Origin of the sequence: Streptomyces sp. ITFR-21 (genome assembly GCF_031844685.1) — a bacterium.
Taxonomy (GTDB): domain Bacteria; phylum Actinomycetota; class Actinomycetes; order Streptomycetales; family Streptomycetaceae; genus Actinacidiphila.
In genome coordinates, this window is record NZ_CP134605.1 from 1 (window position 1) to 461373 (window position 461373).

Here is a 461373-nt window from a genome sequence, read left to right on the forward strand (position 1 = left end):
CCCGCGGAGCGGGGACCACAGGGCTGCGCCCTGTGCAAGCGCAGCGGTTCGCTTCGCTCACCGCGCCGTGCGGAGCACGGCGCTCTCCCTTCGCTTCGCTCCGTGAGAGCAGGGAGGCCGGCCGCTTCGCGTCCGGCTGGCCGCGCGATGCGCGGCCGGTGCTGACGGGGTGTCAGGTTCGGGTGTGCGGCTCCTGGCGTGGTGTTGGGGAGCGCGGTGCGCTCCGGGGCGGGGGCGCTGCGCTTCCCCGCTGGGTGGTCCTCGCGGCTGCGCCTTGAGGACCTTGGGGCCCGCTGACGCGGGCCAGGCTGGCTATGAGGGGTGGGGGGCGCTCGTTCGTGTGGGTTCCAGTGTAGCGGGTGCATCACACGGATGCAGCATGTACCGTTGGCGAAAACACGGGACAGCCACCGGCCACCGGGGCGGGGCGCGAGAAGCGAGGACGCTTTGAATTCGTTGAGCTTCGAAATGCGCCATGAGGCGCGGAAGGAAATCCAACGTGAGGTTACCGGGCTGACGTCGGATCAAATTCACGAACTCTGGGTGGCCGCTCACGGCCTGGAAAAGCAGGACCGACCGGCAGTCAGTACGGAGGAGCGGCTGGCGGCGGTCCGGAGGAACGAACTGAAGCGGCTCTGGAGCTGGATGGCCGACTCGGGGTGGGAGACCTACTCCCCCGAGAACGACCCGGCCGTGGACCGCTGGCAGCAGGAGAGCGAAAAGCTCGCGAACGGTGAAGCCGCAGGGGCGGATCCCGAGGCACGCCCGGTCGGCGGGGCCTACCAGTTGGAGGACGCACGTCGGCGGTACCTAACCACCATCCTGGACAACGCCCTCACGGCCGTGAGCGGCCGTGAGCCGGCCAACCCGGACGCGGAGCAGCTCAGCCTGCTGGACGACTTCTTCACCCGCGCCGTCGTCTTCCCCGACCCGCACGGCAGCGGCGTACACCCCCGGCCCCACCAGGCCCTCTTCGGCTGGACCAGCGAGCAGCCCTTCATCGACCACGCCAGCGACCCCGGCCGGGCCCTGGCCCTGTTCCTGCTGGCCTACCTGGACCACCACGGCACGGCCCTGACGGCGGCCGCCCGCGTCCCTCGAACGCCCGACACCCAGGCCGCAGCGCACGCTCTGCTTCTCCAGGCCGACGATCAGGACCCGGGCGTGGTCAGTGTTCTGGAGGCGCTGGCCGGCCGGGCCTGGGACGCCTACGGGATCGCGCTGCGCTACACCGGCGCGGCCGACCAGAACGACCCCGAAGCGACGATGGAGGCGATGCGGCACGCCGTGCAGGCCGTCGCACGCGGTTTCGCCGCCGCCACCCTCGCCCGGATCGCCGACGACCCCGCCCTGGACCTCACCCTGGACCAGTGCCACTACCTCGACGCCCTGGCCGCCGAGATCGACCTCGACACCATCGAAGCCCTGGACGGATCCGCCGATCTCCCGCACGAGCGCGCGGATGCCGGCCGGCCCGTCGAAGACTCCACCGCCGACGTCGCGCTCGCCGAAGGCCGGCGCATCGCCCAACGCGACACAGACGAGGGAGACGAGGGAAGCGAGGCACCCCCGGAGCTGATCGAACAGGTCTCCGCCGTCTGCGAGCAGCACTTCGCGGCCGTCACCGGCACCAGCTCCCATCCGTGGGAGGCGGAGTCCCGCGAGTTGGTGGGCATCGCGCTGCGGACCGTGCGGCTCGCGGACCGGGACGCCTACCCGCAGGTCCTTCAGGAGTTCCTGAACGCCAACCGGGCGCGGCTGGAGCGGCTGTGGGCCCGCTACGGGCCGGGCGGGCTGTTCGCGGAGGAAGGCGTCCTGGTCGTCGACATGGCCGCCTGCTGCGTGCTCTGCGAGCGGATCGAGGCCGTCCCGCTGTGGCTCGAAGGGGTCTGGGCGCAGGAGGGCCAGGAGGCGAACGCGCTGGAGCGGCTGCACGACGCCTGGCTGTACAACACCAGCGACAAGGACGGCGAGGCGATGACCGCGCCGGAGCAGCCCCCGACCGGGCGAAGTGCACCTGCCGAGACCGGCCGCGCTGTCGAAGGCGATCCAGTGCGCAGGGTGACGCAGTACCAGACCGCGGGCACCAATGCCCGGTTGCGGCTGTTCGCGCTGCTGGAGGCGCAGGGCGGGCCCGCGGGCGAGGCGGACGACCTGGTGGCCGCCGTGGAGTGCCGGGGCGGTCGCCGGGGCGCAGAGCGAGGTGGTGGAGCTGGGCGGGATCAGCGCCGGCTTCCCGGGGTCCGGTGTTCGAGGACGGCTGGGACGAGGGTGTGACGGCGGCTGATGGGCGAGGCCCTGGTGGGCATCGCGGACCGGGACTCATCCCGGCACGGCGGCCGCGCCTCGGCCCGGGGGTGTCGAGCTGGCCGTGCATCTCGCGGACGTGCGGCAGGATCCGCGAGCCAGGCTGGAGGAACTGCGGGCGTTCGTACGGCAGAACCCGATCCTGCAACGCACGTCGCCGAACACCATGGGGCGCCGACGCGATATGGTTGCGCTGGGCGAGGCCGACCGGCTGTGCAGCGCCCGCAGCATCAAGTACGCCACCGGCGACGTCATCGTGTGCACACGCGAGGCCGGCCACTACGAAGGCGACGGCCCGCGGCGCGCGAGGAACCGGAAGGCTGGCACAAATGCAACGTGGCCACCACCGTTCGACGACCGGCCTTACAACGACCCGCACAAGACCGCCTGAATTCACGCAACAGGAGGCAAGGAAGATCATCCGCGATTCAGCTCAAGGAACACCAGGTCGAAGCAGAAGGCGGCTTTCCGGAAGTGGGTAGGATTTCCCGCAAGATCATCCGTGCCCGCGCAGAAGGAACCGAGGCTGTCGCCGTGTGAGCGACCAGTTCCGACAAGACGATCTACGCCGCTGCGACGCCCGCTGGAGTCTTGCCCGGACAGCCGGATCTTCCTCAACCGTGCCCACGTTGGACCTGCTGGTGCAGACCGCCCAGGCGTGGCGGGCGGAAGGCCACCGCCCACGGTGGTCGCGGTGGCCTTCCTGGAGAACGACGCGGTGCTGAACGAGCTGGGAGTGCGCAATCCACCACCAACCCGATCCAGCTCGCCCTGTGGGCCCGGGTCCGGACCGGTCGACCTGGTGTTCGCCACGTACGCCTCCCTGGTGGACCAGTACGACCCTGGAGGACATGACCGGTCGGCGTAGGGTCCGCCGGGCCACTGGAGGCCGCCCTGCTGGGCGGAGACCAGCTCTACATGGACAGCGGCGTGAACGGCTTCAACCTGTCCATCGTGGACGAAGCCCGCAGAACTATCGGGGACATGGCGCGGCCATGGGCGACGATCCACGACAACGCCCGCATCCCCGCGGACTTCCGCCTCTACCTCACCGCCACACCCCGCACCCTGGCCGCGCCCCGGCCGCAGAAGGGCGCCGGCGGCAAGGAGCTGGAGATCGCGAGCATGATCAGCACCCCGGAGGGCTACCTTCGGGCTCTGGCTTCTCCGGTGCGGAACTGGGGCTGTCGGAGGCGGTGGAGAGGGGATCCTGGCCGGGTTCGAGATCGACGTCCTGGAGATCGAGGACCCCGACTACTTCGTGGGCCTGTCGCAGGAGGCCAGGCGAGGCCGGCGTCTCGCGCTGCTCCAAGCCGCCCTGCTGGGCAAGCACGCCTTCCCCCTCAACCTCCGCACCGGAGACGTTTCACCAGCGGGTCGAGCGCGCAGCGGCGTTCGCCGACAAGCTGCCGGAGACGGCTGCGCCGACCTGTATCAGGACACCGTCGACGACCACGCCTTGGAGCAGGCCGACGAGCGCCCGCCCTCCCCGCTGGGCGCCGAGCCGGACGACCTGTGGACCGGCCGCCACGTCCCCTCGGACCGGGCCTGGTCGTGGTGGCTGTGCGGCGACCACACCGTCGCCGAACCCGCCGCGAGGGCCACCTGCGCCAGTTCGCCGACGGCACCGACGCCGCCGGCCGCCAGATCCACCGCGCCTTCCTCGCATCCGTTCGCGTCCTCGGCGAAGGCGTCGGCATCGTGGGCACCCGGGGCGTCGAGGCGATCTGCTTCGCCGACAGCCGCGGCACCGCCGTCGAGATCATCCAGAGTATCCGGCCGCGCCCTGAGCCCCAGCCCCGACGCCTCCACCAAAACCGCCCGCATCATCGTCCCCTTCGTCCTCGAACCCGGCGAGAACCCCACCGACGCTGTGTCGCCAGCGCGTCGTTCCGCCCCGCCGCGGACGTCCTCCAGTACTCCCCTCCCACGACGTCCGCCTCGTCGAGCAGCTCGCCTCGCACGCCCTCACCCGCAGCCGCAAGCAGAGCAAGATCCACGTCAAACAGGACGCGGCGATGCCAGACCACCTGCGCCGGCGGCAAGGCGACGGCGAAGACCAGGAGCAGCACGGTCCCGGCGCGCGGCAGCCGAGTCAGCTCTACTGAACTTCGCCACCCCGAGGACGCCGGCAACGATCGCGATGTTCCTGCGGACCCGGAGTCTCCGCGCCCGACTCGCTGGTGTGGCTCCAGGAGCTAGCAAGCCCTCCGCCGCTGGCAAGCCGAGAACAAGATCACCGGCCTGCACGCCGACTCGCGTCCGACGTGGAGACCGAAGTCGCCGCCACCCTGGACTTCCGCTGAGCAGCAGGGTACACCAGCAGCGCAGGGCCCACCGGGCCGGGGAGCTGGAACCGCGCCGCAAGGAGCTGCTGGACGAGCCGACGGCCTGGATGGTCTCAGAACCCGGCCAGGAAAGCCTGGGAGAACAAACTGAGCGCCTTCCGGTCCTACCGGCGTACCACCCGCAACTCGCACCCCGACAAGACGCCGTATGGGACGATCCGGCCGGCAGCGGGCCTGCAGCAATGCCGATCGAGCAGCACCTCGCCAACCTCCGCCGCAAGGGCGGCCTGGAGCAAAGACCCGGAACGGAGCCCGAGCGCGCGGCGCGCCTCGCCGATGATCGACCCCGACTGGAACTTCACCCCTGACCACTGGATTGGCAACGCTACTACCGCGTCCTGGCCGAGGTCGCCGCGGACGAACCCGGCGGCGTCCTCCCCGACATCCAACCCGGCGTCACCTGGGACGGCGACCATATCGCGCAGATGGCTCCAACGCCAGAAGCAACCGACCACCCTGGCACAGCTCGCCCCCGAGCATGCAGCAACAGCTCACCGGACTCGGCCTGCAGCCCACCCCGACACCGTCACCCGCCCCAGCAACCGCAAGCGCATGCAGGCACGAGGCAGAGGCCAGCGTGCCTTCCAGCACGGTCCTGACCGCCCTCACACAGTGGGGTCGAGGGAGCAGGCCAGCGGGCGGCAACCGCGGACACAGCGAGGTGATGCAGTAGACGGTCAGGTGGAGGGCCGAGCCGGTGGTCGTGAAGCTCGGCGTGTGGATCTCCAACACCAAACACACGACGCGACAAACTCCACCAGCGAACAGCTCCACGCGCGCGAACGCCGTGCATGAACAGGCCTGGCCGTGAGCGCACGGGACCGCCGGGGCAGAGCCGCAGCCGCACTGCGTCACGCCGGGCACGCGTCCCGGCCGGTCCGCCAGCGGGCGCGCCCGCAGACACCTCCCGAGGGCGCGGGCAGGGCGGCAGCGAATCCGCTCCCCCGGGTGTGCCCACGGGCCCAGTCCCGGGCCGGCCAGCCCTGGATGGCCGGGTGGGCAGGAGGCCCTGGCGTCGCAGGCGCCGGGGTCCGGCGGAGCCTGCGGAAAGCCGGTGCGCCGCGGCGCGCCCGCGCTTAGGCTGGCCGTGCCGCGGGAGTGAGACATCCGCCCGGCACAACCCAGAAGGACTTCACTGAGCGGCCGCCGTTCCCCTTCCTGCGGGCTGGAGGGCCAAGGCCGCGCAGGAGCACCTGCTGCATGACCACTTCGATTCGGCTGGTGGAAACGGCGGCCCAGGCGGTTTCGCCCACGCCATCGTCGCGGCCTTCGAGAACATCATCGAGGCCCTGGAGACGGCGCAGCCCGAGCTGCTCGTCAGCGTGCGCTATGACTTCCGCACAGCCTCCACCCTCGACGACCTGCTGATCACCGGCGAGCCGAGATGGTCGCCGGGGCGCCGAGCTCGCCCGCGCCGGGATTCCCCTTCGACCTGGACCCCGCAACGGCGCCACCGAGCCCGACCTGATGCTGCGCGACATCAACCTCGCCATCGAGGTCAAGGCCCGCCGCCTGGACGGCGTGGAGGACCCTCGCGAGGAACTGCAGACCGCGCTCGCTGAGAGTCATGCCAGCGGCCACCTGATCGGCAGTCAGGACCGACTCCCGGCCCCTGCAGATCAAGCAGATCAAGCGGGACAAGGTGGTCCAGGAGACCGTCCAGCGGCTGCGCAGCACCTGGACTACGCGCACCGCGGTGACCGCCGTGGACCAGCCGCCCCTGGTCGGTCCGCAAGCGCCTCCTGATCCGCGTCGACGCTCCTGCCAGCCGGCCTTACAGGAAAATCGCACATCACCGTCACCAGCGGCATCTAGGGCGCGGAGCCAGGCCCGCACCGCCGGACGTGGAGGACCAGGTGCGGGCCGCCCTGAAAGACGACCAGTAGCTCCGCCTGCCAGGCACCAGGCCCACCATCCTCCTGCTCGACATCGCCCGCACCAGCCTGGCCCGCATCCGCACCGGGCGGATGTGGGTCCAGCGCCTGGCGCAGCAACGCTACTGCCCGACTCGGCCCCGTTCATCGGCGTCGCCGTCATGACGCCGACCCTCAACGACCCCGACGTGGGCACCTCCCTCGGCGTCCACGCCAACCTGTCCGACGCCAACCGTGTGTACCGCCGTGAACAACCTCGCCTCAGCGTGCGGAACGCATCCTGACCCGGTGACCACACGCCGCGTACTCAGAATCGTCCAGCGCCTGCTGGCTGTGGGCGTGTCTAAAAGTCAGCGCCAGGTGTGAGGACCAGGTCGTGGAAGGGTCGCAGTCGAGGCGGCCAGTACAACCGGTCTGTGGAGGACCGTGCGCCTGTAGGCCGGCCCGGGGCCGCCAGATCCTTCGGTTGGGCAATAACGTGATGGCCCAGGGTGGTGCCTGCCCATGCGGTACCACCCCGATTGCAGCTCGATCAGCGAGGGCCGGCGTTGCCCAGGCTTACATCCGTCGCTGGTGTCCTCCAGGACGACCGAGCAACACCCCGACGCGAGACTCGTGCGGAGCACGGCGGGAGCGCCCCAGCACCTCGCGCAGCGGCAGCTCGACTACGGCAACCCAGCTGCGGCGCTTCTCCGGTTCGCTCAGGTGCTCACCGAGCCGGGCACCGATCGCGGACGGCGTATGGAACCGGTCGGCCATCCCGACGTAAAGGATTTCCTGGGCATGGCCGAGAGCGATGTACAGACCGACGTGGTGGAGCAGTGCTGCCGTGCTTTCCCCACAGCGTACGTATCTGCGGCTGGGAGATGACCAGGTCGTCTCCGAGGAGTTCGACAACCGCCCTGGACACGGTGGTGGTCCAGCGCAGCATCACTCCTCCTTCAGGTTGGCCAGCGAGCCGACCATCATCATGGCCTGGGCGCTGATCACGGGCTTCCACGCCTGCGAGACCTTGCCGCCCTCCCCGAGGTACTTGGTGTAGTTGTTGATGGCGGTCTGCGAGTCGGTCACGGCGTCGCTGATCTTCAGTTCATAGTCACTGTTTTCCAGCAGCTGCGTCTGGTTCTTCTTGAGCTTCCACTGGTCCCGCAGCCACTCGTCCGTCACGGGCGAGATCTGACCTGTGGCGGATCGTTTCGGCTCGTAGCGAGTTCCCGGCGCCGGGAGATCCTGGCTGACCTGCGGAAGCTCCTGCTTGCCGTCGAAGGTCCAGTACGTCTCGACGATGGCCTCGCACTGACGGCGTCCCCACGCGTGGATCGCCGTGGACTTGTCAGTCACCATGCGGTTGACGAAAGTGGATGCCTGGCCTCGCGCGCGGGTGGCCTCCTGGGCACCGTAGGCGCCCTGGAGGGCTCCAGCTGCCGTGGCCGCGATCAGGGTGCGGATCCGGGCTTCGGCCAGCGCCTGCTTGCCGATGGGGGTGTTCGGGTTCGCAGGTGATGCCGTCCATTACCTCGGAGATGGGCCGCCAGACAGGGGCCGGCGGCAGTGCCGAGCTTCCGACCAGCAGGGACTGGGCCGCGGCGGTGTGGTAACCCGGCTTCGCGGTCGGCAGGGCGCGGTGCACGAGGTGCGCGACGACGCTGCCGCGGCGCTTGCCGGCCCGGGTCGAAGGACCGATGCCGTCCATGTCCAGGTCGCTGTAGACGTTCTTGGCGGCGGTGCTGGCGCGGCTGAAGGCCCATACCGCCATGAGGGCCAGGTACTCCAGCTCCATGCCGTCAGGGCGGTCGGACGGCATCTTCATGTACCTGACGATGGCTGCTCCGTACACCGGTACCTGGTCGAAGATGCCTGCCTCGGCGAGCCGGCCAAGGGCGTGCTCAGCCAGGCGCGAGACCTTGGCTCCTTCTCGGAGTTCCTCGGGGTCGCTGTGCACGGTCTCGTAGCGGCGGGTGAGCGAGGCCGTGTAGTCGCGCGGGCCGGGGCCCGTGTATCGGGCTCCGATGACGACCTGCGCGGTCGTGGTCCAGCTGTGCACGGCAGCCAGCGCCCTGTCTGCCCGGACCTGCACCGTGCGAACACCACGGTAGGACACCTCGACGTCAAGGACGTCGTCCGAGGTCTTCGCGGAGAGGAGCTGCTCCCGCGCCTGGCGGAGGCACGGGATGAGCGTGTCGATGACGCGCTCCTGCTCGGCCTTCTCCAGCATGGTGAAGCCGTAGAGCTCGAAGGGGAGCCCCAGAGCAGCAGCGAACCGAACCAGGGCCTCGAACTTCATGCCGGCGCGACCGTGGCCGTCGATGGGCGTGATCCCGTGTGCTAGGGAGTTGCCCTGATTGTCCACGATCCGCAGGAGAGCACCCTCGATCGGGCGCCGCTGTCCTTCGGTGGTTACCGTACGGATTGTGCGGTTCGGGGAGGAACTGGTGACCTGCCGGATCGTCCACCGCTGGCGCTCGGCGGGACGGTCGAGCGCGCGGGGCCCGTCGCTGCACACCTGCAACACGGAGGAGTCCGCGGCGCTCTGGACGGCCGGGCTGAAGGGCACGGCACCGAGTTCGTCGCCGGTTCCGCTGTAGTCGCTGCTCTCCTCGTCGCGGACGTTGGAGACCATGAGGCCGAAGAGCGTGAGAATCCGGATGGGCGGCGTGATGATCTGCTTGTAGCCGCCGAGCACGCCACCGTCGAAATAGTGGAGTTCGCCGTCCGAGCCGAGGTCCTGGGCGAAGAGGCTCTTGACGGGGCCAGGCGATTCGGCGGCGCGGGCGAGGAGGAGCAGCCCGTCTTCGTCGGGCTGGCAGTCCGACTGGCTGATGATCGGGCTACGCCGGATCGCAGCGGCCAGGCTGCGGGTTCCGTTGGCGGGCGCGCGGTCCCGGATCTCGGGCAGGGTGGACACGTCAAACGAAGTCATTGAGTCGGCAGCTTCCTGCGTTTCGTGAGGTGAGGCACGCAGGAAGGCCCTGCGCTCCCGGATCAGGCGGATCCCGGCCGTAGCCGGACCTGCGCCATGCACCGGCCGCGCACGGTGAGCGAAGGGGCGATTCCGGCCTTGACCGGACCTGGCGATCCCTCACACAACCCGTACGGGGCGCGATTCCAATCACCCTAGCGCCAGCCACCGACAGTTGATGCCGGAATTTCGAACTCGTCCTCGACCGAAGCAGATCCATCCTTCCGAGATGGGCCGAGGGTGCCCGGGGCGGCGCAGACACGTCATGTGCGGTCGGGTTGCCGGATCTCAGCGAGGCGCGAGGCGCAGGTACATCGGCAGGACCGTGCGCATGAGTTGCTCTCCTCGGGTGGTGATGGCCTCGAAATCGCTCATGGCCATGGCGGTGAAATTGGTCGGGTAGGTAGCGACAGCGCTGCGCGGGACGAGGTCGGGGGTGGCGCGGGAAGGCGGTCGTCTTTCATGCCGAGGTAGGCCAGGGCAAAGCCGTCGATGCGTCCGCTGGCGGCCCATTCGTGCAGTCGGGTGCGGGCGGAGTCCTGTGCCTTGCGGTGGACGGTGGTGAAGGAGCGGCTGAGGCGGCCGAGCATGAAGTGCGGTGCTTTCACGGTGAGTTCGCCCATGCCGGCGTCGCAGGAGATGATGAAGGGGACGTCGTAGACGTGCTGGGTGTGGTGGGGTGAGCGGCCGGGTTCCAGGACGGACAGGCCGAGGTTGTCGTAGACGCCGCCGTCGGTGAGCAGGACGGTGTGCTGCTGGTGGTGGCCGTCGCGGTGCTGGAAGGTGAAGGTGCGATCCAGCGCTGGCAGGAGCGCAGGGTAGGCGGCCGAGGCGGCGACAGCGGTGGCGACGTTGATGGGTTCGGTGATAGTGCCGTAGCGCGAGCAGCCGCTGCGGGCGCTGCCGAAGCGGACGGCGTTGGTGGTCGCCAGGTCGGTGGCGGTCAGGACGATGTCGAGGCCGGGATGGGTGACGTCGGCCATGGTCCGGGTACCGAAGGCCTTGTGGGTCAGGACGGTGGCCAGGGCGTCGGTGCGGTTGGCGGGGCGGGCGACGCTGACGCTGCTTGTGCGGGAGAGCAGTCCGCGGGCGCCCGCGCAGGTGGCCGCGGCGAGGTTGCGCACCACAGCAGAGGGCGTGAACGCCTGGCGTGCAATGTCCCGTTGCAGGCCGGAACGCAACAGGTCGGTGGTGGAGGCGTCGAAGTCGGCGAAGTCGGTGGGGCCGTAGGCCCATAGGGCTGCCAGGAGGGAGCCGCCGGAGATCCCGGAGACGACGCGGACGTGGTCCAAGAGGTCGCGGTCGTGCAGGGCACGCAGGCAGCCGAGGTGGAAAGCCGCGGCGCGGGAGCCGCCGCCGGACAGAGCGGCAGGGACTCGTACGCGCTGAGGCGCACTGTCGTTGCCGCAGGTCACTTCCGCGTCGGCGGTCAAGCTGCCGGCCAAGGACTGACTGACCCAGCTGAGCCTTCACGACCGGTACGAGGCGGCGGTGTCAGTGGATGTGCTTAGGCTATTGGAGTTCCCTGTTGGGCTCGCATCGGGACGGCCAGCGGAGGCGGGATGGCAAGGCTCGACGGCGGGCGGGTAGCTGCCCGGGGATTCCAGTATCAGTACCTGCGGACGTTGGAAGCGCTATTGGCCCATGCCGACGGCAGTCGGGTCGTCGCGTGCCGGGTCGAAGGCCCTACTGATGCCGTCTCCCTTGCAGTATTGATTCGGTGGACTTCGACTTAGTCGATGCCGCCGGTGGTTCACTGATGGCGGTTCAGGTCAAGAGCGCGGGCGCGGGCCGTGCGGGTGCTGGTGCGGCTGATCACCGGATGTGACGCGCGGCGTTATCAGTTGATCACGTCCGCTGTGCCGGACAGGAGCGCGTTGCGTCTTGCGGAGTTGCTGTGCCAGAAGGGGGATGCCCCGGGCTCGCTGCGCGATGGGATGGAGGAGCTTCTAGCACGGTCTCCGGGAGTGTGGGCGCTGTGCCAGGCGCTTTCTGATGTGCAGTGGCAGCGGCTGGGGCGGGCACGGATCGAGTTCGACGGCCGTGATGACGCGCAATTGCGCGAGGACTTGGGCCTGCGGCTGAGGCAGCGGCGCGAGCAGGCCGGTCATGGGCTGTCCCAGCGTTCGGGAAGCCTGGTGCTGGGCCATCTGGTATCCGAAGTGCTGCACCAGGCTGCCGATCCTAGCCAGGCGCAGTGGACGGTGGCGGACTTCCTTCAGTGTGTGCTGGTCGGTGACGACGAGCTGATCGCGGCGGTGGGCCGCCAGGACACCGGGATCGTCTACGGGACGGTGCCGATGTTCCCGCAGGTGCACAGGCCGGAACTGCTGGCCCAGATCACGGAGGCGTTAACTGCCGGGCAGGGCGTCCCCGGGGCGATGCCGGTGTGCGTGCTCAGCGGCCTGTCCGGTATCGGGAAGTCCGCTCTGGCTGCGGGTTACATCGCCCAATTCGCCTTCCGGTACGACGCGGTCTTTTGGATCGAGGCCGGTTCGCAGGAGTCGCTGGCAGCGTCGTTCAGGCGGCTGCTGTCGCACTTGTCCGGCGCCGGTGAACCCGTGGACGACAGTGACCCGGTGCTGCTGCGCGAGAAGGTGCATGCACTTGCTGCAGGCGCTGCCCGGGCCGTGGCTGATGGTCTTCGACGACGGTGTGCCGGCGGCCGCGCTGTCGTGGATGCCCATCAGGGGACGCGGTCATGTGCTGGTGACCTCGCTGACGGGCAACTGGCGGGGGGCTGGCGCTGTGGTGGAGGTCAGTCCAATGAGCGTGGAGGACGGCGTTGCCCTGCTTGAGGCCCGTCTGCGCCTGCCGGCCGCACACGGTGCCGGGCCGGCTCTGACCGCTTTGGTGCAGGCCTTGGAGTGTTGGCCGCTGGCGATCGTGATCGCCGGTGGCTACCTGACCAGTTGCCGGATCGATGTCAGCCGTCTGCCTGCTTACACGCGGACCATCCTGGCCCGGGCGCTGGACGACCCCGAGGCGGTCCCGGCGGGGTATCCGCACACACTGGTGGCGGCAATCCGGGTGAGCCTGGAGCGCCTGCGGGCCAGCGCCGAGGCCAGGGGCCTGTTGGGGCCCACGGCGAACGCGCTGGCTGCATTGTGTTGGTTGGCTCCCCACCGCATTCCGGTGCACCTGGCGCTGGCGTGCGCGTTCATTCCGGCGGACGAGATACCTCTCCCCCGGGGCCGTGCCCTGCTCGACGAGGCCGACAGCCCCGTCCGGGAGATCATCCGCGAACTGGCGGGGGTCTCCTTCATCCAGCATGCGGAGCCCCTGCCCGCTCGCGCCGAGTTGTTCCCCGGCAGCGAGGACACCGTGACGATGAACGCGGTTCTGCAGTCCGTCCTCGCCCGTGAGCTGGACATGACGGCAGTCGCGCCTGCCGCCCTGCCGCAGGCGGCAGCCCACACCGACGTCTGGCTGGTTCAGGCATTGCGTACCGGCCAAGCCGAGCGGAGCTGGCTGCTGGCGCAGCATGCGGCCGTTCTGGTCGGTCATCTCACCACCGCCGGCCTCGCCCACAACGCCGCGGCCAACCTCATGGGCAACCTCGCCGCCTTTCACTACGGCCACGGGCAGTACGAACAAGCCCACGGCCTGCTGGAACAGGAGCTGGCCTGCCTGAGCGGGTGCGAGAACCCCGACGAAGGGCTGGCAGCGCAGGCCCGGATCATCCTCGCCCAGTTGGACCAGATGCATGACCTGCCCAACGCACGCGACCGCATCGCCTCGCACCTGGCCGCCGTTCTGCCCTACCTGACGAAACTGGCCGACCGGAACCCTGACATGGCAGCCGTCCTGGCAACCGAGTCGCTGCTGATCCTGCAGACCTCCACCAAAACGCACACCCTCACCGGTTCAGAGACGGCCCAGGCGCCAGGCGCAGCGCCCGCCGGCCGCGGCTGGTACGACCTGCTCGACGCATTCACCGCGCTCGTGGGCGCCCTGCCAGCCACCGCCGAGTCCCGGGAGATGACCGGCGTCTTCGGCATCTCCCGCCTGCTGTCACAGGGACGTCCCGAACAAGCCGAACTGGCCGCGGCCGACGCGCTGGCAGCCGTTACCCATACCTGGACTGCCACCGCGGCCGAGCTGCGCAGGCTACTCCTCGAAGCCCTCGTCGCCCAGGACAAGTGGGAACAGGCGGAGGCGGAACTGGAGCGATTCCTGCCCTTCGCTGGACCCCGCAGCCTGTACCGGTTCTCAGTCCAACGTCTGGTCCACAACGCCGGCACCGCCTGCGCGTTGCGCTTCGTCCTCACCGGCAGCGAACAAGCCGCCCACCTGCTCGGCCGTCTCCTGGACGACACCGGCAGCGATCATCTCACGACCGCCGCAAACGCCCCGGAACACGCTCAAATCCTGCTTCTGCACACCGTCCACGCCCTCTGGCAGGTGTTCGCCTCCGAAGAAGCTGCGCGTGTCAGCAGCCCCGCCCACCTCAAGTTCAGCAACCTGCTCCGCCAGTTGACCGACAAGACGTTCACCGACCCGCACGACCCTGACAGTGTGTGGGAGCGGATCTACGACGGCCTCGCGTCACGGATGACCGCCATGGTGACCGATGTGCACCACCATCAAGTCCAGACAACCGTGGACGCCGGTCTCGGCGACAACGCAGAACTTCTGCAGCACAACGCGCGCTTTACCGAGCTCCTCAACTCCGGCCGGGTCCGTGGACGGCTGGCCCTGTCCACCGACGCGTTACTGGCGGCAACGCCGATCGGCACCAACGCCGACCTGCTCGCCAAAGACCGGAGGTTCTTCCCCGGCCCCACGCCCGTGGTCCTCCTCGAGCCCGCTCGTATGCTCGGCATCACCCTGCTGGAAACGGGCGAGCCGTTCGAGTTGCAGATCCACCGGATCTGCGCCCACGGCTTCCGGCGCATGCTCGGCGCCCACACCAGCGTCCCCGCAGTCGCCGACCTCCACCTCCACCTCGACAACTCCACGCTGCGCCTGCGCGGCCCGCAGGAAGTTCTGCTGGCAGAAGCCCCGGTCGCGGCCACCCGTGAATGGCATAGCGCGGCTCGGGCGCGCGGCCGCGCCCTGGTCCTGTACGGCTTCGCGTTCGACCTCCATCTGCCCCCACACCAAGGCGCCCTCTCCTCTCCTCACGCCTTCGCTCTGCGCCTCGCCCAAGCCGCCAACGCCGGCCTCGTCGCAGCCGCCCTCGTCCCCGTCACCACCAGCAACTCCCCTCCCCCGCGCAGGAAGCCCCATCGTGCCCGCAAAGCCAGCAGTAAGGCCCGGCAGCGCCGCTAGCTGCTGGCGGGCGGGCCCGGGCAAAAACCAGCGGGAAGTACGGCAACCGGACGACCGTCCCAGGGCCTCAGGAGTTCACGGATGCTTCGTGGGACCAGGCTTCGGACACTTCGCCTGATCACACGATGACCTACAGGAGGCGTTCAGGAGGCGAACGACGCCGTGGAGAGGCGGGCGGCCAACGGTCGCCCCCGATACTGGAGGATTACCGACAGGCGGCGACGAAGCACAACTGGCGATCGGCCAGGATGGGAACCGGCAACGACAGCCTGCGTGCAGGCGCGAAGGGGGACGCGTGGACAGCTGGGAGGGCCTGTGGGTGAACAATATGCAGGTCAGCCGACTGCGGGACGGACTGGACAACATCCTCCTCGCAGCGTTCACCGACGACATGCTCACGGTCGAGTCGGTCAGCATCACCGATCCCCAGGCCTCGGCTGACGTCGTCCACGATGTCTACTCGCTGTGCGGCCAGGGGCGCGCCATATCTCGGCGCCTGAGCCTGCTGGGCATCACCCCGGACGCCGCGCGCGGACGCCTAGAACAAGCTTTGCGGGAGTCCGAGTCCCCGATCTTCCCCATCGGCGTCACGCTCGAACCCACCACCGAAGAGACAGCCGAACGGCGCTTCTTGAAGGGCTACGGAGCCGCAGACTGGATCCGCGACTTCCGCAAGCCCCCCGCGGAAACCACCGATACTTCTGCATTCGGAGAGCAGTCGTGGCTGTTGAAGCAACTACGTGATCTCCACCCAGTCGATGCCCTCCAGGTTGCCCTTCTGGCGCTCCCGGACAGCACAGTGGTCATGTACGTGGCCGAGACCGACGGTGACCCGGACAGTGACCTGTTGCGCCTGTGCAGCAAAACTGTTGACGAGATGCACGCCACCGCGCTGGAGCAGGCTCCCGTCGTGGTACTCACCGAAGGAAGCAGCGACGTGGCCATCCTGGAACCGGCCCTCGAGTTGCTCTATCCCCACCTCACCGATCTCGTCCGGTTCATGGACTACGGTGTCGGCGCCCAAGGAGGGGCAGGCTCCCTGGTGACGACCGTCTTGGCGTTCGCCAGCGCCGGCATCGCCAACCCGGTCGTCGCCCTGTTCGATAACGACACCGCCGCCTCGGATGCGCTGCGACGACTACGCGGCCGGGAACTGCCCGAAAACATCAAGGTTTTGCAGTATCCGCGGCTGGAGATCGCAGAGAACTACCCGACGCTGGGTCCGCCGACCACCGACGCGCCCAAGGGCCAGCCCAGCTATGCGGACGTCAACGGTCTCGCTGGATCCATCGAGATCTACCTCGGCCGCGACGTCCTGGAACTGGACGGAGCCCTCAGGCCCGTGCAGTGGGGCAACTACAGCCCCGGAAGCCAGCAGTACCAGGGAGAGATCACAGGCAAGACGGCAGTTCAAACCGCCTACGCCGGCAAACTCCGTGCTGCACAGAAAGACCATTCCTTGACAGAGACGCAGGACTGGTCTGGCATTCGCGCCATCCTTGACATGGTCATCAGCGCTTTCGAATAACGCCCACTTGGTCCAACCCTCCCCCAGCACTACAGGCAGAGTGGGGCAGCACCTGCGGAAGGCCCGGGCGAAGTGGGCATATGCCTGTAAGCGTTCCTAGGACGAAGCGACTCCCGTGCTGGGGCGTCCGCTGGTGGTACCGATGACGGCCTGCCGTACGGAACGAGGCGGAGGGCGGCATGCTTTCAGGGCAACACTCCCAGTTGTGGAGGGACAATGAGGACTTCCTTCGCGCAATGAACAGACAGAGGCTGCGTCTCGACCTGGGCGACGGTCGATTTCATGTCGTGCGTGTCGAGGAGTACGTGCGGCACGGGCACCAGGTCAAGCCCTTGGATTCGAGGCTCTCCGCAGGTAGCAGGCACTCAGCGCCTCTCACGCCAGGATCCCCGCCCTGGGCGAGCAGGCAATGGCCACCCTCAAGACCTGGCGGCTGCTGCGCAAGCTCCGCTGCAGCACGACCCGCATCACCAACCTAGTCAAAGCCGTCCACACGCTTCACCTGGCGACGTCAAGCTGAGGTTGGAAAAGGCACAGTATGCCTGTGACCAGTTTGTCGCCGTCGACGACGTCGATCGGAGCGTCGTTGGCTCCGGTGTAGGTGGTCAAGGCGCCCTGGAGAGCATGGCGATGACTCCGCCCACCGGGGCCCGGCTATTCGGCTGCTTCGGTCAGGTGCACAAGGGTAGAGCCGGTGAGACCTTTACGGACGTACAGGCGCTGGGTGATACGGCGGCGCAGTTCCGGGACGTGGCTGATGACGCCGACAGTGCGGTCGTGGGCGCGCAGGGAGTCCAGGACGTCGAGGACCTTGTGGAGGGTGTCGTCGTCGAGAGTGCCGAAGCCCTCGTCGATGAAGAGGGTGTCCAGGGGGTTCCCGCCGACTTCATGGGTGACGACATCGGCCAGGCCGAGGGCGAGGGACAGGGAGGCGAAGAAGGATTCGCCGCCGGAGAGGGTATCGGTCTTGCGGGGGCGGCCAGTCCAAGCATCGGTGATTTCCAGGCCGAGGCCCGAGCGGGCGCCGTGGGCGGCTTGGTGGTCGGAGTGGCGCAGGGTGTAGCGGCCCTCGGACATCAGCTGGAGGCGGGTGTTGGCAGCGGCGACGACCTGTTCGAGGCGTGCGGCCAGGACGTAGGCCTCCAGCTGCATGCGGACCCGGGCGCTGGTTGAGTTGCCGGTGGCCAGGTCGGCGAGGTGGCGGGCGGTGCTGTGGGCCTTATCCAGTGCCTCCAGTCGCTCAACAGCCTCGCCCAATGTGGCGGCGAGGCCAGTGAGCTCCGTGGTGCGGGCCTGGGCGTTGCCGGCGGTGGCGGCTGCTTGGACGTACTGGTCGTCTGCGGCGCCGCGTCGGACCGCTGCGGCGTCGACGTCTGCGGGCGGCTGGGCAGCGGCCTGCTGCAGGGCGGGGTTGTCGAGGACGGCTTGGTGGGTGGCGCGGGCCTCGCGCCACTGGTTGATCTCTTCTTCGATGTTGCCTAGGTCCTCCGCGCTGAGCAGGGCCTGCTCAGCGGCGGCCAGGGTGTCAAAGCCCTGGGTTGAGGCGGCGGCCGTGGCCTCGGTGGTGCGGGTGTCGCGGGTCTCCGCAGCGATGGCGGCGGTGCGGGATGCCTCGGCGGCCTGCTTGAGGTGGTCGGCGGTGCGGGTGAGCTCGTCAATACGGGCTGCGAGGGTGGGGGCGGTGCCGCGGGCGTCGTCGAGTTTCTTGGTGAGCTCGGCCTGCCGCTGGGACTGGGTGTCGTAGGTGGCGTTGCGGGCGGACAGGGCGGCGGTGGTGAGGTTGAGCTGCTGGGTCATGGCGGCGTGTTCGCGGTCCATGGCGAGGAGTTCCTCGTCGGCGGCCCCACGGTCTGCGGCTCGCTGGAGGGCGTCGGACAGCTGCGTAATGAGGGCCTCGTGTTCGGCCGTGAGGTCGGCCAGCGGGGTGTCGCCGGCTTCGCCGGTCGCGGTGGCAGCGTTCTCGCGCAGCTGCTGCAGTTCGCTGGCGATCGCGTCGCGCTGCTGCTGGGCTCGCTGGTGGGTGTCCTCGGCGGCTTGTTCGTCCTCGCGGGTGGGCTGCCCCTCGGGAGCTGCGGCGGGGGCCGGGTGGGAGCACGAGCCGCAGACCGGGCAGGGCGCGCCGTCGGTGAGGCTGGCGGCGAGTTCGGCGGCCATGCCCTCGGTGCGTCGGCGGCGGATATCGATGTGGTCCTGGGCAGCCATCTCGGTGGTTTGCTGAGCGGCGGCCAGGCGCTGTTCGGTGGCGGTGATCTGCGCGAGGTGGGCGTCGCGGCGCTCGGCGGCCTCCACGCGCAAGGTCAGGGTCTCCAGCTGATCCTGGTGGCGGCGGCCCTCCTCCTCGGCCTTGCGGGCGGTTTCCCGGCGGGCATCCAGGGCGGCGCGATGGGTGGTCTCCTGATCGAGCCAGTCACGGGCGACGTGCTGCTGGACGGTGAAGTCCTGCCGCTCGCCGTCGATCCGTTCCAGGTCGGCGGTGAGTTGGCGAAGGTTGGTCTCTTCGGGGAGCAGGGTGCTCAGCACAGCGATGTCGTCACGCATGCGTTGCCCGGCCGTTGCGAGGTCAGCTGCCTGGAGTGTGGCGTGTTCAGGGAGCAGCCGGCTTCGGGCGGCGCTTTCGGTGTCCTGGGCGTGGATGTGGTCGGTGCGGGCGGTGCGGGCGGCGTGCAGCAGCGGCGCCAGCTGCTGGGCGCGTCGGGCCTGCTCACGGCTCCGGCTCAGGGCTTCTTGGTGAGGGGTCTGCTCGTGGAGCCGGTCCAGTTCCGCGCGGGCGGCGGCATGAGTGGTCTGCTGCTGATGCAGCACGCGCGTGGCGGCTTCCAGGGTCTGGTACTCGACCTGGTTCTTCTTTGCCTTCTCGGCGTCGGCCTGGGCTGTGAGGGCGTCGGCCTGGCTTGCCTGGGTCAGGTCCCGGGCCCAGGCAAGGGCAGGGTCGGTCAGGGCGTGCGGGACGTCGGAGGTGGGGGCGTCGTGCTCGGATTTCAGGTCCGGTCCGGCTGCCTGGTGGATGCGGGCCGCCAGATGCAGCACTTCGTCGCGGGCGGCGTCGCGGTTCTTCTGGGTGGTGCGGCTGTGGTCGTTCAGCCAGCGTTCGATCTGCGCGTACCGGTCGGTATGGAAGAGCTTGCCCAGCAGTTCGCGGCGCTGGGGCGCGGCGGCGTAGAGGAACTTGGTGAACTCGTTCTGGGGCAGGAGGACGACCTGGCAGAACTGGGTCCGGCTCATGCCGAGGAGGTCTTTGATCTCCTTGCCGGTTTCCTGATGGGACCTGCTGGAGGGTTCCCAGTGGCCCTGGCCGAGGGAGTCGGTCGTCCACCGCTGGAGCCGGGTCTCGGCCTTGTGGACGGTCTCGCCCTTACCGCTTCGCTTGGGGCGCGTCTGCTGGGGTTCGCGTTCGATGCGCAGCCGGTGGCCGGCGATGGTGACGTCCAAGGTGACCTGGGTGAGCAGGTCGGCCGGGGCGTGGTGACTGCGCAGCAGAAGGTCGCGGTCGACCGGGGGTTCGCCGTACAGGGCGAAGCAGATAGCGGTGAACAGGGTGCTCTTGCCGGCACCGGTGTCGCCGTGTAGGAGGAACAGGTTGTCGGCGGACAGCGCATCGAAGTCGACGGTGTGGGTGCCGGCGAAGGGTCCGAAAGCCTGCAGGGTGAGGTGGTGCAGGCGCATCAGACGATTTCCTTCTGCAGTTCGTTCACGCGGGCGGAGTCGACGGCCTGCTGGAGCAGGGCGTGTTCGTCGGGGGTGGGGCCGGTGCCGCGCATGTCGGTGATGAAATCGCAGGCGATGTCGAGTTCGCTGCGGCCGCGGAGACGTTCGGCGTAGGTGGGGGTCTCGGTGGCTTGGGCAGGGATGAAGGCGCGCTGGTGCTTGAGGCTGAGTGTGTGGGGGAAGCGGCGGCGCAGCCGGGCCATGGCCTCGAACGGCAGGGCCGCATCGGTGAGGGTGACCTCGAGCCAGGCGTCCTTGAGTGGTTCGTGGGCGGGGTCGGTGAGCAGGTCGTCCAGGAGGCCTTCGACGCGTTCCAGGCGGTGGGGGGTCTGGCAGGGCAGGCGGGTGACCGTGGGGGCCGTGCCGGGGGTGAGGTCGACCAGTGTGAAGGACTTGACGTGGTCGGCTTCGGAGAAGGAGTAGGGCAGCGGGGAGCCGCTGTAGTGGACGCGGTCGGTGACCCTCTGGGGGCCGTGGAGGTGGCCGAGGGCGACGTAGTCGATGCTGTCGAAGACGTCGGCGCCGACGTGGGCGACACCGCCGACGCTGATGTCGCGTTCGCTGGCCGACTCCTCCGCCTGGGATTCATCGTCCTGCCCGGTGCCGGGGGTGACGAAGGCGTGGGCGATGACCACCGAGCGGGTCCCGGGCGGCTGCCGGTTGGTGAGATCAGTGTGGACCCGGTCCATGGCCGCAGTCAGCACCGCGGCGTGCGAGGTGGCCTCCGCCTCCAGTTGGCCGCGGACCATCGACGGCTCGAGGTAGGGCACCCCGTACACGGCGACCGGTCCGTGCTCGTCGGTCAGGACGACGGGGACGTCGCAGGTGGCCGGGTCGGTGCGCAGGTGGATCCCGGCGCGGGCGAACAGGCCGGAGCCGACGCCGAGGCGGTGGGCCGAGTCGTGGTTTCCGCTGATCATGACGATCGGTATCTCGAGGTCGGCGAGCTGGTGCAGGGCCCGGTTGAACAGGCGGACCGCGTCCAGGCTGGGGATGGCCCGGTCGTAGATGTCGCCGGCCATAAGGATCGCGTCGACGTTCTCGGCGCGGGCCGTGTCGTTCAGGTGATCGAGGAAGGTGCTCTGGGCGGAGATCAGGTCTTCTCCGTGGAACCGGCGGCCCAGGTGCCAGTCCGAGGTGTGCAGAAACCGCATGATGACGAACCGTAGCGACCGCAGCGCCTATCTGACGCCGTTTCACTGAAATTCTTCCTTACTTATGAGTAGATGATATGAGATAAGGAGATACCTTCTCTTCCCGCGGCTCGCTGCGTGACGCCGCACGGTCACAGCGTCGCCGCGAGGAGCTGGCGTGGATGCAGTGGTGCGACGAGCAGGGCGCGAATATCCTCGGCGCCGGCGTGGACCTGGAGAACGTGATGGCCGGCTTCATCATCCCCGTCGAGCAGACCGAACGCCCCCCGTACCCCCTGCTCGGCCTGGAATGGCCCTGGCAATGGCGCGCCGGTCCGAGCGAAGGCCCGCCGATCTCATACAACGGCCAGTCCCATCCCGTGGCCGACACCGGCTTCCGCGTCGACGACTTCGCCCCACATGGGCCTTTGCGTTTCTCCCTGGTCTCCCCACCTGGCAGATCAGCGCCGAGTTCGCCGACCGCGGCCTGTCTACCCCCTGAACCAGGACGCCGCGGTGGCATACCAGCGCACCACCATTCCGGCCGGCGAGTGGATCAACAAGCACAAGCCGTATCGCGCCTGAGCGCACATCAGCACTTCGAAGACGACGACGGGCCCGGTGAGGTCGCCGACCTCGTCGGCATCACCGCCGACGAGGCCCATCCCCGACCGACGCTCTGACATTCGTGGCAGTGAGTTACCTGGAAGAGGCAACAGTGGGAAGATCAAATCTTCCCGAGACGATCTTGCGAGCCAACGCCGACGTAGGCGGATTAGAGCTGTTCGGTGCGATGCTGCGGGGGGAACAGCTGATCGGCGTGGATCTGCGCGGAGCGCAGCTGACCGCCTCGGAGCTATCCGCCGCTAACTTGACCCGCGCTGACCTGGCCGGCGCGAACCTGAGCCGGACGACCGTCCTGCGCGCGGATCTGACCGGCGCCAACTTGACCCGCGCAAACCTGCACGACGCGTATCTGGACGAGGCGAAGCTGACTGATGCGACGCTCAGGTAGGGTCTGTCAATTTAACGGCTGATCTTGGCTGTTGAGGTTCAGTTGTTGGCCGGGGTGAGCCGGCCTTCGAAGGCGATCTGGAAGGCGTTCAAGGGTGCCTTCCAGCGCATGGTCCAGCGCTTGCGGCCCTTGCCGGTCGGGTCCAGGCTCATCAGTGCCAGGTAGATGCACTTCAGGGCGGCGGCCTCGGTGGGGAAGTGTCCGCGGGCCCGGACGGCCTTGCGTATGCGGGCGTTGACGGACTCGATGGCGTTCGTCGAGCAGATGACTGTGCGGATCTCGACGTCGAAGGAGAGGAAGGGCACGAACTCGGCCCAGGCGTTCTCCCACAGTTTGATGATCGCCGGGTACTTCTTCCCCCAGGCGTCCTGGAACTCCCCGAAGCGTTCGGCCGCCGCGGCCTCGTTCGGTGCGGTGCAGACGGGCTTGAGCGCCTTGGCGATCTTGTCCCAGTCCTGGCGGGCCGCGTAGCGGAAGCTGTTGCGCAGGAGGTGGACGATGCAGGTTTGCACGATGGTGCGGGGCCAGACCGTCTCGACCGCGTCGGGCAGGCCCTTGAGCCCGTCGCAGACCAACATCAGCACGTCGTCCAGGCCGCGGTTCTTGAGCTCGGTGAAGACCTGCAGCCAGTATTTCGCTCCCTCGCCGCCGTCGCCGGCCCAGATGCCGAGGATGTCGCGGGTGCCTTCGACGGTGACGGCCATGACGACGTAGACGGGCCGGTTCGCGACCTTCCCGTCCCTGATCTTGACGTTGATGGCATCGACGAACAAAACGGGATAGACACGGTCAAGTGGCCGGTTCTGCCATTCGGCCATGCCCTCCATCACCTGGTCGGTGATCGTTGAGATGGTCTGCTTGGAGACCTCGGCGCCGTAGACCTCGGCCAGATGCGCGGAGATCTCCCCGTGGGTGAGTCCCTTCGCGGACAGCGACAGCACCATCTCGTCGACGCCGGTCAGCCGTCGCTGCCGCTTCCTGACGATCTGCGGCTCGAAGCTGCCCTCCACGTCCCGGGGCACCTTCACCTCGACCGGTCCGACATCGGTCAGCACGGTCTTGGACCGGGTGCCGTTGCGGCTGTTGCCGGTGTTCCGGCCGGCCGCGTCGTGTTTGCCGTAGCCGAGGTGGCCGGTGATCTCGCCCTCCAGGGCAGACTCCAGCACCCGCTTCGTCAGCTGTTGCAGAAGCCCGCCCTCGCCGGTCAGCTGCAGGCCCTCGTTCCGAGCCCGGTCGACCAGCATCGCGATCAACTGCTCGTCCGACGCGGCCACAGCGACCGGCTCAGCCACGGACTCGTGCTCGATGGTCATCTCACTCACTTGGCGTCTCCATGATCAACAGATCCGCCGTTTATTAGACACTCCCCATGCTGTTCCAGGTGGTTTTCCAGAAGAACAGGCCGGTCTCTAGGAATTCGATGCGGATGAAGGCCGTGATCCAACGGCGGACCTCCGTGGGGTCCTGAGGTGCCCTGAGTTTCGTGGAGTCTGCGATCGTGTGATCAAGCGGTCAGCGGGGCTTGCTCCAGTTGCGCCCAATACGCCTGTTCGTACTCGTCGGGCGGGAGGTAGCCGAGGGCGGAGTGGAGCCGTTCAGCGTTGTACCACGCGACCCACTGGAAGACGGCCCGTTCGACCTCGTCGAAGTCCTGCCATGGCCCCTGATGCTCGATCAACTCGGCTTTGAACGTGCCGTTCAGGGCCTCGGCCATCGCATTGTCGTAACTGTCCGCGACGGAGCCGACCGACGCCGAGGCGCCGACTTCAGCGAGACGTTCCGTATACCGAATGGACACGTATTGCGACCCTCTGTCGCTGTGGTGGATCAGGTCGGCGTCCTTCTTGATCCTCTGCCGCCACAGCGCCATCTCCAGCGCGTCCAGTGGCAGGTCGGTGCGCATGTGGGTGGCGGCCTGCCAGCCCACGATCCGGCGGGAGAACACGTCCAGGACGAAGGCGACGTAGACCCAGCCGGACCAGGTGCGGATGTAGGTCAGGTCGGCCAGCCACAGCCGGTTCGGGCGCTCGGCGGTGAAGCGGCGGTTGACCAGGTCCGGCGGGCGCGGGGCGGACGGTTCCGGGATGGTGGTGCGGCGCCGCTGGCCGCGGATGACGCCTTCGATGCCGAGCTCGCGCATCAGCCGCTCGACCGTGCAACGTGCCACCTGGTGGCCGGCGCGGACCAGCGCGCGGGCGACCCGGCGGGCCCCGTACGTCCGGCCGGAGTCCTCCCACACGGCCGTGACCAGCGGTTTCAGCTCTTCATCGCGCAGGCGGCGAGGAGACTTCGGCCGAGACTTGCGGGCGAAGTAGGTCGACGGGGACAGATTCAGCACCCGGCAGACGGGATCGACCCCGAGGCCCTCGTCGCGCAGGCGGTCGATCACCTGCTCGGCCTCGTCCGGGGACGGTCGATCTCCTGCGCAAAAAACACCGAGGCGGCCTTCAAAATCTCGTTGGCCCGCCTCAACTCGCCGTTCTCCTTCCGGAGTTCCTTCAGCTCATCCCTCTCGGCAGTGGTGAGCCGGTCGTCACGCTCACCGGCGTCCGCCTCGGCCTGGCGGACCCAGCCGCGCAGGGCTTCCTTGTGGATACCCAGGTCGCGGGCGACATGGGCCACCGGGCGGCCCGTGGAGCGGACCTCACGGATCGCGCGCTCACGAAGCTCATCAGGGTACTTACGGGGTGCTGGCATTGCTCGTGCCTCTCCTTACGCCCGGAATCGTAACCCAGGCTTCAAGAACTCCACAAAGATCAGTGCAGCTCACTATCAGCCCGAGCCGGATCGGCGATATCGCCCGCGCGCTTCACTGAGAAAACGCCACTGACCTCTTTCCAACACCGTGCCTCGGCTTTCGTTGCACGCGAAGGTGCCCTTGCCGGCCAACGTCGGAATCTCCCTGGCCGACCAGTTGGTATCGCCGGTTCAACCTCGGTCCTCCCCAAGCGAGGAGGGGAGGACCGCCCCCGCAGGCTCGGGGAGTACGCGTGCATTCGCTTAACGTCCGCTCGGCGGCCAATCAGCACAGGCCGCTGACAGATCAAAGCCGGCAACGCCGACACCCCGCCTCACGGACGGAGAGCAGTCGGTGAACCATGTATCGCCGATATGTCGCACAGCAGCATCTGCCGCCCGCGGCTACCGTCGCCGTCGGGCAGACGGCGGATAACCGCGCCCTCGATGCCGAATTCAGCGAAAGGCCGCCGCATCAAGTTATGCAATCGCAGACCGCCGGCGAACGTATCGCCGTTTCGACGTACTCTGGCATAGTTGGAGATCAGCAGGAGCCGTGCCCCGCTAGCGGCGACGTTACGCAAGCAGGCGATGACCTGGTCGTTCGTCAGGTGGATCAAGAGGTCGCGGACAATGATCAGGTCAGCCGGCGGCGGCGTCCAAGTTGTCAGATCGGCCTGTTTGAAGTGCCGGTTTGGACTAGCGTAGCGCTGGATGTTGGCGGTGATGAGATCGTCGACGATATCGACGCCCAGGTAATCGATCGTGTCGAGGTTGAGGCGCGCTAGCCAATTTAGGTCGCCGCACGGGACATCGACGATCGACGTGACCTTGAACTCATCGATCAATGACGGGAGTTGCGCGCGCAATACCTGCGTGCCGTTGGGACCGCCTAACGTTGAGCCCCAGCCAGAGCGGGACTCGGGGTTACCCCACAGATTGTCTCGGTAAATTCCGGTGAACACATCTTTGGATGCGGCGTCCAGCAGAGCCTGATCGCGAAGCTGCCGACGGATCCTTCCGCGAATCCTCGTGCGCCACCAGACATCGAGTGTCATGACTGCTCCGGGCAGTAGAGGAATTCCCACCGGCTGCCATCCGGGTCTTCCACGAACACTGCATAGTAACCGGGGGCATAGTCGGGATACTCCCTTGGCGGGAACACGATGGTCCAGCCGCCTGTGACGACGGCGTTGTGAACGTCCTCGACAGTCTGCCGGTCGGCTACCTCGACGGCCAAGTGCTGAAGACCAGCGCGGCCTTTGCGATGGGGCGAGGTGTCTGGGTCCTCAATCGGATATAGCAGCACCTCCGGTTCCTGCCCGCCCCATACGCAGATGGACTCGAAGGTGTGTGTGCGCCTGTAACCGAGCGGACCGAGGATGGCGTCGTAGAACTCGGTGGACTTGGTCAGGTCGGCGGCGGACAACGCTACGTGATGTAGACGGGAACGCAATTCAGGCTCTCCTCAGTTCGCCGATGTTGGTGGCGTGAGCGAAGCCGTTCGGCTTGGTCGACGCCGGTCGAGACGGCTTGGTTAGTCTAGCCTCAATACCAGTGACTTAAGGGATCGGGTCTTGGTTTCGTTGGACCTTGGTCGGTGGGTTGATCGGGGCGGTGCGCCAGTGCGGGGCGAGGGCGAGGGCTTCGGCGGGGTTGTTGGCAGGCCCGGTGCCGTGCCGGTGTGCGTCTCGTTTGACGCCGAAGTTGGACATCTTGCGTTTGACGACGCGTGGGTTGCAGCGTCTGCGGCGGGTGGGTAACCGGCGTGCGGCTATCTCGCGGAGGCCGTCGGCGAGGGCCGCTGCCAGGCGGTCAGGGGGAAAAGGCCGCCTGCGCGGTGACCTGGCGGCGGGCGAGGCGGATACTGCGGATGAAGGAGAGCTGGTCGGTGTCCAAGCCGGTTTGTTGGGCGGCGTCGTGCATCAGGGTGCGGATGGCGTGGTGGACCAGCAGATGGCCCCAGACCTCCTGCTCGACGCCGCCGGGTGAGCGGGAGCGCAGGACTTCGGCCGGGCCGCGCTGGTGGGTCTTGAGTTCGTCGAGCGCGGTCTCGATCTCCCACCGCTGGTTGTAGAGCGCGGCCAGTTCGAGGGCGGGTGCGGCCTCGTGGTCGAGGACCGTGGTGATCAGCCGGTAGGGGATCTCCTGCTCAGGCCGGCCGGGATCGTTGAGCGTGTACTCGATCACCCGCACCGTTTCGGGGTCGGTGCGTTTGCGGTGGTCCCTGGCTGTGACGATGTCCGACAGATACGAGCCGTCGGGAAGCTCTTCGCGGGCCGGCAGTACCTGATGGGAGCGGATCCGCCACAGCAGGTCCGCACCACCGGCCGCAGCCGCCCGCCACAGCTCAAGGCCGGTGAAGCCGCGGTCGGCCAGCAGCAGATCATCTGCGCCGAGGCGGCCGAACAACTCACGGGCCAGCACAGGCTCGGATGTGGTCAGCGGGCCCAGGGCTGCGGCGGTGATCGCGTGGGTGCCGCATTCGGCCAGCGCCACCACCCGCACCTGCGGGAACGCACACCGCGCGGTGCGGTGGGTCTTCGGACGCCCGAAGTACGCGGCGTTCTCCTGGCTGTCGGGCACGTCGAAGACGGTGCCGTCGATCGCCACCAGCCGCCAGCGGCCGTACCAGGCTCCCTGCGTCGACTCGGTCGCCAACGGCTTCGCCACCTGGCCGAACAGGACCTTGAGCGGTTCCGGCCCCAGCTTGGCCCGGGCCCGTGAGATCGCCGCCGTCGTGGGCACCTGCCAGGAACCGGACCAGCGTTGGGCCCATGCAAGCCCATGGGTCAGCAACCGTGCGACCTCTTCGTAGCCCTGGCCGGAGAACAAGCACATGGCGAGCACGAAATAGACCACCACCCGCGGCGGCAGCAGCCGATTGCGCTGCCCCTCCCGACCGCACTCGGCTACCGCCCGGTCCACCAGTTCCGGCGGAAACGACCGCGTCAGCAGCCCAACCGCGATGCGATCCGACAACCTCTCATCCGTCTCCGGCTTGATCTGACCCGGCCGTGGCATCCAAGGCACCTCCCGGCCGGACACCCTACCAGCCAAAACCTTAAGTCACTGGTATTGAGGCTAGCCTCGATCTTGCATGAGCCCTCGTTCGATGTTGACGGGGGCTTTTTGCTTGGCGGTTCTCGGTTCGTTCTGGAGATGGGCAGGCCGATGGTCCGACTGTCGTGTCGGGTGGGCGCCGGGTTCCACGGTTCCGGAGGCGGTCGGGTGCTCGTTGGAATGGGTCGTTGCCGCTGGTCAGCCGGGGTTCGGCAGGGCTTGGAGCCGGGTGAAGGCGCTGGTGATCACGTGGGTCCATGGCCAGTGGCGGGCCAGGCGGAGGATGTGTCGGCGGCCGGTGGTGACCAGGCGGGCGGCGGCGGAGAACAGTCGCAGGCGGAGCTTTTTGGGTTCCCAGCGGCGGGCGGTGCCGGTCAGGGCGAGCATCGGCATCCAGGCCAGGAGGTCCAGGGCGAGCTGGACGATCTCCAGCCAGATCCGGTTGCTCGTGGTGTGGTGGAGGGGGAGGTTGCGCAGGCCGGTGTCGCGGGCATTGCGGATGCGGTCCTCGGCGCGGGCGCGCTGGCGGTGCCGCAGCTCCAGGGCGGCGATCGGGCTGCCGGTGGTGTTGGTGGCGAAGCACGTCAGGCGCATGCCGTCGGCATCGGTGAACCGCAACTGGGCACCGGGGTGCGGTCTTTCTTTGCGGACGATCAGCCGTATCTCTGCCGGCCAGCCCTTCAGGACGTCCCCGGCCAGTTCAGCGACCCAGGCGCCATCGCGGACCTGGCCGCCTGGCTCGACTGCCGGGGTCCAGGCCGATCCCGGAACCTGTAGCACGGCATGGTGGATCGCGTCGGTGATGGTCATCCCGACCGAGTAGGACAGCCACCGGCCCCGCGTGGTGAGCCAGTTCAGGAACTCGTGGGTGCCGCCGGCTGAGTCGGTGCGGACCAGGGTCGAGCGGCCCCGCCGGTGGCGCTTGGGCAGTTGGGCCAGGGCCAGTTGTGTGGTGGTGATGTGGTCGGCGGCGGTGTTGCTGCCCGCGTTGCCGGGCCGCAGCAGGGCGGCCACCGGTTCCCCGGACCCGGCCGGGCCGTGGTCGACGAACGCGACCAGCGGATGATGCCCGAAGGTCTTCTTCCACGTCGCGGTGGCATCCTGTTTGTCGGAGTGCGCCAGGACCAGCACCCCGTCGATGTCCACGGTCACCTGCCCGTCCGCGTTCGGGGCATCGGCACCGGCCAACATCCACACCCGTTCGCGGACTTCGGCCCTGGCCCGGCGGATCGCGGTCAGCGCACGAGGACCCGCCCCGGCCAGGGTGTCCACCAGCCTGGAGACGGTCGGGTCGGAGGCCACCAGCCCGAACAGGCCGGGCTCGGCCCGCAGCATCGCCACATCGGACAGGCAGTCCCCGCCCAGCGCCACCGCCAGAGCGACGTCCAGCAGGATCTTGCCCGGGTCGTGCACGGCCCGGGGCCTGCGCCACGGTGCCAGTGCGGCCGATATCGCCGTGTCCAGCCCCGTCCTGCGGATCGTTTCCGCCAGCAGCACCCCACCGGCCTGCGAGACCACCGTGCCCCCGCCGTCCCGGACGTGGACACGCGGATACGGCCCGATACGCTTACTCACCTGGAGAGTGCTTCTTTCCTGCGACTGACTGGACCCTAGACAAGTCCCATCGTTGCAGGTCAGCGGCACTCTCTACTTATTTGATCAAGGACCGGACAAGCCCCTCGCGAAAGCACGAGGCTAGGACGCGCGGACGACGCCACGGCCGTCGCGCAGCGCAGCGGACAGCCACACCTCCCGCAGGAGCTCACCGAGCTCCGGAACTCTATAGAGACGATCACGTTGGCGTGGACTCGAAGGCAGTGGTCGGAGACCTCTGCCCCTGAGGTGCCCCGAAGCTTCCGGACAGGGACCCAATAGGGTTGTCCTGTCAAGGAAACGAGGAAGCACGAAGTGGCGCCACCCAGTAAGTACACCCCGGAGTTCCGTGAGGAAGCTGTCCGGGTCGCACTCCAGTCCAGTAGGACCATCTCTGAGACGGCCCGCGAGCTCGAATTGAACCCGGAGACGCTCCGGGGCTGGGTGAAGAAGTACCAGAAGCAGAACGAGCCAGCGGCAGGTTCGCCGTTGACGCTAGATGAGCGGGCACGCCTGAAGGAACAGGACCGGCGTATCCGTGAACTGGAGATGGAGAACGTCTTCCTGAAAAAATGCGCGGCGTACTTCGCGAAGGATCCCCGGTAGCGAGCAGGTACGAGTTCATCGAAACGATGCGGCTCGACACCACGGAGTACGCGCATCCCGTCGAGTTCATGTGTGAACGGCTCGACGTGTCCAAGTCCGGCTACTACGAATGGCGGAACCGCCCGGATTCTGCCACAGCCCAGCGGCGCGAGGAATTGAAACTGCTCATCAAGAAGGCATTCGACATGTCGGACAGCACCTACGGATACCGGCGCGTCCACGCCCAGCTCGTCCGCTGGGGCCGCCCCGCCGGCCTGGAGCTGGTCCGCCTGCTGATGCGTGAGCTGGGTCTGGTGCCCTGCCAGCCCGAGCCGAAGCGGTGGTCGCTCACCCAGGCCGCAGCCAGCGACGTGCCGGACCTTGTCAGCCGGAACTTCACCGCCGACGCGCCCGGCGAAAAACTCGTCGGCGACATAACCTACGTAAAAACCGGAGAAGGATGGCTTTATCTCGCGACCGTCATCGACTGCTGCACGAAGGAAGTCATCGGCTACGCGATGGACGACCACTACCAAACTCCTCTCATATCCCAGGCCATCCGCAACGCGGCGCGGAACAGGAAACTCGCCGACGGTGCAATATTCCACTCCGATCGCGGATCGAACTACATGTCCGCCGAGTTCGCGGCGACGCTGAAACGGTTCGGACTCCGCCGGTCATCCGGACGTACCGGCGTCTGCTGGGATAACGCGATGGCGGAATCATTCTTCGGCGCTCTGAAGAACGAGCGGGTTTCCCGCGTGACGTACCCGACCCGAGAGGACGCCCGACAGGACATCACCCGATACATCGAACTCTGGTACAATCACAAACGCCTCCACTCGGCTGTCGGATACCGCCCACCGCGAGAAGTTCACGCCGAATACATGGAGTTTCGTATAGCCGCGTGAAATAAACTGTCAGATCACTGTCCGGAAAATGCGAGGCCCCTCACCCTCAGCCGAGTGCAGTGGAGTTGGAGATGCGCCGACTGCAGGAGGCCGGCCGCCGGGACGAAGCCGTTGAGTACGCCATGAGCGCTGCCCGCGAGGGTGACATCGAGGGCCTGGAGGAGGCTCTCCGGCTCTTGGAGGAAGCCGGGCAGCAAGAACGAGCCGAAGGCATCACGATCAGCTACACCAGTATCCCCTACCTTCTCGGGGATCTCGTCCAGATGCGGGTACGGGCAGGAGACCAGGCGGGAGCCGAGCAGTTAGCCCGCGGAGCCGTGAACGGCGGCCACCCGGACGCACTGTATGAGCTTGCCCGAGTGCGGGAGAGCGCCGGGCGTCCCGACGAGGCCAAGGCGATCAGACGGTACGGGCTGACAGCGGACGGATCTCCGTCTGCTCCGTGGTGACACCGGGGTCTCCTTGCCCCTCGCGCCACGCCGCGGGGTGCTCAGACTTGGTATGTCACCGACGAGCGAGGCACGTCTGTGCTGATTGACGCTTCCTCAGCAGTGATCATTTCTTGAGGCCCTGCCCGTGCACGAGGCCTCAGTTTTATTCAAGGCTACGCGGCCGCTTCTCAGGACCAGTCAGACGAAGCATCTCTATGATCTGCTCGTCCCTCCCGAGAATATTTCCAAGTTCAGCCAATTTCTCATCGTCAAGAAACGATGGTTTCGCCTTAAGCGCCTTAACGACGTTAGCAATTTGTTGAGGCGTGAGCTCGTCAACCGTGCGTTTCAGTTCCACAAGGCCATCATCATCTTTGATGCGGGCAGCGGAAACTATTCTTATCTGCTCCTCACTGAATGCCTTAGCCACTAGAGCCAGCAGAAGGCGCGCCCGCGCTTCTGCACTGCTCATGCTGGCTCTATACACCTCGGGCAGGGCAACCACTCCTTGCGAGGAATCTACGACTGTAGCCTCAAGCACAGTCGACGCCTCGCCAGCGGCAGGTTGGCTATCGGTCACGCGAGTTTTAGAAAGTCTGTTCCACCGAGACTTGATGACCGGAAGTGCCTTGTTCCACCATCTCTTGACGTGTGGGTAAGCCTCGGCGACAAAAATAAGCAACTCAACGAGATCAGAGATCGTCTCGACAAGGTCGCTGTGCTCATCCGAGCGTGAATCCGAACTGTTCCCGTCGGTGATATAAATGAAAACTGGCGGCGGGTCAGCTTGTGAACCATCATCGTTCTCGTCGTCGGGAATGAACGTGCCGTGGTCTACCAGGCGTCCCTGGTCATTGTAGAGATTTTGATGGAGGCCGCCGTCCTTTGATCTCCCAGGAGTCAGGCCATCAGAGTATTCAAAACGACCTTTGATACTAGGCATTTGACACCCCCAGCCTGCAGGCGCGCGGCCGTTCGGCGAGGGCGATCAGTTCATCGGGAGCCATGCTCCGACTGTACGTGCGACCGCCGACGTTCCCGCAGGGAACCGCAACGTTCATTGACGGGCCTCGGTGACGTTCGTGGCGCACCAGTGGGTTGGCTCGCTTCGACTGAGCCGAGCTCGGCGGAAGCCGTTCTTGTCGATCTTGAGGTGGACGCGGCGGCGGCCGAGGGTTCAGCCCTGGAAGCCCCACGCTGCGGCGCCGTCCCGGCGCCGAGGGCGGCGGCCGCGGTGTGGGTGGGAGCAGGGGCGATGAGACTGGGGTGGCGGGCTGCCCGGTGCAGCGGATCCGGTCTGGAGGCAGGCGACGCAACGGAACGGTCAGTACACGGTACGAAACAGGTGGGAGCACGCCTCACACAGACTGCGCAGCCAGTGCTGCCCGCCTCAGCCCTCGAGAAGATCACCATCGCTGAGAGGGAAGATTCCCGGCATCATGCCGCTGGCACGGGGTAGATCTCGCCAATCAAATGCCCCTTCCATGACGGGCTCTTCCCGCCAATCGTCCCCATCATCCGTGCTGCGGTAGACCTGGTGTAGGAAGTTGGGCAGTTCGTCGCGGCCCTGGCGGATTGGGCGGAGCCGATCAACTTGAGGAAGGGTCCAGTCCGTAGCGAAAAGTGTGCCGTCGGAATGGAGTGTTCGGTCCTGACGAGGGGTGTGGCGGTCGAGCAGGCGCAGGATGTCGTTGCGAAGGCCAGGAATGCTGCCGCGTCGTGACGCTCTCTCAACGCGCTGCAAGACGGGTGTGAGTACCCCAAGCGTCACGCCGAGCGTGGCGAAGCTGGCCACGACGTAGTCGCCCAGGAGCTGTGGTTGCTGGTGAGCGAAGGCGTCCAGAAACGGCGCGTAGTAGGCCAGGATGTGCCGATCTGGGTCGACGGGAAGGTCGATCGCATTCGGGGCAGCCTCGTCGGGGTCGATCGCCGTCAGACGCATGGCTCCACGAGGGGAGGGGAAGTCCACCGCGCTCGCGTAGGCGATCTTCGGTATGTGGCCACCGATGGTCTTGACCGTCCGTTTCTGTATCTCCATGACTTTGCGCAGGTCGCTCGTCAGACGGCCGGAGCGGCCCTTGGCCTCTGCGACGACGTAGCCCCCGGAGGTCCGCTCGCCGAAGAAGTCTGCTCGGCTATGGCCTGGAGTGAAGATGAGCCCGTAAGTGCTGGCGTAGCGGGCGACATGCATGAAGAAGCGGACGGACAATTGCGTCTCTGCGAAAATTTGGCACATGGCCTGCCCCAGGGTGTAGGACAGCATGCCCTTCTCGGAAGGATCGAGCTCTTGGGCGAGGTCGGTGCGTGTGATGCGACAGACCTGCCCGTCGTCGGTCCAGCTGAGGTAGGCGGGCATGGCTGCCACCCTGTGGCACCACTCGTATGTCGATGATCTCGCGTGCTTCATCTGGTCCTTCGGCGCTCTGCCCGTGATGAACAGAGCACGCGCCAAAGCCTGTGGTGTGATCTGCAGGTCCTGGCAAGCAGGGACGCCAGCGTCTGCCGGGAATTGCGTGGCAGTGGTGCGGACTTGGGCGGGGCCGTTGGGAAGCATCGTCGCCATTCGAAGGTCAGGGCCGTCAGACGCAACGGCCGCGAGGAGCGTTGTTCCGGCTCTCTCTATCACTCCAGCCGGACAGGGAAGCCCAAAGCATCTGGTGGCGGAAGGAGTTCCTGTGGTGCGCACACGCGTGAGCGTTGCGGGCAGAGGGCGGGGCGCGAACCGCCAGGGGTCACGGCGCCGGCGCAGCACCAATGGGCTCGGCCAGGACCAGTGCGTCACAGGCAGCCTCGGTGAGCCGGTCCGACGGTCACCTGCCGCGTGCACACCATCGGCAGAAGAACGTCAGACTCGGTCCCGCCCCGAGATGAAGCGGTACGCCGGTCAGGAGGGTCCCAACGTCGACGGCCTGCCCGGGCCGCTACACGTTGAAGCCCTGCCGCGCGTAATACGGCCCCAGATCGCGCCCGGTGTCGAACTCGCCGAACAACAGCGTGAAATCCAGTTGCCCGTACAACTGCACGCACCGGTTGAGCAGCGCGGCTCCGATCCCACGCCCGCGTACGTCCTCCGACACCGCGACCGCCTTGATCTTCGCGTACGTCAGCATCGACATCAGGATCTGCTGCCGGGACACCGGTAACCGGGATAACCCAGAGACAACCGTGCCGGACGGGACCCCCAGCAGCGCTCCGGTCACCTGCCCGTCGCTGTCCCGAGCAACCAGCGGCAGGGACAACTCGTCTGCCGCAGACTGGAGATCACCGGTCGCCATCGCCCGAACAAGCGGCTCGCCCAAGTCAGCGCCCGCCGGGGAATCCAGCAGCCACGTCCCGCATCGCCCTCGAGCAAGCGCTTCAAGATGACCGGTCTCCAGGTCGTCGGCGGCCGCCTTCAACAAGGTGGTTACCGTGCCGGCCTCCTCCGGAACGGCGAACCCGATCCGCATCCCCTCCGGTCCGGGCACACCGTCAAGCACCTGCTGCCTCGTCAGCCAGATCGACCCCGCCGAAGAACCCGTCTCCTTCGTCTTCTTCACTCGCCATCTCCGAGAACTACCCCCCGTCTCACCGCCGGACTCCGTGACGAGGCCCCCGCCGTCACGCAGTTCGTACCGCGAGCTCGACAGGCGGGAGTCGTTCCCGGCCTGCCTGCCCAGCGCGTAGAAAGCCCACTACCTCGGCCTGTGCCCTTGCTTCTCTTCGGAAGTCGCCACAGGCGCGATCCACCAGACCATTCCCTGAACAGCACAAATCCAGCTACCCGGACCACGCAGCTACAAGGAAATCCGGCGCCGATGACTACATTCCGAGACGATCACTAATTCTGCAGCTCAGAGCCTCTACAGAACCCAAAGCTCCCTCGAAATCCCAGCTCAGAAACGTGCTACACCACATCAAAAATCCTATAACGATCACTAGATGCCGAGGTCAGTACATCAACGACCCAGTGATCGCCAGCAGATTTGTCATAATGCTCCGCGCGCGATGGCGACCTGGCGCAACCTCGCGGTCGGCGCTCTCCGGCTCAGCGGCGTGAAGAACATCGCCGCCGGGCTCCGCCGCAACGCGCGCGACGCCCGCCGATCCCTCGAACTCCTCAGCCTCACATGATCACAAAACGGACGGCCGCCAACTACGCCGAAGCCCTGGGCCACCCTCAAGAACTGGCGACTCCTGCGTAAGCTCCGATGCTCCACCACCCGGATCACCGCCCTCGTCAAAGCCGTCCTCACCCTGCATTTGGCCAGCTCAGAGCGATGATGGAAAAGGCTCAGTGGCTTCGTGCCGAAACGGGCGGGCTGCCCGGGTGTTCCTCCGTGGAACACCCGGGCAGCCGACGCGTTCCACGATTCCATGGCGCCTGTTTGTGTGATTCCCAGCCATTCCCAGATATTCCAAGACGATCCGAGTCGCGGCGACTCCGAGAACGAGCGGGGAGAGGCACTAGCCATCGCGCCGGTCCCTGCTTTACTAGTCGTCCATCCTACCGGTGAAAAGCGCCCACAAGAGATACGTGGAGACAAGTGCAAAGCCGGCAGGCCAGACGTACCACAGGGCTCCTCCGGAATGCCGCAGGAATCCAAATATGCTCACGGCGGTACTGATTGAAAGCCCGGTCCAAAATGCGCCACGCTTATCCGGGTCGATCCGATTTTTCAATTTCATGGCCAACACCCCCCTTCAGCAGGTTTCGGGTGCCGCGACCGCCTTGCGGTCACGGCACCCATTATTCTACTTCAGTTTCGTGAACTGTATGCGGAAATAGGCCCAGGGGATCCATCTGTAGGGCTTATAGATTCCGATTCTGACCTTGATTCCCTTTTTCCCGACGTGGGCGAGAATAGCCGCTCCCAGACCTGCGGCACTGACCCCCAGGTAGTACAGAGCGTGCACCGCCCACCCTGGGAGCACAACGCCAGCAATATCCTGCAGTACCGCCGCTACGCCGCCACCCTTAATTAGTCGCTTGGCAACCGCAATCGCCGTCTTTTTGTTGAGTTTGAAAGTCTTCCTGAGAACCCAACTCCCCTTGCCGGTGAGGTCAAGGCAATTGATGGGGTCGGCGGTGCAGTAGTCGTAGGCGTTGGCGTTGCCACCGGGGATGGGGTCCGTGCTGAGGAATCGGCCGGTGGTGGGGTCGTAGAGGCGGACTCCCATGAGGGTGGCGCCGGTGATGGTTTCTGATGAGCGTTGTTTGCCGCCGAGCCAGCCATAGCGGGCAGCGAAAGTGCCTGATTCGGGGTTCCCGAATTCGTCGTAAGCCAGGGCGACGGGTGCCTGGCTGCTGTCGAGGGGCAGTTGGACACTGACCTCGCCGTGGAGGTCCGTCAGCTGGAGGATGGTGCCGCCGGTTGCGGTTGTGGTTGCGTCGAGGTCCCCATCCGGTCCTTGAACTTCGCGAGTGATGGTGCCAGCAGTGTCCTCAGCAGTCCAGTCAGGGCTGTCGGTGTCGCTGCCGTAGTGGTTGGTTTTGGTGCCGGTCTGGGTCCAGGTGCCGGTGGTGTTGGTTTCGGTGGTCCAGGAGGCCAGGCGCTGGGCGGCGTCGAGGGTCCAGGTCTGGCGACTGGTGCCGCCTGCTGAGGTTTGCTGGTGGACGAGGTCGTTGGTGTAGTAGCCGATCGTGGCGCCGGTGGCCTGGGTGGTGGTGCGGCCGAAGGCGTCATAGACGGTGCCGGTGATCGTGAGGCGATCGGCGCTGTCGTAGGTGTAGGTGGTGGTGGCCGGGGTTCCGGCGGTGCCGTCGGGGTTGTCGGTGGTGGTGGTCAGGCCGGTGCGGTTGGTGTTGTTGTCGAAGGCGTAGGCGCGGTGGGTGGTGGCGTCGGACTGGGCGTCGTCCACACTGGTGAGACGGCCGGCCGCGTCGTAGGCGTATGCCTGTTCTCCGGTGTCGGAGGCGTGGGTGGCCTGCTGGTCGTTGACGGTGTCGCCGGCGGTGTCCTCGGCGACGGTCAGCCCGTCGCTGGTACGGGTGTAGGTGCGGGAGGTGTCCGCGCCAGTCTCGTCCGTGGTAGTGGCGAGGGTGTAGCCGCCGGGCAGGGTTTCGGCGGCCAGGTTGCCGTCGGGGTCGTAGGTGGCGGTGAAGGTTCCGGCGATGGAGTCGGTGCGGGAGGTTTCCAGGCCGCGGGGATCGGTGGTGGTGTCGTAGGTGTAGGTGGTGGTGGACGGTGCGGAGTCGGTGGTCTTGGTGGGACGGTCTCGGGCGTCGTACCAGGTGGTGGCGGTGTTGCCGGCGCCGTCGTTGTAGGAGATCTGCCGACCCAGGACGTCGTAGGCTTGGGTGATGGTGTGGCCGCCGGCGGTGGTGGTGGCCACCTGACCGTTGGCCGGGTCGTAGGTGGTGTTCGTGTCAGGCACCGCAGTACCCGTTCCACCGGTCACCGCGACGGTGATGACGCGCCCGGCACCGTCGTAGGTGGTCGTGGTGGTCAGCGTGGTGCCGTTCGCGACCTTGGTGACGTGGGCGGTGTTGCCCCACGCGTCGTATTCGGTGGTTGTGGTGGGCAGTTGGGTGGGGTTCGAACCGCCACCGGTGATGGCGCCGGCCGGGCCGGTCGAACAGACCAGGTCCGCCCATTCGGGGCGGCCGTTGCACGCTCCGGTGCCGGTCGCGGACCAGTACGTGGTGACCGTGGCACCGGCGTCGGTGCCGTTGGACTTGGGCAGGGTGGTCTTGATGACCCTGCCCTGCGAGTCGTAGCTGGTGGTCTTGACCAGGTTCAGGCCGGCCAGGTCGGTGACCGTCTGGGTGGGCAGGCCCTTGACCCAGTCGTAGCCGGTGGTGGAAACCCGCTGGTCGGCATTACTGGGGTAGGCGTCGTCGCTGCCGGTCTGGAAGACGTCGGCGCCGGTGGTGACGGTGGTGGCCTGGTTGTTCGTGGTGGCGGTGCCGTCGGTGGGACGGCCCTGGTCGTAAGCAGTAATCGTGTGCCGGCGGGCCGGGACCACGCTGCCCGCGGGCAGGTCGGTACCGCCGGCGGCCGCGTGGAGGATGCCGGCCAGGGTGACCGTGTGCAGAGGCCCGTACTCCTCCAGCTCCCGCTGCCCGGTGGTGGCCGGGTCGGTGTCCTTGTCGGTGCCCGCGTCCGCCGCGACGCTGCTGGTGTTGAACACCGAGGTCGTCGACAGCGCCTGCGCGCGGTCGGCCGTGGACAGGCCGTCGATGCCGAGCTGCTGCAGCTCGGCCAGCCCCGTGCCGGTGGTGGACAATGCGAGTTCGCGGTTGGCGGCGGTCAGTTCGCGGACCGTGTTGCCGTACCGGTCGTATTCGGTGGTGGTGATGTGCCCACCAGGGGTGGCGGTGTTGACCTCGCGGCCGGAGCCGTCGGTGTAGGTGACGGTGGCCTGCAGGTAGTCGGCCGCCGTCAGGGCGGTGCCGTCGTGCGAGGCCGGGGTGGTCTCGCCGGAGACGGCCGGCGGGATGACCGCGGTGGCGTCCGCGGGCGCGTCCGCCTGCCCCCACGCGGCGACATCGGTAGGCGCCATGGAGTTCGGCGCGCCGCTGCCGGTGAGGGGCACGTTGTAGACGATGCTGGTGGTGGCGGTGCCGCCGTCGGTCACGCTGGCGCTGCCCGGGGTCAGGGTGGGGCGTGAAGCCGTGACCAGCATGCCGTCGCCGGCCGTCGCGGCGGAGCCGACCCTGTCGTAGGTGAATGTCCAGGGCAGCTGGCCGGGGTCGGCCTGGGTGGCGATCCGGCCGGCGCTGTCGTAGGTGTAGACGGTCTTGAGGCTGGGGCTGATCCTCGGGTCCCACGCCTGCCGCAGCTGCCCGGCGTTGTCGTAGAGGTACTGCTCCACCGTGGTTCCCGTGGACGCGGACGCGCCGGGGGCGGTGGACCACTCGCGGATCTGCTGCACCTGCCCGGCGATGTTGCCGAACGCGGTAGCGGTCGCGGTCGTGGTCGCGGCGTAGACGTACTCCAGGACCCGGCAGCCCCTGGTCGCCGGGCTGGTCTGGCAGGCCGACGCCGCCACCGCGCTGGTGGGGGCGATCACGTACTTCGGACGGCTCTGCCCCGCGGCCGCCACGGGGTCGGGCACCACGGTGGTGGTGGAATTGTCGGTGGCCAGCTTGGTGGTGGACACCTGCCACGTGGTGCCACCGGCCGGCTTGGTGAAGGTGGTGGTGGTGCCGTCGGTGTCGGTCAGCGTCAGCGTGCTGCCGCCGATTGCCCCGGTCAGGGTGAGGTCCTCCGAGCCCGGCTCGGGCGTCCACGTCCCGGCTGCCGCGTTTTTGACGGTGAATCCGGTCGGGTCGCCGTCGACGTCGACCAGCGCGACGGAGGTGGTTGAGGTGGGTGGGGTGGGGTGGATGTAGGACCAGTCGGAGCCGGTGATCTCCGCGGTGGTGCCCGCGGTCCACTGCGGTCCGAAGATCGCCGCCTGACCGGCTTGTGCGGCCCCGTTGGCCGGACGCCGCGACGACGCAGTACGCGTAACCGTCATGTCGAAGGCGGAGGCGTCGGTGGCACTCAGCGTGGCGTCACCGGTCAGGGCGTTCACCGACGCGGGACCCGCGTCCACCGTGGGTGCCTGGCCGGCATTGCGGTCAACAGTGACCGTGCTGGGCAGGGAGTTGCCGCTGGTGGTCCCGTCGGTGAACACCGCCCGGACATCCACCGGCCCGTCGGGCAGGCTGGTGGTGATGTTCCATGTCAGACCGGGCGGGACACCGGCCGGGGCGGCCAGCGGCCACGCGGCCACGGCCGCACCGGTGGTGGTGACGGTCACGTCGGCGGTGGGGACGGGCTTCCAGGTGGGGTCGGCGGCGCCGAACCGGTACTGGTAGGTCACCCCGGTGTAGCCCTTGGCCGGGTCGGAGGACGCGGTCAGGCTCACCCGCCGGGCCGGCCGGTCACCGGCACCCGGACTGTTCAAAGAGGCCCCGGAGCCGGCGTAGAAGACGTACGAGGTCAGCGCGGATATGTTGCCGGCCTTGTCGTGGCTGGTGGCATAGAGCGTGTGCTTGCCCTGCCCGAAGCTGAGGGTCTGCGTCACCGGCGCGCCGGTGGTGGCCTGGGTCGGCAACGCGGTGTCGTCCAGCTTCGACACCACCGAGGCCACGTCCGAGGCGGGCGGGGTGAAGGTGAAGGACCCCGAGAACTGGTTGTTCGCGTCAGGCGCGCCGGACCAGGCACCGGCCGGGAAGTCGGAGGATGCCACCGCGGTGACCGCGGGTGGGGCGGTGTCGACGGTGAAGGTGTTCCAGGCTGGCCAGGTGGCACTGCTGTCCGTGCCGTCCCGTGCCAGGGCCCGCCACTTGTAGCTGCCCTGCGCCAGCGCGGGGGCGGTCCACGACGCGGTAGACCCCTGCGAGACCGGCGGCGCGTCACCGTTGCTGATCATGGTGGTGCCGGCGGAGTTCCACACCTCGAAGTGCAGGGTCAGTTGGCCGCCGTCGGCGTCGGTGGCCTTTGCCTGCAGCGTCGGCGTGGTGTCATTGGTGGCTGCGCCGTTGACCAGGGCCACCAAGGTGGCCTGGCTGGGGATGGAGTTGTAGTTGACCACCAGCTTCGGCGCGAACCCGGCCGTGGTGTAGTTCGCCGAGCGGAACCTACGCCAGGTCGTCGGATCGGTCTCGTCCGCGGAGCGGACCTGGATGCCGTCGTTGGCAGCGCCGTTGGCCCAGTCCTGCACCATGCCGGTCAGCGTCCAGTTCGACCAGTTCGCCGGACACGAAGAGTCAAATCCCCAGTGACCGGTGTTGGACGCCATGTTCGTCGTCGTGGTCGAGGGCTGCGTGCCCCAGGTGATCGAGGTGGTGTCCAGGGCAGAGGTGATCCGCCGCGCCTGCGTCGGAGCACCGGTCGTCGCGCAGGTCGCGGAGTAGTACGAGTACAGCGACATCGTCGCGCCGGTGATGTGCTTGCCCCCGAACTTCGAGACGTCGAACTTCAGGTACGAGCGGGCCACGTCGGTGCCGGTGTCGTAAGTGCCCGACTTCAGCTCTTCCGAACTCAGCTGCGTGTCCGGGTAGTCCGGGGTCTGTACCCACGTGTCCGTGGTCACCGCCAGAGTGGACGACGGGTCGATCATCACCGGATACGTCAGACCCTGCGCGAAGAACCCGGGGTCCGGGGTCAGCACCAGCGTCGTCGACCCGTCAGTGCCGGTATCGATACTGGTCGCGACCTCCGCCTGATGGGCAGGCTCGCCCGACGCAGGATTGAGGGAGGAGTCCCACATGTGCGGGGCCGCGGCCTCCACGACCAGCTTCCCGGCCGGGTCCTTCAGCAACAGCTGGCCTGTGCCGGGATCCTTCGTCAGGGACAGGCCCTTCAGCGTCAGCGGAATCCGGTACGACACCGGCGCCACCGGTGCGGACGCCAGCACCACCGACTGCTCAAAACCCTGCGCCAGAGCCCGCACCGTCAACAACGCGCCGCCACCCATGGCATATGTCGCGGTGTTCCCGTCCACCTGCGGCGGCGGCAGCATGCCCGACCACTGCAGTCCGAACGACTTCGACCCGTCCGTCACCGACGCCAGATCCGTATCCCCGCCACCGGACACCGCCACATCCGCCGCCGCCTGAGCCGGCTTGAAGTCCGCACCGGCATCCACCAGATCGGTGTCGATGTCCTTCCACGAACCATCAGCCTGCTTCACCCGCACCGGACCCGCGTACGCCTCCGTGCTCATCGAGCCATCGGCCTCGACGAACGTCGAGGAGTCCGCGGTCCGCTCCGACAGTGCCTCGATCCGCCGCCCCTGCAACCGCGCCATCAACCGCGCCGACGCCACATCCGACGCCTCAGCAGGACCCAACGCCGCCGCATGCCCCGGCACCACAGCCGGTGCCTGCGCCGGGGCCGCGGCAACCGCTACACCGGACTCCCCCACCACGGTGGCAGCCCCGACAGCCAGAGCCATCACCACCACACCCGACACCCGCCGCAACCACCACGACGACACCAACCCCGAACGTCTGCCCGGCACACGACGCCGGGCAACCCCCCACCTACCAACCACAAGAACCCCCTCGGCAGTTGAAAAACTCACAACTCGAACGAGGGATCTTCACACAGCCAACACACAGAACGGAACGGGTATGAATGCCCCCAAGTCACCCGGCATCCAACGGGGTAAACGAGGGGTCAAAGTCCGGCATGGACTTCGTTCCCATATGAGAGGAACAAGTCAACTTAACCGCAATAAAACAGGCACCGCCTGTGCTACCTCAGCATCGAAACCTGATACGAACGTGATCAATGACACACTCGGTGACGGCAGAACCACTGCCAACGTGCAACTCTTCAGCGCTCTCCGCCCGAACTTTCCTCAACCACAGAACACACGCCCCGACGAACATGCGGAGGCACCGAAGCCGCACAGCGGCACCCCGAAGGGCCACACCCGATGCAGTTGCGTCCCCGGCCGGGTCAGCGCGGTGCGGAAGAGATCCCGGGCCCGCTGCCGGAAGGTTCAGTACGGGGAGGCGAAGGAGTTTCCGTGAGGCGGTCCAGTCGCTCGTACAGCGCCCGCACCAGCCGCGCGCGGTCCTGGACGCACGCCGCTGATCCCTGCGCCGGCACGGACAGCCGCCGCTCGGTCTCCCGCAGGACGACCTCAGCCAGGGCCTGGCGGCCGTCGTGGTGCGCCAGTCGGGCGGCGCGGCGCTGGACGTCGGCGGCCACGGCGCGGGCGTGGCCGGTCAGTTGCAGGGTGATCTGCTCGCAGTCGCAGCGCGCGAGGTCCGGGGTGGTCCACGCCAGCACGGCGGTGACGAGCGCCTCGTACGGGGCGCGGTCGAAGGGGAGGCCGGCCTCGATCAGGCCCGCTGGGTCGCACAGGACGGTGCGCGGCCTGCTCATGGGTGTCCTGCTGCGTCACCGTGGCCGCCGGCTGTACCGCCGCCGTTGGGTTCGGTGATGCCTTCGAGAAAGCGGGCGAACCCCCGGTCGGCGAGGGCCAGCAGGACCGGGGAGGGAACGCCCTAGTAGACTGTCGCTGCTAATTTTTGGGATACAGGTGGCGCAGTTTGGTGCGTGCGTCGTGGGCGGTGAATTGCCAGTCCACCTGGCGTTGGTTGGTGTTGGTGGTGTTCTGCCAGGCGGAGAGTTCGGTGTTTAGTATGTCGAGGTCTGCGATCCGGCGGTCGAGGCATTGCCGGGTCAGCGCGGAGAGTTCGATCTCGGCGATGTTGAGCCAGGACCCGTGTTTGGGTGTGTGGTGGATCTCGAGGCGTTGGGCCAGGGCGAAGGCCTCTTGTGGTGCGAATGCCTCGTACAGTGAGGCGATGCCGTGGGTGTTGAGGTTGTCCATCACCAGCACCACGGTTTCAGCGTCGGGGTAGTCCACGGTCAGTAACTGTTTGACCTGGCCGGCCCAGTCGGTCCGGGTCCGCTGCGGCAGTGCGTGCACTCGACGCCACCCGCGCAGGGGCTCGACCCACACGAAGACCGAGCAGGTGCCACAGCGGATGTACTCGCTGTCCTGGCAGGCGTCGTGGCCGGGTCGGGCCGGGAACGGGTCGCGGGCATGGGCGAGGAGCTGGCAGGGCTTCTCGTCCATGCACACCACCGGACGCGCCGGATCGTAGGGCCGGGCGTAGACGGCCAGCACGTCTTCCATCCGGGCCGCAAACTCCGCGTTCGCCTTCGGCGGGATGGTCCAGCACTTCCTCAGATGAGGACGCAGCCTCGTTTTTTTAAGACCCGCCCGATGGTGGAGTGGTCCAGATCGGGGATGTCCCCGACCAGCGCGACGTGCTTCTCCAGCAGCCGCAGCGACCAGCGGGCATAACCCTGGGGCGGCGGCGAGCAGGCCATCGCAATCAGCCGGGCCTCTACCTCACCGGTCACCGGGGAGGCCACCGGCGGCAGGTCACGCTGCTTCCGCGCGATCGTGGCGTGGACATCGCCACCGGTCTCGGCGAACCGCCTGGCAACCAGCCGGATCGTCTCTCCCGACACTCCGAGCCGGGCAGCGATCTCCTCTTTCGGGTCGACCACACCCACCGAGGTGTCCAGCGCCAGCAGCACCCGGGCCCTGCGGATCATCGAGGCAGGATGCACTCCCGTCCTGGTCACCCGAACCAACTCTTCACGATCCGCCACGTTCAACGTGACCGGACGCTTCTTCTCCGAAGGCACGACAGCCATCCTGTCCGGCAGAGGCAGGGAAATCCGCCGGACACCAATCTCCCACCCGACACACCGAAACTAAGCAGCGACAAGCTACTAGATACCCAGGTCAGCACATCACTCATCTAGCCTCCCTGTTTCGGTTGGGGTGGGTTGAGCTGGGCTGATCCCTCCTTATCGGTGGTCGTCGCGGTTTGTGTGGGGTGGGTATGGCTTTGGCCCGACGCTGGGTCGGGTGCTCCAGGGTTCCTCGGGTCGTAGGTGAACAGGGCTGGGCCATGGGTCAGGTGGCTGGTCTGGGCAGTGCCGCGAGGTGCGTGAATGCCTTGGTCAGCTCATTTCGCCAGGGCCAGGTAGCGGCGATCCGCAGGTGGAGGCGTCGTCCTCCGCGGGTGAGGCGGGCTGCTGCGTGCAGCAGGCGGTAGCGGAGTTTCTTCGGCTCGGCTGTGGCCAACTCGCCGTCCAGCAGGAGGGTCTGGGTCCAGGCGAGCAGGTCGATGGCGGTCAGGGCCAGCTCCAGCCACGCGGTGTTGATGGCGAAGTGGCGGGAGGGGAAGCGACCGAAGCCGGTGGTCTTGCCGCAGCGGATGCGGTCCTCGACGCGGGCATGTCCGCGGTGGCGGACCTCCAGAAACTGCAGCGAGCCTTCGCCGACGGGAGTGTCGGTGAGGAACGCCTGGTGGCGCATGCCCTCGTCGAGGTCGAACAGCGACAACTGCGCTCCGGGGTGCGGGCGTTCGCGCCGGACGATAAGGCGTGTGCCGTCGGGGTGGCCGGTCAGGTCGACCATGCCGGTCAGCTCGGCGACCTGCGCGCCGGCCCGCAGGGTGCCGTCCTGCTCCAGAGCCGGGTGCCAGAACCGGTCGGGCAGGGCCCGGACCGCCCGGCGGACGGGTTCGGTGACCGCGTATCCCACGGAGAAGGACGTGCGGATGCCCCGGTCCCGCAGGGAGCACAGGTGGGCGAGGAAGGTTTTCGCGCCTCCGGCGCTGTCGGCGCGGACCAGGATCGGGGTGCCGTGGCGGTGGGCGTCGGGGATCTGGGCCAGGGCCCGGTCGAGAACGGTGATGTGGTCGCTGGCGGTGTTCGCGCCGGCGTTGCCCGGCCGCAGCAGTCCGGCCAGGGCCTCGCCGGTGTTGTCCAGGAAGCACAGCAGCGGGTGGTAGCCGAAGCCGCGTTTGTAGGTGGGTGCCGCCTGTTCCTTGTCGGAGTGGCAGGTCACCAGGGTGGCATCGATGTCCAGGACCAGGCCGGGCAGGTCCCGGCCACCTGCGCGGGCCGCTGCTATGCCGCCTTTGGTCTCGGCGGCCTGCAGCCAGGCGACGTCACGGGCGGCGGCCCTGGCCGAGCGCAGCCCGGCGAGTGCGGCCGGATCAAGGCCGGCCAGCAGACGCCAGGCGGTCGGAGTGGAAGCGACCGGGCCGAACACGCCGGGCTGGTCGCGCAACAGGGCCAAGTCGGAGATGGCCTGGCCGCCGTCGGCGAGCATCACTGCCACATCGACAGCGACCCGGCCGGGGTCGTGCCCGGTGCCCCGTGGCCGCAGCCGGCGCAGCGTGTCGGTGAAGGCCCCCGTCAGGCCGGTGGCGTCGGCGAGGTCGGCCAGCAGACGCGACCCGGCGTGACTGACCACTCCGCGACCGTCGGCCGACACGACCAGCGCGGGGCGTGACCCGGTAGTCTGCACGCAGAAAGTGCCTTCTCGCTGTGATGACAGAAGCCCTAGACAAGCCTCATCATCCCAGCTCAGAAGGCACTTTCGCGTTCCCGCTCAAGATCCGGACACCACTGCAAACGAAACGCGGAGGCTAGTGATCACTAACGGATTTGTCACAGGGGGCTGAGTGCGGCCCGGGCCAGGTTGCCGGATGAGCCGGGACGGGTTGGGCCGTCCGGGTGGTTTGCGGTTCGGGTTTGCCGTCGGGTGCCCGCGCCTCCCGGACCGCCCTCTAACCTCCCGTATGGGACATAGATTCCCCTAGCGGACATACCTCTTGGAAGGAACACGCCATGACCCGCACACCCGCCCGCCGCGCAGGGCGCGCCATCGCCGTCGGCGCCGCAGCCGCCGCGCTCCTCGCCGGCGCCGCCACCAGCGCCACGGCGACGGCCCACACACCCGCCCACACCCACACCACCGCCACCGTCCGTGCCGCGACCAACAACCTCCAGGTCACCCCCATCAGGACCCAGGTCGGCAAGAACCTCACGTACACCGGCAGCACCACCGGAATCACTCCCGGCACGACGGTCCAACTCCAGCAACTCATCGGGAGCACCTGGCAGGACGTCGCCGGAAAAACCACCAAGACCAAGAACGACCTCACCTACGGACCCATCTACGACCCCTTCCGCACCACAGGCGAGAAGACCATGCGTACCAACACCGGCGGCGTCCTCTCCAACGAAGTCCACATCACCATCACCAACTGAGCCCGGTACCGCACACGACCACGGCGGTCCCCCACAGGACCGCCGACCACCACGCAGCCGGCACACACCCGGCCCCGGCCGCAAGCCGCAGCGCCCGCCCCGTGAACGAACCGGCCACGACGGCCGACTCGACAACCGCCTCCCTCAACTCAGCGGCGCACAAAGGGGCCTACAGGCCGTCCCGGATCATGCAGGACCCCGGCTGATCCGAAGCGTCCTGCACGCGGCAGAAAGCGAAGACCTGCCCGAGACGGCCCGCCACCGTCAACGCGGCGGGGAGCCGGCTCCAGCGGCCCGCGGGCGGTCAATCGCCGGCGCGGGGTGTGGCGGCAGTGAATGATCCGCGGGGGCCGAGGCCGCCGTGAGCGCTCGCCTTCCCGTTCGGGAGGAAGCCGTGGTGACCGCGACCGGGTGCGAGCCGTTCGGGCCCCGGCCCGAAGTACGGGCGCGGCGGTGCGGGTGCGCGGGTTACGGAAGGCGGGCGCGGCGGTCTTCCGCGGCAGCCTGTTCGCCGAGCCGCCTGGCCGGCTCCGGGCACGGGTGGCGTCCTCGGCGCCTGCCACGGCCTCGACGTGCCGCTTCGTCTTCGGCGACCCGGACCGCGGTCAGCCGGCCCTGCCGATCGGTGGAACGCCCTCCCCGGAAGCGGAGGCGCTGTCCGCCCGGATGCGTACCGCGTGGGTTGCGTTCGCCGCCGACGGCGACTCCGGCAGGCCCCGCGTACGACACCGGCCAACGCCTCGTTCAGCGCTTCGACGACCGGCCGGCTGTCATCGCCCGCCTGTCCGGAGGAGCCCTCACGCCTGGTCCGGCAGGACCGCGGCCTCCCCGTACCGCCGCTGATCAGCAAGTGGCACCGGCCGAGCCGGCCGGCCGATCCGCCCATGCCGTTCACCAGCCGGTGCGCCCAGCCCGAGAGGCCAGGTCCGACACCGACGGCCGCCCATCCGGGCGCGCACACCCGCTCCGGCTCGGCCGGCAAGGGACGGCGGGCCGGCCATGGGACAACCGGCCAGGTGTCCGGGGCCGGAAGAGCCGTGCCGGGCGCGGTCGGCCGGCCGCGCCCGGCACGGTTCGGGCGGAATCACTGCCCTCCGAACGGAAGCAGGGCGCCCCCACCGGACGTGTCCGGTGGGGGCGAAGCACCGGGTGGGACCCGCAGTCCACGCCGGCGCCGGTCAGGCGCTAAGCCCTGAGGCCGCCGCCAGCAGCTTGTCGATGCGGGCGGTCGGCAGGCGCAGGACGGTGCCGGCGTCCTCGGCGCTCCAGCCTTGCGCGGCCAGCACGCGCACGGCGGCTCGGGCGGCGTCGCGCTCGGCCTGCTCGGCGTAGGCCCGGTCCAGCCGGGCGCGGGTGAGGGCGCCGACCGCAGCGGCCGCCTCGGGGTCGGCGGGCTTCACCGAGACGATGACCGTCCCGGGGCCGGCCTTCAGCTCCCTCGGGACCCTGGTGACGACAGCTTCCTCCACCTCGCGCCAGGTACTTCCCTCAGCCCGTACTGACAGACCGTCGGGAAGGCTGTGGACATCCACCGTCCAGGTCTCACCGGTCCGGTCGGCAGTGGCGGGATACGTGGTGGCCTCGACGGCGGAGTCGTCGAGGTCCAAGCAAATATCCGGCTGATGAAAGATCATATCGAAGGATTCGAAGGCCATGGGTTTTCCGTTCACGTCGTCCGGAACATTACGGGTCGAGGCTATAGCGCTCTCCTCTGCAGTCCGCGTGCTTCGGCCATGAGCGTCTCGATGGAGTGACATCGGGCCGGGCGACAGGGAGTGAACGGCTGACCGAATTTTTCGCTGCAATGATCTTTGCAAAGTGATAGGGACCGGCTGTTCGACGCCGTGTCCCGTCGGACCGCGCTCGTCGTGGAGACAGGCGCAAGTCTGCCGGCAGGACGGGGCCCACCGCGAAACCACGCCCGTGACCAGCGCGGGTTGCGCGTCGGTCGTCCGGGGCGCCGCCCCCGACGCCCCGCGCGGCACGGCCGACCGACCCGTCCGTCCGTCACTCACCGGTGCCGGATCGGGGCGGCGGGCGGCGTCCCCGCCCCGGGCCCGCTCCGCCGGGCCGTCGCGGTTCCGCCCCCGACACCACCGCGGCCCGCGCCCACCTGTCCCCGGGCCGCGGTCGTCCTCAATACGACATGAAAACGATCAGCGCCGAGAAGACCTCACTGGCGGACGGTTCCCTGGTTCGATCCCGGGCACTTCTCCCGGTGGCCCGCGGCCCTGTGCACGGGGGCCTTGGCGCCGGGGCGGACGCCTTCCTGCGGCTCTCCGCACACACGGCAGTAGCTGACGGCCATGATCGCATTCCTTTCCGTGTCGGGTACACGGGGACCGCTGGGCAGGCCCTGTGGTTTCCGGCGGGCGAAATTACTGATCAACAGGAAGACCGGACGGCAGAAGGTCCGGGAGAACGGCAGGACTCACGCTCGCGTTCGGCGTACGGAATGCGCCTGAGATGAGCATGCGCGGTTTACTGATCCACTATGACGGTCCCGCGCCGAATGACCGGAAAGCGCCCGAAGGCCCGCGTTATCAGGGCACCGCGGCGGGGCCGCGGGGCCTGCGCGGGCACGGCCGGGGCTTTCCGACGGCGGTCGGGCCGCCACGCGCGCCCTGGACGTCCTCGCGCGCGGGCGCCGCGCGAGACCGCCGGACAGGCCCTGCGCGCCACCGGGCAGCGCGCCCACACCGTCGCCGACCGTCGACGGCCGGATCACCGGCCTCGCCGGCAAGTGCGTGGACGTGGCGGGCGCCGACAGCGCCAACGGAACCGCGGTACAGCTCTACGACTGCAACGGCACCGACGCCCAACGGTGGTCCAATCCCGGCGACGGTACGCTGCGGGCGCTCGGCAAGTGTCTCGACGTGGTCGACCGCGGCACCGCCGACGGTGCCGCGGTGCAGCTGCGGGACTGCTCCGGGGGCGCCAACCAGCGGTGGGTCGTCACCGGGGCGAACGACATCGTCAACCCGGCCGCCGACAAGTGCCCGGACGTGCGGGGCGACAGCAGCGCCAACGGAAGCCGACTGCAGATCTGGACCTGTACGGGCGCCGCCAACCAGAAGTGGAACGCCCCGCCAGGGGGCGGCGGCACGCCGCCGGGATTCGTCGTCAGCGAGGCGCAGTTCGACCGGATGTTCCCGAACCGGAACCCCTTTTACACCTACGACGGCCTGATCCGGGCGCTGGGCGCCTACTCCGGCTTCGCCACCACCGGCAGCGACACGGTCAGGAAGCAGGAGGCCGCGGCCTTCCTCGCCAACGTCAGCCACGAGACCGGCGGCCTGGTGTACGTCGTCGAGCAGAACACCGCCGACTACCCGCACTCCTGCGACACCGGTCAGCCGTACGGCTGCCCCGCCGGCCAGTCGGCGTACTACGGGCGAGGGCCGATCCAGCTGAGCTGGAACTTCAACTACAAGGCGGCGGGCGACTCCCTCGGCATCGACCTGCTCCACAACCCCGACCTGGTGCAGACCGATCCGGCGGTCGCCTGGAAGACCGGCCTGTGGTATTGGAACACCCAGTCCGGCCCCGGGTCGATGACCCCGCACAACGCGATGGTGAACCAGGCCGGCTTCGGGCAGACGATCCGCTCCATCAGCGGCTCGATGGAGTGTGACGGCAGGAATCCCGCCCAGGTACAGAGCCGCGTCGACGCCTACCAGCGGTTCACCTCCGTCCTCGGCGTCAGCCCGGGAGGCAACCTCTCCTGCTGACCGTCCTCCCCGCGTCGGTGTACGCGGACGCGGCCCGGGTCGGGACGCCTTGTTCCGGCCCAGGGCGCTCGACGGCGGGTCCGGAAAGCGCCGGAGCAGGAGCGGGCGGGCGGTTGCCGTACGGGAGATGCGTACGGGAGATGGATGTCCCGCTTTCGGCAACGGTTACGTAGCCGTTTCCCGTCGGTTCCGCCGTCGACCGGTGGTGGGCGGCGTGGCAGGCTGAAGTCGTGGAGGGGAACGGTTTACGCCTGACCATGTCGTTGTGCCGGGAGGTTCAGACCCGTGATCCGCTCGGCGCGGACGCGGCTCTCGCCGCGCTTCCCGGGCTGAACCGGCGGGCCGACGTCGGCGGCCTGGTGCGCGCGGCCGATGGACTGGCCGCCGTCTGCCGGTGCCCGGAGCTCCGCGACAGCGCCGACCGGATCGCGGCGATGCGCGACATCGGGATGTTCCTGTCGTCGCTGAAACGCCATCACGTCGAACCGGTGGCCGCGGTGCCGGGGCTTCAGGAGACGCTGCTGGCGCTGGGGAACACGGTCGGCATGGTGCCCAGGAACACGGTGCTCCACTACGGGCCCTGGAATCCGCTCGGGGCCAGGCAGCGGATGTTCACCGGGGCCCACGAGGAGTCCGTGCTGATCGACTCCGTCAGGATCAGCGCCCCGCTCGTGGAGCGGGCGGCCTTCGACCTGGCGGAGGCCGCCCGGCTGCGCCCGGGGGACGAGGGCTTCGCCGACGGTTGCGCGGCGGCGGCACGGCGGCTCGCACCGCTGCCCGTGATGATCGCCGAGGTGGCGGAGGAGGTCGACCCGGCCGCGTTCTTCGCGGCGAGGCTGCGGCCGTTCATGGAGGAGGTCCACGTGGACGGCCGGGCGTACTACGGCCCCGCCGCCGCGCATGTCCCGCTGTACCTGGTGGACCACCTGCTGTGGTCCTGCGACAGCGGGGACGCCACGCACACGGCTCTGCGGGACGACCCCGCCGGCTACGGCCTCCCGGCGTGGCGCACGCTCTTCCGGGAGGCAGCAGGCGGCGAGTCGATGGTGACACGCCTGGTCAGGACGGTGGACTCCGCCGCGGGCGACCCGCCGGCGCCCGTGCTGCGGGCGGCGCGGGAGGTGGCGGCCCTGCTGCGCGCCCTGGTCACCTTCCGGGGCCGGCATGTGCGGCTGGCCCGGCAGGCGTACGCCGACGGCCCGTTGTACGACACCGGGAGCCCCGGCGCGTCACCCGACGTCGTACGGCATGTCCTGGCCCTTACCCGCGAACGCGCGCACCAGGTCCGTACGCTGACGTCCGGTGACACGCCGCGGCGGTCACAGCTGCTTGCGCCCCCGGGCGAGCACCATGAAGTTGGGGACGCGGGTGGTACCCGGACGTTCCGTCAGCGCGATGGCGTCGTCGACGTCCCCGGCGCTCACGGCGCCTGTCGCCAGCAGCCGCCCGCGTGACCTGCACAGGGTCAGCCCGAAGAACGGCGCGGTGCCGCCCGCCAGGACCGGCGCGCTGATCTCCGCTGCGACCTCGGCCAGTCCCGCCGCCGCCAGCGCCCCGGGCAGGCGGCGCCCGTATCCGGCGTCGATCCCACCGGCGGTGAAGGCCGCTTGGCGGGCGTGGCCGAGTCGCTCGGCCAGTGCGGCGAGCTGCGGCGGGTGGGAGCGGGCGGCGGCGGCCGTCATCGGCCCTTTGATGTCGAAGCCCTCCACCCCCACCCACCCGCCGGCCCGGGTCACGGCGGCCATCCGCCGCAGTGCCTCGTCCCGCACGGGAAGGTGTTCCAGTACCGCCCGCGCGTCAACGAGGCCGAACTCCCCGTCGGGGAGGGTGTCGGCGAGCAGGTCGTGCCGCCGTAATTCCACGTTGGGCAGCCGGTGGTCCGCCGCGAACGGCGGATCCACGTCGACCGCCAGTACACGGCCGCCGTCGCCGACCTGTTCGGCCAGCCAGCGCGCGATGCTGCCCGCGCCGCAGCCCGCCTCCAGGCACCGCCATCGCGCCGGGGCCGCCAGCGTGGCGAGCCGGTGCCGGCTCTGGCCGTCGTAGACCTCCTCCAGCGCGCGCAGCCGCCGGAGCCCGCCCTCGTAGATCGAAGATGTATCCGCCGCTCACCGGCCGACTCCCCCCATCGCCCTCAGAGCCGTCCGTTGTGCTGCATCGGAGCGCGGTGGCATGCCGGACCACGGGATCGGCGTGCCGGCCGGGACCGGCGGGGCGGCGGGCGCAGTGCGGCGTGCCGCGGCCTGCGGTGGAGACCGCCGGCGGGATCCCGCGTGCGCCGTGAGGTGCGGGATCCCGCCGGTGCCTGCCCGTGCCGCCCGGTCAGGACCGCGCCGCCGCCGGTCCTGCGGCCGGGTCGTCCGGGTGCCCCGGTCGGGCCGCCCGCTCCCGACGGCAGTGGGGCGCCGGCCGGGCGTGTGCGGCGTCGGGCCGAACGGATCCGGGCGTCCACAACCGATGTGGGGCGCACGCTGGTCTGCACCATTGCCAACTTCCCCGCAGTGCCGTCACTTTGGTGGGCGTCATCAGCGGCCGGCGCGGGCCCCGCGCCCGCGCTCGGGAAAGGAGTCGACGTGCCCGGCAGACCCACCCACGGCAGATCCCAGCACCGTGTTCCGTACATCGGCGGGTGATTCGCGACGGCGGCGGCGACGGCCGTCGTCCTGGCCACCGGCGGGGTCGAGGCCATGGCCGCCGGTGCCTCCGGCCCCACGCCCGCGCCCACCGCTTGCACCGGGGCCGGGACCGTCGGAATCGACGGGCTGGCCTTCTCCCCGGCGGAGATTCCGGCAGGCCGGTCAAGCACGGCGACGCTCCGGCTCACCAACTGCTCGGACCAGACCCAGAGCGTCCGCGAGACCTGGTCGGGGCGGTACTTCTCGGCGGCCGCCACGGGCGTCCCGGCCGGCTGCCCGGTGATCGACCCGCTGCCCGTCACGGAGATCCTGGCGCCGCACAGCCACGTCGCCACCTCCGGCTCCTCCCTCACCTTCCCCGGCTGCACCGCGGACGGCCTGGCGCTGACAGTCTCGCTCACCGGGTCGGCGGCGGCATCCGACCAGGCCACGGCCACGCTGCGGATCGACCACCCGGCAGCGACGGGCTGACCGCGCGCCGGACGGCTGAGCGGGGCCCGGCGACGCCCGGCCCCGCCCCGCGACGGAGGCCAGGACCCCGGTCAGCCCGTGCCCTCGTCGACGCCGGGCGCCCGCCGCCGGTTCGCCGGCCGGGCCCGCGTCGGGGTCCGGGACCTACCGGGTGAACCGGGCGAGGCCCTCCGCGTGCCGGACGGCCTCGGCCAGGACGGGGCTCTCGGCGGCGGCGTCGGCGGCGGGCGGGCGGCCACCCGCCCGCCGTTGACGACGGGCCAACGGGGTGCCCATGCGGGGGACGTCCGCGGCTTCGCGGGCGGCGATGGTCCTGGGCCGCGGGCGGGCACGGGGGGACGGGGCGGAGCTGTCGACGGTGGAGGCGACAGCGATGATGAGGGCGATCTGGTCGGCGAAGTCGGGCCCCGGCAGCGGGATCTCGACGTCGGGGTGGACGGCGTAGCCCGCGGCGACGACCGGCGGGACGTAGTCCATCACGGCGGTGACGACCTCGGTCCTGGACCTGCCCGCGGAGATCCGCAGCAGCCGGCCGAGAATGCGCAGCATGGTCGGGGTACTGGCGTCGGCGTCGGTGCCCAGGATGTCGGCCGGCCCGCCGACGCCCGGCAGGCAGGGCGACTGGGGCGCCGGCTGGGTGTCGATGGCGGTCTGCCGGCGCCACCAGGTGGCCGCGTGGGTCTCACCGAGGGAGAGGTGGTAGAGGTAGAGGCAGTACGAGGCGATGTCGTCGCCGGCGCCGGCGGCGTACTGCCACCAGAAGCGGGCGCCCTCCTCCACCGCGGCGAGCTGGAGGACGCAGCCCAGCACCCGGGCGCTGTGCGGAGCGGGGAGCTGCTCGGTGACGAACTCGTCGAGGGCGAAGGCCGCGGTCTGGGTCACGACCGCGTCGCACAGGGTGTTCAGGCTGGTCGCCGCGGCGTCGCCGGTCGCGTCCCGGCGGGTCACGGACCACGTACGGTCCGTGAACCGCGCGGCCTCCGGGCAGACGGTGTCCTCGTGGGGGACGACATCGGCCGGGACGTCGGGGTGTTTGAGCAGCAGGGCGCGCGACAGGAGCTGGTCGATCGAGCTCACCGGGTGGATCCTCCCGAGTCGGTGGGGTGGGAACTTCGGATGCCTTCGAGGGTCCCCCGGGCGTGGTGCTCGAAGGCACCGGCGAGGGCCGGGGAGACGCCGAGGACTTCGGCGGCCTTGTCGGTGTCCATGCCGCACATGTACTGCAGGACGGTCACGTCGAGCTGGTTGTGCGGCAGCCGGCTGATCGCGTCGAACAGCTCCAGCGACTCGCTGACCTGTGCGAGGTGGGCCTCCGGGTCGTCGGCCCGGTCCTGGGCCACGGTGGAGAAGGCGGCGGGGCGCAGGTCGGGACGGCCGTCGGCGTGCTGCGGGGTCCGGGCCATGACCCGTTCACGCAGCACGTTCCAGGCGTAGCGGGGGACGTTATCGCTGGCCAGGGCGTCGTCCCAGCGCACCCACAGGATGTCGAAGGTCTCGCGGACCACCAGGACGGCCCGCTCGTGGACCTGGAGGAAGACCCGGGCGAAGTCGGTGTACGGCTCACGCACGGTCTCCTTGAAACCCTCGTGCTCCAGGGGCGGAACGCGCGGGCCGTCGGGGTACACCTGCCGGATGCTCCGCTCGATCCAGTCCGCTTCCCGGTGTGCTTCCCGGGCGGCCTCGGTCCACAGCCGCTGCATCGGCCAGGTCGGTATGTCCAGCGCGTGGATCACGCTGTAGGTGAGCTCCCAGCCCGGGTAGTAGCCGTTGCCGCGCAGCAGTTCGGAGATGCGGGTCTTGGAGTAGCCGGAGCGGACCACCAGGTCGTTTAGCGTCAGACCGCTGGCGGACAGCTTGGTGCGGACCGGCTCCAGCCAGGCGCGGTGGGAGACCCCCGCGGTGTCCGAGATCGGACCGGGTTTGCGGCCCCGCCGACTGGGAGGCTCCGCTTCGGGCGACTGGGGCGCCATGGATGCCCCGGTCACCGGGACCGCTCCTCGTTGTCGCCGACGGGGGCGGGGGCGGCCGGCGGCGCGGGGGCGGCCGGCGCGGTCGTTGTGGCGGGGGCGGCCGGCACCGTCGGCGCGATGGCGGTCGCACGCCGGGCCTCGGCGCCGGTGACCGCGTGGACGACCTGCTGCACGAGCAGCCCGAGCGAGGGAACCAGCGTGGCCACCGCGGCCAGCTGCCCGAGCACGGCCATCACCACGCTCCACGAGAAGACCGCCACCAGTACGACGGCGGTCAACACCTGCTTACTGGACATCGCACCTAATCCTGTCGGAACCGTCCGGAAGGCCCCCCGCAGCGGTGCTGAAGCGCCGTCAAGAGGCCGGGACGACAGCATGGTCCGTAAGCGGGCCACCACGCCACGTGATCATGGGCTTACGGAACAATGACCCGTGGGGCCACTGGGGCACACGGGGCCGTCCGGCCCTCGGGCGGGACCGAACGGCCCTCGGGCGGGGGGCCGGACGGGTCGGCGCCGGGGGGAAGGGGACAGATGATGACGCAGTGAATTCGTTTGGGGATGAAGTCTCCGGTTCTCCTTGCGCCGCGCCCTCCGGTGCCATCCTGGAGACCAGGCGCCACTGGCGTCGGCCTTCCCGTCCGGAAGGCCGTGCCGTCCCCGTGCTGAAGAACCACCAAGGGGGATTGCACACCGTTCCCGCCCGGCCCCCGTCCGGGCGGGAACGGATCCCCGCCGGGGCGGCGGCGTCGGGACCGCTTCCCCGCAGCGCACCCGACCGTTGCGGCGCACCCGACCGCCGCGGTGCGTGCTGCCGTCGGCTGCCCGCGTCCGCCGGGTGGCGGCGGTCGCAGTACTCTCTTGATCCTCACGGCCCCTTTTTCGCGGCGCCAGGGTGTTTCCCGGCGCCCGCCTGTGTCTTCGACACGCAGCCCTCCGGTGTGAGGGGTAGGCCGAACGGATGCCGTGGGCCCCGGCAGATCGGCCCGGCTGCCGGCGGAACCCGAGTACGGAACCGGGCGTCGGGGGGTTACGAACAGCGGCTCCCCCACAAGAGGCAGCGCGAGGGCGGATCAGGTGGACGAACAAGACGGCGCGGGCATACCCGGCGAGGACGGCGGAGCGGCTCCGCAGGCGCGGCCGACCGGGCAGCGGCGCCCCGGTCCGAGTCCCGCGGCGAACGCGGCGAAGGCGCGGAAGACGGCGGCCGGGACCCGTGGCAAGGGCGCGCAGGCGCCTGCCGGGAGCGGGCGGCCGGTGGCCCCCGGGGCAGCGGTGGCCGCGCGGGCGGCCGGGGCGGAAGTACCCGCTGCCGCGAAGGTGACGGCGGGTCCGGAACCCGCCGCGGCCGGGCCGGGGCTTTTGGGGGCGGCCGCGAAGGCGACGCGGCGGACAGCGGGCCGGCCGGCGGCGAAGCCGCGGAAGCCCTCCGCGGCCGCGGGCGCGGCGAACGGCGCGCCGGTCGGGGATGCGGCCCCGTCGGAGGACGGCGCGGCGGCGGTCACGGAGCCGCACGTCGCTGCCGCCCCGGAGGTGGCGGAGGCTCAGGAACCGGGCACCGAAGCGGTGGCGCAGACCGCGGCGCCCGCGGCGAAGAAGGTCGCGGCGGTGCGTACGGCGGGGCCGAGGACGGCGGCGGGCGGGCCGGGGGCGCGGGTGCGGAAGGGCGCCGCTGGCAGGACCGCGCCGGGTACGGGCCCCGCCGCGACCGCGGAAGCGGAGGGCGAGGTTTCCGGCCGGCCCGCAGCGCCCGTGGACGGGCGGGCTGCAGCAGCCGCGTCCACGGTGGGTGCGGCGCCGGCGTCCCCGTCCGCCGCAACGGCAGTGGCGAAGGGGCGCGGGGCGTCCGCGGGCGCGAAGGCGGCACCCGCCGCACCCGCCGCACCCGCCGCACCCGCCGCACCCGCCAAGCCGGCCGTACGGGGGCCGAAGGCCGCCCGGGTCGCGGACACGGAGCCGGGCCGGGCCGGGCCGGCGGCACGGCGGGGGAAGGCCGCCGCGTCCCGGCCCGCCGCTTCGGCCGAGGCGCCGGAGGCTTCGGCAGTGCAGGAAGCGCCGGAGCCCCGGGAGTTGGGCGCCGGCGGGGTCGTGAGACTGCCCGTGTCGCCGGAGGGCGGGCCGTGGCAGCTGCCCGACCACGTGTACGAGGCGGATCTCGGCGACGGGGCCGCCGGGCGGGTGGTGCGGGCGCGGCACGAGGCCACCGGGACCCCGGTCGCGATCACGTACCTGCCGCCCGCGCTGGCCGAGGACGCGGGCTTCCGTGCGGCGTTCCGGGCTGAGGCCGAGCTGCTCGGCAACCTCGACTCGCCGTACGTCGCGCGGTTGCACGCCTACGTGGAGGACGGTCCCCGGGCCGCGATCGTGACGGAGTCGGTCGACGGCGTCGGTCTGGACGTCCTGCTGCGGGACAAGGGCGCGACCGCCCCCGAGCCCGCCCTCGCCGTCCTCAAGGGGTCGCTGCTCGGGCTCGCCGCCGTCCACGGGGCGGGTCTCGTCCACGGCGACCACCGGCCGGCGCGTGTGCTGGTCACCGCCGAGGGCGCCGTCAAGGTCGCCGGCTTCGGCGTCTCGGCACGGGGCGCGCAGGACGGTACGCCCGCTGGCACCCCCGTGTACATGTCGCCTGAGCGGTGGGCGGGCGGCCCGGCCACGGCTGCCTGCGACGTGTACGCCGCGGTGGTCACCTTCTACGAGTGCCTCACCGGCACGACGCCGTACGCGGGCGCCACCATGGCGGAACTCGCGGACGGATACGCCGCGGCGCCGGTCCCCGACGGCAACGTCCCGGAGCCCGTACGGTCGCTGGTGGCCCGGGGGTTGACGAAGGATCCGGCCGAACGGCCGCAGGACGCCGCGGAGTTCGCCGGCGAGGTGGAGGCGGTGGCCACCGCGGCCTACGGCGAGGGCTGGGAGGACCGCGGGCATCGCGGACTCGCCGCGCTGGTCGGCCTGTTGCTGCCGCCGTCCGGCGGGGTCGCTCCGGACACGGCCCCGCCGGCGCGGACCGCCCCCGAGCCCGTCGCCACCGAGCCCGTCGCCACCGAGCCGGGCATCGCGCCGTTGTCCGGCGCGGGCGCCGGGGGCGTCCGCGCCGGGAAGGGGCCCGCGGGCGCCGGGGGCCGCGGGCCCCGGTTCGGGCGGCGCGCCAAGATCCTGGCGGTCGCCGTCGCGGCCGTGCTCGTCGCGGGCGCCGTCGCCGTCACCGCCGTGGCGACCGGCAGCGACGACGACACCGCCGCGGTGCGGCCCGCCCCGGCGGTCGGCACCTCGCTGATCTCGGCCCCGGCTCCCGTTGCCGCCCCGCCCTCGGCGGAGGCCACCACCGCCTCCCCGGCCGCCAGCCCCTCGGCGTCGCGCCCGGCGGCCACCGCGGCCGCGCCGACCACCCCCGTCGCGCAACCGCCGGCCACGCCCGCCGACAGCCGGGCCGCGGCCCCGGGCGCCGTGCCGACCACCCCCTCGGCCGGTCCCGCGAAGACCGCCGGGTCGGCGGGCGGGCCGCATGTCGCCTCCGTCGCCGTCACAAGCTTCGCGTGCGCCGCCGGCAGCCACACGGCGACCGCCACGGTGTTCGTGCGGTACGACGGTGCCGCGGCGGGCACGCTGCACCTCACCTGGTGGCGCAGCAGCACGGGGAGGCCGGCCGGGGCGGCCACGATGACGCCGCAGACCGCGCGGTTCCCCAAGGGGGCGACGAGCTACACCTTCACCGACACGCTGACCTTCACACCGGGTGGCAGCAGGCCGTATGTCGGTCTCACCGTCTCCACCGACCCGGCGGCCGACTCCGGCAACGGTTCCTACGGGGTCGGCTGCCACTGACCGTCCCCGCTCCGCGCCCCCGGGCGCCTGGCCCCGGCCCCGCGGTGTCCCGCGGGGGCGGGGCCGCGGTTCTTCCCGGCGTCCGGCGCCGTTGCTCCGCGGTCGCGGGCCGCCCGCGACCGGCGCAGAGCTCCCCCGTGCGGGCGTCGACGGCAAGAGCGCCCCCGGGCCTCGGGACGCCCTCGCGCCGAACGGTACGTGCTCAGGGGAGCGGGAACCGCGCGCGACCGCCCGGCGGCCGGTGGTCCGGACACGGCAGGATCAGCCCCTCGGGCGAGTGACGGTTCGCGGCGCCGCCGTGGCCGATCGCACAGTTCCCGGGCGCACCCCGGCGCGGGGCAAGGTGGCAGGGGCGTCTATTATCACTTGCAGGAGCCAAGCAACTAGTGGTCGGTCGGCACGGGACACGAGGTGGGCGATGGGTGCGGAAGACGACGGGCAGGACGGCGTCGCGGAGGGGGCCGTGCTCGGCGACGAGATCGTGCGGATGACGCGGCAGATGGGCGCGTGGAGGCAGCGGGCGCGGGAGGAGCACTGGGGGGACCGGCTGCTGCTGGGGCGGCTGACGGACTCCGGTCCGCGGCGGGCGACGGATCTGGCCGCCGACACGCTGCTGGACCTGTCCACGGTGAGCCGGCAGATCCGGTCCCTGGTGGAGCGCGGGCTGGTGGAGCGGCGTCCCGATCCTGAGGACCGGCGCGGCACGCTGCTGCTCCCCACCCCGGCCGGGGCGCAGGCCGTGCGCGCCTTCCGGGCCCAGCGCAACGAGCGGCTGGGCCAGGTGCTGGCCGGCTGGCCCGCCGAGGAGCGGCAGGCGTTCGTCCGGCTGCTGGGCCGCTTCAACGACGAGTTCGCCGAGCGCCATCTGCGGGCGCCGCGTGCCGCGCCCGGTCCGGGCGGCGGGGACGCCGGCGCCGGTTGACGCCGCCGGCCCGTTCCCGCAGCCCGTTCCGTACCACCCCGCCGCGTGTGCGCACGTCCGGCCGGAAACAGGAGAGCACCACGTGAGCAGCACCCACACCCCGGCCGTGTCCGCGCCGCCGGAGCCCGCCCCCGGCGGCCTGTCGCACCGCCAGATCCTGACCATCCTCAGCGGCCTGATGCTGGGGATGTTCCTGGCCGCGCTCGACCAGACCATCGTCAGCACCGCGATCCGCACCATAGCCGACGACCTGCACGGTCTGAACGAGCAGGCGTGGACCACCACCGCGTATCTGATCACCTCGACGATCGCCACGCCGCTGTACGGCAAGCTGTCGGACATCTACGGCCGCAAGCCGTTCTTCCTCGCCGCGATCAGCATCTTCATCACCGGCTCGATCGCCTGCACGTTCTCCACCTCCATGGTGGAGCTCGCGGTGTTCCGGGCCTTCCAGGGGCTGGGTGCCGGCGGCCTGATGTCGCTGGCGCTGGCGATCATCGGGGACATCGTGCCGCCGCGGGAACGGGCCCGGTACCAGGGCTACATCCTGGCCGTGTTCGGCACCTCCAGTGTCGCCGGGCCGCTCGTCGGCGGGTTCCTGGCCGGCCAGGGGACCCTGCTGGGGATCTCCGGCTGGCGCTGGGTCTTCCTGGTCAACGTGCCGATCGGGATCCTCGCCCTGGTCGTGGTTGCCAAGGTGCTGAACGTGCCGCACAGCCGGCGGGAGCACCGCATCGACTGGTGGGGGGCGGTGACCATCGTGGTCGGCGTGGTCCCGCTGCTGCTGGTCGCGGAGCAGGGCCAGAGCTGGGGCTGGCTGTCCACGCGTGCGGTCGCCTGCTTCGTGACCGGCGCCGTCGGCGTGGTGGCCTGGGTGCTCGTCGAGTTCTCCATGGGCGACGACGCGCTGATCCCCATGCGCCTGTTCCGCAACAAGGTCTTCAGCCGGACCAGCCTGCTCAGCGTCCTGGTCGGCATGACGATGTTCGGCGGGCTGCTGATGATCCCGCAGTACCTCCAGATCGTGAAGGGCGCCAGCCCCACCACGTCCGGCCTGCTGATGCTGCCGCTGATGGTGGGCATGATGAGCGCGTCCATCGCCACCGGCCAGACCATCGCGCGTACCGGGCGCTACAAGGTCTTCCCCGTCGTCGGCACCGCCCTGATGTGCGCGGCGATGCTGCTGTTCCACTACCGGGTGCAGTGGGACACCCCGCTGCCGGAGACAATGGTCTTCATGGCGGTCATGGGCGTCGGTCTCGGCTTCACCATGCAGACCCTGACCCTCTCGGTGCAGAACGCCGTCCCGCCGCGGGACATGGGCACCGCGACCGCCTCGGCGACGTTCTTCCGCCAGCTGGGCGGCACCGCGGGCACGGCGGTCTTCCTGTCCGTGCTGTTCAGCACCGTCACCGACAAGATCACCACGGCCTTCGACGCCGCCCGTGCCACTCCGGCCTTCCAGGCGGCCCTGCGCGCCCACCCCGGCGCGATCACCCCGGACAGCGCCACGTCGGTGCTGAGCGACTCGTCCTTCATCAAGCACCTCGACCCGGCGCTGGCCGCGCCGTTCAAGCAGGGCTTCGCCTCCTCGATGCACCTGGTGTTCATCATCGTGGCGGGTGTGGCGGCGCTGTCCTTCCTGCTGATGCTCACCATCCGCGAGGTCCCGCTGCGCAGGCTGTCGGGCGCGCAGGCGAGGGCCGCCGCGGAGGCGGCCGAGGCGGACGCCGCGGCGGCCACCGCCGGCGGACCCGCCGTGCCGGAGCCGGTACGGCAGGCGCAGACGCGGACGCCGCCGGACGGCGGCGAGCACTGAGGGGGTACGGCGGGCCCCGCTCACCGGTCCGGGCGGACCGGCCGGTGGACAGCCGGCCCCGCCGGGCCGCGCCGGAAGCCGCCCGCGGGCCCCACGGGACCACTGTGGCCCGTCGTTCGGGTCTGCGCGGATCAAGGAGCGGGGTCCGGTGCGGCGCGGCTGCGAGGCCGGGGAGGAGGGCGGCGTGGTGTGTCGTCGGCCGGCGCGCGGCAGGCCCGCATGCCGGACCCCGCGGCACCGCGCGGATCCACCCGGCGGACCCTAGTCCGCGAGTTCCCGGGTCAGCGGTACCGCACGGGACAGGTGGACCGTGCCGGCGACGATCAGGCCCAGCGCCGCCAGCTCCGGCAGCAGCCACCACCCGGTCCGTACGTGCTCGGAGTACACCGTGATGCCCAGCGCCAGGCTGACCGCCGCGTCGCCCAGCGTCAGCGCCGGCTGCGAGGCCGCGATCGGGCCCGCCTGCAGGGAGTTCTCCAGGAGGAACACCGCGAAGACGCCGAGCACCGCGAAGCCGTAGGTCTGCCACGCGGTCAGGAACGCGCCGAAGCCGCGCGAGGAGAAGGTGTCCGCGGCCGACTTCATCAGCGCGGCCGTCAGCGCGTTGGACACCGCCGCGCCCACGGCCAGCAGAGCCGCCCGGGCCGCGCCGGACGGACGGTGCCGGGCAGCGCCCACCACAAAGAACACCACTCCCGCGCACACCGCGAAGGCCGGGATCCACCGCGCCAGCGACGCCTGCGCGCCCCCGCCCGAAGGAGCCGCGCACGCCAGGCCCAGGACCAGTCCGGCCACCATGACGGCGACCGCGAGCCAGCCGGAGCCCGGCAGCCGGCGTCCCAGGACCGGCAGGCTGATCAGCAGCGCCAGCGGCAGTTCCAGGATGAACACCGGCTGGGCCAGCGCAAGGGGGCCGGTGACCAGGGCGAGCGCCTGGAACAGGGCGGCGCCAGCCACGCCGCAGATGCCCAGCAGCCACACCGGCTGGTGGATCATGTCCACTAGCAGCCGGGCCCGCATGGCGTCCTCGGCCGGTACGGCCAGGGCCGCCTTGCGCTGGAGCACCGTACCGGTGGCGTTGCTTGCCGCGCCCAGGAACGCGAAGAACACACAGAGCACCAGCAGGGCCGGCCTCCAGCGGTGTAGTGGGCGTGGACCAGGGGTGCGGACCGGGCCGCGCCACCGGGTCGGGGCTTGTCGGGCACAGTCTTCCAGCCGCCTCCCCCGGACCCGGCACCACCCGGGCCGGCCGGCCGCTGACCGGCGGTCGGGCGGCCGGTCGGCGTGCGGTCAGCCCGCGAGGCGGCCGGCGATGTCGGCCAGGTGGCGTCCCTGGTAGTCGGCGGCGTCCAGGGTGGGCCGGTCCGGGGTCTCGCCGCCGCCGCTGGGCCAGCTGGTGCCGTACGGGTTGCCGCCGGCCGCGAAGAGCAGCGGGTCGGTGTAGCCGGGCGGCACGATCACGCAGCCCCAGTGGTAGAACACGTTGTTCAGCGACAGCAGGGTGGACTCCTGGCCGCCGTGGCGGTTCATCGCCGAGGTGAAGCTGGTGGCCGGCTTGGCGTGGAAGACGCCGGCCTGCCACTGGACGCCGGTCTGGTCGATGAACTGCTTGAGCTGCGCGGAGACGTTCCCGAAGCGGGTCGGGGTGCCGAAGGCGTAGGCCGAGGCCCACTCCAGGTCCTCCGGCGTGGCCTCGGCGATCCGGTCCTTGGTGGCGTCGACGTGGGCCCGCCAGGCCGGGTTGGCGTCGATGGCGGTGTCCGGTGCCAGCTCCGGCACCCGGCGCAGCCGCACGTCGGCGCCCCGGCTGCGGGCGCCCTCGGCCACGGCCTGTGCCAGGGCGTGGACGTTCCCCGTGGCGCTGTAGTAGATGACTGCGACTCGAACACCCATGGACGCACTCCTGCCCGATCAGTGGTGGTACGTACGACTATGGCCGGTCCGCTGCTTCGCCGGGTCCACCGGCCGCGCGGTCCGTCCGGTTCCACCCGGACAGCGCACTCGGCATCTTTTTGTCACAACCTGGCAACGACTGCGTCAAGTAGGGCGACTTGCTGGGATGCTCCCGGTCTCCGAGTAGAACGAAGCCTTGGGGGCGTTGTGCGGAACCTCGAAGAAATCGGAGCGCCATGGGCGCCGGAAGACGAACGAAGAAAGAAGTCGCGGCTCGTACCCGTAGTGGTGTGCACCCTGTCGTTCGCGGCGGTGCTGGGCATCATCCTGGTCACCACGGACATCAGCGGCGGGCACGGCTCGCCGGCCGGGACCGCGGCCGGCCCGACCGCCGGTACGCAGGCGGGCAGCGGTATCTCGCCGGACGCGGCCTCCACCGTGCGCGGCTGGTACGTGAAGGGAGGTGGGAGCCACCTGACCACGCTCGCCCGTGACGTCACCTCGGTGCAGGACGACCAGTCGGCGGGCGACACGACGAGCATGCAGAACGACTGCGGGACGCTGCTGTCCGATGTGCAGGCGGCGCAGATCTACCCCTCGATCGCGGAGCCGCAGACGGACTCGCACTGGTCGAAGGCGCTGGACCAGCTCGGCCAGGCCGCAGCGGACTGCCGGGACGGCACGACCGACGGCGACGCGGGTCTGATCGCGAAGTCCGGGCGCGAGCTGACGGCCGCCAGCACCGAACTGGACCTGGTGACGAACCTGGTCAACTCGCTCGCCGGCGGCTGACTCCTCCCCCGACCCCCTCCGCTCCCGCCGCAGGCGGCCGGGCGCCCGCGGGCAGGCGGGTGTGCCGGCCCGTTGCGGCCGTCCGGTGGGTTCGCTCCTGCCGGGGTGTGGCTGGTGCAGCGGCCGTGCGGCCTGGTGCGGGATCCGCTCCGAGCCGGGGGCGGGCACCGCGTCGCGGCCGCACAGGGTGATCGGCCGAGCCCGGACGGCGGCCCGGGGGCGTGGTCCCGCCCGTGGTCCGGCGTCCGTCCGAACCGCGTGGCGTTGGCGTCCCCGGCTGCTGACAGACTGGTGCCATGCAGGATGATCACTTCTCGCACGCCGCACCCTTCTCGATCACCCGGGTCCGGCTCCGGCAGTACCGCAGCATCGCCGCCGCGGACGTGGAACTGGGCGACCTGGTGTTCCTGGTCGGGCCGAACGGAGCCGGCAAGAGCAACTTCCTCGACGCGCTGCGCCTGGTCGCGGAGTCCTTGGGGACATCCCTCGCGGACGCGCTGGACGTACGGGGCGGAGTGGCGGAGGTGCGGCGCAGGTCCACCGGCCATCCCAGCAGGTTCGCGGTCGCGCTGGAGTTCCGCGGGCCGGGCTTCGAGGGCGAGTACGGCTTCCAGGTGGCGGGGGCGAGGTCCGGCGGCTTCCGGGTGGCCCGCGAGGAGTGCGCGGTGCGGCCGGCGGGGGCCGCGGCCGCCTCGGGGTTCCGGGTGGACGACGGGCTGCTGACGTCCGCCACGGAACGCGGCCTGCCGGCCCCCGACCCGCGGCGGCTGCTGCTGGCGGAGGCGGCGCGGCTGAAGGTCTTCCGGCCGGTGTACGAGGGGCTGACCGGCGTCGGGGTGCTGAACCTCGATCCCGGGGCGATGCGGCGACCGGCCGCGCCGGACCCCGGGCGGTCGCTGCGGCGCGACGGCGCGAACGTGGCCGGGGTGCTGCACCGGATGGGCCGTACCGCGCGGGGCCGGGAGGACCGGGCCCGGATCGACAGCTATCTGCGGGAGATGGTGCCCGGCGTGCAGGGCGCGGCCCGCCGGGTGCAGGGCGGCCGGGAGACGGTGGAGTTCGCCCAGGACGTGCCGGGGGCGAAGAACCCGTGGCGGTTCGCGGCGCAGTCGGTGTCGGACGGCACGCTGCGGGCGCTCGGGGTACTGGTGGGGCTGTTCGCGGCGCCGGGTGAGGCGTACAGCACGGTGGCGATCGAGGAGCCGGAGACGGCACTGCACCCGACGGCGTCCGGTCCGCTGCTGGCGGCGCTGCGCGACGCGAGCGCCCGGCGGCAGGTGATCGCCACCAGCCACAGCGCGGATCTGCTGGATAGCGAGGACATCGACCCGGCGGAGCTGAGGGCGGTGCGCTGCACGGAGGGACACACCGTCATCGGCGGGCTGGACGAGTCGGGGACGTACACGCTCCGGGCGCAGTTGGCGCTGCCCGGACAGCTGCTGCGGACCGATCAGCTGGTCCCCCGTCCGGCGGCGCCGGAACCGCGGTCGGACGTGCGGTAGGCGGTGCGCCTACCGCGCCGGGTGGAAGGATGTGCGCCGGCCGGAAGTTCACGGCCCCCGTTCTGCCGCCGGCGCACGGTGTCGATCTCGGTGGAACTCGGTGGAACCGTCTCAGCGTTCCGGATGTGCCCGGTTCCGCTGGGTGCCGCGTCGTCCCGGCGCCGCCGGTACGTGCTCGGCGGGCTGCGTACGGGTCGGCGGACTACTTTCCGGCGGTGCCGCCGGCCGGGGCCGGCTGCGGGTCGCTGGTGCAGCCGCCGCGGCGGCAGTCCACGTTCGGGCAGGACATGGTCTCTCTCCTCTCAGCTGGGTTTTCCCGGGTGCCACCACCGGCCCGTCGGACACACCGCACCTGCCCGACCTCGCTCGGCAGTCCGGTGACCCTGGGTTCGTCTGCCCCCGTGGTCCGGTGCAAACCGCCCGCCGGACCCAACCGTTCACCGACAAACCCCTGACCCCCGTCATTGGCTGCGCACTCCGGGAAGAGGGCACCGCATCTCCTAGCAAGGACGCGGCCGCGGCGAAACGGGTTCCCCGGCCAAGGAGTCGGAATACGCGGCCGGTTTCCGTACCCGCCCGTTCCGGTTCCGCTCGGCCGGCGGTCGGGCGTCAGATCCCCTGCGGGCCGGGCTCGGCGTGCGCGGTGAGCAGGGAGCCCGCGGCGGCCTTGATCAGGGCGCGCCGGCGGCGGCCGAGCAGCGGGCGGCGGGCGGACCGCCGCCCGGTCTCCGGTACGGGGAGGGGTTCCGCTACGGGGTCGGGCACGGCGGAACCCGCGTGCCAGGACCCACCGGCGAACCACTCGGCCGCGTGCCGGGCGGTCGGGCGGCGTTCCGGGTCCTTGGCGAGCATCTCCAGCACGAAGCCCGCGAAGGCGTCGGGGATGCCGGGGCGCAGCCGGTCCGGTGCGAGCGCGGCCCGTTCGACGTGCTGGCAGATGACGGCGAGCGGGCTGTCGCCGATGAACGGCGGGCGGCCGGTGAGCAGTTCGTACAGCGCGCAGCCGAGGGCGTAGACGTCGCCGGCGGCGCGGGCGGGCCGTCCGAGGGCGGACTCCGGCGCGAGGTAGAGGCTGGTGCCGCTGACCTTGCCGGGTGCGTCCATGGGGGCGGTGGTCTCCCCGCCGGGGCCGCTGGCGATGCCGAAGTCGACGATCGTGACGGTACCGTCCCGGTCGATCAGCAGGTTCGACGGTTTGACGTCGCGGTGGACGACGCCCCGGGCGTGGGCGGCGGCCAGGCCGGCGGCGGCCTGCGCGGCCACGGACGCCGCCAGGGCGGGCGCCGCGGGTCCGCGCGCCTTGAGCTCGTCGGCCAGGGTGTGGCCGTCGATCAGTTCCATCACCAGGAAGCAGCGGCCCTGCCAGCTGCCGAAGTCGTAGACCGCGGCGACGTGCGGGTCGCTCAGCCGGGCGGCGGTGCGGGCCTCGTGGGCGAACCTGGCCGAGGACTCCGGGTCCCGGGCGGCGGAGTCGTGCAGCAGTTTCACCGCCACCGGGCGTTCCAGCAGTTCGTCCCAGCCGCGCCACACCTGGCCCATGCCCCCGTGTCCGAGTGGTGCGTCGAGCCGGTAGCGCTCCGCGAGCCTCACCGGGTGGCCCCCCTTTCCCGTACGTGCGCGACAGACGTGGGCTCGGCCCTGACCTGCGTCTGCCCCCGACCGGGGCGCGCATCCCTGCCGGACGCAGGGGTCTGCCGGAAGGGCGTGGGCGCGTTCGCGGCGGCCGGGGGCCCGCGGATGTGCGGGGACGGGGGCGTGCGGCGCGGGCTCGGCGGCGGGCGGCGGGGTTCCGGACCGAGGACGAGGACGCCGGCGCCGGCGTCGGCGCGGTGCACGGCGTGGCCGGCCTTCGGTACCGGCCGCCGGCCGATCCGGCGCCCTGACCCGAGCGGGCACGGGGCGGCGCCGGCCGCAGACCGGGGCTCCACCGCCCCGCCGCCCCGTTGGCCCGTCGACGGCGTCGTACTCCCCCTGGCCGCTTCCCTCCGCCCCGGCGCCGGTCGCAGGAGGACGGGCCCGGGGCGCCGGGGGAAGCGGCGGGGCGGCCGCGGATCAGTCCCGGTGGCTCCGACCGGCGCGCGGCCGGGGACGGCGGGTGGCGGCGGCCAGCGCGCGGCGCAGCCGGCCCGAGGAGGTGCGGCGGGGGCTGATCAGCACGACGGCGCCGCGGCCCGGGACCGCCAGGGTGCCGCCCGCCTTGACCTCGGTCTCGTCCGCCGCGTCGGCCTCGGCCGCGGTGTCGACGACGATCCGCCAGCTCTCGCCGTACTCCCGGTCCGGGAGCGCGAAGTCCACCGGCTCGTAGTGGCTGTTGAGCAGGATCAGGAAGGAGTCGTCGACGATACGCCCGCCGTGCGCGTCCGGCTCGGTGATGCCGTCGCCGTTAAGGAACAGGGCCAGCGCGTGGGCGTCCGCGCGGTGCCAGTTCTCCTCGTTCATCTCACCGCCGTCCGGGCGGAACCACACCGAGTCGCCGGTGCCGGTGGCGCCGGTGTCCCCGCGCAGGAAGCGGCGGCGGCGGAAGACGGCGTGCTCCCGGCGCAGGGCGATGAGCCGCTTGGTGAAGCCGATGAGTTCGTGCTGTTCCGGGGTGAGGTCCCAGTTGGTCCAGGAGGTGGGGTTGTCCTGGCAGTAGGCGTTGTTGTTGCCGTGTTGGGTGCGGCCGAGTTCGTCGCCGTGGGAGATCATGGGGACGCCCTGGGAGACGAGCAGGGTGGTGAGCAGGTTGCGCTGCTGGCGTGCGCGCAGGGCGAGGACCCGGGGGTCGTCGGTGCCGCCTTCGGTGCCGCAGTTCCAGGACCGGTTGTGGCTCTCGCCGTCGCGGTTGTCCTCGCCGTTGGCCTCGTTGTGCTTGTCGTTGTACGAGACCAGGTCGCGCAGGGTGAACCCGTCGTGGCAGGTGACGAAGTTGACCGAGGCCCGGGGCCGGCGGCTGTCGTCCTGGTAGAGGTCGGAGGACCCGGTCAGGCGGGAGGCCAGAGCGGGCAGGGTGCCGTCCCGGCCACGCCAGAAGTCGCGGACCGTGTCCCGGTAGACGCCGTTCCACTCGCTCCACAGCGGCGGGAAGTTCCCGACCTGGTACCCGCCGTCGCCGACGTCCCACGGCTCGGCGATCAGCTTCACACGGGACACCACCGGGTCCTGCTGTACCAGGTCGAAGAACGCCGACAGCCGGTCCACCTCGTGGAACTGCCGCGCCAGAGTCGCCGCCAGATCGAACCGGAAGCCGTCCACGTGCATCTCGGTGACCCAGTACCGCAGACTGTCCATGATCAGCTGCAGCACGTGCGGACTGCGCATCAGCAGGCTGTTGCCGGTACCGGTGGTGTCGAAGTAGTGCGCCGGATCGTCGTCCACCAGCCGGTAGTACGACGCGTTGTCCACCCCCCGGAACGACAGCGTCGGACCCATATGGCTGCCCTCGGCCGTGTGGTTGTAGACCACGTCCAGGATCACCTCGATCCCCGCCGCGTGCAGCGCCCGCACCATCGACTTGAACTCCGCGACCTGCCCGCCCCGCCCACCCGCCGACGCGTACCCGTTGTGCGGCGCGAAGAACCCGATCGTGTTGTAGCCCCAGTAGTTCGACAGCCCCCGCTCCAGCAGATGACCGTCCTGCACGAACTGGTGCACCGGCATCAGCTCCACCGCCGTCACACCCAGCCCCGACAGATGCTCGACCACCACCGGATGCGCCAACCCCGCAAACGTCCCCCGCAACCCCGCCGGCAACCCCGGATGACCCCGCGTCAACCCCCGCACATGCGCCTCATAAATGACCGAGTCATGGTACGAGTGACCGGGCGAACGGTCGTCCCCCCAGTCGAAGGACTGATCCACCACGACCGAGAGCATCGCGTGACCGAGATTGTCCACCGTACTGACACCCTGCGGATCACCGAACGGATAACCGAAGAGCGACTCATCCCCGTCCGTCTGACCGTCGACCGCCTTGGCATACGGATCCAGCAGCAACTTCGCCGGATTGCACCGGTGCCCCCGCCCCGGATCATACGGACCGTGCACCCGGAACCCGTACCGCTGCCCCGGACCCACCCCCGGCAAAAACGCATGCCAGATAAAACCGTCCACCTCGGTGAACTCGACACGCTCCTCACGACCCGCACCATCGACCAAAGCCAACTCGACCCTCTCAGCCACCTCCGAAAACAACGCGAAATTCGTACCCACCCCGTCACAGGTGGCGCCCAATGGAAAGGGACGGCCGTTCCACTTCTGCATCCTCTGCCCCCTCAGCACCTTCCGCCCGGGGTCTCCCGGCGGATGTGTCGGACCGTCTGCCCCGAGACCCGGACAGTATGACGATCGCCTGGTCAGATGTCCGAACCGGCAGGAGTCGGTGTCCGCCGGGTGGTCGGTTCCGGTCGGCTCCGGAGCCGCCGGCGGTCGGCACCGGCCGCGCGGCACGCGGGCACGCGGGCACGCGGGGTGCGGACGACCGTACGGTGTCCGGCTGACGGGCCCCTCCCACCGCCCCGCCGGGTCCGGTGCGGCGGCGGGAGCAGGTCCTCACCCGGCGGGAGCGCTCCGGCGCAGGGCCAGCCGCAGTGTGCAGGCGGGCTCGGCCTGCTGGAACAGCCAGGAGGCGTCCGCCACCGTGTAGTCGGCCCCTTCGGTCAGCCAGTCCGCGGCGGCCTGGAACACCGCCGCGGGCCGGTTCGCGGCGAGTGCCAGCACGCCGTCCTCCGCCACCTCGACCCACAGGTCGACATGGCTGTTCACGAACGACCCGGCTCGGTCGCGCAGTTCGTCCGACAGGGTCGGGCTCTGCTCGGCAATGGTCATGGGCGCCCCCTGGTTCGTCATCCGGTCCGTGACGGTGGTCTTCCCCGATCCCCGGCCGCCACGCCCGCCGCCACGCCCGCCGGGGCCGGTATCCGCTCCAGGACACCGCCGGCGAACACGTCGTACAGCGGCAGCGTCTCCAGGTGGACGTAGCCGATGTGGCAGTCGCACACCGCGAGCGGACAGGGCCGGGGCCGCAGGGCCTGCCGGTAGGAGCCGTCGTAGAGGTTGCCGAGTTCGTCGCGCACGAAGTGGCAGCGGCGGACGGTGCCGTCGCCGTCGACGGAGAGCACGGATTCACCCGTACGGCAGGGCAGGCCGGCCGAGGCGTGGGGATGGCGGCTGTAGGAGAAGAGCGGGTCGAGGCCGCTCCAGTCGGCGGCCTCGGCGTCGGTGTAGGTGTGGCCCTCGGCGGCGTTCACCCACAGGTAGACGTGGGCGGGGAGGTCGGCGCGCAGCCTGCGGGCGTGGCCGAGGTGTTCGGGCAGGCCGACCACACCGACGCTGAAGCGGATGCCGAGGGCGGTGAGCTCGTGGGTTTTGCTCAGGAAGCGGTCGTACGGGGTCTGGCCGGGGTGGTAGGTGCACCACAGGGCGACGGTGTCCGGGTCGGCGTCCGCGAGCCAGCCGGTGCGGCAGCTGAGGTTGGTCTGGACGGCGACCCGGCGGACGTGCGGCTGGTGGGAGAGCCGCACGATCGCGTCGCGGTACCAGGAGCGGACCAGTCCCTCCCCCCAGGGGGTGAGGAGTACCGAGAGCCGGTCGTCCTGCCGCCGGGCCGCCCAGTCGGTGAAGCGGTCGAGGGCGGCGCGGTCGGCGCGCAGTTGGGCGGGGGTGTCGCGGCGCTTGGCGAACGGGCAGTACGGGCAGTCGTAGTCGCAGGAGGCGAGCGGGCCGCGGTAGAGGAGCGTCAGGTCCACCGGCGGTCACCTGGTCTCGTACGCGGCCATGGCGGCCCGCACCGGGGCCGAGAACAGCGCCGGGCCGAGGGCGTCGGAGTGGGCGAGGCCCTCGGACGACAGCCGCAGCAGGCCGGGCGGCGGATGCGGGTCGAGCCAGCCGCGGCGGGCGAAGTCGGCGAGTTCGGCGGGGAAGTCGGTGTGCGGGTCGGTTCCGAACCGGTCGCGGTAGTCCCGCACGGGCAGCCCGGCGGCCTGGAGCAGGGACTGCAGCAGGTGGCGGCGGCGTGCCTCGTCGGTGTCGACCGGGCGGCCGTGGCGCGCGGTCGTGAAGTCCTCGGTCGCGGTGTAGTCGTCGATGATCGTGCGGATGCGGTGCATGTCGACCGCGTAGTCGAAGGAGTAGTGCAGCGCGGAGGTGTAGGAGCGGGCGCCGCAGCCGAGGCCGATCATGCCGTCGGTCTGGCAGGCGTGGTCGTCGGGCCCCTGGGCCGGTGCGCCGGGGCGGCGGAACATCCGCATGGAGACCTGCTCGTAGCCGGCCGCCAGCAGGTGGTCGCGGCCGTGCCGGTACAGGCGCAGCCGCTGCTCGTCCCAGGCCGCGTCGCAGGCGGCGGCGCGGCGGGCGAGGCCGGTGAGCGGGCGGACGTACAGCGGGTAGAGGTACAGCTCCTCGGGCCGCCAGGCGAGGGCGGCGTCCAGTGACGCCTGCCAGGTCGCCGGGGTCTGGCCGTCGATGCCGTAGATGAGGTCGATGTTGAGGACGGGGACGCCGGTGTCGCGGATCCGGCCCAGCGCCGCCTCCACGTCGGCGCGGCGCTGCGGGCGGACCGCGGCCCTGGCCTCGTCGTCCACGAAGCTCTGCACGCCGAGGCTGAGCCGCGTGGTGCCGCGGTCGGCGAGGACGGCCAGCCGGTCGGCGGTTGCGGTGGCCGGCGAGGTCTCCACGGACAGCGGGACGGCGCGCAGGTCGGCGCCCATGCGCCGCTCGGCGATGTCGCAGAGCCGGTCCAGTTCGCGGGCGTCGAGGTAGGTCGGGGTGCCGCCGCCGAAGGCCGCGGCGGCGAACCGGACCGGTGCGCCGTCGCCGAGGGCGTCGCGGACGGCGGCGGCCTGCCGGTCGAGTGCGTCCAGGTAGCGGGTGGTGAGTTCGTCGGGGGCGCCGATCCGGGTGAAGAGGTTGCAGAAGCCGCAGCGGACCTCGCAGAACGGTATGTGCAGGTAGAGGGAGAGGGCGTCCTTGGGTTCGCCGCGCCACAGGTCGCGCAGGGCGGGGCGGTCGGGCAGCGGCCGGTAGGCGGTCTTGTGCGGGTAGGCGTAGACGTATGCCTGGTACGGGCGCACGGGGTGGGGCGCGCCCGGGGTGGCGGGGGCGGCTGTCGTGGGCGCGCTCGCGGCGGCGTGTGTCGTGGCCGGGGCGGTGGGTGCGGTCATGCGGGCGGCTCCAGGGGCTCCAGGAAGAAGTGGGCGTAGGGCACCGTCCAGACCGCCTCGTGGCCCAGGCGGTGGCCGGTGTAGCCGTCGTCCCCGTAGGCGGTGCCGTGGTCGGAGCAGACGACGGCGAAGCAGCGGCGGCGGGCCCGCATCGCGTCGAAGAGGCGTCCGACGTGCCGGTCGACGTACTCCAGGGCGGCGCGGTGGGTGTCGCGGGTGTCGCCGGCCTCGCGGGTGGCGCCGGGCAGATGGAACCAGTTGGGCTGGTGCAGCGCGGACACGTTGAGGAAGAGGAACAGCCTGCGGTCGGCGGGCAGTCCGGCGACGACCTGTTCGGCGCGGGCCACCTGGGCCTCGAAGGAGGTGGCGGAGGTGACGCCGAAGCCGGGCTCCCAGTGGCTTTCCTGGAAGAGGCCGGGCAGGACGCCGCCGAGGGCGCCGGCCTTGTTGAAGAAGCCGACGCCGCCGATGCAGACCGTGTGGTAGCCGGCTACGGCCAGGGCGGACACCAGGTCGGGCGTGTCGAAGACGTAGGTGCGGCCGGCGGTGGTCTCGCTGCCGGCGAACCGGGCGGCGAACAGCCGCGGGTGCGGGCCGGGAGCGGCCGGGGTGGGCAGGAATCCGGCGAAGATCGCCTGGTGGGAGGCGTAGGTGAAGCTGCCGGGCGCGTGCCGTCGCTCCCAGGCGCCGCCGGGCAGGTGCCGGGACAGGTTGGGCAGCCGGCCCGCGGCGGCGAGTTCGGCGGCGACGTCGTGGCGCAGGGTGTCGAGGGTGAGCAGCAGCAGGTCGTCGCGGCCGACGACCTCGTTCATGTCGGGAGTGAACGGGCCGCCCGGGGCGGTCGTCCCCGGGGTCGCCGGATCGGTGCGGGCGGCATGGCACGCGGGGTCGGCGCGGGCGGCGTCAGACGGCGGCACGGCCGGTCCTCGCGGGACGGCGCCCGAACGGGCCGTGCGGCCTGCGGCGGCGCAGCGCGGCGAGCTGGGTCCGGTAGGTGTCCAGACCCTCGGCGCCGCTGCCCGGCAGGCCGGTCAGCCGCGGCAGCAGGTCACCGAAGGCGTTGACCTCGCCGACCGCGAAGCGCTGCCAGCCGATCGCGGGCAGCAGGTCGACGCCGACGCAGAGGGTGCCGGGGAAGCAGGCGGCGGCCCGCTCGCACATCCGCAGGGCGTCGGCCCAGCGTCCTCCCGCGGCTTCGACGGCGGCGGCCAGGTCGCCGCGGGCTCCGCCGAGGTGCAGGTTGGTCAGCGGTGAGCGGCTGGTGCGGACCACGGCGTGGGTGGCTCGGCCGGCGATGACGACGACCCGCAGGTCGGCGGTGCGCCCTTCCAGGGACGCCTTGGGCAGCCAGCGCTCGATGTGCAGTCCGTCGGGCGCCAGGGCGTCGACGAGGGCGGCGATCTCCGGTTCGCCGGTGTAGCGGCGCACCCGCAGCGAGTTGTGGAGCCGGCCGCCGGCCGACTCCACGGAGGTGGTGGCCTGCACCCGGCCGCGGCCGGAGGTCTCGAGGGCGAGCACGCCGGAGGCGGACGAGCCGTGGGCGGGCTTGACGAAGGCGCGCGGCATGCGGTGCTCGCGCATCAGAGCCCGCACGTCGGCCCAGCCCCGCACGCGGACGGCGGCGCCCGAGGTGGGGGAATCGGGTACGGGTACTCCGGCCGCGGCCAGCGTCCGGTGGCAGTGCCGTTTGTCGAAGAGCACGGCCAGTTCGTCGGGGTCGTCCAGTCGCACGCCGCCGCGCAGGCTGCGCACGGCGGCGGTGAAGCGGGCGTACCACAGGGCGCCGCCCTCGACCCGGGTCGGGTCGTCGGTGCCGCGCAGCAGCCGGTCGACCTCCGGGTTCTCGCCGGGTGAGTCGAGCCGCACGGTCTCGTCGTCGGCGAAGTCGGCGCCGCCGTCGCGCAGCACGGTGAGCCAGGGGACGACGCGGGGCGCGGGCAGTCCGGCCTCGGCCGCGGCGTCGGTGAAGAAGCGCACCCGGCGGTTCTCGGGGTTGCCGACGACGGCCAGCGCGGGGCTCGGGCGGTCGTCGGCGTGCGGTGTCGGGCGTGGCATGTCTTCCCCTGCTCATGGGTGCCGGACGGTCGGCGGGTGGTTGCCGGCCCGGTACCGGCCGCACGCCGGCCGGCCCGGCGGCGGGTCGGCGGGCGGTGCGGGGTGCGGCCGGTGCGGGGCCGGCGGTGGGCGGTGTACCGGCCGCCCGACGGCAGCGGGCGGCCGGCGGCGGGCTACTCGCCGACGGCGACGAACCGCCAGACCGAGCCGTCCTCGTTCTCCTCCTCGTCGGCGTCGTCCGCGTCGACGTCCAGCTCCACCCCGGCCGGCTCCAGGGCTTCCCGCAGGCGGTCCTTGAGGGCCTTGCTGAGGTAGTTGTGGTGCAGGTCGAGCGTCTTGAGGTGGGTCAGGGGCTGGCCGCCGAGCAGTGCGGTGGCCCCGTCGTCGGTCAGCACCCCCATGGACAGGTCGAGGTTTTCCAGCCGGGCGACGACGGGGGCCGCGGCGAAGGCGGCGGCTATCGCGTCCTGCAGTTCGCTGTTGCGCAGGGCCAGCGACCGCAGCGCGGGCAGCCGGGTGCCGGCGAGGAACGGCGCCAGGTCGGCCAGGTCGCCGTCGCCGCCGTACTCGGAGGTGCCCAGCCACAGGTCGAGGTGCTCCAGGGCGGGGAAGTCGCTCGCGGCGATGCCGCGGACGGCCGCGGCGGGCAGGCCGCCGGTCTCGACGGTCAACGAGCGCAGCCTGCCGTGCCGGACGGCCGGGAACCGCAGGCCGTTGCCGCCGCGCACGCCGAAGGTCTCCAGCAGCGGAAATCCGTCCAGCAGCGGCGTCACGTCGTCCTGGACGATCCAGGAGATCTCGCACTCCTCCACGACGATGTCGCCGACGAACAGCGCGCGCAGGGCGGGCAGCCGGTCGCGCGCGGCGAGCAGCGCGGCCACGACCTCCTGCGGGCCGTCCTCGTACGGGTCGCTCCAGGAGCCGACGATCAGCGAGCGGACCAGGGTGGTGTCGACGGTCTCGGTGAAGCGGGCGAACGCCTGCTCCCACTTCACCTCGCTGTCGTACGACTCGACCGCGATCCGCCAGGCGACGGCACCGGGTTCCGGCAGTCCGGGCTGTCCGGCCTCGAACCGTACGAAGTCGACGGCGGGCAGGCCGCCCAGCTTCCGCAGATGATGTCCGATGGTCATGTCCGCCTGCTCCTGACGATTCGTAGTGCCGTACGGGTCCACCGTGGCGGGGACCGGCGGGCGGCCGGGGCCGGCGCCTGAGCAAGTTCTACCAAGCGCCACCGACAGCGCCGTCCGCGGGCCGTCCGGGAGCCGGGGCGCGCGGTCCGCGAGTTGTCGTCGGATCCGCTACCGGAACCGCCGCCGGAGCCGTTGCCGGGCCCCGCCGCCGGACCCCGTTGTCAGACCTCCTTGTCAGACCCCGCCCCTACGGTCGTTGTCGACGGCGGCGCGCCGGGCGCCGCGGGAAGGGAGAGCCGTGTACCGGCAGGGGGACGTGCTGATCGTGCCGACCGGGGAGCCGGCGCCGCCACGCGCGGCGGGTGAACCGCGCGACGCGAGGGGGCGGCTGGTGCTCGCGCTCGGCGAGGTGACCGGGCACGCGCACGCGGTGGTCGGGCCGGGTCTGCTGCTGCGCGAGGCGGGGCCCGCGGGTCCGATGCTGCTCCATCTGCCCGACGGCGGCCGGGTGGTGCACGAGGAACACGCGGCGATATCGCTGCCCAGGGGCTGGTACCGGGTGGTGCGCCAGCGCGAGTACGTGCCGGGTTCGGTCCGTCTGGTGGCCGACTGACGGCCGCGCGCCGGCGGCGGCGCGGGCAGGGTGCGGCAGCGGTGCGCCGGAGCGGACCGGCGGACCGGACGGCAGGGGTGACGATCGGGCGGGCCGGACCCGCCTCGCGGGAGGGAACACCGTGGAAGAGAACGGGAGCGGGACCATGGACGGGGACACGGCCGGCCGGCCGGGCGACGAGGACGGGGTGGAGCGCTGGCGGCGGATCGCCGCGGCCACGGGTCCCGCGGACCGCGCGGCGGCCGAGGCCGGGGTGCGGCTGGCCTACCGGCGGGCCGGGCTGCCGGAGCCGGAGAGCGTCCGGTGGGCGGCCTCGCCGCGGGAGGCGGTGCGGCTGCTGGCCGCGGAGCCGGCCGCGGGCCGGGGGCGCAGTGCGCGGGACGCCGTACGCAGCGGGCCGTGGGCGGCCGAACGGGCGCGGCTGCACGCGCTGCTGGGCCCGGCCGGGTGGACCGAGCGGTGGCACGGGACCGGGGCCCGGCTGTGGGAGGGCGCGCAGGCGCTGGCCGGCCGGATAGGCACCGGGGTGGCCGAGGAGTACGCCGGGAACCGCGAAGAGCAGGCGGCGGCACGGCTGTTGCTGCTGGACGCGGTGCTGGGGCAGCAGGACGCCGCATGGCTGTGCGCCTTCGACACCTCGGCGGGCGGCCGGCTCGACGGTCTGGCCGAGGTGGCGCGGACGGCCGGCTGGTGGTGGCCGTACGAGCGGACGGTTGTGGTCTGCGAGCGGCCGATGGAGCTGCACCGGGACGAGGCCGGCCGGCTCGACCGGTCCGACGGCCCGGCGCTGGCCTTCCCTGACGGGTTCGCGCTGTACGCCTGGCGGGGCATGCCGGTACCGGCCGGGTTCCTGCGGGAGCTGGCGGCGCTGACGCCGGAGCGGATCCGCGCCGAGCAGAACGCCGAGCTGCGCCGGGTGATGCTGGAGCACTACGGCTACGACCGCTATCTCGACGAGTCCGGCGCGGTGCCGGTGCACAAGGACGAGACCGGCGTGCTGTGGCGGATCGCCCTGGCGGGCGACGAGGACATGGTGATGGTCGAGGTGGTCAACTCCACGCCGGAGCCGGACGGTACGAGCCGCACCTACTGGCTCCGGGTGCCGCCGCGGACGCGCACCGCCAAGGAGGGGGTGGCCTGGACGTTCGGCCTGCCGGCCGAGGCGTACGAGCCGGTGCGCCAGACCTGACGGTGCGCCGGGGCGCACTCCGCGCCGGAGGGGGCGTTGCCGCCCATCGCGGTGGCGCCGGACGCGGCCGGCCGGGATCAGTCGGGGGCGGCGGTCGGGGGCGGGGTGGAGGACGGCGGCGGGCCGGACGCCGGAGGCGCGGGCTCGGTGGCCGCGTTCGCGGTGCCGTCCCGGGTGCGCAGGGGCGGCGGATCGAAGGAGACCGCGATCTGCTCGAAGCCCTTGAACGTCTCGGTGGTGGCGTAGGAGGTGTAGGCGCGCAGGTCTGCCTGGTTGAGCACCACCTTGTCGGTGAAGAGGGTCGGCAGGCTGCGCGGCCACAGCCGGCGGACCCGGACCGAGGTGGTCTCCGCGGCGAGCACGAAGATCAGGGCGCCGAGGTAGATCCAGGTGATCAGGCCGAGGACGATACCGAACAGCCCGTAGGTGGCGGTGGCGCCGCGCAGCTGGTGCCGTACGTAGTAGGTGCCGGCCCACTGCAGGGCCTGCCAGAGCACGGCCGCGCCCGCGGCGGCGCCGGCCAGGTGGCGCAGGGCCACGCCGCTGTGGGTGAAGAAGCGGTAGGCGAACAGCAGCAGGCCGGCGTTGACCGCGACGGCGGTGAGGCTGGCCGCGGCCCGGACGGCGACGCCGAGGTGGGCACCGAGGAAGTGCTCGTCGGAGGCCAGGACGGTCAGGCAGGTGGTGGCGAGCAGTCCGGCGCCGAAGCCGCCCAGCACCAGCAGGCTGCGCAGCCGGGCCCGCAGCGGGTCGGGCCGGGCGTGCCGGGGTACCGCCCAGATCTTGGACAGGGCGTTCTGGGCGGCCTGGGCGACGCCCAGGGCCCCGTAGAGGCCGCCGGCGGCGCCCGCGGCCACGGCGAACGGGTTGCCGTGGAAGGAGGTGATGTTCTCGCCGATCTGGTCGCCGATCACCGGGAACTGCTGCAGCGCCGAGTCGACCACCTGCTGTTGCAGGTGCGGGTCGTTGTGCAGGACGAAGCCGAGGACCGACACCAGCAGCAGGAGCAGCGGGAAGAGCGACAGGAATCCGTAGTAGGCGATGAGCGCGGCGAGGTAGCCGCCCTGGTCCTCCACGAACTTGTAGACGACCGCGAGCGGCACGCCCGCCCACGCGTGGCGCTGCTGGAAGGCGTCGAACCGCTTGACCGCGCCCACGGCCACCACCCCCGTCCCCGTAGGACCGCCTCGCACGTCGTCCGAGCGCCGGCCTCTCGGCAGTGTTCTTCCCCGGGGCCGGCCGCTCAGCCTTCCGGTGCCTGGTAGGAACGCGGCGGGGCCCGGGTGAGCGGTGCGGTGGACCAGCGGGCGGTGAAGGTGCGGCCGGGCGGCGGGCAGGTGCGGAGCAGGTGGTGCGGGGTCTTTCCGGGAACGCCCCCTCGGCGGTGAGTGTCGGCGCCGCCCCGGGCGCGGTGGCGGGCGGCGGGAGGTCGAGCCGCTCCAGCCACTGCCGCAGCGCGGACCTTCCGGCGGTCGGGCAGCGGCTCGGGGCGGAACGCCGGCGGCAGGTGTTCCCCCACCGGGCTCGGCAGGTCCCGGTCCGGGCGATCGCGTCGGCTGTCCAGGAGCGGCCGGTCGGGCGCCGCAGCGCGAACGCCGGCGGGGGGCCCGCCGTTGAGGGCCGCCCCGGCCGGTACCGGCACCGGTCGTCGTCCGCCTCCGCTCACGCTTTGGGCCCCCGGAGCAACGACGCCAGGGGCTGCCCCGGCGTCCCCGGCGGGCGCGCGACGACGGCTACGGCGCGGCGCCGGGCGCGTCCGCGTCCGATCCGGTGTGAGGGCGGCCCTCCGCTCCGCGGTCCGCCGTGTCCGACGCCGCGCGCCGATCCGCCGGGGACGGCGGGACGGCCCTCAGGCGGCGTCCGGTGGAAGGGTGATGGTGAAGTCGTCCTCGACCGGCGGGTCGATCTCCTGCTCGCGCAGGCCGGTGGCGGCGTAGGCCCGTATGCGGACGGTGCCGGGGCTGACGTCCAGCCGCAGGAAGCTCTTGAAGAACGGCGGGGTGAAGGTGGCGGAGCCGGGCGAGAGCACCTTGGTGTAGGTCTTGCGCACCGGCAGCCGCAGCCGGGCCCTGTGGTGCGGCCGGCGCGCGACGCCGAGCGCGGTGGCCACGAACCGGGTCCGCAGCGTGACGGGCGCGTCGGTGTGCCGTACCGGTGTGATGCCGAGCCGGTCCCCGATCACCGCGGCCGCCTGCTCGGGGGTGAGCTCGAACAGCCGGCGCATCCGCAGCCTGCGGCCGTAGAGCCGGCTGTAGAAGGCCAGCGAGTCGCCGCGCATCGGGTAGCAGCGGAACTCGTCCTCGGTGACGCCGCCGACCGCGACCCGCGGGATGACGTGGGTGGCGTGCATGAAGGCGCCGCCGCCCCCGGAGACGACGTACTCGATGCGGCGGTCGTCGACGTCGACCGGGTAGTGCTGGTAGTTGTGGATGTCGCCGCCTATGGCGGCGACGAAGGTGTTACCGGGGTCGCGGACCACCTCGTCCACGGTGCCGCCGCCCTCTATCGCGCACGGGTGGTGCTCGCCGTCCACGTAGATCGGTGAGCCGGTGACCAGGATCTTGGGCCGGGGGCCCCGGGAGACCCGGCGCAGCCACTCGCCCTGCTGCCGGTCGATGTCGCCGAGCAGTCCGGTGTCTATGCCGATGATCCGCAGCGGCCCGGTGTCCAGCGCCCAGTACGGGCCCGGCTGTTCGGCGGCCTGTGCGGGGGCGGAACGCATCAGGCGGGCCCGGTCGAGGGCCGCGTCGTCGGGGGTGTCGGGGCTCTTCCACAGCAGCGAGCGCCACCAGCCGCGCGAGAACACCGCCGGGCGGGGGGACGCGCGCAGTTGCGGGGCGCGGCAGAAGACCCGCATGAAGCCGGTGAGGCCGTCGTACCAGTCGTGGTTGCCGGGTACGGCGTAGATCGGGGCCCGGTAGTCCCGGTACGGGCGGTAGAACTTCGGGCCGTACTCGTTCGCGCTGCCCACGGGGTAGAGGACGTCGCTGGAGAGCACCGCGAACCGGGTGTCGGCGCCCACCGCCAACAGCCCCGGCACCACGGCGTACTGGGGGTCGTCGCCCTCGCCGGTGTCCGCGATGAGCAGGAAGGAGTACGTGTCCGGGTCGTCGCGCCGGATCAGCAGGTCCGGGTCGGCCCCGCCGTCCAGCCGGGCCTGCACCCACCGCTGCCGGTCGGTGCCGGTGGGGTCGCCGAACAGCGAGGCCAGCGTGCCGTTGCGGGCTTTCCACAAGGTCGCGGGGTTGAGCCAGGAAACCCGGGGGACGTCCGTGGGCATCAGTTCCCGGTAGGCGCCGGGTCGCGTGCCGCGCCAACCGGCGCCGGCCGCGGAATCACGTGAGGAGTCGGGCATCGGCGCACTGTAACAAGCGGGCCGGGGCCGGCTCAGCGGAACGCCGACGGTGCCGCTCCCGGGCCCGTGCGGTCGGTGGGCGGGCCGCCTGAGGCGGGCCGCGGCGTGGTTTCGGGTGCCGGCGCCGGCGGTGGGGGCGCCCGGCGTCCGCGGCTCCGGGGACAGTCGGCCGGTCACGGGACGCCGCGAGCCGGCAGGGCCGGCGCGTCAGCGGGGGCGGTGCCCGGCGGGAACTCGCACCGGCGGCCGGCAGGATACGGGGTATCCGGGGGGTTTCGGCGGGTTTCCCGCCGTGCGCCCGTCCTCCAGGGGCGAGTTACCCGGCTGCGGATGCGGCATCCGCGGACGCGGGCCCTTACGATCCGGCCATGCGTGATGTCACCAGGGGCCTGCGGCTGCTGTTCGAGGGGCAGCGGTGGGCGATACGGCACGGGCGGGACTGGCGGTTCGGGATGATCCCGGCGCTGATCACCTTCGTCGGCTACGCCGCCGCGCTCGTCGCGCTGGCGCTGTGGGCCGACGACCTGGCGGACTGGGCGACGCCCTTCGCCGACCACTGGGGGTCGCCGTGGGCGGCGGTCTTCCGCGGCCTGCTGACGGCGGTGCTGTTCGGCGGCGGGCTGCTGCTGGCGCTGGTCTCCTTCACCGCGGTGACGCTCCTGGTCGGGCAGCCGTTCTACGAGACCGTCGCCGAGCGGGTCGACCGGGCCGAGGGCGGCGCGCCGCAGACGCCGCGGCGGTCGCTGTGGCGGGAGCTGTGGGTCTCGGCGCGCGACGGCCTGCGGGTGCTGGTGTGGGTGGCGCTCTTCGCAGTGGCGCTCTTCGCCGCCGGTTTCGTTCCGGTGGCGGGGCAGACCGTGGTGCCGGTGATCGGCTTCTGCGTCTCGGCCTTCTTCCTCACCCTGGAGCTGGCCGGGGTGGCGATGCAGCGCCGGGAGATACCGCTGCGGGCCCAGATGCGGCTGCTGCGGGGACGGTTGTGGCTGGTGCTGGGCTTCGGGGTGCCGCTGGTGCTGGCGTTCCTGGTACCGCTGGTCGCGGTGCCGCTGATGCCGGGCGCGGTGGCGGGCGCGACGCTGCTGGCCCGGGAGCTGGCGCCGACGCCGGTGGCGGAGCGGCCGGCCTGGAGCCGCAAGCCGGAGGACCCGCAGAGCCCGCAGGAGGCGCGGGCGTAGCCGGGACCGCCACGCCGGCTCCCCGGGCACGGCACGGCGGCTGCGGCCCGGTGCGGAGAGCGCGGGCCTCGGCCGGCCCGCCCGGCGCCACGCCTCAGGCCGACCCGGCCCGCCGGTGCCTGCGCGTCCGCTGCGTCCGCCGCGTCGGCGGCTTCCGGAGGCGTCCCGCGGACCCGCGCCGACGCCTACGCGCCCCGGCGCGCGGTGACCGTGGTCAGCAGCCACACGGCGCCGAAGGCCGGCGCCGTCGGCCCGCGGAACCGGCCGCCGGACGTATGGACCGCCAGGGCCATCAGCGCCGCTGACAGCGCGGTGAGCGCGCGGGCGCCGGGCCCGGCCGCGGGCGGGGACAGGCAGCGGAACGGGCCGTTGCGGGCGGGCGGGGCGGGCCCGGTCAGTCGCGGGTGCGGCGCGGTCAGTCGCGGGTGCGGCGCGGTCAGTCGCGGGGTCGGACCCTGGCCACCACCGTGAACCGCCCGCCGTCGGGGTCGCGCAGTTCGGCGTACTCGCCGGCGCCGGTCGTACCGCTGTCGAGCAGGGTGCCGCCGAGAGCGCGGGCGGCACCGACGCAGGAGGGCACGTCCGCGACGGCGAACTGCACCTCCCAGTGCGGCCGGATCCGCGGGTCGGGGGCGGCCTCGACCGCGCCGGAGCTGAGGCGGGCGACGATCTCGCCGCGACTGCGCACGACGACCTCGTCGTTCTCGTACGCGACCAGGGCGCCGCCGGGCCTGCCGTCGGCCCACTCCAGGACGCCACCGTAGAAGATGGCCGCCTCGAAGGCGTCGCGGGTGCGCAGCCGCAGCACGACGGGGCCCTCGTCGTGCCAGGTCTCCCAGCCGTTGGGCAGCCGCCCGTCCCAGACGCCGAACACCGCGTTGTCGCGGTCGGCGGCCACCGCCGCCCGGCCGGAGGCGAAGGCGACCGGGCCGAGCGCGACGGTGGCGCTGCGCTCCCTGATGCGGCCGGCGGCCTGGTCGACCTGGTCGACGGCGAAGTACGGTGTCCAGCCCACCGCGATCTGCATGTCCGCGGCGACCGCGCCGATCCCGGCGACCGGTTTGCCGTCACTCAGCGCGACGGCGAAGTGGTCGCCGAGCGTGGTGGAGCGGAACTCCCAGCCGAGGACGCTGCCGTAGAACTTCTCGGCCGCCTGCAGGTCGCGGGCGGTGAGGCTGACCCAGCACGGCGCGCCCCGGCCCGCGTTCCAGGTCGCGCCGTGCGGCGTGTCCTCGGGCTCGGCCGGGGCGCCCTGGGCGCCGGTCACCGGTTGCTGGTCGGTCATCACGGGTACCGTCTCGTTTCGGTGTACGGCCGCGGGTTCTGGCCGGTGCGCCCTTCGCGTGCCCGGGACACGTGCGGTCATGCACGCGGGGCGAAGTTGATCCGCGTACTCCGCTGTGTGCCAGCGGGCGTACGCACAACGTTACCGCGCGGTCCGCGGCGCCGGCCCGGTGGGGCCGGGGTCCGCCGGGGCTTGCGGGGGCTCAGGCGCGTCGGGGCGGGTGTCGGGGCGGCGGACGGTCAGGCCGGTGCACTGCCAGCTCAGCTCGTCCACGCCTCGCTCGGGCGGCAGGTGGCCGTAGGCGCCCGCCGAGACGCTGATGCCGACCACCAGCCAGGCGCGCCAGCGCGGGCCCACGCCCAGTCCGTCGGCGAAGACCCGGGTGCCGTCCACGGACCACTGCACGCTGTCCTGGCCGAGGACGACCCGCAGCAGGAAGGGCCGGCCGGGGGTGATCGCGTCCTGGGCGTAGTGGCCGGCGCCGCGGACGTGGTTGGTGAGTTCGAGCAGTCCGGGGTTGTCGGGGTGGTACTCGAACAGGTCGACCTCGCCGTGCCCCGGCTGCGGGCGGCCCTCCGCGCGGTCGCGGCCCCAGGTCCACAGCGCGGGCCAGGCGCCGCGGGCGGCGTGGACCAGGCAGGTGGCGCTCACCTCGTCGCCCGGCAGCAGTTCGAAGCCGCCGGGCGCGTACTCGGTGGACACCAGGTCGACGTGCCACAGCCCGCCCCCGGCGCGGCGGGCCCGGAAGACGCCCGCCGCGCCGGGGGCGTAGAGCGGGCCGATCTGGTCGAGCTTGTTGTCGCCGGGGTTCCGGCCGCTCGGCGGATAGGCGGAGGTGCGGCCCACCGCCCAGGCGTCGGGGTCGTCGAACGGGGCGTCGAACACCACGGCGGGCGGCTGGTCGGTCATGTGCGCTCTCCCCGTCGCGGTCCTCGCCGTCGAGGGCCTGGACCCCAGTCAACGCCGGGACGGGCGCCCGGAACAGCGGCGTGCGGGGGTACGGGTAGGGCGCGGACCTGGGCTTTCACGCCGGTGGGCGGCCCGGGATGGGAAAGCGGCGTGCCGGTCAGCCGGCGGGAGTGGCCGGGGTGACGGTGGGGTTGTCGAACTGGTCGGTCCGGTAGCCGTCGGTGCCCAGCTCGATCACGCCGGTGCGGTACGCGGTGTCGGTGGCGTGCCCGTCGACGGCGCCGTCGACGGCCGCGGTGAGGGGCCCGCGGCGGCGGTGAGTGCGAGGTGGTGCCGAATGCCGGGCGCTCCCCACGCCAGGCCGTAACCCGACGGCGGGGTTGCGGGCCCTGGCCTGCTCCATCAGCCACCACTCGTAGCAGGTGCCGCAGTCGGCGACGCCGGCCGTGCGCTCGTGGCTGGACTCCGAACCGTCGGTGGAGTCGGTGTCGCCGCCGATCTCCACCTTGAGGATCTGCAGGTCGGCGCCGTAGCCGGGGGTGCAGAGGCAGTCGAAAATCTGCCGCTGCTGGGCGGCCGGACAGTCGGTGCGCAGGCGGGTGTTGCCGCCGCCCCCGCTGGTCGCGCCGACCGTGTCGAAGGTCCGGCCCCCGGCGGCGCCGTCGACGGCGATGGCCGTTCCGGCCGCGGCGCGGGCGGGTGCCCCGCCGGAGGCGGGGCACAGGGCGGCGATCACCGCGGGTGACCGCCACCGCGGCGGCGTACCGGAGGAATCGGGGCGGTGCGGCGATCGCCATCGGAACGTTCTTCCCCCACAGCCGGGACGCGTCCCCCGGGAAGGGCACACGACCGCACGCGCGGTACGGCGCACAGTGCACCGCGCGGCCACCGGAACCGTCAAGCCGTCCGCCCGCCGAGCCGTCCGGGCCCCTGGGGGGCCTCGGGACAGGGCCCGCCCCGGCTACCGGATATGGGTGGTGTCGGCCCGTAGGCGGGTAAACCGCCGGTAGCGAAGTCAGTCACTCGTTCCCACGGATCCGCCATGCCGCACTTCTTACCGGTCCTCGCACTCGTCATCGCCGCCTGGGCGGTCCTGTCCCTTCCCCTGGGCGTCCTCGTCGGACGCCGGCTGCGTCGGGCGCAGTCCGCCGCGCTGCCGGCCGGCTGTGCCCGCCGCGCCGAAGGGCCCGGACTCCCGGCGGCGGGCGGCGCCGAGGACACCGCAAGCGCGGAGTGCACCGCGCGCCCGTGCCGGGCGGTGGAGTCCGGGACCTGCCCGGTGCCCGGGGCGTCGTCCGGGCGGGGCCGACGGCGCTGAGCCGGCCGCCGCCGGAAATCCGGTTGGGCCCGGCGGGGCGCCGCATTTACGATCACGCGATGGGTTCCCGTGTCTTCCGGATCACCGTCCGCGGCTCCTTCGCCGGCCTCACCGCCGAGCAGCGCGCCGAGCTGCTGGCCGACGCGCCCCGGCACGACGTGCTGTTCGCCGCCTTCACCCCGGAGGGGCACCTGAGCTACGACCTGGCCGCCCGGCCCTTCTTCACCTTCCGCTTCCAGGACTCCGGTGACGACGAGGCGGACGTCCTGCCCGCCTCGCAGCAGGCCGAGGCCGCCGCGAAGGCGTGGCTGGACAGCCGGGGCTACGGCCACACCCCGCTGACCGCGCACGCCGAGGACCTCTCCCTGGCGCCGCCGGGCAAGCGGCAGCGGCGGGCGGCCCGCGGGTCCGGCTGACCGGCGGCGGCACACCAGACCGCGCGCCGCGCCGCGCGGGCGGGCGGCCCGGGGCGCCGGTAGCCTGCCAGGGCAGGCCACCGCCTCCGCTCAGGGAGACCAGGACATGCCGATCGGCCGGTTGGGGCTCGTCGTCCACGAGGGACGTCCCGCTGCGGTGGAGGGGGCCAGGACGGTACGGGCCTGGTCCGCCCGGCACGGCATCGGCTGTGTGCCGATCGACGTGTGGGGGGAGCGCAGGGGCCGGCTCAGCGTGGAGGAGGAGATCGCGGCGGCGGGCCGTCCCGATCTGATCGTCACCCTGGGGGGCGACGGTACGTTCCTGCGGGGCGCCCGGATCGCGGCGGAAAAGGACATCCAGGTGCTCGGGGTGGACCTCGGGCGGGTCGGCTTCCTCACCGAGATCGACGTCGCCGACGTGGAGCGGGCGCTGGACGCGGTGCAGGCGGGCGAGTCCGCCTGCGAGGAGCGGATGACGCTGACCATGCGGGCGTCCCGGCCGCTGGAGATGCCCAGCGGCATGGACACGCTGCTGCGGTACGGGCGCGGGCCGCTGCTGCCGGCGCCGGAGGTCCGGCCGCAGACCGCCGACGGTGACGGCTGGGGGGTGGCGCTGGACGTCACGGCGCTCAACGACATCGTGCTGGAGAAGCTGGCCAGGGACCGGCAGGTCAGCCTGGGGGTGTACATCTCCGGCCGGCTGCTGGCCTCGTACTCCGCGGACGGGGTGATCGTCGCCACGCCGACCGGTTCGACCGCGTACAGCTTCGCGGCCGGCGGTCCGGTGCTGTCGCCGCGGATGCGGGCGGTGGTGTTCACCCCGGTCGCCCCGCACATGACCTTCGACCGCACGGTGGTGACCGGCGCCGACGAGCCGGTGGCGCTGCGGGTGCTGCCGCACTCCGGGCAGGCGGCGGTCAGTGTGGACGGGCAGCTGCGCGGGGTGCTCGATCCCGGCGACTGGATCGCGGTGTTCGCCGCGCCGCGCCCGCTGCGGCTGGTACGGCTGCGGCCGGCCGACTTCTACGGGCGGCTGCGGGACCGGCTGCGGCTCACCGACGCCCCGGCCACGGCGGCCGACGGCGAGTCGGCGCCGTTCTTCCGTCCAACCAGCCCGGTTCCGGCCGATCTCGCGCACCTGCGCATCGCCCCTGCGGTCGGCCGGGACTGACGCCGCGCCGCCCCCGACGGCCGGGAGACGGGCGGCGCGGCCGGCAGCGGCCCGGCCGGGGTATCGGCCTTCGCGGCGCTGGGGCCTGTCCGACACCTCGTGTCGGACAGGCCCCAGCCGGTGGCGGACAACCCGCGGGCCGGGCCGGTCAGCCGGCGTAGTGTCCCTGTTGGCGCGGCGGTTCCGGCTGCCGGTAGGGGCCGCGCAGGCGGACCGGGCCGCGGGCCAGCCGGTGCGCGCCGACGGCCACGAGCACGGCCAGCAGCCCGCCGCCCCCGGTCCACAGCCAGCGCGGCGACCACCAGGTGCCCGACCAGCCGTCGGCGGGACGGACCTCGGGCGCGTTCTCGGAGACCACGGGAGCCACCGAGCCGTCCACCGCCTTGCCGCCCGCCGTACCGGACGAGGTGGCCCGCACCGCCGCCTGGACCGGCAGGCCCAGGTCGGTCTGCGGCAGGTCCAGGACGGTCAGCCGTACGTAGTAGGCGCCGCGCAGCGGGTCGTTGGCCCAGGGTTCGGCCCAGGACCGCACGGTCCGCAGCTTGCAGGCCAGCTCGACCGTCGTGGCGTCGGTGGCGGCGGTCCTGGTCTGCGAGCTGTTGCGGCACGGCTGGCGGCGGCGCAGCCCGTCGTAGACGTCCAGCTGCCAGGTGGACGCGCCCTGCCGTGCCGCGGTCGAGGGGAAGGTCACGGTGGCGGTGACCTTGACGTTCTGCCCGGTGTCCGCGGGGAACACCCAGTACAGGTAGTCGCCCGTCGAGGCGTCGGCGGTGGCCCGCACCCCCTGCTGGACGACCGTGGCGGTCAGGAAGTTGGTGCCCGCCGTGGTGGGCGGCGTGTCACCGGGGGCGGCGGTGCCGCTCGGGGTGGGGCTGTCGGACGGGGTGTCGGCGAGCGCGGGCCCGGCCAGCGCGGCCAGGGCCGTGCCGGCGAGCAGCGCGGCGGCGCCGAGGAGTTTGGCGGCACGCATCAGTCGGTCCTCCCGGTGTTGAGGCGCCAGCGGGCGATCCAGCCGGTCAGCAGTCCGGCCACCGCGCCGACCGCGGCGAGCAGGCCGATCAGCCACCAGCCGCGGCCGAGGCCGTAGAAGGCCACGTCGGAGGGCTGGTCGGGGCTGCGGGTGAGGTCGAGGGCGAGCTCGATCGGCAGCCCGGGGGTGGTCTTGACGCCGGGCGGCGCCGAGAAGGAGTTGCCGATCTGGAGGCAGACGGTCTCCGGCGCAATGGCGGCGTCCGCGTGCGGCTTGGGGTAGCGGATGCCGGCCGACACCGCGTCGGTGCGCCCGGTGCCGCCCTCGTCGTCGCGGACGAGCTCGCGTCCGCTCAGGGTGACGGCGCGCAGCAGCACGCCGTAGCCGGTGTTGACCGTGCGGTCGTCGAAGACGCTGACCGCGGCGCGCAGTTCCTGTCCGGACCTGACCTGGACCCGGTACCAGCGGTTCTGTGAGAAGGTCTCCCGGTCGGTGTAGACGCCCTCCTTGAGCAGCGGCGCGTCCGTGCAGCTCGCGCCGCCCTGGGTGGGCACCGGGGGGGCCGCGGTGGCGGTGCTGCGGTCGACGAGCTGTTTCACCTTACTGGTCAGCTGCTGGCGGTGCCGCACGGTGGTGTACGTGCCGCCGGTCGCCTCGGCGATGCAGCTGAGCTGGTTGCGGGTGGAGGAGTCGGGTATCAGGCCGAGGGTGTCGATGACGAGGTGGATGCCCTGGGCGGCGATGTCCCGGGCGACGTCGCACGGGTCGATGTCGCAGGTGTCCTCGCCGTCGGTGATCAGGACGAGCCGACGGGAGCCGTCACCGCCCCGGATGTCCTTGGCGGCGGCCGTCAGGGCGGGGCCGATGGGGGTCCAGCCGGTGGGTTGCAGGGTGGCGACGGCGGTCTTGGCCTCGGTCCGGTCGAGCGGGCCGACCGGGTAGAGCTGCCGGGTGTCCTTGCAGCCGGTCTTCCGGTTGTTGCCCGGGTAGTCGGCACCGAGGGTGCGGATGCCGAGCTGCACGCCCTCGGGGACGGAGTCCAGTACGTCGTCGAACGCCTGCTTGGCGGCCGACATCCGCGACTGGCCGTCGATGTCTCGGGCCTTCATGGAGCCGCTCACGTCGAGCACCAGCTCGACCTTGGGGGCGGGCGGCGGAGTGGTGGGCTCGTCCGCGACCGCGCTCGCGGGAAGCAGACCGCAGGCCAGGACGGCGAGCAGGCCGCAGCCCAGTCCCGCGGTCAGTACCTTTCTGGTGATCATCGCAGGATCGTATTGAAGCCTTGCCGAATCCCGAAGTCCGCTGGTCAGCGCGGGTGTTGGCACACCGCCCCGGCCGCGCGCGGCAGCCGGGACGGTGGTCAGATGAGACGACGAGACGCGATTCGCTACGACATGTGCCCCGCCGCCGGGCAGGCTACCTCGCGAGGACGACCGTGTGCGCCGCGGCGGCGCTCAGCGCACCGGTGCGCACGGTCAGTTGGCGGGCGGTGGCGTCGTAGCCCCAGTCGGTGCCGGCGGTCAGCCTGCGGCCGTCGACGGCGACCGAGCCGGGGGCCGTGGCGAGGTTGCGCAGCCGGACGGTCCAGCTGCGGCCGGTGACCTGGCCGGGGTAGCCGCCCTGGGCGGCGCCGATCCGCACGGTGGTGGCCGCGTTGTCGTAGCCGACGGCAGTGCGGGTGGACTGGCCGGTGGTGAAGGCGTTGGTGTCGCCGGCGTCCTCGTAGAGCGAGAAGGAGCCGTCGGCGCCGGCCCCGATGTCGACCGTCACCTGGTCCAGCGGGCGCTAAGCGGCGTTGTCGACCTGGTCGGTGCGGGTGGCCGGGATGCCGCCGCTGCGGATCAGCACCGGCATGGTGGACAGGTCGTCGGTGATCTGCACGGTCGCCGGGCCGGTGTAGCCGGCGTTGGTGAAGTAGTCGGTCCAGGTGCCCGGCGGGATCCAGACGCTGCTGGTCGCCGAGGTGCCGGCGGTGGTCACCGGGCGGACCAGCACGTCGTCGCCGTAAAGGTCCTCGCCGGCGTCGGCGTAGGCGGCGTCGGACTCGGGATAGTCGAGGTAGAGCGGGCGTACGACGGGCACGCCGGTGTCGTACGCCTGCCGGGCCAGGGAGTAGGTGTACGGGACGAGGGCCTCGCGCAGCTGGAGGAACTCGGTGGCGGAGGCGTTGGCCGGGGCGCCGTAGTTCCACGGCAGCCGGTCCCCGTGGTCGGAGTGCAGGCGGTCCACGGGCTGGAAGGTGCCGAGCTGGACCCAGCGGGCGTACAGGTCGTCGGCGAGGTGGCCGCCGTGGAAGCTGCCGATGTCGTCGCTGACGTTCGACATGCCGATGGCGGCCTCGGCGGCGGTGAACTGCGCCTCGTAGGCGAGCAAGTCCCAGGTGGCGGGGGTGTCACCGGTGAACTGCAGGGTGTTGCGGTGCTCGGCCCAGGGGCCGGCCGGGTAGGTGCCGCCGTAGTTCTGATAGGAGGCGCCCATCCGGGAGAAGGCGAAGCCGCGCACCCCGCGGGCGTCGTCGTGCTGCTTGTAGAGCTGGTTGATCCAGGCGTCCGGGGTCATGTTGGGCGCGCTGACCTGGCTGGCGTCGCAGCACCAGTCCAGCCACCGTTCGCGTACGCCCTGCTCCTCGAAGGAGGTGTGCAGGTCGAAGTAGGCCTCGGCCTGCTGGGGGTTGCTCCAGTCGAAGACGTAGTCGCCGTTGGACTGGGCGAGCCCGCCCGCGGCGGCGTTGGCGGCGGCGAGCTTGGGGTCGTTGCCGCCGATGGCGGCGTGGATGTTGAGAGCGACCTTCAGGCCCTGGGTCCTGGTCCCGTTCATGAAGCCGGCCGGGTCGGGGAAGAGGCCAGTGTTTTAGTTCCAGCCGTCCCAGGTGCTGGGCGACGTGTAGTCGGTGTCGATGACGAGGGCGCCCAGCGGCACGTGGTTGGAGCGGAAGGCGGGCAGCAGGGTGTCGCGGTAGTCGGCGTCGGTGTGGGCGGAGGAGGCGCCGCCCGGCTCGGCGGCTGGTACCGCCCGGGTAGGCGGCGCCGGGGTTGAGCAGGGCGAGGCTGTCGATCGTCCGCGGCGGCCGGTCCGGCGGGCAGCAGCGGTGACAGGGTGGCCGCCAGCAGCACGGCGGCCAGCGCGCCGGTCCGGGCGGCGCGGGAGGTGCGGGGGCGGCGGCGCGGCGGAACCGGTTATCCTTCGGCGCGGGCGGCGTCGGCGCTGCGCCGCGGTGGCGGCGGCCACAGTCTGGGCAAGGACATGTCATACCTCCGGGTGTGCGGGTGCCGTGGGGGTGACGCCAGCCACCGAGTGTGACGCAAGCGGCGGCTGATGTCCGTAGCGCGGACCGGTTTTTTTATCAGACACACCGTCAACTGCTGTTTCCCCGTCGGCTTTTTGCGAAAGCCCAGTGGTCCCGGACGCCTTGGAGGGTCGGGCGCGGGCTGGGGCGCGCCGCAGGCGGCGGGGGCGGCGTGGCGAGCGGACTGGGTGGCGCGCACGGCGCGTCCGGCACTGACTTTGCATTTTCTTTACAACCCGGCCGGGGGCCGCGTCGTCTCTCCTGCTGATTCCCGGTCCCGCCGCCCGGCCCGTTTCGAGCCAGGCGGCCGCCGGACGGACGAGGGAGCAGGACATGCGCAAGCGTTCAGCCGCCGTCGGAGCGGCGGCCGCCGTTGTCGCCGCGTGCACCGCCGTGCCCGCGGCGGCCGCCACCCCGGCCCGCGCGTCGGGCACGCCGATGTGCGCGACCTCGCAGCTGTCCGTCGCCCAGCAGGGCGGCGACGCCGGTGCCGGCAACCTCTACTTCTACCTGGTCTTCACCAACCGCAGCGGCGCCACCTGCCATGTGACCGGCTACCCGGGGGTGTCCATGCTGGACGCCGACGGCAAGCCGATAGGAGCGCCCGCGACCCGCGACCATCCCGGCTACAGCCCGGTGGTGCTCGCACCCGGCGCGTCCGCCAGCGACACCATCCACACCGTCAACCAGCAGGGCACCTGCCTGCCCGCCTCCGCGCAGCTGCGCGTCTACCCGCCGGGGAACACCGCCTCCGTGCTGGTGCCGGCGCGGATCACCGAGTGCTATGACACCTTCTCGGTCACCCCGCTCGCCGCGGGCCGGGAGGGCAACCCGTCCAACGTGCAGTCCGCGCCGACCGGCACGCCGACCGCCGCGGGCGCGCCCGCTCCCACGCCCACCCTCGCGCCGGCCACGGGCGGGCGGCAGGTGACCGCGGTGCCCGAGGGCGCCCCCGACACCGGCCTGGCCGGGTCGGCCTCCGGCGGGCACGGCGCCGCAGCGGTGGCGGCCGGCGTGGCGGCGGGCGTACTGGCCGCGGGCGGGCTCGGGGCGGCGGCGGTCCGCCGCCGCAGGTCCCAGGTCCGGGGCTGACCGTTGAGCCGCTCGCTCACCGTGGCCCGCGCCGGCGGGCGGACCGCCGTCCGCCCGCGCCACCCGGCCGCCACCGCCGTCGGTCTGGCCGCGGCCGGCCTCGCGCTCCTCTGCGGCTGCACGGGTACGGCCGCCGCGCCCGCCCGGCCTGCCTCCGGTGGCGGCGCGCTCCCGGCCGCCGCCGCCTCCGTACCAAGGAACTCCCCGGCGACCGCGCCGGCGGCGGGCGCGGAGCCGATGGGCCGCTCGGTCCCGGTGCGGCTGCGCGTCCCGGCCATCGGGGTGGACACCGCCGTGATGCCGCTCGGCCTGGCGGCCGACGGCACCGTCCAGGTGCCGCCGATCGCCGCGCACTCCCCGGCCGGCTGGTATGACGGCTCCCCGACCCCGGGGCAGACCGGCCCCTCGGTGATCCTCGGGCATGTCACGGTCGGCAGCCACGGGGACGGGGTGTTCGTGCGGCTCGGCCGGCTGCGGCGCGGCGACCGGGTCACGGTGGTCCGCCGGGACGGTACGGTGGCGGCGTTCGCCGTGGACTCGGTGCAGACCGTGCCGAAACCGCGCTTCCCCAGCGCCGCGGTGTACGGGAACGTGGACCACGCGGCGCTGCGTCTCATCACCTGCGGCGGCACCCGGGTGACCGGGGGCGGCGGCTACCCCGACAACGTGATCGTCTACGCGTCGCTGGTCGCGGGTCCGTGAGCCGGGAGCAGACGGCCGTGCGGCGGGCGGGCGCGGCCGGCGGCGCGGGCCCGGCGGGCGGTGTCCCCCGGGCAAGGAGTGAGGAGACAGCGGTCATCCGTTCCCAGGAGAGCACGGCCTCCGAGCTGTTCGAGACGGTCTACCCTCGGCTGGCGGGCTGGTGCCGGCGCCTGGTGGACGACGACGGGACCGCGCACGAGATCGCCTCGGAGGCGTTCACCCGGCTGTGGGCCCGCTGGACGAAGGTCGAGGAACCCACCGGCTTCCTCTACGTCACCGCGGCCAACCTGGTCCGCGACCACTGGCGCAGGACGGACCGCGAACGGCGGGCCCTGCGCCGGGTCAGGACGGAGGAGGCGGTCAAGCCGCAGCCGGGCTCCGCCGACCCGTCGGTGCGGATGCTCGTCCAGTCGCTCCCCGAGCGGCTGCGCGACCCCGCTCTGCTGTACTACTACGCCGACCTGCCGGTACGGGAGGTCGCCGTACTGCTGGGCCGTAACGAGGGAACGGTCAAGGCCGATCTGCACGCCGCCCGCGAACTACTGCGCGCCAAGCTCGGGGGACACCATGACCGGATTTCCTGACGACCATGCCGACCACCGGGACGGCCCCGACCACCCCGACGGCCCCCGCCACGGCCCGGCCCCCCAAAACGGGCCCGGCTCCCCCGGCGTCGGTGCCGGGGCCGGCTTCCCCGGCACCGACGGGCCGGCGGACCCGCCGGAGCCGCTGCTGCGGCCGCCGGCCGCCTTCCTCGCGGCGCCCCCGGGCGCCTTCGAGCGGATCCGCCGCAGGGCCGCGCGCCGCCGCCGGGTCAGGGCCGCGGTCGGCGGTACCGCCGCGGTGGCGGTGGTCGCGGGCGCGCTCTACGTGGCCGGTTCGCTGCACGCGGGGGGTGGTGACGAGGTGGTGGGCCCGCCCGCCAGCAGCGTGCGCAGCAGTTCCCCCCCGCCCTCCACCGCCGCCCCGGCCGCGCCGCCCGCCTCCGGCCCCACCGGCGCGCCCACCGCCCGGCCCGCGGCGCCGGGCACGCCGCCTGGTCCCCGGGCGAGCGCGGCCGGCGGGCTCACCGGCACGGCCACGGCCACCCCGACCCCCCCACCTGCCGCGACCACACCGCCGGCCACGCCGACGTGCACGGCGGCGCAGCTCACCGCGGCCCTGGGCGGCGGCGACGCCGGCGCGGGGAACCTCTACCGGTACCTGGTACTCACCAACCGCAGTGCGACGAGCTGTCATCTGACGGGCTTCCCCGGCGTGTCCATGCTGGACGCGGACGGCCGGCAGATCGGTGCGCCCGCCACCCGTGAACACGACGGCTACGCGCCGGTGGTGCTGGCGCCGGGCGGCTCGGCGAGCGACACCGTCCACACCGTCAACCGGCAGGGCACCTGCCTGCCGGCCTCCACTTGGCTGCGCGTCTATCCGCCGGGCAGCAAGGCGTCGCTCGACGTTCCCGGGCAGGTCGTCAACTGCGGCAACCTGTTCGCGATCACCCCGCTGATCGGCGGCACCACCGGCAACCCCCCGTCGTGAGCGGCGGACCGGCCGGCCGCGGCCGTCAGGCGGACGGCGCCGGACCGCCGGTGACGAGGGCGACGAGCGCCTTCTTGTCGGGCTTGCCGCTGGGCGCCACCGGCACCTCGCCGAGCACGGTGACGGCGGCCGGGACGGCGGCCTCGCCGAGTTCGGCGCGTACCGCGGCGCGCAGCGCGTCCCGGTCGGGGACGCGGCCGGCCGCCGGGACGACGAAGGCGTGGGCGGCCTACCCGGTCCGAAGGACCGTTTCCCGGCGCAGACCGATTCCTGGGAATCCACCAGCGTCCCCGATCTGTATGTCGCCGGCACTATCACCCAGGTCCGTGACTTCGAGCGGTCCACCAGCGGATTCATCCACGGTTTCCGGTACGGGGTGCGGGCGCTGCACCGCATTCTGGAGCAGCGCTACCACGGCGAGCCCTGGCCGCGCCGGGAGCTGCCCGCGACCCCCGAGGCGGTCGCCGACAAGCTCGTCGGGCGGGTCAACCGCACCTCCGCGCTCTGGCAGCTCTTCGGCTTCCTCTCCGACGCGGTGGCGGTCGGCGGCGACACCGTCGACTACTTCGAGGAGGTGCCGGTCGACCGTCCGCACCGGGCGATCACCGAAGGCACGTTCGGCGCCGTCGACCGCTATCTGGCCGTCACCCTCGAATACGGCGCCGACCACGACAGGGTGAATCTGTTCGACGTCGGCTGACGCGGGCGTCGACAACGGCGGTGGCGACGGCGGCACTGGCCAGTACCCCGTACTGGCTGCCGAAGGCGGTGGTCACGCTGCGGGTGAAGGTCTTCGCCCGGGTCAACGGCCCCGAGGGGGTCGTGGTCCCGAACGACCAGGTGGACGCCGACCGGTGCGCCGAGCTCTACGGGCATCCGGCGGCGGACGGCCGCAGCCGTGGCGCCGGGCTGTCGGACCTGTTCTGGTACTGGCTGGCCCCGGCGCCGAGGTGCATCAGGAGCGACGCGGTGCGGCGCCGACCGGCGGGAACGCGGCGGACGTGCGGGCCGGACGCCGCGCCGCGGGCGGGACTTCTCCGGCACGCGGTCCTGCGGGCGCGGGCCGGGGCCGGCCGTGTCGCGGGCCGCCCCCGCGCCGTGGGCGGCACCGGCCGGGGCGTCAGGGGCGGCCGGGGCGGTCAGGCGAAGTAGTGGCCCTGTTCGAGGTCGGCGAGCAGCCCCGGCCGGGTCGGTTCCCAGCCGAGGAGGTCGCGGGTGGCCTGAGCCGAGGCGGGGCCGTCGAACCCCCAGAAGCCGCCGAGGAACCCGAGGTACTGCCCGGCCTGCTCGGCGGGGACACTGACGACGGGGACCTCCAGCCGGGCCGCGAAGACCTCGGCGATCTCGCGGACGGGCACGCCTTCGTCGCCGACCGCGTGCAGCACCGAGCCGGCCGGCGCGGATTCCAGCGCGAGGCGGAACAGACGGGCGGCGTCGTCGCGGTGGACCGCGGGCCAGCGGTTGGCGCCGTCGCCGACGTAGGCCGCGGCGCCCTTCTGCCGGGCGAAGCCGATCGCGGTCACGATGAACCCGTTGTCGCCCTCACCGTGCGTGGCCGGCGGCAGCCGTACGACCGAGGAGCGGATGCCGCGGTCGGCGAACGCGAGCGTGAGGTGGGCGTTGGCCACCCGCCCGTCGGCGCCGCTGACCGGGACCCCGCGGTCCCCGGCGGGCGCGGCCAGCCCGTCGCGCTCGGTGGCCACGACCCCGGGCGCGAGTCCGAGCACGCCGAGGATGCCGGAGGCGATCACGAACGGCTTGCCGCTGCCGGCCAGCGCCTCGCCGAAGGTCTCGATCGCCGCGCGGTCGGCGGCGGTGGCGCCGGCGAAATCACCCGCGAAGGCGATGTCGTGCTTGAACGCCAGGTGGACGACCCCGTCGGAGGCGAGGGCGGCGGCGCGCAGGGTCTCCAGGTCGTCGAGCGAGCCGGCGAGCACCTGGACCCCCTGGGCTCGGAGCGCCTTGGCCGCGGCCTCGGACCGGGCGAGCCCGGTGACCTCGTGGCCGGCGGCGATCAGCTCGGGGACGAGCCCGCGGCCGATCCAGCCCGACGCTCCGGTGACGAAAACACGCATGGGAACCTCCAGGACGGACATGGGCGCCTGCCGGGCGGAGGTGCGGCGGCCGGCCCTTGATGTCAGCCGCTATTCTTTGTACGGTCGTACCAGAAATGTCAAGCCGAGGACCACCACGGGAGGCAGCGATGGCGGGGCGGCCCGTCGACCATCAGCGGCGGGCGGAGTTGCTCGACGCGGTGGTCGACTACACGGTCGAGCACGGGTTCTCCGAGGTGTCGTGGCGGCCGGTCGCCACTGCCCTCGGGGTGTCGACCACGACCCTGGTGCACCGCTTCGGCACCAAGGAGCAGATGCTGGCGGCCATCCTCGGGCGCCTGCGGGAGCGCATCGTCGCGGCCACCGGCGAGACGCTCGGCGAGCAGCCCGGCCTGGCGGCGGCGGCGCGTGCCGCGTGGACCCGGACCTCCGATCCGCGGCGGTGGGCGGAGTTCCGGCTGTTCTTCGCGGTCTACGGACGCGCCCTCCAGGCGCCGGAGCAGTTCGCGGGATTCCTGGAGCGGGTGGTGGCGGACTGGATGGGGAACCTGCTCGAGGCCCAGGGACCGGACACCGACCGGGCGACGGCGACACGCGGGGCCACCCTGGTGGTCGCCACGATCCGCGGACTGCTGCTCGACCTGCTCGCCACCGGCGACCGGGACCGGGTCCAGGACGCGGCCGAGAACTTCCTCGCCATGCTCGAACACCGGGCGTGAGACTCGAACACCCGACGGGAGAAGGGCCTGACCTGCGGCGCGAGCGGGCTCTTTGCCTGTGAGGCATGTTCGTTGCCTCACAGGCACGCAACCTGTTTCCATGGGCGCATGGACGCGACGCACACCGCGGCACCGGCTCTCGGCGAGGACCTCGTACTGGCCCCCCGGCTGCGGGAGCGCCGACTGGCGGGCGGGCTCACCCTGGAGTCCGCGGCCCACCGGCTCGGGCTCTCGGCGGCCCACCTGTCCCGGCTGGAGTCCGGGCTGCGCCAGCCCTCGCTGCCCGTACTGCTGGGCCTCGCCCGGCTGTACGGGACCACCGTCTCCGACCTGCTCGGGGAGACGACGGCCGAGCCCGACCCCGTCGTACGCGGCGACCGGATGCCCGCGGTGCCGGCCGGCGGCTGGACCTACCGGCGGGCCGGCGGCACCGGCCGGGCGATGCAGGCCCTGCGGGTGCACGTGCCGGCACGGGCGCAGCAGGCGCTTGTCCGGGTGCACCCCGGCGAGGAGTGGCTCTACGTCACCGCGGGCGAGCTGGAGCTGACCCTCGGCGAGCGCGTCCACCGGCTGGCCGCCGGGGACTCGGCGCACTTCGACTCGCTGGTGCCGCACCGGCTGGCCGCCGCCGGGTCCGCCGGGACCGACCTGCTCTTCGTCCACACCTTGATGCAGAGCGAGACCTCGACCCTGTGCATCGGGCCGCGGGAGACCACCGACAGCAGAGGAGACCGGCCATGACCGCCACCACCGGGATCGAGCCCACCGCTGTGCCCGCCGCACCCGGCGTGGCCCGGACCAGCAACGGCAGCGAGAAGCGCAAGGAGCGCGGGGTCGTCCTGCGGGTGCTGGTCTACGTCGTCGCGGCCCATCTGCTGGCCTTCTACCTGTGGCTGATGTTCGCGGTGATCGGCAAGCGGTGACCGGCGGAGGCCGGCCGGGCGGTCCCGGCGGGCACCGGCGCGGACGGCCGGCCTTCCCCGCGGGGAGGGCCGGCCGTCCGCCGTCGCCGGCCGCGCTCAGCGGTTGGCGGCGCCGTTGCCGGACAGCACCGGGATGTCGTCCGCGATGTGCGACAGCGGCTCGTCACCCTTGGACTGGGTGGAGTTCTCCGCGCACTGCTGGTTCTGCGGCGAGGCGAGCACGTTGACGTCCTGCACGGTGATCGGGATCAGACCGATCAGCGAACCGACGTTGGCCTTGATCGGGGCACCGAGGCACAGCTTGTTCAGGGAGCCCTGCACCAGGCCGATCTGCGGGCTGAGGCTCCCGCCGGTGACGGTGTTGCCGTACGCCTGGGTGGCACCGTTGCCGTTGACGGTGGTGGTCCCCTGATCGTTGCCGATGGCGGAGGCGGTGCCGGCACCGCCGGCGATCACGGCCGCGGCCAGACCACAGGCGGCCAGAGCACTACGGGTACGCATATGTCTCCTATCAATGACGAAAGTGCGAAGCGGGAGCAAAATACCGGCTCTACCCGCCGGAACCGCCCCGTTCACCCGAATATCGGTGAGTCGCGTGGCGCCGCCCGCCGACCGGGTCCCCCGCGGGAGTGAACGGCGGACATCGCCGCATACCGGCAGGTACCGGCGAAGATCGGCAGACGCGGACGAAGGCCACCGCACGGCGCGGACTCGGCGGACGGCGCGCCAGGACACAGCCTGACGTGATCGAATAGGCCGCACGCCGCAGGCACATGAAAGAAGGCACCGATGTCGCTGCCCCCCGACGCGTGGCACCCCGGCCTCCCCGGCCGGCGCCGCGCGCCGTACGCGCACCCGTACCGCCGCCCGGTCCCGCCCGCACCGGAGCGGTCCGCGCGGCCCGCGGGCGCCGAGGACGTCGGGGCCGCCCCCCGCACCGGTGTGGTACGGGCGTCGGGCGGGCACTGGACGGGAGCCGCCGTGCGGCTCGGGACGTCGAACCGGTAACGGAAGGTGAAGTCCGGACAGGCGGGTGACGGTGACGGCCCTAGCCTGGAAGACACGCGGGAAGGAGAAGTCACCGTGCTGCGACGAGTCCCCGACGGCCGGCGCCCCCCGCACCGCGCGGGCGGCCTCCTCGGCACGGCCATGGGCGCGGCAGCCCGGTCCGGGGAGCACGGGGTGCCGCTGCCGCTGACCGTGCTGCCGTACGCGGTGATGGCGCTGGTCGCCGTGGTGGACGGGGTGGCGGGCGCGAGCGTCGGCCTGCTGCCGCTGGTCTCGCTCGGGCCGGCCTTCGCCGGGCTGATCGGCACCTGGGTGCGTACCGCGGTGATCGGGGCGCTGGCGGTGGCCGTGGTGTGCGCGCTGGGCGTGGCGGACGGGCTGTTCGCCGAGCGGCGGGGTTTCGCCGCCATCGGCGCGGTGATCGGCGTCACCGTCGCGGGCGTGATCGCCGCGGTGACCCGGCAGCGGCGCGAGGCGGAGCTGGCCAGCGTACGGTCGATCGCCGAGGTCGCCCAGCGGGTGCTGCTGCGCCCGGTGCCGCGCAGCGCGGGGCACCTGCGGGCGGCCGTCTCGTACACCTCGGCGGTGGCCGAGGCGCGGATCGGCGGCGACCTGTACGAGGTGGTGGCCTCGCCCGCCGGGGTCCGGGTGATCATCGGCGATGTGCAGGGCAAGGGCCTGGAGGCGGTCGAGACGGCCGCGGTGGTGCTGGGCGCGTTCCGGGAGGCGGCGTACGACGAGAAGACCCTGGAGGGGGTCGGGGAGCGGGTGCAGCGCGCCGCCGACCGCACGGTCAGCGGGGGCGAGAAGTTCGTCACGGCGCTGATGGCCGAGATCAGCCCGCAGGACGGCACGACGCTGCTCAACTTCGGGCACCCGCCGCCGATGGTGGTCTCCCCCGACGGCACGGTGGTCTTCCCCGAGCCGCCGGTGTACTCGCTGCCGCTGGGCCTCGGCATGCGCCAGGCGGAGTCGGCGGTCCCCTTCGCGGTGTCGTTCCGACCGGGCGACCAGCTGCTGCTGTACACCGACGGCGTCACCGAGGCGCGGAACGCGGCCGGGGCGTTCTACCCGCTGGCCGGGCGCGCCCCGCTGCTGTCCGAGGCGGACCCGGAGCACGCGCTGGAGGTGCTGCGCGCGGATCTGATCCGGCATACCGAGGGCCCGCTGCACGACGACGCGGCGATGCTGCTGCTGCGCTACCGCGAACCGGCCATCCTGCCGGCCGACCGCGTCGTGGGCGCCACCATGGCCGATCTCTCGGGCGACGGCGGCGACGGCGACGAACCCGTGGCGGGGGCCGCCGCCTCCTGAGCCGCGGGCACGCGGCGCCGGGTCAGCGGCAGTCGGGATGGCCCCAGCCGTCGCCGTTCTTCGTGATCGGCTCGCCGGGCGCGTAGGCGCGTCCGCAGCGGCACCTGCCGGGGTACTTCGCCTTCAGCGTGCGGGGCGGCCCGGCGTTCTTGGCCGGCTTCCGGGAGGAGCCGGCCGGCCCGGCGGCGGACGCCGCGCCGGAGGTGCGGACCGGGCCGGACGCCCCCCCGCCGCCGGTGGCCGACGGCGGCGGCGGGGGTGAGCCGAGGCCGCTGCCCGCGGCCTGCTGGGTGACGGCGGCCTGGCTCGCGGCACGGTCGGCGAAGTCGTTGAGCCGGTCGCCGCCGACCTGGTGCGCGGGGACGTAGCGGAACTCGACCGGGCGGCCGGTGAGCAGCCCGTCGATCCTGACCACCAGGTCCTGGTTGGCGACGGGCTTGCCGGCCGAGGTCTTCCAGCCCTTGCGCTTCCAGCCGGGCAGCCAGGTGGTGACGGCCTTCATCGCGTACTGGGAGTCCATCCGGATCTCCAGCGGCGCCGCCGGGTCCGCGGCGGCCAGCAGCCGCTCCAGGGCGGTCAGCTCGGCGACGTTGTTGGTGGCGGTGCCCAGCGGCCCCGCCTCCCAGCGGACCGGCTCGCCCGACCCGTCGGCGATGACCCATGCCCAGCCGGCCGGTCCCGGATTGCCCTTGGATGCCCCGTCACACGCGGCGATGATGCGCTCGACCACCCCCCGATCATGCCAGTCCGCCGGGGTCCGCCCGTACCTCGCCCCCGGACGCCTCCCGCGGGCCGGGCGCGGGCGGCCCGGCTACGGCGTTCGCGCGTCCCGGACTGCGGGAGGCACGACGGGGACGGAGCATGGGGGTACGGCACGCGAACCGGACGAAAGGGCGTCGGATGGGCGGTGGAGGAGACGAGCCCGCGCCGGAGCAGGACAGATCCGGCCGGGACCCGGACCGGGGGCAGGACGCGCCGGCGCGGGACACCGGCCGGCAGGGACCGGACCGGCGTCCGCGGGAGGGGCGGCCGGACGCGTGGGCCCCGGACGGGGGTGCGCCCGGCCCGGGGACACCCCTCGCCGGGCAGCCGGACGCCTCGGACCAGGACCTGTCCGAACTGCGGCAGATCGACGCGCTGAACCGGCTCGACCCGGCACGGCCCGGCGGCGCGCCGCCCGAGTCCGGCGCCCGGCGCCGCGACCTCCAGGTGTTCGGCGCCGGGCACGATCTCGCCGGGGCCGACTCGCTGACCGACGTGCTGAAGGCGGTGGCGCGGCTGCGCGCGCCGGACTTCGACCTGGACGGCCTGGCGGTGTTCGCGGTGACAGGGAGGTTCCTGGACAGCGTGGGCCAGCACGGTTTCCGGCGCCCGGACACCCGTCGCACGGTGCGGATATCGCTGTCGACGCGGTACCCGGCCGTCGACGTCGTCAGGAGCGGGCAGCCGGTGTACCTGCCGACCGCCGCCGCGTACCGCGAGCGCTATCCGGCGGCCTGGCCGATGACCGCGCTCGTGGGCCGCACGGCCTGGGCGTTCCTGCCGCTGGTGACGGCCGGGCGGATCACCGGGGTGTGGCTGGCGGCCTTCCGAACGCCGGTGGGGTTCACCGCGCAGGAGAGGGCTCTGCTGATGGCGACCGCCCGGCTGCTGGCCCAGGCGCTGGAGCGCACCCGCACCGGTGAGGCGGAGCTGGCGCTGTCCCGGGGCCTGCGGCGCAGTATGGGCGCGGTGGATCCGGCGCTGCCGGGGCTGACCCTGGCCACGCGCTACGTGCCCACCGGCGGCGGGCTGGTGGTCGGCGGCGACTGGTACGACTGCATCAACCTGCCGACCGGGCGGCTGGGGCTGGTCGTCGGCGACGTGCAGGGCCACGACGTGCACGCGGCCGGGCTGATGGCCCAGCTGCGGACGGCGGTGCACGCCTACGCGGCCGAGGGGCACGGGCCGGACGCGGTGCTGTCGCGGACCTCGCGTTTTCTGACCGCCCTGGACGCGGACCGGTTCGCCACCTGCCTCTACGTCGACGCCGACCCGGCGACCGGTGTGCTGCAAATCGCCAGGGCCGGGCATCCGCACCCGGTGCTGCGGATGCCGGACGGCACGTGTGTGATCAAGCACATCCGCGGCGGGCTGCCGCTGGGGCTGATGCCCGACGCGGACGACTACCCGGTCAGCGTGGTGGAGCTGCGTCCCGAGGAGGTGATGCTGCTGTGCACCGACGGGCTGATCGAGACCGGCGGGTTCGACATGTACACGGGCTGGGTCCGGGTCAGGGACGCCCTGGTACCGGGTCCCGCGGACGACCTGGAGGCGATGGCCGACCGGCTGATCCAGGCGGTCGGCAGCCCGATGTCCGGGACCGACGACGCTCGGCTCCCGCCGCGCAACGAGGACGACATCGCGCTGCTCCTGCTGCGCCGGGACAGCGGGCCGCAGCCGGCCGCGGTGCCCGAGCGGCGGCTGGTGCTGGCGATCGAGCAGGACCAGGCGGAGGGGGTGGCCGAGGCCCGCACCGAGTTGCGGTCGCTGCTGCACGACTGGGCGCGGCCCGACCAGGTGGACACCGCGGTGCTGCTGTCGTCCGAGCTGCTGGGCAACGTCCTGATGCACACCGACCAGCCGGCCGCGCTGGTGGCGACCGTCACCGGGAAGCCGGGCCGGCGGACCCTGCGGGTGGAGGTGGCCGACAGCGGCGACGGGCTGCCGCACCAGCGGGCGCCCGGTGAGATGGCCTCGTCCGGGCGCGGTCTGGTGCTGCTGGACATCCTGTCCGACCAGTGGGGCGTACGGCCGAAGCCGGAGGGCAAGACGGTGTGGTTCGCGATGCAGGAGGCCGGGGACCCCGGCGAGGAGGGCTAGGGTCTGTCGGCGGGGCCGGGCGGGGACAGGGCGGCGGACGGGCGGCCGACGCGGCGGACGGCGGCCAGGAACTCGGCGTTGGTCGCGCCCTTGACCAGGTACTCCCTGGCGCCCGCGGACCGCATCGAGGCGACCGTGCCGGCGTCGGCGTACGCGGAGAAGGCCAGGATGCCGGTGTCGGGGGCGGTGTGGGCGATCCGGCGGGCGGTCTCGGGGCCGCCGCCGGGGAAGCGCACGTCCAGCACCACGACGTGCGGTCGCAGCAGGGTGACGAGCCGGACCGCGTCGTCGGTGTCGGCGGCCGAGCCGGCCGGTTCCAGGTCCGGCTGGGCCGCCAGGAGCTCGGTCAGGACGTCGCGGAGCAGGTCGTTGTCGTCGCAGACCAGCACGCGCAGCACGGCGGGGTCGGGCGGCCCGGTCACGACGGCTGTTCTGCGGCGGGCAGGCCGTCGGCCTCGGTCAGCGGACCGGTGGGGGCGGCCGGCAGGTCCGGCACCCAGAACTCCACCGTCGTGCCCGTGCCGGCCACACCCCGGATGGTCCACCAGCCGCCGGCCGTCTCGGCCCGCTCCCGCATCTCCATCACACCGAAGTGCGGGTGCACGGCGTGCGCCGCCAGGCCCTTGCCGTTGCCGTCGTCGATGACCCGGGTCAGCAGGCCGCCGTCGACGGAGTGGAGTTCCAGCCGTACGGTCGCGGCCCGCGCGTGCTTGCGGACGTTGAGCAGGGCCTCCTGGACGATGCGGAAGACGGTGATGGCGGTCTCCGGCGCCGGCTCGTGCCGCAGACCGTGGGTGAACTCCGAGGCCAGGCCCCAGCCGCCCACCACGTCCTCCAGGTGCAGGGCGAGCGACTCGACCAGGCCGTGCCGGTCGATGCCCGGCGGGTGCAGCCGGAAGGTGAGGTCGCGCAGCCGGGTGACGGCCTCGCGGACGGACGCGTCCAGCCGGGCGAGTTCGCGCGCGTAGGGCTCGGGGGCCTGGTCGGCGAGGAGCTGGAGCCGCATACCGACCGCGACCATCGACTGGATCGAGTCGTCGTGGACGTCCCAGGCGATCCGCCGGCGCTCCATCTCCTGCGCCTGCACCAGGTGGGCGAAGAGCCGGCGGCGGTCGCTGAGCTCCTGCTCGGCGGCACGGCGTTCGGTCATGTCGCGGGTGACCTTGCCGAAGCCGCGCAGCACACCGGACTCGTCGAAGAGGGCGGTGATCACCACATTGGCCCAGAAGCGGGTGCCGTCCTTGCGGATCCGCCAGCCCTCGTCCTCCAGCCGGCCCTCGGCCACGGCGATCTCCAGCTCCCGGTACGGCTTACGGGCGGCTATGTCCTCGGGCGGGTAGAAGACGGAGAAGTGCTTGCCGGTGATCTCCTCGGCCCGGTAGCCCTTGATCCGTTCGGCGCCCGCGTTCCAGCTGCTGATGTGCCCGCCGGGGTCGAGCATGAAGATGCCGTAGTCCAGCACGCTCTGGACCAGCAGCCTGAACGCGGTCTCGGAGGACATGGGGACGGGGTGGGCCGGGTCCGGCGGGGCCTCCCCGGGCGCCGCTTCCGGCGGGTGCGCCGGGGCCGGGTCCTTCGGGCCCGCGTCCTGCGGCGGGCGCGGGCTCTCCTGCGGCGGGCCTTCCTCCGGCGGGCGGGGGCCGCTCACCGCAGCAGTCCTTCGCGGCGGGCGGTGGTGACGGCCTCCAGTTGGGTACGCGCGTCCAGCTTCTCCAGGACCCGCTGGATGTGGTTGCGGGCGGTGTTGACCGCCACGCCGAGCCGCCGGCTGATCTCGGCGCTGCCGAGCCCCTCGCCGAGCAGGTCCAGCGTCTCGCGTTCGCGGGGGGTGAGGGTGGCGCCGCGGTCGGGGGCGCGGCCGGTGAGACGTTCGAGCACCGCGCCGAGCAGGCCCTTGCTGAAGGCGATCTCGCCGGCCGCCACCCGCCGTACCGCGTCCTGGAGCTCGTCGAGGTTGTCTGCCTTGAGGATCAGTCCGGCGCCGCCGGCCTCGGCGACCCTGGTGGCGACCGTGATGGTGCCCTCGCCGGCCAGTACCAGGACCCGGCAGTGCGGGGCGGCGGCCCTCAGTCCGACGATGCAGTCGATGCCGTCGCCGTCCGGCAGCCGCCGGTCGAGCAGCACCACGTCGGGGCGCAGCCGCGCGGTGTCGGCCAGCGCGGCGGCGATCGACGCGCTGCGGGCGACGACCCGCAGGTCGGCGGTGCGGTCCAGGGCCATCCGGATGGCCTCGGCCACCATGTCGTGGTCCTCGACCAGCACGATCCTGATGGACGCGGACGGCGGGATCTCGGGGGGTGGCATCAAAGGATCCTCGGTGGCAGGCGCTGGCCGGTGTGGGAGAGGAGGTCGTCCACGCCGGCCAGTCCGAACAGCCGGGTGAGCTGGGCGCGGACGCCCTCCAGTCGCAGCTCCACACCGGACTGGCGTGCCGCGGCCTCGGCCTCCAGTAGCACGTTGAGGCCGGCGCAGTCGCAGAACCGCAGATCCCACAGGTCGAGCACCAGCTGCTGCGGGCGCCGGGAGAAGCCCTCGGCGAGGGCGGTGCGCAGCGGCTGGGCGCCGTCGAGGTCGAGCTCGCCGACGAGGACGAGCGTCACCCGGGCAGCGGCACGCTCCGCCGTCACCTGGAGCGCCGGGGCGGTCATCACTTGGTCCCTGTCTCTGTCTGTACGGACGACACCAGAACAGACTAGTGCGTCTGCACTAGAAGGGGAACCTCTTCTTGCATCGGACCGGGTGGCGGCCCCGGCCCGGCCTACCGCGGGCGGGCGGTCAGGGCCCGTGTGTGCTCGCGCACCTGCTCCGGGCTGAGATAGGAGTCGGTGTGCTCGAAGTCGCGCAGGGCGCCCTGCGCGCCGGACAGGAACCCGGTGCGGACGAAGTCGTCGCCGGCCACCGCGTTGAGCACCCAGTTGGTGAGCACCCGGGTCCTGGCGACGTTGGTGCGCAGCGCCGACCAGTGGTAGCCGCGGGCGACCGCCTGGGCGGGCAGGCCGCGCAGCTCGATGCCGAACGGCTTGGACACCGCGTCCTTGCCGCCGAGGTCGACGACCAGGCCGAGGTCCTTGTGGGTGTAGGGGCGCAGCGGCTGCCGGCGCAGTGCGGCGATGACGTTGTCGGCGACCCTGCGGCCCTGGCGCATGGCGTGCTGCGCGGTGGGCGGGCAGACCGCGGCGTCCTCGCCCTTGGCCAGGTCGGGCACCGCCGCGGCGTCGCCGAGGGCGAACACCCCGTCCTGGCCCGGCAGGGTCATCTCGGCGGTGACGGCGAGCCGGCCGCGTACCGTCTCCGCGCCCAGGGTGGCGATCAGCGGGCTCGCCGCGACGCCCGCGGTCCAGATGAGGGTGCGGCAGGGCAGCACCCGGCCGTCGGTGAGGGTGACCTCCTCGGCGCCCGCCTTCTGGACGGAGACGCCGAGGGAGACCTCGACGCCGCGGTCCTGAAGGACCTTCAGCGCGCTGGCGCCCAGCTTGTCGCCGAGTTCGGGCATCAGCTTGGGGGCGATGTCGATCAGGTGCCACTTGATGAGCGCGGGGTCCAGCCGGGGGTAGCGTTTGACCGCGGTGCCGGTCAGCCGCTGGAGGCAGGCCGCGGTCTCGGTGCCCGCGTAGCCGCCGCCGACCACGACGAACTGCAGCCGGGAGGCGCGCTCGGCCTCGTCGTGGCTGGCATCGGCGAGGTCGAGCTGGGCGATCACGTGGTCGCGGACGAAGGCGGCCTCGGCAAGGGTCTTCATGCCGCGGGCGTTGTCGGCCAGGCCGGGGATGTCGAAGGTGCGGGTGACGCTGCCGGGCGCCAGCACGATGTGGTCGTAGCGTTCGTCGACGGTCTCGCCGGTGATCTTGCGGATCACGCAGACCTTGGCCGCGGTGTCCACGCCGACGGCGCCGCCGGGGATGATCCGGGTGCGGAACCTGCCGCTGCGGCGCAGCGAGACCGCGATCGACTGCGGGGTCAGCACGCCGGAGGCCACCTGTGGCAGCAGCGGCAGGTAGAGCTGATAGGAGAACGGCGTCACCAGCGCGACATCGGCCTCGGCGGAGCCGAGCCGGCGCTCCAGCCGCCGCACGCACTCCACTCCGGCGAATCCGGCGCCCACCACAAGGATCTTCGGTCGTGCCACGGTATCCGTCCCTTCTCGGCTCAGGCGGTCCTAGGCACACCTGCCCAGCCGGCGCGGCCTCGCACCTCCTGGCCCGTCCGGTGGCGGCCCGGTCCGCGGCCGGACGGCACCGGACCGGGACCCGGCCGGGTGGCGGACGCGCCCGGTCGGGGCCCGGCTGCCGGCACCCGGCCGATGCCTAGCGGATGTCGACCGGCCCGTCCGAGGACCTGTTGCCGCCGCGGTCCCGCCCGGCGGCGTCGCCGCGCAGGGCGACCTCGCCGGCCGCCTGCGCGCCCTCGCCGTTGCCGAGGTTCTTGCGGACCGAGTCCAGGATGGTCAGGCCCTGGCTGACCAGGCCCGCCGCGATCTCGCTGAGGCCGTCGGCGCCGTTGAGCACGTTGACGTTGGCGCCGGACAGGCCGGCCGCCGCCTCCTTGACGATCAGCGGCAGCTGGTCGATGAGCATCCGGTCCAGCGCGACCCGGTCGTGCGAGGCGGCGGCTTCCGCCTGGATGCGCATCCGCTCGGCCTCGGCGACGGCCAGCACCCGAATCCGCTCCGCCTCGGCCTCGGCCGGCTTGACGATCTCCGCGACGAGCTGCTGCTGGCGCAGTTCGGCGGCGCGCAGCGCCAGTTCGGTCTGAGCGGCGAGCACCTCCTGCTGGGCGTGCGCCTGGGCCAGTGGGCCGGCCTGCGCGGACTGCGCCTGCGCCCGGTCCACCTCGGCGTTGTACTGGGCCTGGACGACCGCGGTCTGCCGGGCGTACTCGGCCTGGTTGCGGGCCGCGGCCTGCTGGGCCTCGGCGGACGCCTGGGTGGCCTGGGCCTGCGCGATCTGCGCCTGCCGCTGGATGGCCGCCTTGTGCGGCGCGGACATCGCGTCGATGTAGCCGGTGGCGCCGTCGTCGATGGACTGGATCTGCAGCGAGTCGACGGTGAGCCCGATCTTGCCCATCTCCGTCTTGGAGGTCTCCAGCACCTCGGTGGCGAGCTTCTGCCGCTCGGTGACGATCTCCTCCACCGTCATCGAGCCGATAATGGACCGCAGGTGGCCGGCGAAGATCCGGCCGGTGAGCACCGACATCTGGTCCTGGTCGGACAGGAACCGCTGCCCGGCGTTGACGATGCTCTCGTGGTCGTTGCCGACCTTGAACGCGATGACGGCCGTGACACTCAGCGCGATGCCCTGCTTGGTGACGCAGGTCTCCGAGACCTCGGCCTCGCACATGGCGAGGGTCAGGAAGCGGGTCTTGCGGAACACCGGGGGCACGAACTTGCCGTGCCCGGTCACGACCCGGAACGGCGCACCCCCAAGACCTCGTCGGCCGCCCGAGATCAGCATCGCCTCATCGGGTGCGGGAACGCGATAACCGAACATCCTCTGTCTCCTTCGTAGCGCGGCTCAGCCGGCCGGCGCTTCCAGGGGGTCGGCCCACTCGATGACGTCCACCTGCCGGGTGCCGCGGGAATCCACCACGAGCACCGTCGAGCCCCTGGGCAGGGGATCCTCGGACCAGGCGAGGAACGCCTCGGACCCGCCCCGGACCCGGACCAGGACCTCTCCCGGTCCGGCGCTCCCCCGGGTGGCGATGAGCAGTTCCCCGGTGCAGCCGATCACAGCGTCGTCCCGCGCCATCGACGGCCGCCCCCTCGTCGTCGTGCTGAACTCCTCGACGTGACCATCCTCCCACCTGGAATCGTTCCGCGGTCGGCGGCGGTCCTTACGGAATACGCCGGCCGCACGCCGGCGGTTCCCGCCGCCCGGCAATCGTGGTGGACCGGCCGCGGCGCGGACCGGGCGGGGCGGCGGCGCGGGCGGCGGGAGCGGATCCGGCCGGTGACCGGGCGCGTGTCCGCCGCCGGCTCGTGCCAAGGTGTGGGCAGGCATCGTAGTGGTGGGAGGCTGGATGTTCCGGGGCCTTACTGCGTCCTTGACGAGTCGGACCGAGCACGACCGTACGACCGCGGCCTCGGCGTGGGCGTACATCCGCACCGAGACCGGCAGCGCGGCCGTGCTGCTGGCCGCGACGGTGGCGGCGCTGATCTGGGTGAACGTGGCGCCCGACAGCTACGAGACGCTGTGGCACACCCGCCTGTCGGTGCGGCTGGGCGGCCACGGGGTCGACCTGGACCTGCGCGACTGGGTGAACAGCGGCCTGATGACGCTGTTCTTCCTGGTGGTCGGGCTGGAGGCGCGCCGCGAGTTCGACATGGGTGAGCTGCGCGACCGGCGCCGCATCCCGCTGCCGCTGCTGGCCGGGATCTGCGGCATGGTGGTGCCGGTGGCGATCTACCTGGCGGTGAACGCCGGCCGCTCCTCGGCGCACGGCTGGGGCACCGCGATGTCCACCGACACCGCGTTCGCGCTGGGCATGCTGACGCTGCTCGGCTCGCGGTTCCCGCGCCGGCTGCACACCTTCATCCTGACCGTCGCGGTGGTGGACGACTTCGTGGCGCTGGCGGTGATCGCGGTGGCGTACAGCGATCACATCTCCTGGACGGCGCTGCTGATCGGTGTGGGCGTGCTGGCGGTCGCGGCGGTCGTGCGCGGCTACGGGGTGCGGCGCGGCCTGGTGTACGGGGTGCTGGGAGTCACGGCGTGGGTGGCGTTCCTGCACTCCGGGGTGGACCCGCTGGTGGTCGGCCTGCTCCTCGGCCTGATGTCGTACGCGTATCCGGCGTCCCGGGACGCGCTGGAGCGGGCCACCGGCCTGTTCCGGTCCTTCCGGGAGCAGCCAACCGCCGAGTTGGAGCGGGAGGCCCGGCTCGGCATCGCCTCGGCGCTGTCGCCCAACGACCGGTTGCAGCGGCTGTGGCACCCGTGGAGCAGCTACGTGATCGTGCCGCTGTTCGCGCTGGCCAACGCCGGGATCCAGATCAGCGGTCCGCTGCTGAGGGAAGCCTTCACCTCGCCGATCACGCTGGGCATCCTGCTCGGCTACGGGCTGGGCAAGCCGATCGGCATCTTCGGGGCGTCGGCGCTCAGTACCCGGCTGAGCCGGGGCCGGATGCGGCCGCCGGTGGGCTGGGGGGCGGTGCTGGGCGGCGGTTCCATCGCGGGCATCGGCTTCACCGTGTCGCTGCTGATCGCCACCCTCGCCTTCCACGGCCGGCAGCTGGACCAGGCGAAGATCGGGGTGCTGAGCGCGGTCGTCTTCGCCATGCTGGCCACCACGGCGATCGCGCTGGTGGCGGCGCGGCTGCCCGAGGAGCGGCGGGCGCGGGCGATGCTGGGCACCGCGCAGTCGGTGGTGGACCTGGCCGACCCGGTGGACTCCGGGCGCGACCACGTGCGCGGGCCGATGGACGCGCCGGTCACCGTGGTGGAGTACGGCGACTTCGAGTGCCCCTACTGCGGGCAGGCCGAGGACGTGGTCCGCGAGCTGCTCGCCGACTTCGGCGACGTGCGGTACGTGTGGCGGCACCTGCCGCTGCCCGATGTGCACCCGCACGCCCAACTGGCGGCCGAGGCGTCGGAGGCGGCCTCGCTCCAGGGCCGGTTCTGGGACATGCACGACAGGCTGTTCGAGAACCAGGAGGCGCTGAACGTCAAGGATCTTCTGCGGTACGCCGCCGAGATCGGGCTGGACGTGGACGCCTTCCGGGCGGCGCTGAGGTCGCGGGCGGGCCGGCCGGAGGTGGCGCGGGACCTGGAGTCGGCCGACGAGAGCGGGGTGTCGGGCACCCCGACGTTCTTCGTCAACGGCCGCCGCCACCACGGCGCCTACGACATCGCGAGCCTGTCGGCGTCGGTGATGGCGGCGCGCGACCGGGTGCTGCTGGTGGAGGGCGGCCGGCGGCGGGCATGACGCCCGGGGCACGCCGCGGCGGGCGGAGCCGGTCCACCGGGGCCGGGTCCGCCCGCCGCGGGCGCCGTCAGCTGGTCGGGGGGCGGATGACGCGGGGTACCGCGGGAGCCTGCTGGCCGCCGCTGGCCACCATCCGGATCTCGCCCTCCGCGTTGATCTCGGCGCGGACGATACCGGTCTCGTCCTCGTAGATCGGCGCGCCGCTCGCGCCCGACTGCTGCGTGCGATGGACGGTGACACGGTCGTGCCCGGCCGCCGGCTCCTCGAAGAGGAGTTCGTAGGTTTCCGGGTATTCCATGCGTACCTCCCGACAGGCGGTGCGGGATCCTGGTGCCCCGCCGCCCGTTCCGCCGGCCTTTCACCGGACCTGTCCATGATGCCCCGGCCCGGCCGATGCCGCCTATCCGGAGCAGTGGTCACCCGCCGTGAGCACGCGGAACAGGCCGCGGCCGGCCCGGCGGGCCCGGTTGCGTACGCCACGGCGGGCCGCCCCGCCGGCCGGGCGGTGGGAGACCGAGGTCATACCGGGTAGCCCGGCCGACTTGGCCCGCGGGGCAGACGGGCGGGGTGGCGCTGTGGTTCGATGGCCGCATGACGCCACTCGTGATGCGCCGCCACGTGGACTACGTGCGGGTCACGAACATGGCCTGTCCCGTCGCGCGCTGACCGCGCGCCCCCGGCGTCCGCCTTCCCCGGCCGCCGGACGCATCGCCCGGCCACTCCCCCTGAGGGGTGCGGGCCCGCCCCCGCCGCAGGACGCCGGCCGGTCGCGTGCCCGGCGCCCCGCGTGGCCGGGTGCGGGCCCGCGATGCCGCACCTTCACCGACCCCGTCCAGGCCCCCCCGGAGGGTCCTGGCAGCTGTGCCGACCGAGCCGCACAGCCTCACCGCATGCCACTGAGGGAGCACCACCATGAGCCAGCCCACCGACTCCGTGACCGCGGGGCACACCCCGGACCAGACCCCGGCGGACGACCTGCCCGACTGGTCGTTCGAGACCCAGCAGGTGCACGCCGGCGCGCAGCCCGACCCGGCGACCGGGGCACGGGCGGTGCCGATCTACCAGACGACGTCCTTCGTGTTCCGCGACACCCGGCACGCCGCCGACCTGTTCTCGCTGGCCGAGCCCGGCAACATCTACACCCGCATCCACAACCCGACGCAGGACGTGTTCGAGCAGCGGATCGCCGCGCTGGAGGGCGGGGTCGCCGCCGTGGCGGTGGCCTCGGGGCAGGCCGCGGAGACGCTGGCGCTGCTGACGCTGGCCGGCGCGGGGGACCACATCGTGTCGAGCGCGTCGCTGTACGGCGGCACGTACAACCTGTTCCGCCACACGCTGCCCAAGTTCGGCCTCGAGGTGTCCTTCGTCGACGACCCGGACGACATCGAGGCGTGGCGGGCCGCGGTCCGGCCGAACACCAAGGCGTTCTTCGCCGAGACGCTCGGCAACCCGCGCGGCAACGTTCTCGACGTACGGGCGGTGGCCGACGCGGCGCACGCCGCCGGAGTGCCGCTGATCGTGGACAACACGGTGCCCACGCCGTTCCTGCTGCGGCCGATCGAGCACGGCGCGGACGTCGTGGTGCACTCGGCGACGAAGTTCCTCGGCGGCCACGGCACGACCATCGGCGGCGTGGTGGTGGACGGCGGCACCTTCGACTTCGGGGCGCACGCCGAGCGCTTCGCGGACTTCACCGCCCCGGACCCCAGTTACCACGGACTCCAGTACTGGCCGGCGCTGGGGCCCGGCGCGTTCGCCGTCAAGCTGCGGGTGCAGCTGCTGCGCGACCTCGGCCCGGCGCTGTCCCCGCACTCGGCGTTCCTGCTGCTCCAGGGGGTGGAGACGCTGTCGCTGCGGCTGGAGCGGCACTCCGCCAACGCGCTGGCGCTCGCGCAGTGGCTCCAGGAGCGGGACGAGGTGTCGGTGGTGCACTACCCGGGGCTGGCGTCGAGCCGCTGGCACGAGGCCGCGCAGCGCTATCTGCCGCGCGGTTCGGGTGCCGTGCTGGCCTTCGAGCTGCGCGACGGGGCCGAGGCCGGCAGGAATTTCGTGGACGCCGTGCGGCTCTTCAGTCACTTGGCTAACATCGGCGACGTGCGCAGTCTGATCATCCACCCGGCATCGACCACTCACAGCCAGCTCGACGCGGAGCAGCTCGCCGCGACCGGCACCTCGCCGGGGCTGGTGCGGCTGTCGGTCGGCATCGAGAACCTGGACGACCTCAAGGCCGACCTGGAGGCGGGTTTCCGCTCGGCGAAGGCCGCGTCCTGAGCATGTCCGCCGATACGACCGCGGGTTCCTCCCTGCTGCCGGCCACCGGGGCCTGGCAGCAGGGGGACCCGCCGGGCCGCCGCCGCTGGTTCGAGCAGCGGCGGCCCCTGCGGCTGGAGGCCGGCGGCGAACTGCCCGGCGTCCGGTTGGCGTACGAAACCTGGGGCCGGCTCGCCGCCGACGGCTCCAACGCGGTACTGGTGCTGCACGCGCTGACCGGCGACAGCCATGTCTCGGGTCCCGCGGAGCCGGGGCATCCGTCGGCGGGCTGGTGGGACGGGCTGATCGGTCCGGGCCGGGCGCTGGACACCGACCGCTGGTTCGTGGTGGCGCCGAACGTGCTGGGCGGCTGTCAGGGCAGTACCGGGCCCGCGGAGTACCGTCCCGACGGGCGGCGCTGGGGCGGTTCGTTCCCGTTCCTGACCCAGCGCGACCAGGTGGCGGCCGAGGCGGAGCTGGCGGGCGGGCTCGGCATCGACCGCTGGGCGGTGGTGGTCGGCGGCTCGATGGGCGGGATGCGGGCCCTGGAGTGGGCGATCGGCCACCCGGAGCGGACCGGGGCGCTCTTACTGCTGGCGTCCACCGCCGCCGCCAGCGCCGAGCAGATCGCCTGGGCCACGGCGCAGGTGCACGCCATAAAGGCCGACCCCAACTGGCGCGGCGGCGACTACCACGACGCCGGCCCGGGCGGCGGACCGCACGGCGGTCTGGGGCTCGCCCGCCGGCTGGCCCACATCACCTACCGCAGCGAGGGCGAGCTGCGGGCCCGCTTCGGCCGCGACCCGCAGGGCGCGGAGGACCCCTGGCGGGGCGGCCGCTACGCGGTGCAGTCCTATCTCGACCACCACGCCGGCAAGCTGGTACGGCGGTTCGACGCGGCCAGTTACGTCGTCCTCAGCGAGGCGATGAACGCCCACGACGTGGGCCGCGGCCGGGGCGGCGTGCGGGCCGCCCTGCGCGGTGTCACCGTCCCCACCGTGGTGGCCGGCGTCGACTCCGACCGGCTCTACCCCCTGTCGCAGCAGGCCGAGTTGGCGGCGGGCATCCCGGGCGCGGACGGGCTGCGGGTGGTCGAGTCGCCGTACGGCCACGACGGTTTCCTGCTTGAGGTGGAGCAGGTGGCGGCGCTGGTACGGGAGTTGGTGGGCTGACGGGGCGGCACCGGTCCACCGGGCGCCGTGTGGGGTGGCCGCCGGGGTGGGAGGCGCCCGACCGGTCAGCCGTGCGCCCGGAGCCAGGCCGCGGCCTCGGCCGGGTCGGTGACGGCCGGCGTCCCGGCGGCCGGCGGGGGCCGGCGGACGATCAGCACCGGCAGCGCGGCCTCGCGGGCCGCGGTGAGTTTGGCGGCGGTGGCCGGGCTGCCGCTGTCTTTGGTGACGAGTACGTCGACGCGGTGCCGGGCCAGCAGCGCGCGTTCGCCCGCGAGGGTGAACGGGCCCCGGGACAGCAGGAGTTCGAGGTCGCGGGGCAGTGGCGGCGCCGGAGGCCCGACCATGCGCGCCACCAGGTGCAGGTCCAGCCCGGCGAAGGCGGCCAGCCCCTGGCGGCCGATGGTGAGGAACGCCCGGCTGCCGAGCGCGGGCAGCAGTTCGGCGGCCTCGGCCACGGTGGCGGCCCAGTGCCAGCGGTCGCCGGGGCCCGCGGTCCAGCCGGGCCCGCGCAGCGCGAGCAGCGGGACGCCCGCCGACGCCGCCGCGTCGGCGGCGTTCCGGCTGATGTCCGCGGCGAACGGGTGGGTGGCGTCGACCACGGCGTCGATCCGCTGCTCCCGCAGCCACCCGGCCAGGCCCGCCGCTCCCCCGAAGCCGCCGGTACGGGTCCGGCCGGCCGGCAGCCGCGGCGCGGCGGTGCGCCCGGCCAGCGAACTGGTCACCTCCAGCGCAGGGTCGGCGGCCAGGTCGGCCGCCAGGGTGCGGGCCTGCGCGGTGCCGCCGAGGATCAGCACCCGCCGCATCAGCGCCCGCCGGTCGGGCGGCCGCCGGTCCTGCGCAGCAGATAGGTGTCCATGATCCAGCCCTTGCGGGCCCGCGCCTCGGCCCGGACGGTACGGATCCGGTCGGCCAGCGTCTCGTCCAGCGGTCCGGCCAGCAGGATCTCGTCGGGGGTGCCGAGGTAGGCGCCCCAGTGGATGTGCAGGTGCTGCCCGGTGAACCGGCCGAACGCCTGCCGCGCGTCGAGCATCACCACCACGTCGTCGACGCCGTCGGGCAGCCCCTCCTCGGCGAGCCGGCGCCCGGTGGTGATCTGCAACGGGCGCCCGACCCGGTTGAGGCCGGTACGGTGCCGGGCGGCGAGCAGGGCGACACTGCTGATGCCCGGCACCACCGTCCAGCCGAACTCCTCGGTGCCGCGGGCGTGCACCTCCTCCAGGATGCCGAGTGTGCTGTCGTAGAGCGCCGGGTCCCCCCAGACCAGGAAGGCCCCGCAGGCCCCCGCGGGCAGTTCCTCGGCGATCAGCCGCTGGTAGACGTCGGCGCGGCGGCGCCGCCAGTCGTCGACGGCGGGCGCGTATCCCTGCGCGGGCGCGGCGCGGTCCCGCTCGGGGTCGGGGACGGTGACCACGCGGTGCGGCCGGATCGCGTGCCGCTGGAGGATCAGCTCGCGCAGGGCCACCAGGTCGGCCTTGTCCGCCCCCTTGTCCAGCAGGAAGAACACGTCGGTACGGCCGAGGGCGCCCAGCGCCTCCAAGGTGAGGTGTTCGGGGTCGCCCGCGCCGATGCCGATGACGTAGATCTGTTTCACGACGGGGAGTCTGGCACACGGCCGGCGGCCGGCCGCCGGTCAAGGGCGCAGTCCCCGCACAGCGCGCCCCGGCCGCCGGGAGCGGCCCGGTAGATCAGGCAGCAGCTGCGGCGGCGGAAGATCCCGTCGGCGGTGGTGCCCTCTCCCGCCAGCGGCGGCCTGCCCAGCAGCAGAGCGGTGAACCGGCCGGTGGCGGCCGCCTGTTCGGGCCGGCTGCGGGTGAGCGCCGCGGCGGCGCCGCCCACCGCCGAGGCGGTGTTGCCGCGCAGGATGTGCCGGGAGACACCGAACACGCCGAAGGCGGCGCCCAGTTCCTCCAGCGGTCCGGCCAGCAGGCCGGCCGCCAGCCGGTCGGCGAGGGCTTCAGGGGTACGGCACGGCCCGCCGAGGGCGCGCGGCGGCAGCGACAGCGGCACGGGGCCGCCGAGCACCGGCCGCCAGCGGACCTCCTCCAGGGTGAACAGCAGCGGACGGCCGTGGAGCACGGCGGCGGCCAGCGCGGGCGACACCAGCCGGGCGGCGAGCCCGAGGTGGGCGACGGAGGCGGCGACACGCGGTTCGACGGCGTCGGCCGGCCGGCCCCCGGCGGCGGCCAGCCACCGGCGTACCGCGCCGACCCGCTCGGCCAGCAGGGGCGCGGACAGCGGCTGCCAGCCGGGACCGCGGCCGCCGTCGGCCGCCAGCGCGAAGAAGGGGCCGAGCGCGGTGATCTCCGCGATCACCGCGCCCGGCTCCCGCGCTCCGGACGCGCTCATACGGGGACCGGGGCCGGCTCCCGCGAGGTGGCGGCGCCCGGACGGGGGTGCAGGAGGCGTTCGGCCAGGGGTGCGAAGACCAGGCCGATGGCCGACCAGAGCAGCAGCTGGGCGGCCACGGAGTACAAGCGGAAGGAGTAGAGCACGTCGGCCGGGAAGCCCGGATAGACGACGGTGCCGTCGGGGCCCCGCAGCGGGAGCGGTGTCTCGGTGGCGTGGTCGCCGAAGTGCTGCCTGTTGTAGCCGAGATGGCCGAGCGAGGGCAGGATCAGCATGACGGCGCCGATCGCGACGGCGAAGGCGGCGCCGGCCAGCAGGACGGCGTTCCCGTTGCCGAACCGCGCCTGGAGGCGCCTGCCGAGCCAGCAGGCGCCGGCCAGAAACGCCACCGAGCACACCACCATGACCAGGTAGAGGCCGCTGCGGGCCTTGATGGTCTCCTCGTGCCCGATCGCGGGCGGGTTGGCCGGGTACTTCAGGAACGGCACCAGGTACACGCCGAGGAAGCCGCCGGCCGCCACGGTCAGCGCCAGGCCGCGGGCGCGCAGCCCGCCGACCCGGCCGAGGCAGACGGCGTAGGCGACGGCGAACAGCGCGCCCATCGCCATGCCGAAGACGATCGTTCCGACGCCGATGCCGACGTCGGCCTGGATCGTGCGGCTGAACAGGTCGGGCCCGGCGGCCTCGGGCGGGAGACCGGCCGCCTTGTCGAGCGCGGCCTGGGCGGCGTCCCGGCCGCTCTCGTAGTCGATCGCCCTGCCGATCTGCGGTTCGGCGAAGATCCGGGCGAAGAGGAAGGCGAGCAGCCCGCCGGCTGCGCCGGCCAGCAGGCCGCGCAGGATGAGTTTCTTTTCCATGTCGGGTCGTCCGTACGTCGGGTGACGGGGTGCCGGGCGTCAGTGGCAGGGGAAGCCGAGGAAGTGACGCGCGTCGTGGACGAACTCGTGGATGTGCATGTCCTTGCCGAACACCGAGACGGCGCCCTGGTCGACACCGATGAAGTAGTAGGCGGCGAGCGCCAGGAGCGAGGTGCCGACGAGCCAGAGCACGGCTCTGGAGACCGGCAGGACGACCGGCGTGACAGCCGGGCGGGGAGCGGAAACGGTGCTCAAGGCAAGCCCTCCTTGGGGGATCGTGCGTCCCTGTTCCATGGGCGTCGTGACGGGTGGGTGTCTGACTCCCCTGCCGTCCTCGGACAGCGGGCTCACAGTGGCGCGACCGTGCTGGATTCCCACCAGCTTCCCCACATCATCACTACGGCAAGGAGCGTAGGCGGGGCGTCCGCCGTGCGTCAATCAGGACGAAGGCAGCTCTGCCGGGCGTTCCGGACGGCCGTGACCGGGGCCGCGTGCCCGGCCCGCGCCGCCGGGCCGGGCACGCGGCCCCGCGGACGCGCGGTGCGCCCGTCCGCGGGGCCGGACGGTCCGGGCGGGCGCGACCGCGTGTGCGCGGGGCGGTCGCCGCGGTCGCGCCTCCGTTCCTGGTGGGAGTGGCCGGCAACAAGTCCTGGCGCCCTATTGCAAATGGATCGCAACTAGTAGCCTGCTGCGAGTAGCCGCCCACACCGCCCGCTCCACGGAGGACGCAGCCATGACCACCACCACCGAGGCCCCGGCCGGTGCCGGGTCCCGCCGGCGCCGGATGTCGATGTCCCGGGCGGAGTGGACGCGCCTGGGCGGTATGGCCGTGTTCATCGTGGCGCTGCACGTCGTCGGCTGGTTCACGCTGGTCGCGATCGTCGCTCCCGAGCACTACAGCCTGGGTACGAAGTCCTTCGGGATCGGTATCGGGGTGACCGCCTACACCCTCGGCATGCGGCACGCCTTCGACGCCGACCACATCGCCGCCATCGACAACACCACCCGCAAGCTGATGGGCGAGGGCAAGCGCCCGCTGTCGGTCGGCTTCTGGTTCTCCCTCGGCCACTCCAGCATCGTCTTCGGCCTCGCCTTCCTCCTCTCGCTGGGCGTGCGGGAGCTGGCCGACCCGGTGGAGGACGACGACTCGCAGCTGCACAGCGTCACCGGCTGGATCGGCACCACGGTCTCCGGCACGTTCCTGTACGTCATCGCGTTCATCAACCTGGTGATCCTGGCCGGGATCTGGAAGGTCTTCCGGCGGATGCGCCAGGGCCACTTCGACGAGGCGGCGTTGGAGGAGCAGCTCAACAACCGGGGCCTCATGAACCGCGTCCTCGGCCGCCTCATGAAGTCGATCACCAAGCCGTGGCAGATGTACCCGCTGGGCCTGCTCTTCGGCCTGGGCTTCGACACCGCGACCGAGATCGCGCTGCTGGTGCTGGCCGGCTCCGGCGCAGCCTCCGGCCTGCCCTGGTACGCGATCCTGTGCCTGCCGGTCCTGTTCGCCGCCGGGATGTGCCTGCTGGACACCATCGACGGCTCGTTCATGAACTTCGCCTACGAGTGGGCCTTCTCCAAGCCGGTCCGCAAGGTCTACTACAACCTCACCATCACCGGCCTGTCCGTCGCCGTCGCCCTCATCATCGGCACCGTCGAACTCCTCGGCCTCATCGCCGACAAGGCCGGCCTGCACGGCCTCTTCTGGAACTGGGTCGGCGGCCTTGACCTCAACATCATCGGCTACGTCATCGTCGGCCTCTTCTTCCTCACCTGGGCCACCGCCCTCGCCGTCTGGAAACTCGGCAACATCGAGGAGAAATGGTCGGCGGGACTGCGCCCGGCGGAGCAGCGGGACCCGGCGCTCTGAGCGGAGGGGACGGTCCGCCCCGGTCGGCGGCCGCCCCCTCCGGAGCGCGGAGGCGTCAGGCGGCCGGCCGGGTGCCGATCACCACCGTCGCGCCGCGGTCCTCGTCGGTGGCCAGCCGTGGCTCCAGGCCGCCCGCGCGGACGATCCGCACCGCGCGGCCGGCCTGCCGGCCACTGGTCTCGGAAAGCAGCGAACCGCCGGGCGCGAGCCAGTACCGGGCCTCGGCGGCGACCCGGCGGAGCACGTCGAGGCCGTCGGGGCCGCCGTCGAGGGCGATCCGCGCCTCGTGGTCGCGGGCCTCGGCGGGCAGCAGGCCGACCGCGCCGGTCGGTACGTACGGGACGTTGGCGGCGAGGACGTCCACCCGGCCGCGCAGCCGCGGCGGCAGCGGTGCGAAGAGGTCGCCCTGGTGGACGTGGCCGCCGGCCGGTGCCACGTTGCGGCGGGCGCAGCGTACGGCGGCCGGGTCGAGGTCGGCGGCGTGCAGGTCCACGCCGCCCAGGGCCGCGGCGATCGCGGCGCCGACGGCGCCCGAGCCGCAGCACAGGTCGACCACGACCGCGCCGGCGCGGCCGAGCGCGACCGCCTCGCCGACCAGGAACTCGGTCCGCCGCCGGGGTACGAAGACACCGGGGTCGACGGCGATCCGCCGGCCGGCGAACTCGGCCCAGCCGACGACGTGTTCCAGCGGCAGGCCGCCGGCCCGGCGTTCCACCATGCCGCGCAGTTCGCCGGCGTCGCGGGCGGCGGCCGTCAGCAGCCGCGCCTCGTCCTCGGCGAAGACGCAGCCGGCCGCCCGGAGCAGCCGGACCACCTCGGACTCCGGCAGCGGTGGCGGCGCGGACACCGTGGACGGCTCGGGCGGCGCGGCCTCGGGCGGCGGTGCGGCGGATGAGGCGGGATCTGGGGAGGAGGTGCGGGAAGAGTCCTGCATGAGAGCCTTTCGGGGAGCCCGGGGCACTCCCCGGCGCCGCGCGGCGGGCTGTCAGGCCACGCGGCCGTACGGCGGGAGCGCCCGTCCTGAACTGGCGGTGATCGGTCCCACCTCCTCGGCTCGCGGTCGCGCGGTGTGCCCGCGCGGGCCCAACCTACCGCACCCGGCGCCGCCGCCGGAGGGCGTCGCCCCGGTCCCGGCCGGAGGGGCAGGCCGTCTCGCGGAGGTACGGGAAGGGCTCGGGGCGGGCGCCGAGCGGCGCCCGGACCCGTTCCCGGCAGGCGGTGCAGGTGCGGGTGCGGGCGACGGTGAGGAGGGGCCGGCCGGCGCGGCCCGCAGGCGGCAAAGGCGTCGCAGGTACCAGCGGGAAGCGGGGCTTTCGGCCGTGGGCGCCGGCCCGCTGAACGGCTCGGGAGGCGCTCGGGGAGGCCGGGCGGGCGACCGGTCCGCGCCGCACCGCGCGCGGGGCGGAACGGCGCGGCGCGGACCGCCCCCGTGACGGTCCCCCGTGACGGCCATCGGACCGCCGCCACGGTGATCGTCCTCCTGAGCGGTGCCGGTGCGGTGCCATCGCGGTGCCATCGGCGGACGGCGGGTGCGGCCGGCCGGGTTGCGAAGGATCCGTGTGCATGGCGGCCGGTCCGGAAAGCGCTGGCTATGCTCGGCAGCCGCAGGACGCGGGAGCCACCAGGGGGAGCGCTCGGATGGGGGAACAGCCGGCGGGGTCCGCGGACGACCGCACCGGCCGGGCCGGCACGGTCGGCTACCGGCTGCTGGGCGCGGTCGGCGCGTGGCGCGACGGCCGGGAGGTCGACCTCGGGCCGCACAAGCAGCGGGCGGTGCTGGCCACGCTGCTGCTGCGGGCCGGCCAGGTGGTGCCGACGCGCGACATCCTGCACGCGGTGTGGGACGACGAGCCGCCGGCCGACGGTCCGAACGTGGTCAGCAAGTACGTCGGCAGGCTCCGCCGGCGGCTCGGCGGCGGCGACGCGCTGCCGTGGGCGGGTTACGGCTACTGCGTCCCGGCGGGTCCGGCCGCCCTCGACCTGGCCGCGTTCGAGGAACGGACCGCGCGGGCCCGGGTCCACCGCGCGGCCGGCGACCTGGAGTCCGCCTCGCGGGAGTTGGAGCGGGCGGACGCGCTGTGGACCGGCCCGGCGCTGACCGGGCTGGACAGCCCGTTCTTCGACACGGAGCGGGACCGGCTCGGCGAACTGCGGCTGGCCGCCGTCGAGGAGCACGCCGACATCGACCTGCGGCTGGGCCGGCACCGGCGGTGGGCGGCAGAACTCGCCCGGCAGGTCGCCGCGCACCCGCTGCGGGAACGGTTCGCCGAGCAGCTGATGCTCGCCCTGTACCGGTGCGGCCGGCAGGCCGACGCGCTGAGCGTGTACCGGATGCTGCGCGGCCGGCTCACGGCCGAGCTGGGGGTCGAGCCGGGCCCGCGGGTGGCCCGGCTGCACCAGGCGATCCTGCGGGCGGAACCGGGCCTGGACACCGGGGCCGAACCGGAGCCGGAGCCGGACGCCGGCCGGGCGGTGACGCGGCCGGTCCCGGAACCGGAGCCGCCCGCCCCGCGGCCGCACCAGCTGCCGGCCGCCATCGGCGACTTCACCGGCCGCGCCGCCGAACTCGGCGAGCTGCGCGACTGGTTGCACGGTCCGCCGGCCGAGGGCGGCCGGGCCCGGGTGGCGATCGTCACCGGTCCCGGCGGCGTCGGCAAGACCAGCCTGGCCCTCCAGGCCGCGCACCTGAGCCGCGCGATCTACCCGGACGGCCAGTTGTACGTGGAGAGCGCGCCGGACACGGAGGCGGCCGACGTCTGCGCGCGGCTGCTGCGGGCCCTGGGGGTGGGCGGCGCGGCCATCCCGGAACCGGCCGAACGCGCCGCGCTCTACCGGACGTTGACCTCCGGGAAGCGGCTGCTGCTGGTCTTCGACGACGTGGCATCCGAGCAGCAGGTGGCTTCCCTGGTGCCGGCGGACGGCCGGTCGGCGGTGCTGATCACCTCCCGCAGCGCGCTGTCCGGGATGCCGGCGACGACCCGGCTGGAGCTGGGCATGATGCCGGCGCGCGAGGCGTACGAGCTGCTGGACACCGTGATCGGCGCCGAACGGCTGTCCAGGGAGCCGGAGATGGCCGAGGAGCTGGTCCGGCTCTGCGGGCGGCTGCCGCTGGCACTGCGGATCGCCGCAGCCCGGGTGGCCGCCAATCCGCACTGGACGATCGCCCGCCTGGTGCGCCGGCTCGCCGACGAGCGCCGGCGGCTGGACGAGCTGCGCCACCGCGACCTGGAGGTGCGGGCCAGTCTCAACCTGAGCTACCAGGTGCTTCCGCAGCGGGCCCGGCTGCTGCTGACCCGGGCCGGCCTGCTGGCGGTGCCGGACATCGCCGAGTGGGGCGCCGCGGCGCTGCTGGACTGCTCGATCGCCGAGGCGCAGGACGTGCTGGACCAGCTGGTCGCGGCCCGCATGATGGAGGCCGGCGGGCCGGGGCCGGATGGCTCGCCGCGCTACCGGCTGCACGACCTGGTCCGGCTGTTCGCCCAGGAGCAGGCTGAGCGGGATCTCGCGGCGGCCGAGCGCGAGGCGGTGCTCGACCGTGCGCTGGGCGCCTGGCTGCGGCTGGCCGAGCAGGCCGACGCGGCGCTGCCGCACGGCTCGTTCAGCCGGCCGGCCGGGCCGACGCCCCGGTACGCGGCCGCGCCGGGCGTCGAACAGGCGCTGCTCGCCGACCCGTTACGGTGGTTCGACCGGGAGCACGGGGCGCTGGAGACGCTGATCGGGCAGGCCGCCGCCACCGGCCGCGCGGGCGCCGCCTGGGAACTGACCGGTTCGCTGATGGCCTACTACGAGGTACGGGCGCACTGCACGGAGTGGAACGACACCCACCGCCGGGCGCTGGCCGCCGTGCAGGCCGCCGGTGACCGGCTCGGCACCGCGGTGGTGCTGCGGGGGCTCGGCGAGCTGCACACCCTGCAGGACCGGTCGGCCGCCGCCGTGGACTGCTTCACCCGGGCCCGCGCCCTGTTCGCCGAGCTGGGCCAGACCCACGGGGTGGCGGTCTGCGACAGCGGGCTCGGCCACCAGTACCGGGTCGGCGGGCGGTACGAGGAGGCGCTGCAAGCGTTCGGCGCCGCGGCCCGTGCCTCCGCCGCGGCCGGCTATCCCCGTACCGAGGCGTACGCCCGGCACTGCTCGGGCGTGGCCCACCTGGAGCGCGGTGAGCTCGACCGCGCCGAGCGGGCGTTCGGCGCCGCGCTGGCGCTGTCGGCGGCCTCCGGCTACCGGCGCGGCGAGGCGCAGACCGAGCGGGGCCTGGGCCTGCTGGCGGGCGCCCGCGGCGACCACGAGGCGGCCGAGCGGCACTTCCAGCGGGCGCTGGCCGTCTCCACCGAACTCGGCGAGCCGGCCGGCACGGCGCACGTGCTGCAGATGCTGGCCGACGCCCGGATGCGGCGGGGCCGGCTGGACTCCGTCCGCGAGCCGCTGCGCCGCGCGCTGCGCATCTACCGCGCCACCGGAGAGCCGTTCGGCCAGGCGCTGGTCCTGCAGACCCTGGCCGAGCACCAGCGGCGGCTGGGCCGCCCGGCCGACGCGCTGGAGCCGGCCACCGCGTCCGTACGGCTGTGGTCCGCCCAGTGCGCGCCGCTGTGGCACGCGCGGGCCCTGCGGGTCCTGGGCGACGTGCACGCCGATCTGGCCGACCCGGCCGCCGCGCGGGACGCCCGTGAGCGGGCCCTGGCGATCCTGGCCGGGCTGGGTGTGCCCGAGCACGCGGAGGTCGCGGAGCTGCTGGCGGACACCGCCGCCGACGTGTGACGGGGGCGGCGCGGGGGTGGCGGCGCGGGATCAGTCCGCGCCGCCGCAGGGCCAGGCAGACCGCGGCCGCCCCACCGCCAGGGCCGCGGGCAGCCGCGACCAGGAGGTGCCGGCGACGGGGGCCCGGGCGGCGAGGAAGACGACGGGGCAGGCCGCGGCGGCGATCAGCGCGGGCCCGCGGGGGCGCGGACCGGGCGGCGCGCTCACAGCGGCCGTCCACGCGTCGGTGACCAGGAGGCAGGCGAGCAGCAGCGCGGTGACGCGGGCGGCGAGCCAGACCGGTGGGGCGGTCAGGGCGGCGATGACGACCGCCGCGGCGGCCAGCAGGGTGGAGCGCCGGCGCAGCGCGACCGCCGGCCAGCGCAGCGCGCTCTTCAACGGGCGCTCGTCGGTCATCGGCGCGGCCGCCCACGCGGCGCCGGCCACCACGACGACCGCCGCCTTGGCGGCGCCGGTCGAGTGCAGGGCGGCGGGCGGGTCGCAGGCGGCGACGGCCAGGGTTGTGCCCAGGCAGCGGGCGGCCAGCAGGTCTCCACGGCGGCGCTCATCGGCTTCCCTTCTGGATGCGGTGCGCAGCAGCGGGACGAGCGGCAGGTCCAGGGGTTCGCCCGGCCGGTGGGTGACGACGGCGATGCCCCGTTCGGTCAGCGCGAACCGCATGGCGTCGCGGTCGGCCCGCCACAGCCGCAGGGCGAGTTCCGCGGTGGTGTCGCCCGGTTCGACGGTGGGCGCGCCGGTGGCGGTCTCGACGACGACCAGCGGGTTGGCGCGCCCGCGGATCCGGTGCAGCACCTTGAGGACGCGCTGGTCGGAGAGTGGGGTGCACACATACACCAGGGCGCCTTCGGGCAGCGCCTGCGGCGGCAGCGGCCCGAGTCGCGACCGCCGCGACGACGAGCGCGTACCGCACGGCGTCGGACAGCCGCTGCTCGACGGGGGTCCAGTTCCCGGTCGTAGCCGATCCGCCGCCGGTACCGGCCGCTCAGCGCCGGCAGGCCGGCGGCGAAGGCCAGTGCCAGCGGGATGACGACGACGGAGTTGCCGCCGAGCGGGCCGCTGCCCCGGCCGAGCCCGCCGCCGGGGCGCAGCAGCAGCGCGCCCGCCGCGACACCGGCGGTGACCATCAGCGCCAGCGCCGCCTGCGCGGCGCCCACTCCCCCGTGTGTTCCGCGATCCCGTCCCGCCGCCCCGCCCTTCCTCAGCGACGATCAGCCGCGCATACGAGCCCGTCCATGGCAGCAGCGCCTCCGGCGGGGGCGCTGCTGCCCCCGGCTGCGGGCGGCGGCACATTGAGCTACCAAGGAAGGGACTGTTGTGCTCGGGATTGTCTTCGGGGGCGTCGCCGGAAGGGTCCGCCATGCCGTCCACGCACCAACCGCTCACTCCCGCCGTGCTCGCCGAACTGCGCAGGCCGCGCAAGTACCCCGCGGTGTCCGTGCTGCTGCCCACCCACCGGCGGGAGCCGGACAACGCGCAGGACTCCGTACGGCTGCGCAACCTGCTGGAGGAGGCCAAGGAGGCGGTGCACGGCGACCCGGAAGTCGCCAGGGCCGACCGGATCGACGTGATCGGGCAGCTGGACCAGGCGCTGGCCGAGGTGGACCTGCGGTACGCCGAGGACGGGCTGGCGATCTTCGCGGCGCCCGGCGAGCACCAGGTCTGGTCGCTGTGCCGGTCGGTGCCGGCCCGGGTACTGCTGGCGCAGACCTTCCTGACCCGCAGCCTGGTGGCCGCGCACGCCGCCAACCAGCCGTACTGGGTGCTCGCCCTCGACTCGCGGGCGGCCACGCTGTGGAGCGGCGGCCGGCAGCACACCCCCGAGCAGGCCGCGGGCGCGTTCCCGGTCCGGCGACCGGAGGTCGACTTCGACGCCGAGCGGCAGGAGCGGGTCGGCGACGTGCCGGGCACCTTCGACGACGAGGAGACCCGGCACTTCCTGAGGGAGGTCATCGAGGCGGTCGGTGCCGTGCAGGCCGCCGATCCGCGCCCGCTGTACGCCGTCGGCGAGACGGAGGTGCTGGCCGCGCTGGACCGCGCCGGTCCGGTGGTGGCCGAGGCGGTGGCGCGGGTGGCGCAGGGCGGTCTGGCCGAAGGGCCGGCCGAGGCGCTGGGCCGGGCGGTCCGCGAGGCCGACCGGGTCCGGGACGAGGAGGCGGTCGCCGGCGTGCTGGACGACCTGGACCGGGCCAGGGGGCGCAAGTCGTTCGCGGGCGGCGTGGACGAGGTGTGGCAGTCGGTGGCCGAGGGCCGGGTCGGCCTGGTCGCCATCGAGGACGGCTACCGTACGACCGTCCGCGACGACGGCGAGCACCTGGTGCCGGCGGGGTCCGACGAGCGGGGCGCGCGGGACGACATCGTGGACGAGATCGCCGAGCAGGCACTGGACACCGGGGCGCGGGTGCGGTTCGTGCCCGACGACGCGCTGGCCGACGTCGGGCGGATCGCGGCGGTGCTGCGCTACTGAGCGGGCCGCCGGCGCCCGGCGCGGGCACGGGCCGGCCGTGGGGCGTCAGGGGATCCGGGGAGCGCCGGGAGGACCTGCCGGGTCCGCGCTCACGCGTGGTGCCCGCCGGAGAAGGGCGCGGGCACCACGCGGCGTCAGCAGCCGGCCGCCGCTCGTACCGCGGCCGGGCGCGGCGCGCCCACCGCGTGCGGCGCGCGGTTGCGGACGAACGCCCGCACGTGGCGCAGCATCCGGTACTCGTAGCGCGGGCCGCGGCGCACCTGGAGCAGTGAGGCGTCGGCCAGCTCGGCGAGCAGGCACACCGCCTCGGTGCAGCTGAACTCCGGTTCCAGTGCCCCGGGTTCGAGTCCGTCGCTGGTCAGCGGCTCGGGACTGTCGCTGATCCGGACCAGGAACTGCCGCTGGCGCGGGCTGAGCATCCCCCAGCTCCACTCCAGGCTGCCGCGCATGGACCGCTGGTGCGGCAGCGCGGACACGTCCGGGACCCCGAGCAGTTCCAGCACGTGGTCGGGCCGGAACAGCGCGGACACCGGGATGCTGCGCAGCCAGTACGCGGCGAACTCGATGAGCCGCGGTACGCAGTCCAGCTCGCGGCACAGCTCACGCACCCGCTCCGGTGACCCGGCCAGGTCGTCGGTGAGCGAACTGCACGCCAGCCGGAGGGACATGAGCTGCACGGCACTTTCCACCGTCAGCGGCCCGGTCTCCCAGATGCGGGCCTCGGCCAGGACCGGGGGCCGCCGGGTGGTGACGACGATCCGCAGGTCGGGCCAGGCGCCGCGCAGCTGCTCCACCAGCAGGGCGGTGGTCTGCGGCAGGTGCTCGGCGGTGTCGAGCACCAGCAGGCCCGGTCCGGCGCCGGGCGGCTGCCGCTCGTCGCCGAGCAGCTCGGCGACCGCCCGTCCGGCGGCGGCCAGGGCGCCGGGTCCGTCGCCGCCGAGCGTGCCGAAGACCGGCGCGGCCGCGGCGCCGCCCCCGAAGCCTCCCGCGCCGCCGTTGGCGGCGGTGGCCGCGGCGACCCGGCCGAGCTGGGCCACCGCGATGCCGCCGGGGAACTCCGCGGCGGTCCGCTCCGCCACGGCCAGCGCGAGCCGCGACTTGCCGATGCCGCCGGGCCCGGTGAGCACCGTCACCGGGTGGCCGGTGACGATCTCGCAGAGCTCGTCCACTTCGCGTTCCCGCCCGACCAGCGTGGTCCTGGGCGCCCGCGGCCCGCGCCACCTGGCCGGGGTCCGCGCCACCACCCGGGGTCCGCCCGCGGGCTCCGCCGCCGCGCGCGGGAGCGGGCCCGGCCCGCCGGCGCGGCCTGGATCACCGGCCGACCGCGCCGCGCCGCCGCCCGCGCGGACCCCGGTACCGGACGCCGGGGGCCCGCCGGCACCCCGCAGCTCCGGGTCGAGCACGGAGAACAGCAGGTCGAGGGAGCTGCGGCGGGGGCTCTGCACCCGGCCGCGCTCCAGGTTCCGTATGGTGCGTACGCTGATCCCGGAGCGTTCGGAGAGTTCCTCCTGGGTCCAGCCGCGCTGCGTTCGTAAGGCGAGCAGCAAATCATTCCTCATACCGGCTCCCCGTTGAGGAGCCGGCCGACGCCGACTGTTCTGTCCGCGGGTCTGGACCTGTGAGACCGCGGTCCGGCTTTCTCTGACACCTTTGATGCCCCCTGGTAGCTCGCATGCCTGTCGGCATTTGCGCTCGTCGTCGGACGTGCGCCGAAGGCGAACTGCGAAGGGTCCCCGTCCCCCGCGTCGCACGGCTGCCGGCCGTCTGCATCATGGCACGCGGGATCAAGCGCGGACGAGTGGCGCCGCGCAACCGGTTTCCCCTCCGCATCCCCGTCCGCGGGGGCCGGACTCGAACGCCTGACCTGTGCTGATCACAGTGCATCCGGCTATGGCAACAGCCAGTACACCGCCTCCACTTGGCGAATATTTTACTGTCATGACACATCCGGGCGGCCGGTGCCGCCCGGATGCCGCCCGGCATCCGTCCGACCGCCGCCGCGGCGGCGGGCCTCAGTAGCGCGCCACCGAGGTGCTGCCGCCCGACGTGCCGATCGCGATGTGCGGCGCCGCGCCGGGCTTGAGCCAGCCGATGATCCGGTTCATCGCGTCGGCCGGCACCGAGACGCAGCCGGCCGTCGCGCCGCTGCCGTTGACGTGCAGGAAGATCCCGGCGCCGCGGCCCTTGACCGGCTTGGCGTAGTTGAAGTCGATGACCACGGCGTGCGCGTACTGGGTGGGGTAGGCGGCGAGCCGCTCCGACTCGCCCGCCCGGCAGTCCTCGGGCAGCGGGCTCACCCAGCGGTTGTACGAGGTCGACCGGACGTCCTCGCACCACCAGGAGGTGGGGGTGACCCGGCGGTAGGCCACCGTGGTGCCGCCGGGCGCCGCGGCGTTTCCGAAGGCGAACGGCAGCCCGTACAGACCGGTCGGCGTGGTGTCGGTGCTCTGCTTGCGGACGGTGCCTTCGACCAGCCCCTTCGCGCCGAAGCGGGCGGGGGCGGTGCCGACGTTCTTCCAGGCGCCGCCGGTCTTCTCCCACTGGACGAGGGTGCCGGTGGTGGAGCTCGGCGTCGGCGCGGTGACGGTGAGCAGCTGGGTGCCGCCGCCGGTGTCGTGCATGATCCGCGGCAGGGGGATCTGGACCCGCGGGGCGGTGACGGCCGCCGCGCCGCCCGCGCTCACGGCGAGGGTCGCCGTCACGGCGGCGGCAGCGGTCAGGGCGACAGGGGTGCGGGCACGCACGGGACCTCCGGGTCGGGCGGGACGAGAGCTCTTACCGGAGTCTGCCACCGGCCGCCGCGCCACGGGTCCGGAACCGGTCCGGGCCGGGGCGGTTCAACCCGCTGCCGACAGGTCGGCCACCCAGTCGTTGGAGCGGATGAAGGTCCCCTTGGGGTACTCGAACGCGGTCTCGCCCAGCAGGGTGAAACCGGCCTTGCGGCACACGGCGTTGGAGGCCGCGTGGCCGACCGAGGGGAAGGCGTGCAGGTGCGCGCGGTCGCCCGCCCGCCGGGCCTGCGCCATGACCGCCCGGGCGGCGGCCGCGGCTATGCCCCGGCCCTGGAATCCGGGCAGGATGCCCCAGCCGGTTTCGTAGACGTCCTCGCCGCGCCAGTGGCGCGGCCAGAAGCCGATCGAGCCGGCGACCTCGCCCCCCGGGGACAGGCGGACGGTGTACATCCGGCCGCGGTCGCCGTCCAGGCCCAGGTAGCGCAGATGGCGGGCCGCGAGCTGCTGCCCGCTCTCGGGACCGCCGAGGTGTTCGGTCATCTCAGGAGCGTTGGTCCTGGTCAGCACCCAGAAGTCGGCCTGCGACCAGGGCCGCAGCGCCACGCCGACAGGTGCCCTTGCCCGTGCGTTCGTCATGGTCGCCAAACTACGCCGGGGGTCCGACAACGGCGCGCGGCGCGGACCGGTGGACCGGGCCGGGTCCGGGCGCGAGGCCCGGCGCGGGACCCGGACAGGAGCCGGACACAAAGGAGCCCCGGCCGGGACGGGGGGACCAGGCCGGGGCAGCTCGCGGGGGAGAGACGCGTGCGTTTCTCCGTCGGCGTTAGTTTAACACTCAATGAGCATAGTCGAAGCCACTCGGCGTCGTGGAACCGCGTGTCTGCGGGGCCGCCGGGAGGGCGGCGGGTCCCACCGGCGCCGCGGCGCCGAGCAGGTCGCAGAACTTGCGCCCGTCGACCGGCAGGTCCCGGCGCCAGGCCATCGCCACGACCGGGGCGAGCAGCAGCAGGCCGGCGCTGAGCGAGCTGGTGACCGACAGCCGGACCAGGGTGCCGTCGGCGTGCGGGAGCAGGTCGAAGGCGTACAGCGGCACCTGGGTGCCCAGCGGGCACCACATCCGCTGGCCGCGGAAGGCTATCCGCCGGCACGGCTCGTAGTCCGCGCAGACCAGCCGGTGCCTGCGGCGCCGGCCCGGATACCGGTAGCAGTAGACCGCGTCCACGCCGGGCGGCACGAACGCCGCCTCGACCGAGGACACTCCCGAACTCCACAGGGCGAGATTGCGGGCGTCGGCGAGAAAGTCGAACACCTCGGTGGCCGGCCTGGGCACGAACACGTTCGTGGAAACGCTCGGCATCGCAAACCTCCCCGGTAGCGGCGTGGGCGGCTGAGCACGCGAGGCGCGGACCGGGACCGACGGTGCGGGCGCCGGGCGGAAAAGCCGCCTGTTTCACTCCTCTTCGGAAAGCGTGCCTCGCAAACAGGCCCATGTCGTGGCAATAGGCCCGTTCGGGTGATAACGCGGCGCGCTCGGGGATGGGAGGCCCCCGTGGCTGTCGATAGCCTGTGCCGCGTGGCAGAACAGCAGGTTCCCGCGCACTTCGAACGCGGCACTGACGGCCCCAAGGTCATCGTCGCCGGGCTCGACGGCTCCGACTCGTCCTGGCGCGCCGCCGCGTACGCGTCGGGTCTGGCACGCCGCCAGCACGCGCTCCTGGCGCTGGTGTACGTGCAGCCCTATCTGCCGGGCGGAGCGGCGCTCGGCGTCCCGGTGTCGCAGGCGGACACCGGGGTCGCCGAGCAGCTGCTGGCAGAGATAAGGGACGCCGTGGAGCGGGTGGGGGACGACTTCCACGTGCGCTGGGAGTTCCACACCTTCCGCGGAGACCCCTACAGCGGCCTGGCGACGGCCGCCGACCGGCTGACCGCCGACGCCGTGGTGGTGGGTGCCTCGGAGCGGGCCGGGCACCGGCTGGTGGGTTCGGTGGCCGTCCGGCTGGTGAAGGCCGGCCGGTGGCCGGTCACGGTCGTGCCGTGACCACCGGTGCGTACTTGTAGCCGACGCGGCGCACCGTCACGATGCTGCCCCGGTGGGCGGCACCGAGCTTGCGCCGCAGCCGGGCGACGTGCACGTCCACGGTGCGGCCGTCGCCGACATGGCCGTAGCCCCACACCGTGGTGACCAGCTGGTCCCGGGAGTGCACCCGGTGCGGGTGGGCGACCAGGTGGGCGAGCAGCTCGAACTCCAGGTAGGTGAGGTCGAGCTGGCGGCCGTCCACGACGGCGGTACGGCGGTCGCTGTCGATCCTGACCGGGGTGTCCACCGCTTCCTCCACGGGCTGCTGCGGTACGCCGGCACCGTCCGGGCCCGGTTCGGCCGGGACCAGCACCAGATAGCCGACCATCGGGGCGCCGCCGGCCACCGCGGGCAGCACATGGCCCGGGGCCGGCATCCAGGTGGCGCCGGGGGGCAGGAAGTCGGGCGCCGGAGGCGCCTCGTCGGGACGGACCGCGCGCAGCCGCTGCCGGCCGGCCGGGGCCGGGACAGCGGTGGCGGCAGCGGTGAGGGACTGGAACGGGGAGACGTTCGACATGGGTTCGGCTCTTTCGCGCGAAGGGTCATGGGTGACTTATTGCGCGGGACCGGGATGCTGACGTACGGCGGCTTCGGCCGCAGGGCAGGTCAGCGTATGACGCGGGTCCGCGCGGGGATCGCGCGGCAACACCAGCGGTCGAAGTGGTGCTCCTGCCGGGACGGCCAGAAGGGCTCCAGGTCGTGTCGACCTGTCCCGGTGTCGGTCATGCTGGCCATGTTCCTATTGAACCAGACCGTGGGCGTGCGGCGTTAGGCAAAAGAACGCAGCGAGACGTGTGCGACGTCACTCGAACAGCCGCCACCGCGGGACACTGCGGCGGCGGCGGCCGTTGCGCGGGGCTTTGCGGGCTTTCACCCCGGTGCGTCCCCGCGGGCCCGGCGGTCACCCGCCGCGCGGGGCGGTCCGCAGCCGGGTCTAGGGTGGTCGAGCGGACCAGAAGGAGCTCCCATGCCGATCCACCACCTGCTGAACATCGCGGTGAACGAGTCCCCCGGCCCCGGCCCGGTGATGCGCAGCATCATCGTGGTCGCGGTGGTCGGCGGCGTCCTGCTGGCGTGGTTCGTGCTGCGCGGCTACCGCGACAACGACTGAACCGCCCGGTTCATCTCCCCTCTTTCCCGTCTTCCCCGCCGCGCCTGCACCCGCGGGGATCCGGGCGACGGGACCCGGGGTCCGTCACCCGGATCCGCGTGGACGGCGGGGCGGGGTCCGGTGCGTTGCGACCGCACGGCGGAGGAGGGGGCGGCGTGGTGCGCCGCCGGCCGGCGGGAACGCGGCGGATCCGCGGGCCGGGGCCCGCGACGCCGCGGAGATCCGCCCGGCAGGGCCTAAGGGCACTTCTCGCCGAACCTGACGGCGGTGAACCGCACCGGCTGCCCGTGCAGCGGGGTGCCGGGGGCCGGCGCCTGGGTGCAGACCCGCCAGTTGGACGCGAGCAGGATGACGCGGTGGCCCGCCGCGTCGGACGAGCTGACGGACGTGTCCGAGGGCAGGCTGCGGGTGGCGGTGTTGAGCGCCCTGCCCCTGAAGTCGGGCATCAGCCTGCCCGCCTTGGCCGGCGGCGCCTGGTCGGCGGCGCCTGGTCGGCGGCGGGGCAGGTCTCGTCGAGCTTGACCGTGCCGAAGTCGAGCTTGGTGTCGGTGGACGCCCGGGTGCCGGCGGCGGGCTTCTGCGAGCAGACCTTCCAGTCCTGGTCGATGATCTGGTGACGGGCCCGGCCGGCGGAGTCGTGGCTGGTGAGCCGGCGGAAGCCGGCCGACTCGGCAACGTCCTGGGCGCTCTGCAGGCCCTTCCCGACGAGATCGGGCACCGGTTTGACGACGGCGTGTCCGGCGCCCCCCGAACCGGTGGTGTCCGGGTCGCAGGCGGTGAGGATGGCCGCGGCGGCGAGCAGGACGACGGCGGTGGCGGCGCGGGTGCGGATGGCGCGGGTGCGGGTACGCATGCGGTCCTCCCCTTGCTTCGGGCTTCGGGTCCGGTGGTTCGAGCCTGACAGCCCGGAGGGCCGAGGGGGGCCGGTGTGCCGGGTTCGTTACGGAGTGCGGGGCCCCGCGCGACGCGGTGCGCGAACCGCCGTGCCCGGCGGGGCGCCGTCCCAGGCCCCGCTTCCGGAGCTTCGCTTCCAGGGCCCCGCGCCTGCGGCGCCGGCCGGTTCCGCGGCCCGGCCCGCTCCGGGTCCCCGCGATCCGCCCGGTCCGCCCCCTGTCCGGTCCGCTCGGGTCCCGCCCCCGCCCCGGGACCTGAGCGGGGGTCAGCGGATGGGCAGCCCGGACAGGGCGCGGGCGATGACCAGCCGCTGGATCTCGCTGGTGCCCTCGAAGATGGTGTAGATGGCACTGTCGCGGTGCATGCGCTCGACCGGGTAGTCGCGGGTGTAGCCGTTGCCGCCGAGGATCTGGATCGCCTGGGCGGTGACCGTCTTGGCGGTCTCGCTGGCGAAGAGCTTGGACATCGAGCCCTCGGCGGAGGTGAAGGGCCGGCCGGCGGTCGCCATCCAGGAGGCGCGCCACACCAGCAGCCGGGCGGCGTCGATCCGGGTGCGCATGTCGGCGAGCTGGAAGGCGATGCCCTGGTTGTCGATGACGGGGCGGCCGAACTGCTCGCGGCCGACCGCGTATTCGAGGGCGTACTCGTAGGCGGCCCGCGCGGTGCCCACGGCCATGGCGCCGACGGCCGGCCGGGACGCCTCGAAGGTGGCCATGGCCGCGTTCCTCACCCGTCCCGCGGACTCGCCGCCGCCCGTCGCGGCCCGCTCGCGGGCCCGGGCCAGTCGCTCGTCGAGCTTGTCCTTGCCGCCGAGCAGGCACGAGCCGGGGACACGGACGTCCTCCAGCACCACCTCGGCGGTGTGCGAGGCGCGGATGCCGTGCTTCTTGAACTTCTGCCCCTGGGACAGGCCCGGGGTGCCCGGGGGCACGATGAAGGAGGCGTGGCCCTTGGAGCCGAGCTCGGGGTCCACCACGGCGACCACCACGTGGACGTTGGCGATGCCGCCGTTGGTGGCCCAGGTCTTGGTGCCGTTGAGCACCCACTCGCCGGCGGCCTCGTCGTACACCGCCCGGGTGCGCATCGCGGCCACGTCGGAGCCGGCGTCCGGTTCCGAGGAGCAGAAGGCGGCCACCTTCACGTCGTGCGCGTCACCGTACATCTGCGGCACCCAGGTGCCGATCTGCTCCTCGGTGCCGTTGGCGAGCACGCCGACGGCCGCCAGCCCGGTGCCGACGATGGACAGCGCTATCCCGGCGTCGCCCCAGAACAGCTCCTCCATGGTCATCGGGATGCCGAGGCCGGTGGGGTCGAAGAACTGCTGGGCGTAGAAGTCCAGGGAGTACAGGCCTATCGCGGCCGCCTCCTGGATGATGGGCCACGGCGTCTCCTCGCGCTCGTCCCACTCGGCGGCGGCCGGGCGCATCACGTCGGCGGCGAAGCCGTGGATCCACGCGCGCACGGACTGCTGGTCGTCGTTGAGTTCGAGCGTGAAGTCGCCCATCGTCCCCTCCACGTGCCGGTTACTAGCGGTAACCGCAGTCTGTTACCCTCTGGTAAGGAATGTCAACTCCGGTCCCGCGAGCCACCGCACGGGTCCGGAGTGTTACGTTGCGCAGACCACCGGCAATCGAACAACAGGGAGGCGAGGGTGGAGACCGGCCAGCGGCAGGACCAGCGCACGGCCACCGAGCGACGGCGCCAGGAGTTGCTCGAAGCCGCCGACCGCGTGGTGCTGCGGGACGGCCCGGAGGCGTCGATGAACGCCATCGCCGCGGAGGCGGGCATCACCAAGCCCATCCTCTACCGGCACTTCGGCGACAAGAGCGGCCTGTACCGGGCGCTGGCCAAGCGCCACACCGACGCCCTGCTGGCCACCCTGCGCGCCGCCCTGGACTCCCCCGGTGACCGGCGGGACCGGGTCGAGGCCACCCTGCACGCCTACCTGTCCGCGATCGAGACCCGCCCGCAGGTCTACCGCTTCCTGATGCACCCGGCCGAAACCCCCGCCGCCGACGGTGAGAAGGGCTTCGACGTCGGCCGCCACTCGGTCCCGCTGCTGCGCCGGATGGGCGAGGACCTGGCCGAGGTGATCGACGAGCGGCTCGACCTCGGCCCGGACAGCCGCATGGTGGCCAGGGCCTGGGGCCACGGCATCGTCGGCATGATGTACGCGGCCGGCGACTGGTGGCTGAGCGAGCGCCCGGTCTCCCGCGACCAGTTGGTGCGCAGCCTGGCGGACCTGCTGTGGGGGCGGCTGGCGGCGGCCGGCGACCGGGCCGGCAGCCCCGGCCTGTAAGGCGCCACGGGAACGGCCTGCGGGAACGGCCGCCGGGAGCCCGGCCGGTGGACCGGTGGGAGCCCCGCGGGAGCGCGGGTCAGCCGCCGGGGCCGGCCGGCAGGGCGCCGGTGCGGGCCGCCCGGCGGACCGCCCACCGCGCCCGCGCCCGGCGCGGCCCGCGCAGCCGGTCGGTGAAGACCGTCCCCTCCAGGTGGTCGCACTCGTGCTGCAGGCAGCGGGCGAAGAACCCGGTGCCGGCCACCGCCACCGGCCCGCCCCACATGTCGAAGCCCTCCACCACGGCCTCGTCGTGGCGGCGGGTGCCGCACTCGACGCCGGGCAGCGACAGGCAGCCCTCGGCGCCGGTGACCTCGACGCCGCCGGTCCGGACCGGCCGGGGGTTGACCAGGTGCCCGAGGTGGCGGCGGTCCTCGTCGTCGGGGCAGTCGTAGACGAAGACCCGCAGGGGCACCCCGATCTGGTTGGCGGCCAGCCCCACCCCGCCGGCCGCGTACATGGTGGCGAACATGTCCTCCACCAGCCGCGCGAGTCCGCCGTCGAAGGCGGTGACCTCGGCGCACGGCGTGTGCAGCCCGGGTTCGCCGAACAGCCGCAGCCGGTGGACGGTACCGGTGCTGCCGGGGATGGCGCCGTATCGCATGGCGGACAGCGTAGAGGTCCCGCGGCGGCGCGGTGCGGCCCGGGTGCGGGGAGTCGATAGGCTGGGCCGGAACCGGAAGTTGTCGGCCGCCGCAGCGGCGAGCAGGGTGGCGGACCGGCCGCCGCGAGCACAGCGGCGCGGCCGGAGCCGATCCGGAGTCGAGGAGGAGCAGGAACGATGGCAGGCAACTCGGAGCCGCTCACGCCGCGGGCCAAGCTGGCCGTGACGGCGGGCAGGGCCGCGGCAGCGGTGTCGCGCGCGGCGGGCAAGGGCAGCGGGTCGGTGATCGGCGGCAAGGTCGCGCTGCGGTTCGACCCCGATCTGCTGGCCAGACTCGCCCGGCACCTGGACGTGGTGCTGGTCTCGGCCACCAACGGCAAGACCACCACCACCCGGCTGCTCGCCGAGGCGCTGCGCGCCAACGGCCCGGTGGTCTCCAACGCGCTGGGCGCCAACATGCCGGCCGGCATCACCTCCGCGCTGGCCGGCGGTTCCGACGCCCGCTACGGCGTGATCGAGGTCGACGAGAAGTACCTGGCCGGCGTGGCCAGGGACGTCGCCCCCAAGGCGATCGCGCTGCTCAACCTGTCCCGCGACCAGCTGGACCGGGCGGCGGAGACCCGGATGCTCGCCGAGAAGTGGCGCGAGGGGCTGGCCGGCTCCGAGGCGATCATCATCGCCAACGCCGACGACCCGCTGATCACCTGGGCGGCCTCGTCCAGCCCCACCGTCGTGTGGGTGGCGGCCGGCCAGGAGTGGAAGGACGACGCCTGGTCGTGCCCGTCGTGCGGTGGCGTGCTCCAGCGCCCGTCCGAGAACTGGTTCTGCGCGGAGTGCGGCTTCCGCCGGCCGACCCCGACCTGGGCGCTGTCCGGCGACCACGTCATCGACCCGTACGGCGTGGCCTGGCCGATCCACCTCCAGCTGCCGGGCCGGGCCAACAAGTCCAACGCGGCGGTGTCCGCGGCGGCCGCCGCCGCGTTCGGCGTGGACCCCAAGGTCGCGCTGGAGCGGATGTACAAGGTGCAGGCGGTCGCCGGCCGCTACGACGTGGTGTCGTACCGGCAGCGCGAGATGCGGCTGCTGCTGGCGAAGAACCCGGCCGGCTGGCTGGAGACGTTCTCGCTGATCGACCGCCCGCCGACGCCGGTGATCCTGTCGGTGAACGCGCGCGGCGCGGACGGCACCGACACGTCCTGGCTGTGGGATGTGGACTACACCCGGCTGGCCGGGCACCCGATCCAGGTGATCGGGGACCGCAAGATGGACCTGGCGGTGCGCCTGGAGGTGGCCGGGCTCCAGTTCCAGGTCTGCGCCGACCTGGACGAGGCGGTACGGTCCGCGCCGCCCGGCCGGATCGAGACGATCGCCAACTACACGGCCTTCCAGGACCTGCGCCGCCGGGTCGGGAACTGACCCGCCGAGCTCCCGAGGAGAAGCACCTATGAGTGAGTCCAGCCTGCGCGTGGTGTGGGTCTACCCCGACCTGCTGAGCACCTACGGCGACCAGGGCAACGCGCTGGTGGTGGAGCGGCGGGCGCTGCAGCGCCGGGTACCGGTCACCCGGGTCGACGTCCGCTCCGACCAGCCGATCCCGACCTCCGGGGACATCTACCTGATCGGCGGCGGCGAGGACCGCCCGCAGCGGCTGGCGGCCGAGCGGCTGCGCCGCGACGGCGGGCTGAGCCGGGCGGTCGCCAACGGCGCGATCGTCTTCTCGGTCTGTGCCGGCTACCAGATCCTGGGCCATGAGTTCATCAACGACCTCGGCCGCCCGGAGCCGGGTCTCGGACTGCTGGACGTGGTGAGCACCCGCGGCGAGGGCGAGCGGTGCGTCGGCGACGTGCTGGCCGATATCGACCCCCGGCTGAACCTGCCGCAGCTGACCGGTTTCGAGAACCACCAGGGCGTCACCCACCTCGGTCCGACCGCCCGCCCGTTCGCCCGGCTGCGGGTCGGCAAGGGCAACGGCACCGGCGACGGCACCGAGGGCGCCTTCAACGACACCGTCTTCGGCACGTACATGCACGGGCCGGTGATGGCCAGGAATCCGCAGATCGCGGACCTGCTGATCAAGCTCGCACTCGATGTCAACGCGCTGCCGCCGGTCGACGACCAGTGGTACGAGGCGCTGCGCAGCGAGCGGATCGCGGCGGCGGTCCAGCCGGCCTGAGCGGGTCCGGCGGGCGTCGCCCCGGCGGCGCCTTCGTCACGCTGCGCAACGGACCCCCGGCGTTCGGGTAGTCGTCAGGTGGCCGCAGTCCGGTCGGCGTGGAGGCATGACAGCGGGGATCGCTAAACTCGGTCCGATCCATCCGGACGACGGAGTCCGGCCGTCCCGGTCGAGTTTCGGGGAGTAGCGAGCGATGCGTATTGGTGTGCTGACCAGCGGCGGCGACTGCCCCGGGCTGAACGCCGTCATCCGGTCCGTCGTGCACCGCGCCGTGGTGGACCACAGCGACGAGGTCATCGGCTTCCACGACGGGTGGAAGGGGCTGTTGGAAGCCGACTACCGCAAGCTCGACCTGGACGCGGTGAGCGGCATCCTGGCCCGTGGGGGCACCATACTCGGCTCCTCGCGGGTACAGCCGGCCCATCTGCGCGACGGCGTGGAGCGGGCCAGGGGCCATGTCCGGGACCTGGGCCTGGACGCGATCATCCCGATCGGCGGCGAGGGCACCCTCAAGGCGGCGCGGCTGCTGTCGGACGCGGGCCTGCCGATCGTGGGCGTGCCCAAGACCATCGACAACGACATCTCCTCCACCGATGTCACCTTCGGTTTCGACACCGCCGTCGGTGTGGCCACCGACGCGCTCGACCGGCTGAAGACCACCGCGGAGTCGCACCAGCGGGTGCTGATCGTGGAGGTCATGGGCCGGCACACCGGGTGGATCGCGCTGCACTCGGGTATGGCGGCCGGCGCGCACGCCATCCTGGTGCCCGAGCGGCCGTTCGACGTGGCGGAGCTGGCCAGGGTGGTCGGCGAGCGCTTCGAGGCCGGCAAGAAGTTCGCCATCGTGGTGGTCTCCGAGGGCGCCAAGCCGCGTCCTGGCACCATGGACTTCGCCTCCGGCACCACCGACGTCTACGGCCACGAGCGGTTCAGCGGCGTCGCCACCCAGCTGTCGGTGGAGCTGGAGGAGCGGCTCGGCAAGGAGGCCCGGCCGGTGATCCTCGGCCACGTGCAGCGCGGCGGCACGCCGACCGCGTACGACCGGGTGCTCGCCACCCGCTTCGGCTGGCACGCGGTGGAGGCGGTGCACGGCGGCCGGTTCGGCATGATGACGGCGCTGCGCGGCACCGACATCCACCTGGTACCGCTCGCCGAGGCCGTGGAGCACCTCAAGACCGTGCCGGCCGAGCGCTACACCGAGGCCGGGTGCGTGCTCTGACCGCCTCCCGGCGCGCTGGTCCGGCCCCGCCCGGGTCGCCGGGCGGGGCCGGTTCTAGTCTGGTGCGGGCACCACGGTCGAAGGAGTGACGGATGGAACACGGCGGACACGGTATGCACATGGACCTGCCGCCGTTCACCCTCGGCCGGGGGCTGGCCTTCAGCGCCGGCGATCCGTTCTTCCTGACCGGCTGCCTGGTGCTGCTGGCGCTGTACGGGTGGGGGGTGCTGCGGCTGCGGCTGCGCGGCGACCACTGGTCGCCGGGCCGTACTGCGGCGTTCGCCACCGGGGTGCTGACGGTCGGTGCGACGATGTGCACCAGGCTCAACGACTACGGCATGGTGCTGTTCAGCGTGCACATGGTGCAGCACATGATCCTCAGCATGCTCTCGCCGATCCTGCTGCTGCTCGGCGCCCCGGTGACACTGGCGCTGCGGGCGCTGCCGGCCGCCGGGCGCGGGCGCCTCGGGCCGCGTGAGCTGCTGGTGAGACTGCTGCACAGCCGGTTCGTGCGGTACGCGACCCATCCGGCGTTCACCATCCCGCTGTTCGTGGCGAGCCTGTACGGGCTGTACTTCACCCCGCTGTTCGACACGCTGATGGCCACCGGGGCCGGGCACATCGCGATGATGGTGCACTTCCTCGCCGTCGGCCTGGTCTTCTTCTGGCCGATCATGGGCGTTGATCCCGGACCGCACCGGCCGGGCTACGTCATGCGGATGCTGGAGCTGTTCGCGGGGATGCCGTTCCACGCGTTCTTCGGGATCGCGCTGATGATGGCGAGCGAGCCGATGGTCACCACGTTCGCGCATCCCGCGGCGTCGCTGGGGGTCGACCCGCTGGACGACCAGACGTCGGCCGGCGGTATCGCCTGGGCGTTCAGCGAGGTCCCGTCGGTCATCGTGCTGGTGGCGCTGCTCTTCCAGTGGTACATGTCCGAGCAGCGGCAGGCCCGCCGCTCGGACCGGGCCGCGGACCGGGACGGCGACGCGGAACTCGTCGCGTACAACGCGTACCTGGCGTCGCTGGACGCGCGCGGCCGCGGCTGACGGCAGCGCGCGGGCGGTCCGCCGGGCGAGCGGGTACGGACCGCGGACGCGGCGTCCGCCGGGCCGCCGCCGGCCCGCCCTGGTCGCGGCGGGCACGGGGGCACTACTCTGCCGGGGCGCCGGAGCACCGGGGTCGCGCAGCCGGGCGTGCCAGGGACCGGCCGGGGAGGTGGTCGCCGTGTTCTACCAGGTGCTGAAGTACGTGGTGCTGGGGCCGTTGCTGCGGCTGTTGTTCCGGCCGCGGATCGAGGGCCTGGAGAACGTGCCGGAGCACGGCGGCGCGATCATCGCGGGCAACCACCTCTCGTTCGCCGACCACTTCGTGATGCCGGCGATCCTGCCGCGGCGGATCACCTTCCTGGCGAAGGCCGAGTACTTCAACGGGCCCGGTGTCAGAGGCCGGCTGACCGCCGCCTTCTTCCGCGGCATCGGCCAGATCCCGGTGGACCGCTCCGGCGGCAAGGGCGGCTCCGCCGTCGACGCGGCCCTCGCGGTGCTGGGCCGCGGCGAGTTGCTGGGCATCTACCCGGAGGGCACCAGGTCGCCCGACGGTCGGCTCTACCGGGGCCGTACGGGAGTCGCGGCGATGGCGCTGCGGGCGGGGACGCCGGTGATCCCGTGCGCGATGCTGGGGACCTTCGAACTCCAGCCGCCCGGCCGGACCCTGCCCCGGATGGGCCGGGTGACCATCCGCTTCGGCCGCCCGCTGGACTTCACCCGGTTCGCCGGCATGGAGGGGCAGCGGTACGCGGTGCGGTCGGTGACCGACGAGATCATGTACGAGATCATGGCGCTGTCCGGGCAGGAGTACGTCGACCGGTACGCCGGCGAGGTCAAGGCCGGGCAGCCGCGGCAAACCCGGGGCCGGCCGCGCCGCGGCTCCTCCTGAGCGCCGGACGACCCCCGGCGCCGGGCTGCGGACCGCCCCCGCCTGGGGTCGCTCGTCCGGTTGCTCGTTCGGGGCGCTCGTTCGGAGGCGCGGGTGAGGTGTCAGGGGGCGGGCGCGGGCGCCGCGTGCGGACCGCACACCACGTCGTGGCCGTCGAGCGCGCCGGTCAGCAGATAGTCGTCGACCCGGCTGTTGACGCAGGGGTTGACCAGCCCGGTGACGCCGTGCGATCCGGCGTCCCGTTCGGTGACCAGCCGTGATCCGGCGAGCCTGCGGTGGAGTTCGAGCGCGCCGCCGTACGGGGTCGCCGCGTCGTCGGTGCTCTGCACGATCAGCACGGCCGGCAGTCCGCGCCGCGACCGTACGTCCACCGGGGTGCCCTGCGGCACCGGCCAGGTGGCGCAGGGCAGGTTCAGCCACGCGTTGGACCAGGTGAGGAAGGGGAACTCGGCGGCGAGCGCGGTGCTGTCGCGGTCCCACTGCGGCCAACTCGTCGGCCACTGGGCGTCGTTGCACTCGACCTCGGTGTAGACGGCGTTGCCGTTCTCCGCCGCGGTGTTGCCCGCGGTGTCGGCGGGGCGCGGTCCCGCCGCGTCCACCAGGGCCTTGGTGTCGCCGGCCCGGTAGCGGCTCCACACGCTCGCGACGGCGGTCCAGGCCGAGTCGTAGTAGGGCGCGTTCTGGAAGTAGCCGAGGAGTTCGGCCGGGCCGACGACGCCGCCGACGGGACGGGCCTTCGCGGCGGCGCGCAGGCGCTCCCAGTTCGCCTGCACCTCGGCCCGGGTGCCGCCGAGGTGGTAGGCGGTGTCGTACCGGGCCACCCAGTCCTCCCAGTCCTGCCAGCGGGACTGGAAGGCGATGTCCTGGTCGAGGTTGTTCCGGTACCAGACCCGGTCCCGGGCGGGGTTGACCACGCTGTCCACGATCATCCGGCGCACGTGCGCGGGGAACAGGCTTGCGTAGACCGCGCCCAGGTAGCTGCCGTAGGAGACGCCGAGGTAGGTGAGCCGGCGCTCGCCGAGGGCCGCGCGGACGACGTCGAGGTCGCGTGCGGTGTCGGCGGTGGTCATCCGGGCCAGCACGGCCGCGCCGGTGCGCCGCAGGCAGCCCTCGGCGTACGCGGCGACGCGTTGCCGCCCGGCCTGCTTGTCGGCCTCGCCGCCCGGCACCGGATCGGGCTTGGGCGCGGCGGCGAACTCCCGCGGGTCCTGGCAGGAGACCGGCGCCGAGTGGCCGACGCCGCGCGGGTCGAAACCCACGAAGTCGTAGGCCCTGGCGGTCTTGGTCCACAGGGCCGCGCCGGTGGTGGCGCGCAGCGGGAAGCGCAGCCCCGAACCGCCGGGGCCGCCGGGGTTGTAGACCAGCGCGCCCTGCCGTTCCGCGGGGGTGCCGGTGCTCGGCGCGCGGTCCACCGCGAGCCGCACGGTGTCGCCGAACGGCTCGGCGTAGTCCACCGGCACGGTGACCCAGCCGCAGCGCACGGGCGCGGCCAGGCCCCAGCCGGCCGGGCAGTCCGCCCAGTCGACGCCGCGCCGCCGGGCGTCGCGGGCGGCGATCAGCTGGCCGACGGCCTCCGGGACGGTGCCGGGGACGGGTGCCGCGGCCGGCGGCGGTCCCGCGGTCGCCGCCGGGGCGGCGGCGAGGGCGGTCGCGAGCAGGGCTGCGGTGGAGACGAGCACGAGCGCGTGTCCCACAGTCGGTCGCACAGGCCGGACCTCCCGCTGAAGAACCGTGCCGGGCGGCCACGGTGATCACAGTGCTGAGGTGCGGATACGTTCCCCGGTGGGCCGGGCGTGAACAGCGCAGCCGGGTGATTCCCGGTCGGGCCGCCGGGCGCGGACGAGGTCGCCCGCGCCCGCCGCGGTCCGGGCGGGCCGCGGTCCGGGCGGGCCGCGTCGGCGGCGGGCCGGGCGGGGAGTCCGGCGGCGGCGCGGCCGGCCGCGCCGGTCAGCGGTTGCGGGCCGCGGCCAGCCCCTGGTCCAGCAGCCGGCGCAGCCGCAGGCCGTCGGCGGCGACCGCGGTCACCAGCAGCGCGGGGCCGGCCAGCGGGGTCAGCGCGGCCCGGCCGTCGGCCGGATCGGCGGTGAGGACCAGGGGTTTGGCCGGGGGCGACCCCAGGTCCGGGTCGACCAGCAGGACCTGGCCGACCGCCCGGTACGGGCCGAGGACGGCGGGCCCGGACCAGGCGGGCGCTGCCGGGCCGAAGACGAGTTCCTGGTCGAGCAGCGGGCGGCCCGCGCGGCGGACGGTGAGCCGGGTGGCCAGGTCGCCCGGGGGTTCGGCGTGCCGGCCCAGTATCTGCTCATCGCGCAGCACCAGCCGGGCGGTCGCGGCGAGTTCGACCAGGGTCGTCATCCGCAGCGAGCTCCCGCGGGCCGAGATCAGCGGCTCCGGCAGCCACGTGAGCGCCGCGTCGTCGCCGACGGTCAACCGGATGTCGTACGCCGCCGGTTCGCCGTCCAGGGCGGGCAGCGCGAGGGTCGCGGCGGCCGCTCCGACCACCAGCCGCGCGCCGCGGTCGACCTCGGCCTCGACCCGCAGCCGGTCGCCGCCCAGCGGCGCGCTCATCGCCCCGACCAGGATCACCGTGCCGCCCCGGGAGCGGCGCAGGGCGAGCGGACCCTCGCCGGCGAGCAGCGGCAGCGCGGTGCCGCCCCGCCCGTCGGCGACGGCCCTGATCCGGGCGACGGCGCTGACGCCGCGTGCGGTCGCCCCGCGTGCCGTCACGTCGCCGCCAGCGGCGCCCAGGCGGCGAGCCGCTCGGCGATCCAGGCGGCGATCGGGGCGATGCCGTCCGGCCCGGCGACCGAGGTGAAGACCACCGGCAGCTCCCCGCGCTGGGCGGCGGCGTCCCGGGCCATCCGGCCCAGGTCGGCGCCGACGTAGGGGGCGAGGTCGGTCTTGTTGACCACCAGCAGGTCGGCGGTGGTCACCCCGGGGCCGCCCTTGCGCGGGATGTCGTCGCCGCCGGCCACGTCGATGACGAAGATCTGCGCGTCCACCAGCCCCTTGGAGAAGGTCGCCGTCAGGTTGTCGCCCCCCGACTCGACCAGGACCAGGTCGAGCGGGCCGACCTGCTCCTCCAGGTCCTCGACCGCCTCCAGGTTGGCCGAGATGTCGTCCCTGATCGCGGTGTGCGGGCACGCCCCGGTCTCCACGGCGACGATCCGCTCGGCGGGCAGCACGGCGTTGCGCAGCAGGAAGTCGGCGTCCTCGCGGGTGTAGATGTCGTTGGTCACCACCCCGATGGCGACCTCGTCGCGCAGCGTGCGGCACAGTGCCGCCACGGTCGCCGTCTTGCCGGAGCCCACGGGGCCGCCGAGGCCGATCCGCAGCGCCCGGCGCCGCCCGTCCGTACCCGTTTCCGGGGCGGAGTGCGCGTACCGCTCGGGGAAGATCTGGGGGTGGTCGAGATGCATGGCGGGCTCCCTTGGGATGAGGGGTGCGAGGCGGTGGCGGCCGGCTTCAGGAGGCGAACAGTCTGACCGGCCAGGTCGCGTGGTGTTCGGCGGCGATGTCGAGCAGCGGGGCCGACACGGCGGGCAGCGCGGCCGGGCCCTCGGTCATGGCGCGGGCGGCCGCGGCGCGGGCGGCGGCGGCGACCTCGTCCATCTCGGGGGCCAGGTGCGCCAGGACGGCGGCGGCGTGGAACGGGTCGAGGCCGAGCAGGCGGACGGCGGCGGTGGCGGGCGCGCTGCCGGACTCGTAGACGGCGGCGTGCGCGGCGTCCAGGGGCTGGAGGCCGGCCGCGCGGGCGGTGAGGCCGAGGACGACGGGGTGGTGGGCGCCGCGGGGCCGGTCGGCGGCGACGCGGTCGAGCGCGGGGCCGGGCCAGGCGGCGCGGGCGGCGCGCAGCAGCTGGCGGCCCAGCCGCCGGGAGACCGCCCGCAGGGCCGGCGCGGGGGTGCGGGCGTCGGCCGCCTCGTCCAGCGCGAGCGGGTCGAGTCCGGTGGTCGCCGCCGCGGCCAGTGCGGCGGCGACCAGTCCGGTGGTGTGCAGCCGGCCGCGGCAGAACTCCGCGAGCGTGGCCGCGTCGTGGACCCGGCCGTCGGCGACCGCCGCCTCCGCGCCGCCGGAGTGCGCGTGGCCGCCGGCCGGAAAGCGGCCGTCGGCGAGCAGCAGCAGGGCGGAACGGGCGGCGGGCGGCGTCATCGGGTCCTCGGATCCATCGGCCCTCAGAAGAGGAAGTACCGCTGGGCCATGGGCAGTTCGGGGGCGGGCGCGGGCTCCACCACCTCGCCGTCGATCCGGACGGTGAAGGTGTCGGGCTCCACCTCAACCACCGGCAGCGCGTCGTTCTCCCGCATGTCCGCCTTGGTGAGCGCCCGGGTGTTGCGGGTCGCGACGAAGTTTTTTCCGAGTCCGAGCCGTTCGGGCAGCCCGTCCTCAAGTGCCGCCTCGGTGACGAAGTTGACCGAGTTCAGCGCGGGGGCGGCGCCGACCCCGCCGAACATCGGCCGGGGAAGCATGGGCTGCGGGGTCGGGATGGAGGCGTTGGCGTCGCCCACCTGCGCGTACGCGATCTGGCCGCCTTTGATGACCAGTTGCGGTTTCACGCCGAAGAACGCGGGCTCCCAGAGCACCAGGTCGGCCAGCTTGCCCGCCTCGACGGAGCCGATCTCGGCGTCGAGTCCCTGTGCCACCGCGGGATTGATGGTGTATTTGGCGACGTAGCGCCGGGCCCGGTGGTTGTCGGCCGGGCCGTCGCCCGGCAGTGCCCCGCGCCGGCGCTTCATGACGTGCGCGGTCTGCCAGGTGCGCAGCGCGACCTCGCCGATCCGGCCCATGGCCTGCGAGTCGGAGCTGATGATGCTGATCGCGCCGAGGTCGTGCAGGACGTCCTCGGCGGCGATGGTGGACGGCCGGATGCGCGACTCGGCGAAGGCCAGGTCCTCCGGGACCGCCGGGTTGAGGTGGTGGCAGACCATCAGCATGTCGAGATGCTCCTCGACGGTGTTGACGGTGTGCGGCCGGGTCGGGTTGGTGGACGAGGGCAGGACGTGCGGCTGGGAGACGACGGTGATGATGTCGGGCGCGTGCCCGCCTCCCGCGCCTTCGGTGTGGTAGGCGTGGATGCCTCGGCCGGCGATGGCCGCGAGAGTGTCCTCGACGAACCCGGCCTCGTTCAGTGTGTCGGTGTGGATGGCGAGTTGGGCGCCGGTCCGCTCGCACACCGTCAGGCACGCGTCGATCGCCGCCGGGGTGGCTCCCCAGTCCTCGTGGATCTTGAAGCCGACCGCGCCGGCCTTCAGCTGGTCGTACATGGACCGCTCGCTGACGGTGTTGCCCTTGCCGAGCAGCCCGACGTTGACCGGGTACGCCTCCAGGCCGGCGAACATCCGGGCCAGGTGCCAGCCGCCGGGGGTGACGGTGGTGGCCTTGGTGCCTTCGGCGGGGCCGGTGCCGCCGCCGACGACGGTGGTGACGCCGGTGGCCAGTGCCTGGGTCATCAAGGTGGGCGAGATGAAGTGCACGTGGGCGTCGATCGTCCCGGCGGTGAGGATCCTGCCGTTGCCGGCGATCACCTCGGTCTCGGGGCCGATGACGAGGTCGGGGTGCACCCCGTCCATCGTCTCGGGGTTGCCGGCCTTGCCGAGGGCGGCGATCCGGCCGTCCCTGATGCCGACGTCCGCCTTGACCACGCCCCAGTGGTCGAGCACGACGGCTCCGGTGATCACCGTGTCGGGGGCGCCCTCGGCCCTGGTGGTGCGCCCCTGGCCCATGGACTCGCGGATCACCTTGCCGCCGCCGAACACCGCCTCGTCCCCGGCCAGGCCCGGTCCGCCGGACAGGTCGCGCTCGACCTCGATCAGCAGGTCGGTGTCGGCGAGCCGGATCCGGTCGCCCGTGGTGGGGCCGAAAAGGTCGGCGTATACGGCCCGGGAGAGTTCAGGCACGCTCGGCTCCGTTCCCGGCGGGGTCCGCCGTGTCGTCGCCGCCGGGGGCCGCGTCGAGCGGGCCGGCGATCCGGCCGCGCAGCCCCGCGACGATCCGCTGTCCGGCGACGGGCACCAGTTCGACCTCGGCGGGGATGCCGGGCTCGAAGCGTACGGCGGTGCCGGCCGCGATGTTCAGCCGCAGGCCGTGGGCCGCCGCGCGGTCGAAGCTCAGGCCCGGGTTGGCCTCGGCGAAGTGGTAGTGCGAGCCGACCTGGATCGGCCGGTCCGCGGCGTTGAGCACGGCCAGCCGGGTGACCGGGCGGCCGGCGTTCAGCGGCACCGGGTCCGGCGCGTGCAGGATCTCTCCGGGAATCACGGCGGCTCCCCTCAGACGATCGGCTGGTGGACGGTGACGAGCTTGGTGCCGTCCGGGAAGGTGGCCTCGACCTGTACGTCGGGGATCATCTCCGGGATGCCCTCCATGACGTCCTCCCGGGTCAGCACGGTCCGGCCGGACGCCATGAGTTCGGCCACGGTCCGGCCGTCGCGGGCGCCCTCCAGGAGGTGGGCGGTGATCAGGGCGACCGCCTCCGGGTGGTTGAGCCGCAGCCCGCGGGCGCGCCGCCGGGCCGCCACGTCGGCGGCCACATGGATGAGCAGCCGTTCCTGCTCATGGGGGGTCAACCGCACAGCTCTACCTCACAGTCGTCCGGGTTCCGCGAGATTAGTTCGACGGCGTTTCGACGGGGTTAACGGTTGTTACGGGCAGCCGTCACGGGCCGCGGCCGGGCGGTACGCGGGCCGGTTCCGCGCCCCGGCCGGCCCCGGAACCGCCCGGACGGCCCTGGTCAGCGCGCGTCGGGACCGCGCCGCTCGGCGGCGATGCCGAACCGCCGGCGTTCGCCCGTGGCGGACGCCCGGGAGCCGACGGTGGACACCGTGCTGATCACCCGCTCCTCCGGCCGTTCGTCGAGATCGCGCAGTCGTTGCAGGTCGGCGGCCGAGACCAGGGCGACGAGCGGCTTGCCGTGGCGGGTCAGCACCACCTGTTCACCGCCGTAGACCACGCGGTTGATGAGCTCGGCGAGCTCGGCCCGCGCTTGTGTCACCGGGACGTCATGGGTCATGCTCCCCATCATATCGAGATGTACGTCCTGTACATTTTATGCAGAGGGACGTATCGGAAACGCCGGAGGTGCCTGCCATGTCCTATCCCACCGCCCGCTATGTGCTGCCGGAGTTCACCGAGCGCAGCAGCAACGGGGTGCGCACCACGGACCCCTACTCCAAGCTGCTCCAGGAGCGGATCGTCTTCCTGGGCACGCAGATCGACGACACCTCGGCGAACGACGTGATGGCCCAGCTCATCCACCTGGAGAGCGCCGCCCCCGACCAGGACATCAGCCTGTACGTCAACTCCCCCGGCGGCTCCTTCTCGGCGATGACCGCGATCTACGACACCATGCAGTTCGTGTCCTGCGACGTGGCGACGGTGTGCATCGGCCAGGCGGCCTCCGCCGCAGCGGTGCTGCTGGCCGCCGGCCGGCCGGGCAAGCGGATGGCCACCCCGGGCGCCCGGATCCTGATCCACCAGCCGTCCCTGGGCGAGGCGGTCCGGGGCCCGGTCTCCGACCTGGAGATCCAGGCCGCGGAGATGCTGCGCACCCGCGAACAACTGGAGACGCTACTGGCCCGGCACACCGGCCAGGACCGCGCGCGGATCCGGACCGATATCGAGCGGGACAAGGTCTTCGACGCCGAGTCCGCCGTGGCGTACGGGCTCGTCGACCGGCTGACCACCAGCCGCAAGGCCGACGCGGCCCCGCACACCCCGCGGTGAACCGCGGTGGTCCCGGAACTGCCGCCGCTGCCCGCCCTGACCCGCTCCGAGGGCGAACTGGTCGACCGCTATCTGGAGATGGTGGACCTGCTGGGCCGGATCAACCCGTCTCGCGCCACTGACACCTATTCGGCGCTGCGCGCGGCCCAGGCGCTGGTCGGCAGGGCGGTGGCGCTCAAGGAGGCGCTCACCGTGATGCACATGCGCGGGGAGACCGAACTGCACCACGTCACCCTCGGCCGGGCACTGCGGGTGCTGGACGGCGAGCGCCGCTCCGGGCACGTCACGGTGGCGCCTGACCCGGCCGCCCCGCCGCCGGAGCGCTGAGCCGCCCGGTCCGGCCCCGGACCGCCGCCCGACCGGTCACGCGCCGACTCCGGTCCGGCCGCGGTCCGGCCGCGGTCCGGTGACCGTGCGTCACAGACTCGTCCGCCGCGGCCGCGCGGGCGGCTCAGCCCATTGGTCTAGCCGGTTACCCGCCGCCGGAAGCCGGCGCGGTTACGCGGACCGGCCGGGCACCGGTCGGCGCCGGGACCGTCAGGGCAGGTCAGCAGCCGGGCACCGATCAACACAAAAGGAACATGCGGGGCTATGCTCCCATTCAGCGTTATAGTGATGAACATCACAAAGAGCGTTTCTGTCACTGCGCGGACACTCCAGGTGCGTAACCATCCGTGGTGACGACAAGCCCCCGCCACCGTGACGGGGCGGTCTGCGTGGACGCCCAATCCTGCCGCCGCGCGGATGCCAGGTCGACACGAGTGCAGCGGCAGGAGCGGAGGACCCGGCACGACGGGGCCGGCCCGGCAGCAGTTCCGGGCCACTCCTTGGGGTGAAGCCGCCGCGCGCGGCCGGGCATCTTCGCCTGCCCGAACCCGACAGGTCATCCTTCGCAGGCTGACGACGAAGGGTTGCGCATGACCGCGCTCCACCGTGTGCCCCCGGCCGCCCCCGGCGCCGCGGCCGCCCCTCCCGCGCCGATCGCCCCCGACGCTCCGCCCGCCCCGGCTCCGCCGCTCTCCCGGCCGGCGGCGCACCGGCCCCGGACCGCCGCGGGCGGCGGCCCGGCGGAGCCCACCGCCCCTCGCCGGGCCGCCGCCCGGATGTCGGCCCGGCTGTCCCGGCTCGGGGCGGCCTCCGTGCTCACCGCTGCGGCGGTCGCCGTACCGTCGCTGCTGCCGGGAGCCGCGCCGCGGGCGCAGGCCGCGGCAACGGCCGCCAAGGCCCTCAACGTGGCCGCTTCGAAGAAGGGCTCGCCTTACCAGTGGGGCGCGTCCGGCCCCTACCGCTTCGACTGCTCCGGGCTGACGCTGTACTCGTTCAAGCAGGCGGGCAAGAAGATCCCGCGCACCGCGGCCGCCCAGTACAACAGCACCCGGCACATCACTGCCGGCTCGCGGAAGGCCGGTGACCTGGTGTTCTTCCACTCCGGCTCGTCCGTCTCCTCGGTCTACCACGTCGGGATCTACGCGGGCGGCGGCAACATCTGGCACGCGCCCAAGACCGGCGCGAAGGTCCGGCTGGAGCGGATCTGGACCGGCGGCGTCTGGTACGGCCGGGTGCGGTGAGGTTGGCGGTGGTACGGCCGGGTGCGGTGAGCACGGTGGGCACGCGTCGGCTCCGGCGGCAGCGGCACGCCTCCGCCCCGGGCCGGGCCCAGGTGCCGATCCTGGTCGTTGTCCTGGTCCCGGGCGGGCCGTCCGCCGGGCGGCGGGTCAGCGCACCGGGACCGCCCACGGGAGGGTGATCCACACCGTCTTGCCGCCGTCGCCGGTCGGGGTGACGCGCAGCCCGCCGCCCGATTCCGCGGCCAGCAGCCGGACGATCACCAGGCCGCGGCCGTTGTCCTGCTGCGCCGCCGTGGGCAGCCGCCGCGGCCACCGCGGGTGGCTGTCGGTGACGCCGATGTGGAGCTGCTCGCCGCGTTCGAGCCGGATGTCCATGGTGAAGGTCGGCGACTGTCCGGAAGTGTGCAGGACCGCGTTGGTGGCGAGCTCGGAGACGATCAGCCGTACCGTGTCGGCGGCCGGGTCGTCGGGCGGCAGCCCCCACTCCAGCAGCTGCCTGCTCACGCAGCGCCGGGCCGCCGTCACCGACGCGGCTTCGCTGGGCAGGGTGACCGAGGTTTCCTGGAGATCTGCCATGACGGCGCCGTTCCCTTTCCTCCCGTGACCCGGCTCCGGTACGCGCGCCGGGTACCGGGACCCGGTTCCGGACCGCGGTCCGGACGCTGCCGCTTCGCACGGGAGTGCACCCATCGTGACGCCATTGCGGGCGTTCCACATCACCTTGCATATATCTGTCGCTCAAATCGGTGAACTCTGCCACGTGGATCCGCTTTCGGTCGGCACACTGTCGTAACGGCAGCTGCTCCACGGGCGTCGCACACTTCAGAAGGAGCGAGACAGCATGGAACGGGTCCCCGCCGTACGGCGACGCAGACTTGGTGAGGAGTTACGCCGATTGCGCGACCGCGCCGGGCTCACCAGTGGTGAAGCGGCCAGGCTGGCCGGATGGCACCAGTCGAAAGTCAGCCGGATCGAGACCGGCCGCAGCAGTGTCCGCGCCGAGGACGTGACGGTGCTCCTGGACGTCTACGCGGTCCGTGATCCGGCTCTGCGGGACCTGCTCGGCACCTTGGCCGACCGGGGCTTCCAGCGGGGTTGGTGGCACGACTTCCGCGATGTGCTGCCGGTGGAGTACCGCGACTTCATCAGTCTGGAGACGGGCGCCAGCCGGGCCCGCTCGATGGAGAACACCGTGGTCCCGGGCCTGCTGCAGACCGCGGACTACGCCCGCGCGCTGACCGCGGACGTGATGCCGCAGCTGAGCCGGCGGGAGCTGGACGCCCTGGTCGACGTACGGCTGGCCCGGCAGGCGGTGCTGTACCAGGAGCGGCCGCTGGAGCTGTGGGCGGTGCTCGACGAGGCGGTGCTGCGGCGCGGGGTCGGCGGGCGGGCGGTGATGGCGGGTCAGCTGCGCAGGCTGGCGGAGGCGGCGGAGCTTCCGCAGGTCCGGCTGCATGTGCTGCCCTTCGCGGCCGGCGGGCACACGGGAGTGACAAATTCTTTCGTCATCTTCTCATTTCCGCGCAGTGCCGATCTGGACGTGGTTGTTGTCGACCATTTGACGAGTAGTCTCTACGTCGATCAGAAAGAGCACATCGAGGCATACGCAGCCGCGTTCACCCGATTGCACACGCGGGCTCTTCCCGGCGATGAGTCGGCGGCCATGATCGCACGGATCCATGCGGAGTTGTCGGGTTAGTTCGCAACAGCCGAACGAGCCGGGTCGGCCGCGCCGACCGGAAAATGGGAGACCTCATGACGACGCGGGCCCGTTATCCTTCCTCCGCCGCCGCGCTTTCCGGCCTGGCCTGGCGGCGCAGCAGCCACAGTACGGCCGCGAACAACTGCGTGGAGACGGCCAGGCTGGCGGCGGGAGAACTGGCGGTGCGCGACTCCAAGGACCCGCTGGGCCCGGCCCTGCTCTTCCCGCCCGGCGCCTGGACCGACTTCGTACGGGCGCTGACCGGCGACGGCCTCGGACCGGTCTGACCGGCCGGGCGCCGCCTCAGCCGCGCGGTGCGGTCCGGACCACCACGTCCACCGCGCCGGCCACCTGGGCGTCCCGACCGGTCTGACCGGCCGGGCGCCGCCTCAGCCGCGCGGTGCGGCCCGGACCACCACGTCCACCGCGCCGGCCACCTGGGCGTCCGTCAGGTCGCAGCGGGCGGTCAGCCGCAGCCGGGAGACCCCGTCGGGCACCGACGGCGGGCGGAAGCAGCCGACCGCGAGCCCCTCGGCCCGGCAGGCCGCCGCCCAGCCGAACGCGGCCTCCGGCGAGGGTGCCCGCACCGACACCACGCAGGCGTCCGGCGCGGTCGCGTCCAGGCCCGCGCCGGTCAGCAGCCGGTGGAAGTCCCGGGCGACCGCCCGCGAGCGGGCCGGGCGCTCGGGCTCGCGGCGCAGCAGCCGCAGCGCGCCGAGCGCGGCGCCGGCGGCGGCCGGGGCCAGGCCGGTGTCAAAGATGAAGGTGCGGGCCGCGTTCACCAGGTGTTCGACGACGGCCGCCGGGCCCAGCACCACGCCCCCCTGGGCGCCCAGCGCCTTGGACAGCGTGGCGGTGCACACCACGTCGGGTGCCCCGGCCAGGCCCGCCGCGTGCGCCGCCCCGCGCCCGGCCCGGCCGAGCACGCCGAGGCCGTGGGCGTCGTCGACGAGCAGCGCGGCGCCGTAGTTGCGGCAGGCCGCGGCGAGCGCGGGCAGCGGGGCGGCGTCGCCGTCGACCGAGAACACCGAGTCGCTGACCACCACCGCGCGCCCCCCGTGCCCGGCCAGCGCCTTGCGGACCGCGTCGGGGTCGGCGTGCGGCACCACCTCGGTGGTGGCGCGCGAGAGCCGGCAGCCGTCGATCAGGGAGGCGTGATTGGCGGCGTCGGAGACCAGCAGGGTGCCGGGACCGGTGAGCGCGGTGACCGCGGCGAGGTTGGCGGCGTAGCCGGAGGCGAACACCAGGGCCGCCTCGAAGCCGGTGAAGTCGGCGAGTTCCGCCTCCAGTTCGGCGTGCAGCGCGGTGCTGCCGGTGACCAGCCGGGAGCCGGTGGCGCCCGCGCCCCAGCGCAGGCAGGCGTCCGCGCCGGCCCGGGTGACCTCGGGGTGCCGAGCCAGGCCGAGGTAGTCGTTGCCCGCGAGGTCCAGCAGCGGCGAGTCGGCCGGCCGGTGCCGCAGTTCCCGGCGCAGTCCGGCCGCGCGGCGGATCCGGTCCTGGTCGGCGATCCAGCCGAACGGACCGGCGGGCCCGGCCTGCTGCGTACCGTCGGCGCTGCCCACGCTGTGCACGGCGGTCCCCCTATGCGCGGTTCGGTCGATGGTCACCTGCAACGTACTGGCTTCGGGACGTGCACAGGGTGTGGTGATGCACACACCCGGGGCCATCGGAGTTGTCCGGTCCGTCCTTGGCCGCGGGGGCCCTCGTAGGCGAGGATCGCCCTATGGATCTCCTGACCGCACTGGTGGACAAGGGGCTGCGCCGCGAGCTGCCCACGCGGGACGAGGCACTGGCCGTCCTGGCGACCTCCGACGACGAACTGCTCGATGTGGTGGCCGCGGCGGGCCGGGTCCGCCGCCAGTGGTTCGGCCGCCGGGTCAAGCTCAACTACCTGGTGAACCTCAAGTCCGGGCTGTGCCCCGAGGACTGCTCGTACTGCTCGCAGCGCCTCGGCTCGCAGGCCGACATCCTCAAGTACTCCTGGCTGAAGCCCGACCAGGCCGTGGACGCCGCCCGCGCCGGAGTGGCCGGCGGCGCCAAGCGGGTCTGCCTGGTGGCCAGCGGGCGCGGTCCCACCGACCGCGACGTGGACCGGGTGTCGCAGACCATCGAGGCGATCAAGGGGCAGCACGAGGACGTCGAGGTGTGCGCGTGCCTCGGCCTGCTCTCCGACGGCCAGGCCGAACGGCTGCGGGCGGCCGGCGCGGACGCCTACAACCACAACCTCAACACCTCCGAGAGCACCTACGGGGACATCACCACCACCCACACCTACGCCGACCGGGTGGACACCGTGCACCGCGCCCAGGCGGCCGGCCTGTCGGCGTGCTCCGGGCTGATCGCGGGCATGGGCGAGAGCGACGAGGACCTGGTGGACGTGGTGTTCGGGCTGCGCGCGCTCGACCCGGACTCGGTGCCGGTGAACTTCCTGATCCCGTTCGAGGGCACCCCGCTGGCCAAGGAGTGGAACCTCACCCCGCAGCGCTGCCTGCGGATCCTGGCGATGGTGCGGTTCGTCTGCCCGGACGTCGAGGTACGGCTGGCCGGCGGGCGCGAGGTGCACCTGCGGACGATGCAGCCGCTGGCCCTTCAGCTGGCCAACTCGATCTTCCTGGGCGACTACCTGACCAGCGAGGGGCAGGCCGGCCAGGCCGACCTCGACATGATCGCCGACGCGGGCTTCGAGGTGGAGGGCGCCCAGACCCGTACGCTGCCGGACCACAGGGAACTCCCGGCCGCCGGGCTGTGCGGGACCCACGGGTCCGACGGGGCCGGCCGCGGTACGGACGAGGCGGGCTGCGGCGGGCACGCGGGCGGCGCCTGCGGGTCGCACCGGCCGGGGGTGGCCGCGGCGGCGGGGGTGTCGGCGCCGGGCGGTGTGCGGACGGATCTGGTCGCGGTACGGCGGCGGGGCGCGGGGACGGATCTGCCGCCCAATGCCTGACGCGCCGGGCGCTCCGCTGGCGCCGGACGTGCTGCTCGGCCTGGACCGGGAGCACGTCTGGCACCCTTACGGTCCGATGCCGGGCCGTCAGGAACCGCTGGTCGTGGCGTCCGCGGCGGGAGTGCGGCTGCGGCTGGCCGCGCCCGCCGAGGGGCGCACCGAGCTGGTCGACGGCATGTCGTCGTGGTGGTCGGCGATCCACGGCTACCGGCACCCGGCGCTGGACGAGGCGGTGCGGGCGCAGTTGTCGCGGATGAGCCATGTGATGTTCGGCGGGCTCACCCACGAGCCGGCGGTCCGGCTGGCCGCCCGGCTGGTGGAGATCACGCCGGAGCCGCTGCGGCACGTCTTCCTCGCCGACTCCGGTTCGGTGTCGGTCGAGGTCGCGGTCAAGATGTGCCTGCAGTACTGGCGTTCGCTCGGCAGGCCGACCAAGCGGCGGCTGCTGACCTGGCGCGGCGGCTACCACGGCGACACCTGGCAGCCGATGTCCGTGTGCGACCCGGACGGCGGTATGCACCATCTGTGGTCCGGGGTGCTCCAGCGGCAGGTCTTCGCGGACGCGCCGCCGCCGGGCTTCGACGCCCCGGTGGACCCGGTGTACGCGGCGGGGCTGCGCGAGCTGGTCGGGCGGCACGCCGACGAGCTGGCCGCGGTGATCGTGGAGCCGGTGGTGCAGGGCGCGGGCGGCATGTCCTTCCACTCCCCCGGGTATTTGCGGGTGCTGCGGGAAGCGTGCGACGAGTACGGCGTGCTGCTGGTCCTGGACGAGATCGCCACCGGCTTCGGCCGCACCGGGCGGCTCTTCGCCGCCGAGCACGCCGGTGTGTCGCCCGACGTGATGTGCGTCGGCAAGGCGCTCACCGGGGGCTACCTGTCGATGGCCGCGGCGCTGTGCACCTCGCGGGTGGCCGAGGGGATCTCCCGGGGCGATGTGCCGGTGCTGGCCCACGGCCCGACCTTCATGGGCAACCCGCTGGCGGCGGCGGTCGCCTGCGCGTCCGTCGACCTGCTGCTGGACCAGGACTGGGCGCGGGAGGTCAAGCGGGTGGAGGCCGGGCTGCGGGAGGGGCTGGCCGGGGCCGCCGCCCTCCCGGGCGTCCGCGACGTCCGCGTGCTCGGGGCGATCGGGGTGGTCCAGCTCGACCACGAGGTGGACATGGCCGCCGCGACCCGGGCGGCGGTACGGGCCGGGGTCTGGCTGCGGCCGTTCCGCGACCTGGTGTACGCGATGCCGCCCTACGTCACCGGCGACGAGGACGTGGCGCGGATCTGCGCGGCGCTGCGGGACGCGGCGGCGGCGGGCTGAACCACCTTGTCCCGCGGGTGATCCGGCGGCTTCCGGCGCCGTCTCGCACACGGCGGCGCGCCGCCGTGTGCGGGCGCCCGCCGCCGGGGCCGTATCGTCGGCCGGGAACTGTCGAGGAAAGGAACTGGGCCATGGCCATCGTGGTCGTCACCGGGACGGGTACCGAGGTGGGGAAGACGGTGGCGACGGCCGCCGTGGCCGCCGCGTCGCTGGCCCAGGGGCTGAGCGTGGCGGTGCTGAAGCCCGCGCAGACGGGGGTGGGCGACGGCGAGCCCGGGGACGCCGCGGAGGTGGCGCGGCTGGCCGGCGAGGTGACGGCGGTGGAACTGGCCCGGTATCCCGAGCCGTTGGCGCCGGCGACCGCCGCACGGCGGGCCGGCCTGGAGGCGGTCGGGCCGCAGGAGATCGCGGAGGCGGCGGCCAAGCTGGCGGCGGTGCACGACGTGGTGCTGGTGGAGGGCGCGGGCGGGCTGCTGGTGCGCTACGACCAGCGGGGCTCGACGCTGGCCGACGCGGCGGCGCTGCTGCGTGCCCGGGTCCTGCTGGTCGCCCCGGCCGGGCTCGGCACCCTCAACGCGACGGCGCTCACCGCGGAAGCGCTCCAGGCCCGGAGGATCGGCTGCCTCGGGGTGATCATCGGCAGCTGGCGGGCCGAGCCGGAGCTCGCCGAGCGCTGCAACCTCGCCGACCTCCCCGAGGCGGCCGGCGCCCCTTTGCTCGGCGCCCTGCCGGAGGCCGCGGGCGCGCTGTCCCCCGAGGCGTTCCGAACCGCCGCCCCCAACTGGCTGGCGCCCCAGCTCGGCGGCGGCTGGCACGCCGCCGCCTTCGTCAAGGCCTACGCCCCGCCGCCTTTCCGGGCGGCCTCCGGCGTCGCGTAGGGGGGCGGCCAGGCGCCCGCGGACCGTCCGGGCGCGGACCGCGGGGCGGCGGGCATCCGGCCCGGGGGCGCCAACCCCGGACAGCGCCGGCTCCCGGCCCGGGAGGCTCACACGGTCCAGGCGCGCAGTTCCGCGGCGATCCGGTCCAGGTCCGCGGCACCGTCCTTGACCAGCCGGGCCAGCTCCCTGACCCGCTCCGGGGTGGTGGTGACCTTGAGGCCGCCGGCCACCAGGTAGGCGTAGGCGACGGCGGTCGCGAAGAGGGCGTTGGAGCGTTCCAGCGCGGGCACGTGCACCAGCAGTTGGAGCAGCGCCGCGGCGCGGGTGTGCTCGTCGGGGTAGACGGGCCGGCCGAAGATCTCGGCGTGGTGTCTGCTGACCGCGGCGACGAGCGCGCCCCAGTCGGTGACCTGCGGGTCGCCGGGGGTGTTGTGCTCGGCGACCATCAGCAGCCAGGCGAGGTCGATCCGCAGGGTCAACGGGAGCCTTCGCTCCGGCCGCCGAACTCCTCGTCGAAGACCTGTTCGTAGCGCTGCATGAAGTCCGCCGCGGCCTGCACGAACGCCCGGCCGCTCTCCCCCTCGTCCTGCTGGACGAGTTCCTCGATGTAGCGGTTCACGCTGATGCCGCGCTGTGAGGCCCGCTCCCGCGCCGTCTCGGCGGTGGCTTCGTCCACCCGAACGTTCAACTGGGTCTTCGCCATAAGGCCACGCTAGCGCCGCGGCGCTAGTAGCGGCAAGGGTGCCGCCTGGCGGCGGGGAATCCCCGAAGCGGCGGACGGCGGGGGTGACCGGCCGCCGGTACGGGTGAACCGGACGGCCTTCGTATACGGCCTGCCGCGCCGGTGGGGCGACCACGGTGCCGGCCTTCCGGCGGGCGACCGCCGCCGGGACCGGTGTCGGGACCGGTGTCGGGACCGGTGTCAGCGGCGAGGCGGCGGGCGTCGCCCTGCCGGTCGGGCGCGATCCGCAGGTCCCGCGACCGGGTCCGGGTCCGGGTCCGGGTCCGGGTCTGCCCAGTCGTACCCGCTGCCCGGGTGCAATCGGCGCGACGCCGTGCGTTACCCGGGTACCTGGCCGATCATGGGACCGAGGTGTCCGGATGACCGAAGTGCTGCTCCTGGTGGTGGCCCTGCTGCTCACCTTCGCCTGTGGCGTGTTCGTGGCCGCCGAGTTCTCCCTGACCACCGTCGAGCGCGGAGAGCTGGAACGCGCGGCGCGCGAGGGCGAGCGGGGGGCCGCGGCGGCACTGGCCGGTGTCCGCACCCTGACCGTCCAGCTGTCCGGCGCCCAGCTCGGTATCACCGCGACCGGGCTGGTCATCGGCATGCTGGCCGAGCCGTCGGTCGGCAAACTGCTGCGTGGCCCGCTGCGGGGCGCCGGTCTGCCCGCCTCCGGGGCGTCCTCGCTCGGCCTGGTGCTGGGCACCGCCGTCTCCACCGTGGTGCTGATGGTGATCGGCGAGCTGATCCCGAAGAACTGGGCGATCTCCCGGCCGCTGCCGGTGGTGAAGGCGGTCGGCGGGCCGCAGGGGCGGTTCACCGCCGCCTTCGGGCCGCTGATCCGGCATCTGGACGGCACCGCCAACCGGGTGCTGCGCCGGATGGGCCTGGAGCCCACCGAGGAACTGGCCTCGACCCGCGGGCCGCAGGAGCTGGTGGCGCTCGCCCGGTACTCCGCGAAGGAGGGCGCGCTGGAGGCGGACACCGCCGAGCTGTTCGTCCGCACCCTGAGTCTGGCCGACCTCACCGCCGAGAACGTGATGACGCCCCGGGTCCAGGTCACCGCCCTGGAGGTGCGGACCACCGCCGAGGACGTGGCGAACGCCACCCGCGCCACCGGCCTGTCCCGCTTCCCGGTCTACCGCGACACCCTCGACGCGGTGGTCGGCACCGTGCACATCAAGGACGTGCTCGCCGTACCGGCTGGCCGCAGACGGCAGCTGCCGGTGACGGAACTGCTGCGCGAGCCGCTGCTGGTGCCGGAGTCGCTGACCGTGGACCGGCTGCTCGACCGGCTGTCCGGGCGGCAGACGATGGCGGTGGTGATCGACGAGTACGGCGGTACGGCGGGCGTGGTGACGCTGGAGGACATCGTGGAGGAGGTGGTCGGCGAGGTCCGCGACGAGCACGATCCGCAGGAGGTGCCCGTGCTGCTCTTCCTGCGCGAGGACACCGGGGGCCACCGGGTCTACGACGCCGACGGGGCCACCAGGACCGAGGACCAGCTGGGGCGGATCGGGCTGCGCGTACCGGAGGGGCCGTACGAGACGCTGGCCGGCCTGGTGGCGCAGCGGCTCGGCCGGATCCCCCGGGAGGGGGACGTGGTGGAGCTGGGCGGTTGGCGGATCGAGGTCACCGAGGCGGTGGGGCGGCGGGCGGCGCGGGCCCGGCTGGTGTCGCCGCCGCGGGCCGCGGCGGGCGCGGGGCCGGGCCGGTGACCGCCGTCCAGCTGATCGTCGGGCTGCTCACCGTGGTGGTGAACGCCTTCTTCGTCGGCGCGGAGTTCGCGATGATCTCGGTGCGCCGCAGCCAGGTCGAGCCGCTCGCCGAGGCCGGGAGCCGGCGGGCCCGCCGGGTGGTGTGGGGGCTGGAGCACCTGTCGCCGCTGCTGGCCGCGGCGCAGCTGGGCATCACCGCCTGCACCCTGGTACTGGGCATCGTGGCGGAGCCCGCCATCGCGCACCTGCTGGAGCCGCTCTTCCACGCCGCGCACGTGCCGCACGGCGTGGTGCACCCGGTGTCCTTCGTGATCGCGCTGGCCGTGGCCACGTATCTGCACATGCTGTTCGGCGAGATGGTGCCGAAGAACGTCGCGCTGGCCGAGCCGGTACGGACCGCGCTGCTGCTGGGGCCGCCGCTGGTGGGACTGACCCGGGCGCTACGGCCGGCCGTCTTCGGGGTCAACACGCTGGCCAACGGGGGGCTGCGGCTGCTGCGGGTCGAGCCCAGGTCCGAGGTGGAGGCGGCGTTCTCCGACGACGAGCTGTCCCGGATGGTGGTCGACGCCGGCGCCGCCGGGCTGCTGGACGAGCGGGCCGCCGAGCGGCTGCGGGACGCGCTGGAGCTGGGCCGGCGGCCGGTCGGCGGGATCGTGCTGCCGGCCGCGCGGGTGGTGCGGGCGCAGCTCGGCATCACCGCGGAGGGCCTGGAGGCGCTGGGCGCCCGCTCCGGCTTCTCCCGCTTCCCGGTCGCCGACGCGGACGGCCGGGTACTGGGCTATCTGCACGTGAAGGACGCGCTGGACGCCGAACCGCGCGACGCGCCCTTCCCCCGGTCCGCGCTGCGCCCCATCACCCGGGTGGTGGCCGCGACGCCGCTGGACGACGTGCTCACCGCGATGCGCGCGGGCCGCGCCCACCTGGCGGCGGTGGTGGACGACGAGGGGCGCGGGGTGGGGCTGGTGACGATGGAGGACGTGCTCAAGGAGCTGGTCGGGCAGGTCCGGCCGTAGCCCGCCCGCCCCGGGCCGGGCGGGGGCCCGGCGCCGCGCCCGGCCGCGTACCGCGCTCGGCCTCCGCAGGGCCCGCGGCCCCGTACCGCCCCGCTACCGTCCCCGGCCCGCGGGTCCGGCCGGAGGCCGTGCGCCCGGCTGCCGGCGCCGCTTTCCGTACCGACCGAGCGGTCGCATAGGATCGCCGCGCCATGCAGACGCCAGTCACGTACTCCAGTTTCGTCGCGGTCGGCGACTCCTTCACCGAGGGCATGTCCGACCTGCTGCCCGACGGCACCTACCGGGGGTGGGCCGACCTGCTCGCGGCCCGGCTCGCGGCCCGCGACCCCGGCTTCCGGTACGCCAACCTCGCGGTGCGGGGCAAGCTGATCCGGCAGATAGCCGACGACCAGGTCGACACCGCCGCCGCCATGGGCGCGGACCTGATCACCCTGGTCGGCGGCCTCAACGACACGCTGCGGCCCGCGTGCGACGTGGACGAGGTGTGCGCGCTGCTGGAAAGCTCCGTGGAGCGGCTGGCGCCGGCCTGCAAACAGCTGGTCCTGATGCGCAGCCCGATCCGGCGCGGCCCGGTCGCCACCCGGTTCCTGCCGCGGATGGAGCAGCTGTTCGGCTTCGTCGGGGAACTGGCCGAGCGGCACGGCGCGCTGGTGGTGGACCTGTACGGGGCGCAGGTGCTCGGCGACGCGCGGATGTGGGCCGACGACCGCCTCCACCTGACCGCCGAGGGCCACGAGCGCGTCGCGGAGGCGGTGTGGCAGGCACTGGGCCTGCCCGCCGAGGCGCAGTGGACGCTGGACCTGCCGCCCGCCTTGCCGGCCCGGTGGGCCGCCCGGCGCCGCGCCGACCTGCGGTTCACCCGCGACCACCTGATGCCGTGGATAGGCCGCCGCCTCACCGGCCGCTCCTCCGGCGACGGCCGCCCGCCCAAGCGTCCGGAACTGCGGCCCTACCACGACCAGTAGAATCTCCGCACGTGACTGCCAAGCCTCGTATCCCCAATGTCCTCGCCGGCCGCTACGCCTCCGCGGAGCTGGCCGCCCTGTGGTCCCCCGAGCAGAAGGTGTTGCTGGAGCGGCGGCTGTGGCTGGCCGTGCTGCGGGCGCAGCAGGACCTCGGCGTCGAGGTGCCGCGGGAAGCGGTCACGGACTACGAGCGGGTGCTGGAGCAGGTCGACCTGGCGTCGATCGCCGAGCGCGAGAAGGTCACCCGGCACGACGTCAAGGCCCGGATCGAGGAGTTCAACGCGCTCGCCGGGCACGAGCAGATCCACAAGGGCATGACGTCCCGGGACCTGACCGAGAACGTCGAGCAGCTGCAGATCCGGCTGTCGCTCGAACACGTCAGGGACCGTACGGTCGCGGTGCTCGCCCGGCTCGGGCAGCTGGCCGCGCAGTACGCGGAGCTGGTGCTGGCCGGCCGCTCGCACAACGTCGCGGCGCAGGCCACGACGCTGGGCAAGCGGTTCGCGACGACCGCCGACGAGCTGCTGGTGGCCTTCGAGCGGCTGGAGGACCTGATCGGCCGCTATCCGCTGCGCGGCGTCAAGGGCCCGGTCGGCACCGCGCAGGACATGCTGGACCTGCTGGGCGGCGACAGCGGCCGGCTCGCCGAGCTGGAGCACCGGATCGCCGATCACCTGGGCTTCACACGGGCGTTCACCTCGGTCGGGCAGGTCTACCCGCGCTCGCTGGACTACGACGCGGTGACCGCGCTGGTGCAGCTCGCCGCGGCGCCGTCCTCGATGGCGAAGACGATCCGGCTGATGGCCGGGCACGAGCTGGTCACCGAGGGCTTCAAGCCGGGCCAGGTCGGCTCCTCAGCGATGCCGCACAAGATGAACACCCGCTCCTGCGAGCGGGTCAACGGGCTGATGGTGGTCCTGCGCGGCTACGCCTCGATGACCGGCGAGCTGGCCGGCGACCAGTGGAACGAGGGCGACGTGTCGTGCTCGGTGGTACGCCGGGTGGCGCTGCCCGACGCGTTCTTCGCCTTCGACGGGCTGCTGGAGACCTTCCTGACGGTGCTCGACGAGTTCGGCGCCTTCCCCGCGGTGGTCGCCCGCGAGCTGGACCGCTACCTGCCGTTCCTGGCCACCACGAAGGTGCTGATGGGCGCGGTACGGGCCGGGGTCGGCCGGGAGGCCGCGCACGAGGCGATCAAGGAGAACGCGGTGGCGTCCGCGCTCGCGATGCGCGAGCAGGGCACCGAGCGCAACGGGCTGCTGGACCGGCTCGCCGCCGACGGCCGCATCCCGCTGGACCGGGCGGCGCTCGACGCGCTGATGGCCGACCGGCTGTCCTTCACCGGAGCCGCCGCCGGGCAGGTCACCGAGGTGGTGCGGCGGATCGAGGACGTCATTAAGGCGCACCCGCAGGCCGCCGGCTACCGTCCGGGGGCGATCCTCTGACCCCCGGACAGCTGGCCGCGGCCCGCGAGCGGACGCTGGCCGACGTCATCGGGCCGGACCTGCGGGTGCTGTTCTGCGGCATCAATCCGGGCCTGATGTCGGCCTGGACCGGGTACCACTTCGCCCGGCCCGGCAACCGCTTCTGGCCCGCGCTGCACGCCTCCGGTTTCACCGCGCGCCGGTTCGCGCCCGCCGAGCAGGGGCGGATGCCGGAACTCGGGCTCGGCATCACCAACGTGGCCGGCCGGGCCACCGCCCGCGCCGACGAGCTGACCGCGGCCGAGCTGCGGGCCGGCGGCCAGCTGCTCAGCGCGAAGGTGACCGCGTACCGCCCGCGGTGGCTGGCGGTGCTGGGCGTGACCGCGTACCGGGTCGCGTTCGACGACAGGGCGGCCCGGGTGGGGCCGCAGGAGCGGACCGTCGGCGACACCCGGATATGGGTGCTGCCGAGCCCCAGCGGGCTGAACGCGCACTGGTCGCCGGCCGCGCTCGGCGCCGAGTTCGGCCGGCTGCGCGAGGCCGTCCAGGAGCTGCCCGCCAGCTGACGGCGGGGCCGCGGCGCGGTCCGTGTCCGGCGGAGCGTTTGCCAGGCCGACGGCTCAGGGCGGGCCGCGGCACGTCGGCGGACCGCCTGCGGCGATGTCACGCAACCGGAACTTGGCCGTACTCGCCGCGCGGCCCTGCGCCGGGTACGATCCGCCACACACAGGTACAGGCTGGGAGGACATACCTTGGGGCGACTCACCGGCGGGGACCCGTCCCTGCTCCGGCGGATCAATTCCGCAGTCGTCCTCCATGCGCTCCGCGGGGCGCAGACCCCGACCCTGACCGAACTGGTGCACAGCACCGGTCTGTCACGGCCGACCGTCGAGGGCGTCATCGAGGGACTGGCGGAGTCCGATCTGGTGGTCGAGGTCGCCCCGGAGCCGGGTGACGCCCGCAAGCAGGGCCGGCCGGCCCGCAGGTTCCGCTTCTACGCCGAGGCCGGGCACCTGCTCGGCATCGAGATCGGTGCGCACCAGATCCGGGTGGTGCTGTCGGATCTCGGCGGCCAGGTACTGGGGACGCACTGGCGCGAGGTCGACGAGTCCGCGTCCGCCGACGACCGGCTGGAGCGGGTCCGGGTCACCGTAGCGGAGCTGCTGCGCAAGGCCGGGGTGGCCCGCAGCACGTTGTGGGCGGTCGGTGTGGGCAGCCCCGGCATCGTGGAGTCGCAGGGCGAGGTACGGCTGGGTACCGCGCTGCCGGGCTGGACCGGGCTGCCGCTGGGCGAGCGGTTGCAGCGCTCCTTCCGATGTCCGGTCCTCGTGGAGAACGACGCGAACGTGGCCGCGGTGGCCGAGCACTGGAAAGGCGCCGCGGTCGGCACCGACGACGTGGTGTTCGTGCTGGCCGGGCTGAGCCCGGGCGCGGGCTCACTGATCGGCGGGCGGCTGCACCGCGGTTTCGGCGGCGCGGCGGGCGAGATCGGCGCCCTGCACCTGCTGGGCCGCGAGGTCACCCCCGAACATCTGCTGTCCACCACCGGCACGCCGCTGCACCCGCTGGACGAACCCGCAGTGGAGCGGGTGTTCGCACTGGCCAAGAAGGGTGACGCGCAGGCGAAGGACGCGGTGGAGCGCTACCTGCGGCGGCTGGTGCACGACGTGGCGGCGCTGGTGCTGGCGATCGACCCCGAGCTGGTGGTGATCGGCGGCTGGGCGGCCGGCCTGGACGGCGTACTGGAGCCGCTGCGCTCGGAACTGGCCCGCTACTGCCTGCGGACGCCGAACGTGGTGCTGTCCGCGCTGGGTCAGGAGGCCATCGCCACGGGCGCGCTGCGGCTGGCGCTGGACCACGTGGAGGAGCAGCTGTTCGCGGTGGAGCAGACCTCACTGGCCCGCCAGCACTGAGCGCGCGGGGAGGGCGGACGCGCCGCGGCCCGCCTGCCGGTGGGCAGGCGGGGGCCGCGGCGGCGGGGTACGGCGGGTCAGGACGCCTCGCGGCGCTCCGCCGGCTGGTGGTGGGTGACCTCGAGCGCGCCTGAGTCGCCGAAGGTGAGCCGGCAGGTGTCGGCGCGGTAGGTGGCCACCGACGCGGCGGCGACCCGGCCGTCGGCGTGGTAGCGGGTGGTGACGACGAGCACGGGCGCGCCGGGCAGCCGGTCGAGCTGCCGGGCGTCCTCCGCGCGGGCCGAGCCGAGTTCGACCGCGCGGTCCTCGCCCTCCAGCCGCAGGGCGTGCAGCTCACGCAGCACCGCCGGGGCGTGGGTGGCGGGTGTGAGCAGCCCGGACAGGTTCGGCACCGAGGCCGGCGGTACGTAGAGCAGCTCGGTGGCGACGGGCTGGCCCTGCGTCACCCGCTCGCGGCGGATGGTGTGCACGGCGTCGTCAGGACCGGTGCCGAGCAGCGCGGCGACCGACGCGGGGGCGACGGCCTCGACGCAGCCGACGGTGTTCCAGGCGTCGCGGCCGGCACCCGGCCACACGTTGGCCGAGGGGCCGACGGCGATGCCCATCCGGGGCGGTGCCACGGTGGTGCCGACGCCGCGCCGACGCTGCAGGCGGCCTTCCAGCTCCAGTTGTTCGAGCGCCTGGCGCAGGGTGGCCCGGGCGACGCCGAAACGGGCGGCCAGGTCACGTTCGTTCGGCAGGATCTCACCGACCTCGAACTCGGAGTCGAGCGCGTCGTTGAGCACCGTCTTGAGGTGCCAGTACTTGGGCTCCTGTACCGCTTCGAGCTGCGTGGTCCCCACCCTGTCCTCGCATTCACCGGGGCCGCCTCCGGCCGGTCGGGCCGGGTCGGGCGGCTTGTTAAGCCTTGTTTCGGAACCTGTGTTTATTAAAGGTCCTTGCACTACTAGGACGATAGAGCCGGTCCGCGAACCTGGTCAAGACCAATACTCGAATACGCCCATGCCCACCGGAACCGGATACATGAGACGTTCATGCGCTGTTGATGATGTGCCGGGACGGCGTTCGTGATTCCTGTGGGGAGACGGCGGGGGCGCGAACGGCCGACGGCGGGCGCCGGAGCCGGCCCCGTGGGATCCGAACCGGCCCGGACCCGGCGGGGCCGCCCGGACCACGTCGCGGGCCCGCCACCGCGGTTCCGGCGGCGTACGGGCGGAGGGCCGCCGCTGGGGCGGGCCGGGCGCCGCCCGCCCGGCCGCGGGAGGAGGGGATCCGCGGTGGGCGGGCGGCCGTGGGCGCCTCGACCGGGACGGGGGCGCCCGGTCGAGGCTGCTGGCCGGACCGGTGCTCGCACCAGCCCGTACTGAGACAACTCCCCCCATCCCACCGGAGTTCCCGCCTCCCGCCCGGATTTCCGCCCGGTCGCCGGGCGGTTGCGTCGCGGCGGCCGCCGCCGGGCCGGGACCGGCCGCGCGTACGCCCGCGTCCGCCGGATGCCGCCGACCGCACCCGGACGGGAGCGACGGCACTCCTGCCGGCGCACCGCCGACCGCGGATCCGCCCCCGGGCCGGGCCCCTGCCCGCCGAACAGCCGCCCGCCGGCGGGGCCCGCCGGCGCTCCGCCGAAGCGGGCCGACCACCTCGCCGCCGCCTCGTGCCCACCCCTGCGCCCAGGCGGTTTTGCGGCGATGTTCAATTCCTCTTCCCACCGCTCCGCCCGATCTCACGGAATATCCGTAATGCGGTTTTCCGGGAATGAATCCACCATGGGATCCTCCTTGCGTGCCGCCCCGCCCGGGGCTAATTTGATGCCCCATCGAACGGACGGCGTCCGCGGTCCGGAGGCATATCCCGCGGGGGTCTCCGGGACGGCCGGACCCTTCGGCGGCACACGAACCACTGGTCTGTGCGCAGGGAATCCGGGCAACGGCCCCTGCTCCGTGTCCGACGTTGAGGAGTTGGTGTGCGCAGTCCGCTGTCGTCGTCGACGAGCCCCCGGGACCGGGTGTCCCGTCCGCAGCGCGCGGGCGGGCTCCGCAGGTCCGCGCTCGCCACCGCCCTCGGCGCCGCGGCCCTGGTCCTGGCGCTGCCCTCCACCGCGGACGCCAGTGTCCTGCGGCTCCTGCCGCAGAACGCCGACGGCCTGGAGCAGTCCTTCTCCCCCGCCTACGACTACGACACGGACGGCTGCTACGCCACCGCCGCGATCGGCGCCGACGGCACGGTCAACCCCGGCCTGAAGCTGGGCGGCGACGTCAACGGCCACTGCCACGACTACGCCCAACTGGCCAACGCCAACACGTACTCCCGGGAGAAGTGCGACAACGGCTGGTGCGCGGTGGTCTACGCGAGCTACTTCGAGAAGGACCAGGCCACCCTGGGCCCGGCGGCCATCGGGCACACCCACGACTGGGAACACGTCGTGGTGTGGATCAGCGGCAACCAGGTCCGGTACGTCTCGGTGTCGCAGCACTCCGGCTACCAGGTGGCCGCCGCCTCGTCGGTGCGCTTCGACGGAACGCACCCGAAGATCGTCTACCACAAGGACGGCGTCTCCACCCACGACTTCCGCTTCGCGAACACCAACGACGAACCGCCGGAGAACGCCACCGGCGGCTGGTTCTTCCCGCGTCTCGTCGGCTGGGAGGGCTACCCGCCCGGTTTTCGCGACAAGCTGATGAACGCCGATTTCGGCGAGGCCACGATCAAAATCAAGGACGGCGACTTCGCGTACGCCCTCGCCCACTCCATGCCGGCCGGAATTCCGTTCGATCCCAACGCCTGACGGTTTCCGACGGATCCCGCCCGGCCCCTGCCGCAATCCGCCGGGATCCGCCGGAGTGCGCCCGCCGCCCCGGCCCGCGCGACCGCGGTCGGCACCGCCGCTCCCCCGGACGCGTTACGCGCAGGCAACGCGCCGGGGAGGCCGAAGTGGCGTGTTTGCGTCGAAGTGGCCGGAAAAGCCCGCCCTGGTGGGCGATAAAGCCGTAGAAAAGATGAGTTAGCGGGGAAGATCAGCCCTTTACCGTCTGGTCATGGCACGTTCGTGATCGCGCAACACGGCTTGGGCATGGTGGCTGTATGCGTCACACGACCCGAGCCCAGACCGGACCGCGGCACCGCGGCCGGGGCCGCGACCTCGCCGAACTGGCCGCGCTCTTCGGCGCGACGGCCGCAGCCGACCTCGTGGCGGACCCGGTGAACGGCGGCCCGGCCGGCGGAGTGCTGCTGGCGGCCTCGGCCGTGGGCCTGCTCGCCGCGGCGGGGTGCCACATCTGGTGGAACCGCCGGCACCGGCCTCCTCCGCCGCCGGCACCGGCGGTGGAGGAGGCCGGGGCCACCGACGCCGGGACCACGCTGTGGCGGCTGCGGACGACCGTCCGGGACACACCCGGCAGCCTGGGGAGCGTGTGCACCGCGCTGGCCCGCGGCCGGGTCGACATCGTCACCCTCCAGACGCATCCGCTGGCCGAGGGGACGGTGGACGAGTTCCTGCTGCGGGCGCCGGCCGCGCTGTCGGCCGCGGCGCTGGCGCTGACCGTCGAGGAGGCGGGCGGCAGCGACACCTGGCTGGAGCGGGCGGACGCCCACGACCTGGTGGACGCGCCGACCCGGCTCCTGGCCCTGGCCACCAGGACGGCGCTGGACCCGGCCGAACTGCCGCTCGCGCTGCGCCAGCTGTTCGGGCGGTGCACGATCACCTCGATACCCGAGGAGTCCGCCGGGGCCCACCGCCCCGGCGCGGCCGGGGAGCCGGACGCGGCGGCGCCGACCGTGATGCGGCTGCCGGACCCGTCCGGCGGCACGGTCGTCGTGCGCCGCGACCATCTGCCCTTCACTCCGACGGAGTTCGCCAGAGGCCGGGCCCTGGTGGAGCTGGACGCGCGACTGGGAGTACGGATGCCGGCCCGCCGGGACGTCCTCACCCTGCCCGAGGGCGACGAGATCAGCATGCGCCGGGCGGGCCCGGCCGACCACGCGGCGGCGCTGGCGATGCACGGCCGCTGCTCCCCCGCCACGCTGGCCGCCCGGTACCACGGCCCGGTCGCCGACGCCGACCGCTATCTGGAGCATCTGCTGAGCCCCCGCTTCGGCCGGACGATCGCGGTGGAGACGGCCTCCGGACGGCTGGTGGCGCTCGGCCACCTGCTGTGGGACGGCGAGGAGAGCGAGGTCGCGCTGCTCGTCGAGGACGACTGGCAGCGGCGCGGCATCGGCGCCGCCCTGCTGCGGCGGCTGGTCGAACTCGCCGCCGAGGCGGGCCGGGGCAGCGTGTACGCGGTGACGCAGTCGGGCAACACCGCCATGGTGGCGGCCATGCGCGAGCTGGGTCTGCCGCTGGACTACCTGGTGGAGGACGGCACCTTGGTGGTCACCGCCGCCCTGCCGTCGGCGGCGGGCGCCGATCCGTCGGCGGCCGAGCTGCCCTGGGTGAGCGGCCGCCGCCCCTGACCGGGCGGCGGACGGTCCGGTCGGAGGGGGAGGCACGGGGCCGGCCGGGGAGGCGTCAGGCACCAAGATTCTTCTACCGGTGACGCGGACGCCGTCGGCGTACGAGGATGGCGGTATGTCCACTCTCAGCGGCAGTGCCCTGCCCCGCCAGATCGCCGACGCCCACGTCGACGGTCTCCTCGAACTCAACCCGATCCTCGGCACGTACCTCGGCGCTCCCGGCAGCGGGCACCGGCTGCCCGACTACTCCCCGGCGGGCGCCGACGCCCTGGCCGCCCTCGCGCGGACCACGCTGGAGCGGCTGACGGCGGCCGAGGCCCGGCCGGGCGCGCAGAGCGACGCCGAGCGGCGCTGTGCCCGGCTGCTGCGGGAGCGGCTGACCGCGGAGCTGGCGGTGCACGAGGCCGCCGAGCACCTGCGGGCGGTGAGCAACATGAGCTCGCCCGCGCACAGCGTGCGCGAGGTGTTCACGCTGATGCCCACCGAGACGCCGGAGGACTACGCCGACCTCGCGGCCCGGCTGCGGGCGGTGCCGGCCGCGCTCGACGGCTACCGCGCCTCCCTCACCGAGGGGCTGGCCCGCGGTCTGCGGGCCGGACCGCGCCAGGTGGAGACCGTCATCGGGCAGTTCACCGAGTGGGTCGGGGACGGCGGCGCGGGCAGCTGGTTCGCCGGGCTGACCGCGGCGGGCCCGAAGGAGCTGCGGGACGAGCTGGACGCGGCGGCCGCCGAGGCCACCGGCGCGTACACCGCGCTGCGCGACTGGTTCCGGGACGGCTACGCCCCGGCGGTCGCGGGCGCCCCGGACACGGTGGGCCGCGAGCGGTACGCCCGCTGGTCTCGGCTGTGGAACGGCACGGATCTGGACCTGGACGAGGCGTACGCGTACGGCTGGTCGGAATTCCACCGGCTGCGCGCCGAGATGGTGGCCGAGGCCGGCAAGATCCTGCCGGACGCCACCCCGTGGGAGGTGCTCGAGCACCTGGAGCAGCACGGACAGGCCATCGAGGGCGTCGACGAGGTGCGCGACTGGCTGCAGGGCCTGATGGACGAGGCGATCGCGGCGCTGGACGGCACCCACTTCGAACTCGCCGACCGGGTCCGGCGGGTGGAGTCCCGGATCGCCCCGCCCGGCGGCGCGGCGGCCCCGTACTACACCGGCCCGTCGGAGGACTTCAGCCGGCCGGGGCGGACCTGGCTGCCCACCATGGGCAAGACCCGCTTCCCGCTCTTCGACCTGGTGTCCACCTGGTACCACGAAGGGGTACCAGGCCACCATCTGCAGATCGCGCAGTGGGCGCACGTGGCGGAGAACCTGTCGCGCTACCAGGCGACGGTCGGCATGGTCAGCGCCAACGCCGAGGGCTGGGCGCTGTACGCGGAGCGGCTGATGGACGAACTGGGCTTCCTCACCGACCCCGAGCGGCGGCTCGGCTACCTCGACGCCCAGATGATGCGGGCCAACCGGATCATCGTGGACATCGGCATGCACCTGGAGCTGGAGATCCCGGCGGACTCGCCGTTCCACCCGGGCGAGCGCTGGACGCCGGCGCTGGCCCGGGAGTTCTTCGGCAACCACAGCGGCCGGGCCGCCGACTTCGTGGACAGCGAGCTGATCCGCTACCTCGGCATCCCCGGCCAGGCCATCGGCTACAAGCTCGGCGAGCGCGCCTGGCTGACCGGCCGGGCCGCCGCCCGCGCGGCCCACGGCGACGCCTTCGACGCGAAGTCCTGGCACATGGCCGCGCTGTCACTGGGCTCGCTCGGCCTGGACGACCTGGTGGCGGAGATCTCCGCGCTCTGAGATCGCCGCGCTCCGACACCCGCGCGCCGGGGCCGCCCGCTCCCGGGGCGGCCCCGCCGTCCGCCCGCGCCGCCGTCCGATGGGCCTCCGGGCGGGCCCGGCGAAAGCGGGAGCCGCTGCCGCGGTCGGCCGTTACGCTGCTGCTCTCCGGCCGGGCCGCGGCAGCGGCCCGCCGGGACCCCCGACTGCGACAAGGCGGTACCGCTGGATGACCCTGCACGCTTCGCACGACGACGGACGCCTGGTGCTGACCCAGGGCAGGCTGACCCTGCGCGAACAGCTCCCGGTGGACGCCTCCCAGCTGGCCGACGGCAAGCCCGCCTCGCTGGTGTGGATCGACGGCGTGCCCGGCGAGGGCACGGTGGGCGCCGCCACGATGACGGTCGCGACCGCCGGGGCCGGCGTCTACCGGCCGGGCTGGGGGCTGTTCGCGATCACCCGGACCGAGGACGGGACCGCGGTCGGCGGCGCCGGCTTCCACGGCCCGCCGGACCGGGGCGCGGTGGAGATCGGCTACGACCTGTCGGAGTCGGCCCGCGGCGCCGGGTGGGCGACGGACGCCGCCCGCGCGCTGTGCCAGTGGGCGCTGGCGCAGCCGAACGTGATGGTGGTCCTGGCCACCACCGAGCCGCGCAACAGCGCCTCGCAGGCGGTGCTGGAACGGGTCGGCTTCGTGCGGGTCGCGGACCGCGGCGAGCTCTGGGCGTACGAGCTCAGCTCGATCCCGGTCTGACGCCGCGGGCGGGGGCCGGCCGCCGGCGCGGGGGAGGTCAGCCGCGGGCGCCCGCGGCCGTACGCAGCCGTACGGTGGAGCCGTTGCGGTTTTTCAGGACGCTCAGCTGGGCCGGGATGCGGTGCCGCAGGTCGGCGACGTGGCTGACGATACCGACCGCCCGGTCGCGTTCCCGCAGGCCGTCGAGTACGTCCAGCACCTCGTCGAGGGTCTGGTCGTCCAGGCTGCCGAAGCCCTCGTCGATGAAGAGGGTGTCGAGCCGGGTGCCGCCGGACTCGTCGGTGACCACGTCGGCCAGGCCCAGCGCGAGGGCCAGCGAGGCGAAGAAGGTCTCGCCGCCGGAGAGCGTCGCGGTGTCGCGTTCGGTGCCGGTCCAGGCGTCCACCACCATCAGGCCGAGGCCGGACTTGGTACGGCCGCTGCCGCGTGCGTCGCTGTGGACGAGGGTGTAGCGGCCCGCGGACATCCGCTGGAGGCGTACGCCCGCGGCGGCGGCGACCTGTTCGAGCCGGGCGGCCAGTACGTAGGTCTCCAGCTCCATCCGGAACCGGTTCTCCGCGCTGCCGGCCGAGGCGAGGTCGGCCAGGTGCGCGATCCGGTCGAACTCCGCGCGGGCCGGACCGAGTCCGCGGACCCGGGCGGTGGTGTGCGCCGACAGCCGGTCCAGGGTGCGGCAGCGGTCGGCGGCAGCGGACTCGGCGGCCGAGGCGGTCCGCAGCCGGTCGGTGGCGGCGGCCAGCGCGGCCCGCGCGGCGACGGGGTCGGCCGGGGGGCGCCGGGCGGCGGCGGCCGGTTCGGGGGCGGCGAGGTCGGCGGCGACGGCGGCCTCCTGCCGGGTCCACTCCTCGACCCGGCGCTCGGCCCGCCACAGCTGTTCCTCGGGCAGCAGGCCCGCCTCGGCCTCGGCGGGCGAGGCGAACCCGGCGCGGGCGGCGGCTTCGGCGAGGGCGGTCTCGGCCTCGGCGAGCCGGGCGGCGCTCTCGGCGCGGTCCCGGGCGGCGTCCGCGGCGCGGTCCAGCAGCACGATCCGCTCGGTCAGCCGGGCCCGGCGGGCGTCGACGCTCGGGTGGCCGCCGCGGGCCCGGGTCAGCTCGGCGGTCAACCGCTCGTACTGCCCGTCCAGTTCCTCCCGCCGCGAGGCGCGGGCGGCGGTCGCGCTCAGCGCGGCGTTGCGCTGTTCGGCGCGGCGGTCGCGCTCCTCCTCGGCGCGGGCCAGGGCCCGCTGCGCCTCGGAGACGTCCGCGGCCTCGCGGGCGGCCCGCGCGTGTTCCGCCGCCAGTTCGGCGCAGGCGGCGGCGAGCCGGGCGGCCGACTCCTCGCCCGCGGTCGCGACGGCCGCCGCCAGCGCGGCGTCGAGCCGGGTGTGCTCGGCGCGGACGGCGTCGTGGGCGGCGGCGGCCCGGTGGTACGCGCTCTCGGCGGCCTCCTCGTCGGCGCGGGTGACCTGCCCGCCCGCGGGCCTGGCGGGCGCGGGGTGCTCGGGGGAGCCGCAGACCCGGCAGGGCGCGCCCGGTACGAGCTGTCCGGCCAGTTCGGCGGCGATCCCGTCGATCCGGGCCTCGCGCAGGTCGTGCCACCGCTCCCGCGCCTCGGCGGCGACGTCCCGTGCCCGCCGTGCGGCGTCCGCGGCCCGGTCCCGTTCGGCGGCCAGCCGGTCCCGTTCGGCGGCCGCCGCGTGGCGGCGCCGGGCGGTCTCCTCCCGGGCGGCGAGTGCCCCGGCGCGGGCGCCGGCCTCGATGCCCCTCGCGACGCCCGCCCGCAGCCGGTCCCGTTCGGCCGGCCACGCCTCCAGCCAGGTGTCCGCCTCCCGCAGGATCTCGTCGTCGGCGCGCTCGTCCCGTTCCAGTTCGGCGCGCCGCCCGTCGAGTTCCCGGGCCCGCGCCTCCAGCTCTACCGCCAGGGCCAGGCCGCCCAGCTCCTCCCGGACCTCCCCGGCCCGGCGGGCGAGTGCCTCGCCGGCGGCGGACGGGGACCGGGTGCCGGGGATCCGGCCGTCGTCGTACGGGGCGGGCGCGCCGCGGACCGCGGACCGGCCGGCGGCGGACGGGGGGCGCGGGGCGCCGGACGGTGCCGGGGCCCCGGGGGAAGAGTCCGCGGTACGGGCCTGCGGGAGCCGGCCGGCGGCCGGCGGCTCGCCCGCCGCGGCCAGTTCGGCGTACAGCGTGCGCTCGACGGCCGCCGACTCCGCGTCCTGGGTCGCGGCCTTGTCGCGCAGGGCGAGGGCGGGCTCGACCGCCCGGGCCCGGTGGGCCCTGGCCAGCAGGGCGCGGGCGGCGTCGCGGGCGGGGCGGTCCGACTCGGCCGCGGCGGCGCGGCGGCGGGCCTCGGCGTGGCGGCTCTGGAGGGCGTGGAGGTCGCGGGCGGCGTTGGAGGAAATCTCGGCGGCGTGGTGGGCCGCTTCGGCGTCCGCCAGGGCGGTTCCGGCGATCGCCGCGGCCTCGCGGGCGTCGCAGCGCAGCACGGCGGCCCACGCGAGCAGGTCCGGGCCGGGGCCGGCGTCCTGGGCGGAACCGGCGGCCTCGCTCAGCCGGGCGGCGAGGTCGCGCAGTTCCGCGTCGCCGCGGGCGACCCGCTGGGCGGCCTCCTGCTTGCGGTCGCGCAGCCACTTCTCCACCCCGCGGAAGCGGCGGGTGTCGAAAAGCCTGCCGAGCAGCGCGGCCCGGTCGGTGGCGCCTGCCCGCAGGAAGGTCGCGAACTCGCCCTGCGGCAGCAGCACGACCTGGCAGAACTGCTCGCAGGTCATCCCGACCAGCTGCCCGATCTCCTCGCCGACCTCCTGGTGGGACCGGGACAGCCCCTGCCACTGCCCGCCGGTGTGCTCGCGCAGCAGCGTGACCGCCCTGTCCACCGTGGTACCGGTGCCGCGCCTCTTCGCCCGGAGCTGTTCGGGCTGCCGCGTGATCTCCAGCCGCCGCCCGCCGAGGGTGAGTTCGAGGACCACCTTGGTGGCGGTGCCGGCCGCCGCGTGGTCGCTGCGCAGCCGGGTCGTGGGCCGGACGCCGGGCACCTGGCCGTAGAGCGCGTAGCAGACGGCGTCCAGCACCGAGGTCTTGCCGGCTCCGGTCGGGCCGTGCAGCAGGAAGAGTCCGGCGGCGGAGAGTTCGTCGAAGTCGACCTGCTGGGTGCCGGCGAAGGGCCCGAAGGCGGTGAGTTCGAGTCGGTGCAGCCGCATTGCGTCAGTCGCCTTCCGTCCGTGCCGTCTCGGCCCGCACCGCGTCGAACGCCTGCTCCAGCACGGCGCGTTCGCCGGGGTCCGGCGCCCGGCCGCGTACGTGCGCCACGAAGTCCTCGGCGATCTGCCGGTCGGTCCTGCCGCGCAGCCGCCGGGCGTACGACGCGGCGGGGTTTCCGGCGCCGGGGTCGGGCTCGAAGGCGAGGCTGAGGATGTGCGGGAAGCGTTCGGCGAGGGCGGCCATGGGTTCGTGCGGGCGGTCGGGGTCGGTGAGGGTGGCTTCCACCCAGGCGCCGGTGTGGCGGTCGAGCGCGGGGTCGCCGAGCAGGTCGTCCAGCCGGCCGCGCAGCCGGGCCAGCGGCCTGGGCACGGGTGTGTCGAGGCGCTCGGCCGCCACCTCGCCGGCCGGGCCGAGGGTGACCAGCCACATGCTCTTGCGGTGGTGCTCCTCGGAGAAGGAGTACGCGAGCGGGGAGCCGGAGTAGCGGATCCGCTCGCTCACGGTCTGGCAGCCGTGCAGATGGCCGAGCGCCGCGTAGTGCACCGCGTCGAAGACCGCGGCGGGCACCGCCTGGACCCCGCCGGCGGTGATGTCCCGTTCGCTGGCGGAGGGTTGGCCGCCGGTGACGAAGGCGTGGGCGAGCACGACCGACCGGGTGCCGGCCGGGCGGGCGGCGAGGTCGGCTCGGACCCGGTCCATGGCGGCGCCGAGCACCGCGGCGTGGTCGGCCCGCTCCGCGCCGAACTCCTGGCGGACCAGGGCCGGTTCGAGGTAGGGCAGCCCGTAGACGGCGACGTCGCCGTACTCGTCGGCCAGCAGCACCGGCCGGTCGCAGGTCGCGGGGTCGGTGCGCAGGTGGATGCCCGCCCGGCCCATCAGCCCGGCGCCGACGCCGAGCCGCCGGGCGGAGTCGTGGTTGCCGGAGATCATCACGGTGGGCACGCCCAGTTCGGCGAGCCGGTGCAGTGCCCCGTCGAAGAGTTCGACGGCGGACAGCGGCGGCACGGCCCGGTCGTAGACGTCCCCGGCCACCAGTACGGCGTCCACGCGTTCGGCGGCCGCGGTGGCCACCAGGTGGTCGAGGAAGGCCCGTTGTGCGTCGAGCAGGCTCACCCGGTGGAAGGACCGCCCCAGGTGCCAGTCCGACGTGTGCAGGAAGCGCATGATCTCCAGAGACTAGCGGCACCGGTACCGGCCGGGACGGGTAACCGCGATCATCCGGCGTCCGGTCGGACGTCCACGTAGGCGCTGCCCTCGACCGCGCAGCCGGCCGCGCCCGAGGTGGTGTCGGCGAGCCAGGAGCGGAAGGCGGGCACCTCGGTCTCCGGGACGCCGAGGTGGAAGGTCACCTCGGCGCCGTAGGAGACCTCGCGTACGGTACGGCCCGCCGCCCGCAGGTCGTTCTCCAGCCGGCCGGCCCGCTGGTGGTCGGCGGTGACGGTGACGAGGGCGAGCAGGCGGCGCTCGACGGTGCCGATCAGGTCCAGTGCGGCGGAGACGGCGCCGCCGTAGGCGCGGGCGAGGCCGCCGGCGCCGAGTTGGACGCCGCCGTAGTAGCGGGTGACGACGGCCGCGGTGTCCCGCACCTCGCGGCCGAGGAGCACCTGCAGCATGGGGGTGCCGGCGGTGCCGCCGGGCTCGCCGTCGTCGCTCGCCCGGTGCAGGCGCCCGTCGGGGCCGATGACGTAGGCGAAGCAGTTGTGGGTGGCCGCCGGGTGCGCCCTGCGGATCCGGCGTACGAACTCCCGCGCGGCCTCCTCGCTGTCGGCGGGGGCGAGCGCGCACAGGAAGCGGGAGCGCTTGATCTCGCTCTCGTGGACGCCCTCGCGTGCCACCGTCAGATACCGGTCGATCACGCGTTCAGCCTATCCGGCGGGCGGTGGCGGGAATGGTGGCGGGCGCCGCCGGGTTCGACCAGGCAGGACGACCGGACGTGGGAGCGGCAGGAGGACGACGTGTACGGCGACGCGGCGACGGTGCAGAGGATCCTGACCGGAACGGGTGACACCTGGGCGGTGGTGGGCCTGTCGAACAACACCGCGCGGGCGGCGTACGGCGTCGCCGCGGTGCTCCGGCGGTTCGGCAAGCGGGTGGTGCCGGTCCACCCGAAAGCCGAGGCGGTGCACGGTGAGCAGGGGTACGCCTCGCTCGCCGACATCCCGTTCCCGGTGGACGTGGTGGACGTGTTCGTCAACTCCGAGCTGGCGGGCGCGGTCGCCGACGAGGCGGTGGCGGCCGGCGCGAAGGCGGTGTGGTTCCAGCTCGGCGTGGTGGACGAGGACGCGTACGGGCGGACCCGGGCGGCCGGTCTGGAGATGGTGATGGACCGGTGCCCCGCGATCGAGATCCCCCGGCTCGGCTGACCCGGCGCCGGATCCCGCGGTCGGCTGCCTGCCGTACCGGCCGGCCCCGGGATCCGCCCGGGGCCCGCCGGCGTGCCGCCCGCGTGCCCTCGCGGACGCGGCGGACGGCTCAGACGCCCAGGCCGGTCAGGACGACCGCGCCGGGCAGGCCGGCGAGGGTCCTGCCGGGGACGATGAGCTTGCCGCGGCGGGCACCGCTGCCGATCACCACGTGGGCGGTGTCCGCCACCGCCGCGTCGATCAGCAGCGGCCAGTGCGGCGGCAGCCCCACCGGGGTGATGCCGCCGTACTCCATGCCGGTCCCGCCGACCGCGAGGTCCATGGTGGCGAAGGACGCCTTGCGGGCGCCGAGGTGGCGGCGGACCAGTCCGTTGACGTCCACCCGGGTGGTGGACAGCACCACGCAGGCTGCCAGTGTCACGTCCTGGCCGCGCTTGGCCGCGACGACCACGCAGTTCGCGGACCTCTCCAGCAGCTCCGGGCCGTAGGCGGCCACGAAGTCGGCGGTGTCGGCCTTGGCGGGGTCGGTGTCCACGTGGACCATCTCGGGGGTCACCGCGGCGGCCACCGGCGGCGGCAGCAGCTCCCGGCGTTCGGTGGCGGGTTGGGCGTCCTCGAAGGTCCCGATCGGTGCGCGCATACGGCGAACCTAACAAACCGCGGCGGCGGGTCCGCTCAGGTCTGCGCCCGCTCGCCGTCCGACTCCCCCAGCGCCAGCAGCTGCTGCGGTGTGACGCCCTCGGGGACCGGAACCGGCGGCGGGGTGCGCAGCGGCGGCTGCCAGCCGCTGCCGGGCTCCCAGCGGCGGACGATCCGGGCGGGCGCGCCGGCGACCACCGCGAAGTCGGGCACCTCGCCGCGCACCACCGCACCGGCCGCCACCACGACGTTGCGGCCGAGGCGGGCACCGGGCAGGATCACGCAGCCGGAGCCGAGCCAGCTGCCGGTGCCGATCTCGACGGGCGCGGTGCGCGGCCACTGCTTGCCGACGGGCTGCTCGGTGTCGTCGTAGGAGTGGTTGTCGCTGGTGACGTAGACGTAGGGGCCGCAGTACACGTCGTCGCCGAAGACCACCGGGGCGGAGGCCACCACGTGGCTGCCGCGGCCGAGCACGACGCCGTTGCCGAACCGCAGCACCGGGTCCGGGCCGAGGTCGAGCCCGGGCATCATGCCCGCCGTCAAGGTGACCTGCTCGCCGATGACGCAGTGGTCGCCGAGGTGGATCCACCGCTCGCCGAAGACCGTGCCCTGCGGGAAGGCGAGCCGGGTGCCGACGCCGATCCGGCCGAAGCGCAGGGGCCCGGGGCGGGCGGCGGTGACCGCGCCCGCGTTCTGCGCCCACCGCCAGCCGCGGTGCACAAGGCGCGAGACCGTACGCCGCCGCCAGGCCGCGGCACCCCTGGCCGGGGAGAAGAACACGTTCTCATTCTCGGGCACGGGCCCACCGTATACGGTGCCGGTGGACGGCAGGCGGAACGGTGTGAGGACGGTGGGCCATGGCGGATCGGGCGGACGGCGCGGTAGGGCGGGGGCCGGCCGGCGGGCTGGTCGCCGCCGTCGCGGGGCGTAAGCCGCGGATCGACCGGGACGCGTACACCGCCCACGGGTCGGTGGTGCTGGGCGACGTGACGCTCGCGGCCGGGTCGAGCGTCTGGTACCACGCGGTGCTGCGCGGCGACTGCGCGCCCGTCAGCCTCGGCGCGGGCTCCAACGTCCAGGACAACTGCACGGTGCACGCCGACCCCGGCTACCCGGCGGCGATCGGCGCCGGGGTGACCGTCGGGCACAACACGGTGCTGCACGGCTGCGAGATCGAGGACGGGGTACTGGTCGGGATGGGCGCGACCGTGCTGAACGGCGCCAGGATCGGTACGGGGTCGCTGGTCGCGGCGGCTGCGCTGGTCCCGCAGGGGATGCTGGTGCCGCCGGGCTCGCTGGTCGCGGGGGTGCCCGCGACGGTGCGCAGGGAGCTGACGCGGGCGGAGCGGGCGGCGATCCGGCTGAACGCCGAGCACTACGTGTCGCTGGCCGGGCTGCACCGGGAGGCGCTGGGGTAGGCGCGCCAGGGGCCGCGGGCGGGGGTGTGCGGGAGGCAGGGGGCTGGGGCACCGGGAGGCGGGCGCCGGATCCCCGGGGAGGCGGTGCCCGCGGAGGCCGGGGCGGGTGCCGGAAGACCCCGTCGGGAGGCCGGCGGGCCGCTACTCGCCGGCCTGGGCCGCCGCGACCTCGGGTGTCTCGGCGGCGGCCTCCATGTCAGCCTGCGCCTTGGCCGCGCGCCGCCTGACGTAGAGCATGGACGCGAGACCGAAGAGGACGGCGATGCCCAGGCCGACGTAGCCGAAGCGCTTGAGCCAGGGTTCGGCGACGACGCCCACGTAGTAGACGACGGCGGTTATACCGCCTGCCCAGACGATGCCGCCGAGCGCGTTGGCGAGCAGGAACTTGCCGTAGGGCATCTTCAGCACGCCGGCCAGCGGCCCGGCGAAGATCCGCAGCAGCGCCACGAAACGCCCGAAGAAGACCGCCCACACGCCCCAGCGCTGGAACGAGCGCTGGGCGGTGGCCACATGGCCCGGTGAGAAGTGCTTGGGGAACCGTCTGCCGAGCCGGTCCAGCAGCGGCTGACCGCCCTTGTGCCCGATGGAGTACCCGACGGAGTCGCCGGCGACCGCGCCGACGATGGCGCTGGCGCCCACCAGCCAGGGACTCACGTGGCCCTGGGAGGACAGCAGCGCGGCGGTCATCAGCACGATCTCGCCGGGCAGCGGGATACCGAGGCTCTCCACGCCGACCACCAGGAACACCATCAGGCAGACGGCCACCGGCGGGATCCCGTCGAGCCAGTCCTGGACGTGCACAGCCGGTCTCCTCCCACCACACAGCGTTTGCGGCGCGACACGGCCTTGCGGCGCGACACACCGGTCCGGGCGCGCGCACGTGTCGGCGCCCACCGTGGAAGCCTAGCCGACCGGGCGGACGGACCCGTCCGGTCAGCGGCGCGGCTCCGGCCGGTCAAGGCCGGTCAGCGGGGATGGGCGGGCCGGGCGGGGCCCGGCGGGGCGGCCCGCCGGCGGCCGCCGGCCGGTCAGCCGGTGGGGCGCAACGTCCAGACGACGGTCATCCGGGCGGTCTCGGCGCCGTCGGCGCGGCTGACGGAGACCTCGACGGGGAACTCCGGGCGGACACCGGCGTCCAGCTCCGCAACCACCTCGGCGGCGGGGCGGCCGAGCCGCGCGGTGGCGGTGACCGGGCCCATGGCGAGCTTGGTGTAGGCGATCTCGGCGCGGACGGCGAGCGGGACCGCCCGGCCGAGCTGCTCGCCGAAGGCGGCGAGCACGACGGCGCCGGACGCGGACTCGGCGAGGGTGAACACCGCCCCGGCGTGCGGACCGCCGACATGGTTGTGGAAGTCCGGTCGGTCGGGCAGCAGGACCACGGCGCGCTCGGCGGTGGTCTCGGTGAACTCCAGGTCCAGGGTGCGGGCCATCGGAACGGTGGCCGTCATCATCTCGCCTATGGAGGGCCCGGCGGCGGGCAGGGTCGGTGCCATGGCTGGATGTTACCAGCTGGTAGCGACGTTCGGTACGGACCCGCGGGACCGGTGAACGGCTGCCGCCTCCGTCCCCCGCCCTGCCCCGCCTCCATCCCCGCTCCCGCCCCTGCCCCTGCCCCTGCCCCTGCCCCTGCCCGGGGGTTAATCGTTTGCGGCGGGCGGGCCGCTCCTGGAGAGTCCCCGGGTGACGAGCCACGATCCGGCCTCCCGACCGCCCGGCCGCCCGCGCCCCTGGCGGCGCGCCCTGCCGCCGTGGGCCGGGCGGAACTTCCGGCTCCTGGTGGGCGCGTCCTTCGTCACCAACCTCGGCGGCTCGGGTGCCGTGATCGCCGCCGCGTACGCGGTCATCGACCAGGGCGGCGGCGCCACGGACGTCGGCCTGGTGGCGGCGGCCAGGACCCTGGTGCTGGTGGTCTTCCTGCTGATCGGCGGGGCGGTGGCCGACCGGGTGCCGCGGCAGCGGGTGATGGTCGTCGCCAACTGCGCCAACGCCGCCTCGCAGGGCCTGTTCGCGCTGCTGGTACTGACCGGGCGCCCCGCGCTGTGGCAGATGGCGTTACTGACCGCGACCGGCGGCGCGGCGCAGGCGTTCTTCGCACCGGCCTCCGAGGGCATGGTGCTGTCCGCCGTGGAGAGCGGGCACGCGGCCAAGGCGTTCTCCGTCTTCCGGCTGTCGATGAACGGCGCGACCATCGGCGGTACGGCGCTGGGCGGCGCGCTGGTGGCGGGGGTCGGCCCCGGCTGGGTGCTCGCGGTGGACGCGACCGGTTTCGCGGTGGCGGCGGGGCTGCGCTCCCGGCTCGATGTGGCCGCCACCCGGCGTCCGAAGGCGCCCGCCGGCATCCTGCACGAGTTGCGCGCGGGCTGGCGGGAGGTCGTCTCGCGGTCCTGGCTGTGGGGCATCGTCGGGCAGTTCGCGGTGGTCAACGGCGCGGTCGGCGCTTGCGAGGCGGTCTACGGTCCGCTGGTGGCCCGCGAGCACATGGGCGGCGCCGGGCCGTGGGGGCTGGCCCTGGCTGCGAGCGGGATCGGCACGGTGGCGGGCGGGCTGCTGATGATGCGCTGGCGGCCCCGGCGCATCCTGCTGGCCGGCACGCTCGGCGTCTTCCCGCTGGCGCTGCCGCCCGCCGCGCTGGCGCTGGCGCCCTCGCTGTGGACGCTGGTGCCGGTGATGTTCGCCGCGGGCGCCGCCATCGAGGTGTTCGCGGTCGGCTGGATGCTCGCGCTGCACCAGGAGATCGCGGAGGAGATGATGTCCCGGGTGTCGGCGTACGACTGGTTCGGCTCGGTGGCGATGACGCCGGTGGCGATGGCCGCGGCCGGCCCGGCGGCGCACGCCTTCGGCCGGACCCGCACGCTGTGGGGGTCGGCGGTACTGGTGCTGCTGCTGACCGGCGCGGTGCTGGCCCTGCCCGCGGTACGCCGCCTGGAGCGCCGTACGGTCGCGCGCCCGGTCCCGGCCGCGACGGTGGCCGCGACGGCCCCCGCGTCCGCCGGTCAGGACGTCGCCGGCGCGGCGCCGCTGTCCTAGCCGGGGTGTCCCGGCCGGGATGTCCCGCCCGCTGTCGGGGCCGGTGTCCTGACCGGCGGTCGCCGTCGGCGGTCCTGGTGGCTGTCGGGCCGATCTCCGCGGTGCAGCGGGCCCCGGCCCGCACACCCGCCGCGTTCCCGCCGCTCGACGACACACCACGCCGCCTCCCTCCTGCGCCGCGCAGCCGCAACGCACCGGATCCCGCCGCCGCCCCGGCGGATCCCGGCGCCAGGCCCTAGCCGACGGTGAACGCCCCGTCCGGCGGTTCGGGTGACGGGACCGCGCGGGCGTCGTGGACGGGGGTACGGGTCAGATCGCGCAGGGGGTGGCCGGTCACCACCCGGGCCGGGAAGACGTCGCCGGCGCAGCGCCGGACCAGTTCCTCCAGCGGGAGCGGGCGCCGGGTGGCGGCGAGTACCGCGTTGCCGAAGCGGCGCCCCCGCAGCACCGCGGGCTCGGCCAGCAGGCACAGTTCCGCGTCCGGACCGAACGCCTCGCGGACGGTGGCGAGTTGAGAGCCGAGGAAGGCGAAGGGGTCGGCGTCGGCGAGGTTCGCGACATAGACGCCGTCCGGGCGCAGCACCCGTACCGCCTCGCGCAGGAACTCCACGGTGGTCAGGTGCGCGGGGACCCGGGAGCCGCCGAAGACGTCGGTGACGACGACGTCCGCGCTGCCGCCGGGGGCGGCCGTCAGCCATTCCCGGGCGTCGGCGGTGTGCACGGCGATGCCCGGCTCCCGCGACGGCAACCGCTCGGCGACGAGGGCGGCCAGCGCGCGGTCGGCCTCCACGACCTGCTGCCGCGATCCCGGCCGGGTGACCGCCAGCCGGCGCGGCAGCGTCAGCGCGCCGCCGCCGAGGTGCACGGCGTCCACCGGCGTGTCGAAGCAGGACTCCACGACGTAGGCGACACGCCGGACGTACTCGAACTCCAGATGCGCCGGCTCGTCGAGGTCCACATACGACTGCGGCGCCCCGTCCACGGTCAGCAGCCAGGCCCGCGGCCGGTCCAGATCGGGCAGCAACTTGGCGGTGCCGAAGTCGACGGCCCTGGTGACGGGCAGGGGTTCCTGGCTCATCCGCCGATTCTCCCAGTCGCCGCGGCGCCCTCCGGGCGGGGTCCACCGGACGCGCCGAGGACGGCCGGGCGGGGCGCCGGGCACGGACCGTCAGACACCGGACCACCGGGCGGGCGGGCCCGTCGGCCGGCGAGCCACCGGGCGCGGCGGGCCGGGCCGGGCAGCGGCGCACCGCACCGCGGCGGGCCGGACAGCGGCGCTTCGCGGCGGGCCGCGGCAAGGGCTTCGTCAGCGGGACTTCACCCGTCGGTGACATCCGGGAATCACCGGGGTGAGGGAACTTGTTCCGGCAATGAACTTAGCCCCCCGGGGCACCACACCGTCCCCCGCACCGCGAAGGAACTCCCATGCCCCTGGCCATACTCGCCCTGGCGGTCAGCGCGTTTGGCATCGGCACCACCGAGTTCGTGATGATGGGCCTGCTGCCCAACGTCGCGAACGACCTCGGCACGTCCGTGCCGACCGCGGGCTATCTCGTCTCCGCGTACGCGCTCGGCGTGGTGGTGGGCGCCCCCCTGCTCACCGCGCTCGGCTCCCGCATCCCCCGCAAGCGGATGCTCCTGCTGCTGATGGGCCTGTTCACGGTGGGCAACCTGGCGTCCGCCGTCGCCCCCGGCTACGCCACCCTGCTCGCCGGACGCTTCCTGGCCGGGCTGCCGCACGGCGCGTTCTTCGGCGTCGGTGCGGTGGTGGCGTCCCGCATGGTGGCGGAGGACCGCAGGGCGCGGGCGGTCGCCGCGATGTTCCTCGGCCTGACCATCGCCAACATCGTCGGTGTGCCGGCGGCCACCGCGCTCGGCCAGCACCTGGGCTGGCGTGCCACGTTCCTGGTCGTCTCGGTGGTCGGCCTGCTGGCCCTCGCCTCGCTCGCGCTGCTCATCCCGCGGCTGCCGGAGGAGGAACACGCGGGGGTGGGCTCGGAGATCCGGGCACTGCGCGAGCCGCAGGTGCTGCTCGGGCTGCTCACCGCGGTGTTCGGCTTCGCGGGGGTGTTCGCCGTCTACAGCTACCTCGCCTCGATGATGACCGAGGTCACCGGCTTCGCGGACTCCACCGTCACCTGGCTGCTGGCCCTCTTCGGCATCGGCATGACACTGGGCGCGCTCGTCGCCGGCCCCCTCACCGACCGGGCGCTGCGGCCCACCCTCTACGGCTCCCTGAGCGTGCTCGCCGTCGTGCTGGTCCTGTTCCCCCACGCGGTCCACTCCAAGGCCGCGGCCCCGGTGGCGGTGCTGGTCCTCGGCGCGGTGGGGTTCCTGACCACGACTCCGCTGCAGATGCTGGTCATGAACAAGGCCCGCCGGGCGCCCACCCTGGCCTCCGCCTCCAACCACTCCGCCTTCAACCTGGCGAACGCGGGCGGTGCCTGGCTGGGCGGCGCGGCCATCGCCGCGGGCTGGGGCTGGACCTCGCCCGCGCTGGTCGGCGCGGTCCTGGCGGTGGCCGGCCTCGGTATCGCGGTCACCGCCGGCGTCCTCGACCGCCGCTCCCCGCAGGGCGCGTCACCCGTCGTCGCCGCGGGAGGCCCCCGGCGGAGCGAGGTGTCGGGCGGGGTGGGGATGTAGGCGGCGCCGTTCGCCGGAGCAGGCGGCAGGCGGCAGGCGGCAGGCGGCAGGCGGCAGACCCTACGGCCGGGGCCGCGGCGGGCGCGCACGTCCGCTCCGGCGGCTCAGGCGCTCAGGTGGGGCGCCGGGCAGTGCGGCGCGGGCGGGCCGCACCGGCGTTACGGGTGATGAACGAGCCGTCGGGGACCGGCGGCGGCGCCCCCGCGGGCCGCGCCGACGCCGTTCGCCGGGGCCGCCGTCCGCTTCGGCTCGGCTACGCTCGGCGGGTGGCCGACCGATCCGTCCCTGGCTCCGTCCCTGACTCCATGCCCGCCGCGGGTTCCGCCCGCGCATCCGGTCCCGTCCGCGGACCGGCGGGCCGGTGGTGGCGGGGGCCGGTCCCACCGTGGGTGCGGTTCGGGCTGCTGGTGGTGGTGTTGGCGGCGGCGGTCGCCCTCGCACTCGCACTGGAACCGCAGCGGCTGCTGACGCGCGGCTGGCCGCTGCGGACGTCCTCCGGACCTACCGCCGTGGCACTCTTCGCCCTCGGCTACGGGCTCGCCACCGTCGCCTTCGTCCCCAGACCGCTGCTGAACGCCGCCGCCGGGGCCCTCTACGGCATCCACGCCGGACTGCCCGCGGCGATAGCCGGCACCGTGCTCGGCGCCGGACTGGCCTTCCTGCTCGGCCGCTTCCTCGGCCGCGACGCCCTGCGGCCCCTGCTCCGCGGGCGGCTGGTCCTGTCCCTGGACCGGCAGTTGAGCCATCACGGCTTCCGCAGCACGCTGGCACTGCGGCTCTTTCCCGGAGTGCCGTTCGCGGCGGCCAACTACGCCGCGGCGATCTCCCGTATCCGGCTGCTGCCCTTCCTCACCGCCACCGCGGCGGGCAGCGTGGCCAACACCGCCGCCTACGTGGTCGCCGGCAGCCGCGCCGCCTCCCCCACCTCGCCGGTCTTCCTGCTGGCGCTGGCCTTCCTCGGCCTGACCGCCGTAGCCGCGGCGGCCGTCGCGCGCCGCGGCCGTACCCGTGAGTCCGGTGTCAGCGCCCCAGAGGGTCCGGCCACTCCGCCAGCGGAATCCGCTTGATCTCCCAGACCTCCCCGACGGTGTCCCACTCGTCCCGGCCCAGTCGCGCCAGCGGCCGCAGCTTGCGTACCTCGGGGTGTCCGTCCACCATGACGGCCTCCGAAACCGCCGCATGTACCACCCGCCCGAGCACGATCGTGGAGTCCCCCAGCCGTACCGTGCTGTGCAGTTCGCACTCCAGCGCCACCGGTGAGGCCGCCACCCGTGGCGGCTTGACCCGCAGGCTCGGCTCCCGGGCGATCCCCACCGCGTCGAACTCGCTCACCCCGTGGGGAAAGTCCGTCGCGGTCGCGTTGATCTGCTCGAACAGGTGCTCGGGTGCGAGGTTCACCACGAACTGCCCCGTGTCCTCGATGTTCCGCACCGAGTCCTTCCGCCCGACCGATGTGAACTGCACGATCGGCGGACTGACGCAGGACACCGTGAAGAAGCTGTGCGGGGCGAGGTTGTCAGAAGAGCCGTCCCGGCTGGTCGTCGACACCCAGGCGATCGGCCGGGGTACCACCACCGAAGTGAGAAGCCGGTAGAAGGCGTTCCGTTCCATCCGGCTCGGGTCGAAGTCGATACGCATGACCCACAGTATCCACACCGGGGCCACCGACCCCCACGGCGGATCGCGGCACCGCCGACCCCTTGGCCCTCCGGAATCACCCGGTACCCGACGGCACGGGCACCCGAGCCCGGCTGCGCCGGAGCCGGCCGGCGAAGGCCCACCGCGGGAGCGACACCCCGGCCTTCAAGAAGCGGCGAGACCGTCGGCCCTGACGGCACCATCGACCGGACCGTCGCCCGCCCCGAGTTCCGCCGGCTCCTGGCCGACCTGGCCGCAGACGTTATCGACGGGGTCGTCCATTCGGTCGACGAAGACCAGCCGATCTCCTGCTCCGGCTCCCGCAGCCCGCCTCCTCGGCCTTCCCCGTACCGCGCGGCGGCCATTGTCAACACCGGCCGGCCACGGCTGGGCCAACTCCTGACCAGGCAAGCCAGACGACGCCGCGAGATACCCGTGAACAGCCGATGTGCCAAGACAACCCATTGACCATGAACGCCACAAGCGGATCATGCCACCCACCAGCGGCAACACTTCACCCGCTATCACGCACCAACCCGTTACAAGGGCAATCCCAGGCCACTCAGCAGAGCCCCGACCTGAGGGGCGATGCCGTACACCGCACCGATCACAATGCCGATCACGCTGTCGACCAAACCGCCGACGATGGGCAGGCCCATAGAGATCACTCCTTCACCCGTGCATCGAAAATGCCACGTGAGGCAACTCTCGGCACTCTAACACCGTTTCGCCACACATGCCACGATATGCGAATTAGTAACACTAAGTACCTCATGCATTCTTTATCCGCTTCGAGTCGTAGGTGGCGTGGGCCGTATAAACAACCACTCCCCTGACAGCCACACGACCCGAGACATCGCAGCCAGTGTGAGCGCGGCGCCCGGGCCGCGTTCCCCCGCTCCGACGGCGGTGCGGTGCGGTAAAGCGGCGTAGCGGTCCGGCTTCGCGGTCAGGCGGGCGTAGGACATCGTGTCGCGTGTCGCCAGCCGCAACCGGGCGCGTCAGCAACACCTCGCCGCGGATCTCCGCCACCCGCCAGCCGCGCCCCGCGGTCCCCCCATGCGGACCCCGGAGAGAAGAAGCCCTGCTTCTCCGCGCGTTCGAGGCCGGGAGAAGAGGTGTCGCAGTCCTGCGGAGCTCTGGACAAGGGGTCTGAACAACAGCGGTGCCTGCCGTCGGCGGATGGGGTCCGGGGCTTGCCGCAGGGCCCGCGACAGCCGTTCGGCCAGGCTCGTCAGAGCCGCGCGGTGTCGTGGGTCCGCGGCGCCGTCAACGACGCGGCGTCTTCGAGCACGGCCCGGTGGATTCCTCGATCAGTCGCGGGCCTGGCGGACAGGATCGGCGGGAACGGGCTGCACGGCCGTCACCGACGGCGACGGGGGCGACCCCTGCTCCATGGGCGGAACCTCCGCGCCCGGGTCCTCCAGGCAGCCGCGGTCCGGTGGCACCGGAGTCGGGCCTGCCACGGGGCGCACCGGTTGCTGGGCGTCCTCGCCCTGGTGAGGTCGGTCTACTGTCCTCCAGCCGGTTCGCCGGGGTCTGTGGGGGTGTCGGGCAGGGATGCGCCGGCGGCGGTCCGGGGAAAGGTGGAAAAGGGGGGGAGGTGGGTGGCGGGGAGCGCGGTGCGTGTGCCGGAGGCGTCGCTGGTGAAGGGGATGACGCCGGTTCCGCCGGGGAATTCGCCGGTCACGTAGTAGTCCGTACGGAACCCCAGGGCCGCCTGGGCGCTAAGAACGCTGCCATCGGCGCGGACCGGCACGAGTTCGTGGCGCTCCATCCACAGGCAGCCAGTGCTGTGCGGCGGAATGACGAGCCCGCGTGTCTTTTTCTGCTCGGACAGCACCGCGACGTTGCGCCGGGTTTCATATCCCACTTCAAGCGAGGCGGAGACCGAGGCGGTGACGGTCGTGCTGGCACCCACCCCGAACGGTTTGGCGGACGCCTCCACACCGACCGACGTGCCCACGGTGATGCCCGTGGTCACGCTGAAGGAGGTACCCGCCTCATGGGTGACACCGGTGGTGATCTCTTCCGCCTCCGTCTGGGCCACCGTTCCGGCCCGGTTGTCACGGAAGAGGACGAGATCGAAGTTCCGGTGGCGGCGGATCCGATAGAACGGCGAGTTGTCGATCCGCCAGTCCACGCTGCGATTGGGGTCGTCGACCATGAAGTAGGGCACCGTCACGGTGCGGTCGGTCACCCTCGTCTGCGCCGGCGGCCGGCTGTGCGACGTCAGAACCGGGATCCCGGGGCCGGGGCCGCGTTCCACCGCGGCGGGCAGGTCCAGGATCCAGGTCGTGGGCGTCGGATTGGGCCGCCCCGCGGTACTCACGACGGTGAAGGCACCCACGGGCAGGAACAGGCGTTCGTCGAGGTCCCCGTCCGGGTACGGCGGAGGCACCACCGACCACAACCGCACCCCGGCGCTCTCCCACAACAGCCCGCCGGCTTCGCCCTGCCGCACATAGGCACGCCCGTTGTGCACCTGCTTGACACAGGCCACCCAACTCCCGGGCTGCTCCAGACTGGCTATGTCGCCCAGAGCGACGTACCCCGGCGGAGGGACCGGCCGCCAGATCGAGGCAGGCCTGTCAGGATTTGCGGTCGGGAGGCCACCTAGCCTCTGCCATCCAGCGGGCGGCCGTAACAGGTCCCGACCGGCGGAGACGTCTCGCAGCAGTACCGCCATCCGCTGTTGCAAACTCCCGCCCCCGTACTGGGCCGCCACGGGGTGGAAGTCGCCATGGCCTACACCCATGATGATGGCCGTGTACAGGGACGTGGGATTGATGAAGGGACTCCACCTCGTCGCGACTTCTCTGGTGATCCCGACTTCCAGATCGCCATAGCGCTGAATGATCACACACACTCCTCCAGGACGGAGAACGCATACCAACCGGGTCTCCCCCGGACCCTACGGCCCCGTTCTCATCTCGAAGAGGGACAAACAGGCCAACAATACAGTTGGGCCGCAAGACCCGCAGACCGTCGGAAACGACGGCAATCCGGTCCGATCCCGTGCAGGTGCCGCGCAACTGCCACCAGCCGCACCACACTGCCCCGGCAGCCACCCGCCGCAACTCCGCGGCCACGGCCTACGGCAGCGACCGCGGGACAACGCCTGCCGGGCGCAGCAGGGCAGGCGTTCCCCCGTGAAATCGAGCGGGGAATCGAACCAAGCCGGAGGGTGAGCGCCGACCAGGGCCAAGAGCACGGCATGGGGCAGCCGGCTGCGCTGCCGCGGGCCGGCGGCCCGCCGGTCAACGTCGCGCTCACGGACGGGCGGCACCCTGTTCGCCGTGGCGAAGTCCCGCTGCCGGAGCCCGACAGCTCTCGGCGGTACGGCCTGCAGATCCACCTGCCCGGCCGGGGCACCGGGCACGTCGGGCGTGCGGCTTGAACGCAACCGGTTCGGAGCCGTATCCGCTTCTCCGGCGGACCGACATATGCCTGGTGCGCCGCCCTCCGGTTCCCCCGGAGCGGCCGGCCCTCCGCCGCCGTCCCGCCTCGTCCGGCTCCGACGGTGAGCGCAAGCAGCCGCCGGACGCGGCATGCCCCGGCCGCGCCGGGTCCGCGGATCTGGGCACGGAGTGGAATTGCACCGCGCGAATGGCGTCGTACGCCCCCTCGCATCCGTCTGAGCGACCGCAAGGGGGGTAGGCCGAGGCATGTCCCCCCTCCGCCTCGCACCGGACCCGGCCGTCTTCACCGACGGCGAACGCCTCGACCCGGACCGCTGACCGTTCGGACTTCCCACCCCCGCCACGTGTCAGACGTGCACCGCCTTCGGCGGCAATCGCCACACGTGCCCAGGCGGGCACTCCGGCATGGCCAAGCCGTTCCCGCCATCCTCGCCGCGACCGGCAGCCTCCACAGCCGCCCCGCTTTCCTTTCACCCCGAGGCCGGCCCCTTCCCCACCCGCAGCCTGCTCCCGGCCGGCGTACTCCGATCCAGCGGGGGACGGGAACGATGACAGCCCCCGGCCACTCCCACGGCACCTTTGATCCAGCCCCTGGAGGGGATATGGCCTTACCACCCGAGAGGTATCAGTACCCCTCGTTCCGGATGCCGGTCTTTCCCCGGTTCACACCCGCCCGGCGCCGCCCGGGCCTCGAAACACTGGAACAGCGCTGCGTGGGCCGCCTCGCCGCGTACCTGCGTGACGCCTTCGAGGACCAGGAAAAGCTGGAGGCGTTCCTGGAGCACCGCACCAGCCTGTGGAACCTGCTCGTCTACGCCGACACCCGCGAGGACCGGGTCGAGCTGATCTGCGCCTGGATCGACGTCCTGTTCTGCATCGACGACGTCTTCGTCCAGGCCGCGCCGGCCCGGCTGCGTGAGCTGGGCCTCTACGAACTGTCCGCGGTCATCGACGGCAGACAGCCCGCTTTCGACACCGCCTTCACCCGCGCCTTCCGGCAGCTGCGCGAGAACACCCTGCCCCTGGCACCCGCGGGGACCTGGCAACGCTGCGCGCGAAACCTGCACGAGTTCCTGGACGCCTGCACCATCGAACGTGACCTCGCCCAGGACCTGACGGCACTGGACCTGCCCACCTACGAGAAGTACCGCACCTCCTCGGTCGGAGAGTGCTGCTTCCCCCTGCTCGAGCTGGGCCTCGGCATCGACCTGAGCGGCCCTCTGGAGAAGCTCTCCGAACTGAGGCGTCTCAACGTCCTGGTCGCACGCCACTGGATCGGCGTCAACGACATCTTCTCCTACCGCAAGGAGCTCTACAGCGGCGACACCATGAACGAGATCCAGCTCGCACTCGGCGACAACGGCGGCGACCTCCAGGCGGCCGTCGACCGCGTCGCCGCGACCGTCCACCGCGTGGAAGCCGAATTCGACCGCCTCACCACCACACTGCGCGCCGGTGCGCCGAGCCAGGACAGCAGCCTCCGCACCTACTTGGACGCCCTGGAGACCATGATCGCCGGAAACCTCGAGTGGTCCTACCTCACCCCCCGCTACAACGGCCGGGGCCACACGTGGAACGGCCTGACCGACGCCACCGTCGTCCTCACCCCCGACCGCACCCTGTACCTGCCCCGCTGAGCAAGGAACCGGTCGGCCCGTCCGGGAACAGCAGCCGCGGCCGACCGCGTGACGGCGGCGCGCCGCCGGAGGACAGGCGGCGCCCCTCGCTGTTCGCCGGTCTCGCCGGCCAAGCGGAAGCCGGGTGGGACCGGTGGCGCGGCGGTGTCTTCGTATCGGACGCCGCGCGCCCTTTCGGAAGCGCGCTGAGAGCCGCTGCCAGGGCCCCTCCTGACGCGCCAGGAGGGTTATCGCCCGGGGGCGGTCCGTCTCGCCTGCGAGGGTTGTGAGGCGTCGGTGAGGTCGGCGCCGGTGGCGGCGTCCCGCCGGGAGTGGCCGGTGCCGTGCCAGTCCAGGCACATGACCGTCGCGTCGTCTTCCAGGTGGCCATGGCCGGCGTCGACGATCGCCCCGACGAGGGCGCGGGCGGCCTCGCGTGGGTGCAGGGCGCGGGTGGCGACGATCAGGTCCGCCAGGTCCAGGCTCCTGGCGTTGCGCTCCAGCATGCCGTCCGTCAGCATCACCAGCCGGTCACCCGGCCGCAGGTCCAGTGGCTGCACCCGGTAGGTGTGCATGGGCCGGACACCGAACGGCAGATCGACCTTGGGAGCGATCTCCCGCACCCGGCCGTCCCGCATGCGCAGCGGCCAGGGGTGGCCGGCGTTGACGAACTCGGTGCTGCCGTCGAGCAGGCTGATCCGCAGCAGCTGGCCGGTGACGTAACCCCCGCGACCGTGCTCCCGCATGGCCTGGTCGGCTTCGAGAGCTTGCTCCTGAAGGCTCGCGCCGGCCCGCCGCGCCCGGCGCAGGGCCCCGACGACGAGGGTGGCCAGGAGCGCGGCGTCGACGTCGTGGCCCATGGCGTCGGTGACGGACAGCTGGAAGGTGTCCCGGTCGATCACGTAGTCGAAGGTGTCGCCCCCGACGTGGTCGGCGGGCTCCAGTGCCCCGGCGACCGCGAACTGCGCGGCCTCGCAGGCCAGCGACGCCGGCAGCAGCCGGTGCTGGATCTCCGCGGCCAGGTTCAGCGGGGTGGTGCGCCGGCCCCACTGGTACACGTCGGTGAAGGACCGGTTCGCGATGACGACGTAGGCCAGCGCGTGCGCGCTCTCGCCGATCTCCCGCATCGCCTCCGCGTCCGGCACCGCGGACAGGAAAAGCTCCAGGAGCCCTATGGCGTCCCCGCGATTGGTCACCGGGGCGACGATCCGCACCGGCGTCCCCCCGCCGCCGTCCTCGATGGCCGGTTTCTGGGTGCGGATCACGTCGTCGTACACGGTGCCCCGCACGATGACGCGTCGGGCCGGCTCACCGGTGTCGACACTGCCCGCAGCTCCCAGCCGCACGACCGAAGCACCGGAGAAGTCGGTGATCAGGAAGGATACCGACACGGCTCCGAGTCGCTCCCTGAGTACGCCTGCGATCACGTCGACGGACTCCACGGGTGCCGCGGACTCCGCCGCCTCCAATATCCTTGCCAGGGTCGCCCCGTCCCGGCGGCTACCGCCCCCGGGACGGTGGCGGGCCCGCCCGCTGCTTCCGTTCGGGCCCGTTGCGGTCACTGCGACTCCTCACGGTTCAATGGCGTCGGGGCCGTGTCCGGCAGCACGGAGACCGGCGCCCGGCCAGGCGTCGGAGAGGCCCATCTTGCACCACGGGGCGGCCGCGGCACGTACCGGCCCCCGCGGCCGCCGCGGTCCGCCTGCTTTCTCGGACTGTGTGTGGCGCTGTCCTGCTGCGTATGCGCCCCGGCCTTCCGCGGAATCGGATGCCGGTCAGCTGACGACTTGGAGTCTTCGGCGCTCACGCGCACCTATGACGGGAGTCAGCCCGTATCGCGGCAAGCGGCCCGGCCGGAGGACCCGGTCAGGCGGTGGCCCGATCGCCCGGCCCGGAAGAGCGCAGCCCCTCGTTGATGCGCCGGGCCTCTTCGAGCTGGTCTTCGAGGATCACGATGCGGCAGGCGGCCTCGACGGACATGCCGCGGTCGACGAGTTCGCGGGCGCGGGCGGCGATGCGCAGCTGGTAGCGGGAGTAACGGCGGTGGCCGCCCTGCGAGCGGAGCGGGGTGATGAGGCGGGCCTCGCCGATGGCGCGCAGGAAGCCCTGGGTGGTGCCGAGTAGTTCGGCGGCCCGGCCCATGGTGTAGGCGGGGTAGTCGTCGTCGTCGAGCCGGCCGTGCACGTCGTCTGCTGTCATCTCGCCTCTCTGCGGAACACGCGTGGAGGGGCCCTGGTGCCGTACCCGGCAACCAGGGCCCCGAAGGAACTGCTACACCATCTGCCGGCCTTCGTCATGCGCCGGCCTACTGTGTCCGCACCGCCACCGGGGGGGGTGGCAGCAGGTGCGGGGATCGCGATTGCTTGACCGAAGACCACCTCACTAACGATGTCCTGCGGTACCCGGGCTCAAGGCATCCACCCGGGCGATCCCGATGGCGCGGGGCTCCTCCGTTCTTCCCTCTGGGCCATCTGCTGACCAAACGTGAACTGCGCACTGCTTGTACTACCGGTGGTGCGAACTGCTGGTGGCCTGCAACAGCGCCACTCTCCGGCAGCCAGCCCCGTCGCCCGTCCTGCGTCTGCTCTGGCTTGGAACCCCACTGCCGGACTTCCCGGTACGCGCGCCCGCAGCCGACGCCTTTACCGAGGTGCTGCTCGCTGAACGTCACTGCCAGCCACTGCGGTCCTGCTCACGGCGGCCCCTGATGACTGCGGGCCACCCGGTCCGGCCGTCAGTCCCGTCGCCGTCCTGCAACCACTCTGGCTTCGGAACTCCACCGCCGCACCGTCCTGCGCACTGCGACTTCGCGTACTACCGCCTGGCAGTTCATCTCTGCCAGGCCCTGCTGATCTCTGCTACGAGAGAAACCATAGTCACGCCACCACTGAATGTCTACTCCAACGAGCACAGATTTTTCAGTGCCCGCGGTAGAGGTAACCGGCGCCGAACCCGAGAGACACTCCTCCCCGGAAAACCCGGCCCTCCTCCCTCCCGAGGCGGCCCGGAGTTCGCGCAGCCTGGCAGGGCCTCTGGCGGACCCCTTGCCGTCAGCGCAGCGGCCGGACCGGTGTCCGGGTGGCTGCGGTCCGCAGTGCCGGCGCGCGCGGCCGGGCGCGTGCCGTGAGCGTGGCGCTGTCGGAGAGCGGGGATGGGCGCGGTTCCGCGACGACCTCACCGGAGCCCGGCCGGCCGCCTCCCGGCTGGCGCGCCGGCATCGGGCCGGCCCCCAACGGGAGGCCGTGACGATCGCGACCGCCGTGATCAGCCGGGCGAACGCCCGTAAGCCCGAGGACACCGCAGCCCACCCCCGCCCCGGCACCGCCGCTCGGAGCAGACTCCCGTACCACCGCCTCCCCCAACGGACCGCGGCCCGTTCGAGCCACCACCCCAGCCGAAACCCCACGTACCCGCCGGAGCACCCTGTTCCCGCGGATCTCCGGCCGCGGACGGGATCTCCCACCTTCCCGGGACAGGTACGACCGGTCGACGGCCTTGATCAGACCGAAGCCGGAAAACGAGGGCCGGTGTCCGGGGACGGCCGCCTTGCCCGCGCCGGGCGGGCGGAGATCGCGTCGGCGGTCGCGGCGGGGAGTCCGCCCCCGGTAGACAGCACCCGCGTCGCCCGGGGCGCGGCATCGCGCAGGCTCCGCGGTCCGGTGGGCGGGGCGGGGATGCCCGTGACCCCCACCGGACGCCGCGACAGCCGTTAGGTCAGGCCGCTGCGGCGTCGTCGTGGTCGGTCGACACCGACAGGTCCTCCCAGGTCCGCTGCTCGGCGGCGACGTGCTCGATCTTGTGCGCGCTCGCGTCGAAGGAGTCCCTGCCCAACTGGACGGGCGGCGGCGGCTGTCCGGAGGATGCGATCCGTACGATCGCGCCCGCGGCCTTCATCGGGCCGCCGGGCTGGGCGTGGTTGACGTCCGTCGCCGTCCTCCGCATCGCGCCCGCGGTGCCGGCGTAGTCCTCGATCGTGGTCGCCTCGGTGTGCAGGCTCGGGGCGTCGAGGAAGTCGGTGCGGAAGTAACCGGGCTCGACGAGGGTCACCGCGATCCCGAGCGGCGCGACCTCCCGGGCGCGGGCCTCGGAGAATCCCTCGGTCGCGAACTTGGTGGAGTTGTAGACGCCCCAGCGAGGGGAGCCGACGAAGCCGCCGATCGACGAGATGTTCACGATCCGGCCCGACCGCTGCGCACGCAGCGTCGGCAGCACGGCGCGAAGTACGTTCAGCGTGCCGAACACGTCGGTGTCGTAGACGGCGCGGGCCGCCGCGTCCGTGGCCTCCTCGACGGCGCCGAGCAGACCACGGCCGGCGTTGTTCACGACGACGTCGATACGCCCGAACCCCCTGGAGGGCGGTCTCGACCGCGGAAGCCGCCTGGGACTGGTCGGTCACGTCGAGGGCGACGGCCAGGAGGCGTTCGCCGGCGTCCGGGAACCGGTCGGTGGGGCGGCGTGGTCGCCCGGATCCGGGGCGAGCGCCCGGTCGTGAGCCGCCGCTGCGCGCCGAAGCGCGTCGGGCGCCTCCGGATGGGTCGCCTCGAACCGCACGGTCAGCCCGGCCGACTCCGGCCAGTCGTACCCGCTCACTCACGGTGTACCGCTGGTCCCGGCGGCGTCGGCCACGACCGCCTCGCGGCCTCTTCCGCCTCCGGCCACCGGCCCGCCTGACCACCCGCCGGAGGGTCTCCGGGCGCGGACCGTACGGACGGGTGCGCGGGCGAGCTCCGGCCCGGTGGGGCGCTGCCCGGATCCATGGAGCCGCTGACACCGCCGGCCCCGGTTCCTCACCGCTCCGACGGTCCCCCGCCACGGGTCGGCGGCCGGGGGCGGCAGACGCGGAGTACCAGGTCCTCCCAGCTGTCCGCCATGCGCCGCTCGATCTCCGAGGCGGCGTGGCCCAGGTCCGCGGCCGACAGGTAGAGCAGGAACGGCCCGTCGAGTGCGGCGCTGAGCTGGACGGCGAGGACGTCGAGGTTCGCGGGACCGATGTCCATCCGGCCCAGCAGCATCCGCAGGTGGATCTGGTTCAGCGGTGTCTGCGCGCCGGCCGGCACCTGCTGGCGCCCGTCCAACGCGGCCCGGGCGATCTCGCGGTGCTCCATCAGGTACGCGGCCCTGGCACGGCCGTAGGCCACCAGCCGTTCCACCGGACCGGCTCCGGGGCCCAGCGGCGGCGGACCGGACAGCACCCGCTCCTGGAAGACGCGCTCGTCCTCGTCGAGCAGCGCGCGGAAGATCCCCGCCCGGGTGCTGAAGCGGCGGAAGACGGTGCCCTTGCCCAGGCCGGAGCGCTCGGCCAGCGCGTCCATCGTCAGCCGGTCCGCTCCGAGGGCGGCCAGCATCTCGCGTGCCGTGGCCAGCAGTATCCGCCGGTTGCGGGCCGCGTCCGCGCGCTCGGGGCGCGGTGTCTGCTCTGGCGCCATCCCGTCCACGGAGAGCACACTACCGTGAGAGCCATAACCGGGGTAAAGTCCGTTTAGGTGGTGCCGGGCCCCGTCCCAGTTCGTCCCCGCCACGCCCCCGCCGCAGATCCGCGCACCTCCCGGCGGGACCGCCTGAGGGGCCCGGCCGCCCCACCACCTCAAACACCACCTCGGGAAGGACACATCCGCCATGTCGGACCACACCGTCGAGGCCACCGGCCCCGCCGCCGTCGGGCACTGGACCCTCGACCCCGCCCACTCGCACGTCTCCATCACCAGCAAGGCACTGTGGGGCCTGATGCCGGTCAAGGGCGTCTTCACCCGGCTGAGCGGCTCCGGCGACGTGGCGGCCGACGGCACGGCCGCGGGCACCCTGACGATCGCCGCCGCCTCCATCGACACCCGGAACGCCAAACGGGACGATCACCTGCGCGGCGCCGACTTCTTCGACACCGCCGTCCACCCGGACATCGTCTTCACCGCCCACCGGCTCGTGCCGGGTGCCGGCGGAGAGGTCCGCGCCACCGGCACCCTGTCGGTCGCCGGCGTGGAACACCCCCTGGAGTTCACCGCGACCGCGGAGCACGCCGGGGACACCGTCACCCTCACCGCCCGCACCACCGTGGACCGTGGGGACTTCGGACTCACCTGGAACAACCTCGGCATGCTGGTGGGCCGGACCCGTGTGACCGTGACCGCGCGCTTCACCCGGGCCGCGGCCTGACCGCCGTCGGTCCGCCGCCTGTCCCGTCTCCTCCGCCGCGCCGACCCCCAGCGAAAGGTGCTCCCCCGTGACCGACCAGACCACCGTGCCGGACTCCCTGCCCATCGACGAGGCCTTCGCCCGCCCGGCCTCGTCCGAGAGCCTCACCGCGGCGGCCGACGCGCTGCGCGCCAACGGCTTCACCGTCCACATCGCCGACACCGCCGCCCACGCCCGCGCCCTCGTCGCCGGCCTGGTTCCCGAGGACCGCACGGTCCTCACCGCGACGAGCGAGACGCTGCGGGAGTCGGGCATCGCCGCGGACATCGACACGTCGGGCCGCTACCGGAGCCTGCGTGCCGAGCAGGCCGGATGGGACCAGGCCGCCCGCTTCGACGAGGTCCGCGTCACGCGCTCGACCCCGGACCTGGTCGTCGGCAGTGTGCACGCCGTCACCGAGGACGGTCGCCTGGTGACCGCCTCCGCCTCCGGAAGCCAGCTGGCGCCCTACGTCTTCGGCGCCGCCCAAGCAGTGTTCGTCGTCGGCGCCCAGAAGGTGGTCGCGGACCTCGCCACCGCGCTGCGCCGGGTGGAGACGTACTCCTATCCCAGGGAGGACGTCCGTGCGCGGTCCGCGTACGGGCAGCGCAGTGTGCTCGCCAAGATCCTCGTCACCGGCCGCGAGATCTTCCCCGGACGCAGCACCGTCGTCCTCGTCCGCGAACCGATCGGATTCTGACCGCCATGGTGCGAGCAGTCGTGGCGACCGCCTGGAGCGGAGCCGACACCGTCTCCGTACAGGACGTGCCCTCCCGGCCGGCGGGCCCCGACGAGGTCGTGGTCGCGGTGCGCGCGACCGCGATCAGTCCGTTCGACCTCAAACGCGCCCGCGGGGTGTTCGGACGGGACACCGCGCTGCTGCCGCTCCGGCTCGGCAACGAGGCCGCCGGCGTGGTCACCGCCGCGGGATCCCGGGCCGCCGGCTTCGACGGACTGCCGGTGCGGGTGGGCGAGGAGGTCTTCGGCCACTGGCTGCCGGGTGCCCAGGCGGGCGAACTCACCTTGCCCGCCGGGGTGCTGCTCCACAAGCCCCCGGCCCTCGGCTTCGCCGAGGCCGCCGCTCTGCTCGGCAGCGCGACCACCGCGGCCCACGCGCTCGACGCCGTCGCCGTGGGCGCCGGGGACACCGTGCTCGTCCACGGCGCCGCCGGCTCGGTCGGCAACATGACCGCGCGGCTCGCCCTGCTGCGCGGAGCCGCCGTGGTCGGCACCGCCGCGCCCGGCCGCCACGGGCGGCTGCGCGCCGAGGGCGTCGAACCGGTCTCCTACGGCGAAGGACTGGCCGAACGGGTGCGGGCGGCCGCCCCCGGCGGGGTGACCGCGGCCGTGGACACGGTGGGTACGGCGGAAGCGCTGGACGTCTCCTTCGCGCTCGTCCCGGACCCGGCGCGGGTCGTCACCATGGTCGACGCGCGCACGGCAGCCGACCGCGGCGGGCAGGCGATCGGCCCGGGTCCGGAGACCGAACGCGTCCGCACCGCCGCCCGCCTCGACCTCACCCGACTCGCCGCCAGGGGCGATCTCCCGGTCCCCGTCGCCCACCTCTTCGCCCTGGAGGACGCCCGCTCCGCCTACCGGACCCTCGCCGCCGGACACGCCGGAGGCAAGATCGTCCTCATCCCCTGACGAGCTCGTGGGACGGGCGACGCCGTCGACGGCGACACGCCGCCGTCGAGTGCGCGACACGGGCACCTCCGGGGCGGGCCGTCAGCCGTCGCAGGGGGTCGAGGTGCCCGCCTCCGCAGTGGTCGGCAGACCGACGCCGCCGCGGAGGAGGCCCACGACGCGCCCTGCGCCCACTCCGCGCCTGCCGCCGGCGACGGGTCCTGGCGGACGCTCGAAGTCGGCGTGCGGTGGGAGGGGTTCGCGTTCGTGCTGACCGCCGAGGAGATCACGGACCACTTCACGGGCGGGCCGAGGTGTCCTGACGTTGCAGCAGCACGGCGACCCGGACGTCACGGATCCGGGTGAGGTGGTCCCGCATGAGGTCGCGGGCCGTCGTGCGGTCGCGGCCGAGGACGGCGCGGACGATCGCGGCGTGCTCCTTGAGCGTGATCGAGACGATCTCGCGCTCGTTGGTCTGCTGGTGCACCGAGTACAACTGGATGCGGGTGTCAAGGACCGTGAGCAGTTCGCTGATCGTGCCGTTGTGACCGGCGGCGCGGATCGTGACGTGCCACGTACCGCTCGCCTCGTGGAGTTCGTCGACATCGGCCATCTGGGAGATGCGCTGTTCGAGAGCCTTGAGGAGCGCGGCGTCCATGGGCGTGTGCCGCTCCGCGGCCAGGGCGGCGATCTCGCTCTCCAGGGTGATCCTGGCCTCGTAGACGTCGAGCAGTTCCTCGGGGCTGCTGCGGCGGACTCGGAAGCCCCGGGGCAGCCGTTCCAGAAGGCCCTCCTGCGCCAGCCGGCTGAGCGCCTCCCGGATCGGGGTCCGCGAGACGGCGAGCCGCGAGGTGAGCCTGGTCTCCAGGAGGACGTCGTCGGGCGCGAACTCCCCGTTCAAGATCGCGTGTCGGATCTCGGAGTAGGGGTTCTTTCCGGCCGCGTCGGCGAGTGGTTCAGCGGCATCAGCGTCCGCCCCGAGAACTCTGGTGCCCATGGCGTTCATCATGCCACGAGTAGCCCCACCCGCTCCTGTAGTCGCAAAGCGGCGCCTCCTCCCGCCGCACGTACGAGGTACGCGGTGAGTTGCCGGAAAGTCTTGCAGTGCATACGTGGAAGGCTTTAACGTATACGCATGGTCAACGTGAGGGAGGTAGCGATGAGCGTCGACGCGACAGCGCGGCGGGCGATCAGCCCGATGCTCACCGTCCGCCTGACGATCGACCTCATGCGCTCCGCCGACTACTGCTGTCGTCGCGTCTGATCGTGATCGCCTTCGTGCTCTGAGCCACCGCGAGCCGAACCGCTGATCGGTCTGCCTCCCCGTGCCCGCTTCGCCCGCGGGCAGCACCGCGGACGCTGCCCTCTTTCTTCTCCCCGGTCATTCCTGCCTCGACGACGTCGACGGACGAGACTTCCGCCGACCTCGGACAGGCCGCCGGACGCGCGCCGAGGACAGGCCGCCAGACGCGCGCCGAGCCCCGCTGCCCGCTCCGCGGCGGGACCGGGGCCGCCGCGCGCTCCCCCCTCACGGCGTGGAGCCGACACCTGCCGCATCGGGTCAGCAGGCGTACCCCGCCCGCTTCCGTATCGACGCCCGCCGCCAACGGCGGGCTGCCTTCCGAGGAACCAACCGTGCCTTCACCCCTCGCCCCTCCCGACGGTGGCAGCATCCGGCTGCGTACACGTCGCGCCCCTGTCCCGCCGCTCTACGTCGCACAGCGACTCGCCCAAGGCGCGGTCACCGTCGTCGCCGTCGTGGCAGTCGTCTTCCTCCTCCTCCATCTGACCGGCAATCCGGCCCGCGTGGTCTCGCCGCCGGACGCCACACAGGACGAGATCGACCGGATCGCCCACGCCTACGGCTTCGACCAGCCGATCGCGAAGCAGTTCGTGCTGTTCTTCGGCAAGGCGTTCACCGGCCGCTTCCCCGACTCCGTCACCTACGGCACCTCGTCGCTCGGTGTCGTACGGGACGCGATCGGCCCCACTCTGCTGCTCGCGGGCTCGGCCTTCGTGCTCGGAAACCTCGTCGGCCTGGTGATCGGCTATCTCTCCGCCGAGGCGCGGTGGCGGCCGCTGCGCCGCGTCCCGATCGTCCTGGCGCTGGTCGGGCAGTCGGTGCCCGCCTTCTACCTCGGCCTGCTCGCGGTCCTGCTGCTCGCCGTCCGGCTCGGCTGGTTCCCGACCGCGGGCTACGGCTCGTTCAGCGCGGCGGTGCTGCCGACCCTCGTCCTGACGGCCAGCATCGTGCCCGGCATCACCCGGATCTACCGGGCGCAGATCCTCGAGGTCCGCGACGACGACCACGTGGTCACCGCCGTCGCCAAGGGCATCCCCCCGCTTCAGGTGAGGCTCCGTCACATCGCGCTGAACGCCCTCGGTCCGGCGGTCGCGCTGATCGGGCTCCAGCTCGGCGGCGTGGTCGCCGGCGCGGTGACCGTGGAGGTCATCTTCAACTGGCCGGGAATGGGACAGCTGTTGGTCAGCTCGATCAACGGCCGCGACTACGCCGTCGCCCTGACCGCCGTCCTGTTCATCGCCGTCGGGTTCGTCGTCGCCACCCTGCTCGCCGACCTGGCCGCCGTGCTGGTCGACCCCTTCGGCCACCGGAGGCGGTGACCGATGACCGATACCGCCCTCGCCGACGCCGACGCCGCACTCGCCGAACGGGAACCGGCGCGCGTCCCCGGCACACACCGGCTGCCGACCAAGGCGCTCCTGACCGCCGGCCCCTTCGTGATCGTGCTGCTGCTCGCCGTCGTCGTGCCCCTCCTGGCACCGCAGTCCCCGTACAAGCAGCACCTGGACGCCATCTCGCTCCCGCCGGACAGCGGCCACTGGCTGGGCACGGACAGCCTCGGCCGCGACGTCCTCAGCCGGGTCCTGTACGGCGGGCGTCCCCCGGCGCTCATCGGGATCGCGGCCGTCGCGGTGGCGCTGACCGTCGGCGTCCTGCTCGGCCTGGCAGCGGGCTACCGCGGCGGCCCGGTCGACGCCGTGCTGAGCCGGGTGGCCGACATGCAGCTGTCGGTGCCCGGCGTGGTCCTGGCGATCTTCATCCTCACCTTCCTCGGCGGCGGGCTGCACAACGTGATCGTGGTCATCGCCCTGGAGTCGTGGCCGCTGCACTACCGGGTGGTCCGCACCCTGACGATCGCCACCCGCAACCGCGCGTACGTCGAAGCGGCCCGGACCGCGGGGCTGGGCCAACTCACCATCCTCCGGCGGCACATCCTGCCCGCGGTCCTGCCGAGCCTGGCCGTCACCGCCACGTCCAACTTCGTGACGGCCGTGCTCACCGAGGCGAGCCTGAGCTTCCTCGGACTCGGCGTACAGCCGCCGACACCCGACTGGGGCTTCATGATCAGCGACGGCCGCACCCTCATCGTCTCGGCCTGGTGGATCTCGGTGTTCCCCGGGATCGGACTCTTCCTGCTGCTGCTCGCCGTCCAGCTCTACGGCGACGGGCTCGCCAAGTCCCTCTCCCTCCAAAGTCTTCGGCGGTGACTCGCGTTGAGCAATGACACGATTACGGACGGCACGGCCGCGGACAGCACGGCCGCGGACAGCCGTGCCCGCGGCCACCGCGCCACCGGCGAGGCCATCGTCGTCCGCGGACTGCGCCTCGACGTCCGCGGCGACCTCACCGGCGGGTCCCGCACCGTCGTCCACGACATCTCCTTCACCGTCCGGTCAGGCGCGTCCTTCGGGATCGTCGGCGAGTCCGGCTCGGGCAAGACGCTGACGACGCGAGCCCTCGCCGGCCTGCTGCCCTCCGCCGCGACGGTGAGCGGCGGCTCGATCCGGGTCCTCGGCGAGGAGTACGCCAACGCCACCGCGGACCGGTGGCGGGAGTTGCACCAGCGGTCGGTGGGCGTGGTCTTCCAGAACCCGATGACCTCGCTCAACCCGCGGATGACCGTCTTCGCGCAACTGCGCGAGGCGCTGCCGTCCGGGCGCCCGCGCGGCCGGGCCGACGACGCCCGGCGCGTCCTGGAACTGCTGGAATCGGTACGGGTCCCGGCCGCCCCGGCACGGCTGCGCCAGTACCCCCACGAACTGTCGGGCGGCATCGCGCAGCGGGTGGCGATCGCGATGTCACTCGCCCGGAACCCGTCCATCCTCATCGCCGACGAGCCGACCACCGCGCTGGACGCGACGACACAGACCCAAGTGCTCGACTTGCTCGACGAGTTGCGGACTTCCAACGCGCTCACCGTGGTGCTCGTCTCACACGATTTGGACGTCGTACGCGACAGATGCGACGACGTGGCCGTGATGCGTGGGGGCGAGATCGTGGAGAGCGGTACGACTGCAGCCGTCGCCACCGCGCCGGCGGCCCCGTACACCCGGGAACTGCTCGCCTCGACGCCCAGGGCGCTCGCCAGCCGGCGCGACCGGGACACCGCGGGACACCGTGACCTGGCGGGCAAGGACACACCGGTCCTGGAACTCACCGAGGTCAGCAAGTCCTTCGACCGGCCCCGGCGGCGCGGCGACCGCGCACAGGCCTGGGCGGTGGACGCGGTGTCGCTCGCGGTACGCCCTGGCGAGATCGTCGGCCTGGTGGGGGAATCGGGCTCGGGCAAGACGACCACCGCCCGGATCGCCGTCGGCCTGGTCGAACCCGACCGCGGCGGCGTCCGGTACGACGGCGCGCCGGTCCACGGCGGCAGCAGGGAGACGCGCGCCCGGTGGCGCGACAAGGTGCAGTTCGTCTTCCAGGACAGCTACTCGGCGCTCAACCCCCGGTACACGGTGGGCCAGTGCGTCCTCGAACCACTGCTCGGCGGCCGGCCGCCGAGCACGGACGAGGAACGGGAACGGGCCCGTCACGTCCTCGTGGAAGTCGGCCTCGACCCCGACTACACCGACCGGCGCCCGCACCAGCTCTCCGGCGGCGAGCGGCAGCGCGTCGGCATCGCACGGGCGCTCGTCAGGCAGCCGCGCCTCATCATCGCCGACGAGCCGGTCTCCGCGCTCGACGTGACCGTCCAGCGCAGGATTCTCGACCTCATCGTCGAACTGAACCGCAGGAGCGGCACGGCGTTCCTGGTGATCTCCCACGACCTGGGGGTCATCGGCTACCTGTGCGACCGCGTCGCGGTCATGCAGCACGGCCGGATCATCGAGCACGGCGCAGTGGACGAGGTGCTGCGCAACCCCCGGGCCGACTTCACCCGGCAGCTCACCCGCGGCCTGCGCCGGTCACCGGACGGACCCGGATCCGGCGCCATCCCCCCCGCGGTCGTGGACGTCACCTCATGACAAGCGACACGGAACCCCGTTCCAGCAGATTCCAGGAGCCCCGTCCCATGACCCCACTCCGCCGACTCCATCTCGGCATCAACGTCACCGGTGTCGGAGGACACAACGGCGCCTGGCGACGTCCGACGGTCGATCCCGCCTCCTCCTACACGGTCGAGTTCTTCTCACGGACCGCGCGGCTCGCCGAGCGCGGACTCTTCGACGCCTTCTTCCTCGCCGACGTCCCCCGGCTGGCCGGCGACTACGCCACCCAGCCGCCAGGACAGAGCTTCGACCCCGTCACCGTGCTCGGCGCGGTCGCACGTGACACCGAGCGGATCGGGCTGGTCGCCACCGTCTCCACCACCTGGCACCACCCGTACGAGCTGGCGCGGGCGCTCCTGACGCTGGACCGCGTCTCGCACGGACGCGCGGGCTGGAACATCGTCACCAACCACACGCCCGAGGTCGCGCTGAGCCACGGGCTCACCCGGATGCCGGACAAGGCCGCACGGTACGCGCGGGCCGACGAGTTCGTCGACCTCGTACTCCGGCTCTGGCGGACCTGGGCACCGGACGCCGTGATCGCGGACAAGGCCACCGGTGTGTTCGCCGACCCGGCGCGCGTCAGGACCGTCGACTTCACCGGCGAGCACTTCGCCGTCAAGGGCGGCTCCACGGTGCCGAGCTCACCGCAGGGCCACCCCGTGCTCGTCCAGGCCGGAGCCTCTCCCGAGGGCATCGAGCTGGCCACCCGCTACGCCGACGCGGTCTTCGCCGCGACCAGCGGGGCCGCGGTGGCCTCGGACTACGCGGCCAGACTGCGCGCCGCCGCCACCCGGGCGGGCCGGCGGCAGCCACCGGTGCTCGTGCTGCCCGGCGTCGCCCTCGGCCTCGCCTCGACCGACGCGGAGGCCGTCCGGCGGCGGGAGGAGCTGGACGCCCTGGGCGACATCACCAAGAAGGTGGCGTTCCTCGCCGGCCGCCTGGGCGTCGACCCGGAGGTGCTGGAACTCGACGCGCCCGTTCCGCTGCACCACGTGGACGTCGCGGCACAGGCCCAGCGCAACTCCGAGGGCTTCCTGATCTCCACCCTCGCCGCCGCCCGTTCCGGCCGCACCGTCCGCGAGATCATCGCCGGAGGCGCGGGGCACTACTCCCTCATCGGCTCCCCGGAGAAGGTCGCCGACACCTTCGAGAGATGGTTCAAGACCGGCGACATCGACGGATTCAACCTGATGTTCGACGTCGTGGACGAGGGCCTCCCGCTCTTCGTGGCCGAAGTCGTCCCCCTGCTCCAGGAACGCGGCCTGTTCAGAACCGCGTACGAGGGCACCACCCTCCGCAGCCACCTGGGCCTGCGCAACCCGGAGTGGCCCCGATGACCGCCCCGTCCGCCGGATCGCGGACCACGTCCACAGGATCGGCGCAGACTCCGGTGCCCCGCGGTCCTCGGGCCGAGGCCGCCGCCGGGTACGGCGCCGGATTCGCCGGCCGCGCCGGCGCGGTTTACGCAGCCCGTGCGACGCCGGTCGACGGCCACATCTCGGCGCTCCGGGAGCTGGCGGCGCGGCCGGCCGCGGACGCGGGCCGCGCCGAGGCCGTCACCGCGCTCGCCGACCGGCTCGTCCGTCTGCGGGCGGGCGCGGCGCTCGCCGACGTCGTACCGGTGCTGGCGTCGATCGCGAGCCTGGACGTCCCCGCGGCCCTCCGCGCGCTCGGCGGGCTGCGGCGGACGGAGCCGGCACGGCCGTCACCGCAGTGGCCCGAACTGCCCACGCTGCTCGACCGGTTGGGGGAAGCGGCCGTTCTCACGGGGATCGCTCTCGCCGCCTCCCGGGAGGCGGCGGCGGACTTCGGCCGGGCCCGCGGGGACATCGCGCCCGAGGACGGGCCGCTGGCCCTGGAGACACTGGGCCGCCAGGAAAGCCACTTCTGGGCGGCCGCCAGCACGCTGCGCCACGCGGCACAGCGGGTCGAGGAGGCGTACGGGCTTCCCGGCCGCCGCGCCGCCGCGCGCGCCTCGGTCGAGAGCGCGGCCGTCGTGGCGGCGGCCTCCCTCGACCGTTCACCCGCGGCCGGTGCCCTGGCGCCGCGGCCGACGGCCGCCGCCGGCCTGCTCGCCGACCTGCGCCGGCTGCGCACGCTAACCCCGGTGGCAACGGCACAGCGCGTGCTCGGCGCGGAGATCGCGCACGCCCGGCCGGCCGCTGACACGACGGAGCGCGTACCCCGTCCGGAGGGCAACCGGCCCGTGGCGTACGGCACGACCGCCTACGCCGACGTGCTGGACGAGATCGCCGAGCGGTCGCGGGGCCGGGAGGAACAGGCGGCGGGCTTCGCCGATCTGGTGGAACTGCTGCGCGGCTCCGGCCTGGGCGGCTTCCGCGTGCCGCGCGAGTACGGCGGCTCCGGCGGCACGCTGCCCGAGCTGCTGGCGATCGTCACCGACATCGCCGAGCGCAACCCCAGCCTCGCGCACGTCGTCCGTACCCACTTCGCGTTCGTCGAGGCGCGGCTGCGCTCCACCCGCTCGGCCGAGCGCGAGCGCTGGCTGCGCGAGGCGGCCTCCGGTGTGCTCTTCGCGAACCTCGCGGGCGAGCTGACGGCCACCGTCGTCGGTGCCGGAGCCCGGCACAGCACCGAGTTGGTCGACACCGCCGCAGGACCGCGCCTGCGGGGGCGCAAGTTCTACAGCACCGGCAGTCCCTACGTCGACCGGCTGGCCGTCTCCGCGAGCCACCGTGACGGCACCGTGCTCGCCGTCGTCCCGGTCACTCGGGCCGGCGTGCACCGGCTCGGTGACTGGGACGGGTTCGGGCAGGTGCTCACCGGCTCCGGGACCACCGAGTTCGCCGATGTCGAGGTGCGGCCGGGCGAGATCATCACCGGCGGGCCCGCCTCGGGGGAGGCGGTCCGGTACTTCGTGCTGGGCCAGATATACATCCTGGCCATCCAGACCGGCATCCTGCGGGCGGTCGTCACCGACGGCCGGAACCTGCTCCACAGGCGCACCCGGACCTTCTCCAACGCCGCGGCGTCCTCACCGGTCGACGACCCGCAACTGCACCGCGTCCTGGGCGGCATCGCGGTGTGGGCGGAGGCGGCCGAAGCGCTGGTCCAGTCCGCCGCCACGGCGCTGGACGAAGCGACAAACGCGCTTGTCTCCGGCGCGCACGACCCCTACCTGGCACGCGAGTTCGCCCTGCGGACGGCGAAGGCCAAGGTCGTTCTGGACGACGTGGGGCCACGCGCCGCCAACGCGATCTTCGACCTGGGCGGCGCCTCCGCGACCCGACGGCTCTACAACCTCGACCGCCACTGGCGGAACCTGCGCACCGTCTCCACCCACAATCCGGCCGCCACCAAGGCACGCGTCCTCGGCGAGTACCTCACCGACCCCGCCGTCGAGTTCCCGGCGCTGTGGTGACCGTCGCGCCCCCGCACCCCCGCCCACCGACCCGGCACGAATGAAGCCCACGACAGACCAGGAACCGGCATGACCTACCGACAGCTCGGCACCACCGGCGTCCGCGTCAGTCCACTGACGCTCGGCGCCCTGAACTTCGGCAAGAGGACGCCCCAGCAGTACGCGGACAGCAAGGCCGTGCTGCACGCCGCCCTCGACGCCGGCATCAACATCGTCGACACCTCGGACTCCTACCACGCCGGGGAGTCCGAGGAGGTCGTCGGCGAAGTGCTCCGGGAGCGGGGCCGTGACGACGTCATCGTGGCCACCAAGTTCAACCGGCCCAACGGCGACGACCCCAACCGGCGCGGCAACTCGCGCCGCTGGATCCTCCACGCCGTGGACGCCAGCCTCAAGCGCCTCGGCACCGACTGGATCGACCTGTACCAGGCCCACCGCCCCGACCCCGACACCGACATCGCCGAGACCGTCGACGTGCTCACCGACCTGGTGCGCGCCGGGAAGATCCGCTACTTCGGCACCTCCACCTTCCAGGCCCACGAACTGGTCGAGGCCCAGTGGGCGGCCGCGGACCGGCACCTGAACCGCCCGGTGACCGAACAGCCGCCGTACTCGATCCTGGTCCGCGGCATCGAGCGGGCGGTGCTGCCCGTCGCGCGCGAGCACCGCATCGCCGTCCTGCCGTGGAGTCCGCTCGCCGCCGGCTGGCTCTCGGGGAAGTATCCCGGCTCCGGGGGACCCGGGTGGTCCCGGCGGCTGGCCCGCCAACCGCACCGCGCCGACCCCTCCAACGCGGCCAACCAGGACAAGGCAGCCGCCGTAAGGGCCCTCACCCGGCTCGCCGACGAGGCCGGACTGTCGCTGGTCCACCTTTCGATCGCCTTCGTGCTCCAGCACCCGGCGGTCACCAGCGCGATCATCGGCCCGCGCGTCGTCGACCACCTCAAGGCCGCCCTTGGCGCGCCGCAGGCGGTGCTCGGCGCCGACGTGCTCGACCGGATCGACGCGATCGTGCCGCCCGGAACCACGGTCAACCCGACCGACGACGGGCATGTGCCGCCGTCGCTGACCGACCCCGCACTGCGCCGTCGCGGCGCCCCGTTGCCCGACTGACCCGCAGGACACGACCAGCCCCGTTCCGCACTGCCCAAGGAGCACCACCCGTGTCACGTCCCCGTTCCCGGTTCCGCCGCCTCATCCTCCCGCGCCGGACCGCCGTCGTCCTGATCGCACCGGCCCTCGCCGTGAGCATGGCCGCCTGCGGCGGCTCCGACACCGCCGGCCCGTCCGGCGGCAAGCAGCGCACCGTCGTCATCGCCGTGCCCGCCGACGTCACCAGCCTCGACCCCGGCCTGGCCTCGGGAAGCAAGAACAGCCTGACCCTGGTCCGGGAGTTCTACTCCTCACTGACCCAGTTCGACCGCACCGGCAAACTCGTCGGTGATCTCGCCACCTCCTGGAGCCAGGACGGTCCCAACGCCTGGACGTTCGAGCTGCGCCCCGGCGCGAGGTTCCAGGACGGCGAGGCACTCGACGCCCGTACCATCGCCTGGAACTTCGAACGGGCCAAGAAAGACGCCAAGCTCACCGCGGCCCAGCGCATCGTCTCCGCGGTCACCGGGGTCCAGGTCCTCTCGCCCACCGAAATCACCTTCACCACGGGCAAACAGACCTACCTCAACCTCCCCGGGCTGGTCAGCGGCTGGCTGTTCCTGCCGCAGAAGTGGGCCGCGACCCACGACCCCGACACCGAGGTCAACGCCTCCGGCCCCTACCGGCTGACCTCGTTCAAGCCCAACGGGTCGGTCGGGCTCACCGCCAACGCCACCTACTACGGCACCAGGCCGGCCCTGCAGAACGTCCGTTACCGCGTCTTCAGCGACCAGTCGTCGCTGATCTCCGGACTGCTCGGCGGCTCCATCGACGTCGTGCCCGGCCTCGACCCCAGCCAGCTCGAACAGATCAAGGCCACCGGCAAGTACACCGTCGGCGGTGTCCCCGGCCTGCGCATCCACTACCTGTCGATCAATGCGAGCAAGAAGCCGTGGAACGACGTCCGGGTGCGTGAGGCGGCCACCATCGCGATCGACCGCGCCACCATCACCAAGACGGTGCTCAAGGGCTACACCGTCCCCGCCAACCGGCAGCTGTTCTCGCCGACGTACAACGGCTACCAGAAGGACCTGACACCCTGGCCGTACGACCCGCAGAAGGCCAGGCGACTGCTGAAGGACGCCGGAGCGGTCGGCACCAAGCTGCAGATCTCGCTGGCCGCCTACCAGTACGCGGGCAGCCAGCGCACCTCCGAGGTCATCGCCGACGAGCTCAACGCCGTCGGGTTCGACGCCAAGGTGGAGGTGCTGCCGATCGCCCAGTGGAGCGACAAGAAGGCGACCGACGCGACCGCGGCGGCCCTGACGTACAACGGTGAGGCGTCACCGTCGAACTCCAGTGCCGAAGTCCTCACCCACTACGAGTCCTCGGTCATCTTCCCGACCTCCAACCTGCGTGGCCCGCAGGACAAGACGCTCGACGACGACATCGTCAGGGCGTGGACCGCCTCCACGCCCGACGAGCAGGCCACGTACGTCAAAGCGGCGACCGACCGGATCAACGACACCTTCCGGGCCATCGACCTGTGGCAGCAGCCCCAGACCTTCGCGGCGGCCAAGGATCTCGCCTACACCCCGCGCGCCGACGACCTCGACCTCGCCTACGAGATCGGCTGGGCCGAGTAGCCGACCCCGCACGGCCGTTCAGCGACCAGAACCTCCCGACACCTCCGGAGATCCCGATGCGACTGCTCGAACTCACCCCTCTCCTGCGCGGCCCTGAACCCGGCGCGGTCATCGACACCAGGCCGTGGAACTCCGCGGCCGCCCTGCGCTCCGCCGCCGCCGAGCGCGGCCACCGGCTGACCCGGCTGGAGCCGGGCCCGGCCGCCGCCGGGCCGATCACCGACGCACTCGCCGGCGTCGACGGCGTGCTCATCGCGCCGCAGTCGACACCGCAGCCCGACACCCCGACCGCCGGCCGCGACCTTGCGGCGGCCCTGCTGCCGCTGATACGGACCGCCGCCCCGGCCGCGCACCTCGTCCTGGTCAGCCACTTCCTGGTCGGCCACGGACGCAACCACCCCAACGGCAAGCCCGGTACCTGGGCGCTGCGCGACGTCGAGCACGCGCTGCGCGCCGGGCCCTCCGGCTGGACGATCCTGCGTCCCACCTGGCTCTCGCAGGACTCGCCCGGTTCGTACGCGGTGCGCCTGAGCCAGGACCCGCTCGCCGACGGCCTCGTCACCTCGGGCGACATCGCGGCCGTGGTACTGGCCGCTTTCGAGTCGCCGGCGGCCGCGCGCGGGCTGACCGCCGCGGTCCACAGCGTCCCGGCGGCACAGCCGGTCGCGGACACCGGCGGCCTCTTCGCCGGCCTGCTGCCCGACGCCGAGTCCGCGGGGGTCCGATGACCACCGCCCAGACGCTCACCGAGTCCCAGCACGCCTGGGAGTCCACGTTCCGGCACGACCGTCTCGGCCGGCCGCTGCCCCCGAAGTTCCACCGGCTGCTGTTCGTGAACGCCACCGCCACCCCCGGCGCGGCCGGTGCGGCACGACTCGAAGCGGTGCTGCGCCGGATCGACCGGCGCCACCCGTGGGGGCCCGACGGCCTGCTCTTCCTCGTCGGCTGGTCGCCCGGCTGGTTCGAGCGGCACACCGACCAGACCCCGCCGGTCAACCGCGCTGTGAAGATGGCGCGTTGGGAGGACCCCGTCATCGACGACTTCGACGGCTTCGTCCATCTCGCCAGCGACCGCGAGGAGATCGTCGAGGCGGTCGCGGCCGGACTGTTCTCCGACTCCGACCTCGACGTGCGGGAGCACCTCCGTCTGGCCGAGACCCGGACCGGCTTCGTGGGAGAGGGGCTGCCGCGCGAGCGCCTCGCCGAACTCGACATCCCCGAGCAGTCCCCGCTGCTGTTCGGCTTCCGCTCGGTGCTCAGGGGCAGCCAGGCTCCCGAGCCGAACATCACCATCGCCGACGGCCCGTACGCCGGCGGCACCACCGCCCATGTCAGCCGGATCGAGCTGAACGTCGCCCAGTGGCACGCCCGTTCGCGCGACGAGCAGAGCGCGCTGCTGTACGCGCCGACGGTCCGCGCCGCCGAAGCCGACGCCTTCCACGACGACGCCCGCAGCGACTACGACCGCGCCGACCAGACCGTCGCCGAACACGGCGTCATCGGCCACGCGCAGGCGGCCGCCCGCGCCCGTGTCGGCGACGTGCCACTGATCAACCGCCGGGACTTCGCGACACTCGACGACGGCGTCCCCGGCACACACTTCGTGTCCCTGCAAAGGGAGTTGCGGGACTTCAACAACACCCGCGCGATCATGAACGGCGCCGATGCCGCCGCCAGGAACGCCCGCGTCGGTGTGCGCCACCGCAACGGCATCAACGCCTTCATGAACGTCACCCGCAGGGCGACCTACCTCGTGCCGCCCCGGCCGCTGCGCTCCTTTCCTTTCGCGCGAGGTGCCCGATGACCGCCACCGCGCCGGCCGGCGCGTACCCCGTACTTTCCGGCCCCGCGCCGGACCGTCCCGTGTCAGCTGATCCCACGCTGCGGTCGGTGGCCGAAATCCTGGTGCCCGGCGCGGTACCGGCGCTCGACGGCGAAGCCGCCCTCCTGCGAGAGGCGCTCGACATCCTCCAACAGGCCCGGATCACCTCGCTCGTCGTCGACGCGGCGCACGGGTCCGCGGTACGCGGGCTGGAGCCCGACGCCGTGGCCGACGCGCTCGCGGCCCTGCACCCCGAGCTCGGCCGGCTCATCGGCGAGCACTTCGCCGTCGCCCGCCTCGCCCTCGACGCCCTCCGCCGGGACGCGCACGGCGGTGTCCGCCGACTGGTCGGGGACGTGGGCCGCGGCCTGCTGGCCGGCGCCGCCCCGGCCGCGCGGCTGGACTGGAGGGAGCCCGAGGGGAACGGCGACCTGCTGGCCACCGGTACGGTCGGGCCGCGCCCCGCCCCCGCGCACGTCGACGTGATCCTCGTCCCGCTGCCCGCCGCGGGTCCGGTGCGCCCGGTCGCCGCCGTGCCGACGTACCGGCAGGGGATCTCCACCGACGAGAGCGGGCTCGTACGGTTCGACGGCGTCACCGTCCTGCGCGAGGAGGTGCTCGGCCTCGACCGGGACGAGGTCGCGCGCGTGGTCGCGCCGTGGCACGGCGGCGGGCGATGAGCGCGGCGGGCGCGCGGGAGCCGGGGGCTGCACCTGAACGCCTTCCTCCAGTTCGTCGGGCACCACGAGGCCGCCTGGCGCGTCGGACGCGCCGGGCCGCACGCCGGCTGGGACGTCGCGCACTACCGGTACCTCGCCCGGGTCGCCGAGCGCGGGCGGATGGACGCGGTCTTCCTCGGCGACAGCCCGGCGGCGTACGGCTCGGACCACTCCGAGCTGGCCTACCGCCCGCTGGCCAGGCTCGATCCGACGATCCTGCTGTCCGATCTCGGGGCGAGCACCGCGAACGTCGGTCTCATCGCGACGGCGTCGACGACGTACGCCGAGCCGTACGAGCTGGCGCGGCGGCTCGCCAGCCTCGACCATGTGACCGGTGGCCGGTCGGGCTGGAACATCGTCACCACGTCGTCGGCCCACGCCGCGCGCAACTTCGGCCTGGACGCCCACCCGGACCACCCGACGCGCTACGACCGCGCGGCGGAGTTCCTGGAGGTCGCGCTCGCCCTGTGGGGAAGCTGGCCGGTCGACGCGGTCCTCGCCGACCGGGAGCGCGGCCGCTTCGCGGATGCCGACCGGATCCGTGCCATCGACCACGTCGGCGCGCGCTTCCGGGTCGCCGGGCCGCTCAATGTGCCCCGCCCCCCGCAGGGACACCCCGTCCTGGTGCAGGCGGGGTCCTCGCCCGACGGGATCGCCTTCGCCGCGCGGTACGCGGAGGCCGTCTTCACCGCCCGGCTGAACGCCGAGGACGCCAGGGCGTTCGCGGACCGCCTGCGCGCCGACGTCACCGCCGCCGGGCGCAACCCGCGCGGCGTCCTGGTCCTGCCGGGCCTGGTGCCGATCCTGGGCGGCACCGAGGCCGAGGCGCGCGACGCCAAGCGGCGGCTCGACGAGGCCGTGCTGCCCGGCTCCATCCTGCCGTCGCTCTCCCGGCTGCTGGGCATCCCGCTCACCGAGGCGGACCTCGGCCGGCCCCTTCTCCCCGGCGACCTTCCCGAAGGCGCCGGTGAACGGGGCAGCCGCTCCGCGCTCGTCCAGGAACTCCTCGGCGGCGCGCGGTTCACCGTCGGGGAACTGGTCGTCCGCTACGCGGCGGGCCGGGCACACCTGGAGGTGACCGGCACCCCGGAGCAGGTCGCCGACGTCATCGAGGACTGGTACGCGCGGGGTGCGGCGGACGGTTTCAACATCATGCCGCCGGTCTTCCCCGAAGGACTCGAGGACTTCGTCGACCACGTCATACCGATCCTGCAACGCCGCGGACTCTTCCGCACCGAATACGAGGGAACGACCTTGCGCGACCACTACGGGCTGCCGCTGCCCGAGCCCCACGACACCCGCCGGACGGCGCTGCGATGACGCGCCCACCGACCACGAGCACGGCCACCGGGACGGCCGCGACCCCGACCCCGGCCTCGGCTCCGGCCCCGGTTCCGGTCCCGGTTCCGGCCTCTGCCTCGGCCTCGGCCTCTGCCTCGGAACCGGGCCTCGCCCCGGCCGCGGGCCCCGCCCCCGCTCCGCCGGACATCGGCAAAGCCGTGCTCGACCCGCTCCTCGCCCGGATCGCCGAAGGTGCGGCCCGGCGCGACCGGGACCGTACCCACCCGTTCGCCGAGATCGCCGCGCTCAAGGCGGCCCGCGTCGGCGGCGTGCGCCTGCCCAGGTCGCTCGGCGGCGCGGGCTGGAGTCTGCGGTTGCTGCTGACCTTCGTGATCCGCCTCGGCGAGGCCGACCCCAACGTGGCGCACGCGCTGCGCAACCACTACGCGTTCGTCGACGGCCTGCTGCGCGATCCCGGCGCCGAGGCGGCCCGCCGCTGGCTGGGCGAGGCCGCGCGCGGCACCCTCTTCGGCAGCGCGGCGACCGAGCTGAGCAGCGGCAGGGTCGGCGCGCAGCAGTTCCGTACGACACTCACGCCCGACGGCTCCGGATACCGTCTCCACGGCACGAAGTACTACAGCACCGGCTCGCTCTACGCCGACTGGATCACCGTGCCCGCCGTCACCCCGGAGGGCGACGTCGTGACGGTCGTCGTCCCCGGCGACCGGACCGGCGTGCACCGCGACGACGACTGGGACGGCATCGGCCAGCGACTGACCGGAACCGGCACGACACGTCTGGAGCATGTCCGCGTCGAGGCCGACGAGGTGCTCTCGCGCCGCGCTGCCGACGCGCCCCGCACGCCGCACCGGGGCGCCCTGAGCCAGCTCTACCTGACCGCCGTCGTCGCCGGTGTCCTGCGCAGCATCGTCGCCGACGGCGCGGCCGTACTGCGCTCCCGCCGCCGGACCTTCGCGCACGCGCAGGCGGACAGCCCGGCCGACGACCCGCTGCTCCAGCTCACGATCGGGCAAATCGACAGCGCCGCGTACGCCGCGCAGGCCACCGTGCTCGCCGCCGCCGACGCGCTCGACGCCCATGCCGAGCACCCGAGCGAGGCGCTGGCCCACGAGGCGTCGCTGCACGCCTCCCGCGCCAAGGTCGTCGTGGACCGACTGGGCCTCCAGGCGGCCTCGGCGGTGTTCGACGCCGGCGGCGCTTCGGCGACCGCCCGCGGCGCGGGGCTCGACCGGCACTGGCGCAACATCCGCACCCTGGCCTCCCACAATCCGGTCGCCTACAAGGCGCAGGCGGTCGGGGACTACGTCGTCAACGGCACGCTCCTGCCGCCCAGCGGCTTCTTCTAGACACCGCCGGCCGCGGCGGACACGCCACGGGCCCGAGCCGCCGCGGCCGGAGGCGCCCGTCCGACGACTCCGCGCCCTCGCCCTCGCCACCGCCACCGCCACCGCCACCGCCACCGCCACCGGTGTGATGCCCCGCCAGTTCAGGAACCCGACCAGGAAGCGGTATGCCCATGTCCCGATCCACCCCGGCCCTGCGCGCGGCCGAAGCCGGTGAGCCGGTCCAGCAGCCTTTGTCCTCGCGGGAGTTGCGGCGTGTCTTCGGTGCCTTCCCGACCGGAGTGACCGCGATAGCCGCCCTGGTGGACGGCGCGCCGGTGGGCATGGTCGCCAACTCGTTCACCTCGGTCTCGCTGGACCCGCCGCTGCTGTCGGTCTGCGTGGCACACACCTCGACCACCTGGCCGGTGCTCGCCGCCCGCGCCCGCCTCGGCGTCACCGTGCTGGGTGCGGAACAGGAGCGCGCCTGCGCCCAGCTGGCCTCCCGCGGCGGCGACCGGTTCACCGGCCTCGGCTGGCACGCCACCGAGAACGGCGCGGTAATCCTCAACGGCGCGAGCGCCTGGTTCGACACCGGCGTCGAGCGGCACGTACCGGCCGGCGACCATGACATCGTCCTGCTGCGCGTCCACGCCCTGGACGCCGACCACTCGGTGCCGCCGCTGGTCTTCCACGCCAGCGGCTTTCGGCGGTTGGGGCAGCCCGAGGGAGGCCGGCGCTCGGTATGACCTGGGCTCGTTCCTCGTCTTCGGGGGCGCCGGAGCGGATCGGTCCCGGAGGTCCGCCCGGGACGGACTTCGCACAGCCCGCACAACCCGCACAGAAGGTGCGCGTCGGACGCGGCGGATCCGGCGATCAGCGCGGTGGGCGTACCGTTGCGCCCCGGCCCCGGGCAGCCGGGATCACAGTGCCGCGAACGGGGAGTCGCCGGAGGCGAGCGTCGTGTCGAGGGTGGACGGATGCAGGACGTGGTCGCGGACGAGGTAGGCGGCGCCGGCGATTCCGGCCCGGGACTTGTACTTGGTGGGCACGATCTGCAACTGCCGTGTGGCCAACGGCAAGGAGCGCTGGTAGATGACCTCGCGGACGCCGGCCATCAGGTGGTCGCCGACGGTGCTCAGCCGCCCGCCGAGGACGATGATGTCGGGATTGAGCAGGCTGGTCGCGTAGGCGACGGCTTCGCCGAGGATCCGGCCGGCGGTGCGCAGGGCGGCGACTGCGGCGCTGTCGCCGCCTTTCACCTGGTCGACGACATCGCGGGCGTCGTGGCCGTTGTTCTGGTGGCGGTCCCGCAGGTCGCGGGCGAGCGCCCAGCCGCCGACCAGGGACTCCAGGCACCCCCGGTTCCCGCACCGGCACTGCGGGTCGCCGAAACCGCTGAGGTGCGCATGGCCGATGTCGCCGGCCGCTCCCTGGGCCCCGCGGTTGACCCGGCCGCCCACGACCATCCCGCTGCCGACCCCGGTCCCCGCCTTGATGTAGAGCAGGTGCGACCGGTCGTGCCAGAACCGCCGGTGCTCGGCGAGCGTGAGCAGGTTGACGTCGTTGTCGATCAGGATCGGGACCTGCCAGGTCCGGCGCAGGTGGCCGCGGATGTCGTAGTCGTCCCAGCCGGACATGATCGACCAGCCGAGCACGCGGCCGGCCTCGTAGTCGACGGGCGCGGGCAGCCCGAAGCCGATGCCCGCCACCGGTTTGTCCCCGAGGTCCGCATGGCCGATCATGCCCCGCACCGTCGTCGTGATCTTGTCGAGCAGGACGTCGGGGCCCTCGCCGACCGCCAGTCGCTCGACGCGTTCGGCGAGGATGCCCGCGTTGAGGTCGGTGATCGCCACCCGCGTCCGCTCCTCCCCGATGTCGACGCTGATGATCAGCCCGGCGGCGTGGTTGAGTTGCAGCGCCCGGGACGGCCGGCCCCGCGAGGGCACGCTCTTGTCGCTCTCCTTGACCAGGCCGGCGGCGAACAGCGCGTCGAGACGCTGGCCGACGGTCGAGCGGGACAGCCCCGTGAGCTGGGCGATCGAGGTACGGGTCCGGGCCCGGCCGGTGGTGATCAGTTCCAGGATCCGTCCGGGGCCCTCGTCGGCCCGCCAGGGCAGCGGGCCGGCCGCGGTCGGACGCGTCGTATCGGTCATCTCGCTCCGCTCTCGGGACGTCGGGCTGCGATGTCGGACTGCACTGTAGTGAAGCAGGTATTTATGGCGACCACCATACATAAGATGGTTATTTCTGCTTGACAGTCGATGGAATGGTGCGCAACATCGACGTAATCACCCGGTCATGTCGACCCCCGAGGCGGATCTCACCCGCACCGCGGGCGCCGAGCTGACGGCCCTGCGTCCAGGAGGACCAATGAAGATCGTCCGACGTGCTCCCTCTCACGTGCGGCTCAAAGTCGCCGCCCTCACCGCGGCCTGTGCCGTCGTCGCCGTGGGATGCGGCAGCAGCGGCTCCGGCGGCGGCTCCGGCGGCTCCGCCACGCTCGGGATCGTCGAGCTGAACCTGAGCAACCCCTTCTTCAGCACCCTGGAGAAAGGCACCGAGGCCGCCGCGAAGGCCAAGGGCTGGAAGGTCATGAAGGCGGAGGCCAGAACCCCCGGGGACTCGGCGACACAGGTGACCGCGATCGAGAACATGATCGCCAACAAGGTGAAGGCGATCGTCGTCACCCCGGCCAACGCGACAGCGCTCAACGGCGTGCTGAAGCAGGCGAGGGACAAGGGCATCCTCGTGCTCACGGTCAACGCGGCCCTCGATCCGACCGACGCCGCGGACGCGACCTACGCCACCGACAACGTCGCCGCCGGACGGCTCATCGGCCGCTGGGCCAAGGCGTCGTCCCCGGCCGACCCGCACGTCGCGCTGCTGGACTTCGACCTCTCGGACCAGCCGTCCGCCGACCGCCACAAGGGATTCCTCGACGGCTACGGCATCACCCTCACGTCGCCCCTCGTGGCGGGCAGCGCGCTGACCCAGGGGACCGAGGACACCGGCCAGTCGCAGATGGAGAACCTGCTGTCGGCGCACTCCGACATCAACGTCGTCTACACCATCAACGAACCCACCGCGCACGGCGCCTACACCGCCATCAAGAACAAGGGCCTGGCCGCGAAGACCGTCCTGGTCTCGGTCGACGGGGCCTGCAGCGGCGTCGAGGACGTGAAGAACGGCGTGATCGGCGCCACCGCCATGCAGTTCCCCGACAAGATGGGCTCGATGGCGGTCGCCGCCGCCGCCGCGTACGTCAAGGACGGCACCAAGCCGAAGCCCGGTGTCATCGACTCCGGCACGGTCCTCATCACCGACCACCCCGTCCCGGGAGTCGCCTCACAGACCTCGGCGTGGGGCCTGAGCCACTGCTGGGGACCGCGGTGACGACGACACGTGACGCCGATGTCGCGGCCCTGGAAAAGGGCGTCGGTCCCCGCCGCGACGTCCGCGCCCTCGCGGCCCACCAGACCGCCGGGCCGCTCGCGGCCCTGGTCGTGGCGGTCATCGTGTTCGCCCTGTCCACGAGCACGTTCTTCAACTCCGAGAACCTGGCGCTGATCGCCCAGCAGTCCGTCGTGGTGGGCACCCTGGCGCTGGGCCAGACGCTGATCATCCTGACGTCGGGCATCGACCTGGCGAACGGCGCGATCCTGGTGCTCGGATCCGTCGTCATCGGAAAGACGGCCGTCCACAACGATCCGGTGCTGGCCGCCCTGATCGGCCTGGCGGTCTGTGTCGTGGTCGGCTCGGTCAACGGCGTCCTGGTGTCGCTGCTGAAGCTGCCACCCTTCATCGTCACCCTCGGCGTCATGTCGGTGGTCGCCGCCGCGTCCCGCCTCTACACCTCCTCGCAGAGCTATCCCATCGACTCCGACTTCCTGACGTTCCTGAACCGGGGGCCGACGGCAGGCGGGGTGACCATCACCTACGGAGTGATGCTGTGGGTCGTGCTCACCGCGGTCCTGGGATACGTGCTCAGCCAGACCTCGTGGGGCGTACGGGTCTACGCGGTGGGCGACAACCACAAGGCGGCGGAGCTGGCCGGCATCAAGGTCAAGCGGATCCTGCTGAGCGTGTACGTGGTCGCGGCGATCGTCTACTTCTTCGCCGCCTGGCAGGCCCTCGGCCGCACCCCGACCGCCGACCCCAGCGGATACACCAACGCCAACCTGGACAGCATCACGGCCGTCGTCATCGGCGGCACCAGCCTCTTCGGCGGCCGGGGCGGCGTCGTCGGGACGTTCATCGGCGCACTCATCGTGACCGTGCTGCAGAACGGACTCACCCAGGCGGGCATCGACTCGCTCTACCAGCAGGTCGCCACGGGCGTCCTGGTCGTCATCGCCGTCGGTGTCGACCACCTCGTGCGAAGGAGGCAGACTCGATGACCGGCTCCGACTCCGTGCCGAACGTGCTGGAGGCCCGCGGCCTCACCAAGCGGTACGGCCACGTGGTGGCCATGGACGGCTGCGACTTCGACCTGCGGCCGGCCGAGATCCTCGCCGTCATCGGCGACAACGGGGCGGGCAAGTCCACCCTGATCAAGTCGCTGACCGGAGCCGTCATCCCCGATGAGGGCACCATGCACCTCGACGGGGAGCCGGTCCGGTTCCGCAGTCCCCTCGACGCGCGCAAGGCGGGCATCGAGACCGTGTACCAGGAACTGGGCGTCGCACCGGCCCTTGACATCTCGCAGAACCTGTACCTCGGCCGCGAGCAGCGCCGCAAAGGGGTGCTCGGCACCGTCTTCCGAAAGCTGGACAAGGGCCGCATGCGCCACGCCTCGGCCCAGCACATGGTCGATCTGGGAATCCGTATCCAGTCCATCGGCCAGAAGGTCGAGACCCTGTCCGGCGGGCAGCGGCAAGCCGTGGCGGTGGCACGCGTCGCCGCGTGGGCGACCCGTGTGGTGGTCATGGACGAGCCGACGGCGGCCCTGGGCGTACGCGAGACGAACCAGGTCCTCGACCTGATCCTCCGCGTCCGGGACCGAGGGCTGCCGGTGGTCCTCATCAGCCACAACATGCCCAATGTGTTCCAGGTCGCGGACCGTATCCACATCCACCGGCTGGGGCGCCGCATCGCAGTGGTGGACCCCAAGAAGACGTCGATGGAGGAGGCCGTCGCGCTCATGACCGGTGCCAAGACGCCTGAACCGCCACCCCCCGCGGCACCGACGAAGGACGGGCAGCGATGAACCCCGAACCGACCGGCGGCATCGCGCGGGCGCGAGGGGCCGATCCCGCCGCCACCGCCGCCGCCACCACCGCCACCGTCTCCGTCGACGATCTGGTCGCCGCCGCCCGCGCGCTGGTCACCCCGGGCCACCGGAAAATACTCGGCATCACCGGCGCCCCCGGGTCGGGCAAGTCCACCCTCGGTGAGGCCATCGTGTCCGCGCTCGGCGGCCAGGCGGTACTGGTCGGACTCGACGGCTTCCACCTGGCCACCGCCGAACTGGACCGGCTCGGGCGCAAGGCCCGCAAGGGGGCCGCCGACACCTTCGACGCCGCCGGCTACGTCCACCTGCTGCGCCGGCTGCGCGCGCGGCGGGACGACACCGTCTACACCTCCTTCTTCGACCGGAGCCTGGAGGAGTCCATCGCCTGCGCGGTTCCCGTGCCGCGCGACGTGCCCCTGGTCGTCACCGAGGGCAACTACCTGCTGGTCCCCGACGACCCGTGGGGCCCCGTGCGCGGACTGCTCGACGAGTGCTGGTTCCTGGAGCCGGGCGAGGACGTCCGCTTCGACCGGCTCATCACCCGCCACATGTCCTACGGCCGCTCCGCCGAGGAGGCGTACGAACGCTCGCACGGCTCGGACCAGCGCAACGCGCGGCTCATCGAGAGCACCCGGCCCCACGCCGACCGGGTCCTCCGGGTGCGAGCCGTGGAACACCTGTCCCCACCCCTTGAGGAGAACACCGCATGAGCGTCCTGGACCAGTTCCGTCTCAACGGAAAGGTCGCCGTCGTCACCGGTGGAAACCGGGGCATCGGCAAGGCCATCGCGATCGCCCTGGCCGAGGCGGGCGCGTCGGTGGCCATCGCGGCCCGCGACGAGGAGCGCAACCGCGAAACCGTGGCCGAACTGGCGGCCAGCGGCGCCACCGCGATCTCCACCGCGACCGACGTCACCAGTCGCGACGCCCTCGTGGCCATGCGCGACGAGGTCACCGGACAGCTCGGCCCGATCGACATCCTGGTCAACAACGCCGGTGTGGGCATCCACGGCGAGTCCCTCGTCATCGACGACGCGAGCTGGGACCGGGTCATGGCCACCAACCTCAACGCGGTCTGGAAGGCCAGCCAGGTGGTCGGCCAATCCATGGTCGCGCGCGGCACCGGCTCCATCGTCAACGTCGGGTCGATGTCCGGCATGATCGTCAACCGCCCGCAGTGGCACGCCCCCTACGCGGTCTCCAAGGCCGGGGTCCACCACCTGACACGGTCCCTCGCGGCGGAGTGGGCGCCCAGATCGGTGCGGGTGAACGCGATCGCCCCCGGTTACACCAAGACCGAGATCTCCGACATCGACCTGCCCGAGTACAAGCACTACTGGATCGACGAGGTGCCGATGCAGCGCTACGCGCAGGCCTCCGAGATCGCCCCGGCCGCCTTGTACCTGGCCAGCCCCGCGTCGTCGTTCGTCACCGGCGAGGTCTTGGTGATCGACGGCGGCTACACCCTGTGGTGAGCCCGCTCCCGGCCGGCCACGACGACGACGCCGCCGCCGGAAACAGCCCGCAGGCTCATCCGCACGCACCACCTCGTCGAAGGAGCGCTCCGTGACGAGCACCGACATCCGCCCCGCACCCTTCGCATGGACCGACGACGACGCGCAGGCCGTCACCACCGCGCGCGTACTGGCCATGGACGCCGTGGAGGAGGCAGGACACGGCCATCCCGGCACCGCCGTCAGCCTCGCCCCGGCGGCCCACCTGATCTTCCAGCGCTTCCTGCGCCACGACCCCGCGGACCCGGCCTGGCCCGGACGCGACCGCTTCGTCCTGTCGTGCGGGCACTCCAGCCTCACCCTGTACATCCAGCTCCACCTCACGGGCTACCCGGTGTCGCTGGACGACCTGCGCGCCTACCGGAAGCGGGGGAGCCTCACCCCGGCGCACCCCGAGCGAGGGCTCACGCCGGGCGTGGAGACCACGACCGGGCCGCTCGGCCAGGGCATCGCCACCGCGGTGGGCATGGCGATGGGAGCCCGCCGCGAGCGCGGGCTGTTCGACCCCGGCGCACCGGCCGGCACCAGCCCCTTCGACCACCGCGTCTTCGTCCTGTGCTCCGACGGGGACATCCAGGAAGGCGTGAGTTCCGAAGCCGGTGCCTTCGCCGGCCACCAGCGGCTGGGCGGCCTCGTCGTGGTCTACGACGACAACCGCATCTCCATCGAGGGCAGCACCGACCTGGCGACGAGTGAGGACGTGGCCGCCCGCTACGCCGCGTACGGATGGCACGTCCAGCGTGTCGCACTGGCCGCCGACGGCGACATCGACCTGCCCGGGCTGTCCCGGGCGCTGGAGGAGGCGACGGCCGAGACGGACCGCCCGTCGATCATCCTGATGCGCAGCACCATCGCCTGGCCGGTTCCCGGCGCGCAGAACACCCCCGCGTCCCACGGCTCCGCGCTCGGCGCCGAGGCCGTCCGCGCGGCCAAGGCCGTGCTGGGAGCGGACCCCGACGCGACGTTCGACGTACCGGAGGAGGTCCGCGGGCGGACCACGGCGGCAGCGCGCGCGGCCGGGGCCCGCGCCCACCGCGCCTGGGACGAGCGTTTCGCGGCGTGGGCGGCCGGCCGTCCCGACGGGCTCGCCCTGTGGCGGCGGCTGGAGAGCGGGCGGATGCCCGCCGGCTTCGAGGACGCCCGACCGTCGTTCGGGGCCGGCACGCCCGTGGCCACCCGCAAGGCGTTCGGCCGGGCGCTGAAGACCGCGGCGGCGCGACTGCCGGAGCTGTGGGGCGGCTCGGCCGACCTGGGCGAGTCCAACCACACCACTGTCGACGCCACCTCCTCGTTCCTCCCCGCCTCGAACTCCCAGCCCGGTGCGGATCCGGCAGGCCGGACGATCCACTGGGGCATCCGCGAGCACTTCATGGCCGCGGCCATGAACGGCATCGCGCTCTCCGGCCGCAGCCGGCCCTACGGCGGCACGTTCCTGGTGTTCAGCGACTACATGCGCCCCGCCGTACGACTCGCCGCGCTCATGCGGCTTCCGGTCGTCTACGTCTGGACCCACGACTCCATCGGCCTCGGCGAGGACGGCCCCACCCACCAGCCGGTCGAACACCTCGCCTCGCTGCGGGCGATCCCCGGCCTGGACGTGGTACGGCCCGCCGACGCCAACGAGACGGCGCTCACCTTGTGGAAGGTCCTCACCGCGCCCGCGCGGCCCACCGGATTCAGCCTCAGCAGACAGGACCTGCCGGTGTTCCCGGACCACGGCGACGGCTACCGCACCGTCGCCGGCGCCGTCCGCGGCGGCTACATCCGCTACGAACCGCGCGCCCAGGACCCCGGCGCCGAGCCGGACGCGGTCATCATCGCCACCGGTTCCGAAGTCCACGTCGCGATCACCGCGGCACGCTCCCTCGCCGACGAAGCGATCCGCGCGCGAGTCGTCTCCATGCCCTGCCGCGAGTGGTTCGACGAACAGCCTTCGTCCTACCGGGACAGCGTCATCCCGCCGACCGTACGCGCCCGGGTCACGGTGGAGGCGGGGGTCAGTCAGGGCTGGCACGACCTGCTGGGCCTCGACGGCCGTGCGATCAGCGTCCAGACCTTCGGCGCGTCAGCCCCGGCCGGCGAACTCTTCGAACACTTCGGCATCACCCCGGAAGGCATCGCCACGGCAGTGCGGGCGGTGGTGCGCGAGGCCGCCCCGGGCCGGTGAGTGCAGGACGGGGTACAGGTCCCGGCCCGCTGCACGGGGAGCGGGCCGGGGCAGGCGTGCCGAGCACGGCGGGGTGATGCCGTCCGGACGGGGCGGCGCCACTCCGGCACCGTCGGTGAGGTGGTCCCCGGTCAGGCGACCGGGGTCCTCCATGACGGACGTCCTGCCCGGGGCGGAGGCCCCTGATCCCGGATGTCCGCCCGAGCGGATCAAGCCCCGGAGTGCCCGCCGGCGGATCAGGCCCCCGGCGCGTTCGCGGCCCGGACGCGACGCGACTCCGCCGATGCCGGCACGGTGACTCAGCCGGTACTCGGGAACCCGAGGTCGATGCCGCCGTGGTCCGGGCCGGGCCAGCGGGTGGTGACAGCCTTCTCACGGGTGAAGAAGTGGAAGCCCTGGGTGCCGTATGCCTTGGTGTCGCCGAAGGCGGAGGCCTTCCAGCCGCCGAAGGAGTGGTAGGCGACCGGCACGGGGATGGGCACGTTGACGCCGATCATTCCGACCTGGACCTCGTTCTGGAACCTGCGAGCGGCCCCGCCGTCGTTGGTGAAGATCGCGGTGCCGTTGCCGAAGGCTCCGGAGTTGATCAGGTCCACGCCCTCCTCGTACGATGCGACCCGCACCACCGACAGCACCGGCCCGAATATCTCCTCGGTATAGACCTTCGACGTGCTCGGGACACGGTCGATGAGGGTGGGACCGAGCCAGAAGCCGCCGGGGACGCCGTCGGGGACGACGGAGCGACCGTCGACCACCACCACGGCACCGTCCCGGTGGGCGAGGTCGATGAAGGACGCGACCTTGTCGCGGTGCTCCCGGGTGACCAGCGGTCCCATGTCGCAGCCGCGCCTGCCGTCTCCGGTCCGCAGGCCGGCCATGCGCTCGGTGATCTTCGCGACGAGAGTGTCGGCGACCGGCTCCACCGCCACCACCACCGAGACGGCCATGCACCGCTCGCCGGCGGAACCGAAGCCGGCGTTGACCGCGGCGTCGGCGACAAGGTCGAGATCGGCGTCGGGGAGCACCAGCATGTGGTTCTTCGCCCCGCCGAGGGCCTGGACACGCTTCCCGGCCCGAGCGGCGGCCTCGTAGATGTAGGAGGCGATCGGGGTGGAGCCGACGAACGAGACGGACGCGACGTCGGGGTGCTCAAGCAACGCGTCCACGGCGGTCTTGTCGCCGTGGACCACGTTGAAGACGCCGTCCGGCAGACCCGCTTCGGTGAGCAGGGCGGCGAGCCACATCGCGGCTGAGGGGTCCTTCTCGCTCGGCTTCAGGACAACGGTGTTCCCGGCGGCGAGCGCGACCGGGAAGAACCACATCGGCACCATGGCCGGGAAGTTGAAGGGGCTGATGACGGCGGTCACGCCGACCGGTTCGCGGAAGGAGTGGACGTCGACACCGCTGGAGACGTTGCGGGAGAACGCTCCCTTGAGGATTTCGGGGAAGCCCAGGGCGAATTCCAGGACTTCCTGGCCCCGGGCGATCTCGCCGAGTGCGTCGGAGAGCACCTTGCCGTGCTGGCCGGTGATGATCGCGGCCAGTTCGTCCTTACGGTCATTGAGCAGTTCGCGGAAGCGGAACAGGACCACCTGCCGACGGGCCATCGACAGGTCGCGCCAGGCCGGGAACGCGCGGGTCGCCGCCGCGACGGCCCGGTCCACGTGGCCCGGCGTCGCGAAGACGACCGACGCGGTCCGCACCCCGAGGGCGGGATCGTAGACCGGACCCAGACGGGCGTCGACGGGATCGAACGGCGAGCCGTCGATCCAGTGCGGAATGCGCTCAGGAGGTGCGGCGGTGGCGGACTCGGACATGGGCGGCCTTTCCAACAGGGGATTGAACGGCGGGATGATCGGGGGCCGGGCGGCGGTCAGTCCATGACGACGACGGCGCGGCCGGTGATCTCACCGCGGGCCAGCGCCTGGTACGCCTCGTTCGCGTCGTCGAGGGGGAAACGCCGGGTGACGAGACCGGCCGCGTCGAACCCGCCGTGGGCTGCGGCTTCGACGACAGCGGGCAGGTCCTCGCGGGTCCGGGCTCCGAATGAACCGGTCACGGTGTAGCCGCGGCGGACCAGCGGGGTGATCTCGATCTCGGCCTTCGCCTGGCCGGCGGCGATGCCGATCGCGACCATCCGGCCACCGTCGCCGAGCAGTCCGACGGCCTGGCTGAAGGTGGCCGGGTGGCCGAGCGCCTCGAAGGCGACGTCGACGCCGCCGCAGATCTCCTGGATCGCGGCACGGGCGTCGGTCGTCCGCGAGTTGACCACGTGCGTCGCACCCATCAGGCGGGCGGCAGCCAGCTTGTCCTCGTCGATGTCGACGGCGATCACCGGATCGGCACCGGCGGCTCTGGCCAGCTGCACCACCCCGGAGCCGACTCCGCCGACGGCCACCACGGCGACCGACTCGCCCGACCGGACCCGACCAGCGCGATGGACGGCACCGTACGCGGTGAAGGCGGCGCAGCCGAGGACGGCCGCTGTGACCGGCTCGATGCCGGGCTGGAGTCCGGCCAGGCCGGACAGCGGCACGACCGCGAACTCGGCGAGTCCACCCATCGAATACATGGCGAGGAACGAGCCGTCGGCCGTCGACAGCCGGCTCTCGCCGTCGTACAGCGTGCCGTGGAGCCGGTTCTGCGCGAAGAAGTTCTCGCACAGGTCGTCGCGGCCCCGCAGGCAGGACGCGCAGGTGGTGCACGGCATGATGAACGCCCCCACCACGTCGTCGCCCACGGCCAGTCCCCCGGGCCGGTCGGCCGGGGCTCCGAGCGCGACGACGCTTCCGCTGATCTCGTGGCCGAGCACCGCGGGGCGGGGGAAGCCGACCTCGCCCTTGATGACGTGCAGATCGGTGTGGCAGACCCCGCAGGAGCGGATCTTGACCAGAGCCTCCCCGGCACGCGGTCGGGGCACTGGGATGTGCTGGATCTCGAGCTCGGGCGCGTCGCCCACGAGAACGGCTGCCTTCATCTCGCTCGGCAGGGGAACGGCCGACAAGGGTCCTCCTCGGTGAGGGGTTATCACCGGCAAGGGTGCCCCTCACCTGAGAAGGCAGACAAGTACTGATCATGCACAGCGGATCTGCGTTTCTGCACAGTCCGGCGCGCGCCTGGCCGCGCCGGGCCTTCTCCAGCGCTCACGCCAGAGGAAGCAGCTCGCGCTGGTGTCCCGCGACATGGCGGTGCAGGGCGGTTCGGATGAGCTCCACGGCGTCGGGAGCGGGGCTGTCCCTGCGCAGGCTCAGGGAGTAGGCGAGGACGAAGCGGACCTCGGCAGGCAGCACGCGGCGCAGTTCCGGTTCCGGTTCCGCGAGGAAGGAGGGCAGCAGGCCGATGCCCGCACCGTCCCGGGTCGCCGCGAGTTGGGCGTGCACACTGGTGGAGGCGAACCCCACGCCCATCCCGGCGAAGCTGCGGGCCAGGTCGAGTTCGGCCACCGCCAGGTGTGAGTCGACGTAGAACACCAGGCGGTGGTTGGCCAGGTCGGCAGTGCTCCGAAGAGGTCCGTGCCGGCGGAGGTAATCGTGGCTGGTGTAGAGGCCGAGCTCGTAGCGGGTGAGCAGTTCGGAGGCGAGCCATCCCTGCCGGGGCTCTCCGATGCTGACCGACAGGTCGTATCCGGCTGCGCGCGGGCTCAGCGGTCGCGTCGACGTCACCAGCTCGACCGTGATGCCGGGATGTTCTCGCACGACCTCGGCGATCGCGGAGCAGGCCAAGGACGCGCCGAAACCGTCGGGCGCGGCGATGCGGACGGTGCCGCGGACGGTTCCTTCGACGCCCTGGACCGCGGCGCGCACGTCGTGGACGACGTCCTCCAGGCGGTTGGAGCGCTCGACGACGACACGGCCGAGTTCGGTCAGCACCCATCCGTCCGAGCCGTGCTCGATCAGGGTGACGCCCAAGCTGGATTCCAACCGCCGCAGCCGACGACGCACCGTGGTGTGGTCGATGCCGACGATCGCCGCTGCCGCGACCAGCTTGCCGGTGCGCGCGAGGGCGAGGAGCAGCCGCAGGTCGTCGGTGGAGATGTCGTCGCGGGAGGGCACAGGGCCATTGTGCGGTACGGGTGCGGCCCGCACGGTGCCCGGAGAACCGCGGGCCGGCCGGCGCGAACAGCGACACCCCGAGACGCCCACCCCCCTGAGACCACCACGCCGATGTCAACAACCGCTTCGGCGAGACGTATCCCGGACAAGTTGTCGCGGCGACCGGCCCGAGCACTCCGGGTCGGCGCGAGACCGTCCTGGGACCCGGCTTCCGCACCGGTCAGCGGACTGTTCATCCTCGGTCCGACCCGTTGACACGAGGTCTCGGCGAGTTTAACGTGACACTGCTTCCACATAGTAAGCAGAACATCCACACTATGAAGAAGTGTCGCATGGACCGGGCGCACTGCTCCTGACCTGGAGAAACCTGCGGTCGAAGACTCGCCGGGCGGGCCGGCGAGACCTCTGCGGCACATCCGCCATCCGGAGACATGTCTGGCTTGTTTCCGCCCGTGACCTCCCCGAGCACTCCGCAAACCGGAGCAGGAGGCCGGGCGCACCGGACGACCCGATGAGGCACGGCAGAAATCGATACTCGCCGACACACCCAGAAACGGGAGGCCAGCTGTGAGTTCGGCATTCGATGAACCAGCGCTCAGCGTTGAACACGTCGGCATGACCTATCGTCAGTCGGGCTCGGATTTCTCCGCGCTCGTCGACGTCTCCATGCGCGTGGAAGAGGGGGAATTCGTCTCCATCGTCGGACCGTCGGGATGCGGCAAGACAACTCTGCTCCGCATCATCGCGGGGCTCGTGGACCCGACCAGTGGAACGGTGTCGAACGGGCTCGGCCGCACCGGACGGACAGCGGCCGGTGCCTCGGCGAAAGGGGCAGGGAAGGCAGGTGCGCGAGGTTACCGAGGCGACGCCATGCGCTATGCGATGGTGTTTCAGTCCGCGCTCCTGCTACCCTGGCGATCGGCTCTCAAAAATGTTCTGCTGGCCACGGAACTCGGCACCGACCTTTCGCCGCAGGAAGCCGAAAGGCGCGCCCGGGAACTGCTCGGCCTGGTAGGTCTCGAATCATTCGCCGAATCGCTTCCGAAACAGCTCTCCGGGGGAATGCAACAGCGTGTCTCCATCGCCCGGGCGCTGATCACCGATCCCCCGCTCCTGCTCATGGACGAACCGTTCGGCGCCCTTGACGCCATGACCCGCGACACGATGGGCGTCGAGCTCTCACGTATTCAGAGCACGCTCGGCAATGCCGTCCTCTTCGTGACCCATTCCATCAGCGAGGCCGTCTTTCTGTCCGACCGGGTCGTGGTCATGGATTCCAAGCCCGGTCGTATCATCGGCGACGTCTCCGTGAAACTGGAACGGCCCCGTACCCTCGCCATGCAGCGGGAACCCGAATTCGCCCGTTCGGTGGCGACCATCCGCGAGAGTCTGGGCCTAGCGTTGGGAGCTAGCTGAGTGGCTACCTTGGTTTCTCGACAGGAGCAGCAGGAGAAGCGGGACCGGCCGGGAGGACGGCGGCCACGGCTACTCGTCAGGCACGGCAGGCGACTCGGAATCCTGGCGATACAACTGCTCGTCCTGGTGGTTTCGGTCATTGTCGCCGAGTTGGTGATCGAGGCACTCAAGGTCTCTCCCATCATCGTGCCCCGCCCGACGCAAATCCTCTCCGCATTCCGCACGCTCTGGGATCGGGACGCCATCCAGACCAATGGCCTGCATACGCTCTATGCGCTGGCCATCGGTTTGGTGATCGGCTGCCCTCTCGGCCTCGTCGTCGGCACCGCGGTGGCGCTGTCGAAATGGACGAACATCCTGGTGCGCCCCTACATCGTCGGCTTCCAGTCGCTCCCCAAAATCGCTTTGGCGCCGATCTTCGTCCTCTGGTTCGGGTTCAATCTCAAATCCGAGGTCATCCTCATCGCTATCGAGGCGTTCTTCCCGGTGTTCGTCAACACCATCGCCGGGATCGACTCGGTCGAGAAAAGCTACCTGGAGATGTTCCGCTCGCTGGGCGCCGGTCCCTTCAAGACCTTCGTCAAACTGCGCTTTCCCATGTCCCTGCCCTATCTGTTCGCCGGACTGCGACTGTCGGTCGTCTTCGGCCTGATCGGTGCGGTGGTCTCGGAATTCGTTGGACAGCGCGAGGGGCTGGGAAAGCTCATGACATCCCTCGACGCGGTCGTGGACACCGCCGGATCATTCGCCGTCCTCCTCGTGCTGGCAGCCATAGGGCTCGTGCTTCAGGCACTGGTAGGAGTGCTGGAGCGACGGCTGCTCCGCTGGCGCGACACCAGCACCAAGTGATCGCCGAAATCCTTTGACCCGACGCCCGGACCACCTGCCAGCCATGTCAATGACGAGATGGAGAAAAAAGTGGCGAGAAACAGAAAATTGATCCTCTCGGCCGGGATCTCCCTGCTGATGCTCGGCGCGGCCGCATGCGGCAGTTCGTCGACTCCCGCGTCGACGCCGTCGAAGGCCGTCGACATGAACGCCTGGGGCAAGGACTGCCCGACCACCTACAAGGTGACGGTCGGCGGAGCGGCGGCGACCATGCCGGTCTCCTACGCACCGCTCGTGGTCGCCCAGGAACTGGGCTACATGAAGGACTCCTGCGTCGACATGACCGACGTGAACCTGGTGCCGGGCAGTTCGTCGCCCCAGAAGCAGGTGGTCACCGGGGCGTCCGACGTCGGCATCCCGGACCCGGCCTTCATGATGGGGACGGACATCAACGAGGGCGTGCAGGCGTTCTTCACCTGGAACCAGAAGAACATCATCGAGGTCTCGACCATCGGCGGCACTCCGCTGACCGACCTCAAGCAGCTCGAAGGCAAGACGGTCGGGATCTTCGCCGAGGGGAGCACCGCCCAGCCCCTGGTCCAGGGGCTGGTCGCCGATGCCGGAGGCGATCCGGACAAGGTCAAGTTCCTGGTGATCGGCGAGGGCGCGCAGGCAGTCGCCGCCATCAACAAGCACGCGGTGGACGCGGTGGCGCTCTCCGACGCCTACATGACCGAGGTCAAGGAGCTGCTGAAGACGCCCCTCCAGCCGGTCGACATCGGCCAGGCCGCGAACTACCCCAGCAACGTGCTGTCGGCCAAGGGCAGCACGATCAAGAAGAACCCCAAGGAGATCGCCGGGATCGGGCGCGCCCTCGCCATGGGGATCGTGTTCTGCACCGAGAACCCGGAGGCCGCGGTGCGCATCCTGTGGAAGGCGTATCCGGACTCGGAACCGGCCACGGGCAGTTCCGCCGCCAATCTCAAGAACTTCGCCCTCTCGCTCAAGGCCCGCAGCGGCAAGTGGGCGCTGGACGCGCTGCCCGCGGGCCAGCAGCAGTACGGGTACTCCGACCCGGCGTACTACGGCGCCTACCGCGACTTCCTGATGAAGTCGGGACAGGTGAAGGCCGCGGTCCCGGTCAGCCAGTTGATCGACAACGACCTCGTCAAGTACTACAACGAGTTCGACGCGGCCACCATCCGGGAGCAGGCGAAGAATTGGAAGCCCTAGCAGACCGGCCCGGCAACTGGTCGCGCTGGCCCGGGGCGGCGTCCGCGGGCGCGCTGAACACCATCGGCCCGGAGCAGGTCGTGCGTGCGGCGGCCTGTGTGCGGCTGGGCCGCAGGGCGAGCCTCGGGATTCCGATCCGGCGGAACATGCCGCAGCCCGACGGGCACTTCCCGGCCCTGCACATGATGTTCCGGGACGGCGGGGACTTCGCGCTCGTCGGCAATGAGGCCACAGCCGGGGTCGAGTCGGCGACCGACTTCATCGGCCTGGAGATCCACGGGGCCGGCACCCACGTGGACGCCCTGTCGCACGTCTGGCGCGACGGGCAGCTCTTCGACGGGGTGAGCAGGGCGCAGGTGCGCAGCAGCGGCGCCCACCGCCTCGACATCGCCGGCGCACGCGGCATCGTCACGCGCGGTGTGCTGCTCGACGTGGAGCCCTACCTGGACGCGGCCGACGCTCCTGTCGGCCGGACCGAGCTGGAGCGTGCCGCGGCGGATGCCGGAGTGGACGTCGAAGCGGGCGACGCGGTGCTGCTGCGGACCGGCTGGCTGAGGCAGGTCCTGGACCGGCACCGCATTCCGGCCGAACTGCTGGGCGCGCAGCCGGGTCTGGACCTGGACGGCGCGCGTTGGCTGGCCGAACGCGACGTGGCGGTCGTCGGGGCCGACAACCAGGCGGTCGAGCGGCGTCCGGACTGCGTGCAGGACAGCGGGCCGGTCCCCGTCCACCAGCTTCTGATCCGGGAGTACGGAGTGCACCTGGTCGAGTGGCTGAACCTGGAGGAGCTCGGCACCGAGGGCGTGCACGAGTTCATGTTCGTCGCCGCACCGCTGCCGATCGTGGGCGGCACGGGAAGTCCCGTTGACCCCGTCGCGATCTGGTAGGCCGGCGCCGCGGCAACGCCACGACACCCCGGTGGGGACGGGCAGCAAGCAGTCGAGGAGGAGAACCGAATGAGCACGGCACTGGCGGACGTCCGCACCCTCGCGGACCTCATCGCCGAACGCGCCTCACTGGGCGACAAGGTCCTGGCCCGTATCCGGGGCCACGACCTCAGCTACGGCACGGCCGACCGGCGGTCGTCGCGATGGGCGGCGGGCTTCCGGCAGTTGGGGATCGGCCGGGCCGACGTGGTCGCCCAGTTCGGCTACAACTCCGTGGAGCATGTCCTGTCCTGGTTCGCCTGCGCGAAGACCGGAGCGATCTGGGCCCCGCTCAACGCCTCGCTGCAGAGCGGAGACCTCGCCTACTCGCTGCGGGAGGTCGGTCCCAAGATCATCCTTGTCGACGACGAACTGCTCCCCGTCTTCCTCCGCATGCTCCAGGACCGCGGCGACGAGTTCGCGGACCTCCGGGTGTTTTTGGTGGCGAGCACCCTGTCCGATCGGTCCGCGGCGCCCTACCCGTCGAGCGACACCCTCGACACGCTCTCGGACCAGGAGTGGGACCGGAACGCGGCCATCACCGCGGAGAGCCCCGCGTGCATCACCTTCACCGGCGGGAGCACCGGCCTGCCCAAGGGAGCGCTCGTCCCGCACGGCTACCTCCTGGCCGCCGCCCGGCGGTACGCCGCCGTCACCGGCGGCACGCCGTCGGACGTGCACTACGGCCCGGGCCACCTGTTCCACGTCGGCGGGCAGCAGAACGGGCTGCTGGGCCCCATGTACTGCGGTATGAGGACGCACTTCAACAGGTGGTTCAGCGCCTCGTCGTTCTGGACCGACGCCGCTGCCGCGGGCGCCACGATCACGAACACGGGCGTGGCGATCTCCTCCATTCTGCTGCAGCGGCCCCCGTCCGAGGCGGAGCGGGCGCACAGCTTCCGGCTCGGCATCGGCACCCTCGGCAGCTGGGACAACCCCGAGAAGTGGGCGCAGTTCGAGGAGCGCTTCGGCTTCCCGGTGCTCCAGGCGTACGGCCAGACCGAGACCGGTGTGCTGATCTCCTCAGAGACACCGGATGACCGCAGGCCGGGCTCATGCGGTCGGGCCGAGGGGATCAACGGGGTCGAGATCAAGATCGTCGACCCCCAGGGGTCCTTCTGCGCCGACGGGGACGAGGGCGAGATCGTGGTCCGACCGGCCGAACCCGCCTCGTTCATGCTCGGGTACTACGGGCACCCGGACGTCACGGCGGAACGGTGGCGCGGGCTGTGGCACCACACCGGGGATCTGGGCCGGATATCCGAGGGCTATCTCATCTACCTCGGGCGCATGGGCCACTTCATCAGGCGTGCCGGCGAGAACGTCTCGGTGGACGAGATCGAACGCCTGCTCACCGGTCACCCCCTGGTCGAGGACGCGGCGATCACCGCGGTCACGTCCTCCCTCGGCGATGAGGAGATACGGGCCTGGCTGGCGCTCAAGCCGGGCGCGGCCCTGTCGGCGGACGAGCTGCGCGCCTGGTGCGCGGACCGAGTCGCCTACTTCAAGGTCCCGAAATACGTGGAATTCATCCCGGAGATCCCACGCACGCTCACCAAGAGGGAGGTGGAACGCTTCCGCCTCGTTCCCACCGAGAGGACTGCCACGCCATGAGAACAGGTTTTGTGGTTCCGCACGTCGGCCACGCGGCCACGACGGACGCCCTGCGTCTGGTGGCGGCCGAGGCGGTCAACGCGGGTGCGGCGGCGCTGTGGGCCGGGGACCACTTCGCCCTGGCCGCGGAGCAGGAGACGCCCTACCCGTACGGCGGGACCGCCGGTCCGGCGGGCGGCCGGTACCGGGTTCCGACCGACCGGATCTTCCTGGAGGCGTTCACCACGCTCGGCTACCTCGCCGCGCTGCGCCCGGACTGCCCGCTGGGCACCAGCGTGGCGATCCTGCCCTATCGACCGCATCTGCACTGGGCCAAGCTGGTCGGCACCATCGCGTACCTGACCGAAGGGCGCTTCCGGTGGGGCGTCGGCGAGGGGTGGCTCAAGGAGGAGTTCGACGCCCTGCGGGTCGGTCCGTTCGCCGACCGGCGGCCGTGGACCGACGACGTGGTGCGGTTCGTCCGGGGGGTCTGGGACGAGGACCCCAGGTCGGCGAGCTACCACAGCGCGTACGCGGACATCAAGGCGATGTCCGTGGTTCCCAGCGGCCAGGAGTACCGCCCGGAGGTCTGGATCGGCGGGAACGGCCCGTCGGCGCTGCGCCGGGTGGCACGGCTCGGCGATACCTGGCATCCGCATGTACGAGGACTCCCGCCGGACGCGGTCGCGAACGGCCGGGAACGGATCGCGGAGCTGCGGCGCGAGGAATATCCCGACTCTCCCGGCCGGCTCCCTGCCCCGCCCGTCGCGTTGTTCTCCCCGCTGCGGATCACGGAGGACAGGCCCGCCGAGCCGCCCTGGACCGCCGGGCGCATCGACGGCCCCGCCTCGTACATCGCCGATGTGCTCCAGGAGTACGAGGCGGCCGGGGTCGAGGAGATCGTGCTGTCGATCGGCGGCAGCGCCAGGACACGGCTGACCACGGTCGAGACCATAGCGTCCGCACTGAGCTGACCGGCCCCGGCCGGTTCGCGGAGCGCCGAGGCCGAAGCACGCAGCGGGATCCCGTGACGGAAGAAGGAGGAAACGGTGAGAGCAGATGGCGACGCCGTCATTGCGGGGGTCGGGGAGACGGACTACTCCTGGGCCAGCCGTCGCACCCCGACCGGCCTGGCGGTGGAGGCCGTTCTGGCGGCTTGCCGTGACGCCGGCATCGACCCCCGGGACATCGACGGCATCATCAGCCACCCCTTCGCGGTGTCGCCGGAGGAGCTCATGTCCGCGATGGGGCTGCGCCGGTTGAACTACAACTGTGTGATCCACATGGGAGGCGCCGGTGCCGTGGCCGGCCTCCAGCACGCCGCTTTGGCCGTGACGTCCGGTACCGCCAGGAACGTACTGATGTTCCGAGCCCGGAACGGGGTCTCCGACGGCCGTATCCACCAGCGGCCGTCGCAGCAGCCGGCACAGCATTTCAGGACGCAGCTCGAGCACCCGTACGGCTGGAACACCCCGGCCCAGCGCTACTCGATGATCTGCCGGCGTTACATGCACGAACACGGCCTTTCCCGTGAGCAGCTGGGGTCGGTCGCGGTGAGCGCCAACCGGTACGCGCAGCGGAACCCGCGCGCGCAGACCTACGGCCGGCCGCTGTCCCTGGAGAAGTACCTCGCCGGACGGGTGATCGCCGATCCGTACACCCGCTACGACTGCTGTCTGGAGACCGACGGCGGATGCGCGATCATCGTCCGAGCCGGAGTGCGGGACACCGGCGGACGGCCCCAGGTCAGGATTCTGAGCGTCGGCGAAGGCCGGCCCGAATCGCCCGACGATCTCACCAACCGGCCCGATCTGCTGGGAATCGGCCTCGAACACGCCGCCAGGATTGCCTGGGACCGGGCGTCCCTCGGCCCGGAGGACATGGACGCCGCCATGATCTACGACTGCTTCACCTTCGAGGTCATCCACCAACTGGAAGCCGCCGGATTCACTCCGGTCGGCACTGCGGGCAGATTCTGCGAGCAGGGCGGCATCGACCCCGGTGGGCGGCTTCCGGTGAACACGCACGGAGGCCTGCTGGCCGAGGGGCACCTGTCGGGTCTGAGCCATGTGATCGAGGCCGCCCGCCAGTTGCGCGGCGAGTGCGGAGACCGCCAGCTCGACGGGGTCCGGCACGTCGCGGTCACCGGCTGGGGGGATCTCGGTGACGGCGCGCTCGCCGTCCTGGACCGCGTCGGAGCAACGTCATGACCCGGCCGCTGCCGGACCCCGGCTTCACCGAGTTCGCCGAGTTCTGGAGCGGCACTCTGCGCCACGAGCTGTCGGTGGAGCAGTGTGCGGACTGCGGGCTGCTGCGCTGGCCACCCCGACCGGTCTGCCGCCGGTGCCTGTCGGCTGCCTCCGGGTGGACGGTGGTTCCGCCGTACGGGCGGCTGTTCACCTGGACCGTGGTGATGCAGCAGACCATCCCCGGGCTCCCTCCGCCGTACGCGGTCGGCCTGGTGCAGATCGACGGCCTCCAGGAGGCTTCGACACTGCGGTTCCTGGGCCGGCTGGTCAATGTGGCGCCTGAGGAGCTGCGCATCGGCATGCCGGTCGAGGCCGTCTTCGAGGAGGCGGCCGAACAGGTGGTGCTCGTCAACTGGAGCCCCCGAGCAGATCGGCAGTCGAGCTAGCAGGCACCGGGCCCGGCGCCCGGTCGATTGTCCACATGGCGGCCCGGCTTCCCCGTAGCGTTGCGTTTCGCTTCGACCGCCGGGTCGAGGGAACGCACGGCCGGACGTCAACGACTAGGAAGTTAATCAGCGATGGGACAAGAGAGTTCGGAATCCACGGGACCACGTGGTTCGCAGTCGATCGAGCGCGCGCTGGCGATTTTGTTCACCTTCTCCTCGGACCATCCCTCCCGCTCCCTCAAAGAGATCTGTGAAATAACAGAACTGACGCTGCCGACCGCGCACCGTATGACGAAGGCGCTGCAGCACAACGGCTTTATCAGACAGGACCCGAACTCCGGGCTGTACAGCCTGGGGCCCTCGATCGCGCGACTGGCACGCGTGATGTTCCAGAGCGGTCGGACCAGCGAACTGCCCGCGATCAGCCGTCCCTACCTGCAGTCGCTCCGCGACGCGACCGGTGAGACGGCGGGCCTGCACATCGCTTCGCCGGAGGGACGCATCTGCGTGGCCGAGGTGGAAAGCCGTCACATGATGCGGATGAGCAGCGGCGTCGGCAGTACGTTCCCCTGGCATGCCGGTGCCAGCAGCAAGGTCCTGCTCGCCGGGATGAGCGAACCGGAACGCAAGTCCATCCTGGCCCCGCTCGACTGGCCGGCGCTCGCGCCGACCGCCGCGCACTCGTCCGAGGAGTTCCTGCACGAACTCGACGAGGTCCGTGCCAGGGGGTACGCCGTCAGCGTCGGCGAGACGATCCCGGGCGCCACCGCTGTGGCCGTGCCCGTCCGTGACCTCGACGGGCGGGTGGTGGCCGCGATCAACGTGACGGGGCCGGCCCTGCGATGGACCCGGGAGACGATGACCGAGGCCCTGCCGACCATCAAGGACGTCGCTCAGCAGATGGGCGCGCACCTCGGTCTGGAGGAGAGCTCCCCGAACCGCGGTCCGCGGCGCAAGTCCTCCTGAGGAAGTGAATCCCTTTGGCCCGGGCGGGTGGCCACACCGCCCGTCCGGGATTCCCCTCCGGGGATGTACAACGCGCATTGCCGCCAAGAGAATTCGGCTCGCATTCGAGAGCGGGACCGGGTGTGTGGTGCGGTGCTTCGCCCTGCCCAACCTGCCCCGGTCCCGGTGGTGTCGGCTCCGTCGGGAACTTGACAGGTTCTCCTTTTCAGGCAGACCATATATCATGTTGTAGAAGCACACTCCACTATGTGGAATCCCTGAGGTGACGGCCTCGCCCCGCCCACCGATTCGACTGTCCGCCACGGAAGGGAAGGGAAGCCATGCCGGAAGCAACACGGCCGCCCGCACTCCTCGAAGAGCTCGCGCACTTCGTGTCCGAGCTCTCCTCCGCGGATCTGCCGGAGCGCGTCCGCGAGCGGGCCAAGCTGATCCTTCAGCACAACATCGTCGTCGCACTCGCCGCTCGCGACGAGCGCGTCCCGGGACAGGACCGCACGCCCTGGCCGGCCGGACTGCCGGCCGCCCAAGCCGCCACCAGGCTGACCGACGGCCTGCCGGCGCCCGCCGAACGAGCCGTCGTCACCAACTCCCTGGCCATGGGCGCCCGCGCACAGCACGACGAACTCCCGGCTGCCATCAGCCACTTCGGCAGCACCGTGCTGCCACCGCTGCTGGCGGCCGCAGAGCAGCACAGGATCGACGGCGCCCAGGTGCTGACCGCCATGGTCGCCGGCTACGAAGTCGGCGCCAGGATCGGTGCCGCGTCCGTCCGCCAGATCTCACGCCGAGGGTTCCGTCCCACCGGCCTGTACGGGCCGCTCGCCGGAGCCGCCGCGGTGGGCAAGGCGATCGGGCTGGGACCGACGGCCCTCACCAGCGCTCTGGCGTTCGCCGCGAACACGTCGTCGGGCCTGACCCAGACATGGCTGCGGGGAAGCGACGAGTGGCGCTACCAGACCGCGTTCGCCGCGCGCAACGGGTACGTTGCCGCCTACCTGGCCGCGGAGGGAGTGTTCGGAGCCCCCGACACCCTGGAGGGCGCCAACGGATTCCACCGCGCCTTCGCGACCGCCGACATCGCCCCCGCCTCCGTGCTGGACGGGCTGGGAGAGCGCTGGGCGGTGGAGGACGTCCTGCTGAAGCCCTACCCGGTCTGCGCGTTCAACCAGGCCCCGGTCCAACAGGTCCTCGCGCTCAAGGCCGCGCGGCGGTTCCGGGCGTCCGACGTGGAGCGGGTGCGGGTCCGCATGAACGCGGACGACATCACCTACCCGGGGGTGGACACCACGGCGGCGGTGCGGACAAGGGCCGCGGCGCTGATGAGCCTGCGGACCTGCATCGCCCTGGCCCTGCTCCACGGCGACGTGACGATCGAGCATCTGGAGTCCCCCGACACCGCAGCGGTCCGCCGGCTCACGGCCAGGATCGACCTGCTTCCCGATCCGGCGGTGCCCACCCACGCAACGTCCGTCGACGTCACCCACGACGGAGTGACCGCGGACTCCGGAGCTCCGGCGACCACGGTCTACGACCGGTCGACCGGCCGGGCGCTGATGTCCCGGCTGCAACCGCTCACACGACTGGACGACGGCCGCCTGGCGCGGTTGGCGGAGAGCGTCCGCGGCCTGGAGGAACTCCCGGACATCGGGGCCGTCCTGGAATCGGCCAGGCCCGCCCGCGACGCACCGCCGTGAAGCGGCGGCCGGTTCCGATCCCGTCCTTCCCTTCCCCCCGAGAGGCTCGAGTGACTTTCCCTCCGAACGTGCGACAGGGCACGCTGGCCGTGGCCGGAACAAAGATCACCTACTATGATTCCGGCGCTCCTGGAACGGCCACGGGCCCGGCCGTCGTCCTGCTGCACGGAACAGGCGGCTCGGCGTACAACAACTTCTGGGCGCTGTTCCCCATGCTCGCGATGCGCCATCGCGTCATCGCCTTCGACTTCGTGGATCCGGAGGACCCGGCACAGGTCGCCGAGACGGCGCACTACACGGCCCAGGCCACCGCGGTGATCGAGCACCTGAGCCCGGACGAGCCGGTCAATCTCGTCGGCTATTCGTTCGGGGCCGTCATCGCGGCGGCACTGGGCGCGGAACGGGCCGATCTCGTCGAGAACCTCGTGCTCGTCGCCGGCTGGGCCAGGACGGACATCCAGCAACGACTGCGCAACGACATCTGGCAGAGCCTGCGCCTCGACCGGCATCCGGCGCTCCCGGGGTTCATGGTCCTCACCGCATACAGCGACGCCTACCTCGCGGCCAGGACCGAGACCGAGCTCGCGGAGATCGTCTCCCGCACCGCGTCAGGGCCGGACCGGCTGTCGAAGATGCTCTTCAACCGGGCCGTCGACATCTCCGAGCAGATTCCCCGGATCTCCTCCCCGACACTCGTCATCGGATGCGCACAGGATCAGATGGTCCCGGTCAGGCACGCCCGCATGCTCTTCGGCGGCATCCCTGACGCGCGCTACGCGGAGGTGGGCTCAGGCCACGCGGTCGTGCACGAACGCCCGGCGGAACTGTTCACCCTCATCGACGCCTTCGTGAAGGACCCCGCAAAGACCCGGGCCGGTGCAGTCCTGAGCACCGGCCACGCCTGAGCACCCCCATTCCGAGGAGCATCATGTCCATTCCCGAGACGACAACCTTCGCCGCACCGGAAAGCCGGGCGCCCATCAGTGAGACCGACGTCATCATCGTCGGAACGGGATTCTCCGGCCTGGGCATGGGCACCGCGCTGGCCCGGGCCGGACAGCACTCATTCGTCCTGCTGGAACGGGCCGACACCGTCGGCGGCACCTGGCGCGACAACACCTACCCGGGCGCCGCCTGCGACATCCAGTCACACCTGTACTCGTACTCGTTCCGCCCCAATCCGGACTGGTCGCGGGTCTACGCGGGCCAGCCCGAGATCCTCGCCTACCTGCAGAGAACGGCCGAGGAAGAAGGGCTGCTGCCGCTGATCCACTTCGACTCCGAGGTGCTGCACGCGTCATGGTCCGAGCAGCGCGGGCGCTGGATCGTCGAGACCCCGCACGGATTCCACGTCTCCAAGGCGGTGGTCACCGCCTCGGGCCACCTCTCCGACCCGGTCATGCCCTCCATACCGGGCATCGAGACCTTCGACGGTGACCTGTTCCACTCCGCACGCTGGGACCACTCCCGCGACTGGGCCGGCAAGCGCGTGGGGGTGATCGGCACCGGGGCCTCGGCCATCCAGATCGTTCCCGAACTCGCCAAGACGGCCGAGCACGTGACGGTCTTCCAGCGGTCGGCCCCCTATGTCATCCCGCGCAAGGACTACGTCTACAGCAGCGCGGAGAAGGGGATGTTCCGCCGGCTGCCGGCCACCGCGCAGGCGCTGCGCGACCAGTTGTTCTGGGACAACGAATCACGCTTCCCGCAGCGGCGCGGCGTCCCCGCGTTCATCGACCAGATCGCGGCCACCGCACGGCAGCACCTGGAGGCGCAGGTCGACGATCCGGTCCTGCGGGCGCGCCTGACGCCCGACTACGCCATCGGTTGCAAGCGCATCCTCATCTCGAACGACTACTACCCGACGCTGGCCCTGCCCCATGTCGATCTCGTCACCGAGGGCATCGCACGTATCGACGCCCAGGGCGTCCGGACCCAGGACGGGCGGCAGACCGAGCTCGACCTGCTGGTCGTGGCGACCGGGTTCGAGGCCACGGACCTGCCGATCGCCCATCGGATCGTCGGGCGGGACGCGGCGCTGCTCGCCGACCACTGGGCCGAGGGCGGACGGGCGTTCGCCTGCACCACGGTCTCCGGCTTCCCGAACCTCTTCGTCATGCTCGGCCCCAACACCGGCCTCGGCGCGGGGTCGATCATCTTCATGGTCGAGACCCAGATCGCGTACATCAAAGAGGCCCTGGACTTCGTGGTCGCCAACGACGTGACCCTGGAGCCGGATCCGGACGCGGAGCAGGCGTACGTCGCGGGCATCGACCAGCGCAGCCAGGGCACCGTCTGGCTGACCGGCGGATGCCGCAGCTGGTACGTGCATCCCCGCAGCGGCCGACTCGCCACTCTCTGGCCGGATTTCATGACCCAGTTCCGGGCCGAGAACGGCTCCTTCACCCCGGACGGATACCGCATCGAACAGGGTACCGCCCCGAGCCGGCTCCCGGCCTGACGCCGGCGGATGAGACACGGCGACGCGGCCCGCCACCATCGGAGGAGTTCCTCGTGATCGACGACGCATCAAACAAGCCCGCCGCCGACGTGGGCGTGGTGGGCGCAGGGCTCATGGGCCACGGCATCGCGCAGGTCTTCATGCTCGGCGGTTCGACCGTGCGCATCTGGGACCCCGACCCCGAGGTTCTCCGCGGGGTGCCGTCCCGGATCCAAGGCCACCTCGACCTCCTCGGCATCGAGGCACCGGTCCGGGTCGTGCTCGCCGACTCGCTCGCGGAGGCGGTCGCGGGCGCCGATCTCGTCGTCGAGGCGGTTCCGGAGAGTCTGCGCCTCAAGCAGGAGTTGATCGCCCGGCTCGACCGGCTCGCCCCCGACGCCGTGGTGACGACCAATACCTCCGTGCTGCGCATCTCCGAGATCGCAGCCGAGACCCGCCGTCCGGAACGCGTGGTCGGCGCGCACTGGTGGAACCCGCCCTACCTGGTCCCCGTCGTGGAGGTGGTACCCGGTCGGTTCACCTCGGCCGCCAACACGGCCCTGGTGAGCGGCTGGCTGCGGGCGGCCGGGAAGACCCCGGTCGAGGTCGGCGGCGACGTCCCGGGATTCATCGGCAACCGGATGCAGTTCGCCCTGCTGCGTGAGGCCGTGTCGATCGTGGAGCAGGGCATCTGCGACGCGGAAACCGTGGACCTGGTCGCCCGGACCACATTCGGCTCGCGCCTCGCAGCGGTGGGACCGCTGGAGAACGCCGACTTCATCGGCCTGGACCTGACCGCCTCGATCCTGGACTACCTGGCCCCCTCGCTGTCGGACGAGACGGAGGTCCCCGAGCTGATCCGCGACGCGGTGGACCGCGGACGGCTCGGCGCGAAGTCCGGCGGCGGCCTCCTCGACTGGCCCGAGGGCGCGCGGGAGAGGACGGAGAGGCGCCTGCTTGCCCACCTGGCCGAGTCCTTCCGCACCCAATCCGCCCGTGCGCAGTCCTCGTCCACCGGGGACCGGCCCGCGACCGACAAGGAGCACACCAGGTGAGCAAGGTGTACAAAAGTCCCGCTGACGCGATTGCCGACGTGCCGGCCGGCGCGTCCCTCGCGGTCGGCGGATTCGGCCTGTGCGGCATCCCGGCGGCCCTGATCACGGCGCTGCACCGGTCGGGCGTGGGCGACCTCAAGATCGTGTCGAACAACTGCGGAGTCGACGACTGGGGGCTCGGCGTGCTGCTCGCCGAGCGCCGGATCACCCGCATGACCTCCTCCTACGTCGGCGAGAACAAGGAGTTCGCCCGCCAGTACCTCGCCGGAGAACTGGAGGTCGAGCTGACCCCGCAGGGCACCCTCGCGGAGAGGCTGCGCGCCGGCGGAGCGGGCATCCCGGCCTTCTACACGCCCACCGGCATCGGGACCCTGGTCGCCGACGGCGGCATGCCGTGGCGCTACGCCCACGACGGCGGCGTCGCCGTGGCCTCGCCGCCCAAGGACATCCGTGCCTTCGCCGGCCGGGACTACGTCCTGGAGGAGGCGATCACCTGCGACTTCGGCCTGGTCCACGCCGCCAGAGGCGACAGCCTGGGGAACCTGATCTTCGCCAAAGCGGCCCGGAACTTCAATCCGCTGTGCGCGATGGCCGGCCGCATCGCCATCGCCGAGGTCGAAGAGCTCCTCGAGCCCGGAGAGTTGGACCCGGACGAGGTGCATCTGCCGGGCATCTACGTGCAGCGTGTGGTGCATGTCGGGGCGGACCCCGGCAAGCGCATCGAGAAGCGGACCGTCACCCCGCCCCGGAAGGCACACCGATGAGTCTCACCCGTGAGCAGATGGCTGCTCGGGCCGCCCTCGAAATCGCCGACGGCTCCTACGTGAACCTCGGCATCGGGCTGCCGACTCTCGTCCCGAACTGCCTTCCGCCCGGGATCAATGTGTCGCTGGAGAGCGAGAACGGTGTCCTCGGCGTGGGGCCCTACCCGGTGGAGGGCGAGGAGGACGCGGATCTCATCAACGCCGGGAAGGAGACCGTCACCGTCCTTCCCGGCGCGTCCTTCTTCGACTCCGCGCTGTCCTTCGGCATGATCCGGGGCGGCCACGTCGACACCGCGATTCTGGGCGCCCTGCAGGTGTCGGCCTCCGGCGACCTGGCCAACTGGACCGTTCCCGGCAAGATGATCAAGGGCATGGGCGGCGCCATGGACCTGGTGCACGGAGCCCGGCGGGTGATCGTCCTGATGGAGCACACCGCCCGCGACGGCAGCTGCAAGATCGTCCACCGCTGCACACTGCCCTACACCGGCAGAGGAGTCGTCGACCTCGTCATCACCGACCTCGGTGTCTTCGAGATCACCGGCCGGGGTATCGTGCTGCGCGAAATCGCCCCGGGAACCAGCCTCGACGAGGTGCGAGCCGCCACCGAGCCCGAGCTCATCCTCCCCACCGCCCTTCGGACCATCCGCACCGCGGCACTCCCCGGCCCCGCTTCGTGAGGCACCCGCCGGGAGCGGCGCCGAGCACGGCGTTCCGCAAGCCGGCGGGACCCGGCGGCTCCGCTGGGCCCGTCCGCCCCTGCACCCGGGGGAGAGCGCCTCGAAGCCGCCGATACCGACGTCGCGGATGACGTCACGGACCCGGACCGGTCCGGGCCGGTGAACGTCACCGTCGCACTCTTGCCCACGTCCATGCCCCGCGCGGGGCGACACCGTCTGGGCCCGCCGTCAGGTCCCTGACGGCCCGGAGCCCCGGCGCACATCCCCGGCGCCCCGGCGCCTGCTCGCACATCCCCTCCGACCGCTTCGCCCTGAAGGCAGGCGTCGACCGGCAGAACCAGGACATCGAGGACACCCGGCCCCGGCCCCGCCGGGGCCGGTTCGCGTTCGTGAGGAGTTCGCCGTTCAGCGGCTCAGCGCTCGCGGCCACCGGCGAAAGCACCCGGACCTGCGGTTTCATCGCGCCCATCCGACGGCAGCGTCCGACCCACCTGGTTTCCTCCCGCGGGAACTCCCCCTGCGCGCCCTCCGGTGAGAGGCCGTACCTCTGACGCGGTTCGCGGGCGATACGCGGAACGCGGTCATCACGTATCACCGGCGGTCCACCGTCAAGCGGTCCCGGGTCGGTCATGTGTCCGCCTTCTGATCAGACAATTCCCAATGCATCAGGGTATGTTCGCGTAACCATTCCCGTCTCGACAGTGTAAGTACGGGACGCGTGGAGCCGCGGTCAAGAGGTCGCGCGCGACAAGGACGAAGTGGCCGGTGCCGGCCGCTCCCGCACGGCAGCTCGTAAGGAGACTCCGATGTGTTCTGCTCTGCCGCCCGAGGACCGGGGCCGCTCCCCGTACACCGGGTGGACCCGAACACACTGGACCGCGCTCGCCGACCGGATGCTGACCGCGGTCGACCCCTACCGATCACCGGGGTACGCCTTCGTCGATCTGCCGGCGCCGACGAGCGGCAACCGTCGACCCGACGGTCCGGGCGGCCTGGAGGGCCTGGCCCGCACGTTCATCTTCGCGGGCTTCCGTGTCGCGGGTGAGCGTGGCGCCGACCCGTCCGGGTTGCTGGAGCGCTATGCGCGAGGACTCGCCACCGGCACCGACCCGCACGCCGCCGAGCGATGGCCGCGACCCCGCGGATCCGCGGAGCCCGGCAGCCGGGTCCGGGTGGCGGCGGCTGCCGCGACGATCGCGTTCGCCCTCCAACTCACCCGGCCCTGGCTCTGGGACCGGCTGGACGACCAGGTCAGGGAACGGACCGCGGACTGGCTCACCGCCGCGGTCGCGGCGCCGTACCCGCAGGCCGGCCGCGAATGGCTGCTGATGGTCACGGAGTCCTTCCTGCACCAGGCCACCGGGCACCCACCGGCGCAGAGGGTCAGGGAGAACCTGGCCGCACACGGATCGCCGCCGCGGTCCGGCGGCCGGTTCGGCAAGGGTCGGGATCGTGCATACGAGCACGGGACGGAGTGGGCGCCCCACCTGCACCCGCTACTATGGGCGCATTTGTTCGACACCACGGGAGCACTGTGCCCGCCCGCCCTCCGCAGGCGGTGGCAGCGGAATCTGTCGGCGCGCCTGGACGACGCCGTGCGGCTGATCAGCACGGACGGGACGCCCCTGCTGCAAGGACAGGGCCTGACCGACCCGTTGGCCGCCGCGGCACCGCTGTGGATCGGGGCGCTGACCGGCACCGGAGGGCTCGCCCCCGGCCTGGTGCGACGCGCGGCCAGCGGCATGCTGCGGCATGTCACGACGTTGGGCACCCTCGGACCGGGCGGGCCCAACGGAGCGCTGCCGCGCGGCCGAAGCCGCGGGTGGACCGACCTGCGGCACCCGGAGCCGGGCTCGCCGTACCGGGCGGCCACCGGGATGCTCGGCCTGCTGCTGCCCGCGGACCACCCGGTGTGGACCGAGCCGGAGCAGCCGCTGCCGATCGAGGAGGGCGACACCGCCCGCGTGATCGCCGCGCCCGGCTGGCTCGTCTCCGCCCGGCGGGCCGACGGGATCACGCTCGTGCTCAACCACGGCACCGACCAACCGGGCCCTGGCGACATCCACGCAGACGACCCCCGGTACTCGCGGCTCGGCTATTCCACCGCCACCGCGCCCCGGCCGGCCGGCCCGATGTGGCAGGGGCCGATCGACAACAGCGTCGCCGTCCTGGACCATGCCGGGCAGGCCACCCATCGCGGCGGCTTCAGAACGCTCTTTGCCCAAGAACTGCCGGGGGCCACGCTGGTGGCGGCCTCCCGCGGCCTCGTGCACTGGATACACCGGACGTACCAGGTGTACGACGCCGGCGGCATCGCGTTCAGTGGCGGTTTCCGCCCCGGCCCGGACGGTGCCGCGGGCGACCGCATGAGGGGGCGCCGCCTCACCGTGACCCCCGGTCCGCAGGTGACGGTGGCCTCAGCGGTCCGGGCCGGCGTCGAAGTGCGACTGGTGCGGCTGGACCTGCCGCCCGGGTCCGCCGCCGACCCGGCTGCGGCCTGGCGTGCGGTCCGGCTCGGCGGATGGCCGGTCGGCGCGACGACGCCGCCGCTGGTCCGCGACCGCCTGGCGCCCGGCCCGACCGCCGAGGCGGCCACTGCCCGACTGCGGTCGCGCGTGCACAGTCTGCGCGGCTTCGACCAGGGCGGCGTGGCCACCGGGGACGGTACTAACTCGCGCACCCGCTGGACGGCTACGCCCTGGCTCGCCGCGACGGGACCGGCTCCGATCGGTGAGGTCCTGGCCGCGGTGGTCACCTTGGACCGGAGTGTCGGGCCCCGGTCCGATCCCACGCTCTCGGTGCAAGCCGCGCCCGGTGGCGCGCACCGGGTCACCGTGGTGTGGCCGGACGGCGGGATGACGGTACTCACCGTTCCCGGCCCGGACTGAACGTCCCGGTGCGATGCCGCCGGCCCCGGCCCACCCGTCAGCGGGCGGCGGCCGGCGCCGTGCTGGCCCGCACCGTCAGCCGGGTGGGCACCAGAACGGTGCCCGGCTGCGACGTCTGCTCGGCGATCTGGCGCAGCACGCCCTCGACACAGCGGCGGCCGACCTCGGCGAAGTCCTGGTGCACGGTCGTCAGCGGCGGGACGAAGGAGGCGGCTTCGGGGATGTCGTCGAAGCCGACGACGCTGACGTCCTGGGGCACCCGTCGGCCGTGTTCGTGCAGCGCGCGCAGCAGTCCGAGCGCCATCTGGTCGTTGGCCGCGAAGACCGCGGTGCAGTCGGGTTCGCCGGCCAGCCGAAGCCCCGCCCGGTAGCCGGACTCGGCCGTCCAGTCACCGCGGACCGGCGGCGGCGCGGTGCGCCCGGCCGCCTCCAGCGCGTCCCGCCAGGCATGCTCGCGACGCTGCGCGGCGAAGGAACCCTCAGGTCCCGCCAGGTGCCACACGGTGCCGTGGCCGAGGTCGAGCAGGTGGCGTACGGCCAGGTGGGCACCACCGATCTGGTCGGTGTCGACGACGCTGTAGCGGTCACCCGCGTTGGAGTCGACGACCACGACCTGCACATGTGGTGGGAGCGAGATCGTCGCGGCGTCCAGCAGATGCACCTCCATGATCACGATGATCCCGTCGACGGCGAGTTCGCCCAGCCGGGTGAAGGCGCCACGCACTCCGGTCTGGGTCGGAACCGCGACCGGCTGGAGGGTGATCGCGTAGCCCTCCTGCGCCGCAGAGGACGCGATCGCCTCCAGAGTGCGCACGTTGCCGGTGGTGGACAGGCTGAACAGGATGACGCCGAGCGTACGGAACTCACCGCGCTTGAGCGCGCGGGCCGCGCTGTTCGGGCGGTAGCCGAGCTGCTTCATCGCGGCCAGCACCCGCTCACGGGTGTCGGTCACCACGCCCGGGTGCCCGTTCGCGACGCGGGAGACGGTCTGCGACGACACGCCCGCGAGCCGGGCGACATCGGCCATCGAGGCGCCCCGCCGCCTGCGCCCGGCCGCGGCGTGCTCAGTGCGCACCGGTGCGGGGACGACCCGGCTGTCCTCGGCTGTTTCCTCCACTCCGTGCCCCTCTCGCTTCCGCGTCCGACAGCCGGGGGGAACCTCGGCGTAACCCTTGACGCTCACCGACCTGCAATGTAAGCATCACGTTAATCAATGTTTGCGCAAACGTCCACGGTGTCCGGACTTCTCGAACCCGCTATGGTTACGCAATCATCCGTCCCGCAGCCCGACCGCAGCGGGGTCAGAACAACAAGGTCAGGGGATGGGTCATGGCTGTCGTTTCGCCCCCGTCAGCGGCGGGCCGCGCCGCGCCGCCACTCAGGCGCGGCGGCGGGCGGCGATGGATCGGCTGGGGCTTCGTGGCTCCCTTCCTGGTCGTCTTCGCCCTCGTCTTCCTGGCCCCGATCGCATATTCGCTCTACTTGAGCCTGTTCCGGGACCAGTTGATCGGCGGCAACCACTTCGTCGGCGCCGACAACTACCGGCAGGCGTTCCAGGACCACGAGTTCTGGTCCGGCGTCGGCCGGGTCGGCCTGTTCCTGGTGGTGCAGGTCCCGATCATGCTGGGCATCGCGCTGCTGGTCGCCCTGGCGCTGGACAGCGGCCGGCTCTACGGCCGGGACTTCTTCCGGATCTCAATCTTCCTGCCCTACGCCGTACCCGCCGTCGTGGCCACCTTGATGTGGGGCTTCATGTACGGCAGGCAGTTCGGCCTGGTGGCGAACATCGACGACCACTTCAACGTCAGCCTGCCCGACCCGCTCTCCCCCGGCCTGGTGCTCGCCAGCATCGGCAACATCGTCACCTGGGAGTTCGTCGGCTACAACATGCTGATCTTCTACGCGGCGCTGCGGGTGATCCCGCAGTCGCTCTACGAGGCCGCGGAGATCGACGGCGCCGGCCAGTGGCGGATCATCGCGGCCGTCAAGCTCCCGGCGATCCGCGGCGCGCTGGTCATCGCCACCGTCTTCTCCGTCATCGGCAGCTTCCAGCTGTTCAACGAGCCCAGCATCCTCAAGTCCCTGGCGCCCAACGCCATCACCACCTACTTCACCCCGAACCTCTACACGTACTCGCTGTCCTTTTCCGGGCAGCAGCACAACTACGCCGCGACGGTCGCGATCGTCATGGGGGTCGTCACGATGATCGTCGCCTACGTCGTGCAGCTGCGCGGCATGAGAAAGGAGGCGTGAACCCGTGGCCGCCAACGTCACCGACGTCACCGACAGCGCCCGCACCCTGCCTTCCCGGCGCCGGACTCACCCCGTGCCCCGGGCCCGGCGCCTCACGCGCCGCCACACCCCCGGCCGGCCGCGCCGCAGTGTCCTGCTCACGGTACTGACCAGCCTCGTGGTGATCTACACCCTGGTCCCACTGGCCTGGCTGTTCGTCAACGCGTGCAAGACCCAGCCGAGGCTGCTGGACTCCTTCGGCCTGTGGTTCAGCGGCCACTTCGCGCTGTGGGACAACGTCCGGCAGACCTTCACCTACGACGACCACATCTTCGTCCGCTGGCTGCTGAACACCCTGCTGTACGTGGTGGCCGGCGCGGGCGGGGCGACGTTCCTGGCGGTGCTGGGCGGCTACGGGCTGGCGAAGTTCGACTTCGCCGGCAAGCGGGCGGTGTTCGCGGTGGTGATCGGCGCGGTGGCGGTCCCCGGCGCGGCCCTGGCGGTGCCCACCTTCCTGATGTTCAGCAAGATGGGCCTGACCGACACCCCCTGGGCGGTGATCATCCCCTCCCTGATCTCGCCGTTCGGTCTGTACCTGATGTGGGTGTTCGCCACCGAGGCGATCCCCAACGAGCTGCTGGAGGCGGCCCGGGTGGACGGCTCGGGCGAGCTGCGCACCTTCCTCCGGATCAGCCTGCCGCTGCTGGCACCCGGCATCGTCACCGTGCTGCTCTTCACCGTGGTCGCGACCTGGAACAACTACTTCCTGCCGCTGATCATGATCAAGGACCCCAACTGGTACCCGCTGACCATCGGCCTCAACTCCTGGAACGCGCAAGCCCGCACCGTCGGCGGCGAGCCGGTCTTCAACCTCGTCATCACCGGGTCGCTGCTGACCATCGTGCCGCTGATCGCGGCCTTCCTTCTCCTCCAGCGCTACTGGCAGTCCGGACTGGCGGCCGGCAGCGTCAAGGAGTGATCACCGGCGCCGCCCGGCGCCGGCCCCCCCACGTCCCCCCTGCTGGTCCTTCCCCTGGCACACCCGAGCGGTGCGGCGGGGCCGGCTCCGCAGAACACCACGTACAACGGAGTGAAACGAGATGACGAACAAAGTGGTTCGCCGGTGGGCACAGGGTGTCGCGGTGCTCGCCGCCGCCGCCCTGGGGCTGACGGCATGCGGCTCGTCCGGGAGTGCCGACTCCGGCTCGGACGGCAAGACGTCCGGTGCGAACGCGGTCCGGTCGGCGCTGGCCAAGGGCGGCTCGATCACGGTGTGGGCGTGGGAGCCGACCCTCAAGCAGGTGGTCGCCGATTTCCAGACCGAGTATCCCAAGGTGCACGTCAAGCTGGTCAACGCCGGCACCGGCAACGACCAGTACACCGCGCTGCAGAACGCCGTCCAGGCCGGCAAGGGCGTCCCCGACGTCGCCCAGGTCGAGTACTACGCGCTCAGCCAGTTCGCCCTCGGCAAGTCCGTCGCCGACCTCAGTCCCTACGGCGCCAAGGACCTGGCCAAGACCTACTCCCCCGGCCCGTGGAACTCCGTGAACATCGACGGCGGCGTCTACGGCCTGCCGATGGACTCCGGCCCCATGGCGCTCTTCTACAACAAGAAGGTCTTCGACAAGTACAAGCTGCCCGTCCCCACCACCTGGGACCAGTACCTCGATGACGCCCGCAAGCTCCACCAGGCCGACCCCAAGGCGTACATCACCAGCGACACCGGCGACGCCGGGATGACCACCAGTCTGATCTGGCAGGCCGGCGGCAAGCCGTACCAGGTCGACGGCACCAAGGTCTCCGTCGACTTCGGCAGCGACCCGGGCACCGCGACCTACACCAAGGTGTGGCAGCAACTGGTCTCCCAGCACCTGCTGTCCCCGGTCCCGGGCTGGAGCGACCAGTGGTACAAGGGGCTCGCCGACGGCACCATCGCCACCCTGACCACCGGCGCGTGGATGCCCGCCAACTTCACCTCCGGCGTCGCCTCCGCCTCCGGTGACTGGCGGGCCGCACCGCTGCCGCAGTGGCAGGCCGGCGCACAGGCCAGCGCGGAGAACGGCGGCAGCTCACTGGCGGTCATGCAGGCGAGCAGGGACAAGGAACTCGCCTACGCCTTCCTGCAGTACGCCGACCAGGGCGCCGGTGTGCAGACCCGGATCAAGGGCGGCGCCTTCCCGGCGACCACCGCGGACCTGGACTCCCCCGCGTTCCTCGACACCGCGTTCCCGTACTTCGGCGGCCAGCAGGCCAACAGGATCTTCTCGCAGTCCGCGAAGGACGTCGTGCCCGGCTGGTCCTACCTGCCGTATCAGGTCTATGCCAACTCGATCTTCAACGACACCGTCGGCAAGGCGTATGTCTCCGGCACCTCGCTGGCCGATGGGCTCAAGGCGTGGCAGGACCAGTCGGTCGCGTACGGCAAGCAGCAGGGCTTCAGCGTCGGCTGACGACTCCGCTGACCGCTCGCGTCCGGCCGGGACGCACCCGCTGCGCCCGAGCGGCGCACCCGGTGCGTCCCCCGCCCGACCCCTCCGAGCGGGCGGATGCCGCGGCCAGCCCGGCCCGCACCGTCTCCGACATCTGCGAGGAACCGACATGACCGTGGGGCAGCCCTCCCCCAGCAGACGCACCCTTCTGGCCTCCACGGCGGCCGCGGCCGCCATCACCGTGATCGGCGGACCGGCGCGGGCGAGCACGTCCGCCCGCCCCGTACTGCCACCTCCCCCGCACCGCGGCAACGCGACGGACATGGGCCTGACCCAGCAGAACGCCGCCTCGATGCAGTGGTACCTCAAGGCCCGGTTCGGCATGTTCCTGCACTGGGGCGGGTATTCCGGACCGGCGCAGGGCGAGTGGTACATGTACAACGCCGGCATCAGGCCGGACCCGTACCGCGCCCTGGTCACCCCGCCGGGCCCGAGCGCCTTCAGCCCGGACGCCTACCGCCCGGTCGACTGGGCCGTGCTCGCCGTCGAGGCGGGCATGCGCTACGCCGTACTGACCACCCGCCACCACGAGGGCCTGGCCCTCTTCCCCTCTGCGCATCCCGATGCGTGGTCCACCGCCCAGCTCCCGGGGGCACGTGGATACGTCCCCGGGTGGGGGCACGACTACGTCACCGACTTCGTCCGCGCCACCAGGGAACTGGGCCTGCGCACCGGTCTGTACTACTCCCCGATCAACTGGCGCTTCCCCGGCTACTACGACTGGACGGGCACGAACTGCCTGGGCAACCCGTTCGGCTACACCACCTCGCCGGCCAACAGGGACAACGCCCGGCATCTCAAGGAGCTGGTGTACGAGCAGGTACGCACCCTCACCACCGGCTACGGCGACCTCGACCTCCTGTGGTGGGACGGCGGCTGGATGGGCCAGCAGGGCACCGACGCCGACGGCGCCTTCTTCTGGGAGCCGGGCCACTACCGCGACCCGGCCAACGCCTGGCCGGTGGACCCCCGGTACGGGCAGCGCGAACCGTACAGCGGTCGGCCGCTCGGCCTGATGGGGATGGTGCGGCAGAACCAGCCGCAGATCCTCGCCACACCCCGTTCCGGCTGGATCGGCGACTACGCGGTGGAGGAAGGCGGTGCGCTGCCGACCGGACCGGTGCGTGCCCAGCCCACCGAGAAAACGTTCAGCATCGGCGGCACCTGGGGCTACAGCCGGGGCGCGGGCGTCATGGACTACGACTCCGTCATCTCCGTACTGGTCAACAGCTGGGTACGCGACATGAACGTGCTGCTGAACGTCGGACCCGACGGGCACGGCACCATCGTCGCGCCGATGGCGGACATCCTGCGCCGGGTCGGAGCCTTCCTGCGGCAGCACGGCGAAGCCGTCTACGGCACCCGCGGCGGGCCGTGGAACCCGGTGGACGGACAGGTCGGCTACACCTACTGCGGCGACACGGTCTACGCACACCTGCTGCCCGGCCTGCCGGGCACCGCGTTCACGCTGCCGTACGCGGACGGCGCACACGCAGCCGAAGTCCGCCAACTGGCCACCGGCAGGCGGCTGGACTTCACCGTCGGCACCGACGGGCGGGTCACCGTCACCGGCATCGACCGCGCCGCGGTTCCGCTGGACACGGTACTCGCCGTGCGCTTCACCGGCGGCTGAGCCGTGCCGCTGCAGGACCCGGCAGCAGGATGTCCGGTGCCTGCCGGCGGCCGCCCCGGTGACGGTGTGACAGCCGTCGCCGGTCGGGGTGAGAGTCCACGGCTGGTCGGCGGCCCCGGTGACGGTCTGCCCGACGATCGCCGTGCCGTCGGCAGTGCCGGCCCCGCCGGTGTCCGAGGCCAGGCCGCTGTCGCCGTTGACGACCTCGTAGGTTCCCGACAGGTTGGTCGCCGTGCCCGGCGTGATCTGGAGGCGGCCGCACTGGGCCCCCTAGCACCCGCCGGCGCCGTGAAACCATGCTTGCGCACCCATACTCTCCTGCGCTACCCGGCCGGACACCGCGCAACGCCTACAATCAGGCGATCGGCCGCCGGAGGCGCGGCCGGTCCGTGGGCAGCGAGGTGTGCGACCGCAGTGGAGAAGAACACGGAGACCGGCCCGGCCGACGGAGAGCCGCGCCCCCGCGCCGAGGGTCCTCGGCCGCAGCGCAAGCGGGGCGCGTCGATGGCGGATGTGGCACAGCTGGCCGGCGTGTCCTCGCAGACGGTCTCCCGCGTCTCCAACGGCTTTCCGGGGGTCGTGGAGTCGACCCGACAGCAGGTGCGGGCGGCGATGAAGGAGTTGGGCTACCGGCCCAACAGCGCGGCCCGCGCGCTGAAGCGAGGTGAGTTCCGCACCCTGGGCGTGATCTTGTTCAACATGTCCACCACAGGGAACATGCGCACCCTGGAAGCCGTCTCCCTGTCCGCCGCACAGGAGGGGTACGCCACCACGCTGATGCCGGTGACCGTGCCGTCACAGGACGAGGTGCGCGGCGCGTTCACCCGGCTCGGTGAGCTCGCCGTCGACGGCGTCGTCCTGCTGATGGAGGTGCATCTGCTCGACGCCGCGATGGTTTCACTGCCGCCGAACGCACAGGTCGTCGTGGTCGACTCCAACGCCGGGGACCGCTACTGCGTGGTCGACACCGATCAGGCCGGCGGCGCCAGGGCCGCGGTGCGGCACCTGCTCGGCCTCGGGCACAGGACGGTCTGGCACGTGGCGGGCCCGGAGGGTTCCTACTCGGCCGAGCGGCGGGTGGAGACCTGGCGCGAGACGCTGACCGAGGCCGGGTGCGGGATCCCGGAGCCGCTGCGCGGCGACTGGTCGGCGGAGTCCGGCTACCGCGCCGGCCGCCGGATCGCCGAGGACCCGGACTGCACGGCGGTCTTCGCCGCGAACGACCAGATGGCCCTGGGGGTACTGCGCGCGCTGCACGAACACGGACGCCGGGTACCCGAGGACATCAGCGTGGTCGGCTTCGACGACCTCCCGGAGTCCTCGTCCTTCATGCCGCCGCTGACCACGGTGCACCAGGACTTCTCCGAGGTCGGGCGGCGCTGCGTGGAGAGCGTACTGCGCCAGATCCGCAACGACACGGCGGAGAAGGGCACCACCCTCGTGCCGACCCGCCTGGTCGTCCGGAGCAGCACCGCACCGCCCATCGGACACCGCCCGTAGCCGCCGGCCCCCCGCCGGCGGTGTCCGTTCGCCCCCGCACCCCTGCGTCTTGACACATCAGAAGCGCCTAGTCAGACTCACTATACTTGATGGTTGCGTAAACATAGATCTTGAGTTCCCGCCTGACGTAGAGGACCACCACCCCATGCCCACTTTGCGTGTCGAACGAGACGGCTTCCGTCTCGACGGAGAGGCGTTCCGCATCATCTCCGGCGGCCTGCACTACTTCCGAGTGCATCCCGACCAGTGGCGGGACCGGCTGCGCAAGGCCCGGCTGCTGGGGCTGAACGCGGTGGACACCTACATACCGTGGAACCTCCACCAGCCGCGTCCGGACCACTGGCGGTGGGACGGCGGCCTCGACCTCACCGCCTTCCTCGACCTTGCCCGGGAGGAGGGCCTGCACGTGCTCCTGCGCCCGGGGCCGTACATCTGCGCCGAGTGGGAGGGCGGCGGCCTGCCGTCCTGGCTGCTGGCCGATCCCGACATCAGGCTGCGCAGCACCGACCCGCGCTACCTGGCCGCTGTGGACGACTACTTCGACGAACTCCTGCCCCGGGTGCTGCCGTATCTGGGCCCGCGGGGCGGGCCGGTGCTGGCCGTCCAGGTGGAGAACGAGTTCGGGGCCTTCAGCGACGGTTCCGAGGACGACACCGCCTACCTCACCCATCTGGTCACCGGGCTGCGCGAACGCGGTGTGGACGTACCGCTGTTCACCTGCGACCAGCCCTCCGACCTGACCCGCGGCAGCGTGCCCGGTGTGCTGAGCACCGCGAACTTCGGCTCCGGCGCGGCCACGCACCTGCCCGCGTTGCGGGCGCACCAGCCCGAGGGGCCGCTGATGTGCGCCGAGTTCTGGAACGGCTGGTTCGACCGCTGGGGCGGTGTGCACGTCGTACGCCCGGCGGCCGACGCCGCCGCCGAACTGGACACCATGCTGGCGGCGGGTGCGAGCGTCAACCTGTACATGTTCCACGGCGGCACCAACTTCGGCTTCACCAACGGCGCCAACGACAAGCACACCTACCGGCCCACGGTCACCTCCTACGACTACGACGCCCCGCTGGACGAAGCCGGCGACCCCACCGCGAAGTTCACCGCCTTCCGGGAGGTCATCGCCCGCTACGCGCCCGTCTCGGACGCGCCGCTGCCCGAACCGTCGAAGAAGCTGAACCTGCTGGGCGTCGAACTGACCGAGCAGGCGGCGCTGTTCGCCGATCTCGACCTGCTGGGCGCGGCCGAGTCCGCCGACCGGCCGCTGACCATGGAGGAGCTGGGCCAGGACTTCGGCTTCGTGCTCTACGAGACCCGGCTCGACACACCCGGCCGCACCCTGCTGCACGCTCCGGGCGTACGCGACCGCGCCCAGGTCTTCCTCGACGGCCAGCCGGTCGGCGTGCTGGAGCGTGAGAGCCATGAGCACACCCTCGCCTTCACCGTACCGGCGGGCGGCGCGGCCCTCACCCTGCTGGTGGAGAACCAGGGCCGGGTCAACTACGGCCGTGGCATCCACGACCGCAAGGGTCTGATCGGACCGGTCACCGTCAACGGCGCTCCCGCCACCGGCGGTTGGCGCAGCCGCCCGCTGCCGCTCGACGACCTCGGCGGCCTGCGCTTCGGCCCGGCCGCACCCGGCGTCGGACCGGCCTTCCACCGTGGCGCCTTTGAGGTGGCCGGACCCGCCGACACGTACCTGGACCTGTCAGGATGGACGAAGGGCTGCGCCTGGATCAACGGCTTCGCGCTGGGCCGCTACTGGTCCCGCGGCCCGCAACAGCGGCTGTACGTGCCCGGACCGGTGCTGCGCGCGGGTGCCAACGACGTCGTCCTGCTCGAACTGCACGCGGCCGCCCGGACCTCGGTGGACCTGCGGGACGCACCGGACCTCGGCCCCGCTGAGGAGTGAACCAGGGCGTGTCTGACGGGTATCGGTATCTGCCCGGCAGGGCGGGGACTGCGGCGTCCGGTGCGCGCGCTCGCAAGGCGGAGGGACGTCCTCGGCACAGGCCCCGCCCGGACCAACCCGGCGACACGGCGAGCACGCGCACCGGACGCCCCGGACCAGGCAGGATTCGTCGGACACGGCCCAGAAGCGACGGCGCCCGCCTGTCGCCGGCAGGCGGCACCCTGGCTTCGGCACCCATCGCCCGGCAGGGGGAAACTCCGTCTGCGAAGCAGGACAGGTGCGCAACCGTCCTGCTGGAGACCCTCCCCCTTGATCCGCCCGGCGTCCGCGGCACCCCGATTCCGAGGACGGCGCGATGAGCCGGCGACGACCAGCCGGGGAGCACTACCTCGACCCCTGCCCCCGGGAGTTCGAAGGCCGCGGGTCCCCGCGCAGCGCACCGCGCGGGCGGCACACCGGGAACGACCGGCCGAAGGCGGCGCGCGGTTCGGCCCGCGCTGCCATGTCCCGCTCCAGGCGGCGGCCCTCACGGACTCGCTGGAACCGGGCGAACACTCCTGCACCGCGGGACATGCCTACGTCGCCGGTGAGTTGACCACGGGCGACGAGGGCCCGCCCGTCCGCCGCGGGGGCCGGCGGCGGGACCGCCGGCTGAGGGCCGCTTCCCGCCGGGCGCCCGGCGGTCAGCCCGCGGGCTGGGTCGTGGTGGCGATCGCCGCGGTGTGACGGGCGGAGTCACGGAAGGTGGAGACCCCGAGACCGGCCAGGAAGCCCTCCAGCGCGAAGATCCCCGCACCGGGGCTGACCGGGTTGCCGATAAGCGTCGGCATCTCGGTGCGGGTGGCGTTGAAGGTGCGGTCGAAGGTGTGCTGTGCGGCCGTCTCCGCCGCCGCGGGCACCAGCCGGGGACCGGGCAGTTCGGTGACCCAGCCGCCCACCACGGTCACTGCGGGGTTGAGCATGTTGATCAGGTTGGCGATGCCCACTCCGCGGTACCGGGCGGTCTGCCGCAGCACCGCACCCGCGGTCTCGTCGCCGCGGGCCAGTCCCCCGGCGAGCGCGGCGACGGTGGCCGCCTGGTCCTCGGCCCGCAGCGGCCGGCTGTCCGGCACGTACTCCCGCAGCTGCTGCACGATGCCGCGCGCGCCCACGTACGCTTCCAGGCAGCCGCGGTTCCCGCACCGGCACGGTCGCCCGTCGATGACGACCGCCGCGTGGCCCCGTTCGCCGGCCGCGATGCCGGTGCCCCGGACCAGAGCGCCGCTGACCGCGAGCCCGGCGCCGGCTCCGGCACCGATGGTGAGCACCGCGAGGTCGAGTTCTCGTAGTGCGCGATGAGCACGTACTTCCGGGTGCTCGCGTTGTAGATGACCTTGATCCGCTCCAGGTGGTTGCCCGACGCGGTCGACAGGTCGGCGGCGGGCTTGCCGTCCAGGACAGGCTCCGGTGGAGCCGGCTCGGATCGACATCGCCACGCGGCGGGCCCTCGGTATCCGCGCGGCGGCCCGCCGTCCCCGCGGAGCCGGCCGGCCGGCGTCCGGGCGGTCGCACCGACGCGGCCCGGCGGCTGGACCACAATGGACGGGTGATCGCGATTTCCCCGCCACTGGCCGAGGAGGAACTGACATTGATCGAGCAGTACGGCATCCACAAAACCGGTTTCTGTGCGCAGTGCCGTGGCTGACGCCGCGCCCCGGGGCGCGCACGGGGTGGGGGCGGGGGTCGAGGACGGCCGGCCGTTCCGGCTCGCGTTCCTGCTGCACCTCGACAACGGCCAGGCGCCCGCTGCGGCGTACCGCGAGGCCGTCGACCTGTTCGTCGCGGCGGAGGAGCTGGGCTACGACTCCGGCTGGGTGATCCAGCGGCACTTCCGGCAGGGGAACGAGCACGTCTCGGCGCCGCTGGTGCTGCTCGCCGCCGTCGCCGAGCGCACCCGCCGCATCCGGCTGGGCACCGGCGTTCTGGTGCTGCCCCTGGAGGATCCGCTCAAGGTGGCCGAGGACGCCGCGCTGCTGGACGAGCTGAGCGGCGGGCGGCTCGAACTGGGCGTCGGCTCGGGACCCTTCCCCGGTGCGTGGGAGGCGTTCGGCAAGGATCCCGGCGCCCGGCACCGGCTCTTCGACGCCGCTGTCGACCGGCTGCACGACGTACTCGCCGGGGCCCCGGTCAACTCGCTCGGCGAGGTTCTCCACCCGCCCGCGCCCGGACTGCGGCAACGGGTGTGGCAGGCCACCACCAGCGACCCGGCGCTCGCCGTGGGGGCGGCCGTGCGCGCCGCGCGGGCCGGCGACGGCCTGCAGCTGTCCCGGTCGACCGGGTGGGCCCCGCAGCACAGCCGGGAGCGGCAGGCCGAGTTGGTCGCGGCGTACCGCGACGCGTGGTCCTCGGCGCAGGGCTTGCCGCGGATACAGGTGTCGCGGGCGGTCTACCCGGCCCCGGACCGCGCCGCCGCCGTCCGGGCCGTCGCCCCGGGGGTCCGCCGCTGGCAGTCGTGGTTCCCGGGCCGGGAGGACGGCGCGCGGCTGAGTGTCGAGGAGTACCTGGACCACGACCGGGCCCTGCTCGGCCCCGCGGAGCTGATCGCGGAACGGCTGGCCGCCGACCCGGCGCTGGCCGCCGGTACGGACCTGCTGGTCAGCTTCGTGCCCGGGGTACCGGAGTTCGCCGAGCACCTCAGGCTGCTGCGGTCCGCCGCCGAGGACGTCGCGCCGCTGCTCGGCTGGCGGCCGGCGGCGGAACGGACGACGGCGCCGGGGCGGCAGGCCCCGCCCGGCGCGGGCACCCCGGCCGCGGGCGGCCCCCGTTCGGACCCGCCGGGCGCCCCCGGCGCGGCCGGAAAGGAGCGCACCCCGTGACCCAGCCGCCCCCGGTCCCGTGCCCGACGGCGGCACGGCGTCCGGGTACCGCGGGGCGGACCGGCCACTGCGGTCCGCCCGCGTACCCCGGCGCCGAACGGCGTGGGCGGCCGCCGGCGCGACCGCGCCGCCGTCCCCGCAGCCCGCGCCGCCCCGCCGGCGGAACGCACCCCACCGGTCAGGGCCGTCCTGCCCGGCACCCCATCGGAGCCCTGACATGAGCCGACAGTTCCTCTGGTACATCCCCAACACGATCGAGCCCGGCCACCGCGGCGACGACACCAGGACCGGGTGGGGGACGCTCGACTTCTCCGCCGAACTGGCCCGCGCCGCCGAGGACCACGGCTGGGACGGCGCCCTCATCGGCACCGGGTGGGGCCGGCCCGACACCTTCACCGTGGCCACCGCGCTGGCGGCGCGCACCACCACCTTCCAGCCGCTGGTGGCGGTCAGGCCGGGCTACTGGCAGCCCGCGCAGTTCGCCGGCGCCGCCGCCACCTTGGACCAGCTCAGCCGGGGACGCCTGCTGGTCAACATCGTCAGCGGCCTGGACAACGCCGCCGCGTACGGCGACGGGGAGAGCGATCCGGCCCGCCGCTACGACCGCACCCGGGAGTTCCTCCAGCTCGTCCGCCGGCTGTGGACCGAGGAGAACGTCACGTACAAGGGCGAGTTCTTCGCCGTGGCGGACTCGACGGTGGGCCCGCGGCCGTACGGCGCCGAGAACGGCCGCACCCCGCGGCTCTACTTCGGCGGGGCCTCCGCGGCGGCCGAGCGGGTCTCGGCCGCCGAGGCCGATGTCCAGCTGTTCTGGGGCGAGCCGCTGGACGGCGTGGCCGAGCGGGTCGACCGGCTCAAGGCGCTCGCCGCGTCCGTCGGCCGCACCCACGCGCCGCTGGAGTTCGGTCTGCGGATCACAACCCTGGTCCGGGACACCACCGAGGAGGCGTGGCGCGACGCCGAGGAGAAGGTGGCCCGGATGGGGGGCCGCAGCGAGTCGACGATGGACAGCGGCCGGCGGCGGGCCGTCGGCCAGCAGCGGCTCTACGATCTCGCGCGGCGCGGCGAGGTACTGGACACCTGCCTTTACACCGCCCCCGGGCGGTTCGGCGGCGGCGGGGCGGCGACCACCTGGCTGGTCGGCTCTCCCGACGACGTGGCCGCGGCCCTGCGCAAGTACGGTGAGCTCGGCATCACCCACTTCATCCTGTCCGACACCCCGTACAAGCCGGAGGTGGCGCGGATCGGGGACCAGCTGCTGAGCCGCCTGCGGGAGCCGGACCCGGCCTGACCGCCGCTCCCCCGGCGCGACGGCACCCGGACCCCGCCGTCCCTGCCGGCGCGGGCGCCTGTCGCCGCGGGGTGCGCCGGCGGGCTCTCCCGCGGGCGGCCCCGGGGCCGGGGCCGCCGCGTGGCGGGTTCTGCGGCGGACCGCGCGGGGCGCCCGGCGCGGGGTCCGTTTCCTTCGGCCGGCGGACCCGTTGGTCGCTTCATGACGGTTCTGACCGAGCGGCTGGTGCCGGACGACCTGTGGCGGATGTTCCGCCGGGTGGTGCCGGCGACGGAGGTGCGGCGTCCGCGGGGCGGCGGACGCCGCCGCGCCGGCTACCTCGGCAGTTCGCGGCGGAACCACGCGTACGGTACGGCGGTGGAGTAGGCCCGGCCCTTGTCGCTGTCGGGCACCGCCGGATACAGATCGCCCCTGTCGTCGAGGAGTCCGTGTCCCGGGTAGAAGACGACGAGCGTGTCCGCGGCCTCCTGCGCCGCTTCGTGCACGGCGTCGAAGAAGACCGCGGGCGAGGAGGGTTCGAGCACCGTCCGGCAGTGCGATGCGGGCAGGCCCCATCCGTCCGGCGACGTCGGCACGTCCTTGAGGTCGGCCACGCTGGTCGCCACCGACGGCAGCGGATGGAGCGTCCGGTACCGGCTGGGGCCGATCAGGACCGCACGGGAGTCCTTCAGGTCCGGCAGACCCGGCAGCTCCGGCAGGTCCGTCACCACGCGGGCCCGTCCCGCTCTTCCCACCCCTCTTCCGGCGGCTCGGCCGGCCCGTCGTCCGGCGCGGCGGCCGGCGCGGGCAGCAGCCCGGCGGCAGCGGGCCGCGCACCGTGATCCTGGTGCCGTCCGGGTACTCGGACGTCACCGCCGGTCCGTGGCCCGGCCGGGTGCTGGGCCACTGCGCGAGCGCCGGGCCCTACGAGGCGACGCTGAAGCCGGAGTGGATCGCCGGCGTGATCCCCGTCGAACGCCTCGCCCGTTCCGTCCCGCGGGTGGGGTGTGCCCGCCTCCATGGTCGCCCGCGCGCCCCGCCGGGCCGAGGGATCCAGCAGCAGCCATGCGTTGGGTGACCGCAGTCCCCCGCCTGCCGGCGAGTCCTCGACGGAGATTCTTACCCGCCTCAATGTCAGCCTGTCGTTTACCTGCCCGCTACCTGTCCGCCCTGTCGCAGGATGGCGGTCCTATGACGCCGCGTGGTCCGCTTCCAGCCGCGACGTGTTTCTTCTGGGGCCCGCCGACCGGCCGTCGACGGCGCCGGTGGCCGTGGGTTTCCGCGCGGCTCAGGGGGCCGCCCGGCCGATCGGCCCCGCGCTTGGCGCCCACAAGAAACGCCCCGCCGACCTGCGGGTGGGCGACGCGCCGCCGACGCCCTGCCACCGGTCGGCAGCGGCGGCTCTGCCGGGTCGGGACGATCCGCCGCGCCGTGGCGTCGGCGCCGGGGCGCCGGAGATCCGGCCGGCCCGGCGGGAATTGCCGTCCGTGATGTGGCCGGGACACCGGCGTTGCGCCGCCGGTATTCCCACCCCGCCGTTCCGCCGCCGTTCCGCCGCCGGTTCGCGCTTTTCCGGTCGCGTACTCCCGGCGGTCTTTTCCGTTCAACAACGAGCGGACTCCGCTCCGTTCCGATCGGATACCGCGCGCGCCGCAGGGGACGCGGGAGGCTTTCGCGTGTGGCCCGGCGGGACACGCCGACGGGGGCCTGTCGTGCGGATCCGCGCGTGGATCCGCACGGGTCGGGGAGCGGGGTCCGGTGCGTCGCGGCTGCGCGGCTGAGGAGGGGGGCGGCGCGGTGCGTCGCCGACCGGCGGGAACGTGGCAGGCGTGCGGACCGGGGCCCGCGACGCCGCGGAGATCCACCCGACGGGCCCCAGCCGCGGATGTGCCGACACCGGGACGGGGTTTGGCCGTCGGCGCCGGGCCGCCCCGCCAGCGGCAGCCGCACCTCGCCGCGCCGCACCGCGCCCGCACCTCGCCCGCACCTCGCCCAGCCGGGAGCAGGCGGGTCCGCCCGGCCGCCGGTGCCGCCCCGGCTGCCGATGGCGGGGCGGGGCGGCCGGTAGGGTGGTGGCGGCAAAGGGATGGGCAGAGAACGAGGTGACCAGAGCGTTGGCGCGGTCCGACATCGTGGCTGGGGACCGGGCGGGCGGGGCCAACACCAGTCACACGATTGCTCTTGAGCTGCTCGGCCGGCTGCTGGCCACCGTTCCGGGCGGCGCGAGCGCCGGGGACTACCACCGCGCGGCCGTGGACGACAACGTCCTGGGGAGGTCGACGCTGGAGGGGCGGCGGCGGGCGTTCCGGTACCTGCGGGAGCTGTACCTGCTGGACCCGTCGCGGCTGCTCTTCCGCGCGCTGCGCGACCTGTGGGACGAGGACCCGGCGGCCCGCCCGCTGCTGGCCGGGCTCGCCGCGCTCGCCCGCGACAGCGTGTTCCGGGCCAGCGCGGCGGCGGTGGTCCCGGCGCCGCCCGGCACCGTGGTGTCCTCCGCGGACCTGGCGCGGGCCGTCGCGGCCGCCTTCCCCGGCTCCTACAGCGGGGCGAGCGTGGCCAAAATCGGCCGCAACACCGGCTCCTCCTGGACCCAGACGGGGCATCTGCGGGGCCGTACCGGCAAGACGCGGGTACGGGTGGAGGCCCGTCCGGCCGCCGCCGCCTTCGCGCTCCTGCTGGGGCATGTGCAGGGCGCCCGCGGCCAGGGGCTGTTCACCACCCGGTGGGCCGGCTTCCTCGACCGTGACGCCCACGAGCTGACGGCGCTGGTCGAGCGGGCGGGTCTCGACGGCTACCTGGAGAACCGGTCGGCCGGGGGCGTCGTCGAGATCGGCTTCCGGCACCTGCTCAGGCCGTTCGACCGTGAGGACGCCGAGGACGCCGAGGACCCCAAGGACGCCGAGAGCGCCGAGAGCGCCGGAGGGGCCGCATGACCGACATGGACGCCCTCGCGCGGGCGTACGCGCGCTTCGTCGCCCTGCCGTGGGCGGGCGACCTCGCGTACCCGCAGCGGGTCTGGACGGTCGTCTACCCGCCGCGCGACGAGCGGCGGCTGCGGGCCCGGCTGGCCGAGTTCGAGATCGCGACCACCAAGTCCGGGCACGGCTGGCGGCAGGTGGACGTCACCGACGCGTTCGCCGGCTGGCTCGGCCGCCACCCGTACCGTGACGCGTACTTCGAGGAGCCCGAGCTGCTCTCCGGCGCCGCGCTGGAGGACTTCGACCGCTATGTCCAGGAGGCGGTCGTCGCCGCGCTCGAGGACCCCGCCGCCGACGAGAACACCGCGGTGGCGCTGGTCGGCGTGGGGTCGCTCTTCCCCTTCTCGAAGGTGAGCCGGGTGCTCGACGGGGTGGGCGGATCGGTTCGGGGGCGGCTGGTGGTCTTCTTCCCCGGTGAGCGCGACGGCTCCAACTACCGCCTGCTCGAAGCCCGGGACGGCTGGAACTACCTCGCCACACCCATCACCGACGCGAAGGACGCGCTGTGACGTTGAACCGGGAGCTGTTCGTAGAGGACCCGACCGACAAGGACATCCCGAACCTCGGTGTGTCGAAGGTCGGCCGGCCCGCCGACGCCAAGGAGTGGGAGGTCCTGCGCTACGAGCTGTCCAGCTTCGTGTGCGAGGGCGAGTACGAGAACGGCCTCGACCTCGTCCTGGGGACCTACCTGCGCCACCTGGGGCAGGCGCAGCAGCCGGCGGTGTGGGTGAGCGGGTTCTACGGGAGCGGGAAGTCGCACCTGGCGCGCGTACTGGAGTTCCTGTGGCAGGACGTGCGGCTGCCGGACGGCGCGTCCACCCGGGAACTGGTGGACTTCACGCCCCGGATCGGGGAGTCGCTGCGCGAGCTGTCCACGGCGGCGGAGCGGGCCGGCGGGCTCTGGTCGGTGTCCGGGATGCTGGGATCGGGCGCCGGGGAGAGCGTCCGGCTGGCCTTCCTGTCGGTCCTGCTGCGCGGCGCCGGCCTGCCGGAGAAGCTCGCGCCGGCCCGGTGCGCGATCTGGCTGCACAAGGAGGGCATCCACGCCGCGGTACGGGAGTACGTCGAGCGGCACGGCGGCGACTTCCGGCAGGAGCTCCACAACCTCTACGTCGCGCGGCTGCTGCCGCTGGCGGTCCTCGACGCGCTGCCCGGATTCGCCGACAGCGCCGCGGAGGTGCGCAAGCAGCTGCGGGAGCAGTTCCCGGAGCGCGCGGACATCAGCGACGACGAGATGCTCACCGTCCTCGGCGACGTCCTCGGCCTGATGTCGACCCGTCCGGGCCGGATCCCGTGCACGCTGGTCGTCCTCGACGAGATGCAGCAGTTCATCTCCGAGGATCCCGAGCGGGCCCTGGGTGTGCAGAACCTGGTCGAGCTGTGCTCGGCGAAGTTCCAGAGCCGGCTGCTGATCGTGGCCACCGGCCAGTCCGCCCTCCAGGCCACGGCCACCCTGCAGAAGCTCACCGACCGGTTCAGCGTCCAGATCCAGCTGTCCAACACCGATGTGGACAGCGTCATCCGCAAGGTCGCGCTGCGCAAGCGCGCGGACCGGATCGGTGAGCTGGAGAGCACCCTGGGCCGGGTGTCGGGGGAGATCGACCGGCAGCTGAGCGGATCGCGGATCGCGGCGGCCCCCGGTGACGGCCCGGACCTGGTGCCGGACTACCCGCTGCTGCCCTCGCGCCGCCGGTTCTGGGAACAGGTGCTGCGCGCGGTGGACAAGGGCGGCAAGGCGGGCCAGCTCCGCACCCAGCTGCGGGCGGTGCACGAGGCCAACCGCCATGTCGCGCGGTCGGCCGTCGGCACCGTCGTGCCCGCCGACTTCATATACGGACAGCAGTCGTCCGGGATGCTGCAGAGCCGGGTCCTCCTGCGGGAGGTCGAGGAACTCATCCAGAACGAGAGGAAGCAGGGGCCGGACGGCGAGCTGCGCTCCCGTGTCCTCGCGCTGGTCTTCCTGATCGCCCAGCTCTCCCGCGAGGGCTTCACCGACACCGGGGTCCGGGCGACCGCCGAACACATCGCGGACCTGCTCGTCGACGATCTCACCGGCGCCGGCGACCGGCTGCGCCGCGACGTACCGCGGCTGCTGGAGGAGCTGCGGGCCGAGTCCAAGCTCCAGCGGGTCGACGACGAGTACCGGCTCCAGACCCGGGCCGGCCAGGAGTGGACCAGGGACTTCCAGGCGCGCCTGTACGCCTTCCTCAGCGACGCGGGCCGCGTGGCCGCGGCCCGCGACAAGGAGTTGCGGGACGCCGTGGGGCGGCTGGTCCAGCGCGGCACGACGCAGGGCGTGAGCAGGACGCAGCGGACGGTGTCCGCGCATTTCGGCGACACCGCGCCCGCCGTCGGGGCCGACGTACCGGTCTGGGTGCGTGACGGCTGGGACGTCACCGGCAAGCAGTTCACCGACGAGGCGACCGGGGCTGGCCAGGACTCCCCGCTGGTCTTCGTGCACCTGCCCAAGCACGAGCCCGACGCGCTGCGCCAGGCGCTCGGCGAGCTGCGCTCCGCGCAGGAGACCCTCGACGCCAGGGCGCGTCCCACGACGGACGAGGGGCTCGCCGCCCAGCGGGCCATGCAGTCCACCCGCGACAGCGCGCGCGAGCGGGTGGACGCGCTGGTCGGCGAGGTCGTACGAGGCGGGTTCGTCGTGCAGGCGGGCGGCAACCGGGTGGCGGGAAGCGACCTGAGGAACGCGCTGGCCGCCGCCACCGAGCGGGCCCTGGACCGGATGTACCCCAAATTCGGCGACGGCGACCACACCGGCTGGGGCACGGTGGTCAGCCGGGCGCAGCAGGGCAACACCGACGCGCTGGCCGCGGTCGGCTACAGCGGCGACGCGGCCGGGCACCCGGTGTGCAAGGCGGTACGGGACGCGGTGCCGGGGACCGGCGCCACCGGCCTCGAACTGCGCCGGCGCTTCGAGTCCTCGCCGTACGGGTGGCCGCGCGACGCCGTGCACGGCGCGCTGCTGGTGCTGCTGCTGGCCGGGGAGATCACCGCCGAGGACAGCGGTACCCCGGTGACCGCCCGCGACATCACCCCGACGAGGATCGGGAAGCTCTCCTTCCGTCGCGAGGGCGCGTCGCTCGCGCTTCCGCAGCGGCTCGGTGTGCGGCAGGTCCTCACCCGCGCAGAGGTCCCGTTCCGGAACAACGAGGAGGCGGCCGGCTGCGCCGCGCTCCTGGACCGGCTCGGCGAGCTCGCGCAGGCGGCGGGCGGATCGGCCCCGCTGCCGCCGGTGCCGTCCGCCGACTCCGTCCGCGAGCTGCGGACCCGCCGGGGCAACGACCTGGTCGTCGGGGTCTTCGAGCGGCGGGAGGCGCTGCTCGCCGAGATCGAGGAGTGGACCAGGCGGGCGAGCCTGCGGCAGCCGCGGCTGGACGCCTTCCGGCAGGCGCGGAGTTTGGCGGCCCACGCGCGGGACCTGCCGGCGGCGGCTTCGGTGGTCGGCCGGCTGGAGGCGGTGTCGGCGGGGCGGCTGCTCCTGGACCGGGTGGACCCGGTCGGGCCCGTCGTGCAGGAGCTGACCGCTCTTCTGCGCGCGGAGGTCGGGTCCCGGGCCGAACGCCACGACACGGCCCTGCGCGAGGCGCTCGACGAGCTCGGCGCCGACGAGACGTGGCGCGCGGCCGGCGCCGACCAGCAGCAGGCCGTCCTGGCCGGGACCGGCCTGGTGCCGGTCGCCGCCGCCGACCTGAGCGGGCCCGCGGCGGTGCTCGCCGCTCTGGACCGCGAGTCGCTGTCGTCCTGGGAGAACCGCATCGTCTCGGTGCGGGTCCGCCTGCAGCAGGCACGGGAGAAGGCGGCACGGCTCGCCGAGCCCACGGCCTTCCGGATCGACCCGCCGCCCGCGACGCTGCGCTCCACCGAGGACGTGGACCGGTACGTCGAGCGGCTGCGGGCCGTGCTCACCGCCGCGCTGGACGAGCACGGCTCGCTCATTCTCTGAGGGGAACCCATGGCAGTCCTGACACCGGTGATGCGCACCGACCTGGAACGGGTGGTGCAGCGCGGCCGCGCTGCGGCGGAGGCGTCCGCGGCCTCGGCCGTCACCCGGCTGGGCGTGGGAACCGACCGGGTGCCGGCCTATCTCTCGCCGCGGGAGCGGGCGCTGCGGCGGGCCCTGCGTGCCAGGGCCCGGCAGCTGGGCGACCGGCTGGAGCACGCGGACGGCCCCGGCGAGGACGCGTACCGGATGCTGGTGCGGGAGGTGGCCTACGAGCAGTGGCACCGCCTGCTGTTCGCGCGCTTCCTGGAGGCGAACGGCCTGCTGCGGCACCCCGACTACGGCATCCCGCTGACGCTGGCGGAGTGCGAGGAGCTGGCGGCCGAGCTGGACGAGCCCGACGGCTGGTCGGTGGCGGCGCGGTTCGCCGCCGAGGTGCTGCCGGGGATATTCAAACCGGGCGACCCGTGCGTCCAGGTGCCGATCGCGCGGGAGGACCTGCTCGCGCTGGAGCGGGCGGTCGCGGACGTGCCGGCCGGGACGCTGACCGCGCAGGACGCGCTGGGCTGGGTCTACCAGTTCTGGCAGTCGCGGTCGAAGGCCGAGGTGAACGACTCCGGCCGGAAGGTCGGCGGGGCCGACCTGCCGCCGGTGACGCAGCTGTTCACCGAGCACTACATGGTCCGGTTCCTGCTGGAGAACTCGCTCGGCGCGTGGTGGGCCGAGCGGCACCCGGCGTCCCGGCTCGTCGAGGAGTACGACTACCTGCGGCGCGACGCCGACGGCGGGCCCGCCGTGCGCCGGTTCGAGGACTGGCCGCGGCGGGTCGCCGAGGTCACCGTCATGGACCCGTGCTGCGGTTCGGGGCACTTCCTGGTCGCGGCGTTCGGCATGCTGTGGCGGATGCGCGCCGAGGAGGAGGGGCTGGCGCCGGCGGCGGCCCAGGACGCGGTGCTGCGGGAGAACCTCTTCGGGCTGGAACTGGACGCGCGCTGTACGCAGATCGCCATGTTCGCGCTGGCCCTGGAGGCATGGAAGGAGGGCGGCTACCGCCCGCTGCCGGTGCCGAACGTCGCCTGTTCCGGCATCCCGGCCAAGGCGCCGCTGGCCGAATGGATCAAGCTCGCCGACGGGGACGGCCGGATCGAGGCCGCGCTGGGCCGGCTGCACGCCCTGTTCGCGGACGCCGACACCCTCGGGTCGCTGATCGACCCGGTCGCGGGCGGGCACACCGGGCAGCTGGACGAGGTCGACTGGCACCGGCTGGCCCCGCTGCTGGACCGGGCGCTGCACGCCGAGGCCGGGGTGTCGGGCGACCCGGCGAGCGAGGTGTTCGGTGACGCCGCCGCCGGGATCGGCCGGGCCGCCGACCTGCTGTCGCGCCGCTACGACCTGGTGGCGACCAACGTGCCCTACCTGGGGTCCGGGCTGCAGAGCGAGCTGCTCACCCGCTACCTGGGCGAGTACCTCCCGGACGCCTCGGCCGACCTCGCCACGGCCATGGTCCGGCGGTGGCAGCGCTCACTGCGCGGGTCCGGCATCGTCGCCGTGGTGACGCCGCAGAACTGGCTGTTCCTCAACTCCTACCGCGCGTTCCGCGCGGCCCAGCTGCGCGGTCACCAGTTCCACCTGCTGGGGCGGCTCGGCCCGGGGGCCTTCTCGGCCGTCAGGGGCGAGGTGGTCAAGGCGCTGCTGGCCGTCCTGCAGCGCGGTGGCGAACCGCTGGGGCGGCGGATGCGGATGATCGACGCGTCCGGGCCGTCCCAGCCCCTCGACAAGGCTGAAGCGCTGCGGACCCTCCCCGCCTGGGACGTGCTCCAGTCCGAGCAGTACGCCAACGAGGCGTCGGTGATCGCCTTCGGCGAGGGCGGCGCCGGTGACCCGCTGGCGCTGCGGGCCCGCAGCTTCCAGGGCCTCAAGACCGGGGACAACGCCAGGTTCGTCCGCAAGCACTGGGAGATCCCGTCCATCGGCTCCGGCTGGACCCGGATCCAGTCCGCCCCGCGCCGCACCGCGCTGTACGACGGCTGCGACTGCGTGCTGAAGTGGGACTCCGGTACCGGGAAGCTGGCCAGGTCCCCGCAGGCCCGCGTCCAGGGCCAGGGCGCCTGGGGGCGCAAGGGGGTGCTCATCTCGGAGATGAGCGCGACGCCGTGCACCGTGTTCACCGGCGAGGTGTTCGACAGCAGCGCCGCGGCGGTGATCCCGCGCGACGAGACCCTGCTGCCGGCGCTGTGGCACTACATGGCGGACGACTCCTACCGGACCGAGCTGCGGCGGATCGACCCCAAGCTGAGCGTCGCGACCGCGAGCTTCACCCGGGTGCCCTTCGACGTCGAGCACTGGCGGCAGGTCGCGGCGCGGTCGGGGCCGCTGCCCGAACCGGCGTCGGACGATCCCACGCAGTGGCTGTTCTCCGGGGCGCCCGCCGAGGCGACCGCGGTGCTCCAGGTGGCGGTGGCCCGGCTGCTGGGATTCCGCTGGCCGGGCCAGCGGCCGGACCCGCTGGACGAGCTGACGGACGCCCACGGAATCGTCTGCCTGCCCCCGGTGGCCGGCGCGCCGGCCGCAGCCGACCGGGTCCGGGAGCTCCTCGCCGCGGCTTACGGCGACCAGTGGTCGGCGCCCGTCGTGGACAAGCTGCTGGCCCAGGCGGGCAGGCCGTCGGGGGACCTGGCGGGCTGGCTGCGGGACGCCTTCTTCAAGGACCACTGCAAGGTCTTCCACAACCGCCCGTTCATCTGGCACGTCTGGGACGGCCTCAAGGACGGGTTCTCCGCGCTGGTGAACTACCACCGGCTGGACCGGGCCACGCTGGAGCGGCTGACGTACACCGTCCTGGGGTGGTGGATCGACCGGCAGCGGGCCGACGCGGACGCGGACCTGGCCGGCGCCGGGTCGCGGCTGGCCGCGGCGCAGGAGTTGCAGCGCGCTCTGGTCGGGATCCTTGAGGGCGAGCCGCCGCTGGACATCCACGTGCGCTGGAAGCCGCTGTCCGGCCAGCCGATGGGGTGGGAGCCGGACCTGGACGACGGTGTACGGCTGAACATCCGGCCGTTCGTCGCGGCGGGCGTGCTGCGGTCGAAATTCACCATTCACTGGAAGAAGGACCGCGGCACCGAACCGGACGGCTCCGCGCGCGACAACGACCTGCACCACACCCTCGCGCAGAAGCGTGCCGCGCGGGAGACCGGAGGCCGGACCCCGTGACGGCACCGACCGTTCTCGACGCGCTCGCGGACTGCGTCCGCGCCGCCGCCGGACGCTACAACCGCGACGACAAAGCGGCGCCGGCCGCGGTGCTGTGGGCGGACCCCGGCGGCGCGTGGCGCCCGCTGATCCCCGCTCTGGGCGCGCGGCTGCCGCTGGCGACGCTCGGCGCGTACGACCCCGGTACGCGCACCGGTCCGGCGATCTGGCTGCGGTGCCTGCTGGGCGGGGCTTTCGACGGGCCGCCGCCGGCCGGCCCCTGGGTGGTCTACCTGCCCGGGGTGGAGCAGTCGCAGCTGCGGGCCGTCGAGTCGGCGCCGGGGCACCTGCGCCCCATCGCCGAGCTGCAGTTCCGAGCGGCCTGGTGGCAGCAGCCGAACGGGGGCGCGTGGACCCCGGCGTCGTTCCTGAGGAGCCAGGACGGACTCGGCCTCAAGCTGGCCCGGGACACCGCGACGCACGACGCGCTCGGGCACGCGCTGACCGTCCTCGCGGGCGCCTCGGTGGACGACCTGCGCCGCAGGAGCCGGATCGACGCGGACGACCTGGCGGCCCTGCTGAACCCCGACGAGGTCAAGACCCTCCTCGACTGGCTCGACGACCCGCGCGGCACCCGGGACCGGCTCGGCGGGAACGCCTGGACGGCCTTTGTGACGCAGTGCCGGCGCACCTTCCGCGTCAGCCCGGACGGCGACGGGCCGCTCGCTGTCGCGCGGCGGCTCGGCCTGCGCGAGGGAGCGCAGTGGCAGCGGACCTGGCAGCGGTTCGCCGAGGCGCCGCACGCGTACCCGCGAATCCCCGAACTGCTGCGGCAGGCCCGCCCGGACCAGCTGTTCGTCAGCAGCCGGGACTCCTGGCCGCAGGACGACGAGAGCGCCGAGGAGGAGCTGGCCGCGTCGCTGGGGGCGCTGGCGGGGGCGACCGGTGAGGAGGCGCGGACGGCCCTGGCCCGGCTCGACGAGGAGCACGGCCGGCGGCGGGCATCGGTGTGGAGCGGTCTCGGGCTCAGCCCCCTCGCGTCCGCCGTCGGCCACCTGAACCGGCTGGCCGGGCTGACCGGCCGGCTGCCGGCGGGCGGGTCCGTCGCGGACTTCGCGGCCTGGTACGCGGAGCACGGCTGGCAGGCCGACGAGGCGGCCGTGTCGGCGCTGGCCGCCGTGCCGGCGCCCGCCGCGCGGGACGCGGTCGGCGCGGCGCTGCGCTCGGTGTACCTGCCGTGGCTGGACGAGACGGCCCGCCGCTTCCAGGCCGCGGCGGTCGGCGGCGGCTACCCCGGGGAGATCGGCCTGCGGACCGCGCCGGGCGAGTGCGTGGTCTTCGTCGACGGTCTCCGCTACGACGTCGGCACCATGCTGCGGGACCGGCTGCGGCTCCGCGGTCTCGGCGCGGAGATCCGGCCCAGGCTGGCCCCGTTTCCCACGGTCACCGGAACCGGCAAGCCGGCCGTGGCCCCCGTCGAGCTGCCCCGCGCGGGCGGCCCGGAGATGACGGCGCTGGGGCCGCAGGGCAGGCGGCTGGCCGGGGACGCGCTGCGGGCGGCGCTGCGGGCCGGCGGCGTCCAGCCGCTCGGGCCGGAGCAGACCGGCGGCGATCCGTCCGGCCGGGGCTGGACCGAGGCGGCCGACCTGGACCGGACGGGCCACGGGCTGGGCCTGAAACTGGTCGACCGGATCGGGCAGGAGGTCGAGGACATCGCGGCCAGGGTCCAGGAGCTGCTGCACGCCGGGTGGACACGGGTGTCCGTGGTCACCGACCACGGCTGGCTGCTCGTGCCGGGCGGACTGCCCAAGGTCGACCTGCCGGAGCACCTCACCGCGGTCCGCAAGCCCCGGGCCGCCCGCCTGGCCGCCTCCGCCCACGGCGTCGGCCAGCCGACCGTGCCGTGGAGCTGGGACGCCTCCGTCGCGATGGCCTCACCGCACGGGGTCGCCGCCTTCGAGGCGGGCCGGATCTACGACCACGGCGGGCTGAGCCCGCAGGAGTGCGTCGTACCGGTGCTCGTCGTCACCCCCGGCGGCGCCGCCGCTTCCCGCGGCCGGATCGGGCAGGTCGCGTGGAGCGGGACGCGCTGCCGGGTGGACGTGGCGGACGTCGGGACCGGCAGCCGGGTGGAGGTCAGGCGGCGCCCCGCCGATCCGGCGTCCCGCCTGGCCGGCCCGCAGTCCGTGGCGGGAGCGGAAGGCGAGGTCGAGCTCCTGGTGGCGGACGGGGTGTACGGGGGAAGCGAGGCGTATGTCGTTCTGCTCTCCGCCGACGGGGAGATCCTGGCGCAGGCCGCGACCCGGGTGGGCGGGTGAGCCGGGAGTGAGCCGGACGGACGGGCCCGGCCGACGGCGGACGCGGACGGGCGAAGCCGGCGGTCGGGGTCCGCTCGCCGGAGGAGCTCGTCGCGGCGGAGACCAGCCGGACCGGGCGTCCGCCGTGTCCCCGGCGGTGCGCCCGACCCGTCGGCCGGGGGCCCACCCGGGCGCCGACCGCCACGGCACGGCCAGGACCTGTCGTTCGGATCTGCGCGGGTGGCGGGGCGGGTCCGGTGCGCGGCGGCGGCAGGGCCGAGGTGGCGGGCGACGTGGTGCGGTGTCGGCCGGCGGGAACGCGGCAGGCCGTGCGGGCCGGGGTCCGCGACGCCGCGGAGATCCGGGCGACAGGCCCTAGGAGGGGCCGGTCAGGCGGATGCCGGAGACCAGGTCGGGGTGGAGGCGGACGAGGACGTCGGTCCGCTGGTCCGCCCAGGGGCGCACCAGCTCGCGGTAGCGGGCGGTGTCCCGCGGGTCGGTGATCAGGCGGCAGTAGCCGGTGACCACCACGCTCCACCCGAGGTGGGTGTCGGCGTCGATCACGTCGGCCTCGTAGGCGACGACGATGCCCTGCGCGCCGACCCGCTCGACCTGCTCGGTCAGGGCGGCGGCCTCGTGGGTGTGGATGATGACGTCGCCCGCGACGACGACGTGGTTGACGGGGCGGATGGCGGGCAGCGCGTGCCGGGTGAAGACGATCCGGCCCAGCGAGACGCCCGCCAGCAGCCGCAGCGCCTCCGCGGGGTCCAGATCGACCGTGCGCCGGGGTCCCGGGGCCACGGCGGGACTCCCCCACCGGGTCCGGACGGCGTGCCGCACTCCTTCGTCGCTCATGAACGCTCTTCCCTGCCTCGCTGTGCCTCCCCCGCGGCGGAACCACGCGCCGCGCGAGGTCGGGGGCCGGGACCGGGGCGGTCTTGCACCGCCCAGTAGACAGCAGAGGCCCCACCACCCGGCAGGGACCGTTCGGCCCCATTCCGGCGGCGGGCGCCACAGCCTCACCGGCCCGCGGCGCCGGCCGCCCCGCGCCGCCGGGCGTCCCCGGTACGGGCCCGGCGGCGGCGCTCCCCCGCCGGGCGTGCGCGGCACGGCGGCCCGGTCCCGGTGGTGCGCCCTCCCCCGGCGGCCGTAGCCCCCCGCGGTCGGCGGCGGCCGTGGCCGCCGCCGACCGGCGGAAGGACCGCGGTCTGCTCGGCCAACGCCGGCACCGAGGCCCGGGGCCCGGGTCGCGGGTCGCGGACGTCGGGATTGCGGGCTGCGGGCCGCGGGGCCGCGGAATTGCCGGCGTCGGAATCGCGGGCCGGGCGCGTACCGGCCGCCTCAGCGGCGGGTCGTCCCCAGCCGCTCCAGCGCGGCGGCCAGCGCCCGGCGTACCGGCGGGGGTACGGGCCCGCCGACGACACCGGCGAGGATGTCCCGGGCGACATCGCGGAGTTTGACGTTCGCGTGCTGCGAGACCTCGACCAGGACGCCCCACGCCTCGTCCTTGCCGCACGGCGCGATGGCCATCACGACCCCGCGCGCCATGTCTATCGTCGGGTACGACTCCAGGGCGCGCCGCAGTCCCGCCGCTTCCTCCCGCAGGTGGTCGAGTTCACCGTGGGCGCCCTCCGCCGCCGAAGGCGACGCCGGCCGGTGCGGTCCTTGTGCCGTTCGCCTGGTCACCGTGGTCCCTCCGGCCGGATGCGCCGTGGAAGGGGGCCGGGCGGCGGAGCGCTCACCGGCCGCGCGCCGCGGCGAGTTGCCGCAGCACCTGGCGCAGGACGGGCCGTGGGGGGCCGGCGGGCCCGTGGCCGCCGGCACTCCCGGCACCGCCCACGCCGCCGGCGCCGGCGCCGAGGACACCGCCGAAGCCGTCGACGAGCAGGGCCGCGGCCTCGTCCAGCGTGCTGCCGCTCTCCGCGGCGACCGCCAGCAGCGCTCGGGCCGCCTCCTCGGCCGGGCAGCGGCCCACGGCCATCACCACACCGCACGCCATGTCGGCCACCGCCCGCTCGGCGATGGTCTCCCGCAGCGCGGTCACCTCGCGCCGCAGGGCGTCCTGTTCCGCGGCGCGGTCGCGGAGCGCCACCGGCCCGCCGGCCGCAGCCCCCGCGCCGCCCGTCCCGGACCCGGGCCCAGCACCCGCACCCGCACCCGCACCCGCACCCGCACGGTCGCCGTCCAGGACCCGCCGCTCGTCCGTCCGCGCCACGCTGCCGGCTCCTCTCCCCTACCCGTCCCGTACGAATCCGCCATGGTGTGCCCGGAGGCGCGCGTCCGTGCCGCTGTTCCCCCGCCCGTGGCGGCGCGCACAGCGGGACCATGTCCGGCCCCAGTCTCCGGTCGGGGTGCCGCCCATGCTCCCCGAAGGGGCGTATCGCACACCGGGCAGCCGTCAGGTTCACTCGTACGGTGGACTTCGGGTGCGGTGCGGCCCCAGGCCCGGTGCGGTTGTGCTGCCCGCCCGTGCGGCGTGGCCGCCGGTACGGCGGCGGTGGGCCAACCGGGCGCTTCTGCTCCGGCGCGCGAACGGCGGGGGGCCGTCCGGGCTTTCGGCACCACACACTGGGCGCGGTACCCGGAACCGGCCCGTGCGACCTCCAGCGCGGGCCGCGGAATCCGGGGGAGCGGGAGACACGGATGACGGCGATCGAGGAGCGGCCCCGGCCGGCCGCGGTCATGGCGGCGGAGCCGGCCGGCGGGCGCCGGCTGGTGGGCCTGCTGACCACGACCGACCACAAGACCATCGGCCTCATGTACCTGACCACCGCGTTCGGCTTCTTCCTGCTCGCCGGCGCGCTGGCCCTGGTGATGCGGGCCGAGCTGGCCCGTCCCGGCCTCCAGGTCGTGACGCAGCAGACCTACAACGAGCTTTTCACCGTTCACGGCACGGTGATGATGCTGCTCTTCGCCACTCCCACCTTCGTGGGGTTCGCGAACGCGATCATGCCGTTGCAGCTCGGCGCGCCCGATGTGGCCTTCCCCCGGCTGAACGCCTACACGTACTGGCTGTTCCTGCTCGGCGGCCTGATGGTGGTCTCCGGCTTCGCCACCGACAGCGGGGCCGCCTCCTTCGGGTGGTTCGCGTACGCGCCGCTGAACGGGCCGGTGTTCAGCCCCGGCGCCGGCGGCGACCTGTGGGCGGCGGGGCTGGTCGTGTCCGGGCTGAGCACCATCCTCGGGTCGGTCAACTTCATCACGACGATCATCTGCCTGCGCGCTCCCGGGATGACGATGACGCGGCTGCCGATCTTCACCTGGAACGTGCTGTTCACCTCGATCCTGGCGCTGCTCGCCTTCCCGGTGTTCACCGCGGCGCTGCTGGCGCTGGAGGCGGACCGGAGGTTCGGGGCGCACGTCTTCGACGCGGCGAACGGCGGGGCGCTGCTGTGGCAGCACCTGTTCTGGTTCTTCGGGCACCCGGAGGTCTACATCGTGGCGCTGCCGTTCTTCGGCATCGTCTCGGAGATCATCCCGGTCTTCAGCCGCGCGCCGGTCTTCGGCTATCTGGGGCTGGTCGGCGCGACGATGGCCATCACCGGGCTGTCGGCGGTGGTCTGGGCCCACCACATGTTCGCCACCGGCGGGGTGCTGCTGCCGTTCTTCTCGCTCACGTCCTTCCTGATCGCGGTGCCGACGGGGGTGAAGTTCTTCAACTGGATCGGCACCATGTGGCGCGGCTCGCTGTCCTTCGAGACACCGATACTGTGGTCGCTGGGCTTCCTGACGACGTTTCTGTTCGGCGGCCTCACCGGGGTGCTGCTGGCCTCGCCGCCGCTGGACTTCCACGTCACCGACTCCTACTTCGTGGTCGCGCACCTGCACTACGTGCTGTTCGGCACGGTGGTGTTCGCGACGTTCGCCGGCTTCTACTTCTGGTGGCCGAAGTTCACCGGGCGGATGCTGGACGAGCGGCTGGGCAGGATCCACTTCTGGACGCTGTTCACCGGCTTCCATCTGACCTTCCTCGTCCAGCACTGGCTGGGCGCGGAGGGCATGCCGCGCCGCTACGCCGACTACCTGGCCGCCGACGGCTTCACCACGCTCAACACGGTCTCCTCGATCGGCGCGTTCCTGCTCGGCCTGTCGATGCTGCCCTTCCTCTACAACGTCGGGCGGACGGCGCGCGGCGGGACGAGGCCCGGTGTGGACGACCCCTGGGGCTTCGGCCGTTCACTGGAGTGGGCCACCTCCTGCCCGCCGCCCCGGCACAACTTCCTGACGGTGCCGCGGATCCGCTCGGAGTCGCCGGCCTTCGACCTGAACCATCCGCAGTTCGCGGCGCGGGTGCTGCGCGGCCGGCCGCCCGAGAGCGGTTCCGGCCCGCCGACCGGCGGCCTACCGACCACCGGTGGGCAGGCCGCCGGCGGGCAGGGCGTACGGTGAGGACCTCGGCTGTCATGTTCACCGGTGTCGCGGTGTTCTTCGCGGTCGCCGCGGCGGTCTACGGCTGGACGTCGGTGGAGCCGGCGGGCACCGCGGCGCTGACCGTCGCCGCGCTGATGGCCGCGCTGATCGCGTTCTTCCTGTGGCAGTCCTACGCGCGGCTGGGCGCCGGTCCGCAGGACGCGGGCGACGCCGAGGTGGTGGACGCGGCCGGTCCGGTCGACTTCTTCCCGCCCGACACCGCGTACCCGCTGTGGACGGCGGTCGGCACGGCGGTGCTGGGCCTCGGCGTGGTGTTCGGCCCGTGGCTGTTCCTGATCGGGGTGGGCGTGCTGGTGCCGGCCGTCATCGGCTTCGTCCTCCAGCACAACAACCGGCGCGGCGTGTCGGAGTGAACCGGCCCGGCGCGGCGCGGGCGCGGAGCCGCCGCGGACCGTGCGGGCCGCCACCGGCCCCGGGCGCGCCTCACGCCTCCTCCCGGATGGCGGCGAGTTCGGCGTCGAGCGCCGGGGAGACGCGATGGGCGTCCAGCGACGCCAGGGCCCGTACCTTGTCCACGAAGTACCGGACGTCCCGGGCGGGGAACCGTACGCGGGCGCCGAACGCCGAGGCCAGGACCACTTCGACCATCGGGACCGGGTCCCGGACCGGCCTGACCCGGACGTCGCCCTGACCGGCCGGGCCGGTCAGGCCCTGGCCGAGCAGCTCCCAGCCGAAGGTCCAGCCGACCTCGGTGCCGTCGGGGCCGCGCAGCGCCATACGGACCGCGAGGCAGTCCCCGGGCCGGTACACCAGTTCCGCGCCCACCAGAGCCACCTCCTCACCGGGCAGTTCCAGGCATCCGGTCGTCCGGACCGCCATCGGTTCGCCGTCGTCAGGTCGCACCGCCATCCCGCCGTCCCTCCCCTGCGCCTGCTCGGAGCGGCGCGCCGGCCGGCGTCCTCCCGGCCGACCCGACCCGGCCGGGGGGGCGGCTGTTCCTCCGTCACCACCGGACGTGCCTGCGCTCCGAAGCACGGTGACCGTCTTGCCCGGTTGCCGGGCGGCAAACAGGGACGGTCGGCGGGGGCCGCGGCGGGGGCGGGATCCGGCCGCCCGGCGTCCGGACGGCGGGACGGAGGTGAAGCGGAGGCGAGGCGGAGGGCCTCGTCGCGGCGGGCCGGGCGGCGACCGGCGGGCCGGCGGCCCGGCCGACCCGTGCCGGGGTCCGGCGTTCGGATCTCCGTGGGTGGCGGGGCGGGATCCGGTGCGTGCGGCCGCCCGGCGGAGTGGGGGAGCGACGCGGTGCGGGTGCCTCCCCACTCCGCCGGGCCGGGGAGGCCGTCGCCGGCCGGCCGGAACGCGGCAGACGGGTGTGCCGGAGCCCGCGACACCGCACCAATCCGCACGGATCCGCACGGATCCGCACGGCAGACCCTACGGGCGGGCTCCCCTGGCCGCGGCCGACAGGATGTGCTCCGGGGTGAGCGCGCGGCTCAGCAGCGCCTGGGCGGCGGACGTGGGCCGTACGCCGCCCTGCCGGCTGTAGGCGTGCAGCGCGCCCAGGGCGTCGGCGAGCGACAGGCCGCCGGCGGCGGCCAGCATGCCCTGGGCCGTCTCCACCGACGCCTTGGCCGCGACCACCGACTGGACCCGGGTGAGGATGTCCTGGGGTCGCGCCGGATCGGACCGCCACTGCATCATCGCGGTCGCGGTGACCTCGGCGAACGCCCTCGCCACGTCGAGGTCGTCGTCGGTGAGCGGTACGGCGCCGGCGCACAGCAGGTTGAGCGCGCCCACCACCTGCCCGTGGATCCGCACCGGAATGCCGTACGCGCCGACGAACCCCGCCGCCCGTGCCAGCACCGTGAAACGCGGCCACCGGTCGGCGGACAGCGCCAGGTCGGGGGCGGCCACCACCTGCCCGTCCCGCCGGCAGTCGACGCACGGGCCCTCGCCGGTCTGCAGCTGGAGCATCTCCAGGAGTTCGGCGCGCTGGTCGGACACAGCGACGGTGCGCAGCCGGCCGCGGGCGGTGACCATCATGATCCCGGCCGCGGTGGCGCCGGTGAGCCGGACGCAGTGGGCGACGAGCCGGTCCGCCAGGACGAGCGGGTCGACCTGCTCACCGAAGGTGTCGGCAAGGCTGACGAACGCCTCCGCCACGTGTCGCAGACGGCTCATGCCGAACTCACCGTTCCTGTCATCGGCCCCTGCCCGTACGGGCCTACTCATCGAAGCTCAGCTTGAGTGCGATCACGTCGCGTGCGACCTCGGTCACCGTTCGGCCCTGTGCGAAAGCGTACGCGCGGAGCCGGGCCAGCGCGTGGTGCGGATCGACCCCCAGCTGAACCATGAGCATGCCGGTCGCGTAGTGCACCTCTTCGTGGTCGCTCTCGGCGCCCTCCAGCCAGGAGGCCAGTTCCTCCTCGTCGGATCCGGCCTGCGCGGCGGCGTCGGAGTGGATCCTGATCAGGGCGAACGTGATGGCGTCGGCCGCGGGGAAGGCGAACGCCTTGTCCCGGGCGCTGAGCGGCCCCTGCTCGCGCCGGTAGAGGTCCAGCGTGCCGGTGGCCACCGCCGCGCTGCCCAGCGGCAGGGAGAACACCGCCCGCACCCCCAGCTCCACCGCGCGCTGGGCGAACAGCGGCCAGCGCCGGGCGTCCACGCCCTGGGCGAGGTCGCCGGCCAGTACCGGGGCGACCAGGCCCAGCGCGCTCTGGCACGGCCCGTCGCCGAGGGTGTACTGCACCTCCGCCAGTTCGGCGGCCACCGGGTCGCTGGACCACCACAGGGTCCGCAGCCCGGGGCCGCCGGAGAGCGAGACAGACGCACCGGTGACGTCGAGGAGGTCGACGCACGCCTGGCAGAGCCGGGCGGGGACCGAACGCACGTCGGGCGCGGCGATCGCCTCGGCCAGCGCCCGGTTGAACAGGGTGCGGTCGGCGGCGGCTCCGGCGGCATCCGACGGCGACTTCACCCACTCTCCTTCTCCTTCGGGCCGACCGGACTCCACCGCACTCACCTCCGACGACGACGGTCGACTCACATCATCCGCCATCACCCGCGGGGCGGAGCGCCACCGCGCGGACACGTCCGTCCCGCCGGAGCGGCGGCCTCGGGGCCGCGCGCGTGCCGTCGTCCGTGTTCCCGGTGTGCGACAGTGGCACCACCACCAGCCCGGTCCGGCCGCACGGACGGCGGGGCCCCGCAGCCGGGGTTCCCGGTCGTACGGGGCCGGTCCTCGCGCGGCACCTGCCGTGCGCCCGGCGGCGATTCCCTTCGCCGCCCCGGGCTGCCACCCCGGCGCCTGGGGGCGTTCACGGTGAAGCCCTTCTGCCTGCACATCAGCCTCCTCGGCACCGCCGCGGTGGTGACGGCCTGCGGGGACCTCGACGATCGGGCCGCCCCGGCCTTCGGCCTGCTGGTCGAGTGCCTGGCGCACCGGATGGAGGCCGTCATCCTCGACGTCGGGCACGTCACGTCGACGGGCGGGGCGGTCGCCGGGCTGCTGCGCCGGCTGCGGGCGTACGGCGCGGGCGCGGACTGCGAGATCGCGATCATCGGCCGGCAGCCGGAACCGCTGGGCGCCCCGGCCGCCGCCGGCCGGCCGGTGCCCGCCGGCCCGGCGGGCGCGGTGGACGACGCCAACTCGCTGGCGCTCCGCCGGGCGGTGCGGGCGCACGCCGTCGCCGGGTGGGCCAGAGGCGTGGCGTCCGCCCACAGCCGGCGGCACCCCTGCGGATAGGCGGCGCCGGGCGCCCGCCCGGCGGATAGCCGCCCGCGGTGTCCGGCGGCCTCTCAGGCCGCGCCCGGGGCCGCGGGACGGCACAGCGCGGCGGGGCGAGGTGCGGCGGCGCGGCGGGGACGGGGGTTCAGGCGGCCCGCGGGTCCTCCGCGGCGGCGGTCCGCAGCTGCGCGCACACCGCGTTGAGCAGCCGCGACACGTGCATCTGGGAGATCCCCAGCTGGTCGGCGATCTCGATCTGCTTCATGTCCCGGAAGAACCGCAGGAACAGGATCGTCCGCTCCCGCTGCGGAAGGTCCCGCAGTCCCGGCTTGACCGCCTCGCGGTCCACGACCGCGTCCAGGGCGGGATCGCAGGCGCCGATCGTGTCGCCCAGGACGCCGACGCCGGCGGCCCCGGCGTCCAGCGGCGCGTCCAGCGACAGGGTCAGCAGGCTGTCCAGCGCGGCCAGGCCCGCCCGCGCCTCCCGCTCGGACAGGCCGGTACGGGCGGCGACGGCCTCGGCGGTCGGCCGGCCGCCCCGGTGCTCGCCGTCGATCTCCTGGCAGGCGGCGCGGACCTGCATGCGGAGTTCCTGGACGCTGCGGGGTACGTGGACGGTCCACAGGTGGTCACGGAAGTGCCGTTTGATCTCGCCGTCGATCGTGGGCACCGCGAAGGCGGCGAAGGCGTGGCCGCGGGCCGGGTCGAAACGGTCGACCGCCTTGATCAGTCCCAGCAGGGCCACCTGCTGGAGGTCCTCCGCGGCTTCCCCGCGGCCCCGGTACCGGCCGGCCAGCCGCCTCGCCATGGGCATCCAGGCGATGATCAACCGGTGCCGGAACGCCTCCCGCTCCGGGTCCCGGTTCTCCGTGAGCATCCGGCGGAAGAGGTCGTCGGACTCGGCCGGCTCGTCGCGCCGGCGGCCTCGCGCACGGTCGGTGGGCGGGGCCTGGTCTTCGTGCTGCATGGGCGGTCTCTTCCGGGAGGGGCCTCGTACGGCACGCCCGGCCCGGTTTTCCCCGGCCGGAGGCGGACCGCAGGGGACGCCGGGCCGATCGCCGGTGTCCCGCGATGGATGCCTCCGGTCCGAAGCACACAGCAGACCTCTCCCGAACCGCAGTCCGCAAACCGGACGGCCTTGCGTATCCCCCGCACGGGGGAGCGCGCGGGTGACGCGTCCGACCGGCGCGATCCGTCCGACCGCCGCGGGCCGCCGGTCGGACGCCCCGCCCGCCGGCCCGGTACGTCCCGGTACGGCCCGCGGAGTCCTCGCCGGCGCGGTCAGTCGACCGGCCGGTCGCGGCGCCATTCGCGGAGGACCTCGGCGGTGTGCTCACCGGTGTACGGCGCCGGGCGCGGCACGGTCGGCGGGCGCCGGCCGAAACGGGACGCGGGGCCGGGCTGGAGGTGTCCGCCCACGTCCACGAAGGTGCCCCGGTCGGCCAGTTGGGGGTGCGCGGGCGCCTCGTCCGCGGTGGAGACGACGACCACGCAGGCGTCCACGTCGGCGAAGACCTTCGCCCAGTGCGCGCTCTCCCGTTCGCCGAACCTCCCGGCGAGCAGCGCGCGCAGGGCGGGCCAGGCGGACGGGTCGCCGCGGTCGGGCAGCGCGGGGTCGCCGAGCAGGCCCAGTTGCAGCAGGAGGTTGGCGTAGAGCCTGGGTTCGATCGCGGCCACCGCCACATGGCGGCCGTCGGCGCACCGGTAGAGCGTGTAGTGGGGGGCGTCGGTGACCGTGTGCACGCCGGGTGCGGCCCGCCACTGGTGGACGAGGGTGGTGACCAGTGCCGCGGCGTCCGCGAGCGCGGTGTCCACCACCTGCCCGAGGCCGGAGCGGCTGCGCTCGTACAGCGCCGCGAGGATCGCCTGGACGTGTGCCATGCCGCCGCCGGCGAAACTCGACAGGTACGCGGTGGGCGGCGGCAGCGGGTCCCCGGTGGCGGGGTCGGTGTCCAGTGCGCCGGTGACCGCCAGGACGGCGAGGTCGTGGGCGGCCCTGGCGGCCCACGCCCCGGTCTGCCCCCAGCCGGTGACACGGGCGTAGACCAGTGCGGGGTTGCGTTCCAGGGCGGTCTGCGGGCCGAGGCCGAGCCGTTCGGCCGTGCCCGGGCGGAAGCCCTCGACCAGTACGTCGGCCCGGTCGATCAGGGACAGCGCGGCGGCCACTCCCTCGTCGTGCTTGAGGTCGAGGGCGACCGAGCGGCGGCCGCGGGCCAGCGGGTTCCCGACCGGCCGGCTCCGGTCCGCGGCGTCCGCGCCTCCCTGCGCCGGCACGTCCGCGGGCCCGTCCCCGGCCCCCGCGGCGGCCCGGTCGATCCGTACGACATCGGCTCCGAAATCCGCCAGCAGCGTGCCGGCGAAAGCCGCCGGTGCGGAACCCGCCAGCTCCACGACCCGGATTCCCGTGAGCGGCCCCATTCGCCTCGACTCCTTCACTGGAGATTCACCGGAAAGGGAAACCGCCTCGTCCGGCACCGCTCCGACATTAGCTTTCCGCGGTCGGGCGGTCTCTTCGGCAGTCCGTAGCGCACGGCGCCGGAAAAACGCCGGAGACTGGGCCGGGATATCGCGTGCCGAGGGAAAGCGAGGAGAAAGATGGCTGTCGTCTATACCAGTGAGGTCGTGTCCACCGGCGACGGGCGCAACGGCGAGGTCCGCTCCGCGGACGGCATCCTCGACCTGTCGCTGACCAGCCCCAAGGAGGTCGGCGGCAGCGGTACGGGCACCAACCCCGAGCAGTTGTTCGCGGCCGGGTACGCCGCCTGCTTCCACAGCGCGCTGCGGCTGTGCGCCCGTGACGCGCGGGTCCCGCTCGGCGACGACACCGTCACCGCCCGGGTGTCGCTGGAAAAGGACGACGGCGGGTATTTCCTGTCGGTGGTGATCGCCGTGGACGTTCCCGGGGTCGACCGGGACACGGCGGTCGACCTGGTGGGAAAGGCGCACGGGCGCTGCCCCTTTTCGAAAGCGGTCAAGGGGAACACCGAGGTCCGGCTGGACGTGGTCTCCTGAAAGTACCGCAGGAAATCCGGCGGTCCGATCCGGCGGTCCGATCCGGCGGAAAGCACGGTGTGCCCCGCGGCCGAGGCCGCGGGGCACACCGCTGTGCGTCAGGCCGGCCGTGCGGCGGCGGCCGCCGCCGCTGCCGCCGGAACGGCGTCAAGCACCCGCTCCACCGCCCGGTCGTCGTGCGAGGCCGAGACGAACCACGCCTCGAAGGGTGAGGGCGGCAGGTAGACGCCGCGTCGCAGCATCTCGTGGAAGAAGGGTGCGTAGCGGTAGGACTCCGACGCGCTGACGCCGTCGAAGTCCACCACCGGGCGGTCGCCGAAGAACACCGAGAACATCGTGCCCGAGTACTGGACGCGGTGGCCGACCCCCTCCCGGTCCAGACCGGCCGACAGCGCCCGGCCGATCGTCTGCGCCACCTCCTCCAGGCGGGCGTAGACCTCGGGCGTGCAGTGCCGCAGGGTGGCCAGGCCGGCGGCGGTGGCCACCGGGTTCCCGGAGAGCGTGCCGGCCTGGTACACCGGCCCGGCGGGTGCCAGGTGCGCCATGACGTCGGCCCGGCCGCCGAAGGCCGCCGCGGGGAAGCCGCCGCCCATCACCTTGCCGAACGTCAGCAGGTCCGCGGCGACGCCGTCGCGGCCGTACCATCCGTCGCGGCCGGCCCGGAAGCCGGTCATCACCTCGTCGGAGACCAGCAGCGCCCCGTGACGCGCCGTCACCTCCCGCAGGCCGGCATTGAACCCGGGCAGCGGCGGGACCGCGCCCATGTTGCCCGGTGCCGCCTCGGTGATCACGCAGGCGATCTCCGGCCCGCTCTCGGCGAAGACCTTCTCGACGGCGGCCAGGTCGTTGTACGGCAGCACGACGGTATCGCCCGTCTGGGCGCCGGTGACGCCGGGGCTGCCCGGCAGCGCGAAGGTCGCCAGGCCCGAGCCGGCCGAGGCCAGCAGGGCGTCGACGTGGCCGTGGTAGCAGCCGGCGAACTTGACGACCTTGCTGCGCCCGGTGAAGCCGCGGGCCAGCCGGATCGCCGACATGGTGGCCTCGGTGCCGGAGCTGACCAGCCGTACCTGCTCCACCGGGGCGACCCGGTCGACGATCTCCTCGGCGAGTTCGACCTCGCCGCGCGACGGCGCCCCGAAGGATGTGCCGTGCTCCAGTGCCCGGCCGACCGCCTCCAGCACGGCGGGGTGCCGGTGTCCCAGGATCATCGGTCCCCAGGAGCAGATCAGGTCGACGTATTCCCTGCCGTCGGCGTCGACGAGGTAGGGGCCGTCGGCGTCGACGACGAAGCGGGGGGTGCCGCCGACGGCGCCGAAGGCGCGGACGGGTGAGTTGACGCCGCCGGGGGTGACCCGCCGGGCGCGCTCGAACCACTCCTGGCTGCCGGTCATCGGACCTCCCGCGGGGCACGCCGGGTCAGGGCCGCGTCCAGCACGACCACGCCGCGGCCGCGTTCCAGGACGCGTACCGGATTGAGGTCGAGCTCGAAGCCGGCCGGCCAGTTCCGGGTGAGCTCGTCGATCCGGTGCAGCAGGCCGGCCGCCGCCTCGGTGTCCGCGGCGGCCCGGCCGCGCGCGCCGGCCAGGATCCTCGCACCGCGCAGCCTGGAGAGCATCTCCGCGCCCTCGCCCGGCCGCAGCGGCAGCAGCCGGTGGCCGACATCGTCCAGGACCTCCGCGAAGACGCCGCCGAGGCCGGCGGTGAGCACCGGTCCGAGGTCGCTGGAGCGCACGCCGACGATCAGCTCCACGCCGTCGTCGACGAGTTCCTCGACGAGGACGCCGCCGCCGAGGGCGGCGAGCCGGCGGTGGACCTCCGGCGCGGTCTGCGGGGTGACGCCGATCTCGACGGCGCCGGCCTCGGTTTTGTGCAGCAGGCCGGGGACCACGGCCTTGAACACCGCCCGCCCGCCGACCTCCCGCACCGCGCGGACCGCGTCGTCGGCGCCGTGCACCAGCCGGCCGCGCGGGACGGTGACGCCGGCGCCGGCCAGGTACTGCTTCAGCTCCGGTTCGGTCGCGCCGAGGCCGGGGCCGGCGTCCGTGCCGGGCGCGGCCGGCGGGGTGGCGGCGCGGGGCCGGCTGACCTCCCACAGTGCGGCTGCCGCACGCAGCGCCCGCGGCGGGGTGGGGTATTCCGGCAGCCCCGCGGCCCGCAGGTCGCGGGAGGCGTCCGGGGCGAGGAAGTCCGCCCCGGTCCTGGCCACCAGGACCGGCTTGCCGCCCTTCTCCGCCGCCTTGGCCAGGCTGGTGACGGCCTTCTCCACGTCGGGTCCCGCCATCACGCAGAAGCAGGCGACGATGATGTCCACGGTGTCGTCGGCGATCAGCACGTCCAGTGAGCGGTCGAAGAGCGAGGGGTCGCTGAGCACGGTGGCGGTGATGTCGACCGGGTTGTCGATCGCGCCGAAGGCGGGGATGATCTCCGCCAGCGCCTCCTTGCTCGCCGGCCGCAGGACGCTCAGTTCCAGGTCGTACCTCTCGATGGCGTCGGCGGCCAGGATGCCGGAGCCGCCGGAGGTGGTGACCACCGCGACCCGGTTGCCGGCCGGGCGCCGGACGGACTCGAAGGCCCGTGCCACGTCGATGAGTTCGTCGATGTCGTCGACCCGTACGATGCCGAGCTGGCGCAGCGCGGCGTCCAGGACCCGGTCGTCGGTGGCCAGCGCGCCGGTGTGGGAGGCGGCGGCCCGGCCGCCCGCCTCCGTCCGGCCCGACTTCAGCAGCGCCACCGGCTTGTCGGAGGCGGCCAGTTCGCGCAGGCCCTCGATGTCGGGGGTGTCCTCCAGGTAGCCGAGCAGCCCGGCCACCGCGGGGACCTTGGCGAGTTCGCGGAGCACCTCAAGGGCGGTGACGTCTGCGTCGTTTCCGGTGCTGACCACCCAGCCGGGCCGCAGGCCGCGTTCCAGCGCGAGGCTGGCGGCCCCGAAGCCGAGCGCGCCGCTCTGGCTGACGAAGGCCAGGGTGCCCGGCTCGAAGGGCACGTTCAGCGCGCCGAAGAGCGGGCTGAAGGTGGCCATCACCCGGTTGTCGTAGCCGACCGCGCCGATGCAGTTCGGGCCGATGACGCGCAGCCCGCCGGCCCGCGCCCTGGTGACGACCTCTTCTTGCAGGCGGGCGCCGGCCTCGCCGGTCTCGGCGAATCCCGAGGAGGCGATGATGGCCAGCGGTATGCCGGCCGCGACGCAGTCGTCGACCGCGCCCGGTACCCGGTCGGCGGAGACCATGATCAGCGCGAGGTCGACCCGGCCGGGCACGTCCTTGACGTTGGGGTAGGCGGGCACGCCGAGGATCTCCGGTGAGCGGGGGTTGATCGGCAGGATGCGGCCCTTGTACCCGTAGCGCAGCAGGTAGTCCATGGGCTTGCGGCCCAGCGCGCCGGGGCGCTCGCTGGCGCCGATGACGGCGATGGACTCGGCTTCCCAGAGTGCCGATATGTCGCTCACCCGATGACCTCGATTTTCTTGGTGTCGCCGTCCGCCGCGAACAGCCTGCTGAGTGCCTCGATGTGCCGGGCGCCGTCGGGGGACGTGGCCAGTTCCTTGATAAGCAGGGTCGGCCGGTGCAGCGCCTTGTCGATGATGCGGCGCACGCTGCGGTCGATCTCCTGCTGTGCCGCGCCGTCGATGCCAGCCACCCTGCGGGTCAGCCGTCCGAGTTCGGCGTCGGCCGCCTCGGTCGCGGCGTTGCGCATGGCGGTGAGGATCGGGGCCGCGCCGGCCAGGCTGACCCTGGTCCTGAAGTCCGCGACCTCCTTGTCCACCAGGTCGTGGGCGGCGCGCACGCTGGCGACCGACACCTCGTCCTGGCTGCCCTCCTCGGCGATGCGCTTGAGGTCCACGAAGGTGACGCCGGGCAGCACGGCGGCGTCCGGGGAGATGTTGTGGGGCAGCGCCAGGTCGAGGATGAACAGCTCCCGGCCGCGGCGGCGGCGCATGGCCTCCTCGACGTGCTGGGCGGTGACGACGTGGCCGTTGGTGCCGGTGGCGCCGACCACCACGTCGACCTCGGCGAGGAGTTCGGGCACCCGCTCCAGCGGGTAGCCCCGGCCGCCGGCGGTCTCGGCGAGCCGCTGCGCCTTCTCGGGCGTGCGGTTGGCGAGGTGGACCGTGCCCAGGCCGGAGCGGCGCAGGGCGGCGACGACCACGCCGGCCATCGAGCCGGCGCCGATCACCAGGGCGGTACGGCCGGTCAGCGAGCCGATCCGGCGCTCGAAGAAGGCCAGGCCCTCAGTGGCCAGCGAGCGTCCGGCCTCGTTGAGACCGGTGTCGTTGCGCGCCTGCTTGCCGACCCGCAGCGCGGTCTGCACGGCCTTGGCCAGGACCTTTCCGGTCAGGTCGAGCTTCTGGGAGCGTTCCAGGCCCTGCTTGACCTGGCCGAGGATCTGGTCCTCGCCGACCACCACCGAATCCAGCCCGGAGACGACGGTGAACAGGTGGCGTACGGCGTCGTCGGCACGGTGGGTGTAGAAGTGCGGGTCGAGTTCGTCCCGGGCGACGCCGGTGTGCCGGGCGACCAGGTCGTGGAGTTCGCCGTCGGAGGCGCCGGGGCGGGCCTCGGTGTAGATCTCCAGGCGGTTGCAGGTGGACAGTACGACGGCGGCGTCGATGCCGTCGACGGTGGTGGCGCCGGCGACCAGTTCGTCGATCGGGCGGCCGGTCTCGGACAGCCGTTCCAGCAGGTCCAGCGGGGCGGAGGCGTGGCTGATGCCCACCACCATCACCCCGGGGCCGGAGCTTTCGGGGACGCCGGGGGCGCCCTTCGCGGAGGTCACCGGGTCACCGGTCCAGCGTCGGGGCGAACTCGCTCGCCCAGTAGGTGATGATCTGGGTGGCGCCGGCCCGGTGGATGGCGGCGAGGCTCTCCCGGACCACCTCGTCGCGGTCGATCCAGCCCTTGGCTGCGGCGGCCTCGACCATCGAGTACTCGCCGGAGACCTGGTAGGCGGCGACCGGGACGTGCACGTGGTCGGTGATCAGCCGGACGATGTCGAGGTAGGCGAGGGCCGGCTTGACCATCACCATGTCGGCGCCCTCGGCGACGTCGAGTTCGACCTCGCGCAGCGACTCGCGGATGTTGCCGGGGACCTGCTGGTAGCCCTTGCGGTCGCCGCGCAGCGAGGACTCCACGGCGTCCCGGAAGGGCCCGTAGAAGTGGGAGGCGTACTTGGCGGAGTAGCCGAGGATCGCCACCGACTGGTGGCCGGCCTCGTCCAGCGCCCGGCGGATCCGGCGCACCTGGCCGTCCATCATGCCGCTGGGCGCGACGACCTCGGCGCCGGCGTCGGCCTGTACGACGGCGGCCTGCGCGTACAGCTCGATGCTGGCGTCGTTGTCGACGTCGCCGGAGGGGTCCAGGACGCCGGTGTGGCCGTGGTCGGTGTACTCGTCGAGGTTGATGTCGCCGATGACCACCGTCGAGTCGCCGACCTCGGCGACCACGTCGCGCAGCGCGGTCTGCAGGATGCCGTCGGGGTCGACTGCTCCGGTGCCGCGCGGGTCCTTGTGCTCGGGGATGCCGAAGAGCATCAGCGCGCCGACGCCGTTGTCGACGGCCTGGGCGGCGGCCTTGCGCAGGGTGTCGCGGGTGTGCTGGAAGACGCCGGGCATGGAGGAGATCTCCCGCGGCTCGGTCAGCCCCTCGCGCAGGAAGAGCGGCTGGACGAGGTTGGCCGGTGAGACGCGGGTCTCGGCGGTCAGGCGGCGCAGCGCCGGGGTGCGGCGCAGCCGTCGGGGTCGGTAGTAGGGCGCGCCGGACCCGGCGGGGTCGGGGTCGCGGACGTACGGGGAGAACGACATGGCAGGAGCTCCTTGGGGTCAGAGGCCGGAGCCGAGGAAGACCTTTTCCAGGTGGGTGGTGACGGCCTGCTCGGGGCGGCTGAACCAGTAGCCGTGACTGCTGCGGGAGAAGAGCCGGAGCTCGCCCAGGTGGACGAGGGTCTCGGCGAGTTTGACGGCGAGTCCGGCGGGGTCGACGACGGGGAGGCCGTGCAGTTCGTGGATGCCCAGGTGCCAGAGGATCTCGTTGGGGATGCCCTCGGCGGGGATGATCACCTCGGCGCCGGACTTGGCGGCGCGCTCGGCGGCGGCGGAGTACATCTCGACGAACTGGTCGAAGTCGCCTTCCAGCGAGCGGTGGACGGAGTCCCAGCTGCCGGGGATCACCTCGTAGCCGCTCAGCGAGGACTCCAGTCCGTAGCGGCGGATGTTGGCGCGGATGGGCTCCTCCAGCGGCGGCATGAAGCCGAGGACGGCGAAGCGCTGACCGGTCATCGCGGACAGGAAGAACGCGCTCTCGCCGTAGCCGACGGTGGGGATGGCGGCCAGCGGGCGGGCGTCCCGCAGGCCGGGGTCCTGGCCGGCGGCGATGACCCACGCGTCGTAGCCCTGGCGTTCGGCGGTCACCGCGGCCTGCGCGAAGTGCTGGCTGAACAGCACCTGGGCCGAGTGGTGGCCGACCAGTGAGAAGGGGGTGCTGTCAGGGTAGGTCTCGGCCGGCAGGGTCTTGATGTCGACGGTGGTGCCGGGGTCGGCCACGGCGTCCAGGTGCTCCCGGTACCACTGGTCCAGCAGCGGCAGTCGTCCCTCAACCGTGTGCTTGTGAAACCAGATGCGCATCTGCGGTGCCTCTCTCGTCTCGGGTCGTCGGACGTGGGGCGACATCCAGCAGGGATGCCTTGATCAGGTAGTCCGTGGCGGACGCCGGGTCGGCCGCGGTGCGGCGCACGGCCTCCAGCGCCCCGCGCAGCGCGGCGGCGCCGTCGAGTCCGGCGGTACGGGCCTCGCTGCGCGGGATCACCGCTGACTCCGCGACGGCCCGGCGCTGCCGGGCGGCTTCCGCCAGCACGCCCTCGTCGGCGTCTCCCGTGAGCACGGCGGTGAGCGCCCGGCCGATGTGGACGGCGTCGTGCAGCCCGCAGTTCATGTTCATGCCGCCGGCGGTCGAGGTGAGGTGGGCGGCGTCGCCGGCGAACAGCAGCCGCCCGACGCGGTAGTCCGGCAGCAGGAACGCCGCCAGCCGGTACGTGGTGGCCTCCGCGATCGGCAGCGCCGCTCCCGCCCGCGGTAGCGCCCGCGCCACCAGCTCCCGTACGGCCCCGGGCGCCAGGACGTCCGCGCGCGGGGTCCCGTGCGGGATCCGGAAGATCAGCCGCCAGTGGTCGGGCATGCCCAGCACGCTGAAGGAGATCCGCGGGTCCCGTACGTACGTCAGCGGGGACAGGCCGGGCTCCAGCCGGTCGAGCGGGCTGTCGGTGACCACCCGCAGCGCGTAGTGCGGGTAGTCCCGGGCCCGGGAGGGCAGTCCCGCGGCGTCGCGGACGGCGCTGCGGCTGCCGTCCGCGGCCACCACGTGGCCGAAGGTCTCGCGGACCTCCTCGCCGCCGCCGGACCTCGCGGTCAGCTCCACCCCCGTGGCCGTCTGCCGTACGCCGGTGACCGTCCGGCCGAACCGGACGTCGGCCAGCCCGGTGGCCTCCAGCGCCGCCAGCAGCAGCGGGGTCAGCCGGGACTGCTCGACGTGCAGCCGGTGCGGGTGGGTGGTGTGCCCGGCGAGCAGCGCGTAGTCCAGTTCGGCGTGCACCTCGCCGTCCAGACCGCGCCACTGGATGCGGGTGACCTCGCGGCCCTGCCGGTGCAGGGCGGCCGACACCCCGAGTTCGTCGAGCAGGTCGAGGGTGGCGGGGTGGAAGGTGGAGGCGCGGGAGGCCGTCGACAGGGCAGGGAGCTGCTCCAGGACGGTGACGGGTACGCCGCCGCGGGCCAGTACCAGGGCGGCGGTGAGGCCGACCGGTCCGGCGCCGACCACGGCGACCGGCGGCTGCCCGGCGCTCATGCCGCGGCCGGGTGTCCGGACAGCCGCCGCAGCAGGGGGTGCGTGTCCGGCCGGTCGAACGGCTCGCCGCCCCCGGCGGTGTGCAGCGCCCACCAGGCGGTCGCCAGGTTGGAGGTCAGCAGGGTCCGGCCGCTGTCGCGGCCGAGTTCGGCGAGCGCCGCGAGGGTGGACATCCCGGTGCCGGTGAAGAGCAGGGCGGCGTCGTCGGCCACCCCGGCGTCGCGGACCTGGGCCAGGAGTTCCGCGGTGGTGACGTCGTAGGGCGAGAAGCGGCCTCCGGCACGCACCTTGACCACCCGGTCGACGGCGAGGCCCGCCTTCTCCCAGTAGTCGCGGGAGAGGTCGGTGAGCCAGGGCTGGTACGGCGACACCAGGACGAGCCGCTCGACGCCGGCCGCGGCCGCCGCGGCGAGGATGGCGAGGGTCGCGGAGGCGACCGGTGCGCCGATCCGGTCCGACAGCGCCTCGCAGAGCGCGCGGTCGCCGCCCGGGGAAAGAAGGTAGTGCGAGCCGGTGCAGGCGATGACCGCGGCGTCCAGCCGCAGCGTGCCGAAGGTGCCGAGCGTCTGCGGGAGGACCGCGTTGTACGTGTCGAGGCGTTCGCGCAGATCCTTGCCGGGCAGTACCGGTAATCGCGTCGTATGGGTGTTCAGCCGGGGATGGACCAGGCCGCCGATCTCCGGTTCCGCCGCGGCGTTCGCCGGGGGGACCACCAGGCCGAGCCGCGGTATCGAATCCAGAGTCATGAGAGGATCTCCTCCATTCGTCCGTTCCGTTCCATTGCCCGCAGCCTAATCCCGGGCCGTTCAGGGGAGCACTACGGTAATCCGTACCGGGAGATTCCGGTGAACTGCCGGGTATGGCGGGAACGGCACATCGGCGGCGCACCGGGGACCGGTGCGCCGCCGATGTGCCGGATATCAGTCCTGCCGGGCGATCAGCTCGTCGATCTTCGCTCGCCTGGTCAGGCCGCCATTGACGCTCCAATAGCCCTCCGGAATCTCGTTGACCACCACCCACACGGTCGGCGGCTCCGCTCCGGAAAGGCCGGCCGCCTCCTGGACGGCCCGGGTGATCTCGATGGACAGCGATTCGTTGCGCTCCGGTGTGAGGAATTTCTCCAGCGGCGTCACGACGACCAGGAATCCCGGCTGGATGTCGACCGCCCCGGTTGCCGACCAGCCCTTCCTGGATTCCGTCACATAGACCCAGGTGGCTCCCGCGAAGAAATCGGTGTCCGGGAAGCCCATCCAGTGCATCACGGACCGGGCCACCTCGCGCTGCAGGGTCCCGACGGTCGCGTCGGACAGGGATCCCGCCGGAGCCGTTATCTCGACCAACGGCATACTGCACCACCATCTGCTCGGGTTCGGACAATGCCGTCCGAACGTAGCCCGGCGCCGGCCGGCCGGCGCTACGGGACCACGAAGCCTCAGCTGGCCAGGGCGGTCGCGAACTGGTCCATGGCGGTCGCCAATTGGGCCCGCCGTCGGATGTCGAGCTTCCGGTACATACTGGTGATGTGCAGCTCGATCGCCCGGGTGGACACCGAGAAGACCTCGGCGATCTGCTTGTTGGTCATTCCGTCCAGCATCATGTCGGCGATCCGGCGCTCATGCGCGGTGAGTTCCTCGTACATACGTCTGGTGCGCCGCCCGGCGGTCCGTGCGCGCAGCGGCTCCACCGCTCCCCGGTCGTCCGCGGCGCGTTCCAGGCCGGCCAGGATCACATGGCCCATGACGGCGTTCCATTCCCGTACCCGTAGTTCCGAGATCACCTGGCTCTGGGCGTAGGGGTCGGCGTAAAGCACCTTCAAGAGAGAGCTACGGTCACGCGCGTCACAAAGAAGAAATTCGCCGGTCCCGTCCTCCCACGGACCGCCGCCGAGCAGCATTCCCTTTTCCGCCAGCCGTTTCCAGTACATGCGGTGCTCCTCGGCGGAACTGATCCTGTCCACCTCGTTCCCGCGGTACACCATCTCCACTGCGTACACGGTGGTTCCTTCCTGGTCGGGTCGTCGCGCATTCGTCAAGAAACGCCACACCGGTCTGCGGGTGGCGGCGGGTGGCACGGGTCGAGGCCGCCGCGTCCCGGTGCGGACGCGGACAGCCCCGTGTACCCGGACGAGGGCGTCCGGGTACACGGAATGCGGCGGCGCTACTTCGCCGGCACGACGCCCGGTGTCCGGGACGCCGGCTCCTGTCCTGGCTCCGCCGCGGGCCGCGGCTTCCTCCGCAGCAGTCCGGTCGCGGCCAGCACGGCCGCGGCTCCCACCCACACGGTCCAGCCGAGCGACTCGTTCAGCGCCACGGCGCCGAGCAGTACGGCGACGGCCGTCATCAGATAGGTGACGGTGGAGGCCACCGTGGCACCGTCCTTGATGATCAACTCGAAGTTGAGCAGCGCCGCCGCACCGGTACACACCACGCCGAGGATGACCACCGAGATCAGCGAGTCGGCCCGCAGGTCGACGTGCTGGAGGCCGAGGAAGGGGAGGACGACCAGCATCAGCAGCGTCGCCACACTCAGCTGCCCGCCGGCCAGCATGAGCGGCGGCACACCGCGGTTGATCAGGAACTTGCCCATATAGGCGAAACTCGCACCGAAGCTGATCGAACCGATGACGAAGCAGAGCAGGCTGGAGCCGCTGCCGGTACCGGAGCCGTTCCACGGGGAGGCGATCAGCGCGGTGCCGGCCAGCCCGAGCAGCACCCCGCCGGCCTTGGCGCCGGTGACGCGCGCCTTCCGCTCGATCAGCATGGTGGCGGCCAGCGTCCAGATGGGCGCGGTGCCGTTGACCACGGCGGCGACGCCGCTGGCGCCGCCCCGCTCGCCCTCGGCGTACATCGTCCACGGAACGGCGTTGCCGAGCAGCGCGGCCACCGCGATGTGCCCCCAGATAACGCCCCGGCCGGGCAGCCGCAGGCCCCGGGCGTAGCCGATGGAAAGGACGACCACCGCGCCCAGCGCCAGCCGGATGAGCACCATCTGCACGGGTGAGAAACCGTGTCCGGAAATCTTGATCCACAGGAACACGGAGCCCCAGATGAGGCTTAGCGCGGCAAGCCGCACATATGTTGCTCGGGACATGGGTGTCCTGACCTCCGAAATGGATTCAGCCGTCGGCAAAGAATTCAGCTGCCGAAAGCCTCACATCGAGGGGGAAGCCGCGTCCAACAATGTTTCGTGGACGGTACCTTCCACGTTTCGTGGAGGATCAGACGACGAGTTCGGCCGCCACCGATCGCAGCGCGTCCAGCATCGCGGCGATCTCCGGGGAGAGCTCGCTGCCCTTGCGCACCGCCGCGAAGACGTTGCGCCGGGGCGCGTTCCCGGAAAAGCCCCGCACGGTCACCTTCGGCCGCGGCGCCGGCTTGGCCAGCCGCGGCACGAGGGCGACGCCGAGGCCGAGCCGCACGGCGGCCAGGGTCGCGTCCCAGTCGCCGATCGCGTGGGACGCCTGCGGGGTGAAGCCGGCCGCCGCGCAGGCGGCCACCCCGATGTCGTGACACATGCCGGTGGTGGCGAAAATCCAGTTCTCGTCGGCGAGGTCGGCGAGTTCCAGGCGTTCGCTGGAGATCAGGCTGTGCCCTTCCGGCAGGGCCACGTCGAACGGGTCCACGCACAGGGCCACCCGGTGGAAACGCTTGTCGTGCCCCGCCGGGTTCTGCTCGGTGTCGGCGGAGATGACGACGTCGGTCTGGCCGCGGTGCAGCATCGAGAAGCTCTCCGGCGGATCCACCTCCGCCAGCGATGTGCGCAGCATCGGTCTGGTCTCCTTCAGCCGTGCCACGGCCGGCAGGATCAGGGCCGAGAGGGTGGTGGAGAACCCGGCGACCGTCACCTCGCCGCTCAGGCCGTTCTTGTGCGCGGCCAGCGCGGCGTGCATCTGCTCCACCTGGGAGAAGACGGCGTCGGCGTGGCGCAGTACGGTGCGGGCCGCGCCGGTCAGCAGGATGCGCCGCCCCGACGGCTCGGTCAGCTGCACCCCCAACTCCCGGGACAGGGCGCTGATCTGCTGCGAAACCGCCTGCGGCGTCAGGTGCAGTGCCTCGGCGGCGGCGCTGACCGTGCCCCGCTCGCTGAGTTCCCGTAGCACCCGCAGTTTCCGCAGGTCCAGATCCTCCATGAAGCAGCCTCCCCGTGGCCGGTTTCCCTGACGTCCGCGTCCTACTGAGCGCACATGACCCCTGACGCTGCGTACATCATCGTACGCAACCCGCGTCCAGATCGATAATGTTCTCCGCCAACATCTCCAGGTCCGCTACGTCCCGGTCCGTACGCCCCTTCTCCCGCCGCTCGCCCAGCGAGAGGGGGTCGAGTACGACGGCGCCGGCGCCCAGTTCCTGCAGCAGCCCGAGGTCGTCGCGGATCTGCTGGAGGGTGCCCTCGCCCAGCAGCCGGCGGGGCCCGAGGGCGCGCTCGGTGATGCGGAGTTTGATCCGCGGACACAGCGCCGGAACCGGCCGGCCCTCGGCCTCCGCGACCTGGCGCAACGCGGGCATCCCGATGCCGAGCAGCCAGTCCCCCGACACGGAGGTGGGGTGCCAGGCGTCGCTGTAGCGGACCGCCCGGCGCAGCGCGCCCAGGCTGTGGCCGCCCACCCAGACCGGCGGACCGGGCCGCTGCACGGGCAGCGGCCCGGTGTGCACCTCGCGGAAGGAGACGTGGGCGCCGTCGAAGGAGGCCACTTCGCTGGCCCAGCACGTCTTGATCGCCGCCAGGTACTCGTCGCTGATGGCGCCGCGCTTGCGGTAGGGCACGTTGAGCACCGCGAACTCCCTGGCGGCCCAGCCGGCCGCCGCGCCGAACACCAGCCGGCCGTTGCTGAACCGGTCGATGTTGGCGGCCATCCGCGCGGTGTGCACCGGGTGGCGGTACGGCAGGATCGCCACCGTCGTGCCGAGGCCGATCCGGTCCGTGACACCCGCCAGTAACGCGAGCGTCATGAAAGGGTCATAGAACGGGGCGGGAAACAGCTGGTTCACCTCGGGGGTGAGGGCCACGTGGTCGGAGACCATCGCGTAGTGGTAACCGGCCTTCTCGATCCGGCCGGTCCACGTGACCAGATTGTCCGGGGTCGCGTCGGGACCGTAGTTCGGCAGGTTGACACCGAATTTCACAGCGGGCTCCTTTCGAAAGCCGTTGCGGGGGACAGGCGCCCGCGGTGGGACGGCAGGCATGCCGATCCGAGGTGGAGCAGCACCCCGGTCGCGGCGACCGCGGCGGCCGGCAAAGGCAGCCACCGGGCGTCCAGCCCGGCGGCCAGCGCCGCGCCGCCGAGGGCCGAGCCCGTCGCGCCGCCGAGATAGGTGGCGGAGCTGTTGAGGGCGAGGGCCGCGCCGCCCGAGGCTCCGAGAGCCTCCAGGGAGAGCAGCCGGTGCTGCTGGGGGACGACGAACGCCCAGCCCGCGGCCCCCCACACCAGCAGCGGCAGCAGGACCAGCCCGGGGACCGCCCCGGCCCAGGGCAGCACGGCCAGCGCGGCGGCCAGCGCTCCGAGCAGCGCGACCGAGATCCGGGCGGGGCGGCCGGCGCGGTCGAGCACCGCGCCGGCCAGCAGACTGCCGCACACCCCGCCGATGCCCCAGGCCCACAGGTAGGCGGTGGGGCTGTGCACCTGGGCGGTCCGCCGGAGCACCGGCCCGAGGTAGGTGTACAGGCCGAGGCTGGCCACCGTCTGGGTCAAGGTCACCGCGACGACGAGCGTGACCCGGGGCTGGGAGAGCAGCCGCAGCCGCCCGCGCAGGGACGGCAGGGCGGCGGCCCGTACCGGCGGCAGCCGCAGCGCCACCCCGAGCAGGGCGAGCGCGCCGAGTCCCGACACCGCCCACAGGGCGGCCCGCCAGCCGGAGTGGGCGGCCAGCAGCAGCCCGAGCGGCACTCCCAGCACCGTGCCCCCGCTCATCCCGCCCAGCACCAGCGCGAGCGCCCGGCCGCGCCGCTCCGGCGGGGCGAGCGCCGCCGCGGCGGTCGCCGCGGTCGGCGCGAACAGCCCCGCACCGGTGCCGGCCGCCGCGCGGGCCGACAGCAGCGTCCCGTAGGAGCCGGCGAGCGCGCTGGCCGCGTTGGCCGCGGTGAACACGACCAGCGCGGCCAGCAGTACGCGGCGGGTCCCGAGCCGGCCCAGCGCGACGGACAGCAGCGGCGCGGCCAGCGCGTAGCAGAGGGTGAAGACGGTCACGGCCTGGCCGGCCCGCGCGGCGGAGACGCCGAGGTCGCCGCCGATTCCCGGCAGCAGCCCGGCCATCACGTAGGCGTCCATGCCCATGGCGAAGGCACCGATTCCGAGCAGCCGGACACCACGCATCGTCTCCATCACGCCCCTGGACCACAATGTTCCATAAAACTAGCCCAATGGACGTTAGCAGTAGGATGAGGGTGTGCGCACTTATCCGCAGCCGAAGGTGGACGACATCGACCTGTCCAGGGTCCTGTTCGCGCTGAGCGACCCGACGCGGCTGGCGATCGTGCTGGAACTGCGCCAAGCCGGGGAGCTCGTCGTCGGTGAGCAGCTGTCAGGCGCCGTACCGAAGTCCACGCTCAGCCACCACAACAGGATCCTCCGCGAGTCCGGTCTGACCAGCACCCGGCCGGACGGCACCCGCTGTTACGTTTCGCTGCGCGAGCGGGACATGGAGCAGCGCTTCCCCGGCATGCTGGAGATGTTGCTTGCGTACTCGACTGTGGCGCACGGCCCGCGCTGAACGGGTGCGGAGTCCCGCAGCTTCTCCAGGTTGCGTATTTCACCCGGGAGGGTGACCGACCTACGGTGTAACCCCACCTGGAGGGAGTGCACCGTGCTCGAACCTGCTGCCGTCGACGCGCTGTTCCGGCCGGATCTGCCCGAAACCGACCACTGGGAACGGCGTTACCCGCCCCGACGGCTCCCGGAGGGCGCCGAGGTGACGCGCTTCGCCCCGAGCCCGACCGGGCATCTGCACATCGGCGGCCTGTACACCGCCGCGGTCTCCCGGGCGCTGGCCCGGCAGTCCGGCGGCGTCCATCTGCTCCGCGTCGAGGACACCGACCAGGCCCGCCGGGTCGCCGGCGCCGCCGCCGCGTTCGTACGGCAGCTGACCGCCTTCGGGCTGCCGCCCGACGAGGGCGGGACCGACGGCGGCGACTGGGGACCGTACCTCCAGTCCGACCGCGGGGACGTCTATCTGAGCCACATCCGCGCGCTGATGCGGCAGGGCCGGGCGTACCCGTGCTTCTGCGACCGGGGACGGCTCGCCCGAATCACCGAGGAGCAGCGCGCCTCCCGCTCGCCGCTCGGCTACTACGGCAGGTGGGCGCTGTGCCGCACGCTCACCCCGGAACAGGCCGCCGACCGGGTGCGGTCCGGCGAGCCGTACGTGGTCCGCTTCCGCTGCCCGCCGGGGCTGCCCGGCCGGGTGCGGTTCGAGGACCGCATCCGGGGTTCGGTCACCACCCAGGACAACGGCAACGATGTCGTGCTGCTCAAGTCGTCGCAGGACCAACTGCCGCTGCCCACCTACCATCTGGCACATGTCGTCGACGACCACCTGATGCGGGTGACCCTGGTCGTCAGGGGCGAGGAGTGGCTCTCCTCCACCCCGCTCCATCTGCAACTGCACACCGCGCTCGGCTTCGGACGGCCGGCCTACGCGCATCTCGCGCCGCTGATGAAGGCCGAGGGCGGCAACCGCCGCAAGCTCAGCAAACGCAAGGACCCCGAGGCGTCGGTCGACTTCTACCTCACCGCGGGGTACCCGCCCGCCGCGGTCCAGCACTACCTGCGCGGGCTCGCCAACGCCCGGCTGATGGACGCCCCGACACACGAGGCGCTGGCCGCCCGCCTCCGGACGGCGGACATGAGCCCGGCCGGCCCGCTGCTGGACCTGCCCAAACTCCGCTCGATCAGCCGCGAGTCGATCGCCGGGCTGGCCGCCGCCGAGGTGTACCGGCAGCTGTGCAACTGGGCCGCCGAGTTCGACGCGGAGCTGCACCAGGTCCTGGTGCGCCGCGCCGAACTCGCCCACAGCGCCATCGCCGTCAGCCGCAACGCCGCCGGCCACCCCCGCAAGGACCTGGTCCGCTGGTCGGACTTCCGCGACCGCTACGGCTTCTTCTTCCCCGAGCTCTTCGGACCGGTGCCCGCGCCCGACGACGCCCGGTTCGGCGCGCTCTCCCCCGACCTGGTCCGCCGCGTCGCCGCGGACTTCGCCGCCCGGTACACCCACCCCGACACCCCGGCCTCCTGGCTCGGCGGGCTGCGGGACCTCGCCGAACGGCACGGCTTCGCACCCGACACCAGGGCCCACCGGCTCGCCCCGTCCCGGTACGCCGGCCCGACCGGCGAGGTCGTCAACGTCGTGCGGGTCTGCCTGACCGGCTCCGCGCGCAGCCCCGACCTGTTCGAGGTGGTCCGGGTGCTGGGCCGCGACGAGGTGCTGCGCCGGCTGGCCGTGGGCTGACGTCCGGCCGGCGGGGCGGGGCGGCGGGTCCGGCCGGGACGCGGCGGCGGGCGGCCGGGACAGCCGGCATGGCGCGGGCCGCGCGGGCGGTCAGGAAGCGACGGGCTCGGTGGTGACCTGGACCAGCTCCGCCGCCTCGGCGGCCCGCTCCGCCGCCTCGGCGGCGTCCGCCCCCTCGGCGATGACCTCGCCGACCCGGTCCCAGGAGGAGTGGGCCGGGCGTACGGCACCGCCCTGCGCGGGCGTCACCAGGACGGTGTGCACGCCCGGCCGGGCGGAGGCGTCGGCGACGCCGTCGATCGCGGTCACCGTTCCGGGCGGCGCGGACAGGAAGCGGATCGCCGCACCCCCGGCCGGCTCCCGCGGGGTGTCCGGCAGCCGGCCGAGCAGGGTCTCCAGATAGGCGCGGACGAAAGGGAAGGCGTAGGCCAGCCGGATCAGCAGCGGGATCTCGTCGCCCGGCATCCGGGCCGCGCACTCCACCAGGTACGGCTCCGGGTCGGCCGCGGCCACGATCCACTCGCAGTGCAGCACCCCCGCCCCGAAGCCGGCGGCCTCGGCCAGCTGCGCGGTCCGCCGGATCAGCAGGTCCCGCTGCCCGTCCGGTACGGGGGCGGGCAGGACGTGTCCGGTCTCCACCGGGAAGCGGCCGGGCAAGACGTCCTTGGCGGTGACGTTGGCGAAGCAGGGCCGGCCCTTGGCGACCAGCATCTCCACGCTGAACTCGGCGCCGTGCACGGCTTCCTCGATGAGCACCTCGGAGGGGATGCCCCGGTCGGGCACCACCCGCCCCTCCTCCACCTCGGTGGACAGCGACCAGCCGGTCCTGAGCTGCTCGCGGTCGGTCAGGATCTGCACGCCGAGGCTGGCCTGCCGGCTGGACGGCTTCAGTACGCAGGCGCCGCCCACCTCGTCCATGAACGCCTGGGCCGCCTCGACGCCGTCCACCCGGGTGTAGCGGGGGTTGCGTATGCCGGCGCCGGCGGCCAGGTCGCGCAGCCTCGCCTTGTTGCGGAACACCTGCCCGCCGAGCGTCCCGGCGCCGGGCAGGCCCAGCGCGTCCGCGGCGACGGCGGCGGCCGTGACGCCGTACTCGACGCCGGGCACGACCGCCACCGCGCCGCGGACCAGGTCCTCCCCGAGCAGCAGCTTCAGCTCGCTCGCGCGCTGGTACTCCCTGGGCACCACCCGGGAGACCGCGGGGAACTTCTTCGCCAGCTGGTGCAGGTCCCGCTTGCGCACCACGTCGGGCTCCTCCACCACCAGCACGCTGCCGGGCGGCAGGTCGCCGGCGAGGTTGCTGAGGATGTTGGCGCTGAAGCCGAAGAAGAGGATCTGTTCCCGGCCGATGTCGTCGATCACTGCTGTTCTCCACGGGGTGTGCGGGGTGCCGGCCCGGGCGGCCCGGGCAGCGCGAGGGTGAAGCGTGTCTTGGCCCGTCCCAGCGCGCCGTGCCGACCGTAGAAGCGGATGGCGTCCGCGTTCCAGTCGGGGGTCTGCCACTCGGCCCGGGGCGCCCCCAGCCGGGTGCCGTGGGCGGCGACTTCGCGCAGCACCGCGGCGCCCACGCCGCGGCCGCGGTGTTCCGGGTCGAGGTACAGGCAGTCCAGGTGCAGGTAGTCGCGCACGCTCCAGGCGGCGAACTCCAGGCTGTAGGCGGCGTATCCGGCCAGCCGCCCGACGGGCGCCGCGGGCGGTACGACGACCAGGGCCCAGACCCGGGGGGAGGCGGCGGACACCGCCTCGATCAGCGCCGCCGCGGCGCCGGGCTCCGGCGCGCCGAGCCGCTCGTAGTCGGCGTGGTCGGTGTACAGCCGGGTCAGTTCGGCCTGGTCGCCGGGCGCGGCCGGGCGGACGGCGTAGCCCGCCGGGAGGCCCGCCGCCGGGCCGTCCGTCATCGAGTGCCGCCGGTCGTCCGTCACGGGGTGTCACCGGCGGCCGGCACCACCAGGACGTCCAGGCGTCCGTCCAGTTCGGCGGCGACGGCCTCGATCCGGTCCAGGTCGGCCGGCTCCCGGTAGGGCCCGTTGACGCTGAGCGAGCCGGCGATGTCATAGCCGGCCGGGGCGCGCCGCAGCCGGTCGCCCGGACGGGCCACCGGCACGTAGGACTGGAAGTACGGCGACAGGGCCGCCTGGCCGGGGGTGTTGCGCAGCAGCAGGCCGGTCCGGTAGGCGTACGTGATGCAGGTGGCGCGGCGCGGCGGCAGCCGGCGGACCTCGCCCTCCCACACCTGCGCGGGGTCGCCGGCGGTCAGCGCCTTGGCGAACAGCCGCACCACGTCGATGCCGTGCACCTCGCGCAGGTTGTGGTAGTTCTGGCCGCCGCTCATCCGGGTGCTGAACTCCACCACCCGGAACCGGCCTTCGCGGTCCTGCCGCAGTTCGACGTTGAACAGGCAGTGCTCGACCTGGAGTCCTTTGGTGATGCTCTCGGCGATGGCGGTAAGGCCGGGCTCCAGCTCCGGCGTGCGGAACGGGAGGGTGTAGAAGTCCTCCTCGAAGTACGGGCCGGGCATGTGCATCTTGTTGATGATCCCGGCCAGGTGGAAGCGCCCGAAGAGCACGACCCCGTCGAGCGTGACCTCCTCGCCGGGCAGGAACTCCTCCAGCAGCGCGAAGGTGCGCTCGCGGCCGGTGAAGTAGTTGCCCTCGCCGGAGCGCGCCATCCGCTCGATGGCGCCCAGTCGGTCGGCCAGTTCGGCCGGCCCGGCGACGAGTGCCACCCCGCGGCTGAAGGCGGCGTGCGTCGGCTTGACGATGAGCGGGTAGCCGAGCCGCTCGGCGGCGGCCAGCGCCTCGGCGGTGTCCGCGACGGCCGCGTAGCCGACGGTGGGGATGCCCTGGTCGGCCAGGAACTCCCGCTGCCGCCGCTTGTCCCGGGCGATCGCGTCGGCCTCCGGGGCGGCCCAGGCGTTGCCGAGCCGCTCGTTGACCACGGAGGTGAGGTGGATGTCGGTCTCGGCGAAGGTGAGGGCGGTGCCGATGCCCGCCGCCTCGGCCAGGGCGACGGCGTCCGCGGCCACCTCCTCCACCGGCCGCCCGGCGGGGACCAGCGTCACCGCCGCGAACCGGCCGTCGGTCTCCAGGCCGGGCACCTCGGTGAGCAGGTGCAGTTCGCGGCCCATCATCCGGAGCGTGGCGATGTGGTCGGCGTGCCAGAGCACGCTCTTGCGCATGATGAGCAGCAGCCGCATCTACGCCTCCGGCCCGGTGGCGACGTCGATCGCGCCGAGCAGCCGCTCGCAGGCGGCGATGGCGGCCGAGGTATCGCCGCCGGTGGCCACCAGCTGGCCTATCCGGTCCCAGTTGCCGCGCAGCGGGTTGACCACGTCCCCGGGGACCAGGTCGAAGTCCAGGGCGACGACGGCCGGGTCGGCGCGCACGTCCTCCACCCCGTGCACCGCGGTGACGGTGCCGGGCCGGCCGATCAGGAAGCGGGTGGCCGCCGAGCGCAGCGGTTCCGGGCGGTCGGGCAGCTCGTCCACCAGGCGGAACGGCCAGCCGACGGCGTAGGTGTCCAGGTCGATGCCGTAGGCGGCGTGCACCATCTCGTTGATGCGGTCGCCACCGACCCGGTTGTGGGACTCGATGACCACCGGGCCGCGGCCGGTGAGCTTGATCTCGGTGTGGGTGGGGCCGTCGGTCAGGCCCATGGCGGTCAGGAAGTCCGTCGTCGCGGTCACCACGGCCTGTTCCACCGCCGGTTCGAGCCGGGCCGGCAGGGCGTGGCCCAGCTCCACGAAGCCGGTGTCCAGCACCGCCTTCTCGGTCACCGCCACGACCACGTGCCGCCCGGCGAAGCTGAACCCCTCCACGCTGTACTCGGGGCCGTCCAGGAACTCCTCGGCGATGAAGTCGCCGACCGGGAAGAAGCGGGCCCACTGGTTGGCGCCGGTCCGGCGCAGGTCCTCGATGTGCGCCCACACCGGGTCCAGCTGCTCCTCGCCGGTGACCTTCACCACGCCGAAGCTCGCGGTCACCGCGACGGGCTTGACGATGAACGGGTAGCCGTGGGCGGCGCCGAAGGCGGCCAGGTCCGCGCGGCCGGTGATCCGGGCGGCGGCCGGGCCGGGCAGCCCCTGCTCGGCCAGGTGCCGGCGCATCAGCCACTTGTCGGTGAAGCGGTGGCTCACCTCGTAGGAGGTGCCGCCCAGTTCGAGCAGGTCGTTGACGCGGCCCACCGGGTCCAGGCCGGGTTCGGTGAGCGAGACGGCCGCGCCGAAGCCCCATGCCTCGTGCGCGGCGGCGGCCAGCGGGCGCAGCACGCGCCAGTCGGTGTAGTCGCCGAGCAGCGCACCGGCCACCAGTTCCCCGTGCGCCGGGCCGTACTGCTCCTTGAGCTGGATGTGGACGACGTCCAGGCCGAGTCGCCTGGCCTTCTGGACGATCTTGAGTTTGCCGCCGACGATCAGCAGCGTGCGGTCGGGGTTCACGGGGCTCCATCGGGGTTACCGCGGCGGCGCGGCCGGTACGGGTGGGTCGGCGGTGCGGACGATACGGGCGGTGCGGCGGGGGCTGCCGCCACGGGCGGGTGCCGGCCGGGCCGTGGCCGCGGCGGCACCCGCCCGCGCGGTTCAGACGTCGGTGCCCTCGAAGGGCTGGCCCTCGGCCTGCCAGCCGGGGACGCCGCCGATCATCTCCTTGACGCGGTAGCCGAGCGCGGCCAGCTTGGCGGCGCCCTTGGTGGCCCCGTTGCAGTGGGTGCCCCAGCAGTAGGTGATGTACAGCGTGGCCTTGTCCAGGCCCAGACCGTCCACGCTCTCCGGGGTGATCTCCCAGTGCGGCAGGCTCACCGCGCCGACCACGTGCCGGCTCTCGTACGCCTCGCGGCTGCGCACGTCCAGCACGGTGAAGCCGGTGACGCCCTCTTTGATGTCGTGCCAGACGTCGGAGGGGTCGCACTCGAAGTGCAGCTTGCCCAGGAAGAAGGCGGCCGCGGCCGACGGGTCGGCGGCGGGCACGTCGAAGAGTTTGCTCTTGGGCGAGAACAGGGCTTCGAGGTCGGTGGACATGGTCGGGTTCCTTCCGGAGGGGAGGGCGGTCAGCGTGTGGTGAGTGTCTCGACGGCGCGCTCGATCTGGTTGAGGTGCGCGATGTCGTGCGCGGCGACTTTACGCACCATTTCGTCGAAGGTCTCGGGGCCCTGCTCGCCGTGGACACCGGTGCGGTGCCACTGGTCGCGCGGGAAGGAAGAGATGAGCACCACGTTGGAGGCGCGCAGCCCCTCCCAGGCGGTGAGCAGCTGCGGGAACGGCAGCCGGGGCAGCGGGGTCCACCGCTTCTCGTCGTAGCCGGGGTAGACCGGGTTCTCCTCGGTGAGCACCAGCCGCCAGCGGAAGCCGTAGACGATGTCCACGTCGAAGATGTGGGCGATGATCTCGGCGGCCGACCACTCCCCCGGCTCGGGCGCGGCGGTCACCACGTCCAGCGGCAGCTCGCCGAGCAGCCGGCGGGCCTCGGGGGCGGTGTTGCTGATCGCCTCCAGCGGGTCCTTGTCGCCGATCAGGTCGAGCAGGGCCTGCTTGTACTTGGCGGGCTCGGCGGTGGCGTCCGGGATCTCGATGGGCTCGATCATGGGGTTCGCGTTCCTTCGCTTGAGGGGTGTCGTACGTGCGGGTCCCGGCGTGCCGCCGGTCGGTGCGGGGGTCAGCGGGCGACGGTGACGGCCACCCCGCAGGTGGCCAGGGCGGCCAGCGCCGGAACCGCCAGCAGCCGTCCCAGCGCCGGTCCGGCCCGGACGGCGGCGGCGGCGCCGAGGAGGTAGGCGGCGCAGGTGGCGACGGCCGGGCCGGCGAGCAGCCCGGGAACGCCCCAGCCCAGCGGTACGGACGCCGCGAGCACGGCGGTCGTCGCCGCGGCGACGACCGCCGGCGCCGCCCAGGAGGCGGCGGCCCCGGTGGCACGGTGGGGCGGCCGGGCGGGCCGGGTCCCGGGGCGGTCCGGGCCGGGGTCCCGTTTCTCCGGCGCCGGCCGCACGCGCCGGGCGAGCTGGGTCAGGAACGTGCCGGCGGCGGCCACGTTCGTCGCGCAGTACACGGCCAGCAGGGCCGCGGCGGCCAGCGCGGCGGCCCGCCCCGCGGCGGTGGGCGCGTCCGCGGTTCCGGGGGCGGCGGCGCCGCGCAGCCACAGCACCGGCAGCAGGTAGGCCGCCGTCACCGCGGCGGCGGCGACCAGCACGGCCGCCGCCGTCCGCCGGCGGCCCGTCAGTTCCGGGGCGACCCGGGCGACCCGCTCCCAGCCGACCCCGGCGAACAGCAGCAGGAAGGCGGCCGCCCACCAGTGGCGGGCGCCCCCGGAGGGCAGCATTCCGGCCGCGGCCAGGGCCGCCGGGCGGGCGCATAGGCAGAGCGCCACCGCCCAGGTGGCGGCGAGCCGGACACGGCGCCAGCCCTGGGACGGCGGCAGCCCGCGCGCGGCGGCGCCCGCGGCGAGCGCGGGCAGCAGCAGCGCGTACCACAGCGCGTGGTCCGGCTCGGCGCCGAGACCGGCCGCCGCCAGCCGGGCCGCGGTCTGCGCGACGGCGGCCTGGCCGACGGTGAATCCCGCCAGGTAGAGGGCGGTGACCGCGTCCCCGGCCCGGCCGCCCAGCACCCGGCCGACCACGTCGGGCAGCGAGCCGGCGCCGGTGCGGGCCTGGGCGAGCAGGCCGAGCGCGAGGCAGAAGGCCGCGCCGATGCCGAGTTGCAGCGCCCACGCGGCGGGGGCGCCCCGGCCCGCCAGCCCCGCGGCCACCGGCGGCATGAGGAGCAGTCCGGCGCCGAGTACGCTCTCGGCGACGGACAGCCCCGCCCTCAGCGGCGTGCTCACGCGGATACCGCTCCTCGGGGGCGGAAGAGGTCCGCCAGGTCGAGCCGCAGCGGGGCGCCCGCGGTGAGCGCCCGGTCCGCGCCGGCCGGCGCGGGCGTCGGTATCCGGCGGACGGTGTCGGCGTAGGCGAGGCCGAGGCCCTTCCACACCCGTTCGGCGAAGAACGGCATCAGCGGCGCGGCCGTGGCGGCCGTTCGGGCCAGCAGCTCCAGGTGGGTGAGCAGCGCCGCGGGCGTCGGCCCGGCGGAGCCGTCGTCCCAGCCCGCCGCGTCGGCTGCCAGCAGCCGGACGGCGTCGCGCAGGGCGCCGGCCGCCCGCTGCGGGCTGAAGTCCGCCGGGTCCAGCGCGAGGCCCGCCGCGGCCAGCAGCCGGGCCGCCCGGCCGGGCGCGTCGTCGCCGGTCAGCGCCGCCTCGGCGGCCGGGACCTGGCCGCCGAAGGCGGCGGCCTCCCGCTGGACGCGGTCCAGCCAGCTCTGGAGGTCGCCGGCCAGTACCTCGTCGGCGACCGCGGTGAAATCCTTCATGGCGAAGTTGGTCTGCTCACGCTCCGGCCCGGTCAAACACAGGTGGAAGCGCAGCACGTCGGCCGGCACGGTCCGCAGGAACTCCCCGCCCCAGATGGCGTGGTCGCGGCTGGTGGAGAACTTGTCGCCCTCCAGCCGGTAGAACTCGTTGGTGACCACCTGGGTGGGCAGCGTCAGGCCGCCGTGCGCCATCAGCAGCGCGGGCCACAGCACCGCGTGCGAGAAGCCGCAGTCGAAGCCGATGAAGTTGTAGACCTCGGTGTCCTCGCCGCTCCACAACTCCTCCCAGGCGCCGGGCCGGCCCTCGGCGGCGGTCAGGTTGGCGGTGGCGGCGACGTATCCCCAGACGCCGCTGAACCAGGTGTCGAGGATGTGCCCCTCCCACTGCGGCAGCGGGACCGGGATGCCGTAGTCGGCCTGGCGGCTGACCGGGGTGAGCGGCAGCGGGCGGGACAGCAGCGCGTCCAGGTAGGAGGCGAGCCGCGGGCGCCAGGCGGCGGTGGCGCGCGCTTCGCCGAGGTAGGCGGTGAGGCGGTCGCGGTAGTCGTCCAGGGGGAAGGCGATCCGCTTCAGGGTGCGGGTCCCGGCGGGCCGCCAGCAGCGGGTGCACCGGGGCGAGGACAGTCCCGCGGGGTCCTGGGCCAGGCCGCACGCCTCGCAGTAGACGCCGTCCGACGGCTCGTCGCAGAACTGGCAGTTGCCGCGGACCTCGGCCTCGTACAGGTAGCGGTCGCAGTCGGCGCAGTGGAAGACCGGCAGTTCCTCGACGCGCAGGGCGCCGCTGTTCCACAGGCCGAGGAAGAAGCGCTGCACGATCTCGGTGTGCGTGGTGTTGGTCAGCGGCCGGGTGAACCAGTCGTGGTGCATCGCGCCCAGCGACAGGGTCTCCTCCATGCGGTTGCCGAACAGCAGCGCCGCCTCGTACGTGCCCAGGCCCAGCTCCTCGGCGCGCCGTGGGACGTAGCAGGAGTGCTCGTCGGAGTAGCCGACGTAGCGGACGTCGCGTCCGGCCTGGCGCAGTCGCCTGGCGAGGACGTCCGCGCCGAGGAACGGACCGGCAAGGTGTCCGAGGTGCAGGTCGCCGTTGGGGTTGGGCGGGGCGCTGGTGATGATGGCGGGGCCGGTCGCGGTCATCGCGGCATCGATCCTTGCGTCGTACGGACAAGGCGGGCGGCCGGCGCGGGCGCGAGGTCGCCGAGGGCGGCCGGCGCGGTTCCGGACGGCTGGGGAGCCGGCGCGGGAGCCGCGGCCGGCGGGTTGGCGGCGGGCGGACCGGCCGGCGAGCCGGCGCCGCCGGCCGGGGAGGTGCGGGGCAGCGCCGCGGCCGGCGGCTGGAGGACCCGGGAGTGCGCGGGCACCGACTCGGTGAGCAGCACATGGGCCCCGATCAGGCAGTCGCGCCCGACGGTGACCGGGCCGAGCACGCTGGCGCTGGTGCCGATCACCACCCGGTCGCCGATCACCGGGTGGCGGCGCGCGCCCGGGGCGCGGTCGCGGTCCTTCCACCAGCCGGCGGAGCCGAGCGTGACCTGGTGGTAGAGCATGACGTCGTCGCCGATGACGGCGGTCTCCCCGATCACCACGCCGGCCCCGTGGTCGACGAAGAAGCGCCGTCCGATGGTGGCGCCGGGGTGGATGTCCACTCCGGTGCGGCGGCGGGCGTAGAGCGAGACCGCCCGTGCCAGGAACACGCGGTCGCGGCGGTGCAGCCAGTTGGCCACCCGGTGCAGCCACAGGGCGTGGATGTGCGGGTACAGCAGCACCTCCCACCGGCTGCGGGCGGCGGGGTCCTTCTCCAGGACGACGTCCAGGTCCTCCCGGATCCGGGCGGCGCAGCGCCGCAGCCGGCCGCGACGGCGGCCGGTCCCGCGGCCGGTCCCGGGCGCCGCGGGCGCACCGCCGTCACATGTGCTCATAGGGGAAGTCACTCTCTGTGGGGGCGCCGGCCGCGAACCTGCCGGGACGGTAGGGAGCGAGCCACTCCTCGGCGGCGCCCGAGGTGACCTCGGCCGCGACCAGCTCACCGACCGCCGGCGCGGTCTTGAAGCCGCCACCGCTGAAACCGGTGCAGGCGTACAGGCCCGCCGGGCCCACTGGGCCGATCAGCGGGCGGTGGTCGGGGGTGTAACCGTCCAGTCCGGCCCGCAGGCCGTCCACGGTGCCGGTGGCCAGCGCGGGCACCCGTTCGGCGAGCGTCCGCCGGGCGGTCGCCACCTCGTCCGCCCGCAGGGCGGCGGGCCGGGCGTCCAGCGCGACGGCGGGGTCGGCCGCGGCGCCGAACCACAGGGCGTCGCCGTCCGCGGGGCGGAAGTAGCGGCCCAGGGTGTCGTCGATGCAGGCCGGTACCGGGCCCGCGGGGGCCGTGGCGCGGTGCCGGGCGATGCCGATCCGGCGGGGTTCGACGGGCAGGTCGACGCCTGCCGTCGCGGCCAGCGGCCGGCTCCACGCGCCGGCGGCGAGCAGCACCAGCGGTGCGTGGACCGGGCCGAGGTTGGTGGTCACCCCGGTGATCCGCTCCCCGGCCGAGGTCAGCCCGGTCACCTCAAGGCCCTCCGCCAGGACCGCGCCGCGCCGCTCGGCCGAGCGCAGCAGCGCGCGGGTGGCCGCCGCCGGGTCACCGTAGCCGCCGTCCGGCTCGTAGGAGACCGCGGCCGGGCGGTCCAGCCGCAGCCCCGGGTACTCGGCGGTCAGTTCGTCGGCGGTGATCAGGTGGGCCCGGCCGCCGGCCTCCTGGACGGCGGCGGTGTTCTTGGCCAGGTTCGCGGCGTACTCCTCGGCCACGATCATGACGAAGCCGGTGCGCCGGTAGCCGCAGTCGCCGCCCACCTCGTCGGCCCAGCCGGTGAAGGTGTCCATGCTGCGCACGGTGAGCCGGGTGTCGGCCGCCGCGGTGTGGTGCTGGCGCAGCACGCCGCCGGAGCGCGAGGTGGCACCCTCGGCGGAGAACCGCCCCCGGTCGCAGACCAGGACGCGGCGCAGGCCGCGCAGGGTGAGGTGGTGGGCCAGGGAGGCGCCCACCACCCCGCCGCCCACGACGACGGCGTCGTACGGGCCCGCCTCGGTCACCGGTCGCCGCCGGCCGCCGCGGCGCCGGCCGGCGGATCGGCCGGCGCGGCCTGCGGGTCGGACACGCCCAGGCGCTCGGCCCACAGCGCGCGCTCCTTGGCGACGGCCTCGGCGCCGTCCCACCAGATGCTGAGGAAGACCAGGCGCTCGGTGCCCGTGTTGGTGAGCGCGTGCTCGACGAACGGCGTCATGTACAGGGTGTCGCCGAAGCCGACCTTGCGCTCCTCCTCGCCCATCCGCCACAGTCCCTCGCCCCCGACGACGAAGAACGCCTCCTTCTCGTCGTGGGAGTGCGGTGTGACGGTCTCGCCCGGGTCCACGGCGACCCACGCGCCGCCCCAGCTCGGCTCGGGTACGCCGGGCCAGGGGAAGATCCGGCGGGCGTGGGTGTTGTAGGCGGGCTCGTGGACCAGGTCGTCGTGGTTCCAGGAGAACGAGTGCATCGTCTGAGTCCTTGTCGCGGTCGGGCGGGCGTCGGGCGTAAGGGGGGTCGGCGCGCAGGAGGGGTCAGCGCGGCAGCGACGGCACGGGGTCCGCCGGGTCCGCGGACTGCGGTGCGCTCGGCCGGCGGTGGGCGGTGAGGTCGTTCAGGATCTGCTCGGCGCGGACGGCGATGGTGCTGAACGAGGTGGCGCTGTTGATGCCGTGCCGCCATTCGGTGATGCCGTTGAGGTAGACACCCGCGGTGCACTCCGGCGTCGTCTCCAGCCGGAAGTCGCGGCTGACCACCGGGTCGCCCGTCTCGTCGAACCGTACGTAGGGGCGCAGCGGTTCGAGCGCCGCGGGGAAGCGCGGCTCGCGGAAGCCGGTGCACAGCACCACGACGTCGGCCGCCAGCTCCTCGCGCTGCCCGCTGTGCAGTTGGCGCAGCGTCAGCCGGTAGGAGCCGGTGCCGGTCGGCTCGATGCCGTCCACCGAGGTGCGCTTGCGGAAGTCCAGTCGGCCCGGCCCGAAGTGGCGGTCGTGGTAGGCCAGTTGGTACAGCCCGGTGCTCACGTCGGGGTCGACGGCGGCGTAGTTGGTGGAGTACGCCTCGGCGAAGGCCGACTCGCGCTGCCGCCGGTCCAGGGCGTAGAAGTAGTCGACCTCGCCGGGGAAGTACGCCTCGTTGGCGAAGTGCCCGAGGTTGTACAGCCGGAAGCCGGAGTTGCGGGACAGCGAGGTGATCGCGGCGTCGGGGAAGGCTCCGGCCAGGTGCAGCAGCGCCTCGCCGGCGTTCTGCCCGGCGCCGACCACGGCGATGCGCAGCGGCCGGTCGCGGGGCAGCGCGCCGACCCGCGGCAGGTAGTCGGAGGAGTGGAAGACCCGTTCGCCGAGCACGTCCGCGAACAGCTCGGGCACATACGCCTGGTGGCCGGTCGAGACCAGCACCGAGCGGCCGGTGTAGGCGCTGGTGGCACCGGTGGCGGTGTCCCGCGCCAGCACCCGCAGCGTCCGCACCGCGCCGTCGTCCTCGGTCACCGGCACGACCTCGACCGCTTCCTGCCGGTACCGCACCGGCTGGCTGATCCGCTCGGCGACCCACTCGATGTAGGCGGACCACTCGTGGCGGCTCACGTAGCCGCCGAGCAGGGTGAACGGGTAGAGCCGGCCCACTTCCTTGAGGTAGTTGGGGAAGGTGAAGCGGCTGCGCGGGTTGCGCGGGCCGGCCAGGTCGCGCAGGAAGTGGTGCTGGATGTCGGTCCCCGGCAGCAGCATGTTGGGCTGCCACGCCGCCGACGCGGCCCGCTCCAGGAACAGCGCGGTCGGCTGCGGTGCGGCCGGGCCGCCGCGGGCGGCCCAGGCGGCCTGTTCCGCCTCGTCGTCGAGCGCGGCGGCGACCGCGAGCGCGGCCGGGCCGTAACCGATGCCGACCAGGTCGAGGACGTCCGGCCGGCTGCCATCGGTGGTGGTCACGGCGGTCTCCTGTGGGGCGGGGAACTGGGGCTGCGCGGAGGGTGGTTCGGGGCTCACCGGGTCGCCTCGGCGAAGGCCCGCTCCAGGATGTCGGCGGCGAAGTCGATCTGCTCGGCGGTGACGTTCAGCGGCGGCAGCAGTCGGACGACAATGTCGTCCCGGCCGCCGACCTCGCAGATCAGCCCGAGCCGCAGGGCCGCGGACTGCACCGCGCGGGCCGCGGCGGTGGCCGCCGCCCGCGCCTCGGGGCCGGCCGGCCGGTCCGGGTCGGCCAGCTCGGCGCCCCACATCAGGCCCATGCCGCGGATGTCGCTGATCCACCGGTTGCGTTCGCGCAGCGCGGTGAAGTGCTTGCCCAGCTGCTCGCCGCGGATCCGGACGTTCTCCAGCAGGCCCTCGTCGCGGACCACGTCCAGCGCGGCGACGCCGGCCGCGAAGGCGAGCTGGTTGCCGCGGAAGGTGCCGATGTGGGCGCCGGGCTCCCACACGTCCAGCGCCCGGTCGTAGAGGATGACCGCGACCGGCAGGCCGATGCCGCTGAGCGCCTTGGAGGCGACCACCACGTCGGGTTCGATGCCGTACTGCTCGAAGGCGTACCAGGTGCCGGTGCGCCCGCAGCCGGTCTGCACCTCGTCCACGATCAGCGGGATGCCGAGCCGCCGGGTGACCTCGCGGACCTGCCGGGCGAACTCCATGGTGGCCGGGACCACGCCGCCCTCGCCCTGCACCATTTCCATGATCACCGCGGCCGGCAGGGTGATGCCGCCGTTGGCGTCGGTCAGCACCCGCTCCAGGTAGGTGGCGCAGTTGGTGGTGCAGGAGTCCGGGGTCAGGCCCAGCGGGCAGTGCGCGCAGAAGGAGTAGGGGAAGAAGTGCACCCCCGGCATCGCGCCGCCGACCTGGCTCTTGGTCTCGGTGTTGCCGGTCACCGCCATGGCGCCGGCGGTGCTGCCGTGGAAGCCGCCCTGGAAGGAGATGATCTCCGAGCGGCCGGTGGCGATCTTGCACAGCTTGATCGCGGCCTCGACGCCGTTGGCACCGGTCGGCCCGCAGAAGTGCATCTTCATCCGCTCCCGCATGCCGCCGGGCAGCATGGCGAGCTGGCGGGCGGTGAAGTCCTCCTTGGCGGGGGTCGGCAGGTCCAGGCCGTGCACGAGGTCGCCGAGCTGGCGGCGGACCGCGTCGGCCACCACCGGGTGGTTGTGGCCGAGCGAGAGCACTCCGGCGCCGGTCAGGAAGTCCAGGAAGACGTTGCCGTCCACGTCCTCGATGTACGAGCCCTGGGCGCGGGCGACCGCCAGCGGCAGCCGCCGCGGATAGCTGCGCGCGTTGGACTCCGCGTCCTCCTGGCGGGCCAGGTACTCCTGGCTGCGGGGGCCCGGTACGGCGGTGCGTACGGCGGGCGCGCCATAGCTGGTCATCGTGTCCGATCCTGTGGAGGGTGAGGTCCGGCCCGCGGGCGGCCCGGGGTGCGGGGCGGTCGTCACGGGACCGGGACGGCGGGTGCCGTCAGCGCGGCGCCGATCCGGCTGCGCGCGCCGTTGCTGATGACTTCGGCGCGCAGCGACAGCAGGCTGAAGGAGCCCGCGTCGCCGATGCCGTGGCTGGACTCGCACAGCCCGTTGAGGAACAGCGGCGGGGTGCCCGGGTGGTCGGAGACGAGGCTGTAGTCGGGGTTGACCAGCAGGTAGCCGTCCTCGTCGAACCGGAAGCGGTCGATCACGCCGGCCAGCAGCGGCGGGTAGGGCTCCTGGTGCGGCTGCGGGCCGATGTCGCGGAAGCCGGTGGCGAGCACCACCAGGTCGAAGCTTTCCTCGGTGATCTCGCCGGTGTGCGTCTCGCGGATCCGCAGCGCCACTTCCGTGCCGTCGTCGTGGGCGGCGACCACCTGGCGGTTGCCCTGGACGAACACCTTCTGGTCGCCGTCCAGCCGCTGCTCGTAGATCCGCAGGTAGAGCTCCTTGAGCACGTCGTCGTCGGCCGAGGAGTAGTTGGTGGCGCGCATGTACGCGTCCAGCTCGCGCTTTCCGGCCCGGTCGGTGCCGTAGTAGTACTGGGTGAAGGCCGGGAAGTAGCCCTCCTCGCTGAACGGGCTGGTGTCCTTAAGCCGCAGCGAGAACGACCGCACCAGGTCCACCACGCGGGCGTCGGGGAACCGCCGGGACAGGTCCAGGGTCAGTTCCACCGCGCTCTGGCTGCCGCCGATCACCGCGATCCGGGCCGGCGCGGCGGTCAGGCTCCGCAGCTGGTACAGGTACCGGGTCAGGTGGATGACGCGCGGCGAGGTGAGCGCGTCGAAGGGCTCGGGGACGTACGGGGTGCGGCCGGGCCCGAGCACCAGCGAGCGCCCGGTGCGGCGCACACCGCGGTCGGTGGTCACCGCGTAGACCGGCTCGCCGCGGTACTCCTCGACCTCGACGGCCACAGCCCGCTCGCCGAGCTCCACCCGGTCGCCGAACTGCTGGGTGGCCCAGTTGATGTACTGCGCGTACTCCTTGCGCAGCGGGAACTCGGCGGCCACGTTCAGGTGCTCCAGCAGCCGCTTTTCCTCGAACAGGTAGTTCAGGAAGCTGTAGCGGCTGCGCGGGTTGCGCAGGGTCACCAGGTCGCGGGAGGGGTGGTTCTGGATGTTGGAGCCGTCCAGCATCATCCCGCCCTGCCACAGCGGGTCCTGCCGGCCTTCCAGGAAGTGGACACTCAGCTCCGGGTCGTCCTCCTCGACGGCGATGGCCAGGGCCAGGTTGGCGGGGCCGAAGCCGACGCCGAGCACATCGGAGGGTACGTCGCCGTTCAGGCCGTCAGTGGTCTCGGTCAGGGGTACGGACATGACTGGTCGTCACTTTCCCTTCTGCGTGCCGGACCGCGCCGCCCGATCGGGTGGCGGATTCACGGGGCTGATCTGCGGCAGGGTGGGGTTCCCGTAGAAGTCGAGCCGGACGCCGGTGAAGGCGTCGGCGCGGTAGACGCGGTGGTGGGTGCGGAACCACAGCGGTATCAGGGCCAGGTCCTCGCCGACCGCGATCCGCTCGGCCTCGCGGAAGTGCCGGTCCCGCTCGGCCTCCTCCCGGCTGGCCCGAGCCCGGTCCAGCGCCCGGTCGAAGGCCGGGTTGACGTACCGGCCCTCGTTGTCGCCGTGGGCGACGCCGTCGGCGTCCGGGCGGGTGCACGAGGAGTGCAGCAGCGGGTAGAGGATGTTGTCCGGCGTGGGGTAGTCGCACGCCCACGCGGCGCGGCACAGGCCGCGGGCGTCCGGTCCGGTGCGGTACTCCACCAGCTGACGCGGGGTCATCGCCCGCAGGCGTACGTCCAGGCCGAGCACCGAGCGGAGCTGGGCGGCGACCGCCGCGACCCACCGCTCGTGTCCCGCGCCGGTGTTGTAGGCGAACTCCAGTACCGTCCCGGCGGCCAGGCCCGCCTCGGCGGCCAGCTTGCGCGCCCGGTCCGGGTCGTGCCGCAGGCAGCTGGGGGCCAGGTCGGGCTGGAAGGCGCCGGGGAAGCTCGGCGGCACCAGCGAGGCGGCCCGGGTCCGGTAGCCGCCGAAGACCTCGGCGATGACCGCGTCGCGGTCGATCGCCCAGGAGACCGCCTCCCGGGCGGCCGGGCTGTTCATCGGCGGGCCCATGTCGAAGGGGATCAGGTAGTTGACGCCGGCCAGCTCCTCCTCGATGAACCCGTCCGGGTGGGACGCGGCGGCCGAGGCCAGCAGGTGCGGAGGGATCCGGGCGAAGTCGAACCGTCCGTCGAGGAAGCCCTGGTACTCCTGTTCCACGGCGTCGGCCGGGTCCAGCAGCGTGATGTCGACCGCGTCGAGCGCGGGCGGCGGCCCGAAGTAGTGCTCGTTCCTGACCAGCCGGATGCCCTCGTGGTGCCGCCAGGGCCCGTCCAGCCGGAACGGCCCGTTGCCGACCGGCTCGTCGTTGTAGACCGGGTCGAGCGCGGCGCCCGCGCTGCGGGGCACCGGGCTGCAGACCGGTTGCAGGGTCTTCTTGTCGAACTCGAAGTCCGGCGCGGTCAGCCGTACCACCAGCGTGGCCGGGTCCGGGGCGGCCAGACCGGACAGCGGGCCCGGCGAGCCGGCCAGCCGCTCCCGGTACCCCTCGACGCCCGCCAGGTGGTAGGTGGTCTCCGAGCCCGCCGCCGGATCGCAGGCGCGGGTCCAGGCCCGGACGAAGCTCTCGGCGTCCACCGGCTCGCCGTCGCTGAACCGTACGTCCTGCCGGAGCTCGAAGGTCCAGGTCAGCCCGGCGTCGTCGCACCACCAGCGGTGGGCGACCGCGGGGGCGGGCCGCCCGTCCTCGTCGATCGCCAGCAGGCCGACGAACAGCGCCTTGGTGACGAGAATGCCCTCCACCTCCTGGGAGCGGTAGGGGTCGATCGCGGTCGGCTCGGTCAGCGCCAGCCGTAAGACGGTGCGGCCGCCCGGCACGACGGGTTCCGGTGCTGGTGGCATGTCAGCTGCTCCAGGATGGGGGGCGGGCACGACCGGCCGGCACAGGTGGCTGACTGCGGCCGGGAGCACCGTCGTGCGTGAGTCGCTTGCGGTATCGGCCGCGTTGCCGGTTCCGTAGGAGTGGTAACTGGCCTTGCCCGGCCGTCGGCCGGGGATGCGGCGGCGGGTGGCCGGCGGAGTGCCGACCGGCTCCCCACGGCAGCCGCCCCGTTCTCGGCAGGAGGCAGCGGCGGCTCCCGTCGACGGCACGATCCTGCAAGACCGGCGAGGGCGAGTAAAGCGCCTCCCGCTGTCCGACTTCTGCCGTGGCGACCTCAGGACACCGGCCCGGCGGCCGGCGCCGGTCACCGCCCGGCCACCCCGCGCGGCGGGCCGTCCGGTGCCGGCGCGGCCTCAGTACGCCCAGCCGAGCATCGATGCCTGCACGCCGAGCTGGTAACGGCTCGTCACGTTCAGGTCAGCCATCAGACTGCCGATCAGGCGGCCCAACGTCCTTACGGATATGCCCAGTTGGCGGGCTATCGCCTCGTCCTTCATACCGTTGGTGAGCATGCGCAGCGCCGCCCGCTGCAACTCGTTCGGCTCGGGCAGGCCCGGGCGCGCGGCGGGTCCGGCGGCGTCCGCCCCCACGGCCGGTACCCGACCCGATGCCGGACCGGGCGCCGGACCGGATACCGGACCCGGCGCCGGACCGGTCCGCGCGCCGGCCGCCGCGCCGGTGTCCGGATCCGCCTCCTGCGCCGCGAACGCGTGCAGCGGGCGGGCGGACAGCCAGCAGAACTCGAACACCTCGCGGACGACCTCCGCCGACCCCCGGCCGCTCAGCAGCAGGGCGGCGGGCAGCGCCCGTTCCTCCACCACTTCCAGGACCGCCAGGGAGCAGTCGACCACCAGAACCCGCAAAGGGGTGTGAGCCGCCAGCCGCACCTCGGTGCGGGCGTCACGCAGGGCGTGCGCGGCCATCTGCCCGCGCGGGGTGCGCACCGTGGACGCCAGGTGCAGCACGCGCGCCGCCGGCCCGCCGCCCGCGTCGCGGCCCGCCAGCAACTGGGCGGTGAGCGGCAGCGGGTGGTTCATGCTGAGCACCTCCCGGCGGGCGCCGCGGCCCGCCTCGACCAGCAGCGCGTCGATCTCCTCCCGGCCGAGCACCACTTCGGCGCACTCCCGGCCGGTCTCCCGCGCGTGCAGGGTGCCGTACTCGGCGGCGAGGGCGGCCATGGCGGTCCTGATCACCCGGACCCTGGACACCAGGGCCTCCAGCTCCGCCTCCTCCTGCTCGATCAGCCGCAACAGGGACGACCTCGGCGAGGCGGTCGAGAGCCGGCTGCCGCCACCGGCGTCCCGGCGGCCTTGCGGCTGCTCGCCCAGCGGCGGCGCGGGCGGCTGCGCGGGCGGCTGCGCGGGCGGCGGCTGCAGGGCCGGCTGCCGCCCCTCGCCGGATCCCGCGCCGTCCGCCCCCTGCGGCCCCTCCCCCGCGGGCGCGGGCACGATCAGCTGGAGGTCGACGAGTTGGCCGAGCGCGGACACGACGTGCGGAGCCGGCCAGTCGAACCGCCGCTGCATGTCCCGCGGATCGGCATTGGGATCACTCAACAGCGCCTGGAAAAGATCTCTGGCGCCGACCGAGTCAAGTCCGTCAGCCATAGTGCGGCTCCCCTGTTGTTCCGCTTCTGGTCAGCCAAGCCGTATCCGCACCGGGATACGAAGCCTGTCTTGATTCGGACACGTACTCTATTGTCCGGGGCCGGTGGAGAAACGGCGTTTGTGAAAAACCGGTCGATGCGTTGTGAAAGATGCGGCCGAACCGGCCGACCGCCGCAGCGCGTCCGCGGGGCCGCCGCCGCCCGGCGGCGGCGCCGCGGGGCGGTGGCCAGGCCCGCGGGCGCGCCACCGACGGGACCCGCGGCGCGGGCGGCCGGGGGCCGGGCGGGCGACCGTTCCGGTTCGGCCACCTCTGTCTAGGCACCGAAGGGTTTTTCACCTACTATGCGCGGTGGGTCCTGCCGTCGACGCCAACGACCCCGAAAGGCCGTCCCCGACCGACCGGATTCGAGCGGAGAGTATGACTACCACGCCGTCAGGCCCGGAAACCGCCGAACCCCCGGTCAAGAACTTACGTTCGGGTGTCCGCCGGCAACTCGCCGACGCCCTGGTGCCCAACTCCGCCATCGGCCGCCGGCTGGCCGGTATCGCCGTCGTCGACTCGCTGGGCAGCGGCATGTTCTACGCCGGGTCCGCGCTCTACTTCACCAAGGTGGTCGGCCTCAGCGCCGACCAGGTGGGCATCGGCCTGTCGCTGGCGGGACTGGCGGGCTTCCTCGGGGCCGTCCCCCTCGGCATGCTCGCCGACCGGATCCGCGCCGGCCGGGTGTACGTCGGGCTCCAGGCCTGGCGCGGCCTCGGCTACGCGGCCTACTGCTTCACCCACAGCTTCACCCTCTTCGTCGTGCTGGCCTGCTGCATCGGCCTGGCCGACACCGCCGTGCCGCCGGTCAGCCAGGCGGTGGTCAGCTCGGTGGTGTCCGCCGAGGAACGGGTGAACACCCTGGCCAAGGTGCGCGCCGCCCGGAACATCGGGTTCGGCATCGGCGCGCTGGCCGCGACCACCGCCATCCAGACCGGCTCCGCGACCGGCTTCACCCTGCTGGTCGGCGGCAACGCCGTCTCGTTCGGGTTCTGCGCGCTGCTGCTGCAACGGGTCGGCGTGACCCGGCTGACCGTGGTGGCGGCCCCGTCCCAGACCCGCCGCCCCACCCTGCGCAGCGATGTGCGGTACGTGACCGCGGCCGTCCTCAACGGGCTGCTCGCCATCCACCTGACGCTGCTCCCGCTGGCCCTGCCGCTGTGGATCTCCCACTACACGCATGTGCCGATCGGCCTGTACGGACCGCTCTACGTGCTCAACACCGTCATGGCGGTGTTCTTCCAGGCCCGCTTCTCCCGGCCGGCCGAACGGCTGAGCGGCGCGGTGGCCTCCATGCGCTGGTGCGGCTTCGCGCTGGCCGGGTTCGCGATAGCGTGCTGGGGCATGAAGGTGATTAACGACGTCTGGATCGCCTCGGCCCTGGCCGTGCTGGCGGCGGTCCTGGTCACCTGCGCCGAACTGCTGCAGTCCGCGGGCGGCTGGACCATCTCCTACGAGCTGGCCCGGCCCGACCGGCGCGCCCAGTACCTGGCCACCTTCCAGCTCGGTACCGCGCTCCAGTCCATCATCGCCCCGGCGCTGATCACCTCGCTGGTGCTGCCGCGCACGCTCGGCTGGCCGGCGTTCGCGGTGGCGGCCGTCGCCGTCGGGGCGGGCGTCCAGCTGGTCGTCGGCCACCGCGTCCCCGAAGCGCCCGCCGAGAGCGCGGACCCCGCGGAGCGGGCGGGCGTCGCCGCTTCGGAGCCGGAGGAGAGCGCTCCCGCGGCGACCGGCTGACGTACCGGCCGGCGTACCGCCGGCCCGTTCCCCGGCGCCCGCCGCACGGGGCGCCTCTGCCGCTCCGCCGCCCGCGCCTTGTCCCTGTCCTCCCTCGTCTCGCTTCTCCTGTCCCGCTGCTTCTCCCGTCCCGCTGCTCTCGGCTCGGCCCGGTCCGCCGACCGGGAAGCAAGATCGGCTTCTTTCCCGGCGCCGCGGCGGAATTCCGGCGCCCGGGGAATGATCGGCCCCGCGCGTTCTCGGCCCGGCCGGATAGCGCCTTCCTTCGGCTTCTCCGATACGGACGCCTGTTTCGGCGCTCCGCGCACACCGCGCGCGCCGCTCCCCCGGGCCGACCGGCCCGGCGCCGGGGTCCCTTCGGCCCGTGCGCGTCGCCGCGACCGGGACAAAACTGGTACCGAGGGGCTTTCGCGGCGAGCGGAGCCCGCGCACCCGGCACCGAGGGGTTGGTCTCCATGAACGCGCTGGTCCTCGGCGGACCCGGCCGGTCCGCCCGGCGGGACGTCCCGGCCCGGCGGCCCGCGGCGCCGCCGCGACCGCGGTCGGCGGGGCGGTGACGGCCCGCAGCACGGCGGCCGGCCCAGGGGGGCCCGGCCGCGGGGGCTCGGCGAACGGCTCCAGGACGGCTCGGCCGCCGGGGTCACCAGGAGCGCCGGCAGCGGCGCGCGACACCGAAGGGGTGCGATCTCGTATGACGGACCAAGCGGGCACGGGCGGCGACATCGGCCGCCGACTGGCGCTGCGGCGGGACCAGCTCGGTCTCACCGCCCCGGAGGCCGCGGAACGGGCCGGGGTGGACCCGGGCTATCTGCGGTACGTGGAGGAGCAGCCGGGCGCGTCGCCGGGCCCCGGCTTCCTGCAGCGGCTCGCGGAGGCGCTGGACACCACCGTCTCCCGGCTGCGGGGCGGCGACGCCGGCGTGCCGCCCGGCGCCGGCAGGGCCGCCCGCAACCCGGTCCTGACCGAGCTGGACCCCGCCGAGTGCCGGGCCCTGCTGGCCGACCACGGCATCGGGCGGATCGCGGTCGCCGCCGCGCAGGGACCGGCGATCATCCCGGTCAACTACGACGTGGTGGACGGCACGGTGGTCTTCAGGACCGCGCCGGGCACCGCGCCCGCGCTCGCGGCGGACTCCGTGGTGGCCTTCGAGGTCGACCGGATCGACGACGCCCTCAGCCAGGGCTGGAGCGTGAACATCACCGGCTCGGCCACGCGGGTCACCGACCCGGAGGACGTACGGCGGCTGGTGGCGGCGGCCCACACGGCGCCATGGGCGGGCGGCGAACGGGAGGAGTGGGTCCGCGTCGACCCGGTCCTGATCACCGGGCGCCGTGTCACCGCGGCGTGACCGCGGGCGCGGGGCCGAGGTCCGGGGCGCCCGTTCCGGAGGCCGCCGGCCGAACCGTGCGCGGCGGCGGGGGCGGTCCCAGGGGGAAGCGAGTCCAGGAGGCGACGCCATGGCACAGCGGCGGAGACCGACCGGCCCGACGCACCCGACGGCGGCCGCCGACCGGGCGCCAGGGGCGCGCGTCCTCGTCGCGTACGCGTCGAAGTACGGTTCCACGGCGGAGATCGCCCGCTGGATCGGTGACGCGCTCACCGGCGAGCGGCTGCGGGCGGACGTACGGCCCGCGGCCGAGGTCGGCGACGTGGCCGGGTACGACGCCGTGGTGCTCGGCTCCGGCCTGTACGCCGGGCACTGGCTGCGCGACGCCTGCCGCTTCGCCCGGCGGCACCGCGAGGCGCTGCTGGGACTGCCGGTGTGGCTGTTCAGCAGCGGCCCGCTGGACCCGGTGAGCGCGCGGTACGGCATCGAGCCGACCCGGGAGGTGACGCGCATCGCCGAGCGCGTGCACGCCGCCGACCACATGACCTTCGGGGGCCGCCTCGTCGACGACGCCCGCGGCTTCCTCGCCCGCCGCCTGGTCGCCCAGGGCGACGGCGGCGACTTCTGCGACCCGCGCCGGATCCGCGAGTGGGCCCTGGACATCGCCGACACCGTCCGCGCCCGCCCCGCCCCCTGACCCGCCGGGCCCCGCCGGAAGCGCCAAGGCCCGACCGCCCCCGGGCTCCGCCAGACCGTGACCGGCCCGTCACGCCCGGCCGCGCGTTCGCTTCCCGATCGGAACCGCCCGAGCCGGGGCCTGCCGTTCGGCTCAGCGAGGATGGCGGGGGCGTGGCCCGGTACGCACGGCCGCGGAGGGAGGGGGCGCCGTCGGGGTCCCTGCCCGGCCACCGGGCACAGGGGCCGGTGTCGACCGACGAGAACGCAGCCGGCCGGGCGTACCGGCCCCCGCTCCTGCGCCCACGGAGATCCCCACGACAGACCCTAGCCCCTGGCCGCCGCGGTGCCGGGGGCACCCGGTGTGTCCGGTGCGTCCGGGATCAGCGGCCCGGAGGCCGTCGGCCCCGGTTTCCCCACGGCCCAGCCGGTCAGTTGCTGCGTGTCGACGAGCGCCATGCCCTCAGCATGCGACCGCCCGGCAAGCGGCGGCAATCGGTCGACGCGGCCCCGCGGGCTCCCCCGCGGCGGCCGGACAGCCGGGCGGCCGGGCGGCCGGACCGCCACGGGGCTTCGTGCGGCCGGACGCCCGCGGACCACCGGGAACCGCCGGGGCAGGCCCCACCGGCCGGTCCGCGCGCGGTGCGGGCGGGTGGGCCCGGCCGGGACACCTCGGCGCCGGGCGGGACACCCGTGCGGGGTACGTGCCGGCCCCCCGCGGGTCACGCGGTCACCCGGCGGCCTCCGGGTCGGCGTGCGGGATGACGGCCACCGGGACCATGGCGTGGTGCAGTACGGAGTCCGACACGGAGCCGATGTGCGGGCCCGCGCCCCGGGTGGGTGCGCGGTGGCCGAGCACCAGCAGCGAGGCGTCCGCCTCCGCGTCGAGCAGGTGGCCGGCGGCGCTGCCGACGACCGATTCGGCGACCACCGCGACCTTGGGGAATTTCGCCCGCCAGGGACCGAGCACCGTTTCCAGGGCTTCCGCCTCCTCGGCCGCCCTTCCGGTGCGCGGGCGCGGCTCGGCCTCGGCCTCGCCGAGGGTGCGCGGCGGCGGCATGTTCCAGCTGTGGATGACGCGCAGGGTGGCGCAGCGGCGGGACGCGGCGTCGAAGGCGAAGGCGATCGCCCGCTCGGCGGGCCGCGGGAGGTCGAGCCCCAGGACGACGTCCCGGTACGGGGCGCCCGGCGTCACGCAGTGGTGGGAGCCCGGCCGGTGCTCGTCGGACGACCGCTGTCCGGCCCGGACCAGGACGACGGGGCACCTGCCGTGGCTGACGGCGCCGAGCGCCGCGGACCCCCGCAGCAGCCCGCTCATCGCGTTCTTCCCTCCCGAGCCCAGGACCAGCAGTCCGGCGCCCTCGCCGGCCGCGACCAGCCCGGGGAGCGGGTTCGCGGCCACCTCCTCGGTCGTGATGACCACGTCACGGTAGGTGTGTCGCAGCCGGACCGCCGCCTCCTCCAGCGAGCCGCCTCCGGGGCGGGTGCGCCGGTCCTGGCCGGCGGACGCCGCGACGGCGCCGCGGCCGGTCTCCGGCGGCACGACCCGCAGCAGCCGCAGGTCCGCCGCCCGGCGTTCGGCCTCGCGGGCCGCCCAGTGCGCGGCGGCGATACTCGCCGGTGAACCGTCCACACCCGCGACGACAGTACCTGTCATGACCTTTACCTCCCGATACGCCCCCTGTCTCCAGCATCATCCCCATGGGTACCGGTCGGCAAAGGCCGGGCGTCCGCGCCGGGACGGCCCGGGGCCGGCCGCCGGACCGACCGGGCCCGCAGCCGTACGCCGGCCCGCCGTACGCGGTCCCGCCGCGGGCCGCGGTTCGGCGCGGCCACGCGCTTCCGCGGTGCGTCGGCCGCTTCCGCCGCGGACCGGCCCGCCCTGCGGCGGCCGGTCCGCGGCCCCGGTCGATACATCCCGGCCGGTGCCGGACAGTGGAGGGGGAGGGGAACCACGGACGAGGCGGCTCACAGCGGACCGGGCGGGCCGACGCGGGCCGGCCGGTCACCGGACGCACCTCACCTGACCACACCTGACCGCACCTGACCGCACCTGACCGCACCTGACCGCACCTGCGAAGACGGGGTGATCACCATGGCCGGACCGCGCATCCTCGTCGTCTACGCGTCGCGGAACGGATCCACGGCGCAGATCGCCGGGTGGATCGCCGGGACCGCCGCCGAGCGGGGTGTCGCGGCGACGGTCCGCCCCGCCGCCGAGGTCGGCGACATCAGCGGGTACGACGCGGTGGTGCTCGGCTCCGGGGTGTACGCCGGCCGCTGGCTCAAGGACGCGCGCCGCTTCGCCCGGCACCACCGCAGGGCCCTGCTGGAGGTTCCGGTCTGGCTGTTCAGCAGCGGGCCGCTGGACGACGACGCGGCGGAGCGGGCCGTCCCGCCGCTGCGCAACGCGGCGCGGATCACCGAGCGGTTGGACGCCGCCGACCACGTCACGTTCGGCGGCAGGCTGGTCGCCGGAGCGCCGGGCTTCGTCGCCCGGCAGCTGCTCGGCCAGGGCAGGGCCGGCGACCACCGCGACCGCGGGCAGATCCGCGCCTGGGCCGTACGCATCGCCGACGGCGTCGCGGCGGCCTGGCACCAGCTGATCTGACCGCCGGCGGCACCGCGCCCGTCAGCGGCAGCCGGCGGACGTCCGCGCCGGGGCCCGCTCGGACCGCTCCGACCAGGCGGCGAGCACCTGGACGGGCGCGGCGGCCCGGTACCCCGGACTTCCGGTCGCCGGGCCGCCGGGGTACCGATCTCCGCCCGGGACGGGGCCCGGTGCCCGCGGCCCGCTAACGTGGGACCCCGGTGAACGGCACGTTCCACGGCGAGGGGCATACGGAGGTTACGGGTGGGCGACGGTGTCGGTGACGGGAACGAGCAGCTGCCGCGTTTGCAGCTCGACGAACTACTGGACGAACTGCAGATCCGGATCAACGCGGTCCGCACCACCCGGGACCGCGTGCACAACCTCCTCGAAGCCGTGCTGTCCGTGGGCGGCGAGCTGGACCTGGCCCAGGTGCTGCGGCGGATCGTGGAGGCGGCCGTCATCCTGGTCGACGCCGAGTACGGCGCCCTCGGTGTCATCGAGGGCACTCAGCTGTCGCAGTTCCTGACCAGCGGGGTCACCGGGGAGCAGGCCGCCGCGATCGGCCCGCTGCCGTCCGGCCACGGCATCCTCGGCGAGCTGATCCGCCATCCCGAACCGCTGCGGCTGTCGGAGCTGTCCGACCACCCGGCCTCGCACGGCTTCCCGGCCCACCATCCGCCGATGCACTCCTTCCTCGGTGTGCCGATCCGGGTCAGGGACGAGGTCTTCGGGAACCTCTATCTCACCGAGAAGCGCGGCGGCGCGCAGTTCGACGGGGAGGACGAGACCGTCCTGCGCACCCTCGCGGTGGCCGCCGGTGTCGCCATCGAGAACGCCCGCCTCTACAAGGCCGCCCGCGACCGGCAGCTGTGGCTGGAGGCCAACGGCCAGGTGACCGCCGACCTGCTGTCCGGCGCCGACGAGGACACCGTGCTCGAAGGCATCGTCCGGCACGCCAACCGGATCCTCGGCGCCGACCTCGGCGTCCTGGCGCTGCCCGTGCCGGGCAGCACCGACCTCCAGGCGGTGATCGCGGTCGGCACCGACGCCGAGAGCCACCGCGGGCTGGTCCTGCCGGTCGAGGGCTCCTTCATGGGCGCGGCGCTGGCCACAGGGCAACCCATCACCACCCACCAGATCCAGAAGGACCCCCGGATCACCGTCGGTCCGCCGCGCTGGAACGGGCTCGGCCCCGTGGTGGCGGTGCCGATGCTGAACGACGGCGAGGCCCGCGGGGTGCTGATGCTCGCCAGGGAGGAGACCGGCGTGCCCTTCACCTCGGCTGAGACCGAGCCGCTGCTGTCGTTCGCCGGTCAGGCCGCGCTGGCCATGGAGCTGGCCGAGCGCCGGCGCGTCGCCGAGCAGGTGACGCTGCTGGAGGACCGCGACCGCATCGCCCGCGATCTGCACGACCTCGCCATCCAGCGGCTCTTCGCGACGGGGATGACCCTGCAGAGCTCGCTGCGCTTCGTCGAGCACCCCGAGGCCGCCGAGCGGCTGATGCGGGCCGTCGACGACCTCGACGAGACCATCAAGATCATCCGCTCGACGATATTCGGGCTGCGGGCCCGGGAGTCCGACCCCCGGCGGCTGAGCCTGCGGGCGCAGGCCGCCGCCCGGGTGGAGAACGCGGCCCGGGTGCTGGGGTTCACGCCGTCGCTGCGCATGGAGGGGCTGATCGACACCGACGTGCCGCAGTCCGTCGCGGAGGACGCGGTCGCCGTCCTGGAGGAGGCGCTGTCCAACGTCGCCCGGCACGCCCGCGCGACCGGTGTCGGTGTCTCCCTCACTGTGGCGGCCGGCCGGCTGACGCTGACCGTCTCCGACGACGGTGTGGGGCTTCGCGCGGAGGGCCGCCGCAGCGGGCTGCGCAACCTCACCGAGCGCGCCCACCGGCAGGGCGGCACCATGGAGGCGGCGGCCGCTCCGGGCGGCGGCACCCGCCTGGTCTGGCAGGTACCGCTCACCCGCCCCCGGCCCGAATGACGGCGCCCGGGAGCGGGCGCCGTACCCCCGCCCGGCAACCGGGAGCGGGCGCCGCGACCCTCACCAGGCCACTGGCAGGGCGCGCAGACCGCTGAAGAACTCCTTCGAGCGCCAGTCCAGCTCCTCCTCCGGGGCGGCGAGCCGCAGGCCCGGCAGCCGGGTCGTCACGCGTTCCAGGACCACCTGGAGTTCGAGCCGGGCCAGGTGCGCGCCCAGGCAGTAGTGGATGCCGTGGCCGAAGCTGATGTGCGGGGTGCCGGTCCGCTGTAGCGCGATGCGGTCGGGGGACGGGAAGGCCCCCGGGTCGTGGTTGGCGGCTGCCTGGGAGACCACGACCGGCTCGCCGGCCCGGACGAGCACACCGCCCAGTTCGACGTCCTCGGTGGCGTAGCGGGGCAGGGTGAGGCCGTTGAGCAGGGGGACGTAGCGCAGGAGTTCCTCGACGGCCCGGGGAATCAGCTCGGGCCGGGCCCGGACGGCGGCCAGGAGTTCCGGGCCGCCGGTACCGGCCTCCCCGGGGAGCAGCAGGACCGCGAAGAAGTTGGCGATCTGGTTGGTGGTGGTGACGAAGCCGCCGACGAGCAGTTCGTTGACCAGTCCCGTCAGCTCGTCCTCGGTGAGGTCTCCGTCGTCGCCGGCCCGTACCAGGACGGTGATCAGGTCCGCCGCGGGGGCGCGGCGCCGGGCCTCGATCCAGCCGTGCATACGGGCGAAGAAGTCCTCGGCATGCCGCTGGACGACCTCGGGCGTCACCTTTCCGGAGCACACGGTGTCCGCCCACGCCCGTACGGCGGACCGGTCCTGTTCGGGGACTCCGACGAGTTCGCAGATGAGGGTCATGGGCAGCGGGAAGGCGAGGTCCTCGACCAGGTCCGAGGGCGGACCGGCCGCGGTCATCCGGTCGAGCAGCCCGTCGGCCGCCCGGTGGACGCGGTCACGGAGCCGTTCGATGCGGCGTGCGGTGAACTCCCTGGCCAGCAGCGCGCGCAGCTGGGTGTGGCGCGGTGCGTCCAGCGCGATGAGGCCGCCGCCCGCCCGGGGCATGGGGCCGATCCGGGGCTGGTCGCGGCGGACGGCCTCCGCGAGGCTGAACCGGGGGTCCGACAGGACCGCCCGCACGTCCTCGTAGCGGGTGGCGAGCCAGGCGTCGTCCCCGTACGGGAGCCGGACGCGGGCGGGGGGCCGGTCGCGCAGCGCTCGGTACGCGTCGGGGAGGCCGAGCCCCTCGGTGGTCCAGAAGGGGTACGCGAGCGGTTCCGGGGCGAGGCCGGCGGCATGGGGGGGCGCGGTCACGGGGTGCCTTTCTCGGTGGGGCGGGGGCGAAGCGGTGCGGGCCGGCCGGTGGGGTTCAGTGGCGCGGGCCGACCGGGATGTCCACATGGGTCGGCAGGGGTGCGCTGGTGTCGACGTCGGCGGTGAAGTCGATGCCGTCGTCCCGGCAGATGAACTGCAGGACCTGGCGTCCGGCGGCGGCGGCGCGGATGAGGCCGCCGGTGGTGGCCCAGACCCCGGAGAGGTAGAAGTTCTCCAGGCCGGGCAGCACGGGGCCGTTCTTCTTGACCAGCTCCTCCATCGCCTCGCCGCTCTCCACGAAGGGCTGCCAGCCGAGGAACGTGCCCTCGAAGCTGCCGGTGTAGCGGATCTGGGTGAGGGGGGTGCAGGTGTCGCGTACCGCGATGGAGTCCTTGAGTCCCGGGTAGAGCCCTTCGAGGAAGTCGATGACGGCGTTCCTGGTGCGCCGCTTGGCGAGGGCGTACTCCTTGCCGCGCCGCACCGGGAGGGTGTGGAGTTCCGTTCCGCGGCGGGCCCGGCTGAGCCGTTCCGGGCCCTCGGCCAGCTGTCGCCAGGGGGCGGTGTCGGAGAAGTAGGTGGCGTAGACGACGGTGGTGTCCCGGGGCGAGAGCTCGGGGTAGAAGCGGCTGCGGAACTGCACGTTGAGGCTCGGGTGCCGGATGCCCGTCAGCTTGGCGGCGGTCGCCTCGTCCAGCAGGTGGGTGGTGGTGGGGTCGGCGTGCGGAAAGGGGCGGCGCAGGCCGAGGAAGACGCTGGTGTAGCCGGGGAAGACCATCCCGGGCCGGTGCAGGGTCTCGCGGTACAAGGTGGCGTACTCGCCGTCGAGGTAGCGGCCGTCGAGGAGGTTCAGCAAGGTGGAGGGGCCGTCGCAGGCCGAGACGACGATGTCGGCGTGGTGCTCCTGGCCGTCGGAGAGGCGTACCCCGATCGCCCGGTCGTCCTTGACCAGGATCTCCTCGACCATGGCGTTGTACGTGATCCGGCCGCCGAGCCGCAGGTAGCGCTGCTCGATGGAGCGGGCCAGTCCCAGGGAGCCGCCCTCGGGCACCCCCGCCGAGCGGTGGGCCTGCGCGGCCATCTGGAAGTAGAAGGGCAGGACGGGGAATCCCGGGTGCTTCTCGTAGAGGATGTAGTTGAAGGCCTCCTTCAGCAGCGGATCCTTGAAGCGGGCCGAGTACTCGGCCATCAGCACGGACATCGAAGTGCGGAAGAGGTTGAAGTACGGCAGGAACCCCGCCAGCATCCGCCAGCGCTCCCGGCGGCTCATCAGCGCCACCGGGGTGAGGAAGGGATAGGAGGGCAGGCAGGCGATGAACCTGCGCAGGCCCTTGCAGAAGGACCGGATGGCGCGGGTGTCGGGCGGGGACAGGGACACCAGGTGGGCTTCGAGCCGGTCGGGGTCGCAGTAGAAGTAGACGGTGCGGCCGTCCTTGCCGCGCACGGTGTTGAAGACGTCGAAGTGGCGCATCTCCTTGCCCTGGAGCGCTCCGAGTTCGAGCCAGATCTGGTGCATCTCGTTGCCCGGACCGTTGCCGAGCAGCCAGCTGACGCAGGCGTCGAAGGTGAAGTCGCCGCGGCCCCAGCCGGTGCAGCAGCCTCCCGGGATCTCGTGCATCTCGAAGACCCGGGTGCTGTAGCCGTTCATCTGGCCGTAGGCCCCGGTGGAGAGGCCGCCGAGCCCCCCGCCGATGATGATCATGCTCTTTCTGCGGGCGCTCCTGACCGTGGTCATCTCGCCGTCACCTCACCCTGCGGGTTTCGAGCTGGGGCAACTCGCCGAGCCGGTCGGGGTGCCAGGGGGTCGTGCCGCCGCGTTCCCAGGCGCGGAAGTCCAGGCCCAGCTCCCTGCACAGGTACTGGGTGACGAACCGGCCGCCGGCCGCGGCGCGGATCAGGCTGCCGCCGCCGAACCACTGGCCCGCCATGGAGAATCCGTCCAGGCCGGGCAGCCGCATCCGGTCCTTGTTGATCAGCCCCGTGATGACGTCGTCGGCCGGAGTGAAGGACTTCCAGCCCAGGATGCTGCCGCCCCGCACCCCGGTGTACCGCTCGGTGGTCGCCGGGGAGGCCACGTCCACCACCTCGATGGCCCGGCCGATCCCCGGGTAGTGGCGCTCCAGGAAGCCGCGGACGAAGTCGGCCACCTCCTGCTTGCGGGCCCAGTACGCCTTGCGGTCGGTGCGTCGCAGCTGCTTCCAGGAGTCGTAGTCACTGAAGTAGGTGCAGTGCACGACGGACTTGCCGGGCGGGGCGAATCCGTCGGAGTAGCGGGAGCGCATCTGCACGACGAGGCTGCCCTGGAGGACGCCGGGCAGCGCCGCGCTGTCCTCGTCGGAGAGCAGGTAGGTGGTGCTGTGCCGGGCCGCCGGATCCAGTTCCTCGCTGAGTCCGACGAAGGCCGAGACCACGCCCGGGTACAGGACGTCGGGGCGGCTCGCCATCTCGGTGAAGAGCTTGTCGATCCTCGGGCTGGTGTACTGGCCGCCGAGCAGCTTCTCGATGGTGGTGGCCCCGTCGCAGGCCGAGACCACGTGGTCGGCGAAGTGCCGTTCGCCGTTCCTCAGTTGCACGCCGACCGCGCGGTCGTCCGCCACCAGGACGCGCTCCACCCGGGCCCGGTAGTCCACCCGTCCGCCGAGTTCGGTGTACCGCTCCTCCACCGAGCGCGCCAGGCCGAGCGAACCGCCCTGCGGGAAGCCCGCGTTGAGGTGGAAGGCGCTGGCCATGTTGAACAGGTAGGGCAGCAGCGGGAAGACCTCGTGGTCCTGGAAGAAGATGAACGGGAAGGCCCGGCGCAGCAGTGGGTCCTCGAAGCGGTCGCAGAAGCTCTCCATCCGGGTCACCGCGGTGCGCCACAGCAGCGCGAAGGAGGGCAGGACGGCGCGCAGGGTGGCGAGCTTCTCGCGGGGGGACTGCAGGGGCGGCGGGGTCAGGAAGGGGTAGAGGTTGATGCGGGTGAAGCGGCGCAGGTCGCGGCAGAACGCACGGATCGGGCGGGCGTCGGCGGGCGAGATCTCCAGGAGGTGCGCCTCGAGGCGGTCGGGGTCGTTGTAGAAGGTGACCGAGCGGCCGTGCTCGTCGGTGACGGTGTTGAACATCTCGAAGTTCGCGATGGTCTTGCCGTCGAGGGCGCCGAGCTCCCGCCAGACCCGGCTGGCGTCGTTGTTGCGTCCGGTCCCGGTGAGCCACTCGATGCAGTAGTCGAAGACGTAGTCCTGGCGCGACCACGCCGTGCAGCAGCCGCCGGGCAGCACGTGCCGCTCGAAGATCCGGGTCTCGGCGCCGCTCATCTGGGCGTAGCAGCCGGTGGAGAGGCCGCCGATGCCCGCGCCGATGATGATCACCCGGGGCTTTCCGGCGGCGGGCCGGCCCCGCCCCGGGGCCCGGGGGCCGCGGTCCTCCCACACCGTCCTGTCGTCACGCGGCACCGAGCTCGCCCTCCGTCGTGTCGGCCCGCGCGGGGGTACGGACGTCGCGGGGGGCGCCGATCGCGTCGCCGAGCGCGTCGAGCACCAGGGCCGCGTTGCGGGTGGCGGGCTTCTCGTCGAGCATCTCGGCGTGCAGCCCGGCACCGCTTACCAGCCGGCTGCCGGCGGTGGAGGCGGTGTGCCAGCTGCCGGGCTGCCCGGCCGCGTAGAAGGCCGCCTTCGCCTCGTCGGAGATCACGGTGACCAGAGCGGCCACCGTTCCGCGGTTCGGGGTGCGTCCGCAGTACTCCAGGTAGTCCCTGGCCTGTTCGAGGGTCTGCGCGGTGACGGTCTCGGAGCGGGTGTGGCGGCGCAGGTGGTCCCCCAGTTCGCGCTCGAAGGCCGCGACGTGCTCGGTGGACAGTCCGTACTCCTCCGTGATGCGGTACGAGTCCATGATCACGACGTGGGGCACCTCGCGTCCGCGCCGTTCGAGCTCCCCGGCCACCTCGAAGGCGAGGTTGCCGCCCAGGGAGTAGCCGAGGAGGAGGCACGGCCCCTCGGGCCGGAGCGACTCGATCAGGTCGGCGTAGCGGGTGGTCTTGTCCCCGTCGACGTGGTTGAAGGCGATCACCTCGTGCGACGGCAGGTGCGCGGCGAAGTGGCGGTAGACCAGGCCGTGGCCGCCGGCCGGCGGGAAGCAGAAGAGCGCCGGTCCGCGGCCCGCGTTGAAGGTCAGGTGGGAGAGGTTGCCGGAGATCCGGCCGGTGACGATGTCCTCGACCGTGCGGGCCATCCCGTGCAGCGTGGTGACCTTGAACAGCAGGCCGACCGGGATCGCGATCCCGAACTCCTTCTGGAGGTGGTGGATCAGCTCGATGAGCGTGATGGAACTGCCGCCGGAGGCGAAGAAGTCGCTGTGCAGGCCGACCTTTTCCAGGCCGATCACGTTCTTCCAGTGGGCCGCGACGCGCTCCTCGTAAAGCGTGGCGGGTGGTTCGTGGTCCCCCTCGGCCGCCTCGGCGCGGGGCGCGGGCAGGGCTTCCGGGTCCACCTTGCCGTTCGGGGTCAGGGGGAGGGCGTCGAGCACCGTCAGATGGGTGGGGATGAGGTAGGTGGGCAGCTGGGCGGCGAGGTGCCGGCGCAGCGCCCGGGTGTCCGGACCGGCGTCCGCCGGGCCGGCGGCGGCGTGCACACTGTCGGCGTCGCGGGCGTCGAGGGCGTCGCGGGCCCGGACGACGTAGGCGCAGAGCGCCGGTTCGCCGCCGGCACCGGTCCGGACCGTCGCGTGGGCCTCGGCGACCCCGGGGAAGGAAGTGAGCAGGGATTCGATCTCCCCGGGTTCGATGCGGTGGCCGCGCAGCTTGATCTGGGTGTCGGCGCGGCCGAGCAGGTGGATCCGGCCCCGGGCGTCCCGGCGCGCCAGGTCGCCGGTGCGGTAGAGCCGTTCGGGGACGGCGCCGGGTCCGCGGTCCAGGGTGACGGTGACGAAGCGGCGCCCGGTCTGCTCCGGATCCCCGGCGTAGCCCAGCGCCAGGCCCGCTCCCCCGGCCCACAGTTCGCCGGTCACTCCCGCCGGTACGGGCTGCCGGTGGGCGTCGAGCACGTGCAGTACGCAGTTGGGCAGCGGAGTGCCGATGGGGACGATGCTGTTGGGGTCGAGACCGTCGGTGGGTCCGTCGAAACAGGCGCTGTCGACTGTCGCCTCGGTCAGCCCGTAGGAGTTGACCACCCGGGTGGCGGGGCCGCAGAGCGCGCGCAGCCGCTCGTACTCCGCCACCTTCCAGGTGTCGGATCCGACGATCAGCAGCCGCATGAAGTCCAGCCGGTGGCCGCCCTCCTCGCAGTGGGTCATCAGCGCGCGGGCGACGGCGGGGACGAATTCGGCGCAGTCGACCCCCTCGGCGGTCATCGCCTCGTACAGCCGGGCCGTGTTGAGCAGCAGGTCGCGGTCGGCGAGGACCAGTCGCCCGCCCGAGCACAGGGCGCGGACGAGGTCGCCGATGAACACGTCGAAGGACGTTCCGGCCATCTGGAGGTGGACGCCGGGCGCGGCGTGCAGTCCGTACTCCTCGCGCCAGGCGCCGCAGAGGGCCGAGAGGGCGCCGTGCGAGACCTGTACGGCCTTGGGGCGGCCCGTTGTTCCGGAGGTGTGGATGACGTACGCGGGCGCGTCCGGGCCCGCGGGGCTGTCGTCAAGGTCCGGGGCGGTGTCGGCCGCGGCGGCGTCCTGCGGCGTGCCGCCCTCCGGGGCGACGTCTTCCACGGCGACGTCGGTGAGGAACTCCGCGCCGGGTACGGCCAGCCGCTCGGCGCCCGCCGGGTCGGTGATGACCAGCCCCGCGGCCGCGTTGCCCGCCATGAAGGCGAGCCGTTCCGCGGGGTGGTCCGGATCGAGCGGCAGGTACGCGGCTCCGGCACGCAGGACGGCGAGCAGCGCGACGACCAGTTCGGCCGACTTCGGCAGGCACACCGCGACGACCCCGCCGCTCACCCCCCGGGCCCGCAGTCGCCCGGCCAGGGCGCCGGAGGCCCGCTCCAGCTGCGCGTAGGTCAGATGGCGGGCCTCCCCGGCCGGGCCGGGGGCGGGGACGGTGAGCGCGACGGCCTGCGGGGCGCGGGCCGCCGCCCGGACGAACAGCCGGTGCACGGGCGGGTCCTGGGCGAGGACGGGCCCGCGGGCGGACGGGCCGTGCAGGATCTCGTGGCGCTCACGCTCGCCGAGCATGTCGAGCACGGCCACCGGCCGGTCGCCGGGGGCGCGGGTCAGCGCGTCCAGGAGGTTGCGGTAGTGCCGGCCCAGCCGCGCGGCGGTCTCGGGCCGGAACAGGTCGGTGTTGTATTTCAGGACACAGTGGAACCGGCGCTCGGCCTCGTCCTCGTACGCCGACAGGGTGAGGTCGAACTGTCCTTCCTCTTCGGGGAGTTCGATGTAGTCCAGGTGGTAGCCGTACTGCTGCGAGGACACCCTGTGGGCGAGCAGGATGAACATCGCCTGGAAGACGGCCGAGCGGCTGGGGTCGTGCTGGAGGCCGAGCTTCTCGACCAGCAGGACGAACGGGTACTCCTGGTGGTCGAGCCCCCCGAGCACCGTGGCGCGGACCTGGGCGAGCAGTTCGGAGACGGTCGGATCGCCCGCCAGGCTCGCGTACAGCGGCAGGGGGTTGACGAAGTAGCCGTACACGGACGCCAGGTCCTCGTCGGTGCGTCCGGTCACCGGGCTGCCGACAATGACGTCGTCCTGGCCGGAGTGCCGGTGCAGCAGCAGGTAGTAGGCGCACAGCAGCACCATGAAGACGGTGACGTCGTTCTCGCGCGCCAGGGCGTGGACCCGGGCGCTGAGGTCCTCGTCGAGGACGAAGAACTCCGAGGCCCCGTTGTGGGTCTGCACGGCGGGCCGGGGCGCGTCGGTGGGCAGGGTGAGCGGCGGGATCTCGGCAGGCAGCGCGCCGCGCCAGTACTCCAGCATACGAACGGCCTCGGGCGACGCCAGGAACCGGTTCTGCCGGTTGAGGAAGTCCAGGTAGCGGGCCTGGACGGGCGGCAGTTCGACGGTGCGGCCCGCGCGCATGCCCTCGTAGAGGGCGAGCAGCTCCTCGATGAAGGTGAAGGTGGAGATCGCGTCCGAGACGATGTGGTGGACCGCCTTCATCAGCACCCAGCGGTCCGGACCACGCCGGAACAGCCTGAAGCGCATCAGCCGGTCGCACGCGAGGTCGTACGGCCTGCGGTACTCCTCGACGATCACCTCGCGGATCTCCTCCCAGGTCCGGCCCTCGACGTCGAAGACCTCCAGGTCCGGCTCCACGCGCTCCGAGACGACCTGGAGCGGGCGGCCGTCCTCCAGGACGAAGTTGGCCCGCAGTACGGGGTGCCGGGCCGTCAGGACGCGGACGGCGGCGGCCATCAGCTCCGGGACGATCTCGGTGCGGACCTCGACCGCCCCGCCGATGTTGTAGGCGAAGCCGTCCGGGTGCAGCTGCTTGAGGAACCACAGCGCCTTCTGGTTCTGGGTCAGCGGGTGCCGGTACGGGTCCTGGTACACCTCCGCGGCCGCCGCGGCCCGCGGTCCGGCCGCCGCCACGGCGAGCTCCGCGGTGGCCTCGTGCAGCTGCGCGGTCAGTTCCCGCAGCGGCGCTCCGCTGAGGAGGGCCACGACAGGCAGCGCGACCCCGGTCTCCGCCTGGATCCTGGCCCGCAGTTCCATGGCGAGCAGGGAGTCGATGCCGAGGGCCCCGAGACCGGTGTCCGGGTCGAGCTGGTCGGCGCTCATCCGCAGTACGGCGCAGGCGCAGCCGACGAAGCGGTCCGTGACCAGCCGGGCGCGCTCCGCCTCGTCCGCGGCGGCCCGGAACCGGGCCAGGTAGCCGTCCCGGCCGTCCGGCGCGTCCCCGTCCGCGGCGGACCCCGCCGCGGCCGCGTGGCGGGCGGCCTCTGCGGCCAGCTCGGTGACCAGTGGCGGCGGGGAGGGGTACCAGGCCAGGAAGGTCGGCCAGTCGGTGATGGTGGCGATCAGGAGCTGGGCGCGGTCCTGGCCGAGGACCCGCTCCAGGACGGCGGTGCCGGCGGCCGGCGAGAGCGAGCTCATGCCCCGGACGGTGCGGTAGTGCTCAATCAGGCTCAGTTCGTGGATCATGCCGGTCGCCCAGGGGCCCCAGTCCAGGCTGAGCGCGGGCATCCCCCGGGACCTGCGGTGCTGGGCGAGGGCGTCCAGGAAGGCGTTGCCCGCGGCGTAGTTCGTCTGGCCGGTGGTGGTGAGCAGGGAGGCGACCGAGGCGAAGAGCACGAAGTAGTCGAGCGGCTCGTCGCGCAGGTGGTGGTGCAGGAGCCAGGAGCCCGCGGCCTTCGGGGTGAAGACGGAGTCGAAGGCGGCGCGGTCCATGGCCCGCACCGAGGTGTCCCGCACCTGCCCGGCGAGGTGGAAGACGCCCCGTACCGCGGGGGCGTCCCGGGCCCGGTAGTCGGCCAGCCACCGCGTCAGCGCCTTCTCGTCGCGGATGTCGAGGGCGGCGTGCACGGGATGGGCTCCGAGCGCCTCCAGTTCCTTGACGAAACCGATCCCGGAGCCCGCCGGGGAGTCCTGGCCGAGGGCCCGCCAGGTGGCGCGGTCGGGCAGTTCCGAGCGCCCGACGAGGATCAGGTGCCGGGCGCCCCGGCGGACGAGGTAGCGGCACAGCAGCCGGCCCAGCGCGCCGAAAGCGCCGGTGACGAGGTAGGCGCCGTCCGGCCGCAGCCGCGGCGGGATGGAGCGGGTGAGCCCTTCGGGGCGGGCGAGGGCGCTGACCAGGCGGTGGCCGTGACGCAGGGCGACCTCGTCCTGCGGCCGCTCCGGGGTCGGCGGGGCGAGGATCTCCCGCAGCAGTTCCCCGGCGTCGGCTCCCGCGCGCCCGGGACCGGCGCCGTGCCGGAGCGGTGGCAGGTCGATCAGTTTGCCCCGGTGCGCGGTCAGTTCCTGGTGGCGCAACACCCGGCCGATGCCCCAGACCGGGGCGCCGAGCGGCTCGACCGGGTCGCCGGGCACGGCCGGCTGGGCTCCCCGGGTGACCAGGTGGAGGTCGGCCGGGACGGCCGCCTGCCCGGGGTGGTCCTGGAGTGCCTGGGCCAGTGCGACGACGGAGTAGGCGCCGAGCGTGGCGTGCGCGTCGAGGTCGGCCCGCGAGGTGTCGTCCAGCCGGGGCAGGTCCAGGTTCCACAGGTGGACCACGGTGTCGAGGGGCGGCTCACCGCGGTCGGCGGCCAGGTCGGAGAGGTCGCCGAGCAGTGTGCGGAGGTCGTCGGCGCGGCCGGGGACCACCCGGGAGTCCCGGCCGTCCCGGTCGAAGACGTAGCTCTCCCCCGGCCGTACGAGGTGGCAGCGCGTGCCCCTGCCGCCCGCGAGTTCGGCGAGGGAGTCCGCGACGCCCCCGGGCGCGTCGGCGAACAGCAGCCAGCTTCCCGGGACCGGCCGCTCCCCGGCCGGGATCCCGCCGGGCGAGGGCGCCTCGGTCCAGGCGACCTCGGCGAGCCAGCCGTCGATGGTCGCGAGCCCCACCGTGGCCGAGGTCTGCTCCACGTCCGCGGCCCGGAAGCCGTGGACGTGGCCGACCGGTTCACCGTCCTCGGTGCAGAGGGCGATGTCGCCGACGAGTTCGCCGTCCGCCCGCCGGGTGACGGTGGCGTGCGCCCACAGTGGGCGTCCGCCGACCGGGTCCGTGCGCACCTCGTCGATGCTGAGCGGGAGCAGCATCCCGTTCCCGGGCGCGGTGTCCGCGGGCGGGAGTCCCGCGACGAGCAGGGTCTGGAAGCAGGAGTCGAGCAGAGCCGGGTGCACGTGGTGTCCCGCCGCGTCCTCGCCGACACCGGCGGGCGGCCTGATCAGTGCCAGTGCCTCGCCCTGCGTCCGCCAGACCTCCGCGATGCCCTGGAACGCGGGGCCGTACTCGTAGCCGAGGGCCCTCAGCGCCTCGTAGCAGGCGGTGGCGGCGAGGTGCTCCCCACGGGCCCGGACCGCCTCCCGGTCCGGCGGGGGCACGCGGACGGCCGGAGTTCCGCTGCGCACCACGCCGCGGGCGTGGACCACGGGGGTGTCGCCGCCACTCGCCACGGTGAAGACGGAGGACTCCGTGGAGAGCGACAGCTGGACGGGACGCGGGGCGTCGTCGGGCAGGAAGAGGGCCTTGCGCAGCTCGATGTCGCCGAGCCCGGCGTCCGTCCCGCCGGTCAGGGCGCGGAGCGCCTGGTACGCCATCTCGACGTATCCGGCCGCGGGAAACAGCGTCCGGCCCTGGATCCGGTGGTCGGCGAGGTAGGGCGTGGTCTCGGTGTCGAGCGCCACCTCCCAGGCGGGCTCCGCGGTGGCGAGGCGCCGTCCGAGCAGCGGATGGTCGACGCGGCCCAGCCGGATCTGCGCCACGGGCGCGGGTTCGGTCCAGTACCGGTCCCGTTTCCAGGGATAGCGCGGCAGTCGGACCCGGCGTCCGCGCGGGTGCAGCACGTCCCAGTCGACGGCGCAGCCCGCGGTGTACAGCGCGGCGAGGGAGGTGGTGAAGCACAGGAGCTCATCCTCGGACCGGCGGATCGACGCCAGCGTGGTCACGGGCTGGTGCGCGCCCGGGACCGGTGCCGGCGCCGTGGTCGCGGCGGCGGCCGTGGTCGCGGCGGTCGTGGTCCGGGGGGTGCCGTCGGCGCCGGCCCCCGGTGCTTCGTCGCGGGCGGCGAAGCACTCGTTGACGGAGCGCCCGAGGACCGGGTGCGGGCCGATCTCCAGGAAGGTGCGGTGCCCGTCGTCGAACATGGCGTCGACGGCCGAGCGGAACCGGACGGTGGTGCGGACGTTGTCCCACCAGTAGCCCGCGTCGAGTTCGGGCCCTTCGGCCCGCCCCCGCCGGCCGGTGAGGTAGAGGGGCAGCCGGGCGGGACGGGGGGTGATCCCGGACAGCCCCGCCAGCAGGTCGGTCCTGATCACGTCCATGGCGGCACTGTGGTAGGGCACTCGGACATCGAGGAACCTGGCGAACACGCCGTCGGCGTGGAGCGCCTCGGCGTACGCGGTGAGGTTCGCCTCGTCCCCGGCCACCGTGAGCGCTTCGGGGCTGTTGACCGCCGCGACGGACACCCGGACGCCGAGGGCGGCGGCGCGGCGCGCGGCCTCGTCCTCCGGCAGGCCGACGGCGAGCATGGTGCCGGTGCCCGCGACCCGGTGCTGGAGGCGGCCCCGGTGCAGCACGATCCTCACGGCGTCGGGCAGGTCGTACACCCCTGCCTCGTGGAACGCGGCGACCTCGCCCGTGCTGTGGCCGACGACGGCCGAGGGGTGGACCCCGTGGGCGTGCCAGAGGGCGGCGAGCCCGACCTGTACGGCGAAGTTGGCGGGCTGCGCCAGCCAGGTCTCCGCCATGCGGGACTCGTCCTCGGCGGCGTTCAGTTCGGCGATCAGCGACCAGCCGGCCTGCGCCGCGATCTCGCGGTCGACGGCCTCGACGGCCTCCCGGTAGGCGGGTGCGGCCTCGAACAGCTGCCGGCCCATGGCCCACCACTGCGGTCCCATTCCGGTGAACACCCAGGCCGGTGCGTCGTGCTGCGCCTCGTGGCGCCTGCCCAGCAGGACACGGGGGTGCGCCTCGCCGCGGACGTACGCCGCCAGTGACTCGTCCAGATCGTCGGACGAGGCGTACACCACGGACAGCCGGACGTCGTGCTGCTGCCGGTGGTGGGCGAGGGAGTAGGCGAGGTCGGTGAGGTCGACGGGGGCCGTGTACGGGTCCGCGGCCGCGGTCAGTTCCGCGCGCACGGCCTCGGCCAGCCGGGGCAGCACGGCGGCGTCGTGGGCGCTGAGCGGCAGCACCCGGAACGGGAGGCCGCCGTCGGCGGCGGGTCTGGAGCGGGCGGAGGTCGCCGGCTGCCCGGCTGCGCTCCCGGGTGCCGATTCGAGCAGCACGTGCGCGTTGGTGCCGCCGAACCCGAAGGCGTTCACCCCCGCGCGGGCCGCTCCCTCGTGCGGCGGCCAGGGGGTGGGCCGGTCCGGGATCTCGTAGGGCGCGGCCGCCAGGTCGATCGCCGGGTTGATCCGTTCCAGGTTGATGTGCGGTGGGATGAGCCGGTGCCGGAGGCTGAGCGCGGTCTTGATCAGCCCGGCGATGCCGGCGGCGGACTCGGTGTGCCCGATGTTGGTCTTGACGGAGCCGATGTAGCAGGCGGCGCCGGGCTTGCGGCCGATGGCGAGGGCGTACGCCAGTGCGTTCGCCTCCACCGGGTCGCCCACCGCGGTGGAGGTGCCGTGGGCCTCCACGTACTGCAGGCTGCCCGGGGTGATGCCGGCCCGGGAGCAGACCTGCTCGATGAGCGCGGCCTGGGCCTCGGCCCTGGGGACGGTGATGCCGTTGGTGCGTCCGTCCTGGTTGACCCCGGTCTCGGTGATCACGGCGTGGATCGGGTCGCCGTCGCGCTGCGCGTCGGCGAGGAGTTTGAGGGCCACGATGCCGACCCCCTCGGCCCGGACGTAGCCGTCCGCCGCCGCGTCGAAGGTCCGGGAGCGCCCCTCGGGCGAGAGGAAGCCGCCCTTGGTCTCGGCGATCGTGTACTGCGGCGCCAGGTGCAGCAGGGTGCCCCCGGCCAGCGCCAACGAGCTCTCGCCGCGGCGCAGGCTCTCGCAGGCGAGGTGGACCGCGACGAGGGAGGAGCTGCACGCGGAGTCGATGGAGAGGCTGGGGCCGCGGAAGTCGAAGCAGTGCGAGAGCCGGTTGGAGACCATCGTCATCATCGTGCCGGTCGCCGTGTGGGCTTCGAGGGTGTCGAACCGCAGGTCGGAGAACTGCAGGATCTTGTAGTCCAGGGTGAACGCCCCGACGAACACGCCGACGTCCCGCCCGGCCAGCTCGGCCGGCTTCTGCCCGCCGTCCTCCAGGGCCTCCCAGGCCACCTCCAGCAGCTTGCGCTGCTGCGGATCCATGGCATGTGCCTCACGGGGGCTGATGCCGAAGAACGCCGGGTCGAACTCGTCGAACCCGTCGATGTAGCCGCCGCGTCCGCCCACCAGCCGACCCGGTTTGGCCTTGTCCGTGCTGCCCAGGCCCGCCACGTCGTACCGGTCGGGCGGCGTCGGCGTGATGCAGTCCCTCCCCTCGACCAGGTTGCGCCAGAAGGACCGGTGGTCGTTCGCGCCGCCCGGGAAGCGGCAGCCGATACCGATGAGGGCGATCTTCGCGGCGGGCGAGGGGGACGTGCGGACGGGTGCAGACATGGGCGTTCCTTGGGTCACGGATCAGGCGCCCGCGCGGAGGGCGGCACGCGCCGCGCGGACGTGAGCAAGCCGGCGACAGAGCGGGGGACAGCGGATACGCGTCAGCCGAGCGAGCGGCGCCAGGGGTGGACGAGCGTGGCGAGAACGCGCCCGGAGGCCGGGAACGTCCGGGGGTCGGTCAGACCGACCGCCACCGGTTCGCGGCCGGGATGCCAGGTGAAGGTGCCGAACAGCCGGTCCCACAGCGACAGGTCGGATCCGTAGTGGCCGGCCTCGGACAGATCCGTGCTGTGGTGCAGCCGGTGCTGCTCGGGTCCGGCGAGCAGGTGGTTCAACGGCCCGAGTGACACCCGGATGTTGGCGTGGACGAAGTACCCCTGCGCGACGACGAAGAGGCCCACCCCGAAGACCGCGCGCCCGGAGAACCCCACCAGTGCCAGCGCCAGTTGGACGGATCCCTGCGAGACGAACACGTCGGCGACGTGGTTGACGCCGTTGTTGGCGACGTTGACCTTGTCCGGCACGTGGTGCACGCCGTGCAGTCGCCACAGCCACGCGAAGGTGTGCCCGGCCCGGTGCACCGCGTAGCTCGCGAGCGAGCCGGTCAGGAGTGCCAGGGGGATCTCGCCCCACAGGGGGAGGACGGGATGCGTGGTCGCGACCGCGGAGACACCGAGCAGCACCACGCTCTGCGCGAGTGCTCCCGCGGTCGCGGTGAGCACGTAGTACACGGCGTAATACCGCCACTCCCGCCGGTCCGGCCGCCAGGACGGGTCGTAGGGGATCAGGAACTCCAGCGCCACCAGGAAGCCGAGCACCGCGAACTGGAAGAGGAAGGTGGCCGTGCCAGGCTCCCACCCGCGCCACTCGGTGAGGGCGAAGACGCTGACAACTGCGAGCAGCAGGACGGGCTGAACGGATACTGCCAGCACGTCTCGCACCGTCAACCGGGGCATCGGACTCCTCCTTGCGGCGACGACCTGACACAGAGAAGCGCGCTCCAGCCTCAGTGATCCGCCGGGGCGATCACAGTATGTATTCGCGGGATTGCGGAGCGCAACCGCCTTGGTCGGCGCGCGGTATCGCACGGGTCCGCCGCGCGATCCGCCCGCGCCGGGGGCGCGCGCCGCGCGCGACCTCGGCGAGCGGGCGGCAGGTCGCGCCGGTCAGCCCCAGTTCTCGTCGCCGGAGGCCAGGACGTCCTGGGCGGGTCGGCGCGGACTGGCCGGGCCGTCGGCTCCGTAGCCCAGTCTGATCAGCATCTGTACGTGTTCGGTGCCGCCGCGGGGGTCGCGCAGCGCCCAGCGGATGTCGGGCCACTCGACGGCCTGGTGGAGCAGCGAGGCCCGCAGGCCGCGGAGGGTGGCGAGCAGCAGGATGTGTTCCAGCGCCTGTCCGGCGCGCAGCCAGTCCGCCCGACGGTCGTGCGTGGTGGACAGCACGGCGATGAGCGGGTGCCGCTCGAAGGGGACCGAGGGCCGCTGGTCCGCCGGCCGCAGCGCGGAGAAGTCGCGGACCGGCAGGTGGCCGGCGGCGTCGCGCGGGCCCAGCACCACGCCGGGCAGGCCGTCGCGGGCGCCTTCCCGTACCCAGGCGCGGCTCTCCGCCCGGCGGGCCGGGTCGCTCACCGCGAACCGCTCGGCCTCGGCGGTCAGCCGCAGGATGCGGGCGGTCTCGGCCGGACCGGGCAGGTGCAGCCGGGCGCCCTCGGCGCGGGCCGCCTCCGTCAGCTCGGTCAGGACGGCGGGCGGTACGGGCCGGCCGGAGAACGGCAGCCGGCTGCTGTGCCGCCGCCACACCGCGTCGTACAGGTCGGGCCCGTGGCGTTCGCCGCCGGCCGGCGGCCCGGCGAGCCGCACGGACGCCAGCCGGTCCGGTTCGGCCGGCCGGGGCAGCAGGCGTACCACCGGTTCCCAGCCGAAGTGCGCCACCGCGACCCGCAGGTTGAAAACGGCGGCGCCGACCGACACATGGAGGGCGCGGCCCACCGGATCGGCCTGCCGCAGCGCCCGTTCGGTGGCGGCGCGCACCTCGATCGTGGCGGTGCCGGGATCGAGCCGGTAGCGCCAGGGCTGGGTGTTGTGCACGGAAGGCGCCGCCACCGCCGCCGAGATCAGTTTCTCCAGGGTCGTTGCGTCCAGTGCTGTGGTGTGCATCCCGCTCTCCTTCGGCCGTCCTGGTGTCCAGGTTCGCCGGGGCGGGCGGGCGCGGGCAGGGGCCGTTGGTCAGCCGCCCGGGGGCCGGTCGGCCCTCTCAGCGGCGGCCGTACTCCGGTCCCGCGGCCGGTGCGCCGCTCTGGGTGGCGATGACGGCGGCCTGGATCCGGCGCTCCACACCGAGCTTGGCCAGCAGCCGCGAGACGTTGTTCTTCACCGTCTTCTCCGACAGGTACAGCTGCTTGCCGATCTGCCGGTTGGTCAGGCCCTCGCCGATCAGCGCCAGGATCTCCCGCTCCCGCGGCGACAGCCCGGCCAGCGCCTCCTGCTCGGCGCCGGCGCCCGTGCCCTCGTCCCGCAGGCTGCCCATCAGACGCGCGGTGGTCGCCGGGTCGAGCATCGACTGGCCGCCCGCCACCGTACGGACCGCCGAGACCAGGTCGGAGCCCTTGATCTGCTTGAGTACATAGCCGGCCGCACCCGCCATGATCGCGTCCAGCAGCGCGTCGTCGTCGTCGAAGGACGTCAGCATCAGGCAGGCCAGGTCCGGCATACCCGACCGCAGCTCGCGGCAGACCGAGATGCCGTCGCCGTCGGGCAGCCGGACGTCGAGCACCGCCACGTCCGGGCGCAGGGCGGGCCCGCGGGCCACGGCCTGCTCGGCCGAACCGGCCTCCCCGACCACCTCGATCCCCGGCTCCGCGTCCAGCAGGTCGTGGACACCGCGGCGGACCACCTCGTGGTCGTCGACCAGGAACACCCGGATCGGGTTCTCCGCCGAAAACTGCCGTACCTCACTCATAACGGACCTTCACACTGTCGGACGCCGGCTCGGACCCCGATCATCGCCGGTCCGACCGGCCGGGCACCAGGGCCGAACGGACCTCTTGCCGGCCCTACCGCCGCGCCGTCCCGAGCAGGTGCCCGGGTCGGGGAGCATGGGGGGATGAACCCTCACGCGGAAGACGGCCGGCTCCCCCGGCACCCAGCGGTCCGGTTGCGGCACGAGCGGGTGGTGTACACCCGGATGCGGGGCAGGCAGGACCGGGTGGCGGACGCGATCACCACGTTCGCGGGGACCATGGGCTTCGTCTATCTGCACGCCGCGTGGTTCGCCGGCTGGATCGCGCTGAACGAGGGGCTGACCGGGCGGAAGGGGGTGTTCGACCCGTATCCGTACGGTCTGCTGACGATGATCGTCAGCCTGGAGGCGATCTTCCTGTCCACGTTCGTCATGGTGAGCCAGAACCGGCAGGCCACCCGGGAGAACGTGCGGGCCGACCTGGACTTCGAGACGAACCTCCGCTCGCAGGTGTGGTCGGTGCACATAGGCAAGAGCCTGGGGCTGGATCCGCGGCACATCGAGCAGCAGGTCCAGCAGGCCATCGCGGAGAGCAGGGCGAGGCTCGGCGGGGACCGCCCGGGCGAGTCGTAGGGTGCGAGGGGCGGCGCCGCGGACGGGCCGGCCGACGCGGCGGCGCGGCGGTCCGGGCCGCGCGGGCCCGCCGGCAAAATCGCCCGGGTATCGCCGGGACGGCACGGACGAGCAGAGGCAGAGGACTGAACTGATGGAACTGGGACTGCACTTCGCCGACTTCACCTGGACCGGCGGGGCGGCCCGGCTGGGGCCGGACCTGGCGCGCGCCGCCCGGGAGGCGGAGGCGGCCGGCATCGCCCGGCTGACGGTGATGGACCACGTGTGGCAGATCGAGCACGTGGGTCCGGCGGAGAACGAGATGCTGGAGGGATACACCGCCCTGGGGTTCCTCGCGGCGCACACCGAGCGGGTGCTGCTGCACACCCTGGTGACGGGCGTCGTCTACCGGGAGCCGGGGCTGCTGGCCAAGCAGGTCACCACGCTCGACGTGCTCTCCGGCGGGCGGGCCGGGCTGGGCATCGGGGCGGCCTGGTTCGAGGGCGAGGCCGCGGGGCTGGGGCTGCCGTTCCCGCCGACCGCCGAGCGCTTCGAACGGCTGGAGGAGGCGCTGCGGATCTGCCTGCAGATGTGGGGCCCGGACGAGGGCCCCTTCGAGGGCGCTCACTACCGGCTCGCGCGGACCCTGAACTCGCCCGCGGCGCTCCGCTCGCCGCACCCGTACCTGCTGATCGGCGGCAGCGGGGAGCGCAAGACGCTGCGCCTGGTCGCCCAGTACGCCGACGCCTGCAACCTCTTCCCCGGTCCGGAGACCGCGCACAAGCTCGACGTGCTCCGCGGGCACTGCGAGGCGCTCGGGCGGGACTACGACGCGATCGAGAAGACCACCACCTTGACCGTCACTCCCGAGTCGACCAGGGAGCAGCTGCTGCGGCAGCTGACCGGCCTGCGGGAGCTCGGCTTCACCACGGCGTACGTCTTCGGCGCGGGGATCGGCGACCCGCGTACCACCGTCGACCTGCTCGGCTCGGTGGTCGCGGACGTCGCCGGGCTCTAGGGTCCGTCGTCCGGATCTTCTCGGTGCGCCGGGGCCGTCGGCGAGCCGGGCGGCAGGGTCAGGGTCTGTTCGAGGCGGACCCGGCCGCCGAGCTCGATCGTGCCGTCGGCGCCCGGGGCGGTCAGCAACTGGGAGCCGCGCCCCTGGCTGATGTTCAGGGCGCGGCCCAGCCGCTGGGTGAGCAGGAGCGCGGCGGCGCCGGTGGCCTCGTCCTCCACGGGACCCTCGGCGCGGCCGGGGAACGCGCGGGCCCGGATCCGGCCGGCGAGTTCGTCCTGCCAGCTCCAGGCGTAGACCCACTCGCCCGGCTCCGGCGTCTGGAGGGCGTCGACCTCGGCGGCGAGGGCGTACTGTCGCAGCGTCCGCGTGGGAGCCCAGCCGGGCTCGGCGGTGATCCAGGTGAACTCGCCGTCGCCGCGGGCGAAGACGTCGCCGACGGCGAGTTCCATGATCCCGATGTCGAGCAGCCAGGCCACGCCGACCAGCGGGTGGCCGGCGAACGGCAGGCGGCGCCCGGGGGTGTAGATGTCCACCACGCCGCGCTCGGGGTCGTCGACGAACACGGTCTCGCTGAAGCCGAGCCGCCCGGCCAGCGCCTGCCGAGCCGCCTCGTCGGGGAAGCGGCTGCCGTCCCGTACCACGCCGAGGGCGTTCCCGTGGCCGCCGTCGGGGGCGCAGAAGACCCGGAGCACGTCGATGTCGACGCGAGCGTTGTTCACCAGGGCATAGTGGAACAGCGGGGCCGCGCACGCACCGGCCGTTCACACACCGGACGGCGGGCGGGGCCCGGCCGCCGGCGGCGGGGCGGGACCGGTGGACGACGGCGGGGCGGGACCGGTGGACGACGGCCACGACGGCCACGACGGCGCGATCCTGCCGTGGCGTCGCGATCCAGCCGTGGCGAGCCGCCCGGCGGCCGCTCTCGGCGACGTGATCCTCGTTACACGGCCGGCGCACAACACCACCCGGGTCGGGGGGTGTTGACGGGTGCCGGACTGTCGGCGCAGCGGTCGGCAGACCGGTGACGTACCAGGTCGGAGGCGGTACGGGGCCCCTCGGGCCCGGCAGGCGCGAGCCCTTGTGGCAGCGGCGGCCGGACGGCCGGGGCGGCCGGGGCGGCGCGGAAGGGGGGCGCACGCAGGCGTGTAAGGGGCGTACGGCGGGAAGGCAACTTATGCGGCCGTGGGCGCGGTGCGAGCGGCTGCGTCAAGGAGGCAGTCATGATATGGGCCAGCCCTGCGGTGCTGCAGGAACTGATCGAACGGTACGAGTCCCTGCTCGCGCAGACCGCCGATGGAGACACGGCGCCCTGGGTGAGCAGCCGGTTGCGCGACACCGCGTACACGTTGTGCGTGTCCACGGGCACGCGTGACGTCGAGGCGGCGCTCGCGGCGGCACGAGCCCGGGTCGGCGCGGTCACGGGGTCCACGGAGCAGGCGGCCGGGGCGGTCTGACGGCCGGCACGGTCCGATCGCCGCCGCGGCACGGCGGGTGGTGGCCGCGGCGCGACCGCCCCCGACAGGCCGGGGGCGGTCGCGGCGCGGCCGGTCCTGCGGCCTCGGCGTCGGCGGCGGGGCCACAAGGACGTGGGTACCCGCCGGGCTACGGGGTCTCGGTGGCGGGCGCCGGGGCGGATGGTGCCGCGGCCTTGGCGAGCAGCCAGGACAGCGTCCAGACACCGGGGCCGGTGATCGCGAGCAGCAGGAAGCTCCAGCAGAACAGCACGGAGGGCTCACCGCCGTTCTGGATGGGCCACAGGGCGTGCTTCTGATGGACCGTGAAGTACGCGTAGGCCATGGAGCCGGAGCTGACCACGGCGGCGACGCGGGTGCCTATGTCGCCGATGCCGAGGAACACCAGGATGCCGCCGATGAGCTGGATGAGGCCGGCCCACCAGCCCGGCCAGGCGCCGACGGAGGGTCTGCCGCCGTCCGGGCCGCCGAACAGGCCCAGGACGGTGGCCGCGCCGTGGCAGGCGAACAGCAGACTGACGACCATGCGGTACAGCGACAGGACATGGGAATTGGCGTTGTCGAGTTTCTTGCCGACGTCAAGCACGGGTAACACGGGATCTCCTACGAGTCGGGTGCAGCGCTGGCTCAGGCGTTCGGAACTACCGGCCCGAAGGGGGTACCACTGCCCTCGGGTCACGGTCCGTGCGCAGACTCGTACGGAGAAGAGAGCCGTGGTGTTCACGTGGCCGGAGAAAATTCCCGACCGGGTCGGCGGGAGGCCTGGCCTGTGCGGCCGGAGCGGGCCCGTGCGGCCGGAGCGGGCCCGGCCCGGGATCGCGGCCGGTCCGCGGAGCGGCCGGCGGCCGGTCAGGAAATCGCCGCGGCCGGCGGGGACGCAGCAGGGTGGGCGGCGGATGGGGCCGGGCCGGCGGACGTCGACCGCCCGGAGCGGCGAACCGGGTGCGGGCGGCCGATCGGCGGCGGGCTGAGGCATGATGACCGCATGGCGAGCGACGGCGGAGCAGACGCGGGCGAAACCGCCCCCTCCCCACCGCCACGCGACGTGGTCGCCGGCCGGTACCGGATCACCGGGCGGCTGGGCCGCGGTGGCATGGGCACGGTGTGGCAGGCCACCGACGAGCTGCTGCGGCGGCAGGTCGCGGTCAAGGAACTGCACCTGACCGACGAGGGGCTGACCGCGCGCCAGGCGGCACTGCGGCGCGAGCGCGCGCTGCGCGAGGCACGGACCGCGGCCCTGATCCGGCACCCGCATGTGGTCGTGGTGCACGACGTGGTGGAGGACAAGGGCCACCCGTGGATCGTGATGGAGCTGATCGACGGCCGCTCGCTGGCCGACCTGCTGGAGCGCGACGGGCCGCTGGCGCCGCGCGAGGCCGCCCGGGTGGGGGCCGCGCTGGCGGACGCGCTGCGGGCCGCCCACGAACAGGACATCCAGCACCGGGACGTGAAGCCGGCGAACGTCCTGGTCGAGCGGAGCACCGGCCGGGTGGTACTGACCGACTTCGGCATCGCCCGGACGCCGGGCAGCCCCACCATCAGCGAGACCGGCGCGTTCCTCGGGTCCCCCGAGTACACCGCGCCCGAGCGGATGTCGGGCCGCGGGGCCGGCCCGGCCGCCGACCTGTGGTCGCTGGGCGCGCTGCTGTGCGCGGCGGTGCACGGCGAGTCGCCCTTCCGCCGCGACTCGATCGGCGCGATCGTGCACGCCGTCGCGATCGACGCGTTCACCCCGCCGCCGGAGGTGGGACCGCTGCTTCCGGTGGTGGTGGGGCTGCTGGACCGAGATCCGGCCCGCCGGATGGGCGCCGACGAGGCGCGGCGGCTGCTGGGGGCCTTCGCCGAGACCGGCCGGGTGCCGCGGGCGCGGGCGGTACCCGAAGCGGAGGCGGTACCGGGGGCGGAGGCGGCGGCCGGCGGTGACCCGGCTTCCGCGGCGTGCCCGGCGGCGGGTGTGTCCGGGGCGGCCGAGGGCGCCGCGGGGAGCCCGGCCGGCGGCTGGGCGGAGGCGGCCGGCTTACCCGGCGCAGCCGTTCGTCCTGCGCCCCGCGCGCCGGACTCCCGCCGCCGGAGCGGTCTCCAGGTGGTGGCCGTCGGCGCCCTGGTCGTGCTCGCGGTGAGCGCGGGCGGCGCGGCCACGTACCTGGTGGGCCGGCAGGACCCGGCCGGCCGCCCCGTGGACGGCCCGCCCCCGGCCTCGGCGGCCGGCTTCCCATCGGCCGGCGGGGGCTTCCCGCCGCCGGCGCCCGGCAGCGGTCCGCAGGGGCCGCCGCCCCAGGACGGGCAGGGGCCACCGCCGGACGCGCCCGGTATGCCGCGGTTCCCACCGGGTTTCCTGCTCGTCACCGACCCGGCGGGCTTCGCCGTCGTGCTGCCCCCCGCCTTCGGCCGCGACCCGGAGCCGCCCTACACCTATTACCGGTCGCCCGACCGCTCCGTCCGCTTCGGCGAGCGCGGGGGGCTACCGGACCCGCGCGGCCCGCTCGCGGTGCTCCGGGAGCGCCATCTGGCCGGGGCGGCGACGTATCCGGGCTACCGGGACGCGGTGGTGACCGCCGCCCAGGAGCACGGCCTGCCCGCCGCGCTGTGGCAGTTCACCTACGGCCGCGGGCAGGCGCGCCGCGCCTTCGTCCTGTGCTGGACGGAGAACGGACGGATGTACGAGATCTCCCTGTCGGCGCCGGAGAGCGGCGCGGAGCGGGCCGCGAACACCTTCGACATCGCCCGGGGCACCTTCGCCGCGGGCTGACGCCGGCACCGGAAGGCGGCCGTGTGCCGGGAGCGGGGGCGCGCGCCGTCGGGCGCGCCGTGGACGGCGTTCCTCGATCCGGTGCCGGCTGCGGACTTCGGGACACCTGTACCGGGCCCGCGGGAGGTGCCGGCCAGTGCCGCGGACGGGGATCTCCAGTTCCTCGCGGAGCGCGGGGACGAGGACGAAACGGGGGGTGTGGTACTTCGCGGCGGTCTTCCCGCCCCGGGTGCGGCAGGCGCTGCCGGCGGGCGCGTCACAGTTCGGGCAGTTGTGACGCTCTACCGCCAATGCGGCCGGATCGGGCGTGCGATTTATGCGGGAAGTCCCTCAGAAGTGCCTCGCACAACGTGCGGGTTTCGAGAGGACTTTTGCGAACGGCGACCTGCGGAAACGTGATCACTCCGGGGGCTCTCGCAGAACTCTCACAGATGACCATTTATGAGAATGACCGTGCGTGACGCCCATGGCCCGAGACTGCCAGGTAGCGCCGGTTTTCGTTCCGATGTTCCGAGCGCCGCCAGTTGCATCGGATGTGAACTCGCGACAGCCGGCGAATCGGCCCATGGGAAGAGGCCAGTCGTGGTGTTGACCTGCGGACTTGAGCGAGACCTTGAGCGGTGACGATACCCGCCGCGAGGGCTTCGTGGGACCCGTGCAGGGGCAGGGCCCCGGCAGAGTCGTTCTGTAGCCCTGTGGCGTGGGGTTCTGTGGGTGGAAGAGGTACGCGGACGTGTTCCGGTCGGGTTGGATGGAGGTTCCTGCGCCTTCACGTCCGGCCGGGGGATCACGCCCGCGCCATGTCATCGTCCCTCATGCCTGCGCCCGTTCGCCCGCCCGTCCCGGAACATGAGCTCCTGGTCCAGCTGCTCGCCGGGATACCTGATCCGCGTCGGCGGCGCGCGGTGCGTCATCCGGTGGGCGCTCTCATCGCGGTCGCGGTGTGCGCGGTGGTGGCCGGAGCCCGGAAATTCACCGCGATCGGGGAATGGGCCCAGGAGGCCGGGGGCGCCGCGTTGGAACGGCTGGGGCTGCAACGCGGCGTCCTCCCAGATCCGGCCGCTGCCTGCCGCGTCGAAGACGTATCCGGGCTAGCGGTGGCGGACTTCGGGAAAGTTCACGGCCGGAATCGCGATCTCGATGTCTCCATGAGCGCGAGTCCGCGTGCCGCGGAACAAGTCCAGCGCCCAGCTCGCGGCCACGTACCAAGGCGTGCTGATCCCGACCATATGCTGCGCGACCTCACTCGGGGTCCAGCAGGATGACCACTTGGCGTGGAGGGCTTCGATCTCGTCGGGTGACAGCTCGATGCCACCGCTGGGTAGTTGCTCGCTCACCGCAGGAATTCGTCAGCCGCGTCGAAGGTCCCTGGAGCCGTACGCAGCTGGCGATCACACAGTCACCAGCCGGTTGGACTCCTCGGCGAACGCGCGACAGTCGAATATTGAGAGCCCACCGGTACCAAGGCCGGGCCACCTGGTACCGGAGTGCGCCGCCGACGAGCAGTGCTGCGCCCAGGTGTGGCTGCGGCCGGAGGGGGCGCACCAGCTGGAGTACCGGGGCTGCGGCTCCACCGAGCGCTCCTGGACCCGGACCGCGTCCGCGGCGCGCGTCGTGGCGGCCCTGCGGGGCTGGGCCGCCGGAAAGACCGCCTGGCGGGAGTCGTTCCGGGAGGCCTCGCAGGCCTCGTGGTTCACCGGACCGACCGCGTGACCCGGGCCGGCGGCGTGACCCGGACCGTTCGCACCGCGACGCCCGCGGCGGTCAGCGCCTCGGTCTCCTCCCGGGGAGCGCCCTCCTCGGTGACAACGGTGTGCAGCGCGGCGGCCGGCGCGACGAAGGCGAGCGCGGTACGGGACAGCTTGGCCGCTTCGGCGACGGCGATCACCCGGCGGGCGGAGGCGATGGCGGCGCGCTTGGTGGCGGCCTCCGCGAGGTCGTAGGCGGTGAGGCCGTCGGCGGCGGTCAGGCCGCAGCAGCCGAGGACGGCGGTGTCGAAGCGGAGCGCCGCGAGGGACGCCTCGGTGAGCGGTCCGGTCAGGGCGAGTTCGCCGGGGCGGGGTTCGCCGCCGGGGACGAGCAGCCGCAGCCGCGGGGCGCCGGTGAGGACGCCGAGGGCGTGCAGGGACAGCGGCATGACGGTCAGCCGGCGCGGTTCGAGGGCGCGGGCGACCTCCAGGCAGGTGGTGCCGCTGTCGATGAGGACGGTCTCGCCGTCGCTGATCATCGCGGTGACCTCGGCGGCGATCCGGCGTTTGACGTCCAGCCCCTCGGCCGCGCGCAGGGCGAAGGGCGGCTCCTCGCCGCGCAGCATCAGGGTGCGGGCGCCGCCCCGGTAGCGCTCCAGGACGCCCTGCTCGGCCAGGATCCCCAGATCCCGGCGGACGGTCATCTCCGAGGCGCCGGTCAGGGCGGCCAGTTCGGCGACGCTGAGCCGGCCCGCCTCGCTCACCGCCTCGGCGATTTGCCGGTGTCGTTCGCTGCTCACCATGCCCCCATTGAACACCACCGAACCACCCACTTGTTCGGAAACGGCCTTAACGAACAGTCGTTGTGTTTGTTATGTTCGCAGGCATGCAGAGATCCCTCCGTGCCGCGCGTATCGCCACGTTCGCCTACTTCGCTCTGAACGGGCTGGTGCTCGGCATGTGGGTCGTCCACATCCCGGCGATCGAGCAGCGGGCCGGGATCGGGCACGCCGTGCTCGGCTCACTCCTCCTGCTGCTCGGCGGCGGGGCCTTCGCCGGTATGCAGGTGGTCGGTCCGCTCGCCGACCGCTTCGGCGCCCGCACGGTGGTGCCGGTCAGTGCCGCGCTCTGCGCGGCGGCCGTGGTGCTGCCGGGCCTGGCCCGCAGCGGCTGGACGCTGGGCGCGGCGCTGCTGGTGCTCGGCCTGGGCAACGGCTGCCTGGACGTGAGCATGAACGCGCACGCCGTCCAGGTGGAACGCGGCTACGGGCGCCCGGTGATGTCCTCCTTCCACGCGGTCTACTCGCTGGGCGCGGTGGCCGCCTCGCTCATCGGCGCCCGGACGCTGAGCTGGGGGTGGAGCGCGCCGGTGACCCTGGGCGGTACGGCGGTGGCGGCCGGGGCCGCCGCGCTGCTGGCGGCGCCCGCGCTGCTGCGGCCCGAGCACATATCCGTGACGCGGGCGGCGGAGGCGGCGGTGGACGGTGGAGCGACGGGCCGGGCGGCGAAGCAGGCCCGGCGGCGGACGCCGCCGCGTGTCTGGGGGCTGGCCGCCGTCGCCTTGATGGTCATGCTGTGCGAGGGGGTCGCCAACGACTGGAGCGTGCTGTCGGTGCGGGACGTGCTGGGGGCCTCGGCGGCGACCGCCGCGCTCGCCTACGGCGCCTTCTCCACCGCGATGACCGCCGGGCGGCTGGTCACCGACCGGGTGTCGGCACGGATCGGCCCGGTCGCCGTGGTGCGCTTCGGCGCGTCGACGGCGGCGGCCGGCATGGCGGCGGTGGTCCTCTCCCCCTGGGTCCCGCTGGCGCTGGCCGGGTGGACGGTCTTCGGCGCCGGCCTGTCCGGCTGCGTACCGCAGCTGTTCAGCGCGGCCGGGCACCTCGACCAGGAGGCGGCGGGCGCCAACGTCTCCCGCGTCGCCGGGCTGGGCTACCTCGGCATGCTGGCCGGTCCGGCGGTCATCGGCGCGCTCACCCGGCTGGTGCCGCTGAACACGGCCTTTGTGCTGCCGCTGGCCTTCTGCGCGATCGCCGCCGGCGCGGCGGGCCTGGTGGGCGCCGCCGCCCCCGCGGGCCCGGGGCGGCCCGCGGACCCCGCCGACCCGGCGCGGCCGTCCGCCGGCGCGCCGACCGCGGCGCCGTGACCGCGGCGCCGTGACCGCGGCGCCGTGACCGGGGACGCCCGAGCGGCGCGGCTCCCGCCGGGGGCTCAGCCGACACCCGCCTCCCCGGCGCCCGTTTCCCCGGCGGGCGCCGCCTTGGCCGCCGCCACCGTGGGGTGGATCTTCAGCACCTTGTCCATGCCGACGATGCCGATCAGCCGTTCCAGCGCCGGGCGCGGCGCGGCGATCCGCAGATCGGTCTGCCGGCCGATCGAGAGCAGCACCCTGAGGAAGCTGGAGTCGCCGAAGGTGATCCCGCTGGCGTCCAGCACCACCCGCGGGCCGCTGAGCGCGGCCCGCTCCAGCTGGAGGGTCAGCGGCAGCAGGTTGTCCAGGTCCAGCTCGCCCCGCGGTACCACGACCTGGACGTCCGTCGCGTCGGCCGAAGTCGTCCGGGCGCTCTCGTTGATCGTCATGCGCGGGAGTCTGCCCCCGAAGGCGTCCCGCAAAAGAAGTCACCGCACCCGGCCCGCCGGCTGGCCCCCGCGGTGGTCAGCGCCCTCCCCCCGCCCCGGCGCCGAACCGCTTCCCGGCGGGCCGCTCCGGGCTTCCACGGGGCGCGCCAGGTCCCGCGCCGAACGTCGGGCAGCAGGCAGCGGCCGTCCGGCGTCGGCCGCCGCGACGGCCGTCCCGGGCTCCCGCGGGTCGGCCGGGCCCCGGGCCGGCGACAGCGCGCGGCTCCCGCCGTCAGCCGTCGGACCGCCCCCGGCCCCCGCCGGGCAGCGTCGCGGCCCCCGTCCAGCCCCCGCGGCCGATGGCGAGCGGGGCCCGTACGCACGGCTGGGTATGGTCGGGGCCCCTCCGGCGCGGAGCTTCGCTCGCACGGGCGACCGGTTCCCGGTGGCCGGTCAGGACCGCACCGCCTGCGCCACCCCCCGTACGCCTTGGGGACACCGAAGGCACCGCGCCCGCTGGGCGAGGGCCGGGACACGGTCGAGAACCGCCCGACAGGAAACCCAGGCTCCTGGGCGACCCACCCGCACCGGCCGAACGGAACCACACCGCCTGCGCCACCCCCCCGTACGCCCCGGGGACACCGGAGGCACCGCGCCCGCGGGTCGGGCGCGGCACCCCCGCCCGGCCGGGGTGCGCCCCGGGCCGACGCGGAGCCGCGCCGCGGCGGTCGCGGGTGTCCCGCCGGTGTGCGGCCGGTGTGCGGCCGGTTCGAAGGGGTACGCGCCCTGACGTCGGTGGAGATACCGCCGGCCGGGGGGCCACAGGACGGCGAGCAGCGGCCCGGCGGCGGAGACGACGCCGGACCGGACGGCCCCTGGGAGGCGACGGTTTTGCGCATCAGCGAGGTCTACGGCGGCGAGACGACGGCCATCGCGGAGGCAAGACGGTTCGCCGCGGGGTTCTTCGGCCGCGTGCACCGCGAACGCTCCCTGGCGGTCTCCGCGCACGCCGTCGAGACCACCCAGCTGGTGGTGAGCGAGCTGATCAGCAACGCCGTCCGGCACACCGCGGGTCCGTGCCGGCTGGACCTGGAGCTCGTCGACCACGCGGTGGACATCACGGTGTGGGACACCTCCTCGGCCGCGCCCGCCGTCCCCGAGCCGGACCCGGCCAGGGTCGGCCGGCACGGCATCGAGGTGGTGCTCGCGCTGTGCGGCGCCCCGCAGATCACCCGGCAGGCGACGGGCAAGCGGATCAGCGTACGGGTGGCCCTGGAGCCGGCCGGCTGACGGCCGCCGCGGCGCCGGCTCTTTACGGCCCCGGCCCCGTACCGCGAGGATTGCCGGGACGGGGACCCGGGGGACGCGGAGCAAGGGGTGGTGGCGCGTGAAGGAGGAGCGGGAGTTCTTCGACGCCGGGCGACTGGCATGGCGCCCGGCGGCAGGATCGCCGGGGGTGACCGAGCGGGTGCTGTCGGCCGGACCGGACCCGGTGACCGAGCTCACCCGGCTGGCCCGCTGGGCACCGGGGCTCGACACCTCGGCGGCGGGGGTGATCCGGCACCCGTACGTCGAGGAGGTGTACCTCCTGGAGGGCGAGCTGGAGGACCTGACGCTGGGCCGTACGTTCTCGGCCGGCCACTACGCGTCCAGGCCGCCGGGCATGCCGCACGGCCCGTACCGGACCGCGACCGGCGCCGTGATGCTGGAGATCCGCCACCCGGCGCCGTGAAGGCCGCCGCTGCGGCCTCCGGCGGTGGCAGCCGGCGCGGCGGGTCTCCCACGTGCAACCGGACCCGCCCCACCGCGGGGGGTCGGCGGGGCGGGTCCGGGTGGTACGCGCCGGGTCAGGCGGTCTGTACCGCGTGCGCCGGGCAGTATTCGGGGTTGGGCCGGTCCGCCACCGGGGCACCGTTGTAGGCGCTGTAGACGCAGAAGTACGCGTTGCCGCCGTAGCCGTAGGTGCAGCCGAGCTTGCCGACGCCGGTCACCCAGCCGCTCAGGCCCCATGTCTGGCCGTAGCCGGTGATGTACTGCGGGCACTGGTAGGTCGCGGTCGGTGCGGCCGCGGCGGTGGAGCCGGTGGCCAGGATGCTGCCCGCGACGGCCAGAGCGGTGGCGGCCACGGCCGCGGCGATGCGCGTGCGGATCAAGGAGGTTCCCTTTCCTCGGGTGTGCGGCCACCGACCGGCCGCCGGTCACGCGTCGTCGGGACCAAAAGTAGCGACGTGATGACGGATCGGCACGGAAAGCGGGGATGCGGGGTGTACGAATCATCACCGTCCGTGCGTCCAGTGGGCCGACCGGCGTTGGCGGGTGCGGAGTTGGTCGGCTGCGCCTATGAACAGGCCCCGCGCGACGGTCCCGGTGCGCGCGCCGGCCCGGCCCGCGTGACCATGGAGGAGCGGGGGACCGCCGGAGACGGGACACGCGATGAGCCGAATCGGAGCCGAGCACCTGGTGGGTGCGGACTATCTGCCCGTCGCGGAGCACGGGCTGATCGGTGATCTGCGGACGGTGGCGCTGGTCGGCACGGACGGCAGGATCGACTGGTTCTGTGCGCCGCGTTTCGACTCGCCGAGCGTCTTCGGCTCGCTGCTGGACGCCCGCAAGGGCGGGCACTGGACGATCAGCCCGGACTGCCGGCAGGCCGGCCGGCAGCAGTTCTACTTCCCCGAGACCAACATCCTGATCACCCGGATGCTCACCGAGGACGGCATCGTCGAGCTCCAGGACTTCATGCCGCTGGTGCGCGAGCACGACGAGGGCCACCGGCAGCGGCTGGTACGGCGGGTGGTGGGGATCCGCGGCCGGATGCGGATGGACGTGGAGATAGCGCCGCGGCTGGACTACGGCCGCGGCCGGCACGAGACCACGGCGCTGCCGAGCGGGGTGCGGTTCGCCGGGGACAAGCTCACCGTCACCGTGCACAGCGACGTCGAGCTGCGGGCGGACGGCACGGACGCGCGCGGGCGGTTCATGATCGAGGAGGGGCAGACCGTCCTGTTCGTGCTGCACACCGCCGACCCCGCCGACCCGGCGTGCGGCGATCCGGACACGGCCGACGCCGCGAGGGTGGACGCCGGCTCCGTCGACGCACTGTTCGGCGCCACCGCCGCCTTCTGGCACACCTGGCTGCGGCAGTGCACGTACACCGGGCGGTGGCGGGAGATGGTGCAGCGATCGGCGCTCACCCTGAAGCTGCTCACCCATGAGCCCACCGGTGCCATCGTGGCCGCGCCGACGCTCGGGCTGCCCGAGCAGCTGGGCGGCGAGCGCAACTGGGACTACCGGTACGTGTGGATCCGTGACGCCGCGTTCTCGCTGTACGCGCTGCTGCGGCTGGGGTTCACCGGGGAGGCGAAGGCGTTCATCCAGTGGCTGACGGCCTGTCTGCGCACCGCGGGCGACGAGGGCGGCGGGCCGCTGCGGGTGCTGTACTCCATCGACGGGCACGCGGACCTGCCGGAGTACCCGCTGGACCACCTGGAGGGCTACCGCGGATCGCGCCCGGTGCGGGTCGGCAACGGGGCCGCGGGCCAGCTCCAACTGGACATCTACGGTGAACTCATCGACTCCATCTACCTGTTCAACAAGTACAGCGTGGGCATCTCGCACGACAGCTGGACGGACCTGTGCACGATCGTGGACTGGCTGCTGGACCACTGGGACGCACCCGACCAGGGCATCTGGGAGACCCGGGCCGGCCGGCAGGACCACACCTACTCACGGTTGATGTGCTGGGTGGCGGTCGAGCGGATGATCAGGATGGCCCGTCAGCGCGGGCTGCCCGGCGACCTCATCCGGTGGTCGACGGCCCGGGACCGTATCTACCGCCAGATCATCGACCGCGGCTGGGACCCCGCGGCCGGCACGTTCGCGCAGCGGCTGGCCGACGAACGGGACGGGTCCGCGCCGCCGGTGGTGGACGCGTCGCTGCTGCTGATGCCGATGGTGAAGTTCCTCTCGCCCGACGACCCCCGGTTCCGTTCCACGGTGGACGCGATCGCCGAGCAGCTGGTGATGGACAGTCTGGTCTACCGCTACGACCCGGCGGTGTCCCCGGACGGGCTGTCCGGTGCGGAGGGCACGTTCTCCATCTGCTCGTTCTGGTGGGTGGAGGCGCTGACCCGCACCGGGCAGATCGAGCGGGCCCGGCTGGCGCTGGAGAAGACCTTCACCTACGCCAACCACCTGGGCCTGTACGCCGAGCAGATCGGGATGACCGGCGAGCACCTGGGGAACTTCCCGCAGGCGTTCACCCACCTCGCGCTGATCAGCGCGGCGACCAACCTGGACCGTGCGATGAAATGACCGGGCGGGGCCGGGCCGGGCACAGGAGGGATCCGCGTGACGGCTGCATGCGGACGCCCGCAGCGGGCAGATCAAGCCGTGGCGCCCCTGTCCGCGCGCCACGACGGGAGCACTGACATGACGACGCGCAGCCGCGCCGACGCGCCGACCCGGCATCCCCGGCACGAGCGCCGGGGCGAACCGCGACTGCCGGGTGTGGCGGCGACGCTGGTGGCGATCACGCTGTACCTGGCGCTGCCGCAGCGGCTGCTGATCGCGCCCCGGTTCGTCCTGCCGGCGCTGGAACTGCTGCTGCTGATACCGCTGCTGGCGTTCAACCCCAAGCGGTTGACCCGGCAGACCCGCACCTCCCGGGCTCTGTCCCTCACGCTGGTGCTCGTCGTGGCGGGCAGCAATCTGGCGGCGCTCGGCCTGCTGGTACGCGACCTGGTCTCGCCCGGGGTGGACGACGGCACGTCGCTGCTGCTGGCGGCCCTGCAGGTGTGGCTGACGAACGTGATCGTCTTCGGGCTGGCGTTCTGGGAGCTGGACCGGGGCGGACCGGTCAGCCGGACGCAGGTGGCGCGGGAGGATCTGCCGCTGGCGGACTTCCGGTTCTCGCAGGACGAGAACCACGACGCGGTGCAGGAGGTCGCCGACGGTGCGAGCGTGACCGCCGACTGGGTGCCTACGCTGGTGGACTACCTGTATGTGTCCGTCACCAACTCCACGGCCTTCAGCCCGACCGACACGATGCCGCTGTCCAGCCGGGCGAAGCTGCTGATGACCGTGGAGAGCGTGTCGGCGCTCATCACGTCGCTGCTGGTGGTGGCCCGCGCGGTCAGCGCCCTGCACTAGGGGGTCCGCCCATGCGCCTGCTGCTGACCGCCGACACGCATCTGCCGCGGCGGGCCCGGGAGCTGCCCGCCGGGCTGCTGGCCGAGCTGGAGCGGGCCGACGTGGTGTTCCACGCCGGTGACTGGGTGGACACCGCGACGCTGGACCTGTTCCGGGCCGGGGCCCGGCGGCTGGTCGGCGTCCACGGCAACAACGACGGCCCGGAGCTGCGGTCCCGGCTGCCCGAGGTGGCGCAGGCGGACCTGGCCGGCCTGCGGTTCGCCGTCGTCCACGAGACGGGGCCGGCCCGCGGCCGGGAGGAACGCTGCGCCGAGCGGTTCCCCGGTGTGGACGTCCTGGTCTTCGGCCACAGCCACATCCCCTGGGACAGCACGGCGCCCACCGGCCTGCGCCTGCTCAACCCGGGCTCGCCGACCGACCGCCGCCGGCAGCCGGGCTGCACCTACATGACCGCCGACGTGACGGCGTCCCGGCTCACCGCGGTACGCCTGCACGCCCTGCCGCCGCGCCCCTGACCGCGCTCGGCCGCCGCCTCAGGGGGCGGGGACACCGAGGGCGAGGAGGGCGGTGTCGTCGGCCGGCGCGGTGCCGAACCCGGCCATCAGGCCGCGCAGCGCGGTGACCAGGGTGCCGGGGGCGGCGGCGGGCAGGGCGCGGCCGAAGGAGAGCAGCGCGTCCTCGCCGTAAAGGCGGCGGTCGGGGCCGACGCGGGCCTCGGTGAGGCCGTCGGTGTAGAGCAGCAGGGTGTCGCCGGGGCGCAGGTCGATCCGCAGGCGGGCGAAGCGGGACTCGGGCAGGATGCCGATCAGCAGGCCGCCGACGGAGTCGACGTAGTCGGCGGTGCCGTCGGCCCGCAGCAGGAGCGGCGGCGGGTGGCCGCCGCTGGCCAGCCGGACGGTGAAGCCGGCGCCGGCGCGTTCCAGGACGGCGAGGACGGCGGTGCAGTAGCGCGAGTCGGAGCCGGTGTACTGCTCGTACAGCATCGTGTTGAGGGTGGTCAGCGCGGTGGCCGGATCGGGGTCGTGGAGCACGGCGGTCCGCAGGGTGTAGCGGGCCAGTGAGGTGAGGGCGGCGGCTTCCGGGCCCTTGCCGCAGACGTCGCCGAGGAAGCACGCCCAGCGCCCTTCGTCCAGCGCGAACAGGTCGTAGAAGTCGCCGCCGAGCCGGTCGGGAGCGGCGGTGTGGTAGTACGCGGCGGACTCCAGGCCGGCGATCCGCGGCAGCACCTCGGGCAGCAGGCTGCGCCGGATGACCGCGAGCACCTCCCGCAGCCGGGCCCGGTCGGTGTCGGCGGCCCTGCGCGCCGCCTCCGCGGCCCGCCCGGCCTCCTCCGCCTCCCGGCGGGCTTGTTCGGCGACCGCGCCGGCCTCCTCCGCGGCCCGGCGCCCGCGCAGCAGCTCGATCTCGTACGAGCGGCGCTCGCGGGCGTCGAACAGGGTGGTGCGCACCAGCAGGGGTTCGCCGTCCTCGCCGGTCCTGACGACCGAGGTGGCCAGGACCGGCAGCCTGGTGCCGTCGGCCGCCCCGAGTTCCAGGGCGATGCCGTTGACGCCGCCCCTCATCCGAAGCAGCGGCGCGTAGTGCGTCTCGTGGTAGAGCCGGCCGCCGACGGTGAGCAGGTCCGCGAACCGGAGCCGGTCCACGACCTCCTCGCGGGTGCGGCCCAGCCAGCCCAGCAGGGTGGCGTTGAGCTTGACCACGGTGCCGTCGAGCAGGGTGGACACATAGCCGCAGGGGGCGCTCTCGTAGAGGTCCTCGGCGCTGTCCTCCAGCAGCTCGGCGAGCCGGTGGATCGCCGGCAGCTCCGGGTGGGCCGCCGGCTGCGCCCGGTGGCCAACCGGGGGCGGACCGCGGTGGCCGCCGCGGGGAGTCACCGTCCGCCGAGGAAGTCGAGGATGGCCTGGCCGGTGGCCCGCGGGGCGCTGAGCTGGGGGCAGTGCCCGGTGGCGTCGAGGGTGACGAGCCGGCTGCCGGGGATCGCGGCGTGCACGTACGCGCCCACTTCCCGGGGCGCGATGATGTCCTCGGCGCACTCCAGGATCAGGGTGGGCACCGACACGCCCGGCAGGTCGGCCCGGTTGTCGGACAGGAACGTGGCGCGGGCGAAGGTCCTGGCGATCTCGGGGTCGACCGTGCAGAAGCTGTCGGTGAGCTCCTGGCCCAGTTCGGGGCGGTCGGGGTTGCCCATGATGGCCGGCGCCATGGCGGCGGACCAGCCGAGGTAGTTCGACTCCAGGGAGTCCAGCAGCTCGTCGATGTCGGCGGCGCTGAATCCGCCGTGGTAGCCGGCGTCGTCGATGTACCGCGGCGAGGGGCCGACCATCACCAGCGCCGAGAACCGCTCGGGGGCCGCGGCGGCGGCGAGCACGCCGACCATGGCACTCACCGAGTGGCCGACGAAGACCACGTCGCGCAGGTCGAGCTCGTCGCAGATCTCCAGGACGTCGCGGGCGTAGCCGTCCAGGGAGGAGTACCGCTCCTCGTGCCACTCCCCCACCCGGGAGCGCCCGGCTCCGACGTAGTCGAAGAGGACCACCTCGTGGTGTTCGGCCAGGGCCGGCACCAGCAGGCGCCACATGTTCTGATCACAGCCGAACCCGTGGGCGAGCATGAGGATCGGACCGTCCTTCGGCTCCGTCCTGACCACGTTGTTCCTGCTGCGTATGTCCATACGTCCATGGTCCCACTCCACGCCTGGTTCTTCCCGGGCGCGGAGGGGTCCGGCCGGGTCGGTGCCCACGGGGGCCGCGTTCCCGGCGGTCCGGCGCGGAAACCGGGGCGGAGCGGGAGCGCCGTCCTCGTTTCGCGGACCGTCCCGCGGCAAGGCGCACGATAGCCGGAACCTCCGGCCGGGCGCGGTGCGCCGCCGGGATCCGACCGGTCCCCGGCGGCCGGCCCGTGCCGGCGGAGCCGTCCGACGTCATCCGAGTCATGGGGGGGAAGCGATGAGCGCAACGGGACACGGGGGCGCCGGCCGGTCCCCCACGGACGGCTGGTCGCCGCCGTTCGCGGACGGGATTCCGGTCGGCGCGGCGGACGTGCGCCAACGGGTCCGGCTGGCGCTGCTGGACAGCGGGGAGCACTGCGATCAGAGGCCGCGGGAGGACGCCCTGCTGGTCGCCTCGGAGCTGGCCACCAACGCGGTCCGGCACGGCGGCGGCATCACCGGCTTCCAGGCGCGGGTGGTGGGCGGTGTGCTGGTGCTGGCCATCAGCGACCGTGTCGACGACACACCGAGGACCTTGCGGCGGCTGCCCGGCGACCACCGGCCGGGCGGCTACGGCTGGCCGATCATCCAGCGTCTCGCCCGCGGGGTGGTCGTCGAGCCGCGCGGGAGGACGAACGGGACGGGACCGTACGACGGCGGGCCGGCGGGCAAGACCATCACGGTCACGCTGCCGCTGAGCTGACCGGGCGGCGGCGCCGGGCCGTAGGGCCGTGGCGGCGGCACACAGTGGTGGGGCGCCCCGGATCTCCGGAGCGCCCCACCGCTGTACCGGCGGCTGCTCAGCGGAGCAGCACGATGAGCGCGGCGGCCAGGATCGTGACGACCGCCACCGAGAGCAGCAGGATCCGGCCGGCCCGCGCCGTACTGGACGAGGCGGCCTGGCCGGCCCGCGCGTGATGGTGGTGGGATGCCTGCCCGGATCCGGTCCAGCCGGGGGTGCCGTGATGGGTTGTCTCCGTGTGTGCCATACATCCCTTCTGGCCGCCCGGGGGGGTTCCCATGCCGTTCGAGTCCGGCCGTCTACGCCGCCGGGTGGATCACGCCGGCGCTCGGCACCGCCGACGAAGGCCTCCACCGCGGCCTCGCCACCGTGCCCGGCGCCACCAGTGACTCGACACCGTCGTACGCCAGGCCGTCGCGCTGACGGCAGAAGCCCACGAAACCGCCCGGGACGGCGAAGACCGGCCTCGCGGGCGCCTTGTCCGCCTGCGGCGGGCCCCTGGCACCCCCGCACCCCGCCCGCCCTGCCCGCTGTGCGATCCGCCCGCCCGGCACGACGACGCCCCGGACCTGGATTGAGCCCTGCGGCGGGGCGGATCCGGTGGAGTGCCGCCCGTGGGCGGGCGGCGGGCGGTACGGTCTGATGCAGGGTCAGCACAGTGGGGGTTGCGGTGACGGGGATCGAGATCGCCGTGGGGTACGTGTTCGTCTACCTGGTCCGCAAGGCCAGGCGCGTGGGCGGCCGGGCCGACCGGGAGGTCGACCGGGTTCTGGATGCGGGCATGGACCAGCTGCACGGCCTGGTCGGCGCGAAGCTCGGCAACGACCCCGCCTTGCAGCGTGCCGAGGAGGAGGCCGGGGCCGGCCGGGACGTGCCCAGTGAGCGCACCCGGCGGCGCCTGACCGACTCCCTGGAGGACGCCGCCGAGCGGGACCCGGACTTCGCGCAGGCCCTGACCGCCCTGGTGGAGCAGGTGCAGGCGGCGGAGAAGGCCGCCGGCGGGGTGTCGGCGTCCGGCAGGGGTGCGGCGGTCGGCGGGAACGTGGACATCAGGGCGGAGGGCGGCTCGGCCGCCGCGCTCACCATGGGCGACGTGCGCATCGGGGTCCCTGCCGCGGACCCTTCCCGGCCGGGCCCGGACCACGGCTGACCGAGCCCGGCTCCACCCTCTCCGCGCGGGATGCCGCGGGCACGCGGATCATCGCGCAGGGGTACTCGACCGCAGCCGGTCACATCGAGCACTTCCATGCCCCACCGGTGCCCGAGGCACCGTGGCAGCGGGTCCGGGTGGGGAACGTGCCGCCCCTGGCGTCCGCGTTCCAGCCCCGGCTCGGGCTGCGGGCACAGATCGACCGGGCACGGGCCGAGCACGCCACGGTGGTCCTGGCCCAGGTCTTCTCCGGCGGCGGCGGAGTGGGCAAGTCCCAGCTGGCCGCCGCCTACGCCCGCCAGGCCCACACCGAGGGGGTGGATGTGCTGGTGTGGGTGGACGCCGCCGAGACCGCCCAGATCGTGGCCGCGTACGCGCGCGCCGCGCAGCGCGTGGAGGCACCCGGCGCCGGCGGGCAGGACCTGGAGGACGACGCGCGCGCCTTCCTGGACTGGCTGGCCGGCACCGAACGCAGCTGGCTGGTCGTGCTGGACGACCTCACCGACCTGGAAGGCGCCCGCCCCTGGTGGCCCAGGCCCCCGGCCGGGGACAACGGCCGCGTGCTGGCCACCACCCGCCGCCGCGACGCCCTGGTCTCCGGCGCCGGCCGGACCGTGGTCGACGTCGGCACCTACACCCGCCACGAGGCCCGCGCCTACCTGCACGACCGCTTCACCGGCACCCGCACCCCCCACCTGATGGACGACCGCGCCGGGGACCTGACGTTCGCGCTGGGACACCTTCCGTTGGCGCTGGGACACGCCGCCGCCTACATGGTCAACGAAGACGTGCCCTGCTCGGTCTACCTGCGGCGCTTCACCGACCGCAGCGCACGCCTGGACACCCTGCTGCCGCCCGGCGCCGACACCGACGGCTACGGACGCCACGTCACCGCCTCCCTGCTGCTGGCCCTGGACGCCGTCCGGCAGCACGACCCCACCGGCACAGCCGCCCCCGCGATCCGCCTGGCCGCCCACCTGGACCCCGCCGGACACCCACAGGAACTGTGGTCCACCACCGCCCTCACCGACTACCTCACCCACCACCGCACCCCGGCACCCCCCACGGCGGACCCACCCGACCGGGCCACGCCGGAGCAGACCCGGACAGCCCTCCGGCTGCTGCACCGCTACGGGCTGCTCACCTGGGACTCCCCGGCCGGACCGCGCGCGGTGCGCATGCACGCCCTCACCGCCCGTGCCGCCAGGGAGACCACCCCCGCGGCAGAGACCCCCGCGACGGTGCGGGCGCTCGCGGACGCCCTGGTCGACATCTGGCCCGCAAGCGAACACACCGCCTCTGACACAGCCGCCGTCCTGCGCGCCAACACCGACACGCTGGCCGCCAATTCCGGCGACCTGCTGTGGCAGCCCGACGGCCACCCGGTCCTGTTCCAGGCCGGGACCAGCCTGCTGAACAGCGGCCTGTACGCCGCCGCGGTCACCTACTGGCACCACGTTGCCGCCGACAGCCAACGCCTCCTCGGGGAAGACCACCCCGACACCCTCACCGCCCGAAGCAACCTCGCCCTCTCCTACGGACAGGCCGGCCGCACCACCGACGCCATCACCCTGCAGGAACAACTCGCCACCGACAGCCGACGCCTCCTCGGCGAAGACCACCTCCAGAACCTCGCTGCCCGAAGCAACCTCGCCCTCTCCTACTGGCAGGCGGGCCGCACCACCGACGCGATCCTCATCGAGGAACAGGTCGCCGCCGACAGCGAACGGCTGCTGGGCGAAGACCACCACCAGAACCTCGCTGCCCGAGGCAACCTCGCCCTCTCCTACTGGCAGGCGGGCCGCACCACCGACGCCATCACCCTGCAAGAACAAGTCGCCACCGACAGCCAACGCCTCCTCGGCGAGAACCACCCCAACACCCTCACCGCCCGCGGCAACCTCGCGACCTCCTACGGACAGGCGGGCCGCACCACCGACGCCATCCTCATCGAGGAACAGGTCGCCGCCGACCGCGCCCGGCTGCTGGGCGAAGACCACCCCGACACCCTCACCGCCCGCGGCAACCTCGCCGCCTCCTACCGGCAGGCCGGCCGCACCACCGACGCCATCACCCTGCAAGAACAAGTCGCCACCGACAGCCAACGCCTCCTCGGCGAAGACCACCCCAACACCCTCAAGGCCCGAGGCAACCTCGCCGCCTCCTACTGGCAGGTCGGCCGCACCACCGACGCCATCCTCATCGAGGAACAGGTCGCCGCCGACCGCGCCCGGCTGCTGGGCGAAGACCACCCCAACACCCTCACCGCCCGGAGCAACCTCGCCGCCTCCTACTGGCAGGCCGGCCGCACCACCGACGCCATCACCCTGCAAGAACAAGTCACCACCGACAGCCAACGCCTCCTCGGCGAAGACCACCCCAACACCGTGGCGGAGGTGGCCGCACTGCACGCATGGAGACGTGCTCTGAAGCCTTGGTGGCGACGGTTCGGATGATCCGGACGGCCGCCCACGCGCGCGCCGTTCGCTCACCGCTCGACAAGATCGCCGGTCGGCGTGACACGAATGACAGCGCCATACCCGCACGCGCGGGGGCTTCGGCCGTACGCCACGGTCCGGTGCGGACGCCGTGGTCGCGCTTGCCTGGTGCTCCGGCACGGGCCCGCTCCCGGAACGGAACCGCGGCGGCCCGGGGACGCGGGCCTACCCGGGCAGTACGCAGACCGGCATCGGCGTGGCGAACGCCGTCCCGGTGGGTGTGAGCGCGCCGGAGTCCTGGTCGACATGGAAGACCGTGACCGTGCCGGAGTTCTGGTTCGCCGCGAACAGCAGCGTGCCGGTGGGGTCGAAGGCGATGTGCCGCGGGTACGCGCCGCCGGCCGGCACCGTCTCCAGCAGGCGCAGTGCCGCGCCGTCCTCCTCCACCGCGAACCGGGCGACGCTGTCGTGGCCGCGGTTGGAGACGTAGACGAAGGCGCCGTCGGCGGAGACGACGACCTCGGCCGGGTAGTTGCGGTCCCCGGCCGGGGAGCCGGGCGGTACGGTCGGCTGCGGCTGCCCCGGGCTTACGGTCCCGGTCGCGGGGTCGTAGCCGCAGACGACGACGGAGTCGCCGAGCTCGTTGGCCAGGTAGGCGAACCGGGCGGAGGGGTGGAAGGCCAGGTGGCGCGGCCCGGAGCCGGGCCGCACACGGGCCTGCGAGACGGCGGCGAGGCGGCCGGCCGCCTCGTCGAGGCGGTAGGTGTACACGGTGTCGGTGCCGAGGTCGACGGCCAGGACGTAGCCGCCGTCCGGGTCGCTCAGCACCATGTGGGCGTGCGGCCCGTCCTGGCGGTCGGGGTCCGGGCCCGCGCCGGTGTGCTGGACCAGGTCGGTGCGGGGCAGCAGGCCGCCGTCGGCCGCCAGCGGGTGAACGGCCACGCTGCCCGAGTCGTAGTTGGCGGTCAGCAGGTACCCGCCGCCGGGGTGGGCCGACAGGTGGCAGGGGCCGGAGCCGCCGGTGGGCTGGGAGCCGAGGACCCGCCGGTTGCCGTCGGCGTCGACGGACACGGCGGTCACCGCGCCGGCCGGCTGCTCGTCGACCGCGTACAGGGTGCCGCCGGAGGCGGACACCGCCAGGAACGAGGGGTTGGCGACGCCGGTGAGCGCCGCGGCACCGGTGAGCAGGCCGCTGTCGGGGTCGTAGCGGGCCAGTCCCAGGCCGGTACCGCCGCCGTCGCCGGTGTAGGTGCCGATGTGCAGCAGGCGCGGGCCGCCGGGCGCGGCGGGTGCGGCGGCGCGGCGGCCGGCCGGGGCCGGGATCGCTGCCTGACCGGTGCCGGCGGTGATCAGCGCGGCCACCGTACCGGCACCGGCCGCGGCCAGCAGGCGGCGGCGGCCGAGGACCGCGGGGACCTGCCGTTCTGCGGGTTCGGCCGCTTCGCCGTCGTCCATGCTGCCGCCTCCAGGCCGTGCGGTACGCGGTTTCACGGTCTCCAACCTGGACCTGACCGGGGTACGCCCGCAAGACGGCCCCCGGGGGGCGGGCTCGCGAGCCGCAGTCCGGCAGTACCCCTCAGCGGCGGGGCGGCGGGGACCGGGCCGCCGCAGCGTAGAGGGCATGACCGAGGAACGCGCCACGCCCGGCGGCCAGGGCGGGCTGGGGGACTTCCTGCGCACCCGCCGGGCCCCACCTGTTCGCAGTCGCCAGGCCCGGCCCCCAATCAGAGGGAACGGACCGGCCAGCGGCCGGCGTAGCCGCGGTAGGCGGGTCTGCCGTTGAGGAGCCGCTGGACGCAGAAGCCCAGCGCGAGGGTGAGCGCGCCGCCCGCCGCGTCGGCGACGAAGTGGTTGCCGGTGCAGAGGATGACGACGAAGGTGGCCAGCGGGTAGAGCGCGCCCAGCACCCGCACCCAGGTGTGCTTGGCCAGGAACGCCACGGTCAGCCCGCTCCATGCGGCCCAGACGATGTGCACCGACGGCATGGCCGCGTAGAGGTTGGACACCGTGGAGACGTGGCCCGAGCCCCATGAGCCCCAGGTGTGGTGGGTGACGACGGTGTCGATGAAGCCTTCGGCGGGCAGGAAGCGGGGCGGGGCCAGCGCGAAGAAGGCGAAGCCGAACAGCGCCAGCAGGGTCGCGCTGAACAGGGCGGTGCGTCCGGCCCGGTAGCGCTCGGGCCGGAAGGCGTAGAGCCAGACCAGCACAACCGGCGTCACGATGAAGTGCAGCGTGGCGTAGTAGTAGTTCATGCCGACGATCAGCCACGACACCTTGTCGACGGCGTGGTTGAGGGTCAGTTCGATGTCGACGTGCAGCAGCCGCTCGGCGTGCCAGATCTCCCGGGCCCGGTGCAGGGCCGCCGTGCGGTGGGACGGCACGTAGCGGCGGGTCCTGCTGTACGCCAGGTACAGCCCCACGGTGAAGGCCAGTTCCACCAGCAGGTGCGGACGGCCGCTGCGGCGCATGCGGTCCGGCAGCAGGGGTCCCGGCCTCCATCGGCGTCCCGGCTGCGCGGAACCCTCCGCGACGGTCTCCACCGGGCGCGTCGCGGTCACAAGCGCTCCCCTCCTCGCACGGCTCATGGCTCACGGCTCGCCGACACCGGGCGGGCGCCGCACGCGTGGCACGATGCGCTCCTCCGGCCGGCGTCCCGACGACCCGCAAGACAATACATCGGACCCCGAAGCTTTCCGTCAGTGCCCTGTTCACCTTTGTCTGATCCGGCCGACCGGCGGGCGGCCGCCGTACCGCACCGGTCGGCGGCATACGGCGGTGAGCACGGGGGCGGCCCGCCGAAATCGGGGTGCGCCGGTTGGGCGCGACCCGTTACCCTCCCCAGGTGACCTGGCTGCCCGGCGACTTCGCCCATCCACTCCGCGTGCGGCTGCCCGGCACCGGCCACTACCTGCGGCCGATCGCCGGCAGTGACGTGGCCCTGGACTACCCGGCGGTGATGGGCTCGCGGGAACGGCTGTGGGCCGTCTACGGCGAGGCGTGGGGCTGGCCGCCGGCCGGGATGACGTACGAGCAGGACCTGGCGGACCTCGAACGCCACGCGGCGGAGACCGCGGCCCACGCGTCCTTCAACTACGCGCTGTTCGACGAGCCGGGCACGGCGCTGCTGGGCTGTGTCTACATCGATCCGCCGGAGAAGGCCGGCGCCGACGCCGAGATCTCCTGGTGGCTGGTGGACGAGATGGCGGTGACCGGGCTGCAGGAGACGCTGGACGCGTTCGTGCCGCGCTGGATCGCCGAGGCGTGGCCCTTCCGGCGGCCCCGTTACGTGGGCCGGGACCTGTCCTGGCAGGAGTGGCTGGCGCTGCCCGACCTGGGCGGCTGAGGAACCGGCACGTTTCACGGGGCGTCAGCCCGGCAGCAGCGCGCAGGCCGCCCAGGCCAGTGCCGCCGCGACCGCGTCCTCGGCGAGGGCGGCCGGCCAGTCCGGCAGGCCGCGGTCCGCCACCGCCCGGCGCCAGCGGGCCCCGGCGTGCGCGCCGCCGAAGGCCGCCGCGGCGCCGATGGCGGCAGCGGCGGGCAGCGGGATCGCGGTGCGGCGCCCTCGTCCCGCCCGGTCGGCCAGCGCGGTGGCGGCGAAGGCGCCGAGCACGATCCGGGGCAGGAGACCGGCCGGGCCGAGCCGGCTGGGCGTGTTCGGGAGCTTGTCGCCGACGAGTTCACCCGCGGCGGCGGTCGCCGCCACGGCGCCGGCCCGGCGGCCGGCCAGCAGTGCGCCGGGGCGGGCTGCCGCGCGGTGCCGGTCGGTGGTCAGCGCGACGGCGGCCACGCCGAGTTGGCTGCGCAACCCGGACACCACGCCGATCAGGCCGGTCCCCATCAGCGCGTTCACCGCTGCCCGGCTTTTGCCGTGCCCGCCGCGCTGCCGGCCGGCGGCCGGGACTTCCGAGATCCGCACATGACGTGCTGATTCCCGCGGCTCCACCGGGGTAACGGCAGGCAACCGCAAAGCACCCGGTCGGCCCCGCGCCAGCCACCCGGCGCGGCGGCGGCCGACGACGACGCCCCCGGACCAGGAGCGTCCGGGGGGCGTCGGGGTCACGCCGGTGGTGGCGTCAGTTGCCCGCGGCGCGGTTGCGGCGCCGGGTGAAGTAGACGGCCGCGCCGCCGATCACCAGGAGGGCCACACCGCCGCCGGCGAAGGCCACGGTCTGCGAACCGTTGCCGCCGGTCTCGGCGAGGTTGCCGCTCGGGGTGGTGGAGACCGGCTGGACGACCGGCGTACCGGTCGGCGGCGTGGTGCCGCCCGAGCCGGCCGCCGGCGTGGTGGCCGAGGGCGACGGGGAGGCGGTGTCCGACACGCTCGGCGTCGGGGTGCCGCTGTCGCTCGGCGAGGCGCTGGGCGACGGGGAGGAGCTGTCGGACTCGGTCGGCGTCGGCGACGTGGAGTCACTCGGCGTCGGCGTCGGGGTGTCCGACTCGCTCGGGGTCGGCGTCGGCGTGTCCGAGTCGCTCGGCGTCGGCGTCGGCGTCGGCGAGGTGGGCGGCGGCGTGGTCGGCGTGTCGCACGGGGCGCCGCCGTTCCACGCGGTGATCAGGTTGGTCGGCGTGTACGAGTCCGGGTAGTGCGGCAGCGCGCCGTTGCCCTCGGTCCCGTCGTACTTGGTGCCGTTGTTGTACAGGTCCACCTGGCCGAAGCAGGTCGGCGCGAAGGCACTGACGTCCAGCGTGGCCTGGCTGTTCTTCTTGTCCAGGGTCGCGGTGTCCCAGCCGAGGAACGTCTGGGTTCCCGAGTGGGCCCAGTCGGGGCCCTCCGCGCTGTAGGAGGCCAGCGAGACGTGGTACTCGCAGCCTTTCCCGGCCCCGCGGTCGAGCTTGACGATGATCGTCGTCGGGGCGGTGTCGCCGTTGATCCGGCCGTCGGTCGTCCAGTGCTGCCCGCCGTCGACGGAGTACTTGACGCCGAGGGGGCCGCACTGGTGCGACTGCGAGTGATCCGATGCCTGAGCGGCACCGATGCCGGCCACCGAGAGGACGGCGGTCATGGCTGCCGTGCCGGCAACGGCTGTAGCCCGCCTGGTTATTGAACCTTGCACTGAATGTCGCTCCCTGATCCCTGGGCGGTCGGCCGGAGCAGCCGGAGCGGTTGAGGACGCAAAGGGAATGCGAGGGCTCAGGCCCCGTGGCCTGCGAGTGCCTCGCCGCCGAAGTGGAAGATCCGTGGCCTGGTGGCCGGTCGTTGAGTATGCCGGGTGGCCGGTCCCGCTGTACAGCGCGAGGGCGACAGATGACCAAAATTTGGCCAACCAGTATGACTAAGACGCCGTCCGGGTGATTCAGGTGGTTCAGGGGGCCATTCAGAGCAATGCCTGGAATAGGCGGCTTCCCGAGGGAAGTTGCCCGGACATGAACCATGAAACACAGCAGCGGTTCGGCCGGATCGGCATCTGGTCAAGCGCGCTGAGCAAGGACGACGCGGCGGTCAGCGGCGAGAACCGGGACGCCGCCGCGGAACTGGAAGAACTCGGCTACGGCACGATCTGGCTGGGCGGTTCGCCGCTGGTCGACCGGGCGGCGCCGATCCTCGAAGCCACCCGGCGGATCACCGTGGCCACCGGGATCACCAGCATCTGGCAGCAGTCGGCCGCCGAGGCCGCCGCCGGGATCGCCGCACTCGACGAGCGGCTCCGCGACCGGTTCGTGTTGGGGGTCGGCGCCAGCCACGAGTCGCTCAGCCCCGGATACGCCCGCCCGTACTCGGCCATGGTGTCGTACCTGGACGAGCTCGACCGGGCACCGGTGCCGGTGCCGGCCGGCCAGCGGGTGCTGGCGGCGCTCGGCCCCAGGATGCTGGAGCTGGCGGCGCGACGCGCGATCGGCGCGCATCCGTATCTGGTCACGGTGGAGCATGTCGCGCAGGCGCGGCAGGAACTGGGCCCGGACGCGTTCCTGGCCCCGGAGCTCGGTGTCGTGCTCGACCCGGACCCGGCCCGGGGCCGGCAGGTCGCGCGGCAGGCCATCGCCTATTACCTGCCGCTGCCCAACTACACCGAGAACTGGCTGCGACGCGGCTTCGTCGAGGCAGACCTCGCCGACGGCGGCAGCGACCACCTGCTCGACGAGCTGTACGCGGTGGGTGACGAGGACGCGATCCGCGCCCGGGTGGAGGACTTTTTCGCGGCGGGCGCCGACCATGTGGCCCTGCAGGTGCTCACCGCGGACGACGGCCTGCCGCATGCCGAGTGGCGGAAGCTGGCCAGCGCTCTCCAACTCACCTGACGACCCGGCGGACACCCCCGCCGTCCCGGTCCCCCGGCGCGCTCCGCCGGAGGACCGGGACGGCCCGACGCGTACGGGGCTCCGACGCGTACGGGGGGGGCGGGTCGGTACGGGGGTGGCGTACGGTGCCGGCCCGCGGATCCCGTGGTGGGCTCGGGTGCCGGCGCCGCGCGGTGCGCGGTGCGCGGCGCGCGGTGCGCGGCGCGCGGTGCGCGGTGCGCGGTGCGCAGACGCCCGGACAGGGCGCGGGCGCCGGAGGGGAGTGCGGGCGGCCGGGCCGGGTAGGCGCCGGGCCCGACCCTCGTGAAGGAGCCGTCCCCATGGCCGTAGAACTCTTCCAGGACCCGGACGCCCTCAAGCACCTGACCGCGTACGACCGCGACGACCGGCTGATCGGCGATGTCGCGCAGGTGTACGTGGACGACGCCAGCCGCCATCCGGACTGGGTGACGGTGGAGACGGACCCGTACGGCACCGAGCACACCTTCGTCCCCCTCGCGGGCGCCGTGTACGAGCCGGACGGGATCCTCCGGCTGGCGTACTCGCTGGAGACGGTCACGGCCGCGCCCCGGATCAACGCCGATCAGCACCTCGACCTCGACCAGGACCAGGAGCTGTACGCGCACTACGGGCTCACCCCGCCGCAGGGCGAGGCGTCCGGGGCCCCCGGCGTCGGCGACGACCGTCCGCAGGTCCCGCTGACCGGGGCGGAGAGCGAGGTCGCCGAGGTGGCCGAACTGTCCGACGGACCCCCCGCCGAGCGGCCGCACCTCCACAAGTTCGTCCCCGCCGGCAGCCACCAGGCACCCGAGCCGGTCGCCGAGGACAAGCACCGCTGACGGGTTCCGCCCGGACCCGGACCGCACAGCGCCGCACCGGCCGACCGGGCCGCGCAGGATCAGGGCCTGTCGGGTGGATCTCCGCGGCGTCGCGGGCCCCGGCCCGCACGCCTGCCGCGTTCCCGCCGGTCGGCGACACACCACGCCGCCCCCTCCCCGGCCTCGCGGCGTACGCACCGGCCCCCGCTCCGCCACCCGCGGAGATCCGCACGGCAGGCGGACGGCGGACCCGCCCGGTCCGCGCCGCGCTGGCCGGGTCCGTCATGCCGACGCCCCCGCGCCCGGCCCGGTCCCGACCCGGCCGCGGTCCGCCGTCCGCCTCCTGTGCTCGGCCCGGCGGCGGGCGGGCGGGTCCGGGCGGTGAGAGGTTGGCGGGTATGCAGAACCGGTCGTCCTCCGCCACCGCGACGCTGCTGCTGACGCTGGCCACGGGCGCTCTGGACGCCATCGGGTTCCTCGCGCTCGGTGGTGTGTTCTGCAGTGTCATGACGGCCGATCGGGGACCGATCGGGCTCGCCGCGGGCAGCGGAGCGGGCGGGCTGGCAGGCAGCGCGCTGGTGGCGGTCGGCGGGTTCGCGGCCGGGACGGCGCTCGGCAGCCGGATCGCGACCGCCACGGGAGGCGCGAGGCGGGTGCTGCTGGTGGAACCGGTGGTGCTGTGCGATGTCACGGCCGGCTGGGCGGCGCAGGGCGGCACGCCGGAGGGCGGCGGCCGGCTGGCGCTGCTGGCGGCGGCGGCACTGGCGATGGGGTGCCGGAGCGGCACCGTCCGGGCGGCCGGCCGGAGCGGGATGCCGACCACGTAGGGGTCGTCGATGACGGTCGCCGAGACCGGCTGGGACTACGCGGGGACGGTCGGCTGGATGCACCGGTACCGCGCCGAGCACGACGGCAGGGACACCCTGCGCCGGGCCTCGGTACGGGACACCGAGGTGCTGGACGGCGACACCTACGGGCCGCTCAAGGCCGCCTGCGAGGACGACGTGACGGCCCGCTACGGCACGCGGGCGACGATCGTACGGCCGGGAAAGGTCGCCGGGCCGTACGACCCGACGGACACCTTCACCTACTGGGTACGGCAGGCCGCCCGCGGCGGCCGGGTGGCACTGCCCGGCGACCCCGGGCAGCCGGTCCAGGTCGTCGACTCGCACGATCTGGCCCGGCTGGTGGTGCAGCTGCTCACCGACGACCGGCCGGGGGCGTTCCACGCGGTCGGGCCCGCGGAACCGGTCACCCTCGGCGGACTGATCGGGACCTGCGCCCAGGGCGCGGGCACCAAGGTCGAGCTGGTCCGGATCTCCGAGGAGGGGGTCCCGCCGATGTTCCCGCTGATACGCCCCGACGGGACGTCCCAGCAGCGCAGCGCGGCCCGCGCGCGGGCGGCGGGCATGCCCGCGACACCGCTGGCGGTGACCGCGGCCGAAGTGCTGGCCTGGGACCGCGCCCGCGGTCTGCCGCCCCTGACGAGCGGCTTCAACCCCGCAGGAGGAACTGGCGGCGCTCACCCGGCACGACGAGACCCGCTGCGGCACCCGGCGCGGCGCCCCGGGGTGCCGCGCGACGGGGGCGCCCGCCGAGCCGCCCCGGAGCCGTGCGATGCTGGGCGTGCTCCGATCCTGGCAGGGGACACGACAGCGTGATGAGGAAGACGCGGCGGACGCGTACCGGTATCCGGGACCGCTACGCGGCGTCCGATCCGGGTCTGCTGCGGCTGATGGCGGGCCTGCGGACGGTCGGCTCCATCGGGCTGGCGCTGCTGGTGCTCCGGCTGGCGCACAACGGGGTGACCGAGCTGGTGGCCGGCGCCATGGCCGCGATGGTCTCCACCTTCGCCGTCCGCGACAAACGGGTACGCGACCAGGCGGTCACGCTCGGCCTGTGCCTGCCGGCCGCGCTGGCGTCGGTGTCGCTGGGGGCGCTGCTGAACCCCCATGTCGTCATCGGTGACGTCTTCTTCGTGCTGCTGATCTTCGGCGCGGCCTACATCCGCCGCTTCGGCGACCGCGGCAGCGCGCTCGGGCTGATCGGCTTCCAGATCTACTTCATGGCGCTGTTCGTGCACGCCGGGGTCTCCGGCCTGCCCTCCCTCTACGTCACCGTCCTCATCGCCTTCGCCGCCAGCGCCGTCGTCCGCTTCGCACTCGTCACCGAGACCCCCGAGCGGACCCTGGGCCGGCTCCGGCGGGCGTTCCGGGCCCGGGTCGCGCAGCTGGCCGCCACCCAGCTGGAGGTGCTGCGGGCCGAGCCGGAGCGGCTGGCGGGCGCGGTGGCCGATCTGCGCCGGGACACCGCGCGGCTGCACGCGAGCGCGCTGATGATCCAGGCCGGACTGGACGACGGCACCCGGGACAGGGCGACGGCGGCGCTGCTCCAGCGGCGGATCGCGGACGCCGAGATCGCCGCCGAGCGGCTGGGCGTGCTGGTCCTGAGCGCGCGCAGCGCCGAGCGCGCCGACACCCTCACGCTGCACCTGCCGCAGGCGCCGCTGCCCGCGCCCGCCCACGGCGGCGGAGAGGAGAAGGAGGACGAGTCGCTGCGGCTGCTGCGCCGTGAGCTGGGGGCGCTGCACCTGCTGGTGGCGCGGCTGGGCGACGACGACCGGGGCGCGGGCCTCACGCAGGTGCGCAACCGGCTGCTCGGCTACCGCGACGAGGAGAACCTGCCGCGGGCCCCGCTCGCGGTCCAGGAGGCGTTCCGGGGTGTCGGCGAGGCGGCCCGCGCGGTGCTGGGGCTGCGGCTGGCGCTGGAGGGGCCCGGTGACGAGTCCGACGAGACGCCGGAGACGGTGCGCTCCCGCGAGGAGTTCGAGGCGGAGGACGTGGCGCTGGCCGGCGAGGCGGGGCCTGCCGCCCGGACCGGCTTCGACCGCCGTACCACCAGGGCCGCGGTGCAGGTCGCGGCGGGTTCGGCACTCGCGGTCGTGGGCGGCGAGTTCCTGTCCGCGCAGCGCTGGTACTGGGCGGTGCTGACCTGCTGGGTGGTCTTCCTCAACACCTCCTCGCGCGGCGAGATCCTGGTCAGGGGCTACCGCCGGCTGATCGGCACCATGGTCGGGGTGGTCGCCGGCGTGCTGCTGGCCGGGCTGGTCGGACGGCACACCTGGACGGCGTTCGCGCTGGTGCTGGTGCTGATCTTCGGGATGTTCTTCACCGCGCCGCTGTCGTACGCGCTGATGTCGTTCTTCGTCACCGCGATGCTGGGCCTGCTCTACACGCTGCTGCACACGTACAGCCTGTCGGTGCTGGTGCTGCGCATCGAGGAGACGGCGCTGGGAGCCGCCTGCGGCGCCATCGCGGCGCTGGTCGTCCTGCCGGTCCGTACCGACGAGCACACCGACGAGCAGCTGACCACCGCCCTGATCCGGTTGCGGGACGTGGCGACGGCGGCGGTGGCCCAGCTGAGCGGCGGCCCCGCGGCCGACCTGCTGGACATGGCGCGGGACCTGGACAGCGCGCTGGACGACCTGCGCCGCTCCACCGACCCGCTGACGTACCCGATCACTCCGCTGCGGGTGCGGCGGCGCACCGTGCGCTACCTGGTGGCGCTGCTGGAGACCTGTGCCTACCACGCCCGAGCGCTGGCCGCGACGGCCGAACTGGTGCCGTACAGCACGAGCGTGGCCGCCGATCCGCGGCTGGCGGCGGTGGGCCGGCGGATCGCGCACAACATCGACGTGCTGATCGCCCGGGTCGCCGACGGGGCACCGGCCGGCGGGGTCAGGACCGGCCCGAGCATCGCGTCCATGCTGGAAGGGCCGGGGCCGGGATCAGCGCCGGGATCGGGATCGGGATCGGGAGGACAGTCGCCGCCGCGTTCGGGCACCGTGACCTACCGGGTGCTGCGGCACCTCCAGCGCCTGGACGAGGGCGTCGCCGGTCTGGCGCGCCCGCTCGGGGCACCGGTCGAGGACGGGACCGGCGTGCCGGTCGCGGACGCCGCGAACGCCTGAGTCAGGCCCGGCCGCCGCCGCATGGCGGGCGTCCCGGTGGGGTACGTAGCCGGGGGGCAGTCCGTCGGCGGGTGCCCCGGGACCGCGGAACCGCGGCCCCTGACAGCGGACAAGAGGGACAGACAGTGGCCAGTGGCACGGTGAAGTGGTTCAACTCCGAAAAGGGTTACGGGTTCATCGCCCAGGAGGGCGGCCCCGACGTCTTCGCGCACTACTCCCAGATAGCCGGCACCGGTTACCGGGAGCTCCTGGAGGGCGAAGCCGTGACCTTCGACGTGGCCCAGGGCCAGAAGGGACCCCAGGCGGAGAACATCGTCCGGGCACAGTGACCCCTGCCCGCAGGACCGGCCCCGCCCCGCCCCGGCGGCGGGCCGCCGGCCGGCCGACCGCCTTCCGGTCGGCCGGCCGGCGTCTTCGCCGGGCTGTTCGGCGGCGACCCGCCGGCCACCGCCGCGGGACCGCCGACCGGCCCCCCCCCGTAGCGGAGTCGCCGACCGGCCGTCCGCGGGCGGCCGGTCGCGCCGCCCCTGAGCTGGAGGTCTCATCTGTCAGGGGCATGCGGTTGGATAGGGGCGTGACCGTTCATGACATTGCTCGGCAGCTGCCCGAGATCCCCGCCCTCCGCGACCACTGCCGGTCCCTGGCGACGCTGGAGGCGATCCTCAGCCCGGGGTGGGAGGACCGCTACCACTCCTTCGCCTCCGACTGGTCGCGGACCGAGGAGATGGCGTCGATGAGCAACGGCTCCGGCGACGAGTACTCGATCGTCTTCTCGCCCGCCGGGGCCTATGTGCGCGGCTTCGCCCACGAGTCGGCGATGAGCCCCTACGTGGCGGGCGAGCCGTGGCCGGGCGTGCTGGACGAGGTGCCGGAGGTGTTCCGGTCCTGTGTACGGGAACCGGCCTTCTCCGACGAGGACGGAACGCCCGTCGTGACCGCGTGCCTGTGGCGCGAGTCGGGGGACGACGCCTGGCGGGCCGGCGGTATCGAGTTCCCCGAGGTGACCGGCGGCGACCCGGACGGGTCCGGCTACCTGTTCCAACTGCTCGCGGACCGCTCGGCGGAGGCGTTCCAGCGGTTCGCCGAGGACTACTACGGGACGGCCGTCGACCTGGCGGCGGTCCGGCACGTCTTCGCGCTGCGTCCGCTGACCGACGGTGTGGTGGCCGCTCTGCGCCCCGGCGCGACCGTGGCCGATCTGGCCGAGGACCTGGCGCAGATCGGCTATCCGCGCGGCTGACCGGGGGTCGTGCGGGCGGATGGCCGGCGGTCGCACGTGCCGGGTGGGCGGCGGCGCGGGCGGCGCGGGCCCGGGGTGCTGCCGGCCGGGTGGGTGCCGGCACCCACCCGGCCCTGTCGTGGGGGTCCGGACCGAGCGGCCGGCGTGGAGCGCGGGGGCGTCCGGCGCCGGGCAGGGCGCCGCAGAGCGGGGCGACGCGGAGCCGGCGCCGTCCGAGCGGGTCCGGTCCGGGGTCGGCCTCGCCCGGCCGACACCGCGGGCGGCGTGCCGCGACCCCGGGCGGGGGTGCGCCCCCGGACAGGCCGCCGCTGGGCGGTGGAGCGGCGTGCCGCGCCCGGGGATCCGGCGGGCGCCCGGGGCCCGGAGAAAGCGCCGGTCACCGCGGATCCGGCCGTCGGGGCCGGACGGCGCGGCTTACGCGCCGCGGCTACAGCGCGAGCCCGGTCTCCACCGTGTAGGCGCACTCGGTGTAGAGGTAGCCGTCCTCCAGCAGGGCGGTGTCCTCGCCGGGCGAGTCGGCGGAGCCGCCGGTCGGCTTGTGCAGGAAGTAGGTGGTGCCGGGTGGGAGGTGGAGCGTCTTCCTCGGGTAGCTCCGCCCGGCCCGGCAGGCGTCGGCCGACGCCTGGGAACGGGTGGGGTACGTGGAGCAGGCGCCGCACGCCTTGAGGGTGAAGCGGCCGGTGACGGGGCCGGTGTAGAGGACCTCGACCTCGTCGGGGCTGTCGTTGCTGACCGTCACGGATATGCCGCCCCCGGAGGCGAGCGTCGGCAGCCGGCGGCCGGCCTCGGACTCGTGCCGGGCGATCTCCGCGGCGATGGCCGTCTTGTCGGCGAGCGGCCTGTTCCTGTCGTCCGGGTAGTCCTTGACAAAGCCGCTCATCGTGGTGAGCGCGCCGTCGAAGTCGCCGGCCAGGTACTGGTGCAGCCCGCAGGAGTACGTACCGGACCGCACATAGCCGCCGGCCCGTCGGGCGTCGGCGACCAGCGCGCCGCCCGCGTCCTTGGCGTCCAGGTCGGAGGCGCGGCGGCCGAGGGCGCGCAACCGGTCGGTGGCCGTGCAGGGGTCGGCGCCGTCGAGGTCCCGGGCGGCCTTGTCGATGGTGGATCTGACGGCGGGTTCGACCCGCGCGGCCTGCGGGGACCCGGGGAAGGTGGTCAGCAGGTCGGCGAGGTCGTCCGGTGGCGTCCCGGCCGCGCCGGCGTCCCGCGGATCGGCGAGGTCCTCGACACCGCACGCGTAGAGCGAGGTCGCCAGCCGGTCGTCGGGCCAGCCGGCGAGAAAGCCGAGCCCCTTCCCGCCGAGTGTCGCGGGGACCGTGCGCAGGTACTGCAGCGGGGCGACGGCGCCGCAGTAGTCCTTGCGGTCGTAGGGCGCGGCGACCGTGGCGTAGTACGTGTTCAGCCGGTCGGGGACGCGGCGGGCGGCCCGGGAGTCCGGGTGGCGGTCGCGCAGGTCGCGGTAGGCGGTGAGCGCGTCGCGGTAGTGGGGCTCGGCGTCCGCGAACGGCTCGGTCCCGGCCGCCTCGACCAGTCGGTCGGCCGCGGCGAGGCGGTCCAGCAGCATCTGCTGGGTGGCGTCGTCGCGGGCACCGTCGTACAGGGCCACCCCGCCCGCGGGCGCCGCGAGCAGCAGCAGGCCGAGGAGTACGGCGACAGGCGACCGCGGTGGCCACGACAGCGGGGTGCGCAGGCCGCGGGCGGCGCCGTGCAGGGCCGCGAGGACCAGGAACAGCAGGTAGGCGGCGACCGCGCGGCCGGGGACGCCGTCGGGGTCGGCGGGCAAGGCGGCCACCAGCAGGAGCGTGGTCGCCAGCCAGCACACGACGGTCGCCGCCGGGCGCCGGGTCAGGGCGTACCCCAGGCCGAGGCCGCTGAGGTTGAGCAGGCCGACGGCGACGGCCCGCGCCGCGTCCGGCGGCGGGGGCGGCGGCGCCGGGGGGAGGAGCGGGGGCGGGGGGAATCCTCCGGGTCCGCCGAATCCGCCGGTCCCGCCCTGCTGATCCCATGCCACCTGTTGTCCCCCTCAGGTCACTGGACACGGCACCCCTGTGCGCGGTGCTCGCTCTCTGTGGTCGGGAGCCTACCCGCCGGGTCCGACGGCCCCGGCGGTGGAGGGGGTCGCCGGAAGGTCCGGCCGCCGCGCCCGCGCCCGGCGGCCCCGCCGGCCGGCCCCGGACCGTGTCACCGTGGGCCGGGCCGAGCGGCCGGACCAGGCCCAGGCCCCGCCCGGCCGTACGTCCGCGTCCTGTGCGCGGCGGCGGGCTCGCGGCCTCGGCGCCGGGCACTGTCGCGGACGTGATGGTCGAGGTCGGTCCACCAGCCGGAAAGGTGCCGGGCGGGCCCGGACCGGGACTGCTGCCCGGCCACCAGACGGGTGAGCGGGTCGAGTTCGCCGCCCATCGCGAAGCCGTACACGAGCCGTTTGAGGACACGCTGCTGCTCGGCGCCGTCGAGCGCGGCCCGGCTGTGCCGGTGGAAGACGGCACGCCACTAGCTCTCGGGGCTGGGGGAGAATCCGGTCGCGTGGCGCCGGTCCCCGCGGTAGGCGCGGGCGAAGCCGGCCAGCCGCCGCAGCGCCGGGTCGGTGTGGCACAGCCGGTGGGCCCGCAGCAACCAGCCCGCCTGCACCTGCCACGGTGTCCAGCCGATGACCGCCGGCCCGGCCGAGGCCGTTCGCGCCATGTCCGCCCGCCGGATGAGCGCCGCCCGTCCATCCTTCGCGGACTCACTCCAGCCTGGACGGATTCCGCAGCGGCGACGAGACCGTTACCGGACACATCGGGCAGACCGAACGGGGTCCAGGGTGCCGACCCGGGGTCTGTCGCCGGGACGTCCGCGCGGTGGCGGAGCGGGGTCCGGCGCGTGCGGGTGCGGGGCGGAGGAAGGAGCCGACCCCGGTGTGCCGTCGAGCGGCGGGAACGCGGCGCAGGCGCGTACCGGGGCCCGCGGCGCCGCGGAAATCCCGCCGACAGGACTTGGCAGAGGGAGAACCGGACCGCAATGGCCGTTGCACGGCAAAAGGGCACGGTGGAACGGCGCGACCGGGCGGCGGGCCGCGCCCCTGCGAAGGTACCCGCACGGTGTCTCGGCCGCCCGCAAGGGCGGTCACGGGCACCGCGCCGCCGCGGGTCCACGGCACGGCCCCCGGGCGGGGGTCCGCCCCCGACACGCACCGCACCGCATCCGAACCCGCCGACGAGGCGGTTCGGGAGACAGCCGCCCACCTCGCCCAAGGGGGCAACGACCCATGACCGTCCAGCCGCGCGGACCCGAACACGGGGCCGCCTCGTACGAGTGCTGCCCGCCGTCGGCCTGCTCATCAGCGGAGTGCTCGGCGTCGGCGTCCTGAACGCGGCGGCTGCCAGCGCCGACGCCGGCGCGCACACCCTGGCGGACTACACGACCGAGTCCCTGGCTCCCCACCTGTCCAGTGCTGCCGGCTCCATCACCTTCACCAACACCGGCATCACCATCTCCTGTTACCTGACCGGTGACACCGTCTCCGGCCCGTACGGGTCGGAGAACGTCTGGGACCTGGTGTCGGGAGGCTCCGGCTCCGGTGTGGAGACCGGCACCTTCGTACCGGACGCGCTGGTCCACACCGGCTCCCACTCCCCCGCCGTACCGCACTGCTCGACAGCGCTCGGACAGGTCATCGGTGACAACCCGGCCAACGTATACAACGGACCGGGCCCCGGCTACGCCTACCTGGGCGCCCTGAGCCTGGGCACGAAAGTGGAGATCAGGTGCTACAGCACGGGCATGACGGTGAACGGGCCGTACGGACCGGAGAATCTGGGACCTGCTCACCGTCAGCTACCTCGGTGCGGCCTGGGTACCGGACGCACTGATCTACACCGGTCCAACTCGGCGGTCGTGCCGCACCGGTACAAGGTCCTGTCGGCCCGTCGGCCCGCCGGGCGACGGGCGCCGCTGACTTGGCAGCCCTTTCGCGCCCGCCGGCGCACCGCCGGGGGCCCCTCTTGGAGGGGCCCCCGGCACTCGCGGGACCGCGTCCGGCAGACACCCTTCGCCGGGGTCGGCGAGCCGATCCCGCGGCCGGCGCCTCAGCCGAGCGGGAGACGGTCCCGCACGGTGGCGGCGGCGGTGTGCAGGCCGTCGGAGACGTCGGCGGCGGCCGAGTGCAGGCCGCCGGTGACGCCGGCCGCGGTGGCGTGCAGGCCGTCGACCGCGGCGTGCACGTGTTCTGCCGTGGTGTCGGTCGCGTGGCGGGTGCCGCGCCGCGCGCGGTAAACCAGTGAGGGCTTGCCGTGGGTGTCGGCGGCGGCGAGCAGCAGGCCGCCCAGCACGGACAGGTTCCTGAGGAAGTGGACGCGCTGCCGGGCGCGTTCCCCGGGGTCCTCGATTGTCCAGTAGGGATGGCCGGCGAGCGTGGTCGGCACCAGGGTGGCGGCCAGCGTGAGCGAGGCGGCCCGCGGGAACCGGCCGAGGGCGAGCAGCGTTCCGGCGCCGAGCTGGACGGCGCTGTTGATCCGGACCAGCTGCCGCGGGTCCCGGGGCAGCGCCTTGATCCGCTCGGCGAGGGGCAGCGCGACCGGCTCCGCGGCGGGCGCGACGGCGTCGGGGTGGCGCAGCGTCGTGTAGCCGCCGCTGATGAACACCGACGCGAGCAGGGGGCGGGCGAGTCTTCTGAGAACGGCCATGCCGTCCGCGTGCCCCTGTCCGGGCCGCGCACACGCGCCGGCTCCGGGCGTCCGTCAGCCGCCGGAGATGGAGGTGAGGATCTCCAGCCGGTCGTCGGGGCCCACCGGGGTGTCGAGTTCGGCCGGGCCGAGGAGGGTGTCGCGCAGGATGAGGCGGTGCGAGGCGCGCAGGCCGCCGTCGGGGGTCAGCAGCAGCGGCGCCAGGACGGGGTGCTGGTCGGTGAGGGCGGTGAGGGCCTCGCGGACGGTGCCGGCCGGGTACTGGAGCCGGCGCTGGTAGTGCACGTAGCGCAGCAGAGAGCCGGCGCAGACGATCACCATCGCGGTCCTCCCGGTGTGACGGTCTCCAGGTTCTCCGGACTCCGCACGTCCCGCCGTCCTTCCGGGTTCTGCGCGGCCCGCGCCGTACGGGGGGCCCGCGGCGTCCCCGCGCCCCGCAGCGTCTCCACGGCGAGGGCGTGCGGCTCGCCGCGGGCGGAGGTGACGCGGTGCACGAAGGCGGGGCCGTCCGCGTCCCGGTACGCGGTGGTGGTGACGCGGGCGGTCTCCAGCAGGCCGAGCGGCTGGTGGAGGTCGAAGGCCAGCTCGCGGTGGCCGAGCGCGAGGGTGCCGAGCAGCTGCGGGTCGGTGGCCTCCGCGGCGAGCAGCAGCGCCTCGCGGGATTCGGCGAGCAGGTCGGGGACGGGGACGAAGGTCCACTGGTCACCCGGTTCGCACAGGTGCCGGTGGGCGGTGACGGTCCGGTGGTGGTCGGGCGCGAGGCGCTCGGCGGCGGCTTCCAGCCGGGCGACGCGGTCGGCGACCGTGGAGTGGCGGCGGTCGGCGCCCCGCTCGTCGGGGCCGAGCAGCGCGAGCAGTTCCGCCGGAAGGGGGCCGAGCGCCGCGCCGACCAGGGTGCCGGGGGCGAAGCGGGAGACGGTCGCGGTCAGCCGCACCCGCGCGAAGACCCCGCCGTCCCCGTCCCCGTCCCCAACGCCGACGCCGCGCCCGGCACCGTCCCCGCCCCGGCCGGACCCGGCGCGGCCGGACCCGGCGCGGTCGGACCCGGCGCGGCCGGACCCGGCGCGGAAGACCGTGTCACAGGTGACCGTGACATCGCGGGGGCGGCGGAAGACGACGGCCGTCTCGCGGGTGAAGGAGGTGGCGGCCAGGAAGGTGTGCGGGCGCGGGAAGTCGATCTCGGCGGTGGCCAGGGGGAAGCCGACGCCGTGCCGGCCCATCAGTTCCGGGACGGGCCGCAGATGCTCCTCCAGCCAGGCCGTCCAGCCGTCGACCGCCTGGGACAGCAGGGTACGGGGGTGGATCTCCACCTCGCCGAACTGCGTCGGGTTGCTTCTGACCCGCTCGGTCACGGTGCGGACCACGGCCGGCTCACCGCTCCCAGGCCGGGGCCGGGCCGGTGAGCAGCCGGCTGCGGGCGGCGCCGCGGCGCCATTTGCCGCTGGTGGTCCTGGGCAGCCAGTGCGGCGGCACGATCCTGACCCGTACGGCGGCCAGGCCCAGGTGCAGCGAGACACGGCCGGCGATCTCCCGGGCGAGCCGGTCGTGTTCCGCGGGGTCGGCGGCCTCGGACTCGGCGACGAGCATCAGGTGTTCGTCGGGTTCCATGGGGTTCACGGCGAAGGCCACGCACCGCTCGCGGTGGACGCCGGGCACGCCGCGGGCGGCGGCCTCGGCGTCCTCGGGGAAGTAGTTGACGCCCCGGACGATGATCATCTCCTTGGAACGGCCGGCGATGAAGAGGTGGCCGTCCAGGAGGAAGCCCAGGTCTCCGGTGCGCAGCCAGGGTCCGTCGAAGGAGGCGGCGGTCGCCGCCTCGTCGTGCAGGTAGGCGGTGGTCAGCGAGCGGCCCCGGAGCTGGATCTCGCCGAGGGTGCCCTCGGGACAGGGCTTGCCGCCGGCGCCGACGACCCGGGTCCGTACGCTGTCGACCGGGCGGCCCGCCGACACCAGCGCCTTGGCGGCCGGGTCGTCCGCCGGTACGCGGACGACCCGGCCGGCCGCGAGCAGGTCCCGGTGGACGTACTCGACGACCGGCGGTGTGCCGGGTACGGACAGGGCCGCGACCAGGGTCGCCTCGGCCAGGCCGTAGCCGGGGCACAGGACGTCGGGCGGGGCGCCGGCCGCCTCGACGGCGCGGGCGAAGCGTTCCAGCGTCTCGGGCAGCACCGGTTCGGCGCCGTTGAGGCACAGCCGCAGCCGGGACAGGTCCAGGCCGCGGACCCAGTCCATGTCGGCGGCCTCGGCCATCCGCTGGTAGCAGAAGTCCGGGCCGGCCAGGCAGGTGCCGCCGCTGTCGGCGACGTACTCCAGGAAGGCCCGCGGGCGGCGGATCAGGGTGAGTGGGCTGAGGATGTGCAGGTCGCCGCCGTGGAAGAGCTGGACGAGATCGGTGACCAGCCCGAAGTCGTGGTAGTGCGGCAGCCAGTTGACCCAGACGTCGGCCCTGGTGACCCGGCAGGCGCGGGCGAGTGCCTCCACCCCGTGCACGGCGGCGGTGTGGGTGAGGGTGACCCCGCGGGGCGCGCTGGTGCTGCCGGAGGTGAACTGGACGATGGCCAGCGCCCGCGGGTCGCAGGCGCCGGTACGGGGGACGGTCCCGGTCTCGTCCATCGGTATCAGCCGCAGGTCGGGGCGCAGCAGCCGCAGGTGCTCGGCGCAGGCGGCCAGTTGGGGGCCGACGACCAGGTGGCGCATCCTAATGGTGTCGACCAGCGGGGCGAGCCGTTCGGCCTGGGCCCGCTGGCTGCCGAGCCCGGTCAGCGCGGGCATGGCGGTGACGGCGGCGCCGTGCCGCAGCACCCCGAAGAACGCGGCGAAGAACGCGGGGCCCGGCTCGGCGAGCAGGCCCACCACTTCGTCCCGGCCGACCTCCCGGGTGTGCAGGACGTCGGCGAACAGGGCGGAGTCGTGGGCGAGTCCGGCGACGGTGCGGCTCTGCCCGGTCTCGGGGAAGACCAGCCGTCTGCCGCCGTGCCGCCGGGCCGCCTCGTCCAGCGCCGCCGGAAGGGTGTCGGGCGCGGCGCTCACCGGGCACCCTCGCCTAAGGGAGCGGCGGCGGCCGCGGCGGCGAGCCACTCCTCGTACGCCTCCAGGTAGTCGTCCGAGGCGAGCGGGCTGCGCAGGACGGCGTCGGGGATCGCGAAGGCGCGGGTGAGCAGCGGGAGCTGGGCGGCGAGGTCGCTGTGCAGCCTGCCGCGGCGGGCCTCCAGGTCGGCGGCTTCCTCGGGGCCGAGCAGCCCGTGGCCGGCGAACCAGCTGAAGTCCTCCTCGACGCAGCGCAGGGTGTAGACCTCGGCGAGATCCTCCAGCAGGGCGCCGACGGCCGGTGCGACGGCCCGCTCGGCGGCGGCGAACAGCGCCGCGGCGGCCGACCGCCGGCCGCAGGTCTCGGCGAGCTGCCGGACCTGTTCCACCTGGCTGTTCCAGGTGCCGAACACCGAGTCGCGGGCGCGTTCCCCGGCCCGCAAACCCTGCAGGACGTCCTGCCGCAGCCCGGCCGCCCGCTGCCCGAGCAGCCACAGCCACCAGCGGCCGGTGTCGGCCGGCGGCGAACCGGCGGCGCCGGGGCCGTCCGGGCCGGTGCGGGGGTCCGTCCCGGCGGGTACGGCGTGCGGCTCGTCCAGCAGCTGCCGGCCGGCCTTGATCATGATGACCTCGTTGTCGCCCTCGGCGGTGACCACGCCGTGGTTGACGACCAGGTAGTCCATGATCCGGTTCATCGAGAACAGCCCCTGGGCGCCGCAGCGTTCGCGGCACACCTCCAGCACCCACCGGGTGTTCCAGGAGGTCAGCGCCTTGCAGATGGCGATCTGCCGGACGGTGGCCTCGTCCAGCGGCTCGCCGTTCTCCCGCTGCCGGGCCAGCGTGTTCGCGGTGTCGTTGAAGAGGAACGACAGGGCGTACGTGGCGGCCAGGCACTCGGTGAGCGCCGTGTGGTGGGTGCGGTAGTCGGCGAGGACGACCTGGCCGCGGCCGGGTGCGAAGGTGCGGCGCTGTCCCGCGTACCGGACGGCGATGGCCAGGCCCGCCCGGGACATCGCCAGCGAACCGGCGGTGAGGCAGATCTTGCTGCCCTCGATGTTCTCGATGGAGCCGAGGAAGCGGGCGATCTTGTCCCGGAGCAGGCCGCCGAGGGTGCCGGTGGCGGCCAGTTCTCCGTGTTCGTCGGCGAGCAGGGCGTCCAGGCCGACCCGTACCCGGTCGAAGGAGGTGACCGCGTTGTCCAGGGCGAGCACCGGCTTGCCCGGCAGCGGCACGATCCGCACCCCGGGGGCGGCCCGCGTTCCGTCGGTCAGCCGGACCAGGAAGGGCAGGACGCCGCACTCGCGGTCGTCGACGAAGGTCCTGGCGAGGACGACGGCGAGCTTGGGGACGCCGTTCAGGCTGGTGTTCGGCATGAACTTGCGCGCCCGGGGGCGGGGGGTGTGCAGGACGAACTCGCGGGCCGCCGGGTCGTAGCGGGCCTCGGTCTCCAGGGCGACGAGGTTGTTGCCGTAGCCGAGTTCGCTGGCCATGAAGACGCCTACGGCGCGCAGTTCCTCCAGTTCCGTGGCGAGCGGTCCGAGGTCGGGGCGGCGGGCGGCGTGCCGCAGCAGGCCGGCCAGGACCAGGTTGTAGTGCGAGGCCATCACCGCGAACAGGGTGCCGTCGGTGATCGCCGCCCATTCGTGCAGCGCGGTCAGCCGGTGGACGTCGGCGAGCAGGTCGCGGGCCGGGTGAACGTAGCGGTTCAGCTCGGCGAGCCGGGCGTAGGCGCGCGCGGTGACGGCGGCCGGCGGGCCGGGTTCGCCGCCGGTGTCGTCGAAGTGCGGGCCGGCGAAGTGGCCGGCCAGTTCGGCGCGCATGTTTTGCCGGCCGTCGGCCAGCAGGGCGGTCAGTTCGGCGAGGGTCTCCTCCGTGCCGGTCACCGGCCGGTTTCCCGGTACCCGGCCGGGTGCGCGTGAACGTAGTCGAGTACGTCGCGCGGGGTGGCGATGCGGTCCAGGTCGGGATCGGGGATCGGGACGCGCAGTCGGTTCTGGAGGGCCTCGGCGAACTGGACCATCGCCAGCGAGTCGAAGCCGAGTTCGCGGAAGGAGGAGTCGAGCAGGTCGTCGCCGGCCGCCGGAAGGCTCCGGGTGTGCGGCAGGCATTCCCGCATCAGTTGTGCGAGCGCGCCGACGGACAGGTTCTCCACAGCATCACACCCCTTGCGGCCGGACCCTAGGGGAACCTGGTGCCGCTGATGACCTGCCGCACCTTCTTTTGTAGATGAGCCCGTCGGCCCTGTCCATGGTCATCAGGCCCGGGGCGGCGAGCTGCCGGTAACCCGGCACCGGATTGTGCCGGAGGCAAGTGCCGACGGGATGCCGCCGTGGACGCCCGCCCGCTCCCGCTGTCGGCGGGGCGGGCGGCGGTCCTCGGCGGTCGGACCGGATCGTGCGGGCGGGACCGGGCGTACGGGACCGGGCGTACGGGCTCAGAAGGCGGCGGCCGGGTTCACCTGGGAGGTGGTGACGCCGGTGCCGGTGACACCCCACTTGGCGAAGATCCTGGCGTAGTCGCCGGAGGCGATCAGCTTGTTGACGGCGTCGGCGAGCGCCTTCGCGATCGGGGAGCCCTTCGCGGTGGCGAAGCCGACGGTGGTGGAGCTGATCTGGCCGAGGAACTTCGTGCCGGCGATGTGCGCCGCGTCGTACTTCAGGCCCAGCGTCGGGCCGAAGTAGACGTCCACCTTTCCGTTGCCCAGGCCGAGGATGATGGGGGCGGTGTCGTTGAAGTACTGCACGGTGTAGGGCTTCCTGCCGGCCGCCGGGCACTGCTTGGCGGCATCGGTGAGGATCTGCTGGAAGGTCGTCCCCGGGGTGGTGGCGACGGTCAGCCCGCACAGGTCGGTGAGCTTGGTGACGGAGTCCAGCGGGAGGTCCTTCGCGCCGAGGAAGGACTGGCCGTCGACGAGGTAGCTGGCGAAGTCCACCACCTTCAGCCGGGCCGCGGTGACGCCGAAGTTGGCCTGACCCACGTCGTACTTGCCGTTCTGCACCCCGGGGATGATGCTGGCGAAGGTCCCGTACTCCTGCTTCCACGTCACGCCCAGCACCTTGGCGACGGCCTCGCGCAGGTCGACGTCCAGGCCGACGGTCGTGCCGTCGGCGGTCTGGCCGGCGTGCGGCAGGCCCGAGGTGCCGGGCGAGCGGACGACGCCCGCGGTGATGGTGCCGCGGTCCCGGATCGCCGCGGGCAGCTCCGCCTTGAGCGCCGGGTCGGCCGCGATCGAGGAGACCACGTCCTGGGTCGGGATGGCGGTGGAGGTCGCGGCGGGCGTACCGCCGGCGGCGGTCGTCTCCTTGCCGCCGTCGGACGACGAGCCCGAACCGCCGCAGGCGGCGGCCAGCAGCAGGCAGGTGAGGGCGGCCGCCACGGCGGCCAGGCGCGGGAGACGGCGGGCGGGACGTCCTGGAGTGCTCACGGGCAGCCTTTCGGATGGGGTGAGGTGGCGGGACGGCGTACGGGAACGGGGAACGGGAGCGGAGCCGGGGGTCAGAGGACCGCGGCCAGGAAAGCGCGGGCCCGTTCGTGCCGGGGGTTGTCCAGGACGGCGGCGGGTGTGCCGGACTCGACGATCCGGCCGCCGTCGAGGAAGACCACGGTGTCGGCGACCTCGCGGGCGAAGGCGATCTCATGGGTGACGACGATCATCGTCATGCCGCTGAGCGCGAGGTCCCGCATCACCGCGAGCACGTCGCCGACGAGTTCGGGGTCCAGGGCGCTGGTGGGCTCGTCGAAGAGCAGCAGCCGGGGCTCCATCGCGAGCGCGCGGGCGATGGCGACGCGCTGCTGCTGGCCGCCGGACAGCTGCCGGGGGTAGGAGTCCTGCCGGCCGTCGAGCCCGACCCGGGCGAGCAGTTCGCGGGCCCTGGCCGCGGCCTGCTTGCGGGTGACGCCGCGTACCGCGACCGGCGCCTCGGTGAGGTTCTCCAGCACCGTCAGGTGCGGGAAGAGGTTGAACTGCTGGAAGACCATGCCGATCCGGGCCCGCTGCCGGGTGATGGCCCGGGGCCGCAGCTCGTGCAGTCTGCCGCCGTCGTGGCGGTAGCCGACGATCTCGCCGCCGATCTCCACGAAGCCGGCGTCGGGCTTCTCCAGGTGGTTGACGCAGCGCAGCAGGGTGGACTTGCCGGAGCCGGAGGGGCCGAGCAGGACCGTCACCTCGCTCTCGCGCACGTCCAAATCCACGCCGTCCAGGACGAGGTGGGTGCCGAAGCTCTTGCGCAGGCCGCGCACCCGCACCAGCGGGCGTCCGTCGTCGGTCATGACAGTCCCGCCAGGTGCTTGGTGTCCGCGGTGCCGAACAGCGGGAGGTTGGCCCGAGCCACCTGCCACAGGCCGCGGCCGGTGCGGTCGCCGCCGCGGCCGTAGTACCGCTCGACGTAATACTGTCCGACCGACAGCAGGGTGGTGAGGATGACGTACCAGAGCGTGGCGACCATCAGCAGCGGCATGATCAGGAAGTTCTCGTTGTAGATCAGCTGGGTCGAGTACAGCAGGTCCTGGACGGCGATGACGCTGACGATCGAGGTCGCCTTGAGCATGCCGATCAGCAGGTTGCCGGAGGCCGGGATGACGGCGGGCATCGCCTGCGGCAGCACGATCCGGCGGAAGATACGGCCGCCGCCGAGGCCGAGTGCCTGGGCGGCCTCGGTCTGGCCGCGGTCGACGGACAGCAGTCCGCCGCGCACGATCTCGGCGGAGAAGGCGGCCACGTCCAGGCTGAGCCCGACGTAGGCGGCGAGGATGCCGCTGAAGAGGTGCGCGGTCTTGACGGTCACGAACTCGTGGCCGAACGGGATGCCGAGCGACACCTGCGGGTAGAGGGACGCCAGTTCGTACCAGAAGAGCAGTTGGACCAGCGGCGGGACCGAGCGCACCAGCCAGACGTAGCCGAAGCTCAGGCCGCGCAGGATGTGGTTGCCGGACAGGCGCATCGCGGCGATGCCGATGCCCAGCAGGTAGCCGGTGGCCATGACCGCGCCGGTGAGCCAGAGGGTGAGCTCCAGGCCGTGGATGATCGAGCCGCGCAGGAAGTAGTCCCCGACCGTGCCCCACTGGAAGCGGGGGTTGGTGACCAGGGTGTTGACGAACATCGCGAACAGCACCAGCAGGACCGCCGCGGACGCCCAGCGGCCGGGGCGGCGCAGCGGCACCAGCCGGGCGGCCAGCAGCGCCTCGTCGGTCGCCTGGTGGTCGAGCGGCGGCGGCGCGCCCTCCGGCGGCGGCTGCCCCTGGGGGGCGGCCGGTACCGGGCTCGTCTCCTGCTGCTTCATCGGTGCTTCCCGTCTCATCGGGTGGGTGCGCGGCGGTACGCGGCGGGTGTGGGCAAGGAGGGCACCGCGCCGCGGCCTTGGAGAGGCGGGCGGGCGGTGCGCGTCGGGACCGCCGCCGCACGGGGTGCGGAAGGACGGGGGGGGGGGGTACGAGGAGGCAGGCGCGCCCGTGAGGGGCTCAGCCGGTCAGCGGACCGGTGCGGCTATGCCGGGACACAGCGCGCTGTTCACGCGCAGCAGGTCGACATGGCGCCGGGTCACCCGGGACTGGAAGGTGCCGGCGGGGTGCCGGAGGCAGCGCTGGCGCACCGCGCGCATGTCCTCACCCTCCCCTTCGACAACCGCGTCCGGGGCCCGCCCCGGGCCCATCGCGTGCCGGAAGCCGCCGCTCAGGGGCTTGCCACCGGCACTCACAACCTGCTCTACGCTATCGGCCGGACGGGTCACGCACAATCCCCGGCCGCCCGGTTAGCGCCCGGCGTACGCCCCGCCGTCCCGGGACGCCGCCCCGCGACGGCCGGTGCCCGGCCCGCCGGCCTGCCCGGTGTCCGAGGGGGCGACGCGAGGGGACGTACGCCACCGGGCGGCCGACCGAAGTCGACCGCCCGGTGGTGTACGTCCCCGTACGCCGTGCCCGTTCCGCCGCCGGGCTGCTCCCGCCGCCCGGCGTGCCGGGCCTACTCGACGTCGACCCAGTCCAGGGTCCGGTCGACCGCCTTCTTCCAGCCGGTGTAGCCGGCCGCCCGCTGCTCCTCGGACCAGCCCGGCTCCCAGCGGCGCGACTCGTGCCAGTGCTCGCGCAGCTCGTCGGTGTCCCGCCAGAAGCCGACCGCGAGGCCGGCCGCGTACGCGGCGCCCAGCGCGGTGGTCTCGGCGACGACCGGCCGGCTGACCGGGACGCCGAGGATGTCCGCCTGCGTCTGCATGCACAGCTCGTTGGCGGTGACGCCGCCGTCCACCTTGAGGACGTCCAGGTGCACGCCGGAGTCCTGCTCCATCGCCTCGACCACGTCGCGGCTCTGGTAGCACATGGACTCCAGGGTGGCTCTGGCCAGGTGGCCGTTGGTGTGGAAGCGGGCCAGGCCGACGATCGCGCCGCGGGCGTCGGAGCGCCAGTACGGGGCGAACAGGCCGGAGAAGGCCGGCACGAAGTAGATGCCGTCGCTGCCCTCGACCGTACCGGCCAGCCGCTCGCTCTCCGCCGCGTCGCTGATGATGTGCAGCTGGTCGCGCAGCCACTGCACCGCGGAGCCGGTGACGGCGATCGAGCCCTCCAGCGCGTAGACGGCCGGCGCGTCGCCGAACTTGTAGGCCACGGTGGTGATCAGCCCGTGCTCGGAGCGCACCGCCTCGGTACCGGTGTTGAGCAGCAGGAAGTTGCCGGTGCCGTAGGTGTTCTTGGCCTCGCCGGGTGCGAAGCAGACCTGCCCGACGGTCGCCGCCTGCTGGTCGCCGAGCACGCCGGTGATGGGCACCGGGGCGTTCAGCGGCCGGGAGGTGCGGGTGGCGCCGAACGCCTCGGCGTGCGAGGAGGGGTTGATCTTCGGCAGCATCGAGCGCGGGATGCCGAAGATCCCGAGCAGTTCGTCGTCCCAGTCCAGCGTCTCCAGGTCCATCAGCATGGTGCGGCTGGCGTTGGTGACGTCGGTGGCGTGGATGCCGCCGTTGGGGCCGCCGGTGAGGTTCCACAGCACCCAGGAGTCGGTGGTGCCGAAGATGGCGTGCCCCTTGTCCGCCGCCTCGCGGACCCCGTCGACGTTCTCCAAAATCCACTTGATCTTGCCGCCGGAGAAGTAGGTGGCCGGCGGCAGGCCCGCCCGGCGGCGGATCAGGTCGCCGTGGCCGTCCCGCTCCAGCGCCTTGGCGATGGAGTCGGTACGGGTGTCCTGCCAGACGATCGCGTTGCCGTACGGGCGGCCGGTGCGCGGGTCCCAGACGACGGTGGTCTCGCGCTGGTTGGTGATGCCGATCGCCGCCAGGTCCGTGGCCGTGATGCCGGCCGTGCGCACCGCGTTCTGGATCGCGACGTTGGTGCGCTCCCAGATCTCCACCGGGTCGTGCTCGACCCAGCCGGGGCGCGGCAGGTACTGGGTGTGTTCGAGCTGGTGCTTCGCCACCTCGTTGCCGTCGTGGTCGAAGATCATGAAACGGCTGCTGGTGGTCCCCTGGTCCACCGCGCCGACGAAGTCCGCCATCAGGTGCCGCCTCTCGTGGGTGTGGGGTCGCGGTCAGGCCGTGGGCTCGGAGGCGGGCGCCCGCCCGGCAGGCTCCGGCGGCGCCTCGGGCAGGAAGCGTCCGATGAAGACCTTGTAGAACACGCCGCCGAGCAGTCCGCCCACCAGCGGGCCGACGATCGGCACCCAGAAGTAGATGTTGCCCCACTGGTCCCGCCAGGCCGACCGGTAGCCGGTGATGTAGCTCGCCAGCCGGGGGCCGAAGTCACGGGCCGGGTTGATCGCGTAGCCGGCGTCGGTGCCCCAGGCCATACCGATGGCGACGACGACCAGGCCGATGATGAGCGGGCCGAGGTTGGCGCCCGGCGGGGTGCTCAGTACGTCGGTGATGGCCAGGATCAGGATCAGCAGGATCGCGGTGCCGATCACCTGGTCGCGGAACGCGCCCCATTCGTGGACGCCCGCGGTGGTCGAGCCGTTGCCGGGGAGCGTGGAAAACACGGTCTGCGTCTTGACGGTGTGGCCTGGGTCGAACTTCGCCAGCACCTCGGTGTAGTTCCACCGCACCAGCAGGGCCGCCACGAAGGCGCCGACGGTCTGGGCCAGCGCGTAGGGCGCGACCTTCCACCACGGGAAGCCCCTGAAGGCCGCCAGCGTGACGGTCACCGCCGGGTTGAGGTGCGCGCCGCTCAGCCGCGCCGCGAGATAGACGCCGAGCGTGACGCCGAGACCCCATGCCCAGGCGATGCTGTCGTGGTTGCCCAGCCCTCCCGGGGGAACGGTCAGACCACCGCCGGCGGCCACCTGGGCCACCACGCCGGTACCGAAGAGGATCAGGATCATCGTGCCGGCGAACTCCGCCGACAGCTCGCCGATCAGTCCTGAACCGCGTGCACGTGCCATCATCGATGCCTGCTTCCCGCCGGTCGTACGGAGCCGGCTGTGGCTCGTATGTCCCCCGGATTTCCCTTCACACTGGAGCACGCGCCGACGGAACCGGCACCCGCTGCTGGGCCGGGCGGGGGTGGTGGCGGGAGTGCCGCGGGCGGTGAGGGCGTCCGAGGGGGGCGGGTCGCGGTGGGCACCGGCCCGGCCGCGACGGGGTCGGCGTGGCCGAAAACCGGAATACCGGGGTGCCGGATCCTGTTGCCGCTGATACAGACTGGGAACGACGAGGACTGGGAGGAACGAGATGGTCGCGCAGACGCAGAAGGCCGTGCTCGCGGGCGGATGCTTCTGGGGGATGCAGGACCTGATCCGCCGGCAGCCGGGAGTCGTGGCCACCCGGGTCGGCTACACCGGGGGTGACGTGCCCAACGCCACCTACCAGCGCCACGGCACGCACGCCGAGGCCGTCGAGATCGTCTTCGACCCGGAGCAGACCGACTACCGGTCGCTGCTGGAGTACTTCTTCCAGATCCACGACCCGAGCACGAAGAACCGCCAGGGCAACGACATCGGCCTCAGCTACCGCTCGGCGATCTACTATCTGGACGACGAGCAGAAGCAGGTCGCCGAGGACACCATCGCCGACGTTGACGCCTCCGGCCTGTGGCCGGGCAAGGTCGTCACCGAGGTCGAGCCGGCCGGCCCCTTCTGGGAGGCCGAGCCGGAGCACCAGGACTACCTGGAGCGCTACCCGTCCGGGTACACGTGCCACTTCCCCCGCGCGGGGTGGCGGCTTCCGGTCCGCCAGCGCGGCTGACCGCGCGGGCCGGTGCTGAGCGGTACCGGCCGGTTCCGGCCGGTGTGCCGGGTCCGAGCGGTACGGTCAGGAGGCCAGCAGGGTGGCGAGGTGTTCGACGGCCACCGGGGACGAGCGGTACAGGCCGGCGAGGTCGAGTCCCTCGTCGGCCAGGATGACCAGCAGCGCGTTGTCGCCGACGGCGAGGACGACGACGTAGCCGCCGGCGCAGCGGGTGACCACGTCGCGGAGCCCGCCGAGGCCCACCTCCGCGGCTGTCCGCCGGCCGATGCCCAGGCCGGCCGCGGCCAGCGCGGACACCGACTCCGGCTGGGCGGTGGCGGTGTCGGCCGCCACCAGCAGCCCGTCCGCGGTGGCGATCACGGTCTCGTTGATGCCCATGACCCGTTCGCGCAGCGACTTCAATACCGAAACCAATGCCTCGTACGACGCCGGGACGGTCATGGTGCGTTCTCCTCGGGATTGCCGGTGATGACGTTCAGTCGTTCTGTGGCCGGGACCGGTCGGCGGGCCCGCTGTGCCGCGGTGGCCGGCGGCGGGGCAGCGGCCCCACCGTGGCCTGATCGGTTGCAGCGGGCCGCGGCCTGGCCCGCACCGAGACCGGGGGCGCCGTCCGTTCGGGCGGCGCCCCGCTCTCGGTCAGCCGGACCGTGTGCAGCCGGACCAGGTCGAGCAGCACCGGGAAGACGCCCCGGCCGAGCGCGAAGGCCAGATCGCGCGGGGTGCGCCGGCCGTCGACGCCGAGCAGCAGGGCGTGCCGCCGGGCGTCCAGGATCTGCGGGCGCGCCCCGACGACGAGCCTGACCGGCGCCCCGACGACGTCGCCCGCCCGCATCCCGCGGTCGCGCAGCGCCGCCAGCCGGCGCGCGGTCTCCTCGGTGAGGCGGGCCGGCTCCACGCCGGGGGCCGCGGTGAGCTCGGGCGCCGGATGCCCGGCCAGCACCTCGAAGCCGTCCACGGGGTTGAGCGCCATGGCGAACGCCCCGTCGAAGACCGCCGCCGTGCAGACCAGCTCCAGTTCAGCGGCGCCGATGAACCCGCCGGCGACCAGTGTGTCAGCCAGCGGGCCGGCGTCGGGCCGCGCGGCGCGTGCGGTGGTCCAGTCGCCCTCGGCGATCCGGCCGGACCTGAGCAGTACGGACTCGGCGGTCGGCGCCGCCGGCGTCTGGACCGCGCCGACCAGCCCGTCCCGCAGATGGAGGGTGCCGCCGGGGCCGCCGGAGACCGCGACGGCGCCGGTGAACCGTTCCGGCCGCAGTCTGGCCAGCAGCGCGGGGACGTTGCGCGGTTCGCGCCGCGCGGGGGCGGAGGTCATACCACCAGGCCCCTCGCGTGCTCCGACAGCTGCCGAGAGGCCAGCGCGAGGTTGGTGTCCGCGCGGTCGAGTACGGCGGACAGCAGCACCGCGTCGCCCCGGCGCGGCAGCACCTGGACGATGTGCTGGATCCGGCGGCCGGTGACCACCACGTTCTCCAACTCCCCCCAGGCTCCCGCTTCGTGCAGCCGGTCGCTGACCAGTTCCGCCAGGTCGCGGACTTCCGTACCGGAACCTGCGGGACCGCAGTCCCCCGCCTCGGCGTAGGTCAGACCGGTCACCGCGTCCACCACGGCCGCGCCCAGGACGCCCGGGGTGGAGAGGACTTGGGCCAGGACCGACTCCAGCGCGTGCACAGGCACCCCTTCACTTTCCGACATCAGGCAGAGTACGTTAATTCGCAACTCGCACAACAGTGAACGAAGATGATGTTCTCTGTATCCGTCAGACAGTCCAGAGCCAGCCGGGGAAGCACCATGAACATTGAAACCGCGCTCAAAGAAGCGATGACCGTCGAGGGCGCGATCGGGGTGGCGCTCGCGGACTACGAGAGCGGCATGGCCCTCGGCACACTCGGCGGCGGGAGGGAACTGGACCTGGAGATCGCCGCGGCCGGCAACACCGAGGTGGTGCGCGCCAAGATGCGGGCGCTGTCGCTGCTGGGGATCAACGACACGATCGAGGACATCCTGATCACCCTGGGCACCCAGTACCACCTGATCCGCCCGGTGACCAGCGGCCGGAGCTCGCTCTTCCTGTATCTGGCACTGGACCGCAGCCGCGCGAACCTCGCGCTGGCCCGGCATGTCCTCAAGCGCGTCGAGAGCGGCCTGGACGTCTGAGGGGCGGCGTCCGGTGAATGTCCGCGGAATATGACGGAAACCCCTGAGAACAGCGGGGACGCCGGTCCCGCACCAGTGGAATCAGTTACACCGCCCGTCACATCCTGCGCCTGGATCGCCGCCACCTCATGGGCCGCGCGGTATTCACTATTCACCGGACCCCGCCCTCGTACGAATTCACCGTCACGGGCAGCAACGAATTCGTCACCGCACCACCGCCGGAGTGGCCGGGAATGACGGTACGCGGAATTCAGATGTCACGGGTGAGCAGCAGGATCGCCACGTCGTCCAGGTGCCGGCCGGCGTCGAGTTCCCGGGTGACGGTCGTCAGGTGGTCGATGAGGGCCTGGCCGGCCGGGTCGGGGGCGGCGGCGATGACCGAGATCAGGCCCTCGGTGCCCAGCCGCTCCCGGCCCGGTCCGACATGGCCCTCGGTCAGGCCGTCGGTGTAGAGCAGCAGCGTCGCGGCGGGCGGCAGTTCCAGGTGGGCGGTGTGCCACGCCGAGCCGCCGGGGATCAGGCCGAGCGCGACACCGGCGGGGGCCGGCAGCGGCCGGGCCGTGCGGCCCTCGACGATCAGGGGCGTGTCGTGGCCGGCCCGGGTGATGTCCAGCCGGCCGGCCGGGGCGAGCGAGAGCGTCGCCACGGTGGCGAACATCGCCGAGTACGTCCGCTCGGCGACGAGGATCTGCTCCATCAGGGCGAGCAGCCCGCTGCCGCGATGGCCGCCGAGGATCAGGGTCCGCCAGGCGATACGCAGGCACACCCCGATGCCCGCCTCGTCCGGTCCGTGCCCGCTGACGTCGCCGATGACCGCGTGCACGGTGCCGTCCGCGGTCTCCACCACGTCGAGGAAGTCGCCGGCCAGCAGCGCGCCCTCACGGCCGGGCAGGTAGCAGGAGGTCGGGGTCACCCCGGCGGTGGCGCTGAGCATGGGGACCGGCAGCAGGCTGCGTTCCAGCCGGCTGTTCTCCTGCGCCCGGTGCTGGTTGGCGCGCAGTTCGGCGGCCGTGCGCTCGGCGTGCTTGCGGTGGACCGCGTACCGCACCGCCCGGTCCAGCAGTTCGCCGGTGACCGTGCCCTTGACCAGGTAGTCCTGGGCGCCGGCGGCGACCGCCTCGACCCCGGCGCCGGCGTCGGCCAGGCCGGTGAGGACGATGACCGCCGCCGCCGGGCAGGCGCTCTGGATCCGGGCGACGGCGCCGGTGCCGGAGGCGTCGGGCAGGTGCAGGTCCAGCAGCACGCAGTCGGGGGCGCGGCGGCCGACGCCGGCCATGCCGTCGGCCAGCGTCTGGGCCCACTGCAGGTCGACGTTGAGCGAGCTGTCGGCCAGGTACTCCTCGACGAGCAGCGCGTCGCCGGGGTCGTCCTCGATCAGCAGGATCCGGTAGCTGACCGCGGTGAGCGCCGGGGTCTCGGCGGTGTCGCTGTCGCTCACCGGGACACCGCCCGCGGCTCGTCGGCGACCTGCTCGGCGACGGGTCCGGCGAGGGTGAAGACGAAGCGGGTGCCGGGGCGGTGGTCGAGGTCGATGGCGATGCTGCCGCCGTGGAACTCGACGATCTTCTTGCACAGCGCCAGACCGATGCCGTTGCCGGGGTAGGCGTCGCGGGTGTGCAGCCGCTGGAAGATCACGAACACCTTCTCGGCGAACTCCGGGGCGATGCCGATGCCGTTGTCGGCGACGGCGAACGACCACAGCCCGTCCTGCCGCTCGACGGACAGGTGCACGCGGGCGGAGCGGTCCGGCGAGCGGAACTTGACAGCGTTGGAGACGAGGTTCTGCAGCAGCATGCCCAGCTGGGTGGCGTCGCCGGTGACGACCGGCAGCGGGTCGTGGGTGACCTCGGCGCCGGCCTCCTCCACGGTCAGGCTCAGCGCGTCCAGGGTCCGGGTGAACAGCTGCTCGAGATCGACCGTCGCGGTGTCGGAGTGCAGCCGGCCGACCCGGGAGAAGGCCAGCAGGTCGTTGATCAGGGTCTGCATCCGGTTGGCGCCGTCGACGGCGTAGTCGATGTACTGCGTGGCCCGGTCGTCGAGCTGGTCGCCGTAGCGGCGCTGGAGCAGCTGGCAGAAGCTGGCCACCTTGCGCAGCGGCTCCTGGAGGTCGTGCGAGGCCACGTAGGCGAACTGCTCCAGCTCGGCGTTGGAGCGGCGCAGCTCGGCGGCCTGCTCGTCGAGCCGGGCGCGGGCGGCGTCGCTGAAGGTGAGTTCGGCGACCAGGCGTTCGCGCATGGACTCCACGTCCAGCGCCAGGCTGCGCAGGTCCGCCGGGCCGACCGCGGCGACCCGGTGGCCGAAGTGGCCCTCGGCCACCCGTCGGACGTCGCCGGAGAGCCGGCCGAGCGGCAGCGTCACGCCCCGGCGCAGGCCCGCGAAGACCAGGCCGGTCATGGCGACGATCAGCAGGGCGATCATGGAGAAGATCCAGTTGCGCAGGTCCCTGGCGCCCTGAAGGTTGGCTCTGGCCTGGTCCCTGCCGTTCTGCAGGGTCTGCTGGAGGTGGGTGGAGGCGGCGCGGACGGCGTCGAACCGCCGCTTGCCCTCGTCCGCGCGCTCGGTGGCCAGCGCGATCGGCCCGCCGGGGGGCGCCGCCGCCACCGGCCGGGCGAACCACTCCTGCCAGGTCCGCGCGCGGTCCAGCAGGCTCTGGAGGTCCGCCAGGCTCCGGTCGTCGTGGGCCAGCAGGGTCCGCAGCCGCGCGGTGCTGGTCCGCTGGAGGACCAGGCCGGAGGTGTACGGTTCCAGGAACGCCCGCTGCCCGGTCAGTCCGTAGCCGCGGACGCCGGTCTCCTGGTCGGTCAGCGACTTCTCCAGCTGTACCGAGGCCACCAGGGCGGGGGTGCTCCCGTCGACCAGCCGGTTGGAGATCTCGGTGGAGCGGGCGAACACCCAGGCGCCGGTGACCGTGAGCGCGGCCAGCACCGCCAGGGCCGCGCACGAGCCCACCGTGAGCCACCGGCGGGTCGTCCAGCCGACGGGGCGGGCGCCCGGTTCGGCCGGGGTGGGGCGGGCACGGGAGTACCCCGCCTCGTCGGTCGGTATCACACCCGTCACTGCGACTCCTCGATGTCCCACCCGCTGCACGGCAGCGGAACCACGGTGCCGCGCGACTGACCGCGGTCGCGCAATGCTACCCAGTGGGACAACATTGGTTGTCACCTCTGTCGGCCGACTCGTATGGTGAGGGCGTGCCAGCTGAGCAGTCCACCCCGCAGCTCGACCACGGCGTACTGACCGCGCTGGCCGAGCGGGCCGTCGAGGACCTCGCCCGCCGGCTCGCCGCGGAGGCTTTCCCCGCCCGGTACGCCGGAAGCACCGGCCCCGACGGAATGGACGGCCCGCTGGTACGGCTGCGGGTGCTGTCGTACATCCTCAAGGCAGTGGACAGCCGTGCCGCGCAGGAGGCCAGGGCCGCCGCCCGGCAGGGCGCCACCTATCCCGACCTCGGCCGCGCCTGGGGGATCACCCGCCAGGGCGCCCGCCGGCGCTGGCCGGGGCTGGTCTTCACCGCGCGGCCGCCGTCCCGTCCCGTTCCCGCCCGGATACGCAGGAGTGCCTCAGTGAACGCTCTTCTCCCCGCCCGCACATACCGTGTCCTGCTGGTCGAGGACGACCCGGCCGACGCCCTGCTGATCGAGGAGGCGCTCAGCGACCGCGGGGTGGCCACCCGCTCGATCGAGCGGGCCAACGACGGGGTGGCCGCCCTGGAGCACCTCCGGTCGCCGGACACCGCGCGGCCCGACCTGATCGTGCTGGATCTGAACATGCCCCGGATGAACGGCCGCGAGCTGCTGGCCGTGCTCAAGGACGACCCCGGGCTGAGCACGATCCCGGTGGTGGTGCTCACCACCTCCTCCACTCCCGACGACATCTCGGCCGCGTACAACCAGCACGCCAACGCGTACGTCACCAAGCCGGTGAATCTGGACGACTTCCTGGAGGCCGTCCGCGGTATCGACGACTTCTTCTTCGAGACCGCGACCGTCCCGGTCCAGGACTGAGCGGGGCCCGTCAGCGGGCCCAGCGGGTGAGCCAGTCGCCGGCCGCGGCGTAGAACCGCTCTCGGTTGGCCCGCCGGGCCAGTTCGTGGCCCTCGTCGGGGAAGAGCAGCAGTTCGGCGGGCACCCCGCGCCGGCGGGCGGCCCGGACGAACTGCTCGGACTCGCCGGGCGGCACGTTGGTGTCCAGGGCGCCGTGCACGGCCAGCACCGGGGTGCGCAGCGCGTCGACGTACGTCATCGGCGACAGCAGCGCGAGCAGGTCGTGGTCGTGCACGGGGTGTCCGTACTTGACGGCAGCCGACTCCGCGATCCACGGTTCGGTGCCCGCGAAGAAGGTGGCGAAGTCGGACATGCCGCTGACCGCCACCCCGGCGCGGAACAGGTCCGGGTGCCGGACCAGGGCCGCCATCACCAGGTAGCCGCCGTAGGAGCGGCCCATCACGCTCAGCCGGCCGGGGTCGGCCAGCCCCGTGTCGACCAGGTGGGCGGCGCAGTCGGCGACGTCGTCGACGGCGGAGATCCGGCCGGCGCCGCGGTCGGCCGCCGTGAACGCCCGGCCGTGGCCGGACGAGCCGCGTACGTCGGGGGCGAAGACGCTGATCCCACGGGCGAGCAGTGCCTGGTAGAGGGGTTCGAGGACGGGCCGTTCCTGGCTCTCGGGGCCGCCGTGCAGGTGCACCACGCACGGACCCGCGCCGTGCCGCTCGGGGGCCGGGTGGAACCAGCCGCTCAGCGGGATGCCGTCGCGTGCCCGGAGCTCCAGCAGTACGGGGGTCGCGGAGCGGTGGGCGGCGGGGGCCGGCGCGGTCCACGCGGTACGGGCGGTCTCGCCCGCGGCGGAGGCGGTCCACACCCCGGGCCGGCGCACCGAGCCCGACAGCGACAGCAGCCAGCCGCCCCGCGCGTCGGCGTCGGCCCGGGTGACGACCTCGTGCGGCAGCGGCAGGTCGCGCACCGCGGACAGGGTGCCGTCGGCGCCGAGGACGGCGGTCTGCAGCACGCTGCGGCCCCGGTGGTTCCAGGCGAGCGCGGCCCGCTCCCCCGGGCCGTCGGCGGCGAAGAGCTCCAGGTCGGCGTCCTTTCGGGCGGTGACCGAACGGATCTCCCCCTGGCCGCCGTCCGGCAGCAGCTCCACCGCGAGCAGCGCCGCGTACTCGCGGTCCTCGTCACTGCGCAGCCACAGGATCCGGCCGTCGGGTGAGAAGCGGCCGATCCACGGGTCGCCGTCGGCGACGGGCAGCAGACAGGTCTCCCGGCCGTCGGCGGCGTCCAGTACGACGGCCTCCCGGTGGCCCCGCGGCCCGCGCCGCAGCAGGATCCGCCGCCCGTCGGCGCTGATGTCGCAGACCCGCAGGGTGGCCGACCCCGACTCGACCGCGACCCGCCGGGGCGGGCGCCGCCCGTCGGGGTCGACCAGGGACGCCACCAGGACCCCCTGGCGTACGACCGGGGCCTGCTGCCCGGCGCCGGCCGGCGGTGCCCCGGCCGGCAGGTCCGCCGGGCCCGGCGGTGTCGGCAGGGTGTCGGCGGCGACGGCCTCGGTGACGGCGAGGGCGGCGCCGTCGCGGGTCCAGCAGCCGAAGTGGGCGGCGGCGAGGCTGCCGGCGCCGGCCACGTCGTGGCGGCCGGTTCCGTCGGGGCGCACGCAGCGGACCACGGTGTGCTCGCCGCCGCCGGGGGCCGCGGTGTAGGCGATCCAGCGCCCGTCGGGCGACCAGCTGACCGCGGCCACCGGGTCGGGGCCGGGGTCGAGCAGCCTCGGCCGGGGCTCGTCCGGGGCGGCGACCCACAGGCGCGGGGTGCCGTCGCGGTCGCAGACGAAGGCGGCCGAGCGGCCGGTGGGGTCGGCGGCCGCCTGGCGGCAGTCGTGCTCCACGGGGTCGGTGACGCCGTGCGGCAGCGCCGCCGCACGGCGGGAGGCGGTACTCATTCCACTCCGTGGGTCTGCAGCCAGATCTCCAGCAGGGCCGCCTGCCACAGGGCGTTGGCGCCCAGTGTCGTGCGGTGTTTCTCGGGCGCGGCCAGCAGCTCGCGCAGGTAGTCGTCGCGGAAGATGCCGCGGGCCCGGGCGGCGGGGGCCGCGAGCGCCTCCTGGACGCGTTCGAGTACGGGGCCGGCCATGTGCCGGATGGCCGGCACCGGGAAGTAGCCCTTGGCGCGGTCGGTGATCTCCACCGGAAGAAGGGTACGGCCTGCGGCCTTGAGCACGCCCTTGCCGCCGCCGGCAAGCTTCAGCTCCGGCGGACAGGCGGCGGCCAGTTCGACCAGTTCGTGGTCGAGGAACGGCACCCGCGCCTCCAGTCCCCAGGCCATGGTCATGTTGTCGACCCGTTTGACGGGGTCGTCGACGAGCATGATCTCGCTGTCCAGTCTGAGCACCGCGTCGAGGGCGGTGTCGGCGCCGGGGCGGGCCAGGTGCGCGCGGACGAAGTCGCCGGAGACGTCGTCGCCGGTCAGCAGGCCGGGGGTGATCATCCGGCCGAGTTCGCCGTGCGGGCGGTCGGTGAAGACCTTGCCGTAGGTGGCCGCCGCGTCCTGCCGCGGGATGCCGGCCATCGGCGGGTACCAGTCGTATCCGGCGAAGACCTCGTCGGCCCCCTGGCCGCTCTGCACCACCTTCACATGGCGGGCGACCTCCCGGCTCAGCAGGTGGAAGGCGACCGCGTCGTGGCTGACCATGGGTTCGCTCATCGCCGCCACGGCGGAGTCCAGCGCGTCGGGCAGTTCCGCGGAGGGCACCACGATGCGGTGGTGGTCGGTGCCGTAGCGGCGGGCCACCAGGTCGGACCAGGTGAACTCGTCGCCCGCCTCGCCGCCCTCGCTGTCGAAGCCGATGCTGAAGGTGGCCAGTCCGCGGGCGCCGGTCTCGGCGAGCAGCGCCACGATGAGGCTGGAGTCGAGCCCGCCGGACAGCAGTACGCCCACGGGGACGTCGGCGACGGTGCGGCGGCGTACGGCGGTGCGCAGCGCGTCGAGCACCGCGTCCCGCCAGTCGCCGGCGTCCATGCCCGCGTAGGCGTCCTGCCGGGCGTAGGCGGGGTTCCAGTAGCGGTGGTCGTGCTCGGTGCCGTCGGGCTCGACGACGCGGACGGTGGCGGGCGGCAGTTTCCGTACCCCCGCCAGGATGGTCCGGGGGGCCGGGACGACGGAGTGGAAGCTGAGGTAGTGGTGCAGCGCCACCGGGTCCAGGCCGGTGTCCACGTCGCCGCCGGCCAGCAGCGCGGGCAGGGTGGAGGCGAACCGCAGCCGGCCGGGGCGCCGCGCGGTGTAGAGGGGCTTGATGCCGAGCCGGTCCCGGCCGAGCACCACCCGGCCGGAGTCGTGTTCCACGATCACGAAGGCGAACATGCCGGCGAAGTGGGTCACGCAGTCCGGGCCCCAGTGCCGGTAGGCGCGCAGCAGCACCTCGGTGTCGGAGGCGGAGCGGAAGCGCTGCCCGGCCTTCTCCAGTTCGGCGCGCAGCTCGCGGTGGTTGTACAGGCAGCCGTTGAAGACGACGGTGAGGCCGCCTTCCGCGTCGGTCATCGGCTGCGCGCCGCGTTCGGACAGGTCGATGATCTTCAGCCGCCGGTGGCCGAGGGCGACCGGGCCCCGTGACCACAGGCCGCGGCCGTCGGGGCCGCGGGCCGCCATCCGGTCGGTCATCCGCTCGACGGCGGCCAGGTCCGGTGGTGTGCCGTCGAATCTGATCTCGCCGGCCAGGCCGCACATGTGCACCTCCGGTGGGGGCGGTCCGTCATGAATCGCCGCGCAGAATCCAGGTGTCCTTCGCGCCGCCGCCCCGTGAGGAATTGACGATGAGGCTGCCGCCGGCCGCGACCCGGGTCATCGCCGACGGCAGCACCGTGGGGTTGAGGCCGACGGCGCCGAGTCCGTCTCCTTCCCGCTCGGAGCAGACGAACACCCGCAGGTCCACCACCCGCGGCTCCAGCCGCTCACCGTCGAAGGTGGGGTGGCTGGTCAGCTGGACGACGTCCTGCGCCACCCAGTTCTGCGGGGAGACCAGCAGTTCGGCGCGGAGCCGGGCGAGTTCCTCGGGCGAGGCGTGCGGGCCGATGACGACGCCGGCGCCGCCCTGGCCGTCGACCGGCTTGACGACGAGTTCGGCGAGCCGGTCGAGCACCTCGTCCAGCACGCCGGGTTCGCCCGGAAGCATGGTGGGGACCTGGCCGAGCAGCGGCTCCTCGCCGAGGTGGTAGCGGATCAGCCGGGGCACCAGCGCGTACAGCGCCTTGTCGTCGGCGATGCCGTTGCCCCAGGCGTTGGCGAAGGTGAGCGCGCCGGCGCGGGTGGCGGCGGTCAGGCCGGGCCACAGCGGCAGGCCGTCGGCGCCGGTCGCCTTGGCGAGGTCGTCCTCGTCGATCCGGCGGTAGACGACATCGTACGGGCGCTCGTCCGCGGCCGCGCCGGCGGGCGCGTTGCGGCCGGGCCGGACCGCGTACAGCCGCCCGCCGCGGACCACCAGGTCGTCGGCGGTGTGCAGGGCGAAGTCCATCTCCGCGGCGAGGGTGCGGTGTTCGTACCAGGCGGAGTTGCCGGGGCCGTCACTGAGCACCAGCACCCGCGGGTCGGGGCCGGGCGCGGCGGCGCGCAGCGTACGGGCCAGCACCGCGGTGACGCCCTCGACACCCGCCACCCGCGGCCACGGCTCGATCGGGGCCAGCCGGCGGGCGGCCAGCGAGTAGGCGATACCGGAGGGCACCCGCAGGTTGTCCTCCAGCACCAGCCAGCCGCGGACCGCGTCCCGTACCAGGTCTATGCCGGCCACGGCGATGCGGACCAGTCCCGGCCGGGTCGGCAGCGCCCCCTCCCTGGCGGCCTGCGGCTGCGGCAGGAAGCCGGCCGGGACCACCCCGTCGCGCAGCGCGGTCTGCTCGCCGTAGGCGTCGTGCAGGAACGCCTCCAGGGCGCGGACCCGCTGGATCAGGCCGCGTTCCAGCATCGCCCAGTCGTCGGCGGTGACCAGCCGGGGCACCACGTCGAACGGGAAGATCCGGTGGGTGTCGTCGCCGTCGGTGCGGAACACCACGCCTTGGGCGCGCTGCCGCTGCTGGCGGGTGCGGCCGGCCTGCTGCAGGCCGGCGACGCCGGCCCGGTCGAGTTCGGCGAGCACCGGCCGGTACAGCGGCCGGACCTCGCCGGCCAGGTCGACCATCTCGTCGTGGTCGGCGCGGTAGCCGCGCAGCAGGCCGTTGTGGTGCGGGTGGTGTCCGACGCCCTCGTCGCCGCGGGTCTGGGCGACGAGTTGGGTGACGGCGGCGGGCAGGCCGTCGGTCTCGGCGGTCCGCCGCACCCGGTGCGCGGCGCTGCCCTGGCCCAGTGCCTCCTCGGTCAGTTCGACCACGTCGGTCCAGTCGCCGGTGCGCTCCAGGGCCGGGCGCAGCCGGGTCACCAGGGAGCGGATGACGCGCGGTGCCGGGCGGGGCGCGCCGTCGACCGGGTGCACCAGGTCGCCCTCCAGGCCGGAGCGGGCCGCCCGCCAGGTCGCGGCGCGCAGCCACTCCAGGCGTTCGTCGTCGCCGCGCCGGCCCTCGGCCACGGCGTCGCAGGCGTCGACCACCAGGGCGCGGAACAGGCCGGCGATCATCACGGCGGTCTCGGCGCGCGGACAGGCGTCGCAGATCCGCAGTTCGAGGGTCTGCAGGTGTGCGGAGGGGCGGACATCGTAGTAGACCATGCCCGCGTCGCTGATGACGCCGGAGGTGACGAGGCCGGCGATCACCTCGTCGTAGTGGTCGGCGGAGCGGAAGTGGCCGGCCGGTCCGGTGGTGGGCCAGCGTTGCCACAGCAGGGTGCGCCAGCTGGCGTAGCCGGTGTCGGAGCCGAGCCAGAACGGTGAGCTGGCGGACAGCGCGAGCAGGGCGGGCAGCCACGGCGAGAGCAGGCCCATGGCCATGATGCCGGTGTCCCGGTCGGGCACGTCGACGTGGACCTGGAGGCCGCAGATCAGCTGCTCCTCGGCGACGACCCGGTAGTTCTCGGTCATCCGCCGGTAGCGGGGGTCGGCGGTGGTGTCGATGGTGCCCAGCCGGGCCATCGGCGCGGTGCCGGCGGCGACCACCCCGAGCCCGAGCGGCTCGGCGGCGGCGGCCAGCGCGCGGCGGGACGCCTTGATGTCCTCCAGCAGGTCGCCGAGGGCGCGGTGCGGCCTGCTGTTGGCCTCCACGATGGACTGCTGCAGTTCGGTGGTGAAACCGCGTTCGGGCAGCCGGTCCAGCACCGCGCGGGCGCGGGGGACGAGGGTGCCCGACGTCAGGTCCACCACGTGGAATTCCTCTTCGACTCCGACCGCGACGGCCACGCCGTCTCCTCTCAACGTCAGATCCTCACGCAGGGTTCACCGGCGCCGGGACGCTCCAGGCGTCTCCTGCCCTGCCGGCTTGGTGGTGCACGTGGGGTCGTTGACCGCACCCGGTACCGAGCGGTGACCAACCGCCTGTGGTCGCCGCCTCGTTGCGGTGGACTACCGAGTGCTCGGGGCGAATGCAGTCGAGCAGTCGCTGTCCGAGAAGTGTCGGGCCGACCGGCCGACGATTCAAGAGACCCCCGCGACGGATCCGCGGGGACGGGGTGCGGCAGCGGCGCCGGACCCGCTGCGGGACGGGGGTCGGACGGGTGTCAGACCGGTTGCCCGCCGCGCCAGGAGTGGCGGGGGGTGAAGTCGAGCAGTTCGCGGCTGCGGTGCAGCGAGAACGGCACGGTGAAGCCGTCCAGCGGCTCGTCGAGGCGGGCGTGCGGGTGGTAGCGGCGCAGGAGTTCGGCGGTCGGTTCCAGCGCGCTGGTGTCGGGGGCGGCGACGTTGATGACCGTGTGCGCGGTACGGGCGGCGGGGCCGGGGCCGTCGGCGGGGCCGGTGAGCGGGGCGGTCAGGGCGGCGCCCACCGCGCGGGCGGCGTCGCGGGTGTCGAGCCAGCCCCACAGGCCGCCGCGGTCGAAGCCGGGGTCGCGGTGGACCCGGTCGAGCTGCCGCCGCAGCCGGTCGCCGGTCCCAAGGAACGGGAAGCGCAGGCTGGCTATGGTCATGCCCCAGCGCCGCGCGGCCGCGTCGGCGGTGATCTCGCCGAGGTACTTCGACAGCCCGTACACGTCGTCGCCGACGAAGGGGTGCTCCTCGGTGACGGGCACGCCGAGCGGCCCGGCGCCGCTTTCGGAGAAGGCGATGCCGAGCGCGGACAGACTGGAGACGTTGACCGCCCGGCCGACGCCGTGCCGCCCGGCGGCGTCCAGAACGCGGTAGGTGGCCTGCACGTTGTTGCCGAACACCTCGTCGTGGGGTGCGGAGTCGGGCGAGGGGATGGCCGCGGTGTGTACGACCGCGTCCACCGCGTGGAGCGCGCCGTCGAGGATCCCGGGGGCGAGGAGCTCGCCGGTGACCACCTCGTCGGCGGCGTCCGCGGCGACCGGAGCGCGGTCGAGGGCCCGTACCGTCCAGCCCGTTCCCCGCAGGTGGGCGACCACTTCGCGGCCGAGCGCGCCGCCCGCGCCGGTGACCAGGACCTTCACTGCGGCCTTCCTCTCGGTTCCTCTCGGCGCGGCCGGGCCGGCGCCGTCTCGGCCGCCGCGCTGCCCGGTGGGGTGTCGAGAATTTAACATGCCCATAGCATTGACCGGCTGTGATTGACTGGGCGCGCCGACGATCACCGGGCCCGATTCACCCTGCCCGCCCCCTTGCCCGCCCTCGTCGGCGGCGGCCCGGGGCTGCCCGCGGTCTCCCCCGGCCGGCGACGGCTGGCGACGGCTGGCGACGGCTGCCCGCAGCCGCCGGCGGACGCCGGCCGGTACTGACAGGTACCGGCAGTACCGGCAGGTGCTGACAGGTGCTGACAGGTACTCATCGAGATGCGAACCGGAGTTGCGCGATGACCGGATCCGACCCGAACCGACTGCTGGACGACTCCGGCTCGCTGCCGCAGGCCATGCCCCCGTGGCCGGCCCGCGACGCCCTGCGGGTGACCGCGGTACGGGCGGTCGTCACCGCGCCCGAGGGCATGCCGCTGGTGGTGGTCCGGGTCGACACCTCCGAGCCGGGCCTGTACGGGCTGGGGTGCGCCACCTTCACCCAGCGGTACGCGGCGGTGGTGGCCGCGGTCGACGAGCACGTCGGCCCGCTGGTGGTCGGGCGGCACCCGGCGGACATCGAGGACATCACCCGGTCGGTGCACTACTCGTCGTACTGGCGCAACGGGCCGGTGCTGAACAACGCGCTGTCCGGGGTGGACCAGGCCCTGTGGGACATCGCCGGCAAGCGTGCCGGGATGCCGGTGTACGAGCTGCTCGGCGGACGCAGCCGGGCGGCCGTCGAGGTCTACTCGCACGCGGCGGGCGGCACGGTGGAGGAGACGCTGGAGCAGGCCGAGACGCTGCTGGCGCAGGGCTACCGGCACATCCGGCTCCAGGTCGGCGGGCCGGGCCTCGGCACGTACGGCGCCCCGGGCACCCGCGGCGGCTACCCGCGTTCACCGCACCCGGACGGCTGGGACACGGCCCAGTACCTGCGGGCCACCCCGCGGCTGTTCGCGGCGGCACGCGAGCGGCTCGGCGAGGAGGTGAGCCTGATGCACGACGTGCACAGCCGGCTGACGCCCAAGCAGGCGGTGGTGCTGGCGCGGGCCCTGGAGCCGTACCGGCTGTCGTTCCTGGAGGACGTGATCCCGCCCGAGCTGTACGACCGGCTGCCGGAGGTGCGCGCAGCCTCGCCGGTGCCGATCGCGGTGGGTGAGCAGATCGGCTCGGTCGGGGACGCGGTACGGCTGATCAGGGACGGGGGGATCGACCTGCTGCGGCTGCACACCTCCGCGGTCGGCGGCCTCACCCCGACCCGCAAGCTGGTGGCGCTCGCCGAACTGGTCGGGGTGCGGACCGCGTTCCACTCCCCCGGCGACATCTCGCCGGTGGGCGTGGCGGCGAACCTGGCGGTGGACGTCTCCACGCCGGCCTTCGGCTACCAGGAGTCGCACACCTACAACGACGCGGCCAACGAGGTCTTCCCCGGCACACCGGTGGTGCGCGAAGGGCACCTGGCGCCGTCCGAACGGCCCGGGTGGGGGGTGGACCTGGACGAGAAGGAGGCGGCCAGGTACCCGCCGACGAAGTTCCTGCACGAGCGGTGGGCGACGGGCGTGCGGCACCCCGACGGCGGCCTCGACGCCCCCTGAGGACGGCGGGACCGGCGGCGGGACCGGCGCCCCGGGCAGCGGCTGGGCCGGACGGGGTACGGGGCCGGGCGGCGGCCGCTGCGCAGCCGCGGGGCGGGTAGGCGTCCGGTGAACGGGCGGCGGGCGGCGCGGCCCGGCCGACCGGTCCGCACGGCCGTCGGACCAGTGGAGAGGGGAACAACCCATGCAGGCGGTACTCGACGGAACGGTCCTCGCGGACGCTTCGGACACCGAGGTGCTCACCATCGAGGGCAACTGGTACTTCCCGCCGGACGCGGTGACCGCCCAGGCCCTCAGCCGCAGCGAGACTCCGTACACCTGCCCGTGGAAGGGCGTGGCCCAGTACTACACCGTGCAGACCGCGGAGGGCTCGTACCCGGACGCGGCGTGGGCGTACCCCGATCCGCCGGCGTCGGCGGTCGGCCGGGTCGGGCGGGACTTCAGCGGCTACGTGGCCTTCGACCGGAAGGTCACGGTGGGCTGACCCGCGGGTCCCCGTTTGGCGGCGGGTCCCTACCGCCGGTCAGGAGGCCGGACCGGCGGCGGGTCCGGCCGCGGGCCCGAGGGCCGGTCCGGCGGCGGAAACGCGGCAGGCGGCCCGGCCTCGCGGCGGACGACGAGCGCGGCGATGTCGTCGTCGAGGCCGCCGTCGCTGAACCGCACCAGCTGCTCGTGCAGCAGCCCGAGCAGCTCGCCGTCCTCGGTCGGGTGCAGCCGGCGCGCCCACTCCAGCAGCGGGAAGAACGCGCCGGCCCGGTCCCGGGTCTCGGTCACGCCGTCGGTGCACAGCAGCAGCGCGTCGCCGGGGGCCAGCCGGAAGGCGTCCACGTGGTATCCGCCGCCGATCAGCGCGGCCATGTTCAGCGGCGGCGACGGCAGGTCGGGATCCAGCCGGCGGACCCCGCTTCCGCACAGCAGCAGCGGCGGCGGGTGGCCGCAGTTGAGCAGTTCGACCCGGTCGCCGACGGGCGGGATCTGGGCGAACACGGCGGTGGCGAACCGCTCCGCGGCGTCGTCGGCCGGCCGGGAGGCGGTGTACCGGCCGAAGGTGACGTCCAGCCGGCGGGCGACACCGGCCAGGTCCGGTTCGTCGTAGGCGGCCTCGCGGAAGGAGTTGGTGAGCGCGCTGGCCACGCCCACCGCCGACAGGCCCTTGCCGCGCACGTCGCCGAGGAGCAGCCGCACGCCGTACGGGGTCTCCAGTGCCTCGAAGAAGTCGCCGCCGATCCTGGCCTCCTCGGCCGCCGCCAGGTAGAGCGACTCGATGCCGACGCCGCCGATGTGCCGCGGCACCGGGCGCAGGACCACCGCCTGGGCGGCGTCGGCGACCGACCGGACCCGGGTCAGGGTGCGTTCGCGTTGGAGCCGCACATGGGCGGCGTACGCGGCCGCGGCGGTGACCGCGGCGACGGCGGCGGCGGCGAAGGCGGTGGCGGGCTCGCCGTAGGCGAACTGGACGCCGAGCACCAGGAGCATCGTCAGCACGCCGAGGGCGACGGTGGCGGCCACCGACCACATCGACGCCGCCAGTGCCGGGGCGGCCGGCAGCAGCCGGCTGATGGTGAAGTCCTTGGGCGTGGACACCGCGAGCGAGCCGATCACCGCGGTCAGCAGCAGCGGGGAGAGCCGGGAGAGGTCTCCGCCGTGCCTCGGCACACGGCGGCGCCGGGGGCGTTCGGGTGTGGTCACAGACCTGAGCGTATCGGGACGATCAGGTCATATCGTGCCGCCGGGCGCGGCCGGGGCCCGCGGACAGATCCCGCCGGCAGGCGCTAACCGGCCGCGGGCGGGCTCCAGCCGGGGGCGAGCGCGCAGGACATGTAGTGCGTCCGGGCCCAGCGGAGCCACACCCTGGGGTGAACGGCTCCGCTCGGTCCGGCGTACCGCGCGCACTCCGCGCAGCCCTCGCGCGGTAGCGGCTCCGTTTCGTGGTCGTCGAGGTGATGGGTCGCCCAGCCGTAGAGGAAGGCGCCCGGGTTGGGCGTCGCCGGATCTTCGAACCTGGCGGCCAGCTCGGCGCAGCGCGCGCATTCCCGACCCTCACCGACACCGTTGCTCACGCGCAGAGCCTACGGCGCCCGGCGGAGGGATGTGCCGGATTGCGACGACCGCCGCCGGACGGCGGAAGAGCCCGCACCAGGCTCGCGATCAGCTCTTTTCCGGCTACGCCTCCTCGAAGGCGATCACGCCCGCCGGGCAGAACGCGGCGGCGTCGCGGACGGCGGCGTGCGCGCCGGCGGGCGGGGTCGGGTCGAGGAGGACGACGATGCCCTCCTCGTCGGACTGGTCGAAGACGCCGGGCGCGGCCAGGACGCACTGACCTGCTCCGCAGCATTTCTCCCGGTCGACGCGGACACGCATGGCCATGGGTCCTCCGGGTGGCGGGACGACGGGAACGGATCGTGCGGCGGGGCCGGTCACCACGTGACGGGCAGCGCGTGGACGCCGTAGACGATCATGTCGGTCCGGAACGCGATCTCCTCGAACGGCACCGCGAGCCGCAGTTCGGGCAGCCGGCGCAGCACGGTGGCCAGCGCGACCTGGAGTTCCACCCGGGCCAGCGGCTGGCCCAGGCACTGGTGGACCCCGAAACCGAAGGCGACGTGCCGGCGGGCGTCGCGGGCCACGTCCAGGGCGCCGCCGCCCGGGAAGGCGTCCTCGTCGCGGTTGGCGGCGTTGAGCATGCACAGCACGCCCTCACCGGCCCGTATCCGGGTGTCGCCGACGGTGACGTCCTCGGTGGCCACCCGGGCGACACCGCTCTGCACGATGGACAGGTAGCGCAGCAGTTCCTCCACCGCGCCGCGCACCGCCGGGTCGTCGCCGGCCAGCACCGCGGCGCGCAGCCGGGCGAGCTGGTCGGGGTTTCGCAGCAGGGCCAGTACGGACAGGGCCGTCATGTTGGCGGTGGTCTCGTGCCCGGCGACCAGCAGCAGCCGGGCCATGGCGGCGGTCTCGTCCCGGTCCAGCTCACCGGAGGCGGCCAGCCGGCCCAGGATGCTGTCGTCGGGCGCGGTGGCCTTGGTGTCGGCCAGCCGGGCGAGGTAGCGCAGCAGTTCGTCCTGGGCCTGCTCGATCCGCTCGGGCGCGGACGCCTGGTCGAGCATGATGCGGCTGCGCTCCTGGAAGAAGGCGTGGTCCTCGTAGGGCACGCCGAGCATCGAGCAGATGACGATGGAGGGCAGCGGCAGCGCGAAGCCGGCCACCAGGTCGGCCTCCTGGCGGCCCTCGGTCATCCGGTCCAGCAGGTCGTCGGTGAGCCGCTGGATCTCGGGGCGCAGCGCCTCGATCCGCTTGACCATGAAGTCGGCGGTCAGCATCCGGCGCAGCCGGGCGTGTTCGGGGTCGTCCATCCGGATGAAGGACGGGTGCCGGCTGGTGAGGACCTTGCGTCCTGCGTTGAGGAACGGGAAGCCGGGGTGGGTGGCGTCGGCGCTGAAGCGGGGGTCGCGCAGCACGGTCCTGACGTCCTGGTGGCCGGTCAGCAGCCAGCAGGACGAGCCGTCCCACAGGTCGGCGCGGGTGACGGGGTGTTCGGCGCGGGCCCGCTCGTAGGCTGGCGGCGGGTCGAAGGGGCAGGTCCCGCGCGGGGCGGGGGCGGTGAGGGTGGCGGGTCGTGGTCCGGTTAAGGCCATGGAGGGGCGCTCCTTCCGGAGGGGCGTGCGAGGGCACGGAGGTAATTGCCCGCTACACCAGATGCTCGGGGCAATTAACCTGCTGTCACGCTAGCTCGCGCTGCGTACCCGCGGAAGTGCGCACCGGCCCGCCCGCGGAATCTGACCGGAACCCGCCGGTGCCCCTCCCGCCAGCGGGTTCCGGTACCGAACACGTGTCCGTGGCGGGCCCGTCGCCCGATCAGCGGGCAGGCCCGGCCGGTCCGTCGCGCCGGCCACCCGGCCGGCCGGCCGGTCAGCCCGGCAGCACCGCCAGCGAGCCGGACAGCACCTGGAGCGAGACCCGGTGCGGCGCGTCCGCCCGGTGCGGCACCCGGACCTGGACGTCGGCGGAGGCGGCCGAGGTGGTGACGGCGTAGCCGCCGCCGGCCGCGGCGGGCAGCCGCAGGGTCATCGCGGCGGAGGTGGCCCGTACCGCGAGGGCGTCCGGCGGGGCGGCGAAGGCCAGGTCGGCGCTGCCCGAGGTGACCGCGACATCGGCCCGGGAGGGGCGCAGGCCCCGCGCGGTGAACCGGTCGGAGGCGGTGGTGACCGTCAACGGCCCCCCGATGCCGGTGAGGTCGGTCTCCCCCGAGGTCTGCCGCAGCCGCAGCCCGGTGTGTGCGGGCACGGTCAGGACCAGCTCGCCGGCGCACGGTGTGCCGTCGCCGCGCGCGTCCTGGCAGCCGAGGGTGAGGGTTCGCGCGCCGGCGGCGTCGCGGGCGGCGGTCCGGATCCGGGCGGGCACGCCGTCGCCGCGGTGGAAGGTCCCGGTGACCTGGTGGGCGCCGGGGTCCGCGGTGACCTGGATCCGGCCGGAGACGCCGTCGAGGACCACCAGGTCGGTGTCGCCGGCGTGGAAGCCGGCGGTGGTGGCGCCGTCGGGGGCCGCGGGGGCGGCCAGGCCGAGGGCGCCGGGCCCGGGGCGGCCGCCGCGGCGGCCGTCGTGGCCGCTCAGGACCAGGGTGACGATCACGGCGAGCGCAAGCAGCAGGACCGCGACGAGTACGGCCGGCCGGGTCGGCCGCCGCAGCGAACGGCCCACGGGTTCAGCGGTGTTCATGCCCGGTCGGCTACCCGCGTCGCCCGGCCCGAATCCGCCGGGCCCGGTGGCGGGCGCGTGGCGAAGCCCCCGGCGCGGCGGACGGCCGGGGGCATTTCCGGGGTCGGCGACCCTGGAGTGGGGTCAGGAGGCGATCGTGCCCGACTCGGTGATGACGACCTTGGAGGTGGGGTTGCCGCTGCGGGTGCCCTTGGTCTCGATCTGCTTGACCAGTTCCGAGCCCTCGACGACCTCGCCGAACACCACGTGCTTGCCGTCCAGCCAGGACGTCACCACGGTGGTGATGAAGAACTGCGAGCCGTTGGTGTTCGGGCCGGCGTTCGCCATCGACAGCAGGAACGGCCGGTCGTGCTTGAGCTGGAAGTTCTCGTCAGGGAACTTGTTGCCGTAGACGCTCTTGCCGCCGCGGCCGTCGCCGCTGGTGAAGTCGCCGCCCTGGAGCATGAAGTCCGGGATCACCCGGTGGAAGGCGGAGCCGGCGTAGCCGAAGCCGTGCTGGCCGGTGGCCAGCTCGCGGAAGTTCTGCGCGGTCTTGGGCACCACGTCGTCGAAGAGGCGGAAGACGATCCGCCCGGCGGGCGCGCCGTCGATGGAGATGTCGAAATACACGTTGTCCATGGGCTCCATCCTGACATCCTCACCGGGTGCGGCGGACCACCGCCCCTCCCCCGGCCGCCCCTTCCCCGGTGTGCCGGCTCCGCCCGGCGGGGGCTCCTCGGGTGCCGGGCGGCGGGAGCGGATGATGGAGCGCCGGACGGACGCGTCCGCAGGACGTCCGCAGGACACCGGGGGAAGTCCGGTGGAACCGGCGGAGACCGAAGGAACCGGGAAGAGGGAGAACACATGGCGGCCACGGTGGACAGCGGCGGGCGGTCACGGAACCTCGTGCTCGCGGCGATGATCTTCGCCGTCGCCATGACCTTCATCGACCAGACCATCGTGTCCATCGCCGTACCGCAGATCCAGGACGAGCTGGACCTGTCCAGCACGGGCGTGCAGTGGGCGGTCAACGCGTACCTGCTGACGCTCGCCGCGTTCTTCGCCTACGGCGGGCGGCTCGCGGACACCGTCGGCCACCGCCGGGTGGTGGTGGCCGGGGTGGTGGTCTTCGCCGCCGCGTCCCTGCTGTGCGGGCTCACCCCGAAGGGCTCGCTCGCGCAGGCGTGGATCGTGGTGTTCCGGGCCGTGCAGGGCGTGGGCGGGGCGATCATGTTCCCCGCTGCGCTCGGTATCGTGGTGCAGACGTTCGCGCTCCGCGAGCGCGGCAAGGCGCTGGCGCTGTTCTTCGGCGTCGCCGGCGGACTGACCGCGGTCGGCCCGATCCTCGGCGGGTATCTGACCGAGTGGACCTGGCGGGCCATCTTCTGGGTGAACATCCCCGTCGCGGTGATCGCGCTGATCCTGATCGCGCTGTCCCGGCCGGTCACCGAGCACCGGCCGGCGCCGATGGACTACCGGGGGCTGGCGCTGATCGTCGCCGGCGTGGCGCTGAGCGTGTTCGGCTTCCAGCAGGCGCAGATCTGGCACTGGTCGAACCCGGCCACCGGGCTGTGCGTCGCGGCCGGACTGGCGCTGCTGGTGGTCTTCCACCGAGTGGAGGCGCGCACCGCCTCGCCGCTGATCCGGGTGGGGATCTTCCGCAACCGGGCGTTCCTGGTGGAGAACCTGGTGCTGGGCATCACGATGCTGGTCTTCGTCCCGTTCTTCTTCTTCGCCAGCGAGTACGCGCAGATCGGCCTGGGCAAGTCCGCCTCGGGCGCCGGGCTGTACCTGCTGGACTTCTTCATCGGCTTCGTCATCGCCTCGCAGATCGGCGGCCGGCTGCTGGACCGGGGCGGTGCCAGACGGCCGGTGGTGCTCGGCTGCGTGCTCGGCGCGGTGGGCTTCTACCTGCTGGCCGGGAAGGTCACCGACCTCGATTTCGGCGCCCAGTTCTGGTACATCGTGCTGGCCGGCGCCGGCATGGGCATGATGCTGACGCCGGCCAGCACCGACGCGGTCAACCGGGCGTCCCGGCTGTCGTACGGCGAGGCCACCGGCATCACCCAGACGGTCCGCAACTACGCGGCCAGCCTGGGCCTGGCGGTGCTGGGCACCGTCTCGGTGGCGCGGTTCGAGTCGAGGGTGCGCACCTCGCTCGCCGCCCAGGGCGTGCCGGCGGGCAGGGCGTCCGCCCAGGCGCACGACATCGCGCAGTCCCGTCAGTCCACTTCGGGCGACGCCGTGATCCCGCACTTCATCCGCGCGGACTTCGCGTACGCCACCCGGACGATCTTCTTCGTGATGGCCGGGATCATGGCCGTCGCGGCGATCGTGGCCTACTTCGGTCTCCAGCGCGGGCTGCAGGCCGAGGAGGCGGTCGCCGAGCCGTCCGGTGCGGGCCCGGCGGCCAGGGCCCCGGGCGACGGCGCGCCGCGGGAGTAGCCGGGCGCCGGCGCCGGGCGGCTACAGCGGCGCCGGGGAGGAGGCGTCGGGAATCAGCAGGTGCGGGGCGCCGCTGCCGTCGGCGGGGACGCTCCACAGGTCGGTGCTCTTGGTGTCGCCCTCCTTCGGCAGCGCGTAGGCGACGGTGTCGTCGTCGATCCACGCCGCCTGGTCGTCCACGCTGTGGTGTTCGGCCAGCGGTGTCTGCTGGAGGGTGCGCAGGTCCAGGACGTACTCGTGCCAGAGCGAGGCGCCGGCCAGCACGCGCTTCTTGAACGCGATCCGGGTGCCGTCCGGGGACAGCGAGGGGCACTCGACGTTGTCCACGCCGACCGAGGCGATCGTCCGGCGGGAGACCGAGCCCCTCACCAGGTGCGTCTGGCCGCTGGTGCCGAGCGTCGCGTAGAAGGTGTCGTCGTCGGCCGCGAAGGTGACGCCCCAGAAGTTGTCGTCCACGTTGCGGTACCTCTTGCCGTCCAGCGTGATCGCGAAGTCCTCCAGGTTGGGCAGCAGCTTCCAGGTGCGGGTGTCCACGATCGAGGTGCGGGTGGAGAAGAACGCGGCCCCGTAGGACTCGCCGCCGACGAACACCGTCCAGGCGGCGAGGTGGCCGCTGGGCGAGACCCGGGCCCGGCTCGGGGTGCCGGCCAGCGGGAAGGTCCGCAGGGTGTGCAGTGCGCTGTCGACGACGACCGCCCGGTTGGTCTGGGCGACCAGGCCGAGGCCGGACTGGAGGCAGACCCCGGTGCCCTCGGCCGCGTAGAACCGGGCGCACTTGAGGTCGGCGGCGGTGCGCGCGCCGCCGGGCCGGTCGTCGGCGACGGTGGCGACATCGGTACGGCTCGGGCCGACGGCGGAGTTGATGAAGGCCAGCCGCTTCTTCTGGGTGAGCGTCACCGGCCCGCCGGCGACGGCGGGGCCGCCGGCCCGGGGCTTGTTCTTCGCGTCCGCCTGGGAGGCGGCGTGCAGCACGAATCCGGTGCCGAGGCCCGCGAGCAGCAGGACCGCCACGGCGAGAACGAGCAGGCGGTGTCTGGGGGTCATGGTGGTGGTCCTCGGGCGTGTGGCGTCGTTCGGAAGGAGGGCCGGCTCGGCGTGTCGGCCGGGGACCGGTGGCACGGGCGGCCGTTCGCTCATCGCCGGCCGCCCGACGGGCGCAGCACCAGGCCGGCCACCACCGCGCACAGCAGCAGCCCGACCGCGGAGCCGAACAGGGCCCGGGTGTCGCCCCAGACGGTCCAGGCGGCGCCGAAGGCCAGCGAGCAGCAGAACCGGGCCAGCGCCTGGCCGGTGCCGACCAGTGCGAGGCCGCTGCCGCGCAGCGCCTCCGGCACGACGTCGGCGACCGCGGCCGGCAGAACGCCGTCGGTGGCGGCGTAGAAGGTGCCGTGCAGCGCGAGCACCAGGTACGGCAGGGCGGCAGTGGCCGGCGCCCACAGCAGCAGCGCGTACCCGGCGAGCAGTCCCGCGTGGCCGGCCAGGAAGACGACGCGCCGGCCGATCCGGTCGGCGAGCACCCCGGCGGGCACCGCGAGCAGCAGGAAGACCGCGGAGGTGCCGAGCGGCATCAGCGGGAACCACTCCTCGCCGATGTGGGCGCGCTGCTGGAGCAGCAGGTACACGAACGCGTCGCTGACCGTGGTCAGGCCGAGCAGCACCGCGCAGCCGGTCAGCGCCCGCAGCCGCGGCAGCCGCAGCAGGCCGGCCGCCTCGCGCAGGTTCACCGGCCGCCGGCCGCGTTCGGCGGCCACTCCGCCGAAGCCCTCGGCCCGCGACTGCCGCCTGCCCGGCACGAACAGCACCAGCACCAGCACGCCCAGCACGGCGACGCAGGCGCTGACGCCGAACACCGCGTGGTAGCCGTCGGTGGCGGCGCGCAGGATCAGGAAGGCGGTGATCGGCCCGAGCACCGCTCCGGTGGTGTCCATCGCGCGGTGCACGCCGAAGGCCCGGCCCCGGGACTCCGCCGGGGTGGACAGCGATATCAGCGCGTCGCGCGGCGAGGTGCGCAGCCCCTTGCCGGTGCGCTCCAGCGCCAGCACCACCCCGAGCGGCCCGAGGCTCTGCACGAACAGCAGCAGCGGCTTGCACAGCGCGGACAGCCCGTAGCCGAGGCCGGCGATGAGCTTGTGGTTGCGCACCCGGTCGGCGAGGTGCCCGCCGGTGAGCTGGACGAGCGCGCTGACGCCGTTGTAGACGCCGTCCAGGGTGCCGAAGCCCAGCGGGCTGAGCCCCAGGCCCACCACCAGGTACAGCGGCAGTACGGCGGTGACCATCTCCGAGGAGATGTCGGTTATCAGGCTGACGGCCCCGAGCGCCAGCACCACCTGTGGCACCCGCCAGGCCGGCCGGCGGATGCCGTCCGGGGCGGTGTTCGCGCCCGCCGGGGCGGCGCGGTCCGCAAGATACATGGTCCTTCCCCCCTTGCTCCGTTCCCCCTGCCGAGGTCAGCCCTGACGGCTGCTCTCGTCCCGCAGCCAGGTCCCGAAATCCTGGTCGCGGATGGTCTTCGCGGCCCTGCGGCGGGCCGTGACGGCCGCGGCCAGGAACACCGCCACCGACGGGAGCAGCCCCGGCTCCCGCCGCAGCAGCGTACGCAGGTCTCCTGTGCTCGTCCGCGCCGACGGCGGTGCCGCGTCCTGCTCCGGGGCGCCCTCCGGCCGGGGTTCCCCAACCCCCGCGGACCGCGCCTGCCGGTGTTCCAACTGCGCGGTCGAGACCGCGGCCCGGATCCGCCGCCTGACCAGGTCGGCCCAGGTCCGCGGCGGCCGCACGACGACACGGGCGGCGGCGACCACCGTCCGCTCCCCCGGCGCGAAGGCCAGTGACGCGGCGAGGTCGTCGGCCATCAGCGGGGGCAGCGCGGCGAGCCGGTCGTAGCCCTTCTCGGTCACCGCGATCACCCCCCGCCCGAACAGCCCCTCGCGTACCGCCGGCAGCCTCGTCCACACCCGGTAGTACGCCCGGACCCGCCAGTCGCAGCCGGTCATCGGCAGTTCCCGCTCGGGGGCCGCCGCCAGCAGTCCCGGCGCGCCGGCGAGCGCGTCGGTCAGCGCCGTGACGTCGCCGGCGCCGAGCACCACGTCGGCGTCGACGTACAACCGCGGGAAACCGCGGGCGTGTTCGTCACCGGTACGCAGTGCGACGTGTTTGGAGGGGACCGGGATCTCGACCACCCGCACCCCGGGCCGGACACCCGCCACCTTGGCCGTGTCGTCGGTGCAGCCGTTGCAGACTACTACGATGTCGGGCGGCTGCCCGGCGGCCGGGTCGCCGGACTCGCTGCAGTAGTCGCTCGTCAGGGCGTCCAGCAGCCGGCCGATGACCCGCTCCTCGTTGTGGGCGGGTATCACGATGCTCGTCACGGGGTGAGTATGCAGCCGGAAACGGTGCCGTCGGCAGGTGTTTCGTCCAAGTCTTCCCCAGTGCCGGGGCCAGTGGTCTAGATTGGGCGTCGCGCAACCGGTTTGTGCGGAGCGCGAAGCCCCGCCGGAGCGGTCGGCGCCGCGGGGAACCACGGGGGAAGTCCGGCACATCACAAGAAGCGGGCACCGCTGTACGCGTGGGCCCGGCCGCGGGGATGCGGCCGGGGCCGCTCGGTACCGGTTCCCGTACCCGTCAGTACCAGTCAGTATGTTAAGAGCTCCAAAGAGCCACGCACTCCGTGGCGGCGCGGGCGTGGGGACGCCGGGGCCGCCGCGCCGGGGTGGCGCGGCGGGGTGGGGGGACAGCGCATGACCGTGGGCCGGGTCACTCCTGGGCGACACACGGCTGCCCTCGCCGCCTTCCGCGCCGTGCGGACGTGGCGGGCAGGCCAGCCGACGTGTACGAAGGGGAGACGCACACCGTGACGGACAGCACCCAGACCAGGAAAGCCGCGCGACCGGACGGCGGGGCGCTCGGAGTCGCCGTGGTCGGGGCCGGCTACTGGGGCCCCAACCTGGTGCGCAACTTCCAGGCCAGCCCGGACTTCCGGCTGCGCTGGCTGTGCGACCTCGACGTGGACCGGGCCCAGCGGGTGCTGGGCGGCTACTCCACCGTCGCGGCCACCTCGGACTACGCGGCCGTACTGGCCGACCCGACGGTGGACGCGGTGGCGGTGGCCACCCCCGCGGGCACCCACCTGGAGGTGGCGCTGGCCGCGGTCAGGGCCGGCAAGCACGTCCTGGTGGAGAAGCCGCTGGCGGCCACCTACGCGGACGGCGCGCGGCTGGTCGCCGAAGCCGCGGACCGCGGGCTGACCCTGATGTGCGACCACACCTACTGCTACACCCCGGCGGTGGCCGGCATCAGGGAGCTGGTCCGCTCCGGTCAGCTGGGCGAGATCCACTTCGTGGACTCGGTGCGGATCAACCTCGGCCTGGTACAGAAGGACATCGACGTGATGTGGGACCTCGCGCCCCACGACCTGTCGATCCTGGACTTCATCCTCCCGGAGAACACGGAGCCGGTCGCGGTCGCCGCGCACGGCGCGGACCCGATCGGCGCCGGCCGGGCGTGCGTGGCGTATCTGACCCTCCAGCTGAACACCGGCGCGATCGCCCACGTGCACGTGAACTGGCTGTCGCCGACGAAGGTCCGCACCACCATGGTCGGCGGCTCCAAGCGCACCCTGGTCTGGGACGACCTCAACCCGGCGCAGCGGCTCGCGGTGTTCGACCGCGGGGTGGACCTGGCGGCGCCGCAGGAGATCGGGGCCAGCGAGCGCCGGGACATGATGGTCTCCTACCGCTCGGGCGACATGGTCGCGCCGGCGCTCAAGGAGAAGGAGGCGCTCGGCAGCATGGTCGAGGAGTTCGCCGGGGCCATCAACGAGGGCCGGGCGCCGCTCACCGACGGCCGGGCCGGCCTGCGGGTGCTGGACATCCTCGAAGCGGCGTCGCGGAGCCTGGAGTTCCGCGGCGCGGTGGTCGGCCTGCGCGCCGGGCACTGACCACGGCCGCCGCCCGGCGGCCCGCAGCCACACGCCCGGCCCGGCTCCGTGCCGCCCGGGAGACCCATACGCCCGAGACGGCGGACGCGAGCGAGCGGATCGACATGAGCGAGTCAAGTTGGGAACCAGCGGGATCAGTGGGGGACGAGAGTTGAGCACGGTACGAGGCAAGAGGATCCTGGTCACCGGAGGCGCCGGCACGATCGGCTCCCACCTGGTGGACCGGCTGGTCGACGGCGGCGCGCAGCATGTCGTGGTGCTCGACAACTTCGTCCGCGGCCGGACGGCGAACCTTTCGCGGTCGGCGGGCAGCGGCGTCGTCGAGGTGGTCGAGGGCGACATCCGCGACCGGGCCACCGTCCGGAAGGTCACCGAGGGCGCCGACCTGGTGTTCCACCTGGCCGCGATCCGGATCACCCAGTGCGCGGAGGAGCCCCGGCTGGCCAACGAGGTGCTGGTCGACGGCACCTTCAACGTACTGGAGGCCGCCGCCGCGGCGGGGGTCGGCAAGGTGGTCGCCTCGTCGTCGGCCTCCCTCTACGGCCTGGCCGAGACCTTCCCCACCACCGAGCGCCACCACCCGTACAACAACGACACGTTCTACGGGGCCGCGAAGGCGTTCAACGAGGCCATGCTGCGCAGCTTCCACGCCATGTACGGCCTGGACTACGTGGCGCTGCGGTACTTCAACGTCTACGGGCCGCGGATGGACATCCACGGCCTGTACACCGAGGTGCTGATCCGCTGGATGGAGCGGATCGAGGCCGGACAGCCGCCGCTGATCCTCGGCGACGGAACCCAGACCATGGACTTCGTGCACGTCAGGGACATCGCGCGGGCCAATGTGCTGGCCGCGGAGTCCGACCTGACCGACGAGGTGTTCAACGTCGCCAGCGGCACCGAGACCTCCCTGCAGGAGCTGGCGCTGGGGCTGCTGGAGGCGATGGGCGCAGACCTGCCGCCCGAGCACGGGCCGGCCCGCGCGGTCAACGGGGTGACCCGCCGTCTCGCGGACACCTCGCTGGCCGCCGAGCGGCTCGGGTTCACCGCGGAGATCGATCTGCGGGCGGGCCTGCGGGACCTGGTGGACTGGTGGCGGGCCGAGCGGGCGGCGGACCTGGCCGCCGCGGCCGGCGGCGCGGCCACCGGGCCCGGGACCGCCCGATGAGCGCCCCGGCCCGGCCGGCCGCCCTGGAGCGTATCCCGGTGATGATCCCGTGGCTCGGCCCGGAGGAGGCGCAGGCCGCCGCCGACGCCGTGCTGTCCGGCTGGGTCGCCCAGGGGCCGCGGGTCGCCGCGTTCGAGGCGGCCTTCGCCGAGCGGGTGGGCGCCGCGCACGGCGTCGCGGTCAGCTCCTGCACCACCGCGCTGCACCTGGCGCTGGTGGCGCTGGACCTGGGCCCCGGCGACGAGGTGGTCGTCCCCTCGCTGTCGTTCATCGCCACCGCCAACGCGGTCCGCTACGTGGGCGCGCAGCCGGTGTTCGCCGACGTGGAGGCGGCCACCGGCAACCTGACCGCCGCGACGGTGGACGCGGTGCGCACCGAGCGGACGAAGGCGGTGGTCGTGGTCCACCAGGGCGGGGTGCCCGCCGACGTGCGCACCCTGCGGGAGCGCTGCGCGCAGTGGGGCGTCGCCCTGGTGGAGGACGCGGCCTGCGCGATCGGCTCCACGGTCGGCGGTGCCTCGGTCGGCCGCGGCGCGCTGCTGGCCGCCTGGTCGTTCCACCCGCGCAAGGTGGTCACCACCGGCGAGGGCGGCATGATCACCACCGACGACGCCGCGTGGGCGCAGCGGCTGCGCCGGCTGCGCGAGCACGGTATGAACGCCTCCGCGGCCCAGCGGCACGCCTCCAGCACCCCGGTGCTGGAGAGCTACCTCGAAGTCGGTTTCAATTACCGGATGACCGACATCCAGGCCGCGGTCGGCCTGGTGCAGCTCGGCAAGCTCGACGAGATGGTGGCCAGGCGCCGCGCGCTGGCCGCGCGCTACGACGAGCTGCTGGCGGACGTGCCGGGCCTGGTCCCGGTCCGCGACCCGGCGTACGGGCAGGGCAACTTCCAGTCGTACTGGGTGCTGCCCGCCGAGGACTTCCCGGTGGGCCGGGACGAGTTGCTGGCGGCGCTGTCCGAGGCCGGGATCTCCGCCCGGCGCGGCATCATGGCCGCCCATCTGGAGCCGGCCTACCGCGGCCATCCGCACGTCGCGCTGCCGGTGACCGAGCGGATCAGCCGTGACTCGCTGATCCTGCCGCTGTTCCACACCATGACCGAGGCGCAGCAGGACCGGGTGATCGCCGTGTTGCGCGAACAGGCTCGGGCGTGAGCGGCCCCGGCCGGGCGCGGAGCGGCGCGCTGGTCATCGTGGGCGCGGGCGGGTTCGCCCGGGAGGCCGCGCAGGCGGTACGCGACACCCAGGCCGCAGACCGGGCCGCGGACCGCGCCGAGCGCTGGCGGCTGCTCGGCCATCTGGACGACGACCCGGCGCTGCACGGCACCGAGGTGGACGGCGTCCCGGTGCTGGGCGGCTGCGACCTGGTGCCGGAACTGCCGCAGGCGCGGCTGCTGGTGTGCGTGGGCAGCCCGCGGGACTACGCGGTACGGGCCAGGCTGGTGCGCCGGCTGGCCCTGCCCGAGCAGCGGTACGCCACGCTGGTCCACCCGGCCGCGGTGGTCTCGGACTCCTCGTCCGTCGGCCCGGGTTCGGTGCTGCTGGCGCACTGCGTGCTGACCGCGGCGGTACGGGTCGGCGCGCACGCCGCGGTGATGCCGCACGCGGTGCTGACCCACGACGACGTGGTCGAGGAATTCGCCACCATCGCCTCCGGCGTCCGGCTCGGCGGCGGGGTGCGGGTGGCCCGCGGCGCCTACGTCGGCGCGGGCGCGCTGGTGCGCGAGCACACCGTGGTCGGCGCCTGGTCGCTGGTCGGCATGGGCGCCGCGGTGCTCGCCGACGTGCCGCCGGGCGAGGTCTGGGTGGGTTCCCCGGCCCGCCGGCTGCGCGCGGCCGGCCCGGCGGCGCTGCGGGAGCTGGCCGGCGGACAGCGGCCGGGCGGCACCGGCGAAACGGACACGACCGGCCCGCGGCCGGCGACACGGATGGGGAGCCCAGTCATATGAACCAGATACCGCTGGTCGATCTGAAGGCGGCGCACGCCGAGGTCGCCGAGCAGGTGCAGGCCGGGTTCGAGCGGGTGCTGGCCCGTACCGCCTTCATCGGCGGCGACGAGGTGCGCGACTTCGAGCGCGAGTACGCCGCGTTCGCCGGTGTCGCGCACTGCGTGGGGGTCGCCAACGGCACCGACGCCCTCGAGCTGGCGCTGCGGGCGAGCGGCGTCGGGCTCGGCGACGAGGTGGTCATCCCCGCCAACACCTTCATCGCCACCGCCGGGGCGGTGGCCAGGGCCGGGGCCCGCCCGGTGCTCGCGGACTGCCTGCCGGACTCCTACCTGCTGGACCCGGCGGCGGCGCTGGCCGCGGTCGGCCCGGCCACCCGGGCGGTGGTGCCGGTGCACCTGTACGGGCAGTGCGCGGAGGTGGCCGGGCTGGCCGCGGCGCTGCCGTCCCGGGTCCGGGTCGTCGAGGACGCCGCGCAGTGCCAGGGCGCGACCCGTGACGGGCGCTCGCCGGGCAGCGGCGGTATCGCCGCCACCAGCTTCTACCCCGGCAAGAACCTCGGCGCCTACGGCGACGCGGGCGCGGTGCTCACCGACGACGAGGAGCGCGCCGGCCTGGTGCGGGCCGTCGCCAACCACGGCGGCGTCGCCAAGTACCGCCACGACGTGGCCGGGTTCAACAGCCGGCTCGACGGTCTGCAGGCGGTGGTACTGCGGGCGAAGCTGGCCCGGCTCGCCGAGGGCAACCGGGCCCGGCTGGCCGCCGCCGCGCGCTACGACGCGCTGCTGGCGGACCTGGTGGCGGCCGGCCGGGTGGTACCGCCGGTCACCGTGCCCGGCAACGAGCACGTCTGGCATCTGTACGTCCTGCGCGTCGTCGGCGCCGACCGCGACGACGTGGTCGGCAAGCTCAACGCCGAGGGCGTCGGGGCGGGTGTCCACTACCCCGCGCCGGTCCACCTGACCCCGGCCTTCGCCCACCTCGGCCACCGCCGGGGCGACTTCCCTCATGCCGAGGAGGCGGCGGACCGGATCCTCTCGCTGCCGCTCTTTCCGCAGATCACCGCCGAACAGCAGCAGCGAGTCGTCGACACGCTCGCCGCCGCCCTGCGCTGACGCCGGACCGCGGCAGCCGGCCGCGGCCACTTCGGTGCTCAGTCACCGCTTCGCTCCTCCCGCCTCACCGAGCCGGGCCTGGCACCAGAGAAGTACAGAGGAACAGATGTACAGAAAGAGCAGACTCATCCGGGGCCTGTTGTGCGCCCTGGTCGCCGCGGTGGTCGCGGCCGTCCTACCGGTGGTCGTCAGTTCCGGGGCGTCGGCGTCCGATCCCTGCGGGACCGGTTCCAACCCGATCGTGTGCGAGAACTCCAAGGCGGGCACGCCGATGGAGGACTGGTTCGCGCCCAGCGCCTATGGCAACGTGCAGGGCTTCCCGACCAAGGACAGCGTCCAGGCCGGCGACACCATCCAGTTCAAGGTGCAGTCGCCGGTTCCCTACCACGTCGAAATCTACCGGCTCGGCTACTACGGCGGCGACGGGGCCCGGCAGATATCGACCGCGGCCCAGGCCGCGGCGAGCTACCCGGCCAACTTCACCCGGGACGGCACCCCGGGCAGCCCGCCCGACAACACGGTGAACGACGGTGACGCCGACGGCAAGCCGCTGGCCTGCACCACCGACGACACCGGGCTGCAGGACTGCGGCAACTGGCCGGTGACCGCCAGCTGGACGGTGCCGAGCGACGCCGTCTCGGGCGTGTACATCGCCAACTTCGACCAGACGGACGGCAACGGCGTGATGCCGTACCCGTTCGTGGTGCGCAACAACGCCAGCCACTCCGACATCGTGGTACAGACCGACGACGAGACCTGGCAGGCGTACAACAAGTGGGGCGGCCGGAACCTGTACGACGGCAACGGCCCCGCGCCCGACGGCCGCGCGTACCAGGTCAGTTACAACCGCCCGATGGACATCGGCGGTGACAACGGCGTCTACGGCTCCGAGTACGAGATGCTGTACTGGCTGGAGGAGAACGGCTACGACGTCAGCTACATCTCCGGCATCGACATGTCCACCAACGGTTCGCTGCTGCTGAACCACAAGATGTTCATGTCGTCGGGACACGACGAGTACTGGACGCAGGACCAGTTCACCAACGCGCTCGCGGCGCGGGCGGCCGGTGTCAACGAGACGTACTTCAGCGGCAACGAGGTCTCCTGGAAGACCCGGCTGGCGCCGAGCATCGACGGGTCGGCCACCGCCGACCGCACCCTGATCTGCTACAAGGAGACCAAGCTGGAGTTCGCCGTGCCGGACGGCATCCCGGACCCCGATCCGCAGGTGTGGACCGGCGCCTTCCTGGACCCCGGCAGCGCCGCCAAGGGCGAGCCGTTCCAGCCGCAGAACATCCTGACCGGGTCGCTGTTCACCGTGAACGGCTACCGCAGTGACGCCATCACCGTGCCGGGCACGTACGCGGGCATGCGGCTGTGGCGCGACACCAGCGTCGCCAACCTGCTGCCGAACCAGACGGCGACCTTCCCGGTCGGCACCCTCGGCTACGAGTGGGACAGCGACCTGCCCGGCGTGACCCGGCCGAGCGGCCAGATCGACCTGTCGTCGACCACGGTGGACATCACCGACGGCAAGCTGCGGATGGACTACGGCAACGTCTACGGCAACGGCACCGCGACCCACAACCTGGTCGAGTACCGCGACCAGACGTCGGGCGCGCTGGTGTTCGGCTCCGGCACCGTGCAGTGGTCGTGGGGCCTGTCCAACGTGCCCACCAGCGACCCGGACGACCAGGTGACCACCGCCGACAAGCGGATGCAGCAGGCCACCGTGAACCTCTTCGCGGACATGGGCGTCCAGCCCAAGACGCTGCAGAGCGGCCTGGTCGCGGCGACCGCGAGCACCGACCACACCGGTCCGGTGGTCACCGTGACCACCCCGGCGCTCGGCACCACGGTGCCGGCGCTCAAGCCGGTCGCCATCACCGGCACCGCCGCTGACGTGGGCGGCGTGGTGGCCCGGGTGGAGGTCTCCACCGACGGCGGCACGACGTGGAACGCCGCGACCGGCACCACGTCCTGGAGCTACTCCTGGACCCCGACCGACACCGGCACCCCGCAGATCAAGGTCCGCGCCGTGGACGACAGCGTCAACATCGGCGCCGTCACCACGGTCCCGCTGACCGTCGGCGCCCAGCAGTGCCCGTGCACCATCTGGCCCGGCACCGCGGTGCCCGGCACCGTCAACGGCGGCGACGGCAGCTCCCTGGAGCTCGGCGTCAAGATCCGCAGCAGCTCGCCCGGCTCCATCACCGGCATCCGGTTCTACAAGTCCCCGAACAACACCGGGACGCACACCGGCAGCCTGTGGAGCGCGAGCGGCCAGCGGCTGGCCACCGGCACCTTCACCGGCGAGACCGCGTCCGGCTGGCAGCAGCTCAACTTCGACAGCCCGGTACCGATCAAGGCCAACACCACCTATGTCGCCTCGTACTTCGCGCCGAACGGCGGATACTCCTACGACGGCGGCTACTTCAGCGCCAAGGCGGCCGGCCTCGCGCCGCTGACCGCGCTCAAGTCCGGGACGGACGGCGGCAACGGCGTCTACCACTACGGCTCGTCGGGCGGCTTCCCCGACTCGGCGTCCGACGGCAGCAACTACTGGGTGGACGCGGTCCTGGACACCTCCTCGGCGAGCAGCGCGCCGCCGGTGGTGACGGTCAAGGCGCCGACGTCCGGGGCGGCCGACGTGCCGATCACCGCTCCGGTGACCGCCACGTTCAACGAGGGCATCGACGACACCACGCTGGTGATGTCGCTCAAGGACCCGGACGGGAACAACGTGCCGGGGACCAGGTCCTTCGCCTCGGCGAGCAGCGTGACGTTCACGCCGTCCACCGAGCTGGCGCTGAACACCGTGTACACGGTCTCGGTGCAGGTGGACGACCTGTGGGGCAACCACATGGCGTCCCCGACCACCTGGTCCTTCACCACCAGCACCACGCCCCCGGCGGTCACCTGCCCGTGCACCCTGTGGCCGGGCACCACCGTGCCGGCGACCACCGACATGACCGGTGACACCAACTCCGTGGAGCTGGGCGCCCGCTTCACGTCGGCGCTCAACGGCTACATCACCGGCGTCACCTTCTACAAGGGCGCGGGCAACACCGGTACCCACACCGGCAGCCTGTGGTCGGCCGACGGTACGCAGCTGGCGACCGGCACGTTCTCCAACGAGACCGAGACGGGCTGGCAGCTGCTGTCCTTCACCGACCCAATCCCGGTCACCGCGGGCACCGCCTATGTGGTGTCGTACCACGCGCCGAACGGCCACTACGCGGTCGACGGCGGGTACTTCGCCGGTGCGCACCAGTCGTATCCGCTGACCGCGACGGCCGACGTCGCCGGGACTCCCAACGGTCTGTACCGCTACGGTTCGGATCCGGCGTTCCCGAACGGCAGTTACGGGTCGGCGAACTACTGGGTGGCGCCGATCTTCAGCACCACCCTGCCGCTCCCGCCGTCCGACGGCACCACCTCGGAAACCACTCGATAGCCCTGCCGGAACCCCGGCAGGACCCATGCAGGAACGGAAGGTCGGCAGTACGTCGATGAGCAGTGTCAGCGTGGTGATCCCCTGCTACAAGTACGGCCACTTCCTGGCCGACTGCGTGAGCAGCGTCCTGGAGGAGCAGGAGGGCCTGGACGTCCGGGTGCTGATCATCGACGACGCGTCACCCGACGACTCGGCGGAGGCCGCGCGCAGGCTCGCGGCCTCCGACCCGAGGATCGAGGTGCGGGTGCACGAGAGGAACAAGGGGCACATCGCCACGTACAACGAGGGCCTGCTGGAGTGGGCCGACGGCGACTACGTGGCGCTGCTGTCCGCCGACGACCGGCTGGTGCCGGGCGCGCTGGTGCGGGCCGCGGCCCTGCTGGACGCCAACCCGCAGGCGGGGTTCGCCTACGGCAGGCCACTGCGCTTCCAGCACGGCGGCCCGCTGCCGAAGGCCCGTACCAAGGGCACGGGCCAGGTCGTCTACCCCGGGCAGTGGTGGCTGGAGCGGAGGTTCGGCGAGGGCACCGGCTGCATCACCTCGCCGGAGGTCGTGGTCCGCACCAGCCTCCAGCGCGCGGTGGGGGGCTACGACCCCGAGCTGCCGCACGCCGGCGACATCGAGATGTGGATGCGGCTGGCGGCACACGCGGACGTCGGTTACGTCCGCGGCGCCGACCAGGCGTACTACCGGGTGCACGGCGACAACATGTCCACCACCGAGTTCGGCGGCCAGCTGGACGACCTGCGGCAGCGCCGGATCGCCTTCGAGTCGGTGCTGGCCAAGTGCGCCGACCGGCTGCCGCAGGCCGAGCGGCTGTCGCTGACCGTGCACACCCGGCTGGCCCGGTTCGCGCTGCGGCGGGCCTACCGGGCCTACGACCGGGGCCGCACCGCTGAGGTGCCGGTCGAGGAGCTGGTGGAGTTCGCCCGGGACTGCCTGCCGGGCTTCGAGGCGCTGCCGGAGTACCGGGCGCTGCGGCTGCGGCGGAGGATCGGGGCGGGCACGATGCCGTACCTCCAGCCGCTGGTGCTGTCCGCGGTCGCCGAGCGCGGCCGGGAGTGGCTGTGGTGGCAGTCGTGGAAGCGCCGGGGCCTGTGATGGGGCGGAACCCACGGGGCGGCGCCGCGCCGGGCGGTACGACACCGGCCGGCGCGGCGCCGCCCCGCCGCTCAGCCTGCGGCCGGGGCGGCGGACGCCGGGGGACGCGGCCGGGCGTACAGCGGGCTGCGGCGGCGGAACCAGCGGTCGGTCCACAGCGCGGCCAGCACCCCGCCGACCCCGCCGCCCAGCGCCACTCCGGCCAGCGCCCGGCTCCTGGTACCGGACTCCAGCACGGAGTTGGGCGGCACCAGCAGCTCCGCGGTCATCTGCGCGTCCGCCGGGACGTGCTGGGCGGTCTGCAGCGCGGCCAGATGGTGGCGGTACACCGAGATGACCGTGTAGGCCGCGGTGTCGGCCGTGGCGGCCTCCCGCTGCCGGGCCTGGACCTGGAGCGAGGGGATCAGGTATGCCGGGGTGACGCTGGTGCCGCTGTTGCGCGGGATCAGCGCGTACCGCTCGCGCACCCCGGCCGCCGCGAGTTCCGCGGTGCCGGCCGGCGAGCGGAGCTGCTCGATGACCGCGTACGAGACGGCGGCCACCGGCGGTTGCAGGTTCGCCAGCTGGTTCGGCTGATTGCCGGTGGCCGGCGGCTTGACCACGATCACCGCGGTGCTCAGGTACTCCTGCGGCGGCCGCAGCACGTGGTAGGCGCCCGCCACGGTCAGCAGCAGCGCGAAGACCAGGACGTACCAGCGCCGCAGCAGTGCGAGGACGACCTCACCAGGGGACATCGGGCCTCCTCCCGTCGGGACCGATACTGTCAGGCCACGGGACCCGCTGCCACCGGTTCGGGTGTCCCGCCCCGGAAACCGCCGGTTTGCGGGAGTGCTGGACGCGGGGAGGGCCTGTGACACTCGGCGAGCTGCTGGCGGTGCTGCGCCGCCGCTGGTACCTGATGGTGCCGATCACCATGATCGGGCTGCTGACCGGCGGCTACATGTACACCTCGGTACCGGTGACGTACGAGTCGCAGAGCTCGGTGTCGCTGCTGGACTCCACCGCGGTGGCCCGGCAGGCCCCGACCTTCGGCAACCCCATCGCCAACGCCGGGGGTTCGCTGGTCGTCACCGCCGACGTGCTGATCAGGACGCTGGAGTCGACGGACGCGGCCAAGAGCCTGAGCGGCATGGGCGTCACCGACCGGTACACCGTCGGCTTCGCCGCGCAGGCGTCCGGGCCGCTGGTCGGGCTGAGCGTGAGCGGCACCGACCGGAACAAGGTGCTCAGGGAGACCAAGGCGCTCACCGACTTCGCCGGCGAGCAGCTACAGGCGTTGCAGTCCGCCTCGCAGGTCGCCCCGCAGTACTACGTCAAGGCGGCGCCGATCGTGCTGCCGCAGACACCGGTCTCGCAGATGAAGGCCCGCTACCAGCGGGTGGCCGCGGTGGTCATCGCGGCCACCGCGGCGGGTTTCTTCCTGTGCTTCGCCACCGAGAGCGTCGCGCTGGCCCGGCGGCGCCGCACGGGCGCCCCGGCCGTCCCGCCGGGGCGCGGGATGAAGGCGATGCTGCCGGGCCGCGGACTGCTGCGCCGGGAGCTGGACGCCACCGCGGTACTGACCGTCTACATGGCGCTGGCCTTCTTCATCCCCTCCAACCTGGCGCTGCCCGCGCTGGGCGGCGTCGGCACCCCGGCCAACGTCTTCGCGCTGCTCGCGCTGCTGTGGTACCTGGCGAGCTGGCTGTCCGGCCGGATCACCCCGGCGTACGGCACCAGGGGGCCGCGGCTGGCGATGTGCGTCCTGGCCGCCGCGGTGCTGATGGCGTACGTCGCCGACGCCACCCGCAGCGCCTCCCACGAGGAGGTGCTGGCCGCCGACCGGGGGCTGATCGGGCTGCTGGTGTGGGTGGCGCTGGTGGTGCTGGTGTCGGCGGGCGTCCAGGACCGGGACCGGCTGGACACCCTGATGCGGCGGATGGTCGTGATGGGCACGGTGGTGGCCGCGATCGGCTACTACGACTTCTTCTTCGCCACCAACATCGCCGACTCCGTCCACATCCCGGGGCTCAACTCCAGCGTGGCGGGCGTCACCACACTGGACCGCGGTTCGTTCGTCCGGCCGCGGTCCACCACCGCGCAGCCGCTGGAGTTCGGCGGGATGCTGGCCATCCTGCTGCCGTTCGCCGTGCAGCAGGCGTTCGACCCGGTACGCAAGGGGGCGAGCGCGCTGAGGCGCTGGGGTCCGGTGGCCCTGATGGGCGGCGCGCTGCCGCTGACCGTGTCGCGTACCTCCATCATCGGGGCGGCGATCGTGGTCCTGGTGCTGCTGCCCCGCTGGAAGCCGCAGCGGCGGTGGGCGGCGATCGGGCTGCTGACCGCGTCGGTGGCCGTCTTCAAGGTGCTGGTGCCGGGGCTGATCGGGACCATCACCACGCTGTTCTCCAGCTTCCTGTCCAACTCCGACAGCAGCACCCAGGCGCGTACCGTGAAGTACTCGGCGATCGTGCCGTACCTCAAGGAGCGGCCGCTGTTCGGGCGGGGCTTCGGCACCTTCACCCCGGACCTGTACTTCTACACCGACAACCAGTACATGCTGTCGCTGGCCGAGATGGGCCTGCTGGGCCTGGTGGCGCTGTTCACGCTGTACTTCTGCGGCATCCACCACGGCGGCGTTATCCGGCGGATCGCCAGGACCGAGTCCGACCGGGAACTGGGGCAGGCGTTCTTCGCCTCGGCCCTGGTGGCCCTGGTGGCCAGCGCGACCTTCGACGCGCTGATGTTCCCGATGTTCGCCGGGATGTTCTTCCTCACCCTCGGCGCCGGCGGCGGCTACGCGGGCTTCCTGCGGCGCGACGCCGGGCCGGCGCCGGGCGCGGGGTCCGCCGCCGGCTCCGCTTCCGCACCCGCCGCCGCGCCCGCAGCGCCCGCCGCCTCCGGCCGACCCGCCGTGCCCGCCGCACGCGCGGCGCAACCCCAACTCGTGGAGTCCTGATGCCCGCCAAGACCGCAGCCGCCGGCCCCGTCGCCGTACTCGTCGTCACCTGGAACAGCGCCGCCGTGCTGCCGGAGTTCATCGCCTCGCTGCCGGCGGGCATGGACGGAGTGGACTGGCGGCTGGTCGTCGCCGACAACGACTCCGCGGACGACACGGTGGCGGTGCTGCGCCGGCTCGCCCCGGACACCACGATCGTGCAGACCGGCCGCAACGCCGGCTACGCGGCCGGCATCAACGCGGCGCTGGACGCCACCGCCGGCTGGCCGGCCGGCATCCGGGCCGCGCTGGTCTGCAACCCGGACGTCCGGATGCGCCAGGGCTGCGCCAAGTCGCTGCTGGACGCGCTCGGCGAGGAACTGCCGGACGGCGACCGGGTCGGCATCAGCGTGCCGTTGCTGTACGAGGAGGACGGCACCACGGTGGTCCGTTCGCTGCGCCGGGCGCCGAGCGTGGTGCGGGCGTTCGGCGAGGCGGTGATCGGCAACCGGCGGGCCGGGCGCTTCCCGGCGCTCGGCGAACTGGTCACCGACCCGCGGGCGTACACCGCCGCGACCCGGGCCGACTGGGCGGCCGGCGCGCTGATGATGCTGTCCGGCGAGGTGCTGGACGCGTGCGGGCCGTGGGACGAGTCCTACTTCCTGTACTCGGAGGAGACCGAGTACTGCCTGCGGGCCGGCGACCGCGGCTTCGCCACCCGGCTGGAGCCGGCCGCGGCCGCGGTGCACATAGGCGGCGACTCGCGGGTCTCGCCGTTCCTGTGGACGCTGCTGGTGCTGAACCGGGTGCGGCTGCACCGGCGCCGGCACGGGGTGCCGGCGGCGGTCGCGTTCTGGGCGGCGGTGCTGCTGCGGGAGACCTCGCGGGCGCTGATCGGCAAGGCGCCGAGCCGGGCGGCGGTGGGCGCGCTGCTCAGTCCCGCGAAGCTGCGGGAGCGGCCGGGCCCCGCTCCGGCCGCACCGCGATCAGCGACTTCGTGACGCCCAGCACCCGTTCGCTCAGCAGCGTCGAGCCGGGGAAGAGGTGCCGCATCTCGGCGCGCCCCAGCAGCTCGACGCCGATGACCGCGTCCATGGCCTCCTGCGGGCTGCCGACCTTGCTGTGGGTGAGCGGCCAGCGGCGCACCAGCCGGGCGCGGGCGGCCAGCGGCAGGAACTGGAAGCCGGGCGCCACGAAGTGCGGCTCGACCGGGAAGTAGCGGTAGGGCGTCTGCACCCAGTGCAGCGGGGCGAGCGCCTCCACGGCGGCGGCGAACCGGCGCCGGTCCCGGTAGCCGCCGACGTGCTCGATGGTGGCGTTGGAGAAGGCCAGGTCGTAGCGGCCGAGTCCGGCGGCGACCGCGGGCTCGGTGACGTCGGCGGTCTGGGCGGTGATCCAGTCCGGCAGGCCGGCGGGCGGCGGCGCCAGGTTGACCACGTGGACGTGGCGGGGGCGCACCGGAGCCCGCTGCCACATGTCGGGGGTGCCGCCGAGGTCCACCACGCTAAGGCCGGCGAGGTTGGGGAAGAAGCCGGCTAATCGCTCCCAGCGGGCGGTCCGCAGCCGCTCGCCGAGCGATCCCGGTCCCTCGACCAGCCGGTTGCGCAGCGCGCGGGCGTGCGGCACGGACATCCCCCCTGACGCGTCGGGCGCCCGCGGCGGCGACTGCGGGCTGTTATGCCAACGGTACGCAGCGCCAGGGGAGTTGTGCGTTCGTCAGCCGACACCGAAGATGCCCGTGGCTACCACTGGGTGTAGAAGCTGGCCGGGTTGACGAGGTAGCGGACGGTGGGGTGCGGGATGTGCCGTACCCGGTGCCGGCGGGCGTAGCGGTGGATCAGCTCCCAGTCCTCGCGGGGCATGACGTCCGGGGTGCGGCGCAGCCGGCTGAAGCGGAGGGTGCGGTCGCGGCGGGCGACGAAGGCGTTGGTGTCGAGGAAGGACGCGCGGGCGGCCCGGCGGCGGTCGTAGGGCACCGAGAGGATGTCGTGCTCGGTGCCGTCGGGCAGCACCCGGCGCAGCGCGGTGTAGACGCCGTCCGGGCCGCCGGGGGCCTGGAGCTCACCGAGGGCGCGGGCCAGGTGGTCGGGCTCCCAGAGGTTGTCGTCGTCGAGGAAGGCGAGGTAGGTGGAGTCGCTCAGCCGGATGCCGACGTTGCGGACGACGCCCGCGACCCCGGTGTTGGCGGCCAGCGACACCGCGAACAGCCGGCGGTCGGCGGGCAGTTCCGGCAGGCCGGCGCCGTCGTCGACCACCACGACGACGTGGTCGGTGACGGTCTGGGCCAGCGCGGAGGCGACCGCGGCGCGCAGCGCCTCGGGGCGGCGGTGGGTGGCGATCACGGTGGCGACCAGGGCGGCCGGGGGGCGCGGGAGCGTGGCGGCCAGCCGGCGGACCTCGGTGTCCTCCCGGCGGCGCAGCCGCAGCGCGCCGGGGGCGAGCAGCACCTTGTTCCTGACCTCGAAGAGCACCAGCCAGCCGAAGGCGCCCTTGAGCAGCGTCCAGGGCGCGCGGGCGGTACGGCGCAGGGCGGCCGCCGCTCCCCCGGTGCCGGTCCGGGTCGGCCCCGCCGGACCGGCGGGGCCCGTCCGCCCCCCCGCAGCCCCGGCGCCCGCCCCGGCCCGCGCCGCCGCGTCCCCGGCGCCGGTCCCGGCCCCCGCCGCCGGGCCGCCGCTCACTGGTCCGCCTGCGGGGTGACCACGCTGCCGTCCGACATCTTGTTGTTGCTCCATTCGTTGCCCGCGCCGCCCGCGTCCCAGGCGGCGACCGCGCCGTACGCCCCGCTGTTCGGATGGAACCGGGTGGAGAAGACGTTGTTGGTGACCTTGATGCCGCTGGAGCCCTGGCCGCCGCCGTAGAGCGCGTAGGCGCCGCCGGCCAGCAGGTTGCCGTCCACGGTGACGTTCTTCACCGCGCCGGTGTCGGCGAACAGCCCGATGCTGCCGGACGCGCCCTGGTCGACCGGGGTGTTGTTGAGCAGGGTGTTGTGCCGGATGATCAGCTCGCCGCTGTTGCCGCCGTCGGAGATCACCGGGTCGGTGTGCTGCCATTCGCCGCCCTGGTTGCGGAACGGTGTGATGTCGTGGACGTAGTTGTCGTGCAGGTTGCCCTGGCCCATGGACAGCGAGTTGCCGAAGACCGAGATGTCGCACCAGCCGACCTCGATGGAGCTGTCGCCCATGTTGGACACGCCGTAGTCCACGCCGCCGTTGTCGGGGCCCTTGCCGGGCACGGCGGTGATGGTGGTGTGCAGGATCCGCAGGCCGCTGTAGCCGGACCGCAGGTTGACCCCCCACCAGTTGTCGGAGGTGATGCGGCTGTCGATGATGGTGACGTTGTCGGCGTAGATGTCCAGCGAGCCGGTGATGTCCCAGCGGCTGATGACCATGCCGTCGGTCCGTACCGACATCGCGCCGGTCCGGTGCGGCTTCATGGACAGCCGGGGACCGGTGGTGGCGGCGTCGGGGAAGCCGGCGGCGTCGGCGGTCGCGCCGCCGCCCTTGCCGCCGCCCGGCTTGGTACCGGGTGCGGTGGTGCGGCCGTCCGGTGCCTTGGTGGTGGGCCGGGCGCGGTGGATGCCGGGCGCGTTGGTGCCGTCGAGGGCCGGGGATTTGCCGTCGTCGGCGGGCGCGGTGGAGTTCGGCGGGTTGGCCTGGCCGGGGGCGCACGTCAGCGCGGTGACCGGGCAGCCGCCGCCGCTGCCGGGGCCGCCCTCGTGGGAGCGGGTCGCCAGCACCACGGAGAGCACCAGCGCTAACACGGCGCCCGCCACGACGAAGGGCAGTCTTCTGTGAAGCATGAGGAGCCTACCTAGAGGTCTTGGGGGGCGCGGTGCCGCGCAGGAAGGTGCGGCTCGGCAGTACGCACACCGCGTACAGCACCAGGGCCACCAGGCCGATGGCGAAGAGCGCGATCCGGCCGTCGCCGTAGCGCCGCTCCAGGGAGAGGATGGTGACCACCATCACCGCGCCGCCGAGGAACGGCCAGATGCAGGCCCGGGCGATCCAGCGCAGGCCGATGCCGCCGCCGCGCAGGGCGATCAGGAAGAAGGGGACGACGATGCCGGCGGCGACCAGGATGTGGGCCTGCGAGACGCCGACGATGCCGTGCAGGTGGGCGGCCACGATCAGCACCGGGATCAGCGCGACCAGCCACAGGCCCTGCACACCGATGAGCGAGCGGCGCCGGCCGAGCGCGACCAGGCAGTCGTAGGCGAGTTCGCAGCCGATCCGGACCAGGCCGAGGCCCATCAGCCAGGGCAGCGCCTTGGCGGCGGGCAGCCACTCGTCGCCGTAGATCAGCTGCACGATCGCGTGGGAGAAGCCGGCCAGCAGTATGCAGATGGGGACGGTGCCGGTGATCACCACGCCGAGCGCGCGGCTGAACCCGCGGGCCAGGCCCTGGGCGGAGTCGGCCAGCCGGGAGAACCCCGCGAAGGAGACCCGGCGGGCGGCCTCGGAGATGATCCGGACCGGCCAGCTGGAGATGTTGAAGGCGAGCACGTAGAAGCCGAGTTCCACGTTGCCGAGGGTGGAGCCGACCACCAGGGTGTCGACGTTGACCACGCCGAGGGCGAGCAGGCTGGCGCCGGCCAGCGGCAGGCCGAACCGCAGCAGCGCCCTGGCCTGCCGGGGGTTCCAGCCGAGCTTCAGGGTGCCGGGGGCGGCCAGGCAGAAGCCGATCAGGGCCGCCACGTTGCCGACCACGGCGCCCCAGGCGAAACTCATGGCGCCCATGCCCTGGAAGGCCAGCAGCAGCGTCACGCCCGTGCTGAGCACGAAGTTGACCGCGTCGATGACCATCCGCCGGCCCTGGGCGAACTCCCTGGTGAGGAAGCCGGCCGGGACCTGGGCGACGCCGTCCAGGATCACGCACAGGCACATCACCCGCAGTACACCGGTGGCCTGGGGCGACCCCATGGCGTGGGCGACGGCCGGAGAGGCGGCGAACAGCGCCACGTACAGGGTGAGGCTGGACAGCACGCTGAGGCTGAGCACGGTGGGTGCGAAGCGGCGCGGGTCTCCGTCCCAGCGGACGATGGCCAGGCCGACACCCAGTTCGTTGGCGGACAGCAGCACCATCAGCACGGTCTGCGCGATGCCGTAGACGCCCCAGGCGGCCGGGCCGAGGGCGAAGCGGGCCAGGATGATGCCGGTGGCGAAGTTGCCGAGCCGCATCACCATGGTGTTGATCAGGCTCCACCGGGCGGCGGAGCGCACCCGCCGGCCCAGCGGCGCCGAGGTCGCCGGGCCGGCCGGCAGCGCGTCGGCCTTGGCCGGCGGGACGACCGGGGCGAGCGGCGGTAGGGGCTCCGGCTCCCGGATCGCCCACGACGGGATCGGGCGCATCCGTGGGAAGGCGGCCGCGTCGGGGTCGACGGGATCGGTGGGGCCGGAAGGGACGGGAGGGGCGTTGACGGCGGCGGTCTCTTGCGCCGAGGTGTCCGTTGCGCGCGCCCTGTGCATGGGAACGACTCCTTGCCGGGTGGCTCGTCTGATGCGGGTCACACGAAGCGGTGCGCGTCGCCGCCGGTCGTCACGGACTCGTCCGCCGGTTCCGGGAGCGGGCCGGGCGGCGCCGGGTCGGCCGGGTCGGCGGGGTCGGCCGGGCGGGCGCGGTCCACCGGTGTGCGGTCCACCGGTGCGCGGTCCCCCTCACCCGCCCACCGGGGGGCCGGCCTGGCCGCCCTGACGGGGGCGGGCGGGTCCTGCACGGCGGGCTGCTCGGGCGGCCGCGTCTCGGGGCCGGCCGCCCGCCCGGCGTGCCGCCGGCCGGCGGGCCTGCGGAGCCGGGCCTCCACGTAGAAGGTGGCCACCATGCTGATCACCAGTCCGGCCAGCGCGGCCATCACCAGGTACTCCAGCCGGGTCTTGGTCTGGGCGACCGGGATCTGCGGCGGGACGATGGTGGTCATCCGGATCATCGCCTGCGGCACCACGCCCTGCTGTACCTGGAAGTCCGCCAGCCGCTGCTTGGCGTAGGCGGTGAGCAGCGTGTCGGACTTCAGTACCGCTGTTTTCCGGGTGCCGGTGACGGTGAGCCACATCAGCGGTCCCTGGGCGTTGTCGGCGATCTTCGCCACCAGGGTCCCGCTGGCGCCCTGGCGCCGCAGGGCGGCGAGCGAGGCGTCGGAGTTGAGGTTGCGGGCCAGGCTGTCGGCCATGCCGGTCAGCGAGGTCTGCGTGCTCAGGAACGGGTTGCCGTCGAAGTCCTTCGTGGCGGCCTGCGAGTTGAGCAGCATCACCGTGCTCTGCGACTGGTAGGAGATCGGCACCGCCAGATAGACGCCGACCGTCACCACCACCGTGAGCAGCAGACCCGGCACCAGTATGTACCAGCGTCTGCCCATGACCCGGCAGATCTCAGCGAGATCCATGCTTGTCGTTCCCCCTCGCGGCCCCGTGTTGCGTGGTCGAGAGCATATCGGTGGGTCTGGGCCGGGTCCGTGCGGTGCCTCCCTCCAGCAGGACGTCCGCGATCCGTTCGCTCGCCCTGCCGTCCCACAGCTCGGGCCGGCGGGGGGCGGGCGGTGCGGCCAGTACCCGGGCGGCGGTGGCGACGATACGGTCCGGGTCGCGGCCGGCCAGTGTGTTGGTGCCCTGCTCGACGGTGATCGGGCGCTCGGTGTTGTCCCGGAGGGTCACACAGGGCACACCGAGGGCGGTGGTCTCCTCCTGGACGCCGCCGGAGTCGGTGAGCACCACCCGGGCGGAGTCCTGGAGCGCGATGAAGTCCAGGTATCCGGCGGGCGGTACCAGCCGGATGCCGCCGGGCACGCCGAGTTCGGCGAGCCGGCCGGCCGCCCGGGGGTGCACCGGCAGCAGCAGCGGGCAGTCGGCGGCGATCTCGCCGAGCGCCTTGAGCAGGCCGGTGAGCACCGCGGGGTCGTCGACGTTGGCCGGCCGGTGCAGGGTGACCAGGCCGTACTGCCCGGGGGCGAGGCCGTAGCGGTCCAGTACGTCGGAACGCCGGGCCCGTTCCAGGTTGGCGAGCAGCGTGTCGATCATCACATTGCCGACGACGTGGATCTGGTCGTCGCGGTAGCCCTCGGCGCGCAGGTTGTCGGCGGCGTCCGGCGAGGGGGCCAGCAGGTAGTCGCTGACCCGGTCGGTGGCGACCCGGTTGACCTCCTCGGGCATGCCCCAGTCGCGGCTGCGCAGGCCCGCCTCGACGTGGGCGAGCAGCGGGCCGGCCTTGGCGGTGACCAGGGCGCAGGCCAGGGTGGAGTTGATGTCGCCGACGACCACCACGGCGTCGGGGGCGGTCTCGGCGAGCAGCGGCTCGAAGGCGGTCATCACCCGGCCGGTCTGCTCGGCGTGGCTGCCGGAGCCGACGCCGAGGAACCGGTCGGGCGGCCGGATGCCGAGGTCGCGGAAGAAGACGTCGTTCATGGCGTCGTCGTAGTGCTGTCCGGTGTGGACCAGCACGACCTCGGCGCCGCGGCGCTCCAGGGCGTCCATCACCGGCTTGATCTTCATGTAGTTGGGGCGGGCCCCGGCCACACAGACGATTCTCATCGCGGAGCTCGCCGGCCTCTCGTGCTGTTCGGGACGGTCCGGCCGTCCGGTCGGTCCGGGCTGTCCCGGGGTCGGGCGGTCCATCGGGTCAGAGCACCTCGATCGTGGGGCCGGACAGCCGGCGACGGCAGTCGAGGACGAGGGAGGCGTGCTCGGTCACCAGGTCGTAGTCGAAGGAGTCGTGGTCGGTGAGCAGCACCACCAGGTCGGCGTCGGCCAGCTCCTGCCGGGTCAGCTCCACCCGGGTCAGCCGGGAGTCGACGGCCGCAGTCTCCACCACGTGCGGGTCGGCGGCCCTGACCTCGGCGCCCATGTCCAGCAGCAGCTGGGATATCCGCAGCGAGGGCGACTCGCGGGCGTCACCGGTGTTCTTCTTGTACGCCAGGCCCAGCAGCAGTACCCGGGAGCCGTTGACCGACCGGCGCCGCTCGTTGAAGGCGTCCGTCACCCGGCGGACCACGTAGTCGGGCATGTGGCCGTTGATGTCGTTGGCGAGCTCCACGAAGCGGAAGCTCTGGCCGAGTTCGCGCTGCACCCGCCAGGACAGGTACGAGGGGTCGATCGGCAGGCAGTGGCCGCCGACGCCGGGGCCCGGGGTGAACCGCATGAAGCCGAACGGCTTGCTGGAGGCGGCGTCGATGGCCTGCCACACGTCGATGTCCAGGTGCCGGGCGAACATCGCGATCTCGTTGACCAGGGCGATGTTGACGTGCCGGAAGGTGTTCTCCAGCAGCTTGGCGAGTTCGGCCTCCTTGGGCGAGCCGACCGGCACCGTGGTGTCGACCAGTTCGGCGTAGAAGGACTGGACGGCCTTGAGCGAGCCGGCGTCGACCCCGGAGACGACCTTGGGGGTCTCCTTGAAGCCCCACACCGGGTTGCCCGGGTCGATCCGCTCGGGGCTGTAGCCGAGGTGGAAGTCGGTGCCGGCGGTGAGTCCCGAGCCGTCCTCCAGCAGCGGCGCGAACAGCTCCTGGGTGGTGCCGGGGTAGGTGGTCGACTCCAGGACCACGGTGGCACCCGGCCGCAGATAGCGGGCCAGGGTGCGGGCCGACTCCTCGATGTAGCGCAGGTCCGGCACCCCGTCGGTCAGCGGTGTCGGCACGGTCACCACGGCGACGTCGAAGCCGCCGCAGTCCCGGGCGGAGTCGCTGGGGCGGTAGGCGCCGCGGTCCATGGCGGCCGCGATCCGCTCGGAGGAGACGTCCTCGACGAACGAGACCCCGGCGGCCAGGCTCTTGACCCGGCCGGCGTCCACGTCGTACCCGATGACCTCGTGGCCGACCTCCGCGGCGCGGATGGCCAGTGGCAGGCCCACGTATCCCTGTCCTACGACGACGACGCGCATCAAAGACTCCTGTTCGCAGAACCCGCTGCGGGTGTACGGCGGATGAGTTCCCGGGCCGTCATCAGGAGGAAGGCCGCGTTGGTGGTGAGGTAGCGCCGGGCGAGCCGGCGCGGCTCCTGGAGCAGGCGGTAGAGCCACTCCAGGCCGAGCCGCTGCCAGGCCCCGGGGGCGCGTTTGGTGATTCCGGCGAGGATGTCGAAGGAGCCGCCGACGCCGTGCACGACGTCGACGCCGGTGCGCTTGCCGTGGGCCGCGGTGAAGATCTCCTTCTTCGGCGAGGTCATGCCGAGGAAGAGCAGCCGGGCGCCGCTGTCGTGGATGGCGTCGGCGATCGCCTCCTGCTCGGAGTCGTCGAAGTAGCCGTTGCGGTGGCCGGCGATCCGCAGCGCCGGGAAGCGGCGGCGGACCTCGGTGATCATCAGCTCCAGCACGTCGGCGCGGGCGCCGAGGAAATAGACGCCGATGCCCCGGGGCTCGGCCTCGGCGAGCAGCCGCATGAACAGGTCGATGCCGGCCACCCGTTCGGGCAGCGGCTGGCGCAGCACCCGGGCGGCCCAGACCACGGCCTGGCCGTCGGCCACCACCAGGTCGCAGCCGGCGACGGCCTCGGCGAGCCGGGGGTCGCGCCGCATGTTGACCAGCTTGGCGGCGTTGACCACGCCGACCTCCAGCGGGCGGTGGTCGCGTACCGCGTCCAGGCAGCGCTGGACGGTCTCGTCCATGGTCAGTGCGTCGAGTGCGTAGCCGAAGAGGGTGCGGCGGGTCATGCCTGCTCCCCCGTGGCCGCGGCCGACCGGGCGGCGGACCGCTCCTGGGCGAGCCAGGCGTAGAGCATCCAGCCGAACTCGTACGGGCGGCACTCGCGGTCGATCGCGGTGGGCCGGAAGACCCGGTCCAGCGGGGCGATCCGGGCGGAGCGGACGGCCCGGGTGGTCAGGCCGCGGGCGGCGCGGACCGCCTTCTTGGGGTCGCCGCGGAAGACCTTGCGCCAGGTGACTCCGAGGTCGTCGCGGATGACGGACTCGGGCCGGTCGGTGGCGGCCAGCTCCGCGGGGGCGGCCATCCAGCTCAGGCCCCGTCGTATCGCCGCGCGCAGGTCGGTGCCGCCGGCGTCGGCGAGGTCGAACAGGGCGGTGGGCGCCATCGCGTGCTGGTGCACGCTGTAGACGGGGTAGCCCTCGACGTTGCGGCCGGTGCGGGCGTCGTAGTGCCACCACCACTGGCCCGCCTGGCCCTGGAGTTCGCCGATGCGGATGCCGCAGGCGTCGGCCGCGGCCAGCGCCCGCGGGTCGTCGCCGCTCGCGTGGGTGCGGGCCAGTGCCTGCAGCGGGTACGTCTGGTCGGCGAAGCAGCTGACGTGCGCCCGGTACCAGGGCACCAGGCCGGGGCCGGTGGCGTGCGGGAAGAGCGGGCTGCCGCCGATCCTGGCGGCCAGCAGGCGGTCGCGGGCGGCGGCGATGCGCTGCTCCACGTCCACGCTGTGGCGCGCGGCGGCGAGCGCGGACAGCACCCAGGCGGCCTCGACGGTGTACCGCGGGCCGTCGGCGGCGTCCAGCGCGGCCACCCGGTCCAGGGCGTCGGCGAGTTTGGGGTGTCCGGTCTCGGCGGCGGCCCAGGCGGTCAGGGCCGCGTCGCCGAGGTTGGTCACCTGCGGCAGCCGCTCGACCAGCAGTCCGGCGAACTCCTCGGCGGTGTGGCCGCCGAGGGCGGCGCGCTGCCGGTCCTCGGGCAGCAGCCGGACGCCGAGCGCGGTGATGGCCGCGTACCGGGTGCTCACCCCTCGGCTTTCCAGGGTCCAGCCGCCGTCCGGCGCGGGCCGGGCGGCCCGGGTGAACACGAAGGTGTCCTGGTCGGGCAGGTACATCGCGGGCAGGCCGGCCTCGGCGAGCGCGAGCAGCCGCTCGGCGAGCGCGTGCAGCGGCGGATCCTCGCCGCTCAGGGCCTGCAGACGTGTGGTGGTCATCGTCCCCTCACAATGATCATGAGCATGCCATGTCCGTGGGTGTGCCCGGGTCGCCCGGGTACACCGAGAAGCGGCGTCCGTGCCCGGCACGGGACGCCGGCCCGGCGGTGTGCGGCACACCCGCCAGGACCGATTCGGTCCGGCACACCGACCCCCCTGGTCGCTTCTTGTCGATCGGCCCCGCGGCGGTCCCTCACCACCCCGGGTTTCCGGCGTTGCGGCCGACGCGGGCACCGGCCCCACCGGCCGGACGGTCCCGCCGCGGTTCCCGACCGCGCACCCCCCGGCCGCCCCGTCACCGATCGCGTCAGCCCCCGCCGAGCACAGCCCGCCGGTCACATGTCACGCCAGCCTGCACCATGGAACACGATATGCCTACGGATATGTGCTGATTGACGCTTTACGGAAACCTGCCGCCGTCCGTTCACCCGCTGTTTCGGCCAGGCGCTCCCGGTGGACGGCGCCAAAGCCGGTCCGGCGGGGCCGCGAGCAAGGGCGGTCCGGCCCCGGGCGGTCCGGCCTCGGGACCGGGCCGCTCACCGGCGTTCGGTGAGGACGCCGTCCTTCTCGTCGTGCAGCACGCCCGTCCGCGGACACTGCCACACCCCGGGCTCGCCGTCCCGCTCGGCCAGCCGCACCCCGGCCCGGCCGACCCAGCCGATCCGGCGGGCCGGCACCCCCGCGACCAGCGCGAAGTCCGGTACGTCCCGGGTGACCACGGCTCCCGCGGCGACCAGCGCCCAGCGGCCCACCGCCACCGGCGCCACGCACACCGAACGGGCGCCCAGCGAGGCGCCCTCGGCGACCCGGACCGCGACCGCCTCCCAGTCCCCGCCGCGCTTGAGCTTGCCCGAGGGGTCCACCGAGCGCGGGAAGTAGTCGTTGGTGAGCACCGCGGCCGGACCGACGAACACCCCGTCGGCCAGCTCGGCGGGTTCGTAGACCAGCGCGTAGTTCTGCAGTTTGACGTTGTCGCCGATCCGCACTCCCGGCCCGACGTACGCGCCGCGGCCGACCACGCAGCCGCTGCCGAGCACGGCGTGCTCGCGGATCTGGGCGAGCTCCCAGATGGTGGTGCCCTCGCCGACCCGCGCGGTCTCGTCGACCTGCGAGGTCGGCTGTGTCCTGACCGTCATGGCCGATTCTCCCCCTGCCTTCCCCCTGCGGGCTCTTCCCCAAGAGCCCTTCCCCGGACGTGCGGCTCCCCGGGATCGCGGGAACCGTGCAGAGCGAGCATAGGCGGTGGCCGGGCCGTTCGCGCCGAACTGACCGGACCGACGCGTTCCGCCCGCCCGCGGAGGTCACAATAGGACGCCGCCGGAGGGGGCCGCCGAGCGGCACCCCCTGTCCGGGGCACGCCGGTGGCACCCACCGCCGGCACGGCGCGGCACACCGGCCGCCCGCAGACGACGCAAGGACGTGACAGCGCATGAGGCAGCTCGGCATCCCCGGGGCATGGGTGCAGGAACCGAAGGTCCTCACCGATCCGCGTGGCGGCTTCCACGAGTGGTTCCGCGAGGCCGACTTCGCCACCGCCACCGGCCGCGACCTGCGGCTGGCCCAGGCCAACTGCTCGGTGTCGGTACGCGGGACGCTGCGCGGCGTCCACTTCGCGGACGTGCCGCCGGGCCAGGCGAAGTACGTCAAGTGCGTCAGCGGCGCGGTGCTGGACGTCGTGGTGGACCTACGGGTCGGGTCGCCGGCCTTCGGGCGGTGGGAGGCGGTGCGGCTGGACGACCGCGACCACGCCTCGGTGTTCCTGTCCGAGGGGCTCGGCCACGCCTTCATGGCACTGACCGACCAGGCGACGGTGGTGTACCTGTGCTCGGAGGGCTACGCGCCGGCCCGGGAGCACGGGGTGCACCCGCTGGACCCGGCGCTGGGCATCGAGTGGCCGGCCGGGGTGGAACCGCTGCTGTCGGCGAAGGACGCCGCGGCGCCCTCCCTCGGCGAGGCGCGTGAGCGCGGGCTGCTGCCGTCCTACGGCGACTGCCTGGCGTACGGCGAGCGGCTCAGCCGGACTTCCAGCGCCCGGTCCGGTGGTTGAAGCCGGTGTCGTCGCCGCGGTGCGCCAGGATCTCGGCCAGGTAGTCGCCGTAGCCGCTCTTGCGCAGCGGCTCGGCGAGCGCCAGCAGCCGCTCGTCGTCGATGAGGCCGGCCAGCCAGGCGGCCTCCTCCACGCAGCCGATTTTGAAGCCCTGCCGCTCCTCCACCACCCGGACGTACTCCGAGGCCTGCACCAGGGACTGGAAGGTGCCGGTGTCCAGCCAGACGGTGCCGCGGTCCAGCACCGAGACGGTGAGCCGGCCGCGTTCCAGGTACTCCTGGTTGATGTGGGATATCTCCAGCTCGCCGCGGGCGCTGGGGGTCAGCTTCCGGGCGATCGCGACCACTTCGCTGTCGTAGAAGTACAGGCCGGGCACGGCGTACCGGGACCTGGGCCGGGCGGGCTTCTCCTCGATGGACAGGGCCGCGCCGTCCGCGGCGAACTCCACCACGCCGTAGTCGCCGGGATTGGCGACCGCGTGCGCGAAGACCACGCCGCCGCGCGGGTCGCGGTAGCCGCGCAGCTGCCGGCCCAGGCCCGCGCCGTGGAAGATGTTGTCGCCGAGGATCAGGGCGACCGGCTGGTCGCCGATGAAGCGCTCGCCGATCACGAACGCCTCGGCGATGCCCGCCGGCCGGTCCTGCACCGCGAAGGTGAAGTCGAGCCCCCACTGGGAGCCGTCGCCGAGCAGCCGCTCGAACTGCGGCCGGTCGTCAGGGGTGGTGATGACCAGGATGTCCCGGATGCCCGCCATGACGAGAGTCGTCAGCGGGTAGTAGATCATCGGCTTGTCGAAGACCGGCATCAGCTGTTTGGAGACGGCCCGGGTGAGCGGCCACAGCCGAGACCCGGTACCGCCGGCGAGCACTATCCCACGCATGCGGCCGATGATAGCCAGTCTGTCCGGTTTCCCATCGTTGGACCGCGAAGTTCCCGCTGTCCACCGGCCCGTCCGCGGCTGTCCCGGTCCATGTCCTAGCATGGCGGTCTCATGCGCATCCTCGTCACCGGCGGCGCCGGGTTCATCGGATCACAGTTCGTGCGGGCCGCGCTCCGCGGCGAGCTGCCGTCCGGCCCGGGCGCCCGCGTCACCGTCCTGGACAGCCTGGCGTACTCGGGCAACGCGGCCAACCTCGCCGACGTGGCCGGGCACCCGGACTACTCCTTCACGCTCGGCGACATCCGCGACCGGGAGGTGGTGGACGCGGTGATGGCGGGCCAGGACGCGGTGGTGCACTTCGCCGCCGAGTCGCACGTGGACCGCTCCATCGCGGACGCCTCGCCGTTCGTGACCACCAACGTCCTCGGCACCCAGGTGCTGCTGGACGCGGCCCTGCGGCACCGGGTGGGCCGGTTCGCCCACGTCTCGACCGACGAGGTGTACGGCTCGATCGCGGAGGGCACCTGGACCGAGCAGTCGCCGCTCGCGCCGAACTCCCCGTACTCGGCCTCCAAGGCGGCCTCGGACCTGATGGTGCTCGCCTACCACCGCACCCACGGCATGGACGTCACCGTCACCCGCTGCTCCAACAACTACGGGCGCTACCACTTCCCGGAGAAGATGATCCCGCTGTTCGTCACCAACCTGCTGGACGGCCGCAAGGTGCCGCTCTACGGGGACGGGCGCAACGTCCGGGACTGGCTGCACGTCTCCGACCACTGCCGGGGCATCGACCTGGTGCTGCACGGCGGCCGGGCCGGCGAGGTGTACCACATCGGCGGCGGCACCGAGATCACCAACCGCGAGCTGACCGAACGGCTGCTGCGGGCCTGCGGCGCCGGCTGGGACATGGTGGCGCAGGTCGCCGACCGCAAGGGCCACGACCTGCGCTACTCGCTGGGTATCGGCAAGATCCGGGCCGAGCTGGGGTACGAGCCGCTGACCGGATTCGACGAGGGGCTGGCCGACACCGTGGCCTGGTACCGGGACAACCGCCAGTGGTGGGAGCCGCTCAAGGAGAAGGCGGTACTGCCCGCATGACGCGCTGGCTGGTCACCGGGGCGGCCGGCATGCTCGGCCGCGACCTCACCACGGTACTGGGCGCCGTCCCCGGGGCGTCCGTGACCGGCCTGGTCCGGGCCGACCTCGACATCACCGACGGCCGCGCGGTGGACGCCGCGGTCGCCGGGCACGACCTGGTGGTCAACGCCGCCGCCTGGACCGACGTGGACGGCGCCGAGCAGCACGAGGCGGCGGCCACCCGGGTCAACGGGGACGGCGTACGGCGGCTGGCGGAGGCGTGCGCGCGGTACGGGGTACCGCTGCTCCAGGTCTCCACCGACTACGTCTTCGCGGGTGACGCGGACACCCCGTACGCCGAGGACTCCCCCACCGGCCCGCTCGGCGGATACGGGCGCGGGAAGCTGGCCGGCGAGCTGGCGGTGCGCGAGCTGCTCCCGGAGCGCGGGTTCGTGGTGCGGACCGCGTGGCTGTACGGGGAGCACGGCCGCAACTTCGTCCGCACCGTGCTGGACCTGGCCGAGCGCCGCGACACCCTGGACGTGGTGGACGACCAGCTGGGGCAGCCCACCTGGAGCCGTTCGCTGGCGGTGCGGCTGGCCGCGCTGGGCGAGGCGGCGCTGACCGGGCGGGCGCCCGGCGGGATCTACCACGGCACCGCGAGCGGGCAGGTGACCTGGTTCGGACTGGCCCGCGCGGTGTTCGAGCTCTCCGGGCTGGATCCGGAGCGGGTCCGGCCGACCACCTCCGACCGCTTTCCGCGGCCGGCCCGCCGGCCGTCGTACAGCGTGCTCGGCCACCGCGGCTGGGCGCGGGCGGGGCTCGGGCCACTGCCCGGCTGGTACCCGGACCTGGCGGCGGCGCTGCCGCTGCTGCGGGCCACCCGGGTCGACTGACGGTACGTCAGAAGCAGCCCCGGGTCGGCCACCGGCCCACGCCCGGGAGCCCCGCGGTGCTCGATTCGCCCGTTTTTCCCGGGTACTTGACATGACCTTTGCCGATCGTTGGCTCAGACCTTGAGCACTTCGGCACCCGATTGACTGCACACTGTCATGCACTGGCGCCACGGAAACCCCACCAGTCCGCGCCAGTCACGCGAGAAGGAGCAGCATGTCGGCAACCATGCGCTTTACCGCCGTATCCGCCGTGGCAGCGGCACTCCTGTCCTCCCTGGCGGCCACACCCGGCGCCGCCGCCACCGCCGGCCACATCAGGCTGGCACCGCTCGCACGTCACCGCGTCATCAGCCCCGACGGGCGCATCACCCACAGCACCAGCTCCAACTGGGCCGGCTACGCGGCCACCGGCGCCACCTTCACCAGCGTCTCGGCCAGCTGGGTGCAGCCGTCGGTGACGTGCACCAGCAGCACCGCGTACTCGTCGTTCTGGATCGGGCTCGACGGTGACGGCAGCAACTCCGTGGAACAGACCGGCAGCGAGGCGGACTGCTCCGGTGGCCGCGCGCAGTACTACTCGTGGTACGAGATGTACCCGGCCTACCCGGTGAACTACAGCAACGCGGTCAGCGCCGGCGACCACTTCACCGCCACGGTCAGCGTCAGCGGGACCACGTACACCCTGACCCTGTCCGACACCACCCAGGGCTGGACGAAGACCACCACCAAGCGGCAGAGCGGCCTTGCCGACGCCTCCGCGGAGGTCATCGCCGAGGCGCCGTCGAGCAGCTCCGGAGTGCTCCCGCTCGCCCACTTCAGCACGGCGTCGTTCAGCAACGCCACCGCGAACGGGCAGGCGATCGGCAACTACGGCCCCGACAAGATCAACATGGCGTCGGGCAGCACCACCAAGGCGACGACCTCCGCGCTCTCCGGCGGCACCGCCTTCAGCGTCACCTGGAACCACAGCTGAACCGCGCGTTCCACTGACACCACCTGGTGTCAATGACGAGGTGCCGGTCGTGCCACGGGCGACCGGCACCTCGCCGTACAACGGGTTCCGCTTCTGTGACGCAGAGCTAGCATGCTGCTGCTCCGACACCGTTTCCCCCCACAGCGGAGGCTGACATGCGCGGCAAGCACCAGGGAATGTCCGGATCACGCGGCGGCGCGGCGGTGGCCGCGCTGGCGCTGGCGGCGGTGACCGCCGGTACGGCGTCGGCCGCGGCCGACAGCGGTTCGCCGACACCGGTACCGAGGCCGATCGGCCCGCACCAGGCGTTCAGCGGCCTGGTCAACGGCGTCAACGTCGGCGCCGTCGTCAAGGTCGTCTGCGCCGGACCGGTGACGACCGCCTCGACCGGCCACCCGGTGGCCGACCAGACCGTCGCGGTGCAGTTCGTCCCCGACCCGGCGCCGACCTCGGGCTTCACCGGCGACTCGGCGGACCACGCGCTGGTGGAGTTCGGCGCGGCGACCTCGGTCAGCTCGATCCTCCAGCTGAGCGCGTACGGCGTGCCGGCGAAGATCCCGGTCGGCCTGAACCTGCCCTGCTCCGGCACCGGCACGGTCGCCTTCGTCCCCGCGCCGACCAGCGCGAGCGCCCGGCCCTCGCTGATCAAGGTGACCTACGTGAACGTCGCCGTCTCATCCGCCTGATCCACCTGATCCACCGGGCCCGCCCGACCCGGCGGGCCCGCCGGCAGGCTGCACGGCCGGTACGCACGCCGGCGGGCGTACGGCACGGCGGCGCGCCGGCGGCCCCGGCTCACCGGGGCGGGGCGGGGCATGGCGGCTCATTCCACGGCGATGCCGGTGATGACCGGCTCGCCCAGCGGCGCCGACCCGTCCGGGATCCCCGCGGTCCGCAGGGCCGCCGAGGCCAGCTCGCGGGCGCTGTCGCCGGCCGCCGTCTTGGTGTCCGCCTCCACCTCCAGGTGCAGACTGAACGCGGGCGTGCCCTCGTAGACGGTGAGGATGTCCAGGTCCTCGGCCTCGCCCAGCTCGGTTCCCTGCGGGTCGGCCGAGCGCAAGGCGCGCACCAGCTCCTCCCGCGCCCCCTCGGGCGGGGTGTCGAGGAACGTGCCGGGAACGGTGACGACGTAAGTGGTCATGCGGGGACACCTGCCCAGTGGATGGAATCGGACGCCTCGGTCTTCGACCGTACGGCGAACCGCCCCCGGCGCGGGCCCCCGACGCGGGCCCCCGACGCGGGCCTGGCCGGGCGGTACGGGCACCGGGCGCCGGTTCCCGGCCGCCGCCGCCAGGAGGCGCGGCAGCCGGTCAGAAGCGGGCCAGTGCGGGGTCGGCGGCCTTGTCCCAGGCGGCCGGGAGACGGTCGCGGGCGGCGCGGGCCAGCGCGTTCTGCAGGCCGTGCAGCCGGCCGTAGCCGAAGGTGTCCAGGCCGGCCGCGTGGGCGGCGGCGGCCAGGTCCGGCAGTGCGGCGCGGGCCATCACGGCGTCCTGGTGGTCGCCCAGGACCTGCTGCAGGGCCTTGGTGCGGTCGCGCAGGCGGGCGGCCTTCCGGCCGCCGTAGGGCAGGGCGGCCTCCGCGGTGTGCCGGGACCTGCGGGCCGCCTTGCGCGCCTTGTACAGCGCCCGGTCCCCGGCCGGTCCGCGGCCCGCCTCCATGGCCGCGGTGATCCGGCCGGCCAGCCGCCGCCGGTCGCGCGCGGCCACCTTGCCCAGGTGCTCGGCGGCCGGTCCGGCCGCCTTGCCCAGCAGCGGCGGCTCGGCCTGCAGGTTCTCCAGCGCGTCGAGCAGCGCGTGGTAGCGCGGCGAGTCCAGGGCCCGCACCGCCGCCCGCTGGGCGGCCCGGTGGCGTTCGGTCTCCTGGGCGCCGATCCGCCGGGCGAGCGCCTTGTCCGCGGGGTCGGTCAGCGCGCCGGCCTGCTTCCGGAGCTGGGCGGCGAGCACCTCGTGGTCGCGGGAGCTGCCCAGCACCCCGGTGAGCCAGCGCAGCTCGGCCGCAACCGGGTCGGTGCGCCGCCGGTCCAGCACCCGCCGGCTGCCGCGCAGCACACTGCGCAGCCGCCTGCCGGTCGAACGCATCCGGTGCACCGCGTCGGACTCGTCGGCGCGTACCGCGGCGTCGCCGCGGAGCAGTACGCCAAGCTGGTCGCCGAGCCGGGCCATGACCGCCTCGCCGGCCGAGCCGGCCTTGGGGCGGCGGCCGGGCTCAGGGTCGCCGAACTCCTCCGGCAGGCCGCCCGCCAGCGCGTGGCCGAGCTTGTGGGCGCTGGGCGAGGCGTGCCAGCCGCTGTCCTGCAGGAGCTCGGCCGCGGCCCGCATCAGCTTGGCGCCGCCCTGGTCCTTCTCGATCTCGATCTCGGTCCAGTGGGTGACCTGTGTGCTGGTCCCGGAGCCGGCGAGGTGTCCGCCGGCCCACCCGGCGCCGCGGGCCGGCTCCGCGCCGGCGGCGGGTTCCGCCCCCGGGCCCGGCCTCACGACGGTGAGCGTCTTCGCGGCGGCGTCCCGATCCGTACCGGCGCGCCGGCTCCTCCCGCCGGCGGGTGCGGCGCCGCGGCCATTGCCCGCGGGGTGCAGCCGTTCGGTGCCGAGCACCTGGGCGGCGACCCGGTCGTGGGCGACCTCGGCCAGGCAGCGCTCCCGCCGGTCCAGCAGCAGGTACCGCCCGCGGTGGGTGCGCAGGTGCACGACCGGTACCAGCTCCTCACCGCGGGTGTACGCCTTGAGGTGGCGGTTCAGTTCGCCGGGCACGTTGCCCGCCTTGCCCGCCTTGAGCGGGGCGTGGATTTCCCGGCGGTTTCCGCGGTCGCCGGCGGCGGTGGCGGCGGCGGCGGGCAGCTTGACGTGCCAGCCCGCGTCGTGACCGCCGGTGCGGCGGCGCAGCGTGATGCCGTGGGCCAGCAGCCGCAGGCCGGCGGTGTCGTAGTAAAGGGCGTCCAGTTCCTCAAGCTGCTCCTCGCGGACCCGGGAGACGCCCGGCAGCCCGCGCAGGCGCTCGGGGTCGAACACCCCGGACCCTTCGAACCTGGTTTCCTGTTCGATGTCGGTGGTCGTCATGTGGTGCGCGTGCCCGACCCGGGCGGCGTCATTCGGCCCCGGGGCCTGTCGTCGGCCCGGATCCCCGGCCGGCCGCGACTGCCCCGGGCACCCGGCGCGGTATCCGTTTCGGGGGGGAATCGTCCGGGTAGCCGCCGGGGACGGACGACGAGGGAGGCCACAGCCCATGACGGACCAGGGAACCAACAAGACCGGCTTCGCGCGGGACGACGAGCTCAAGAAGGAGCTGCACGGCGAGCTCCAGGCGAACCGCGGGACCCGGGTCGACGAGGCGTACGAGCCGCAGCCGTCGGGAGAGGACCAGCCGGTGGCCGAGTCCGGTGCCGCCTCCGGTCCTGGCGCGCCGGCGCCCGCCGGCATGACCCCCGAGGGGGTGTCGGTCCGCAGCGAGCTGGCCAGGCACCTGGAGCGGGACATCTACCCGGCCGGGCGCTCGGTTCTGCTCGGCACCCTGCGGCGGCACCGGGCGCCGGACGCGCTGGTGGACCGGGTGGCAGGGCTGCCGGAGCACGAGCGCTACCCGAACGTCCAGGCGGTGGTCCGCGCGCTGGGCTTCGGCGTCGAGGACCGCAGGGACTGACCGCGCCCCCGGACGGCCGGTCCGCGGGGGGCGCGGTGGGCACACCGCCCGCGGGGGGACTGCCCTGACCGGCGGCGAGCAGCGGGTGCCGGGACCCCACGGGCCGCCCTCCGAACCGCCACCCCTCCCCTGGGCCCCCTTTCCCCTTCCTCCCGCTCGCGCGCCCGTCGGCGGAGCCGCGCCGTATCGCCCGCGCCTGAGGGGATGGAGGGCGCCGCCACCACGCCGGCGGTGAACGGCACACTGCTCGGCATCGCCGGGTCCAAGGGCTTCGGCGGCGGGTTCGCCGGGCGCAGCGCGGGGGAGTTCGGCGAGCCGGAGATGAAGGCGTTCGTCCGGGCCACCCGGCGCAGCGCCGACAGCTCGCGCCGGGCCCTGGACGAGCTGTCCGACACCGGTTGCGCGCTGCGGACCGCCCTCACCCACTTCTCCCCGGTCCCCGACACGCTCGCCGGTGAGCCGGTGGAGATCTACCCGTTCCTCGGCGGCTGTCTGCTGGCCGAGGCGGTGGACGCGGGCAAGGTCGACCTGGCCGTCCACGGCCACGCCCACGCGGGCACCGAGCACGGCACCACGGTCGGCGGCGTCACGGTCCGCACCGTGGCCCAGCCGGTGCTGCGCGCCTTCGCCGTCTACCACCTGGACCCCGACGGGGGCTGAGCGGCGCGGTCAGCGGGCGCGGGCCCCGAGGACGCAGAACTCGTTGCCCTCGGGGTCGGCGAGGACCACCCACGTCTGGGAGTCGCCCTGGCCGACGTCGGCGCGCCGGGCGCCGAGCGCGAGGAAGCGCGCGACCTCGGCGTCGCGGTCGTCGGGGCGGAAGTCGAGGTGCAGCCTGTTCTTGACCGTCCTGGGGTCGTCGACCCGGACGAAAACCAGGCCCGGCAGCCGGTCGGGTGCGGGCCTGATCTCGTACTCGTCGGCGTCGTCGCTGACCACGGCCCAGCCCAGCGCGTCGGCCCACCAGCGCCCGAGCGCCACCGGATCCGCCGCGTCCACCACCACTTGCTCCCACTCCACGGCCATGGCGACGAGCCTATGCCATCGCCTCGGGGTGGCGTCGGGACCCGACCTGCGGGACGTCGTCCTGGTCGGCCACTCCACGGGCGGCGGCGTGGTCGGACGCTACCCCGGGACGTACGAGGCCGCCCGGACGGCGAAATCGGGGCCGCCGACGGGTGACGCGGATCTGTACCTCAAGCCGGAGCCGGTCAGGACCGCCTTCGCGCCGGACGTGCCCGCGGCGCGGCAGAAGCAGCTGGCCGCGACGCAGCGCCCGGTGGCGGCGCCGGCGTTCGAGGGGCCCTCGGGCGTCCCGGTGTGGGACGATCCCCTCCCGGGACCTGATCATCCGGCCGGCCGAGCAGCGGGTGACGGCCCGGGCCGCCCGCGCCCACGTCGAAAAGATCGACTCCTCGCACGTGTCACCGGTCTCCCACCCGGAGGCCGTCGCGGGCCTCATCGCCGAGGCGGCCCGCGTCACCGGCTGACCCGGTCGCGGCGGCGGACGCGCAGCGGTCCCGCCCGGACCGTTCCGGACCCGCCGGCGCGGCACCGGGCGCCACCCCGAGAGGTGCCGGCGGGTCCGGAGGGTGCGCACGGGGCAGTGGTCCGGCAGGCGGTGACATCTTTTTTCGGGTTCGACCCGGTGCGTCAGCGGGCGACGGCGGATACGCTGCGTAAGCCGCTAATCTTCAATGACAATAGTTGCGGACGCTGGTTATCACATACGCACTATACTTGCCGGTATGCGCCGCCCGCCCCCCGGTCGCGCGCCCGTCCCTGGAGGCAGTCATGACCGCTACGGACCCGGCACTGACCGCGCTGGCCGACAGCTGGTGCGCCCTGTCGGTGCTGCACGGCCGGATCGAATCCCACATCGAGCGGGCACTCCAGGCCGGACACGGCCTGAGCGTACGCGAGTACTCGCTGCTCGACGTGCTGAGCCGGCAGCACGAGGGCAAGGGCGGGCGGATGCAGATGAGACAGGTGGCCG

Annotated in this window: 397 protein-coding genes, 10 pseudogenes and 1 riboswitch (1 of these 408 only partly in view); of the genes and pseudogenes, 187 read left to right on the plus strand and 220 right to left on the minus strand. The window is 73.3% G+C overall.

All coding sequences use genetic code 11. The annotated features are described in order from the left end of the window. Positions 1–543: 543 nt before the first annotated feature. From RLT57_RS00005 to RLT57_RS00015, 3 genes are all read left to right on the plus strand, one after another. A complete protein-coding gene (locus tag RLT57_RS00005; protein ID WP_311295261.1) occupies positions 544–2277 on the plus strand; it encodes a hypothetical protein in 1734 nt (577 codons plus the stop codon). Positions 2278–2371: 94 nt separating this feature from the next. Beyond that, positions 2372–2698 carry a hypothetical protein gene (locus RLT57_RS00010; RefSeq protein WP_311295262.1) on the plus strand — a complete coding sequence of 109 codons (327 nt, stop codon included), beginning with the start codon at positions 2372–2374 and terminating at the stop codon, positions 2696–2698. A 303-nt stretch (positions 2699–3001) separates the two neighbouring features. Beyond that, positions 3002–3175, plus strand: coding sequence for a hypothetical protein (locus RLT57_RS00015; RefSeq protein WP_311295263.1), 174 nt, complete (start codon positions 3002–3004; stop codon positions 3173–3175). 566 nt (positions 3176–3741) lie between these two features. On the opposite strand, the gene RLT57_RS00020 is transcribed toward RLT57_RS00015, so the two are convergent. Next, a complete protein-coding gene (locus tag RLT57_RS00020) occupies positions 3742–4137 on the minus strand; it encodes a hypothetical protein (protein WP_311295264.1) in 396 nt (131 codons plus the stop codon). Between the two features lie 1886 nt (positions 4138–6023). Continuing rightward, entirely contained in the window at positions 6024–6224 is a 201-nt protein-coding gene (locus RLT57_RS00025; RefSeq protein WP_311295265.1) for a hypothetical protein, read from the minus strand. Between the two features lie 400 nt (positions 6225–6624). Between RLT57_RS00025 and RLT57_RS00030 the strand changes: the two genes are divergently transcribed. Next, complete coding sequence (locus tag RLT57_RS00030; RefSeq protein WP_311295266.1) at positions 6625–6813, plus strand: hypothetical protein; 189 nt, start codon at positions 6625–6627, stop codon at positions 6811–6813. A gap of 646 nt (positions 6814–7459) precedes the next feature. Here the strand turns inward: RLT57_RS00030 and RLT57_RS00035 are convergent. The 3 genes from RLT57_RS00035 to RLT57_RS00045 all read right to left on the minus strand — a co-directional run bounded on the left by RLT57_RS00035 (position 7460) and on the right by RLT57_RS00045 (position 10933). Continuing rightward, positions 7460–7873: a hypothetical protein gene (locus RLT57_RS00035; protein WP_311295267.1), complete on the minus strand. Its 414-nt coding sequence runs from the start codon at positions 7871–7873 to the stop codon at positions 7460–7462. Beyond that, positions 7863–9449: a hypothetical protein gene (locus RLT57_RS00040; protein ID WP_311295268.1), complete on the minus strand. Its 1587-nt coding sequence runs from the start codon at positions 9447–9449 to the stop codon at positions 7863–7865. The genes RLT57_RS00035 and RLT57_RS00040 overlap by 11 nt, the downstream gene beginning before the upstream one ends. A 410-nt stretch (positions 9450–9859) precedes the next feature. After that, positions 9860–10933 carry a patatin-like phospholipase family protein gene (locus RLT57_RS00045; RefSeq protein WP_311295269.1) on the minus strand — a complete coding sequence of 358 codons (1074 nt, stop codon included), beginning with the start codon at positions 10931–10933 and terminating at the stop codon, positions 9860–9862. Between the two features lie 1162 nt (positions 10934–12095). On the opposite strand from RLT57_RS00045, the gene RLT57_RS00050 reads away from it, so the two are divergent. From RLT57_RS00050 to RLT57_RS00060, 3 genes and pseudogenes are all read left to right on the plus strand, one after another. Next, positions 12096–14762, plus strand: coding sequence for a hypothetical protein (locus RLT57_RS00050; protein ID WP_311295270.1), 2667 nt, complete (start codon positions 12096–12098; stop codon positions 14760–14762). 295 nt (positions 14763–15057) lie between these two features. After that, complete coding sequence (locus RLT57_RS00055; RefSeq protein WP_311295271.1) at positions 15058–16290, plus strand: hypothetical protein; 1233 nt, start codon at positions 15058–15060, stop codon at positions 16288–16290. Positions 16291–16648: 358 nt separating this feature from the next. Beyond that, a pseudogene (locus RLT57_RS00060) lies at positions 16649–16810 on the plus strand (IS5/IS1182 family transposase); the annotation flags it as partial. Positions 16811–16944: 134 nt separating this feature from the next. Here the strand turns inward: RLT57_RS00060 and RLT57_RS00065 are convergent. After that, entirely contained in the window at positions 16945–19953 is a 3009-nt protein-coding gene (locus tag RLT57_RS00065; protein ID WP_311295272.1) for an SMC family ATPase, read from the minus strand. Next, positions 19953–21149: an exonuclease SbcCD subunit D gene (locus tag RLT57_RS00070; RefSeq protein ID WP_311295273.1), complete on the minus strand. Its 1197-nt coding sequence runs from the start codon at positions 21147–21149 to the stop codon at positions 19953–19955. The genes RLT57_RS00065 and RLT57_RS00070 overlap by 1 nt, the downstream gene beginning before the upstream one ends. Before the next feature lie 161 nt (positions 21150–21310). Between RLT57_RS00070 and RLT57_RS00075 the strand changes: the two genes are divergently transcribed. Beyond that, positions 21311–21811, plus strand: a complete 501-nt coding sequence (locus RLT57_RS00075) for a hypothetical protein (RefSeq protein WP_311295274.1) — start codon at positions 21311–21313, stop codon at positions 21809–21811. 11 nt (positions 21812–21822) lie between these two features. Next, positions 21823–22143 (plus strand): pentapeptide repeat-containing protein, encoded by a 321-nt coding sequence (locus RLT57_RS00080; protein WP_311295275.1) that lies wholly within the window; start codon positions 21823–21825, stop codon positions 22141–22143. Positions 22144–22181: 38 nt separating this feature from the next. Here the strand turns inward: RLT57_RS00080 and RLT57_RS00085 are convergent, their stop codons facing one another. From RLT57_RS00085 to RLT57_RS00110, 6 genes are all read right to left on the minus strand, one after another. Beyond that, positions 22182–23387, minus strand: coding sequence for an IS256 family transposase (locus tag RLT57_RS00085; protein WP_311300510.1), 1206 nt, complete (start codon positions 23385–23387; stop codon positions 22182–22184). Positions 23388–23647: 260 nt separating this feature from the next. After that, positions 23648–24840, minus strand: a protein-coding gene (locus tag RLT57_RS00090) for an IS3 family transposase (protein WP_311295276.1) whose coding sequence is annotated in 2 segments (ribosomal slippage) — positions 23648–24576 and positions 24576–24840 — 1194 coding nt in all. Because the reading frame shifts where the segments join, the coding sequence is not laid out codon by codon here. A gap of 374 nt (positions 24841–25214) precedes the next feature. After that, on the minus strand, positions 25215–25937 hold the full coding sequence (locus RLT57_RS00095) for a class I SAM-dependent methyltransferase (RefSeq protein ID WP_311295277.1): 723 nt from the start codon (positions 25935–25937) through the stop codon (positions 25215–25217). Then, positions 25934–26335: a VOC family protein gene (locus RLT57_RS00100; protein ID WP_311295278.1), complete on the minus strand. Its 402-nt coding sequence runs from the start codon at positions 26333–26335 to the stop codon at positions 25934–25936. The genes RLT57_RS00095 and RLT57_RS00100 overlap by 4 nt, the downstream gene beginning before the upstream one ends. A 359-nt stretch (positions 26336–26694) precedes the next feature. Beyond that, complete coding sequence (locus RLT57_RS00105) at positions 26695–27912, minus strand: IS4 family transposase (protein WP_399127734.1); 1218 nt, start codon at positions 27910–27912, stop codon at positions 26695–26697. Between the two features lie 228 nt (positions 27913–28140). Then, entirely contained in the window at positions 28141–29517 is a 1377-nt protein-coding gene (locus tag RLT57_RS00110) for an IS1380 family transposase (protein WP_311295280.1), read from the minus strand. Positions 29518–29850: 333 nt separating this feature from the next. On the opposite strand from RLT57_RS00110, the gene RLT57_RS00115 reads away from it, so the two are divergent. Both RLT57_RS00115 and RLT57_RS00120 read left to right on the plus strand, forming a co-directional pair. Beyond that, a protein-coding gene (locus RLT57_RS00115) for an IS3 family transposase (protein WP_311295281.1) occupies positions 29851–31031 on the plus strand; the annotation gives its coding sequence in 2 pieces (ribosomal slippage) (positions 29851–30115 and positions 30115–31031; 1182 coding nt in all). Positions 31032–31153: 122 nt separating this feature from the next. Beyond that, positions 31154–31480: a hypothetical protein gene (locus RLT57_RS00120; protein ID WP_311295282.1), complete on the plus strand. Its 327-nt coding sequence runs from the start codon at positions 31154–31156 to the stop codon at positions 31478–31480. A 145-nt stretch (positions 31481–31625) separates the two neighbouring features. Here the strand turns inward: RLT57_RS00120 and RLT57_RS00125 are convergent, their stop codons facing one another. The 3 genes from RLT57_RS00125 to RLT57_RS00135 all read right to left on the minus strand — a co-directional run bounded on the left by RLT57_RS00125 (position 31626) and on the right by RLT57_RS00135 (position 35001). After that, the gene (locus RLT57_RS00125; protein WP_311295283.1) at positions 31626–32405 is read right to left on the minus strand and encodes a hypothetical protein; all 780 of its coding nucleotides are present in this window, start codon (positions 32403–32405) and stop codon (positions 31626–31628) included. A gap of 447 nt (positions 32406–32852) precedes the next feature. Further along, positions 32853–33818, minus strand: a complete 966-nt coding sequence (locus RLT57_RS00130) for a hypothetical protein (protein ID WP_311295284.1) — start codon at positions 33816–33818, stop codon at positions 32853–32855. A 565-nt stretch (positions 33819–34383) separates the two neighbouring features. Continuing rightward, a complete protein-coding gene (locus RLT57_RS00135; RefSeq protein ID WP_311295285.1) occupies positions 34384–35001 on the minus strand; it encodes a GNAT family N-acetyltransferase in 618 nt (205 codons plus the stop codon). Between the two features lie 448 nt (positions 35002–35449). Here RLT57_RS00135 and RLT57_RS00140 point away from each other — a divergent pair, with 448 nt between their 5' ends. Next, the gene (locus tag RLT57_RS00140; protein WP_311295286.1) at positions 35450–35575 is read left to right on the plus strand and encodes a hypothetical protein; all 126 of its coding nucleotides are present in this window, start codon (positions 35450–35452) and stop codon (positions 35573–35575) included. A 39-nt stretch (positions 35576–35614) separates the two neighbouring features. Further along, positions 35615–35725 (plus strand): annotated as a pseudogene (locus RLT57_RS00145) (IS5/IS1182 family transposase); the annotation flags it as partial. 471 nt (positions 35726–36196) lie between these two features. Here RLT57_RS00145 and RLT57_RS00150 read toward each other — a convergent pair. The 5 genes from RLT57_RS00150 to RLT57_RS00170 all read right to left on the minus strand — a co-directional run bounded on the left by RLT57_RS00150 (position 36197) and on the right by RLT57_RS00170 (position 46234). Further along, positions 36197–42187 (minus strand): DNRLRE domain-containing protein, encoded by a 5991-nt coding sequence (locus RLT57_RS00150; RefSeq protein WP_311295287.1) that lies wholly within the window; start codon positions 42185–42187, stop codon positions 36197–36199. Positions 42188–42843: 656 nt separating this feature from the next. Further along, entirely contained in the window at positions 42844–43275 is a 432-nt protein-coding gene (locus RLT57_RS00155; protein ID WP_311295288.1) for a restriction endonuclease, read from the minus strand. Between the two features lie 139 nt (positions 43276–43414). Beyond that, positions 43415–44197, minus strand: a complete 783-nt coding sequence (locus RLT57_RS00160) for an IS630 family transposase (protein ID WP_311300511.1) — start codon at positions 44195–44197, stop codon at positions 43415–43417. Further along, a complete protein-coding gene (locus RLT57_RS00165) occupies positions 44086–44463 on the minus strand; it encodes a helix-turn-helix domain-containing protein (protein ID WP_311295289.1) in 378 nt (125 codons plus the stop codon). The genes RLT57_RS00160 and RLT57_RS00165 overlap by 112 nt, the downstream gene beginning before the upstream one ends. 367 nt (positions 44464–44830) lie before the next feature. Then, complete coding sequence (locus RLT57_RS00170) at positions 44831–46234, minus strand: IS1380 family transposase (protein ID WP_311295290.1); 1404 nt, start codon at positions 46232–46234, stop codon at positions 44831–44833. A 323-nt stretch (positions 46235–46557) separates the two neighbouring features. Between RLT57_RS00170 and RLT57_RS00175 the strand changes: the two genes are divergently transcribed. Next, complete coding sequence (locus RLT57_RS00175; RefSeq protein WP_311295291.1) at positions 46558–46980, plus strand: hypothetical protein; 423 nt, start codon at positions 46558–46560, stop codon at positions 46978–46980. A 1178-nt stretch (positions 46981–48158) separates the two neighbouring features. Here RLT57_RS00175 and RLT57_RS00180 read toward each other — a convergent pair. Continuing rightward, positions 48159–48635, minus strand: a complete 477-nt coding sequence (locus tag RLT57_RS00180; RefSeq protein WP_311295292.1) for a hypothetical protein — start codon at positions 48633–48635, stop codon at positions 48159–48161. A 1062-nt stretch (positions 48636–49697) separates the two neighbouring features. On the opposite strand from RLT57_RS00180, the pseudogene RLT57_RS00185 reads away from it, so the two are divergent. Further along, a pseudogene (locus RLT57_RS00185) lies at positions 49698–50711 on the plus strand (glycoside hydrolase family 19 protein); the annotation flags it as partial. Between the two features lie 230 nt (positions 50712–50941). Then, positions 50942–52165: a monodechloroaminopyrrolnitrin synthase PrnB family protein gene (locus tag RLT57_RS00190; protein ID WP_311295293.1), complete on the plus strand. Its 1224-nt coding sequence runs from the start codon at positions 50942–50944 to the stop codon at positions 52163–52165. Between the two features lie 246 nt (positions 52166–52411). Here the strand turns inward: RLT57_RS00190 and RLT57_RS00195 are convergent. After that, positions 52412–52801: pseudogene (locus RLT57_RS00195) on the minus strand (class I SAM-dependent methyltransferase); the annotation flags it as partial. A gap of 597 nt (positions 52802–53398) precedes the next feature. On the opposite strand from RLT57_RS00195, the gene RLT57_RS00200 reads away from it, so the two are divergent. After that, complete coding sequence (locus RLT57_RS00200) at positions 53399–53818, plus strand: hypothetical protein (protein ID WP_311295294.1); 420 nt, start codon at positions 53399–53401, stop codon at positions 53816–53818. A 144-nt stretch (positions 53819–53962) separates the two neighbouring features. Here the strand turns inward: RLT57_RS00200 and RLT57_RS00205 are convergent, their stop codons facing one another. Genes RLT57_RS00205 through RLT57_RS00215 form a run of 3 tightly spaced genes read right to left on the minus strand, consistent with a single transcriptional unit; the run spans position 53963 to position 56084 of the window. After that, entirely contained in the window at positions 53963–54895 is a 933-nt protein-coding gene (locus RLT57_RS00205) for a hypothetical protein (RefSeq protein WP_311295295.1), read from the minus strand. After that, positions 54892–55803: an XRE family transcriptional regulator gene (locus RLT57_RS00210; protein WP_311295296.1), complete on the minus strand. Its 912-nt coding sequence runs from the start codon at positions 55801–55803 to the stop codon at positions 54892–54894. The genes RLT57_RS00205 and RLT57_RS00210 overlap by 4 nt, the downstream gene beginning before the upstream one ends. Beyond that, positions 55800–56084: a hypothetical protein gene (locus RLT57_RS00215; RefSeq protein ID WP_311295297.1), complete on the minus strand. Its 285-nt coding sequence runs from the start codon at positions 56082–56084 to the stop codon at positions 55800–55802. Before RLT57_RS00215 ends, RLT57_RS00210 begins: the two co-directional genes overlap by 4 nt. Positions 56085–57830: 1746 nt before the next feature. Between RLT57_RS00215 and RLT57_RS00220 the strand changes: the two genes are divergently transcribed. The 3 genes from RLT57_RS00220 to RLT57_RS00230 all read left to right on the plus strand — a co-directional run bounded on the left by RLT57_RS00220 (position 57831) and on the right by RLT57_RS00230 (position 62353). Next, positions 57831–59612: a serine/threonine-protein kinase gene (locus tag RLT57_RS00220; protein WP_311295298.1), complete on the plus strand. Its 1782-nt coding sequence runs from the start codon at positions 57831–57833 to the stop codon at positions 59610–59612. Positions 59613–60030: 418 nt separating this feature from the next. Then, a complete protein-coding gene (locus tag RLT57_RS00225; RefSeq protein WP_311295299.1) occupies positions 60031–60534 on the plus strand; it encodes a MarR family winged helix-turn-helix transcriptional regulator in 504 nt (167 codons plus the stop codon). A gap of 82 nt (positions 60535–60616) precedes the next feature. Beyond that, positions 60617–62353, plus strand: coding sequence for an MDR family MFS transporter (locus RLT57_RS00230; protein WP_311295300.1), 1737 nt, complete (start codon positions 60617–60619; stop codon positions 62351–62353). 261 nt (positions 62354–62614) lie between these two features. Here RLT57_RS00230 and RLT57_RS00235 read toward each other — a convergent pair whose 3' ends face one another. Next, complete coding sequence (locus RLT57_RS00235; RefSeq protein ID WP_311300512.1) at positions 62615–63478, minus strand: DMT family transporter; 864 nt, start codon at positions 63476–63478, stop codon at positions 62615–62617. Between the two features lie 165 nt (positions 63479–63643). Beyond that, positions 63644–64246: an NAD(P)H:quinone oxidoreductase gene (gene wrbA, locus RLT57_RS00240; RefSeq protein ID WP_311295301.1), complete on the minus strand. Its 603-nt coding sequence runs from the start codon at positions 64244–64246 to the stop codon at positions 63644–63646. Between the two features lie 285 nt (positions 64247–64531). Between wrbA and RLT57_RS00245 the strand changes: the two genes are divergently transcribed. Further along, the gene (locus RLT57_RS00245; RefSeq protein ID WP_311295302.1) at positions 64532–65038 is read left to right on the plus strand and encodes a hypothetical protein; all 507 of its coding nucleotides are present in this window, start codon (positions 64532–64534) and stop codon (positions 65036–65038) included. A gap of 296 nt (positions 65039–65334) precedes the next feature. Beyond that, positions 65335–66540: an AAA family ATPase gene (locus tag RLT57_RS00250; protein WP_311295303.1), complete on the plus strand. Its 1206-nt coding sequence runs from the start codon at positions 65335–65337 to the stop codon at positions 66538–66540. A gap of 609 nt (positions 66541–67149) precedes the next feature. On the opposite strand, the gene RLT57_RS00255 is transcribed toward RLT57_RS00250, so the two are convergent. The 8 genes from RLT57_RS00255 to RLT57_RS00290 form a co-directional block, all read right to left on the minus strand. Then, positions 67150–68130 (minus strand): serine/threonine-protein kinase, encoded by a 981-nt coding sequence (locus RLT57_RS00255; RefSeq protein WP_311295304.1) that lies wholly within the window; start codon positions 68128–68130, stop codon positions 67150–67152. A gap of 462 nt (positions 68131–68592) precedes the next feature. Beyond that, the gene (glgX, locus tag RLT57_RS00260; protein ID WP_311295305.1) at positions 68593–70782 is read right to left on the minus strand and encodes a glycogen debranching protein GlgX; all 2190 of its coding nucleotides are present in this window, start codon (positions 70780–70782) and stop codon (positions 68593–68595) included. 288 nt (positions 70783–71070) lie between these two features. After that, positions 71071–71346, minus strand: a complete 276-nt coding sequence (locus tag RLT57_RS00265) for a hypothetical protein (protein WP_311295306.1) — start codon at positions 71344–71346, stop codon at positions 71071–71073. A gap of 17 nt (positions 71347–71363) precedes the next feature. After that, positions 71364–72266, minus strand: a complete 903-nt coding sequence (locus RLT57_RS00270) for an STM4011 family radical SAM protein (protein WP_311295307.1) — start codon at positions 72264–72266, stop codon at positions 71364–71366. A 6-nt stretch (positions 72267–72272) separates the two neighbouring features. Continuing rightward, complete coding sequence (locus RLT57_RS00275) at positions 72273–73679, minus strand: STM4012 family radical SAM protein (RefSeq protein WP_311295308.1); 1407 nt, start codon at positions 73677–73679, stop codon at positions 72273–72275. Continuing rightward, a complete protein-coding gene (locus tag RLT57_RS00280) occupies positions 73676–74491 on the minus strand; it encodes an STM4013/SEN3800 family hydrolase (RefSeq protein WP_311300513.1) in 816 nt (271 codons plus the stop codon). The genes RLT57_RS00275 and RLT57_RS00280 overlap by 4 nt, the downstream gene beginning before the upstream one ends. A gap of 91 nt (positions 74492–74582) precedes the next feature. Then, positions 74583–75734 carry an STM4014 family protein gene (locus tag RLT57_RS00285; RefSeq protein ID WP_311295309.1) on the minus strand — a complete coding sequence of 384 codons (1152 nt, stop codon included), beginning with the start codon at positions 75732–75734 and terminating at the stop codon, positions 74583–74585. Positions 75735–75907: 173 nt separating this feature from the next. Beyond that, entirely contained in the window at positions 75908–76867 is a 960-nt protein-coding gene (locus tag RLT57_RS00290; RefSeq protein WP_311295310.1) for an STM4015 family protein, read from the minus strand. 298 nt (positions 76868–77165) lie between these two features. Here RLT57_RS00290 and RLT57_RS00295 point away from each other — a divergent pair, with 298 nt between their 5' ends. After that, positions 77166–77480, plus strand: coding sequence for a hypothetical protein (locus RLT57_RS00295; protein ID WP_311295311.1), 315 nt, complete (start codon positions 77166–77168; stop codon positions 77478–77480). A gap of 145 nt (positions 77481–77625) precedes the next feature. After that, on the plus strand, positions 77626–78669 hold the full coding sequence (locus RLT57_RS00300) for a DUF6745 domain-containing protein (RefSeq protein WP_311295312.1): 1044 nt from the start codon (positions 77626–77628) through the stop codon (positions 78667–78669). Positions 78670–78746: 77 nt separating this feature from the next. Here RLT57_RS00300 and RLT57_RS00305 read toward each other — a convergent pair whose 3' ends face one another. Further along, entirely contained in the window at positions 78747–79835 is a 1089-nt protein-coding gene (locus RLT57_RS00305; protein ID WP_311295313.1) for a YihY/virulence factor BrkB family protein, read from the minus strand. Between the two features lie 683 nt (positions 79836–80518). After that, a complete protein-coding gene (locus RLT57_RS00310; protein WP_311295314.1) occupies positions 80519–82024 on the minus strand; it encodes a metallophosphoesterase family protein in 1506 nt (501 codons plus the stop codon). 368 nt (positions 82025–82392) lie between these two features. Between RLT57_RS00310 and RLT57_RS00315 the strand changes: the two genes are divergently transcribed. After that, positions 82393–83199 carry an EI24 domain-containing protein gene (locus RLT57_RS00315; protein WP_311295315.1) on the plus strand — a complete coding sequence of 269 codons (807 nt, stop codon included), beginning with the start codon at positions 82393–82395 and terminating at the stop codon, positions 83197–83199. 436 nt (positions 83200–83635) lie between these two features. Here the strand turns inward: RLT57_RS00315 and RLT57_RS00320 are convergent, their stop codons facing one another. The 3 genes from RLT57_RS00320 to RLT57_RS00330 form a co-directional block, all read right to left on the minus strand. Then, positions 83636–84484 (minus strand): VOC family protein, encoded by an 849-nt coding sequence (locus RLT57_RS00320; RefSeq protein ID WP_311295316.1) that lies wholly within the window; start codon positions 84482–84484, stop codon positions 83636–83638. A gap of 141 nt (positions 84485–84625) precedes the next feature. Next, a complete protein-coding gene (locus tag RLT57_RS00325) occupies positions 84626–85393 on the minus strand; it encodes a beta-glucanase (protein WP_311295317.1) in 768 nt (255 codons plus the stop codon). 157 nt (positions 85394–85550) lie between these two features. Then, positions 85551–86129, minus strand: coding sequence for a hypothetical protein (locus RLT57_RS00330; RefSeq protein ID WP_311295318.1), 579 nt, complete (start codon positions 86127–86129; stop codon positions 85551–85553). 641 nt (positions 86130–86770) lie between these two features. On the opposite strand from RLT57_RS00330, the gene RLT57_RS00335 reads away from it, so the two are divergent. Beyond that, positions 86771–87127, plus strand: a complete 357-nt coding sequence (locus RLT57_RS00335) for a DUF6204 family protein (RefSeq protein ID WP_311295319.1) — start codon at positions 86771–86773, stop codon at positions 87125–87127. Positions 87128–87233: 106 nt separating this feature from the next. Then, entirely contained in the window at positions 87234–88298 is a 1065-nt protein-coding gene (locus RLT57_RS00340; RefSeq protein ID WP_311295320.1) for an NAD(+)/NADH kinase, read from the plus strand. Between the two features lie 148 nt (positions 88299–88446). Here RLT57_RS00340 and RLT57_RS00345 read toward each other — a convergent pair whose 3' ends face one another. The 6 genes and pseudogenes from RLT57_RS00345 to RLT57_RS00365 all read right to left on the minus strand — a co-directional run bounded on the left by RLT57_RS00345 (position 88447) and on the right by RLT57_RS00365 (position 92496). Next, positions 88447–89268, minus strand: a complete 822-nt coding sequence (locus RLT57_RS00345; protein ID WP_311295321.1) for a hypothetical protein — start codon at positions 89266–89268, stop codon at positions 88447–88449. Continuing rightward, positions 89268–90530, minus strand: coding sequence for a VWA domain-containing protein (locus tag RLT57_RS00350; protein WP_311295322.1), 1263 nt, complete (start codon positions 90528–90530; stop codon positions 89268–89270). Before RLT57_RS00350 ends, RLT57_RS00345 begins: the two co-directional genes overlap by 1 nt. A gap of 154 nt (positions 90531–90684) precedes the next feature. Beyond that, complete coding sequence (locus RLT57_RS00355; RefSeq protein WP_311295323.1) at positions 90685–91038, minus strand: DUF5110 domain-containing protein; 354 nt, start codon at positions 91036–91038, stop codon at positions 90685–90687. Between the two features lie 15 nt (positions 91039–91053). Then, positions 91054–91350 carry a hypothetical protein gene (locus tag RLT57_RS33205; RefSeq protein ID WP_399129731.1) on the minus strand — a complete coding sequence of 99 codons (297 nt, stop codon included), beginning with the start codon at positions 91348–91350 and terminating at the stop codon, positions 91054–91056. A 36-nt stretch (positions 91351–91386) separates the two neighbouring features. Beyond that, positions 91387–92094 (minus strand): annotated as a pseudogene (locus tag RLT57_RS00360) (TIM-barrel domain-containing protein); the annotation flags it as partial. Between the two features lie 24 nt (positions 92095–92118). Beyond that, the gene (locus RLT57_RS00365) at positions 92119–92496 is read right to left on the minus strand and encodes a hypothetical protein (protein WP_311295324.1); all 378 of its coding nucleotides are present in this window, start codon (positions 92494–92496) and stop codon (positions 92119–92121) included. Between the two features lie 391 nt (positions 92497–92887). Here RLT57_RS00365 and RLT57_RS00370 point away from each other — a divergent pair, with 391 nt between their 5' ends. The 6 genes from RLT57_RS00370 (at position 92888) to RLT57_RS00395 (ending at position 97036) form a co-directional block, all read left to right on the plus strand. Continuing rightward, on the plus strand, positions 92888–93646 hold the full coding sequence (locus RLT57_RS00370) for a DUF4232 domain-containing protein (RefSeq protein ID WP_311295325.1): 759 nt from the start codon (positions 92888–92890) through the stop codon (positions 93644–93646). A gap of 84 nt (positions 93647–93730) precedes the next feature. Then, a complete protein-coding gene (locus RLT57_RS00375) occupies positions 93731–94348 on the plus strand; it encodes a class F sortase (protein WP_399129733.1) in 618 nt (205 codons plus the stop codon). Between the two features lie 95 nt (positions 94349–94443). Further along, entirely contained in the window at positions 94444–94932 is a 489-nt protein-coding gene (locus RLT57_RS00380; protein ID WP_311300514.1) for an RNA polymerase sigma factor, read from the plus strand. Next, positions 94916–95884, plus strand: a complete 969-nt coding sequence (locus RLT57_RS00385) for a DUF4232 domain-containing protein (RefSeq protein WP_311295327.1) — start codon at positions 94916–94918, stop codon at positions 95882–95884. The genes RLT57_RS00380 and RLT57_RS00385 overlap by 17 nt, the downstream gene beginning before the upstream one ends. Before the next feature lie 220 nt (positions 95885–96104). Beyond that, complete coding sequence (locus tag RLT57_RS00390; protein ID WP_311295328.1) at positions 96105–96584, plus strand: hypothetical protein; 480 nt, start codon at positions 96105–96107, stop codon at positions 96582–96584. 20 nt (positions 96585–96604) lie between these two features. Further along, positions 96605–97036, plus strand: coding sequence for a hypothetical protein (locus RLT57_RS00395; protein WP_311295329.1), 432 nt, complete (start codon positions 96605–96607; stop codon positions 97034–97036). Here the strand turns inward: RLT57_RS00395 and RLT57_RS00400 are convergent. After that, positions 97024–97959, minus strand: a complete 936-nt coding sequence (locus RLT57_RS00400) for an SDR family oxidoreductase (RefSeq protein WP_311295330.1) — start codon at positions 97957–97959, stop codon at positions 97024–97026. The genes RLT57_RS00395 and RLT57_RS00400 overlap by 13 nt on opposite strands. Positions 97960–98087: 128 nt before the next feature. Here RLT57_RS00400 and RLT57_RS00405 point away from each other — a divergent pair, with 128 nt between their 5' ends. From RLT57_RS00405 to RLT57_RS00415, 3 genes are all read left to right on the plus strand, one after another. Next, on the plus strand, positions 98088–98657 hold the full coding sequence (locus RLT57_RS00405) for a TetR/AcrR family transcriptional regulator (RefSeq protein WP_311295331.1): 570 nt from the start codon (positions 98088–98090) through the stop codon (positions 98655–98657). Positions 98658–98765: 108 nt separating this feature from the next. Beyond that, on the plus strand, positions 98766–99398 hold the full coding sequence (locus RLT57_RS00410) for a helix-turn-helix domain-containing protein (protein WP_311295332.1): 633 nt from the start codon (positions 98766–98768) through the stop codon (positions 99396–99398). After that, positions 99395–99580 carry a DUF6126 family protein gene (locus RLT57_RS00415; RefSeq protein ID WP_311295333.1) on the plus strand — a complete coding sequence of 62 codons (186 nt, stop codon included), beginning with the start codon at positions 99395–99397 and terminating at the stop codon, positions 99578–99580. The genes RLT57_RS00410 and RLT57_RS00415 overlap by 4 nt, the downstream gene beginning before the upstream one ends. Before the next feature lie 96 nt (positions 99581–99676). Here RLT57_RS00415 and RLT57_RS00420 read toward each other — a convergent pair whose 3' ends face one another. After that, positions 99677–100081, minus strand: a complete 405-nt coding sequence (locus RLT57_RS00420; RefSeq protein ID WP_311295334.1) for a rodlin — start codon at positions 100079–100081, stop codon at positions 99677–99679. Between the two features lie 288 nt (positions 100082–100369). Here RLT57_RS00420 and RLT57_RS00425 point away from each other — a divergent pair, with 288 nt between their 5' ends. Then, positions 100370–100588, plus strand: a complete 219-nt coding sequence (locus RLT57_RS00425) for a hypothetical protein (protein WP_311295335.1) — start codon at positions 100370–100372, stop codon at positions 100586–100588. A gap of 141 nt (positions 100589–100729) precedes the next feature. After that, positions 100730–101902 (plus strand): PP2C family protein-serine/threonine phosphatase, encoded by a 1173-nt coding sequence (locus tag RLT57_RS00430; protein ID WP_311300515.1) that lies wholly within the window; start codon positions 100730–100732, stop codon positions 101900–101902. Between the two features lie 22 nt (positions 101903–101924). Here the strand turns inward: RLT57_RS00430 and RLT57_RS00435 are convergent, their stop codons facing one another. Beyond that, positions 101925–102632 carry a ribonuclease H family protein gene (locus RLT57_RS00435; protein ID WP_311295336.1) on the minus strand — a complete coding sequence of 236 codons (708 nt, stop codon included), beginning with the start codon at positions 102630–102632 and terminating at the stop codon, positions 101925–101927. 170 nt (positions 102633–102802) lie between these two features. Here RLT57_RS00435 and RLT57_RS00440 point away from each other — a divergent pair, with 170 nt between their 5' ends. Next, complete coding sequence (locus tag RLT57_RS00440; protein ID WP_311295337.1) at positions 102803–104764, plus strand: ATP-binding SpoIIE family protein phosphatase; 1962 nt, start codon at positions 102803–102805, stop codon at positions 104762–104764. Here the strand turns inward: RLT57_RS00440 and RLT57_RS00445 are convergent. From RLT57_RS00445 to RLT57_RS00475, 7 genes are all read right to left on the minus strand, one after another. Further along, complete coding sequence (locus RLT57_RS00445) at positions 104761–105186, minus strand: response regulator (RefSeq protein ID WP_311295338.1); 426 nt, start codon at positions 105184–105186, stop codon at positions 104761–104763. The genes RLT57_RS00440 and RLT57_RS00445 overlap by 4 nt on opposite strands. Next, on the minus strand, positions 105183–106412 hold the full coding sequence (locus RLT57_RS00450; RefSeq protein WP_311295339.1) for a PAS domain-containing sensor histidine kinase: 1230 nt from the start codon (positions 106410–106412) through the stop codon (positions 105183–105185). The genes RLT57_RS00445 and RLT57_RS00450 overlap by 4 nt, the downstream gene beginning before the upstream one ends. Further along, positions 106409–107068 carry a response regulator transcription factor gene (locus tag RLT57_RS00455; RefSeq protein WP_311295340.1) on the minus strand — a complete coding sequence of 220 codons (660 nt, stop codon included), beginning with the start codon at positions 107066–107068 and terminating at the stop codon, positions 106409–106411. The genes RLT57_RS00450 and RLT57_RS00455 overlap by 4 nt, the downstream gene beginning before the upstream one ends. Then, a complete protein-coding gene (locus RLT57_RS00460; protein ID WP_311295341.1) occupies positions 107068–107412 on the minus strand; it encodes an STAS domain-containing protein in 345 nt (114 codons plus the stop codon). The genes RLT57_RS00455 and RLT57_RS00460 overlap by 1 nt, the downstream gene beginning before the upstream one ends. A 110-nt stretch (positions 107413–107522) precedes the next feature. Next, on the minus strand, positions 107523–108890 hold the full coding sequence (locus RLT57_RS00465; RefSeq protein ID WP_311295342.1) for an NAD(P)/FAD-dependent oxidoreductase: 1368 nt from the start codon (positions 108888–108890) through the stop codon (positions 107523–107525). 178 nt (positions 108891–109068) lie between these two features. Further along, positions 109069–110250, minus strand: a complete 1182-nt coding sequence (locus tag RLT57_RS00470; RefSeq protein ID WP_311295343.1) for an SPFH domain-containing protein — start codon at positions 110248–110250, stop codon at positions 109069–109071. Positions 110251–110274: 24 nt separating this feature from the next. After that, positions 110275–110508 carry a hypothetical protein gene (locus tag RLT57_RS00475; protein WP_311295344.1) on the minus strand — a complete coding sequence of 78 codons (234 nt, stop codon included), beginning with the start codon at positions 110506–110508 and terminating at the stop codon, positions 110275–110277. Between the two features lie 271 nt (positions 110509–110779). Here RLT57_RS00475 and nhaA point away from each other — a divergent pair, with 271 nt between their 5' ends. Then, positions 110780–112681 (plus strand): Na+/H+ antiporter NhaA, encoded by a 1902-nt coding sequence (gene nhaA, locus RLT57_RS00480; protein ID WP_399127756.1) that lies wholly within the window; start codon positions 110780–110782, stop codon positions 112679–112681. Between the two features lie 67 nt (positions 112682–112748). On the opposite strand, the gene RLT57_RS00485 is transcribed toward nhaA, so the two are convergent. After that, the gene (locus RLT57_RS00485) at positions 112749–112979 is read right to left on the minus strand and encodes a DUF6296 family protein (protein WP_311295346.1); all 231 of its coding nucleotides are present in this window, start codon (positions 112977–112979) and stop codon (positions 112749–112751) included. Positions 112980–113593: 614 nt separating this feature from the next. Here RLT57_RS00485 and RLT57_RS00490 point away from each other — a divergent pair. After that, complete coding sequence (locus RLT57_RS00490; RefSeq protein ID WP_311295347.1) at positions 113594–114952, plus strand: bifunctional o-acetylhomoserine/o-acetylserine sulfhydrylase; 1359 nt, start codon at positions 113594–113596, stop codon at positions 114950–114952. Between the two features lie 2 nt (positions 114953–114954). Next, positions 114955–116103: a homoserine O-acetyltransferase MetX gene (gene metX / locus RLT57_RS00495; protein WP_311295348.1), complete on the plus strand. Its 1149-nt coding sequence runs from the start codon at positions 114955–114957 to the stop codon at positions 116101–116103. A gap of 65 nt (positions 116104–116168) precedes the next feature. Here metX and RLT57_RS00500 read toward each other — a convergent pair whose 3' ends face one another. Genes RLT57_RS00500 through RLT57_RS00520 form a run of 5 tightly spaced genes read right to left on the minus strand, consistent with a single transcriptional unit; the run spans position 116169 to position 119561 of the window. Further along, complete coding sequence (locus RLT57_RS00500) at positions 116169–116906, minus strand: cobalt-precorrin-6A reductase (protein WP_311295349.1); 738 nt, start codon at positions 116904–116906, stop codon at positions 116169–116171. Further along, complete coding sequence (gene cobF / locus RLT57_RS00505; protein ID WP_311295350.1) at positions 116906–117694, minus strand: precorrin-6A synthase (deacetylating); 789 nt, start codon at positions 117692–117694, stop codon at positions 116906–116908. Before cobF ends, RLT57_RS00500 begins: the two co-directional genes overlap by 1 nt. Then, positions 117691–118449 carry a (2Fe-2S)-binding protein gene (locus tag RLT57_RS00510; RefSeq protein WP_311295351.1) on the minus strand — a complete coding sequence of 253 codons (759 nt, stop codon included), beginning with the start codon at positions 118447–118449 and terminating at the stop codon, positions 117691–117693. Before RLT57_RS00510 ends, cobF begins: the two co-directional genes overlap by 4 nt. Next, entirely contained in the window at positions 118446–119306 is an 861-nt protein-coding gene (locus RLT57_RS00515) for a CbtA family protein (protein ID WP_311295352.1), read from the minus strand. The genes RLT57_RS00510 and RLT57_RS00515 overlap by 4 nt, the downstream gene beginning before the upstream one ends. Before the next feature lie 39 nt (positions 119307–119345). After that, on the minus strand, positions 119346–119561 hold the full coding sequence (locus RLT57_RS00520; protein ID WP_311295353.1) for a CbtB domain-containing protein: 216 nt from the start codon (positions 119559–119561) through the stop codon (positions 119346–119348). Positions 119562–119616: 55 nt separating this feature from the next. Next, positions 119617–119694: riboswitch (cobalamin riboswitch) on the minus strand. A gap of 345 nt (positions 119695–120039) precedes the next feature. Here RLT57_RS00520 and RLT57_RS00525 point away from each other — a divergent pair. Next, positions 120040–121176 carry a HoxN/HupN/NixA family nickel/cobalt transporter gene (locus RLT57_RS00525; protein ID WP_311295354.1) on the plus strand — a complete coding sequence of 379 codons (1137 nt, stop codon included), beginning with the start codon at positions 120040–120042 and terminating at the stop codon, positions 121174–121176. 55 nt (positions 121177–121231) lie between these two features. Here RLT57_RS00525 and RLT57_RS00530 read toward each other — a convergent pair whose 3' ends face one another. Next, positions 121232–122110: a putative protein N(5)-glutamine methyltransferase gene (locus RLT57_RS00530; protein ID WP_311295355.1), complete on the minus strand. Its 879-nt coding sequence runs from the start codon at positions 122108–122110 to the stop codon at positions 121232–121234. A gap of 704 nt (positions 122111–122814) precedes the next feature. Here RLT57_RS00530 and RLT57_RS00535 point away from each other — a divergent pair. Further along, entirely contained in the window at positions 122815–125931 is a 3117-nt protein-coding gene (locus RLT57_RS00535) for an AfsR/SARP family transcriptional regulator (protein WP_311295356.1), read from the plus strand. A 30-nt stretch (positions 125932–125961) separates the two neighbouring features. Here RLT57_RS00535 and RLT57_RS00540 read toward each other — a convergent pair whose 3' ends face one another. Next, positions 125962–126759, minus strand: coding sequence for a hypothetical protein (locus RLT57_RS00540; protein WP_311295357.1), 798 nt, complete (start codon positions 126757–126759; stop codon positions 125962–125964). 529 nt (positions 126760–127288) lie between these two features. Between RLT57_RS00540 and RLT57_RS00545 the strand changes: the two genes are divergently transcribed. Continuing rightward, positions 127289–128395: a chemotaxis protein gene (locus RLT57_RS00545; protein WP_311295358.1), complete on the plus strand. Its 1107-nt coding sequence runs from the start codon at positions 127289–127291 to the stop codon at positions 128393–128395. Positions 128396–128529: 134 nt separating this feature from the next. On the opposite strand, the gene RLT57_RS00550 is transcribed toward RLT57_RS00545, so the two are convergent. The 4 genes from RLT57_RS00550 to RLT57_RS00565 form a co-directional block, all read right to left on the minus strand. After that, positions 128530–129954: a helix-turn-helix domain-containing protein gene (locus RLT57_RS00550; RefSeq protein ID WP_311295359.1), complete on the minus strand. Its 1425-nt coding sequence runs from the start codon at positions 129952–129954 to the stop codon at positions 128530–128532. Between the two features lie 453 nt (positions 129955–130407). Beyond that, entirely contained in the window at positions 130408–131139 is a 732-nt protein-coding gene (locus RLT57_RS00555) for a L,D-transpeptidase family protein (protein ID WP_399127762.1), read from the minus strand. Between the two features lie 93 nt (positions 131140–131232). Beyond that, positions 131233–131763 carry a GNAT family N-acetyltransferase gene (locus RLT57_RS00560; protein WP_311295360.1) on the minus strand — a complete coding sequence of 177 codons (531 nt, stop codon included), beginning with the start codon at positions 131761–131763 and terminating at the stop codon, positions 131233–131235. A gap of 199 nt (positions 131764–131962) precedes the next feature. Further along, positions 131963–132484: an SRPBCC family protein gene (locus RLT57_RS00565; RefSeq protein ID WP_311295361.1), complete on the minus strand. Its 522-nt coding sequence runs from the start codon at positions 132482–132484 to the stop codon at positions 131963–131965. A gap of 216 nt (positions 132485–132700) precedes the next feature. Between RLT57_RS00565 and RLT57_RS00570 the strand changes: the two genes are divergently transcribed. After that, positions 132701–133165: a universal stress protein gene (locus RLT57_RS00570; protein ID WP_311295362.1), complete on the plus strand. Its 465-nt coding sequence runs from the start codon at positions 132701–132703 to the stop codon at positions 133163–133165. Here RLT57_RS00570 and RLT57_RS00575 read toward each other — a convergent pair. Continuing rightward, positions 133149–133721, minus strand: coding sequence for a winged helix-turn-helix domain-containing protein (locus tag RLT57_RS00575; protein ID WP_311295363.1), 573 nt, complete (start codon positions 133719–133721; stop codon positions 133149–133151). The two genes, RLT57_RS00570 and RLT57_RS00575, sit on opposite strands and share 17 nt — an antisense overlap. Before the next feature lie 89 nt (positions 133722–133810). Continuing rightward, positions 133811–133939, minus strand: coding sequence for a hypothetical protein (locus RLT57_RS00580; RefSeq protein ID WP_311295364.1), 129 nt, complete (start codon positions 133937–133939; stop codon positions 133811–133813). A gap of 232 nt (positions 133940–134171) precedes the next feature. Here RLT57_RS00580 and RLT57_RS00585 point away from each other — a divergent pair, with 232 nt between their 5' ends. Further along, positions 134172–134315 (plus strand): hypothetical protein, encoded by a 144-nt coding sequence (locus RLT57_RS00585; protein ID WP_311295365.1) that lies wholly within the window; start codon positions 134172–134174, stop codon positions 134313–134315. A 236-nt stretch (positions 134316–134551) separates the two neighbouring features. On the opposite strand, the gene RLT57_RS00590 is transcribed toward RLT57_RS00585, so the two are convergent. From RLT57_RS00590 to RLT57_RS00600, 3 genes are all read right to left on the minus strand, one after another. After that, positions 134552–134761 carry a hypothetical protein gene (locus RLT57_RS00590; RefSeq protein ID WP_311295366.1) on the minus strand — a complete coding sequence of 70 codons (210 nt, stop codon included), beginning with the start codon at positions 134759–134761 and terminating at the stop codon, positions 134552–134554. Further along, positions 134761–135168 carry a PASTA domain-containing protein gene (locus RLT57_RS00595; RefSeq protein ID WP_311295367.1) on the minus strand — a complete coding sequence of 136 codons (408 nt, stop codon included), beginning with the start codon at positions 135166–135168 and terminating at the stop codon, positions 134761–134763. Before RLT57_RS00595 ends, RLT57_RS00590 begins: the two co-directional genes overlap by 1 nt. 306 nt (positions 135169–135474) lie before the next feature. Then, positions 135475–136713, minus strand: coding sequence for an acyl-CoA dehydrogenase family protein (locus RLT57_RS00600; protein ID WP_311295368.1), 1239 nt, complete (start codon positions 136711–136713; stop codon positions 135475–135477). A 147-nt stretch (positions 136714–136860) separates the two neighbouring features. On the opposite strand from RLT57_RS00600, the gene RLT57_RS00605 reads away from it, so the two are divergent. Continuing rightward, the gene (locus RLT57_RS00605) at positions 136861–137508 is read left to right on the plus strand and encodes a TetR family transcriptional regulator (protein ID WP_311295369.1); all 648 of its coding nucleotides are present in this window, start codon (positions 136861–136863) and stop codon (positions 137506–137508) included. A gap of 79 nt (positions 137509–137587) precedes the next feature. On the opposite strand, the gene def is transcribed toward RLT57_RS00605, so the two are convergent. After that, the gene (def, locus tag RLT57_RS00610) at positions 137588–138151 is read right to left on the minus strand and encodes a peptide deformylase (RefSeq protein ID WP_311295370.1); all 564 of its coding nucleotides are present in this window, start codon (positions 138149–138151) and stop codon (positions 137588–137590) included. A 177-nt stretch (positions 138152–138328) separates the two neighbouring features. On the opposite strand from def, the gene RLT57_RS00615 reads away from it, so the two are divergent. The 5 genes from RLT57_RS00615 (at position 138329) to RLT57_RS00635 (ending at position 143481) form a co-directional block, all read left to right on the plus strand. Further along, on the plus strand, positions 138329–139567 hold the full coding sequence (locus RLT57_RS00615; protein ID WP_311295371.1) for a MurT ligase domain-containing protein: 1239 nt from the start codon (positions 138329–138331) through the stop codon (positions 139565–139567). 28 nt (positions 139568–139595) lie between these two features. Beyond that, positions 139596–140324 carry a type 1 glutamine amidotransferase gene (locus tag RLT57_RS00620; protein WP_311295372.1) on the plus strand — a complete coding sequence of 243 codons (729 nt, stop codon included), beginning with the start codon at positions 139596–139598 and terminating at the stop codon, positions 140322–140324. Positions 140325–140517: 193 nt separating this feature from the next. Further along, on the plus strand, positions 140518–141543 hold the full coding sequence (locus RLT57_RS00625) for a 6-phosphofructokinase (protein WP_311295373.1): 1026 nt from the start codon (positions 140518–140520) through the stop codon (positions 141541–141543). Positions 141544–141635: 92 nt separating this feature from the next. Further along, entirely contained in the window at positions 141636–142592 is a 957-nt protein-coding gene (locus RLT57_RS00630; protein ID WP_311295374.1) for a cytochrome c oxidase assembly protein, read from the plus strand. A gap of 178 nt (positions 142593–142770) precedes the next feature. Continuing rightward, entirely contained in the window at positions 142771–143481 is a 711-nt protein-coding gene (locus RLT57_RS00635; protein WP_311295375.1) for a lysophospholipid acyltransferase family protein, read from the plus strand. 101 nt (positions 143482–143582) lie between these two features. Here RLT57_RS00635 and RLT57_RS00640 read toward each other — a convergent pair whose 3' ends face one another. The 8 genes from RLT57_RS00640 to RLT57_RS00675 form a co-directional block, all read right to left on the minus strand. After that, complete coding sequence (locus RLT57_RS00640) at positions 143583–145187, minus strand: alpha/beta hydrolase (RefSeq protein WP_311295376.1); 1605 nt, start codon at positions 145185–145187, stop codon at positions 143583–143585. A gap of 241 nt (positions 145188–145428) precedes the next feature. Further along, positions 145429–146208 (minus strand): urease accessory protein UreD, encoded by a 780-nt coding sequence (locus RLT57_RS00645; protein ID WP_311295377.1) that lies wholly within the window; start codon positions 146206–146208, stop codon positions 145429–145431. Continuing rightward, positions 146205–146900 carry an urease accessory protein UreG gene (gene ureG, locus RLT57_RS00650; RefSeq protein WP_311295378.1) on the minus strand — a complete coding sequence of 232 codons (696 nt, stop codon included), beginning with the start codon at positions 146898–146900 and terminating at the stop codon, positions 146205–146207. Before ureG ends, RLT57_RS00645 begins: the two co-directional genes overlap by 4 nt. Before the next feature lie 46 nt (positions 146901–146946). After that, positions 146947–147633 (minus strand): urease accessory protein UreF, encoded by a 687-nt coding sequence (locus RLT57_RS00655; protein WP_311295379.1) that lies wholly within the window; start codon positions 147631–147633, stop codon positions 146947–146949. A 23-nt stretch (positions 147634–147656) separates the two neighbouring features. Then, entirely contained in the window at positions 147657–149378 is a 1722-nt protein-coding gene (locus tag RLT57_RS00660) for an urease subunit alpha (protein WP_311295380.1), read from the minus strand. Further along, positions 149371–149736, minus strand: a complete 366-nt coding sequence (locus tag RLT57_RS00665; protein ID WP_311295381.1) for an urease subunit beta — start codon at positions 149734–149736, stop codon at positions 149371–149373. Before RLT57_RS00665 ends, RLT57_RS00660 begins: the two co-directional genes overlap by 8 nt. Positions 149737–149747: 11 nt before the next feature. Beyond that, positions 149748–150050 (minus strand): urease subunit gamma, encoded by a 303-nt coding sequence (locus RLT57_RS00670; RefSeq protein ID WP_311295382.1) that lies wholly within the window; start codon positions 150048–150050, stop codon positions 149748–149750. Positions 150051–150208: 158 nt separating this feature from the next. Then, positions 150209–150487: a type II toxin-antitoxin system Phd/YefM family antitoxin gene (locus RLT57_RS00675; RefSeq protein ID WP_311295383.1), complete on the minus strand. Its 279-nt coding sequence runs from the start codon at positions 150485–150487 to the stop codon at positions 150209–150211. A gap of 77 nt (positions 150488–150564) precedes the next feature. Here RLT57_RS00675 and RLT57_RS00680 point away from each other — a divergent pair, with 77 nt between their 5' ends. The 3 genes from RLT57_RS00680 to RLT57_RS00690 all read left to right on the plus strand — a co-directional run bounded on the left by RLT57_RS00680 (position 150565) and on the right by RLT57_RS00690 (position 152768). Further along, entirely contained in the window at positions 150565–151200 is a 636-nt protein-coding gene (locus RLT57_RS00680) for an ATP-dependent Clp protease proteolytic subunit (RefSeq protein WP_311295384.1), read from the plus strand. A gap of 6 nt (positions 151201–151206) precedes the next feature. After that, a complete protein-coding gene (locus tag RLT57_RS00685; RefSeq protein WP_311295385.1) occupies positions 151207–151527 on the plus strand; it encodes a hypothetical protein in 321 nt (106 codons plus the stop codon). A 776-nt stretch (positions 151528–152303) separates the two neighbouring features. After that, on the plus strand, positions 152304–152768 hold the full coding sequence (locus RLT57_RS00690) for a C40 family peptidase (RefSeq protein WP_311300517.1): 465 nt from the start codon (positions 152304–152306) through the stop codon (positions 152766–152768). Between the two features lie 147 nt (positions 152769–152915). Here the strand turns inward: RLT57_RS00690 and RLT57_RS00695 are convergent, their stop codons facing one another. Next, entirely contained in the window at positions 152916–153344 is a 429-nt protein-coding gene (locus RLT57_RS00695) for an ATP-binding protein (protein WP_311295386.1), read from the minus strand. A gap of 265 nt (positions 153345–153609) precedes the next feature. Here RLT57_RS00695 and RLT57_RS00700 point away from each other — a divergent pair, with 265 nt between their 5' ends. Together RLT57_RS00700 and RLT57_RS00705 are read left to right on the plus strand one after the other, a co-directional pair. Beyond that, a complete protein-coding gene (locus RLT57_RS00700) occupies positions 153610–154467 on the plus strand; it encodes a helix-turn-helix domain-containing protein (RefSeq protein ID WP_311295387.1) in 858 nt (285 codons plus the stop codon). Positions 154468–154523: 56 nt separating this feature from the next. Further along, positions 154524–154757 carry a DUF397 domain-containing protein gene (locus RLT57_RS00705; RefSeq protein WP_311295388.1) on the plus strand — a complete coding sequence of 78 codons (234 nt, stop codon included), beginning with the start codon at positions 154524–154526 and terminating at the stop codon, positions 154755–154757. A 102-nt stretch (positions 154758–154859) separates the two neighbouring features. Here the strand turns inward: RLT57_RS00705 and RLT57_RS00710 are convergent, their stop codons facing one another. After that, complete coding sequence (locus RLT57_RS00710) at positions 154860–156032, minus strand: 8-amino-7-oxononanoate synthase (protein WP_399129736.1); 1173 nt, start codon at positions 156030–156032, stop codon at positions 154860–154862. A 161-nt stretch (positions 156033–156193) separates the two neighbouring features. Here RLT57_RS00710 and bioB point away from each other — a divergent pair, with 161 nt between their 5' ends. The 3 genes from bioB (at position 156194) to bioD (ending at position 159601) form a co-directional block, all read left to right on the plus strand. Beyond that, positions 156194–157414 carry a biotin synthase BioB gene (gene bioB, locus RLT57_RS00715; RefSeq protein WP_311295389.1) on the plus strand — a complete coding sequence of 407 codons (1221 nt, stop codon included), beginning with the start codon at positions 156194–156196 and terminating at the stop codon, positions 157412–157414. After that, on the plus strand, positions 157407–158723 hold the full coding sequence (locus RLT57_RS00720) for an adenosylmethionine--8-amino-7-oxononanoate transaminase (RefSeq protein ID WP_311295390.1): 1317 nt from the start codon (positions 157407–157409) through the stop codon (positions 158721–158723). The genes bioB and RLT57_RS00720 overlap by 8 nt, the downstream gene beginning before the upstream one ends. Before the next feature lie 131 nt (positions 158724–158854). Next, positions 158855–159601 carry a dethiobiotin synthase gene (gene bioD / locus RLT57_RS00725; RefSeq protein ID WP_311295391.1) on the plus strand — a complete coding sequence of 249 codons (747 nt, stop codon included), beginning with the start codon at positions 158855–158857 and terminating at the stop codon, positions 159599–159601. A 107-nt stretch (positions 159602–159708) separates the two neighbouring features. On the opposite strand, the gene RLT57_RS00730 is transcribed toward bioD, so the two are convergent. Beyond that, a complete protein-coding gene (locus RLT57_RS00730) occupies positions 159709–160080 on the minus strand; it encodes a fic family toxin-antitoxin system, toxin component (RefSeq protein WP_311295392.1) in 372 nt (123 codons plus the stop codon). Next, positions 160077–160304 (minus strand): antitoxin, encoded by a 228-nt coding sequence (locus RLT57_RS00735; protein ID WP_311295393.1) that lies wholly within the window; start codon positions 160302–160304, stop codon positions 160077–160079. The genes RLT57_RS00730 and RLT57_RS00735 overlap by 4 nt, the downstream gene beginning before the upstream one ends. 398 nt (positions 160305–160702) lie before the next feature. Here RLT57_RS00735 and RLT57_RS00740 point away from each other — a divergent pair, with 398 nt between their 5' ends. From RLT57_RS00740 to RLT57_RS00765, 6 genes are all read left to right on the plus strand, one after another. Beyond that, positions 160703–162040, plus strand: coding sequence for a hemolysin family protein (locus RLT57_RS00740; RefSeq protein WP_311295394.1), 1338 nt, complete (start codon positions 160703–160705; stop codon positions 162038–162040). Further along, positions 162037–163053, plus strand: a complete 1017-nt coding sequence (locus RLT57_RS00745; protein ID WP_311295395.1) for a hemolysin family protein — start codon at positions 162037–162039, stop codon at positions 163051–163053. The genes RLT57_RS00740 and RLT57_RS00745 overlap by 4 nt, the downstream gene beginning before the upstream one ends. Before the next feature lie 191 nt (positions 163054–163244). After that, positions 163245–164018, plus strand: coding sequence for an SGNH/GDSL hydrolase family protein (locus RLT57_RS00750; protein WP_311295396.1), 774 nt, complete (start codon positions 163245–163247; stop codon positions 164016–164018). An 11-nt stretch (positions 164019–164029) separates the two neighbouring features. Beyond that, positions 164030–165463, plus strand: a complete 1434-nt coding sequence (gene purB, locus RLT57_RS00755; RefSeq protein WP_311295397.1) for an adenylosuccinate lyase — start codon at positions 164030–164032, stop codon at positions 165461–165463. Further along, positions 165460–166008, plus strand: a complete 549-nt coding sequence (mug, locus tag RLT57_RS00760; protein WP_311300519.1) for a G/U mismatch-specific DNA glycosylase — start codon at positions 165460–165462, stop codon at positions 166006–166008. The genes purB and mug overlap by 4 nt, the downstream gene beginning before the upstream one ends. Positions 166009–166194: 186 nt before the next feature. Then, entirely contained in the window at positions 166195–167355 is a 1161-nt protein-coding gene (locus RLT57_RS00765) for an ROK family protein (protein WP_311295398.1), read from the plus strand. A gap of 77 nt (positions 167356–167432) precedes the next feature. Here the strand turns inward: RLT57_RS00765 and RLT57_RS00770 are convergent, their stop codons facing one another. Beyond that, a complete protein-coding gene (locus RLT57_RS00770) occupies positions 167433–168197 on the minus strand; it encodes a GntR family transcriptional regulator (RefSeq protein ID WP_311295399.1) in 765 nt (254 codons plus the stop codon). Positions 168198–169360: 1163 nt separating this feature from the next. Here RLT57_RS00770 and RLT57_RS00775 point away from each other — a divergent pair. The 4 genes from RLT57_RS00775 to RLT57_RS00790 all read left to right on the plus strand — a co-directional run bounded on the left by RLT57_RS00775 (position 169361) and on the right by RLT57_RS00790 (position 174344). Further along, positions 169361–170140, plus strand: a complete 780-nt coding sequence (locus tag RLT57_RS00775; RefSeq protein WP_311300520.1) for an NPP1 family protein — start codon at positions 169361–169363, stop codon at positions 170138–170140. Between the two features lie 296 nt (positions 170141–170436). Beyond that, positions 170437–171807, plus strand: coding sequence for a GNAT family N-acetyltransferase (locus tag RLT57_RS00780; RefSeq protein WP_311295400.1), 1371 nt, complete (start codon positions 170437–170439; stop codon positions 171805–171807). 115 nt (positions 171808–171922) lie between these two features. After that, entirely contained in the window at positions 171923–173611 is a 1689-nt protein-coding gene (locus RLT57_RS00785) for a DUF885 domain-containing protein (RefSeq protein WP_311295401.1), read from the plus strand. A 208-nt stretch (positions 173612–173819) separates the two neighbouring features. Further along, a complete protein-coding gene (locus RLT57_RS00790) occupies positions 173820–174344 on the plus strand; it encodes a GNAT family N-acetyltransferase (RefSeq protein WP_311295402.1) in 525 nt (174 codons plus the stop codon). Positions 174345–174381: 37 nt separating this feature from the next. Here RLT57_RS00790 and RLT57_RS00795 read toward each other — a convergent pair whose 3' ends face one another. The 3 genes from RLT57_RS00795 to RLT57_RS00805 are packed head-to-tail and all read right to left on the minus strand — an operon-like array spanning position 174382 to position 179373. After that, on the minus strand, positions 174382–177516 hold the full coding sequence (locus tag RLT57_RS00795; protein ID WP_311295403.1) for an SMC family ATPase: 3135 nt from the start codon (positions 177514–177516) through the stop codon (positions 174382–174384). 4 nt (positions 177517–177520) lie between these two features. Further along, positions 177521–178681, minus strand: coding sequence for an exonuclease SbcCD subunit D (locus RLT57_RS00800; RefSeq protein WP_311295404.1), 1161 nt, complete (start codon positions 178679–178681; stop codon positions 177521–177523). A gap of 50 nt (positions 178682–178731) precedes the next feature. Beyond that, positions 178732–179373 carry a YigZ family protein gene (locus RLT57_RS00805; RefSeq protein ID WP_311295405.1) on the minus strand — a complete coding sequence of 214 codons (642 nt, stop codon included), beginning with the start codon at positions 179371–179373 and terminating at the stop codon, positions 178732–178734. Between the two features lie 99 nt (positions 179374–179472). On the opposite strand from RLT57_RS00805, the gene RLT57_RS00810 reads away from it, so the two are divergent. Further along, positions 179473–179880, plus strand: a complete 408-nt coding sequence (locus tag RLT57_RS00810) for a CoA-binding protein (RefSeq protein ID WP_311295406.1) — start codon at positions 179473–179475, stop codon at positions 179878–179880. Between the two features lie 109 nt (positions 179881–179989). On the opposite strand, the gene RLT57_RS00815 is transcribed toward RLT57_RS00810, so the two are convergent. Both RLT57_RS00815 and RLT57_RS00820 read right to left on the minus strand, forming a co-directional pair. Beyond that, positions 179990–180520 carry a YbaK/EbsC family protein gene (locus RLT57_RS00815; protein ID WP_311295407.1) on the minus strand — a complete coding sequence of 177 codons (531 nt, stop codon included), beginning with the start codon at positions 180518–180520 and terminating at the stop codon, positions 179990–179992. Positions 180521–180555: 35 nt separating this feature from the next. Then, positions 180556–181317, minus strand: a complete 762-nt coding sequence (locus RLT57_RS00820) for an acyltransferase (RefSeq protein ID WP_311295408.1) — start codon at positions 181315–181317, stop codon at positions 180556–180558. A 59-nt stretch (positions 181318–181376) separates the two neighbouring features. Between RLT57_RS00820 and RLT57_RS00825 the strand changes: the two genes are divergently transcribed. After that, positions 181377–181937: a gamma carbonic anhydrase family protein gene (locus RLT57_RS00825; RefSeq protein WP_311295409.1), complete on the plus strand. Its 561-nt coding sequence runs from the start codon at positions 181377–181379 to the stop codon at positions 181935–181937. 141 nt (positions 181938–182078) lie between these two features. On the opposite strand, the gene RLT57_RS00830 is transcribed toward RLT57_RS00825, so the two are convergent. Both RLT57_RS00830 and RLT57_RS00835 read right to left on the minus strand, forming a co-directional pair. Further along, the gene (locus RLT57_RS00830; RefSeq protein WP_311295410.1) at positions 182079–182738 is read right to left on the minus strand and encodes a DedA family protein; all 660 of its coding nucleotides are present in this window, start codon (positions 182736–182738) and stop codon (positions 182079–182081) included. 227 nt (positions 182739–182965) lie between these two features. Further along, positions 182966–183430 (minus strand): DUF4442 domain-containing protein, encoded by a 465-nt coding sequence (locus RLT57_RS00835; RefSeq protein ID WP_311295411.1) that lies wholly within the window; start codon positions 183428–183430, stop codon positions 182966–182968. Positions 183431–183617: 187 nt separating this feature from the next. Between RLT57_RS00835 and RLT57_RS00840 the strand changes: the two genes are divergently transcribed. Beyond that, positions 183618–184964, plus strand: coding sequence for an MFS transporter (locus RLT57_RS00840; protein ID WP_399127780.1), 1347 nt, complete (start codon positions 183618–183620; stop codon positions 184962–184964). Between the two features lie 235 nt (positions 184965–185199). On the opposite strand, the gene RLT57_RS00845 is transcribed toward RLT57_RS00840, so the two are convergent. Continuing rightward, the gene (locus RLT57_RS00845; RefSeq protein WP_311295412.1) at positions 185200–186042 is read right to left on the minus strand and encodes a spermidine synthase; all 843 of its coding nucleotides are present in this window, start codon (positions 186040–186042) and stop codon (positions 185200–185202) included. 347 nt (positions 186043–186389) lie between these two features. Here RLT57_RS00845 and RLT57_RS00850 point away from each other — a divergent pair, with 347 nt between their 5' ends. Together RLT57_RS00850 and RLT57_RS00855 are read left to right on the plus strand one after the other, a co-directional pair. Further along, on the plus strand, positions 186390–187607 hold the full coding sequence (locus RLT57_RS00850) for an MFS transporter (protein WP_311295413.1): 1218 nt from the start codon (positions 186390–186392) through the stop codon (positions 187605–187607). Positions 187608–187912: 305 nt separating this feature from the next. Then, complete coding sequence (locus RLT57_RS00855; protein ID WP_311300522.1) at positions 187913–188674, plus strand: TVP38/TMEM64 family protein; 762 nt, start codon at positions 187913–187915, stop codon at positions 188672–188674. On the opposite strand, the gene RLT57_RS00860 is transcribed toward RLT57_RS00855, so the two are convergent. From RLT57_RS00860 to RLT57_RS00870, 3 genes and pseudogenes are all read right to left on the minus strand, one after another. Further along, a complete protein-coding gene (locus RLT57_RS00860; RefSeq protein ID WP_311295414.1) occupies positions 188628–189245 on the minus strand; it encodes a flavin reductase family protein in 618 nt (205 codons plus the stop codon). The genes RLT57_RS00855 and RLT57_RS00860 overlap by 47 nt on opposite strands. A gap of 279 nt (positions 189246–189524) precedes the next feature. Continuing rightward, positions 189525–189700: pseudogene (locus RLT57_RS33665) on the minus strand (transposase family protein); the annotation flags it as partial. A gap of 1055 nt (positions 189701–190755) precedes the next feature. Further along, positions 190756–192108 carry a hypothetical protein gene (locus tag RLT57_RS00870; protein ID WP_311295415.1) on the minus strand — a complete coding sequence of 451 codons (1353 nt, stop codon included), beginning with the start codon at positions 192106–192108 and terminating at the stop codon, positions 190756–190758. A 324-nt stretch (positions 192109–192432) separates the two neighbouring features. On the opposite strand from RLT57_RS00870, the gene RLT57_RS00875 reads away from it, so the two are divergent. Together RLT57_RS00875 and RLT57_RS00880 are read left to right on the plus strand one after the other, a co-directional pair. Continuing rightward, positions 192433–192645 (plus strand): hypothetical protein, encoded by a 213-nt coding sequence (locus RLT57_RS00875; protein WP_311295416.1) that lies wholly within the window; start codon positions 192433–192435, stop codon positions 192643–192645. Positions 192646–193269: 624 nt separating this feature from the next. Continuing rightward, a complete protein-coding gene (locus RLT57_RS00880) occupies positions 193270–194304 on the plus strand; it encodes a terpene synthase family protein (RefSeq protein ID WP_311295417.1) in 1035 nt (344 codons plus the stop codon). Positions 194305–194531: 227 nt separating this feature from the next. Here the strand turns inward: RLT57_RS00880 and RLT57_RS00885 are convergent, their stop codons facing one another. The 4 genes from RLT57_RS00885 to RLT57_RS00900 form a co-directional block, all read right to left on the minus strand. Continuing rightward, positions 194532–195725, minus strand: coding sequence for a PP2C family protein-serine/threonine phosphatase (locus tag RLT57_RS00885; RefSeq protein ID WP_311295418.1), 1194 nt, complete (start codon positions 195723–195725; stop codon positions 194532–194534). Between the two features lie 424 nt (positions 195726–196149). Next, positions 196150–196482 carry a MerR family transcriptional regulator gene (locus tag RLT57_RS00890; RefSeq protein WP_311295419.1) on the minus strand — a complete coding sequence of 111 codons (333 nt, stop codon included), beginning with the start codon at positions 196480–196482 and terminating at the stop codon, positions 196150–196152. A gap of 1515 nt (positions 196483–197997) precedes the next feature. Next, positions 197998–198606: an SDR family NAD(P)-dependent oxidoreductase gene (locus RLT57_RS00895; RefSeq protein ID WP_311295420.1), complete on the minus strand. Its 609-nt coding sequence runs from the start codon at positions 198604–198606 to the stop codon at positions 197998–198000. Between the two features lie 464 nt (positions 198607–199070). Next, positions 199071–199709, minus strand: coding sequence for a TetR/AcrR family transcriptional regulator (locus RLT57_RS00900; protein ID WP_311295421.1), 639 nt, complete (start codon positions 199707–199709; stop codon positions 199071–199073). A 190-nt stretch (positions 199710–199899) separates the two neighbouring features. On the opposite strand from RLT57_RS00900, the gene RLT57_RS00905 reads away from it, so the two are divergent. The 3 genes from RLT57_RS00905 to RLT57_RS00915 all read left to right on the plus strand — a co-directional run bounded on the left by RLT57_RS00905 (position 199900) and on the right by RLT57_RS00915 (position 202098). Next, entirely contained in the window at positions 199900–200433 is a 534-nt protein-coding gene (locus RLT57_RS00905) for a YceI family protein (protein ID WP_311295422.1), read from the plus strand. 67 nt (positions 200434–200500) lie between these two features. Beyond that, positions 200501–201151, plus strand: coding sequence for an LUD domain-containing protein (locus RLT57_RS00910; RefSeq protein ID WP_311295423.1), 651 nt, complete (start codon positions 200501–200503; stop codon positions 201149–201151). Between the two features lie 5 nt (positions 201152–201156). Next, positions 201157–202098, plus strand: a complete 942-nt coding sequence (locus RLT57_RS00915; RefSeq protein WP_311295424.1) for an NADP-dependent oxidoreductase — start codon at positions 201157–201159, stop codon at positions 202096–202098. A gap of 277 nt (positions 202099–202375) precedes the next feature. On the opposite strand, the gene RLT57_RS00920 is transcribed toward RLT57_RS00915, so the two are convergent. Then, positions 202376–203074, minus strand: a complete 699-nt coding sequence (locus RLT57_RS00920; protein WP_311295425.1) for a GntR family transcriptional regulator — start codon at positions 203072–203074, stop codon at positions 202376–202378. 138 nt (positions 203075–203212) lie between these two features. Between RLT57_RS00920 and RLT57_RS00925 the strand changes: the two genes are divergently transcribed. From RLT57_RS00925 to RLT57_RS00990, 14 genes are all read left to right on the plus strand, one after another. Then, positions 203213–203341, plus strand: coding sequence for a hypothetical protein (locus RLT57_RS00925; protein WP_311295426.1), 129 nt, complete (start codon positions 203213–203215; stop codon positions 203339–203341). Positions 203342–203712: 371 nt separating this feature from the next. Next, a complete protein-coding gene (locus tag RLT57_RS00930; RefSeq protein ID WP_311295427.1) occupies positions 203713–204699 on the plus strand; it encodes an ABC transporter permease in 987 nt (328 codons plus the stop codon). Positions 204700–204702: 3 nt separating this feature from the next. After that, positions 204703–205587 (plus strand): ABC transporter permease, encoded by an 885-nt coding sequence (locus RLT57_RS00935; protein ID WP_311295428.1) that lies wholly within the window; start codon positions 204703–204705, stop codon positions 205585–205587. A gap of 6 nt (positions 205588–205593) precedes the next feature. Continuing rightward, the gene (locus tag RLT57_RS00940; RefSeq protein ID WP_311295429.1) at positions 205594–207348 is read left to right on the plus strand and encodes an ABC transporter ATP-binding protein; all 1755 of its coding nucleotides are present in this window, start codon (positions 205594–205596) and stop codon (positions 207346–207348) included. A 47-nt stretch (positions 207349–207395) separates the two neighbouring features. Next, positions 207396–208712 carry an NtaA/DmoA family FMN-dependent monooxygenase gene (locus RLT57_RS00945; RefSeq protein WP_311295430.1) on the plus strand — a complete coding sequence of 439 codons (1317 nt, stop codon included), beginning with the start codon at positions 207396–207398 and terminating at the stop codon, positions 208710–208712. A 53-nt stretch (positions 208713–208765) separates the two neighbouring features. After that, positions 208766–210757: an acyl-CoA dehydrogenase family protein gene (locus tag RLT57_RS00950; protein ID WP_311295431.1), complete on the plus strand. Its 1992-nt coding sequence runs from the start codon at positions 208766–208768 to the stop codon at positions 210755–210757. A gap of 69 nt (positions 210758–210826) precedes the next feature. After that, positions 210827–211870 (plus strand): aldo/keto reductase, encoded by a 1044-nt coding sequence (locus RLT57_RS00955; protein WP_311295432.1) that lies wholly within the window; start codon positions 210827–210829, stop codon positions 211868–211870. A gap of 50 nt (positions 211871–211920) precedes the next feature. Further along, positions 211921–213495: an ABC transporter substrate-binding protein gene (locus RLT57_RS00960; RefSeq protein WP_311295433.1), complete on the plus strand. Its 1575-nt coding sequence runs from the start codon at positions 211921–211923 to the stop codon at positions 213493–213495. A 56-nt stretch (positions 213496–213551) separates the two neighbouring features. Continuing rightward, a complete protein-coding gene (locus tag RLT57_RS00965; RefSeq protein WP_311295434.1) occupies positions 213552–214223 on the plus strand; it encodes an NAD(P)H-binding protein in 672 nt (223 codons plus the stop codon). Next, a complete protein-coding gene (locus RLT57_RS00970) occupies positions 214220–215299 on the plus strand; it encodes a DUF7405 family protein (RefSeq protein ID WP_311295435.1) in 1080 nt (359 codons plus the stop codon). The genes RLT57_RS00965 and RLT57_RS00970 overlap by 4 nt, the downstream gene beginning before the upstream one ends. Positions 215300–215358: 59 nt before the next feature. Further along, positions 215359–215997 carry a hypothetical protein gene (locus tag RLT57_RS00975; protein WP_311295436.1) on the plus strand — a complete coding sequence of 213 codons (639 nt, stop codon included), beginning with the start codon at positions 215359–215361 and terminating at the stop codon, positions 215995–215997. Positions 215998–216030: 33 nt separating this feature from the next. After that, the gene (locus RLT57_RS00980; protein ID WP_311300523.1) at positions 216031–217356 is read left to right on the plus strand and encodes an LLM class flavin-dependent oxidoreductase; all 1326 of its coding nucleotides are present in this window, start codon (positions 216031–216033) and stop codon (positions 217354–217356) included. Between the two features lie 179 nt (positions 217357–217535). Then, on the plus strand, positions 217536–218684 hold the full coding sequence (locus RLT57_RS00985) for an acyl-CoA dehydrogenase family protein (RefSeq protein WP_311295437.1): 1149 nt from the start codon (positions 217536–217538) through the stop codon (positions 218682–218684). Positions 218685–218848: 164 nt separating this feature from the next. Further along, complete coding sequence (locus tag RLT57_RS00990; protein ID WP_311295438.1) at positions 218849–219409, plus strand: flavin reductase family protein; 561 nt, start codon at positions 218849–218851, stop codon at positions 219407–219409. A gap of 174 nt (positions 219410–219583) precedes the next feature. Here the strand turns inward: RLT57_RS00990 and RLT57_RS00995 are convergent, their stop codons facing one another. After that, positions 219584–220816, minus strand: a complete 1233-nt coding sequence (locus tag RLT57_RS00995) for an ROK family transcriptional regulator (protein ID WP_311295439.1) — start codon at positions 220814–220816, stop codon at positions 219584–219586. Positions 220817–221033: 217 nt separating this feature from the next. Between RLT57_RS00995 and RLT57_RS01000 the strand changes: the two genes are divergently transcribed. The 6 genes from RLT57_RS01000 (at position 221034) to tkt (ending at position 227573) form a co-directional block, all read left to right on the plus strand. Beyond that, positions 221034–222056 (plus strand): substrate-binding domain-containing protein, encoded by a 1023-nt coding sequence (locus tag RLT57_RS01000; protein ID WP_311295440.1) that lies wholly within the window; start codon positions 221034–221036, stop codon positions 222054–222056. After that, the gene (locus tag RLT57_RS01005; protein ID WP_311295441.1) at positions 222023–223060 is read left to right on the plus strand and encodes an ABC transporter permease; all 1038 of its coding nucleotides are present in this window, start codon (positions 222023–222025) and stop codon (positions 223058–223060) included. Before RLT57_RS01000 ends, RLT57_RS01005 begins: the two co-directional genes overlap by 34 nt. Beyond that, positions 223057–223869 (plus strand): ATP-binding cassette domain-containing protein, encoded by an 813-nt coding sequence (locus RLT57_RS01010; RefSeq protein WP_311295442.1) that lies wholly within the window; start codon positions 223057–223059, stop codon positions 223867–223869. The genes RLT57_RS01005 and RLT57_RS01010 overlap by 4 nt, the downstream gene beginning before the upstream one ends. Beyond that, a complete protein-coding gene (locus tag RLT57_RS01015; protein ID WP_311295443.1) occupies positions 223866–224603 on the plus strand; it encodes a nucleoside/nucleotide kinase family protein in 738 nt (245 codons plus the stop codon). Before RLT57_RS01010 ends, RLT57_RS01015 begins: the two co-directional genes overlap by 4 nt. After that, a complete protein-coding gene (locus tag RLT57_RS01020; RefSeq protein ID WP_311295444.1) occupies positions 224600–225367 on the plus strand; it encodes an SDR family NAD(P)-dependent oxidoreductase in 768 nt (255 codons plus the stop codon). Before RLT57_RS01015 ends, RLT57_RS01020 begins: the two co-directional genes overlap by 4 nt. 91 nt (positions 225368–225458) lie before the next feature. Beyond that, positions 225459–227573, plus strand: a complete 2115-nt coding sequence (tkt, locus tag RLT57_RS01025) for a transketolase (protein WP_311295445.1) — start codon at positions 225459–225461, stop codon at positions 227571–227573. Positions 227574–227872: 299 nt separating this feature from the next. On the opposite strand, the gene RLT57_RS01030 is transcribed toward tkt, so the two are convergent. The 3 genes from RLT57_RS01030 to RLT57_RS01040 all read right to left on the minus strand — a co-directional run bounded on the left by RLT57_RS01030 (position 227873) and on the right by RLT57_RS01040 (position 231625). Beyond that, on the minus strand, positions 227873–229390 hold the full coding sequence (locus RLT57_RS01030) for a CoA-acylating methylmalonate-semialdehyde dehydrogenase (RefSeq protein ID WP_311295446.1): 1518 nt from the start codon (positions 229388–229390) through the stop codon (positions 227873–227875). A gap of 56 nt (positions 229391–229446) precedes the next feature. Next, positions 229447–230577 (minus strand): zinc-binding dehydrogenase, encoded by a 1131-nt coding sequence (locus RLT57_RS01035; RefSeq protein WP_311295447.1) that lies wholly within the window; start codon positions 230575–230577, stop codon positions 229447–229449. 139 nt (positions 230578–230716) lie between these two features. Continuing rightward, positions 230717–231625, minus strand: a complete 909-nt coding sequence (locus RLT57_RS01040) for a LysR substrate-binding domain-containing protein (protein ID WP_311295448.1) — start codon at positions 231623–231625, stop codon at positions 230717–230719. Positions 231626–232192: 567 nt separating this feature from the next. On the opposite strand from RLT57_RS01040, the gene RLT57_RS01045 reads away from it, so the two are divergent. The 16 genes from RLT57_RS01045 to RLT57_RS01120 all read left to right on the plus strand — a co-directional run bounded on the left by RLT57_RS01045 (position 232193) and on the right by RLT57_RS01120 (position 250740). Further along, positions 232193–233041 carry an ABC transporter ATP-binding protein gene (locus RLT57_RS01045; RefSeq protein ID WP_311295449.1) on the plus strand — a complete coding sequence of 283 codons (849 nt, stop codon included), beginning with the start codon at positions 232193–232195 and terminating at the stop codon, positions 233039–233041. Continuing rightward, entirely contained in the window at positions 233042–233890 is an 849-nt protein-coding gene (locus RLT57_RS01050; protein ID WP_311295450.1) for an ABC transporter permease, read from the plus strand. Positions 233891–233959: 69 nt separating this feature from the next. Then, positions 233960–235102 (plus strand): ABC transporter substrate-binding protein, encoded by a 1143-nt coding sequence (locus RLT57_RS01055; protein WP_311295451.1) that lies wholly within the window; start codon positions 233960–233962, stop codon positions 235100–235102. After that, a complete protein-coding gene (locus tag RLT57_RS01060; RefSeq protein ID WP_311295452.1) occupies positions 235090–235989 on the plus strand; it encodes a cyclase family protein in 900 nt (299 codons plus the stop codon). The genes RLT57_RS01055 and RLT57_RS01060 overlap by 13 nt, the downstream gene beginning before the upstream one ends. Before the next feature lie 69 nt (positions 235990–236058). Continuing rightward, complete coding sequence (locus RLT57_RS01065) at positions 236059–237642, plus strand: AMP-binding protein (RefSeq protein WP_311295453.1); 1584 nt, start codon at positions 236059–236061, stop codon at positions 237640–237642. Further along, entirely contained in the window at positions 237639–238595 is a 957-nt protein-coding gene (locus tag RLT57_RS01070) for an LLM class flavin-dependent oxidoreductase (RefSeq protein ID WP_311295454.1), read from the plus strand. Before RLT57_RS01065 ends, RLT57_RS01070 begins: the two co-directional genes overlap by 4 nt. A 75-nt stretch (positions 238596–238670) precedes the next feature. Continuing rightward, positions 238671–239831: a thiolase C-terminal domain-containing protein gene (locus tag RLT57_RS01075; RefSeq protein WP_311295455.1), complete on the plus strand. Its 1161-nt coding sequence runs from the start codon at positions 238671–238673 to the stop codon at positions 239829–239831. Further along, a complete protein-coding gene (locus RLT57_RS01080) occupies positions 239828–240256 on the plus strand; it encodes a Zn-ribbon domain-containing OB-fold protein (RefSeq protein ID WP_311295456.1) in 429 nt (142 codons plus the stop codon). Before RLT57_RS01075 ends, RLT57_RS01080 begins: the two co-directional genes overlap by 4 nt. A 132-nt stretch (positions 240257–240388) precedes the next feature. Beyond that, a complete protein-coding gene (locus RLT57_RS01085; RefSeq protein ID WP_311295457.1) occupies positions 240389–241222 on the plus strand; it encodes an IclR family transcriptional regulator in 834 nt (277 codons plus the stop codon). Positions 241223–241542: 320 nt separating this feature from the next. Further along, a complete protein-coding gene (locus RLT57_RS01090; RefSeq protein WP_311295458.1) occupies positions 241543–242916 on the plus strand; it encodes an MmgE/PrpD family protein in 1374 nt (457 codons plus the stop codon). 68 nt (positions 242917–242984) lie between these two features. After that, on the plus strand, positions 242985–243821 hold the full coding sequence (locus RLT57_RS01095) for an alpha/beta fold hydrolase (protein ID WP_311295459.1): 837 nt from the start codon (positions 242985–242987) through the stop codon (positions 243819–243821). 23 nt (positions 243822–243844) lie between these two features. After that, the gene (locus RLT57_RS01100) at positions 243845–245377 is read left to right on the plus strand and encodes a flavin-containing monooxygenase (protein WP_311295460.1); all 1533 of its coding nucleotides are present in this window, start codon (positions 243845–243847) and stop codon (positions 245375–245377) included. Between the two features lie 53 nt (positions 245378–245430). Then, the gene (locus tag RLT57_RS01105) at positions 245431–246411 is read left to right on the plus strand and encodes a 3-hydroxyacyl-CoA dehydrogenase family protein (protein ID WP_311295461.1); all 981 of its coding nucleotides are present in this window, start codon (positions 245431–245433) and stop codon (positions 246409–246411) included. Then, complete coding sequence (locus RLT57_RS01110; RefSeq protein WP_311295462.1) at positions 246408–247175, plus strand: CoA transferase subunit A; 768 nt, start codon at positions 246408–246410, stop codon at positions 247173–247175. The genes RLT57_RS01105 and RLT57_RS01110 overlap by 4 nt, the downstream gene beginning before the upstream one ends. Further along, entirely contained in the window at positions 247172–247852 is a 681-nt protein-coding gene (locus tag RLT57_RS01115; RefSeq protein ID WP_311295463.1) for a CoA transferase subunit B, read from the plus strand. Before RLT57_RS01110 ends, RLT57_RS01115 begins: the two co-directional genes overlap by 4 nt. 806 nt (positions 247853–248658) lie before the next feature. Beyond that, entirely contained in the window at positions 248659–250740 is a 2082-nt protein-coding gene (locus tag RLT57_RS01120) for a DUF2264 domain-containing protein (protein ID WP_311295464.1), read from the plus strand. Positions 250741–250777: 37 nt separating this feature from the next. Here RLT57_RS01120 and RLT57_RS01125 read toward each other — a convergent pair whose 3' ends face one another. After that, positions 250778–251767 (minus strand): LacI family DNA-binding transcriptional regulator, encoded by a 990-nt coding sequence (locus RLT57_RS01125; RefSeq protein ID WP_311300524.1) that lies wholly within the window; start codon positions 251765–251767, stop codon positions 250778–250780. Between the two features lie 302 nt (positions 251768–252069). On the opposite strand from RLT57_RS01125, the gene RLT57_RS01130 reads away from it, so the two are divergent. From RLT57_RS01130 to RLT57_RS01145, 4 genes are all read left to right on the plus strand, one after another. Continuing rightward, a complete protein-coding gene (locus RLT57_RS01130) occupies positions 252070–252993 on the plus strand; it encodes a carbohydrate ABC transporter permease (protein WP_311295465.1) in 924 nt (307 codons plus the stop codon). A gap of 46 nt (positions 252994–253039) precedes the next feature. Then, the gene (locus RLT57_RS01135; RefSeq protein WP_311300525.1) at positions 253040–253951 is read left to right on the plus strand and encodes a carbohydrate ABC transporter permease; all 912 of its coding nucleotides are present in this window, start codon (positions 253040–253042) and stop codon (positions 253949–253951) included. 121 nt (positions 253952–254072) lie between these two features. Beyond that, entirely contained in the window at positions 254073–255422 is a 1350-nt protein-coding gene (locus tag RLT57_RS01140; protein WP_311295466.1) for an ABC transporter substrate-binding protein, read from the plus strand. Between the two features lie 148 nt (positions 255423–255570). Continuing rightward, a complete protein-coding gene (locus RLT57_RS01145; protein ID WP_311295467.1) occupies positions 255571–257094 on the plus strand; it encodes an alpha-L-fucosidase in 1524 nt (507 codons plus the stop codon). 60 nt (positions 257095–257154) lie between these two features. Here the strand turns inward: RLT57_RS01145 and RLT57_RS33210 are convergent. Continuing rightward, a pseudogene (locus RLT57_RS33210) lies at positions 257155–257340 on the minus strand (RICIN domain-containing protein); the annotation flags it as partial. Positions 257341–257598: 258 nt separating this feature from the next. Here RLT57_RS33210 and RLT57_RS01150 point away from each other — a divergent pair. Both RLT57_RS01150 and RLT57_RS01155 read left to right on the plus strand, forming a co-directional pair. Beyond that, positions 257599–258594 carry a LacI family DNA-binding transcriptional regulator gene (locus RLT57_RS01150; RefSeq protein WP_311300526.1) on the plus strand — a complete coding sequence of 332 codons (996 nt, stop codon included), beginning with the start codon at positions 257599–257601 and terminating at the stop codon, positions 258592–258594. Positions 258595–258739: 145 nt separating this feature from the next. Further along, positions 258740–260500 (plus strand): glycoside hydrolase family 35 protein, encoded by a 1761-nt coding sequence (locus RLT57_RS01155; protein ID WP_311295468.1) that lies wholly within the window; start codon positions 258740–258742, stop codon positions 260498–260500. A 683-nt stretch (positions 260501–261183) separates the two neighbouring features. Here RLT57_RS01155 and RLT57_RS01160 read toward each other — a convergent pair. Beyond that, complete coding sequence (locus RLT57_RS01160) at positions 261184–261807, minus strand: ROK family protein (RefSeq protein ID WP_311295469.1); 624 nt, start codon at positions 261805–261807, stop codon at positions 261184–261186. A gap of 369 nt (positions 261808–262176) precedes the next feature. Here RLT57_RS01160 and RLT57_RS01165 point away from each other — a divergent pair, with 369 nt between their 5' ends. Both RLT57_RS01165 and RLT57_RS01170 read left to right on the plus strand, forming a co-directional pair. Continuing rightward, positions 262177–263355 (plus strand): LLM class flavin-dependent oxidoreductase, encoded by a 1179-nt coding sequence (locus RLT57_RS01165; protein ID WP_311295470.1) that lies wholly within the window; start codon positions 262177–262179, stop codon positions 263353–263355. A gap of 217 nt (positions 263356–263572) precedes the next feature. Continuing rightward, entirely contained in the window at positions 263573–264646 is a 1074-nt protein-coding gene (locus RLT57_RS01170) for an LLM class flavin-dependent oxidoreductase (RefSeq protein WP_311295471.1), read from the plus strand. A gap of 314 nt (positions 264647–264960) precedes the next feature. Here RLT57_RS01170 and RLT57_RS01175 read toward each other — a convergent pair whose 3' ends face one another. Further along, positions 264961–265356: a hypothetical protein gene (locus RLT57_RS01175; RefSeq protein ID WP_311295472.1), complete on the minus strand. Its 396-nt coding sequence runs from the start codon at positions 265354–265356 to the stop codon at positions 264961–264963. A gap of 1371 nt (positions 265357–266727) precedes the next feature. On the opposite strand from RLT57_RS01175, the gene RLT57_RS01180 reads away from it, so the two are divergent. Genes RLT57_RS01180 through pglZ form a run of 5 tightly spaced genes read left to right on the plus strand, consistent with a single transcriptional unit; the run spans position 266728 to position 277065 of the window. Further along, entirely contained in the window at positions 266728–267558 is an 831-nt protein-coding gene (locus tag RLT57_RS01180; protein WP_311295473.1) for a hypothetical protein, read from the plus strand. Then, on the plus strand, positions 267555–268112 hold the full coding sequence (locus RLT57_RS01185) for a BREX protein BrxB domain-containing protein (RefSeq protein ID WP_311295474.1): 558 nt from the start codon (positions 267555–267557) through the stop codon (positions 268110–268112). Before RLT57_RS01180 ends, RLT57_RS01185 begins: the two co-directional genes overlap by 4 nt. Continuing rightward, positions 268109–271561, plus strand: coding sequence for a BREX system P-loop protein BrxC (gene brxC / locus RLT57_RS01190; protein WP_311295475.1), 3453 nt, complete (start codon positions 268109–268111; stop codon positions 271559–271561). Before RLT57_RS01185 ends, brxC begins: the two co-directional genes overlap by 4 nt. A 9-nt stretch (positions 271562–271570) precedes the next feature. Then, positions 271571–274768 (plus strand): DNA methyltransferase, encoded by a 3198-nt coding sequence (locus RLT57_RS01195; RefSeq protein WP_311295476.1) that lies wholly within the window; start codon positions 271571–271573, stop codon positions 274766–274768. Next, positions 274765–277065, plus strand: a complete 2301-nt coding sequence (gene pglZ / locus RLT57_RS01200) for a BREX-1 system phosphatase PglZ type B (protein ID WP_311295477.1) — start codon at positions 274765–274767, stop codon at positions 277063–277065. The genes RLT57_RS01195 and pglZ overlap by 4 nt, the downstream gene beginning before the upstream one ends. 354 nt (positions 277066–277419) lie before the next feature. On the opposite strand, the gene RLT57_RS01205 is transcribed toward pglZ, so the two are convergent. From RLT57_RS01205 to RLT57_RS01215, 3 genes are all read right to left on the minus strand, one after another. Then, a complete protein-coding gene (locus tag RLT57_RS01205; protein ID WP_311295478.1) occupies positions 277420–277899 on the minus strand; it encodes a pyridoxamine 5'-phosphate oxidase family protein in 480 nt (159 codons plus the stop codon). A gap of 486 nt (positions 277900–278385) precedes the next feature. After that, positions 278386–278730 (minus strand): ANTAR domain-containing protein, encoded by a 345-nt coding sequence (locus RLT57_RS01210; RefSeq protein ID WP_311295479.1) that lies wholly within the window; start codon positions 278728–278730, stop codon positions 278386–278388. 52 nt (positions 278731–278782) lie between these two features. After that, positions 278783–279259, minus strand: a complete 477-nt coding sequence (locus RLT57_RS01215) for an ANTAR domain-containing protein (RefSeq protein WP_311295480.1) — start codon at positions 279257–279259, stop codon at positions 278783–278785. A 467-nt stretch (positions 279260–279726) separates the two neighbouring features. On the opposite strand from RLT57_RS01215, the gene ctaD reads away from it, so the two are divergent. Together ctaD and ctaF are read left to right on the plus strand one after the other, a co-directional pair. Further along, entirely contained in the window at positions 279727–281433 is a 1707-nt protein-coding gene (gene ctaD / locus RLT57_RS01220; protein ID WP_311300527.1) for an aa3-type cytochrome oxidase subunit I, read from the plus strand. After that, a complete protein-coding gene (ctaF, locus tag RLT57_RS01225) occupies positions 281430–281828 on the plus strand; it encodes an aa3-type cytochrome oxidase subunit IV (RefSeq protein WP_311295481.1) in 399 nt (132 codons plus the stop codon). The genes ctaD and ctaF overlap by 4 nt, the downstream gene beginning before the upstream one ends. A gap of 70 nt (positions 281829–281898) precedes the next feature. On the opposite strand, the gene RLT57_RS01230 is transcribed toward ctaF, so the two are convergent. The 3 genes from RLT57_RS01230 to RLT57_RS01240 form a co-directional block, all read right to left on the minus strand. Beyond that, positions 281899–282324, minus strand: a complete 426-nt coding sequence (locus RLT57_RS01230; RefSeq protein WP_311295482.1) for an SsgA family sporulation/cell division regulator — start codon at positions 282322–282324, stop codon at positions 281899–281901. A gap of 525 nt (positions 282325–282849) precedes the next feature. Further along, positions 282850–283596 (minus strand): GAF domain-containing protein, encoded by a 747-nt coding sequence (locus RLT57_RS01235; protein WP_311295483.1) that lies wholly within the window; start codon positions 283594–283596, stop codon positions 282850–282852. A gap of 43 nt (positions 283597–283639) precedes the next feature. Further along, positions 283640–284392 (minus strand): GAF and ANTAR domain-containing protein, encoded by a 753-nt coding sequence (locus RLT57_RS01240; protein WP_311295484.1) that lies wholly within the window; start codon positions 284390–284392, stop codon positions 283640–283642. Between the two features lie 345 nt (positions 284393–284737). On the opposite strand from RLT57_RS01240, the gene RLT57_RS01245 reads away from it, so the two are divergent. Continuing rightward, positions 284738–285160, plus strand: a complete 423-nt coding sequence (locus RLT57_RS01245; protein WP_311295485.1) for an STAS domain-containing protein — start codon at positions 284738–284740, stop codon at positions 285158–285160. 127 nt (positions 285161–285287) lie between these two features. Here RLT57_RS01245 and RLT57_RS01250 read toward each other — a convergent pair whose 3' ends face one another. Further along, positions 285288–286109 (minus strand): SigB/SigF/SigG family RNA polymerase sigma factor, encoded by an 822-nt coding sequence (locus RLT57_RS01250; RefSeq protein ID WP_311295486.1) that lies wholly within the window; start codon positions 286107–286109, stop codon positions 285288–285290. Positions 286110–286423: 314 nt separating this feature from the next. After that, positions 286424–287560, minus strand: coding sequence for a CaiB/BaiF CoA transferase family protein (locus tag RLT57_RS01255; RefSeq protein WP_311295487.1), 1137 nt, complete (start codon positions 287558–287560; stop codon positions 286424–286426). 177 nt (positions 287561–287737) lie between these two features. On the opposite strand from RLT57_RS01255, the gene RLT57_RS01260 reads away from it, so the two are divergent. After that, on the plus strand, positions 287738–288154 hold the full coding sequence (locus RLT57_RS01260) for an organic hydroperoxide resistance protein (protein WP_311295488.1): 417 nt from the start codon (positions 287738–287740) through the stop codon (positions 288152–288154). A 98-nt stretch (positions 288155–288252) separates the two neighbouring features. Here the strand turns inward: RLT57_RS01260 and hemL are convergent, their stop codons facing one another. The 13 genes from hemL to RLT57_RS01325 all read right to left on the minus strand — a co-directional run bounded on the left by hemL (position 288253) and on the right by RLT57_RS01325 (position 302305). Continuing rightward, positions 288253–289545, minus strand: coding sequence for a glutamate-1-semialdehyde 2,1-aminomutase (gene hemL, locus RLT57_RS01265; protein ID WP_311295489.1), 1293 nt, complete (start codon positions 289543–289545; stop codon positions 288253–288255). Then, the gene (locus RLT57_RS01270) at positions 289542–291599 is read right to left on the minus strand and encodes an acetate--CoA ligase family protein (RefSeq protein WP_311295490.1); all 2058 of its coding nucleotides are present in this window, start codon (positions 291597–291599) and stop codon (positions 289542–289544) included. Before RLT57_RS01270 ends, hemL begins: the two co-directional genes overlap by 4 nt. Beyond that, the gene (gene hemA / locus RLT57_RS01275; protein ID WP_311295491.1) at positions 291596–292927 is read right to left on the minus strand and encodes a glutamyl-tRNA reductase; all 1332 of its coding nucleotides are present in this window, start codon (positions 292925–292927) and stop codon (positions 291596–291598) included. The genes RLT57_RS01270 and hemA overlap by 4 nt, the downstream gene beginning before the upstream one ends. A 4-nt stretch (positions 292928–292931) precedes the next feature. Further along, positions 292932–293951 (minus strand): porphobilinogen synthase, encoded by a 1020-nt coding sequence (gene hemB / locus RLT57_RS01280; protein WP_311295492.1) that lies wholly within the window; start codon positions 293949–293951, stop codon positions 292932–292934. Between the two features lie 18 nt (positions 293952–293969). Beyond that, on the minus strand, positions 293970–294770 hold the full coding sequence (locus RLT57_RS01285) for an aspartate/glutamate racemase family protein (protein ID WP_311295493.1): 801 nt from the start codon (positions 294768–294770) through the stop codon (positions 293970–293972). Further along, on the minus strand, positions 294739–295986 hold the full coding sequence (locus RLT57_RS01290; protein WP_311295494.1) for an FAD-dependent oxidoreductase: 1248 nt from the start codon (positions 295984–295986) through the stop codon (positions 294739–294741). The genes RLT57_RS01285 and RLT57_RS01290 overlap by 32 nt, the downstream gene beginning before the upstream one ends. After that, a complete protein-coding gene (locus RLT57_RS01295) occupies positions 295983–296732 on the minus strand; it encodes a maleate cis-trans isomerase family protein (protein ID WP_311295495.1) in 750 nt (249 codons plus the stop codon). The genes RLT57_RS01290 and RLT57_RS01295 overlap by 4 nt, the downstream gene beginning before the upstream one ends. 174 nt (positions 296733–296906) lie before the next feature. After that, a complete protein-coding gene (locus RLT57_RS01300; RefSeq protein WP_311295496.1) occupies positions 296907–297332 on the minus strand; it encodes a tautomerase family protein in 426 nt (141 codons plus the stop codon). Positions 297333–297418: 86 nt separating this feature from the next. After that, the gene (locus RLT57_RS01305; RefSeq protein ID WP_311295497.1) at positions 297419–297979 is read right to left on the minus strand and encodes a LuxR C-terminal-related transcriptional regulator; all 561 of its coding nucleotides are present in this window, start codon (positions 297977–297979) and stop codon (positions 297419–297421) included. A 164-nt stretch (positions 297980–298143) separates the two neighbouring features. Beyond that, entirely contained in the window at positions 298144–299076 is a 933-nt protein-coding gene (locus RLT57_RS01310; protein ID WP_311295498.1) for a DMT family transporter, read from the minus strand. A 127-nt stretch (positions 299077–299203) separates the two neighbouring features. After that, the gene (locus RLT57_RS01315; protein ID WP_311295499.1) at positions 299204–300115 is read right to left on the minus strand and encodes a LysR family transcriptional regulator; all 912 of its coding nucleotides are present in this window, start codon (positions 300113–300115) and stop codon (positions 299204–299206) included. 76 nt (positions 300116–300191) lie between these two features. Next, positions 300192–301109 carry a TIGR03619 family F420-dependent LLM class oxidoreductase gene (locus RLT57_RS01320; protein ID WP_311295500.1) on the minus strand — a complete coding sequence of 306 codons (918 nt, stop codon included), beginning with the start codon at positions 301107–301109 and terminating at the stop codon, positions 300192–300194. Further along, positions 301106–302305 carry an MFS transporter gene (locus RLT57_RS01325; protein WP_311295501.1) on the minus strand — a complete coding sequence of 400 codons (1200 nt, stop codon included), beginning with the start codon at positions 302303–302305 and terminating at the stop codon, positions 301106–301108. The genes RLT57_RS01320 and RLT57_RS01325 overlap by 4 nt, the downstream gene beginning before the upstream one ends. A 64-nt stretch (positions 302306–302369) precedes the next feature. On the opposite strand from RLT57_RS01325, the gene RLT57_RS01330 reads away from it, so the two are divergent. Both RLT57_RS01330 and RLT57_RS01335 read left to right on the plus strand, forming a co-directional pair. Then, positions 302370–302693, plus strand: coding sequence for an ArsR/SmtB family transcription factor (locus RLT57_RS01330; protein ID WP_311295502.1), 324 nt, complete (start codon positions 302370–302372; stop codon positions 302691–302693). A gap of 93 nt (positions 302694–302786) precedes the next feature. Continuing rightward, entirely contained in the window at positions 302787–304427 is a 1641-nt protein-coding gene (locus RLT57_RS01335) for a glutamate--tRNA ligase (protein ID WP_311295503.1), read from the plus strand. A gap of 90 nt (positions 304428–304517) precedes the next feature. Here the strand turns inward: RLT57_RS01335 and RLT57_RS01340 are convergent, their stop codons facing one another. The 16 genes from RLT57_RS01340 to RLT57_RS01415 all read right to left on the minus strand — a co-directional run bounded on the left by RLT57_RS01340 (position 304518) and on the right by RLT57_RS01415 (position 322816). Next, the gene (locus RLT57_RS01340) at positions 304518–305789 is read right to left on the minus strand and encodes an ATP-grasp domain-containing protein (RefSeq protein ID WP_311295504.1); all 1272 of its coding nucleotides are present in this window, start codon (positions 305787–305789) and stop codon (positions 304518–304520) included. Further along, positions 305786–306349 (minus strand): GNAT family N-acetyltransferase, encoded by a 564-nt coding sequence (locus RLT57_RS01345; RefSeq protein ID WP_311295505.1) that lies wholly within the window; start codon positions 306347–306349, stop codon positions 305786–305788. The genes RLT57_RS01340 and RLT57_RS01345 overlap by 4 nt, the downstream gene beginning before the upstream one ends. Further along, on the minus strand, positions 306346–307623 hold the full coding sequence (locus RLT57_RS01350; RefSeq protein ID WP_311295506.1) for an ATP-grasp domain-containing protein: 1278 nt from the start codon (positions 307621–307623) through the stop codon (positions 306346–306348). Before RLT57_RS01350 ends, RLT57_RS01345 begins: the two co-directional genes overlap by 4 nt. Next, positions 307624–308862 (minus strand): ATP-grasp domain-containing protein, encoded by a 1239-nt coding sequence (locus RLT57_RS01355; RefSeq protein ID WP_311295507.1) that lies wholly within the window; start codon positions 308860–308862, stop codon positions 307624–307626. 141 nt (positions 308863–309003) lie between these two features. Further along, entirely contained in the window at positions 309004–309441 is a 438-nt protein-coding gene (locus RLT57_RS01360) for a rhodanese-like domain-containing protein (protein WP_311295508.1), read from the minus strand. Between the two features lie 29 nt (positions 309442–309470). Further along, positions 309471–310004 carry a DinB family protein gene (locus RLT57_RS01365; protein ID WP_311295509.1) on the minus strand — a complete coding sequence of 178 codons (534 nt, stop codon included), beginning with the start codon at positions 310002–310004 and terminating at the stop codon, positions 309471–309473. Between the two features lie 71 nt (positions 310005–310075). After that, complete coding sequence (locus RLT57_RS01370; protein WP_311295510.1) at positions 310076–311236, minus strand: hypothetical protein; 1161 nt, start codon at positions 311234–311236, stop codon at positions 310076–310078. Further along, a complete protein-coding gene (locus tag RLT57_RS01375; protein WP_311295511.1) occupies positions 311233–312894 on the minus strand; it encodes a class I tRNA ligase family protein in 1662 nt (553 codons plus the stop codon). The genes RLT57_RS01370 and RLT57_RS01375 overlap by 4 nt, the downstream gene beginning before the upstream one ends. Beyond that, positions 312891–313676, minus strand: a complete 786-nt coding sequence (gene epsC, locus RLT57_RS01380) for a serine O-acetyltransferase EpsC (RefSeq protein WP_311295512.1) — start codon at positions 313674–313676, stop codon at positions 312891–312893. The genes RLT57_RS01375 and epsC overlap by 4 nt, the downstream gene beginning before the upstream one ends. Further along, the gene (locus RLT57_RS01385; protein ID WP_311295513.1) at positions 313663–314826 is read right to left on the minus strand and encodes an NAD(P)/FAD-dependent oxidoreductase; all 1164 of its coding nucleotides are present in this window, start codon (positions 314824–314826) and stop codon (positions 313663–313665) included. The genes epsC and RLT57_RS01385 overlap by 14 nt, the downstream gene beginning before the upstream one ends. Then, entirely contained in the window at positions 314823–315269 is a 447-nt protein-coding gene (locus RLT57_RS01390; protein WP_311295514.1) for a cupin domain-containing protein, read from the minus strand. Before RLT57_RS01390 ends, RLT57_RS01385 begins: the two co-directional genes overlap by 4 nt. A gap of 64 nt (positions 315270–315333) precedes the next feature. After that, on the minus strand, positions 315334–316722 hold the full coding sequence (locus RLT57_RS01395; protein ID WP_311295515.1) for a SidA/IucD/PvdA family monooxygenase: 1389 nt from the start codon (positions 316720–316722) through the stop codon (positions 315334–315336). Positions 316723–316775: 53 nt separating this feature from the next. Then, entirely contained in the window at positions 316776–318143 is a 1368-nt protein-coding gene (locus RLT57_RS01400; RefSeq protein WP_311295516.1) for a diaminobutyrate--2-oxoglutarate transaminase family protein, read from the minus strand. A 62-nt stretch (positions 318144–318205) separates the two neighbouring features. Next, entirely contained in the window at positions 318206–319549 is a 1344-nt protein-coding gene (locus RLT57_RS01405) for a SidA/IucD/PvdA family monooxygenase (protein WP_311295517.1), read from the minus strand. Between the two features lie 9 nt (positions 319550–319558). Next, complete coding sequence (locus tag RLT57_RS01410; protein ID WP_311295518.1) at positions 319559–321172, minus strand: peptide ABC transporter substrate-binding protein; 1614 nt, start codon at positions 321170–321172, stop codon at positions 319559–319561. A gap of 393 nt (positions 321173–321565) precedes the next feature. Next, the gene (locus RLT57_RS01415) at positions 321566–322816 is read right to left on the minus strand and encodes a helix-turn-helix domain-containing protein (RefSeq protein ID WP_311295519.1); all 1251 of its coding nucleotides are present in this window, start codon (positions 322814–322816) and stop codon (positions 321566–321568) included. 418 nt (positions 322817–323234) lie between these two features. Here RLT57_RS01415 and RLT57_RS01420 point away from each other — a divergent pair, with 418 nt between their 5' ends. The 3 genes from RLT57_RS01420 to RLT57_RS01430 all read left to right on the plus strand — a co-directional run bounded on the left by RLT57_RS01420 (position 323235) and on the right by RLT57_RS01430 (position 326617). Next, positions 323235–324593, plus strand: a complete 1359-nt coding sequence (locus RLT57_RS01420) for an MFS transporter (RefSeq protein ID WP_311295520.1) — start codon at positions 323235–323237, stop codon at positions 324591–324593. A gap of 691 nt (positions 324594–325284) precedes the next feature. Further along, positions 325285–325941 carry a helix-turn-helix domain-containing protein gene (locus RLT57_RS01425; RefSeq protein WP_311295521.1) on the plus strand — a complete coding sequence of 219 codons (657 nt, stop codon included), beginning with the start codon at positions 325285–325287 and terminating at the stop codon, positions 325939–325941. Positions 325942–326050: 109 nt separating this feature from the next. Then, complete coding sequence (locus RLT57_RS01430; RefSeq protein ID WP_311295522.1) at positions 326051–326617, plus strand: flavodoxin domain-containing protein; 567 nt, start codon at positions 326051–326053, stop codon at positions 326615–326617. Positions 326618–326922: 305 nt separating this feature from the next. Here RLT57_RS01430 and RLT57_RS01435 read toward each other — a convergent pair whose 3' ends face one another. Together RLT57_RS01435 and RLT57_RS01440 are read right to left on the minus strand one after the other, a co-directional pair. Further along, positions 326923–327054: a hypothetical protein gene (locus RLT57_RS01435; RefSeq protein ID WP_311295523.1), complete on the minus strand. Its 132-nt coding sequence runs from the start codon at positions 327052–327054 to the stop codon at positions 326923–326925. A gap of 271 nt (positions 327055–327325) precedes the next feature. Continuing rightward, on the minus strand, positions 327326–328252 hold the full coding sequence (locus tag RLT57_RS01440) for a universal stress protein (RefSeq protein WP_311295524.1): 927 nt from the start codon (positions 328250–328252) through the stop codon (positions 327326–327328). A gap of 438 nt (positions 328253–328690) precedes the next feature. Between RLT57_RS01440 and RLT57_RS01445 the strand changes: the two genes are divergently transcribed. Together RLT57_RS01445 and RLT57_RS01450 are read left to right on the plus strand one after the other, a co-directional pair. Beyond that, on the plus strand, positions 328691–329206 hold the full coding sequence (locus tag RLT57_RS01445; RefSeq protein WP_311295525.1) for a flavodoxin domain-containing protein: 516 nt from the start codon (positions 328691–328693) through the stop codon (positions 329204–329206). Between the two features lie 243 nt (positions 329207–329449). Then, positions 329450–331174, plus strand: a complete 1725-nt coding sequence (locus RLT57_RS01450) for a GAF domain-containing sensor histidine kinase (RefSeq protein ID WP_311295526.1) — start codon at positions 329450–329452, stop codon at positions 331172–331174. A gap of 60 nt (positions 331175–331234) precedes the next feature. On the opposite strand, the gene RLT57_RS01455 is transcribed toward RLT57_RS01450, so the two are convergent. The 7 genes from RLT57_RS01455 to RLT57_RS01485 all read right to left on the minus strand — a co-directional run bounded on the left by RLT57_RS01455 (position 331235) and on the right by RLT57_RS01485 (position 348550). Next, complete coding sequence (locus tag RLT57_RS01455; RefSeq protein WP_311295527.1) at positions 331235–332467, minus strand: cytochrome P450; 1233 nt, start codon at positions 332465–332467, stop codon at positions 331235–331237. 55 nt (positions 332468–332522) lie between these two features. Continuing rightward, positions 332523–334166: a phytoene desaturase family protein gene (locus tag RLT57_RS01460; RefSeq protein WP_399129741.1), complete on the minus strand. Its 1644-nt coding sequence runs from the start codon at positions 334164–334166 to the stop codon at positions 332523–332525. Positions 334167–334206: 40 nt separating this feature from the next. After that, positions 334207–335895, minus strand: a complete 1689-nt coding sequence (locus RLT57_RS01465) for a phytoene desaturase family protein (protein WP_399127821.1) — start codon at positions 335893–335895, stop codon at positions 334207–334209. Beyond that, positions 335885–345592, minus strand: a complete 9708-nt coding sequence (locus RLT57_RS01470) for a non-ribosomal peptide synthetase/type I polyketide synthase (RefSeq protein WP_311295529.1) — start codon at positions 345590–345592, stop codon at positions 335885–335887. The genes RLT57_RS01465 and RLT57_RS01470 overlap by 11 nt, the downstream gene beginning before the upstream one ends. Before the next feature lie 101 nt (positions 345593–345693). Beyond that, positions 345694–346548, minus strand: a complete 855-nt coding sequence (locus RLT57_RS01475; RefSeq protein ID WP_311295530.1) for a sterol desaturase family protein — start codon at positions 346546–346548, stop codon at positions 345694–345696. A gap of 210 nt (positions 346549–346758) precedes the next feature. After that, on the minus strand, positions 346759–347748 hold the full coding sequence (locus RLT57_RS01480) for an Acg family FMN-binding oxidoreductase (RefSeq protein WP_311295531.1): 990 nt from the start codon (positions 347746–347748) through the stop codon (positions 346759–346761). A 97-nt stretch (positions 347749–347845) separates the two neighbouring features. Continuing rightward, on the minus strand, positions 347846–348550 hold the full coding sequence (locus tag RLT57_RS01485; RefSeq protein ID WP_311295532.1) for a response regulator transcription factor: 705 nt from the start codon (positions 348548–348550) through the stop codon (positions 347846–347848). Between the two features lie 144 nt (positions 348551–348694). Between RLT57_RS01485 and RLT57_RS01490 the strand changes: the two genes are divergently transcribed. After that, positions 348695–349183 carry a DUF1003 domain-containing protein gene (locus RLT57_RS01490; protein ID WP_311295533.1) on the plus strand — a complete coding sequence of 163 codons (489 nt, stop codon included), beginning with the start codon at positions 348695–348697 and terminating at the stop codon, positions 349181–349183. 133 nt (positions 349184–349316) lie between these two features. Continuing rightward, positions 349317–350180 carry an LLM class F420-dependent oxidoreductase gene (locus RLT57_RS01495; protein WP_311295534.1) on the plus strand — a complete coding sequence of 288 codons (864 nt, stop codon included), beginning with the start codon at positions 349317–349319 and terminating at the stop codon, positions 350178–350180. Here the strand turns inward: RLT57_RS01495 and RLT57_RS01500 are convergent. Further along, complete coding sequence (locus RLT57_RS01500; RefSeq protein ID WP_311295535.1) at positions 350177–350899, minus strand: PhzF family phenazine biosynthesis protein; 723 nt, start codon at positions 350897–350899, stop codon at positions 350177–350179. The genes RLT57_RS01495 and RLT57_RS01500 overlap by 4 nt on opposite strands. A 501-nt stretch (positions 350900–351400) precedes the next feature. On the opposite strand from RLT57_RS01500, the gene RLT57_RS01505 reads away from it, so the two are divergent. Continuing rightward, positions 351401–351634, plus strand: a complete 234-nt coding sequence (locus RLT57_RS01505) for a DUF5133 domain-containing protein (protein WP_311295536.1) — start codon at positions 351401–351403, stop codon at positions 351632–351634. 148 nt (positions 351635–351782) lie between these two features. On the opposite strand, the gene RLT57_RS01510 is transcribed toward RLT57_RS01505, so the two are convergent. Next, a complete protein-coding gene (locus RLT57_RS01510; protein WP_399127825.1) occupies positions 351783–352247 on the minus strand; it encodes a DoxX family protein in 465 nt (154 codons plus the stop codon). 390 nt (positions 352248–352637) lie between these two features. On the opposite strand from RLT57_RS01510, the gene RLT57_RS01515 reads away from it, so the two are divergent. Continuing rightward, positions 352638–354401 (plus strand): protein kinase domain-containing protein, encoded by a 1764-nt coding sequence (locus RLT57_RS01515; RefSeq protein ID WP_311295537.1) that lies wholly within the window; start codon positions 352638–352640, stop codon positions 354399–354401. A 168-nt stretch (positions 354402–354569) separates the two neighbouring features. On the opposite strand, the pseudogene RLT57_RS33670 reads toward RLT57_RS01515, so the two are convergent. After that, positions 354570–354692, minus strand: a pseudogene (locus tag RLT57_RS33670) (zinc finger domain-containing protein); the annotation flags it as partial. A gap of 524 nt (positions 354693–355216) precedes the next feature. Between RLT57_RS33670 and RLT57_RS01520 the strand changes: the two are divergent. Further along, a pseudogene (locus RLT57_RS01520) lies at positions 355217–355456 on the plus strand (transposase family protein); the annotation flags it as partial. Between the two features lie 36 nt (positions 355457–355492). Here RLT57_RS01520 and RLT57_RS01525 read toward each other — a convergent pair. Then, entirely contained in the window at positions 355493–355738 is a 246-nt protein-coding gene (locus RLT57_RS01525; protein WP_311300922.1) for a nucleotidyltransferase domain-containing protein, read from the minus strand. A 73-nt stretch (positions 355739–355811) separates the two neighbouring features. Between RLT57_RS01525 and RLT57_RS01530 the strand changes: the two genes are divergently transcribed. Then, positions 355812–356114, plus strand: coding sequence for a hypothetical protein (locus tag RLT57_RS01530; RefSeq protein WP_311295538.1), 303 nt, complete (start codon positions 355812–355814; stop codon positions 356112–356114). On the opposite strand, the gene RLT57_RS01535 is transcribed toward RLT57_RS01530, so the two are convergent. Further along, a complete protein-coding gene (locus RLT57_RS01535) occupies positions 356095–356892 on the minus strand; it encodes a DeoR/GlpR family DNA-binding transcription regulator (protein ID WP_311295539.1) in 798 nt (265 codons plus the stop codon). The two genes, RLT57_RS01530 and RLT57_RS01535, sit on opposite strands and share 20 nt — an antisense overlap. 83 nt (positions 356893–356975) lie before the next feature. Here RLT57_RS01535 and RLT57_RS01540 point away from each other — a divergent pair, with 83 nt between their 5' ends. Continuing rightward, positions 356976–358235 (plus strand): MFS transporter, encoded by a 1260-nt coding sequence (locus tag RLT57_RS01540; RefSeq protein ID WP_311295540.1) that lies wholly within the window; start codon positions 356976–356978, stop codon positions 358233–358235. Between the two features lie 65 nt (positions 358236–358300). On the opposite strand, the gene RLT57_RS01545 is transcribed toward RLT57_RS01540, so the two are convergent. Next, the gene (locus RLT57_RS01545) at positions 358301–358669 is read right to left on the minus strand and encodes an STAS domain-containing protein (protein WP_311295541.1); all 369 of its coding nucleotides are present in this window, start codon (positions 358667–358669) and stop codon (positions 358301–358303) included. A 774-nt stretch (positions 358670–359443) separates the two neighbouring features. Between RLT57_RS01545 and RLT57_RS01550 the strand changes: the two genes are divergently transcribed. After that, entirely contained in the window at positions 359444–359938 is a 495-nt protein-coding gene (locus RLT57_RS01550) for an ATP-binding protein (RefSeq protein WP_311295542.1), read from the plus strand. 97 nt (positions 359939–360035) lie between these two features. Further along, the gene (locus tag RLT57_RS01555; RefSeq protein ID WP_311295543.1) at positions 360036–360380 is read left to right on the plus strand and encodes a cupin domain-containing protein; all 345 of its coding nucleotides are present in this window, start codon (positions 360036–360038) and stop codon (positions 360378–360380) included. 115 nt (positions 360381–360495) lie between these two features. On the opposite strand, the gene RLT57_RS01560 is transcribed toward RLT57_RS01555, so the two are convergent. Beyond that, positions 360496–360801: a hypothetical protein gene (locus RLT57_RS01560; protein ID WP_311295544.1), complete on the minus strand. Its 306-nt coding sequence runs from the start codon at positions 360799–360801 to the stop codon at positions 360496–360498. A 280-nt stretch (positions 360802–361081) separates the two neighbouring features. Here RLT57_RS01560 and RLT57_RS01565 point away from each other — a divergent pair, with 280 nt between their 5' ends. The 3 genes from RLT57_RS01565 to RLT57_RS01575 all read left to right on the plus strand — a co-directional run bounded on the left by RLT57_RS01565 (position 361082) and on the right by RLT57_RS01575 (position 364314). Next, positions 361082–362962, plus strand: coding sequence for a glycoside hydrolase family 15 protein (locus RLT57_RS01565; protein ID WP_311295545.1), 1881 nt, complete (start codon positions 361082–361084; stop codon positions 362960–362962). A gap of 117 nt (positions 362963–363079) precedes the next feature. Further along, positions 363080–363799 carry a hypothetical protein gene (locus RLT57_RS01570; protein ID WP_311295546.1) on the plus strand — a complete coding sequence of 240 codons (720 nt, stop codon included), beginning with the start codon at positions 363080–363082 and terminating at the stop codon, positions 363797–363799. Between the two features lie 11 nt (positions 363800–363810). Next, positions 363811–364314, plus strand: coding sequence for a metallophosphoesterase family protein (locus tag RLT57_RS01575; protein ID WP_311295547.1), 504 nt, complete (start codon positions 363811–363813; stop codon positions 364312–364314). A gap of 18 nt (positions 364315–364332) precedes the next feature. Here RLT57_RS01575 and RLT57_RS01580 read toward each other — a convergent pair whose 3' ends face one another. Together RLT57_RS01580 and RLT57_RS01585 are read right to left on the minus strand one after the other, a co-directional pair. Next, positions 364333–365673, minus strand: coding sequence for a PP2C family protein-serine/threonine phosphatase (locus RLT57_RS01580; RefSeq protein WP_399127830.1), 1341 nt, complete (start codon positions 365671–365673; stop codon positions 364333–364335). Continuing rightward, complete coding sequence (locus RLT57_RS01585) at positions 365670–366470, minus strand: alpha/beta fold hydrolase (protein ID WP_311295548.1); 801 nt, start codon at positions 366468–366470, stop codon at positions 365670–365672. The genes RLT57_RS01580 and RLT57_RS01585 overlap by 4 nt, the downstream gene beginning before the upstream one ends. Before the next feature lie 274 nt (positions 366471–366744). Between RLT57_RS01585 and RLT57_RS01590 the strand changes: the two genes are divergently transcribed. Further along, on the plus strand, positions 366745–367209 hold the full coding sequence (locus tag RLT57_RS01590) for an ATP-binding protein (RefSeq protein ID WP_311295549.1): 465 nt from the start codon (positions 366745–366747) through the stop codon (positions 367207–367209). Positions 367210–367306: 97 nt separating this feature from the next. Here the strand turns inward: RLT57_RS01590 and RLT57_RS01595 are convergent, their stop codons facing one another. Beyond that, positions 367307–367495, minus strand: coding sequence for a hypothetical protein (locus RLT57_RS01595; protein ID WP_311295550.1), 189 nt, complete (start codon positions 367493–367495; stop codon positions 367307–367309). 423 nt (positions 367496–367918) lie between these two features. On the opposite strand from RLT57_RS01595, the gene RLT57_RS01600 reads away from it, so the two are divergent. Both RLT57_RS01600 and RLT57_RS01605 read left to right on the plus strand, forming a co-directional pair. Continuing rightward, complete coding sequence (locus RLT57_RS01600) at positions 367919–368398, plus strand: hypothetical protein (RefSeq protein ID WP_311295551.1); 480 nt, start codon at positions 367919–367921, stop codon at positions 368396–368398. 107 nt (positions 368399–368505) lie between these two features. Next, positions 368506–370854, plus strand: a complete 2349-nt coding sequence (locus tag RLT57_RS01605) for a tetratricopeptide repeat protein (RefSeq protein ID WP_311295552.1) — start codon at positions 368506–368508, stop codon at positions 370852–370854. 207 nt (positions 370855–371061) lie between these two features. On the opposite strand, the gene RLT57_RS01610 is transcribed toward RLT57_RS01605, so the two are convergent. Together RLT57_RS01610 and RLT57_RS01615 are read right to left on the minus strand one after the other, a co-directional pair. Then, a complete protein-coding gene (locus RLT57_RS01610) occupies positions 371062–372291 on the minus strand; it encodes a lactonase family protein (protein WP_311295553.1) in 1230 nt (409 codons plus the stop codon). Positions 372292–372560: 269 nt separating this feature from the next. After that, positions 372561–373394 carry a phosphatase PAP2 family protein gene (locus tag RLT57_RS01615; protein WP_311295554.1) on the minus strand — a complete coding sequence of 278 codons (834 nt, stop codon included), beginning with the start codon at positions 373392–373394 and terminating at the stop codon, positions 372561–372563. Between the two features lie 284 nt (positions 373395–373678). Between RLT57_RS01615 and RLT57_RS01620 the strand changes: the two genes are divergently transcribed. Then, complete coding sequence (locus RLT57_RS01620) at positions 373679–374179, plus strand: N-acetyltransferase (RefSeq protein ID WP_311295555.1); 501 nt, start codon at positions 373679–373681, stop codon at positions 374177–374179. 24 nt (positions 374180–374203) lie between these two features. Here the strand turns inward: RLT57_RS01620 and RLT57_RS01625 are convergent, their stop codons facing one another. Together RLT57_RS01625 and RLT57_RS01630 are read right to left on the minus strand one after the other, a co-directional pair. Beyond that, a complete protein-coding gene (locus tag RLT57_RS01625) occupies positions 374204–374752 on the minus strand; it encodes a hypothetical protein (protein ID WP_311295556.1) in 549 nt (182 codons plus the stop codon). Between the two features lie 157 nt (positions 374753–374909). Then, positions 374910–375839: an LPXTG cell wall anchor domain-containing protein gene (locus RLT57_RS01630; RefSeq protein ID WP_311295557.1), complete on the minus strand. Its 930-nt coding sequence runs from the start codon at positions 375837–375839 to the stop codon at positions 374910–374912. A gap of 361 nt (positions 375840–376200) precedes the next feature. On the opposite strand from RLT57_RS01630, the gene RLT57_RS01635 reads away from it, so the two are divergent. From RLT57_RS01635 to RLT57_RS01665, 7 genes are all read left to right on the plus strand, one after another. Further along, positions 376201–377073, plus strand: coding sequence for an LLM class F420-dependent oxidoreductase (locus tag RLT57_RS01635; RefSeq protein WP_311295558.1), 873 nt, complete (start codon positions 376201–376203; stop codon positions 377071–377073). A 320-nt stretch (positions 377074–377393) separates the two neighbouring features. After that, positions 377394–377912 carry a hypothetical protein gene (locus RLT57_RS01640; protein WP_311295559.1) on the plus strand — a complete coding sequence of 173 codons (519 nt, stop codon included), beginning with the start codon at positions 377394–377396 and terminating at the stop codon, positions 377910–377912. A 377-nt stretch (positions 377913–378289) separates the two neighbouring features. After that, positions 378290–378718 carry a DUF1275 family protein gene (locus RLT57_RS01645; RefSeq protein WP_311295560.1) on the plus strand — a complete coding sequence of 143 codons (429 nt, stop codon included), beginning with the start codon at positions 378290–378292 and terminating at the stop codon, positions 378716–378718. Positions 378719–378727: 9 nt separating this feature from the next. Then, the gene (locus tag RLT57_RS01650) at positions 378728–379552 is read left to right on the plus strand and encodes an NAD-dependent epimerase/dehydratase family protein (protein WP_311295561.1); all 825 of its coding nucleotides are present in this window, start codon (positions 378728–378730) and stop codon (positions 379550–379552) included. Then, complete coding sequence (locus RLT57_RS01655) at positions 379552–381861, plus strand: FUSC family protein (protein WP_311295562.1); 2310 nt, start codon at positions 379552–379554, stop codon at positions 381859–381861. The genes RLT57_RS01650 and RLT57_RS01655 overlap by 1 nt, the downstream gene beginning before the upstream one ends. A gap of 125 nt (positions 381862–381986) precedes the next feature. After that, the gene (locus RLT57_RS01660) at positions 381987–382190 is read left to right on the plus strand and encodes a cold-shock protein (RefSeq protein ID WP_311295563.1); all 204 of its coding nucleotides are present in this window, start codon (positions 381987–381989) and stop codon (positions 382188–382190) included. 245 nt (positions 382191–382435) lie between these two features. Continuing rightward, positions 382436–383101 carry a hypothetical protein gene (locus RLT57_RS01665; RefSeq protein ID WP_311295564.1) on the plus strand — a complete coding sequence of 222 codons (666 nt, stop codon included), beginning with the start codon at positions 382436–382438 and terminating at the stop codon, positions 383099–383101. A gap of 427 nt (positions 383102–383528) precedes the next feature. On the opposite strand, the gene RLT57_RS01670 is transcribed toward RLT57_RS01665, so the two are convergent. The 15 genes from RLT57_RS01670 to RLT57_RS01740 form a co-directional block, all read right to left on the minus strand. Then, positions 383529–385112, minus strand: coding sequence for a hypothetical protein (locus tag RLT57_RS01670; RefSeq protein WP_311295565.1), 1584 nt, complete (start codon positions 385110–385112; stop codon positions 383529–383531). A gap of 479 nt (positions 385113–385591) precedes the next feature. Continuing rightward, positions 385592–385783 (minus strand): hypothetical protein, encoded by a 192-nt coding sequence (locus RLT57_RS01675; protein ID WP_311295566.1) that lies wholly within the window; start codon positions 385781–385783, stop codon positions 385592–385594. 797 nt (positions 385784–386580) lie between these two features. Continuing rightward, a complete protein-coding gene (locus RLT57_RS01680) occupies positions 386581–386757 on the minus strand; it encodes a hypothetical protein (RefSeq protein ID WP_311295567.1) in 177 nt (58 codons plus the stop codon). A gap of 411 nt (positions 386758–387168) precedes the next feature. Continuing rightward, positions 387169–387765 (minus strand): DoxX family protein, encoded by a 597-nt coding sequence (locus RLT57_RS01685; RefSeq protein WP_311295568.1) that lies wholly within the window; start codon positions 387763–387765, stop codon positions 387169–387171. A 54-nt stretch (positions 387766–387819) separates the two neighbouring features. After that, the gene (locus RLT57_RS01690; RefSeq protein WP_311295569.1) at positions 387820–388086 is read right to left on the minus strand and encodes a MoaD/ThiS family protein; all 267 of its coding nucleotides are present in this window, start codon (positions 388084–388086) and stop codon (positions 387820–387822) included. Further along, complete coding sequence (locus RLT57_RS01695; RefSeq protein WP_311295570.1) at positions 388080–389129, minus strand: hypothetical protein; 1050 nt, start codon at positions 389127–389129, stop codon at positions 388080–388082. Before RLT57_RS01695 ends, RLT57_RS01690 begins: the two co-directional genes overlap by 7 nt. Before the next feature lie 7 nt (positions 389130–389136). Next, a complete protein-coding gene (locus tag RLT57_RS01700) occupies positions 389137–390795 on the minus strand; it encodes an AMP-binding protein (RefSeq protein WP_311295571.1) in 1659 nt (552 codons plus the stop codon). Further along, on the minus strand, positions 390792–392675 hold the full coding sequence (locus RLT57_RS01705; protein ID WP_311295572.1) for an acyl-CoA dehydrogenase: 1884 nt from the start codon (positions 392673–392675) through the stop codon (positions 390792–390794). Before RLT57_RS01705 ends, RLT57_RS01700 begins: the two co-directional genes overlap by 4 nt. Then, positions 392672–392944, minus strand: coding sequence for an acyl carrier protein (locus RLT57_RS01710; RefSeq protein ID WP_311295573.1), 273 nt, complete (start codon positions 392942–392944; stop codon positions 392672–392674). Before RLT57_RS01710 ends, RLT57_RS01705 begins: the two co-directional genes overlap by 4 nt. Positions 392945–393226: 282 nt before the next feature. Next, entirely contained in the window at positions 393227–394216 is a 990-nt protein-coding gene (locus tag RLT57_RS01715) for an ABC transporter substrate-binding protein (protein ID WP_311295574.1), read from the minus strand. Between the two features lie 71 nt (positions 394217–394287). After that, on the minus strand, positions 394288–395061 hold the full coding sequence (locus RLT57_RS01720; RefSeq protein WP_399127841.1) for an amino acid ABC transporter ATP-binding protein: 774 nt from the start codon (positions 395059–395061) through the stop codon (positions 394288–394290). Beyond that, positions 395058–396071: an amino acid ABC transporter permease gene (locus tag RLT57_RS01725; RefSeq protein WP_311295575.1), complete on the minus strand. Its 1014-nt coding sequence runs from the start codon at positions 396069–396071 to the stop codon at positions 395058–395060. Before RLT57_RS01725 ends, RLT57_RS01720 begins: the two co-directional genes overlap by 4 nt. Positions 396072–396257: 186 nt before the next feature. Beyond that, positions 396258–396389 (minus strand): putative leader peptide, encoded by a 132-nt coding sequence (locus tag RLT57_RS01730; RefSeq protein WP_311295576.1) that lies wholly within the window; start codon positions 396387–396389, stop codon positions 396258–396260. Between the two features lie 359 nt (positions 396390–396748). Then, positions 396749–398266 (minus strand): glycerol kinase GlpK, encoded by a 1518-nt coding sequence (gene glpK / locus RLT57_RS01735; RefSeq protein WP_311295577.1) that lies wholly within the window; start codon positions 398264–398266, stop codon positions 396749–396751. A 33-nt stretch (positions 398267–398299) separates the two neighbouring features. Then, entirely contained in the window at positions 398300–399151 is an 852-nt protein-coding gene (locus RLT57_RS01740; protein WP_311295578.1) for an MIP/aquaporin family protein, read from the minus strand. A 286-nt stretch (positions 399152–399437) separates the two neighbouring features. Here RLT57_RS01740 and msrA point away from each other — a divergent pair, with 286 nt between their 5' ends. Beyond that, a complete protein-coding gene (gene msrA, locus RLT57_RS01745) occupies positions 399438–399950 on the plus strand; it encodes a peptide-methionine (S)-S-oxide reductase MsrA (protein ID WP_311295579.1) in 513 nt (170 codons plus the stop codon). Between the two features lie 66 nt (positions 399951–400016). On the opposite strand, the gene RLT57_RS01750 is transcribed toward msrA, so the two are convergent. Genes RLT57_RS01750 through RLT57_RS01760 form a run of 3 tightly spaced genes read right to left on the minus strand, consistent with a single transcriptional unit; the run spans position 400017 to position 401627 of the window. Continuing rightward, positions 400017–400394 (minus strand): roadblock/LC7 domain-containing protein, encoded by a 378-nt coding sequence (locus RLT57_RS01750; RefSeq protein ID WP_311295580.1) that lies wholly within the window; start codon positions 400392–400394, stop codon positions 400017–400019. A gap of 34 nt (positions 400395–400428) precedes the next feature. Then, positions 400429–401265 (minus strand): hypothetical protein, encoded by an 837-nt coding sequence (locus tag RLT57_RS01755; protein ID WP_311295581.1) that lies wholly within the window; start codon positions 401263–401265, stop codon positions 400429–400431. Continuing rightward, the gene (locus RLT57_RS01760; protein WP_311295582.1) at positions 401262–401627 is read right to left on the minus strand and encodes a hypothetical protein; all 366 of its coding nucleotides are present in this window, start codon (positions 401625–401627) and stop codon (positions 401262–401264) included. The genes RLT57_RS01755 and RLT57_RS01760 overlap by 4 nt, the downstream gene beginning before the upstream one ends. 114 nt (positions 401628–401741) lie before the next feature. Here RLT57_RS01760 and RLT57_RS01765 point away from each other — a divergent pair, with 114 nt between their 5' ends. Further along, entirely contained in the window at positions 401742–402107 is a 366-nt protein-coding gene (locus RLT57_RS01765) for a hypothetical protein (RefSeq protein WP_311295583.1), read from the plus strand. A 250-nt stretch (positions 402108–402357) separates the two neighbouring features. Here RLT57_RS01765 and RLT57_RS01770 read toward each other — a convergent pair whose 3' ends face one another. Further along, a complete protein-coding gene (locus RLT57_RS01770; protein WP_311295584.1) occupies positions 402358–403545 on the minus strand; it encodes a PP2C family protein-serine/threonine phosphatase in 1188 nt (395 codons plus the stop codon). After that, complete coding sequence (locus tag RLT57_RS01775) at positions 403542–405164, minus strand: sensor histidine kinase (RefSeq protein ID WP_399127846.1); 1623 nt, start codon at positions 405162–405164, stop codon at positions 403542–403544. Before RLT57_RS01775 ends, RLT57_RS01770 begins: the two co-directional genes overlap by 4 nt. Before the next feature lie 134 nt (positions 405165–405298). On the opposite strand from RLT57_RS01775, the gene RLT57_RS01780 reads away from it, so the two are divergent. Beyond that, positions 405299–406111, plus strand: a complete 813-nt coding sequence (locus RLT57_RS01780; protein ID WP_311295585.1) for a response regulator — start codon at positions 405299–405301, stop codon at positions 406109–406111. A 10-nt stretch (positions 406112–406121) separates the two neighbouring features. On the opposite strand, the gene RLT57_RS01785 is transcribed toward RLT57_RS01780, so the two are convergent. The 4 genes from RLT57_RS01785 to RLT57_RS01800 form a co-directional block, all read right to left on the minus strand. Next, positions 406122–408041, minus strand: coding sequence for a S9 family peptidase (locus tag RLT57_RS01785; RefSeq protein WP_311295586.1), 1920 nt, complete (start codon positions 408039–408041; stop codon positions 406122–406124). Further along, a complete protein-coding gene (locus RLT57_RS01790; protein WP_311295587.1) occupies positions 408038–409822 on the minus strand; it encodes an N-acetylglutaminylglutamine amidotransferase in 1785 nt (594 codons plus the stop codon). Before RLT57_RS01790 ends, RLT57_RS01785 begins: the two co-directional genes overlap by 4 nt. Positions 409823–409847: 25 nt before the next feature. Next, positions 409848–412412, minus strand: a complete 2565-nt coding sequence (locus RLT57_RS01795) for a carboxylate--amine ligase/circularly permuted type 2 ATP-grasp protein (RefSeq protein WP_311295588.1) — start codon at positions 412410–412412, stop codon at positions 409848–409850. A gap of 317 nt (positions 412413–412729) precedes the next feature. After that, positions 412730–413614 carry an NAD-dependent epimerase/dehydratase family protein gene (locus tag RLT57_RS01800; protein WP_311295589.1) on the minus strand — a complete coding sequence of 295 codons (885 nt, stop codon included), beginning with the start codon at positions 413612–413614 and terminating at the stop codon, positions 412730–412732. Between the two features lie 356 nt (positions 413615–413970). On the opposite strand from RLT57_RS01800, the gene RLT57_RS01805 reads away from it, so the two are divergent. Beyond that, complete coding sequence (locus RLT57_RS01805) at positions 413971–415266, plus strand: enolase C-terminal domain-like protein (RefSeq protein ID WP_311295590.1); 1296 nt, start codon at positions 413971–413973, stop codon at positions 415264–415266. A gap of 184 nt (positions 415267–415450) precedes the next feature. Continuing rightward, on the plus strand, positions 415451–415750 hold the full coding sequence (locus RLT57_RS01810; protein ID WP_311295592.1) for a DUF427 domain-containing protein: 300 nt from the start codon (positions 415451–415453) through the stop codon (positions 415748–415750). 29 nt (positions 415751–415779) lie between these two features. Here RLT57_RS01810 and RLT57_RS01815 read toward each other — a convergent pair whose 3' ends face one another. The 6 genes from RLT57_RS01815 to RLT57_RS01840 form a co-directional block, all read right to left on the minus strand. Next, a complete protein-coding gene (locus tag RLT57_RS01815) occupies positions 415780–416955 on the minus strand; it encodes a PP2C family protein-serine/threonine phosphatase (protein ID WP_311295593.1) in 1176 nt (391 codons plus the stop codon). Between the two features lie 83 nt (positions 416956–417038). Further along, positions 417039–417326, minus strand: a complete 288-nt coding sequence (locus RLT57_RS01820) for a hypothetical protein (protein ID WP_311295594.1) — start codon at positions 417324–417326, stop codon at positions 417039–417041. 103 nt (positions 417327–417429) lie between these two features. After that, complete coding sequence (locus RLT57_RS01825) at positions 417430–417627, minus strand: ferredoxin (protein ID WP_311300533.1); 198 nt, start codon at positions 417625–417627, stop codon at positions 417430–417432. Between the two features lie 56 nt (positions 417628–417683). Beyond that, on the minus strand, positions 417684–418901 hold the full coding sequence (locus RLT57_RS01830; RefSeq protein ID WP_311295595.1) for a cytochrome P450: 1218 nt from the start codon (positions 418899–418901) through the stop codon (positions 417684–417686). Positions 418902–419175: 274 nt separating this feature from the next. Beyond that, on the minus strand, positions 419176–419982 hold the full coding sequence (locus RLT57_RS01835; RefSeq protein WP_311295596.1) for a hypothetical protein: 807 nt from the start codon (positions 419980–419982) through the stop codon (positions 419176–419178). Positions 419983–420105: 123 nt separating this feature from the next. Beyond that, complete coding sequence (locus RLT57_RS01840) at positions 420106–420600, minus strand: peptidylprolyl isomerase (RefSeq protein ID WP_311295597.1); 495 nt, start codon at positions 420598–420600, stop codon at positions 420106–420108. A 225-nt stretch (positions 420601–420825) separates the two neighbouring features. On the opposite strand from RLT57_RS01840, the gene RLT57_RS01845 reads away from it, so the two are divergent. After that, positions 420826–422406 carry an MFS transporter gene (locus tag RLT57_RS01845; RefSeq protein WP_311295598.1) on the plus strand — a complete coding sequence of 527 codons (1581 nt, stop codon included), beginning with the start codon at positions 420826–420828 and terminating at the stop codon, positions 422404–422406. 21 nt (positions 422407–422427) lie between these two features. On the opposite strand, the gene RLT57_RS01850 is transcribed toward RLT57_RS01845, so the two are convergent. The 3 genes from RLT57_RS01850 to RLT57_RS01860 all read right to left on the minus strand — a co-directional run bounded on the left by RLT57_RS01850 (position 422428) and on the right by RLT57_RS01860 (position 425771). Then, complete coding sequence (locus RLT57_RS01850; RefSeq protein WP_311295599.1) at positions 422428–423450, minus strand: TolB-like translocation protein; 1023 nt, start codon at positions 423448–423450, stop codon at positions 422428–422430. A gap of 89 nt (positions 423451–423539) precedes the next feature. Next, on the minus strand, positions 423540–424817 hold the full coding sequence (locus tag RLT57_RS01855; protein WP_311295600.1) for an MFS transporter: 1278 nt from the start codon (positions 424815–424817) through the stop codon (positions 423540–423542). 36 nt (positions 424818–424853) lie between these two features. Continuing rightward, positions 424854–425771: a glycosyltransferase gene (locus RLT57_RS01860; protein WP_311295601.1), complete on the minus strand. Its 918-nt coding sequence runs from the start codon at positions 425769–425771 to the stop codon at positions 424854–424856. 482 nt (positions 425772–426253) lie between these two features. Between RLT57_RS01860 and RLT57_RS01865 the strand changes: the two genes are divergently transcribed. The 7 genes from RLT57_RS01865 (at position 426254) to RLT57_RS01895 (ending at position 436129) form a co-directional block, all read left to right on the plus strand. After that, a complete protein-coding gene (locus RLT57_RS01865) occupies positions 426254–427339 on the plus strand; it encodes a Gfo/Idh/MocA family protein (protein WP_311295602.1) in 1086 nt (361 codons plus the stop codon). 151 nt (positions 427340–427490) lie between these two features. Next, positions 427491–428507, plus strand: a complete 1017-nt coding sequence (locus RLT57_RS01870; RefSeq protein WP_311295603.1) for an NAD-dependent epimerase/dehydratase family protein — start codon at positions 427491–427493, stop codon at positions 428505–428507. Beyond that, positions 428504–429664, plus strand: a complete 1161-nt coding sequence (locus tag RLT57_RS01875; RefSeq protein WP_311295604.1) for a DegT/DnrJ/EryC1/StrS family aminotransferase — start codon at positions 428504–428506, stop codon at positions 429662–429664. The genes RLT57_RS01870 and RLT57_RS01875 overlap by 4 nt, the downstream gene beginning before the upstream one ends. Continuing rightward, positions 429661–430458, plus strand: a complete 798-nt coding sequence (locus RLT57_RS01880; protein ID WP_311295605.1) for an acetyltransferase — start codon at positions 429661–429663, stop codon at positions 430456–430458. The genes RLT57_RS01875 and RLT57_RS01880 overlap by 4 nt, the downstream gene beginning before the upstream one ends. Next, a complete protein-coding gene (locus RLT57_RS01885) occupies positions 430455–431570 on the plus strand; it encodes a DegT/DnrJ/EryC1/StrS family aminotransferase (RefSeq protein WP_311295606.1) in 1116 nt (371 codons plus the stop codon). Before RLT57_RS01880 ends, RLT57_RS01885 begins: the two co-directional genes overlap by 4 nt. A gap of 106 nt (positions 431571–431676) precedes the next feature. Continuing rightward, positions 431677–435027 carry a DUF4082 domain-containing protein gene (locus tag RLT57_RS01890; protein ID WP_311295607.1) on the plus strand — a complete coding sequence of 1117 codons (3351 nt, stop codon included), beginning with the start codon at positions 431677–431679 and terminating at the stop codon, positions 435025–435027. A gap of 25 nt (positions 435028–435052) precedes the next feature. Then, positions 435053–436129 carry a glycosyltransferase family 2 protein gene (locus tag RLT57_RS01895; protein ID WP_311295608.1) on the plus strand — a complete coding sequence of 359 codons (1077 nt, stop codon included), beginning with the start codon at positions 435053–435055 and terminating at the stop codon, positions 436127–436129. A 71-nt stretch (positions 436130–436200) separates the two neighbouring features. On the opposite strand, the gene RLT57_RS01900 is transcribed toward RLT57_RS01895, so the two are convergent. Continuing rightward, positions 436201–436863 carry a hypothetical protein gene (locus tag RLT57_RS01900; protein WP_311295609.1) on the minus strand — a complete coding sequence of 221 codons (663 nt, stop codon included), beginning with the start codon at positions 436861–436863 and terminating at the stop codon, positions 436201–436203. A gap of 116 nt (positions 436864–436979) precedes the next feature. Between RLT57_RS01900 and RLT57_RS01905 the strand changes: the two genes are divergently transcribed. Together RLT57_RS01905 and RLT57_RS01910 are read left to right on the plus strand one after the other, a co-directional pair. Continuing rightward, positions 436980–439064, plus strand: coding sequence for an O-antigen ligase family protein (locus tag RLT57_RS01905; protein ID WP_311295610.1), 2085 nt, complete (start codon positions 436980–436982; stop codon positions 439062–439064). Beyond that, positions 439064–440044 carry a glycosyltransferase family 2 protein gene (locus tag RLT57_RS01910; protein ID WP_311295611.1) on the plus strand — a complete coding sequence of 327 codons (981 nt, stop codon included), beginning with the start codon at positions 439064–439066 and terminating at the stop codon, positions 440042–440044. Before RLT57_RS01905 ends, RLT57_RS01910 begins: the two co-directional genes overlap by 1 nt. Here RLT57_RS01910 and RLT57_RS01915 read toward each other — a convergent pair. The 10 genes from RLT57_RS01915 to RLT57_RS01960 form a co-directional block, all read right to left on the minus strand. Continuing rightward, a complete protein-coding gene (locus RLT57_RS01915) occupies positions 439977–440675 on the minus strand; it encodes a class I SAM-dependent methyltransferase (RefSeq protein WP_311295612.1) in 699 nt (232 codons plus the stop codon). The genes RLT57_RS01910 and RLT57_RS01915 overlap by 68 nt on opposite strands. A 110-nt stretch (positions 440676–440785) precedes the next feature. Then, on the minus strand, positions 440786–441721 hold the full coding sequence (locus RLT57_RS01920) for a glycosyltransferase family A protein (protein WP_311295613.1): 936 nt from the start codon (positions 441719–441721) through the stop codon (positions 440786–440788). Then, positions 441718–442842 (minus strand): hypothetical protein, encoded by a 1125-nt coding sequence (locus RLT57_RS01925; RefSeq protein WP_311295614.1) that lies wholly within the window; start codon positions 442840–442842, stop codon positions 441718–441720. The genes RLT57_RS01920 and RLT57_RS01925 overlap by 4 nt, the downstream gene beginning before the upstream one ends. A gap of 7 nt (positions 442843–442849) precedes the next feature. After that, complete coding sequence (locus RLT57_RS01930) at positions 442850–444508, minus strand: oligosaccharide flippase family protein (protein ID WP_311295615.1); 1659 nt, start codon at positions 444506–444508, stop codon at positions 442850–442852. Between the two features lie 38 nt (positions 444509–444546). Next, a complete protein-coding gene (locus RLT57_RS01935; protein ID WP_311295616.1) occupies positions 444547–445419 on the minus strand; it encodes a chain length determinant protein in 873 nt (290 codons plus the stop codon). Further along, positions 445406–446560, minus strand: coding sequence for a non-hydrolyzing UDP-N-acetylglucosamine 2-epimerase (wecB, locus tag RLT57_RS01940; protein WP_311295617.1), 1155 nt, complete (start codon positions 446558–446560; stop codon positions 445406–445408). The genes RLT57_RS01935 and wecB overlap by 14 nt, the downstream gene beginning before the upstream one ends. A gap of 88 nt (positions 446561–446648) precedes the next feature. Then, positions 446649–447905 carry a nucleotide sugar dehydrogenase gene (locus RLT57_RS01945; protein WP_311295618.1) on the minus strand — a complete coding sequence of 419 codons (1257 nt, stop codon included), beginning with the start codon at positions 447903–447905 and terminating at the stop codon, positions 446649–446651. Continuing rightward, the gene (locus tag RLT57_RS01950; RefSeq protein WP_311295619.1) at positions 447905–448672 is read right to left on the minus strand and encodes a WecB/TagA/CpsF family glycosyltransferase; all 768 of its coding nucleotides are present in this window, start codon (positions 448670–448672) and stop codon (positions 447905–447907) included. The genes RLT57_RS01945 and RLT57_RS01950 overlap by 1 nt, the downstream gene beginning before the upstream one ends. After that, positions 448669–449868: a hypothetical protein gene (locus tag RLT57_RS01955; RefSeq protein WP_311295620.1), complete on the minus strand. Its 1200-nt coding sequence runs from the start codon at positions 449866–449868 to the stop codon at positions 448669–448671. The genes RLT57_RS01950 and RLT57_RS01955 overlap by 4 nt, the downstream gene beginning before the upstream one ends. Before the next feature lie 536 nt (positions 449869–450404). Beyond that, positions 450405–451004: an acyltransferase gene (locus RLT57_RS01960; protein WP_311295621.1), complete on the minus strand. Its 600-nt coding sequence runs from the start codon at positions 451002–451004 to the stop codon at positions 450405–450407. A gap of 293 nt (positions 451005–451297) precedes the next feature. On the opposite strand from RLT57_RS01960, the gene rfbC reads away from it, so the two are divergent. Further along, positions 451298–451915 (plus strand): dTDP-4-dehydrorhamnose 3,5-epimerase, encoded by a 618-nt coding sequence (gene rfbC / locus RLT57_RS01965; RefSeq protein ID WP_311295622.1) that lies wholly within the window; start codon positions 451298–451300, stop codon positions 451913–451915. Here the strand turns inward: rfbC and rfbA are convergent. After that, positions 451881–452795, minus strand: a complete 915-nt coding sequence (gene rfbA / locus RLT57_RS01970) for a glucose-1-phosphate thymidylyltransferase RfbA (protein ID WP_399127859.1) — start codon at positions 452793–452795, stop codon at positions 451881–451883. The genes rfbC and rfbA overlap by 35 nt on opposite strands. Positions 452796–452906: 111 nt before the next feature. Between rfbA and rfbB the strand changes: the two genes are divergently transcribed. The 4 genes from rfbB (at position 452907) to RLT57_RS01990 (ending at position 456430) form a co-directional block, all read left to right on the plus strand. Further along, positions 452907–453896, plus strand: a complete 990-nt coding sequence (gene rfbB / locus RLT57_RS01975; RefSeq protein ID WP_311295623.1) for a dTDP-glucose 4,6-dehydratase — start codon at positions 452907–452909, stop codon at positions 453894–453896. Beyond that, the gene (rfbD, locus tag RLT57_RS01980; protein WP_311295624.1) at positions 453893–454771 is read left to right on the plus strand and encodes a dTDP-4-dehydrorhamnose reductase; all 879 of its coding nucleotides are present in this window, start codon (positions 453893–453895) and stop codon (positions 454769–454771) included. The genes rfbB and rfbD overlap by 4 nt, the downstream gene beginning before the upstream one ends. Positions 454772–455021: 250 nt before the next feature. Beyond that, positions 455022–455744, plus strand: a complete 723-nt coding sequence (locus RLT57_RS01985) for a G1 family glutamic endopeptidase (RefSeq protein ID WP_311295625.1) — start codon at positions 455022–455024, stop codon at positions 455742–455744. 155 nt (positions 455745–455899) lie between these two features. Next, entirely contained in the window at positions 455900–456430 is a 531-nt protein-coding gene (locus RLT57_RS01990) for a hypothetical protein (protein WP_311295626.1), read from the plus strand. A 137-nt stretch (positions 456431–456567) separates the two neighbouring features. Here the strand turns inward: RLT57_RS01990 and RLT57_RS01995 are convergent, their stop codons facing one another. Further along, a complete protein-coding gene (locus tag RLT57_RS01995; protein WP_311295627.1) occupies positions 456568–456885 on the minus strand; it encodes a hypothetical protein in 318 nt (105 codons plus the stop codon). 169 nt (positions 456886–457054) lie between these two features. Next, on the minus strand, positions 457055–458797 hold the full coding sequence (locus tag RLT57_RS02000) for a CYTH and CHAD domain-containing protein (RefSeq protein WP_311295628.1): 1743 nt from the start codon (positions 458795–458797) through the stop codon (positions 457055–457057). A 166-nt stretch (positions 458798–458963) separates the two neighbouring features. Here RLT57_RS02000 and RLT57_RS02005 point away from each other — a divergent pair, with 166 nt between their 5' ends. After that, on the plus strand, positions 458964–459377 hold the full coding sequence (locus RLT57_RS02005; RefSeq protein ID WP_311295629.1) for a DUF2795 domain-containing protein: 414 nt from the start codon (positions 458964–458966) through the stop codon (positions 459375–459377). A gap of 204 nt (positions 459378–459581) precedes the next feature. Then, a pseudogene (locus RLT57_RS02010) lies at positions 459582–460037 on the plus strand (metallophosphoesterase family protein); the annotation flags it as partial. Positions 460038–460046: 9 nt separating this feature from the next. Here RLT57_RS02010 and RLT57_RS02015 read toward each other — a convergent pair. After that, positions 460047–460403, minus strand: coding sequence for a VOC family protein (locus RLT57_RS02015; RefSeq protein ID WP_311295630.1), 357 nt, complete (start codon positions 460401–460403; stop codon positions 460047–460049). Positions 460404–461171: 768 nt separating this feature from the next. On the opposite strand from RLT57_RS02015, the gene RLT57_RS02020 reads away from it, so the two are divergent. After that, positions 461172–461373, plus strand: the 5' end (the start) of a protein-coding gene (locus tag RLT57_RS02020) for a MarR family winged helix-turn-helix transcriptional regulator (RefSeq protein WP_311295631.1). It continues 263 nt past the right edge of the window; the window shows 202 of its 465 coding nt (coding positions 1–202); it begins with the start codon at positions 461172–461174; its stop codon lies beyond the right edge, outside the window.

Bases quoted from the DNA above. Each gene is read 5' to 3' on its own strand.
- RLT57_RS00020 (WP_311295264.1), bottom strand. From the start codon at position 4,137: ATGATGCGGGCGGTTTTGGTGGAGGCGTCGGGGCTGGGGCTCAGGGCG.
- RLT57_RS00025 (WP_311295265.1), bottom strand. From the start codon at position 6,224: ATGACTCTCAGCGAGCGCGGTCTGCAGTTCCTCGCGAGGGTCCTCCAC.
- RLT57_RS00035 (WP_311295267.1), bottom strand. From the start codon at position 7,873: ATGGTGACTGACAAGTCCACGGCGATCCACGCGTGGGGACGCCGTCAG.
- RLT57_RS00040 (WP_311295268.1), bottom strand. From the start codon at position 9,449: ATGACTTCGTTTGACGTGTCCACCCTGCCCGAGATCCGGGACCGCGCG.
- RLT57_RS00065 (WP_311295272.1), bottom strand. From the start codon at position 19,953: ATGCGCCTGCACCACCTCACCCTGCAGGCTTTCGGACCCTTCGCCGGC.
- RLT57_RS00070 (WP_311295273.1), bottom strand. From the start codon at position 21,149: ATGCGGTTTCTGCACACCTCGGACTGGCACCTGGGCCGCCGGTTCCAC.
- RLT57_RS00075 (WP_311295274.1), top strand. From the start codon at position 21,311: ATGCAGTGGTGCGACGAGCAGGGCGCGAATATCCTCGGCGCCGGCGTG.
- RLT57_RS00085 (WP_311300510.1), bottom strand. From the start codon at position 23,387: ATGCTGGTCGACCGGGCTCGGAACGAGGGCCTGCAGCTGACCGGCGAG.
- RLT57_RS00095 (WP_311295277.1), bottom strand. From the start codon at position 25,937: ATGACACTCGATGTCTGGTGGCGCACGAGGATTCGCGGAAGGATCCGT.
- RLT57_RS00120 (WP_311295282.1), top strand. From the start codon at position 31,154: ATGAGCGCTGCCCGCGAGGGTGACATCGAGGGCCTGGAGGAGGCTCTC.
- RLT57_RS00125 (WP_311295283.1), bottom strand. From the start codon at position 32,405: ATGCCTAGTATCAAAGGTCGTTTTGAATACTCTGATGGCCTGACTCCT.
- RLT57_RS00130 (WP_311295284.1), bottom strand. From the start codon at position 33,818: ATGCCCGCCTACCTCAGCTGGACCGACGACGGGCAGGTCTGTCGCATC.
- RLT57_RS00140 (WP_311295286.1), top strand. From the start codon at position 35,450: ATGGCGACCTGGCGCAACCTCGCGGTCGGCGCTCTCCGGCTCAGCGGC.
- RLT57_RS00150 (WP_311295287.1), bottom strand. From the start codon at position 42,187: ATGGCGCGGTTGCAGGGGCGGCGGATCGAGGCACTGTCGGAGCGGACC.
- RLT57_RS00155 (WP_311295288.1), bottom strand. From the start codon at position 43,275: ATGAGCAGGCCGCGCACCGTCCTGTGCGACCCAGCGGGCCTGATCGAG.
- RLT57_RS00165 (WP_311295289.1), bottom strand. From the start codon at position 44,463: ATGATCCGCAGGGCCCGGGTGCTGCTGGCGCTGGACACCTCGGTGGGT.
- RLT57_RS00175 (WP_311295291.1), top strand. From the start codon at position 46,558: ATGACCCGCACACCCGCCCGCCGCGCAGGGCGCGCCATCGCCGTCGGC.
- RLT57_RS00180 (WP_311295292.1), bottom strand. From the start codon at position 48,635: ATGGCCTTCGAATCCTTCGATATGATCTTTCATCAGCCGGATATTTGC.
- RLT57_RS00200 (WP_311295294.1), top strand. From the start codon at position 53,399: ATGGCCGCCGGTGCCTCCGGCCCCACGCCCGCGCCCACCGCTTGCACC.
- RLT57_RS00215 (WP_311295297.1), bottom strand. From the start codon at position 56,084: ATGTCCAGTAAGCAGGTGTTGACCGCCGTCGTACTGGTGGCGGTCTTC.
- RLT57_RS00225 (WP_311295299.1), top strand. From the start codon at position 60,031: ATGGGTGCGGAAGACGACGGGCAGGACGGCGTCGCGGAGGGGGCCGTG.
- wrbA (WP_311295301.1), bottom strand. From the start codon at position 64,246: ATGGGTGTTCGAGTCGCAGTCATCTACTACAGCGCCACGGGGAACGTC.
- RLT57_RS00250 (WP_311295303.1), top strand. From the start codon at position 65,335: ATGCAGGATGATCACTTCTCGCACGCCGCACCCTTCTCGATCACCCGG.
- glgX (WP_311295305.1), bottom strand. From the start codon at position 70,782: ATGCAGAAGTGGAACGGCCGTCCCTTTCCATTGGGCGCCACCTGTGAC.
- RLT57_RS00265 (WP_311295306.1), bottom strand. From the start codon at position 71,346: ATGACCATTGCCGAGCAGAGCCCGACCCTGTCGGACGAACTGCGCGAC.
- RLT57_RS00275 (WP_311295308.1), bottom strand. From the start codon at position 73,679: ATGACCGCACCCACCGCCCCGGCCACGACACACGCCGCCGCGAGCGCG.
- RLT57_RS00280 (WP_311300513.1), bottom strand. From the start codon at position 74,491: ATGAACGAGGTCGTCGGCCGCGACGACCTGCTGCTGCTCACCCTCGAC.
- RLT57_RS00285 (WP_311295309.1), bottom strand. From the start codon at position 75,734: ATGCCACGCCCGACACCGCACGCCGACGACCGCCCGAGCCCCGCGCTG.
- RLT57_RS00290 (WP_311295310.1), bottom strand. From the start codon at position 76,867: ATGACCATCGGACATCATCTGCGGAAGCTGGGCGGCCTGCCCGCCGTC.
- RLT57_RS00300 (WP_311295312.1), top strand. From the start codon at position 77,626: ATGGACGGGGACACGGCCGGCCGGCCGGGCGACGAGGACGGGGTGGAG.
- RLT57_RS00310 (WP_311295314.1), bottom strand. From the start codon at position 82,024: ATGCCCGACTCCTCACGTGATTCCGCGGCCGGCGCCGGTTGGCGCGGC.
- RLT57_RS00315 (WP_311295315.1), top strand. From the start codon at position 82,393: ATGCGTGATGTCACCAGGGGCCTGCGGCTGCTGTTCGAGGGGCAGCGG.
- RLT57_RS00320 (WP_311295316.1), bottom strand. From the start codon at position 84,484: ATGACCGACCAGCAACCGGTGACCGGCGCCCAGGGCGCCCCGGCCGAG.
- RLT57_RS00325 (WP_311295317.1), bottom strand. From the start codon at position 85,393: ATGACCGACCAGCCGCCCGCCGTGGTGTTCGACGCCCCGTTCGACGAC.
- RLT57_RS00335 (WP_311295319.1), top strand. From the start codon at position 86,771: ATGGGTTCCCGTGTCTTCCGGATCACCGTCCGCGGCTCCTTCGCCGGC.
- RLT57_RS00340 (WP_311295320.1), top strand. From the start codon at position 87,234: ATGCCGATCGGCCGGTTGGGGCTCGTCGTCCACGAGGGACGTCCCGCT.
- RLT57_RS00345 (WP_311295321.1), bottom strand. From the start codon at position 89,268: ATGCGTGCCGCCAAACTCCTCGGCGCCGCCGCGCTGCTCGCCGGCACG.
- RLT57_RS00350 (WP_311295322.1), bottom strand. From the start codon at position 90,530: ATGATCACCAGAAAGGTACTGACCGCGGGACTGGGCTGCGGCCTGCTC.
- RLT57_RS00370 (WP_311295325.1), top strand. From the start codon at position 92,888: ATGCGCAAGCGTTCAGCCGCCGTCGGAGCGGCGGCCGCCGTTGTCGCC.
- RLT57_RS00385 (WP_311295327.1), top strand. From the start codon at position 94,916: ATGACCGGATTTCCTGACGACCATGCCGACCACCGGGACGGCCCCGAC.
- RLT57_RS00400 (WP_311295330.1), bottom strand. From the start codon at position 97,959: ATGCGTGTTTTCGTCACCGGAGCGTCGGGCTGGATCGGCCGCGGGCTC.
- RLT57_RS00405 (WP_311295331.1), top strand. From the start codon at position 98,088: ATGGCGGGGCGGCCCGTCGACCATCAGCGGCGGGCGGAGTTGCTCGAC.
- RLT57_RS00410 (WP_311295332.1), top strand. From the start codon at position 98,766: ATGGACGCGACGCACACCGCGGCACCGGCTCTCGGCGAGGACCTCGTA.
- RLT57_RS00415 (WP_311295333.1), top strand. From the start codon at position 99,395: ATGACCGCCACCACCGGGATCGAGCCCACCGCTGTGCCCGCCGCACCC.
- RLT57_RS00420 (WP_311295334.1), bottom strand. From the start codon at position 100,081: ATGCGTACCCGTAGTGCTCTGGCCGCCTGTGGTCTGGCCGCGGCCGTG.
- RLT57_RS00425 (WP_311295335.1), top strand. From the start codon at position 100,370: ATGTCGCTGCCCCCCGACGCGTGGCACCCCGGCCTCCCCGGCCGGCGC.
- RLT57_RS00430 (WP_311300515.1), top strand. From the start codon at position 100,730: ATGGGCGCGGCAGCCCGGTCCGGGGAGCACGGGGTGCCGCTGCCGCTG.
- RLT57_RS00440 (WP_311295337.1), top strand. From the start codon at position 102,803: ATGGGCGGTGGAGGAGACGAGCCCGCGCCGGAGCAGGACAGATCCGGC.
- RLT57_RS00455 (WP_311295340.1), bottom strand. From the start codon at position 107,068: ATGCCACCCCCCGAGATCCCGCCGTCCGCGTCCATCAGGATCGTGCTG.
- RLT57_RS00460 (WP_311295341.1), bottom strand. From the start codon at position 107,412: ATGACCGCCCCGGCGCTCCAGGTGACGGCGGAGCGTGCCGCTGCCCGG.
- RLT57_RS00470 (WP_311295343.1), bottom strand. From the start codon at position 110,250: ATGTTCGGTTATCGCGTTCCCGCACCCGATGAGGCGATGCTGATCTCG.
- RLT57_RS00475 (WP_311295344.1), bottom strand. From the start codon at position 110,508: ATGGCGCGGGACGACGCTGTGATCGGCTGCACCGGGGAACTGCTCATC.
- nhaA (WP_399127756.1), top strand. From the start codon at position 110,780: ATGTTCCGGGGCCTTACTGCGTCCTTGACGAGTCGGACCGAGCACGAC.
- RLT57_RS00485 (WP_311295346.1), bottom strand. From the start codon at position 112,979: ATGGAATACCCGGAAACCTACGAACTCCTCTTCGAGGAGCCGGCGGCC.
- RLT57_RS00490 (WP_311295347.1), top strand. From the start codon at position 113,594: ATGAGCCAGCCCACCGACTCCGTGACCGCGGGGCACACCCCGGACCAG.
- metX (WP_311295348.1), top strand. From the start codon at position 114,955: ATGTCCGCCGATACGACCGCGGGTTCCTCCCTGCTGCCGGCCACCGGG.
- RLT57_RS00500 (WP_311295349.1), bottom strand. From the start codon at position 116,906: ATGCGGCGGGTGCTGATCCTCGGCGGCACCGCGCAGGCCCGCACCCTG.
- RLT57_RS00510 (WP_311295351.1), bottom strand. From the start codon at position 118,449: ATGAGCGCGTCCGGAGCGCGGGAGCCGGGCGCGGTGATCGCGGAGATC.
- RLT57_RS00515 (WP_311295352.1), bottom strand. From the start codon at position 119,306: ATGGAAAAGAAACTCATCCTGCGCGGCCTGCTGGCCGGCGCAGCCGGC.
- RLT57_RS00525 (WP_311295354.1), top strand. From the start codon at position 120,040: ATGACCACCACCACCGAGGCCCCGGCCGGTGCCGGGTCCCGCCGGCGC.
- RLT57_RS00530 (WP_311295355.1), bottom strand. From the start codon at position 122,110: ATGCAGGACTCTTCCCGCACCTCCTCCCCAGATCCCGCCTCATCCGCC.
- RLT57_RS00535 (WP_311295356.1), top strand. From the start codon at position 122,815: ATGGGGGAACAGCCGGCGGGGTCCGCGGACGACCGCACCGGCCGGGCC.
- RLT57_RS00545 (WP_311295358.1), top strand. From the start codon at position 127,289: ATGCCGTCCACGCACCAACCGCTCACTCCCGCCGTGCTCGCCGAACTG.
- RLT57_RS00550 (WP_311295359.1), bottom strand. From the start codon at position 129,954: ATGAGGAATGATTTGCTGCTCGCCTTACGAACGCAGCGCGGCTGGACC.
- RLT57_RS00560 (WP_311295360.1), bottom strand. From the start codon at position 131,763: ATGACGAACGCACGGGCAAGGGCACCTGTCGGCGTGGCGCTGCGGCCC.
- RLT57_RS00565 (WP_311295361.1), bottom strand. From the start codon at position 132,484: ATGCCGAGCGTTTCCACGAACGTGTTCGTGCCCAGGCCGGCCACCGAG.
- RLT57_RS00575 (WP_311295363.1), bottom strand. From the start codon at position 133,721: ATGTCGAACGTCTCCCCGTTCCAGTCCCTCACCGCTGCCGCCACCGCT.
- RLT57_RS00580 (WP_311295364.1), bottom strand. From the start codon at position 133,939: ATGGCCAGCATGACCGACACCGGGACAGGTCGACACGACCTGGAGCCC.
- RLT57_RS00585 (WP_311295365.1), top strand. From the start codon at position 134,172: ATGCCGATCCACCACCTGCTGAACATCGCGGTGAACGAGTCCCCCGGC.
- RLT57_RS00590 (WP_311295366.1), bottom strand. From the start codon at position 134,761: ATGCCCGACTTCAGGGGCAGGGCGCTCAACACCGCCACCCGCAGCCTG.
- RLT57_RS00595 (WP_311295367.1), bottom strand. From the start codon at position 135,168: ATGCGTACCCGCACCCGCGCCATCCGCACCCGCGCCGCCACCGCCGTC.
- RLT57_RS00600 (WP_311295368.1), bottom strand. From the start codon at position 136,713: ATGGGCGACTTCACGCTCGAACTCAACGACGACCAGCAGTCCGTGCGC.
- def (WP_311295370.1), bottom strand. From the start codon at position 138,151: ATGCGATACGGCGCCATCCCCGGCAGCACCGGTACCGTCCACCGGCTG.
- RLT57_RS00615 (WP_311295371.1), top strand. From the start codon at position 138,329: ATGGCAGGCAACTCGGAGCCGCTCACGCCGCGGGCCAAGCTGGCCGTG.
- RLT57_RS00620 (WP_311295372.1), top strand. From the start codon at position 139,596: ATGAGTGAGTCCAGCCTGCGCGTGGTGTGGGTCTACCCCGACCTGCTG.
- RLT57_RS00625 (WP_311295373.1), top strand. From the start codon at position 140,518: ATGCGTATTGGTGTGCTGACCAGCGGCGGCGACTGCCCCGGGCTGAAC.
- RLT57_RS00630 (WP_311295374.1), top strand. From the start codon at position 141,636: ATGGAACACGGCGGACACGGTATGCACATGGACCTGCCGCCGTTCACC.
- ureG (WP_311295378.1), bottom strand. From the start codon at position 146,900: ATGCATCTCGACCACCCCCAGATCTTCCCCGAGCGGTACGCGCACTCC.
- RLT57_RS00655 (WP_311295379.1), bottom strand. From the start codon at position 147,633: ATGACGCCGCCCGCCGCCCGTTCCGCCCTGCTGCTGCTCGCCGACGGC.
- RLT57_RS00675 (WP_311295383.1), bottom strand. From the start codon at position 150,487: ATGACCCATGACGTCCCGGTGACACAAGCGCGGGCCGAGCTCGCCGAG.
- RLT57_RS00680 (WP_311295384.1), top strand. From the start codon at position 150,565: ATGTCCTATCCCACCGCCCGCTATGTGCTGCCGGAGTTCACCGAGCGC.
- RLT57_RS00690 (WP_311300517.1), top strand. From the start codon at position 152,304: ATGTCGGCCCGGCTGTCCCGGCTCGGGGCGGCCTCCGTGCTCACCGCT.
- RLT57_RS00695 (WP_311295386.1), bottom strand. From the start codon at position 153,344: ATGGCAGATCTCCAGGAAACCTCGGTCACCCTGCCCAGCGAAGCCGCG.
- RLT57_RS00700 (WP_311295387.1), top strand. From the start codon at position 153,610: ATGGAACGGGTCCCCGCCGTACGGCGACGCAGACTTGGTGAGGAGTTA.
- RLT57_RS00705 (WP_311295388.1), top strand. From the start codon at position 154,524: ATGACGACGCGGGCCCGTTATCCTTCCTCCGCCGCCGCGCTTTCCGGC.
- bioB (WP_311295389.1), top strand. From the start codon at position 156,194: ATGGATCTCCTGACCGCACTGGTGGACAAGGGGCTGCGCCGCGAGCTG.
- RLT57_RS00720 (WP_311295390.1), top strand. From the start codon at position 157,407: ATGCCTGACGCGCCGGGCGCTCCGCTGGCGCCGGACGTGCTGCTCGGC.
- bioD (WP_311295391.1), top strand. From the start codon at position 158,855: ATGGCCATCGTGGTCGTCACCGGGACGGGTACCGAGGTGGGGAAGACG.
- RLT57_RS00735 (WP_311295393.1), bottom strand. From the start codon at position 160,304: ATGGCGAAGACCCAGTTGAACGTTCGGGTGGACGAAGCCACCGCCGAG.
- RLT57_RS00740 (WP_311295394.1), top strand. From the start codon at position 160,703: ATGACCGAAGTGCTGCTCCTGGTGGTGGCCCTGCTGCTCACCTTCGCC.
- RLT57_RS00750 (WP_311295396.1), top strand. From the start codon at position 163,245: ATGCAGACGCCAGTCACGTACTCCAGTTTCGTCGCGGTCGGCGACTCC.
- RLT57_RS00780 (WP_311295400.1), top strand. From the start codon at position 170,437: ATGCGTCACACGACCCGAGCCCAGACCGGACCGCGGCACCGCGGCCGG.
- RLT57_RS00785 (WP_311295401.1), top strand. From the start codon at position 171,923: ATGTCCACTCTCAGCGGCAGTGCCCTGCCCCGCCAGATCGCCGACGCC.
- RLT57_RS00790 (WP_311295402.1), top strand. From the start codon at position 173,820: ATGACCCTGCACGCTTCGCACGACGACGGACGCCTGGTGCTGACCCAG.
- RLT57_RS00795 (WP_311295403.1), bottom strand. From the start codon at position 177,516: ATGCGGCTGCACCGACTCGAACTCACCGCCTTCGGGCCCTTCGCCGGC.
- RLT57_RS00800 (WP_311295404.1), bottom strand. From the start codon at position 178,681: ATGCGCTTCCTGCACACGTCGGACTGGCACCTGGGGCGGTCCTTCCAC.
- RLT57_RS00815 (WP_311295407.1), bottom strand. From the start codon at position 180,520: ATGCGCGCACCGATCGGGACCTTCGAGGACGCCCAACCCGCCACCGAA.
- RLT57_RS00825 (WP_311295409.1), top strand. From the start codon at position 181,377: ATGGCGGATCGGGCGGACGGCGCGGTAGGGCGGGGGCCGGCCGGCGGG.
- RLT57_RS00835 (WP_311295411.1), bottom strand. From the start codon at position 183,430: ATGGCACCGACCCTGCCCGCCGCCGGGCCCTCCATAGGCGAGATGATG.
- RLT57_RS00845 (WP_311295412.1), bottom strand. From the start codon at position 186,042: ATGAGCCAGGAACCCCTGCCCGTCACCAGGGCCGTCGACTTCGGCACC.
- RLT57_RS00850 (WP_311295413.1), top strand. From the start codon at position 186,390: ATGCCCCTGGCCATACTCGCCCTGGCGGTCAGCGCGTTTGGCATCGGC.
- RLT57_RS00855 (WP_311300522.1), top strand. From the start codon at position 187,913: ATGCCCGCCGCGGGTTCCGCCCGCGCATCCGGTCCCGTCCGCGGACCG.
- RLT57_RS00860 (WP_311295414.1), bottom strand. From the start codon at position 189,245: ATGCGTATCGACTTCGACCCGAGCCGGATGGAACGGAACGCCTTCTAC.
- RLT57_RS00880 (WP_311295417.1), top strand. From the start codon at position 193,270: ATGGCCTTACCACCCGAGAGGTATCAGTACCCCTCGTTCCGGATGCCG.
- RLT57_RS00890 (WP_311295419.1), bottom strand. From the start codon at position 196,482: ATGACAGCAGACGACGTGCACGGCCGGCTCGACGACGACGACTACCCC.
- RLT57_RS00900 (WP_311295421.1), bottom strand. From the start codon at position 199,709: ATGGCGCCAGAGCAGACACCGCGCCCCGAGCGCGCGGACGCGGCCCGC.
- RLT57_RS00905 (WP_311295422.1), top strand. From the start codon at position 199,900: ATGTCGGACCACACCGTCGAGGCCACCGGCCCCGCCGCCGTCGGGCAC.
- RLT57_RS00915 (WP_311295424.1), top strand. From the start codon at position 201,157: ATGGTGCGAGCAGTCGTGGCGACCGCCTGGAGCGGAGCCGACACCGTC.
- RLT57_RS00920 (WP_311295425.1), bottom strand. From the start codon at position 203,074: ATGGGCACCAGAGTTCTCGGGGCGGACGCTGATGCCGCTGAACCACTC.
- RLT57_RS00925 (WP_311295426.1), top strand. From the start codon at position 203,213: ATGGTCAACGTGAGGGAGGTAGCGATGAGCGTCGACGCGACAGCGCGG.
- RLT57_RS00935 (WP_311295428.1), top strand. From the start codon at position 204,703: ATGACCGATACCGCCCTCGCCGACGCCGACGCCGCACTCGCCGAACGG.
- RLT57_RS00945 (WP_311295430.1), top strand. From the start codon at position 207,396: ATGACCCCACTCCGCCGACTCCATCTCGGCATCAACGTCACCGGTGTC.
- RLT57_RS00955 (WP_311295432.1), top strand. From the start codon at position 210,827: ATGACCTACCGACAGCTCGGCACCACCGGCGTCCGCGTCAGTCCACTG.
- RLT57_RS00965 (WP_311295434.1), top strand. From the start codon at position 213,552: ATGCGACTGCTCGAACTCACCCCTCTCCTGCGCGGCCCTGAACCCGGC.
- RLT57_RS00970 (WP_311295435.1), top strand. From the start codon at position 214,220: ATGACCACCGCCCAGACGCTCACCGAGTCCCAGCACGCCTGGGAGTCC.
- RLT57_RS00990 (WP_311295438.1), top strand. From the start codon at position 218,849: ATGCCCATGTCCCGATCCACCCCGGCCCTGCGCGCGGCCGAAGCCGGT.
- RLT57_RS00995 (WP_311295439.1), bottom strand. From the start codon at position 220,816: ATGACCGATACGACGCGTCCGACCGCGGCCGGCCCGCTGCCCTGGCGG.
- RLT57_RS01000 (WP_311295440.1), top strand. From the start codon at position 221,034: ATGAAGATCGTCCGACGTGCTCCCTCTCACGTGCGGCTCAAAGTCGCC.
- RLT57_RS01010 (WP_311295442.1), top strand. From the start codon at position 223,057: ATGACCGGCTCCGACTCCGTGCCGAACGTGCTGGAGGCCCGCGGCCTC.
- RLT57_RS01015 (WP_311295443.1), top strand. From the start codon at position 223,866: ATGAACCCCGAACCGACCGGCGGCATCGCGCGGGCGCGAGGGGCCGAT.
- RLT57_RS01020 (WP_311295444.1), top strand. From the start codon at position 224,600: ATGAGCGTCCTGGACCAGTTCCGTCTCAACGGAAAGGTCGCCGTCGTC.
- RLT57_RS01030 (WP_311295446.1), bottom strand. From the start codon at position 229,390: ATGTCCGAGTCCGCCACCGCCGCACCTCCTGAGCGCATTCCGCACTGG.
- RLT57_RS01065 (WP_311295453.1), top strand. From the start codon at position 236,059: ATGAGCACGGCACTGGCGGACGTCCGCACCCTCGCGGACCTCATCGCC.
- RLT57_RS01070 (WP_311295454.1), top strand. From the start codon at position 237,639: ATGAGAACAGGTTTTGTGGTTCCGCACGTCGGCCACGCGGCCACGACG.
- RLT57_RS01080 (WP_311295456.1), top strand. From the start codon at position 239,828: ATGACCCGGCCGCTGCCGGACCCCGGCTTCACCGAGTTCGCCGAGTTC.
- RLT57_RS01085 (WP_311295457.1), top strand. From the start codon at position 240,389: ATGGGACAAGAGAGTTCGGAATCCACGGGACCACGTGGTTCGCAGTCG.
- RLT57_RS01090 (WP_311295458.1), top strand. From the start codon at position 241,543: ATGCCGGAAGCAACACGGCCGCCCGCACTCCTCGAAGAGCTCGCGCAC.
- RLT57_RS01100 (WP_311295460.1), top strand. From the start codon at position 243,845: ATGTCCATTCCCGAGACGACAACCTTCGCCGCACCGGAAAGCCGGGCG.
- RLT57_RS01115 (WP_311295463.1), top strand. From the start codon at position 247,172: ATGAGTCTCACCCGTGAGCAGATGGCTGCTCGGGCCGCCCTCGAAATC.
- RLT57_RS01120 (WP_311295464.1), top strand. From the start codon at position 248,659: ATGTGTTCTGCTCTGCCGCCCGAGGACCGGGGCCGCTCCCCGTACACC.
- RLT57_RS01125 (WP_311300524.1), bottom strand. From the start codon at position 251,767: ATGGCCGATGTCGCCCGGCTCGCGGGCGTGTCGTCGCAGACCGTCTCC.
- RLT57_RS01130 (WP_311295465.1), top strand. From the start codon at position 252,070: ATGGCTGTCGTTTCGCCCCCGTCAGCGGCGGGCCGCGCCGCGCCGCCA.
- RLT57_RS01140 (WP_311295466.1), top strand. From the start codon at position 254,073: ATGACGAACAAAGTGGTTCGCCGGTGGGCACAGGGTGTCGCGGTGCTC.
- RLT57_RS01145 (WP_311295467.1), top strand. From the start codon at position 255,571: ATGACCGTGGGGCAGCCCTCCCCCAGCAGACGCACCCTTCTGGCCTCC.
- RLT57_RS01150 (WP_311300526.1), top strand. From the start codon at position 257,599: ATGGCGGATGTGGCACAGCTGGCCGGCGTGTCCTCGCAGACGGTCTCC.
- RLT57_RS01155 (WP_311295468.1), top strand. From the start codon at position 258,740: ATGCCCACTTTGCGTGTCGAACGAGACGGCTTCCGTCTCGACGGAGAG.
- RLT57_RS01170 (WP_311295471.1), top strand. From the start codon at position 263,573: ATGAGCCGACAGTTCCTCTGGTACATCCCCAACACGATCGAGCCCGGC.
- RLT57_RS01185 (WP_311295474.1), top strand. From the start codon at position 267,555: ATGACCGACATGGACGCCCTCGCGCGGGCGTACGCGCGCTTCGTCGCC.
- RLT57_RS01195 (WP_311295476.1), top strand. From the start codon at position 271,571: ATGGCAGTCCTGACACCGGTGATGCGCACCGACCTGGAACGGGTGGTG.
- RLT57_RS01205 (WP_311295478.1), bottom strand. From the start codon at position 277,899: ATGAGCGACGAAGGAGTGCGGCACGCCGTCCGGACCCGGTGGGGGAGT.
- ctaD (WP_311300527.1), top strand. From the start codon at position 279,727: ATGGCGGCGGAGCCGGCCGGCGGGCGCCGGCTGGTGGGCCTGCTGACC.
- RLT57_RS01230 (WP_311295482.1), bottom strand. From the start codon at position 282,324: ATGGCGGTGCGACCTGACGACGGCGAACCGATGGCGGTCCGGACGACC.
- RLT57_RS01235 (WP_311295483.1), bottom strand. From the start codon at position 283,596: ATGAGCCGTCTGCGACACGTGGCGGAGGCGTTCGTCAGCCTTGCCGAC.
- RLT57_RS01250 (WP_311295486.1), bottom strand. From the start codon at position 286,109: ATGCAGCACGAAGACCAGGCCCCGCCCACCGACCGTGCGCGAGGCCGC.
- RLT57_RS01255 (WP_311295487.1), bottom strand. From the start codon at position 287,560: ATGGGGCCGCTCACGGGAATCCGGGTCGTGGAGCTGGCGGGTTCCGCA.
- RLT57_RS01260 (WP_311295488.1), top strand. From the start codon at position 287,738: ATGGCTGTCGTCTATACCAGTGAGGTCGTGTCCACCGGCGACGGGCGC.
- hemL (WP_311295489.1), bottom strand. From the start codon at position 289,545: ATGACCGGCAGCCAGGAGTGGTTCGAGCGCGCCCGGCGGGTCACCCCC.
- hemB (WP_311295492.1), bottom strand. From the start codon at position 293,951: ATGTCGTTCTCCCCGTACGTCCGCGACCCCGACCCCGCCGGGTCCGGC.
- RLT57_RS01285 (WP_311295493.1), bottom strand. From the start codon at position 294,770: ATGCGCATCTGGTTTCACAAGCACACGGTTGAGGGACGACTGCCGCTG.
- RLT57_RS01290 (WP_311295494.1), bottom strand. From the start codon at position 295,986: ATGAGCGCCGGGCAGCCGCCGGTCGCCGTGGTCGGCGCCGGACCGGTC.
- RLT57_RS01295 (WP_311295495.1), bottom strand. From the start codon at position 296,732: ATGACTCTGGATTCGATACCGCGGCTCGGCCTGGTGGTCCCCCCGGCG.
- RLT57_RS01300 (WP_311295496.1), bottom strand. From the start codon at position 297,332: ATGCCGTTGGTCGAGATAACGGCTCCGGCGGGATCCCTGTCCGACGCG.
- RLT57_RS01310 (WP_311295498.1), bottom strand. From the start codon at position 299,076: ATGTCCCGAGCAACATATGTGCGGCTTGCCGCGCTAAGCCTCATCTGG.
- RLT57_RS01315 (WP_311295499.1), bottom strand. From the start codon at position 300,115: ATGGAGGATCTGGACCTGCGGAAACTGCGGGTGCTACGGGAACTCAGC.
- RLT57_RS01325 (WP_311295501.1), bottom strand. From the start codon at position 302,305: ATGGAGACGATGCGTGGTGTCCGGCTGCTCGGAATCGGTGCCTTCGCC.
- RLT57_RS01350 (WP_311295506.1), bottom strand. From the start codon at position 307,623: ATGCGGCTGCTGCTCATCATGCGCAAGAGCGTGCTCTGGCACGCCGAC.
- RLT57_RS01360 (WP_311295508.1), bottom strand. From the start codon at position 309,441: ATGTCCACCGACCTCGAAGCCCTGTTCTCGCCCAAGAGCAAACTCTTC.
- RLT57_RS01365 (WP_311295509.1), bottom strand. From the start codon at position 310,004: ATGATCGAGCCCATCGAGATCCCGGACGCCACCGCCGAGCCCGCCAAG.
- RLT57_RS01375 (WP_311295511.1), bottom strand. From the start codon at position 312,894: ATGACCGCGACCGGCCCCGCCATCATCACCAGCGCCCCGCCCAACCCC.
- epsC (WP_311295512.1), bottom strand. From the start codon at position 313,676: ATGAGCACATGTGACGGCGGTGCGCCCGCGGCGCCCGGGACCGGCCGC.
- RLT57_RS01390 (WP_311295514.1), bottom strand. From the start codon at position 315,269: ATGCACTCGTTCTCCTGGAACCACGACGACCTGGTCCACGAGCCCGCC.
- RLT57_RS01400 (WP_311295516.1), bottom strand. From the start codon at position 318,143: ATGACCAGCTATGGCGCGCCCGCCGTACGCACCGCCGTACCGGGCCCC.
- RLT57_RS01405 (WP_311295517.1), bottom strand. From the start codon at position 319,549: ATGTCCGTACCCCTGACCGAGACCACTGACGGCCTGAACGGCGACGTA.
- RLT57_RS01410 (WP_311295518.1), bottom strand. From the start codon at position 321,172: ATGCCACCAGCACCGGAACCCGTCGTGCCGGGCGGCCGCACCGTCTTA.
- RLT57_RS01415 (WP_311295519.1), bottom strand. From the start codon at position 322,816: ATGGCTGACGGACTTGACTCGGTCGGCGCCAGAGATCTTTTCCAGGCG.
- RLT57_RS01420 (WP_311295520.1), top strand. From the start codon at position 323,235: ATGACTACCACGCCGTCAGGCCCGGAAACCGCCGAACCCCCGGTCAAG.
- RLT57_RS01425 (WP_311295521.1), top strand. From the start codon at position 325,285: ATGACGGACCAAGCGGGCACGGGCGGCGACATCGGCCGCCGACTGGCG.
- RLT57_RS01430 (WP_311295522.1), top strand. From the start codon at position 326,051: ATGGCACAGCGGCGGAGACCGACCGGCCCGACGCACCCGACGGCGGCC.
- RLT57_RS01435 (WP_311295523.1), bottom strand. From the start codon at position 327,054: ATGGCGCTCGTCGACACGCAGCAACTGACCGGCTGGGCCGTGGGGAAA.
- RLT57_RS01440 (WP_311295524.1), bottom strand. From the start codon at position 328,252: ATGACAGGTACTGTCGTCGCGGGTGTGGACGGTTCACCGGCGAGTATC.
- RLT57_RS01445 (WP_311295525.1), top strand. From the start codon at position 328,691: ATGGCCGGACCGCGCATCCTCGTCGTCTACGCGTCGCGGAACGGATCC.
- RLT57_RS01460 (WP_399129741.1), bottom strand. From the start codon at position 334,166: ATGATCATCATCGGCGGGGGGCTCGGCGGCCTCTCCACCGGGGCCTAC.
- RLT57_RS01470 (WP_311295529.1), bottom strand. From the start codon at position 345,592: ATGTCTGCACCCGTCCGCACGTCCCCCTCGCCCGCCGCGAAGATCGCC.
- RLT57_RS01475 (WP_311295530.1), bottom strand. From the start codon at position 346,548: ATGCCCCGGTTGACGGTGCGAGACGTGCTGGCAGTATCCGTTCAGCCC.
- RLT57_RS01480 (WP_311295531.1), bottom strand. From the start codon at position 347,748: ATGCACACCACAGCACTGGACGCAACGACCCTGGAGAAACTGATCTCG.
- RLT57_RS01485 (WP_311295532.1), bottom strand. From the start codon at position 348,550: ATGAGTGAGGTACGGCAGTTTTCGGCGGAGAACCCGATCCGGGTGTTC.
- RLT57_RS01490 (WP_311295533.1), top strand. From the start codon at position 348,695: ATGAACCCTCACGCGGAAGACGGCCGGCTCCCCCGGCACCCAGCGGTC.
- RLT57_RS01495 (WP_311295534.1), top strand. From the start codon at position 349,317: ATGGAACTGGGACTGCACTTCGCCGACTTCACCTGGACCGGCGGGGCG.
- RLT57_RS01505 (WP_311295536.1), top strand. From the start codon at position 351,401: ATGATATGGGCCAGCCCTGCGGTGCTGCAGGAACTGATCGAACGGTAC.
- RLT57_RS01515 (WP_311295537.1), top strand. From the start codon at position 352,638: ATGGCGAGCGACGGCGGAGCAGACGCGGGCGAAACCGCCCCCTCCCCA.
- RLT57_RS01535 (WP_311295539.1), bottom strand. From the start codon at position 356,892: ATGGTGAGCAGCGAACGACACCGGCAAATCGCCGAGGCGGTGAGCGAG.
- RLT57_RS01540 (WP_311295540.1), top strand. From the start codon at position 356,976: ATGCAGAGATCCCTCCGTGCCGCGCGTATCGCCACGTTCGCCTACTTC.
- RLT57_RS01545 (WP_311295541.1), bottom strand. From the start codon at position 358,669: ATGACGATCAACGAGAGCGCCCGGACGACTTCGGCCGACGCGACGGAC.
- RLT57_RS01565 (WP_311295545.1), top strand. From the start codon at position 361,082: ATGAGCCGAATCGGAGCCGAGCACCTGGTGGGTGCGGACTATCTGCCC.
- RLT57_RS01570 (WP_311295546.1), top strand. From the start codon at position 363,080: ATGACGACGCGCAGCCGCGCCGACGCGCCGACCCGGCATCCCCGGCAC.
- RLT57_RS01575 (WP_311295547.1), top strand. From the start codon at position 363,811: ATGCGCCTGCTGCTGACCGCCGACACGCATCTGCCGCGGCGGGCCCGG.
- RLT57_RS01585 (WP_311295548.1), bottom strand. From the start codon at position 366,470: ATGGACATACGCAGCAGGAACAACGTGGTCAGGACGGAGCCGAAGGAC.
- RLT57_RS01590 (WP_311295549.1), top strand. From the start codon at position 366,745: ATGAGCGCAACGGGACACGGGGGCGCCGGCCGGTCCCCCACGGACGGC.
- RLT57_RS01595 (WP_311295550.1), bottom strand. From the start codon at position 367,495: ATGGCACACACGGAGACAACCCATCACGGCACCCCCGGCTGGACCGGA.
- RLT57_RS01610 (WP_311295553.1), bottom strand. From the start codon at position 372,291: ATGGACGACGGCGAAGCGGCCGAACCCGCAGAACGGCAGGTCCCCGCG.
- RLT57_RS01630 (WP_311295557.1), bottom strand. From the start codon at position 375,839: ATGACCGCCGTCCTCTCGGTGGCCGGCATCGGTGCCGCTCAGGCATCG.
- RLT57_RS01635 (WP_311295558.1), top strand. From the start codon at position 376,201: ATGAACCATGAAACACAGCAGCGGTTCGGCCGGATCGGCATCTGGTCA.
- RLT57_RS01640 (WP_311295559.1), top strand. From the start codon at position 377,394: ATGGCCGTAGAACTCTTCCAGGACCCGGACGCCCTCAAGCACCTGACC.
- RLT57_RS01645 (WP_311295560.1), top strand. From the start codon at position 378,290: ATGCAGAACCGGTCGTCCTCCGCCACCGCGACGCTGCTGCTGACGCTG.
- RLT57_RS01650 (WP_311295561.1), top strand. From the start codon at position 378,728: ATGACGGTCGCCGAGACCGGCTGGGACTACGCGGGGACGGTCGGCTGG.
- RLT57_RS01655 (WP_311295562.1), top strand. From the start codon at position 379,552: ATGAGGAAGACGCGGCGGACGCGTACCGGTATCCGGGACCGCTACGCG.
- RLT57_RS01675 (WP_311295566.1), bottom strand. From the start codon at position 385,783: ATGGCGCGAACGGCCTCGGCCGGGCCGGCGGTCATCGGCTGGACACCG.
- RLT57_RS01680 (WP_311295567.1), bottom strand. From the start codon at position 386,757: ATGACCTGTCCGAGCGCTGTCGAGCAGTGCGGTACGGCGGGGGAGTGG.
- RLT57_RS01685 (WP_311295568.1), bottom strand. From the start codon at position 387,765: ATGGCCGTTCTCAGAAGACTCGCCCGCCCCCTGCTCGCGTCGGTGTTC.
- RLT57_RS01690 (WP_311295569.1), bottom strand. From the start codon at position 388,086: ATGGTGATCGTCTGCGCCGGCTCTCTGCTGCGCTACGTGCACTACCAG.
- RLT57_RS01720 (WP_399127841.1), bottom strand. From the start codon at position 395,061: ATGACCGACGACGGACGCCCGCTGGTGCGGGTGCGCGGCCTGCGCAAG.
- RLT57_RS01725 (WP_311295575.1), bottom strand. From the start codon at position 396,071: ATGAAGCAGCAGGAGACGAGCCCGGTACCGGCCGCCCCCCAGGGGCAG.
- RLT57_RS01730 (WP_311295576.1), bottom strand. From the start codon at position 396,389: ATGCGCGCGGTGCGCCAGCGCTGCCTCCGGCACCCCGCCGGCACCTTC.
- glpK (WP_311295577.1), bottom strand. From the start codon at position 398,266: ATGGCGGACTTCGTCGGCGCGGTGGACCAGGGGACCACCAGCAGCCGT.
- RLT57_RS01740 (WP_311295578.1), bottom strand. From the start codon at position 399,151: ATGATGGCACGTGCACGCGGTTCAGGACTGATCGGCGAGCTGTCGGCG.
- msrA (WP_311295579.1), top strand. From the start codon at position 399,438: ATGGTCGCGCAGACGCAGAAGGCCGTGCTCGCGGGCGGATGCTTCTGG.
- RLT57_RS01750 (WP_311295580.1), bottom strand. From the start codon at position 400,394: ATGACCGTCCCGGCGTCGTACGAGGCATTGGTTTCGGTATTGAAGTCG.
- RLT57_RS01755 (WP_311295581.1), bottom strand. From the start codon at position 401,265: ATGACCTCCGCCCCCGCGCGGCGCGAACCGCGCAACGTCCCCGCGCTG.
- RLT57_RS01765 (WP_311295583.1), top strand. From the start codon at position 401,742: ATGAACATTGAAACCGCGCTCAAAGAAGCGATGACCGTCGAGGGCGCG.
- RLT57_RS01785 (WP_311295586.1), bottom strand. From the start codon at position 408,041: ATGAGTACCGCCTCCCGCCGTGCGGCGGCGCTGCCGCACGGCGTCACC.
- RLT57_RS01790 (WP_311295587.1), bottom strand. From the start codon at position 409,822: ATGTGCGGCCTGGCCGGCGAGATCAGATTCGACGGCACACCACCGGAC.
- RLT57_RS01805 (WP_311295590.1), top strand. From the start codon at position 413,971: ATGACCGGATCCGACCCGAACCGACTGCTGGACGACTCCGGCTCGCTG.
- RLT57_RS01810 (WP_311295592.1), top strand. From the start codon at position 415,451: ATGCAGGCGGTACTCGACGGAACGGTCCTCGCGGACGCTTCGGACACC.
- RLT57_RS01825 (WP_311300533.1), bottom strand. From the start codon at position 417,627: ATGCGTGTCCGCGTCGACCGGGAGAAATGCTGCGGAGCAGGTCAGTGC.
- RLT57_RS01830 (WP_311295595.1), bottom strand. From the start codon at position 418,901: ATGGCCTTAACCGGACCACGACCCGCCACCCTCACCGCCCCCGCCCCG.
- RLT57_RS01835 (WP_311295596.1), bottom strand. From the start codon at position 419,982: ATGAACACCGCTGAACCCGTGGGCCGTTCGCTGCGGCGGCCGACCCGG.
- RLT57_RS01840 (WP_311295597.1), bottom strand. From the start codon at position 420,600: ATGGACAACGTGTATTTCGACATCTCCATCGACGGCGCGCCCGCCGGG.
- RLT57_RS01845 (WP_311295598.1), top strand. From the start codon at position 420,826: ATGGCGGCCACGGTGGACAGCGGCGGGCGGTCACGGAACCTCGTGCTC.
- RLT57_RS01850 (WP_311295599.1), bottom strand. From the start codon at position 423,450: ATGACCCCCAGACACCGCCTGCTCGTTCTCGCCGTGGCGGTCCTGCTG.
- RLT57_RS01855 (WP_311295600.1), bottom strand. From the start codon at position 424,817: ATGTATCTTGCGGACCGCGCCGCCCCGGCGGGCGCGAACACCGCCCCG.
- RLT57_RS01875 (WP_311295604.1), top strand. From the start codon at position 428,504: ATGAGCGCCCCGGCCCGGCCGGCCGCCCTGGAGCGTATCCCGGTGATG.
- RLT57_RS01885 (WP_311295606.1), top strand. From the start codon at position 430,455: ATGAACCAGATACCGCTGGTCGATCTGAAGGCGGCGCACGCCGAGGTC.
- RLT57_RS01890 (WP_311295607.1), top strand. From the start codon at position 431,677: ATGTACAGAAAGAGCAGACTCATCCGGGGCCTGTTGTGCGCCCTGGTC.
- RLT57_RS01895 (WP_311295608.1), top strand. From the start codon at position 435,053: ATGCAGGAACGGAAGGTCGGCAGTACGTCGATGAGCAGTGTCAGCGTG.
- RLT57_RS01900 (WP_311295609.1), bottom strand. From the start codon at position 436,863: ATGTCCCCTGGTGAGGTCGTCCTCGCACTGCTGCGGCGCTGGTACGTC.
- RLT57_RS01910 (WP_311295611.1), top strand. From the start codon at position 439,064: ATGCCCGCCAAGACCGCAGCCGCCGGCCCCGTCGCCGTACTCGTCGTC.
- RLT57_RS01915 (WP_311295612.1), bottom strand. From the start codon at position 440,675: ATGTCCGTGCCGCACGCCCGCGCGCTGCGCAACCGGCTGGTCGAGGGA.
- RLT57_RS01925 (WP_311295614.1), bottom strand. From the start codon at position 442,842: ATGCTTCACAGAAGACTGCCCTTCGTCGTGGCGGGCGCCGTGTTAGCG.
- RLT57_RS01930 (WP_311295615.1), bottom strand. From the start codon at position 444,508: ATGCACAGGGCGCGCGCAACGGACACCTCGGCGCAAGAGACCGCCGCC.
- RLT57_RS01935 (WP_311295616.1), bottom strand. From the start codon at position 445,419: ATGGATCTCGCTGAGATCTGCCGGGTCATGGGCAGACGCTGGTACATA.
- wecB (WP_311295617.1), bottom strand. From the start codon at position 446,560: ATGAGAATCGTCTGTGTGGCCGGGGCCCGCCCCAACTACATGAAGATC.
- RLT57_RS01945 (WP_311295618.1), bottom strand. From the start codon at position 447,905: ATGCGCGTCGTCGTCGTAGGACAGGGATACGTGGGCCTGCCACTGGCC.
- RLT57_RS01950 (WP_311295619.1), bottom strand. From the start codon at position 448,672: ATGACCCGCCGCACCCTCTTCGGCTACGCACTCGACGCACTGACCATG.
- RLT57_RS01955 (WP_311295620.1), bottom strand. From the start codon at position 449,868: ATGACCACCACACGTCTGCAGGCCCTGAGCGGCGAGGATCCGCCGCTG.
- RLT57_RS01960 (WP_311295621.1), bottom strand. From the start codon at position 451,004: ATGACGGTCAGGACACAGCCGACCTCGCAGGTCGACGAGACCGCGCGG.
- rfbC (WP_311295622.1), top strand. From the start codon at position 451,298: ATGAGGCAGCTCGGCATCCCCGGGGCATGGGTGCAGGAACCGAAGGTC.
- rfbA (WP_399127859.1), bottom strand. From the start codon at position 452,795: ATGCGTGGGATAGTGCTCGCCGGCGGTACCGGGTCTCGGCTGTGGCCG.
- rfbB (WP_311295623.1), top strand. From the start codon at position 452,907: ATGCGCATCCTCGTCACCGGCGGCGCCGGGTTCATCGGATCACAGTTC.
- rfbD (WP_311295624.1), top strand. From the start codon at position 453,893: ATGACGCGCTGGCTGGTCACCGGGGCGGCCGGCATGCTCGGCCGCGAC.
- RLT57_RS01990 (WP_311295626.1), top strand. From the start codon at position 455,900: ATGCGCGGCAAGCACCAGGGAATGTCCGGATCACGCGGCGGCGCGGCG.
- RLT57_RS01995 (WP_311295627.1), bottom strand. From the start codon at position 456,885: ATGACCACTTACGTCGTCACCGTTCCCGGCACGTTCCTCGACACCCCG.
- RLT57_RS02000 (WP_311295628.1), bottom strand. From the start codon at position 458,797: ATGACGACCACCGACATCGAACAGGAAACCAGGTTCGAAGGGTCCGGG.
- RLT57_RS02005 (WP_311295629.1), top strand. From the start codon at position 458,964: ATGACGGACCAGGGAACCAACAAGACCGGCTTCGCGCGGGACGACGAG.
- RLT57_RS02015 (WP_311295630.1), bottom strand. From the start codon at position 460,403: ATGGCCGTGGAGTGGGAGCAAGTGGTGGTGGACGCGGCGGATCCGGTG.